Source organism: Pseudomonas sp. TE3910 (genome assembly GCF_056279025.1).
In genome coordinates this window covers 2,282,510-2,731,804 of sequence record NZ_JBWBQN010000001.1, presented here as the reverse complement: position 1 = coordinate 2,731,804, position 449,295 = coordinate 2,282,510, and the positions used below count along the sequence as shown (strand labels likewise).

Here is a 449,295-nt window from a genome sequence, read left to right as displayed (position 1 = left end):
AGCGAACGTGGAGTAGATTCTTTAGTCCATATCGCATCCCCGAGGGCCATTGACCTGAAAAAAGTTTCATCCTACAGGTGCATTGAATCACTGGCCGCGGCCCCTATTTTCAGTGAGTCTGTTTCTCCAGTTATCCAACGAGGTTGTTCATGAACAGCGAAGAGCAAGCCCTGATCGATGGCCTGTTTGCCAAGCTCAAGCAGGCTGAGGCCACGTCTGCGCCACGAGACGCCCAGGCTCAAGCGCGGATCGCCGAGCACCTGCAACAGCAGAGTGCGGCCCCGTACTACATGACTCAGGCAATTCTGGTTCAGGAGGCTGCCATCAAGCGCCTCGACGAACAGAACAAGCAGCTGCAAGCTGAACTCACCCAGGCGAAGGCCCAAGTCGCGGCGACGACCCAAAGCAGCGGTGGGTTTCTGTCCGGCATCTTCGGCAGCGGCACTCGACAGCCTCAACCTCAACCGGTTGCCAGTCAGCCAGTCTCGCCTCCGCCCACCAGCACTGGCGGTTGGCGCGAGCCGGCTCCGGCCAGTTCGTTCAACGCGCCAGGTGTCGCGCCGCAGCCGCAAGCGTATGCACAGCCTGCTGCTGCGCCAGCCCGTGGCGGTGCCAGCAGTTTCCTGGGTGGTGCCTTGCAAACCGCCGCTGGCGTTGCCGGTGGGGTGATGCTCGCACAAGGCATCAGCAGCCTGTTCAATCATCACTCGCAGCCTGAAACCGTTACCGAGGTGATCAAGGAAGAACCGGCACCGGCCAGCGACAGCGGCTGGGGAAGCAATGATGAGCAGCGCTTGACTGCCGACAATAGCGGTTATGGCAATGATCAGGGCGGCTTCATGGGCACCGACTACAGCGACGATGGCGGCTTCTTCAGCGACGACGACTCCTACGTCTGAGCCGCGAGTACCCGCATTCGCCCTGGGGCTGGCATACTGTGCGCCGAAACGGCTGATACAGGTGGCCGGTCCCTGGGCGTAATGAGGAAGTACGGTGAAGAAAATCGCAGTGTTCGCCGATGTGCAGAACCTCTACTACACCGTGCGCCAGGCCTATGGCTGTCACTTCAACTATGCCGCGTTCTGGGCTGATGTCTGCCAACACGGGCAGATCGTCGAGGCCGTTGCCTATGCCATCGACCGTGGTGACAGCAAGCAACAGCAGTTTCAGCAGATCCTGCGCAACCTCGGTTTTACGGTCAAACTCAAGCCTTACATCCAGCGCAGCGATGGCTCGGCCAAGGGCGATTGGGATGTGGGCATCACCCTGGATGTGATGGATGCTGCCGCACGGGTTGATGAAGTGGTACTCGCCTCGGGCGATGGTGACTTCGACCTGCTGCTTGAACGCATTATCAGCCGTCATGGGGTCGAAGCGGTCGCTTATGGCGTGCCGGGGCTCACCGCCAATTCACTGATCCGCGCCGCCAGTCGCTACGTGCCCATCGAAGGCGAGTTGCTGCTCAAGCATTGAGTTCAAACCAGAGGTTCTTGTGGAACGTATCGCTGTCATCGACTTTGAAACCACCGGTATTTCTCCGGGCCCCGGTTGCCGCGCCACCGAGGTGGCCGTGGTCATGCTTGAAGACGGGCGTATTGTCGAGCGTTACCAGAGCCTGATGAATGCCGGGCTTGCGGTGCCTGCCTTTGTCGCCGGGCTGACCGGTATCACCACTGCCATGCTGCGCAGTGCGCCGCCGGTCGCCAAGGTCATGAACGAGGTCGCTGAGTTTGTGGGCGACACGCCATTGCTGGCGCACAACGCGGCCTTCGACCAGAAGTTCTGGGATTACGAGCTGGCACAGATCAACCGTCAGCGTACCCAGCACTTTGCCTGCTCGATGTTGCTGTCCCGACGCCTGCTGCCAGCCGCGCCGAACCACAAACTGGGCACCCTGACCCGCTGGGCTGGCTTGCCGGACACCGGTACCGCTCACCGGGCCATGGCCGACGCCGAGATGGCTGCCAACCTGGCTCAGCACCTGGCCGATGAGTTGCGTTTGCGCCACGGCGTGAGTGCAGTCTCGCACCCGTTGTTCTGCAGTTTGCAGAAAGTACCCGCGGCGAAAATCGCCGAAACGCTCAAGCGCTATCGCTAGGCTTTTTTCGCCGGGTTATCCAGCTGCCCCAAGGGCACGCGCCGTTCGACCGCACTCGAGAGAATGATCGAGGTCTTGCTGAAGCCGAACTGGGCAACCCGGTTGATCAGGTCTTCCAGTTCCGGCATCGAGCCGACAGCCGCCTGCATGATCACGCAGGGGTCGCCCGTGACCCGGTGGCACTCGGTGAGCTGAGGGATCTGCGTCAGCGCCTCGTAGGCCTGTTGATTGCCGTGGCTGGCCAGGCGCAGTTCGATCACGCACTGGATAGGCAGGCCTATCTTGCTCATGTCGACCTTGGCTTGATAGCCGGTTATTACTCCGCTGGCTTCCAGTTTGGCCACCCGCTCGGCGACCGCCGGTGCCGACAGGTTAACCTTGCGGGCCAACTGAGCGAAGGACGCGCGGCCATTTTCCAGCAGCGCGGCGAGGAGCATCCGATCGTATTTATCCATGGTGCGAGAGATCTTTTGAAAAGAAGGTTATGGGCCTGAACAACCTTTGTTTAGAAACTGTTACGGCACTATAAACAGGTTTTGTAGCTTAAGTTTAGTTGGGCTGCTTTCTAAACTAATCCCCTTACTTACTCGATTTCGAGCCTGCCATGCCTGCCTCTCGTCGCTTTCCACTGTTATTGATCGGTGCCTTCCTCGCGTTGTATCTGGTCTGGGGCTCGACGTACCTGGTGATTCGCATCGGTGTGGAGTCCTGGCCGCCGTTGTTGATGGCGGGGGTGCGTTTCATGATTGCCGGTACCTTGCTTTATGCGTTCCTGCGCTGGCGTGGGGTGCCCGCACCGACCTGGCCGCAATGGCGCGCGGCCGGAGCGATCGGCGTATTGCTGCTCAGTTGCGGTAACGGAGGCGTAACGGTCGCCGAGCATGCCGGGGTCGCCTCCGGGGTTGCGGCCTTGGCGGTTGCGACCGTGCCATTGTTCACACTGTTGTTTGGCCTGTTGTGGGGGCAGCGCAACACGCGTCTGGAGTGGGCAGGGATTCTTCTCGGGTTGCTGGGTATTGGTTTGCTTAACCTGGGCTCGAACCTTCAGGCGAGCCCGCTGGGTGCGGCCCTGATTCTGTTTGCGGCAGCCTCCTGGGCGTTTGGTTCAGTGTGGAGCAAAAGCCTGCCACTGCCTCAGGGGCCGATGGCCAGTGCGGCAGAAATGCTGGTGGGCGGCCTGGTGTTGCTGCTGGGTAGCGCACTCAGCGGTGAGCGCATGACGCAGATGCCGACCGCTGCGGGTTGGGGAGCATTGGCCTACCTGGTGTTTTTCGGCTCGATCCTGGCCTTTAGCGCGTATATGTACTTGCTCAAGCATGTGCGCCCGGCAGCGGCCACCAGCTACGCCTACGTCAACCCGGCCGTGGCGGTGCTGCTGGGCATTGTCTTCGCGGGCGAGCAGATTGGCTTCGAGGAGTGTCTGGCCATGGCGGTGATCATTGGTGCCGTCGTGCTGATTGGTGTTCCACAGTGGCGTAAGCCAAGTGCCGCAAGCGTTCCAGCTGTCGAGGTGGGCAAGGAAGCATTTTCCAAGTAAAGGGGGGCGTTGTGGCAGTTTTGACAACGGCGCGCTGCATGCCGGGGCGTCGAACAAGGTAAACTGCCGCCATTGCTGAATTCCCCTGACGGTATTGCCATGACATTCGCCAAACTTGGCCTGATTGAACCTTTGCTGCGCGCGCTTGAGCGCCTCGACTACCACTCGCCGACGCCGATTCAGGCGCAAGCCATTCCGGCAGTGCTGGCCGGGCGCGACCTGATGGCGGCCGCCCAGACCGGTACCGGCAAAACGGCCGGGTTTGCCTTGCCGCTGCTGCAGCGCCTGACGATGGAAGGTGCCAAGGTTGCCAGCAACTCGGTGCGTGCGCTGGTGCTGGTGCCGACGCGTGAACTGGCCGAGCAGGTTCACCGCAATATCCAGGACTATGCCGAACACCTGCCGCTCAGCACCTATGCGGTGTACGGCGGGGTGAGCATCAACCCGCAGATGATGAAGCTGCGCAAGGGCGTCGACCTGCTGGTTGCAACGCCTGGGCGCCTGTTGGACCTGTTTCGGCAGAATGCACTGAAGTTCAATCAGCTTCAGGCGCTGGTGCTGGATGAGGCCGATCGCATGCTTGATCTGGGCTTTTCCGAGGAGCTGCGGGCGATTTATGCCGTGTTGCCTAACCGTCGCCAGACCCTGCTGTTCTCGGCCACTTTCTCCGACGAGATTCGCCTGCTGGGCGGGCAGATGCTCAATGAACCGCTGAGCATCGAAGTCAGTCCGCGTAACGTTGCCGCAAGCACGGTCAAACAGTGGATTGTCCCTGTGGACAAGAAGCGCAAGCCAGAGTTGTTCATCCACCTGATGCGCAAGCAGCGCTGGAAGCAGGTGCTGGTGTTTGCCAAGACCCGCAATGGTGTCGATCAACTGGTGGAGCGCCTGCGCGGTCAAGGTGTGAATGCCGACGGTATTCACGGCGACCGTCCACAGGCGACACGCCAGCGGGCACTGGACAGCTTCAAGGCCAACGAAATCCAGATCCTGGTGGCGACCGATGTGGCCGCCCGTGGCCTGGATATCGACGACCTGCCGCTGGTGGTGAACTTTGACCTGCCGATCGTGGCAGAAGACTACATTCACCGTATTGGCCGCACCGGTCGTGCTGGCAACACCGGTGAAGCGATCTCGCTGGTGTGTGCTGATGAAGTGCAACTGCTCTCGGCCATTGAAACCCTGACCCGCAAAACCCTGCCGCGTCACGAAGAGCCGGATTTCGCGCCAGAGCACCGGGTACCGGTGACCGACGCCAGTGGGCAGATCCTGAAAAAGCCGAAGAAACCGAAAAAGCCGAAAGAGGGTGGTGCCAAGCGCAGCCTTGGTCGTTGGCTGGACAGCGGTGAAACGCCGGCAGCCGCACCACAGGCCAAGCCTGTACGTAAGGTGCCGACCTTCAACACCGGCCCGCGCAAGCGCAAGCCGTAATCGCTCGGTCATCGTGTGCGTCGGCGTTGCCGACGCTACACGTGTGGCTTATGAGTGCTTCAACCACTCCAGCATACCCAGCCCGGCCCGACGCCCACTGGCAAAGCAGGCGGTGAGCAGATAGCCACCGGTGGGCGCTTCCCAGTCCAGCATTTCCCCCGCGCAGAACACCCCAGGTAACTGGCGCAGCATCAAGTGTTCGTCCAGCGCTTCGAAGGTCACCCCACCGGCACTGCTGATGGCTTCGTCCAGTGGGCGAGGGCGCACCAGCGTGACCGGCAGCGCTTTGATCGCGCGAGCCAGTAGCAGCGGGTCGGCAAAGGTCGCCTGGTCGGTCAGCTCGCGCAACAGGGCGGCCTTGACCCCGTCCAGGCCCAATTGGCTGTGAAGGTGTTTGGCCATTGAGCGCGATCCACGTGGCTTGGCCAGTGCGGCGGCAATGTTATCCACAGGCTTGTTGGGCAGCAGATCCAGTAGCAGCGTGGCATGGCCGTCGCGGTTGATGGTCTCGCGGATCTGCGCCGACAAGGCATAGACCAGGCTGCCCTCGAGGCCGAGTTCAGTGACCACGCACTCACCCAGGCGCGGCGCTTGGCCTGGCAGGCTCATGGCGATGTTTTTCAGTGGCGCACCGGCAAACTTCTCTTTCAACAGCGCGCTCCAGGCCTCGACCTCGAAGCCGCTGTTGGCCGCCTGTAGCGGTGCTGTTTCGATGCCTTGCGCTTTCAGCCAGGGCAACCAGGCGCCGTCTGATCCGAGCCGTGCCCAACTGCCGCCACCGAGTGCCAGCAACACCGCATCCGGTTTGAGCGATAGCTCACCCTGTGGGTAACTCATGCGTAAGCTGCCTTCGCTCGTCCAGCCGAGCCAGCGGTGACGGGTGTGGATAACCACACCGCTGTCGCGTAAGCGCTTGAGCCAGGCGCGTAGCAGGGGCGCGGCTTTCATGTCGCGGGGGAACACCCGGCCGGAGCTGCCGATGAAGGTCTCGATGCCCAGGCCGTGAATCCACTGGCGCAGGGCGTCTGCGTCAAAGTCGTCGAGCAGCGCCTTGATCGCGTCGGCACGCTCGGCGTAGCGCGAGACAAAAGCCGGGTAGGGTTCTGAATGGGTAATGTTCATGCCGCCGACGCCGGCCAGCAGGAACTTGCGGCCCACCGAGGGCATGGCGTCGTAAAGGTCGACTGCAATCCCGGCCTGGCCGAGCACTTCGGCGGCCATCAGCCCAGCCGGGCCGCCCCCGATGATAGCGACGTGTGGGCGGTGCGGGTGAGAGGTCTCAGTCATGGTGGGCTGCAGGCGATTGAAAAGAGCCGGCATTCTACCTGAGGCGGGGGCCGGGAAACACTGTACAAAAAATGATCGGCATTCTGCAGGCCACGCCGATCAAGGGCTGGGCTGGCTTTCACTCAGGTTATCCACAGGCGGTTCCACAGTCATTGTGGGTAAAGTACCCGGTGTGCGCTGTGGTGCAGAATGCCGTGGCGCCGTGCCAGGGCCTGGCGATCCTTGCTGTAGCCGCCGCCAATCAGGCCAACCACTGGGATATCACGTCCCAGGCAATGGCGCAGTACGCATTCATCGCGGGCGGCAACCCCTGCGTCGGTCAGTTGCAGGTAGCCCAGGGCATCGTCCTTGTGCACATCGACCCCCGCGTCGTAAAGCACCAGGTCGGGCTGGTAGAGGGGCAGCAGGTAGTTCAGTGCGTCCTCGACCACCCTCAGGTAGTCGGCATCGCCCATGCCCCGAGGTAGCGGAATGTCCCAGTCACTCTGGGCCTTGCGCGCCGGGAAATTCTGCTCGCAGTGCAGTGAAACGGTGATGGCGTCCGGTGTGTCGTGAAGAATGCGTGCGGTGCCGTCGCCCTGGTGAACATCGCAATCGAAGATCAGGACGCGATGCACACGGCCGGCTTCCAGCAGGTAACGGCTGATCACGGCCAGGTCGTTGAAAATGCAGAATCCGGCAGGATGGTCATAATGAGCATGATGGGTCCCTCCCGCCAGGTGGCAGGCGATACCGTGCTTAAGTGCCTGTTCGGCGGCCAGCAATGAGCCGCCGACCGCCCGTACGGTTCGACGTGCGAGTGCTTCGCTCCACGGCAAGCCAAGGCGGCGCTGGTCCTCTCGGGAAAGTGCGCCGTCCATGTAGCGCGCGATGTAGTCGCGATCATGGGCCAGCGCGAGAATCTCGTTTGGGCACAGTTCGGGGCGCAGCAGTGCCTGATCGGTAGTCAGCCCACTGTCGATCAGGTGGTCGCGCAACAGACGGAACTTGTCCATCGGAAAACGGTGCTCGGCGGGAAAGTCCGGGCTGTAGTCGTCATGGTAAATCAGGGGAAGGGGCATGGCAGCTTCGCGGCGAGATCAAGCCTTGATCTTGCCAGTTGTGGGGGCTGCGGTGCCAGCGTTGTACAGGCATAGCGGTAGAGAGAGGAACAGGCCATGACCCCCATACTGGAGCTGGAAAGCGCGCGGCTGGTGTTGCGCCAATGGCAGGATGACGACTTGCGCGAGTTTGCTGCGATGTGTGCCGACCCCCAGGTAATGCGCTACTTCCCGGCGCCACTGACGCGTCTGGAAAGCGCTGCGTTGATTGGGCGCCTGCGTGGTCATTTTGCGGAATACGGTTTTGGTTTGTGGGCGCTGGAGCGCAAGGACAGTGGTGCGTTTATCGGCATGACCGGCCTGCTCAACGTCAACTTCAATGCGGGCTTCGCTCCTGCGGTGGAAATCGGTTGGCGCTTGGCGCGGCGTCACTGGGGGCTAGGCTTTGCCAGTGAGGCGGCCTGGACCTGCCTACGCTGCGCGTTCGCACAGTTGGGGCTGGAGCAGGTGGTGTCATTTACCAGCGAAAGCAACCTGCCGTCGCAGAAAGTCATGCAGGCCATTGGCATGCAGGCTGACCCTGACAGCAACTTCGAGCACCCGAGAATTCCACCGGGGCATCCACTGCGCCCGCATGTTCTGTACCGGATCAATCGGACGCAATGGCAAACAACCCTGCGCGGGTGAATCACCGAACATAACGGCCAGCAATGACAAACCCTGTATCATTTGACCACTGGGCATTGCTTTGGAGAATCTCGAATGAGCCACGTGTTGGACGATCTGGTCGACCTGCTGAGTCTGGAAGCGATCGAGGAAAACCTGTTTCGTGGGCGTAGCCAAGACCTCGGCTTTCGTCAGTTGTATGGTGGCCAGGTACTCGGCCAGTCGCTTTCCGCCGCCACCCAGACCGTAGAAGAAGCACGCCATGTGCATTCGCTGCACGGTTACTTTCTGCGCCCAGGCGATGCGTCGATGCCGGTGGTGTACTCGGTAGACCGTGTGCGTGATGGCGGCAGTTTCAGCACCCGGCGGGTAACGGCGATCCAGAAAGGGCAGCCCATCTTTACCTGCAGCGCTTCATTCCAGTACGACGAAGAAGGGTTCGAGCATCAGGCGCAGATGCCGGACGTGGTCGGCCCGGAAAACCTCCCGTCGGAAGTGGAAATTGCCGAACGTATGGCCGAGCACATACCAGAGCAACTGCGCGAAAAGCTGCTCTGTGCCAAGCCGATCGAAGTGCGCCCGGTGACCGAGAAAGACCCGTTCAACCCGCAGCCAGGTGACCCGATCAAATACGCCTGGTTCCGTGCCGACGGCAACCTGGCTGACTCGCCGGCATTGCACAAATACATCCTCGCCTATGCGTCGGATTTTGGCCTGCTGACCACCTCGTTGATGCCGCATGGCAAATCGGTCTGGCACAAGGACATGCAACTGGCCAGCCTTGATCATGCCTTGTGGTTTCACGGCAACCTGCGCGCCGATGACTGGTTGCTGTACGCGATGGACAGCCCTTGGGCGGGCAATGCCCGTGGTTTCTCGCGCGGCAATATCTTCAACCGGGCTGGGCAACTGGTGGCATCGTCGTGCCAGGAAGGGCTGATTCGCCATCGCAAGGACTGGGCATGAACCTGCACCACATTCGTCATTGGGTGTTTGACATGGACGGCACCCTGACGGTCGCCGTGCACGATTTTGCCGCCATCCGCGAAGCGCTGGACATTCCCGCCGAAGACGACATCTTGACCCATCTGGCGGCCCTTCCAGCAGAGGAAGCCGCCGCCAAGCATGCCTGGTTGCTGGAACATGAGCGTGACCTGGCTATCGCGTCGCGCCCGGCGACGGGGGCGGTTGAGCTGGTACGTGAATTGGTCGCGCGCGACTGCCAGCTAGGCATCCTCACCCGTAATGCCCGTGAGCTGGCGCATGTCACGCTGGAGGCCATTGGCCTGGCGGACTGTTTCCCCGTGCAGAGCATTTTGGGCCGTGACGAAGCACCCCCCAAGCCGCATCCGGGAGGGTTGCTCAAGCTGGCCGAGGCCTGGGATGTCTCGCCGAACGAGATGGTCATGGTGGGTGATTACCGCTTTGACCTCGACTGCGGTCGCGCGGCAGGTACACGCACCATTCTGGTCAACCTGCCGGACAATCCCTGGCCAGCGCTCACGGACTGGCATGCGGCGGATTGCCGGGCATTGCATGCCCTGCTGCGCACTGGCTTGTAGGTTCAGCGCATCCGTCGTATCGGCAAAAAGCGATCTGATCTCCTGAGTTTTCCCCTCGCTCCTGCAGCGCTCGTTTCGCCCGGCATATGTCGGGCGAAACGAGCTGCCCCTCAATGAAACCGCTCTATATCAAGTGTTACAGGCCGTGTCTGTGCATGGCGTTTCGCCTTATGTGGGGGTTATTTCAAACACCTTGTGTGATATTTTGCGCGCCGCTCTAGAAATCAAGACACGGAAGTCGTCTCACAAAGGCGGGTTCTGTGACGCACCAATTCAGGTGCATCCGGTATCAAATACGTAGTGAGTGTGATTGATCATGAGTACATCCCCTAACGCAGCCGCACGAGGCGCGGACCACGCCGAGGCGACTGAGTCCTCAGGCCTGGAGGTCAAACGGCTGACCTTCGTCGAGGCTGTGGCAATGATCGTGGGTACCAACATTGGTGCCGGTGTGTTGTCCATGGCCTATGCCAGTCGCAAGGCCGGCTACATGCCGCTGCTGCTGTGGTTGGCCGTGGCGGGCATATTCACCACCATCTCCATGTTGTATGTCTCGGAAACGGCGCTGCGTACCCGTAGCCATCACCAGCTCAGCGGCCTGGCTCAACGCTATGTCGGCTCGTTCGGTGCCTGGGCAATCTTTCTGTCGGTAGCGGTCAACAGTATTGGCGCATTGATCGCCTACATGAGCGGCAGCGGCAAGATTCTCAGCCAGTTCTTCGGTATCAGCCCTGCGCTGGGCAGCCTGTTGTTCTTCGCCCCTGCGGCGCTGGTGCTGTACTTGGGCTTGAAAGCCATTGGCAAGGGTGAAAAGTTCATCAGTATCGGTATGGTCTCGATGACCCTGGTGCTGGTCGTCGCAACGCTTGTTCATGAGAACACGAACTTCGCCAACCTGCTCGAAGGCGACTGGGTCTACATGATTCCGGTGTTCAACATTGCCGTGTTCTGCTTCTCGGCCCAGTACGTAGTGCCGGAAATGGCCCGTGGTTTCAGCCATGCGCCCAAGCGCCTGCCGGTGGCTGTCATTACCGGCATGGTGATCACCTTCGTGCTGCTGGCCATTGTGCCAATGTCGGTCATCTCGCTGAACGGTCTGGAAAACCAGACGGAAGTTGCGACCCTGGCCTGGGGGCAGGCGTTAGGCCAGTGGGCGTTCTACACCGCCAACACCTTTGCCCTGTGCGCGATGATGACCTCCTACTGGGGCCTGGGCGGTAGCTTCCTGACCAACATCTTCGACAAGTTCCCGAAGCTGGGCCCCGAGAGCCATCCAAAGAGCCGCCTGATGGTATTGGCCATCGTTTGCGTACCGCCATTCCTGCTGGCCTATAGCGGTATGGTGGGTTTCGTCAGTGCGTTGTACTTTGCCGGCGTATTCAGTGGTGTGATTCTGTCGATCATGCCGATCCTGATGCTGCGTTCGGCACGCAAATACGGTGACATCGAGCCCGCCTGGAAGTGCGGCTGGATCGCCCATCCTGTGCTGCAGTGCATGGTGGTAGTGCTGTACCTGTGCAGCATGCTGTATGCGATTTCCAGCGCGCTGGGTTGGTTGCCATCCGGCTGGTAAGCACCTATGCAAACAACAAAGCCCGCACTAAGCGGGCTTTGTTGTTTCTGGCCTCAAGGGCTGCAGGGTGTTGGTGAAAGGTTTCATCACCTGGCATTGAGCGTGACATGATTTTTGCCTCGACGGAAATTCGACCAAAGCATCGAAGCGGCTGTCTGGCCTCCCGGTTCCTGGGTAAGCGCCGCTTGAGTCGTTGCGGGTGGCACGTAAAAAGCCCCGGGCAGCGTGGCCTGCAAGGCATCAGGCGTGGATTGATATGCCTTGTGGCGCTTAAAAAATTTCAGACGAGCGGTCTATCCTGCGGGTTATAGCCGCCCTGGAAGGTTTTCTCGGGGTTAAGCAGCAAAGCCTTTGGCCGATAGTCAGGTCACTACTTTTTCAATGTGCACCTGCATTTCTGCCTGGAGTCTTTATGTTCGGCTGGATCAGCAACATCCGTGTCAGCGCCAAATTGGGTTGGGGTTTTGGCCTGGTGTTGGGGCTTACGTTGTTACTGGCTATCACAGGGTGGTATGCGCTCAACACCCTTACCGAGCGTGGCGAGAAGATCGAGAAGATTGCGCTGGTCAGCGACTACACCAAAGACCTGCGTATTCAGCGCCTGCGCATGGGGAGCAACCTTCAAGCTGAAGGCTTGAGCCCCTTACAGCAGATTCTGGATAAATTGGCGGCCCACCTGGAAAGTATCGAACATCATTTCGAAGCGCCCGCCGACCTGGGCTTGATCCGCCAGCAGCGTCAGTCGATAGATGAGTACCGGCAGATCCTGCAGGCGTTGAGCCAGCCCAACGCGGATACCGCGTCCTTGTTCAAACACATGGCGCAGTTGGGCGATGTGCTCATCAACACCACGCAGCAACTGATCCAGTCGCAAAATGCCAAGCGTGACAGCGATGCAGCGTCTGCCAAGGCCACGCTGAGTATTGTCACTGTATTGGCTATGCTGTTTGGCGTCCTGGCGGCCTGGGTCATTACCCGGCAGATCGTCAACCCGTTGCAGCATACCCTCCAGGTGGTGGAGCGCATTGCTCATGGCGATCTGAGCCAGGACGTGCACGTCAATCGGCGCGACGAGTTGGGCCAACTGCAGTCCCGGCTCGACCAGATGACCGTCAGCCTGCGTGAGTTGATCGATGGCATTCGCACCAGTGTGATCCGGGCGACCAGCGCAGCTGAAGAACTGTCAGCAGTGACCGAGCAAACCAGTGCCGGTGTGAACAGCCAGAAAGCTGAAACCGATCATGTCGCCACCGCCATGAACGAAATGACCGCGACCGTGCAGGATGTTGCACGCAACGCCGAAGAAGCCTCTGAAGCGGCCTCCATGGCCGACCAGCAAGCCAGCGAAGGTGAGCGCGTCGTGGCCGAGGCCATTGAGCAGATCGAGCGCCTTGCCCAGGAAGTGGGGCACTCGGCAGATGCCGTGGGCCATCTGAAGGAACAAAGCGACAAGATTGGCGGTGTGCTGGATGTGATCAAAGCAGTGGCCCAGCAGACCAACCTGCTGGCGCTGAACGCAGCGATCGAAGCCGCCCGTGCTGGCGAGGCCGGGCGTGGCTTTGCCGTCGTGGCCGATGAAGTCCGCCACCTGGCCTTGCGCACCCAGCAATCCACTGAGGAAATCGAGTCCCTGGTCGCCGGCGTACAAAGCAGTACCCAAGCGGTTGCCGTGAGCATGGACAGCAGCCGGCAGATGAGCGAAAGCAGTGTGGAATCCACCCGGCGTGCAGTCACCGCGCTGGAGAACATCACCCGCACGGTCTCCACCATCCAACTGATGAACCAGCAGATTGCCACCGCGTCGGAACAACAAAGCGCTGTGGCGGAGGAGATCAACCGCAGTGTGATCAACGTGCGCGACATCTCTGATCAGACGGCGAGCGCCTGTGAAGAGACCGCCTCGTCAAGCATCGAACTGGCACGGCTCGGTCATGAGCTGGAAGTGTTGGTGGGGCGTTTCAAGGTCTGAGCTGAGACAAACTTGTCTTAACGGGTACAAGAAAGGCACTTGCTAGGTTTGTTAAGTGCCTTTTCTGTTTTGTGTAAAGAATGAAATACGGCATCCCCCCAAACCTGCAATTTAACGCTCGGTAGAGCTCCCCTTTGTGCCTTGCGCTCTGTTACGTGTTGAAACCCTTTTGTAGTACGGCGACTATAGGAATTTTCCTACAACGCTTGACGAAAAAGGGCATGGCTCGTGGCGATAAAATCGGTTTCGAAGGAACGAATTGGCAAAGCTCTACTGGAGTTTGACAGTAAATACCGAAGTAAGCGCGAGTGGCTGGGGTGGGAAAATAACCAGGCTCACCGTTACGCTGTTCGTGCCGGAGGTGAGCTGTATCCCGCTAAGAAAATCGTCTCCTTAGCTACCGGTATTGCCGTAGGTGAATTCTCCGGTGGGCATCCGACCAACAGCTACCTAGAGAAGCGAGGCTTCACCGTTGTTGAGTTGCCACGCGGGGAGGGTGAGCCAGTGTTGCAGTTCACGCCGGGAGCGATATACGACCGCAAAACTGAGATCAACGGGCCGTTCGGCGGAAGCCTACAGAGTGGCATTGCCGCATCTGCTACCTACCCAGCGATTTTTTTGTTTACAGGTGATAGCGGTGAGCAATACGGGTATGCCGACCATTGGGAGGAGGGCGCTTACTTTTACACCGGTGAGGGGCAACGCGGGGCAATGACCTTGACCCGCGGCAACCGAGCCATTGCTGAGCATGCTAAGGATGGTCGTGCGCTTCACTTGTTTAAGTCCCTCGGTAAAGGAAATGGCAACGCCTACGTGGGCGAGTTTTCATGCGCCGACATGTTTACGCGAATCCAGCCGGATGTAGATGGACAGGATCGTGCGGCGCTTGTTTTTCGGTTAGTGCCTGTAGGTATTCCTAGCGGGATCATGGAGGCTGAAGTAGAGGACGATACTGACCTTTCCGACTCTCTGGCCGCCGCGCGGTTGGCTGCGTTGGCGGCATGCCAGCCAAGTAGTGATGAGTTGGGCCAATCTGCGCCGCGTAAGGTCTACCAGCGAAGCCGAAAGGTCGCGCACTATGTATTGATGCGCGCCCAGGGGGCGTGCGAAAGCTGTGAAAAACCGGCGCCATTTATGAAAAAGGACGGCACGCCCTACTTAGAGCCGCATCATGTAAACCGGCTCTCGGATGGAGGGTTAGATCACCCACGTTATGTGGGGGCTGTATGCCCGAGTTGCCATCGGGAGATTCATTCTGGGGTGCACGGAGCGTTGGTGAATGAGCGGCTGAAGCAACGGTTGGAAGCAGTTGAAGGCTGATGGAGTCGTTGTGCCAAGCTGCGCGCCTGGACTTATGCGGTTTGTCGCAGGTGTCGCCATGCGAGCCATAAGCTGCTTATGACGGCTGTTCCGCCCTAGCGTATTTGAGAGCTACTTCAGGCGCTGTTTGGGTTTTCCAAAAATTAGCGCCAGGGAGCCAGGAGTACCAAAACGACCAGAGCTCAAAATTCTTCTGCGGAAGCCAATGGCGCTGAAACCTTTGATTTAACTGGATTCCAGGCACAAAAAAAGACGCCCTTTGGCGTCTTTTTTGTTGAATTGGTGGGCCGGGGTAATCTGAAGCTAGTCGGTATCTATCTGTTTTGGCGCGTAAATAATTTTTGGTGAGCTTGCTTGGAATACCAGTTGGAACACTGCGTGGTCTGGATTCCGATGGACGGTGCTTTTTGAGCTCCGCCCCCAAAAACGAATCGGGGCCGAATCTATCAAGCAAATGGTCGCGTTGTTGATTGTTGCCCCTGCGCTCGCAGGTACAGGGGCTCCTAGCAAACGATACCGTCAATGATTGCTGTGTTGGCTAAGCCGACTCTCGAAGTATTGCGCAGTCTCTTTGTCGGTGCAGTACAGGTAGCAACCCTTCATCCCGCGTGTCATCAGGGTTCGGTATGTATTCTTGATGATCAGGTCTGTTTCTTTTTTCGCCAGAGCAGGTTGCTCTTTCATCATTTTTTTCCAGCCGCGAATCGATTTATCGTGCTTGTCGCGCTCATCCGGGGATGTCACTACTTTGCCGTCACGTACGACTAGGTCTGGCCCGATGATCACCCCGATGTAGTCGACTTCTAGACCTTGGCAGGTATGAATGCAGCCAACCTGCTCGATGGAGTTCTCAGCGATGATCCATAGGCTGCCATCCTGATCCAAGTTCCATTGGCGTTTGTAGTCACCGATGACGATATCACTAGCGTTGGAGTCTTTCTTGCTCAACCAAGGCCAACAATAGCCCGCGACCACGCGAGCTTTGTTTCCGTGGTTTTTCTCGTTGATTGCCTCATGCATCGCCTGAGGTGAGTCGAACACCTTAAACTCGTACTCTTGAGTCTCAAGCGTCGGATTTGCCGTCGAGCGAATGCTTAGCGTGTCATCCAGCCATGCTAGGTAACCGTCAGAACCGCTGCAGCGAAACTGCGAAGAAAGCACATGTTCTTCAACCACAGCACCCTTGGCTTTTGCAAAGGCGTGTATCGCCTGCTTGCTGCCGATATCGCTCAAGGTTACACGCTGGTCTTCATCAATGAAGAAAATTGAGCATTTCGCTGAATCAATCAGCTCCTTGATCTGGTTTTCCCCAAGGTTTCCATAAAGCCCGCTTTTCTCATTCAGCCGGTGAGCTTCGTCCACGATAAGCGCATCGAATGTGTTGGGCTCAGTGTCGATGAATGCCCCAGAGCCTGAAAAGAAATTCGAGAAATGGCTGCGCTTGATGGTGCCAACCAGTTTGCTCTCGTAGACCTTGCGCGGGGCTGCGTTCTTGGAGACGTATTTGCTCATCAGCTTCAATTCGGTGAGCCTCACCAGCAGATTGATAGCCAGAACGGTCTTCCCGGTGCCCGGTCCGCCTTCAATGATCATCACCTTGGGGGCTTGGTTCGAGGCCTCGCTTGCCGCCGCCAGCGCCGACTCAAAAATTGCTTTCTGATCGTCAATCAATACGAACTCGGGTTTGCCTTTCATCAACCCACCGAGGGCTTCGGCTAGAGCCTTGGACGGGCGAATTTTTCCTTCGGCCAGCTCGTAAAGAACCTCTTTGTTGTCGCCATGACTTATATGCTTTTTCAGAAAGCTTCTGAGTTTACTGAGCTCTTCCGGGCCTTTCAGAAACAGCGGAGCCTTGCTGATGTGGGGCTCGTAGTGAGCTGAGTCGATGATGCCGTCGCTGACGTAGTTATGAAGGTAGGCACACGGACGGATCTCGATGCTTTTGTCATACACCGCCTCGTTGAAGCCCTCCAGCAGCGCGGCGTATGACCATACCTGATAGGACGGGTGAATGGTCTCAACGAGGCCACCACCCAATGCCGTTTTGACGATGGCATCCTTGGTTGTGGCGTTGGCCTTACTCCATTGCTTCAGCTCGATCAGTACGGCCTTTTTTGCCTGTTTTTCGTCGCGACCGGTGAGTAGAAAGTCGATTCGCTTCGACGACTGCGGAATGTGCAATTCAATGGCCAGGCCTGCATCGCTCGGCAGGCCCTCGTCTCTAAGGACCTTGGCCATGTACGTCAGGGATCCTTGCCACGACCTGATTTCCGAGGTGCCAACGTTCTTGCCGGTAGCTTCTTTGTAATGCCTGAGGATCACCTCCTCAATGTCATCGTTATCGTTGTCTTTGAGAAATTGCTGTTTGGTCGCAGCGTAAACGATCACGGGTTGTCCTTAGATGCGCGTTGGTCAGAGTCGGTCGTACTTTTTGCTGTTGCTTTTGGCTTTATCTACGGGGTATTTCTGGCCGTTCGAGGCGAGTTTCCGTGACACCGCTTCGTTGAGATCAACGCCGAGTACGCTGCTCAGGCGAACCAGGTACATCAGTACATCCGCCAGCTCATCCTTGATGGCTTGGCCGATTTCGGGATCTGTTGCGGAGGAGATCGAATCCGCATCGCTCATCCATTGGAAAATCTCGCAAAGCTCGCCTACCTCGCCAGTGAGAGCCAGTATGAGATTTTTGGGGGAGTGGAACTGCTGCCAGTCGCGATCATCCGCGAACCGCTGGAGCGATGCGGCAAGCTTCACTACGTCAACCAGTGGCGCTGATGAACTGTCTGAGTGACTCACGGGTTTATCTCTTGGGTATCGGTGAGGGGCTAAAGCAGGTGTAGGAAATCCGGTCTTGGATTGTAAGGGTTTTCTCTGTCTGAGCAGGTTTTTTGTGTTTTCTCTTCCACGCGCGTTCTGCCGGCGGAATTCCTTGTCGGCGTTCTTGCTCTGGGCGTAGCTCAGTTAACCGCATTAACGATTATGCCCAGCGACCAGAGGCCTTTCCTTCGTCCTCGTAGAGTGTGCAGATAGGGCAGCAGTGCGTTCCTGTGGGCTCGCACTTTTCAATTTCCGCCTGTTTGCTGAGCAGTCGCTCAACTAGCTTTGCGAGGTCGGCAGGCTCCAATAGTGGGGCGGCAGGTGACAATCTGCGCCGTTTCTGGCCTTACACGTGGGGACACAGCAGTGACTGTCGTTGCTACACAGGGTAATGATGCGGCGCATGGTGGCCGAGCTAGATTTCCTGCGGGCTTACCTAGCCATCCACCGGCATTTCCCCACAGATTCAGCTGCTTGTTGAGGATGATGATAAAACGCTACCATGGAGATTCTTGCGGTGTTCCCGTTTTGGGAATTTATGCGATTGACGCGCGTTCGAAAGGGATTTATATTGATCCCAAATTGGGAACATTATTATGCATCTGGTTGGTAAGGACATACTCGACAGGCTGAGAGGGCGTGGACCAGAAATTGACACGTGGGTCAGCGCATGGGTTGCTGAAATTATCCATGCGGTGTGGACGCAGGAATCTGATCTATTTGACCAATTTCCCTCGGCAAAAGAGCGGAAGGCCGGTGTTTTTATTTTTGAAGTGAATTTAGCAAAGTGCTGGTTAGAGGTGAAAATTGTGTTTCCTCAAAAAATAGCCCTCATAACCGCGCTATTAGGTGCAGAAGAAATTGATGGACACTAAGGTCATAAAAACAGAAGAACAGCATCGAGCTTATCTGAGTGAGGTGGATAGGTTGATGTCAATGATGCCTAAGCCTGGTTCTTCAGAAAGTAATCGCCTTGAGGTTCTGATTCTTCTTATTGAAGATTATGAGAGTAAAAAACATCCGATCGATGCCCCTGACCCAATCGATGCAATTCTATTTAGGATGCATGAGAGAAATTTAAAGCAAGCAGATCTAATTCCTTACTTTGGAACTAGAAGTAGAGTTTCAGAAGTTCTGGGTCGCAAACGTCCGCTAACAGTTCCTATGATAAAGGCTCTTTCGGTCGGGTTGGGGATTTCGGCAGAAACTTTACTTGGATTATCCCATGCACAAGAAAAAAAATCGACCGACGAAGTTGACTGGTCTCGATTCCCAGTGAAAGAGATGGTTGCTAGAGGATGGATTGATAGAGCTATAGGGAAGGCTTCCAAAACTACTGAGGAAACGCTTCGGGAGTTCGTGTCCCTTATAGGATGGCAGTTCGGCGAGGCTGCATTCAGGCGTACACCATTGGGTGATGCGTACTCACCGACGACGAAATATTCTCTGTATGTATGGCTTCTCAGGGTTATTCAACGCGCTAGAGAAAGTAGTCATCTTTTAGGTACATTTGACCAGAGTAAGCTGTCGAATTCATTTTTGAAGGATTTGGCCCAGTTGAGTTGGTTTGAGAATGGGCCTCTCCTTGCTATCGAGTTTCTTAAGAAACATGGTATAGCAGTGATAATTGAACCTCATCTGAAGGGTACCATGTTAGATGGTGCCGCGTTGAAAGATGTAGACGGAACTCCCGTTATAGGGTTGACGCTTAGGCACGACCGACTAGATAACTTCTGGTTCACGTTGCTTCACGAAGTTGCGCATATATGGAAGCATATTGGTAATGAAGAGGCTTTCCTAGATGATTTAGATGCCTCTTCAGAAGATAGAAGAGAGTCGGAAGCAAATCGAATAGCGAGAGAAGCTTGTATACCTAGGGTAACTTGGAAGCGCTCTGGTGCCTACTTGGATCCCAGTAGGGAAAATATAGATAAGTTATCCAGAGAGCTAAAGATACATCCTGCTATTATCGCAGGCAGAATCCAGCGAGAGAAAGAAAACTACCAATTGTTTTCTGATTTGTTGGGGCGTGGTGAAGTTAGAAAACTACTTTCTAATAATTTTAATGGTGAGTTATGAGCCTTATTTACGTCCCAATTTTGAAAGCTAAACCTGGTGAGCTCACTGCTCTTGCCGAGCTAAAAAAGTTTGCGGCAGAAAAAATTTTACCTTGGTTCGATATTTCACCAGTAAACGACGAAAAGTTAGAAAAGCTTAGCGGTCAGCTGTTTCCTCCAATCGAATCCTACTTGAGCGGTATTGCTGCAGAGATCTCCACTGTTTGGAAAGATCGTCAGATTTTCTTAGATATGCCAAAGTGGTCTACCAATGCTCAAACAGAGGGTGGAGAGCATGTAATTCCATTTCTACGGAACCAGTTGGAGTCATTTCGCGTTAAAACAAATCTAGTTGTCGATTATGTTCGATGGGATGACCCTGTATACGTTAATGCGCTTCGTGGAGCTCGTCTAGCCTCAGCGTGTGATTTTGTTCTACGCCTTGTTATGGATTCAGATACCGTGGAGGAACTCTCTGAGGAAGAGTTTGTATTAGAGCGTCTGAACGAGATAACTGATACTTTGGACCTTGATCCGGTCCTTGTCATGGTTATGATCGACTTTGGAGACGTATCCTCTCAAAAGCACACTGTTCCTGACATTGTATCTAAGTCGGAAAAAGCGATAGCTTTGTTGAAAAGAGCTGGATTTAATAATTTTAGAGTGGCGGGCTGCTCGCTTCCTGCTTTTATATCTTCGGCGATTAAGGACCAAAATAGCACCGGCTTGGTTCTTCGGAAAGAGATGTCTGCATGGAGAACTCTGATTGTACAACCTGGATTTGAGTCGCTAGGTTTTAGCGACTATGGCATCCGCGGTCCTAATTCTAAAGAGACAGGTGGGCCGTCGAATGCGAACGGAAAAATTCGTTATACAATTCAGGAAGAGATGTTCATCGCTAGAGGTTACCCTTTGACAGAGGGGCTCAAAGGTGCTCAGCATCAGGAGCTTGCAAGGTTAGTTATTGCATCAGGTCACTGGGCTACAGAAAAGTTCAGTTGGGGGGACAATGAGATTTATCGTTGTAGCCAGGGTGAATTTTCGGGAACGTCTTCAGATTGGATCTCTATTGACACCAACCACCATATACACTCGGTTGTGCATGAGGTAATCGAGTATAAAGAACTTGTTGCTGCAAAGCGTGCAAGGCAGTTTGTATGAGGCTGTTATTTTAATTCGCTTATAATTGACCATTCAGGCGGTTAGCTGAGTCAGCATGTTAAAGTCGTGCATGAAGTATCTTCAGTGATTTAGGTTTCGTATTTTAGCCAATCGCGGATATGGTTTGTGCGGGTAGGTATGCGTACGATATGTAGTGATTTCAATTAATCTGTAACTAATAAAACAAATTAGAATGATTGTAAATTTCTGAGTTATGAAAATGGGATTACTTGCAAGTAAGTATCGTGCACTACAACCTACCTTTGAGTATCTGACAGATAAAGTTGTGCTTGCTCAAGCCTGGAAAAAGGCACATCAGTATATTCGGTCGACGAATTGGTACGCTGACAACTTTGAACTCGATAGGTCAGCACTAGATCTAGATGAACGTCTCAGTCATTGGCTCGCAGACTTAAAGAGTCCTGAATTTTCTTTCGACGCATTACGGCTAGTGCCTGCGCCTAAAGCTGAGCGTTGGGCTTTTGTTAAGGCTCAAGATCTGAATATATTAGATATGGGTTTGCTCGGTTGGGCTTTTGATGCATCAGAAGCTTATACTCATAGATGGTCTCCCGAGGCAAAAAAACCGAAACCACTTAGACCTTTAGCCCATGTTTCCATTCGAGATCAAAGCTTACTGATGGCGCTCATGATGTGCTTGGTAAATAAGGTCGAATCTAGTCAAGGAAATGCGGCTACACCTCTAAATGAAGTCCATCAGAAAAAGATAGTGAATTATGGTAATCGCCTCTATTGTCAGTTCAAGGACTCTGATGCGACCTTCGCATGGGGTAACAGTACGAGCTATAGTAAGTACTTTTCGGATTACCAAAAATTCCTTGCCAGACCTTTATATTTCGGAGCGGAGGCGCTGCAGCAGAAGCACAAGGGTCAACAAGTTTTTGAGGTTCATTTAGATATAGCTAAATTTTACGATAATATAGATCGTAACAAGTTAGTGTCTGGCATTAGAGACCTGTGTGATAATAATCTAGATCCGATCGTGGAGAGGTTGCTAGAAAGCTTTGTTAGTTGGAAGTGGGATGCAGCTAGCCCGGCTATTTATGAGGCAGTATGTAAAACTGATCAAGAAAATATTCCAAGTGGGATCCCGCAGGGCTTGGTTGTGGGCGGTTTTCTAGCGAATATTTATCTTTTGAAATTTGATGAGATAGCTCAGGCGCTAATAGGTCAGGATCTTTCGGATAATATCCGTCTTGTAGATTATTGTCGCTATGTCGATGATATGAGATTGATTGTGTTAGTGGGCGACGGTATTCGTTCGGAAGAAATTAGGTCTGTGATTGATGAAAAGATAGGTTGCCATCTTCTAGCGCTTGGCCTGAAATTCAATCATGATAAGACTAAAGTAGAGAAATTTATATATAAGCGTTCTGGAATTTCTACGAAACTTAAGGATATTCAAAGCAAGGTCAGCGGCCCGTTATCTGCCACGGAAGTAGATGAGCAGCTTGGTCATCTGGAGGGACTGATTGGTCTGGCGGATAGTCTGCGAGACTCCCAAAATGATCAGGATAACACCAATCCGCTTGCAATTATCGAAGCGCCTAGTAATGACGTTCGTGATGACACGCTGCTACGATTTTCGGCTAATAAGATTCATGCTTTGTTGAAGCAGAAGCGAAGTTTTTTTTCTCAAGAACTGGATGAAAATGGTAACCCTAAACCAGGAACCTGGGATTACCTACAAGAAAGGATGGCTCGAAAATTTATTTCATGTTGGAGTAAAGATCCATCTTTAACTCTTTTGTTGAAAAAAGGATTAGAACTATTTCCAGATAAGCGAATCCTGAAACCTGTGTTGGGCCAGCTAACGGCGGTCGCTCAGCGTGGGGCTGAACTCCACCAGCAGCAAGTTGCTCAGTATTGTTTGGGGGAAATTTTTCGTCACGCGGCAACAGTAATACATACAAAAGACAAATGGACATTTCCAGCACATGCTGACACAAATGGTTTTTTTGAGCAGCTGCAAAATCTAGCGGTAAATATCATTTGTTCTTTGTCTGTGCATAAAAATCTTATTGATCAGGCAATGTTTTATTGCTTGGTTAGGAATGACTCTCCCTTAGATCAAGATACAAGTAGTGATGATTTTAATGTCATTACAAAGATGATGAAAGGATATCGTAACATTTCAGCAAAAATGAGTGCTGCTGATTTTACAGCTAATGCACTTCTATCCTATCAGTTGTCGTGTGATAAGGGATTGGTCGTTCGTGCTGTCAGTTGTTTGCTAGAAAAGTCTTTTGCAAAGGTTTTTCCTTTGCCTGCCGGTAGTCTATGTAGATTAGATGTAAAAAGATTTTGCAAGAAAATAGCTGTTGAGTCACCAGCGTTCTTGTCTGCCTTAGCTGATTATGCGAAAAATAACGATTGCGGTTGGATATCTGAATGCAAAGACGTTATGGAAAAGGCTGGCCTATTTCAGTTGGCGATTACCGGCGACCTTAACCGTTTTAATGGAAAGCCTATTTCTCTACTTGGGGTTGTCAAAAGGACAGATAATCCGTTTGCACATGAGAACTCCGCTCTTGCTTTGTTGCTGGCGTTGCTGAATGGTGGTGACTTCGATTGTGAATTGGATTCTCTAACTGAAAATTCGTTAGATCTTCTTTCTAATATTGATCTAGGGAAATGCACGATAACATGCTCGAACTGGGGCAAAATTCAGTCGTTGGATGTTCGATTCAGTGTCGTGATCGACTTTGATGAAGATCCGATATTTCCTTTGCCGGAATGGATTGAGGAAAATCACAAGCCTCTATACAGGTTAGGAATCTTCCTCCGTAGTTGCTTAATGGGCAATGTTGACTGGTCTTCAATGACCCCAGCTGACTCAAGTCAGGCTCGATATATAGGTTTGAGATCGAGCTTTGTTAAGCGTCAGTTAGGCATGATGCATTCTCCTGAAGCTTTGAATGGTGAGACGGCACCTATGTCTAACTGGGTTTCCAGTCTTCTGTTTGCTTTACTGCAATGGCCGGGAACCAATTTGCATGAGGGGAATTATGAATGGCCAAAAATTTGGGATATTAAAACCCTTCAGAAATTAACAGTTGAACGCTTGAAGTATCAGAAAAAGCTATTCTGTAAGATGGCAGGTATTCCTGCATATGTAGAAAAATTTAGCTTTGATTGGCAGAAAGATAAGAAGTCACTAAAGGTTGTTATGGTCCAATCTTTGTTGCCGTTGAAGGGCGACTTCCAAGAGCATGGGCTTATGTTGGATACACCTAAATATAGGTCTAGACATCGCAGGCACATAGCCTCTGTTGCTGAGTTGATCTTACACAAGGCTCATAGTCAGCGTAGTATTGATGATCTGAATTACAAGGATAGTAGTATAGATCTTATAGTTTGGCCGGAATTATCAGTTAGTGAACAGGATACTGATATTCTGCATCAGCTCGCGAATAAAACTGGGGCAATGATTTTTACAGGTTTAACTTTTGTGAAGCTTCATGGGGTGGAAGGCCCCAATAATGTAGCGAAATGGCTCATACCTCAAAAGCTTTCAGCGGGTAAGAAATTTATAAGTAGGCTTCAGGGTAAATTTAATATGATGAAGGACGAAGTTGGCAAGGTGAAACCTTGGCGTCCTTATCAGCTGTTAATTGAGTTAGTTCACCCAGCATTTCCGAAGGATAAAGGATTCACGCTCTCAGGGTCAGTATGTTACGATGCTACTGATATAAAGATTAGTGCTGACTTGAAAGATAAGTCAGATGCATACTTGGTCGTTGCGTTGAATCAAGATGTGACCACATTTGATTCAATGGTGGATGCTTTGTATTATCACATGTATCAACATGTTGCACTGGTTAACACTGGTGAGTTTGGCGGTTCGGTTGCTAAGGCGCCATATAAAGAGCGCTATGATAAACTTATAACTCATGTTCATGGGTCCAATCAAGTGTCGATATCATCTTTTGAAATGAATATGTTTGATTTTCGGAGCGTTGGGTCTAGTTATAGGTCTGGTAAAAAGTTAAAAACTAAACCTGCAGGGTGACCTGGCTTGTTATGGGGTGTTTTTAAAAGCGTTTTGTTTTTCAAAACGCTTTATTATTAATTTGATGGTGGTTTTATAGTAATTCCAAGTGGCTTCGCTTCGGCCATTTCTTTTGTTTATAAGAAACCAAGCAAAATGTTTGCGTTTCCAGGTCCATGGATTCTCTCTACTCCACCGCTCAGCGATTGCTGTTTGAATTGTCTTCGCCTGGCAAATGTGGTGTTGGCGGGTGGAGTAAGACCCGGTCAAAACGCTTGCCAGGAATAGGTCCATGTCGAATGGCTTACTCATGCGCGCCCTCCAATGTAGGCAGCTACCACATCGACTCGACCGTGCCCGAGCTCATAGCTGATTTGCCTTCGTGCCTCACGATCAAGGTTCTTATCTACGAGGTAATATTGGCCTCCGTTGATAGGCGCACGGTGTTGGGTGATTTGCTCATAGCGTTCACATGCGAACGCCGCCCGTAGTTCATGAAAGCCTTTGACGTTGTCGGCATGGAGGATGTCCCGGGCAGGGCGAACGACTTCCTGCAGAACGTTCAGATAACTCTCGTTTGGCGCAATCAGATTGCGGCTACCAGCAGGCGACACCTGCTTCGCCAATGCAAGCGCATCACGCACATAGCGATCCACCGCAATCCAACGTGGCGCCGAGACGCCGGCGCGGCCACCTTTGGTACCGTCCTGGATGTTGATCTTGCCGCAGACTTCAGCCTCACGGCCTAGCCGTGGCAGGTCGGCCAAGATGGCCTCACGCAAGCTCATGCCGGTGGCTCGCGCCAACAGGACGATCGCGGCGGCCCGTCTCTGCTCACGACTGCAAAGCGCATCGACGATCTGCTGAATCTGTTCGCGGTCTTGGCCCTGCGGCACCGAATGTCGAACCCGAGTGCGCTGCATACCCAATGCCTTGCTCGGACTCGGCAACTTCACGCACTGATCACCGCGAAGCGCCGCCATGGTCCTGTTAACGCTGGATAACCGATTTTGTGCGGTGCTGACGGCGAGGTCACCGCGTCCAACAACGTCGCGCAGATACGCCGCATAGTCGGCTAATGCCTTCCGATCAATTTGCCGCGCATCGTTGATACCGGGCCCCTGTTCGGAGCGGCACAACTTGACGAATGCCTGCCAGCGATCACAGTCCGCCTTGGCCGTGCCGTAGTGGCCTCCGCCGAACATATCTTTCAGCGCTTGTGGTCCTGCGTAACTCAATTGCCTGCCGTAGCCGAAATTACGGCCACCGCGTCTACCCACCAATGCCATATCGGTCACCGCATCTTCTGCTCTCCAGTCCTCGCCCCATGTCATCCCGCCAAGAATGCTGAGTGTTATCAGGGATCAAGGCCCCTGCGACCTGTGGGGATGTCCTCTAGCGCGGGACTGGTGGCTCTCTACGACCGGGAGCAAGGGCATCTCATGATCTGGCTTCCTGAGCACCGTTACCGGTGGGCGGGTGGAGGCTGCATTGGCTGACGAGACCAGCGCCGCGAGATCCTGAGTCGGTAGCGGCAGGCAGTTATGCGATGAACCGGGCGTGCCTGACTGTTAGTCAGGTGCAGTCCATTCCCTAGTCTGCGGCACCATCATCTGCATCGCTGCTGCGGGTGACGCGGGCGTGATCTGTCGCAGCTCTACGGTGGATAACTTTGCGTCGATCACGTTGGGCGTGACTGCGCGCCTAATTGGAAGCGAGCGCGCATGGGCAGGGACCACCTAGGTATGGCGTAGCCCTAAAGGTCCTGGCTACCTGGGCTTGCTGTCGAGGACAGCGTCTTTACACACCTGATGTAACGCTTGTTTGGCGGTTGGTCAACGGCGTTTCGGATGGTTTTTTTTACACGGGGTGATGGCGCTGGATATTGGCGGATGCAGGTGGACTTACCTGGCCTGATGACCGCTTGTCGTATTTTTTTGAGCCCCTGAGGGTGCGAAGGCAAAGCCTTCCTGTCCTCAGGGGCTTGGCTTTAAAAGCCCAGCGACAGCAGAAAAATAGTGGCGACTGTCGCCACGGGGGAAATACGGGAGGCTTTTTGCTCTGGCCTGACGGATATAGAAGGGGGGCAAACTTTCGAGATGTTCCGCGCCACCGCGGCCTATGACAGCGGCACGGCGTCGCGAGATGGACCGTGAGAGGTCAATTTACCGACTGAGTCCGTTGGCATGCTCGACTGATGGCATCAGCACTGGCATATCCCGCCATTGAATCCAGGCGGTGTTTTGCCAATGCAAAAGACTCACGGAACGACCCGCCCAATGCAGCGTGGTGAGCGTTGGCCCATTCTCTGCTGTGGAGGCTGTGGTTGTTCGTAGTGCGGGGATGACGTCATGCGTCAACCACTGCCGAAGGTTTCGATTTTCAGGGATCTGGTGATAGATCATGAGCGCATACATGCCGGACTCGCTCACCATCAACGTCTCCTGAATTTCCCCGTGGTAGTTCAGCGAGAGAACACGATACTGGTCGGTGTCGAGTTTGCGAATGAGGCGCTCGTTCAGGGAGTAGCCCATAAGCCTGCCGAGATCGACAACGCTAAACCAGGCTTGAGCGTCGAGTATCAATGCATGGATGAAACGATTGTTGCGCGTGAACCGCGAGGGTTCGAAATGCTCGTTCATTTTGAATTTTCCACTAGAGGTGATAACACCGCCTCCTGACGCCAATCAGGGTGGGCGGAACCGTATGGGTTGGCGTACCGGCTAGTTGGACCCCGGCGCATCCGAAGATGCCCACATACGGCCCGCCCATAACAGGCAGCCACATGCAGGACACGAAAAAGCCGCGACAGCGGCTTTTGTGTCTTCCGAACCAGACAGGACGCCAATCCTGTATCGCTAATGGGTAGCGATGCATAGACCTTACTGCTTGATGCCTGCAAGAGCAAGGTCCTGGAGGCGCTGGTGCTCGGCATTGCAAGCATCCGACCAGCGAACCGTGCACCGCTTTGCCGTATGTTTTTGCCATGTACACGATCATCGAAACCGAGATATTCAAGCGTTACGCCGAATCAATCTGGCGTGATGACGAGCGCTAGGAGTTCATCACTTGGTTGGCGGCAAACCCGCTGGCTGCTGATCGCTTACACCAAGGCGAAGTTCGACAACTTGCCGACAGCCTTCCTGAATCAATTGAAAGAGGAAATCAGTAATGGACCATGAAATGGAAAGCTTTCAGAAGGACTTGCTGGCTTCGGTACGTCAAATGAAGGCTGGCAAGGCCGCACGCACAACCGAGGTGAAGCTTTCGGCTGCGGCTAAGGCCCGGGCCAAAGTCGGCGTGTCTCAAAGTGCACTTGCGGAGCTACTGGGCGTCAGCCTGCGCACGCTGCAGGATTGGGAGCAAGGTCGTCGGCGACCTGCCGGTGCGGCACAGACCCTGTTGCGGGTTGCCAGCCAGCACCCGGAAGCGTTGCGAGACCTCCAGGCCATCTGACAGCCAGTTCCATCACCGCCAGCGACGGTTGTCCGATCAACGAATCGGTACGACGTTACCGCTTCGGTCGCTATGGATAGCCGTAACCGATAGATCCCCTGTTGCCGCTTTTGGGATGTACTCGCTCCACCAAACCATCATCGGGCGCCGGCGCTCGATGTAGTCCGCTCGGTTGTACGCGCTTCGGACTTCGACTTTATCGACGTGGGCGAGGGCGACTTCGATCAACTCCGGGGCCCATCCATGTTCGCAATAAAAAAGCCGTAAAGCTTTGATTTCTCTAGGCTTTACGGCTTTTCTGGGTCTTCCTGGGAAGACAAATTGGTGGAGCCGGGGGGATTTGAACCCCCGTCCGCCAGTACTCCGCTGTCGGTACTACATGCTTAGCCGTGTCTATTAAGTTAACCCTCAGCGGCCCGACGGGCAGGGTGCATTGGGCGAGTTGTGTAAGTTTTAGCCACTTCGTCCACAACGTACTACGCGGCGATCCTGTTCTGTATGACAATCACTTCGGGTTTACAGGCATCCCCTGGTGATTGCTGGAGCCGAAGCTACCAGAAGAGCGGGCTCAGCTGCTTACGCAGCGAGAGCGTAGCCCTCGTAGGTTTCGTCATTGGCAACTATAGAAAGTTGCAACAGTGGATTTACGAGTTCTGTTACCAACTCGGCATGCACCTAGAGTTTCGCTACCGGCGTCGAATCCTAATCGGCCCCAATTGCTGCTCTAGCTGGAACGCTTTCTAGGCGTTCACAGGGGAGTATACGCTTTCGCTGGGGTAACGTCGACTGTCTGCTGGAACCATGGATCGCCGGCCAGGCTGGCGATCCATGGTTGCACTCAGATAGCCCGGGCCCGTGTCACCCGGTCCACCAGGTAAACCAAACCGTGGTAGTCGATGCCGCCATGGTTGGACAGCCCGATTTCACAGGTGCGGCTGGTGGAGATCCCTTCGCTGCAATGCTGCACCGCATCCTTCAGGCTGCGCAGTGAGTGGGCATTGAGCTCCGGTGTGGTAAAGCCTTTGTCGCCAGCGAAACCACAGCAGTGAATGCCTTCCGGAATCACCACCTGCTTGCTGCAGCGCCGCGCCAGGTCGATCAGTGCCTGGCTTTCGCCCAGGTGCTGGGTGCTGCAGGTCACGTGGACGGCAATCGGTTCGTCCTGCGGTGTGAACTCCAGTTTGTCGACCAGGTGGGTGCGTATGAAGCGCACTGGGTCGTACAGGTCCAGCCGTGTGTCGGCCAGGTCCTGAACCAGGCGCAGGGTGCAGGGGCTGGTGTCGCAGTAGATAGGGTCGAGCCCGCCGCGGCTGGCATGCAGTAGCGCGCTGATGAGTTCCTGGCGTTTGTGCTCGGCCTGCTCGGCGTAGCCCTTGGAGGCAAACGGCTGGCCGCAGCAGAGGCCGTCCTGGTTCTCGGGGAAGACCACCTGGTAACCGGCCTTTTCCAGCAGCGCGCGGGTTTTGTCCAGCAGTGAGGTCTGCTCACGGTCGCCCGCGGCTGGGCCCATGACCCGCGAAACGCAGGCGGCCAGGTACACCACGCGGGGGCGGGCATCGTGGCTGCTCGGGCTGAAGCGCATGGCTTTGAGCGGCTGCGGCATGGCCGCCGTCCACTGCGGTATACGGCCCTTGCTGAGCTCGCTCAGTGTGTTGCTGATACGGCCCAGGCGCGGTGCGCCGAGCAGCTTGCGTGCCGTATCTGCAGCCATCAGGGTCAGGCGGGCTCCGCTGAGCGCCGAGTGGAAGTGCTCGGCCAGCCAGTCCGCGGTTTTTACATGCTGTGCGGCCTGGCCGCGAAGTTTTTTCACCAGTTCGCCCGTGTTGATGCCTACCGGGCAACGCTGTGCGCACAGGCCGGTAGCGGCACAGGTATCGATGCCTTGGTACTGGTAGTCGCGCTCCAGTTCTCGGGTATCAATGCCGGCGCGCTTCTTGGCCTGGATGTCACGCCACATGACGATGCGTTGACGTGGGCTGAGGGTCAGCCCCTTGGACGGGCAGACCGGTTCGCAGAACCCGCACTCGATGCACTTGTCGACGATTTCGTCGGCCGCCGGCAACGGCTTGAGGTTCTTCAGGTGGATCTGTGGGTCTTGGCTGAGCACCACATCCGGGTTGAGGATGCCGTTGGGGTCAAGCAGGCGCTTGAGCGACCACATCAGTTGGTAGGCGTCCTCGCCCCATTCCAGTTCGACGAACGGTGCCATGTTGCGCCCGGTGCCGTGCTCGGCCTTCAGCGAGCCGCCGAACTCGACGGCCACCAGGTGCGCCACGTCGTCCATGAACGCCTGGTAGCGTGCGACTTCCTCGGCGCTGTTGAAGCCTTGTGTGAAGACGAAGTGCAGGTTGCCTTCCAGTGCATGGCCAAACAGGATCGCTTCGTCGTAGTGGTGTTTGTCGAACAGGGCGATCAGGCGGTTCACGCCGATGGCCAGTTGTTCCACCGGGAAGGTCACGTCTTCGATGATTACCGTCGTGCCGGTTTTGCGCACGGCGCCGACGGCCGGGAAGGTGTCTTTACGAATGGCCCAGAGCTTGGCGTTTTCCTTGGCGTCTTCGGTGAAGTCCACCTGCTTTTCCACCGGAAACGGTGCCAACGAGGCCATGATCTGTGCCAGTTGCTCATGCAGCAGTGCCTGGCTGGCGGCGCGCGACTCGATCAGCAGTGCGCAGGCGCTTTCCGACAGTTGCTGGACGAAGGCCGGCATTCCCGGTTTGTCTTGAACTGAACGCAGGCTGCGACGGTCAAGCAGCTCGACGGCTGAGACTGGCTGGCTCTTCAGGACGCTGACGGCGGTGCAGCAGGTCTCCACATCCGGGAAGACGATCAGAGCCGAAGCCTTGTGCGGGTGGTCGATCACGGTGTCGTAGGTGACCGCACTGATGAAGCCCAAGGTACCCTCGGAGCCGACCATCAGGTGGGAGAGGATATCCAGCGGCTGGTCGTAGTCGATCAGGGCATTGAGCGAGAGACCGGTGGTGTTCTTCAGGCGGTATTTGTGGCGGATTTTCGCAGCCAGTTCGGTGTTGGCGCGTGTCTCGCGGCCAAGCCGGGCGAGTTCGTCCAGCAGTGCGGCGTGGCTCTGCTCGAAGGCGCGGACGCTGGCTGGGTCCTCACTGTCCAGGCGCGTGCCATCGGCCAACACCAGGCGCATGCCGGCCAGCGTGTGGTAGGTGTTCTGGGCGGTGCCACAGCACATGCCGCTGGCGTTGTTGGCAACGATGCCGCCGATCTTGCAGGCGTTGATCGAGGCCGGGTCAGGGCCGATCTTGCGCCCGAAGGGGGCCAGCCAGGCGTTTGCCTGCGCGCCAATCACCCCGGGTTGCAGGCGGATCTGCTGGCCCTGGGTGCGGATTTCGCGCCCGTTCCAGTTGTCGCCCAGGACGATCAGCACCGAGTCGCTGATGGCTTGCCCGGACAGGCTGGTGCCCGCCGCTCGGAAGGTCACCGGCACTTGGTCGCGTTGAGCCAGTTTGAGCAGGGCGACCACTTCATCCTCAGACTCGACACGAATCACCAGCTTGGGGATCAGCCGATAGAAACTGGCGTCGGTACCGAAGGCTAACGTTGAGGTTGGATCATCGAAGCGGCGGTCCTTAGGGATCAGCCGCTGAACGTCGTGCAGAAACGAGGCAGGCAGGCTCATTGGTCCTCCAGGATCAACACCACCAGGTCTTTCGGGCCGTGGGCGCCGTAGGCCAGTACCTGCTCGATGTCGGCTGTTTTCGAGGGGCCGGAGATCAGCAGGGCGTTGGTCGGCATGCCGGCGGCCCAGGAAAACTTCTGCTGGACCTCGTAGAAGTTGTCATGGATTTCGCTGGCCTTGAGCAGGGCGAAATGCACCGGCGGCACCAGGCTCATCAAGCGTGGTTCCTGTGGGGTTGGCCAGACGATCAGGCTGCCAGTCGCGGCGATTGCGCCCAAGGTACCGGTGAGGCTGGCCGGGGTGTCATTGAACAGCTCGGCCTTCCACTCTTCCACGGGCCGGTCGTAGGCCTTGAGTGGCGGCAAGTCGCTGCATTGCTGCCAGTAGGCCGACAACTGCTGGCCGTGAGCCGTGGCCGGGGCGATCAGCAGGCTTGGCAGCTGGCGTTCACGCATCAGTTGCGCCACACGCTGCGGCCAATCGGCAGCGCTCGTCAGGTGGATTTCGGTATGCACCGCTTCCATCAACTTGCGCAGTTGGGCAATGCGTTGCTCGGGAGCATAGCGCCAAGGTTCGGTGACCAGCGCTTCATCGAAATTGTCGGCCAGCGGTGTGGTGCCGCTGAGGCTCTTGCGCAGTTTGGCGAGGATGTTCTGTTTTGCGCTCATCAGTGCTTGTCCTGCTTGGCCAGGTGTTCACGCGCCAGCTCATGCAGCGAGCGGGCAGCCGGTTTCGGGGCGCTGTGGTTCTGTGTCCAGGGGCCGACGTTGTTCGGCACCCACTGGCGCAAGCGGGTGGCGAAGAAACCGAACAGGCGGTAAAGCCCAGGCGATGTATTCAGGCGAGCCCAGAAGTTCCAGATCATCCGCTCCTTGCGTGAATACTTGCTGCCTTGGCCACGCATGACTTGATGCGGGCTGTCCGGGGCTTTCACGTTTTCTTCGCGCAAGCGGCGCAACAGGGCCGGAATTGGGATCTTCACCGGGCAGACTTCACCACAGGCACCGCACAGCGATGACGCGCTCGGGTGGTCTGGAACCTTGGCCAGGCCGACCATGTGGGGGGTGATGATCTTGCCGATAGGGCCGGGGTAGACCTCACCGTAGGCGTGGCCACCAATGCGGGTGTAGACCGGGCAATGGTTCATGCAGGCGCCACAGCGGATGCAGTTCAGGGTCTGGCGCAGTTCGCTGTCGGCGAAGGCCTGGCTGCGGCCGTTGTCGAGCAGCACCAGGTGGACTTCCTGTGGGCCGTCGAGCTCTTCTGCCTTGCGTGGGCCGGAGATCATGTTGACGTAGGTGGTGATCGGCTGGCCAAGCGCGGAGCGGGTCAGCAACGACAGCAGCGGCACCACATCGCGCAGGTTCTCGACCACTTTCTCGATGCCGGTCACGGCAATATGCACCGGCGGCACAGTGGTGGACATACGCCCGTTGCCTTCGTTCTCTACCAGCAGCAAGGTGCCGGTTTCGGCAACGGCGAAGTTGACCCCGGAGACGCCGACATCAGCCTCGAAGAACTTTTCACGCAGTACCCGGCGGCCGATCTGAATAAGTTGGTCAACGTCCTTGGTGTACTCCACGCCAAGTTTGTCGTGGAACAAGGACGCGACCTGGCCGGCATTCTTATGGATTGCCGGCATAATGATATGAGAAGGCTTCTCGTGGTCGAGCTGGACGATGAACTCGCCCATGTCCGATTCCAGGCATTCAATACCCTGTTCAGCGAGGACATGGTTCATCTCCATTTCTTCGCTGACCATCGATTTGCCCTTGATCACTTGCCGGGCCTCGTGAGCCCGGATGATCGAGAGGACGATGCCATTGGCTTCGTCCACCGTTTCCGCCCAGTGTACCTTCACACCGTTGCGAGTCAGGTTCTGCTCAAGCTGCTCGAGCAAGTCGGGCAGCTTGGATAGTGCACGAGCGCGAATGGCGTTACCCAGTGCGCGCAGATGCTCACGTTCATGAGCATCACTGAAGGCCACGGCGCGCTTGGTCATCAGCGAGTCCATGGCACTGCGGAAGTTGTTCCGCAGTTGTTGATCGCCCAAGGCCTTGTGAGCCCGAGCGCGAAAATCGTCCTGCACCTCGACGGTCGGAATCAGCGATGGCGTGCTCATTGACCACCCCCGGTACGTTGCCAGAGGAAGCTGGCCAAGTGTTGGCCGCGCAGCGCTTCACGCTGTTTTTCCAGGGCGCCGTTGATGTTCATCAGGCAACCGCAGTCGGCGCTCACCACCTGGTGGGCACCGGAGTCTTTCAAGGCGCGGGTCTTGTCTGCGACCATTGCACCGCTAATGTCTGGCATACGGACGCTGAAGGTGCCGCCAAAGCCACAACATTCGCTTTCATGGTCGTGTTCGACCCGTTCCACATTACCCAGTTGTGCCAGCAGCGCACGCCCGTGTACATGGGTGTTCATTTCCCGGCGTGCCGAGCATGACGTGTGCAGCGCCACTTTGACCGGATTACCGCTGTCCTGCAGTTGCACCTTGCACACATGCAGCAGGAATTCGGCCAGCTCATAGGTACGCGCCGCAAGCGCCTTGACCTGTTGCAGCGTGGCAGGTTCGTCGTGGAACAGGTCCGCATAGTGTTCGCGAATCATGCCCGCACACGAGCCCGACGGGACGACCACCGGATAATCGCCGGCAAACAGCGCCAGTTGTGCCCTGGCCACTTCCCGGGCCTGCTCGGTGTAACCGCTGGTGTAAGCCGGTTGACCACAGCAGCTCTGGCCTTGGGGGTACTCGACACGAATGCCCTCACGCTCCAGCAGGCGGATCGCGTCCATGCCCGCTTCCGGGTAGAACAGATCGACCACACAGGTACCGAACAGGTAGACCTTCGCGGGTTTGTGTTGTGGGTATTCCCGTGGTTGGGGCAGTGGCGGTGCGACGCGGGTGGCGTTAGGCACGGCGTTGTAAAACAGGTCGCTCATCAGGCGTGTCTCCGGGTGGGCCCGGTTATCCATCCTGCGTGCTGCCGGCACTTTATCCAGCGAAGCTTTCGGCAACCTTGCAGGCGGGGTTGTTGAACAACTGGCGCGAGCGTGCCCGCGCCAGGTTTATTGCATCAAGCGTAACGTGAATCAGTGCACCAGCATGCCGGTCAGCCAGTACGCCTGGATCAGGGTGATCAGGCCGACGATGGTGGCAAAGAACAGGCTGTGCTTAAGCGTGAAGCGGAACAGGTCCGACTCTTTGCCGACCAGGCCGGTGGCGGCGCAGGCGACAGCGATGGACTGTGGCGAAATCATCTTGCCGGTAACGCCGCCGCTGGTGTTGGCCGCAACCAGCAGGGTGTCGTTGACCCCGATCTGGTGTGCGGTGGTGGCTTGCAGCGAGCTGAACAGCGCGTTGGACGAGGTGTCCGAACCGGTCAGGAACACGCCCAGCCAACCCAGGAACGGCGAGAAGAACGGGAACGCAGCGCCTGTACCGGCCAGCACCAGAGCCATCGTCGAGGACATGCCCGAGTAGTTGGTGACGAAGGCAAAGGCCAGCACCATGCCAATCGAAAGAATAGGCCAGCGCAGCTCGTAGAAGGTCTCTTTCAAAGTGGTCAGACCAGTTTTGACGTTGATCTTCAGTACCAGCATCGAGATCAGGGCAGAGAAGAAAATCGCCGTACCGGTGGCCGAGATCGGGTCAAGTTTGAACACCGCCGGGATCGCCGTTGGGTTGGCAACGATCGGTGCGCTCTTGATGACCAGTTGATCCAGGTGCGGGATGGCAAAGTTGAACACCCAGCTGTACATCGAGCCGCCAGCGGCGAACATCGCCTTGAACGGTTTCAGGGTCCAGATGGTGACCAGCACGGTGAGGATCAGGAACGGCGACCAGGCTTTGAAAATTTCACCCAGGCTGTAAGGCGACGGCTGGGTCGTGCGTGGCTGACCAAAGCCACCAGCGCTCTGAACGGCAGCCGCGCCCACGCTGGCGTTGGCGGTTGCGAACGAGCGCTTGGGCTGCCAGACCTTCAGGAACAGGGTCAGGGAGATCAGGCTGGCCAAGGCCGAGGTGATGTCCGGCAGTTCCGGGCCGATGAAGTTGGAGGTGAAGTACTGAGTGACGGCGAAGCTCAGGCCGGCGACCAGCGCTGCTGGCCAGGTCTCTTTGACGCCGCGCAGGCCGTCCATCATGAACACCAGCCAGAACGGTACGAACATCGACAGCAGTGGCAGTTGGCGACCGGTCATGGCGCCAATCTTGAACGCGTCGATGCCGGTAACTTGTCCGGCCACGATGATCGGGATGCCCAAGGCACCGAATGCTACTGGCGCGGTGTTGGCGATCAGGCACAGGCCGGCAGCGTAGAGCGGGTTGAAGCCCAGGCCTACCAGCAACGCTGCGGTGATGGCCACAGGCGCGCCGAAGCCGGCCGCACCCTCAAGGAACGCACCGAAGCAGAAGCCAATCAGCAGCACCTGCAGGCGTTGGTCGTCGGTAATCGACAACACCGAGCTGCGGATGACTTCGAACTGACCGCTCTTGACCGTCAATTTGTACAGGAAGACGGCGGCGACGATGATCCAGGCGATGGGCCACAGGCCATAGGCAAAGCCATAGCCGGCAGCGGCGAACGCCATGTCGGCAGGCATCTGGAACGCAAAGATCGCTACCAGGATCGACAACGCCAGGGTAATGCTGCCAGCGATGTGGCCTTTGAGGCGGAATACGGCCAGAGCCAGGAAGAAGAACACGATGGGGATGACTGCCGCCATAGCGGACAAGCCAAGACTGCCAAGCGGACTGTAGATCTGTTGCCAGGTTTGCATATGGGGTGGCCCCTAATTGTTGTTGGTCGTGCGCTGACAGTTGGTTAATTGGTAATACCAATTTACAATGTCGTGGCGCTAGGTTAAAAGCCGTGCCGGGGGTGTGTCAATTTGCCTCGGCGAAACTTTCGTATCAGGGCGTAGGAAAAGACGCCTGAGTGGCCTGGAAAGATGCAAACTGATGGGTGTCGATCGGGTGTGGATACGCCAGAATAGGCGGCTCCGGAGGTGCCCGGGATAGTGGAGAGTACGTGATGGTTTTCGATCAGGTCCGCCAGCGCCGTTTGTCCGATGACATCGTCGAACGGCTTGAGGGGATGATTCTTGAAGGCACTTTGACTGCTGGCGAGCGATTGCCGGCCGAGCGGTTGCTGGCTGAGCAGTTTGGTGTTTCACGGCCGTCGTTGCGTGAAGCCATCCAGAAACTGGTGGCCCGAGGCATGCTGGTGAGTCGCCAGGGTGGCGGTAACTACGTGGCTGAGTCGCTGGGCTCGACGTTCAGTGATCCATTGTTACTGCTGCTTGAGAATAATCCTGAAGCGCAGCGTGATCTGCTTGAGTTCCGGCACACCCTGGAGGCCTCGTGCGCCTACTATGCGGCGATTCGTGCAACTGAGGTTGATCGCGAACGACTGAAAGCCGCCTTCGATGCGCTTCAGGATTGCTACGCCCGTGCCGATGAAGTCAGCCGGGCCGAGGAGGGGGCTGCCGATGCGAGTTTTCACCTGGCGATTGCCGAGGCCAGCCACAATGCTGTTCTGCTGCATACCATTCGTGGGTTGTTCGACTTGCTCAAGCGCAACGTTGTGACCAACATTGGCGGTATGTACAAGCAGCGCAGCGAGACACGCGACATGCTGATTGCTCAGCACCGTGATTTGTATCTGGCGATTGTCGAGGGGCGTGCGCAAGATGCCCGTGAGGTGTCTAGCCGGCACATTCTGTATGTGCAGGAAGTCCTCGAAGAGGTGCGTCAGGAAGTGCAACGGGTTGCCCGGGCCGAGCGCCGCAAAGGCCGCTAGCCAGCCGCTTTTCAGGGGCCGGCCATGCCGGTGCCAGGGTGTGGCGGGCGTTAGAGCATGCCCGCCCTAGGCCTTAGTCTTCCCGGCCCTTGCTGCGCACTGCGCGCTGCAGTTCGCGGTCGGAATCACGCTCGCGCTGGGTATCGCGCTTGTCGTATTCCTTCTTGCCTTTACCTAGCGCAATTTCGCACTTGATCAAGTGCTTGCTCCAGTAGATCGACAAGGCGACGCAGGTGTAGCCCTTCTGCTGCACAGCCGCATGCAGGCGCTCGAGCTCGCGGCGGTTGAGCAGCAGTTTGCGGGTACGTGTCGGGTCGGCAATGACGTGGGTACTGGCCGTGGTCAGTGGCGTGATATGGCTACCCATCAGCCATGCCTCGCCATCCTTGAGCACCACGTAGCTGTCCGTCAGGTGCGCCTTGCCGGCACGCAGACTCTTTACTTCCCAACCGGCCAGGACCAGACCGGCCTCGAACTTGTGCTCGATGAAGTAATCGTGTCGCGCCTTTTTATTCTGCGCGATGGTCCCTGTTGGGTGTTTCGTTTTTTTAGCCATAGGGGCGGCATTATAGGCAGTCGCTGCGCTGTCGGCTACGGGGTTGCGGTGCGCTTGAGCCGCCGGAGTGAATCCCGGACAATGCGCGCTCTTTTTTCTGAGTTGAGTGTGTCGATGTCGACGGACAAGGTTTCTGTCCATGGTGGCTGGGCCAGTCGCTGGGTATTCGTGCTGGCGGCGACAGGCGCAGCGGTAGGCCTGGGGAGCATCTGGAAATTCCCCTACATGGTCGGGGTTTACGGTGGTGGTGCCTTTGTCCTGGTTTTCCTTGCCTGCATCGCCTTGATCGGTATTCCGGTGATGCTGGCCGAAACCTTGATCGGGCGGCGTACCCGGCAAAGCCCGGCCAATGCCTTGCGTGATCTGGCAGTTGAAACCGGTCACTCGCCGCGCTGGTCCTGGTGGGCCTTCGCCGGCATGCTTACCGCATTGTTGATTCTCTCGTTTTACAGCGTTGTGGGCGGGTGGTCGTTTGACTACATCCTCGACATGGGGCGGGGTGATTTTCAAGGTGTGACGGCCGACCAGGTGGGCGCCTACTTCAATGGTGTGATCAGTGATCCTTGGCGCCTGGTGCTCTGGCACAGCCTGTTCATGGCGCTGTCTGCGGTCGTGATCGCCAGGGGTGTTGTCGCCGGGCTGGAGCGCAGCCTACGCATCATGATGCCGCTGCTGTTTCTGCTGCTGGTAATCCTGCTGGGCTACAGCCTGACCACCGGGCACTTCATGCAGGGCGTGCACTTCATGTTCGACTTCGATCCGTCGCGCCTGATGGATGGCCTGCTTCCAGCCATGGGGCATGCGTTCTTCTCGCTGAGTGTCGGTGTCGGTTCTCTGCTGATTTATGGCGCATACATGCCGAAGCAATCATCGATTGCCGGTACGATTGTGTCGGTGGCCCTGCTTGATACCTTTGTATCGTTGCTTGCCGGCCTGGCGTTGTTTCCAATTGTGTTTGCCGCCGGTTTGAACCCCAGCGAAGGGCCAGGGTTGATGTTTGTCGCGTTGCCATTCGCCTTCGGCAATGTGGCCTTCGGCCAGTTGATGGGCGTCGTATTCTTTGTTCTAGTGGCGGTGGCTGCCTGGAGCTCGGCAATTTCACTGCTTGAGCCAATGGTTGCCTACCTGGTTGAGCGTACGGGTGTGCGGCGTGGCTGGATCACCACGTGGCTGGCATTCAGTTGCTGGTTGGTGGGCCTGGGCACGGTGTTCTCGTTCAACGTCTGGCAGCAGGCAAAGTTCTTTGTGAGCGATGAAAGTGGCTTTCGGCTCTATGAATGGGGCGCCAAGGCCGGCCTGGACTTTTTCGGGGTGATCGACTTCTTTACCTCGCGCATCATGTTGCCGCTGGGTGGTTTGTGCTTTGTGATATTCGCGGGTTGGATCATGGGGCGTGAAGCGGTGCGCGAGGAATTGGCCATGCGCAGCCCGCTGCTGTTTGCTCTGACCTTCTTCTTGATGCGCTATGTGGCGCCCCTCGGCATTCTGATTGTGTTTGCCGCTCAGCTTTGGAAGTGACGCCTGGATGACTACCCATATTCAACGTTCGGCCCTGCTGCCTTACCCTGCCCAGGCGCTTTACGATCTGGTCAATGACGTGGCGCGTTACCCGGAGTTTCTGCCTTGGTGTTCTTCGAGCACGGTACTTGAGGCCAGTGATACGCAGATGCGCGCCAGCCTGGAGGTTGCCAAGGGTGGCATGAGCCAGCGCTTTGTGACGCGTAATGTGCTGGTGCCTGGGCAGTCGATCGAAATGAACCTGGAGGAGGGGCCGTTCAACCAGTTGCACGGTGTCTGGGTGTTCAAGGCATTGAACGAAAAGGCCTGCAAGATCAGCCTTGACCTGTCGTTCGACTATGCTGGTCCGCTGGTGCGGGCCACCTTGGGCCCACTCTTCAATCAGGCGGCCAATACCCTGGTTGATGCGTTCTGTCAGCGGGCAAAGCAACTCAATGGCTGAGACGATGCTTGAAATTGAAGTGGTCTATGCAACTGCCGAGCGTCAGTGGTTGCTGGCGTGCAGTGTTCCAGAAGGGACTTCGGTGAGCGAGGCGGTGCGCCTGTCCGGCATTGCCGAGCAGCTTGCAGGGGTCGACGTGAGCGAGTGCCCGTTGGGTATCTTTGGGCGTGTCGTGCCCAATCCGGCTGAGCGCCTGGTCGAGGCAGGGGAGCGTATCGAGTTGTACCGGCCGCTGCTTGTTGACCCTAAAGAGGTGCGCAAGCAGCGTGCAGCCAAGGTGGCTCGGGTGTTCAAAAAAGCCAAGCGCTAAAAACAACGGATATAAAAAAGCCCGGAATGATCCGGGCTTTTTTATGTGTGCCTTACTGCGGCGAGGTGTCCAGCGGCTGTTGCACGGGCACCGGGATAACTTCGATGGTATCCACGTCGCGTTGCAGCTTCTCTTCCAGCGAGCCGGCTTTGGCGGGCTTTTCTTTAGCCGCTTCATTGCCGCGCGCCGGGCTGATGGTGGTATTGCCGTCGCTCCCCAGGATCTCCTGGTCACGGCTCACGCCTGGCATAAAGTCGCCGGACAGGTTGGCCAGTTGGTCGTTCTCGTTGAAGAAAACGCTCATGCGTTCCTGCTGGCGTTGGCCGCCACCAGGTTGCAGGCTGTACAGGTAGTCCCAGCGATTAGGGTGGAACGTGTCCTGAATCAGTGGGTTGCCCATGATAAACCGCACTTGCCGGCGGGTCATTCCCGGGCGCAATTGGTCTATCATGTCTTGCGTTACGACATTGCCCTGCTGGATGTCGATTTTGTAAACCCCGGGGAATGAACAACCGGCGAGTGCGAGCAGTCCCACAAACGTGAGGCTGGTTAGCAAGAGCTTGGTGTTTTGCATCGGTGGGCGACTTCCACTATCTTGGCTGGACAACGTAAACCCCGATCATACCCGTATTAAGAGAAGCTGCGAAGCAGCATCGGCGAGAAAGCTGACCATGGTTGAAAATAGCGAACTACGCAAAGTCGGTCTCAAGGTGACCCTGCCTCGAGTCAAAATTCTACAGATGCTTGACTCGACCGAGCAGCGTCATATGAGCGCCGAGGACGTCTACAAAGCGTTGATGGAGGCAGGCGAGGACGTCGGCTTGGCCACTGTTTACCGGGTGCTGACCCAGTTCGAAGCGGCAGGCCTAGTGGTCCGTCATAACTTTGATGGTGGTCACGCGGTATTCGAGCTCGCTGATGGCGGCCACCACGACCACATGGTCAATGTGGAGTCCGGTGAAGTGATCGAGTTCTTCGACAGCGAGATCGAAAAGCGCCAGAGAGAAATTGTTGCCGAGCATGGCTTTGAGCTCGTGGATCACAATCTGGTGCTGTATGTGCGCAAGAAGCGTTAATCGTTTCCAGCATTAAGGCACGGCATAGAAGGCGACCCTGGGGTCGCCTTCGTGATTTTTGGTGAGTGGATATTTCAGGCCTTGCTGGTGACGACCATTTTGCGCGCGTGGGCCAGGGACTCTTTGGTCAGGTCAATGCCGCCGAGCATTCGTGCCACTTCCTCCACGCGCTCACGTTTGCTCAGGTTGGCGACCGCGGTGTGGGTTGCATCACTGTTGCGTACTTTGTGTACGAACAAATGATGATGGCCTTGGGCGGCGACTTGCGGCAGGTGGGTAACCGTAAGTACCTGGCCGCGCTCGCCCAGTCGGCGTAGCAGTTGGCCGACGATCTCGGCTGTCGGGCCGCCAATACCTACGTCGACTTCATCGAACACCAGTGTCGGGATGCGTGATGTTTGTGCGGTGATGACCTGAATCGCCAGGCTGATGCGCGACAACTCGCCCCCGGAGGCTACCTTGGCCAGCGCCTTGAGCGGTTGGCCGGGGTTGGCACTGACCAGCAGTTCGACCTGTTCCAACCCATGGGGCAGTAGTTCGTCACTGTTGCTGGCCTGCAGTGCAATGTTGAAACGCCCCCCGGGCATGCCCAGGCGCTGGATTTCTTGCTCCACGGCGCAGGCCAGGCTGTCCGCGGCTGCTCTGCGCAGCGTGCTGAGCTCACTGGCTTTTTCCTGGTAATGGCGGGCATAGGCGGCGAGTTCTTCGCTCAAGCGCTCGATGGCTTCATCACTGGCGTCGAGCGTTCCAAGCTCGCTGCTCAGCTTGCACTGCAACTGAGTCAGTTCAGTGGGATGAACCCGATGCTTGCGTGCCAGCGTATAGATGGTGTCGAGGCGTTCTTCCAGTTGTTGCAGGCGCGCTGGATCGGCATCGAAGTTGTCGAGGAAGCGATTGAGCTCGCCTACGGCCTCTTCGACCTGAATCTGCGCGCTGGCAATCAGGTTGGCAGCTTCGCCCAGTGCTTTGGGGGCGTTGTGTACGGCAGTCAGGCGGTTGAGGCTGGCGGTCAGCGCGCTGAGTACATTGCCCGAATCGCTTTCGCTGCAATGGTCGATGACCTGGCGGCAAATGCCGAACAGGGCCTCTGCGTTGGTCAGGTTCTTGTGTTCTTGCTCCAGTTGCTCCAGCTCATCTTCCCCAAGGCCCAGGTTGTCCAGCTCTTCGAGTTGATAGCTCAACAACTGGTGACGAGCCTGCTGCTCTTCGCTGGAATTGGACAGGCGCTCCAGTTCCTGGCGCGTTTGTCGCCAGCGCTGGGCCGCCAGTTGCACCTGGCGGGCGAGGTCGGTGGCGCCTGCGTATTCGTCAAGCAGGCGGCGATGGGTGTCGGATTTCAGCAGCGACTGATGTTCGTGTTGGCTGTGAATGTCGATCAGCAGTTCGCCCAGTGCCTTGAGGTCGCTCAGCGGGCAGGGTGTGCCGTTGATGTAGCCGCGGGTGCGCCCCTCGGCAGTGATGACGCGCCGCAGGATGCAGGGGCCGTCAGTGTCCAGGTCGCGTTCGGCCAGCCAGGCCCGAGCCTCGGGGATGTCGACCAGGTCGAAGGTGGCCAGGATGTCGGCTTTGTCTGCACCTGGGCGTACCACGCCACTGTCGGCCCGGTCGCCGAGTGTCAGGCCCAAGGCGTCAAGCATGATCGACTTGCCGGCCCCGGTTTCGCCAGTGATGACGCTCATGCCACGGGACAGTTCGAGGTCCAGGTGTTCGACGATGGCGTAATTATGTACAGACAGATGCACCAGCATTGGGGCGGCTCCCAAGTGTTAAGTCTGGTTATTTATACAGTGTTTTCAAATCGGCTGACAATGCCTGGTTTTAGCTCTGTTTGCTTGAGTGAGGTGGCTTTTGATCGCGAGTGATCATAGCGCGGGTGTGCTTCTGCTGATTTCAGCCCTTGAACCTGCATTTTGCGACCCCATATAGGCGGCAGATGCGCGAGTTCAGCTCGCTGACAAAATTGAAAGGAGAGATTTTATGGCTGACGAACAGATGCTGGACGAACAGAATCTGAACGCCGACAAATCCGCAGGCGCGACCGGCGACGACCTCAATGCTCGCGTTCAGGTGCTCGAAGAGCAGCTGGCGGCGGCCCAGGATCAATCTCTGCGTGCTGCAGCCGATCTGCAGAACATTCGCCGTCGTGCTGAGCAGGATATCGAGAAGGCCCACAAGTTCGCCCTGGAAAAGTTCGCTGGCGACCTGCTGCCGGTCATCGATAGCCTGGAGCGCGGTCTGGAGCTTTCCAGTGCCGATGATGAAAGCATTCGCCCAATGCGTGAAGGCATTGAGCTGACGCTGAAAATGTTCCACGACACCCTCAAGCGCTTCAACCTTGAAGCCATTGACCCGCATGGCGAGCCGTTCAATGCCGAGCATCACCAGGCCATGGCCATGCAGGAAAGCGCTGAGGTAGAGCCTAACAGCGTGTTGAAAGTGTTCCAGAAGGGCTATCAGCTCAATGGTCGTCTGCTGCGCCCAGCCATGGTTGTGGTCAGCAAGGCGCCGGCACCGGTTTCGCCGTCGATTGACGAGCAGGCTTGAAATCGTCCGGGGCGTCCCCATTTAGGTGTCAAGCATTCAAGTATTACCGCAGTTAGCCAGCACTGCTGCGGCAACCTTATTCAAGTTTCGGGAGAGTTAACATGGGTAAAATCATCGGTATCGACCTGGGGACCACCAACTCCTGCGTCTCCATTCTGGAAAACGGTAACGTCAAGGTTATCGAGAACGCCGAAGGCGCGCGTACCACCCCATCGATCATCGCTTACGCCAACGATGGCGAGATTCTGGTCGGTCAGTCGGCAAAGCGTCAGGCTGTCACCAACCCGCACAACACCCTGTACGCAGTAAAGCGTCTGATCGGTCGTCGTTTCGATGAAGAAGTCGTTCAGAAAGACATCCAGATGGTCCCTTACAAGATCGTCAAGGCTGACAACAACGACGCCTGGGTTGAAGTGAACGGCCAGAAAATGGCGCCGCCTCAAATCTCGGCTGAAATCCTGAAAAAGATGAAGAAGACCGCCGAAGACTACCTCGGCGAGGCAGTGACTGAAGCGGTTATTACCGTGCCTGCCTACTTCAACGACAGCCAGCGTCAAGCTACCAAGGACGCCGGTCGTATTGCTGGTCTGGACGTCAAGCGCATCATCAACGAACCTACCGCTGCTGCGCTGGCGTACGGTATGGACAAGGCCAAGGGCGATCACACCGTGATCGTTTATGACCTGGGTGGCGGTACCTTCGACGTGTCGGTGATCGAGATCGCCGAGGTTGATGGTGAGCACCAGTTCGAAGTACTGGCAACCAACGGTGACACGTTCCTCGGTGGTGAAGACTTCGATATCCGTCTGATCGACTACCTTGTTGACGAGTTCAAGAAAGAAAGCGGCATGAACCTCAAGGGTGACCCGCTGGCCATGCAGCGTCTGAAAGAGGCCGCTGAGAAAGCCAAGATCGAGCTGTCTTCGAGCCAGCAGACTGATGTCAACCTGCCGTACATCACTGCAGATGCCACCGGTCCTAAGCACCTGAACGTGAAGATCTCCCGCGCCAAGCTGGAATCGCTGGTTGAAGACCTGGTTCAGCGCACCATCGAGCCTTGCCGTATCGCGCTGAAAGATGCCGGTATCGACGTAGGTTCGATCAACGACGTGATCCTGGTTGGCGGCCAGACCCGTATGCCGCTGGTACAGAAAGCCGTTACCGATTTCTTCGGTAAAGAAGCGCGTAAAGACGTCAACCCTGACGAAGCCGTTGCCATGGGTGCTGCTATCCAGGGTGCCGTTCTGGCAGGTGACGTGAAAGACGTTCTGCTGCTGGACGTTAGCCCGCTGACCCTGGGTATTGAAACCATGGGTGGCGTGATGACCGCGCTGATCGAGAAAAACACCACCATTCCGACCAAGAAGTCGCAGGTGTTCTCGACCGCTGATGACAATCAGAGCGCTGTGACCATTCACGTGCTGCAAGGTGAGCGTAAACAAGCCGCACAGAACAAGTCCCTGGGCAAGTTCGACCTGGCTGACATTCCACCAGCACCACGTGGCGTGCCTCAGATCGAAGTGACCTTCGACATCGACGCCAACGGTATCCTGCACGTTGGTGCGAAAGACAAGGCCACTGGCAAGACTCAGTCGATCGTGATCAAGGCCAACTCCGGTCTGTCGGACGAAGAAATCGAGCGCATGGTGCGTGATGCCGAGGCTAACGCCGAGGAAGACCGCAAGTTTGAAGAGCTGGCCGCTGCCCGTAACCAGGGTGATGCACTGGTGCACTCGACTCGCAAGATGGTCGCTGATGCCGGTGACAAGGTCACTGCCGAAGAGAAGGCTGCTATCGAAGCTGCGGTCGTAGCGCTGGAAGCTGCCGTTAAAGGCGATGACAAGGCTGCCATCGATGCCAAGGTCGAAGAGCTGTCGAAGGTCTCCGCGCCAGTGGCTCAGAAAATGTACGCTGAGCAGGGCGAGAAGCCTGAAGCTGCTGCCAAGCCTGCGGAAGAAGCTGGCAAGCATGACGATGTAGTCGACGCCGAGTTCGAAGAAGTCAAAGACAACAAGTAATTACTACAGGTTGTCGGCCGGTTGACTGCATTTTAGCGGTGGCTGGTAGGATGTCGCCGCGCGGGGGCTTGCTCCCGCGTTGGCGTGTCTGGAATACCCGAATTTTTACGGCATTCGACCGGGTTTGAATGCTGGCGGCATAGCGCGAATAGCGCAGAGGTTTGCCGAACGTCCTCAAGAGTACAAAGACTTATGGCAAAGCGTGATTATTACGAGGTTCTGGGTGTAGAGCGCGGCTCCAGCGAGGCGGAGCTGAAGAAGGCTTATCGTCGTCTGGCGATGAAGCATCACCCGGATCGTAATCCCGATGACAAAGAGTCGGAAGAAAAATTCAAGGAGGCCAACGAGGCCTACGAAGTGCTGTCCGATAGCAGCAAGCGTGCGGCGTATGACCAGTATGGCCATGCCGGCGTCGACCCTAGCATGGGTGGTGGCGGTGCTGGCTTTGGTGGTGCGAACTTCTCCGATATCTTCGGTGATGTGTTCAGCGACTTCTTTGGTGGTGGTCGGGGTGGTTCCCGTGGCGGTGCCCAGCGTGGCAGCGACCTGCGCTACACCCTGGAGCTGAACCTCGAAGAAGCGGTGCGCGGCACCACGGTCAATATCCGTGTGCCGACACTGGTGAACTGCTCGCCGTGCGAGGGTTCCGGTGCCAAGAAGGGCTCTTCGCCCTCGACCTGTCCGACCTGTGGTGGTATTGGCCAGGTGCGCATGCAGCAGGGCTTTTTCTCGGTCCAGCAGACCTGTCCGCGTTGTCATGGCCAAGGCAAGATCATTACCGATCCTTGCGATGCATGCCATGGCGAAGGGCGTGTCGAAGAGTACAAGACGCTGTCGGTCAAAGTGCCGGCCGGTGTCGATACCGGAGACCGCATCCGTCTGTCTGGCGAGGGCGAGGCGGGTAGCCATGGTGGGCCTACCGGCGACCTTTATGTTGTGATCAATGTGCGCGAGCATGCGATCTTCCAGCGTGATGGCAAGCATTTGTATTGCGAAGTGCCGATCAGTTACACCGATGCTGCGCTGGGTGGCGAGCTTGAAGTGCCGACCCTTGATGGTCGGGTCAAGCTGAAGATCCCTGAGGGTACTCAGACCGGCAAGCAGTTCCGTCTGCGCGGCAAGGGTGTTGCCCCGGTGCGTGGCGGTGCGGCGGGCGATCTGATGTGCCGCGTCGCAGTCGAGACGCCGGTCAATCTGAGCCGCCGTCAGCGTGAGCTGCTCGAAGAGCTGCGCGATTCGCTGGACTGTGACAGCTCCCATTCTCCCAAGGCCAGTGGCTGGTTCGAAGGCGTAAAGCGCTTCTTCGGCGATCTGTAAGAAGGAACAGGGCATGCGACGTATAGCGGTAATGGGTGCTGCAGGGCGGATGGGTAAAACCCTGATCGAAGCTGTGCAGCATGCGCAGGGTGCGGGCCTGACCGCGGCTGTGGATCGTCCGGGCAGTACGCTGATCGGTGCGGACGCTGGTGAATTGGCAGCGCTGGGTCGTATTGGTGTGGCGCTGTCGGGTGGTCTGGAGCAGGTGGTCGATGACTTCGATGTCCTGATCGACTTCACCCACCCGTCGGTCACGCTGAAAAACCTGGCGTTTTGCCGTGAGTCAGGCAAGGCCATGGTGATCGGTACTACCGGCTTCAGTGCTGAAGAAAAGCAAATGCTGGTAGAGGCGAGCAAGGAGATTCCGATTGTCTTCGCCGCCAACTTCAGCGTGGGTGTGAACCTGTGCTTGAAGCTGCTCGACACTGCTGCCCGCGTGCTGGGTGATGACGTCGATATCGAGATCATCGAGGCGCATCATCGGCACAAGGTCGATGCACCTTCGGGTACGGCGCTGCGCATGGGTGAGGTGGTTGCCCAGGCCTTGGGTCGCAACCTGCAGGAAGTGGCGGTCTATGGTCGCGAAGGTCAGACCGGCGCCCGTGATCGGCAGACCATTGGCTTCGCTACCGTGCGTGCCGGCGATGTGGTTGGCGATCACACCGTGTTGTTCGCGGCTGAGGGTGAGCGCGTCGAGATCACCCACAAGGCCTCCAGTCGCATGACCTTCGCCAAGGGTGCGGTGCGTGCCGCATTGTGGCTGGAAGGGCGCGAACCTGGCCTGTATGACATGCAGGACGTGCTGGAACTGCGTTAAGCGTTGTTGAAAGTGTGCCTGCAAGTCGGCTCTTTGGGCTTCACTGGAGCCGGTCTTGCGGGTTGCTTCTGAATCCTGGCGACGTCCTGTCGCATTTCTGCGCCTTTCAGGCACATCAGCGGTAGACCAAAAATACGTTTTTCTGTAAGCTACAGCTTTAGTGTGTCCACTAAAAGCGCGCAGATAATTCGACGAAGAAAGCGGGGTGACGTGTCTATACGTCATTCCGCTTTTTTGCAACCTGCGATCGCCCCTTCAGGCTTGATTTACGGGAGGTCTTCTTGACTAAGCCAGCCATACTCGCCCTTGCTGATGGCAGCATTTTTCGCGGTGAAGCCATTGGAGCCGACGGTCAGACCGTTGGTGAGGTGGTGTTTAACACCGCAATGACCGGCTATCAGGAAATCCTGACTGACCCTTCCTATGCGCAGCAAATCGTTACCCTGACTTACCCACACATTGGCAACACTGGCACCACGCCGGAAGATGCCGAATCCGACCGCGTCTGGTCGGCTGGCCTGGTGATTCGCGACCTGCCGTTGCTTGCCAGCAACTGGCGGAACAAGCAGTCGCTGCCGGACTACCTGAAAGCCAACAACGTGGTTGCGATCGCTGGCATCGATACCCGTCGCCTGACACGCATCCTGCGTGAGAAGGGTGCGCAGAATGGTTGCATCCTGGCCGGTGACAACATCACTGAAGAAGCCGCCATCGCCGCTGCGCGTGGCTTCCCGGGCCTGAAAGGCATGGACCTGGCCAAGGTTGTCAGCACCCAGAACAGCTACGAGTGGCGTTCCAGTGTCTGGAACCTGAAGACCGACAGTCACCCGACTATCGAGGCTTCCGAGCTGCCATACCACGTGGTTGCCTATGACTACGGCGTCAAGCTGAACATCCTGCGCATGCTGGTTGAGCGCGGCTGCCGCGTGACCGTGGTTCCTGCGCAAACACCGGCCAACGACGTTCTGGCGCTCAACCCTGATGGCGTGTTCCTGTCTAACGGCCCTGGCGATCCAGAGCCTTGCGATTATGCAATCAAGGCGATTCAGGACATTCTCGAAACCGAAATTCCGGTGTTCGGCATCTGCCTGGGTCACCAGCTGCTGGCACTCGCTTCTGGCGCCAAGACCGTGAAAATGGGTCATGGCCACCACGGTGCCAACCACCCGGTCCAGGATCTGGACACCGGCGTTGTGATGATCACCAGTCAGAACCACGGTTTTGCCGTTGATGAGGCGACGCTGCCAGCCAATGTGCGCGCCACGCACAAGTCGCTGTTTGACGGTAGCCTCCAGGGTATTGAACGCACCGACAAGAGCGCGTTCAGCTTCCAGGGCCACCCTGAAGCCAGCCCTGGCCCGACCGATGTCGCGCCGCTGTTCGACCGTTTCATCGATGCCATGGCCAAGCGCCGCTGAGCACCTAGTGAGAAGGCCCTGAACCGGCGCAAGCCGTGTTCAGGGACCGCCAAGATTGTTCAAGACGGCTTGCCGACTGACCTGCGGATTTGAGTGACAACCCATGCCAAAACGTACAGACATTAAAAGTATCCTGATTCTCGGCGCTGGACCGATCGTGATCGGCCAGGCCTGCGAATTCGACTATTCCGGCGCCCAGGCCTGCAAGGCCCTGCGCGAGGAAGGTTTCCGCGTCATCCTGGTGAACTCCAACCCGGCCACCATCATGACCGACCCGGCAATGGCCGACGCCACCTACATCGAGCCGATCAAATGGCAAACGGTGGCCAAGATCATTGAGAAAGAGCGTCCAGATGCGCTGCTGCCGACCATGGGTGGCCAGACTGCACTGAACTGCGCCCTGGACCTGGAGCGCGAAGGCATTCTGGAGAAGTTCGGTGTGGAAATGATCGGCGCCAATGCCGACACCATCGACAAGGCAGAAGACCGTTCGCGTTTTGACCAGGCCATGAAAGCCATTGGTCTGGAGTGCCCGCGCTCCGGCATCGCCCACAGCATGGAGGAGGCTAACGCCGTTCTCGAGAAGCTGGGCTTCCCGTGCATCATTCGTCCGTCCTTCACCATGGGCGGCACCGGTGGCGGCATCGCCTACAACCGTGAAGAGTTCGAAGAAATCTGTGCCCGTGGTCTGGACCTGTCGCCGACCAAGGAACTGCTGATCGATGAATCGTTGATCGGTTGGAAAGAGTACGAGATGGAAGTGGTCCGCGACAAAAAGGACAACTGCATCATCGTCTGCTCCATCGAAAACTTCGACCCGATGGGCGTGCACACCGGTGACTCGATCACCGTTGCTCCGGCACAGACCCTGACCGACAAGGAATACCAGATCATGCGTAACGCCTCGCTGGCGGTACTGCGTGAGATCGGTGTTGAAACAGGCGGTTCCAACGTCCAGTTCGGTATCTGCCCGGACACTGGCCGTATGGTCGTGATCGAGATGAACCCGCGTGTATCGCGTTCCTCGGCCCTGGCTTCGAAAGCGACCGGCTTCCCGATCGCCAAGATTGCCGCCAAGCTGGCTGTCGGCTACACCCTGGATGAACTGCAGAACGACATCACCGGTGGTCGTACCCCGGCTTCGTTCGAGCCGTCCATCGACTACGTTGTGACCAAGCTGCCGCGCTTTGCCTTCGAGAAGTTCCCGAAAGCCGACGCCCGTCTGACCACCCAGATGAAATCCGTTGGTGAAGTCATGGCCATCGGCCGTACTTTCCAGGAATCCCTGCAGAAAGCCCTGCGTGGTCTGGAAGTGGGTGTATGCGGTCTTGATCCTAAGCTTGACCTGGCTAACCCGGAAACCCCAAGCATCCTCAAGCGCGAGCTGACCGTTCCTGGCGCTGAGCGCATTTGGTACGTTGCTGACGCCTTCCGTGCCGGCATGTCCCGCGACGAAATCTTCGCGCTGACCAGCATCGACCACTGGTTCCTGGTGCAGATCGAAGACCTGATCAAGGAAGAAGAGCGCGTCAAGACCCTGGGCCTGGCCAACATCGACAAGGGCCTGATGCTCAGCCTCAAGCGCAAGGGCTTCTCTGACCAGCGTCTGGCCAAGCTGCTGGGTATTACCGACAAGAACCTGCGTCGTCACCGTCACAAGCTGGAAGTGTTCCCGGTCTACAAGCGCGTCGACACCTGCGCTGCCGAGTTCGCGACCGACACGGCCTACCTGTATTCGACCTATGAGGAAGAGTGCGAGGCCAACCCGTCGAATCGTGACAAGATCATGATCCTGGGTGGTGGTCCAAACCGTATCGGCCAAGGTATCGAGTTCGACTACTGCTGCGTACACGCCGCACTGGCCCTGCGTGAAGATGGTTACGAGACCATCATGGTCAACTGCAACCCGGAAACCGTTTCCACCGACTATGACACGTCCGATCGCCTGTACTTCGAGCCGCTGACGCTGGAAGACGTGCTGGAAGTGGTGCGTGTCGAGAAGCCGAAGGGCGTGATCGTTCACTACGGTGGCCAGACCCCGCTGAAACTGGCTCGTGCGCTGGAAGAGGCCGGTGTACCGATTATTGGTACCAGCCCTGATGCAATCGACCGTGCTGAAGACCGTGAGCGCTTCCAGCAGATGGTTCAGCGTCTGAACCTGCTGCAGCCGCCAAATGCCACCGTTCGCAGCGAAGATGAAGCCATCCGTGCTGCCGGTGTGATCGGTTATCCGCTGGTGGTTCGTCCGTCCTACGTGCTGGGTGGCCGTGCCATGGAGATCGTCTACGAACTGGACGAACTCAAGCGTTACCTGCGTGAAGCGGTCCAGGTTTCCAACGACAGCCCGGTGCTGCTCGACCACTTCCTCAACTGCGCCATCGAGATGGACGTTGATGCGGTCTGCGACGGTACCGACGTGGTCATCGGCGCAATCATGCAGCACATCGAGCAGGCCGGTGTTCACTCCGGTGACTCGGCCTGTTCGCTGCCACCATACTCCCTGCCAGCCCATGTTCAGGACGAAGTCCGCGAGCAGGTCAAGAAAATGGCTCTGGAGCTGGGTGTGGTCGGCCTGATGAACGTTCAGCTGGCGCTGCAAGGCGACAAGATCTACGTCATTGAAGTCAACCCGCGCGCTTCGCGTACCGTACCGTTCGTCTCCAAGTGCATCGGCACTTCGCTGGCGATGATTGCGGCGCGCGTCATGGCCGGCAAGACCCTGAAGGAAATTGGTTTCACCAAGGAAATCATTCCGAACTTCTACAGCGTCAAGGAAGCGGTCTTCCCGTTCGCCAAGTTCCCAGGTGTTGACCCGATCCTCGGCCCTGAAATGAAGTCGACAGGTGAAGTCATGGGTGTTGGCGACAGCTTCGGTGAAGCGTTTGCCAAGGCTCAGATGGGCGCCAGCGAAGTGCTGCCGACTGGCGGTACCGCGTTTATCAGCGTGCGTGATGACGACAAGCCGCAAGTGGCTGGCGTTGCCCGTGACCTGATCGCCCTGGGCTTTGAAGTCGTCGCGACTGCAGGCACTGCCAAGATCATCGAGGCTGCCGGGCTGAAAGTGCGTCGTGTGAACAAGGTGACTGAAGGCCGCCCGCATGTTGTTGATATGATCAAGAACGATGAAGTGTCGCTGATCATCAACACCACTGAAGGTCGTCAGTCGATTGCTGATTCCTACTCGATTCGTCGCAATGCGTTGCAGCACAAAATCTACTGCACCACCACCATTGCGGCAGGTGAAGCTATCTGTGAAGCGCTGAAGTTCGGTCCGGAAAAGACCGTGCGCCGCTTGCAGGATCTCCATGCAGGACTCAACGGATGAATAAATACCCTATGACTGTCCAGGGCGCTCGCGCCCTGGAAGAAGAACTGACCCATCTGACCAAGGTCGTTCGTCCCAAGCTCAGCCAGGATATTGGTGAAGCGCGGGAGCTGGGCGACCTCAAGGAAAACGCCGAGTACCATGCTGCGCGCGAGCAGCAAGGTATGGTTGAAGCGCGTATCCGTGATATCGAAGGGCGCTTGCAGAACGCGGTGGTGATTGATGTCACTTCGATTGCGCACACTGGCAAGGTGATCTTCGGCACGACTGTTGAGATTGCCAACGTCGAAACCGACGAAAGCCTGAAGTACCAGATCGTTGGTGAAGATGAAGCTGACATCAAGGCTGGCAAGCTTTCGGTTGGTTCGCCTATTGCTCGCGCCCTGATCGGCAAGCAAGAGGGCGATGTCGTGTCGGTGAAGACCCCAAGTGGTTTGATCGAGTACGAGATTGTCGAAGTCGCCCATATTTAATCGGCGTCGCGGCGTTGCCGCGACCGCTGTGATCTGGCAGCTAACCCAGGTGCTCTGGGTTGGCGGCCTGTGGATGCTGTACTTCGGGCTTTTACCGACGCTTGCAAAGGTTGGGCTGGCGCCGCTACTTGTCGAGGATATCGGCAAGCTGGTGGCGTCATTGCTGGTAGCATTCGCAGCGTTTTGTGCGGGGCTGCAGGTGTTGGTTCTGGTGCAGGCTGAAGGCCTGCGCAGCCTGTGGCAAGACAGGCGAGGGCAACTGCTGCTGATGGCGTTGCTGGCGTGTGTTGTGTATTTTGCGTTGCGAACGTTGCTGCCAGGGTTGATGCGTTGGCAGTTGCTCTGCTATTTGGTGCTGGGCCTTACCGGTGTATTGCTGGTGCTACAACCTCAGCCGGGCAGGGCGCGCAGAGCGCGCCGCTGACACGGCGCGAGCATCACTTGTAGCGATGGATGTTCGACAGCTGTTTGTTAGGCTGTGGGTTTTTGCGGTAAATCAGTGCCATTTTCCCGATGGTTTGTACCAGTTCTGCACGGCCAGCCTTGCACAGCTCGGCGATCACTTCGGCACGCTCTTCGCGTTCGTTGAGGTTGAGCTTGATCTTGATCAGCTCGTGATCGCTCAGGGCACGCTCGAGTTCGGCGAGAACACCCTCAGTCAGCCCATTGCCTGCCACAATCAAAACTGGTTTGAGGTCGTGGCCAATGGATTTGTACTGTTTCTTCTGCTCTTGAGTGAGCGGCATAATCTGACCCTTTGTCTGATTCTGTAAAAATGGCGGCCATTTTACCCGAGGGCCCGTGGATCCGCCCAGTTAATCACGACCGTTATCATCGAGGTGCCCAGTGGCGCGTTCCAAGACAAGCCATAACTGGCTGAAAGAACATTTCAACGATCCTTACGTCAAGATGGCGCAAAAGGACGGTTATCGCTCGCGTGCCAGCTACAAGCTGCTGGAGCTGCAGGAAAAAGACCGACTGATCCGCCCGGGCATGAGTGTCATCGATCTCGGCGCTGCGCCAGGTGGCTGGTCTCAGGTGACCAGTCGTCTGATTGGTGGGCAGGGGCGTTTGATTGCCTCGGACATCCTGGAAATGGACAGCATTCCTGATGTGACCTTCATTCAGGGCGACTTCACCCAGGATGAGGTGCTTGCGCAAATCCTCGAAGCGGTAGGTAATACGGAAGTAGACCTTGTGATTTCCGATATGGCCCCCAATATGAGTGGTACGCCTGCGGTGGATATGCCCAAGGCGATGTTCCTCTGTGAGTTGGCCCTTGACTTGGCTACCCGCGTATTGCGTCCGGGTGGTGATTTCCTGATCAAGATCTTTCAGGGTGAGGGGTTTGATACCTATCTGAAAACCGTTCGGCAGAAGTTCGACAAGGTGCAGATGCGTAAGCCGCTCTCTTCGCGGGACCGTTCCCGCGAGCAGTACTTGCTGGCAAGGGGTTTTCGCGGCGAGTAAAGCGTCATGCCGGCAGCTTCCAGGGTTTGCGATAGTTTTTTCCAATCGACTGCCCTGCCTGACTTGGGCGAACATCGTGTAGTCTAAGTTTCACAAAGGGTTACAGACGGCGCCTGCAGATGTGTAGGTAATGTAGTAAGTTAGGCCGGTGATTATCATGCGAGGCACGGCTGCGCCTCAGCCTGCTTCAGAGGGTAGCTAATTGAACGATATGGCAAAGAATTTGATCCTGTGGTTGATCATCGCGGCTGTCCTGGTGACGGTGATGAACAACTTCTCCAGCCCGAACGAGCCGCAGACCCTCAACTATTCCGACTTTATTCAACAGGTCAAGGATGGCAAGGTCGAACGTGTCGCAGTCGACGGCTATGTCATCACCGGCAAGCGTACGGACGGCGAAAGCTTCAAGACCATCCGTCCGGCCATTCAGGATAACGGCCTGATTGGCGATCTGGTCGACAATCACGTAGTCGTTGAAGGCAAGCAGCCCGAGCAGCAGAGCATCTGGACTCAGCTGCTGGTTGCCAGCTTCCCGATCCTGGTGATTATCGCCGTGTTCATGTTCTTCATGCGCCAGATGCAGGGTGGCGCAGGTGGCAAGGGCGGGCCGATGAGCTTCGGCAAGAGCAAGGCGCGCCTGCTATCGGAAGACCAGGTAAAGACCACACTGGCCGACGTGGCCGGTTGTGATGAAGCCAAGGAGGAAGTCGGCGAGCTCGTCGAGTTCCTGCGCGATCCGGGCAAGTTCCAGCGCCTGGGTGGTCGTATTCCTCGCGGCGTGCTGATGGTTGGCCCGCCGGGTACCGGTAAAACCCTGTTGGCCAAGGCCATTGCAGGCGAAGCAAAAGTACCGTTCTTCACCATTTCCGGTTCTGACTTCGTCGAGATGTTCGTGGGTGTCGGTGCGAGCCGTGTCCGTGACATGTTCGAACAAGCGAAGAAGCATGCCCCTTGCATTATCTTCATCGACGAAATCGATGCGGTGGGTCGTCATCGTGGCGCCGGTATGGGTGGCGGTCATGACGAGCGTGAGCAGACCCTCAACCAGTTGCTGGTCGAGATGGACGGTTTCGAGATGAACGACGGCATCATTGTGATTGCCGCTACCAACCGCCCAGACGTGCTGGACCCGGCGCTGTTGCGTCCAGGTCGCTTTGACCGTCAGGTCGTGGTGGGTCTCCCGGATATTCGTGGTCGTGAGCAGATTCTCAAGGTTCACATGCGTAAAGTGCCTGTGGGCGAGAACGTCAATCCGGCGGTTATTGCACGTGGTACGCCAGGCTTCTCCGGTGCCGACCTGGCCAACCTGGTCAACGAAGCATCGCTGTTCGCTGCGCGTGGCAGCAAGCGTATCGTCGAAATGAAAGAATTCGAGTTGGCCAAAGACAAGATCATGATGGGCGCTGAGCGCAAAAGCATGGTCATGTCGGAGAAGGAAAAGCAGAACACCGCTTACCACGAAGCGGGTCACGCCATTGTCGGTCGCATCGTGCCTGAGCATGATCCAGTCTACAAAGTTTCGATCATCCCTCGTGGCCGTGCGTTGGGTGTAACCATGTTCCTGCCTGAAGAGGACCGTTACAGCCTCTCCAAGCGTGCCTTGATCAGCCAGATCTGCTCGCTCTACGGTGGTCGTATCGCCGAAGAGATGACGCTCGGCTTTGATGGTGTCACCACCGGTGCATCAAACGACATCATGCGTGCCAGCCAGATCGCCCGTAACATGGTGACCAAGTGGGGCCTTTCCGAAAAGCTCGGCCCGCTGATGTATGCCGAAGAAGAGGGTGAGGTTTTCCTGGGTCGTAGCGCGGGTTCCCAGCACGCTAGCGTGTCTGGCGAGACGGCCAAGATGATCGACTCCGAAGTGCGCAGCATCATCGATCAGTGCTATGCCACCGCCAAGCAGATTCTCACCGAGAATAGAGACAAGCTGGACGCCATGGCGGATGCATTGATGAAGTACGAAACCATTGATGCTGATCAGATCGACGACATCATGGCTGGCCGTACCCCGCGCGAACCGCGTGACTGGGAAGGTGGATCGGGTACTTCGGGCACACCTGTCTCGCAGAGTGACCGCCCCGAGTCGCCGATTGGTGGCCCGGCGGCGCAACACTAAGGATTCATATGACTCCAAAGCAGTACCCGACCCGGTTGCCTTGCGGCAACCGGGTTCTTGATTTGTCCCTTACCCATGTCATGGGTATCCTCAATATCACGCCAGACTCCTTCTCCGATGGCGGCCGCTTCACTCAGCGTGACGCGGCATTGCGCCACGCTGAGGCGATGGTTGCCGCAGGCGCTACGCTGATCGATGTGGGTGGTGAGTCCACTCGGCCGGGCGCGCGAGCGGTGTCTCCTGTCGAAGAGCTGGAGCGCGTTGCGCCCATCGTCGAGGCCATCAGCCAGGCGCTGGATGTCATCATCTCCGTCGACACGTCGACCCCGGCCGTGATGCGCGAGTCGGCCCGTCTCGGGGCGGGGCTGATTAACGATGTGCGATCGCTCAGTCGCGATGGCGCCCTGGATGCAGCGGCTGCCACAGGTTTGCCTGTGTGCTTGATGCACATGCGGGGTGAACCAGGCGACATGCAGAACAACCCGCATTACCAGAATGTCACGGTCGAAGTGTCGAGCTATCTTGAAGAACGGATGGCTGCGTGTGCTGCGGTGGGCATTGGTGCGGAGCGCATCATCCTGGATCCGGGCTTTGGGTTCGCAAAAAACCTGGCCCACAACCTTAGCCTGTTCAAGCACATGGAAGCGTTGTTTCGCCTTGGCAGGCCTCTGCTGGTCGGCGTTTCACGCAAGAGCATGATTGGTCAGGCACTTGAGCGCCCGGTTGGGGAGCGGCTCTACGGCAGCCTCGCATTGGCTGCGCTGGCGATGACCAAAGGTGCCAGTATTTTACGCGTTCATGATGTCGCCGAAACCGTCGACGTAGTGCGGATGATCGCAGCGGTACAGGCCGCCGAATAAGAGTGACGGAGCATTTATGAGTAGAAAATATTTTGGTACCGACGGTATTCGTGGCCGCGTCGGTGTATACCCCATCACCCCTGATTTCATGCTCAAGCTGGGTTGGGCGGCGGGTATGGCCTTTCGCAAGATGGGCGCTTGCAGGGTGTTGGTGGGCAAGGACACGCGAATTTCGGGTTACATGTTCGAGTCGGCGCTGGAAGCAGGTCTCTCTGCTGCCGGTGCGGATGTCATGCTGCTTGGGCCGATGCCGACCCCGGCGATTGCCTACCTGACGCGTACCTTTCACGCCGAAGCGGGCATTGTCATCAGTGCCTCGCACAATCCGCACGATGATAACGGCATCAAGTTCTTCTCCGGCCAGGGCACCAAGCTGCCTGATGATATCGAGTTGATGATTGAAGAGCTGCTCGATCAGCCGATGACCGTGGTGGAGTCGAGCAAGCTGGGCAAGGTCTCGCGCATCAACGATGCTGCCGGGCGCTATATCGAGTTCTGCAAGAGCAGTGTACCGACCAGTACCGATTTTGCCGGGCTCAAGCTTGTGGTTGATTGTGCCCATGGTGCTACCTACAAGGTTGCGCCTAGCGTGTTCCGCGAGTTGGGTGCCAGCGTCACGGTGCTGCATGCGCAGCCAGACGGCCTGAACATCAATGAAGGTTGTGGCTCTACGCACATCGAGTCGCTGCAGGCGGCGGTACTGGTGGGGCATGCCGATCTTGGTATTGCGTTCGATGGTGATGGCGATCGTGTATTGATGGTCGACCATACCGGTGCGATCGTCGATGGTGACGAGCTGTTGTTCATCATTGCGCGTGACCTGCAGGAGCGCGGCAAGTTGCAGGGTGGTGTGGTAGGTACCCTGATGAGCAACCTGGGCCTTGAGTTGGCCTTGCAGGAGCTTTCCATACCGTTTGTGCGGGCGAAGGTTGGCGACCGCTACGTCATGGCTGAGCTGTTGGAGCGTGACTGGGTGGTTGGCGGCGAAAACTCCGGGCATGTCGTGTGCTGCAACCACACCACGACGGGCGATGCGATTATTGCTGCGTTGCAGGTGTTGTTGGCGCTCAAGCGTCGCGGCGAAACCTTGGCTCAGGCGCGTCAGGCTTTGCGCAAGTGCCCACAGGTTCTGATCAACGTGCGTTTTGGTGACAGCAAGGTCGATCCGGTTGAGCACCCTGTCGTCAAGGAAGCCTGTGCGCGTGTTACAGAGGCAATGGCGGGGCGTGGGCGGGTATTGCTGCGCAAATCCGGTACTGAGCCGCTGGTGCGTGTCATGGTCGAAGGTGACGATGAGGCACAGGTGCGTGGTTATGCCGAAGAGCTGGCAGCGCTGGTTGGTGAAGTTTGCGTCTGATTAGCGCTTGCCAGCGTTGAAAGGGTTGGGTAAGATCTGCGCCCACTTTGACCGACGAGGTACAGCATGCGTCGCCCTATGGTAGCTGGTAACTGGAAGATGCACGGTACCCGCGCCAGCGTCGCTGAGCTGATCAAGGGCTTGAGTGATTTAGCCCTGCCGAGCGGTGTTGAAGTAGCGGTTTTCCCGCCCTGTCTCTACATCAATCAAGTGATTGAAGGGTTGAAGGGTAAGTCGGTAGCCGTCGGTGCACAGAACTCCGCAGTGGAGTCTATGCAGGGCGCGCTGACCGGTGAGACTGCACCGAGCCAGTTGGTCGATGCAGGATGTAGTTTTGTGTTGGTTGGGCATTCGGAGCGTCGCCAGTTCATGGGCGAAACTGACGCAACGCTCAACCGCAAGTTTGCAGCCGCTCAGGCCTGTGGCCTGACGCCAGTGTTGTGTATAGGGGAAACCCTGGAAGAGCGCGAGGCGGGCAAGACGCTTGAGGTTGTAGGGCGTCAGCTGGGTAGCATCATCGAGGAACTCGGTGTTGGTGCCTTTGCCAAAGCGGTGATTGCTTATGAGCCTGTATGGGCCATTGGCACAGGCCTTACGGCCACGCCACAGCAGGCGCAGGATGTGCATAAAGCCATTCGTGAGCAGCTGGCGGCAGAAAATACTGAAGTCGCAGCAAATGTGCGGCTTCTATACGGCGGCAGCGTGAAGGCGGCCAATGCGGCTGAGCTGTTCGGCATGCCGGATATCGATGGGGGGCTCATAGGTGGAGCTTCCCTGAACGCAGACGAATTCGGTGCAATTTGTCGCGCCGCAGGAAACTGAGAAATGCTCGAAACCGTCGTAGTTGTTTTGCATCTGTTGGGCGCACTGGGTTTAGTGGTACTGGTGTTGTTGCAACAGGGTAAAGGTGCAGAGGCTGGTGCATCTTTCGGCGCAGGTGCTTCAAATACTGTGTTCGGAAGCCAAGGTTCTGCTACCTTTCTGAGTAAGTTTACTGCTATACTAGCTGCCTCTTTCTTCTTAACTGCTCTTGGGTTAGGATACTTTGCTAAAGAGAAAGCTCATGAGCTGACTCAGGTAGGATTGCCAGATCCAGCGGTTCTGGAAGTTCAGAAAAAACCAGCGGCAGATGATGTGCCGGTGCTTCAAGAGCAAAAAGGTAATGTCGGTAATACTGATGTTCCTCCAGCTCAAGAGAAGAAGTAAAAAGCGTCAAATGTAGTATTGCCGAGGTGGTGGAATTGGTAGACACGCAACCTTGAGGTGGTTGTGCCCATAGGGTGTAGGGGTTCGAGTCCCCTTCTCGGTACCAATTAGAACAAGACAGCCCGCTACATGCGGGCTTTCTTGTCGGTGGAGGTTAGATTGACCCCTTGGTGGGTTCGGTCGTATACTTTCGCCCCAGCTTTGTCGCGGGGTGGAGCAGTCTGGTAGCTCGTCGGGCTCATAACCCGAAGGTCGTTGGTTCAAATCCAGCCCCCGCAACCAGTCCCAAGCGGAGCCCCTTTTCAGGGGCTTTTTGCTAGCTGGACAGTTCTTAGCGCCGGTATTCAGCGGCGTATCCGGGATGGGCGCTTTGCCCATTTTTTATTTGCATAGCATGCACGAGGGGGTTCAGGTGTCGAGCAAGCTAGAACAGTTGCAGGCCTTGTTGGCCCCGGTGGTCGAGGCTCTTGGCTATCAATGCTGGGGGATCGAATTCATCTCTCAAGGCAAGCATTCGGTACTGCGTATCTATATCGACAAGGCAGATGGCATTCTGGTCGACGACTGTGAAGTGGTCAGTCGCCAGGTGAGTGGCATTCTGGATGTCGAAGATCCGATCAGTTCCGAATACACCCTTGAAGTGTCCTCTCCTGGCATGGATCGCCCGCTGTTCACTTTGGAACAGTTCGCTTCGCATGCCGGCGAACAAGTGAAGATCAAGCTGCGTACGCCCTTTGAAGGTCGTCGTAACTTTCAGGGCCTTCTCCGTGGAGTGGAGGAGCAGGATGTGGTGGTCCAGGTGGATAGCCATGAGTTCCTGTTGCCGATCGACTCGATCGACAAGGCCAACATTATTCCCAGTTTTGACTGAGACGTGCCGGATACCGCGTAGTCCGCGGATCCAATGGCGTGCGAAAGGCGAGGCGTACGATGAGCAAAGAAGTACTGCTGGTTGTTGAGTCGGTATCCAACGAAAAGGGCGTACCGGCCGGCGTAATTTTTGAAGCGCTGGAAGTGGCTCTGGCCACTGCAACCAAGAAACGTTTTGAAGATGAAGTCGACCTGCGTGTGGAAATCAACCGCCACACGGGTAACTACGAGACTTTCCGTCGTTGGACTGTGGTCGAAGACGAAGATCTGGACGATCCAGCGATTGAACTTGCCGTTGATCAGGCCCAGGCGAAAAAGCCGGGTGCCGTTGCTGGCGAGATCATCGAGGAAAAGATCGAATCCATTGAGTTCGGCCGCATTGCTGCTCAAACTGCCAAGCAGGTTATCGTGCAGAAAGTGCGTGAAGCCGAGCGTGCGCAGGTCGTCGACGCTTATCGTGAGCGTCTGGGCGAGATCATTTCCGGCACCGTCAAGAAAGTCACCCGCGACAACGTTATCGTCGACCTGGGCAACAACGCTGAAGCGTTGCTGGCCCGTGAAGACATCATTTCGCGCGAAACCTTCCGTGTGGGTGTGCGTCTGCGTGCACTGCTCAAGGAAATTCGTACCGAGAACCGTGGCCCGCAACTGATTCTGTCGCGTACTGCGCCACAGATGCTGATCGAGCTTTTCCGCATTGAGGTGCCGGAAATTGCCGAAGGCCTGATCGAAGTCATGGGCGCCTCTCGCGACCCAGGCTCGCGGGCCAAGATCGCCGTTCGCTCCAAAGACAAGCGCATTGACCCACAAGGTGCGTGTATTGGCATGCGTGGTTCGCGTGTTCAGGCAGTTTCTGGCGAATTGGGCGGCGAGCGCGTGGATATCGTCCTGTGGGACGACAACCCGGCGCAGTTTGTCATCAACGCCATGTCACCGGCTGAAGTCGCGGCGATCATTGTTGATGAAGATGCCCACGCCATGGATATCGCCGTGGCGGCGGACAACCTGGCCCAGGCCATCGGCCGTGGCGGTCAGAACGTGCGTCTGGCCAGCCAGCTGACCGGCTGGACGCTGAACGTGATGACCGAGTCGGACATTCAGGCCAAGCAACAAGCTGAAACCGGCGACATCCTGCGTAACTTCATCGACGAGCTGGAAGTTGATGAAGAGCTGGCGCAGGTGCTGGTTGACGAAGGCTTCACCAGCCTGGAAGAAATTGCCTACGTACCGCTGGAAGAAATGCTCAACATCGATGGCTTTGACGAGGAGATCGTCAACGAGCTCCGCGCTCGGGCCAAGGACCGTCTGTTGACCAAGGCCATCGCTACAGAGGAAAAACTGGCAGACGCCCACCCGGCCGAAGACCTGCTCTCTCTTGAGGGTATGGACAACGACCTGGCAGCGGAACTGGCGGTGCGCGGCGTGGTTACCCGCGAAGACCTGGCCGAGCAGTCGATCGACGACCTGCTCGACATCGACGGCATCGACGAAGAGCGTGCCGGCAAGTTGATCATGGCCGCCCGAGCCCACTGGTTCGAGTAATTAGGCTGGCCTGAGGAGAGAAGTGCATGACGCAAGTCACGGTGAAAGAATTGGCCCAAGAGGTCGCTGCACCGGTAGAGCGCCTGCTGCAGCAGATGCGTGAGGCAGGTCTGCCGCACACCGACGCCGGTCAGGTAGTGACCGACAGTGAGAAGCAGGCTCTGCTGACTCATTTGAAAAGCAGCCACAAGGCGAAAGTGGAAGAACCGCGCAAGATCACCTTGCAGCGCAAGACCACCAGCACCCTGCGTGTTGCCGGTAGCAAAAGCATCAGCGTAGAAGTACGCAAGAAGAAAGTATTTGTGCAACGCAGCCCGGAAGAGATCCAGGCCGAGCAGAAGCGCGAGCTGGACGAACGCCGTGCCGTGGAAAACGCCGCACGTGAGAAGGCTGAAGCCGAAGCACGTCAACGTGCCCAGGAAGAAGCCCGTCGTCAGCCTGCAGCGACTGAGGCCGTAGCGGCCGCGCCGGTCGCAGCAGCGCCTGCCGCTGTTTCTCCGGCCGACGCTGCTCCAGCACCGGTTGCCGATCGCAAGAAAGACGAAAGCCGTCGTAGCGACAAGGCGCGTGACGACGATCGTCGTGGCGAGCGCCGCAACGAAGCGCCACGTGTTTCGGTCAAGGTCAAGGAAAAGGAAAAGGCGCCTACGCCGCGTGCTGCTCCGCGTACTACCGAAGAAGAAAGCGATGGCTTCCGTCGCGGTGGTCGTGGCAAGGGCAAGCCGAAGAAGCGTAACGCGCACGGCTTCCAGAGCCCGACTGGTCCGGTAATCCGTGACGTGGTGATCGGCGAGACCATCACGGTTTCTGAACTGGCCCAACAGATGTCGGTCAAGGCCGCTGAAGTGGTCAAGTTCATGTTCAAGCTGGGCACTCCGGTGACCATCAACCAGGTGCTCGATCAGGAAACCGCACAGCTGGTTGCTGAAGAGCTGGGCCACAACGTCAAACTGGTCAGCGACAACGCCCTGGAAGATTCCCTGGCCGAGTCCCTGAAGTTTGAAGGTGAGTCGTTCGCTCGTGCGCCGGTTGTTACCGTAATGGGTCACGTTGACCACGGTAAGACCTCGCTGCTCGACTACATCCGTCGTGCCAAGGTAGCTGCTGGCGAAGCCGGTGGTATTACCCAGCACATCGGTGCTTACCACGTTGAAACCGACCGCGGCATGGTCACGTTCCTCGATACCCCAGGCCACGCTGCGTTCACCGCAATGCGTGCCCGTGGTGCCAAGGCAACCGACATCGTGATCCTCGTGGTCGCGGCTGACGACGGTGTAATGCCGCAGACCATTGAAGCAGTCCAGCATGCCAAGGCTGCCGGTGTTCCTCTGGTTGTTGCCGTGAACAAGATCGACAAGCCGGGTGCAGATCTTGATCGCATCCGTAACGAGTTGTCTGTTCAGGGCGTTACCTCCGAAGAGTGGGGCGGTGATACACCATTCGTTCCTGTCTCGGCGAAGATGGGTACTGGCGTCGACGAGTTGCTTGAAGCCGTTCTGCTGCAGGCCGAGATTCTCGAGCTCAAGGCAACGCCTTCGGCACCGGGTCGTGGCGTGGTAGTTGAATCGCGTCTGGACAAAGGCCGTGGCCCAGTGGCTACCGTGCTGGTTCAGGACGGTACTCTGCGTCAGGGCGACATGGTTCTGTGCGGTTCGAACTTCGGCCGTGTACGTGCCATGCTTGACGAGAACGGCAAGCCTGTGAAAGAAGCGGGCCCGTCGATTCCGGTCGAGATCCTTGGTCTTGATGGCACTCCAGAGGCCGGCGATGAGCTGAGCGTGGTTGCTGACGAGAAGAAGGCCCGTGAAGTTGCACTGTTCCGTCAAGGCAAGTACCGCGAAGTCAAACTGGCTCGCGCGCATGCCGGCAAACTCGAGAACATCTTCGAGAACATGGGGCAGGAAGAGAAGAAGACCCTCAACATCGTCCTCAAGGCCGATGTGCGTGGTTCTCTCGAGGCGCTGCAAGGTTCCTTGAGCGGTCTGGGCAACGACGAAGTACAAGTGCGCGTAGTGGGCGGCGGCGTCGGTGGTATCACCGAAAGCGATGCCAACCTGGCACTGGCTTCCAATGCAGTACTGTTCGGCTTCAACGTGCGTGCTGATGCTGGCGCGCGCAAGATCGTCGAGCAGGAAGGTCTGGATATGCGTTACTACAACGTGATCTACGACATCATTGAAGACGTCAAGAAAGCCCTGACCGGTATGCTCGGCAGCGATGTTCGCGAGAACATCCTCGGTATCGCTGAAGTTCGTGACGTGTTCCGCTCGCCGAAGTTCGGTGCTATCGCCGGTTGCATGGTGGTCGAAGGTACGGTTCACCGTAACCGTCCGATCCGTGTACTGCGTGAAGACATCGTTATCTTCGAAGGCGAACTGGAATCGCTGCGTCGCTTCAAGGACGATATGTCCGAAGTCCGCGCCGGCATGGAATGCGGTATTGGCGTCAAGAGCTACAACGACGTCAAGGTTGGCGACAAGATCGAAGTCTTCGAGAAAGTCCAAGTCGCTCGCACGCTCTAAGCCGCGAGCTTGGGAGCCGTATGTTGATCGCCGCAAGGCGCCCGCAGCGGCTCTGAACGCAACGCCCGGTCCGGCTTCAGCCTGGCCGGGCGTTTGCCGCTTCAGTTACAGGTAGCAAACATGGCAAAAGAATATAGCCGTACCCAACGTATTGGCGATCAGATGCAGCGTGAGCTTGCTCAACTGATCCGTCGTGAAGTCAAGGATCCGCGTGTTGGTCTGGTGACCATTACTGCCGTCGATGTCAGTCGTGATGTTGGCCATGCCAAGGTGTTCATCACCGTGATGGGGCAGGATGGTGCAGAAAACATCGCGCAGAGCTTGAAAGTTCTGAACTCCGCCGCAGGTTTCCTGCGCATGCAACTCGGTCGTGAAATGAAGTTGCGCAGTGTGCCGCAACTGCACTTCCACTATGACGAAAGCGTCTCCCGTGGTGCCCACCTGTCGGCGTTGATCGAGCGTGCCGTAGCAGAAGACAGCCAGCATCAGGATGGCGGTACTTCCCTGGACACCAAGGAGTAAGCGGTGGCTCAGGTCAAGCGTATCCGTCGTAACGTCAGTGGCATCATCCTGCTCGACAAGCCGCTGGGGTTTACCTCCAACGCCGCTTTGCAGAAGGTGCGCTGGCTGCTCAATGCTGAAAAGGCAGGCCATACGGGGAGCCTCGACCCACTGGCCAGTGGTGTATTGCCGCTGTGCTTCGGTGAGGCGACGAAGTTTTCCCAGTACTTGCTCGATTCTGACAAGGGTTACGAAACGGTCATGCAATTGGGCATGACCACCAGCACTGCCGATGCTGAAGGTGAAGTGCTGCAGACTCGCGAAGTGACCGTTGGTCGCGCCGATATCGAAGCTGTTTTGCCACAATTTCGTGGTCAAATCAGTCAGATACCGCCGATGTACTCTGCGCTCAAGCGTGACGGGCAGCCGCTGTACAAGCTGGCACGCGCAGGTGAAGTAGTGGAGCGTGAAGCACGTTCTGTTACTATTGATCGCCTGGAACTGCTTGAGTGTGAAGGTAGCCGCGCTCGTCTTTCGGTAGGCTGCAGTAAAGGTACGTACATCCGTACCCTGGTCGAGGACATCGGCGAGAGCAGTTGGGCTGTGGCGCCTATGTTGCAGAACTGCGCCGCACGCATGCCGGGCCATTCAGCCTGGCACAGACTGTGACCCTCGAAGAACTCGAGCAGGTTCACGCCGAAGGCGGTAATGAAGCGGTAGATCGCTTTCTGTTACCGTCCGATAGCGGTCTGCAAGATTGGCCTCTGCTCAAGTTTTCCGAGCACAGTGCCTTCTACTGGTTGCATGGTCAGCCGGTAAGGGCTCCGGACGCGCCGAAATTCGGCATGGTCCGCGTACAGGATCACAACGGTCGCTTCATCGGTATTGGTGAAGTGAGCGAAGACGGGCGAATTGCGCCGCGTCGACTGATTCGGTCTGAATGATCGAAACCAACGGTATCAGGCTTCGGCGTGATACCTGCGGGACAGAGGATGGCTGTTAATAGGCACGGTTACTCCTCACTTTTATGAATACAGGGATTCGTCCCTGGCCTATTGGAAACCGGTTTCGGTTTCCCTTGATTTGGAGAAGCCAGATGGCACTCAGCGTTGAAGAAAAAGCTCAAATCGTCGGCGAATACCAGCAAGCAGCCGGTGACACCGGTTCGCCAGAAGTGCAAGTTGCGCTGCTGACCGCCAACATCAACAAGCTGCAAGGCCACTTCAAGGCCAACGGCAAAGACCACCACTCCCGTCGTGGTCTGATCCGTATGGTAAACCAGCGTCGTAAGCTGCTGGACTACCTGAAGGGTAAAGACGCCACTCGTTACAGCGCCCTGATCGGTCGTCTGGGTCTGCGTCGCTAATAGCGTCCTGGCCAGTGGTGTGCTCGGCGTGTTGCATTCTTCAGCCACGGTACGTTGTACCTGGGTTGATGAACACGCCGCGCGTATCTATGAGGTTGGCTGTCTGTTCTGCCTGAGCGGTTTCCGCGCAGTCAGGGCAGGCTCCCAACCTCTAGTTTTATCTGGACGGTCAATGGGGCCGATTCCCCGTTCTGCCCAAGAATTCGCAAGAACAAGTTCCCCTAGAGCCACTGAAAAAAGGTAGGAAACCGTGAACCCGGTAATCAAGAAATTCCAATTCGGTCAATCGACCGTTACCCTCGAGACGGGCCGTATTGCTCGTCAAGCCTCCGGCGCCGTATTGGTCACCGTCGACAACGATGTCACCGTACTGGTGACCGTGGTCGGTGCCAAACAGGCTGATCCAGGCAAGGGCTTTTTCCCTCTGTCCGTTCACTATCAGGAAAAGACCTACGCCGCCGGCAAGATCCCTGGTGGTTTCTTCAAGCGTGAAGGCCGTCCTTCCGAGAAAGAAACCCTGACTTCGCGTTTGATCGACCGTCCGATCCGCCCGCTGTTCCCAGAAGGTTTCATGAACGAAGTGCAGGTTGTCTGCACCGTCGTTTCCACCAGCAAGAAGACCGATCCGGACATCGCTGCGATGATCGGTACTTCGGCTGCCCTGGCGATCTCCGGTATTCCGTTTGATGGCCCGATCGGCGCTGCCCGTGTTGCTTACCACGAAAGCACCGGCTACCTGCTGAACCCAACTTACGAGCAACTGGCTGCCTCGAGCCTGGACATGGTCGTTGCCGGTACTTCCGACGCGGTACTGATGGTTGAATCGGAAGCCAAAGAGCTGACCGAAGACCAGATGCTGGGCGCTGTGCTGTTCGCTCATGACGAGTTCCAGGCTGTTATCCAGGCCGTCAAAGAGCTCGCTGCCGAAGCTGCCAAGCCTACCTGGGACTGGAAAGCACCGGTTGCCAACACCGAACTGCTGAACGCAATCCGCGCCGAGTTCGGCGAAGCCGTTTCCCAGGCTTACACCATCACCGTCAAGGCCGATCGCTACGCTCGCCTGGGCGAACTGCGTGACCAGGTTGTCGCCAAGTTCTCCGGTGAAGAAGGTCAGCCTAGCGCTGGTGAAGTCAAAGAAATCTTTGGCGAAATCGAATACCGCACCGTTCGCGAAAACATCGTCAATGGCAAGCCACGTATCGACGGTCGCGACACCAAGACCGTCCGTCCGCTGAACATCGAAGTCGGTGTACTTTCGAAGACTCACGGTTCGGCATTGTTCACCCGTGGCGAGACCCAGGCTCTGGTTGTTGCAACACTGGGTACTGCCCGTGACGCACAGTTGCTGGACACCCTTGAAGGCGAGAAAAAAGACCCCTTCATGCTGCACTACAACTTCCCTCCGTTCTCGGTAGGTGAGTGTGGTCGTATGGGTGGTGCAGGTCGTCGTGAAATCGGTCACGGCCGTCTGGCTCGCCGTTCGGTTCAGGCCATGCTGCCAGCTGCCGACGTATTCCCGTACACCATTCGTGTCGTCTCGGAAATCACCGAGTCCAATGGTTCCAGCTCCATGGCTTCGGTCTGTGGTGCATCGCTGGCACTGATGGACGCTGGTGTACCGATGAAGGCACCGGTTGCCGGTATCGCCATGGGTCTGGTTAAAGAAGGCGAGAAGTTCGCCATCCTGACCGACATCCTGGGTGACGAAGACCACCTGGGCGACATGGACTTCAAGGTAGCCGGTACCGCCAAAGGTGTTACCGCGCTGCAGATGGACATCAAGATCAACGGCATCACCGAAGAGATCATGGAAATCGCTCTGGGCCAAGCCCTGGAAGCGCGCCTGAACATCCTCGGTCAGATGAACCAGGTCATTGGTCAGTCCCGTAGCGAACTGTCGGAAAATGCTCCGACCATGATCGCGATGAAGATTGATACCGACAAGATCCGTGATGTTATCGGTAAAGGCGGCGCGACCATCCGTGCTATCTGTGAAGAGACCAAGGCTTCGATCGATATCGAAGACGACGGCTCGATCAAGATCTTTGGTGAAACCAAGGATGCGGCAGAAGCGGCTCGCCAGCGCGTACTGAGCATTACTGCCGAAGCCGAGATCGGCAAGATCTACGTCGGCAAGGTTGAGCGCATCGTTGACTTCGGTGCCTTCGTCAACATCCTGCCGGGCAAGGACGGTCTGGTTCACATCTCGATGCTGAGCGATGCTCGTGTCGAGAAAGTGACCGACATCCTGAAAGAAGGTCAGGAAGTTGAAGTACTGGTACTGGACGTGGACAACCGCGGCCGTATCAAGCTGTCGATCAAAGATGTTGCAGCAGCCAAGGCTTCGGGCGTCTAAGCTCAAAGCGTTGAAGAAAGGACCCTAAGGGGTCCTTTTTTTATGGGCGGAGTTCGCCGTGTACGTGCTTGCATCCTGCATGCTTCAAAAAGGAGTGTCTTGTATGAAGAAGTTCGTTATTGCTGCCGCTACTGTTACCGCGCTGATGTTGGCCAACGTGACTTTTGCTCAAGCGCCGCTGACGGTTGCGGCGGGTGAGATGACCAAGGCAACAGAGGCTACTTCCGATACCTGGATCACCACGAAGGTCAAAGCAGACCTGATGACGGAGAAGGGGGTGCCGGGTTCGGACATCTCTGTAGAAACCAACAGCGGCGTAGTTTCCCTGTCGTCAAAGGTGCCTTTGACCCAATCCCAGAAAGACGCAGCAGTCTCGATTGCCAAAAAAATAAAGGGGGTTAAGGCGGTATCGGCTGAAGGCCTGAGAACTTATTAAGCTGAACCCCGGCCATTGAGCCGGGGTTTTAAGCAGGCGTTTGAGGAGCGCTTACTCGGAGTCCAGATGCAACTGCGAGATTACCCGGCCATCGGCTTCGGCTTGCCCCAGCGTGGCATCGACGAAGTACACGCGCTGGTCTTCAAGCTTGCCCTGGTCGACCAGGTAATCCTTGATGCTGCTGGCGCGCGCCTGGCCCAGTTGACGCAGCAACAGGGGGCTTTCAGCCCACGACGTGATCACCGCGTTGCGCAGGTTGTCTGTGCGCTCTTTACGGCTCAACTGTTCCCACTGCGCGGGCGGTTGTTGTTTGAGGCGCGAGCGGTAGATCGCCTCAAGCATCGCGGGTTTCTCGTCATCTGGCACCTGCAGTTGAGTGGCTTGTGCCGGGACCTTGTCGCCTCGCCGTTGCAGCATCTTGTAGTAGGTAGCCTGATACTCGCGCTCCAGACGCTGCTCGGCAATCAGCGGGCCGTCACTGCTCTGGGCGCTGGTACCTTCGATTTCCAGGCGCAATTCCGGGCGCGCCTTGAGTGCGCTGGCGAGTTTGTCCAGGGCCCCTTTGGCGTCGCTGCTCAAGTCACTTGAGCCTGGAGTAAAGGCGACGCTTCCAAGGTCTTGGGCGTCGCCGCCACTGACGAGCCCGCCAATGAACTTGAACGGTGCCTGGGCGGCTCGCATGACGAGGTTTCGTAATGTCTGCCAGACAATCGGCATCACGCTGAACTGAGGGTTGTTCAAGTCGCCGGAGATTGGCAACTCAATGGAGATTTTGCCTTCGGTGTCCTTGAGCAGTGCGACGGCAAGGCGAATCGGCAAGTCTACGGCATCAGGGCTGTCTACCTTTTCACCCAGTTGCAGTTGTTCAAGCACCAGTTTGTTCTCGGCCTTGAGCTGGCCCTTGGTGATCAGGTAATGCAGGTCCAGATTCAGGCGACCCTTGCGGATGCGGTAGCCGGCAAATTTGCCCGAGTAAGGGGTCAGGGTGGTCAGCTCGACGCGTTTGAAGCTGGTGGCGATGTCCAGGCTGGCCATGGGGTCGAAGGGGTTCAGCGCGCCCTTGATAGTGACGGGCGCATAGCGGTCGACCTTACCTTTGATATCGACATTGGCAGGTTTCGGTTGCCGGTTGTCGATAGTGCCGATCCGGCCGTTGAGTTGCTGGATCGCCGTGGCGAAGTTGGGTGTCAGGCTGAAGTCGGCGAAGTTGGCCGAGCCGTCGTTGATCGCGATTTCACCAATGTGGATGCCCAGCGGCTTGGCGCTGCTGGTGGACGTATTGCTTGCTTTCTGCGGGCTTCCAGCCGGTTGTGGTATCAACAGGTCATCGACGCTGGTGGTACGGTCTTCATTGATCATAAAACGCGCATAGGGCTGTTGCAGGTTGACCTTTGCAATCGATAGCGCATCCCCATGACGATATTCCAGGCCATCCAGATTCAACTGCTGCCATTTGACGAAATCGCGGTTCTTGATGGTGTCTAGCGTGTGCAGCTGATTGACCTGAGCCTTGCCCGTGATACTGAAGGCCAGCGGTGCCGTGTTCTTGAGGTCGACGTCGAGATCGCTGTTGAGCATGCCGCTGCGTAGCTCAAGGCGAATGAATGGGCTGATATAGGCTTGTGCGACACGAAGGTCGATATCCCGCGTAACGACATTCAGTTTACTGCTGACAGGTGCCAGATTGACGTCACCCGAGGCCTGCAGCTTGCCTTGCTTGCCTACTCCGGTATCGAGCTTCAGGGTGAAGGGCGACTGATTGAGGCTGTCGAAGTTCTGCAGGTCCAGGTTAAGTGGGCCCACCTCCAGCGCCACCGGTTCCTTGTGGGTACGGTCAGCCAGATGAACCTGATAGTTGCGCAACTGAACGTCACGCAGTAACACCTGCCATGGTTTGCTTGGGGTATTGGTGCCTGTCGTCTCTTTGGTGGCCGGCGTTGCGGTGGCCGGTTCAGTTTTCTCTGCAGGTTTTGCCTTGGCTGGCTGGCTGGCGAACAGCTTCTGCCAGTCGAGCTGACCATCGGCTTCAAGGGCTGCCCAGGTTTCCAGTTTCTCGCTGCGAATCTTGCCAACGGTGACCAACTGCTTGGCCAGGTCAATCGACGTTTCGCTGACCGACAGGCTGGCCAGGCGTACCAATGGCCTGCCATCGGGCGCATTGACTGCAAACGGCGCGATCTGAAGCGAGGTGTTGTCGAGCAGCAGCTCGGTTTCCTTGGACAGGTTCAGTTTGTAGTGGGTCTCAAAGCTGACACGCCCGTCTTCAAGTACCAACGGCACTATATCTCGGACATAAGGCCAGACGAGCTTCATCTTGCCGTCAGTAAACTTCAGCGTGCCTTCAGAGGCGATGGGCACCAGGCTGAACGTACCCTGCCAGTCGATCCGGCCGCCCTTGGGGCCTGCGGCGACCAGGGTCATGTCCGTGCTGTCGTCGGGCAGGGTGCTGAGGTTCTTCAGTTCCAGGTCCATCGAGTCGTAGAGAAATTCGATGGGTTCGCTGGGTCGCAGGTCTTCGAAATGCAGGTAACCGGCGTTGAGTTTGATGCTGCCAATACGCAGCGGGAAGGGCTCGCTCGCAGGCGTTTCGGCTTTTGGCTGGCTGGGCGGCAGCTTGAAGAGTTGGGTCAGATTGAGGCTGCCGTCCTTGGCAAACAGCAGTTCGGTACGTGGCTTGTCCAGTTCGACGTTCGCCAGGTGAAGCGCGCCGCTCCACAGGCTGTCGAGCTGCAGGTTGGCATACAAACGTTCAAAGCCGACCTGCTCCTTGCCCGGCTCACCGATCTGCAAGCCCCAGAGTGTCAGCTCCAGGCTGAACGGGTTGAGTTCCACGCGCTGCAGCTTGGCAGGTAGCGTGGCGTAGTTGGCTAATTGCTGGTTAGCAATTCGCAAGGCGACGCCGGGGAGAATCAGGAAACCAAGCAGGCTGTAAAGGGCCAGAGCGGCCAACAAGGCGCCGAGGGCGCGTTTCATTCCTTTGGGCATGTGCGGCGTCGTCTGTATCTAACGGAAGTGGTTGGAGTATGGCACGATAATTCGGTTCCGAAGATAGCGCCAAATCACCTCTTTCGTGCGTAAACGTCTATTTCAAAGGTGCAGAATCAAGGTCTTTAGCGGTGGTTGGTTATCCATGGACGGGAAGTCGGCAGCCGGTGTCAGAACCTGCCACTCGCGCACTGGCCGGTTGTTTTTCTCGGCGCAGCGCAGCACCTGTGCGCGCCAGTCGTCGAGGCTGACCTTGGCCAGGTTGTTACAGCAGACCAGCACACCTCCTTCGGCAGTGCTCAACAGCGCCGGCTTGAGCAGGCTTTGATAGTCTCGCAACAGGTCGACGGTGCCGAAGGCACTCTTTGCCCAGGCAGGCGGGTCGAGAAATACCAGATCGAATTGCCGTGGTTCCAGTCGCGGGTAGGGCGGCAGTTTGTGACCGCGTCGTTGGCTGACGGGTAGCCCGGCCAACTGGCGGATCGCCGGGAAGTAGTCGGACTGTATGAACTCCATGGGCGCAAGCGTTGGGTTCAGGGCTGCGTTTTCGCGACCTACAGCCAGGTTGCCTTCGGCGAAATCCAGGTTGCAGACCTCACGGGCACCCCCTGCGGCGGCACTCAAGCCAACCCCACAGGTATAGGCAAACAGGTTCAGTACGCGCTTGCCGGCGCTGTTCTGCTTGATCCAGCCACGGGCATTGCGCAAATCGAGAAACAACAGCGGATCCTGCCCCGAGTGACGGCCACGTACCCGATAGTTCAGCCCCCACTCATGGCCGACATGATCGGCCAGGGCCGCCTCGCTGGCCTGGTAGGCCGGGTCTCGACGGTCGATACGACTGTTGCCTTGGGAGCGGTCGTTGTAGACCAGCAGCAGCTCCAGGCCAAGTGATTGCTCGACGGTAGCATGCAGGTCGAGCAGGGCATCGTGATCGAGGGTCTGGTGAAAGCTCTGTACCAGCAACTGCGGGCCATAGCGGTCTACGGTCAGGCCGGCAGCGCCTTCCTGGCTTCCATGGAACAGCCGGTAGCAGTCGGTCCCTTGGGCATGGAGTTCGGCGAGAAGGCCGTTGCGGGGGTCGAGGGCGGCGCGCAGCGCCTGATTCAAGAGGGACATGCACGTAGCCTTGGTATTCGGGGCTGCAGTTTAACAGGAGAGGCCCAGGGTGAGCCTCTCCGGCGTACATCAGCGTTCGATCGTCAGGGCCACACCCTGGCCACCACCGATGCACAGCGTTGCCAGCCCTTTCCTGGCATCACGCTTGATCATTTCGTGCAACAGGGTGACCAGTACCCGGCAACCGGAAGCACCAATAGGGTGCCCCAATGCAATGGCACCACCGTTGACATTGACCTTGGCGGCATCCCAGCCCAGCTCTTTACCGACGGACAACGCTTGGGCGGCGAAGGCTTCGTTGGCTTCTATCAGGTCCAGGTCTGACAACGACCAGCCGGCTTTTTCAAGGCAGCGTCGAGTGGCATTTACAGGGCCAATGCCCATGATTGCAGGGTCAACGCCGGCGTTTGCATAGGCGGTGATACGGGCCAGTACCGGCAGCTCCAGTTCCTGGGCTTTAGCGGCACTCATCAGCAGCACGGCGGCAGCACCATCATTGAGTGACGACGCATTGCCCGCCGTGACACTGCCATCTTTCTTGAAGGCGGGCCTGAGCTTGCTCAACGACTCAGCGGTAGTGCCCGGGCGGGGCTGCTCGTCAGTGGCGAACGCGATCGGATCGCCTTTGCGTTGCGGGATCAGGATCGGGGTGATTTCTTCAATGAAACGACCGCTTTCAATGGCTACGCTGGCTTTCTGCTGGGAGGCCGCTGCGAAGGCGTCCTGCTCCTCGCGGCTCAGGCCGTACTTTTCGACCAGGTTTTCGGCGGTGATGCCCATGTGGTAGTCGTTGAAAGCGTCCCACAAGCCATCACTGATCATGCTGTCGATCAATGAGCTGTGGCCCATGCGCAGGCCGGTGCGCGCACCAGGTATGACATAGTTGGCAAGGCTCATGTTTTCCTGTCCGCCCGCGATGACCACGTCGGCATCGCCACACCGAATCGCTTGCGCAGCCAAGTGCACGGCTTTGAGCCCAGAGCCACATACCTTGTTGAGTGTCAGGGCGGGCACGGCGTGGGGCAGCCCAGCCTTGATCGCGGCTTGGCGGGCAGGGTTCTGACCGGCACCGGCGGTCAGAACCTGGCCGAAGATGACTTCGTCTACGAGTTCGGCGTCCAGGCCGGTCTGTGTCAGCAGCTGGCTGATAACCGCAGCCCCCAGATCAACGGCTGGAATAGCGGCCAGTGCTCCTTGGTAGCTACCAATGGCGGTACGGGTGGCGGCAACGATCACAACATCTTGCATGGCACAGGTCCTTAGTCTTGTTGGATGTGGTATCGGAACGGCAAAAGCCTGCTTTGGGCTTTGTTGGTAGGCATGGTGGCACAGATGGCCAGGCGCCTGCCAATCACCAAAGTATGAGGCGTGCACGCCCGCTGGCTGACGCTCAGCTGAGTCCCATGCGTCGGTGTGCACGGTGCTTGGAGCTGTCGCGCATGGCCCAGCGTAGCACCGGGGCAACACCGGCAACCCCCAGGCGGACCAGTCGGCGCTCTAGCAGGCTCGGTGAGAATCCATGCATGGCACTGGCCCATGGCGCTAACAGGTCGATGCCTGCCCGCATCATCACGGCGCCAACGGGCTTGGCCTGCCGGCTCGGCGCAGGGGCATCAAGCAGCAGGCGAACCACTTCGCGGCTGCGTGCATCGCACGCCAGTTGTGGGCGCATGGCGTGCAGGTATTCGGCAATAGCCTGGCGCGAGCGGGGCACATTGCGTGCGCCCAGGCGTTCGGCGACCAAGGCAATTTCGTCGTAGTAGGCATCCTGGTCAGCGAGGCTCATCCGAGGATTGCGGTAACGCAGGTGTGCGGCGAGAAAACTGCTGACTTCGGCGACGTGTACCCAGGTCAGCAGGTCGGGGTCGCTGGCGGCATAGGGGCGCCCATCGGCGGCGGTGCCGACGACCTGCAGATGAATGGTCCGTACTTTATCGATCAGCCACTCGGCGTCGCGGGTTGAGCCGAATGTCGTCCCGGAGATGAACTGGCTGGTACGGCGCAGACGGCCGATCATGTCTTGGCGAAAGCTCGAATGGTCCCAGACCCCGGCCAGTGCCAGTGGGTGCAAGACTTGCAACAGGAGGGCGCTGATGCCACCGATCAGCATGCTCGGAAAGTCGCCATGCACGCGCCAGCAGATACTGTTTGGGCCAAACAGCCCGGGATCACCTTTGGGGTGTTCCAGGTCCAGTTGCCCCAGCGCCAGGCCGGTCATGCTAAGCAGTTGGGTCTCGATACGGCGACGAAGGGCTTCCATAACGTCCTTGCGGCACCGTCGTTGCGGTGCGCTTCACTGCCCCCGGTCGCACTGGCGACCAAGGGCAGGAAGGGTGATCAGCCGCGGTGGCGGCCGCGGAAGTAGTTGATCAGACCTTGGGTCGAGGCATCTTCAGCAGGCTCTTCGATGCCACCGGTGAGGCGCTGGTAGACGCCTTTGCCGAGCTCCTTGCCCAATTCAACACCCCACTGGTCGAAGGCGTTGATACCCCAGATGACGCTCTGCACGAACACTTTGTGTTCATACATGGCCACCAGCGCGCCCAAACGGCGTGGGCTGATACGCTCTACAACCAAGGTGTTGCTCGGACGGTTGCCCGGGATCACCTTGTGCGGTGCCAGCTTCTGGATTTCGGTTTCGGCCAGGCCTTTCTCGCGCAGTTCTGCTTCGGCTTCAGCGCGGGTCTTACCGAGCATCAGGGCCTGGCTCTGCGACAGGCAGTTGGCGTACAGCCACTGGTGGTGGTCGGCAACCGGGTTGAAACTGACCACCGGGACGATGAAGTCCGCTGGAATCAGTTGGGTGCCCTGGTGCAGCAACTGATGGTAGGCGTGCTGACCGTTGCAACCGACACCACCCCAGATGACGGGGCCGGTATCGTGGTTAACCGGGGTTCCGTCCTGGCGCACGCTCTTGCCGTTGGACTCCATATCCAACTGCTGCAGGTGCTTGGTGATGTTGCGCAGGTAGTGGTCGTACGGCAGGATCGCGTGGCTTTGCGCTCCCCAGAAGTTGCCGTACCAGACGCCCAGAAGTGCCAACAGCACAGGCATGTTCTGTTCGAATGGGGCGCTCTGGAAGTGCTGGTCCATGGTGTAGGCACCGGACAGCAGCTCCTTGAAGTTGGCCATGCCAATGGCCAGGGCAATAGGCAGGCCGATGGCCGACCACAGCGAATAACGGCCACCTACCCAGTCCCACATCGGGAAGATGTTCTCTTCGCGAATGCCGAAAGCGATGGCTGCTGTCTTGTTACTGGAAACGGCGATGAAGTGTCGGTGAAGTTCTACTTCCGAGCCACCCTGGGCCAAGTACCAAGCGCGTGCGGCCTGGGCGTTTTTCAGGGTTTCGAGGGTGTTGAAAGACTTTGACGAGACGATGAACAGTGTGGTCTCGGCGCGCAGGTTGGCCGACAGCTCATGAAACTCGCTGCCGTCGATATTGGCCAGGTAGTGGCAGCGCACGCCCCGCTGGGCATAAGGCAAGAGGGCTTCAGAGACCAGTTCGGGGCCAAGGAAGGACCCGCCAATGCCGATGTTCACAACGTCGGTAATCGGCTTTTCGGTATAACCACGCCACAAGCCGTCGTGAATCCGCCCAACCAGTTCGGTTACCTGGTTAAGGACCTTATGCACCTCGGGCATGATGTTGACGCCGTTGACGCTCAATTTGTCGCCTACCGGACGGCGTAGCGCGGTGTGCAGCGCTGGGCGACCTTCCGAAGCGTTGAGGATCTCGCCGGCGAACAGCGACTTTATCGCATCCTGCAGGCCCACTTCATCGGCCAGCCCTACCAGCAGGTTGCGGGTCTGGGCGTTGATCAGGTTTTTCGAGTAGTCGAGGAACAGGCCGCAACAGCTCAGAGAAAATTGGTTGAAGCGCTGTGGATCGGCGTTGAAGGCCTCGCGCATGCTGAAATTCTGCATGGCTTCGCGGTGCTGCTGGAGCGCCTGCCAAGCCGGCAGGGCGGTAACGTCATGAGGGGTGCGGTAGTACGCCATCGCTGCAGATTTTCCTTATTGCTGGAACTGCCTTGGACACTGAAAAGGTCGGTCCGTTTGCAGGCTCGTCTGAAAAGATTGCACACGAACCTGCCGTTGGCCTGGCTGAGCCGGTGGCTCAGTCCAACTGAACCGGAATGGCATGGCTGGTGTGGCTCAGCTCATTCCCTGGCGCCATGTATAGCATGCGCGGTTTGAAGTTGTGCAGTTCTGCTTCACTGTAATGGGCATAGGCGCAGATGATTACGCGGTCGCCGACTTTGGCCTTGTGTGCAGCTGCACCATTGACCGAGATCATCCGGGAGCCTTCTTCGCCGCGAATGGCGTAGGTGGTGAAGCGCTCGCCGTTGTCGACGTTGTAGATCTGGATTTGTTCGTACTCACGAATACCGGCCAGGTCCAGCCAGAGCCCGTCGATGGCGCAGGAGCCCTCGTAGTCGAGTACGGCATGGGTGACTTCTGCGCGATGCAGTTTGGCCTTGAGCATGATGGCGTGCATGGGGGGATTCCTTGGTCAGGTTCTCGCGCGGGTACACGGAGCCTTCCGGCCCCGCGAGCGGCGGCAGTGTGCCCGAACCCAGGGGGCCGGGCAACATGGCGCTAAGGCTTGTCGTCGAGATTCAGGTGCAGGTTGTCGATCAAGCGGGTTGCGCCTAGAAACGCAGCGACCAGGATCACCAGGTCACGGTCTTCAGCGGTGGCAGGGCGCAGGCTGATCGCATGGCGAACTTCAAGGTAATCGGGACGGAAGCCGGCCTTTTGCAGTTGCTCCTGGCCCTGGGCAATCAGGGCCTGGAAATCGCACGAGCCCTGTTTGATGGCTTCGGCCATCTGCGTCAGGGTGCGGTACAGCGCGGGTGCACAGGCGCGTTGTTCATCGTTCAGGTAACCGTTGCGTGACGACAGCGCCAGGCCATCAGGGGCACGCACAGTGGGTTCGCCGATGATCTGGATCGGCATGTTCAAATCACGGACCAGTGCGCGGATCACGGCCAGTTGCTGGAAGTCCTTCTGGCCGAACACCGCCAGGTCTGGCTGAACCATGTTGAACAACTTGCTGACCACGGTGGCTACACCTTCAAAGTGCCCTGGTCGGCTTGCGCCGCAAAGGCCTTCTGACAGCTGTGGAACAGAAACACGGGTTTGTCCTGCCATGCCCTCGGGATACATTTCCTCGACGGAAGGGGCAAACAATAGATGACAGCCTGCTTCCAGCAGCTTTTCCTGGTCGGCGGCAAGCGTGCGAGGGTATTTGTCGAGGTCTTCGCCCGCGCCGAACTGCAGCGGGTTGACGAAGATGCTGGCAACCACGAAATCAACCCGCTGCGCAGCCTTGGCCACGAGTGCAGCATGCCCGCTGTGCAGGTTGCCCATGGTCGGTACGAAGCCAATGCGTTTGCCTTCGCTGCGTGCCCGCGCTACGGCGGCGCGCAGCTCGCGGACGGTTTTGACTGTATTCATGCACTGAACCCGTGTTCGCTGCCTGGGAAAGTGACGTCCTTGACCTCTTTGACATACGCCTGCAAGGCGCTCTGAATATCGCTCTGGCCAGCCATGAAGTTCTTCACGAACTTGGGTACACGACCACTGAGGGATAGGCCGAGCATGTCATGCATGACCAGTACCTGGCCGTCGGTGGCACTGCCTGCGCCAATACCGATGACGGGTATTTTTACTGCCTGGGTGATTTCGGCGGCCAGTTCGCTTGGGACACACTCCAGCAGCAGCATCGCGGCGCCGGCTTGTTCCAGGGCAATGGCATCGGCACGCATTTGTCGGGCCTGGTTTTCCTGGCGACCCTGGACCTTGTAACCGCCGAGTATGTTCACCGCTTGTGGTGTCAGGCCCATATGTGCGCACACAGGTACACCGCGTTCGGCCAGCAGACGAATGGTGTCAGCCAGCCAGGCTGCGCCTTCGATTTTGACCATATGGGCGCCGGCCTGCATTAGTGCGCCGCTGTTGGCGAACGCCTGTTCAGTGGTGGCATACGCCATGAACGGCAGGTCGGCCAGAATCAGTGCGCCTTCGTTACCACGTTTGACGCTGCTTACGTGGTAGGCCATTTCGGCGTTGGTGACGGGCAAGGTGCTGTCGTGGCCCTGCAGGACCATGCCCAGCGAGTCGCCTACCAGCAGTATTTCTACGCCGGCGCGGCAGCATGCCTGGGCGAACGTTGCGTCATAGCACGTCAGCATGGCAATTTTCTCACCCTTGAGCTTTAGGCTCTGCAGGGTGGTCAGGGTTACATCTGGCATGAAAAGGAATCCTCGTTCAGGCGCTGTGAAAAACGACTGCGTACAACGCGTGTATTCATCTTCTGGAACAGCACATCATCGATTGTGGTGTTTGAAATACGACCTGTTCCAGGCCTATATACGCCTTTTTGCGGCGCTTGGGCGCCACGGGACGCCTATAGTCGTGAGCGAGGGGGCTTAAGTCAATTACCCTGTTACCGCATTGTTACGAATGCACTGTTACGGGCGTTACCGTGTGGGGGAACGCCCGGTTACAGGCGCTCCAGACCGACGAACGGGCAATCGGCCAGCAGTTGGGCGAGCGGGCGCTGGTCGGCCAGCAGGAAGTCGGCAGGTACCAGTTCTGCCAGCGGGTAGAGTACGAACGGACGCGCCTGCATGTGGTAATGCGGCACCTTGAGCCGTGGTTCATCGATAACCTGGTCACCGTAGAGCAGGATATCCAGGTCAAGGGTTCGTGCCCCCCAGCGCTCTTTACGAACGCGGCCCTGGGCGTTTTCTATGGATTGCAGGGCATCGAGCAGGGCAATAGGCTCCAGCGCGCTGTCCAGTGCCGCCACGGCATTTGTGTAGCGTGGCTGGCCTGGTGAGAGCGAGTCGCTGGTGTAGAAGCTGGACACGGCAACCAGATCAGTCGCTGGCAGCTGCTCGAGCGATTGCAGGGCGCTCTCAAGCTGCTGGCGGGGATCGTCCAGGTTGCTGCCCAGACCAATATAGACGCGAGGCATGTTTACTCGCCCGCAGCGCCGTCGGCGCGCTTGCGTTTGCTGCCACTGCGCTTGCGTTTGCGTGGGCCTGCGCCAGCACCCTCATCGCGGCTGCCGAGTTCGCGGATCATGTCGCGACGCTCACTTTCGTTGCACTCCTGATAGTCAGTCCACCATTGGCCAAGACCATCGGTGTCCTCGCCCGCACTTTCGCGCAGCAGCAGGAAGTCATAGCCGGCACGGAAGCGCGGGTTGTCCAGTAACAGGTCGGCACGTTTGCCGCTGCGCCGTGGCAGGCGCTCCTGCATGTCCCAGATTTCACGGATGGGCATGGTGAAACGCTTGGGGATTGCGATGCGTTGGCACTGTTCGCTGATCAGTTCGTGCGCCGCTTCGTTCATGGCCGGGATAGGCGGCATGCCTCGGCTCTGCAAATGCAGCGCACGTGTTGGCAGGGCAGGCCAGAGCATGGCAGCGAAAAGGAAGGCCGGGGTTACCGGCTTGCCTTGTTTGACCCGTAGATCCGTGTTGATCAACGCTTGGCTGATCAAGGTATGGGTGTAGGTCGGATGGTCTTCCAGTGCCTGGGCGCTGGCCGGGAACAGTGGATCGAACAGTTGCAGGTCGACCAGCATCTCGAACGTATCGGCGGCCTGGCCGGAGAGGAACAGCTTGAGGCTTTCCTCGAACAGGCGTGCAGACGGAATCTCACGCAGCATCGGCGCCAGTTGGCGAATCGGTGCGACGGTGTGCTTCTCGATGCCGAAGTTCAGCTTGGCGGCGAAGCGCACCGCGCGCAGCATGCGTACCGGGTCTTCCTGGTAGCGCTGGGTCGGGTCGCCAATCAGGCGGATCAAGCGGTTACGAATATCGTGTACGCCGTTGGCATAATCGAGAATGCGCTCGCTGATCGGATCGTAATACAGCGCATTGATGGTGAAGTCGCGGCGCTGCGCGTCTTCTTCCAATGTGCCGTAGACGTTATCGCGCAGGATGCGCCCACTCTCGTTGCGTGAGGACTGGTGGTTGTTTTCCTCTTCGCTTTCAGGGTGGTTGGCGCGGAAGGTCGCGACTTCAATGATTTCACGGCCAAAGTGGACGTGAACCAGTTTGAAGCGACGGCCAATGACTCGGGCGTTGCGGAACTCCGCACGCACTTGCTCGGGGGTGGCGCTGGTGGCGACGTCGAAGTCTTTCGGCGTAATGCCCAGAAGCTGGTCGCGCACGCAGCCGCCGACCAGATAGGCCTGGTAGCCGGCGTTTTGCAGACGCTCGACGATGCTCACCGCATGACGACTGAATTGGCCACGTTGCAGCGAATGTTGACTGCTATTAATCACTTCAGGCGTGGTGCGCTGGTGGTGCGGGCCACGAACGGGGGGACGGAACGACTGGAACAGCTTCTTCAGCATGGGATGCACTGTTTGAAGGAATTTTCAGCCATAAACGAAGAATGGCCGCATGATAGGCGGGGATTCTAGCATTTACTCTGGGAATGGTGTAGGCAACAGCATGAGGGGGTACAGGTAGGAAAACTACAAGGGGAGCCGAAGCTCCCCTGGAATGTAGTTGCGTGCTCTTTTTATTTTTCTTCTGGGCTTCTTGTTTTTGTTGAGTGCCCTGTCTACAAAGCCGAGGCTTGTAGAGCGTCCCCCTATTCGGGGGCCAAGAGCAAACGGATTGCTTTGGTCGCTGAGGTTGCGGTGATCTGTCGATCCAACCAGTGTAGGCGCTGCTTTAGTGCAGTTTTTGTTGTTCTCTGCCTGGTTGTGGGGCAAGCCCCAAAACACAACTCCTCTCCAAAAGAATCAGTTAGCTGCGCCTCCGCCGTCTTGTTCTTATTGTGCGTGAGCCGATTCGTCTTATTTTTATTGTCTTTTGCAGTGCTTGTTATTGTTCTTGTACCAAACATATAGCAGGTGCCGTGCCAACTTTTGTGAAACCCAGTAAAACAAGGGCTTACGCCGGTTTTGGTCCGTTTTGCCGCCGAAAAAAAACCGGGGTTTCGTTACCGTAAGCCCCGGTTTTTGTTACGTCTTCATGTTGCGGTAACAGTCTGTCACGTGAATCTTATGTTACCTGCCCAATGGCACGGTGACAGCTGAAGCGTATCAGCCCTCGTTGGTTGCGCTGCTCTTGCGTCGAGGTATTCCCAAGCGCTGGCGTCGTTCCCACAGGCACTTGCGGCTGACCCCCAGCTTGCGTGCCAGTTCGGTTTCAGTCATATGGTCCTGGTGCTCGAGCACGAAGTGCTGGAAGTAGTCTTCCAGCGACAGGTCTTCCATGGGCTCATGGCTGTTGTTGGCCTGCGTGCCGGCTGCTGGCAGGCCACCGAAGTTCTCATCGTCGTCTTCCAGATCGCTCAGCTCGATATCGATACCCAGCAGGTCGGCAGAAATCTCTGGGCTCTCGCAAAGGATGACGGCACGCTCCACGGCGTTTTCCAGTTCACGCACGTTACCTGGCCAGGAGTAGTGACGTATCGCCATTTCTGCGTCGTGAGCAAACCTCAGGTCATTGCGGCCGATACGTGCGCTCTGCCGAGCGAGGAAGGCATTGGCAATTTCATTGACGTCGGCACCCCGTTCCCGCAGCGCAGGCAGCTTCAGGGCGATGACGTGCAGTCGGTAGTAAAGGTCTTCACGGAACTGGCCGACTTTGGCCAGGTTCTTCAGGTCGCGGTGGGTAGCGGCGATCAGGCGCACATCAACCTTCTGCGACTGTACCGAACCGACCCGGCGGATTTCGCCTTCCTGCAGGACACGCAGCAGGCGAGCCTGGGCTTCCAGCGGCAGCTCGCCAATTTCATCCAGGAAAAGCGTGCCGCCATCGGCGGCTTCAACCAGGCCTGCGCGCCCGGCACTGGCGCCGGTGAACGCGCCTTTCTCGTGGCCGAAGAGTTCGGACTCGATGAGGGTTTCCGGAATCGCTGCGCAGTTTACCGAGATCATCGGCGCCTTGGCGCGTCGCGACAGGTTGTGCAGGGCGCGAGCGACCAGCTCTTTACCGGTACCCGACTCGCCTTGAATCAGGACGTTGGAGTCGGTGGGCGCGACTTTACGGATCTTGCTGTAGAGATCTTGCATCGGTGGGCACGAGCCGATAATGCCGATCTCGCCATTGGCACTTTCACTGCCGGCCTTGTCACTGGCGGCTGGCTTGCCATTTACACGTTCGGAAGGTGCCGCCGGAGCGCTCTGCCGATCACGCAGGATGCGCGCCACTGCCTGCAGCATCTCGTCATGGTCGAAGGGTTTGGCGATGTAGTCGACCGCCCCCATCTTCATGGAGTCGACCGCAGAACGCAGGCTGGCGTAGCTGGTCATGATCAGCACAGGCGTTCCCTGGCCAAGCTTGATCAGTTCGGTACCCGGGGCGCCTGGCAAGCGCAGATCGCTGACGATCAGGTCGAAGGTCGGAATGCTGAAGCGTTCCTGAGCCTCCTGTACCGAGCCGGCTTCACTGACCTGGTACTGGTTCCGTTCGAGCAGGCGACGCAAGGCTGAGCGGATGATGGTTTCGTCTTCGACGATCAGAATATGCGGCATTGATTCAATTCTCTCGACGGTCTCAGTTCACAGCGGACGTCGCTACGACATGGCGCGGTAGGGTCACTCGGATCCGGGTGCCACGCTGGCTTTCGATATCGGCCGGGCTGTCGATGGTGATTTGTCCATAATGCTCTTCCACGATGGAATAGACCAGAGCGAGCCCTAGTCCTGTCCCTTCACCCGGGTCCTTGGTGGTGAAGAACGGTTCGAACAATCGGTCCATGATGTTCTTTGGGATTCCGCTCCCTTCATCCTCGACAATCAGGTCGACGGTGTGTTCATTCGCTTCGCTTCTGACCCGCACGGCTGCGCCGGGTGGCGAGGCGTCGCGTGCATTGGACAGTAAATTGATCAATACCTGGGCGAGCCGCTGGGGGTCGCCGTCTACCCAGTGCTCCGGGTCGCACAGATTGAAAAACTGTACTTCAAAATTGCGCCGGTTCAAGGCCAGCAAGCCGATTGCATCCTGTGCCACTTCTGCCAGGCATACGGGTTCTTCATTGTTCTGTTGGCTACCGCCGGCGTGGGCGAAGCTCATCAGTGACTGAACGATGCGTGAAATACGCTTGGTCTGTTCAATGATCTGGCTGCTCAGCTCGGTGATTTCGCTGTCTTCCTCGCGCTCTTCCCGCAGGTTTTGCGCCAGGCAGGCGATGCCGGTAATCGGGTTGCCGATCTCATGGGCCACCCCGGCGGCCAGGCGGCCGATGCTCGCCAAACGTTCGGAGTGCACCAGCTTGTCTTCAAGCGCTTGAGTTTCGGTCAAGTCTTCAACAAGCAGTACCAAGCCACTGTTACCCGGTGCCAGTGGTTCGTCGATGGCTGCCTTGTGCAGGTTCAACCAGCGCGGCTGGCCATCCAGCGCCAACCGTTGTTTGTGCAGGTGTTCATCAGGAACATTGATGAAACCGAGTAGAAGGCCGCGCCAAGGTTCGCTGATGGTTGTCAGGCGGGAGCCCACCACGTGCTTGGCGGCAATGCCAGTCAACTCTTCCATGGCCCGGTTCCACATCAGAATTTCCTGATCCTTGGCCAGCGAGCAGACGCCCATCGGCAGTTCCTGCAGGGTTTGGCGATGGTAGCGGCGCAGGGCGTCGAGTTCAGCGGCAAGGCCGGTCAGCCGCGAGTGGTAGTCTTCCAGGCGACTCTCGATGAAGTGGATGTCTTCGGTAACGTAGTTCTCGCTGCCGGACTTGTAGGGCAGGAAGGTCTCGACCATGTCCTGAGCTACGCTAGGCCCCATCAAGCCAGACAGGTTTGCCTCTATTCGGTCACGCAGCCTGCGTAGCGCATAAGGCCGGCGCTCATCAAAAGGCAGGTAGAGATCGCGCAGTGCCTGTTCAACTTCTTTCTGTGCGGCCTTGGCGCCCAGGGGCTTGGCCAGTTGGGTGGCAAACTCCTGCGGCGAGGCCGCATGCAATTCGCGACGCTGCGGCCGGCGAACGTTGTCCACCGCACAGGCCTCTGCGGCGCCAACCTCTTCCGGGCTGGCATTGGTGAACAGCGAAATCAGCGTGAACAACAGGACGTTGGCTGCCAGTGAAGCGATGGCTGCCATGTGCCAACTGGTGTCGTCGAGCACATAGATCATGTTCAGCAGCGGGATGTAAAAGCCCTGCAGATTGCCAACCAGTGGCAGCAGCATGGTTACCAGCCAGACGCTGATCCCCGCCAGCAACCCGGCGATGAAGCCTCGTCGGTTTGCGGTTGGCCAGTAGAGTACCGAGAGCACGCCGGGCAGGAACTGCAGTGTTGCGACAAAGGCGACGATACCCAGATTGGCCAGGTCCTGCTGAGCGCCCAACAACAGATAGAAGCCGAAACCTGCGCTGATGATGGCGACGATCAGTGCCCGTCGGGTCCATTTCAGCCAGCGGTAGATATTACCTTCGGCCGGTGGCTGGTACAGCGGCAGTACCAGATGGTTCAGGGCCATGCCGGACAGCGCCAGGGTGGTCACGATGATCAGGCCACTGGCGGCTGAGAGCCCGCCGATGTACGCCAGCAGTGCCAATAGCTTGTTGTTCGCGGCAATGCCCAGGCCCAGGGTGAAGTATTCCGGGCTGGTGCTGGCGCCCAGTTTCAGGCCCGCCCAGAGGATCAGGGGAACCGCCAGGCTCATCAGCAGCAGAAACAGCGGTAAGCCCCAACTGGCGCTGACCAGTGAGCGCGGATTGAGGTTTTCGGTAAAGGCCATGTGGTACATGTGCGGCATGACGATTGCCGAGGCGAAAAACACCAGCAGCAGGGTTCTCCAAGGGCCTTCCTGTAGTGGCGTGTGCAATGCAGCGAGGGCTGTCTGGTTTTGCAGCAACCAGACTTCCAGTTGGTGGGGGCCGCCGAACACGCCGTAAAGCGCGTAGAGGCCAATCCCCCCTATCGCCAGTAGTTTGATCACCGATTCGAAGGCAATGGCGAACACCAGTCCCTCATGCTTCTCACGGGTCGCGATATGCCGCGAGCCAAAGAAAATGGTGAACAGTGTGATCATTGCGCAGAAGGCCAGTGCCACCCGGTTTTTAACCGGTTCGCCGCTGAGAATGCCGATTGAGTCGGCCACCGCCTGAATTTGCAGCGCCAATAGAGGCAGTACGCCAATCAGCATGAAAACGGTGGTCAGCGCGCCGGCCCAGGTGCTGCGAAAGCGAAAGGCAATCAGGTCGGCCAGGGATGACAGCTGGTAGGTGCGGGTGATCTTGAGGATCGGGTAAAGCAGCACGGGCGCCAATAGAAAGGCCCCGGAAACCCCCAGGTAGCAGGCGAGGAAACCGTACCCATACTGATAGGCAAGCCCGACCGTGCCATAGAACGCCCAGGCACTGGCATAAACACCCAGTGACAAGGTGTAGGTCAGCGGGTGACGGATGATCGCGCGTGGGATCATGCCGCGTTCGCTGATCCAGGCCACGCCGAACAGCACCAGCAGGTAGGTGGCGCTGATCAGGATCATCTGGGTCAGGCTAAAGCTCATCGGCATCACGTTGGCTCTGCAGGATAAAGGTCACGACGATCAGGATCAGCCAGAGCAGGTACGGGCGATACCAGGCCCCGGTCGGTTCGATCCACCAGTCCATGATGGCAGGGGAGAACAAATAGATCCCCACGACCAGAAGCAGGACCAAACGATAGATGTACATGTGGGCCTCACTGGTTAAACCGCTGCGTGCCTGAAGTTATTATTGGCGCAAATCGGCGGTGGCGATGGTAGCGGATGGCGACAAGGCTGCAAATGGACTTCGCATTCTGCCCCAAGGAATTGAATCTATTGGGCTTTCTTGCGTTCGGCAAGGCTTCAGCGCAGCGTTGCCTCGGCCAGGGTCATGCTTTTGGGGATTGCGTCGACGTTCCAGTGCCGGCAAGCATGTGTCAGCACCTCTTGCGGGGTGGCGTACGCCTGAGCCGGATCGGTCGGTTGCCCCAGGGCACGCAGGGCACGTAGCAGCAGCGGGGTGGCCTGGTCTGTGGGCAGCGGGGCGGAGCGATAGGATTTGCCCAGCTTATGACCATCGGGTTGCACAATCAGCGGTACATGCAGGTAGCGCGGCTGGCGTAACCCCAGTAACTCCTGAAGATACAGTTGGCGTGGTGTTGAGTCGAGCAGGTCGGCGCCTCGCACAATGTCGGTAACGCCCTGCCAGGCGTCGTCTAGCACCACGGCCAGTTGATAGGCATACAGCCCATCTCGACGGCGGATAATGAAGTCGCCTGACTCGCGGCCCAGGTGTTGCTCAAAACGGCCTTGCACGCGATCAATGAAGTGATAGGCAAGCTCTGGCACGCGTACACGGATGGCCGCATCGTGCTGATCATGGCCAAGGTTCCGGCACAGGCCTGGGTAGATTCCATGATAAGGCTCCAGCTGTTTGCGCGAGCAGGTACAGGCATAGGCCAGGCCTTGCTGAAACAGGCGTTGGATCGTTTCGGCGTAGGCATCATGGCGCTGGCTTTGATAAACCACCTCGCCATCCCACTCCAGACCATATGATTCCAGGGTGCGCAGGATAGCTGCCTGTGCGCCAGGCGCTTCACGGGGAGGGTCGATGTCTTCCATGCGCAGCAGCCAACGACCGCCAACCGCACGGGCATCCAGGTAGGAGGCCAGGGCGGCTACCAGTGAGCCGAAATGAAGAAAACCGCTGGGGGTGGGGGCGAAGCGCCCGACATAGCTGGGGTTGTTCATGGTAACGCGCGGGTAATCAGGAAAAGTCGTACAACCATAATTGAAATGGGGCGCTATAAGCGCCCCATTTTTTCAGGTCAGGCTTTGCCGACCTGCTTTTCCTTGATTTCCGCCAGTGTCTTGCAGTCGATGCACAGGTCGGCGGTAGGGCGGGCTTCCAGGCGGCGTACGCCGATCTCGATGCCGCAGTTCTCGCACCAGCCGTATTCTTCGTCCTGGATCAGCTGCAGCGTCTTGTCGATCTTTTTGATCAACTTGCGCTCGCGGTCGCGATTGCGCAGCTCCAGGGCGAACTCCTCTTCCTGACTGGCGCGATCGGCCGGGTCAGGGAAGTTGGCCGCTTCGTCTTTCATGTGGTCCACGGTCTGATCGACGCTGACCATGAGCTCCTGCTTCCATTTATTCAGCAGCTCGGTGAAGTGAGCACGCATGGGCTTGCCCATGTACTCCTCGCCCTGGGTTTCTCTATAGGGTTCGAAGCCGCGAACAAGTTGACTACTTTGTTGCTTTTCGTTGGTGGGCATGAATTGACCGCCTCTCACTCTTCTAATCCATTGCGCAGGCTGCTCCATCTCCGGCGCCCGCCGGCCCTGCGACTGCGAGCCGCCGAACTTACCAGATAGAATCAGGGGATGCTACTCCCCGTGATTGCAGGTTTTACCACCCGCTAGTTCCGGCTCTTGGGTAGAATCTTTAGTTTACACCCCATTTGAGAGAAGGCTAATGGCTCAGCCCTACAGTGCGCGTAGTCGCGCCATCGAACCCTTTCATGTGATGGCTTTGCTGGCGCGAGCCAACGAACTGCAAGCTGCAGGCCATGACGTCATTCATCTGGAAATCGGCGAGCCGGACTTCACCACGGCGGCGCCGATCATCAAGGCGGGGCAAGCGGCGCTCGCCAATGGGGAAACCCGTTACACCGCCGCGCGTGGCCTCCCGGCATTGCGCGAGGCGATCGCGGGTTTCTATGCCACGCGCTACGGGTTGAGCATTGATCCTCAGCGTATCCTGATTACCCCGGGAGGCTCTGGCGCGCTGCTTCTGGCCAGCAGCTTGCTGGTCGACCCTGGTAAGCACTGGTTGCTGGCCGATCCGGGTTATCCATGCAATCGGCATTTCCTGCGCCTGGTAGAAGGGGCTGCACAGTTGGTGCCGGTCGGCCCTGAGGTCAACTACCAGTTGAACGCTGATCTGGTAGAGCGTTACTGGGACCAGGACAGCGTTGGTGCATTGGTTGCTTCACCGGCAAACCCAACAGGTACGGTGCTCGACCGTGAGCAACTGGCCAGCCTCGCGCAGGCAGTTCGGGAGCGTCACGGGCATCTGGTGGTAGACGAAATTTACCATGGCCTGACCTACGGCATGGACGCGCCGAGCGTGCTTGAAGTTGAAGACCAGGCCTTCGTCCTGAATAGTTTCTCAAAATATTTCGGCATGACCGGATGGCGTCTGGGGTGGCTGGTCGCACCTCCCGCAGCCGTGGCTGATCTGGAAAAGCTCGCCCAGAACCTGTACATCAGTGCGCCGAGTATGGCTCAGCATGCTGCATTGGCGTGTTTTGAGCCGGCAACGCTAGCTATTTTGGAAGAGCGTCGCGAGGAATTTGGTCGGCGACGTGATTTTCTTCTTCCAGCCCTGCGTGAGCTGGGGTTTGGTATCGCAGTCGAGCCTCAGGGTGCTTTCTATCTCTATGCCGATATCAGCACGTTTGGCGGCGATGCGTTCGCTTTCTGCCGTCATTTCCTGGAAACCGAGCATGTCGCGTTTACCCCGGGGCTGGATTTCGGGCGCTATCAGGCCGGGCACCATGTGCGTTTTGCCTACACCCAGAGCATGCCGCGCTTGCAGGAGGCTGTAGAGCGAATTGAGCGTGGCCTGCGGAGTTGGCAAGGCTGATGCGCTTTTCACCGGCACTTGAGGAAGCGCGCTTGCTGCGTCGCTACAAACGCTTCTTGGCAGATATAGAACTGGCCAGTGGTGAGCAACTGACGATCCACTGCCCCAACACCGGCTCAATGCTCAATTGCATGATCGAGGGTGGCAAGGTCTGGTTCAGCCGCTCCAACGACCCCAAGCGCAAGCTCCCTGGCACGTGGGAAATCAGCGAAACGCCTCAGGGGCGGCTGGCGTGCGTGAATACGGGGCGCGCCAATGCACTGGTCGAAGAAGCGCTGCATGCCGGGCGGATCAAGGAGCTTGCCGGGTTTAGCGCGCTCAGGCGCGAAGTGCCTTACGGTGAAGAAAACAGTCGAGTGGATTTTCGCCTGGAGTTTCCTGACGGCCCGGCTTATGTCGAAGTCAAAAGCGTGACATTGGGTTTTTCTGATTCGACTACTGCGGCGTTTCCCGACTCGGTGACTCAACGGGGCACCAAGCACTTGCGTGAGCTCGCCGCATTGGCTCGTCAAGGTGTGCGCGCCGTACAGCTATATTGCGTGAACCTCAGTGGTGTTGATGCGGTTCGTCCGGCCGAGGAAATCGACCCTGCTTATGCGGCAGCACTGCGTGAGGCCGTTGCGGATGGTGTGGAAGTGCTGGCGTACGGAGTGCGTCTGGAGGGTGAGCAGATTGAAGTCGATCGTCGCTTGCCGGTACTGATCAATCCGTGAGCCAGATGCCCCCGGTGTCTTCGTGGCAGTTGAGGGCTTCCAGGGCGTCGCCTTCGCAAGGGCCTGCCACGCACTCGCCTGACTCGATCAGAAACTGTGCGCCGTGATGCACGCAGGCGATCAATTGGGCACTGCTGTCGAGAAACGTGTCAGCCTGCCAGTTCAATGGAATGCCTCGATGGGGGCAGCGGTTGCGATAGAGGTAGACCTTACCCTGCCGGCGAACGGCGAGCAGGTGGGTGTTGTCGAGGCTAAAGCCGCGACTGTGGCCTTCACGAAGGTCGGAGGACGGGCAAAGGAAGTGCATGCGCATGGCTTACTCAAAATGATGGGCTTGGCTCGACTGACACGAGCGTTCAACCCCGAGGCACGTCTTATACCGTGCAGATTGACCGTAGGAAAGCCGACGCCGCTGGCCAGCAGTCGCCTGCTGATGCTGGCTCGAGAGGAGAACTGCTGATGCCCCGACTGCTGTGTTATGCCGTACTCGCACTGCTTCTGTGCCTGTCAGGCTGCCAGACCCGCGTAGCGCTGCCGCCATTGCCGGCTTGGCAGAGCCCTGAGGGGCTGGGGCATGCTGAGCTGGGGCAGATACGTGAGCTGGCCAGTGGTCGAGTACTCAGCCCTGAGCAACTGGTCGCTCGCTTGGCGGGTGCGTCCCGTGTGCTGGTGGGAGAGCAACACGATAATCCTGACCATCATGCGCTGCAGTTGTGGTTGTTAAAGGCTCTCGGCCAATACCGCCCCCAAGGTAGCCTGCTACTGGAGATGCTTCAGCCTGTGCAGCAGGCGCGGGTCGAGGTAGTGCGCCAGCAAGCATCATTACCTGCTGATGTACCCGGGGCTTTGCGCTGGCAAAAGGGTTGGGATTGGACCCTGTATGGGCCGATCGTAGAGGAGGCCCTGAGACAACCGTATGCACTGCTGGCCGCCAATCTTGACGATGATGAAGTGGGACGGATCTATCGACAGCCGCCGGTGTTGTCTGGAAACCGTTCGACATCAACGGCTGTTCGTCAGGCGCTACTTGAGCAGGTACGCGACTCCCATTGTGGCTTGCTGCCAGACTCGCAATTGCCAGCGATGCTTGCGGTGCAGCAGCAGCGTGACCGACGAATAGCCGAGCGCTTGCTTGCGGCGCCGACACCAAGCCTGTTGTTCGCGGGCGGCTATCACGTGCGCAAAGATATCGGTGTGCCGCAGCACGTGGCTGACCTTGGCGTGCAAGACGCACCGCAGGTGCTGATGCTGGCCCAGGTAGGCGAGGTGGTTGAGCCGGGCATGGCGGATTATGTCTGGTTTACCGCAGCGTTGCCGGCTCAGGACTACTGCGCGAGTTTGCGCAAGAAACACTGAGTGAGCAGGCAAAAAAAGACCCGGCAAAATGTGCCGGGTCAATAACCGTGATTAGCCTGATGAGGAGATAATTTGAGAGCCCGAACCGAGGCTTTTCAGCTTATCCAACCAGCCTTGCGGCCAGTGGCTCCAATAATAACAATTATCATTTGCATGTCAACTACTGTATCGGCTCTCAGTTGTTTTTCCGCGGCGCTCTTGCGTCGAGTTGCTGGTTCAGGGCTTCCTTACGCTCGACTGGAATGTCATTCCAGTGCATGTCGAGCAAGGCGCCTTCGATGGCATAGAGCAGTACCTTCGATGCCCTGAAGCCACGAGTACGCACGGCTTGATACGCATTGACCGCGCCCATGCGACGCAAGTCAGAGGCGCTGTGAATGCCGACTGCATGCAACCACTGCGCAGAAGTCTTGCCAAGATTCTTCAGATGCTGGAGTTCGTCGTTCATCAAGCCTCCTTGCGACGGCTGAACGGGTCGAGGGGAATCGCAGGCATACCAAGGGGAGTGTAGCGGCAGTTGGAAAATAAGCGGCATTTTGGCGCTTATGGGGGGCGGGGGCGCCCTATGGCCCGTCAAGTGTGAGTCGGCGGGCCCTAGGGTTGCAGTCTGTTAACGTGTGCGGTAGCGCAGACGCGTTCCGAAATTAACTGACATGAGAATTTCGTCAGCACTCAGGTCTGGTGAGAAGTACACGCCGGAAATCTGGGCATGGGCCAGGCTGGCGCCTTCCATGGAGCAGTTTCGCAGATCCAGGCCACGCAGGTCGGCCGCCCGGAAGTAGGCACCAGTGAAATCTATGCCAGTGGTGTCCAATTCGCGCAGGTCCAGACCGCGAAAGTCGCCATGACTAAAATCGATGCTGGCGTCTTTCGGCCTTTCCTGATTGAAAGCCGCTACCTCTTCGTTACGCACCAAGGCATACAGCGCAGAGTCGATTTGCCGGGGCTGGTTCATGGTAGGCCTCCTTATGTGATTGTGATGACACTATAGTGCCATCACTTGAGAGGCGCGAACCCACTGCCGAGAAGTGTCGACTGCTTCACGTCCGGGTGTTGCTTACAAGCCAGGCAGTTTTTGCCGAATCTGCTTGACCAGCTCGTCGAGACTGCCGCTTTCGTTGGTTTCTACGCGCTTGCTGTGCAGCAGTTCTTCGGCGCTCAATGGGTCGCGATTGGCCTTCTGTGCGGCTATCACCTCAAGCGTGGCGTCGGACGGGTCATTCTGGTCGGCCTGACGCTGCTTGAGCCAGCTTGCGATGACCGCATCAGGTGCATTGCAGTCGAGTATCAGGAACGGTACGCCCGTTTCACCCGCAATGCCCGCGGCGGTTTGACGTTGTGCGTGCTTGAGGTAGGTGGCATCGATGACAGCCGGAAAGCCTGCACGCAGGACAATGCCTGCCAGTGTATGCAGGCGTGCGTAGGTCGCCTGGCTGGAGTCCTGGTTGTAGATGCCAGCTTGCAAGTTGCCTGCATTTTCGGGCGTTTGCTCGCCGAACAGGCGCTTGCGCTCTACATCCGAGCGCAGGCGGATAGCGCCAAGTGCCTCGACCAAACGCATGGCGACATGGCTTTTGCCAACGGCCGACACACCGTGGGTAATCGCCAGGAAGCGCGAAGGAATAGCGCTGTAGCTCTCTGCCAGGGTTGCGTAGTTGCGGTACTGGCGCAGGGTTGTGGCACGCTGCACGCCGTCGGCATTGGCCGGCATGCTGAACAGGGCAACCTTGGCACGCACCAGTGCACGGTAGGCCTTGTAGAAGTTCAACAGCTCAAGGCCTTCATAGTCGCCGGTCAGTTCCAGGTACTGGCTGATGAAACGGCGGGACAGCGACTTGAGGCCACGGTCTTCCAGGTCCATCGCCAGGAACGCGGCGTCGGCATAGACATCGGTCAGGCGGAACGGCTCGTTGAATTCGATGCAGTCGAAGATCACCACCTTGCCGTCGATCAGGGTGGCGTTACCCAGGTGGATGTCACCGTGGCACTCACGGATGAAGCCTTGGGCTTTTCGGGCTTCAAGCAAGCCTTCAAGGCGCTTGAAGCTGCTGTGTGCCCAGGCTTGCAAGGCATCGAGTTGTTGCAGGTCAGCCTTTTCGCTCAGGAAGGGGCGTATCTGCTCAAAGTTCTGCTCAACCGGGGCCATCACGCTTTCCGGGCTGCCCAGCGGGTGATCCACGGCCACGCGCGGTGCGCTCAGGTGGAACTGCGCAATCTGGTGGGCCATCTGGTCGATATGCTCTGCCGTCAGTTCGCCATTGGCCTGCAGCGTGTTAAGCATCTGGCTCTGCGGGAACTGACGCATCTTCAGGGCGTACTCGATCGGCTCGCCTGTGCCGCCCAATTGTGGGGCTTCGGCGCTGCCGGTAATTGGCAGTACGTCAAGGTACAGCCCCTGGGTCAGACGCTGGTTCAAACGCAGCTCTTCATTGCAAAAGTGCTTGCGCTGGGTCAGTTCGGTGAAGTCGAGGAAGCCGAAGTTCATCGGCTTCTTGATTTTGTAGGCGAATTCGCCAGTGAGCAGAACCCAGGAAATGTGTGTCTCAATAACCTGGAAACCGCTCACCGGATGAGGGTACAGGGCTGGGTTTTGCAGGGCTGCAATCAAGGCTTGGCTCACGGGCGATCCTTTGGAGTCGTGAAGAGTCTAAGCGCCCATTATGGCGACAAGCGGCCCCCGTGCAAACCGCCGGAGGGCGCCTGTCGACGAACAATAAAGTGCGTATAATCCGCGGCCATGACTCGTACCCAATCTTCCCGTACCCCCAAAAAACGTCCCTCTGGCCGTGCGCGCGCCCTGCTGGGCTGGGCTTTGAAGCTCAGCCTTGTCGGTCTCGTCGTGCTCGCGGGCTTTGCGATTTATTTCGATGCGGTAGTCCAGGAGAAATTCTCTGGCAAGCGCTGGACGATCCCGGCCAAGGTATATGCCCGGCCGCTGGAGCTGTTCGTCGGCCAGAAACTCAGCAAGGACGACTTCCTTATCGAGCTTGATGCCTTGGGCTATCGGCGCGAGAGCGTTGCCAATGGGCCTGGTGCCGCTGCTGTCAGTGGTAATACCGTCGATATCAATACCCGTGGCTTCCAGTTCTATGAAGGTCTGGAGCAGGCCCAGGCGGTTCAAGTACGTTTCTCGGGCGATTACGTTGCCGGGTTGAGTGGAGCCAATGGCTCGAAACTGGCCGTGGTTCGCCTGGAGCCGCTGCTGATCGGCGGGTTGTATCCGAAGAACCTTGAAGACCGCATCCTGATAAAGCTCGATCAGGTGCCCCCGTACCTGCTTGAAACCCTGGTTGCCGTGGAAGACCGCGACTTCTATTCGCACTTTGGTGTTTCGCCCAAGTCGATTGCACGGGCCATCTGGGTCAACACCTCATCCGGTGCCATGCGTCAGGGTGGCAGTACCCTGACCCAGCAGTTGGTCAAGAACTTCTACCTGACCAATGAGCGCAGCCTCAGTCGCAAGCTGACGGAAGCCCTGATGGCGATGTTGCTTGAGCTGCATTACGACAAGCGCGAGATCCTCGAGGCCTACCTCAACGAGGTGTTCATTGGCCAGGATGGTCAGCGCGCGGTGCATGGCTTTGGTCTTGCCAGCCAGTTTTTCTTCAGTCAGCCGTTGTCAGAGCTCAAGCTGCATCAGGTCGCGTTGTTGGTGGGCATGGTCAAGGGGCCTTCCTACTACAACCCGCGGCGCTACCCCGAGCGGGCAACGGTGCGGCGTAACCTGGTGCTCGACTTGCTGGCCGAGCAGGGCGTTGCAACCCCGGAGGCCGTCGAGGCTGCGAAGAAAATGCCGTTGGGCGTTACCAAGCGTGGCAGCCTGGCCGACAGTTCCTTCCCGGGCTTCCTTGACCTGGTCAAGCGCCAACTGCGTCAGGACTATCGTGACGAAGACTTGACCGAAGAAGGCCTGCGGATCTTTACCAGCTTCGATCCGATTCTGCAGATGAAGGCGGAGGCATCGGTCACTGACACCTTCAAGCGCCTTGCCGGGCGCAAGGGGGCGGATGAAGTCGAGGCAGCCATGGTGGTGACCAATCCGGAAACCGGTGAGGTCCAGGCGCTGATAGGCAGTCGCCAGCCCGGTTTTGCCGGTTTCAACCGTGCTGTGGATGCTGTTCGACCGATTGGCTCTCTGGTCAAGCCGGCCGTCTACCTGACCGCGTTGGAAAAACCCAGCCAGTACACGCTCACGAGCTGGGTCCAGGATGAGCCCTTTTCGGTCAAAGGGGCCGACGGCCAGGTATGGAAGCCGCAGAACTACGATCGGCGATCCCATGGCACCATCTACCTCTACCAAGGGCTGGCGAACTCTTACAACCTTTCCACGGCCAAACTTGGTCTGGAAGTGGGTGTGCCCAATGTGTTGAAAACCATTGGCCGTTTGGGTGTCGAAGTCGATTGGCCGGCGTTTCCGTCGATGTTGCTGGGGGCGGGCGGCATGTCGCCGATGCAGGTGGCTACCATGTACCAGACCCTGGCCAATGGTGGTTTCAATACGCCGATGCGCGGCATTCGCAGCGTACTGACGGCTGAGGGTGAGCCGCTCAAGCGCTACCCGTTCCAGATCCAGCAGCGTTTTGATCCAGGCTCCATCTATCTGGTGCAGAACGCCATGCAGCGGGTCATGCGTGAAGGCACCGGACGTTCGGTTTACAGTGTCTTGCCAAGCTCTCTGACCTTGGCCGGCAAGACCGGTACCAGTAACGACTCGCGAGACAGTTGGTTCGCAGGTTTCAGTCAGGACCTGCTGGCAGTCGTCTGGTTGGGTCGTGACGACAATGGCAAGACGCCGTTCACGGGGGCCACCGGCGCATTGCAGGTTTGGACCAGTTTCATGCGCAAAGCCGACCCGCTCCCTCTGGATATGCCGCAGCCAGACAATGTGGTGCTGGCCTGGGTTGATGCCCATTCCGGGCAAGGGTCGGACGCAAGCTGCCCGGGCGCGGTCCAGATGCCGTATATTCGCGGCAGCGAACCGCCCCCCGGTCCTGCCTGTGGTGGTGAATCCGCGCCAGCCGAATCAGTAATGGACTGGGTCAAGGGTTGGATGAATTGAGCACTAGCGAAGAGGGTGTGAAGTGAATAAGTGGTGGTTTCCTGCCTTGACGGCACTGGCGCTACTCAATGGCTGTGCCAGCGTGCAACGTGGTTCGATCCCTGTTGTCGAGTCAGGCACGCGTGTTTCTAACAGTGAGCGAGTAACGGCCAGCCGCGGTGGCTATAACGCTGCCGCCAGCGGTGCGCGTCAGGCTCAAGCAATACCTCAGAACGATGCAGTAACCGTCATGGTGCCGCAGGGGGCTGGTGCGGCGCCGATCCAGACGTTCCCGGCGTCGACCAGCGCAGCACCAATTACACCGGGGCCGATTACGCCAGGCCCGGTGACATCGGAGCCGATGACGACCGCATCAATCAGCTCTGGCGGCTACAGCATGCCAAGTGCGCCAACAGGCATCCCTCGCGGCAATGCGGGTGGCTTGTCCGCGGATGAACAACTGGATGGTCCGGTGCTGGCGTTGCTGACCACTGCGCAGCAACAACAAGGCAGTGGTGATTACAACGGTGCCTCGTCCAGCTTGGAGCGTGCCCAGCGCATTGCACCGCGTGAGCCGCAAGTGCTCTACCGTTTGGCCCAGGTGCGCCTGGCCCAAGGGGATGCTGCCCAATCCGAGCAACTGGCTCGACGGGCGCTGACCTATGCCAATGGTCGACCCGATTTGCAGGCCGGGCTGTGGGACATCATCGCCCAGTCACGGGAGAAGCAAGGTGACGCCGCTGGCGCTGCGCTGGCCCGTCAGAAAGCGCGGGTGAGCTCGTAATGGACAAGCGGGTTCCGTCAATCGCCGACCATCTGTTGCTGATCGAGCAGGAGCTGCGCTTGCTTGGATGGTGGGAGGAGAGGGCGCCGAGTGCCGAGGCGCTGGCCAGTGTTGAACCCTTTGCGGTCGATACGCTGTCTTTTGAGCAGTGGCTGCAGTGGATCTTCCTCCAGCGTATGAAGATTATTCTTGAGAACGACCTACCGCTGCCTAACGCCTCCGGTATTCTCGAGATGGCCGAGATGGTTTATGTGGATCGGGTGCAGGAAAGTACGCAGCTGCGTCGACTGTTGTCCGAGTTTGACGAACTGATTCGCTCATCTCGCTGAGTTCCTGAGTTTCTCCTTCCGGGGCAGCTTCGTCTGCCCCGCACGCTCGTTGCCTGATGCTTCAGATGCTCAGGCAAACGTTTTTCTGCTTGCTCAAGAGTGGCTTATGGTGAATTAACCGCGAAGATCACTTGACTTGAGCAGTTCGAATCAGAACAATCCAAAGTCCGCTGTAGAGGGACTGCCAGAAGCAGACCCGCTAAGCAGATCATGAGGCGCACACCCGCGCCGACCTGTTACACCCCGCAACGCGTTACCTCGCGCTGGGTGGGAAAACCCCGCAACACTCTGGGGCGCTCCCAATACTTGCTCAGTCAGTGCTGACGTAGTCGGCGATTTCGTCGCTCATGCTCTGCTTGGCAGTAAACCTATTAAGACCCGTTCCCATCGGACGGTATTCTGGCGTTTTAGAGGTGAACAACGTGGAGCTTTTATCTGGCGCTGAAATGGTCGTCCGCTTTTTGCGTGACGAAGGCGTTAAGCACATCTATGGGTACCCGGGCGGTGCTCTTCTTCATGTTTACGATGCTCTGTTCAAAGAACCGGAAGTGAGTCACATTCTGGTCCGTCATGAGCAGGCTGCAACCCATATGGCGGATGGTTACGCCCGTGCTACCGGCAAGGCTGGTGTAGTTCTGGTGACCTCCGGTCCTGGGGCGACCAATGCCATTACCGGTATTGCCACCGCTTACATGGACTCCATTCCGATGGTCATCCTTTCCGGTCAGGTGCCTAGCACCATGGTCGGTACGGATGCTTTCCAGGAAACCGACATGATCGGTATTTCCCGGCCGATCGTGAAGCACAGCTTCATGATCAAGCACGCATCGGAAATCCCTGAAGTTCTGAAAAAGGCCTTCTACCTCGCGCAGTCCGGCCGTCCAGGCCCGGTTGTCGTTGACATTCCGAAGGACATGACCAACCCGGCTGAAAAGTTCGAGTACGTCTATCCGAAGAAGGTCAAGCTGCGCTCGTACAGCCCCGCTGTTCGTGGGCACTCGGGCCAGATCCGCAAAGCCGCAGAAATGCTGCTCTCGGCTAAGCGTCCGGTTGTGTACGCTGGGGGTGGTGTCATCCTCGGCGGTGGCTCCGCAGCCCTGACTGAAATGGCGCAGATGCTGAACCTGCCGGTCACCAATACCCTGATGGGCCTGGGTTGCTATCCGGGTACTGACCGTCAATTCCTCGGCATGCTGGGCATGCACGGCAGTTACACCGCCAACCTGACGATGCACCATGCCGACGTGATCCTTGCTGTTGGCGCGCGTTTCGATGATCGGGTAGTCAACGGCCCGGCGAAGTTCTGCCCGAACGCCAAGATCATCCATATCGACATCGACCCTGCGTCGATCTCCAAAATGATCAAGGCCGATGTGCCTATTGTCGGGCCTGTCGAAAGCGTTCTGACCGAGATGGTCGCGATCCTCAAGGAAATCGGTGAGAAGCCTGAAAAGGCGGCAATGGATGCCTGGTGGAAGCAGATCGAAGAGTGGCGTGGCGACCGTGGCATGTTCCCTTACGACAAGGGTGATGGCAGTGTCATCAAGCCACAGACCGTTATCGAGACACTCTGCGAAGTGACCAAAGGCGATGCCTTCGTTACCTCCGATGTCGGCCAGCACCAGATGTTCGCGGCGCAGTACTACCGCTTCAACAAGCCAAACCGCTGGATCAACTCCGGTGGCCTGGGCACCATGGGCTTTGGCTTCCCTGCCGCCATGGGTGTCAAGCTGAACTTCCCTGACCAGGATGTTGCCTGTGTCACCGGTGAGGGCAGTATCCAGATGAACATTCAGGAGTTGTCGACCTGCCTGCAGTACGACCTGCCGGTGAAGATCGTCAACCTGAACAACGGTGTATTGGGCATGGTCCGCCAGTGGCAGGACATGGCCTACAACAGCCGTCACTCGCACTCCTACATGGAATCGCTGCCTGATTTCGTCAAGTTGGCCGAAGCCTATGGCCATGTGGGTATCCGCATCACCAGCCTGAAGGACCTCAAGCCCAAGCTCGAGGAAGCCTTTGCCATGAAAGACCGGTTGGTGTTCATCGATATCCAGGTCGACAACAGCGAGCACGTCTATCCGATGCAAATCAAGGATGGCTCGATGCGCGATATGTGGCTGAGCAAGACGGAGCGTACCTAATCATGCGGCACATTATTTCCCTGCTGTTGGAAAACGAACCTGGTGCCTTGTCGCGCGTGGTTGGCCTGTTCTCCCAGCGTAACTACAACATCGAAAGCCTGACGGTTGCTCCGACTGAAGACCCGACCTTGTCGCGTCTGACGCTGACAACAGTCGGCCATGATGAAGTGATCGAGCAGATCACCAAGAACCTGAACAAGCTGGTTGAAGTGGTCAAGTTGGTCGACCTTTCAGAAAGCGCGCATATCGAGCGTGAACTGATGCTGGTCAAGGTCAAGGCCACGGGCGCACAGCGTGCCGAGATCAAGCGCACCACCGATATCTATCGTGGGCAGATCGTCGATGTCAGTGCCAGTGTCTATACCGTGCAACTGACCGGTACCAGCGACAAACTGGACAGTTTCATTCAGGCTATCGGTACCGCGTCCATTCTCGAAACCGTACGCAGTGGCGTCACCGGCATTGCCCGTGGCGACAAAGTTCTTAGCATCTAACTCAAAAAATTAGCGAATGGCCTCGAAAGGCCGAGATAAGGGGTGTTTCATGAAAGTTTATTACGACAAAGACTGCGACCTTTCGATCATCCAGGGCAAAAAAGTTGCCATCATCGGTTACGGCTCTCAGGGTCACGCCCAAGCGTGCAACCTGAAAGATTCGGGTGTGGATGTTACCGTTGGTCTGCGTAAAGGCTCGGCTACTGTTGCCAAGGCTGAAGCGCACGGTCTGAAAGTCACTGACGTGGCCAGCGCTGTTGCCGCTGCTGACCTGGTCATGATCCTGACCCCAGACGAGTTCCAGTCTCAGCTGTACAAGAGCGAAGTCGAGCCTAACCTGAAGAAGGGCGCTACCCTGGCGTTCTCCCACGGTTTCGCGATTCACTACAACCAGGTTGTGCCACGTGCTGACCTGGACGTGATCATGATCGCCCCTAAAGCACCAGGCCACACTGTACGTTCCGAGTTCGTCAAAGGCGGTGGTATCCCTGACCTGATCGCGATCTACCAGGACGCTTCCGGTAACGCCAAGAACGTTGCCCTGTCCTACGCCGCAGGCGTTGGCGGTGGCCGTACCGGCATCATCGAAACGACCTTCAAGGACGAGACTGAAACCGACCTGTTCGGTGAGCAGGCTGTTCTGTGTGGCGGTACTGTTGAGCTGGTCAAAGCCGGTTTCGAAACACTGGTTGAAGCTGGCTACGCGCCAGAAATGGCCTACTTCGAGTGCCTGCACGAGCTGAAGCTGATCGTTGACCTCATGTACGAAGGCGGTATCGCCAACATGAACTACTCGATCTCCAACAACGCTGAGTACGGCGAGTACGTAACTGGCCCAGAGGTTATCAACGCTGAGTCCCGTCAGGCCATGCGCAACGCTCTGAAGCGCATCCAGGACGGCGAGTACGCGAAGATGTTCATCAGCGAGGGTGCCACTGGCTACCCATCGATGACTGCTCGTCGTCGTAACAACGCTGCCCACGGTATCGAAGTCATCGGTGAGCAACTGCGCTCGATGATGCCTTGGATCGCGGCGAACAAAATCGTAGACAAAGCCAAGAACTAATCTTGCCTTGATGCGATAAGAACGCGGCTTCGGCCGCGTTTTTTCGTTTAGAGGGTCAGCTTCTGGTATAAAGCTCACTGTGTGCATGCACTCTCGCTGCAAACAACAGCCGAAACTTTCCAAACCGTTGCAAGGTAATGTCCATGAGCGAACGTCCAGAAGAGCCCAGTAAGGCCTCCGACGCCGAAAGCCTGCTACCGATCGATGAGCATGTTGAAGAAGGGCATGATGCCGAAGGACGCAAGGTGCGGCATCGTGGTATCTATCTGCTGCCCAATCTCTTTACTACCGCCAACCTGTTTGCCGGTTTCTATTCCATCATCAGCTCGATGAGCGCACAAAGCGCGCTGAGTGCTGGTGATCCTCGCGAAGCGAGCAAGTATTTTGCCTTCGCCGCCATCGCTATTTTTGTTGCCATGGTGCTCGATGGCCTTGATGGTCGTGTTGCGCGCATGACCAACACTCAAAGCGCCTTTGGTGCCGAGTACGATTCCCTGTCCGACATGGTCGCTTTCGGTGTGGCCCCGGCATTGCTGGCGTTCGGCTGGGCGCTGGGCGACATGGGTAAAGTCGGCTGGATGGTGGCCTTTATTTATGTGGCTGGTGCCGCGTTGCGTCTGGCGCGTTTCAATACCCAGGTTGGCAAGGCGGACAAGCGCTACTTTATCGGTTTGGCCAGCCCGGCTGCGGCGGGCGTGGTAGCCGGTACTGTCTGGGCATTCAGTGACTACGGTATCCAGGGGTCCAAGCTGTCGTTCCTGGTGGCGCTGTTGGTTGCTGCCGCCGGCATGCTGATGGTCAGTAACATCAAGTACAACAGCTTCAAGGAACTCGACCTGAAGGGGCGTGTACCTTTCGTGGCGATTCTCGCCGTGGTGCTCGTGTTTGCTGTGGTCTTCAGTGATCCGCCACGTATTCTGCTGCTGATTTTCCTTGCTTATGCCGCTTCGGGCCCTATCCAGTACCTGTTGCGCATGCGTCGGCGTAAAGGCGCCGAGTGATGTAATTTCTGCAGGACTCCGTAGTCTACTGGTGCATCAGTCCACCCGTTCTACGGAGTCATCATGCTGATCAAGATGTCCAAGGCCTCTGACTGCAAAGCGTCAGAGGTCACCCCCGAATCTATCTATGTCTCTCGTCGCCACCTGCTGGGCGGGTCCTTGGCCGCGTTGGCTGTTTCAGCCCTGCCGCGTTTGGCCAGTGCCGCCGATGTTTCGCGTTACCCGGATGTCGATGCCGGTTCCGCGCCTGGTTGGTTCAACGAGAAGCTTGGTGGAACTCAATGGCAGGCGGTGACGGCGCCAGGCGAGGCCATTACGCCATTCAAAGATGCAACCCACTACAACAACTTCTATGAGTTCGGCCCTGATAAGGGAGACCCGGCGCAAAACGCGGCTGTGCTGAAAACGGCGCCTTGGACGGTAGTAGTCGATGGCGAGGTCGGAAAGCCCGGTCGCTATGCGTTGGAAGACTTCATCAAGCCCTATCAGTTGGAGGAGCGCATCTATCGGCTGCGCTGTGTAGAGGCTTGGTCGATGGTGATCCCTTGGTTGGGGTTCCCGTTGTCCGCTCTGCTCAAACAGGTGGAGCCAACCTCCAAAGCGCGTTACATCCGCTTCGAAACGCTGCAGGATCCGAAAAGCATGCCTGGCCAACGCTCAGGCTTTGCCTTGATTGACTGGCCTTATGTAGAAGGGTTGCGTCTGGATGAGGCCATGAGTCCGTTGGCCATAATGGCTGTTGGTATGTATGGGCGGGAGCTGCCTAATCAGAATGGTGCGCCTCTCAGGTTGGTGGTGCCGTGGAAGTATGGCTTCAAGAGCATTAAGTCGATCGTGCGCATCAGTCTCGTTGAGCAGCAGCCGAAAACCACGTGGCAAAGTATTGCGCCGGATGAGTACGGCTTTTATGCCAATGTGAACCCTCAGGTTGATCATCCACGCTGGACGCAGGCGCGTGAGCGTCGGTTGCCGAGTGGGCTGTTCAGTCCGAATGTGCGCGACACGCAGATGTTCAATGGGTACGCAGAGGAAGTCGCTTCTCTTTATAGTGGTCTTGATCTGAGGAAGAACTACTGATGCGCTACCCATGGTTTCGCCTTGGTATTTTTGTTCTCGCCAGTTTTTGGCCTTTGTTTTGGCTCTACCAGGCGTGGGCGTTTGCATTGGGGCCAGACCCGGGCAAGGTTTTGGTCGATCGGCTGGGGTTGGGGGCGTTGATCTTTTTGCTCATCACCTTATGCATGACGCCATTGCAGCGCCTGAGCGGCTGGTCTGGCTGGATTGTGGTGAGGCGCCAGTTGGGCTTGTGGTGCTTTGCCTATGTCGTGTTGCACTTGAGCGGTTACCTGTTCTTTATTCTCGGCCTCGACTGGGGGCAATTAGGCGTAGAGTTGCGCAAGCGCCCCTATATCATTGTGGGTGTTCTGGGGTTTGTCGGGCTGCTTGCCTTGGCTGTGACTTCGAATCGCTACAGCCAGCGGCGGCTTGGGGCTCGCTGGAAGAGGTTGCACAAGTTGGTTTATGCGATCCTGGGTTTGGGATTGCTGCATTTTCTGTGGGTCGTGCGTGCAGATCTGAAGGAGTGGGCGGTCTACGCTGGCATTGGCGTATTGTTGTTGGCGCTACGTATTCCTGCCTTGGGGCGGCGTATTCCGAGGCTGGCGATAGGAAAAGCCGCAACGACAACGAAAAGTTGAATTTAAGCCTTGACGCCCCGTTTCATCTCTCTATAATGCGCACCTCTTCCGGCGCAGTCGAAACGGAAAACTCCTTGATAATCAATGAGTTAGACGTTTAGCGATAGTGTCGGAAGTGCTTCGGTCGAATAGATCGGCAGCGGTGAAAAAGGTGGTTGACAGCGAGTTGAAACGCTGTAGAATTCGCCTCCCGCTAACGAGAGATCGAAGCGAGTCAAGTGGTTGAAGTTGAACGGAAAATTCTGAAAAACTTCAAAATAAACGCTTGACAGAGACAGAGGAAAGCGTAGAATGCGCGCCTCGGTTGAGACGAAAAGCTCTTAGCCAACCGCTCTTTAACAATCGAATCAAGCAATTCGTGTGGGTGCTTGTGAAATCAGACTGGTAGTCAAAAAGATTATCAGCATCACAAGTGACTACACGAGAAATCGAAATAGTCATTTGAGATTGCTGAGCCAAGTTTAGGGTTTTCTCAAAACCCAAGCAGTATTGAACTGAAGAGTTTGATCATGGCTCAGATTGAACGCTGGCGGCAGGCCTAACACATGCAAGTCGAGCGGATGACGGGAGCTTGCTCCTTGATTCAGCGGCGGACGGGTGAGTAATACCTAGGAATCTGCCTGATAGTGGGGGACAACGTTTCGAAAGGAACGCTAATACCGCATACGTCCTACGGGAGAAAGCAGGGGACCTTCGGGCCTTGCGCTATCAGATGAGCCTAGGTCGGATTAGCTAGTTGGTGAGGTAATGGCTCACCAAGGCGACGATCCGTAACTGGTCTGAGAGGATGATCAGTCACACTGGAACTGAGACACGGTCCAGACTCCTACGGGAGGCAGCAGTGGGGAATATTGGACAATGGGCGAAAGCCTGATCCAGCCATGCCGCGTGTGTGAAGAAGGTCTTCGGATTGTAAAGCACTTTAAGTTGGGAGGAAGGGCAGTAAGCTAATACCTTGCTGTTTTGACGTTACCGACAGAATAAGCACCGGCTAACTCTGTGCCAGCAGCCGCGGTAATACAGAGGGTGCAAGCGTTAATCGGAATTACTGGGCGTAAAGCGCGCGTAGGTGGTTCGTTAAGTTGGATGTGAAATCCCCGGGCTCAACCTGGGAACTGCATCCAAAACTGGCGAGCTAGAGTAGGGCAGAGGGTGGTGGAATTTCCTGTGTAGCGGTGAAATGCGTAGATATAGGAAGGAACACCAGTGGCGAAGGCGACCACCTGGGCTCATACTGACACTGAGGTGCGAAAGCGTGGGGAGCAAACAGGATTAGATACCCTGGTAGTCCACGCCGTAAACGATGTCAACTAGCCGTTGGAATCCTTGAGATTTTAGTGGCGCAGCTAACGCATTAAGTTGACCGCCTGGGGAGTACGGCCGCAAGGTTAAAACTCAAATGAATTGACGGGGGCCCGCACAAGCGGTGGAGCATGTGGTTTAATTCGAAGCAACGCGAAGAACCTTACCAGGCCTTGACATCCAATGAACTTTCCAGAGATGGATTGGTGCCTTCGGGAACATTGAGACAGGTGCTGCATGGCTGTCGTCAGCTCGTGTCGTGAGATGTTGGGTTAAGTCCCGTAACGAGCGCAACCCTTGTCCTTAGTTACCAGCACGTTATGGTGGGCACTCTAAGGAGACTGCCGGTGACAAACCGGAGGAAGGTGGGGATGACGTCAAGTCATCATGGCCCTTACGGCCTGGGCTACACACGTGCTACAATGGTCGGTACAGAGGGTTGCCAAGCCGCGAGGTGGAGCTAATCTCACAAAACCGATCGTAGTCCGGATCGCAGTCTGCAACTCGACTGCGTGAAGTCGGAATCGCTAGTAATCGCGAATCAGAATGTCGCGGTGAATACGTTCCCGGGCCTTGTACACACCGCCCGTCACACCATGGGAGTGGGTTGCACCAGAAGTAGCTAGTCTAACCTTCGGGGGGACGGTTACCACGGTGTGATTCATGACTGGGGTGAAGTCGTAACAAGGTAGCCGTAGGGGAACCTGCGGCTGGATCACCTCCTTAATCGACGACATCAGCTGCTTCATAAGCTCCCACACGAATTGCTTGATTCATTGAAGAAGACGATTAGGTTAGCAACCTTCGATTGGGTCTGTAGCTCAGTTGGTTAGAGCGCACCCCTGATAAGGGTGAGGTCGGCAGTTCGAATCTGCCCAGACCCACCAATTGCTGGGGCCATAGCTCAGCTGGGAGAGCGCCTGCCTTGCACGCAGGAGGTCAGCGGTTCGATCCCGCTTGGCTCCACCACCCCTCTTGCTTAACCGTGTCAAAGCTTAGAAATGAGCATTCCATTGTGATGATGGTGAATGTTGATTTCTGAACTTTTTCAGAATCGTTCTTTAAAAATTTGGGTATGTGATAGAAATAGACTGAATAGCACTTTCACTGGTGTTTATTCAGGCTAAGGTAAAATTTGTGAGTGTCTCTTAAGTCTTAAGAGTATTGCGAATTTTCGGCGAATGTCGTCTTCACAGTATAACCAGATTGCTTGGGGTTATATGGTCAAGTGAAGAAGCGCATACGGTGGATGCCTTGGCAGTCAGAGGCGATGAAAGACGTGGTAGCCTGCGATAAGCTTCGGGGAGTCGGCAAACAGACTTTGATCCGGAGATCTCTGAATGGGGGAACCCACCTAGGATAACCTAGGTATCTTGTACTGAATACATAGGTGCAAGAGGCGAACCAGGGGAACTGAAACATCTAAGTACCCTGAGGAAAAGAAATCAACCGAGATTCCCTTAGTAGTGGCGAGCGAACGGGGACTAGCCCTTAAGTTGATTTGAGATTAGCGGAACGCTCTGGAAAGTGCGGCCATAGTGGGTGATAGCCCTGTACGCGAAAATCTCTTATCAATGAAATCGAGTAGGACGGAGCACGAGAAACTTTGTCTGAATATGGGGGGACCATCCTCCAAGGCTAAATACTACTGACTGACCGATAGTGAACTAGTACCGTGAGGGAAAGGCGAAAAGAACCCCGGAGAGGGGAGTGAAATAGATCCTGAAACCGTATGCGTACAAGCAGTGGGAGCCTACTTTGTTAGGTGACTGCGTACCTTTTGTATAATGGGTCAGCGACTTATATTCAGTGGCGAGCTTAACCGAATAGGGGAGGCGTAGCGAAAGCGAGTCTTAATAGGGCGTTTAGTCGCTGGGTATAGACCCGAAACCGGGCGATCTATCCATGGGCAGGTTGAAGGTTAGGTAACACTGACTGGAGGACCGAACCGACTACCGTTGAAAAGTTAGCGGATGACCTGTGGATCGGAGTGAAAGGCTAATCAAGCTCGGAGATAGCTGGTTCTCCTCGAAAGCTATTTAGGTAGCGCCTCATGTATCACTGTAGGGGGTAGAGCACTGTTTCGGCTAGGGGGTCATCCCGACTTACCAAACCGATGCAAACTCCGAATACCTACAAGTGCCGAGCATGGGAGACACACGGCGGGTGCTAACGTCCGTCGTGAAAAGGGAAACAACCCAGACCGTCAGCTAAGGTCCCAAAGTCATGGTTAAGTGGGAAACGATGTGGGAAGGCTTAGACAGCTAGGAGGTTGGCTTAGAAGCAGCCACCCTTTAAAGAAAGCGTAATAGCTCACTAGTCGAGTCGGCCTGCGCGGAAGATGTAACGGGGCTCAAACCATGCACCGAAGCTACGGGTGTCACTTAGGTGACGCGGTAGAGGAGCGTTCTGTAAGCCTGTGAAGGTGAGTTGAGAAGCTTGCTGGAGGTATCAGAAGTGCGAATGCTGACATGAGTAACGACAATGGGAGTGAAAAACTCCCACGCCGAAAGACCAAGGTTTCCTGCGCAACGTTAATCGACGCAGGGTTAGTCGGTCCCTAAGGCGAGGCTGAAAAGCGTAGTCGATGGAAAACAGGTTAATATTCCTGTACTTCTGGTTATTGCGATGGAGGGACGGAGAAGGCTAGGCCAGCTTGGCGTTGGTTGTCCAAGTTTAAGGTGGTAGGCTGAGATCTTAGGTAAATCCGGGATCTTAAGGCCGAGAGCTGATGACGAGTGCTCTTTAGAGCGCGAAGTGGTTGATGCCATGCTTCCAAGAAAAGCTTCTAAGCTTCAGATAACCAGGAACCGTACCCCAAACCGACACAGGTGGTTGGGTAGAGAATACCAAGGCGCTTGAGAGAACTCGGGTGAAGGAACTAGGCAAAATGGCACCGTAACTTCGGGAGAAGGTGCGCCGGTGAGGGTGAAGGACTTGCTCCGTAAGCCCATGCCGGTCGAAGATACCAGGCCGCTGCGACTGTTTATTAAAAACACAGCACTCTGCAAACACGAAAGTGGACGTATAGGGTGTGACGCCTGCCCGGTGCCGGAAGGTTAATTGATGGGGTTAGCTAACGCGAAGCTCTTGATCGAAGCCCCGGTAAACGGCGGCCGTAACTATAACGGTCCTAAGGTAGCGAAATTCCTTGTCGGGTAAGTTCCGACCTGCACGAATGGCGTAACGATGGCGGCGCTGTCTCCACCCGAGACTCAGTGAAATTGAAATCGCTGTGAAGATGCAGTGTATCCGCGGCTAGACGGAAAGACCCCGTGAACCTTTACTATAGCTTTGCACTGGACTTTGAATTTGCTTGTGTAGGATAGGTGGGAGGCTTTGAAGCGTGGACGCCAGTTCGCGTGGAGCCATCCTTGAAATACCACCCTGGCAACTTTGAGGTTCTAACTCAGGTCCGTCATCCGGATCGAGGACAGTGTATGGTGGGTAGTTTGACTGGGGCGGTCTCCTCCTAAAGAGTAACGGAGGAGTACGAAGGTGCGCTCAGACCGGTCGGAAATCGGTCGTAGAGTATAAAGGCAAAAGCGCGCTTGACTGCGAGACAGACACGTCGAGCAGGTACGAAAGTAGGTCTTAGTGATCCGGTGGTTCTGTATGGAAGGGCCATCGCTCAACGGATAAAAGGTACTCCGGGGATAACAGGCTGATACCGCCCAAGAGTTCATATCGACGGCGGTGTTTGGCACCTCGATGTCGGCTCATCACATCCTGGGGCTGAAGCCGGTCCCAAGGGTATGGCTGTTCGCCATTTAAAGTGGTACGCGAGCTGGGTTTAGAACGTCGTGAGACAGTTCGGTCCCTATCTGCCGTGGACGTTTGAGATTTGAGAGGGGCTGCTCCTAGTACGAGAGGACCGGAGTGGACGAACCTCTGGTGTTCCGGTTGTCACGCCAGTGGCATTGCCGGGTAGCTATGTTCGGAAGAGATAACCGCTGAAAGCATCTAAGCGGGAAACTTGCCTCAAGATGAGATCTCACTGGAGCCTTGAGCTCCCTGAAGGGCCGTCGAAGACTACGACGTTGATAGGTTGGGTGTGTAAGTGCTGTGAGGCATTGAGCTAACCAATACTAATTGCCCGTGAGGCTTGACCATATAACACCCAAGCAATTTGCGTCGAAAGGCCAGATTGCGGTGTTGTGAAGACGAAACGAACCGAAAGTTTGCGACTCACAACTATCACATACCCGATTTGCTGGAGCGTCGAAAGACGGTCTGGTACACAGAATTTCTTGACGACCATAGAGCATTGGAACCACCTGATCCCATCCCGAACTCAGCAGTGAAACGATGCATCGCCGATGGTAGTGTGGGGTTTCCCCATGTGAGAGTAGGTCATCGTCAAGATTAAATTCCGAAACCCCTATCTGCACATGCAGGTAGGGGTTTTGTCTTTTCGCCTCCAAAGCTTGTCGGTAACGCCGGTTTTGACGGTGGCCCTTTCCCGGTCGATCTTTCGTTGTGTTCCCACAATTTGAGTTGGAACACTAGAATAGAGGTCGACGTTTTTACTCAGAATTCATTCATGCCTGATCCTGCCAATTCCGATCCACTCGCAGACCTGCCACTGGACCAACTGGTAGCTTGTCATGAGTGCGACCTGCTGATGCACAAGCCGGTGCTCAAGCACAATGAGAAGGCGCAGTGTCCTCGCTGCGGCTACGAGCTCTATGCGCATCGACATAATGTAGTTGAGCGCAGTATGGCCTTGGTGCTTGCTGCGCTTCTCCTCTATGTGCCCGCAAATTTCCTTCCGATCATGCAGCTCCACCTGTTGGGGCAAACTTCTGACGACACAGTCTGGAGTGGTGTCCTCGGGTTGTATGACAGTGGCATGCGTGAAATCGCTATCGTGGTGTTTCTGTGCAGCATGGCAATCCCTTTGCTCAAGCTGTTATGTCAGCTCGCTGTACTGCTAAGCATCAGGTTGGATGTTGGGCGCAGCTATGGGCTGCTGCTGTACCGTATGTACCACCATATGCGCGACTGGGGCATGCTTGAGGTTTACTTCATGGGCGTACTGGTCGCCATCGTCAAGCTGGTCGATCTTGCCGAGTTGAGTCTGGGGCTTGGTCTTGTCTGTTTTGTGAGTTTATTGCTGGTTCAGGTATGGCTGGAAGTGGTGATGTCACCTCACCAGATTTGGGTGGCTTTGTCCGGGGAGGACCTTCATGCGGGCAATTGATGCAGGCATCCTGATTTGTATCGAATGCCACGAGTTGAATCGGCAGGAGCCTGATACCGATGAACAGGTCTGCACGCGTTGCGGTGCACTGGTGCATGCGCGGCGCCCGAACAGCCTGATACGAACCTGGGCGCTACTCATCACTGCTGCCATTCTTTACATCCCTGCCAACATCTTGCCGATCATGACAGTCAGTACATTGGGGCAGGGCAGTCCCGATACCATCATGTCTGGCGTCATCACGCTAATGAAGCACGGAATGTTTCCGATTGCCGCAGTGGTATTTGTCGCCAGTATTCTGGTGCCGACCTTCAAGCTGGTCGGCATTGCGCTGTTGTTGTACTCGGTGCAACGCCATCAGCCGCTTTCTGCTCGTCAGCGAATAGTGATGTACCGTTTCATCGAATTCATCGGACGCTGGTCGATGCTGGATATCTTCGTCATTGCCATTCTGGTGGCGGTGGTGAATTTCGGCCGCATCGCCAGTGTTGAAGCCAATCTGGGTGCTGTCGCTTTCGCTAGCGTGGTGATTCTGACAATGCTCGCTGCAGTAACTTTCGATCCCCGACTGATCTGGGACAACACGGAGTCGGATGACGACAATGAGTGATTTGCCTACGGCTAAAACCCGCCCTGCCTCGAACTGGTCTGCTATCTGGATATTGCCTCTGATCGCTTTGGTCATTGGTGGTTGGCTTGGTTGGCAGGCTTACCGTGAGTCGGGAGTCGACATCGAGGTTCGCTTCCAGAGTGGCGAGGGCATCGTCGTCAACAAGACTGAAGTGGTTTACAAGGGCATGCCAGTCGGCAAGGTGAAGAACCTGGTGCTTGATGCCAAGGGCAGTAACACCGGGGTGATTGCCACGATTGAGATGAACAAGGCTGCTGAGTCTCAGCTACGCACCAATACGCGTTTCTGGCTGGTGAAGCCGAGTGTAAGCCTGGCGGGTATTACCGGGCTGGAAACCTTGGTCTCAGGTAATTACATCGCTGTGAGCCCTGGTGACGGTGAGCAAACCCGGCGCTTCAAAGCGCTGGCCGAGGCACCACCGCTCTCTGACAACGAGCCGGGTTTGCACCTGACGCTCAAGGCCGATCGACTGGGTTCGCTCAATCGGGACAGTCCAGTGTTCTACAAGCAGATTCAGGTGGGCCGAGTGAAGAGCTACCGTCTTGCCGAAGACCAGGGGATCGTTGAGCTCAAGGTATTTATTGCACCGGCCTATGCAAACCTTGTTCGCAAGCACACGCGTTTCTGGAATGCCAGCGGCATCAGTATTGATGCCAATCTTTCCGGCGTGAAAGTTCGCAGTGAGTCGTTGGCCAGTATCGTGGCGGGTGGTATCGCCTTTGCCACGCCTGAGCACCGCAAAGACAGCCCGCCTACTGATACCAACCTGCCATTCCGTTTGTACGAGGACTTTGATGCTGCGCAGGCAGGCATCAAGGTCAAGGTCACGCTGAGTGACTTTGAAGGGCTGCAGGCCGGCAGAACGCCGGTGATGTACAAGGGTATCCAGGTCGGTTCGCTCAAAACGCTCAAGGTAGACCCTGATCTTTCCAGTGCTACGGCCGAGCTGACCCTGGACCCGTTGGCGGAAGACTACCTGGTTGCGGGAACCCAGTTCTGGGTGGTCAAGCCGTCGATCTCGCTGGCCGGTATCACCGGGCTGGAGGCTTTGGTCAAGGGGAACTACATTGCAATTCGCCCGGGCGATAAAGGCGCTTTGCCACAGCGGGAGTTTGAGGCGCGCGCCAAGGCACCACCGTTGGATCTGAAAGCGCCTGGTTTGCACCTGGTACTGTTTAGTGACAGCCTGGGTTCGCTGGAGGTCGGTAGCCCAATCCTCTACCGTCAGGTCAAGGTCGGTACCGTGCAGAGCTATCAGTTCTCAAAAACCCATAAGCGTCTGCTGATTGGTGTCCATATCGAAAAAGAGTACGCCAATCTGGTTAATGGCTCGACACGCTTCTGGAATGCCAGTGGTATTACCCTGAGTGGAGGTCTCTCTGGTATTCAGATCAAGAGTGAGTCCTTGCAGAGTCTGATGGCTGGCGGTATCGCTTTTGATACCCCGACACCGGATGTACCGCTAAAACGTCGTGTGTTCCACGGTTCAAACTGCACCTTGATCAAGAGGCGGCGAACCGTAGTGGTGTCACCGTGATGATCAAGGTGGAGCGCGCCGACGGGCTCAAGGCGGGTACGCCTATTCGCTTCAGGGGCCTGGACATTGGCAAGGTGGAAGATGTCAGGCTGAGTGATGATCTGGAGTCGGTCATGCTCAAGGCGCGTATTACCGAAGTGCCTGATCGTATTGCGCGGGTCGGAACGCAGTTCTGGGTAGTGAAGCCGGCACTGGGTATCGTCAAGACTGCCAATCTGGAGACGCTGGTTACTGGTCAGTATCTTGAGGTTTTGCCCGCGGTGAAGAATCAGGGGCCGCAACGCAACTTTGTCGCGCTGGCCGAGGCGCCTGACCGCACCGAGCGTGAAGCAGGGCTCGCGTTGGTATTGAGTGCTGCGCGCCGAGGTTCGATTAAGCCAGGCGTTCCTGTGACCTATCGTGAAATCACGGTAGGCAAGGTCACAGGGTACGAACTGGGTCAAACAGCAGATCGCGTGTTGATCCATATTCTGATCGAGCCGCGTTATGCCTCACTGGTGCGTGGTGGTAGCCGGTTCTGGAACAGCAGCGGCTTTGGCATGGACTTCGGGCTGTTCAAGGGCGCAACCGTGCGTACTGAGTCGCTGGAAACGCTGATTGAGGGTGGGATTGCGTTTGCGACCCCGGACGGGGAAAAGATGGGTAATCCGGCGCTGCCTAAGCAGACCTTCGCCTTGTTCGATAAGGCTGAGGATGAGTGGCTGCAGTGGGCGCCAAAGATTCAGATCGGTAAATAGGCCGTGTAAGTGCTGGAGCGGTGGGGGCTGGGTTCCGGCTCCTATGCCTTCAGTGTGAGGTAGGGCAGGGCAATGACAAAACGCAGGCAACAAAAAACCGACCCTAAGGTCGGTTTTTTTACAAGCAGGTCACTTAGGCAGCAGTTTTCAGCGCCTTGATGTGGCCATTCAGACGGCTCTTATGACGAGCTGCCTTGTTCTTGTGGATGATGCCCTTGTCGGCCATACGGTCGATTACAGGGACAGCCAGAACGTAAGCGGCTTGTGCTTTGTCAGCGTCTTTTGTGTCGATGGCCTTAACTACGTTTTTGATGTAGGTACGGACCATGGAACGCAGGCTGGCGTTGTGGCTGCGACGCTTCTCAGCCTGTTTTGCACGTTTTTTGGCGGAAGGTGAGTTGGCCACCGTCGAGCTCCTCGAAAGACTTTAAATAGCAAACAAAATAGGCCGCGAATCATGCCGATGAGTTAAGCAGTTGTCAAGGGTACATATGCCCTTCTGCTAAGCGGTCGATGTAACCACGGAGATGATTCCCTTCTGGCACATGACCTGTAAACTCGGTCGTTTTCACTCGGCATCGCGGATGCGGCGCGGATTATCGCATATCCGCGCGCTCAGATGCCCAACCCTTCGTCTACAGGCGTGAAAATCTCTCGATGAATTTGCTCAAATCCTTGGCCGCCGTCAGTTCCATCACCATGGTTTCACGGGTGCTGGGCTTCGTCCGCGACACCATACTGGCGCGCATCTTTGGTGCCGGCGTGGCCACCGATGCCTTCTTCATTGCCTTCAAACTGCCTAACCTGCTGCGGCGGATCTTCGCCGAAGGCGCGTTCTCTCAGGCTTTTGTACCTATTCTGGCCGAATACAAAAGCCAGCAGGGCGAAGAGGCGACACGCACGTTTGTCGCGTATATCGCAGGGCTTTTGACGTTGGTGCTGGCTGTGGTCACGGCGCTGGGGATCATCGCAGCGCCCTGGGTGATCTGGATAACGGCGCCGGGTTTTGTCGACAGCCCTGAAAAGTTCGAGCTCACCACCGACCTGTTGCGTGTCACGTTCCCTTATATACTGCTGATCTCGCTGTCTTCTCTGGCGGGCGCGATCCTTAACACCTGGAACCGTTTCTCGGTGCCGGCCTTCGTGCCGACGCTGCTTAACGTGGCAATGATCTTTTTTGCGTTGTTCCTCACACCTTACTTCAATCCGCCGGTCATGGCCCTGGGCTGGGCGGTGCTGGCAGGCGGGCTGTTGCAGTTGCTTTATCAACTGCCTCACCTGAAAAAGATCGGCATGCTCGTTCTGCCGCGCCTGAATCTGCGGGACAGCGGCGTGTGGCGTGTGTTGAAACAGATGCTGCCGGCGATCCTCGGGGTATCGGTCAGCCAGATTTCGCTGATCATCAATACGATCTTTGCCTCTTTTCTGGTGGCGGGCTCCGTGTCCTGGATGTACTACGCCGACCGCCTGATGGAACTGCCCTCTGGGGTGCTGGGTGTTGCCTTGGGCACGATCCTCTTGCCGACCCTGGCCAAGACCTACGCCAACAAGGACCGTCACGAATATTCGCGGATTCTCGACTGGGGCCTGCGGCTTTGCTTCCTGCTGGTGCTGCCGTGTACCTTCGCCCTGGCGATTCTGGCTGAGCCCTTGACCGTGTCGTTGTTCCAGTACGGCAAATTCAGTGCCTTCGATGCTGCAATGACCCAGCGCGCGTTGATCGCCTACTCGGTTGGCCTGCTCGGGATCATTCTGGTCAAAGTGCTGGCGCCTGGTTTTTATGCCCAACAGAACATTCGGACGCCGGTGAAAATCGCGATTTTCACCTTGGTGACGACCCAGTTGCTCAATCTGGCGTTTATTTCGCATCTGCAGCACGCCGGTCTGGCGTTGGCGATCAGTGTCGGCGCCTGTCTCAATGCCGGCCTGCTCTATTGGAAACTGCGCCAGCAAGACCTCTTCCAGCCACAGCCTGGCTGGACCGTGTTCCTGCTCAAATTGCTGGTGGCGGTCCTGTTGATGGCCGGTGTGCTGGTCGTGGGGATGAAGCTGATGCCTGCCTGGGAGCAAGGGCAGATGCTTGCCCGCTTCCTGCGCCTCGGGGTGTTGATTGGCGCTGGCATTGCCACCTATTTTGGTTGTTTGTTCCTGTTTGGTTTCCGCCCGCGGGACTTTGCGCGCAAGGCATTGCATTAATGGGCGACGTCGGTCAGACGTCGGTTTTTGGCGTTGACGATAAACGCAGCACGCTGCTGCCTGTCGTCAGCGCGCGGGTGTGGTTATAATCGGCCACTTTATGATCAAGAAGTGCGTTATGCAGCTGGTTCGAGGCCTTCACAACCTGCGCCCCCAGCACCGGGGCTGTGTCGCCACTATTGGCAACTTTGACGGTGTCCACCGTGGCCACCAGGCAATCCTGGCACGTCTGCGCGAGCGGGCGGCGGCGCTGGGTGTTCCTAGCTGTGTGGTGATATTCGAGCCACAGCCGCGCGAATACTTTGCGCCGGACACAGCGCCAGCCCGTCTAGCGCGGCTGCGTGACAAGGTTGCCTTGTTGGCGGCTGAAGGTATCGACCGGGTGCTTTGCCTGGCCTTCAACCAGCGCTTGAGCAAGCTCAGCGCCGCCGAGTTCGTCGAGACCATTCTGGTCGATGGCCTGGGTGTGCAGCATCTGGAGGTCGGTGACGATTTTCGCTTTGGCTGTGACCGGGCAGGCGATTTCTCGTTCCTGGAGCAAGCCGGGGCCACTTACGGATTTACCGTCGAAGCAGCCCAAACGGTTGAGCTCGACGGTTTCCGGGTTAGCAGTACCGAGGTACGCAACGCCTTGGCCGACGCCGACTTTGCCTTGGCCGAGCGGTTGCTGGGACGGCCTTACCGTATTACCGGGCGGGTGCTGCACGGCCAGAAGCTGGCGCGTCAGTTGGGCACCCCTACCGCAAATGTCCAGCTCAAGCGGCGTCGTGTGCCGTTGACGGGCGTTTATCTGGCCAGCGCCGAAATTGATGGCCAGCGTTGGCCGGGCGTCGCCAATATTGGCGTACGGCCCACTGTTTCAGGTGATGGCAGTGCCCACCTGGAAATACACCTTCTGGATTTTGCCGGCGACCTGTATGGCCGGCGTTTGACGGTGGTATTCCACCACAAGCTGCGCGACGAGCAGCGTTTCGCCTCCCTGGAGGCGCTTAAGTCGGCGATCGATGCGGATATCGCCGCCGCACGTGCCCATTGGCACGCTCAACCGCTAACGAAGAGCCTGAAATGACCGACTATAAAGCCACGCTTAACCTTCCGGACACCGCCTTCCCAATGAAGGCCGGCCTGCCACAGCGCGAACCGCAGATCCTGCAGCGCTGGGACAGCATTGGCCTGTACCAGAAGCTGCGTGAGATTGGCAAGGATCGTCCGAAGTTCGTACTGCACGACGGTCCACCCTATGCCAACGGCAAGATTCATATCGGTCATGCGCTGAACAAGATTCTCAAGGACATGATCGTCCGCTCCAAGACCCTGGCCGGCTATGACGCGCCGTATGTACCGGGTTGGGACTGCCACGGCCTGCCGATTGAGCACAAGGTCGAAGTGACCCATGGCAAGCACCTGACCGCAGACAAGACCCGCGAGCTGTGCCGCGCCTATGCTGCCGAGCAGATCGAAGGCCAGAAGACCGAGTTCATCCGCCTGGGTGTCCTGGGTGACTGGGACAATCCCTACAAGACCATGAACTTCGCCAACGAAGCCGGTGAAATCCGCGCGCTGGCGGAAATGGTCAAACACGGCTTCGTGTTCAAGGGCTTGAAGCCCGTGAACTGGTGTTTCGACTGTGGTTCGGCACTGGCCGAGGCGGAAGTCGAGTACGCCGACAAGAAATCGCAAACCATCGACGTGGCATTCCCGATCGTCGATGAGGCCAAGCTGGCTGCGGCCTTCGGCCTCGGTGCACTGGCCAAGCCTGCCTCGATCGTGATCTGGACCACCACGCCGTGGACCATCCCGGCCAACCAGGCGCTGAACGTTCATCCTGAATTCAACTACGCGCTGGTTGATGTCGGTGACAAACTGCTGGTACTGGCTGAGGAACTGGTTGAGTCCTGCCTGAGCCGCTACAAGCTGGAAGGCAGCGTCATCGCTACCGCGCCAGGCGCTGCGCTGGACCTGATCAACTTCCGTCACCCGTTCTACGACCGTTTGTCGCCGGTTTACCTGGCCGACTACGTTGAGCTGGGCGCCGGTACGGGTGTGGTTCACTCCGCGCCTGCCTACGGCGAGGACGACTTCGTCACCTGCAAGCGCTACGGCATGTCCAACGACGACATCCTCACGCCGGTGCAGAGCAACGGTGTGTATGTCGAGTCGCTGCCGTTCTTTGGCGGCCAGTTCATCTGGAAGGCCAACCCGGCGATCGTTGAAAAGCTGTCTGAAGTCGGTGCGCTGATGCATACCGAAACCATCAGCCACAGCTACATGCACTGCTGGCGTCACAAGACCCCGCTGATCTACCGCGCCACCGCGCAGTGGTTCGTGGGCATGGACAAGCAGCCAGATCAGGGCGACACCCTGCGTCAGCGCGCGATCAAGGCCATTGAAGACACCAAGTTCGTGCCGGCCTGGGGCCAGGCGCGCCTGCATTCGATGATCGCCAACCGCCCGGACTGGTGCATCTCGCGTCAGCGTAACTGGGGCGTCCCGATTCCGTTCTTCCTGCATAAACAGACCGGTGAGCTGCACCCGCGCACCGTTGAGCTGATGGAAGAAGTGGCCAAGCGCGTCGAGCAGGAAGGTATTGAAGCCTGGTTCAAGATGGATGCCGCCGAACTGATTGGTGAAGAGGCCGCCCAGTACGACAAGATCGCCGATACGCTCGACGTCTGGTTCGACTCAGGCACCACTCACTGGCACGTACTGCGTGGCTCGCATAACGTCGGTCACGAAAGCGGCCCGCGTGCAGACCTGTACCTGGAAGGTTCCGACCAGCACCGTGGCTGGTTCCACTCCTCGTTGCTGACCGGTTGCGCCATCGACAACCACGCACCATACCGCGAGCTGCTGACGCACGGTTTCACCGTCGACGAAAACGGTCGCAAGATGTCCAAGTCGCTGGGTAACACCATCGAGCCGCAGAAGGTCAATGACACCCTGGGTGCCGACATCATGCGTCTGTGGGTATCGGCCACGGACTACTCCGGCGAGATGGCGGTTTCTGATCAGATCCTGCAGCGCAGTGCTGACGCCTACCGTCGTATCCGTAACACCGCGCGCTTCCTGCTGTCGAACCTGTCCGGTTTCGACCCGGCGACCGATCTGCTGCCTGCTGAAGACATGCTGGCGCTGGACCGTTGGGCCGTGGACCGCACCCTGATACTGCAACGCGAGCTTGAAGAGCACTACGGCGAGTACCGTTTCTGGAACGTCTACTCCAAGGTTCACAACTTCTGCGTGCAGGAGCTGGGTGGTTTCTATCTGGACATCATCAAGGACCGTCAGTACACCACCGGCGCCAACAGTGTCGCACGGCGCTCCTGCCAGACCGCGCTGTACCACATCAGTGAGGCGCTGGTGCGCTGGATCGCGCCGATCCTGGCCTTCACCGCTGACGAGCTGTGGCAGTACCTGCCGGGCGAGCGTAACGAGTCGGTAATGCTCAACACCTGGTACCAGGGCCTGAGCGAGCTGCCAGAAGGCTTCGAGCTGGGCCGTGCCTATTGGGACCGGATCATGGCGGTCAAAGCGGCGGTCAACAAGGAGCTGGAGAACCAGCGTGCAGCCAAGGCCATTGGTGGCAACCTGCAAGCTGAAGTGACGCTGTTTGCCGATGAAGCCTTGTCCGCTGATCTGGGCAAGCTCAGCAACGAGCTGCGTTTTGTACTGATCACCTCGGCTGCCAGCGTTGCACCATTCGTGCAGGCACCGGCCGATGCCGTGGTCACCGAAGTGGCAGGCCTGAAACTCAAGGTGGTCAAGTCGGGTTACACCAAGTGTGGCCGTTGCTGGCACTTCCGTGAGGACGTGGGTGTGAACCCTGAGCATCCGGAAATCTGCGGCCGTTGTGTCGACAACATCAGCGGCACTGGTGAGGTGCGTCACTATGCCTAACCCTGCCGTGGGGCGCTTCGGGCGCCTCAGCTGGCTCTGGTTGAGCGTGCTGGTCCTGGTCCTTGACCAGGCCAGCAAGTTCTACTTTGAGGGCTTACTGAGCCTGTACCAGCAAATTGTGGTCATTCCGGACTACTTCAGCTGGACCCTGGCCTACAACACCGGCGCCGCATTCAGCTTCCTGGCAGACAGCTCGGGCTGGCAGCGCTGGCTGTTTGCCCTGATTGCCCTGGTCGTCAGTGCGGTACTGGTCGTCTGGCTCAAGCGTCTTGGGCGCAACGACACCTGGCTGGCCGTTGCCCTGGCGCTGGTGCTGGGTGGCGCGCTGGGCAACCTGTACGACCGTATCGTTCTGGGCCATGTGATCGATTTCATTCTGGTGCACTGGCAGAACCGTTGGTATTTCCCGGCCTTCAACCTGGCCGACAGCGCGATTACCGTTGGCGCGGTAATGTTGGCGCTGGACATGTTCAAAAGTAAAAAGTCCGGAGAACCCGTCCATGACTGACATCCGTATCGGCCAGAACACCGAAGTTACCCTGCACTTCGCGCTGCATCTGGAAAACGGCGACACTGTCGACAGCACATTCGACAAGGCGCCAGCGGTCTTCAAGGTCGGCGACGGCAACCTGTTGCCAGGTTTTGAGGCCGCTCTGTTCGGGTTCAAAGCCGGTGACAAGCGCACCGTGACCGTTGCGCCGGAAAGCGCGTTTGGCCAACCCAACCCGCAGAACGTTCAGGTCATGCCGCGCTCCTCGTTCAACGACATGGAGTTGTCCGAAGGCCTGCTGGTGATCTTCAACGACGCGGCCAATGCCGAGTTGCCTGGCGTTGTAAAAGCCTTTGACGATGCTCAGGTCACCATCGACTTCAACCATCCGCTGGCCGGCAAGACCTTGAGCTTCGAGGTGGAAATCCTCGGGGTCAAGGCGCTTTGAGCCAGGAGCACTCCATGCAAATCAAACTCGCCAACCCTCGTGGTTTCTGTGCCGGCGTGGATCGGGCGATTGAAATCGTCAACCGTGCCCTGGAAGTCTTCGGGCCGCCGATCTATGTGCGCCATGAAGTGGTGCACAACAAGTTTGTCGTTGAAGACCTGCGCGCACGCGGCGCGATTTTCGTCGAAGAGCTGGAGCAAGTGCCCGATGACGTCATCGTCATCTTCAGTGCCCACGGTGTTTCCCAGGCGGTACGCCAGGAAGCAGCGGGGCGCGGCCTGAAGGTTTTCGATGCCACCTGTCCATTGGTGACCAAGGTGCATATCGAAGTGGCGCGTTATAGCCGCGACGGCAGGGAGTGCATCTTGATTGGCCACGCCGGGCATCCGGAAGTCGAAGGCACCATGGGCCAGTATGACTCGGCCAATGGCGGTGCCATCTACCTGGTCGAGGATGAGGAAGATGTCGCGAACCTCCAGGTTATTAACCCGGAGCGCCTGGCATTCGTCACTCAGACCACCTTGTCGATGGATGACACCAGCCGCGTTATCGATGCACTGCGTACGCGTTTCCCAAGCATCGGTGGCCCGCGCAAGGATGACATCTGCTACGCCACCCAGAACCGCCAGGATGCCGTCAAGCAGCTTGCCGACGAGTGTGACGTCGTTTTGGTAGTCGGTAGCCCTAACAGCTCCAACTCCAATCGTCTGCGTGAGTTGGCTGAGCGCATGTCGACCCCGGCCTACCTGATCGATGGCGCCGAAGACCTGCAACGTAGCTGGTTCGACGGTGTTGAGCGAGTCGGTATCACGGCGGGTGCTTCTGCTCCTGAAGTGCTGGTGCGTGGTGTGATTCAGCAACTGCAGGCGTGGGGGGCGACGGGGGCTGAAGAGCTGGATGGGCGTGAAGAGAACATCACCTTCTCGATGCCCAAAGAGCTACGGGTGCGTTCGCTGACCTGACCCGGCAGCCGCACACAGCGGCTGCTCATGCAAAGCCTGCCTCAGGCTGACCCGACCCGAGCGGGACAGTACGACCTGATAATGGCTTCTGGCAGTGGCATCTTCACAGACGTGCAGTGTGCCCGCCAGAAAGGCTCCACTGCCCTGTAGCGGTGTGCCCAGGCCACTGAAACGCACCTGGTGTGCCAGTGGTTGGTTGCCAACAATCAAGACCCGGCCGCTGGCGCGATACTCGTGCAACAGCGTCCGGGTTTCTTGTTCCAGCACGGTGCGCCAGCCGTTGCGCCAATCCCCCTCAATAGCCTGTAGCACCACGATCTGGTTGCGCTGCAGCGCTTCGCTGCGGGCATGGTTCAGTGCCTGAGTCAGTTGCTGCGCGCTCGCCTGGCGCTGTAGGCGGGTGCTCATATCGCTGTAGGCCGGTATCCCCAAATGCAGCAGCAGGGTTATCAGCATCAGCGCGTACAGCAGTTGAATCAGTGTTACTCCCTGTTGCTGCATGCGGCATTCCTCCCTGGACGTGCTTCGCTTCAGGGTCAGATTCGGCGGGAAGTTTGTCCAGTCGGCCGAGTTGTCTGGAGCAGGTGGAAAAATCGCAGGAGGCGATATATGGCCAGGAGGTCGCAGGGCGGTATGACCCTGATTGAGGTAATGGTGGCGTTGGTGGTCGTCGGGCTGGGTTTGTTCGGTGCAGCCATGCTGCAGTTGCGGGCATTGCAGGCCACCGACAGCGCGCGGATGAGCACTCAGGGCGCCTTCGTTGCGCAAGGTGTACTTGAGCAGGTTCGTGCTCGCGGTGAGGTGAGTGACCTCGCACGCGCAGCGTTGCGCCATGAGGCTGAAGCGTTTGCCGGCGCATCGGCTCATGGGCAAGTGGCGCAGGCTGGCGCTGAGACGCTCGTGACGCTGACCTGGGATGATCGCCGCGCTGGCGGTGCTCCCCGTGTGCTGCAAATCGCCGGATGGGTTCTGCCATGAACGACCAGAAGGGCTTCAGCCTGGTCGAGTCGCTGATCGCATTGAGCCTGGGTTTGCTGCTGATGCTGGTCTGCAGCCGCTTGTTCTTGGGCGCGATTCAGGTTTGGCAGTCGCAGGCGCTGGCGGCGCATCTGCAGGACGATGCCCGTTTTGCACTGCTGCGTATGGCGCGGGATATCCGCATGGCCGGCATGACGGGGTGTTTGCGGCATGAGGCAATCACCTTTGCCGACGCCACGGTGGCCGATAGTTTTCGGCAACCACTGAGTGTTGACCGCGCCAATGACGGCAGCCTGCGCGCCCTGAGCCTGATTGCTGGCGAGTCTGGTGAGGCGGGTGGCCCACCCGACTGGACGCTGGTCACCGATTGCCTGATGAGCGCACACGTCTACCCAGGGGCTCGCAGCGCCGGGGCAGGGCAGATAGCACTGCCCATACGGCGACAGACCTACCGCCTGGAGGGGCGGCAACTGTTGCTGAGCAGTGGCGGTAGCAGTGCGGTGCTGATCAACAATGTGAGCGCGTTACGGTTGATGTTTGATCCCGCTGCGCCCCGCGAGCTGCACTTGAGCCTGACCTTGAGTGATCCGCATGGGCTGGGCGCCGCGCAGACCTACCAACTGACCGCTGCTCCGCGCAACAGGTTGTTTTAGCGATGTGCAGGCAACGAGGAATGGTGCTGTTGCTAAGCCTGCTACTAACGATGTTGCTGGGGTTGCTGGGGCTTTCATCGCTGCACAGCGCACTGTTGCAGGAGCGCATGTCGGGGAATCTGCTGATGTCTCTCCAGCTGCTTGAGCGGGCTGAGGCTACCTTGCGTCACGGCGAGGCGCAGGTGCGGGCCGGGCTTGAGCTGGTGCCGTGTCGTTACTGCCAGCCACCACCGGAAGCGGGGCGGGTGCAGGTGCCGGGTATCTATCACGGTGTGGGCAGGCGCTCCGGGATGGTTTGGTCTGCTTCGGGCTCGGGGCTGTTCATGATTCAACGGCTTGGGGTCAGTACCCGTGCAGCCCACATGCCTGACGAAAAGCCGGTCACGCTCTATCGCATCACGGCCGTCGCCCGCCAAGGTTCCGCCCGCACGGTACTGGAAAGCACCTTGGCCTTGCCGCTGGCGGCGGATGGGGCGTCGGCGCAACGCATTCTCTGGCGACAAATTCTTTAGAGAGGGTATCCGATGAATAGCTCATGCAAGGGGCTGACCCTGATCGAACTGTTGATTGTCATCGCCGTCGTCGGCATTCTGGCGAGCATTGCCTACCCCAGCTACAGCGAAAAGGTCAAAAAGGCCGCACGCACGGAAATCGCCGGGTTGTTGTTCGAGAGCGCATTGAGCCTTGAGCGGCACCGCTCACGTGCGGGTCAGTATGCCGATACCGACGCGGTGGTAACCCCTCTGCCCACTGGCACCGACTACTACAGCCTGCATGCCAGCCGTACTGCCGAAGACTTCGTGCTTTCTGCCCGGCGTCGGCCAGGTACGTTGATGGCGAGTGATCGCTGTGCGGACTTCGCGCTTGGCCATGACGGCATTCGCCGCAACCCAGGCGCAGCACCGGATCACAGCCTGGAGCACTGCTGGGGCAACTGAGGATTTTGCAGGTTCATGGCGCCGAGGCGGCGTCACGGTTCATTTCGGGTATTGGATCAACAGATGACTAAGCACGTAGTGATTGTCGGTGGCGGGGTGATTGGCCTGCTGACTGCGTTCAACCTGGCTGCAGAGGTCGAACAGGTGGTGCTCTGTGACAAGGGCGAGGTGGGCAAGGAGTCCTCCTGGGCGGGAGGCGGCATCGTATCGCCGCTCTATCCCTGGCGTTACAGCCCGGCCGTGACGGCCCTCGCGCACTGGTCGCAGGACTTTTATCCACAGTTGGGCGAGCGTCTGTTCGCCAGCACCGGGGTTGACCCTGAAGTGCACACCACGGGCCTTTACTGGCTAGACCTGGACGATGAAAGCGAAGCGTTGGCTTGGGCCGCGCGTGAAGGGCGCCCCTTGAGTGCCGTGGATATCGCCCAGGCGTATGCGGCAGTGCCGGTATTGGGCAGCGGTTTCAGCCGGGCTATCTACATGTCGGGCGTTGCCAATGTGCGTAACCCACGGCTGGTCAAGTCACTCAAGGCGGCGTTGCAGGCGATGCCTAATGTGGTCTTGAAAGAGCATTGCGAGATTACCGGGTTCTCCCGTGACGGCGAGACAATCACAGGGGTGGAAACCGCGACCGGGCCCATTGCGGCTGATCGCGTGGTGCTCACCGCCGGGGCCTGGAGTGGCGAGTTGTTGGCTTCCCTGGGGTTGAACCTGCCGGTAGAGCCGGTCAAGGGCCAGATGATCCTCTACAAGTGTGCCGCCGACTTCCTGCCAAGCATGGTGCTGGCCAAAGGGCGTTATGCGATTCCGCGTCGTGATGGGCATGTGCTGGTGGGCAGTACCCTGGAACATGCCGGTTTCGATAAAACCCCGACCGAAGATGCGCTGGAAAGCCTCAAGGCGTCGGCGGTGGAGCTGCTACCTGCGTTGGCGGATGCAACGCCAGTGGCCCATTGGGCAGGTTTGCGCCCGGGCTCCCCTGAGGGGGTTCCCTACATTGGTGAGGTGCCCGGTTGGCAAGGGCTGTGGCTGAACTGCGGGCACTACCGCAATGGCCTCGTACTGGCGCCAGCGTCCTGCCAATTGTTTGCCGACCTGTTGTTGGGGCGGGCCCCAATCATTGATCCGAGCCCGTATGCCCCGGCGGGTCGCATATAAAACAACAGCTGTTCGAGTAGCCCGCGACGCTGGAAAGGCCAGCGTCAGCGGCGCTTAGCGATCCGCTACCGGCCCTTTTTCCAGGTGCGCGGAGCTGCAGTACCACTCGTTGCCCCGGCGCAAGGCGCGATCGTTCGGCACGTGGACGCCACAGTGCGCACAGCGAACCATTTTCAGGGTGTTCTCAGGTGAGGCATCGCGAGGGGCGGCGTTGCCGGCCTTGAATTTGCGCCATAGCCAAAAAGCTGCAGCAATCAGGGCAATCCAGAAAAGTAAGCGAACCATGATGTCCAGCGTGTCAGTGATTAAGTCACCAGTTTAACGGCGGGCATAAAAAAAGGGAGGCCTTGGCCTCCCTTTATCTTTTCCGTGACGATCAGTCGAAAACACCGAAGGTCATGCGGCTGAACCACGAGCGATCGGTGCTGCTGTCTTCTGTCTCGTGGTTCTCTTCCTCGGCAGCCGCGCCTTCTTTGGGCAGCAATTCTTCCGGGATGGCTTCCTTGGCGTCTTCGTACTGGCGGATCACGTCCTGGTTGGCACGGGTTTCACCCGGCGGCAGCGGCGTATCGGTTTCGATCAGGCCCAGGGTTGCCTTGGACAGCCAGGAGCGGTTATCGGCTTCTTCCTGCTGTGGCACGAACTGGCCATCAACCAGGCTTGGGTGATCGGGGTAGTTGAGCTTGAGGGTGTCCAGGCTGCTGGCTGCCAGTTCGTCCAGGTGCAGGCGCTGGTAGGCCTCAACCATGACGGCCAGGCCATCGCCGACCGATGGGGTTTCCTGGAAGTTTTCCACGACGTAACGGCCGCGGTTGGCCGCTGCGACGTAGGCCTGACGGGTCAGGTAGTAGTCGGCCACGTGGATTTCGTAGGCCGCCAGCAGGTTGCGCAGGTAGATCATGCGCTGCTTGGCGTCTGGCGAATAACGGCTGTTCGGGAAGCGGTTGGTCAGCTGGGCGAACTCGTTGTACGAGTCGCGGGCAGCGCCCGGGTCACGCTTGGTCATGTCCAGCGGCAGGAACCGCGCCAGCAGGCCGCGGTCCTGGTCGAACGAGGTCAGGCCCTTGAGGTAGTAGGCGTAATCGACGTTCGGGTGCTGTGGATGCAAACGAATGAAACGCTCGGCAGCGGACTTGGCAGCCTCTGGCTCGGCGTTCTTGTAGTTCGCGTAGATCAGTTCGAGCTGCGCCTGGTCGGCGTAGCGGCCGAACGGGTAGCGCGACTCCAGCGCCTTGAGCTTGGCGGTGGCGCTGGTGTAGCTATGGTTGTCCAGGTCGCTCTGCGCCTGCTGATAAAGCTCGGCTTCGCTGAGGTTTTCGTCTACGACTTCCTTCGAAGAACAAGCAGCAGTGAGTCCTAGGATGGCGATCAGCAGCAGGTGTTTCACTTGCATGGCGGCTTGCGTCCCTTTGACGGCTGCTGTCTTGGGCGAGGCCGTCCTGTTATGATGAACACCCCGTTGCAATACCCGGGGCAAAAAGAAGCCGTATTTAACCACAAGCCTGCAGCCGAAACCAAAGGCTGTACCGCCGCCGATCCGAGCATGTCTGAGATTATTTCACTTCGCGCAGAGGTGCCGTCCGAATTGGGCGGTCAACGCCTCGACCAAGTCGCCGCCCAATTGTTTGCCGAGCATTCGCGCTCGCGCCTGTCCGCCTGGATCAAAGAGGGCCGCCTGACTGTCGATGGCAATGTCCTGCGCCCGCGCGATATCGTTCATGGCGGTTCGTTGCTGGCGCTGGACGCCGAGCAGGAAGCCCAAGGTGAGTGGGTGGCCCAGGATATCGAGCTGGACATCGTCTATGAAGACGACCAGCTTATGGTCATCAACAAGCCTGCCGGGCTGGTTGTGCACCCGGCTGCAGGGCATGCCGATGGCACCCTGCTCAATGCCTTGCTGCACCACGTACCTGACATCGTCAACGTACCGCGTGCCGGTATCGTCCACCGTCTGGACAAGGACACCACCGGTTTGATGGTGGTGGCCAAGACCATTCAGGCGCAGACCCAACTGGTTAGCCAGCTGCAAAGCCGTACCGTCAGCCGTATCTACGAATGCATCGTGGTGGGCGTGGTGACTGCCGGTGGCAAGATCAACGCACCGATTGGCCGTCATGGCACCCAGCGTCAGCGTATGGGCGTGATGGAAGGTGGCAAGCCTGCTATCAGCCACTACCGCGTGCTCGAGCGTTTCCGCTCGCATACCCATGTGCGGGTCAAGCTGGAAACCGGCCGTACCCACCAGATTCGGGTTCACATGGCGCACGTTAACTTCCCGCTGGTCGGTGATCCGGTCTATGGCGGACGTTTCCGTATTCCGCCGGCGGCCAGCCCGACGATGGTCGAGGCGATCAAGAACTTCCCTCGTCAAGCCCTGCATGCACGCTTCCTGGAGCTGGACCACCCGGTGACTGGTGAGCGCATGAGCTGGGAGTCGCCGTTGCCGGATGATTTCGTCTGGCTGCTGTCGCTGCTCAAGCAAGACCGCGAGGCGTTCGTCGGATGAGTCGGCTGGCGTGCGACCTGCTGACCCCGGACTGGCCTGCGCCAGCCTCGGTCAAGGCGTGCGTCACCACACGTGCTGGGGGCGTCAGCCAGGCGCCTTACGACAGCCTCAATCTGGGCGATCATGTGGGTGATGAGCCCGCAGCGGTCGCCGAAAACCGTCGGCGCCTTACCGCTGAGTACGCTATCCAGCCGGCCTGGCTCAAGCAGGTACATGGCGTTGTAGTGGCGCACGCCGACCCGCATGTCATCGCTGAAGCCGATGCCAGCTGGACCGAAACCACGGGCGTGGCCTGCACCGTGATGACGGCCGACTGTTTGCCAGCATTGTTCTGCGACCGTGCCGGTACCCGGGTCGCGGCCGCACATGCGGGCTGGCGCGGTTTGGCCAACGGCGTGCTCGAAGCCACGCTGGACAGCCTGCAGGTTGATCCGCACGATGTGCTGGTCTGGCTGGGGCCGGCCATTGGCCCAGCTGCCTTCGAGGTCGGGGCCGAGGTGCGTGAGGCGTTCATGGCCACGCATCCAGAAACGGCTCAGGCCTTTGTGCCTGGCGACAAGCCTGGCAAATACATGGCCGACATCTATGCGCTGGCGCGGCTGCGTCTGGCCGCTCGAGGTGTCACCGCGGTATACGGTGGCGGTTTTTGTACCGTCAGCGACCCTCGCTTCTTCTCCTACCGGCGTAATCCCGGTACTGGCCGCTTCGCTTCATTGGTCTGGCTCACGCCACGCTGATCTGCATCAAGCCCGCTACGCTTGAATCTTCCAGAATGATCCCAAACTACAGTGGTATCTCTGGCAGGTTTTTCTTCATCAGGTGTGTCCATCGCTCCGACCTGCCCTAACTAGGAAGGTAACTTATGCGTATTGACCGTTTGACCAGCAAGCTACAGCTGGCGTTATCCGATTCCCAATCTCTGGCGGTGGGCATGGACCACCCGGCCATTGAGCCTGCGCACCTGCTTCAGGCGCTGATCGACCAGCAGGGTGGCTCTATCAAGCCTTTGCTGATGCAGGTCGGCTTTGACGTCAACAGCCTGCGCAAGGCCATTGCCAAAGAGCTCGACCAACTGCCGAAGATCCAGAACCCTACGGGCGACGTGAACATGTCCCAGGACTTGGCGCGTCTGCTCAACCAGGCCGACCGCCTGGCTCAGCAGAAGGGTGATCAGTTCATCTCCAGTGAGCTGGTGTTGCTCGCGGCCATGGACGAGAACAGCAAGCTGGGCAAGCTCCTGCTCGGCCAGGGCGTCACCAAGAAGGCTCTGGAAAACGCCATCAGCAACCTGCGTGGCGGCGAAGCCGTGAATGACCCGAATGCCGAAGAGTCCCGTCAGGCCTTGGACAAGTACACCATTGACCTGACCAAGCGTGCCGAAGAGGGCAAGCTTGACCCGGTGATCGGTCGGGATGACGAGATCCGTCGTACCATCCAGGTACTCCAACGGCGTACCAAGAACAACCCGGTGCTCATTGGTGAGCCAGGTGTGGGTAAAACGGCCATTGCCGAAGGCCTGGCGCAGCGCATCATCAATGGCGAAGTGCCGGATGGCCTCAAGGGCAAGCGCCTGCTGTCGTTGGATATGGGCGCCTTGATTGCGGGCGCCAAGTTCCGCGGCGAGTTCGAAGAGCGCCTCAAGTCGCTGCTCAACGAGCTGTCCAAGCAGGAAGGCCAGATCATCCTGTTCATCGACGAACTGCACACCATGGTTGGCGCCGGCAAGGGCGAGGGCTCCATGGACGCCGGCAACATGCTCAAGCCCGCGCTGGCGCGTGGTGAGCTGCACTGCGTAGGTGCAACCACCCTCAACGAGTACCGTCAGTACATTGAGAAGGACGCGGCCCTGGAGCGGCGTTTCCAGAAAGTACTGGTGGATGAGCCGAGCGAAGAAGACACCATTGCCATTCTGCGGGGCCTCAAAGAGCGTTATGAGGTTCACCACAAGGTGGCGATCACTGACGGCGCCATCATCGCTGCGGCCAAGCTCAGCCACCGCTATATCACTGACCGGCAGTTGCCGGACAAGGCCATCGACCTGATCGATGAAGCCGCCAGCCGCATCCGTATGGAGATCGACTCCAAGCCCGAGGTGCTTGACCGCCTTGAGCGTCGCTTGATCCAGCTGAAGGTCGAGTCCCAGGCGTTGAGCAAGGAAAAGGACGAAGCCGCCCTCAAGCGCTTGGAGAAACTGCAAGAGGAAATTGAGCGCCTTGAGCGTGAGTATTCCGACCTGGAAGAAGTCTGGACCTCGGAAAAGGCCGAGGTACAAGGTTCAGCCCAGATCCAGCAGAAGATCGAGCAGTCCCGTCAGGAACTGGAAGCTGCGCGGCGTAAAGGTGACCTGAGCCGCATGGCTGAGTTGCAGTACGGCGTGATCCCGGATCTGGAGCGCAGCCTGCAGATGGTCGACCAGCACGGCAAGGCTGAGAACCAGTTGCTGCGCAACAAGGTCACCGAGGAGGAAATTGCCGAAGTCGTCTCGAAATGGACCGGCATCCCGGTTTCGAAAATGCTCGAAGGCGAGCGTGAGAAACTGCTGAAAATGGAAAGCCTGCTGCACGAACGCGTGATCGGCCAGGAAGAGGCCGTGGTGGCAGTGTCCAACGCCGTACGTCGTTCCCGTGCCGGCCTGTCCGACCCGAACCGGCCAAGTGGTTCGTTCCTGTTCCTGGGCCCAACCGGTGTCGGTAAGACCGAGTTGTGCAAGGCATTGGCCGAGTTCCTCTTCGATACTGAAGAGGCGATGGTGCGCATTGATATGTCCGAGTTCATGGAGAAGCACTCCGTCGCTCGTCTGATTGGTGCGCCACCGGGCTATGTTGGTTATGAAGAGGGCGGTTACCTCACCGAAGCGGTACGTCGCAAGCCTTACTCGGTCGTGTTGCTCGACGAGGTCGAGAAGGCGCATCCGGACGTGTTCAACGTGTTGCTGCAGGTGCTGGAAGATGGTCGCCTGACTGACAGCCATGGGCGTACCGTGGACTTTCGCAATACCGTGATCGTGATGACCTCCAACCTGGGCTCGGCACAGATCCAGGAGCTGGTGGGTGATCGTGAGGCCCAACGTGCGGCGGTGATGGATGCGGTCGGTTCACACTTCCGGCCAGAGTTCGTCAACCGTATCGACGAAGTGGTGGTGTTTGAGCCATTGGGGCGCGAGCAGATCGCCGGCATCACGCAGATCCAGCTTGGACGCCTGCGCAGCCGCCTGGCCGAACGCGAACTGAGCCTGGAGCTCAGCCCGGAAGCGCTGGACAAGCTGATTGCCGTTGGTTACGACCCGGTGTATGGCGCACGGCCACTGAAACGCGCCATTCAGCGCTGGATCGAAAACCCGCTGGCGCAGCTGATTCTGTCGGGGCACTTCCTGCCTGGCAGCGCGATCACCGCGAAAGTGGAGGGCGAGGAAATTACCTTCGCCTGAGTTTTCTGAGGGTTACGCTAAGGCCTCGATTTTCGAGGCCTTTTTTTTTCTTTGCAATTTTTCTCCAGTGCTTGTAAAGTGCGCCCCGCTGTAAGTCACCCCGCAGATTCTTGGTTGGTTTGAAGAATCTGAGAAAACTGAAAAAAAGTTGCAAATCAGTAATTTGGGGGTTGACAGAGGTTTTGGAAATTGTAAAATAGCGCGCCTCAGAGACATGAACGTAGCGATACGGAGACGTCAAAGAGTTCGAAGCGGTAGAGATACAGTTTTCGAAATTGCAGTAGCTGAAATGTAGTTCCGCGATAGCTCAGTCGGTAGAGCAAATGACTGTTAATCATTGGGTCCCTGGTTCGAGTCCAGGTCGCGGAGCCAATTTCGGGGTGTAGCGCAGTCCGGTAGCGCGCCTGCTTTGGGAGCAGGATGTCAGGAGTTCGAATCCCCTCACCCCGACCATTTTCAGGGTCGTTAGCTCAGTTGGTAGAGCAGTTGGCTTTTAACCAATTGGTCGTAGGTTCGAATCCTACACGACCCACCATTTTCGAGTCTGACCCGTCAGGCTCGAATCTTAAAAGGCATGACACCGTATGTGTCATGTAACGAAAAGAAGGTGCTGAAAGGCATCATCTTTTTACCGGGGTGTAGCGCAGTCCGGTAGCGCGCCTGCTTTGGGAGCAGGATGTCAGGAGTTCGAATCCCCTCACCCCGACCATACATGTAAAGAAGGCGCCCCTAAAAAGGCGCCTTTTTTCGTTTCTGTGTCCTTTCCCCGTGTGAGCTTTCTACAGCTCCTGCCGTTTGTTCCGCTATCAAAAGCGTTGAGCCTGAAAAACTGCCTCAATCTACGGGCGCTATGTGCCATGCAGCGCAGAGCACCTGTCGGGTGGCCACCTAAGCGACTACCCGACAGATGAAGCATCAGTGCAGCTTCAAGCGTGGTTCAGTGCCGCGACCGATGCGGCTGCCGAGCATCAGCATCAAGGTACGGAAGGTGCCGTAGAGCGCCATCTGGTGCATGCGGTACAACGAGACGTAGAACATCCGCGCCAACCAGCCTTCAAGCATGACGCTGCCCGTCAGGTTACCCATCAGGTTACCCACTGCCGAGAAGCTGGACAGCGACACCAGCGAGCCGTAATCACGGTAGGCATAGGTCGGCAAGGGCTTGCCTTCCAGGCGAGCCTTGAGCCCCTTGGCCAGCAGCGAGGCCTGCTGGTGAGCCGCCTGTGCCCGTGGCGGTACATTGCGGTCGCTGCCAGGTTGTGGGCAGGCGGCGCAATCGCCAAAGGCAAAGATGTCGTCATCCAGAGTGGTCTGCAGGGTAGGGCGTACCAGCAACTGGTTGATGCGGTTGGTTTCCAAGCCGTCGATATCCTTGAGGAACGCCGGTGCCCGAATACCCGCTGCCCAGACCTTGAGGCTGGCTTCGATGACCTCGCCAGTGCTGGTCTTGAGCGATTCGGCGGTCACTTCACTGACTGCCGCGTTGGTCATGACCGTCACCCCGAGTTTCTCCAGCGTCTTGTGCACTGGCACGCTGATACGCTCCGGCAGGGCCGGCAGTACACGTGGGCCCGCCTCGATCAGGGTGATGTGCATGTCCTGCGGCTTGATCCGGTCCAGACCATAGGCCGCCAGCTCGTGCGCCGCGTGGTGCAGCTCGGCTGCCAATTCCACCCCGGTAGCCCCCGCGCCAACAATCGCCACGCTGATCTTCTGGTTGGCGCTGTCGCCTGCGTGGGCGCGCAGATAATGGTTGAGCAACTGCTGATGGAAGCGCTCGGCTTGTTTGCGGGTGTCGAGGAACAGGCAGTTTTGCGCCGCGCCCAAGGTGCCGAAGTCGTTGGTATTGCTGCCGACGGCAATTACCAGGGTGTCGTAACCCAGGGTGCGCGCCGGCAGCAGCTCACGACCGTCCTCGTCCAGGGTGGCGGCCAGTTGAATCTGCTTGTCGGTACGGTCCAGCCCACTCATGCGCCCGAGCTGAAACTGGAAATGATTCCACTTGGCTTGCGCCACGTAGTTCAGTTCGTCCTCGGACGTGTTGAGCGACCCGGCCGCCACCTCGTGCAACAGCGGTTTCCAGATGTGCGTCAGGTTAGCGTCGACCAGGGTAATTTGGGCTATGCCACGCTTGCCCAGGGTTTTACCCAGGCGGGTCGCCAGTTCCAGGCCGCCAGCGCCGCCGCCGACAATCACGATACGGTGAGTCATGGAGATATCTCATAAGGTTTACGGAATTCGGGGCCTGAGTGATCAGCCGCAGGCGGCGTGCGGCGTGGGCGAGCGCAAGGCAGCTCATAGCACCAGTTGACTCAGGAGGCGGCTGACCAGGCCCAAACCGATCGTCACGGCCAGCACCAGCACAAGGAGCAGCCAAGGCCGGAAAGGCTTGCGCTCGACTTGATGCTGCGGGGCTCGCAGGTAGTGATCGACACGTTGTTGATCTTCGGGGGTCAGACGGCTTGTCATGGGGGCCTCGCCAGATAGACGTTTGTGACTGTGGGAACGCTATAGCGTTCACTCTAGTCGTTTGCCAAAGGTCCGTCCGGCGGTAATGAAAGGGTGTTCACAGCGAATGGTTAGGCTTTTTATCACCGGCGTTGATTTTTTGCCATAACGCTTTTGCACGAGGGCGGGTCAGAGGCTGATACCGACATCGAAGAGAATGCTGCGGCCCAGATTACTGCGCAAAAAGTCTGGGGCATCAGGGTGAGCGAACAGCACACGGGCAAAGGTCGGGCCGACCAGCGACAGCGACCGCCAGCCCTGACGCAGGTACTCGGTGGGGGGCGGGAAATGGCTGTTCAAATCAAGCACCTCCCGTTTCAGGCTGGCAAAGGCAATGATGTCCAGCTCACCTAAATCGAGGCCGCGCTCCTTGTAGTTGTGCGCTTTTTTCCTCAGCGTTGGCGCCAGGCGCGCCAACAACTCGTGGGCGCTGATGCGCCTTGGGCGGGCCTCGCGGCGTACCAACTGGCTCAGTGAGAAGGCACTGCGGCGACGTTGCAGTTCTTCGCGCCACTCATCGTTCAAGCGGCGGCCTTCGTCGAGCACGAAGAACACTTCGAAGGCCGCATCGCGAAACAGTACATCCGGCGGCTCCTGGCCAGCAGGTGTAAAGTCGTCGTTGCGGTAGGGTATGTTCAGGCCTTGCAGCAGGCGCTGGCAGACCCAACGCTCGCGTTCCCATTTACGAGCATTGGAGAGGAACGCATTGGCCTGCTCGGCCTGGATCGTGAGCAGGCGTAGGTAGTCTGAGTCGTCCATGGGACAAGCTTAGCGCTCAATTGTGATGCTTAAAGAAAAAATCTGTCGAAACAGAGGGTTCGGGGCGTTGGCGCTACTAAAGTGTCATCGCACGACCCTCAATCGCAGCCTCTGAGCATCGGTTGTAGACTTTGCAGCAGCGTGACACTACCCCACAGGTGCTCTCAACATCACAAGGGCAATGAACGAGTGATAGGTGCTGAAGTTCTTTCCGATACAAGCCTGAGCGTTGGCTGGCTAGCCTACGTCCCGCTGCTGATATGGGCGGTGGCGCGTACGCGCTGGGTTGAACTGTTTGCCGACAGTCGTCGCCAACATCTGTTGTTCGGTACCGTCTTTGCGCTGTTCGCGCTGTGGCTGGTACGACGGGACTTCGAAACCGGCGTGTCCTATCACTTTATCGGTATGACCGCGGTAACCCTGTTGCTGGACTGGCCGCTGGCGCTTGTGGGCGGCTTTATCGCGCAGGTGGGCTTGGTGATGCTGGGACGTCAGGACCTGGCGGCCATGGGCGTCAACGGTCTGTTGTTCATTGGCCTGCCAGTGCTGGTCACTGAGGTGTGCGCGATAGCCGTCGAGCGCGCCCAGCCAAAAAACCTGTTCGTGTACATCTTCTGTTCCGGCTTTTTCGCAGCGGCACTGGCGGCATTGCTCTGCCTGTTGGCAGGCTTGGGCCTGCTATGGCTGGATGGTCGTTTTGTAATGCCGGAATGGCTTGAGGATTTTATCGGTTACCTGTGGCTGATCATTTTTCCCGAGGCCTTCATCAACGGCATGGTGGTCAGCGCATTGGTCGTGTTTTGCCCAGAGTGGCTGGAAACCTTCAACAGGACCCGCTACCTGCAGGCCCCGTGGAAGGATGAAGAGCCCAAGCCTTAGTGTTCGCGGTGGTTGAGTTCACCTGAAAACAGCTCATCTTCAGCGTCCGGTGCTACCGGAATCTTGTGCTCTTCTGCGGCCCACGCGCCCAGGTCGATCAACTTGCAGCGGTCGCTGCAGAAGGGGCGGAAAGGGCTGGCAGCGCTCCATTCGACGGGTGCGCCACAGGTTGGGCATTCTACGGTCAGGGGTTGGCTCATGGTTGGCCTCCACGCAAAGTCAGGTAAAAGTGATGCAGGCGGTCGACCTCCGAATGCAGCCAGCTCAGATCGCGGTCGTTGACCACTACGTCGTGGGCGTGGCGCAGGCGTTCTTCACGGCTGGTCTGGGCCTTGAGAATGGCCTGGACCTGCTCGGGGTTGGTCTGGTCGCGCAATAGCGTGCGCTCGACCTGCAGGGCTTGCGGCGCGTCAATCACCAGCAAGCGCTGGGTGCGCTTGAACTGGCCGGACTCGATCATCAAGGGCGAGACGAACACGGCATAAGGTGATTCGGCCTTGGCCAGGTAGCTAAAGATTTCCTGGCCGATCAGCGGGTGCAGCAAGGCCTCCAGCCAGCGGCGTTGCTCCGGGTCGGCGAAGATCAACTGGCGCAGTGCTGCACGGTCCAGTTGGCCATCGGCTTGCAGCACGCCAGGGCCGAAGCGCTCGACAATGCTGGCCAGGGCAGGGCGCCCGGGCTCGACCACCCAGCGTGCTGCTTGATCGGCGTCTACCAGGTGCACACCCAGTTCGACGAAGCGCTGTGCAGCGGCGCTTTTGCCACTGCCAATACCGCCGGTCAGGCCGAGAATCCAGGGGGTGAAGGCAGGTGTTCTCATCGGAATCCAGCAAGCTGCAAATAGGAAGTGGTTATTTGACCACCCCAGAGCAGTGCGATCCAGCCTGCAATTGCCAGATAGGGCCCGAAGGGGATCGGCGTGCTGCTGAGCTTGCCGCTCAGGCGCAACATGATCAGGCCCAGCACGGCACCGATCAACGATGACAGCACCAGCGTCAGAGGCAGGATCTGCCAGCCGCCCCAGGCACCCAGCATGGCCAGTAGCTTGAAGTCGCCGTAACCCATGCCCTCCTTGCCGGTCACCACGCGGAACAACCAATACACCGTCCACAGGCTAAGGTAGCCAGCGATGGCGCCCCAGAACGCGTTTTCCAGCGGTACGAACAACCCAAAGGCGTTGCACACCAACCCCAGCCAGAGCAATGGCAGTACCAGCGCGTCGGGCAACAGCTGATGCTCGATATCGATCAGGCTCAAGGCCAGCAATCCCCAGCTCAGCACCATGAAGGCTGCCGCCTGCAGGGTGAAACCAAAGTGCCAGGCGGCAAACCCGGTCAGGGTCGCGCACCCCAGTTCAACCAACGGGTAACGGCAACTGATAGGGGTTCGACAGCTTGAGCAGCGCCCCCGTAAAAACAGGTAACTCAGCAGTGGCACGTTTTCCCAGGCGCGGATGCGGTGCTGGCAATGGGGGCAATGTGAAGCGGGCAGGAACAGGTCGTAGCGCTCAGCTGGCTGTGTTGGCAGCTCAAGGACTTCACGTGCCTCCTCGTGCCATTGCCGTTCCAGCATGATCGGCAAGCGGTGGACCACTACGTTGAGGAAACTACCTACGACCAGCCCCAGCAACAGGGTGGTGCTGAGGTAGACCAGGGGCTGGCTGGCCAGCGTATCCATGAGGTTCATGTTCAGATCACGTCGCCCAACTGAAAGATTGGCAGATACATTGCGATTACCAAGCCCCCCACCAGTACCCCCAGGATCAATACAATCAAGGGCTCCAGCAGGCTGGCCAGGGTATCGAGCATCTGGTCGATGGTCGTTTCATAATGGCTGGCAGTTTTATCGAGCATATCGTCCAACCTGCCGGATGTCTCGCCTACCACGCACAACTGCACCGCAAGGCTGGGAAACAGATGGCTGGCGTTCATGGCTGTACTCAGTGGCAGGCCATTCGCGACCTCTTGGCGAAGCCGATGCACCGCCTGCTCGAACAGCGGATTGCCGCAGGCTGCTGCCACCGAGTTCAGCGCTTCGACGAGTGGCACGCCAGCAGAAAAGGAAGTCGCCAGCGTGCGCGCGAAGCGAGCCAAGGCGACCTGTTGCAGCAGAGGGCCAGCCAGTGGCAGCTTCAACGCATGGCGCAATGCCCACAGCTTGAACGCCGGCTTGCGGCGCCAGGCCCAGTGCCCGGCCAACAGCCCAGCCCCAGCCATCAGCAGCAACCCGCCTATGTGATCGCTCAACCATTGGGACACACCAATGACCTGGCGCGTAAACAGCGGGAGCTCTGCGCCAAAGCCTGCGAACAGTGACTGGAACTGCGGCACCACCTCAAGCAGCAACACCGCCGACACCCCAAAGCCGACCAGCAGCACCAGTACGGGATAGGTCATGGCCTTTTTCACCCGCGCTTGCAGCGCCTGGCGCTTTTCCTGAAGGTTCGCCACCTGGTCCAGCAGCGTATCCAGGCTGCCCGAGTGCTCACCGACCGCAATCAGGTTGCAGTACAACGCATCGAAACAACGCGGATGCTTGCGCAGCGCGTCGGCCAGGCTGCTGCCGGCAGCAATCGCCTGTTTAAGCGCCAGCAGCAGGCGGCGCAGGTGCACGTTACTGCAGCTTTCGGCCAGCATGTCGAAGGCTTGCAGCAACGCGACACCGGCCTTGAGTAAGGTTGCCAGTTGCCGGGTAAAACGGGCCAGCTCCGCTGAACTGATGGGGTTGCCGAGGTGCAAGGTGAGCAACTCGGCTACCCGCCCCGATGTGTATCGGGCCTGCGTATCGACTGAACGCCTGTGCGCGTTTCGTCGCAGGCGCTGTGCCCTGGGGCGTGTGATTCTGTTGGTCATCGCGACATCCTTGTTGCGCTGAACAGGTTCAAGATTGGTTACAGCTTGAGCTGCTGTAGGGGGTGTGCGTTCACATCCCAGCCTCTAGAGTAGTCGAGGCCGGATCAGGGATAGCGTCTGGCAGGGTGACAAAAGGTGTCTATTCGGGCCTACTGCGCGGCTGCCGGCAGAGCACCCCGGCAACCGATTCGGTCCAAACAGGGAGAACGTCCATGAACGGGCAGCGTGGCATCACATTAATTGAGCTGATGATCGTCGTGGCGATCATTGGCATCCTGGCGACCATCGCCTTACCCATGTACACCAACCACCAGGCGCGAACCAAGGCCACCGCCGGGCTGGCGGAAATCTCCGCCCTCAAGACCGCCCTCGAAGTGCGCTTGAACCAAGGCGCAGACGTTGCCAACGTCGCCGCCATTGGTGGCCAGGAGCGTACCGCCAACTGCGCGATTACCGCCGTGGGCAGCGCAGTGGCGGGCACCGGCAGCATCGTCTGCAGCCTGCTCGATGCACCAGCGCCAGTGCTGGACAAAACCATCAGCCTGACCCGCTCGGCCACCGGCTGGAACTGCACCACCACCATTGCCAAAGACTACGCCCCCGCCGGTTGCAGCACGCCTTGAGCGGCTGGCAGAACAGGTGGCAATAGCTGTTATTAAACAGTGATTTGCGTAACCGTCGCGGCAGTGGTAGCGTTGCTGTCACGCCGGTGTAGCTCAGTCGGTAGAGCAGCGCACTCGTAACGCGAAGGTCGCAGGTTCGATTCCTGTCTCCGGCACCAGTTCAGGTTCCAGCGAAGGCTACCAAAATCTCTGGAACCCCCGAAAAACCCGCCTTTTGGCGGGTTTTTTCGTTATGGCAGGGACGAAGATGGCAGGCGACCCACACCTTGTGGCCCTCTCACCCCAAGATGTGGCATTGCGCGAACAGACTCATGCGATCACGGGGTACTTTGACCTCGTGTTTACCGGTGACGCCCGCTCTTGGAAGCTGATGTCTGAGAACACGGTCAACAGCGCCCTGCGGAATCTCTTACTACTGCTGCAGCCCTGATCGCATATGGTTTTGCGGCAACTCCCCTCGTGACAAACACCGAAGTCACCTGCAACAGCGCTGCAGAAGATGGTGCCACAGACCAGGGAACGGCCTGCACCCGACTGACAGTCAGGCATGCCCCGGTCATCACATCGCTGTGTTCACCCGGCTCAGGATCTGCAGGCGCTGGTTTCGTCAGCCAGTGCTGCCTCCACCCGCCCACCGGTAACGGTGTTAAGGAGGCCGGATCATGAGATGCCCTTGCTCCCGGTCGTAAGGAGCCGCCAGTCCCGCGTAGGGGACATCCCCACAGGTCGCAGGGGCCTTGATCCCTGATAACACTCAACATTCTTGGCGGGATGACGTGGGGCGAGGATCGGAGAACGGAAGGTGAGGTGACCGACATGGCATTGGTGGGTAGACGCGATGGCCGCAATTTCGGTTACGGCAGGCAATTGAGCTACGCAGGGCCGCAGGGGCTGAAGGACATTTTCGGCAGTGGCCATTACGGCACGGTCAAGGCGCACTGTGACCGGTGGCAGGCATTCGTCAAATGGTGCCGATCCGAACAGGGGGCCGGCATCAATGATGCGCGGCAGATTGATCGGAAAGTGTTGGCCGACTAGGCGGCGTATCTGCGTGACGTGGTTACCTGCATGGGTGTTGTTGGACGCAAAATCCTACAACCAAAGGGCGCCCTCCGGATCGCTGCAGTGTAGTTTTATGGCAGCTTGCCATCTATGCAATATGTCACTATTTTGTGGTTTTTGGCAGGCTCATCACTACATATGGTGGTTTTAAAGGGCTGGCGTCATCTGCGATGTAATCGCTTGGTTAGGGGTAATCGGGCCCCAGCGACATTCTCTGCACACGGGAATGACATAACGCGCAGGGATGGCATAAAAGGACTTCTATGCGGTTGATCAATTTCCATACTGAACACCCTGCAACTCAGGACGTGTTCCCGGGTGGTAGCCATGACAAGGTGGCGAGCGCAATCCACGGTCATTTGCTGAGTGACGGGCCCTCAAAGGTTGTGGGCCTGGATGGTGAGTTTGGCTCCGGTAAGAGCTCCATTCTGAGCATGCTGAAGACAAAGTTGACGGCTGCTGACTCTGATTTCAGGGTCTGGTTTTTCGACTGCGAGCAGAATTACCAGGGATCGACGAAGAGCAATTTCATCGAGCTTTTCACCGATGAGGTGCTCAAAGAAGTACCTCATGTCAGCAGGGCTGCGGAGACCCTGAGAGCCTCTCGCGATCGAGCCCTCGGACGCTTGTTCGAGTACAACAAACGAACAACGAGCCGGGTCAGTGCCTGGGCCTTGGCACTGGTCGCCAGCCTGTTTTTCGCCGCCACCTCATTCCGGGAGCTTTTTGCACTTTCGCGTAGCTCTCATGCGGCAATCACAGGGACGTCGCCCGAAGCCGCCGCGCTTACCAACACGTTGCAAGACCCGTTTTGGTGGCTGATTGCGGTGCACCTTTTTTCCCTTTTGAGCCCTGTCCTGATCCTTGGCGCTGCCAAGTTTTGCCATAGGAGGGTGCGGGTCGGCGCCCAGAAATGGAGCCTTCTAAGCCTATTTAAAGGCTCTAGTGACGATCATATTGAGGAGAAGATTGAGGTTGGCAAGGAGGTGACGCCCCTTGATCTCAAGAAGACGCTTCTCGAACAGCTGAAGGTGGTTGAAGACAAGCGTTTTGTCATCATCTTGGACAACCTTGATCGCCTGCCAAAGGACAGCCTGCGGTCGGTGTGGAGCGACCTGGAGATCTTTATTGAGGTTGCTACCAAGGCTGCGAATCTGACGGTGATCGTTCCGTTTTGCTCAAACAAGGTGGCGGAATACCTGAAGGCAGACGGTGATCGACGGTACGATGCCAGGGACTTCATAGCGAAAAAATTTCCGGTGGTTTTCCGTTCGCCACCCGTCATCACCTCGGGATGGAAAGATGGCTTCCGTCAGTTGTGGAACCATAGCTTCCCGGATGTTGACGGGAACGTCATCGAGCAGTGCGCACAACTGCTGCAGCGCCACAGCCCCATGGCCAACAACCTGGTCACGCCCCGGCTGCAGAAGAAATTCATCAACGATATCGCCACGACAGCATTGGTGGTGGGGGAGGAGATCAGCCTCCTGGCTATCGCCAGCCATCTTCTGCTCTGCAAATATGCCGACCTTTCGCTGGTGGAGATACTGCGCACGGATGGTTTCTCGGAAACCTATCAGAAAGAAATTGGGGAGGAGCAAACTGAGCTGGTCAAGGACACTAAAACCCTGCTGGGTGCCACCCTCGGCGATTCCATGGAGACCGGGTGGCAGATCCAGTTCCTGCAGATTCATTATCTGACTACGGGTGATATTGCGATCGCAGAACTTTTGGACACGCCATTGGCAGAAGCCTTTGCCAACGAGGATCACGACGCGTTGGGCAGGCTTACTTCACTATTTGGCTTCTCTGACGCCATGAAGCGGCTCCTATCCCAGCGTCCACTGCTGGCTTCTCTGCTGCCAACCATTTCCGAGGCACACCAGACACGAGAAGGCGACTGGATTGAGCCTCTCTTGAAACTGCTCAATAGCGCGCAACTGGAACTGTTCGGCGAATCGAAAGCAGGGTCTGAGGAGTTCTACGAAGCCGTACGTTATTGCAGAGGCCATGGGTTGAAGGGGCAGCTACTGAGTGGTCATGGCGGCCAGCTGAAAACCAGCCTGCTGAAAATTCTGAACTCTGCGTTCGATCCTGAGCAGCTGAAGCCGGCGTGGAATCTCATGCAGGAATACGACCATTATCTCCAAGCGCTAGGACTGGAGTTTGAAGAGGTCGTTGTTAAACGTTCCGAGTACGTGATGCACCTGCTGCCTGATATTGCCCATCTCAAAGTGATCAAGGCCAGTGGGTTTACCTTTGCGAACGCGGGGCTGCCAGATGCACACGCGCAGTTGGTCAGCTGTGCCGATCACCAGATGGGCATAGCGGTAATGCCGAACAATTGCGTCGTGCCTGCGCTCGAATGGTTGTACCGCAAGCGTAGGTTTGGCGGCGGTATTACCGGTGGCATCTCGGCTGGTGACGTGGCCATTCTGGCGAAAGCCACAGGTGCTGCAGGGGAAGTAGATAGCGCGGTGCTGGGACTCGGGTTGGCCGCGACTGTCGACCAGGTCATCGTCACCGCGATTACAACGTTGCTGGCGAACAATACCAGTCCGCTGATAAAGGCGGTGGCGGCAGTGACGTACATTCGGCAAGCCGACGCCGATTCGCTCGCCAAGCTCGATGATCTGGATGGTGTCTTCGAGTCGTCAGTCTTCCGGGCCTTGGCAAACGCATCGCTTACCACAGCGGCTTTGTTCCAACTGGTTGACGACGCCCAAGTGGGTGAGTCGGTTGCGACCTACCTGGCTTACCTCATTCAAGAGCGGCGTATTGGGCACCTGAGCTCCCACATGGTTGCTACCAAATTTAGCGTGATTACTCAGGCGGTTTCCAAGGTTGGCCTTGCTGAGGCCGATTTCGCGGCTTGGCTCACAGCTTGGGACACTTATATTGCAGAAGCCTCCAAGGACGCTCTGAAGGCGGACGTCCGATTGATCAGTGTCGTCATGGACGCGGATGAAAGTGTGCTGCCGAAAACTCGGGAGGTTCTACTCAAGCAGCTCACGAGTGAGGAGCGGACTTGTGATGAGTGGGTACAGATCATCTCGGCGGGGGCCAAGCAGCACCAGGCAATCCTGAATGGGATAGTGAGCAATCAAGAGCCCATACAGTCGATCGCGGCTGTTGGGGATGCCTTGGTCGACGTGCTCAACTCCCTCGCGAGCGGCACCGTGACTTCGCCGTGGGGAGCGCCCCAGTACGCTATGATGGATTCGCTGCTCAGTTTGCTTGATGCCCAGCAGCGCGACGTCATCGGTATTCGATTGAGGAAGATGCTCTTCGCGGAGTCCGTGGAGCCTGATGATTTCGCAATCCCGTTATCGAAATATGGCCATCTCATCCCGGATGTTCAGCCGTCTAACCCGCAAGAGGTTCAACGGATCGTCCTGTTCCTGGCGTACCTGAGCCGCAACCCCGACAGCCTTCCCGCCTTGGCCAAATTCTTCGATGCGAAGGCCGAGCAGATCGCGGCGTTCAAGTACTCGACAGAACTCAGGAACACGATGGGGGAAGCTGTTGCCAAGCTGTCTGAAATCACCCCGGCCCTCTACAAAAAGTTTGCTCAAACCAAAGGCTTCAAACGCCTGATCCAGTCGCTCAAAAGGGCCGCGCGTGATCCAGAACCTGAGCAGGACGCGTGACGGGCTGTTCCCGTTCAGAGCCTAGGTACTGAAGTCGATTAACAATTGGAGATGGCGGTGCCGACGGAGATCTGAAAACGTACAGCGACGGTCGTGGTATGACCGTCGCTACACGTCTAGAAGCGGCCTATCTTGAGTGACTCGCCCCTCTCACTGCTTTCAAGGTCAGTCACCTTTTTTGTGTTTGTGTACTTCCAGATCAGGATGTTTGGATTTGTTTTCTTCGGTAACACGACGGCGCTGGTCCTTTTTTCCGGTGGATTCAGCGATCGGTTTTGGGCCGGGTTTAATACTCATGTGTTCAGCTCCTTCGATTGATAACGAGTATCTAAGTAAAGCGGTACGCCTGTACCGTGAAGCTACGGGGCCACCAACTCGGCAAGCTTGGCAGCGATATCTCCAAAGGTATCTTCAGCGGTGCTCAAGCCGCTTCTCGAGCCGAGTAAAGGACTGACTTCGCGAAGCGATTCGTATGTTGTGTCGTGAATGACTGGAACCAGCAGATCCCTTGCGAGGAGCGCGGAAAGCTCTTTGTCGGCGATGCCTTCGGTCGTTAGGCGGCGCAGCAAAGCAGGGGTCACCAGCACAATTCCTACTCGAGACTTCGCCAATCCCTTATCAATTTCCCGCATTAACGAAGAGCCTAGAAGGACATCTTTCTCGCTGAACCAAACGGAAACACCGAGCGACTCGAGTACATCATGCAGCTCCTTCGCGGATCCTTTCCGGTCGTCCCAGGCATGACAAAGAAATACGTCACGTAGATCAGGTATTGCCGCACGCTTCTCGACATTTTCGCGTACCGGTGTGAGTGTTCGTACCTCGGCGGAGGTATAGGCCACAGAGGACCCGGATTTCGACCAGCGCGGCTTTGCGCTGCTGGATGAACCGCCACTACTGCGACCACCCCCACCATGAGACGGGGACGAATAGGATGGTGCGTAGGACGAGGATGAATACGATCGCGATCCGTAGCCGCTATATCCGCCGCCACATGCGGGACACGCTGCTCTTGCGCTTGCTGAGCGATGACCCTGTACTGGTGCTGTACATCTAGACATGTCGTAAACCTTCCGTTTGTAGCTGCTTGCCCGAGAGATGATTACGCAGCTGCTGTACCGAGCCATCAGTTTTTGAAAACACCGCAGCCCATCCTTATTGGGTCGAAATCACCCTGAGCCTCAGATCGTGATTTCAAAATGCTGGCACAAATGATAGCCCATAGCGCGAACTCCGCTAGCAAGCGTACGAAGAATGTTCGCTAGCGGCATTCGTTACAAATGCCGACAGGACTCCGGCAGCTCTCGACCTAGGTTTAAGGCCGCTGACGTCAACGGCCCGCCATCGATGCCGTTATTCAATCGACGAGCGCCGTATATGGTTCGCTAGCTGCCATTTTCGGACGGATCCTGTCGTTCCTCACATAGCATTTGAAGCGGGTGGTCGTCGTTCTCACTGGAGTCCAAAAAATCCCGATTCGATTCCACGGAAAGCCATAACTAGCTGATTTTTTTATAGATACCCTATGAGGTACAGCTAGAAATCCACAAAATTCCAGCCCCGCGAAAACCGGGCCCTCACGGCCAACAACCGTCCGTCTGTCTCCACCATTCAGCCGTTTCGATCAGCCCCACAGGGCACGAAACACCCCACAAAGCCCGCCCAGTTCGGGCTTTGTTGTTTCTGCTGGTCTCCGGATCGGTGTCCATACGGCTAAGTCATTTACCCAGCCTTGCACGCCCGCGACTGCGAAACACTGCATGAAGGGATGCCGGCACAAGCCACTCGGATGCCTGTAGGCTTGCAGGAGCAGGATGAATTTTGCGGAGTAGTCAGAACGATGATCGTAGTTGTCGACGGTATCAGCGCCAGCGGGAAAACCAGCTGGTGCGCAAAGCATGGAGGGCAATATGTCGTTCCTGAAAATGGACGTTTCAAGGACGAGCCGAATCGACTGCAAGACCCCGTCGGAGCCGCAGCGTTCTGGGCTGAGCGAAACGTAGAACGCTGGCAGGCAGCGCTCGCCACGGAAGCAATGTCTTCGTGGGCTTTGTGTGATAGCGACCCCCTCAAGCTCCACTACATTTGGAGCCTCTGGCAGATCGGCGAGGCCAGCGAACACGACTGGCGATTGGAGTTGGCGGCTACACGAGAAACGGTAGCCCAAAGGCGGATTGGCTTCGCCGACTGTTACATTGTTGGCCGCATCGATCCGCAGCTCGCGCGTGAACGAGCCAACGCAGACACCACCCGCCGACGGCGTAATTTCGAGCTACACGTGCGCCTCCAAACCGCTCTTTTGAACTGGTACTCAGCCATCGAAAAGGTACTTCCAGGCCGGGTGCAATTCGGTTTTCCTTCAGAAATGCCGACCTTGAAAAGCCTTGATGGAAGGTATGCGCTAGAGGCTTTTGATCAAATGATCGCATCGCTCCCACGACCTCATACCGCTTAGTGTTTCAGTGCCTGGCCCAGGCTGCGCTTGTTTAAAGCGCTGCCATAAGCGCGGCGACGATTTTTTCGTGGCGGGCCTGGATCGAATCTCGCCCCAAGCTGGCGCGTTATTCCTTCACGTTCATGTATTCCCGCGCCCAGGCGATGTAGTCGTTCGGGGCGGTGTACTTGGTTACCAGTTCCGAGGCGTTTAGCGCGTTTTCGACAGGGATGCCGCGCTGCTCACGAAGGCTGTCGTAGGTGGCTTTGATTGCCGCGAAGTAGGCGGCATGGCCGTCGACCACGATGCGCACGCCCAGTTTGGCCAGGCGGCTGTCGTCGCGCAGTTCCGGGTTGCCGTAGGTGACCAGCATCAGTGGCACGCTCAGGCCTTCTGCGATGGCCTCCAGGTGTTCAAAGTCCTTCACCCCGACCAGGCAGATGCCGTCGGCGCCTGCGTCCTGATAGGCGCGGGTGCGGTGGATGACGTCGGTCAGCGGCTGCACGCCGGCATGGGTGCGGGCGATGATTGCCAGGGCGCTGTCGTCGCGTACTTCCAGGGCAGCGCGCAGTTTGCCGACGCCTTCCTCGACGCTGATCAGGTCGTAGGACTTGCGGCCGAATTGGGCTGGCAGCAGGGTGTCTTCAAGGGTCAGTGCGGCGACGCCGGAGCGCTCCAGTTCGATGACGGTACGCATGGCATTGAGGGCATTGCCGTAGCCGTGGTCGGCGTCGGCGATCACGGGCAGGCGGGCCACACGGCCGATGCGTGTGGCTTGTTCGGCAAACTCGCTGAGGGTGATCAGGGCGATGTCCGGGGCGGCGAGCACTTGCAGGGACGCGACCGAGCCGCCGAGGATGCCGACTTCAAAACCGAGGTCGGCGGCGATACGCGCCGACAACGGGTCAAACACTGAGGCAGTGTGGTAACAGGCATGGCTGGCAAGCAGGGCACGAAAGGCATTGCGCAGCTCATGGTGACAGGTTTTTTGCATGGTCTGATCCCTTGAGTCTTGGTCTGGTCTTTTACGGTTCAGCTTTTGCAAGACCTGTACCCGAAGGTTGTAATGCACATGTTACGGTTGTTGGATTGGCGTTTCTGGCGATTGTGCGGGGAAAAGACGCCACTTTTCAGGACACGGATGGCGGAATTCCGCCGGAAACCGCGTAATGGTGCGCCTTAGGCGCCGATGTGTGAAGGGGCGATCACGGTTTTCCTGCCGTGGCCGCCCGGCCGGGTCACTTGATAAAGCGTACCTGGCTGTTGATCTTCTCGATGACCGATCCTTTGCGCTCGTTGAAGCGCACCTTGTTCTGCTCGAACAGGTTGTTGCCCTTGGTATCTATCGAGATGATCAGTGGGCCGAACTCGCGCACCCGGTTTACCCACAGGGTTTCCGGCATGCCAAGGTCTTGCCACTCGGCGCGCTCGATTTCCTCTACCTTTGTGGCGGCAAGTACTGCGCAGCCACCGGGGAACACGGCATGCACGGCCTTGTTTTCCAGGCAGCCGGCGGTGGTTTCCGGGCCCATGCCGCCTTTGCCAATGATCAGCTTCACACCGGTTTCCTCGATGAACTGCTTCTCGAACTTTTCCATCCGCATGCTGGTGGTCGGCCCGATCGATACCATCTCGAAGCTGCCATCATCTTTTTTCCGCACAATGGGCCCGGCGTGAAAGATCGCTCCGCCGCGTAAGTCCACTGGCAATTCGCGCTTGAGCTCAATCAGCCGGCGGTGGGCTACATCGCGGCATGTCACCAACTGACCGGTAAGATAAACAACGTCGCCGACGTTAAGGGTTGCGAGGTCTTCATCCTTGATCGGGGTGGTCAGAACTTTAATCACAGTACTACTCCTTCGTGGGAGAGAATGTCGTAGGACAGGTCGGCGTTGATGCGGATCTTGCCGCGGCGGTGCGCCCAGCAGCCTGTGGATACAGCGACACCAATGGTCGACGGGTGTCGTGCCGAAGACTCAATGTTTACGCCCATCACGCTGCTGTTCCCGGTCAAGCCTTGCGGGCCAATGCCGATCTCGTTCAAGCCCTCCTCGAGTAGCTTTTCCATCAGTGCGGCGTTTTCGTTGGGGTGGCTAGAGTCCACCGGGCGCAGAATTGCCCGTTTGGACAGGCGCGCTGCCGTTTCCACCGAGGTAGAGACGCCCACGCCAACCAGCAGTGGCGGGCAAGCGTTCACGCCGCGAGAGGTGATGACGTCGAAGACAAACTCGGTCACGCCCTCATAGCCCTGGCCTGGCATCAATACCTTTGCCGATCCCGGCAGGGTGCACCCACCCCCGGCCATGTAGACGTCGATCAGTGCATAGTCGGCGTCGGGAATGATTTCCCAGTCCAGCCAAGGGATCTTGGAACCGGTGTTGGTCCCGGTGTTTTTCTCGACAAAGGTTTCCACGGCGTTGTGGCGCAGTGGGCCTTTGATGGTTGCTTCCAGCGTCGCGTTTTCCAGGATGCTTTCCAGTTCTCCCAGCAGCGGGAACCTGGCACCCGCCGAGATGAAGTACTGAATCACCCCGGTATCCTGGCAGCTCGGGCGATCCAGCTTGTCGGCGAACTCCTGGTTCTCTGCCATGGAGTCGTAGACCGCGATAGCCAGAGGATTGGTTTCTGCCGCGCGCAACTGGGCGGTTTTTTTCTTTACGTCGGTAGGAAGGCGTTTACCGATATAAGCGGTGAACTTGGCCATCACGTCGGTGAGTGATTGAACGGCTGATTCTTTATCCACTTTCATTCTCCTTACTGCATCACAAGGCGGGTTTGCTGGGGCGTTGCTGGCGTGTGCTCTGGGTCAGGCGCCGCTGGCTGTCGTTGTCGGTTTTTCGGTTTGGTTTAGCGGCGATGACTTCAGCGCCTGGCTCTGTTCCGGCAGTGCGTTGCCGTTCAGCACCTGCTCCATTCGGGATTTGTCGAGCGAGCCAACCCACTTGGCGATCGCCATGGTGCCGACCGCGTTGCCGATGGTGTTGGTGATGGCGCGGGCCTCGGACATGAAACGGTCTACGCCGAGTAGCAGCACCATGCCGGCAACCGGAATGTTGTCCATGGTGGCCAGGGTGGCGGCCAGCGTGATGAAGCCGGAGCCGGTAACGCCGGCAGAACCTTTCGAGGTGAGCAGCAACACGCCGAGTACGATCAATTGGTCGGTCAGGGTCAGCGGCGTGTTGGTGGCCTGAGCGATGAAGATGGCCGCCATGGTGTAGTAAATGCACTGGCCGTCGGGGTTGAAGGTCAGCCCAGAGGGGATCACCAGGCCCACCACCGGCTTGGAGACGCCGACATTTTCCAGCTTGTTCATCAGTTGTGGCACCACGGACTCTGATGAACTGGTGCCCAGTACCGTGAACAGCTCATCCTTGATGTACTTGAGGAACTTCCACAGGCTGAAACCGGACAGGCGGGCGATGAAACCGAGGACGATGCCCACGAACAGAAAGCAGGTCACGTACATGGTCGCCATCAGCTTGCCCAAGGAAACGATCGAGCCCAGCCCGTACTTGCCGACGGTGAACGCCATTGCACCGCAGGCGGCCAGCGGGGCCACACGCATGACCATGCCGACGATGTGGAACATGCCGTGCGAGAAGGCTTCCAGCACATCGACCAGTGGTTTACCGCGTGGCCCCAGATGGGAAAGCGCAATACCGAACAGGGTCGAGAACAGCAGGATCTGCAGAATCTCGTTTTTTGCGAAGGCGTCGGTGACGCTCGCAGGAATCACGTGCAGCAGGAAGTCAGTGAAACTGCCGGAACCGCTGGCTGCGGCGGCCGTGTAACTGGAAATGCTCTGAGTGTCGAGGGTGGCGGGGTCGACGTTCATGCCTTGGCCGGGTTGTACAACGTTGACCACAATCAGGCCCAGCACCAGGGCGAAGGTGGAGAGAACCTCAAAATAAATCAGCGCTCTTATGCCGACCCGGCCGAGCTCCTTCATGTTCTCCATCTTGGCGATGCCGAGCACCACGGTAGCGAAAATGATGGGCGCGAAGACCATCTTGATCAGTTTGATGAAGGCATCGCCCACTGGTTTCAGATCGACGCCGACGTGCGGCCAGAACACACCGAGCGCGATGCCGATGGTCACGCCAATCAGGACCTGGACATACAGCTTTCCTATGAATCGCTTGGCCATAGCCTTCTCCGCATTATTGTTATGAGTCGGATTACTTACTGGCGGTTGGGCTATCTGACGAATGCAGGCAAAGCCGTGCTGTGGCAGATGAACAGCCCAATAGGTTTGTGGTTAATCACGGGAGTAAAAGGTAATGGTTTTTCTAAAATGGCGTAATACAATGAAATTCACTTCATTGTTTCCTTGGAGTTAATTATGAATCAGGTGTCGGAGCTGGCCTTTTTCGCCCAACTGATCAAGATGGGTAGCCTTGCGGCCACCGCCCGCGAGCTCAATCTGACACCGCCCGCAGTCTCAAAGCGGTTGGCGCACCTGGAGCAGCGGCTCGGTGTGCGCCTGCTCAATCGCACCACGCGTAGCATCAGCCTCACCGCCGAGGGCGAGCTTTACCTGATCAATGCCCAGCGGATCCTCGGTGAAATCGAGGAAATGGAGCGTCAAGTGTCGAGTAGCCGGGCCGAGCCCAAGGGACTGCTGCGCGTTAATGCCCCGCTGGGGTTTGGCCGCACCCATGTTGGCCCGGCGATCTCGTCGTTCCTCAGGCGCTACCCGGAAGTCGAGGTGCAATTGCACTTGAGCGACCGACCGATCAACCTGCCGGATGACGCCATTGACGTTGCCATCCGCTTCGGCGAGCTGCCCGACTCCCGGTTGATTGCCCGCAAGATCGCCTCGAACCGCCGCCGCTTATGCGCTGCTCCGGCTTATCTGGAGGCGTTCGGATGCCCTGAAATGCCAAAGGACCTGATGCAGCACAACTGCATCGTGCTACGCCAGAATGATGCGGCTTTCGGCATCTGGCGGCTGAGCCGGGGCAAGCAAACCGAGTCGGTCAAGGTGCGTGGCAGCCTCAGTACCAATGACGGTGAGGTGGCGCTGAATTGGGCTCTGGATGGCCATGGCATCCTGATGCGCGCCGAATGGAACCTTGCCAATCACCTGCGTGCTGGCCGGTTGGTGGAGGTGCTGGGAGACTACGAAACACCGCCTGCGGACATTTATGCGGTCTATCTTGAGCGCCTCAATCTGTCCGCGAAGGTGTCCTTCTTCATCGAACACCTGCGCGACTTTTTTCGGCGTAACGCTGACGGGCCGGGCGATAGCCTGTCGGCGTGGCAGTGAGTGCACCCAGGGCGAACCCATCAACAACCAGGCACACCCTCAATGTTTGTGCCGGTGATGGATATCGGGAAAGTGCGGGTGGCTGTGTCGGATCGGTGCGTGGTGGTGCAGGTGGTTGTGGGGTTCAGTGCCATCCCATTCGAAGTCGTGTTCATGTTGGTGATGCTCGTCATGGGTATGTCGATGGCTGTGCACCAGCGGTTCATGTTGATGCTCGTGTGCGTGGTTCTCGGTCAGGTGTATCCAGACACCCAGCGCCATCAGCGCGGCAGCGATCCAGAACAGCCATGACACCGACTCCCCAAGCATCAGGATCGAGAGGGCCGCGCCCAGAAAGGGCGCGGTTGAGAAATAGGCGCCGGTACGCGCGCTGCCGAGCCCACGCAGGGCCAGTACGAACAACACCAGGCTGACGCCATAACCAAGGAAGCCCACCAGCAAGGTAGGCAGCAGTGTGCTGATTGCCGGCAGTTGGGCGCCGATAGCCAATGCCAGCGCGCAGTTCACCACACCCGCGCTCAAGCCTTTGAGGCCTGCGATGAACACGGCATCGGACGCTGAGACTTTGCGCGTCAGGTTGTTGTCAATGGCCCAGCACAGGCAGGCGAACGCCACGGCCAGTGGGCCGGTCCAGTCATGGGCCGATGTGCTTTCCTGAGGCCAGGAGAGTACACAGCCCCCCAGAACGATGACGATCATGCCGAGCACGATTCGACGATCAGCGTTCTCCTTGAACACGACCCAGGCCAGCAGGGCGGTCAGCACAGACTCCAGATTGAGCATCAGGGAGGCGGTCGCCCCTGAGGTACGTGTCAGGCCGAACATCAGCGCAATCGGCCCAAGCACGCCGCCGAATGCGATGGCGGCGAGCAGCCACGGCCATTCAGGGGCTGTCAGGCCGCTGCTGCGCCAGCCTCGGTCTCGAATGCACCGCACAAGGGTCAGGCCCAGGCCGCTACCCAGGTACAACAGCCCGGCCAACAGCACAGGAGAAAGGCCCACGCCCAGAAACTTGGCCAGTGGTGTGCTGGCGCCAAACAGGGCCGCTGCGGCCAGCGCGTACAAAACACTCACGTTCATTCGGGGGGAGCCTTCCACTTGAGCGGTTCAAGCGTTCATCATACGGCCTCACCCGAATGAATACCTTTACCGGGCCTTAATACGGGCAATCAGGGATCCTCAGTATGACGCACATCGCCCCGAAGGCAGCCGACACCCTAGCCGTACCACCGCCGCCGGTGAGTTTTTGGCACGCCTTTATGTTTTGGCTCAAGATGGGTTTTATCAGCTTCGGCGGCCCGGCCGGGCAGATCGCGATCATGCACCAGGAGTTGGTCGAGCAGCGGCGCTGGATTTCCGAGCGTCGGTTCCTGCATGCCCTGAACTACTGCATGTTGCTGCCCGGCCCCGAAGCTCAGCAACTGGCCACCTACATCGGCTGGCTGATGCACAGAACCTGGGGCGGGGTGATTGCCGGCGTACTGTTCGTGCTGCCATCGCTGTTTATCCTGATTGGCCTGTCCTGGGTCTACATCGCCTTTGGTGACGTGCCGGTGGTGGCCGGGTTGTTCTATGGCATCAAGCCTGCCGTGACCGCCATCGTGATCCAGGCGGCACACCGTATTGGCTCACGGGCACTGAAAAACAGCTGGCTGTGGGCGATTGCTGCGGCGTCGTTTGTCGCGATATTCGCCCTCAATGTGCCGTTCCCGTTGATTGTGCTGGGCGCCGCTGTGTTGGGTTACCTGGGCGGTCGTTTTGCGCCGGCCAGGTTCAGTAACGGCGGTGGGCATGCTGCAAGCCGGGCCGCCTATGGCCCCGCGCTGATCGACGATGAAACCCCTACACCCGCACATGCACGTTTCCGCTGGTCGCGTCTGGCGCAACTGTTGGTTGTTGGCGCGGTGCTGTGGGTAGTACCAATGGGGGTGTTGACGGCGCTGTTTGGCTGGGGCGGTACCTTGACCCAGATGGGCTGGTTTTTCACCAAGGCTGCACTGCTGACCTTTGGTGGTGCCTACGCGGTGCTGCCCTACGTTTATCAAGGCGCGGTCGGCCACTATGGCTGGTTGAGCCCAACGCAGATGATCGATGGCCTGGCGCTGGGTGAGACCACCCCCGGGCCGTTGATCATGGTGGTGGCTTTTGTTGCCTTTGTGGGTGCTTACCTGCAGCAGGCGCTGGGGGACGAACACCTGTTCCTGGCCGGTGCGGTTGCCGCGTGCCTGGTCACCTGGTTCACCTTCCTGCCGTCGTTTCTGTTCATTCTGGCGGGTGGCCCGCTGGTGGAGTCGACGCACAACGTGCTGAAGTTCACCGCGCCGTTAACCGCCATCACCGCGGCTGTCGTCGGGGTGATCCTCAACCTGGCGCTGTTCTTCGGTTATCACGTGCTCTGGCCCAAAGGCTTCAGCGGTGCGTTCGATGGGGTATCGGCGTTGATCGCCGTGTCGGCCGCAATTGCACTGTTCCGCTTCAAGCGCGGCGTGATACCGGTACTGATGGCGTGTGGGCTGGCCGGGGTGGTCGTGCAGTTACTGCGGCACGCATGACTGAACGGTGCCCTCAACGGCACTCGCGACCACGCGGTTGCGGCCCAACTGCTTGGCCTGGTACATCCGGTCGTCCGCCAGCTTCAGGGTTTCGGAGAGCTCTTTGGCGTCGTCCGGCCAGTGGGCGACCCCCAGGGAAATCGTGATGTGCCCAACAAGCGCCATGGGTGCTTGTTCAACGGCCACGCGCAGGCGCTCGGCAAAGTTGCCGGCGGCTTCAAGTGAGGTGCCAGGCAGCAGGATCAAAAACTCTTCGCCACCCACGCGGCATACGCTGTCCGCTTCGCGCGAATACTTCTGCATGATTTTCGAGAGCTGCACCAAGACCTTGTCGCCGGTGTCATGGCCATAGGTGTCGTTGACCCGCTTGAAGTGATCGATGTCGAGCACCACGACGGAGAAGGCGGTCTGCTCGCTGCGGTAGGTTTCCAGTACTTGGGCCATGGCCCGCCGGTTGAGCAGGCCCGTCAGCGGGTCGGTTTGCGCGTCCTTGTTCAACTTGCCGATCTTGCTTTGCAGCAAGGAGATGCCTAACAGCAAGGCGCGCTTGATCTGGGTTGACTCGAAGTACCAGGATTTTACCGCGCGGATCTTGCCCTGCGCTTCCGGGCTGTCCATGTTCTTGGCGCAGTCGGCCAGTTGCCCCAGCGGCGTCGAGATCAGCCGTGCCAGCCACCAGATAGCAAGCATTCCCAGCAGGCCAACCGGCAGAATGCCCTTGAGCATGTTGATCATCAGCGTGTTCAACGCCAGCAGCGATGTCTCGATCGGCTGCTGAGAAACGATGCCCCAATGCGCCGAGGTAATGGGCGCGTAGCCGGCCAGCATCTCGACATCGGCGGTGTTGATGACCTGGCTTTTTCCGCTTTCACCACGAATCACGGCATCAATCACCGTGTTGGGGCCGACGGCCTCGCCGATCCGATTGGGGTCGGGGTGGTAGAGCAGCTTGCGGTTTTCATCGACGACGTAAATGTAGGAGCTGTCGGTGTAGAAGTGGCTGCCCAGCAGGCTGTGCAGCATGCTCTTTTGCTTGAGGTAAATAGTGCCGCCGATAAACCCGAGGTAGACGCCTTGGTCGGAAAAAATCGGATGGGAAATGAACACCACCAAGTTGCCGGCGAACGAGACGAAGGGTTGGCTGATAAAGGGCTTCTGTTCAGTCAGTGCGCGCTGAGCATTCACCGAAGTAAGTGTACTTCCCACGATCTGAATCGTTTCAGGTGATATGGCTACAACTTTTCCCGTGGCATCGGCAACGGTTACCGAGTTGAAACTGTCGGTCTGGGATTTCAGGCGTTCAACTTCGTCTAGTGCTTGGCCAAGCCCGTCCGGCTTGCTCATCATGCGCGCGCTGTAGGCGAGTTGTTGTTGGGCCGAATGCAGAAACTGATCGGTACTGGCAGCCAGTTTCGCCGCATAAATACGGTTTGATTCGAGTGTGTTGTCGATCAACTGCTGGCGCTGAACGCGATAACTTGAATAGAGCGCGTTGCCTAGCGTAATAAGTGCAGTCGCAATCGCGAGAAGCAGTATTAAACCACGAAGGTCAATCTTGAAAAGCGACTTGCCACTCATCTAAAACGAACCGATATTTGCATTTGGGCGGCATTATCATACGGCATTTCACCCTCGCTTGGCCGTGGCTTTTTGTCTAAGTTGGCTGAGCATTTTTGCAATCTGTGCTTGTACCCATGCACTGTGCGCGCTCATTCTGGGCAGCGCCCGCGCCTGTTAACAGGTGCGGTGCGGGTCAATATTCCCTGCATTACCCAGGTGGCATATCGCATGAAAGAGGCAACGCAGCACTTGGCACTGTATGTTCGCGCGCTGCACGGCGCAGAAAGTACGGTGTGTGTTCGCGACTATACCGTCAGCTCAAACAGCACCGTGGACGAAGGGCTTGAGGTCAGGGAAGACACCCTGACTGCGACGTTTACCAACGGTGTGGTCATTCGGCGCACCCTTGAACAAGACCGCTTGCCGGTCAGTGCGGACACCTGCCCCGAGTGCTGGATCATCTATGAAGTGCTGGAGTGCCCGGTCGACCAGTTTACGGTTGCGCCCGCACACATGACCTTCAATTCGACGTGCCGCGAAACCTGGTGGATGACCTACCACAACTAGTGCCCGCGCGCAGGTGAAGCGCTTTCGCGCAGAGAGCCACGCTTTGCTGTTGCGTGCACCGGGGGCCGCCGGTATGGTTGCGCGGTCACGGTCAATCCCGTGACCGACCTTGGCCGGTCGACAACGTTAGGCGCATAAGCGCCACCATCCGAATGCAAGTGCACTTTTTGCGCTTGCACGTCGTGCTATGGCGGCTGTGCGCGGGACACCTTCGGGTGTGCCGGGCTCCTAACGTCCCGGTCGGCCAACCCTCGTACAGCTGCCACCCTCTCTCGTTTGGCCGCGAACAGTGGCAGCTCCTAAACGTTAGGAGTGATTATGAGTACGTCCGATTCCCCTCCGATTACGACCGCACAAGGTGTGGTGTTCCATTGCACGGGCGATGCACACCAGCAGCGCGCGCTGTTCTGCGTGGTTGACGGTGTACCGATAGCCGATGCGCTGAGCAGCATTTCCGATTTGTTGGCCCCCGCGCGAGCGGCGGTGTATGCCGCTGCCATGGGTGAGCAGGTGCTGGCCGGAGACAGCGCCTGGCTGGTGCATCATAGCCTCGACAGCGCTAAAGCCGTGGTGGATGCCCTGATCGGGACACTCAACCCGCCGTAAAGGTGCTAGCGTTGACCCCACTATAAAAAGGGGGGCGCATGTCGATCATCCTTCAGCAGCACCCGGCGCCGGTTGCCGGTGCCTCAGGCGAGGCCTTTCGTGAGCAGGCCGCCGATGGTTTCAGCCTCGGCGGTTTTACCTGGCGTCATGGCAAGGCTGATAGCGCGCGGGCGGTGGTCATCATCAACGCGGCTACCTCGGTACGCTGCCGGTTCTACTTCCGTTTTGCCGAGTACCTGTTTGCCAATGGCTTCGATGTGATCGTCTACGACTACCGGGGCATCGGTGAGTCGCGGCCGGCGTCGATGCGCGGGTTTCAGGCGTCCTGGTCCGACTGGGGCGTACTGGATTTCGAGGCGATGCTGCAGCGGGCGATGCGTGTGTTTCCCGGTCAGCCCATTGATGTCATCGGCCACAGTTTTGGAGGGTGTGCCGCGGGGCTGGCGCCTTCGTCGGCGGTGATTCGGCATTTGGTCACGGTGGGGGCGCAATTTGCCTACTGGCGTGATTACGCGGCGGCCAGCCGTTGGCAACTGGTGTGCAAATGGCATGTGTTGATGCCGTTGCTGACACGGTTGTGTGGCTATTTTCCGGGCAAGCGGCTGGGCTGGCTGGAAGACACGCCGGCTGGTGTGGTGCGTGACTGGAGCCGATCCAGTGCGCGCTATGAAACGCGGCCCAGTGGTCAGGCGTTGGCCGAGTTGCACTTTGCCCGGGTAACGGCGAAAACCCTGGCCATCAGCCTGAGCGATGATCCGTTTGGTACCGTACCGGCGATTGAGCGTTTGCTGGCGTATTTCAAGGCCAGCCCACGCGTGCACCTGCGTATTGCCCCTGAAGATATCGACGAGGCGCAGGTGGGGCATTTTGCGTTTTTTCGTAGCCGCTACGAAGGGCGTTTATGGCCGATTGCGTTGGGGTGGTTGAAGCGTGGCGAACTGACCGCGTGCGCACCGGGGCGGGTGGTCCCGCCCTACGCCTGACGTGCAGCCTGTAGGAGCCGGGCTTGCCCGCGATGCAGACGCCGCTCAGCCACTGGCACAACGCCGACGCCACAGCAGGCAAGCCTGCTCCAACAGGGATTGTAGGAGCCGGGCTTGCCCGCGATGCAGGCGCCTCGTATCCACTGGCACCCCGCTGACGCCATCGCAGGCAAGCCAGCTCCAACAGGGATTGTAGGAGCCGGGCTTGCCCGCGATGCAGACGCCTCGTATCCACTGGCACCGCGCCGGGGCCATCGCAGGCAAGCCAGCTCCAACAGGGATTGTAGGAGCCGGGCTTGCCCGCGATACAGACGCCGCGCAGCCACTGGCACCCCGCTGACGCCATCGCAGGCAAGCCAGCTCCAACAGGGATTGTAGGAGCCGGGCTTGCCCGCGATACAGACGCCGCGCAGCCACTGGCACCCCGCTGACGCCATCGCAGGCAAGCCAGCTCCAACAGGGATTGTAGGAGCCGGGCTTGCCCGCGATGCAGACGCCGCTCAGCCACTGGCACCCCGCTGACGTCATCGCAGGCAAGCCAGCTCCAACAGGGATTGTAGGAGCCGGGCTTGCCCGCGATGCAGGCGCCGCTAACTTACTGACACCCCACTGATGCCATCGCAGGCAAGCCTGCTCCAACAGGAAATGCAGTGTTCTGCAAAGATCCCTATTGGCGATGCCGTTTGGGTCAGGCTTTGCGCTTCAGCGGCTGTGCGCTGAATTTCACGCCCGCCAGGCCATGCTCGATCAGGGCACGAATGTTGGCGTGGTCGGTGCCTTGCGGCGTAGCCACTACGCTGCGGTAGTGTTCGCCGAACGCCAGCAGCGCTTCCTGGTCGCTCAGGCCTTCCAGCAGGGCCAGGCCCAGGGTTTTGCACGAGCCTTCGTTCTGCCCGGCTGCGTTTTCGACGCCGCCATTGTTGAACGCCTGTGGCTGGTAGTCGTAGCCCGCCGCGATGAACGCCAGGGTGTCGGCAAAGACGTGTTCGCCGCTGTTGAGGCTGGCGCGCAGGGTGGTCAGGTCAGTCATGGGGTTTTCCTTTGGCAAACGCCGCCTGTTGTTCTGGGCTGGCTTCTTTCTGGTATTGGCTTTTCCACTCGGCATAAGGCATGCCGTACACCACTTCGCGGGCGTCATCCAGGCTGAGGTCGATCTGGCGCTCGTCGGCAGCGGCCTTGTACCACTTGGACAGGCAGTTACGGCAGAAGCCGGAGAGGTTCATCAGGTCGATGTTCTGCACGTCGGTACGCTTGCGCAGGTGTTCGACCAGGCGGCGAAAGGCCGCCGCTTCGAGTTCGAGTTGCTCTTGAGGCGTCATGGCTAGTCTCGTGAAGGTGTGGCGCAGTGGGTCAGTTTACCGCGATACGGCTTTTTTCAGGTGGCGACCACCGTTGATCACCACGCTGCTGCCCGTGCTGTACTGGCTCTCCAGCAGGAAGAGCACCGCGTCGATCAACGGTTGAGCCCCGGGCTCGAACTCCAGCAGGGCCTTTTTCAGGGTTTGCTGGCGATACTCTTCGTCGCTGTTTTCCTTGAGGATCAGCAAGCCCGGAAGGATCGCGTTGACGCGTACGCGCGGTGCGTACTTTTCTGCAAAGGACAGCACCATATTCTGCAGCGCCGCCTTGGTTGCGGCATAGCCAATATGGCTTTTGCTGCCGCGCGAGGAGGTTTCATCGCAGATATGGATGATGTCTGACTTGTCCAGCTTCAGCAGGTGTTCGCCCAAGGCCAGGTTGAGGTGGTAGGGCGCCTCGACATGCAACTTGAACATGGTATTGAGGTTGGCCAGGCTGTCGTCCAGCCACAGCGAGGCGTTGTGGATGATGGCGCGCAAGCCGTCGAAGTTGTCTTGCAGGAACTGGATCAGCGCCAGGCGATCTTGCTCGTCGCACAGGTCGGCCTGGAACTGGATGATGTTCGGGTGCGCGGCCTCTGGGCTCTTGCTACGGCTGGCGCTGACGACGGTATGGCCGGCTTGCGCAAGCCTCAGAGCCAGTGCCAGGCCAACACGTTGGCTGGCTCCGGTGACTAGAATTGGGCTGTTCATGTAAGGGCGGTCAACTTTTCTTACGTGTTCGCAGGGTTAGTGCCCAGCATACCCGAACTGCGCAGTGTTGCACGCGCCCTGAGCCGGCTAGCGGCTTTCCAGTGTGGGGGCCGTGGGCGTGGCGGGGTGTGTGCTGCTGGCGTTGAGCCAACCGGCCAGGCAACGGGTCGACAGTGGGATGAAGACGTAGACCATCAACGGTGTCAGGGCTAGGGTACTGAGCAGCACGCGTGGCAGCAGGCTCAGCTCGGCGAGCCAGTGGCCGAACAGCAGGTTGAAGGCCAGCGATACCGGGAAGAACGCCAGCCAGATCGCCACGGCTTGTTTCCAGCGAGGTGGGCGCTGTGCGGCATTGCTGCCAAACCAGCCGTCGATACCACTGACACGGTGTTCCGACGGTTGTTGAAACAGGCCGTTGCCGCGGGCGAGCCATGCCGTGCGTGAGGCCGAGTGCTCCCAGGCATGCAGGGTTTTTTCGTCGGCAAAGCGAAAGATGATCTGGAATTCATCGTCTTGCGGCGGCGGGGCCAGCACGCCCGAACCCAGATAACCGGGAAAGTCGGTGGCCAGTTGTTCGCCTTCACGTAACCAGGCGATCAGGTCCTGGTAGCGGCCATTGGCAACGCGGCGCGCCACCATCAAGGTAACGGGTGGGGTAGACATCGTGTATCTCCTGGCTTTATGGAGGCGGCGGGTAGCCGCGCCCATGGAACGCTGCCCGGGGTGGTGGGCAGCGTTTGAACACAAGCAAGGATTATTCCGTAAATGGGCTGGCGCGTCAGTGCTGATCTACGCCGGGTGGGTTCAGATCGGTCTTGTGCCTTGGCGGCAATAGCGGAGTAGAATGGCCTCCACCTTCTGAAAATGCGGCTGTCCCGGCGATGACTGAATCCGCTCATCCCTCCCTGAGCTCCACTGCCCTCGATCACGAGGAGCTGTTTCCTATCCGTGAGGTGTCCCGATTAACCGGTATCAACCCGGTGACGTTGCGTGCCTGGGAGCGCCGTTATGGGTTGATCCAGCCAACACGCACCGAAAGTGGGCACCGGCTGTATTCCCAGGCCGATATTGACGAGGTCCGTAATATCCTCGGCTGGATCGAACGCGGTGTGGCGGTGAGCAAGGTCGGTAGCCTGCTTGCCAAGAGCCAGGTCATCAAGGCGCAGACGCTGCAGGCACCACCACAAGGCGTGCAGAGCGATTGGGCGCAGTGGCAGGTTCAGTTGCGCCAAGCGGTCCGCTCGTTCGATGAGCGCCAGCTTGAGCAAGTGTATGGGCAGGTGTTTGCCAGTTATCCGCTGGTGGTGGTGTTCCAGGACATTCTGATGCCCGTGTGGCAGGAACTGCGCACGGCCCAGGAGGTGTTTGGCCAGCTTAGCGAGTGGTTGTTCCTCGACGGTTTCCTGCGGGCCCGCGCCTTGCAACGTTTGCAGTTGGCGCGTGAGCAGCAAGAGCTCCATGTCGTGCTGGCGGCAATCCCCGGGCAATGCCGTGAGCTGGAGCTGTTGGTGGCCGCGTTGTTGCTGGGCAGCAGCGAGGTCGCCGTGAGCGTGCTGTCGCTGGGGCAACCGCTGGAGGAGTTGAGCCTGGTGTGCGAGCGCATCAAGCCTCATGCCCTGGTGTTGTTTTCCAATCATCCACCGGCGGCTGATCTGCCCAAGCGTCTGGCGCGCCTGGCATTGGGCCTGGAGTGCCCGCTGTTGTTCGCCGGCGAAGCCGCAGACCTCGCCCAAGACCTGTTGATCGGCTCGCAGGTGGCGTGTCTGGGCAGTGAAGGGCGGTTGATGCGCAGGCGGCTGCAGCAGTACCTGGCGGGGCACCTCGATACCTGAAGGTGCGGCCTTCAGGCCGCGTGCACATCCGGATGCGCGCGGCGGTGTTGTTGCAGAATGTACTCGCGCAGGCGCTCGGTCTCGGCAGAATGGCGCTGGCTCAGGCGATAGGCTGCAAGGCCGTCAGCCGCACGCCGTTGCAGGGTGCCCTCAAGTGCAATGGGTGCCTCTGCGCTCCCGGGGTTGAACCACAGCGAGAATCGCGCAGGTGGCTCTGGCTGGCGCACTTCAAGCAGTACCCCTTTGAACGATATCTCCCGTACCCATAGATCCGTGCTCAGGCCCATGTCGTCTTCCAGCGCAACCGGCGTGTCCAGGGTCAGGCGCCAGGGGCGTACCATCGGCCCGTCTTCGTAGATGCTCGGCGCGCCCACTTGCAGGTGCGTGGCGTGGAACTCGTCTTCGACCAGTTGCAGGGGAAAACTCATCTGGTGGTTTTCGAACTGCGCTTGCAGGGTGACCTGTTCGTGGGCGATCAGGCGGGTCAGCAGGTTCTTGAGTTGGCTGTCGCTGTTGAGCAGCAGGCTGGCGGTCGCATCCGCCACATCGAACTGCGGCGAATGTTGCATGTTCTGAATGAAGTCCAGCTCATCCTGGGTGAGTAGGGCGTCTGTTTGCATGGTCAAACCCGGAAATCTTGATCGGTCTACGAGGCGGTAAATTGATGGACAACAATCTGCCCGCTTTGTTTACGACCGTTGGTCGCTTTCCAGTACCTTGATGCGGGCCAAGGCCTCGGCCAGTTGCTGCTCCAGCTGTGCCGCACGCTGTTCGGCTTCCACCTGGCGGCTGACATCGTTCTGAATGCCAATGAAGTACTTCAGCTGATCGGCTTCATTGTAGACGGGCGTGATCGACAGTTCGTTCCAGAAGGCGGTGCCATCCTTGCGGAAGTTGTGCAGGATTTCTCGGCAGGGGCGGCCTTCCTTGATGGCTTGGCGGATACGTGCGCGTGCCGGTTGGTCGCGCTCGTTCTGTTGCAGGAAACGGCAGTCGCGGTAGAGCACGTCGTTGGCGCTATAGCCGGTGATACGCTCGAAGGCGGCGTTTACGTAGATCAGGATGGTGTCGTCGCCTTCCTGTTCCGCGACCACAATGCCGTCTGTGGAGGCGTCAATCATGCGTTGCAGCAGTTTGGCGTTGATCATGGACAAGGGCCTGCAAAATGGGAAGAACGACCTGACAGGATGGCTGATTCTAGAAGATTGCGCGTAGCCCTACACCTTTGGCGTGGGGCCATTTGCCAGCCTGCGGTGTTAGTATCCTACGTTTTTACTCAGTTTCGGAATCTACTATGAAAGTCGCCATCCTTTCCGGTTCGGTCTATGGTACTGCCGACGAAGTTGCTCGCCACGCCGAGTCGTTGCTCAAAGCCGCTGGTTTTGAGGCTTGGCATGCTGGCCGGGCGACCCTTCAAGACCTGCAAGGTTTTGCCCCAGAGGCTTTTCTGGCCGTGACGTCGACCACCGGCATGGGCGAATTGCCAGACAACCTGATGCCGCTGTTCTGTGAAATCCGCGATGCCTTGCCGGCAATGTGGCGTGGATTGCCAGGTGCAGTGATCGGTCTGGGCGATTCGAGCTACGGCGATACTTTCTGTGCTGGCGGTGAACAATTGCGCGAATTGTTTGCCGAGATGGGCCTGAAGGAAGTGCAGCCGATGCTGCGCCTGGATGCCAGTGAGACCGTTACCCCGGAGACCGATGCCGAACCCTGGTTGGCCGGGTTTGCTGCTGCCCTGCGTGGCTGAATGGTGCTGTTGGTCGCCTTGTCCTGACATTTTTGCGCAATGACTCACACGGTCAATAGGCTGGCTGGCAATGCACTCTCGGGTTGATCAAAGCTGGCTAGACTGTTTGCCAGCAGCGCACATGAACGTGCCGAGGTGATTGCAATGAATACCGCCAATACCTTGCTCAACAGGACTTCGACCACGCCACGGGGACTGCGCAGATGCCTCTTGCCGAGATACCGTTAAGTGTCTGGCGCACCCGGGGGCATCATTTTTCGTTCCGGGGCCAAACCCTCCGTTACTGGACCGCCGGCCATGGCGAACCACTGCTGTTGCTCCATGGCTTTCCAACCGCCAGTTGGGATTGGCACTATCTCTGGCAGCCTCTGGCACAGCGCTATCAGGTGATTGCCTGTGACATGCTCGGTTTTGGCGATTCCTCAAAGCCCCTGCACTACAGCTACAGCCTGCTGGAGCAGGCGGATATCCAGCAGGCGTTGCTTGAGCACCTGCAGGTCACTGAGCCTGTGCATCTGTTGGGGCATGATTATGGGGCTACGGTCGCTCAGGAGCTGCTGGCGCGTCACCATGAAGGGCGGGCGCAGATCGCCAGTTGCGTGTTCCTCAATGCAGCGCTGTTCCCCGAGTGCCATCGGCCTCTGCTGATTCATAAGCTGCTGCTCAGTCGGCTTGGCTGGTTGGTGGCACGCTCTTTCCGGCGTGATGATTTGGTCAATTGCGTCAGCAAGATCTACGGGCCTCGTACCCGTCCCAGTGAAAGTGCGCTGGATGACTGCTGGAGCCTGATGGTTTCCAACCGTGGCATGCGGGTATTGCACAAGCTCAGTACTTACCCGTTGGAGTGCATGACCTACCGCGAGCGCTGGGTCGGGGCGTTGCTGGTGGGCGATGTGCCGCTACGGTTTATCAATGGCCTGGTAGACCCGGTTTGCGGAGGCCATGTGGTTGAGCGTTACCGGCAGTTGGTGCCGGAGCCCGATACGGTGCTGCTGCCGGGAATTGGCCATTACCCACACACTGAATCACCGGTCCAGGTGCTGTATCACTACCTGGCGTTCCGCGCTTACTCCCGGCTGGGGCGGCCACTGAAACAGGCCTGATCCTGAATGTTGAGGATGTTCCTGTTGGTGTGGGCCCGGTGACGCTGCCACAAATGATTTGATTCTGGCACCGATCGCTCATCGCTTCACTGCGATGACGCGGCCGACTGAAGCCCGCAGCGGTACAGAATAAAAAAGGCCGCTGCAAAGCAGCGGCCAAGTAAGACGTAGATCAAGGAGCTTCAAAATCAACGTCGGTGAACTGGGTAGGTACTCCGCTATTGAGTAAGCCTACAAGCCTGCCAGGAGTTGCTTGTTGAGCGGCTCTACTGGGCAGGTGGGCTTAGAATAAGGCGCTGATCTTTCAGGAAAAATAGTGGTTTCTGACATTCTCTTTTACGCAGGCTGTAATAGTTTTAGGTTATGCAGCACTTTCACCGCAGGTAAGACGGCGTGTTGGTGTTTTGTTTTGGGGTGTTTTTTTATGTCGGAAAACAGGCAGTAAGTGGGTTGTAAATAAGCGCGCTGAAGGAAAAACTTTTAAGTACTGGGCGCATTAATTGGATCCATTAGTTCTGATTAATTTTGATACTTTTCAGGCACTTTCTCCTCTTGGGTTTGCACGTTCTTGTGGGTAGTTTCTTGGCCGCTAATAACCACATTCACAAGGATGGCGAATGAATACCTCTACACCGTTTACATTGTCCACTGAACGACTGGAGAACTTCAGTGTGCAAGAACTTCTACTTGAAATGACCAATACCGTATTGAAGATACAGTCGGTTTTAAGCACGGCCCCTTCTTTAGCGCAGGTCATACGTCAACAGTTTCAGGTGCGAATGGCTGCGTTGGGTTGCGATGTTGATCTTCAGGCCTTGCGGGTTCAACAGGGCGTACCGCTGATCGACCTTGCGCTGCAGGCCATGATTGATCAGCAGGCACTGTCGCTTGAGCAAATGGGCCCGCAGCTTTTCGCGGCGGGTGTAACTCAGCCCATCGATGCCGATGTAAACCTTATTCATCAGGTGCTTGGCGAACTGCTTCCCCAGTGGGCTGATACATGGTTGGAGCAACTTCAAGATTTTTGGGCGGGTGCGTTAAGCCCCGATGAAGCGTTTGGCCCAAACAGGCTTCACCAACTGCTGGCCTATCTGTTCTTTCTCGATATTCATTTATGGGCCAAGGGGCGACCTGAAAGGGCCGCCCGTTGCAAGCAGTTGGAGGAGAGCATCTTTAATGCTGATGCGACGCTCAGGACACTTTCGCTGCTTGACGATAGCGGGCAGGCCATTCCACTTTCGCAGGCCTTCGTATCAGGTGATTTTGCCGAGCATCCCGCCGACACGGTGGTGTGTTTGTACAGCACCTGGGATGGGCTGGGGCTGTATGGTGATCTTCAGTCGCTGCTGGGTGACGTGACGTGGCGCCTGCAAAAAACTGAAACGCGTCAACCACTGTTACAGCACTTGGCGCCTGCGCAACAGGCCCTGCTTCAGGGGCAGACGCTCACGGTTGTCGAGCAGCCTTTTGCTGAAGACGTGTTCAAACAACACGTTGCAGATCTGCAGCGTACTCAGCGACAGTGGTTTCTCGACATCCTGCAGAACGCACGTGCTCACTCGCAGCCTGCACCTCAGGTGTGGGAAGCGCTGGCTGCGATGGAGCAGCAGCGCGTACTGGTTTCAACGCTTCAGGCGCGTCATGCCGATCGCCTCAGGCAGTACCGTGTTTCCCGTCAACCAGACTGGTTGCGGTTTCTGGTCGGTGACGAAAAAGTCGCTTATGAGCAGCGTGAAAAAACGCTCGAAGATGCCCAACTGCGTGTAGATACGCTGCTTGAGGGGCATGCCAGCCATGAGGATTATGCCCGCCTGCAAATCCAGGCATATGTGCAAAAGCATCTGGGGCTGACCATCGACGCTGAGCAGGTTTTGCTCAATGTCGCGTACTCAATAGACCTCGATGGCCATGTACAAACCGGCAGCCGGCAATTGAGCCTTGGCCAATGGGTGCTCTCGGGAGGCTATCAAGGGCAAGAGGCTCAGGTCGTTGTGCAGGTTGTCCAGGGGCCAGACCTTTCGGCGCAGTTCATTGCTGCGATGATTGCCGAGCTGAATCTGCGCATGGGTTACATCGATGCCGTGCAAGCCCTTTACCTGACAGAGGAGGGAACAGCGGCGATGGCCGACGCCCTGCAGGCGCGCTTGTCGTTGTCGTTTCTGAGTGCGCGTTATCAGGGCATGGACCCAACGGCATTTGAGGTGTTTGAACGCCTTGGTCAGCACAACGGCTCGTTGGCGTCGCTGGGTGTCGAGGTGGGATGTGTGTTGCTCAATGAGCAAGGGGTGGTACTGAAGGATCTGTTCTATGTGCGTTATCCCCAGGGTGATGACTGGCGCTATATCGTTTACGCGCCGGGTGCGCCAGGTGGGGATGTCAGGGTGTTTGACGCTGTGCATCATCTGAGCGACGCCATGGCTGGGTGGTCAGCTACAGCGCCAGGCTGTGATTATCTGGTCGGCCAGGTTGCCTTTGCAGAGCGGTCCGGCTTCAGGCGCCATCTTGAGCAACAGCATCGCTCCACCACGCATTGGATACGTAACAGCATGGTGCTGAAGCCTTGGGAGGCAAGCACATGGAGCGACGCGCTGTCCAAGATTGCCTCAATGAAAGTGGAGGGTCTGCTGGATGAGCTGCAGGCCGTCACGCCGCAATGGTACCGCGATGCTACCCCCAACGACCGTCAGGCACTGAGCAACCTGGACTTCATGTTGCAGGCACTTGGGCAGGAATATGAAAAACACTACAGCCTTCCCCATTTCCGAAGCTTTGCCCACCATGAAGTCGGGCAATGGCTCAACACGTTGCTCGGTTCGAACTCAACGGGTGGCTGGGTAGACCCTGACACGGTGTTGGTAACACTTGAGGCGGGCGCCGAGATGACGCTGACTCAAGTGGTGATAAGCGGATACGGCAGCAGTTTCAATTTCGAGGAGTTCGCCAGGTTCGCCTCAACCCGCGGGCAGGATCTGTCGAGGCTTGATCGTCGACGTGTGGCGAGCTACATACGTTCGGCAAAGTTGGGGGAGCGCTATATCGCGCAGGCCAAGCAGACACTGGTGAAGACCGATGCGAAATACGGCCTGTATCGCGCATTGCATGGCCACTTGTTGCGCCTGCAGATCACGCGGACCGCGCTCTGCGAAGTGTTGCAGGGGAACCTTTCGTCAGCGCAGCGCCGCTGGATGAAGGCGACGGTCGAATCGCTGCTGGAACTCGAACCGCCCGTGGTGGGTGGCGACAGAACCTACCAAAAGGACGGTGTGTACCAGCTTGCCTTGCGCGGCCAGCGTATCGAAGGTGTCTATATTCTCCGGCACATGCAGGGCAATGCCGCGGACGACCTGCTGTACACCCCGGATGCCCCTGATGGCCGCTGGTTGCGCAGTCGGGAAGACCTGATCAGTCAATGGAAGGCGTATGGCCTCGGTGATTACTTCTATCGCCGAGTGGCGATCAAGGATCAGCGGATCATCGGTACCTTGATTAACGATATCGCGCGCGCGGGTGGACCCCACCGATCTGATCGTCAGTGCCTACGGTGAGTACACCCGGATCAGTGATCTTGGTGATGAGTTCGATGCCATGACGCTGCGCATCATCGACGATGTCGATCATGACACGACCAGCGTTGCCGAGCGGATATCGCGGTTGTTGTTTGAGGTGGTGCTCAGTACCGCGTCCATTCTTTCGATGCCGTTTCCACCGGCGTCAATGGCGATATCGGCCTTTACTACGTTGCGAGCATTCACGAAGGGGGCGCTGGCCTACCGTGATGGTGACCGGGCTTCAGCGCTGGTTTCCTTTGCGTTGTCAGGGTTGGGGGTGTTCTCGATGGTAGGGGGATGGGGGCGCTTGCTTGCTGCCCTTTCCAAGTTGTCGAGTGGGCCGAGCTCTGCCCAGGTGGAGTTGCTCAAAAACTTGTGCAAGGAGCTCGTAGCACCCGTCGCCCCCAAGGCCGCGACCCCGACCTACAAGGTGTTCAAGGAAGAGCTGACGCTGTTCCTTGGTGACCTGGAAGCCAGCGCGCAGGCGCTCCCTAAAGGTCATGCCCCATTCGCCAGCTAATGGTTTTTGCAGTGGCCAGCAGCCGTTGAGCGGCTGGCCCCTGTTCATCGGCATGAAAGATCGAGGTCGGGCCGACCACGGTGATAACCGCCGCGATCTTGCCGACCGCATTGAACACGGGGGCTGACAGCGCATCGACGCCCGGCATCAGCAGGCCGTGGATATGGTGCAGGCCACGTTCACGGATTTGTGCAAACAAGGCGTCGTACTCACTGGCGGTCTGCTTCAGGGCCGCCAGTTCCTGATCACGTAGCTCGAGGGTTTCGCGCTCCGGCAGGTAGGCCCCGAACACCAGCCCGGTGGATGAGCTGAGCAGCGGCAGTACCGAGCCGATCTGCGTGACCACGGTTACAGCACGCACGGCCGGCTCAATGCTGACCACGGTTGGGCCCTTATTGCCCCATACGGCCAAAAAGCAGCTTTCATTAAGCTCATCACGTAATTGCGACAGCGGCATTGCGCCGACCTTCAATACATCGATGCCACCCAGTGCGGCCAGGCCGATGCGCAGCGCTTCACGGCCCAGCCCATAGTGGTTGGTCGCCGGGTTCTGTTCGGCAAAACCGCTGGCGATCAACGCCTGCAGGTAGCGGTGAACCTTGCTTGCGGGCATTTGAACGTGTTCGGCCAGGCGTGACAGTGACGTGGCGGGCGACAGTTCAGCCAGGGCCTTGAGGATGTCGGTGCCGACCTCTGCCGAGCGAACCTTCTGTTTGCCGGTGCTATCGGCGGTGGAGCTGGCTTTGGCCATGGGGCATTCGATCCGGGAGAGACAGGAGGGCGTATTTATAGCTTGACGGACTTTGGCAATCAAATTACGTTATGCGTAATGTGATTACGATAAAAATAATGCAGACGTGCTGTCACCGCCTGGTCGGTTCGCAGCCAACTGCCCGTAACCGGCCTCATGGCCAGGAGTCTCGATGAACCTCGATTCCACGTCCTCACTCAGCTACCAGAGCGGTTTCGGTAACGAATTCGCCAGCGAAGCATTGCCGGGCGCCCTGCCTGTCGGGCAAAACTCTCCGCAAAAGGCCCCGTACGGGCTGTACGCCGAACTGTTCTCCGGCACCGCGTTCACCATGACCCGCAGTGAACTGCGCCGCACCTGGATGTACCGTATCCGGCCGTCGGCCCTGCATCCGGCGTTCGAGCGCCTGGAGCGTCAGTTGGCCGGTGGCCCATTGGGCGCGGTGACGCCAAACCGGCTGCGCTGGAACCCGCTGGATATCCCCGCCGAGCCGACCGATTTCATCGACGGCTGGGTCGCCATGGCGGCCAACTCGGCTGCTGACAAGCCAGCGGGTGTGAGCGTCTACAGCTATTGCGCCAATCGCTCGATGGAGCGCGTGTTCTTCAACGCCGACGGCGAACTGTTGCTGGTGCCGGAGCAGGGCCGCCTGCGTATCGCCACCGAGCTGGGTGTGCTGGAGGTCGAACCACTGGAAATCGCCGTGCTGCCGCGTGGCTTGAAGTTCCGTGTCGAACTGCTCGACGGTACCGCGCGCGGCTACATCGCCGAGAACCACGGTGCGCCGCTGCGTATCCCGGACCTTGGCCCGATTGGCAGTAACGGCCTGGCCAACCCGCGTGATTTCCTGGCGCCGGTGGCCCATTACGAAGAGCACCAGGGCCCTGTGCCGTTGGTGCAGAAGTTCCTGGGTGAGCTGTGGGGCTGTGTGTTGCAGCATTCGCCGCTGGATGTGGTGGCGTGGCATGGCAACAACGTGCCGTACAAGTACGACCTGCGCCGTTTCAACACCATTGGCACCGTCAGCTTCGACCACCCGGACCCATCGATTTTCACCGTACTGACCTCGCCGACCAGCGTGCCGGGCATGGCCAACATCGATTTCGTGATTTTCCCGCCACGCTGGATGGTGGCCGAGAACACCTTCCGTCCGCCATGGTTCCACCGCAACCTGATGAACGAGTTCATGGGCCTGATCCAGGGGGCTTATGACGCCAAGGCCGAAGGTTTCCTGCCTGGCGGTGCGTCGCTGCACAGCTGCATGAGCGCCCATGGCCCGGATGCTGAAACCTGTGCCAAGGCGATTGCCGCTGACCTGGCACCGAACAAGATCGATAACACCATGGCCTTCATGTTCGAGACCAGCCAGATGCTGAGACCGACGCGCCATGCACTGGAATGCCCGCAATTGCAGGCCGACTACGATAGTTGCTGGGCATCGTTGCCGAGCACCTTCACCCCGAATCGGAGATAACCCATGAATCAGTCCGCCATTGCCCGTAGTTGGGTCGATCACGCCAACGGGCATAGCGATTTCCCGCTGCAGAACCTGCCCCTGGGTATCTTCAGCCGTAACGACCAGGCGCCACGCTGTGGTGTTGCCATTGGCGATGCCATCCTCGACCTGGAAGGCGCTCTGGCCGCTGGCCTGTTCGAGGGCCAAGCCCGTGTTGCTGTCGAGGCTACCCGTGGCGGTGCGCTGAATGCGTTCTTCGCATTGGGCCGTGGTGCCCGGGTTGCCCTGCGCGAGCGTCTGCTGGCGCTGTTGGGTGAACACAGCGAGCACCAGGCCGCACTGCGACCACTGCTGTATCCGGCTGCTGAGTGCCAGTTGCACCTGCCTGCCCGGATTGGCGATTACACCGACTTCTACGTAGGCATCGAACACGCCAAGAACGTTGGCAAACTGTTCCGTCCGGACAACCCTTTGCTGCCGAACTACAAGTATGTGCCGATTGGTTATCACGGCCGTGCTTCGACCATTCGTCCGTCGGGTACGGATGTCCGTCGGCCGAAGGGTCAAACCCTGCCTGCCGGGCAGAGCGAGCCGACCTTCGGCCCTTGCGCACGGCTTGATTACGAGCTGGAGCTGGGCATCTGGATCGGCCAGGGCAACGCGTTGGGCGAGGCCATTCCGGTGGCCGAAGCGGCTGAGCATATCGCCGGCTTCTGTCTGCTCAATGACTGGTCGGCACGTGACATCCAGGCCTGGGAGTACCAGCCACTGGGCCCGTTCCTGTCCAAGAGCTTCATCTCTACGGTTTCGCCGTGGGTGGTGACGGCCGAAGCGCTGGAGCCGTTCCGTTGCGCCCAACCGGCACGCCCGGAAGGCGACCCGCAGCCACTGCCTTACCTGCTCGACAAGCGCGATCAGGCGCTGGGCGCCTTCGACATCGAGCTGGAAGTGCTGCTGGTGACCGAGCGCATGCGTGAGCAGAACCTGCCGGCCCATCGCCTGACCCTGAGCAACACCTTGAGCATGTACTGGACCGTGGCGCAGATGGTCGCGCACCATAGTGTCAACGGTTGCCAGCTACAATCGGGAGACCTGTTCGGTTCTGGCACCCTGTCGGGCGCTAAACCCGGTCAGTTTGGCAGCCTGCTGGAGATCACCCAGGGCGGCAAGGAGCCGATCGAGCTGGCATCCGGCGAAGTGCGCCGCTTCCTTGAAGACGGTGACGAGATCATCCTGCGCGCCCGTTGCATCCGCGACGGTGTTGCCAGCATCGGTTTTGGTGAGTGCCGCGGCAAGATCCTGCCAGCACACTAAAAAAGAGGACAGGGCATGGAACTCTATACCTACTTTCGTTCGACGTCGTCGTACCGGGTACGGATTGCCCTGGCGCTCAAGGGGCTGGATTTCCAGTCCCTGCCGGTCAACCTGCTCAAAGGCGAGCAGCGTGAGTCTGCGTTTTTGGCGCTCAATCCTCAGGGCCGTGTACCGGCCCTGAGGGTCGACTCGGGGGCCTTGTTGTTACAGTCGCCGGCGATCATCGAGTATCTGGAAGAACGTTATCCACAGCCGGCACTGCTGCCTGCTGCACTTGAGCAACGCGCTCAAGTGCGTGGGGTGGCGGCGCTGATTGGTTGTGACATCCACCCGTTGCACAATGTCAGTGTGCTCAACCAACTGCGTCAGCTAGGGCATGACGAAACGCAGGTCAACCAGTGGATCGCCCACTGGATCAGCCAAGGGCTGGCGGCGGTTGAGCAGTTGATCGGTGACAGTGGCTACTGCTTCGGCGCACAACCGGGCTTGGCGGATGTCTACTTGATTCCCCAGTTGTATGCCGCGCAGCGGTTCAGCATCGATCTCGGCGCTTATCCTCGCATCAATCGGGTAGCGGCGCTGGCCGCGCAACACCCGGCGTTCATTCAGGCACACCCGTCTAACCAACCGGATACCCCATGACGCGGCAGGTGATTAGGTTCAATGAATCGATGTCGCTTTGGGGGGCAGGTGGCTCAGGCGCTCGGTCAGGCGTAAACGCTGGATCGGGTCTTCGCTGAGCAACAAGGCATGCTCCAGGTCGAAACGTTCGGCCTGTGGGCAATCCAGCCGCTGGTAGAGCGTGGCCCTGGCCAGGTAGTCACTGGCATTGGCTGACCCTAGTTCGACGACCCGTTCAGCATCTTTCAGTGCTGCCAGGTCGTCGTCATGGGTGGTGTGCAATTGCCGCAGGTTGCGTGAAAGGCGTTGTAGCATCTGGCGTGGGCTGGCGGTCAGCAGGTGTTCTGCGCTCAAGGTCATTTGCGGGCCGAACTGCCGACCGAGCAGTTCGCGACAGTCGGCAGGGTACAGGCGACGTCCACCACACGGGTCGAGCAGGTGGTCGGCGCCCGGTACTCGCAGCAGGAAGTATCCCGGAAAGTTCACCCCCTCCAGTGGAATGGACAAGCTGCGGGCCAGTTCGAGGCTCAACAGTGCCAAGGCCAGCGGCTGGCCGCGACGGCGCAGCAGCACCTTGTCCAGCAAGGCTGCCTGAGGGCGCAAGGGGTAATACTCATCCTGCTGAAACCCCAGCGCGCAGAGCTGCCGCAGCAGAGGCTGGGCCAGTTCGTTCACAGACAACATGGGCAGGCCAACACTGACCTCGCGTTGCAGCGTTTGCACCTGAGCCAGGCAGTCGGCAGGTTGCACGCCGGGGTCATGCTCGGCGGCGATCCACAACCCCGCTTCAAACAGCGCGACAGGGTCACGTTCGAGGCAGGCCAGACAGGCTTTGCGTGGGTTCATGAAAGTCTCCGCTTACGCTTATTTTTTAGCCCCCTGCGTGGCTTTCGTCCAGTAGCGCTATCAGTTGCCCGGAGCGTGCCTATACTTGCATCAGCACCCAGCAATTCGGGAGCTTGTCGATGTTTTCGCTGATGCAAAGCACGCGCACCCACTCGCTGCACCTGTGTATCGATCCTCCGACCGGGCTCAAGGCCGTGATTGCTATTCACAGTGAGCAGCGTGGCCCCGCCATGGGCGGGTGTCGCTACCTGGCCTACCCCGACGATGACAGTGCGATGATCGACGCCATTCGTCTGGCTCAGGGCATGAGTTACAAGGCTGCGTTGGCCGGCTTGCCGCTGGGTGGGGGCAAGGCGGTGATCATTCGAAACCCGCATGTAGAAAACCGGGCCGCGCTGTTTGAGGCTTTCGGGCGTTTTGTCGATTCACTCGAGGGGCGGTACATCACGGCCATCGACAGCGGTACGTCGACGCTGGACATGGACTGCATTGCGCAAACAACACAGCATGTCACGAGCACCACGGCGTCAGGTGATCCCTCGCCGTATTCGGCCATGGGCGTGTTTGCCGGTATCCGTGCGACTTCAATGGCGCGCTTGGGCAGCGACAACCTGGAAGGTTTGCGTGTGGCGGTGCAAGGGTTGGGTAATGTGGGCTTCACCTTGGCGGAGCAGTTGCATGCGGCGGGCGCCGAACTGCTGGTCAGCGATCATGATCCTGGGCGGGTGCAATTGGCGATGGAGCAGTTCAATGCCCATCCGATTGCGTCTGAGGCGCTGATCAGTACCCCATGCGATATCTTTGCGCCTTGCGGTTTGGGTTCGATTCTTACAGGACAGAGTGTAATGCAGCTTCGTTGTGCTGCCGTTGCAGGGTCGGCGAACAATCAACTGACCACCCTGCAGGTGGCCGATCAGCTGGAAAACCGCGGCATCCTGTACGCACCGGATTACATCATCAACTCAGGCGGCCTGATTTATGTGGCGCTCAAGCACCAAGGTGAAGAGTTGCCGACCATTACCGAGCACCTGGCGCGCATTCCGTCGCGGCTGACAGAGGTCTTTGCCCATGCCCAGGCAGAGAAGCGCTCGCCAGCGCGCGTTGCGCAAACCCTGGCCGAGCGGCTGCTATACCCTTGAGTTGGGTTACTCGGCAGGGCTTTCGTCACCCAGCAGTTCGCTGAGCGCGTCGGGTTGGCTCTTGAAGGCCTTGGCGAAGACGTCGCGGTTTTTCGCCATGTAGATACCGGCGTCCTCAACCTGCTGTTCACTCAGTGACGGCACGGCTTTCTTCAGCACTTCGGCCAGCAGTTCAGCCAGCTCGAGCATCTTGTCGTGACGGTCTGCTTCGGCTTTATCCATGAACAAGCGCTCCAGGTCTCGGCTGCTGCGGTACACCACTTCGACGGCCATTCATCACCTCACATGCCTTTCGATAATTGAACAATACGAATACTGTATTTTTGTACAGTAAAGAGGATAAGGCAATCCCTCGGCTTTGAATAGTGGCATTTTTGCAGCCCCTGCCTCGGTCTTTAGCCCCCGGTCGCATTGAACGGGTGCACGCGCACGTGCCTTGCGGCAATCTGCCGCCTTCTCAAACCCAGTGCCTGGCCTTTTTACTGCATGCAGATAAAGCGTCATGTACTTGCCGCATTCTCCTTCAAGCCGTATCAAGGAATCTGTACCGTGAATAACAATTGGGCTGACAAACTGCGAAAAAGCCTGCATGGCTCTGCCGACTCACTGGGTAACTTGTGCGTTGAGGCCTTCCATTACCTGGCGTTGTTCGGTATCGGTGCGATCACGGCTTACGCCGCTGTAGTGACCTTCCTGGAGATGCTGGGCAAGGGCGGTGTCAGTGTCGATGACATCCTGCTGTTGTTCATCTACCTGGAATTGGGGGCGATGGTCGGTATCTATTTCAAGACCAACCACATGCCAATCCGCTTCCTGTTGTATGTGGCGATCACCGCCTTGACCCGTCTGCTGATCGGCGATGTATCGCATCACAAGGCCCCCGACGCAGGCCTGTTGTATGTGTGCGGCGGTATCCTGCTGCTGTCGTTCTCGATCCTGGTGGTGCGCTTCGCCTCGTCCCGCTACCCCTCGACCAAGGCGATTGACGCCAGTGGCAAGGAAATCGAAGAGGCCAAATAGGGCTGCTCGGTTTGTGTTGGAGCAGGCTGCCTGCTATGGCGTCGACGGGGTGTCCGTGAGTGCGCGGCGCCTGCATCGCGGGCAAGCCCGGCTCCTACAGGTTGCATTCGCTGTTGGAGCTGGCTTGCCTGCGATGGCGTCGGCGTTGTGCCAGTGAGTGCGCGGCGACTGCATCGCGGGCAAGCCCGGCTCCTACAGGTTGCATTCTCTGTTGGAGCAGGCTTGCCTGCGATGGCCTCGGCGCGGTGTCCGTGAGTGCGCGGCGTCTGCATCGCGGGCAAGACCCGCTCCTACAGGTTGCATTTTCTGTTGGAGCAGGCTTGCCTGCGATGGCCTCGGCGCGGTGTCCGTGAGTGCGCGGCGTTTGTATCGCGGGCAAGCCCGGCTCCTACAGGTTGCATTCTCTGTTGGAGCTGGCTTGCCTGCGATGGCCTCGGCGCGGTGACCGTGAGTGCGCGGCGTCTGCATCGCGGGCAAGCCCGGCTCCTACAGGTTGCATTTTCTGTTGGAGTTGGCTTGCCTGCGATGGGGTCGGCGGGGTGTTCGTGAGTGCGCGGCGTTTGTATCGCGGGCAAGACCCGCTCCAACAGGGATCAGCGCCAGAATTTCGTTGGCTAAAAAAAGAACCCCCGCTAAAGAGCGGGGGTTCGTCAGCAACCTGGGGTTAGCCGTCTTCAGCTATTGAGGGCTTGCTGATTTTCCTCGAAGTCTTCCTGTAGCAACTGATCGGTGTGCTCGCTTTCGGCGCTTTGCTGAGACACTGCACGTTTACTGCGCAGTTTGCCGTAGAAATGTTCCAGCGCGTGGTTGAGCTTCTCGGCTGCACCGTCCACCGCCTGCTCAAGCGAAGCGGCCTTGTGGGTTACGGAGATCGGTTGGTGGCCTTTGGGGCGAGCCTCCATCTGGCAACGTTTGTCGTGTGGGCCGGGCTTGGTACCGTTTTCGTCCCCCAGATGAACTTCGATGCGTGTGAGGTCCTCTTCAAAGCGGTCGAGCTGTTGTTCGACGGTGCTGCGGACCCACTGTTCCAGCCGGATGCTGCTTTGAATATGGTTGTCGCTATTGACATGGACTTGCATAGATCAATCCTTATTCAGCTAGCTCGCAAGAGAATCGATGGTGCCGGTATGGACCGTGGCAGTCATCGCCTCTTGACTACAAGGTCAGGCAGTTGGCGAAACAATTCAAGCCCTTTTGAAAGAAAAATATCTTGTCGCAAAAAGCAGCCGTTGGAAGGGCTGCGGGCTTGCTCTGGATCAAGAAGCCTCATCGCTGGCGTGCTGGGTGGATTGTTACTGAAAGTGTAAAAAAGCGTAAAGGCGCTTTACTAGGTGGTGAGAATAAATATCATTCGCCCCTAGTTTCTATTTACGTAGAATTTACATTTCCAGGGAGAGGTTCACCATGTCCCCCAGCTTCACCAAGTCCTGCCTTGCACTCGCCTTGTGTTCGCTTTATACCGCCCAGGCTTCGGCCCAGAGCCAGCCTCTGGAGTTGGACAACATGGTGGTGACCGCCTCCGGTTTTTCCCAGCAGATCAAGGATGCCCCGGCGTCGATTTCGGTCATTTCCCGTGAGCAGATCGAGAACAAGTCCTACCGTGATGTCACCGATGCGCTGCGTGATGTGCCGGGTGTGGTGGTAACTGGTGGTGGCAGTTCCAGTGACATCAGTATTCGTGGCATGGCCTCGAAGTACACCTTGATGCTGGTAGATGGCAAACGCCAGGACTCGCGCGCTACGCGTCCCAACAGTGATGGTGCCGGGATCGAGCAGGGCTGGATGCCACCGCTGGAAGCTATCGAGCGAATCGAGGTGGTGCGTGGGCCGATGTCGTCGTTGTATGGTTCCGACGCCATGGGCGGTGTGATCAACATCATCACGCGCAAGGTCACGCCACAGTGGTACGGTGGCGTTCGCACCGAGACGACGTTCCAGGACCGCTCCGATTCCGGGGACTACTCCAGCACCAGCGCGTTCATTTCCGGGCCTTTGGTGGAGAACCTGGTGGGCCTGCAGTTGTACGGGCAGCGCTCACGCCGTGACGAGGACCACATCGTCAACGGCTTCAATGAGCAGAGTACCGACAGTGCCACGGCCAAACTGTCGTTCACCCCGGACACGAACAACGACATCACCGTTGAAGCCGGAAAATCCGAACAGGAACGCAATGCCACCCTGGGCCGCTCGGCGCGTTCTTCTTCCTCACAGAACGATTACGACCGTACGCATTTCTCTGTGAGCCACTCGGGCCGCTGGGAGAGCGTCACCACCGACAGCTACCTGCAGCGGGAGAAAATCGAGAACCCCGGCCGCAAGATGGAGCTGGAGAACACGGTGCTCAACTCCCAGGCGTCGTTCTACAGCGACTCGCACACCACGACCTTCGGCGGTCAGTACAAGTACGAAGACCTGAGTGATCAAGGCAACCAGCTTGCCTCGGCGGCTACCCTCAACCAGCTTACCCGCTGGTCCTGGGCGTTGTTCGCCGAAGACGAGTGGCGTCTGACCGATCAGTTCGCCCTGACCGGCGGCTTGCGCATGGACCGTGACGAGAACTACGGCACGCATTGGTCGCCACGCCTGTATGGGGTGTATCACCCGACCGAGCAGTGGACGATCAAGGGTGGTGTGTCCACTGGCTACCGTTCGCCGGACATCCGTGCAGCTGTTGACGATTGGGGCCAGATCACCGGCGGTGGTGGCGATCCGGCGATTATCGTCGGTAATTCGGCACTGAAGCCGGAGGAAAGCGTCAGCCAGGAGATCGGTTTCATTTGGGACAACCTGGAGGGCTTCACGACCGGCTTGACGGTGTTCAACACCGACTTCAAGGACAAGATCACCGAGCAGCGTCGTTGCACCGACAGCACGGGCAATGCGTCTGGGCAGTGCCAGATCGCTGGTACTTCGTACAAGTTCATCAGTGATCGGGTGAACGTCGATGAGGCGCAGATGCGTGGCGTCGAGGCCACCCTGGACTGGGCCATTACCCAGCGCCTGACATTGGCGACCAACTACACCTTCACCGATTCCGAGCAGAAGAGCGGGGCGCTCAAGGGCAAGGCGTTGAACCAGATGCCCCGGCACATGTTCAACGCCACTCTGGACTGGCAGAACACCGATCAGTTGGGCACTTGGACGCGCCTGAACTACCGAGGCAAGACCTCCGACTATCTGGGGCGTACCACGATGTCTGACGGCACGCCGTCCTACACCTTTGTCGATGTTGGCGGCACCTACAAGGTGACCAAGAACCTCAAGCTGCTGGCGGGTGTGTACAACGTTTTCAACAAGGAAGTGGATTACGCCGAGTATCAAACGGTTCTGGACGGGCGTCGCTACACCGTCGGTATGGACCTGTCGTTCTGACCGAAGGGCGACGATACGGGGTTAGCTGCGCAGTGCCTGACGGTACTCGCCCGGTGTTGCGCCGAGGGCCTGACGGAAGCGGTTACTGAAGTGGCTGGCGCTGGCAAAGCCGCAGAGCAGGGCGACCTGGAGCATGGGCAGGTCACTGAAACGCAGCAGTTGGCGTGCCTTGGCCAGGCGCCGGGCCAGCAGGTACTGGTGCGGTGGCAGCCCAAAGCTGGTGCGGAACATCCGTGCGAAGTGGTACTCGGACAGGTTGCACAGGGTGGCCAGCTCACCCAGGCTGATCGGCTGGTCGAGGTGCTGCTCGATAAAGTCGGCCAACTGCCGGCGTTGGTGCGGCGCCAGGCCACCTTTGAGCCTCACCCCCTGGCGCAAGCCGACCTGGTTGAGCAGGGCATGGCTGACCAGCTCATGGGCCAGGCTGCTGGTCAGCAGGCGCTCGGCGGGTTCGTCCCAGTCCAGGGCGATCAGTTGGCGAAAGCGTCGGGCCTGCTCGGGATCATCCAGAAAGGTGTTCTCTTGCAGTTGCAGCTCTCGCGGCTCACGGTCCAACAGGCGCACGCACTCCAGGGCGAATTGTTCCTGGGTGATGTACAGGTGTACCAGGCGGATCTTGCCGTTGATCACCCAGTTCGAGTCATGCCCGGCTGGAAGAATGCACAGCTTGTCCGGGCCTCCCTTGGCAGAGGGCCGTTCGCGGCGAAACGTGCCCGTGCCGCCGTCTATGTAGCACGACAGGGTGTGATGGCTGGGCGCCTGATAATCGCGTGCGTCGTCTTGATTGTTCCACAAGGCCGCTACCATGCCGTCACCCAGTTGCGCGCTGTGTTCCAGGCGGGTGTTGGGTGAATCATGCAGGGCGTTGAAGACTTGCAGGGTGTCCAGCGGTGTCATGGTGGTTACCTCTGTGGCCATCCTACCGCTGTCCACCGCAGCACACAGCAGTTGGCGATGGAAAAGCGCAAGTTTGTGCAAGCCCGGCCCAGTGCTCTGGGCAGACACTGCACCTCAGTTCAGAGGAGCTTTGTCATGAACCTGTTCTTGTACCTGTTGACCGTTGTGATCTGGGGCACCACCTGGATTGCCCTGAAACTGCAACTGGGCGTGGTTGCGATCCCGGTATCGATTGTCTACCGCTTTGCCTTGGCCGCCTTGCTGCTGTTCGCCATTCTGCTGCTCAGCCGCCGTTTGCAACCGATGAACCGGCGGGCGCATGGCCTTTGTCTGGCGCAGGGGCTGTGCCTGTTCTGCGTGAACTTCATGTGCTTCCTGACGGCCAGCCAGTGGATTCCCAGCGGGCTGATTGCCGTGGTGTTCTCCACGGCGACCCTGTGGAACGCGCTCAACGCCCGGGTGTTCTTCGGGCAGCGGATCGCGGCCAACGTCATGGGCGGTGGTGCGCTGGGGTTGTTAGGGTTGGCGCTGTTGTTCTGGCCAGAACTGTCGGGGCATGCCGCCAGCCGTGAAACCCTGATCGGCCTGGCGCTCGCCTTGCTCGGCACCTTGTGCTTCTCGGCGGGCAACATGCTCTCCAGCCTGCAGCAGAAAGCCGGCCTGAAACCGATGACCACCAACGCGTGGGGCATGTTCTACGGGGCCACGATGCTGGCAGTGTATTGCCTGATCAGCGGCATTCCCTTCGCGATGGAATGGAACACGCGTTACATCGGCTCGCTGCTGTACCTGGTGATTCCGGGCTCGGTGATCGGCTTTACCGCTTACCTGACCCTGGTCGGGCGCATGGGACCGGAGCGTGCTGCGTACTGCACGGTACTGTTCCCGCTGGTGGCGCTGAATGTTTCGGCGTTCGTCGAAGGCTATCAATGGACGCCGCCGGCGTTGTTCGGCCTGTTGCTGGTGATGCTCGGCAACGTGCTGGTATTCCGCAAGCCCAAGCCTCGGGTGCCCTTGGGCACCCTGGCTCAGCGCCTGTAGTTGCTTACTTCCAGACCTGCGGATTGACCAGGTCACGTGGGCGTTCGCCGTTCAAGGCGCTGCACAGGTTGTCGATGGCGCGGTTGGCCATGGCTTCGCGGGTTTCGGCAGTAGCCGAGCCAACGTGGGGCAGGGTAACGGCATTCTTGAGCTGGAACAGCGGCGACTCGCTCAGCGGTTCCTTCTCATAAACGTCCAGGCCGGCGCCGCGAATGGTGCCGTTCTGCAGGGCTTGAACCAGTGCCGCTTCGTCTACCACGGGGCCACGGGAGACGTTGATCAGGAAGGCACTGGGCTTCATCAGTTGCAGCTCACGCTGGCCGATCAGGTGCTGTGTCTGGGTTGTGAGCGGTACGACCAGGCAGACGAAGTCGGCTTCGGCCAGCAGGTGTTCCAGGCTGCAGTATTGTGCGCCGAGTTCCTGCTCCAGTGCCGGTTTGCGGCTGTTGCCGCTGTACAGCACGGGCATGTTGAAGCCCAGGCGGCCACGGCGGGCGATGGCGGCACCAATGTTGCCCATGCCGACGATACCGAGGGTTTTGCCGAAGACATCGCTGCCAAAGTGCGCCGGGCCCACGGTGGCCTGCCATTGCCCGGCCTTGGTCCAGGCGTCCAGTTCGGCCACCCGGCGGGCAGCCCCCATGATCAGGGCAAAGCCCAGGTCAGCGGTGCTCTCGGTCAGCACATCGGGGGTGTTGGTCAGGGCGATGCCGCGTTGGTTGAAGTAGGCCAGGTCATAGTTGTCATAACCTACCGAAACACTGGAGACCACCTCAAGCTTGGCTGCGGTTGCCAGTTGTGCCTCGCCCAGCTTGCGCCCGGCGCCGATCAGACCGTGGGCCTCGGGCAGTGCTTCGTTGAACTGTGCGCTGATATCGCCGAGCTTGGGGTTCGGCACAATCACGTTGAACGTCTGCTGCAGGCGCTCGACCATCGGCGGGGTGATGCGGCTGAAGGCAAGGACAGTCTTTTTCATCGGTGAAATCTCTGCTGGCGGTCAAGAATGAAGCGGCTATTGGGTAGCACGCTATCATTCTCGACCCCGATCGTGCAGCAGGTTTTACGTCGCGATGCGCAGCTGGTGGGTCTTCAGGTCGGCTTCGTGGGCCGCGAGGATTTCCGGCAGCGAGCTGCGCAGGTACTCGACCCAGGTCTTGATCTTGGCATCCAGGTACTGGCGCGACGGGTAGATCGCGTACAGGTTCAGCTCCTGCAGACGGTAGTCAGGCATCACCCGTACCAGCGAGCCATCACGCAGGCCGTCGATTGCCGAGTAAATCGGCAGCACACCAATGCCCATGCCGCTGCGGATGGCGGTCTTCATGGCGTCGGCCGAGTTTACCTGGAATGGCGCCTGGGTGATGTTGACCACTTCCTGGCCTTCAGGGCCGTCGAACAGCCACTTTTCCAGTGGAATCACCGGGCTGACCATGCGCAGGCAAGAGTGACCGAGCAGGTCGGAGGGCTTTTGCGCGCCACCTTTGCGTTTCACGTAGTCCGGCGAGGCACAGCAAATGCTGTAGGTAATCCCCAGACGCTGCGAGACAAAGCCTGAGTCCGGCAGCTCGCTGGCCAGTACGATGGACACGTCATAGCCTTCATCCAGCAGGTCCGGCACGCGGTTGGCCATCGTCAGGTCAAAGGTGACGTCCGGGTGGGTCTCGCGGTAGCGGGAGATGGCATCAATGACGAAGTGCTGCCCTACGCCTGTCATCGAGTGCACTTTCAACTGGCCAGCCGGTCGAGAGTGGGCATCGCTGGCCTCGGCTTCGGCTTCCTCGACATAAGTGAGGATCTGCTCGCAGCGCATCAGGTAGCGCTTGCCGGCTTCGGTCAGGGCGATTCGCCGGGTGGTGCGGTTGAGAAGACGTGTTTGCAGGTGCGCTTCTAGGTTGGAAACCGCCCGCGAGACGTTCGCGGTGGTCGTATCCAGTTGAACGGCAGCGGCAGTAAAACTGCCAACCTGGGCCACACAACTGAATGCACGCATATTTTGCAGGGTGTCCATGGGTCGCTCTCAAAGTAGACGACAAATTGTGACACGAAGTTACAGTGTTGGTCTTCAGACTAAAGCCGGATTATCACCGTTTTCGTAACAAAGATTCGCAGTAATACACGCTTATCGCCAGTGCTGTCGCCCCCTAGAATTGCGTTCTCCAAGCGTCATCCACCTTCTATGTCGGGAATTCGCAGCTGTGCCGCGTCGCATCATCAGAGCGTTGAATGCGCTCAGTGTCTGTGCCTTTAGCTTGACCTTGAGCGGCTGTATCGGAACCTGGGGCATTGCCCCGGAAAGCAAGACGCTGCAAGCCAATACCCTGACCACCGACGAGGCGATCCGCGAGGCCGCTCGCGATGCCCATTGGCCCGACCAGCAATGGTGGCATGCCTATGGTGACCCGCAGCTCGACCGCTGGATCGCCCTGGCCGTCAAGGACAGCCCTACCATGGCCATGGCGGCTGCACGTGTCCGTGAAGCCAAGTCCATGGCGGGTATCATCGAGTCGGCCGAGAAACTGCAGGTCAACGGGGTCTCGACGATCAAGCGTCATAACTGGCCGGAAGACCAGTTCTATGGACCTGGCGCCTTGTCGGGCAGCAACACCTGGGACAACAACGCGGCGTTGGGCTTCAGCTACGCGCTGGACCTCTGGGGCCGCGAGCGCAATGCCAGCGAGCAGGCCGTGGACATGGCCCACATGAGTGCTGCGCAGGCCCGCCAGGCCCAGCTTGAGCTGCAGAACAACATTGTGCGGGTGTACATCCAGTTGTCGCTGTACTTCGCCCAGTACGACATCGTCAAGGCCACCCTGGAACAGCAGGAGCAGATCCTGGCCCTGGCCGAACGACGGTTGGCCGGTGGCATCGGCACTCACTTCGAAGTCAGCCAGGCGCAGACGCCACTGCCGGAAACCCACCGTCAGTTGGACGCGCTGCATGAAGAAATTGCCCTGGCGCGTAACCAGTTGGCCGCGCTGGCAGGCAAAGGGCCGGGCGAGGGCGCACAACTGCAGCGTCCTACCTTGTCGCTCAATGCTGCACTCAAGCTGCCATCGGCCTTGCCGGCGGAGCTGGTTGGCCAGCGTCCGGACGTGGTTGCCAGCCGCTGGCAGGTCGCCGCACAGGCCCGTGGCATTGATGTCGCCCATGCCGGTTTCTTCCCTAACGTCGACCTGGTCGGCAGCCTGGGTTACATGGCTACCGGTGGCGGGGCCATGGAGTTCCTTACCGGGAAGAAATTCAACTACAACATCGGGCCGGCCATCAGCCTGCCGGTGTTTGATGGTGGCCGTCTGCGTTCGCAACTGGGTGTGGCTTCGGCGGGTTACGACATCGCGGTGGCCCGTTACAACCAGACCGTGGTCGAAGCGCTCAAGGGGATCTCTGATCAGTTGATTCGCCGCGAGTCGATGAACGAGCAGCAGCATTTTGCCGCAGAGTCGGTGGCCTCGGCGCAGAAGACCTATGACATCGCCATGGTGGCGTTCCAGCGTGGCCTGACCGACTACCTCAATGTGCTGAACGCGCAAACCCTGCTGTTCCGCCAGCAGCAGATCCAGCAGCAGGTCCAGGCGGCGCGCCTGATGGCCCATGCCGAGCTTGTGACGGCACTGGGTGGTGGTCTGGGAGCGGGTAACGACGTACCGGACGAAGACCGCCAGGCCGCACCGAAGACCCCTAAAACCTTGGCGATCTTCGACAAACCGAGCCACGCCGAATGAATGCCGTGACCTTTCCGTTTCGCTGGCTGGCGTCGCTGGAGTGGCGCCGTGGGTTCTTTGAATGGGCGCGTAGCGACGGGGTAACCTGGGTCTACATCTTCAAGGTCCTGTGCGCTGCGTTCCTCACCCTGTGGCTGGCCATGCGCCTGGAGCTGCCGCAGCCGCGTACGGCGATGATCACGGTGTTCATCGTCATGCAGCCGCAGAGCGGCCATGTGTTTGCCAAGAGTTTTTATCGCTTCCTGGGCACGTTGGCCGGATCGTCGATGATGGTGGCGTTGATTGCCATCTTCCCGCAGAACACCGAGCTGTTTCTGCCGAGCCTGGCCGTGTGGGTGGGTATCTGCTCGGCGGGTGCCATGCGTTATCGGACCTTCCGTTCTTATGGTTTTGTGCTGGCCGGTTACACCGCTGCGATGGTTGGCCTGCCGGCACTGGCCAACCCCGACGGCGCTTTCATGGCGGCGGTGTGGCGGGTGCTGGAAATTTCCTTGGGTATTCTGGTGTCGACCCTGGTCAGTGCGGCGATCCTGCCGCAATCGGCCAGTGCCTCGATGCGCAACGCCCTGTACCAGCGTTTTGGGGTGTTTGCCGGGTTCGTTGCCGAAGGTTTGCGTGGCGAAAGCCAGCGCGAGCGTTTTGAGAGCAGCAACGTGCGTTTCATCGCCGAAGCGGTGGGCCTGGAAAGCCTGCGTAGCGTCACCGCCTTTGAAGACCCGCACATGCGCCGGCGCAGTGGTCGCCTGGGCCGCTTGAACAGTGAGTTCATGGCCATCACCACGCGTTTCAACGCTCTGCACCAGTTGCTTGAGCGCTTGCGTCTGCGCGGGCCATTGCAGATCGTCACGGCCATCGAACCCGGCCTGAACGCGCTCGCCGAACTGCTCGACGGTTACGCCGGGCGTGGCCTGACCGACGCCGACGCGGCGCGCCTGGCCCAGCAACTGGCGATCTACAAGGAGGGGTTGCCGGAGCGGGTGCGCAGCTTGCGCGCGGCCTTTGTCGAGAGCTCGCCAAGCGACGCCGACCTGCTCGACTTCCACACCGCCTACGAACTGCTCTACCGTTTTGTCGACGATATGCACAGCTATGCCCTGACCCACGCGTCCTTGGCTGAGCACAGCCATGCACGCGAGCAGTGGGATGAGCCGTATGTGGCCCAGACCAACTGGCTGGTCTCGCTTGCTGCAGGCGTACGTGCTTCGTTCATCCTGCTGGTGCTGGGCAGCTACTGGATCATCACGGCCTGGCCCAGCGGGGCAATGATGACCCTGATCGCGGCGGCTACCGTGGGCCTGTCGGCAGCCACGCCGAACCCCAAGCGGATGTCGTTCCAGATGGCATGCGGCACCTTGCTGGGAGCCTTGATCGGCTTCTTCGAAATGTTCTTCGTGTACCCCTGGATTGATGGTTTCCCGTTGCTCTGCATGGTACTGGCACCGGTTTACATCCTCGGCGCGTTCCTCTCGTCACGCCCGGCCTATTTCGGGGTCGGGGTGGGCCTGTTGATCTTCTTTTCCACCGGTTCAGTACCGGACAACATGACGGTCTACAACCCCTACAACTTCATCAACGACTACATCGCCATGGTGATCGGCATGTTGGTCTGCGCCGCGGCCGGGGCGATCATCCTGCCGCCGAACAGCCGTTGGTTGTGGAGCCGACTGGAGCAGGACTTGCGTGGCCAGGTGCTGTTTGCGATCACCGGGCGCTTGCGCGGCCTGGGCTCGGCGTTCGAGAGCCGTACCCGTGACCTGCTGCACCAGGCCTATGGTCTGGCGGCCGGCAAGCCACTGGTGCAGAGCTCGCTGCTGCGCTGGATGTTCGTGGTGCTGGAGGTGGGTCATTCGATCATCGAGTTGCGCAAGGAGCAGGCCGTTCTGCCGGTGCATCCGTGTTATGCCGAGTCGCAACCCTGGCGTCAGGCGATCAGGGTGATGGGCCGGGCGCTGGCGCGATTGTTCCTGCAGCCTTCGGCGAGCAACCATGAGCGCGCACTGGTGGCGGTGGACCATGCCATCAGCCGCGTCCAGGCAACCGATGAGCCGTTTGCCCGGCACTTCGACACGTCGGCCTTGCGCCGGGTGCAGAGTTACCTGCATTTCATCCGTACTTCCCTGCTTGACCCGCAATCGCCGCTGGCCGAACTGGCTCCGGTGAAAGGACTGCCCGATGCCCCGTGAAATTGCCTTCCATGGCATTTACATGCCCACCATGACCTTGATGTTCCTGATCGCTGCCCTGCTGGCGTGGGGCCTGGATCGCTTTATCGCCGGTTATGACGGCTACCGCTTTTTCTGGCACCCGGCGTTGCTGCGCTTGTGCCTGTTCATCTGCCTTTTTGGCGCCATGGCGCTGACTGTCTACCGTTGAGACCTTGTTGATGAAAAAGTTTTTCAGCCTGATCGCCACCCTGCTTGTACTGGCCGCCGCCGTGGTGATCGGCCGGCAGCTCTGGGTCCAGTACATGAACACGCCCTGGACCCGCGATGGCCGGGTGCGTGCCGACATCATCAACGTTGCCGCCGACGTACCCGGTTATGTGGTCGATGTGCCGGTGCGTGACAACCAACTGGTAAAGAAGGGCGATCTGTTGATGCAGATCGACCCTGAGCACTACGAGTTGGCAGTCAAGCAGGCCCAAGCGCTCGTCGCTTCGCGCAAGGCCACCTGGGAGATGCGCAAGGTCAATGCCAGCCGCCGGGCTGACATGGACAACCTGGTGATCTCCAAGGAAAACCGTGACGACGCCAGTAACATCGCCAACTCGGCCATGGCTGATTACCAGCATGCCCAGGCGCAACTGGCGGCCGCCGAGCTGAACCTCAAGCGCACGCGGATCCTGGCCACTGTCGACGGTTACGTCACCAACCTCAACGTTCATCGCGGCGACTATGCGCGTACCGGTGAGGCGAAAATGGCCGTGGTCGACAAGAACTCCTTCTGGGTCTACGGCTTCTTCGAGGAAACCAAGTTGCCGCATGTGCGTGTCGGTGACCAGGCTGACTTGCAGATGATGAGTGGTGAAGTGCTCAAGGGGCATGTGGAGAGTATTTCGCGGGGTATCTACGACCGTGACAACCCGGAAAGCCGCGAGTTGATCGCCGACGTCAACCCGACGTTCAACTGGGTTCGCCTGGCTCAACGGGTACCGGTACGTATCCATATCGACGAAGTACCGGAAGGCTTCCTGCTGGCGGCGGGTACCACCTGCACGGTGGTGGTCAAACAGGGTAAATCCGAGGCGCAATGACCTGCGCTGGCCGCGCGCCGAATGCCCTGACGGGTTCAGAGGCTGCGGTTGAGACCAAAGCGTTTTTTCAGCACCCACTGCTGCAGCCCATGGGGTAGCAATGCCTGTAGCAGGGGGAGTGCGCGGCTGCCATTGCCCAGGCGCACCAGAGGTGCGGGCTTTGCTTGCTGCACTGCCTTCAGCAGGCCTTGGGCAAACTCACTGGTGGGGGTCGGTTTGTCCTGCGAGGCACGGGCGCGGGCGCGAATGCCTTCGCGCAGTGGCCACCACGGCGATTCTTCGTGCAACAACTGTTCGGCTTCGCGCCCGGCATTGCTGGCAAAGCTGGAGGCAATTGCACCAGGCTGCACTTCCATCACCCGTATACCGAAGGGCGCCAGCTCCAGGCGCAGGGCGTCGCTCAAGGCATGCACGGCCGCTTTGGAGGCGCAGTAGGCGCCGGCGAACGGCGTAACCAGCACGCCCGAGACGCTGCCAATGTTCACCACCAGGCCACGTGCTCGTTGCAGTGCCGGAAACAAGGCGCGGGTTACGCCGACCAAGGCGAATACGTTGGTTTCAAACTGGCGACGTATCGCCTCGACGCCCCCGTCGAGCAGCGGCCCCATGGCACCGTATCCGGCGTTGTTGATCAACACGTCGAGGCCGTTGCCGCGCTGCTCCAGCTCTGCCGCCAGTGTTGCAAGGCTGGCTTCATCATTGACATCCAGTTGCCGTGCCGTAAGCCCGATGGCCTGCAAGCGGGCGACATCCTCGGGTTTGCGCGCACTGGCCCAGACCTCGAAGCCTGCTGACTGGAACGCTTCGGCCAGGGCGAGACCAATGCCGCTGGAGCATCCGGTGATCAGAACGGTGGGCATAGGACGATCCTTGGCGGTAGATGAGCCTCGGATCATACGTCATCAAGCCGGGGGCAGGCGTACCCCAGGGCTCAATCCGCGAAGCGGCCTTGCAGGTGTTCGGCGCGAAACTCCAGCGTTTGCGGGCGATAGCCAGAGCGCAGCGGCGGTAATGGCAAGCAGGCCTCCCAACTGGCGCCGGCCTGCAGGTCACCCGGGCCGCGATAACGCGGCGCCGAGTAGGTGTTTTCCGCCAGATTGACCTGATCGCCCGGGGCATACGCGGCAATCCGCCAGCGCAGCTCCACCAGGGGTTGCGGGTTGGTGTTGGTCAGTTTGACCTGCAACGGCCGGTCGGCCGGGCAATGCTCGGGCGCGTAGTTCAGGCGCATGTCCAGGTGTGCCAGTTGAGCCGCCTCACGGTTGTCCTGCCAGAGCACCCACAGGCCGACCAGGCCGAGGCCGAACACCGCGGCCATGGAGATGGGCAGGGCCTTGGCTGGGTAGCGTAGCAGCAGGATCAGCCAGGACAGGATCAGGACGACGCCGATAAGCATAGGGGGCTGCCTTGAGTGCGTGATATCACCATCGTAGCGATAAAACGGCACTCGACCAAGCGGCGGGCGGCTTACCGGCGATTGCCTTCAGTCGACCGGATGATCGCGCAGGAACACCAGGTTGTCCGGCTTGGACTGCTCGGCACTATAGTAGTAGCCCTGCACATCGAACTGCTTCAGCCGGTCAGGATTGTCGATGCGTTCCTGGATGACGAAGCGGCTCATCAGGCCTCGGGCTTTCTTGGCATAGAAACTGATGATCTTGTACTGGCCGTTTTTCTGGTCGCGAAATTCGGTGTTGATCACACGGGCATTCAGCGCGCTGCGCTTGACCGCGCTGAAGTACTCGTTGCTGGCCAGGTTGAGCAACAGGTCATCGCCTTGATCGGCCAGCGCCTGGTTCAGCCATTCGCTGATGCGCGTGCCCCAGAAGGCATACAAGTCCTTGCCGCGGGCGTTGGCCAGCTTGGTGCCCATCTCCAGCCGGTACGGCTGCATCAGGTCGAGCGGGCGCAGCAGGCCATACAGGCCCGAGAGCATGCGCAGGTGGTCCTGGGCGTAGCTGAAGTCGTCTTCGCCAAGGCTTTCGGCGTCGAGGCCGGTGTAGACATCGCCCTTGAAGGCCAGCAGTGCCTGCTTGGCATTGGCCGGCGTGAAATCGGGCGTCCAGCTGCCGAAGCGTGCGGCGTTGAGCCCCGCCAGTTTGTCGGACAGGTGCATCAACGCTGCGATCTGAGCCGGGGTGAAGTCCCGCAACTGAGCAATCAGCACCTGTGAGTCGTCCAGGTACTGCGGCAGGGTGAAACGCTGGGTCACCGGCGGGGTTTCGTAGTCGAGGGTCTTGGCGGGGGAAATCACCGTCAGCATGTCATAGGCTCCTTCAATCGTGCTGCGGATTCTACGGGGCAGGGCGGTCGATCTCCAGCTATGGGCACGATAGTCCCTGCGTTATAGTGCCGGCGATCAAAACGGAGAGTGTTGTCTTGCGCATTGCCCTTTTATTGCTGGCGGGATGGTTGAGCCTGTCGACGGCCATGGCCGGTGCTGTCGAGGTTGCTACCTACGATCGCAGCAGTTGGCCTGAACAGCTCAATTCTCCGGCACTGTTCGATGTCGCCTCGCGTGCCGAGATTCTGGGGTTCGCCAAAGCCCTGCATGACAGTGAGGCGCTGGATCAGGCCGAGCTGACGGCGCGTCTTGGCCTGCGGCAGATCAACCTGTTGTCAGTCAATGCCCTGCGTGAGCGGCTGTGGCAGCGGTTGTGGCGCAACTATGACCTGGCCCAACAGAGCTGCGAGCAGGACGCCTCGTTCTGTTATGCCCTTGAGAGCCTGGCGGATTTGCGTGCTCAGGCCGGGCAGATCAAGGTCGCCGCCGACTCGTTCTATGCCCCGTGGGTTGAGCCAAGCCGGATGTTCCATGAGCGCTACCTGGATGAACTGCTGCGCAAGGCTGCGTTGTTTCCGCAGACCAGCAGCGAGATCGAGCGTTTCTCCAGCCTGGAGCGTAACGGTGACGAGCTGAACGACCGGATGTTCCTGCTGACCTTCGAGGGTGGCCCTACGCTGGCCGGTGGTGCCAGTGATGCGCTGACAGATTATTTGCGTCGGCAGAAGCTGTCAGCGACGTTCTTTGTGCTCGGCGACAGTGTGCAGAAACGCCGTGACAAGACCTCCGTCGCCGCGTTGCAGGCGCTTTACCGCGGGCAGTGCGTGGGCATTCAAGGCTGGCAGTACCGTTCTCACAGCCATTGGCTGGACTGGCAGGATTCTATTCTGCGCAGTCAGGCACGGGTCAGTAGCGATCTGCCCGAGCAGTATGTTGCGCTGTTTCGCCCCCCCTATGGCCAGCGTCGTGCCGACGCGCAGGCGTTTTTCAGCAGCCAGCACATGCAGGTGGTGTTGTGGGATATCGATGCTCAGGACCAGAGCGCACTGGATGCCGAACAGTCGGCACAGCGGGTGCTGAGCCTGATGTTGCTGTGGCGCAAGGGCTTGATCCGGTTCCATGACACCCAGCCCAAGGCGCAGGCGTCACTGACCTGGCTGCTGCAACATACGGCGCAGAGCGGAATCGGTTGGGAGGGGTGCAAGGACTTCGCGGCAGGCCGTTGAGGGGCGTGCGTGGGCGCACATTGCAGGCAGCCGTTGAGCCGACTGGATTTTTGACTTTAACGGTGCATGGGGGCTACGCCAAGCGGTTTTTGCCCTCTTGAAAAATAAACTTCAAGAATGCGTAAAAACGCTTTTTACCGTCATGGGTTTTGCGGTATTACAAAGACAGACCGCCGAACCCTGCAACACAGGTGGCGTCTTACTCGCCATCCTTTGTTTGTAGCTGCCCACCCGTAACGACGCGGGCCCCGGGGAGCATCAGCGGTCACATCGCGGCGCAGCACCGTCTGGGTATTGCGTCGTCAGGCTCCCACAAAGGTGACCGAGTATGGATGATCAAGGACGTACCACTTCTTCCAACCTGCCAATCCTTTACGTGCTCGATACCAATGTTCTGATTCACGATCCGAATGCGTTACTGAACTTCGAGGAGCACCACGTCACCATCCCGATGACCGTGCTTGAGGAGCTCGACAAGCTCAAGGACGGCAAGCACTCCGTAGCCGCAGAATGTCGTCAGGCCATCCGCTTGATCGATCAGACCCTGGGCGACGCCTCGCCTGCCGATGTTGAGCAGGGCGTACCCATCCAGCGGGGCAAGAGTGGCCCGAAAGGCTTCCTGTCCATCTTGATGACGCCGCGCACTGAGCCGCACCGTCTACTGCCTGAGCATTTGAACGACAACATCATCATCAACCAATTGCTTGAGCTGCGGAGCCGGCGCAAGGAACTGAGTGTGGTGCTGGTGACCAAAGACATCAACATGCGCCTCAAGGCCCGTGCCTGTGGAATCGCGGCCGAGGACTACAGTACCGATCAGTTGGTCGACGACGTTTCCCTGTTGTCCAAGGGCTATCACTCGGTGACGGGGTCGTTCTGGGACCGGGTCAGCAAGGTCGAGACCCGTCAGGAGCGCGGGCGCACCTGGCACCGTGTGCAATTGATCGACAACCTGCCGGCTGTTCACATCAACGAGTTCATCATTGACGAACAGGGCTTTGTCGGTTGGATCAAAGGCATCAAGGACAGCGAACTGCTGCTGCTCGACCTGCACCAGGAGCCGCTGCTGCATCAGGAAGCCTGGGGTTTGAAGCCGCGTGACATTCATCAGGGCCTGGCGCTGTTCGCCTTGCTTGACCCGGATATCCACCTGGTCAACCTGACGGGCGCTGCCGGCTCCGGCAAGACCATTCTGGCCTTGGCGGCAGCCATTGAGCAGACCATGGTCAGCAAGCGTTACCGGCGTATCATCGCTACCCGCAGTGTGCAGGGGCTCGACCAGGAGATCGGCTTCCTGCCAGGCACCGAAGCGGAAAAAATGGAGCCTTGGCTGGGCGCCATCACTGACAACCTCGAAGCGCTGCACATGGACGATGAGAGCACCCATGGCAGTGTCGAATACATCCTTGAGCGGGTTCCGCTGCAGTTCAAATCGCTTAACTACATTCGCGGTCGCAGCTTCCAGCAAAGCCTGATCCTGATCGACGAATGCCAGAACCTGACCCCGCACCAGATGAAAACCATCATCACCCGTGCCGGTTCCGGTTCCAAGGTGATCTGCCTGGGCAACCTGGCGCAGATCGATACCCCTTACCTGTCCGCGACCAGCTCGGGCCTGACTTACCTGACCGAGCGCTTCAAGGACTTCCCCAACGGTGTGCATATCACCCTGCAAGGGGTGCCTCGTTCGATTCTGGCCGAATACGCCGAATCGCATCTGTGACGTCTCGTTCGGGCGGCCATGTGCCGCCCGAACTTTGTCGCATGGCCCGTGCGAAAAGTTGACCTGCAGGTTTACAATCAAGGTCCGCTGATCAGGAGTATGGCTGTGCTGACACATCTCGATTCTCAAGGTCGGGCCAATATGGTCGACGTTACCGAAAAGGCCGTGACCTCGCGTGAAGCTGTTGCTGAGGCGCGCGTACGCATGCTCCCGCAAACCCTGCAGATGATTGTCGACGGTGATCATCCCAAAGGGGATGTGTTTGCCGTGGCCCGCATTGCCGGGATCCAGGCTGCGAAAAAAACCAGTGACCTGATCCCGCTGTGCCACCCGTTGATGCTCACCAGCGTCAAGGTCGAACTCAGTGCCGAAGGCCTCGACACGGTGCATATCCTGGCCCGCTGCAAGTTGGCCGGGCAAACCGGCGTCGAGATGGAAGCCCTGACGGCGGCCAGTGTGGCCGCGTTGACGATCTATGACATGTGCAAGGCCGTCGACCGTGGCATGACCATCGACAGTGTGCGCCTGTTAGAGAAGCGCGGCGGCAAGAGTGGTGATTACCAGGCAGGTGACGCATGAGCTTGAACGTGCAGTATTTCGCCCGTTACCGGGAAGCCTTGGGGCTGGAGAGCGAAACGCTCGAGGGCGTGTTTGCCACGGTCGATGCCCTGCGCCAGCACCTGCTGCAGCGCGGCGGAGCCTGGGAGGTACTGGCCGAGCAGAACATCATGTGCGCACGTAATCAGGACCTCTGTTCACTCAGCGAGCCCTTGGCTGATGGCGATGAGGTAGCGTTTTTTCCAACCGTGACCGGAGGTTGAGCATGGCGATTCGGGTGCAGGCGGGCGCTTTTGACCCGGGGGCCGAGCTCAATGCCCTGCATGCGGCCAATGTGGGGATCGGCGCCGTGGTCGGTTTCGTCGGGTACGTGCGCGACTTCAATGAGGGGCGTGAAGTCGCGGGCATGTTCCTGGAGCACTATCCAGGCATGACCGAAAAGGCGCTCGGCAAGATCATCGCCGAGGCGGAGTCACGCTGGCCCTTGTTGCGCCTTGAAGTACTGCATCGCATCGGGGCGTTGGAGCCCGGTGAGCCGATTGTCTTCGTCGGGGTGGCCAGCGCTCATCGTCAGGCGGCATTCGATGCCTGCAACTTCGTGATGGACTACCTCAAGACCCGGGCACCGTTCTGGAAAAAGGAAAACACTGCCGAAGGGCCGCGTTGGGTCGAAGGACGGGTCAGTGACCAGTCGGCGGCGCAGCGCTGGGAGGACGGTCGCTAAACGACACAAACGCTGTGGTCGCCAGTGTGGCTGGCGAGGTTGCGCCTCGGTCTCTCGCGCGCATCCAGGTGTTGAAATTGTGTACGTAAAAGTCCAGTATGGATTTATAAGTACAAAATAATTTCAGGCTTGTCACTTTCCTCTGTCTTGCAACACACCTCCAATAATGAGCGAGAGAGCCCTCATGAAGACCACTACCCTGATTGCCGGTCTGGCCCTGAGCCTGTTGGCCAGCAGCAACCTGTTCGCCGCCGAGAAAACCTTGCGTATCGGTATCGAAGCCGCCTACCCGCCGTTTGCCTTCAAGACCCCTGACGGCAAGATCAGCGGTTTCGACTACGACATCGGTAATGCCCTGTGCGCGCAGATGCAGGTCAAATGCCAATGGACCGAGCAAGAGTACGACGGGCTGATTCCCTCGCTGAAGGTCAACAAGATCGACGCCGCGCTGTCGTCTATCACCATCACCGAAGAGCGCAAGCGCTCCGTTGACTTCACCCACAAGTACTACTTCACCTCGGCGCGCCTGGCGATGAAGGCCGGTACTCAGGTCGATGACCAGTACCAGAGCCTCAAGGGCAAACGTATCGGCGTACAGCGTGCTACCACTACCGACCGTTATGTCTCTGAAGTGCTGGCGCCAAAAGGTGTAGAAATTGTTCGCTACACCAGTAACGAAGAGATTTTCATGGACCTGGTTTCCGGGCGTCTGGACGGTGTGTTCGCGGACACCATCCCGCTGGAGCAAGGCTTTCTGTTGACGCCCAAGGGCGAGGGCTATGCCTTTGTCGGGCCTGAGCTGAAAGATCCGAAGTACGTTGGCGAAGGTGCCGGTATTGCCGTGCGCAAGGGCAATACGCAGCTGGTCAGCGAGCTCAACAAAGCCATCGATGAAATCCGCAGCAATGGCGAGTACCAGAAGATCCAGGCCAAGTACTTCAAGTCGGATATCTACGGCGACTGATCTGCGCCTGACTCAGGGCCTGATGCTGTTCAGGCCTTGAGTTCCTTCAGGTGTTTGTACACCGTCGCCCGCCCCATGTTCAGTACATTGGCCACATAGTTGGCCGCACTCTTGCCACGAAACGCGCCTTCGGCGTGCAGGGCAAACACCAGTTCGCGCTTATGCTCACGGGTCAGCAGGTTCAGGCTGAGCTGGCGCTGGCGCAGCCAGCCGTTCAGGAAGGTATTGATGCGCTCCTGCCAGTCATCGCGGAACAATGCGTCGGGTTGCGGGATCAACTTGCTGGGCGAGAGAAACAGGTCCAGGGCGGCCTTGACGCTCTCGAACAGGGAAATGTTCAAGTTGATGCACAGCACGGCCAAGGGGCTGCCGTTGGCGTCGCGCAGCACCGTGCTCAGCGAGCGAATCTTCTGCCCGTCCCAGTTGAGTTTCTCGTAAGGGCCGATATTGGTTTCGTCGGTGCCTTCTTCGAACATGTCTTCCAGCGCCGCATCGTCACCGATCTCGCGCTTGGAGAGGTTGTTGGCGATGTAGTCGATCTTCTGGCTGCGCAGGTCGTGCAGGACCACTTCGGCATGCGGGAAGAACAGCGTGGCGATGGCATCGGCGATCGCCCGGAAGTTGTCCAGGGCCGGGTCGGGGCGAGGTGTCGACATTGAGGCGGGCTCCAGCGGTTGTCAGCGCCCTTGGCTAAAGGGCGCTGGGAGTGTGCCGCAAACGCAGTGGCGCGTCACCCTTGGGCTGCAACCAAGCGCGCAGGCGAGAGCATGGCGGCTGTCAGGCCAAAGCCCTTGAGTGGCTCGGGCAATGCTTCGCCGCGCACCAGTGCGGCACTGGCCTGGCCCATCGCGGGCGAGGTCTGTATGCCATAGCCGCCTTGTGCTGCGACCCAGAACAGGCCGGGTACTTGAGGGTCGAAGCCGGCGATCAGGTCGCCGTCGGCCACGAAGCTGCGCAGCCCGGCCCAGGTGCGGGTAGGGCGGCGAATGCTCAGGGTGGTGGCTTCTTCGATCTGGTAAATGCCCATGGCGATGTCCAGCTCTTCCGGCTGCACATCGTGTGGTGCCACCGGGTCGGCATTGGCGGGCGAGCCCAGCAGCATGCCGGCGTCGGGTTTCATGTAGAAGGATTCGTCGAGGCTGACCAGCATCGGCCAGTCATGGCTGTCCACGCCTTCCGGGGCGGCGAAGATGAAGGCGGCGCGGCGTTTGGGTTGCAAGCCCAGCGGCCGTGCGCCCGCCAGTTCGCCGATCTGGTCCGCCCAGGCGCCTGCCGCGTTGATCAACACCGGGGCGCTGAAACTGCCACGACTGGTGTGGACCTGCCACAGGCCATCGGCGCTGCGTTCTATGCGCTGAACTTCACAGTCGCTATGCACTTCGCCCTGTTGGCGGCGAATGCCACGCAGGTAGCCCTGATGCAGGGCGTCGGTGTCGATATCGCTGGCGCTTGGGTCGTAGAGCGCGCCGTGCACCTTGTCGCGGCGCAGTACCGGGAGTCGCTCGCAGGCCTGCTCGGCACTGAGCAACTGCACCTCGGGCACGCAGGCTTTGGCGCTGTCGTACTGGCGTTGCAGTTCTTCGGCATCACCGGTGAAGTCGACGGTCATTTCCCCGCGCGGGGTCAATAGCGGATGTTCGGCAAAACCCGCTGGCGGGGCATCGAAAAATGCCCGGCTGGCGAGTGTCAAGGCGCGTACTTGTGGCGTGCCATAGGCGGCCGTGTAGAGCGCCGCCGAGCGGCCGGTGGAGTGATAGCCCGGCTGCGACTCGCGTTCGAGCAGCACGACCTTGCCATGGCCGGCGAGCCAGTAGCCGGTGGAGGCGCCGGCAATGCCGGCGCCAATAATGATGAAATCTGCTGGTTGCATGGACGTCTCCGGTCGCCGTCAGTCGGCGCGCTGCAGTCGATAGAGCGCATTGGCCAAGGCAATGTCTTCAAGGCCCAGGCCGATGGAGCGGAAGAACGCATGGCGCTGGTAGTCAGGGCGCGGCGCCTGATCGCTCAGCAGTTGTGCCAGGTCGCCGATGATCGCGTCGGCGTGCCAGCCATGCTGTTCGCTGGCGATGCGCATTTCCCCGGCCGACCCTGGCGTGGTCAGGCGGTAGTCGCAGTAGACGTCCATGTTCGCGAGGGTTTCTGGCGGCACTTCATGAGCGCGCACGGCGTTGGTGCTGATCGAGGTGATCAGGGCAGGCTTGCTCAATTGACGCGGGTCGATGACCGGGCTGGCCGAAGACGTACAGAGCATGATGACATCGGCGTCTTGTACCGCTTGTTCAAGGGTATCGGCAAAGGTCAGGCGTGGATCGAGGTCACTCAGTGCACGACGTTGTTCGGCGCTCTGCTGATGCAGGCGCGGCGAGTAGAGGCGGATGTCCTGCCAGTCGCGCAGGTCGCGGGTGTAGCGCAGGTGCGCCCGGGCGATGGGGCCGCTGCCGATCAGGGTCAGGCGGCGGGCACCGCTTGCGGCTAGTGCATCGACGGCCACGGCGGTGGTCGCGGCGGTGCGCGCGGTGGTCAGTTCGCCAGCGTCGCAAAGCAGCAGTGGCTGGCCGCTTTCCATGGACATCAGCAGTGTCCAGGCGGTAACCAGCGGGCCCGTGTCACGGACAATGTAGGGCGATGTCTTGACCCCATAGACACCGTCTTCAGCCAGTACGCCGCCGTAGTTGATGAAATCGCCGGCACCACCTGGGAACTCGACGAGCTGCTGCGGCGGCTGCACAGCTTGCCCGGCGGCCAGATCGCGAAACAGTTTGCGCAGGATCTGCGGGACATCCAGCTGGCTGAGCAGTTGGCGTGCGTGCTGTTGATCAATGACGAGGGGCGCGGACATGCAGTGCTCCAAATAAACTATTTTGTCTATTATGGACTTTTTGTTCTTGCGGGCAATATCGCCGGCATAAAAAAACGCCGCCTGGCAGCAGGCAGCGTTTTCGGTGTTGCAGTACAGCCGATCAGTGAGGCTTGCGGGGCACGGCGTCGAGCAACTCGGCCGGCGGCATCTCGCAGCTGATCTTGCGACCCAGCAGTGTTTCGATGGCGGGTAGCTGGTAAGAGTCATCTTCGCCGGCGAAGCTGATCGATACGCCGCTGGTGCCGGCACGACCGGTACGACCGATACGGTGAACGTAATCGTCCGGGTCTTCTGGCAGGGTGAAGTTGATCACATGGCTGATGCCGTCGATGTGAATACCGCGACCGGCCACGTCGGTGGCCACCAGTACGGTGATACGGCCTTCACGGAAGTTTTCCAGCGTGCGGATACGCTTGTGCTGCGGCACATCGCCGGACAGCTGGGCGGCGTTGACACCGTCGCGTACCAGGCGCTCTTCGATACGGCGCACTTCGTCCTTGCGGTTGGCGAAGACGATGACCCGTTCCCATTTGTTGCGGGTGATCAGGTTGTACAGCAACTTGTATTTGTCGCTGCCTGCCACGGCATAAACGTGCTGCTCGACGGTCTCGCTGGCGACGTTTTCCGGCTCGATCTCGACGATGGCCGGGGTCGTGGTCCACTGCTTGGCCAGGTTCATCACGTCTTCGGTGAAGGTGGCCGAAAACAGCAGGGTCTGGCGTTCGCTTTTCGGTGGTGTCTGGCGAATGATCTGCCGTACCTGGGGGATAAAGCCCATGTCGAGCATGCGGTCGGCTTCGTCCAGCACCATCACCTCGACCATGTCCAGGTGCACTTCGCCGCGCTGGTTGAAGTCCAGCAAGCGGCCCGGTGTGGCAACCAGGATGTCGCAGTGGCGGGCTTCAAGCTGTTTGAGCTGTTTGTCGAAGTCCATGCCGCCAACGAAGGTCATTACGTTCAGGCCGGTGTACTTGGTGAGTGCGGCGGCGTCCTTGGCGATCTGGACGACCAGTTCACGGGTCGGGGCGATGATCAGTGCCCGAGGCTCACCCATGTAGCGCTCTTTGGGTGCCGGGGTCTGCTGCAGTTGAGTAATGATCGAAATCAGGAACGCGGCGGTCTTGCCTGTGCCGGTCTGAGCGCGGCCGATAGCGTCCTGGCCACGCAGGGTATAACCCAGTACCTGAGCCTGAATCGGCGTGCAGTAGGGGAAGCCCAGGTCATGGATGGCGTGCATCAGCTCTGGCGACAGCTTGAAGTCGTGGAAACGGGTCTTGCCTTCCTGTGGCTCAACCATGAAGTCTTCCAGTTTCCAACTGGATGCCGCGGGTTTTGGCTTGCGCTCACGGCGCGGCTTGGGTTCTGCCGGTTTCTCAGCCTTTGCCGCGGCGGGCGCTTGAGCCTGTGGCTGGGCTGCTGGTGCAGAGGGCTTGGGTTGTGCAGGTGGCTGCACCACGGGGGCAGCGGTTTCGGCAGCGAGTTGCTCAGCCTCGCCTTTGCCGAACATCTTCTTGAGTGCTTTGAGCACGGTCATCTCGTCAATTGGTTAAGGAATGTACGCCGGCCAGTGTAATGCAAGATTCGGGCGCGGCGTAGTGGATTGCGCTGACGGCTACACGGAAGTCGTGCTTCCGCTCAAACGCTGGGTCAGCCAGGTACCGATATCGCGGATTTCCTCGGGCAGCACTTCGTGCTCCATCGGGTATTCCTGCCAGCCGGCATTAACCCCCCAATGTTTGAGGTGTTCGTAGGCGGTACGGCCCATGGCGTTCTGTACCACCGTGTCGTACTGGCCATGCAGGCACAAGGCCGGGGTGCGTTGCTGGCTGGCGCTTAGCTCGCGTTCGGCGCTGAAGGTCGGTGCGTAGGTTGACAGGGCCAGGACACCGCCCAGGGTGCCTTGCCACTTTACATACGCCGTGTGCAGCACGACCGCACCACCTTGTGAAAAGCCGGCAAGAAAAATCCGCGTTGGATCGATCCCTTTGGCGCGCTCGGCCTCGATCAATGCAATGACCTGGTCGGCTGAGTCTTCCAACTGCTTGCGATCAATCGAACGGGCCGGGCTCATGGCCGTGATGTCGTACCAACTGGGCATTTCATAGCCGCCGTTGATGGTCACCGTGCGGGTGGGTGCCTGGGGCATTACGAAGCGGGTACTCAACAACTGTTCCTGCAAGGCTTCGGCGACCGGCAGGAAGTCGTAACGATCTGCCCCCAAACCGTGCAACCAGATCACACAGGCATCGGGGGTCTTTTGCGGCTCAAGTATCAACGGGGTGGTCATGACTGCTCCGAAAATGTGCGCACGCTCTTATTAAGTGCATGAAAAGAAGGCGTGTCGGTTCGGTCCGGGAAAAACTTGTCGAAAGGCGACAAGTTTACCTGTTGGCGCACACTGAATCGCTTAAGCGGCTCAGTGTGGTACGCGCTTTGCTACGAACCTTGCGACGTGACGCGTGGCGTTTCGACGGTAACACCATTTCGCTATTAAAGGCTGTCACAGAACAGCGTTATTGCGCCATTGACCCAAAAGCAAGCCAGCGCGGGTCGGATGCGCCTCATAAGGGTGCGGTGCAATCGGCTCGAACACAACAAGAGCAATCTGGAGGTTTTAATGAAGATGTTGAAATCCACTCTGGCAGTCGTTACCGCTGCCGCCGCACTGGGTATCAGTGCTTTCGCGCAGGCCGGTGCAACCCTCGAAGCGGTTCAGAAAAAGGGTTTCGTCCAGTGTGGCGTGAGTGACGGCTTGCCGGGCTTCTCGGTGCCGGATGCCAAGGGCAAGATCGTGGGTATCGATGCTGACGTCTGCCGCGCCGTGGCTGCCGCCGTCTTCGGTGATGCAAACAAGGTCAAGTTCAGCCAACTGAACGCCAAGGAGCGTTTCACGGCGTTGCAGTCCGGTGAAGTGGATGTGCTATCGCGTAACACTACCTGGACCAGTTCGCGCGATGCCGGCATGGGCCTGGTGTTCGCGGGCGTCACGTACTACGACGGCGTAGGTTTCCTGGTGAACAAGAAGCTTGGCGTTTCCAGTGCCAAGGAACTGGATGGCGCAACCATCTGCATCCAGGCCGGTACCACCACTGAACTCAACGTCTCCGACTACTTCCGCGCCAATGGCCTGAAGTACACCCCGATCACCTTCGACACCTCCGATGAAAGCGCCAAATCGCTGGAGTCCGGTCGTTGCGATGTACTGACCTCCGACAAGTCGCAGCTCTACGCACAACGCTCCAAACTGGGGTCGCCAAACGATTATGTCGTGTTGCCGGAAACCATCTCCAAGGAGCCACTGGGCCCTGTCGTGCGTAAAGGCGATGAAGAGTGGTTCAGCATCGTCAAGTGGACCCTGTTCGCGATGATCAATGCCGAAGAGGCAGGTATCACCTCGAAGAATGTCGAGGCTGAAGCGAAATCGACCAAGAACCCGGACGTCGCCCGCCTGCTCGGTGCTGATGGCGAATATGGCAAAGACCTCAAGCTGCCCAAGGACTGGGTCGTACAGATCGTCAAGCAAGTCGGTAACTACGGCGAAGTGTTCGAGAAGAACCTTGGCGCAAGCACCGATCTGAAGATCGACCGTGGTCTGAATGCCCTCTGGAACAACGGCGGCATCCAGTACGCGCCACCAGTGCGCTGATGGGTACGGCCTGCGGCGGCGAGCTGCTGCAGGCCGTTTCGTTCCTTCTCTTCGGGGCATTTCATGCAAAATAAAATCGGCGCACCCAAAGGGGTTTCCCTTAGCGATCCACGTGTGCGTGCGTGGCTGTTCCAGATCATCACCGTGGTCGCGGTGGTAGGGCTGGGCTGGTACCTGTTTCACAATACTCAAACCAACCTGCAGCACCGAGGCATTACCTCGGGTTTTGATTTCCTTGAGCGCAGTGCCGGTTTCGGGATCGCTCAGCACTTGATTCCTTACACCGAGTCCGACAGTTATGCCCGGGTATTTGTCATCGGCTTGCTCAACACGCTGCTGGTGACCTTCATCGGCATCATCCTGGCGACCGTGCTGGGTTTCATCGTCGGTGTGGCCCGGTTATCGCCGAACTGGATGATCAGCAAGCTGGCCACGGTGTATGTCGAGACTTTTCGTAACATTCCGCCGCTGCTGCAGATCCTGTTCTGGTACTTCGCAGTATTTTTGACCCTGCCGGGGCCGCGCGGCAGCATCAATTTTGGCGATACGTTCTTTATCAGCAACCGTGGCTTGAACATGCCGGGTGCTTCGCTGGCGGAGGGCTTCTGGCCGTTCGTCGGCAGTCTCGTGGTGGCCGTGATTGCCATCGTGCTCATGGTCCGTGTGGCCAACAAGCGCTTTGAGGAAACCGGTGAGCCGTTCCATAAGTTCTGGGTCGGCCTGGCGCTGCTTTTGGCCATTCCCGGGCTGTGTGCGTTGCTCATAGGCACCCCACTGCACTGGGAAGTGCCGCAGCTCAAGGGCTTCAACTTTGTGGGCGGCTGGGTACTGATTCCCGAACTGCTGGCGCTGACCCTGGCATTGACGATCTATACGGCAGCGTTCATTGCCGAGATCGTTCGTTCCGGGATTCGTTCGGTCAGCCATGGCCAGACCGAGGCGGCGCGTTCGTTGGGCCTGCGTGAAGGGCCAACCCTGCGCAAGGTCATCATTCCCCAGGCGCTGCGAGTGATCATTCCACCGTTGACCAGCCAATACCTGAACCTGGCGAAGAACTCCTCGCTGGCGGCGGGTATCGGCTATCCGGAAATGGTTTCGCTGTTCGCCGGAACCGTGCTCAACCAGACCGGCCAGGCTATCGAAGTGATCGCCATCACCATGAGTGTCTACCTGGCCATCAGCATCAGCATTTCCCTGCTGATGAACTGGTACAACAAGCGCATTGCGCTGATCGAGCGGTGAGGATAAGCGCATGAGTACCCATGTTTTCAAACCTGATATGCCGCCGCCGGTGAAAGCCGTCGGTGCCCTCGCATGGATGCGCAACAACCTGTTCTCCAGCTGGCTCAACACCCTGTTGACGTTGTTTGCGGTGTATTTGGTCTGGCTGATCGTACCGCCCCTGTTGCAGTGGGCATTCATCGATGCCAACTGGGTGGGAACCACTCAGGCCGACTGCACCAAGGAGGGCGCTTGTTGGGTGTTTATCCAGCAGCGCTTCGGGCAGTTCATGTACGGCTACTACCCCAGTGAACTGCGCTGGCGGGTCGACCTGACGGTGTGGCTGGCCGTGATCGGCGCAGCACCCCTGTTCATCGCCCGCGTCCCGCACAAGGTTGTCTACGGCCTGGCGTTTCTGGTGCTGTACCCCGTCCTGGCCTACACCCTGCTGCACGGTGGGTACCTGGGGCTGGTTGCGGTGGCCACCAGCCAATGGGGTGGCTTGATGCTGACCCTGGTGATTGCCACGGTCGGTATCGTCGGTGCGTTGCCGCTGGGCATTCTGCTGGCACTGGGACGGCGCTCGAGAATGCCTGCAGTGCGTGTGGTGTGCGTCACGTTCATCGAGTTCTGGCGTGGTGTGCCGTTGATCACGGTGCTGTTCATGTCGTCGGTAATGCTGCCGCTGTTCCTGCCTGAAGGCATGAGCTTCGACAAGCTGCTGCGAGCGATGATCGGGGTGATCCTGTTCCAGTCGGCCTACATCGCCGAGGTGGTGCGCGGTGGCTTGCAGGCCATTCCCAAAGGCCAATACGAGGCGGCTGCCGCGATGGGCCTGGGTTACTGGCGGGCGATGGGCCTGGTGATTCTGCCGCAAGCCCTGAAGCTGGTTATTCCCGGCATCGTCAACACCTTCATTGCCCTGTTCAAGGACACCAGCCTGGTCATCATCATTGGCCTGTTCGACCTGCTCAACAGTGTCAAGCAGGCAGCAGCCGACCCCAAATGGCTGGGTATGGCGACTGAAGGCTACGTCTTCGCCGCCCTGGTGTTCTGGATTTTCTGTTTCGGTATGTCCCGCTACTCCATGCATCTGGAGCGTAAGCTGGACACAGGCCACAAGCGTTAGGAGTGTTCCCATGAGTGAAGCGATCAAACAGCCTGTGAGCCCTGAAGGCATTATTCAGATGCAGGGCGTGAACAAGTGGTACGGTCAGTTCCACGTGCTCAAGGACATCAACCTCAATGTGCGTCAGGGGGAGCGTATCGTCCTGTGCGGGCCTTCGGGCTCGGGCAAGTCGACGACCATCCGCTGCCTCAACCGTCTTGAAGAGCACCAGCAAGGCCGCATCGTGGTCGATGGCGTCGAGTTGACCAACGACCTCAAGCAGATCGAGGCGATTCGCCGTGAAGTGGGCATGGTGTTCCAGCACTTCAACCTGTTTCCGCACCTGACCATTTTGCAGAACTGCACCCTGGCACCGATGTGGGTACGCAAGATGCCCAAGCGCAAGGCCGAGGAAATCGCCATGCACTATCTGGAGCGGGTGCGGATTCCCGAGCAAGCCAACAAGTATCCGGGGCAGTTGTCCGGTGGTCAGCAGCAGCGGGTAGCGATTGCTCGGGCGTTGTGCATGAAGCCAAAGATCATGTTGTTCGATGAGCCAACCTCGGCGCTCGACCCGGAGATGGTCAAGGAAGTGCTCGACACCATGATCGGCCTGGCCGAAGACGGCATGACCATGCTCTGTGTGACCCATGAAATGGGCTTTGCCCGGACCGTGGCGAACCGGGTGATCTTCATGGACAAAGGTGAGATCGTTGAGCAGGCGCCGCCGAACGACTTCTTCGACCGGCCTCAGAACGAGCGAACCAAGCTGTTCTTGAGTCAGATCCTGCACTAAGGGCTGAAATGCAATCGCCGGCTTTGCCGGCGATTGCATTTACGGGGTCAGTTGTTTTCTGTCTGCACCGGCGCGGGTGGCGGGCGCAGGCCGACTTCAGCGACCAGCTTGAGCGCCTTGCCGTTGCGGATCACCTCGATCGTCACTTTATCGTTGGGCTTGGTCCGCGCCACCTGATTCATCGAACGACGGCCATCACCCGCTTCCTCACCATTGATGCTCAAGATCACATCGCCCAATTGCAGGCCGGCCTTTTGCGCCGGGCCATCGCGGAAGATCCCGGCGACGACGATGCCTGGTCGGCCCTGCAGGCCGAACGAATCCGCGAGTTCCTGAGTCAGGGGTTGTACTTCGATGCCCAGCCAACCCCGGATTACCTGGCCATGCTCGATGATCGACTTCATGACTTCCAGGGCCAGCTTGGTCGGGATGGCGAAGCCAATGCCTTGCGAGCCGCCGGACTTGGAGAAAATCGCTGTGTTGATACCGGTCAGGTTGCCGTTGGCATCGACCAGCGCGCCGCCCGAGTTGCCCGGGTTGATCGCGGCGTCCGTCTGGATGAAATCTTCATAGGTGTTCAAGCCGAGCTGGTTGCGCCCGGTGGCACTGATGATACCCATGGTGACGGTTTGGCCGACGCCGAATGGGTTGCCAATCGCCAGGGCGACATCGCCGATATGAATACCGTCGGAGCGACCAATGGTGATTGAGGGCAGGTTTTTCAGGTCGATCTTCAAGACCGCGAGGTCGGTCTCAGGGTCGCTGCCAATGACGCGGGCGAGGGTTTCGCGGCCGTCCTTGAGCGCCACCACAATCTGGTCCGCCCCGGCGGTCACGTGGTTATTGGTCAGCAGGTAGCCTTCCGGGCTCATGATCACGGCTGAACCCAGGCTGGACTCCCAGCGTTTTTGCTTGGGCAGGTTATCGCCGAAGAAGCGGCGGAACTGCGGGTCCTCGAACAGCGGGTGAGCGCTCTTGTTCACCATTTTGGTGGTGTACAGGTTGACCACGGCAGGAGCGGCAATGTTCACCGCATCGGCGTAGGACACCGGCCCCTGCATGATGCGTGTGGTTTGCGGCGCCTGCTGCAAATTGACATCCTGGCTGGGCAAGCCAACCCACTGTGGGAAGCGCAGGATGACCAGCAGGGCGACCAGTACACCGGTCAGCAGTGGCCAGCCAAAGTAACGCAAAGCCTTGAGCATTGAACGAATCTCGGGAGTTGGCAGAGGGCCGCGAAGTAGTAAGGCGCGCGATCATACTGTGTCAGGCGTTGCGCCGGAACAGCACAACGTGATGACGGATAGCGGTAATTGATCTGGCGCCCCAGGCGTATGCCGTCGGTTTCCCCAAACCGGTCGACGGCCCATAATGACGTTCATTATACGAGGCCTTGTGCCGCGCTGAACTGCTGAATTAAGGAGTCTTTTCATGGCTGTCGCCCTGAGCACCCTGGTCGAGGAAGCCGACCGTTACCTTGGCAGTGCAAAAATTCAGGATTACTGCCCCAATGGCCTGCAAGTCGAGGGCAACCCACAGGTAACGCGCATTGTCAGTGGTGTCACTGCCAGCCAGGCGTTGCTCGATGCTGCTGTCGAGGCCGGCGCTGACCTGGTGCTGGTTCATCATGGTTATTTCTGGAAGGGTGAGAACCCTTGTATCACCGGCATGAAACAGCGCCGCCTGAAGACCTTGCTCAAGCACGACCTGAGCCTGCTGGCCTATCACCTGCCGCTGGACCTGCACCCGGAAGTCGGCAACAACGTGCAACTGGCGCGGCAACTGGAGATCACCGTTGAAGGCCCTCTGGATCCTGAAAACCCACGGGTAGTGGGATTGGTCGGCTCGCTGGCCGAACCGCTTTCTGCGCGTGATTTTGCCCGCAAGGTGCAGGATGTGATGGGGCGTGAACCCCTGCTGATCGAAGGTGACGGGGTTATACGCAGGGTCGGCTGGTGTACGGGCGGTGGCCAGGGCTATATCGATCAGGCGATTGCAGCCGGTGTTGACCTGTACCTCAGTGGCGAAGCGTCCGAGCAGACCTTCCACAGCGCACGGGAAAACGGCATCAGCTTTATCGCCGCAGGCCATCACGCGACCGAGCGTTATGGTGTGCAGGCACTGGGCGATTACCTGGCGCGGCGATTCGCACTGGAGCATCTGTTCATCGATTGCCCGAACCCCATCTGAAACTCAAAACCCCTAGGCATATTCTTATACCGTTTCGTTCTAGTTTGCTTCCTCAATAGAATTGGACGCTGTGCTAGAGTGCCGAACGCGAACACGGCCCGCTGGCCGTCCATAAGATCGATTTTCCGTGAGTAGCCATGGTCGACAAACTGACGCATTTGAAACAGTTGGAGGCGGAGAGCATCCACATCATTCGTGAGGTGGCCGCCGAGTTCGATAACCCGGTGATGCTGTACTCGATTGGCAAGGATTCGGCAGTGATGCTGCATCTGGCGCGCAAGGCTTTCTTCCCGGGCAAGCTGCCGTTTCCAGTGATGCATGTCGACACACAGTGGAAATTCCAGGAGATGTACAGCTTCCGCGACAAGATGGTCGAGGAAATGGGTCTGGAGCTCATCACCCACGTCAACCCTGAAGGCGTCGCCCAGGGTATCAACCCGTTCACCCACGGCAGTGCCAAGCACACCGACATCATGAAGACCGAGGGCCTGAAGCAGGCGCTGGACAAGTATGGTTTCGATGCCGCGTTCGGTGGTGCTCGTCGCGATGAAGAGAAATCCCGCGCCAAGGAGCGTGTGTACTCGTTCCGCGACAGTAAGCACCGCTGGGACCCGAAGAACCAGCGTCCTGAGCTGTGGAATGTCTACAACGGCAAGGTGAACAAGGGCGAGTCGATTCGTGTGTTCCCGCTGTCGAACTGGACCGAGCTGGACATCTGGCAGTACATCTACCTGGAAGGTATCCCTATCGTGCCGCTGTACTTCGCCGCCGAGCGCGAAGTGATCGAGAAGAACGGCACGCTGATCATGATCGACGACGAACGCATTCTCGAGCACCTCTCCGACGAGGAGAAGGCTCGCATCGTCAAGAAGAAAGTGCGTTTCCGTACCCTTGGCTGCTACCCGTTGACGGGCGCTGTGGAGTCCGAAGCCGAAACCCTTACGGACATCATTCAGGAAATGCTCCTGACGCGAACGTCCGAACGCCAGGGCCGTGTCATCGACCACGATGGCGCAGGTTCGATGGAAGACAAGAAACGTCAAGGCTACTTCTAAGTTAGGGTCAGAGCATGTCGCACCAATCCGAATTGATCAGCGAGGACATCCTCGCTTACCTGGCCCAGCACGAGCGTAAAGAACTGCTGCGCTTTTTGACCTGCGGTAACGTCGATGACGGCAAGAGCACCCTGATCGGGCGCCTGCTGCACGACTCCAAGATGATCTACGAAGACCATCTGGAAGCGATCACCCGCGACTCGAAGAAAGTCGGCACCACTGGCGAAGACATCGATCTGGCGCTGCTGGTCGACGGCCTGCAGGCCGAGCGTGAGCAAGGCATCACCATTGATGTGGCCTACCGCTATTTCTCCACCGCCAAGCGCAAGTTCATCATTGCCGACACCCCGGGCCACGAGCAGTACACCCGCAACATGGCGACCGGTGCTTCTACCTGCGACCTGGCGATCATTCTGGTCGATGCCCGCTATGGCGTGCAGACCCAGACCCGCCGTCACAGCTACATTGCGTCGCTGCTGGGTATCAAGCACATCGTTGTCGCCATCAACAAGATGGACCTCAAGGGCTTCGACGAGCAGGTCTTCGAGTCGATCAAGGCCGACTACCTGAAGTTTGCCGATGCCATCAAGCTGAACCCGAGCAGCCTGCACTTTGTACCGATGTCGGCCCTCAAGGGCGACAACGTGGTCAACCGCAGCGAGCGTTCGCCGTGGTACACCGGCCCTGCGCTGATGGAAATTCTGGAAACCGTGGAAGTTTCCGCCGACCGCAACTTCACCGACCTGCGCTTCCCGGTGCAGTACGTGAACCGGCCGAACCTGAACTTCCGCGGCTTTGCCGGTACGTTGGCCAGCGGTGTCGTACACAAGGGCGACGAGATCGTCGTTCTGCCGTCGGGCAAGAGCAGCCGGGTCAAATCCATCGTCACCTTTGAAGGTGAGCTGGAACAGGCAGGCCCAGGCCAGGCCGTAACCCTGACCATGGAAGACGAGATCGACATCTCCCGTGGTGACTTGCTGGTGCATGCCGACAACGTTCCACCGGTGACCGACCAGTTTGATGCCATGCTCGTGTGGATGGCTGAAGAGCCCATGCTGCCGGGCAAGAAGTACGACATCAAGCGTGCTACCAGCTACGTTCCGGGCTCGATTGCCAGCATCACCCACAAGGTTGATGTGAACACCTTGGAGCAGGGCGCTGCCAGTGCGTTGCAGCTCAACGAAATCGGTCGGGTCAAGGTCAGCCTGGATGCGCCGATTGCCCTCGACGGCTATGACAGCAACCGCACCACTGGTGCTTTCATTGTCATCGACCGTCTGACCAACGGCACCGTGGGTGCCGGCATGATCATCGCGCCACCGGTTGTACCGCATGGCTCGGTGGGGCATCACGGCAAGATGGCTCACGTGGCCACGGAAGAGCGTGCACTGCGTTTCGGTCAGCAACCGGCCACCGTGCTGTTCAGCGGCCTGTCGGGCGCGGGCAAGAGCACCTTGGCGTATGCCGTTGAGCGCAAGCTGTTCGACATGGGCCGTGCGGTCTACGTGCTCGATGGCCAGAACCTGCGTCATGACCTGAACAAGGGCCTGCCACAGGACCGCGCCGGGCGGACCGAGAACTGGCGCCGTGCCGCGCACGTTGCGCGTCAGTTCAACGAAGCCGGCCTGTTGACCCTGGCGGCCTTCGTCGCACCGGATGCCGAAGGCCGTGAACAGGCCAAGGCGCTGATCGGCAAGGAGCGTCTGGTCACGGTCTACGTCCAGGCGTCGCCAATGGTTTGCCGCGAGCGTGACCCGCAAGGGCTCTACGCTGCCGGTGGCGACAACATCCCGGGTGAGTCCTTCCCGTACGATGTGCCGCTGGATGCCGATCTTGTGATCGACACCCAGAGCGTCAGCCTGGAAGACGGCGTGAAGCAAGTGCTGGACGTGCTGCGTAAGCGCGGCGCGATCTAAGCGTCTGGCTTGACCGAAAACCCCGCGCTTGTCGCGGGGTTTTTTATTTTAGCCATGCCCCTTTTTCACGGTTCAAGATCTGCATTTGAGCCGTATAGGGAATTGTTCAATTTTCCTATTGAGTGGCGTTTTTAAACATCAGTTGATGGAGCATTCCGGCCTGTTAGCGTCCATTTTGCAGCGATGGGCTCGCTCTGGGTCATGCTTTTGTAGAATGAAATGTCCATTGGTGCATGCGGCGGTGAGTGCGGCTATCAAAAGCGCCAATACGTGCTTCATGGTGTCCTCTCGGCTGGTGTGGGTCGATGAAGACTAGCAATGTCGTCATGCCTCGATACCTCGTTGAGGTGGGCTTTTTGTGGCTTGCATCGCAGGCTAATGAGTGAGTATTCATTAGCCTGCTGCCAAGGTTTCTGATTGTCTTGTGGGAAATTTCGGTTAAATGATTGAGTCCGGCGATGGACTAAATATGTTTTTCCGACACCGGTATCACCCGTCGCTCCTTCACCGCCTTGAAGGAAAAGCTCGAGTAGATCTCCTTTACACCCGGTAGTGACTGCAACACCTCGCGGGTGAATTCGCCGAACGATTCCAGATCGCGTGCGAGGATTTCCAGCAGAAAGTCATAGCGCCCGGAGATGTTGTGGCAGGCGACGATCTCTGGAATTTCCATGAGCCGTTGCTCAAAGGCGCGCGCCATTTCCTTGGTGTGCGAGTCCATCATGATGCTCACGAACGCGGTCACGCCAAACCCCAGGGCCTTGGGCGAGAGGATGGCCTGGTAGCCGGTGATGTAGCCGGTCTCTTCCAGCAGTTTGACTCGCCGCCAACAGGGGGAGGTGGTCAGTGAGACGCTGTCGGCCAGCTCGGCGACGGTGAGCCGGGCATTGTCTTGCAAGGCCCCCAGCAGGGCACGGTCGGTACGGTCGATGGCGTTAGGCATGATTTGCCCTCCACGGTCTTTTATTGTTGTTTTTATGCCAATAATTGCCGAGAAAGCTGGGTTTATTTGGAAAAATATCAGCACTTGAGTGGCATAAGCTTATAGCAAACCATAAGAGGCTGTTGCCATGCGCGACTCCAACAATAAATCCGGTTTTTCTACGCGTGCCATTCACCATGGTTACGATCCGTTGGCGCACAACGGCGCACTGGTGCCGCCGATCTACCAGACTGCCACGTTCGCATTTCCGACGGTTGAGTACGGTGCAGCGTGCTTTGCGGGGGAGGAGGCAGGGTACTTCTACAGCCGTATTTCCAACCCTACCCTGGCCTTGCTGGAGGCGCGCATGGCCTCGCTGGAAGGTGGCGAGGCCGGGCTGGCGCTGGCGTCGGGTATGGGTGCGATTACCTCCACGTTATGGACCTTGCTGCGTCCTGGCGACGAAATTCTGTTAGGGCGTACCTTGTACGGCTGCACTTTCGCGTTCTTGCACCACGGCATTGGCGAGTTCGGTGTCACCTCGCGGCATGTCGATATGAGTGACTTGCAAGCGCTCGAAAACGCGATCACTCCGGCCACGCGGGTGATTTACTTCGAATCGCCAGCCAACCCGAACATGCATCTGACAGACATTGCCGCCGTGGCGAAAATTGCCCATCAGCACGGCATCATCGTCGTGGTCGACAACACCTACTGCACGCCGTACCTGCAGCGTCCACTGGAGCTGGGCGCGGATCTGGTGGTGCATTCGGCAACCAAATACCTCAGTGGTCACGGTGATATCACCGCTGGCCTGGTCATCGGCAGCAAGGCGCTGGTTGACCGTATTCGCCTGGAAGGCCTCAAGGACATGACCGGCGCTGTCCTCTCGCCGCATGATGCCTCGCTGCTGATGCGCGGCCTGAAGACGCTCACGCTGCGTATGGAGCGCCACTGCAGTAATGCGCAGGCCATTGCTGAACTCCTCGCCGAACAAGCGCAGGTGGAGTTGATCAACTACCCCGGCTTGCCAGGTTTTTCCCAATACGAACTGGCACAGCGGCAAATGCGCTTGCCGGGCGGGATGATTGCCTTTGAACTCAAGGGTGGCATTGCCGCCGGTCGGCGTTTCATGAATGCCCTGCAGTTGTTCAGCCGTGCCGTCAGTCTGGGCGATGCCGAATCGCTGGCCCAACACCCGGCGAGCATGACCCATTCCAGCTATACCCCGCAGGAGAGGGCCCAGTACGGCATCTCCGAGGGGTTGGTGCGGTTGTCGGTGGGGCTGGAAGACATCGATGACCTGCTGGCAGACATCGCGCAGGCATTGAAGGCCTGCGCCTGAACTGACATGGATGAGGCCAATGCGATGGTGGCAATGATGAACCTTGTGCCTGGCGACGGTATGGCAGGGCAGCCTGGACATGACCCGCAGGTCGATCCCGATCCGAGCGAAACGGCCGAGTGGCTTGATGCGCTGGACTCGACCTTGCGGCATTGTGGCCCGGCGCGTGCGCGATTTTTGCTGGAGCAACTGGAGGCGCACGCCCGTGAGTTGGGCCTTGAGCGCGGTGCTCAGGCGTATTCGGCGTACCGCAATACGTTGTCGGTAGAGCAGCAGGGCGCCTATCCCGGTGACCTGGAAATTGAAGAGCGGATTACCCGTTTGCTGCGCTGGAACGCGTTGGCAATGGTGGTTCGAGCCAACCATGCCTACGGTGATCTGGGTGGGCATATCGCCAGCTACGCTTCGGCCGCCGAAATTTTCGAGGTGGGTTTTCAGCATTTCTTCAAGGGCGGTGAGCCTCAGCACGCCGATCTGGTGTTTTTTCAGCCGCATTCAGCCCCTGGTGTTTACGCCAGGGCGTTCCTTGAAGGGCGACTGAGTGAGGCGCAACTGTCGCGCTATCGGCAGGAGGTTGAGGGTGGCGGCCTGTGTTCTTATCCGCATCCCTGGTTGATGCCTGACTTCTGGCAGTTCCCCACCGGTTCGATGGGAATCGGCCCAATCAGTGCGATTTACCAGGCGCGCTTCATGCGTTATCTGCAGCATCGAGGCTTGGCGGATACGCGTGCTCGGCATGTCTGGGGCGTGTTCGGTGATGGTGAGATGGACGAGCCGGAGTCCATTGCCGGGCTGACCCTGGCGGCCCGTGAGCAACTGGATAACCTGACGTTCGTGGTCAACTGCAACTTGCAGCGCCTGGACGGGCCGGTACGGGGCAATGGACAGATTGTGCAGGAGCTGGAAGCCCTGTTCAGCGGTGCTGGCTGGCAGGTGATCAAGGTGCTGTGGGGGGCGGAGTGGGACGCCCTGTTTGCCCGCGACAGCGAGCATGTGTTGTTGCGTCAGCTTGCGGCGACCCCCGACGGGCAGTTCCAGACCTTGGGGGCCAATGACGGCGCCTATAATCTCGAGCATTTCTTCAATCAGAGCCCGGCGTTGCAGCAGTTGGTGGCGCACATGAGCTCGGCCGAGATCAACGCCCTGAAGCGCGGTGGCCACGATTTTCGCAAGCTGTATGCCGCCTTCGCTGCCGCCAAGGCCTGTAAGGGGCGGCCAACAGTGATCCTGGCCAAGACCAAGAAGGGCTATGGCATGAGTGCTGCTGGTGAGTCGCGGATGACCGCGCACCAGGCGAAAAAACTCGATGTGCAGGCCCTCTTGGCCTATCGCGACCGCTTCCATCTGCCGCTCTCGGATGCCGATGTCGAACAGCTGCGCTTCTACCGTCCACCGGAGGACAGCCCGGAAATGCGCTATCTGCAAGCGCGTCGTGCGGCACTGGGGGGCTTTTTGCCAGCGCGTCGCAGTGAGGTTCGGTCGATACCGGTGCCATCGCTGGATGCCAGTGCAGGGTTTGCGCTGCAGGCGGATGGCAAGGAAATGTCTACCACCATGGCGGCGGTTCGCGTACTCAGCGCCTGGTTGAAAGCGCCGGAGCTGGGGCCGCGCATTGTGCCGATCGTGGCGGATGAGGCGCGCACATTCGGCATGGCCAGCCTGTTCCGGCAGATCGGTATCTACTCGCCGCAGGGGCAGCGCTACGAGCCGGAAGATGCCGGTTCACTGTTGTTCTACAAGGAAGCGCAAGACGGTCAGTTGTTGGAAGAGGGCATTACCGAAGCTGGGGCGCTGTCCTCCTGGGTTGCGGCTGCCACGTCGTATGCGGTGCACGGCGAACCGATGCTGCCTGTGTATATCTACTACTCGATGTTCGGCTTCCAGCGGGTGGGCGACCTGATCTGGGCCGCCGCCGACCAGCGTGCCCGGGGCATCCTGCTGGGGGCTACCGCCGGGCGTACCACGCTCGGCGGTGAAGGCCTGCAGCATCAGGATGGTTCCAGCTTGGTGATGGCGTCCATGGTGCCCAATTGCCGGGCCTGGGAGCCATGCTTCGCGGGTGAGTTGGCGGTCATTCTGGAGCATGCTGCGCGGCGGATGCTCGGCGAACAGTGCGACGAGTTCCACTACATCGCCGTGATGAACGAAAACTATCCACAGCCCTCGCTGCCCGAGGCCGCTCATGCAGGGGTGCTGCGAGGTATGTACCGGTTCACTGAGCACTCGCTGGAGCGCGCCGTGGGGCGCGTACGTCTGCTGGGCTCCGGGGCGATTCTGCGAGAGGTGATTGCCGCCAGTGAACTGCTGGCGAACGAGTGGCAGGTTGAAAGTGAAGTGTTCAGTGTCACCAGCTTCAGTGAGCTGGCTCGCGATGCGCGCGATGCACAACGTGCTGGCCGTTGCGCGAAGGCACGGGTAGCAGCCAGTTACGTCCAGCAGTGCCTGGGTGGGAGCGCGCCGATCGTCGCTGCCAGTGATTATGTGCGGGCCTGGCCGCAGTTGATTGCCGAGTACCTGTCGGCGCCTTATGCCACCTTGGGCACTGACGGTTTCGGTCGCAGCGATACGCGGCAGCAGTTACGTCGGTTCTTTGAGGTCGACCGCTTCAGCATTGTCCTGGCCAGCCTGCATAGCCTGGTGCAGAACGGGTCGTTGGCACCGAGTGTGCTGGAGCAGGCTGTAGCGCGGTATCCCACTTGTAGCGAGACGGCGCCGTGGTATAGCTGATGTGGGATGCAGGCTTGCCTGCGATGGCGCCGGTGGCGTGCCCCTGAGTTCGCGGCGTTTGTATCGCGGGCAAGCCCGGCTCCCACAGGCTGGCACGGGCTCTGTTGGAGCAGGCTTGCCTGCGATAGCTTTGGCGGGGTGCCAGTGGGGGCGCGGTGCTTGCATCGTTGGCAAGCCAACTCCCACAGGTTGCTTAGTCTGTGTTGGAGCAGGCTTGCCTGCGATGGCCTCGGTCAGTTGCGCTTGAGCCCGTAATGCTCGTCGAGCATGCCTGGGGCGTTTGGCGTCTTCGGTGCGTAGTCTTTCGGTGCTTCCTGATCGCGAGGAGGCGTCAGACGCTCGCGAGGTGACTGTGGTGTCTCGGCGTGCAGCGAGGCCAGCAGGCGTTGACGGGTGAGTTCGTCCAGGGCCAGGCGGTTGGCGCCTTCGGCCAGGTGGTCCTGAACATCCTGATAGCTTTGCGTGAGCTTTTTAACCAGCGCCGCAGTGCTGTTGAAGTGGGTGACCACTTCGTTCTGATAACTGTCGAAGCGTTCCTGGATGTCGTCCAGTTGCCGCTGGGTGCTGCTCGGCGCGGCATTGGGCAACAGGCGGGCGACCAGGAAACCAACAACGACACCTACTGCCAGGGCCAGGGTCGGCAACAACCAAACTAAGAGCGAGAGTTCCACGAGTCCTTCCTCTATAAACGGCTTTGCTTTACGTTAACGGCTCGGACCTGCGCTGTATACCGCGAACTATCGCAAATATCTCAGACAGAATCATTCAGCTAGACGAGTCGACCCTTTCCGAGGTCACGGAGTTCTTCCTTGCTTATCCGCGAAACCCCCGTATTCATCGATGGCCCGGTTGGCCAGCTCGAAGCCTTGTACCTCGATGTGGCCGACGCCCGTGGCGTGGCCTTGCTCTGCCACCCTAACCCCGTTCAGGGCGGTACCATGCTCAACAAGGTGGTTTCCACCTTGCAGCGTACGGCACGTGATGCGGGCTACATCACTTTACGCTTCAATTATCGCGGCGTCGGTGCCAGCGCTGGCAGCCATGACATGGGCAGCGGTGAAGTCGATGACGCTCAGGCGGTGGCCGCCTGGGTGCGCGAGAAACATCCCGAACTGCCATTGACGCTGTTTGGCTTCTCGTTCGGTGGCTTTGTCGCCGCCAGCCTTGGCGGTCGTCTGGAGGCTGCTGGCGTGCCGCTGGCCCGGCTGTTCATGGTGGCCCCGGCGGTCATGCGCCTGAGCGCCAATGACGTGTTGCCGCAGGGCTGCCCGCTGATCGTGATTCAGCCAGATACCGATGAAGTGGTTGCACCGCAGTTGGTCTATGACTGGTCTGCTGCACTGTCGCGCCCCCATGAGCTGCTGAAAGTGGCAGAATGCGGACACTTTTTTCATGGCAAGCTGACCGACCTCAAGGATCTGGTGCTGCCGCGCCTTTCGAACTGATACAAGCCTGATAAGCGATTACCCATGACCACTCGTATCCTTACCGGTATCACCACCACGGGCACGCCCCACCTGGGCAACTACGCCGGTGCCATCCGCCCGGCGATCCTGGCCAGCCGCCAGGACAATGTCGACTCGTTCTACTTTCTGGCCGACTACCACGCCCTGATCAAGTGCGATGACCCGCAGCGTATCCAGCGCTCGCGCCTCGAAATCGCGGCGACCTGGCTGGCCGGTGGTCTGGATCCTGAGCGGGTCACGTTCTACCGTCAGTCCGATATCCCTGAAATTCCAGAGCTGACCTGGCTGCTGACCTGTGTCGCTGCCAAGGGCCTGCTCAACCGCGCCCATGCCTACAAAGCGTCCGTGGACAAGAACCTGGAAAACGGTGAAGACCCGGATGCGGGCATCAGCATGGGCCTTTACAGCTACCCGGTGCTGATGGCTGCCGACATCCTGATGTTCAACGCGCACAAGGTGCCGGTGGGCCGTGACCAGATTCAACACGTGGAAATGGCGCGTGATATCGGTCAGCGTTTCAACCACCTGTTCGGTCAGGGCAAGGAGTTCTTTGTCATGCCCGAAGCCCTGATCGAGGAGAGCGTGGCGACCCTGCCAGGCCTCGACGGGCGCAAGATGTCCAAGAGCTACGACAACACCATTCCGCTTTTCAGCAGTGCCAAGGAGATGAAAGACGCGATCTCGCGCATCGTCACCGACTCGCGTGCACCAGGGGAAGCGAAGGATCCGGACAACGCCCACCTGTTCACCCTGTTCCAGGCATTCGCTACGCCGGACCAGGCGGCAGAGTTCCGCACTGAACTGCTGCAGGGCTTGGGCTGGGGCGAGGCCAAGCAGCGCCTGTTTCAGTTGCTCGATGGCCAGTTGAGTGAGGCGCGTGAGCGCTACCATCAGTTGATCGCGCGGCCTGCTGACCTGGAGGATATCCTCCTGGCCGGCGCACAGAAGGCGCGCAAGGTTGCTACGCCGTTTCTTGAACAACTGCGTGAAGCGGTTGGCTTGCGCTCGTTCCGCAACATTGTGCAGGGGCCTGTCGAGGTCAAGAAAAAGGCTGCCAAGGCCGCGCGCTTCGTCAGTTTCCGTGAAGATGACGGCAGCTTCCGTTTCCGTCTGCTGGCCGCTGATGGTGAGCAACTGCTGCTGTCGCGTCACTTTGCCGACGGCAAGACTGCCGGTGCCGTGACCAAGCAACTGCAGCAGGGGCAAGCACTGGATGTACGCAGTGAAGGCCTGGGCTTCAGCCTCTGGCTGGAAGGCGAATGTGTCGCCGATGGCCCGCAGTTCAGCGACGCGGTGGCTCGCGATGCGGCCATTGAGAGCTTGCGCGTGGCCTTGCAGCCACAACAGGACTAAACAGGCTATCGGAAGTCTGATTGCCAATAACCGGGGCCGTCGCTACAGTGACGGCCCGCTTTTGTTGCCTTGCTAACGAATTATGACGCCCCTAGAACGATATCAAGCAGATCTGAAACGTCCCGAATTCTTCCATGACGCGGCGCAGGAAACAGCGGTGCGTCACCTCCAGCGCCTCTACGACGATTTGATCGCGGCGCAGAACAGCAAGCCAGGCGTGTTTGGCAAACTGTTTGGCAAGAAAGAGCAGGTACCTGTCAAAGGCCTGTATTTCTGGGGTGGGGTAGGGCGGGGCAAGACCTACCTGGTCGATACCTTCTTCGAGGCGCTACCGTTCAAGCAGAAGGTGCGTACGCACTTCCACCGCTTCATGAAGCGGGTCCACGAGGAAATGAAAACCCTCAAGGGCGAGAAAAACCCGCTGACGATCATTGCCAAGCGTTTCTCTGAAGAGGCGCGGGTGATCTGCTTCGACGAGTTCTTCGTTTCCGACATTACCGACGCGATGATCCTCGGTACCCTGATGGAAGAACTGTTCAAGAACGGCGTTACGCTGGTGGCAACGTCCAACATCGTCCCCGATGGCCTGTACAAGGACGGTCTGCAGCGTGCGCGTTTCCTCCCGGCCATTGCCCTGATCAAGCAGAACACCGAGATCGTCAACGTCGACAGTGGCGTCGACTACCGTCTGCGTCACCTGGAGCAGGCCGAGCTGTTCCATTACCCACTCGATGAGGCCGCTCACGAGAGCCTGCGCAAGAGTTTCCGCGCCCTGACGCCGGAATGCACCCAGGCTGTTGAGAATGACGTGCTGGTCATCGAGAACCGGGAAATTCGTGCGTTGCGTACCTGTGACGACGTGGCCTGGTTCGACTTCCGCGAGCTGTGTGATGGGCCGCGTAGCCAGAACGATTACATCGAGTTGGGCAAGATCTTCCATGCCGTGCTGCTCAGTGGTGTCGAGCAGATGGGCGTGGCGACCGACGACATCGCTCGCCGCTTCATCAACATGGTCGATGAGTTCTACGATCGGAACGTGAAGCTGATCATCTCTGCCGAGGTCGAACTGAAGGACCTGTATACCGGCGGGCGCTTGAGTTTCGAGTTCCAGCGTACCCTGAGCCGCTTGCTTGAGATGCAGTCCCACGAGTTCCTGGCGCGGGCGCATCGTCCTTAAGCCGCGTTATGCCTGTCTGGCAAAGCCTGCCCTCGCGCTGAGCACCCTGTGCTGCGCGAGGCAGGCCTGCCTGCGATGTGGTCGCTCAAGCTTCTTGCATGAACTGCTGGCGGTACTGGTTTGGTGACAGTGCCGTGTGCTGGCGGAACAGCCGTGCGAAGAAGCTCGCATCGTCATACCCCACCTCATAGCTGATCGTCTTGATGCTCTTGCGCGTACCGGACAGCAAGCCCTTGGCTGTTTCGATCCGCAAACGCTGCAGATAGTGCAGGGGCTTGTCACCCGTGGCGCCCTGGAAGCGACGCATGAAATTGCGAATGCTCATGCCGTGGTTGCGGGCCACGTCCTCAAAGCGAAACTTGTCAGCGAAGTGTTCTTCGAGCCATTGCTGAATTTGCAGGATGATCAGGTCCTGATGCAGTTTCTGCCCACCAAAACCCATGCGTCCCGGCGTGTAGCTGCGCTGTACTTCGTAAAGGATGTCGCGGGACACTGCCTGGGCCACGTTGGCGCCGCAGAAGCGTTCGATCAGGTAGATGTAGAGATCGCAGGCTGAGGTAGGGCCGCCTGCGCAGTACAGGTTGTCGGCATCGGTCAGGTGCTTGTCCTGGTTAAGGCTGACCTTGGGGAAGCGTTCGGCGAAGGTGTTGAAAAAACGCCAGTAGGTGGTGGCCTCCTTGCCGTCGAGCAGCCCGGCCTCGGCCAGCCAGAACACCCCGCTGGCTTCACCGCAGAGGACGGCGCCAGCAGCATGTTGCTCGCGTAGCCAGGGCAGGATCTGCGGGTAGCGCTGACACAGGGCATCGAAGTCATCCCAGAACGCCGGCAGGATGATGATATCGGCCTGTTCCAGGCCGCCGTCTACCGGTATCAGCACATCGCTAAAGCTGTTCACGGGGTTGCCGTCGGGGCTGACCAGGCGTGTTTCAAACATGGGTTTGAGGCCCAGTCCCAGTTGCTTGCTATACCGCAGGCTGGCCAGATGGAAGAAGTCCTTGGCCTGCATCAGGGTTGAAGCGAACACCTTATCGATGGCCAGAATGCTGACGCGCCGCAGCGACGCGGAGGGTTGGGTAAAGATCATTTCGTTATTCTTATAGGGGAAAGTGGTCAATCACCGGCTGGATCGTCTTATTTTTTGCCGGTGATGTCTACCCTGCGTACCCGCGTTTGCCGCGGGTACGCTACTGCCCTTCAAGGTGCAGGGTTGGGTTGGTCCTGATGGATGGCTTCGATGCTGGCCAGCAGCTCATCACTCAGCTTGAGTTCAAGGCTGCCCAGGTTGCTCTCCAGTTGTTGCAGTGACGTGGCGCCAATGATGTTGCTGGTGACAAAGGGCTGCTGGGTGACGAACGCCAAGGCCATCTGTGCCGGGTCCAGGCCATGCTCGCGGGCCAGCGTCACATAACGGCTGCAGGCCGCTACGGTCTGTGGGTTGGAGTAGCGAGAGAAGCGGCTGAACAGCGTCAGGCGGCCCTTGGCAGGGCGCGCACCGTTCTCGTATTTGCCCGAGAGCATGCCAAAGGCCAGTGGCGAATAGGCCAGCAAGCCGCACTGTTCGCGGATGGCAATTTCCGCCAGGCCGACTTCAAAGCTGCGGTTGAGCAGGTTGTAGGGGTTCTGTATCGATACAGCCCTCGACCAGCCGCGGCTTTCTGCCAGTTGCAGGAACTTCATGGTGCCCCACGGGGTTTCGTTGGACAGGCCGATGTGGCGGATCTTGCCGGCCTTGACCTGCTCGTCGAGGACTTCCAGGGTTTCTTCCAGCGGCGTGAAGTGGTCATGAGGCAGGTGCTGATAGCCCAGCTTGCCGAAAAAGTTGGTGCTGCGCTCTGGCCAGTGCAGTTGGTAAAGGTCGATCCAGTCGGTCTGCAGGCGCTTGAGGCTGTCGTCGAGTGCAGCAACGATGTGTTGGCGGTTGTGCTTCAGCTGGCCGTCGCGAATGTGGCTGATGCCATTGCCTGGGCCGGCCACCTTGCTGGCGAGAACCCAGTCGGCGCGGTCACCGTGCTGCTTGAACCAATTGCCGATGATTTGCTCGGTGGCGGCATAGGTTTCCGGGCGTGGGGGCACGGGGTACATTTCTGCCGTGTCGATGAAGTTGATGCCGGCTGCCTTGGCTCGCTCGATCTGGGCGAAGGCTTCGGCCTGGCTGTTCTGCTCGCCCCAGGTCATGGTGCCCAGGCACAGAGCGCTTACGTTCAGGTCACTGCGGCCCAGTTGACGGTAGTCCATTTGCATCTCCCAAGGCAAAAGAAGCATAAAAGCAGGTTGAATTTTTTTTCGCAATCTGGATAATTCAGCCCCTCTCTGTGCTGCGGAAGTGATGCCCCGCGTACCGAAGAACCCTGCCGAATATTGGACGCGCTGACCCGAGCCCCCGATAGCGTCCGTGTGCGGCTGTGTCCTTGACTTGTCAAGGTGCGCACTATCCAGTAAGATCTGCCGTCTTATTTTCGCTGGGCGGCCTCTGAGGCTATAAAGAATGAAAACTTTTACTGCTAAACCGGAAACAGTAAAGCGCGACTGGTTCGTAGTTGACGCCGCTGGTCAGACCCTGGGTCGTCTGGCTACCGAAATCGCTAGCCGTCTGCGTGGCAAGCACAAACCAGAATACACCCCTCACGTTGACACCGGCGACTACATCGTCGTTATCAATGCCGAGCAGGTGCGTGTGACTGGCGCCAAAACTTCGGACAAAATGTACTACTCCCACTCCGGCTTCCCGGGCGGTATCAAGGAAATCAACTTCGAGAAGTTGATCGCCAAGGCCCCAGAGCGCGTGATCGAGACCGCGGTTAAAGGCATGCTGCCTAAGAACCCACTGGGTCGCGACATGTACCGTAAGCTGAAAGTCTATGCGGGCGCTACTCACCCTCATACTGCTCAGCAGCCCCAAGAACTGAAGATTTAACGGAATAGTTCATTATGTCGGCGACTCAAAATTACGGCACTGGCCGTCGCAAGACCGCAACCGCTCGCGTTTTCCTGCGTCCGGGCACTGGCAACATCTCCATCAACAACCGTTCTCTCGAGACGTTCTTCGGTCGTGAAACCGCGCGCATGGTCGTTCGCCAGCCGCTGGAACTGACTGAAACCACCGAGAAGTTCGACATCTACGTCACCGTTATCGGTGGTGGTGTCAGCGGTCAAGCCGGTGCTATCCGTCACGGTATCACTCGCGCTCTGATGGACTACGACGAAACCCTGCGTAGCGCTCTGCGTCGCGCTGGCTACGTCACCCGCGATGCTCGTGAAGTCGAGCGTAAGAAAGTGGGTCTGCGTAAAGCACGTAAGCGTCCGCAATACTCGAAGCGTTAATTCGCTACAGTATTCAAAAAAAGCCCAGTTCCAGGTGGAACTGGGCTTTTTTTATGTCTTGAATACATGAGTCGGACTTTGGTGTGACAACTTGCCGCATAGATGCAAGTCAAGCACTGCAAGGGGTCCAAGGTTTTGGCCGGGCTAATCACCTTGTCAGAGCAGGGTCTTTTAATTACCATTCGGCAAATTTTTACGCAGTTCAGAAATTATTTAGTAGATGCCTGTTGCAACAGGCCACAAAGCTGATGGGAGAGGACTGAATGAGCAATGACGGCGTCAATGCAGGCCGGCGTCGCTTCCTAGTAGCAGCCACGTCTGTGGTAGGTGCTGCTGGAGCGGTGGGGGCTGCGGTCCCGTTCGTGGGGTCATGGTTCCCCAGTGCCAAGGCGAAAGCCGCAGGTGCACCGGTGAAAGTCAATATCGCCAAGATCGAGCCAGGTCAGCAGCTAATCGCTGAGTGGCGCGGCCAGCCCGTGTTCGTCGTTCGCCGTACAGAAGAAATTCTGGGCAACCTGAAAAAGATTGCCGGCGACCTCTCTGACCCTGAATCCAAGGCATCGGTTCAGCCGGCTTACGTCGATCCGTCGAATCGTTCGATCAAGCCTGAAATTCTTGTGCTGGTTGGCCTTTGCACGCATTTGGGTTGCTCCCCGACGTTCCGCCCAGAAGTGGCGCCGGTCGATCTGGGGCCGAAGTGGGTGGGTGGCTATTTCTGCCCTTGCCACGGCTCCCACTACGATTTGGCGGGTCGGGTCTACAAGTCTCAGCCAGCGCCGCTCAATCTGCCGGTGCCGCCGTACTCTTATGAGTCGGACGACATCATTGTCGTCGGTGTCGATCAGGAGAAAGCGTGATGAGTAAGTTCATGGATTGGGTTGATGCGCGCTTCCCCGCGACCAAGATGTGGGAAGACCATCTCAGCAAGTACTACGCACCGAAGAATTTCAACTTCTTCTATTTCTTTGGCTCCCTGGCGCTGCTGGTGCTGGTTAACCAGATCGTCACGGGCGTCTGGCTGACCATGAGCTTCACGCCGTCGGCGGAAGAGGCCTTCGCCTCCGTCGAATACATCATGCGTGACGTTGAATACGGCTGGGTGCTGCGTTACCTGCACTCTACCGGTGCATCGGCGTTTTTCGTCGTTGTCTATCTGCACATGTTCCGCGGTTTGCTCTACGGCTCTTACCAGAAGCCGCGTGAGCTGGTGTGGATCTTCGGTATGCTGATCTACCTGGCGCTGATGGCCGAGGCCTTCATGGGTTACCTGCTGCCGTGGGGCCAGATGTCCTACTGGGGTGCCCAGGTGATCATCTCGCTGTTCGGTGCGATCCCGGTCATCGGTGATGACCTCACCCAATGGATTCGTGGTGACTACCTGATCTCCGGTATTACCCTGAACCGCTTCTTCGCCTTGCACGTGATTGCCCTGCCAATCGTGATTCTGGGTCTGGTAGTGCTGCACATTCTGGCGCTGCACGAAGTAGGTTCGAACAACCCGGATGGTGTCGACATCAAGAAGCTGAAAGATGAGAACGGTGTTCCGCTCGACGGCATTCCTTTCCATCCGTACTACACCGTCAAGGATATCGTCGGTGTCGTGGTCTTCCTGTTCGTCTTCTGTCTGATCGTGTTCTTCTTCCCGGAAATGGGCGGTTACTTCCTCGAGAAGCCGAACTTCGAGCAGGCGAACGCCTTCAAGACACCTGCGCACATTGCGCCTGTATGGTACTTCACGCCGTTCTACGCGATTCTGCGTGCCGTCCCTGACAAGCTGCTTGGTGTCGTAGCCATGGGTGCCGCCATTGCCGTGCTGTTCGTGCTGCCTTGGCTTGACCGTAGCCCGGTCAAATCGATGCGCTACAAAGGCTGGCTGAGCAAGATCTGGCTGGTGGTGTTCTGCATTTCGTTCGTGATCCTGGGCGTGCTGGGTGTTCTGGCGCCGACTCCGGGTCGTACCTTACTGTCGCAGGTATGTACCTTCCTGTACTTCGCCTACTTCATTCTGATGCCGTTCTATACCAGGCTCGAGAAGACCAAACCGGTTCCGGAAAGGGTGACTGGCTGATGAAAAAGCTATTTGCAGTATTGATTCTGGCAGTGATGCCTTCGTTGACCTTTGCTGCCGGTGGTGAAACCGTCGAGCTGCAGAAGGTTGATATCGATCTGACTGACAAGGCCGCTCTGCAGGACGGTGCGCGCACCTTTGCAAACTATTGCATGGGTTGCCACGGCGCCAAGTTCCAGCGTTACGAGCGCGTTGCCGATGACCTCGGTATCCCGCATGAGCTGATGCTCGAGAAGCTGGTGTTCACCGGTGCCAAGATCGGCGATCACATGAAAGTCGGCATGCAGCCCAACGATGCCAAGGCCTGGTTTGGCGCCGCGCCGCCTGACCTGACCCTGGTTGCCCGGGTGCGTGGTACTGACTGGCTCTACAGCTACCTGCATGGCTTCTATGAGGACAAGGCGCGTCCTTGGGGTGTGAACAACACCGTGTTCCCTAACGTGGGCATGCCTAACGTGCTGGTAGGGTTGCAGGGTCGGCAGGTCATCGGTTGCAAGCAGGTCCAGATCGTCACTGACGGCAAGAAGCAATTCGACCCGCTGACCGGTACGCCGTTGACCCATGAGGCGTGTGACCAGCTGACCATCGTGCCGAAATCCGGTACCCTGAACGAAGAGCAGTTCGACGAGAAGGTCAAGAACCTGGTGACCTTCCTGGCGTACTCGGCCAACCCGGTCAAACTGGAAAGCCAGCGCATCGGTACTTACGTGCTGCTGTACCTGGCCTTCTTCTTCGTATTCGCTTACCTGCTCAAGCGCGAATACTGGAAGGACGTGCACTGATCACGCAGTAGTTTCTGGTAGTTGAACGCGCCCTGGGGCGCCTCTGCAACGCAGGGGTGTCCGCAGGGCGCGTTTGCATTTGTACCATTCATAATTACATTCGCGAGGAGGATCACCATGGGCGTGACCAACCGGTTAGCCTGCTACTCCGACCCCGCTGACCACTATTCTCATCGGGTACGCCTTGTTCTCGCCGAGAAGGGGGTCAGTGTCCAGATCATTGATGTGCCTGCTGGTCAGCAGCCGGCAAAGCTGATTGAAGTGAACCCTTACGGCAGTCTGCCGACACTGGTTGATCGCGATCTGGCGTTGTTTGAGTCGACCGTGGTGATGGAGTACCTCGACGAGCGTTATCCGCACCCGCCCTTGCTGCCGGTGTATCCGGTAGCCCGAGCCAACAGCCGGTTGCTGATACACCGCATCCAGCGCGACTGGTGTGGGTTGGTTGATCTGATTCTTGATCCGCGCAGCAAGGACAGCGCGCGCGCTCAGGCGCGCAAAGAGCTGCGAGAGAGCCTTACCGGCGTTTCTCCGCTGTTTGCTGAAAAACCTTGTTTCTTGAGCGAGGAGCAAAGTCTGGTCGACTGTTGTCTACTGCCCATACTCTGGCGTTTGCCGGTGTTGGGTATTGAATTGCCGCGGCCGGCAAAACCGTTGCTGGACTACATGGAGCGCCAGTTCGCTCGTGAAGCTTTCCAGGCGAGCCTGTCCGCTGCTGAACGTGAAATGCGTTAGGTTTTAAGGAGCCGTTTATGAACTCCAGTCGCCCTTATTTGGTGCGTGCGTTGTATGAGTGGATCGTGGACAACGATTGCACGCCGCATATGCTGGTCAATGCCGAGTACCCGGCGGTACAGGTGCCGCAAGGCTTTGCCAGTGATGGTCAGATCGTCTTGAACATTTCGCCCAGTGCCGTGCGTCATTTGCACATGGATAACGAGGCCGTGAGCTTCGAGGGTCGCTTTGGTGGCGTTGCGCATACCCTCTACGTGCCCACAGGTGCGATTCTGGGCATTTACGCTCGAGAGAATGGTCAGGGTATGGTGTTCGAGCTTGAGCCGCCTCTGGTGGACGACGACGAGCTTGAGGGGGAGGATGAATCGGGCGATGACACCGACAATCCACCGCCGCGCCCAAGTGGCCGGCCTAGCTTGAAAGTGGTCAAGTAACAAAAAAGGCGATCCAGGTGGATCGCCTTTTTTGTGCGCGATGCCCGGAGTCCGGGCAGTCGATGGTGCGTCAGGCTGTGGATCAGTCGATGTACTCGAACAGCTTGACGATCTTCTGTACCCCGGACACACCCTGAACCAGACTGGTTGCGCGTGCGGCCTCTTGCTGGGTCATGAGGCCGAGTAGGTAGACGATACCGTTCTCGGTGATCACCTTGATGCGCGAACCGGGTATGTTGGCATCGGCCAGCATCTGGGTTTTGATCTTGGTGGTCAGCCAGGTGTCATTGTTGCGGGCGAGCAGCGAAGAGGGCTGGATGACCTGCAGTTCGTTATGCACCTTCTTGACGCGTTGAACCTGGCTTGCGGCCTGTTCGGCGAGGCTCTTGAGGTCGGCGCGGGGGGTCTGGCCCGCCAGCAGCACGATACCGTTGTAGCTGCTTACGACAATGTGCGAATTCTTGTCCAGGTCGGGACTGGCCTTGGCGACGTTCACCGCCACCTTGGTTTCGATCAGTGAGTCGTCAATCTTGCTACCGAGTGTGCGCGTGCCGCGATCATCCTCGATCGGGGCTTCGCGGCTTGCGCTAATTACCGAGCTGCAACCGGCATTCAGGCCGAGGCACAAGGTCAGGGCCATCAGGCCCAGGCGTTTTGCGGTCATTCTTCACTCCCAAACAATTGGCTGTCGATCAGATCGCAGAGACAGTGGATCGCCAGCAGGTGGACTTCCTGGATGCGTGCGGTGACGTCTGCCGGGACACGAATCTCGACGTCCTCTGGCAGCAACAACGAAGCCATGCCGCCCCCGTCGCGCCCAGTCAGAGCTACGACAATCATTTCGCGATCATGTGCGGCCTGGATCGCTTGAATAATGTTTGCCGAGTTGCCGCTGGTCGAAATTGCCAGCAGCACATCGCCGGGTTGGCCAAGGGCACGGATCTGCTTGGAGAACACCTCGTTGTAGCTGTAATCGTTTGCGATCGAGGTGATGGTCGAGCTGTCGGTCGTCAGGGCGATCGCTGGCAGGCTTGGGCGTTCACGTTCGAAGCGGTTCAGCAGTTCCGAGGAAAAGTGCTGGGCGTCGCCGGCCGACCCACCGTTGCCGCATGCGAGCATCTTGCCCTCATTGAGCAGGGCATTGACCATCACCTGGCTGGCTTGCTCGATGTGAGGTGCAAGGACGTCCATCGCCTGTTGCTTGGTGTTGATGCTGGCCTGGAAAAGCTGGCGAATTCGGGATTGCATGTCCATCAGTGTGACCTTAAGTGGGGCGGCTGGCCGGGCGCGTCGGGAAGCCGGATACCCCGGCACATGACTGTGCAGCCCGTGAAGCAAAGAGCAAATTGAGTTCGGTGGGTAAACGATGCATTGCCAGGCGCTGGCTTAGCATTCGAAGGCATTTTTCAGCCATTCGAGTGCTTGCCCTGCATGGCCGCGACCTTGCAGGGCAATGACATCGAATCGGCAAGGGTGCCTGGCCCATCGTGCTTCCTGTTGCAGAAAATGTTCGGCGGCCAGCGCCAGTTTTTCCTGCTTGCGGGCATCGATACTGCCGAGTGCGCCGCCGAAGCTTGCGTGCAGCCGGTAACGAACTTCGACGAATACTACTGTATCGCTGTCGAGCATGACCAGATCAAGCTCGCCGCGTTTGCATCGCCAGTTCTGCGCCAGCAGGTGCAGACCTTGTCCCTGAAGGTACTGCAAGGCCTGCTGTTCGGCGGCTTGGCCGGCCTTCTGGCGCGAACTGTCGGGCATTAGCGTGGTGTATCGGGCAAGCGTTTGACCTGGCCGGCGGAGAACTCCGCCCAGGGCAGTTGGCGTTCGATGCGCTGGCTCTGGCCCATGCTCAGGCTGCCGGAGAAGCCTTCGATACGGGTGTCTGGCAGTGCCTTGAGCTGGCTCAGGCGCGGCGCGAGGCTGTACGCATCAATACCCATGGCATAAAGGCGACCCAGGCTGCCGCCGGCTTGTGGCCATTGGCGAACGACCTGTTGACGCAGCGAATTGCCGGTATCGAGCAGCCATGGGGTTTCGCAGAAGCGAATGCCGTTCATGTCGTTGTACTGGTTGACGTCGCCTGAGGCGCTGTACAGGTGCGAGGTTGCGTACACGGGTACGTCGCCGGCGTACTGGAAGTTCAGGGTCGGCTTGATTTGCTGGGCCTGCTGCGGGGTGGCAGCGAGGAAGATGAAGTCGATGTCCTGGCGGCGTGACGGCTGTGCCGAAACGTTACCGCCTACCGTGCTCTGCAGGCTCTTCGCGCGGCCTTCGCTTTGGCGCAGTTGGAACAGTTCGGCGATTTGCTGGGCGAGTGCCACAGGCTGGTCGATATGCTCGGCTGCGATCAGGGTGCCGCCTTTGGCTTCCCAGTCCTGACGGAAGGCCTTGAGCACGCGGTCGCCCCATTCGCCGCGTGGCACCAGGGCTGCAGCGCGGCGCATGCCATCGGCATGAGCGCGGCGGGACACTTCACGTGCCTCGTCTTCGGCGGCCAGGCCGAACTGGAACAGTTGTGGTGGGTTGCCTTGGCCGACGTCGCTGTAGTTCAGGGCGAGGGTGGTGATAGGCAGTTGGCTGCGGGTGCTCAGTTGTTTGACCAGTGGTTTTTCCAGCGGGCCGATCACCAGTTGTACGCCGGCAGCCTGTGCCTGACGATAGAAGTCATCCAGGGATGTCAGGCGCGAGCTGTCGAACACCTGGATTGCAGGTGGTTGCTGGCCGGCTTGCTGGGCTTGCAGGTGTGCAGCCATGAAACCGTCACGCAGGGCGCGGGCTACCGATGCCAACTGACCTTCCTGCGGCAGCAGCAGGGCAATTTTGGTCAATGGCTGACTGGCCAGTTGCTTGAGTTTTACCAATGGCAGCGGCAGTTGCAGGGCAGCAGGGTGTTCGCTGTGTTGGCCGCGCCAGGTTTCGATGGCGACCTGTTGCTGTTCCAGCGTGCCTGCGTTTTTCACGGCCAGCGCCAGGCTGGCCCAACCGGCCAAGGGGTCGCTACCCATGCTGACGCTCTGCAGTTGCTCGCTCGGCAGGGCGGAAACCAGGCTCCAGATGGCTTCGTGGTTGGCGTTGGCTGCGTTGCCCGCGAGCAATGGTGCCAACTGAACACGCTCCTGGGCAGCCGCCAGGGTTTGGCCGTCGGCCTCAAGGGCGGCGGCGCGCACGCTGTAGGTACGAGCCTGTTGCTCCTTCGGCAGTTCGCTCAGGCGGGCCAGGCTGGGGTGGCTCAGGGCGCTGAGTGCAGCTTTGGGCTGATTACGGCTCATCGCCAGTTCGGCGCTCAAGGTGCTGGCAAAGACCTGTTGTGCAGGCTTGAGTGATTCCAGCGGCACCTGCTCAAGAATCTGCGAGGCACGTGCGTTGTCTTTTTGCGTGTGAGCCAAGTCTGCCGCGCTCAGGCGCAACAGTGCGGCTTTTTCCGGTGTCTTGCTGGTGGCGGCCTGGTCGAGCAGTTGCTCGATGCTGGCATCTGGAGTGCGTGGCAACTCGCCCAGGCTTGATGAGGGCGAACTGGCGCAGGCTGCCAGCAGGGCAGCGAGACAGAGGGCTGAGAGCAGCCGCAGGCTAGCGATCATGTAAATGTCCTGTTACTCGATCAAATTAACCTGCAATTGTACCCAAGCGCTTGCTTGGGTGCGATCTCGCTGGCGCTAAACCTTCACTATAGGTCGCTCAGCTTCGTTCCAGGCAGGTCTTGGTTACGCATTGTTGCTGGCGATCGGGCTACAATGGCGCCTTTGATCTCGATGATGGGTGTGTGCTGTGACCGATGTTTCAGGTGCTTCCAATTCCACTGCCGGTACGTTGTACGTAGTGGCCACGCCGATTGGCAATCTGGATGACATCAGTGCGCGCGCCCTGAAGATTCTGAGCAGTGTGGCGCTGATCGCGGCCGAGGACACGCGGCACTCGGTGCGGTTGCTGCAGCACTTCGGGATCAACACACCCTTGGCGGCGTGTCATGAGCACAATGAGCGTGACGAGGGTAATCGCTTCATTACCCGTTTGCAGGCCGGCGACAGTGTTGCGCTGATTTCCGATGCGGGTACGCCGTTGATTTCCGACCCGGGCTATCACCTGGTCCGGCAGGCGCGCGCAGCGGGTATTGCGGTGGTGCCTGTCCCTGGCGCGTGTGCCTTGATTGCGGCGCTGTCCGCCGCGGGCTTGCCGTCCGATCGTTTCATTTTCGAAGGGTTTCTGCCGGCCAAGGCTGTCGGGCGCAAGGCGCGCCTGGGCCAGCTCAAGGAGGAGCCGCGTACATTGATCTTCTACGAAGCGCCGCATCGAATCCTCGAGTGTCTGCAGGATATGGAGTCGGTGTTTGGTGCTGAGCGCCCGGCACTTCTGGCGCGTGAGTTGACCAAAACGTTCGAGACGCTCAAGGGGTTGCCGCTGGCCGAGTTGCGTGCCTTCGTTGAGTCCGACAGTAATCAGCAGCGCGGAGAGTGCGTGGTGCTGGTTGCCGGTTGGGTGGCACCGGAGGATGAGCAAGCCGTCAGTGCCGAGGCGATGCGTGTGCTCGATCTGCTGCTTGCAGAAATGCCGCTCAAGCGTGCAGCTGCATTGGCTGCGGAAATTACCGGTGTACGCAAGAATGTTTTGTATCAAGTTGCCTTGGAAAAACAGAAAGGCGAGTGATATCACCTGGCCATTCTTTCTATTTAAGCTTGTTCTTGAGCCTTTCAACCGTTAACCTTCGCGGCGGAGAGTCGATTGGACAGTCGCTGCCTTCTTTTGTTCTGCAAAAGAGGGGGGAGGAAAGTCCGGGCTCCATAGGGCAGAGTGCCAGGTAATGCCTGGGGGGCGCGAGCCTACGGAAAGTGCCACAGAAAATAACCGCCTAAGTACTTCGGTACCGGTAAGGGTGAAAAGGTGCGGTAAGAGCGCACCGCACGTCTGGTAACAGTTCGTGGCTAGGTAAACCCCACTCGGAGCAAGACCAAATAGGGTTCCATATGGCGCGGCCCGCGTTGGAACCGGGTAGGTTGCTAAAGGCGTCCAGTGATGGCCGTCGTAGAGGAATGACTGTCCTCGACAGAACCCGGCTTACAGATCGACTCTCCACCTTTTTCCCTCCCCTGCTTGAATCGATAGCAGATTCGCTTTGGTAATACCGAAAAAATCTTACTCTTGAGAAACTACTTTAAGTTCGCACTCCATCCGTCTGAGTGAGCTCGCAATTTATCGTCAAAAATCCCTCCGATAAGTCTCTTCATTATCCAATGTTGCGCTAAATCTCCGATCTGTAAGGGTTTTCCCTATAAGGGTGCCTTGACGGTGTGGTGGGCGGATTCCTATAGTGTGCGCAAGTGGCAGAAAGTGGCATGAAGTGGGTTTTCAGGCACAAAAAACAAACAATTAGGGAAGCGCAGCCGTGTTCCGCGGAGCAAACGCTATCAACCTCGACGCCAAGGGCCGTCTCGCAATGCCGAGCCGGTACCGTGACGAGCTTGATTCGCGCAGTTCCGGGCAATTGATCGTGACAATTGATGCCGTTGACCCCTGTTTGTGTGTCTACCCGCTTGATGAATGGGAAATTATTGAAGCCAAGTTGCGTGCCTTGCCGTCATTGCGTGAAGAGAACCGTCGCCTGCAGCGTTTGCTGATCGGCAATGCGGTTGATCTGGAGCTTGATGGCAGTGGGCGCTTCCTGGTGCCTCCGCGTTTGCGTGAGTACGCCAAGCTCGACAAGCGCGCAATGCTTGTGGGGCAACTGAACAAATTCCAATTGTGGGACGAGGATGCCTGGAATGCTGTTGCTGCAGCAGACCTGGCGGCCATTCAACAACCGGGCGCCATGCCTGATGAACTACGTGATTTGATCCTGTGACTATAGATAGCGGCTTTAACCACATCACCGTGCTGCTTGACGAAGCCGTCGAGGCTCTCGCCATACGCGCCGATGGCTGCTACCTGGACGGCACGTTCGGTCGTGGCGGTCACAGCCGTTTGATCCTTCGGCATTTGGGGCCGCAAGGGCGACTGCTCGGCTTCGATAAAGATCCTCAAGCGATTGCAACCGGGCAAGCGCTGGCGGCCGAAGACGGCCGCTTTGTTATTGTGCAGCGCAGTTTTGCCGAACTGGGTGCAGAGGTTTCCGCGCGCGGCCTGGCCGGCAAGGTCAGTGGCGTGCTGCTTGATCTGGGCGTTTCCTCGCCTCAGCTGGATGACCCCGAGCGCGGTTTCAGCTTTTTGAACGATGGCCCTCTGGATATGCGCATGGACCCTTCGCGGGGTATCAGTGCTGCAGAATTCATTGCTACGGCGCCCGAAGAGGAAATTGCCCGGGTATTCAAAGAGTACGGCGAGGAGCGTTTCGCCAAGCGGATGGCCCGTGCCGTGGTCGAGCGTCGTCAGGTGCAGCCGTTTACCCGTACCGCAGACCTCGCCGAAGTGCTCAAGGTAGCCAATCCGGCATGGGAGAAGGGCAAGAACCCGGCAACCCGCGCATTCCAGGGGCTGCGCATTCACGTCAATAACGAGCTGGGCGATCTTGAGGCTGGCCTGGAGGCTGCGCTCGAGATGCTGGAGATTGGCGGTCGTCTGGTAGTGATCAGCTTTCACTCCCTGGAAGACCGGATCGTCAAACTGTTCATGCGCAAACTGGTCAAGGGTGAGGCCGATAACCTGCCGCGCAACCTGCCTGTACAGCACAAGCCTTTCGAGCCGAAGATCAAGGTGCACGGCAAGGCGCAGTTCGCCTCCGACGCTGAGCTCAAGGCTAACCCGCGTTCGCGTAGCGCGGTCATGCGGGTTGCGGAGAAGCTGCGGTGAGCAAGCTTTTTGCCAAGCCTCTACCAGGCGGAAGCTTCCTGATGCTGCTGCTGTTCATTGGTGTGCTCATTTCGGCGATCGCCGTGTCCTACAGCGCGCACTGGAATCGTCAACTGCTTAACACCCTCTATGGCGAATTGAACGAGCGCGACAAGGCGCAGGCCGAGTGGGGGCGTTTGATCCTTGAACAAAGTACCTGGACCGCCCACAGCCGGATCGAGAGCCTGGCTAGCGAGCAGTTGAAAATGCGTATTCCTGGCGCCGATGAAGTAAGGATGGTGGTGCCATGATGAAGCTTGAGGGCGCGCTTTATCCGTGGCGGTTTCGCGTGGTGCTTGCGCTGCTGGCCGTGATGGTCGGTGCCATTGCCTGGCGAATTGTCGATTTGCAGGTGGTCGACCGTGACTTCCTCAAGGGGCAGGGCGATGCGCGCAGCCTGCGCCATATTCCCATTCCTGCACACCGTGGGTTGATTACCGACCGCAACGGCGAACCGCTGGCGGTCAGTACGCCGGTTACCACGCTGTGGGCCAACCCGAAGGAGATGCAAGCGGGCAAGGACCGTTGGCCGGTGTTGGCGGCTGCCCTCAAGCAGGACCCCAATCAGTTGAGCCAGCGTCTTGAGGCGCAGGCCAACAAAGAGTTCATTTATCTGGTGCGCGGCCTGACCCCAGAGCAAGGACAGGTTGTGCTCGACCTGAAAATACCGGGCGTCTACGGCATCGAGGAGTTCAGGCGGTTCTATCCGGCCGGTGACGTAACTGCGCACATGGTTGGTTTCACCGACCTTGATGATCACGGTCGGGAAGGTGTGGAACTGGCCTACGATGACTGGCTGGCCGGGGTCCCGGGAAAACGTCAGGTGATCAAGGATCGGCGTGGCCGACTTATCAAGGACATCCAGGTAACCAAGAACGCCAAGGCAGGGAAGACCTTGGCGTTGTCCATTGACCTGCGTCTGCAGTACCTGGCTACCCGCGAGCTGCGCAATGCGATTGCCGAGCAGGAAGCCAAGGCCGGTAGCCTGGTGATCATGGACGTGAAGACTGGCGAAGTCCTGGCAATGGTCAACCAGCCAACCTACAACCCGAACAACCGTCGCAGCATGTTCCCCGCTGCGATGCGTAACCGGGCCATCATCGATGTGTTCGAGCCAGGCTCCACCGTCAAGCCATTGTCGATGAGTGCGGCGCTGCAAAGCGGACGCTGGAAGCCGACCGACAAGGTCGAGGTGTATCCCGGTACCTTGCAGCTGGGCCGTTACACCATTCGTGACGTTTCCAAGACCGAAGGCCCGATCCTCGATCTGACGGGCATCCTGATCAACTCCAGTAACGTCGGCATGAGCAAGATCGCCTTCGATATTGGCGGCGAGGCGATCTATCGCGTCATGGCTCAATTGGGCCTGGGCCAGTACACCGGCCTGGGGTTCCCGGGCGAGCGCGTCGGTAACTTGCCGAACCACCGTGAGTGGCGCAAGGCCGAGACCGCCACGCTGTCTTATGGCTATGGTTTGTCGGTTACCGCGTTGCAGTTGGTGCACGCGTATGCGGCATTGGCCAACGACGGCAAGATGGTGCCGTTGAGCATTCTCAAGACCGACAAGGCACCTGAAGAAACCCAGGTAGTGCCGAAGGAAACCGCAGAAACCATTCAAGGCATGCTGCAGCAAGTGATCGAAGCGCCGCGTGGGGTGTTCCGTGCGCAGGTGCCGTTCTATCACGTCGGCGGCAAGAGCGGTACGGCCCGTAAGGCCACCATTGGTTCCAAAGGTTATACCGAGAACGCCTACCGATCCCTGTTCGCCGGCTTCGGGCCCATGAGTGATCCGCGTTACGCCATCGTGGTGGTCATCGACGAGCCGAGCAAAGGTGGTTACTTCGGTGGCCTGGTTTCTGCGCCGGTGTTCAGCAAGGTCATGTCGGGCACCCTGCGTTTGATGAACGTTCCGCCGGACAACCTGCCGGCACCTATTCCACCGCAGCAGGTCAATGCTGCGCCCGCCAAAGGAGGGCGCGGATAATGACAATGCCATTGAGTAAGCTGTTCGCCCAAGCCTCGCGCGATCCATTGATTCGCGAGCTGACGCTCGACAGTCGTAACGTGCGTCCTGGCGATCTGTTCCTGGCGGTGCCGGGGACGCGTGTGGACGGGCGCGAGCACATTGCCGATGCGCTGGCGCGCGGTGCCGCGGCTGTTGCCTATGAGGCTGACGGCGCCAGCGTGTTGCCGCTCACGGATGTGCCGTTGATTCCGGTCAAGGGCCTGGCTGCCCAGTTGTCGGACATCGCCGGGCGTTTCTATGGCGAGCCCAGCCGTCTGCTGGACCTGGTGGGTGTCACTGGAACCAACGGCAAGACCAGTGTGACTCAGTTGGTGGCTCAGGCGTTGGACCGTCTTGGCCAGCACTGCGGTCTGATCGGTACCTTGGGCACCGGGTTTTATGGTGCTTTGCAAAGTGGCCGCCTGACGACGCCTGACCCTATTGCGGTACAGGCCACGCTCAACGATCTGAAAAACCAGGGCGCCCGTGCGGTGGCCATGGAAGTGTCCTCTCACGCGTTGGATCAAGGCCGGGTCGCAGCCCTTGCGTTCGATATTGCTGTGATGACCAATTTGTCGCGTGATCATCTGGATTACCACGGCAGCATGCAGGACTACGAGGCTGCCAAGGCACGCCTGTTTGCCTGGCCGAACCTGCGGTGCCGGGTGGTCAACCTGGACGACGACTTTGGTCGCCGCCTCGCTGCCGAATCCAGTGATGCGCGTCTTATCAGCTACAGCTTGATCGATGCCGAGGCCTCGCTTTATTGCCGCGAAGCTCATTTCGATGATGATGGCGTGCGCGCCGTGATCGTGACGGCTCAGGGCGAACGTACCCTGCGTAGCCGCCTGCTTGGGCGCTTCAATCTGAGCAATATGCTGGCTGCGGTCGGCACATTGCTGGCGCTGGATTACCCGCTGGATGAAATTCTCAAGGTCACCCCCGAGCTGGATGGGCCGGTTGGGCGCATGCAGCGCCTGGGTGGCGGCAAGCGGCCTTTGGTGGTGGTCGATTACGCTCATACCCCGGACGCCTTGGAAAAGGTACTTGAAGCTCTGCGCCCGCACGCCAAGGGGCAGTTGTTGTGCCTGTTCGGGTGCGGTGGTGACCGTGATCGCGGCAAACGACCGCTGATGGCGCAGGTTGCCGAGCGTCTGGCTGATCGTGTGCTGGTCACTGACGACAACCCGCGCAGTGAAGATCCGCAGCAGATTTTTGCGGACATTCGTGCAGGCTTCGATGACGTGACAGCCGTCGAATTCGTTGCCGGGCGCGGTGAAGCCATCGCCCAACTGATCGCCAGTGTGGCGGCCGATGATGTCGTCGTCCTGGCCGGCAAAGGGCACGAAGATTATCAAGAGATCAATGGCCGGCGGCATGCGTTCTCCGATCTGGTTGAAGCCGAGCGCGCGTTGAGCGCCTGGGAGGTTACTCATGCTTAAGCCACTGTCGCTCAGCGAGTTGACCGTAGCATTGCAGGCACGTGTGCATGGCAGTGATGCCACGTTCAATGGCGTCAGTATCGACAGCCGTGCAATTACCCCGGGGCAGTTGTTCGTGGCGCTGACCGGGCCGCGTTTCGATGGGCACGACTACCTGAACGATGTTGCAGCCAAGGGGGCTGTGGCGGCGTTGGTCGAGCGTGAAGTGCCAGGTACTGATTTGCCACAGCTGATCGTGGCCGACAGTCGTCTGGCACTGGGCCAACTGGGTGCGCTGAACCGTGCCCGGTTCGACAAGCCTGTCGCGGCGATTACCGGCTCTAGCGGTAAAACCACGGTTAAAGAGATGCTCGCCAGTATCCTGCGCACCCGTGGGCCGGTGTTGGCCACCCGTGGCAATCTGAACAACGACCTTGGCGCGCCATTGACGCTGCTGGAGTTGGCATCGGAGCACACTGCGGCGGTTATTGAGCTGGGTGCTTCGCGCATCGGCGAAATCGCCTACACCGTTGGCCTGACCCGACCGCATGTCGCCTTGATCAACAATGCCGGTACGGCTCATGTCGGCGAATTTGGCGGTCCGGAAAAGATTGTTGAAGCCAAAGGTGAAATCCTTGAGGGCCTGGATCAGGATGGCGTGGCGATCCTCAACCTTGATGACAAGGCGTTCGCTACCTGGAAGCAGCGCGCAGGCGATCGCCGTGTGATCAGTTTTGCGCTGAACAATGCTGCCGCTGATTTCCATGCCACTGCGCTTGATCGCGATGTGCGCGGTTGCCCCGCATTCGACTTGCGTAGCCCTCTGGGTTCGGCGCGGGTGCAGTTGAACCTGCTCGGCACGCACAACGTCAGCAATGCCTTGGCTGCCGCCGCTGCCGCCTATGCCTTTGGTCTGACACTTGAAGGTATTGTTGCCGGCCTGAATGCCGTGCAGCCCGTCAAGGGCCGCACCGTGGTACAGATGGCTGCAAATGGCGTTCGGGTGATCGATGACACTTACAACGCAAACCCCACCTCCATGTGTGCTGCCGTTGATATACTCGCCGGCTTTTCCGGGCGCACTGTTCTGGTGCTCGGGGATATTGGCGAACTGGGCCAGTGGGCCGAGGAAGGGCATCGGCAGGTGGGCGACTACGCCAAAGACAAGGTTTCGGCACTCTATGCCGTAGGGCCAATGATGGCTCACGCTGTTAAGGCGTTTGGCATCAATGCCCGCCACTTCGCTACTCAAGCCGACCTGATCGAAGCCGTTCGTGGCGAGCAGGCTGGCAATACCACCATTTTGATCAAGGGTTCGCGCAGCGCTGCGATGGAAAACGTCGTGGCGGCCTTGTGCGGTTCCAGCGGGGAGAAACATTAATGCTGCTGCTGTTGGCCGAGTATCTGCAACAGTTCTACAAAGGCTTCGCGGTCTTTCAGTACCTGACCCTGCGCGGGATTCTGGGTGTGCTGACGGCGTTGTCGCTGGCCCTGTGCCTGGGGCCCTGGATGATCCGCACGCTGCAGATTCGCCAGATCGGTCAGGCGGTGCGTAATGACGGCCCGCAATCGCACTTGTCCAAGTCCGGTACCCCGACCATGGGTGGTGCCTTGATCCTGTCGGCCATTGCCATCAGTACGCTGCTTTGGGCCGACCTGAGCAACCGTTATGTGTGGGTCGTGCTCATCGTCACGCTGCTGTTTGGCGCCATTGGTTGGGTTGACGACTACCGCAAGGTGATTGAAAAGAATTCGCGTGGCCTGCCGAGCCGCTGGAAGTATTTCTGGCAATCGGTGTTCGGCCTGGGCGCTGCGATCTTCCTGTACATGACGGCACCGACCAGCGTCGAGACCACGCTGATCGTACCAATGCTCAAGGATGTCACCATTCCGTTGGGCATTGGCTTCGTGGTGCTGACCTATTTCGTGATCGTCGGTTCGAGTAACGCGGTCAACCTGACCGATGGCCTCGATGGCCTGGCCATTCTGCCCACGGTGATGGTTGGCGGCGCCTTGGGTATCTTCTGCTACCTGTCGGGTAACGTGAAGTTTGCTGAATACCTGCTGATTCCTTATGTACCGGGCTCTGGCGAGCTGATCGTGTTCTGTGGCGCCTTGATCGGTGCGGGCCTGGGTTTCCTCTGGTTCAACACCTATCCGGCTCAGGTCTTCATGGGTGATGTCGGCGCGCTGGCACTGGGTGCTGCACTGGGCACCATTGCCGTGATCGTCCGCCAGGAGATCGTGTTGTTCATCATGGGCGGCATTTTCGTCATGGAGACCCTGTCGGTGGTCATCCAGGTGGCGTCCTTTAAATTGACCGGTCGTCGTGTGTTCCGCATGGCGCCTATCCACCACCACTTTGAACTCAAGGGTTGGCCCGAGCCGCGTGTGATCGTCCGTTTCTGGATTATCACCGTGATTCTGGTGCTGATTGGCCTTGCCACCCTGAAACTGAGGTAGACACGCGTGTCCCTGATCGCTTCTGACCACTTCCGCATTGTTGTCGGCCTCGGCAAGAGCGGCATGTCCCTGGTTCGCTTCCTGGCGAGCCGGGGCGTTGCGTTTGCGGTCGCCGATACGCGCGAGAACCCGCCGGAGCTGGCAACGCTGCGGCGCGACTACCCACAGGTGGAAGTACGTTGCGGCGAACTGGATGTGGACTTTCTGTGCCGCGCTGACGAACTGTATGTCAGCCCGGGCCTGGCGCTGGCGACACCTGCATTGCAACAGGCGGCTGCCCGTGGCGTGAAACTGTCGGGTGATATCGAACTGTTTGCCCGCAATGCCAAGGCACCCATTGTCGCGATCAGCGGCTCCAATGCCAAAAGCACGGTGACCACCCTGGTCGGGGAGATGGCTGCGTCAGCCGGCAAGCGTGTTGCGGTGGGTGGCAACTTGGGTACCCCCGCCCTGGACCTGTTGAGCGATGACGTTGAACTGTATGTCCTGGAGCTTTCCAGCTTTCAGCTGGAAACCACGGATCAGCTCAACGCCGAAGTGGCGACCGTGCTGAACATCAGTGAAGACCACATGGACCGTTACAGCGGCCTGCCGGCGTATCACCTGGCCAAGCACCGGATCTTTCGCGGCGCGCGTCAGGTTGTGGTCAACCGCCAGGATGCCCTGAGCCGTCCCCTGCTGACCGATGGCCAGACCTGCTGGACCTTCGGTTTGAATGCCCCGGATTTCAAGGCGTTCGGTTTGCGTGAGGAGAATGGCGAGAAGTACCTGGCCTTCGAATTCCAGAACCTGATGCCGGTGCGTGAGCTGAAGGTTCGCGGTGCTCACAATCAGTCCAATGCCCTGGCCGCGCTGGCGCTGGGCCATGCTGTTGGCCTGCCGTTCGATGCCATGCTGAGCAGCCTGCGCAGTTTTACCGGCCTTGCACACCGTTGCCAGTGGCTGCGTGAGCGTGACGGGGTGAACTGGTACGACGACTCCAAGGCGACCAACGTCGGTGCAGCCTTGGCCGCTATCGAAGGCCTGGGCGCCGATATCGACGGCAAGCTGGTGCTGGTGGCTGGCGGTGATGGCAAGGGTGCAGATTTCAGCGCTCTGCGTGCTCCGGTGGCAGCCCATTGTCGCGCTGTGGTGCTGCTGGGTCGCGATGCCGAATTGCTGGCCCAGGCCTTGGGCGACAGCGTGCCGCTGATTCGTGTGAAGACCCTGGACGAAGCCGTCCAGCAATGCGCAGCGCTGGCCCGTCCGGGTGATGCCGTGTTGCTGTCACCCGCCTGCGCCAGCCTCGACATGTTCAAGAACTTTGAAGAGCGTGGGCGTCTGTTCGCCCACGCGGTGGAGGGGCTTTCATGATCTTTGGCATCATCAAGCCCTACCCATCACCGTTGATCACCGGGCGAGGTATCGACCTCGACTTCCCGTTGCTTGCCGGTTGCCTGGCCTTGTTGGGCCTGGGTCTGGTGATGATCACCTCGGCTTCCTCGGAAGTGGCGGCGGCGCAATCGGGCACACCGCTGTACCACATGTTCCGTCACCTGGTTTACGTGCTGCTGGGCTTGGGCGCTGGCGTAGTGACCATAATGGTGCCGATTGCCACCTGGCAACGCATGGGCTTCCTGATGCTGGTGGGTGCCTTTGGCCTGTTGGTGTTGGTGCTGGTGCCAGGCATTGGCCGGGAAGTGAACGGTTCGATGCGCTGGATCGGCTTCAGCTTCTTCAACGTGCAGCCGTCGGAAATTGCCAAGGTTTTCGTGGTGATCTACCTCGCCGGCTATCTGGTACGACGTCAGACAGAGGTACGCGAGAGCTGGATGGGCTTTTTCAAGCCATTCATCGTTTTGCTGCCGATGGCCGGCCTGTTGCTGATGGAGCCTGACTTCGGTGCCACCGTCGTGATGATGGGGGCGGCTGCAGCGATGCTGTTCCTCGGCGGTGTTGGGTTGTTCCGCTTCAGTCTGATGGTGGTGCTGGCGGTCGGAGCCGTGTTTGTTCTGGTACAGGCCCAGCCCTACCGGATGGCGCGTTTGATTACTTTTACCGACCCGTGGTCCGATCAGTTCGGTTCGGGATACCAGCTGACGCAGGCACTGATTGCGTTCGGTCGTGGCGAGTGGTTTGGTGTCGGCTTGGGCAACAGCGTACAGAAGCAGTTCTACCTGCCTGAAGCGCACACCGACTTCGTGTTTTCGGTGCTGGCTGAAGAACTGGGCGTCGTTGGCTCGCTGGCGACCGTTGCCTTGTTCCTGTTCGTTACGGTGCGGTCGCTGTACATCGGTCTGTGGGCCGAGAAGGCCAAGCAGTTCTTTGCCGCGTACATGGCGTTCGGCCTGGCCTTCCTGTGGATCGGTCAATTCTTGATCAATATCGGGGTGAACGTCGGCCTGCTGCCGACCAAGGGCCTGACGTTGCCGTTCCTCAGTTACGGCGGCAGTTCCCTGGTGATCTGCTGTGCCTGTGTGGGGTTGCTGCTGCGAATCGAGTGGGAGAGTCGAACCCACCTGGGCAGTGAAGAGCACGAATTCGATGAAAGCGATTTTGCCGAGGAGCCGAATCATGGCCGCTAATGGCAAGAACGTCTTGATCATGGCAGGCGGCACTGGGGGCCACGTGTTCCCGGCGCTGGCCTGTGCCCGGGAGTTCCAGGCACGCGGTTACACCGTGCATTGGCTGGGAACGCCGCGAGGCATTGAAAACGAACTGGTTCCTCAGGCGGGGCTGCAGCTGCACCTGATCAATGTCAGTGGCCTGCGTGGCAAGAGCAAGCTGTCGCTGCTCAAGGCGCCGTTCACGGTGCTCAAGGCTGTGTTGCAGGCGCGCCAGGTGATTCGTCGGCTCAAGCCCGTATGCGTACTGGGTTTCGGCGGCTATGTCACCGGCCCGGGCGGCGTTGCGGCGAAGCTCTGTGGCGTGCCACTGGTGATTCACGAACAGAACGCCCGTGCGGGGACGGCCAATCGTTTGCTGGTGCCGCTGTCTGCGCGTGTCTGCGAAGCGTTCCCGGACACCTTCGCCGCTTCGGAAAAACGTCGTACCACCGGCAATCCGGTGCGCAGCGAGTTGTTCCTGGAACCTGTGCGCGAACCGCTGGCCGGTCGCCGTCCGCACCTCTTGATCCTCGGCGGCAGCCTGGGTGCCGAGCCGCTGAACAAATTGTTGCCCCAGGCATTGGCGCTGGTTGCGGAACCAATCCGCCCGAAAGTGTTCCATCAGGCCGGGAAACAGCATGATCAGATCACTGCAGAGCGTTATCGCGAAGCGGGGGTCGAGGCTCAGGTAGAGCCCTTTATCAAGGACATGGCACAGGCCTATGGCTGGGCTGATCTGGTGGTGTGCCGTGCAGGTGCGTTGACGGTCAGTGAGCTGGCGGCAGCAGGACTGCCGTCGTTGCTGGTGCCATTGCCCCACGCAATCGACGACCACCAGACCCATAACGCCCATTATCTGGCTCGTGAAGGCGCCGCCTTCCTGATGCCACAAGCGACAACTGGCGCAGCGCAGCTCGCTGAACGCCTGAACGAGGTGCTGATGCAACCGGAAAAACTCAACACGATGGCCTGCACCGCACGGCGCTTGGCCAAGCCCGCTGCCACCCGCACCGTGGTCGATATCTGCCTGGAGGTGGCCCATGGTTGAGAATCGCAAAGCCATGCCTCAACCTGAAATGCGCCGTATCCGTCGTATCCATTTCGTCGGTATTGGCGGTGTGGGGATGTGCGGCATTGCCGAAGTGCTGTTGAACCTGGGTTATCAGGTCTCGGGTTCTGATCTCAAGGCTTCGCCGGTCACCGAGCGCCTGCTGTCGTTCGGCGCCGAGATCTTCATCGGCCACCGCGCCGAGAACGCTGCCAGCGCCGATGTGCTGGTGGTCTCCAGCGCGGTCAATACAGCCAACCCTGAAGTCGCTACGGCCCTGGAACGTCGTATTCCCGTGGTGCCGCGTGCCGAGATGCTCGCCGAGTTGATGCGCTACCGTCACGGTATTGCCGTTGCCGGCACCCACGGCAAGACCACCACGACCAGCCTGTTGGCCTCGGTGTTCGCCGCAGGTGGCCTGGACCCGACGTTTGTCATCGGTGGTCGTCTGAATGCAGCCGGTACCAATGCCCAGTTGGGCACCAGCCGCTACCTGATCGCCGAAGCCGATGAGAGCGACGCCAGCTTCCTGCACTTGCAGCCGCTGGTGGCTGTGGTCACCAACATTGATGCCGACCATATGGCGACCTATGAGGGTGACTTCAACAAACTGAAGAAAACCTTTGTCGAGTTCCTGCACAACCTGCCGTTTTATGGCTTGGCAGTGGTGTGCCTGGACGACCCGGTGGTACGTGAGATTCTGCCGCTGATCAAACGCCCGACCCTCACTTACGGCGTCAGCGAAGAAGCTGACGTACGGGCAATCAATATTCGCCAGTCGGGCATGCAGACGCACTTCACCGTGCTGCGTCGTGACCGCGAGCCGCTGGATGTCTCGGTGAACATGCCGGGCAACCATAACGTGCTCAACGCCTTGGCAACCATCGCCATCGCGACCGATGAAGGCATCACCGACGAGGCCATCGTCCAGGGGCTTTCGGGCTTCCAGGGTGTTGGTCGACGCTTCCAGGTCTATGGCGAGCTGCCAGTGGACGGCGGCAGCGTGATGCTGGTGGACGACTACGGCCATCACCCGACCGAAGTTGCTGCCGTGATCAAGGCCGTGCGCGGTGGTTGGCCGGAGCGCCGTCTGGTGATGGTGTACCAGCCGCACCGTTATAGCCGCACCCGCGACCTCTACGACGATTTCGTACAGGTACTGGCCGATGCCAACGTGCTGCTGTTGATGGAGGTTTATCCCGCTGGAGAGGAGCCGATCCCCGGCGCCGACAGCCGTCAGCTTTGCCACAGCATTCGCCAGCGCGGCCAACTCGACCCGATCTACATCGAGCGCGGCATCGAACTGGCGCCGCTGGTCAAACCTCTGCTGCGTGCCGGCGACATCCTGCTGTGCCAAGGGGCAGGTGATATCGGTGGCCTGGCCCCACAATTGCTGAAGAGCCCGTTGTTCGCGAGTGCTGCAGCCAGCGAAGGGAAATCGAAATGACTGTTAACGACTATTCGAAACTGCATTCACACATCGCACCGAAGGATTTCGGTCGGGTTGCCGTGCTCTATGGCGGCAAGAGCGCTGAGCGTGAGGTCTCGCTCAAGTCGGGTGCCGCGGTCATTGACGCGCTGCAGTCTGCCGGCGTCGACGTGGTTGCCATTGATGTTGGTGACGATCTGCTCAGCCGTCTGCAGAACGAAAAGATCGACCGCGCGTTCATCATTCTCCATGGCCGCGGCGGTGAAGATGGCAGCATGCAAGGCCTGTTGGAGTGCCTGGGCATTCCTTACACCGGCAGCGGCATTCTCGCGTCGGCCCTGGCCATGGACAAATTGCGGACCAAGCAGGTCTGGCAGAGCCTGGGTATTCCAACCCCGCGCCATGCCGTGCTGGCCAGCGAAGCCGACTGTGTTGCCGCGGCGTCGGCCCTGGGCTTCCCGCTGATCGTCAAGCCTGCCCATGAGGGTTCGAGCATCGGCATGGCCAAGGTGCACAGCCGTGACGAGCTCATCGTGGCGTGGAAGGACGCTGCCCGTTATGACGCTCAAGTGCTGGTCGAGCAGTGGATTCAGGGGCCGGAATTCACCGTGGCCGTGTTGCGCGACAAGGTGCTGCCACCGATTGCCCTGGGTACGCCGCACTCGTTCTACGACTACGACGCCAAGTACCTGGCCAACGATACCCAGTACCGCATTCCCTGCGGCCTGGACAGCGCCAAGGAACAGGAACTGATCGACCTTACCGCACGTGCTTGCGAAGCCATCGGCATCGCAGGGTGGGGGCGGGTTGATGTGATGCAGGACGAGCAGGGCCGGTTCTGGCTGCTCGAAGTCAATACCGCACCAGGCATGACTGATCACAGCCTGGTCCCGATGGCGGCTCGCGCAGCCGGCCTGGACTTCCAGCAGTTGGTGCTGGCAATCCTGGCCGCTAGCGTTGAGGCGCGAGGTTAAGCCCATGCAAGGCGCGATGTTACGTCATCAGCAACCCGCCACCGGCCGCAAGCCGGTGCCGCGTGGTGCCAGCCGGATGGTGGCCAAGGAGCCACTGTCGGCGCGCCTGCCCAAGGCAAGGTTCAGTGTTTTCAAGCGTCTGCTGTGGCCGGTATTGCTGGTGGTCGCCGGTTTCGGTGCCTACGAGGGCGCGCAACGCCTGATGCCGTACGCCGATCGGCCGATTACCAAGATCGCCGTACAGGGTGACCTGAGTTACATCAGCCAGCAGGCGGTGCAGCAGCGAATCGCGCCTTATGTCGCGGCGAGCTTCTTTACCGTAGACCTGGCGAGCATGCGCGCCGAGCTGGAGCAAATGCCCTGGATCGCTCGCGCCGAAGTCCGTCGCGTCTGGCCGGATGAGGTCGTGATCCACCTGGAAGAGCAGTTGCCGATTGCGCGTTGGGGGGATGATGCCCTGCTCAACAACAAGGGCCAGGCCTTTGCCCCGCGCGAGCTGGCCAACTATGAGCACCTGCCGCAGCTGATCGGGCCGCAGCGGGCGCAGTTACAAGTGATGCAGCAGTATCAGATTTTGAACCAGATGTTGCGGCCCATGGGTTTCTCGATCGCTCGCCTGGAATTGCGTGAACGTGGCAGCTGGTTCCTGACCACGGGCGCTGGCAGTGCCGGTCCGGGTATCGAGCTGCTGCTGGGGCGCGACCACTTGGTGGAAAAAATGCGCCGTTTCATTGCCATTTACGACAAGACACTCAAAGAGCAGATCACCAACATCGCCCGCATTGATCTGCGATATGCCAACGGCCTGGCCGTCGGCTGGCGGGAACCGAATGCACCGACGACGGCCCAACCCGCCGTTGCGAAGAATTAGAGAGAGGCAGGACCATGGCAAATGCGCATAGCGGCAAAATGATCGTCGGGCTGGACATTGGCACCTCCAAGGTGGTGGCGCTGGTGGGCGAGGTCGCGGCTGACGGTACCCTGGAGATCGTCGGGATCGGTACGCATCCATCGCGCGGCCTCAAGAAGGGCGTAGTCGTGAACATCGAGTCGACCGTACAGTCGATTCAGCGCGCGGTTGAAGAGGCCCAACTGATGGCCGGTTGCCGCATTCACTCGGCATTCGTTGGCGTTGCCGGCAATCACATCCGCAGCCTGAACTCCCACGGAATCGTTGCCATTCGCGACCGTGAAGTCAGCGCCGCCGACCTTGAGCGCGTCCTGGACGCTGCCCAGGCCGTGGCCATCCCTGCCGATCAGCGCGTCCTGCACACCCTGCCGCAAGACTACGTGATCGATAACCAGGAAGGTGTGCGCGAGCCACTGGGTATGTCCGGGGTGCGTCTGGAAGCCAAGGTTCACGTGGTGACCTGCGCGGTCAATGCCGCCCAGAACATCGAGAAGTGTGTACGTCGCTGCGGCCTGGAAATCGACGACATCATTCTCGAACAACTGGCCTCGGCCTATTCGGTACTGACCGATGACGAGAAAGAGCTGGGCGTGTGCCTGGTGGACATCGGTGGTGGCACTACCGATATCGCCATCTTCACTGAAGGCGCTATCCGTCATACCGCAGTGATCCCGATTGCGGGCGACCAGGTGACCAACGACATCGCGATGGCCCTGCGTACGCCGACCCAGTACGCCGAAGAAATCAAGATTCGCTATGCCTGCGCCCTGGCCAAGCTCGCCGGTGCTGGGGAAACCATCAAGGTGCCGAGCGTGGGTGATCGTCCTCCGCGTGAACTGTCCCGTCAGGCGCTGGCTGAAGTGGTCGAGCCACGTTACGACGAACTGTTCACCCTGATCCAGGCCGAGCTGCGTCGTAGCGGTTACGAAGACCTGGTGCCCGCGGGCATCGTCCTGACCGGCGGTACCTCGAAGATGGAAGGCGCTGTAGAGCTGGCGGAAGAGATTTTCCACATGCCGGTACGCCTGGGTGTACCGCACAGCGTTCGCGGCCTCAGTGATGTGGTCCGCAACCCGATTTATTCCACCGGTGTGGGCCTGCTGACCTACGGGCTGCAAAAGCAGTCCGACGGCGTGACCCTGACCGGTATTAACAGCAACAGCTATGGCGATGAACCGAAGGCACCCGTGCTGGAACGCTTGAAGCGTTGGGTGCAGGGCAACTTTTAAAGTTTCAAAGCAGTAGTAGTAGGCGCAAAAAACTAGAGAACTGTAAGGAGAGGGAAAATGTTCGAGCTCGTAGACAACGTCCCGCAAAGTCCGGTCATTAAAGTGATCGGCGTCGGTGGCGGCGGTGGCAACGCCGTCAATCATATGGTCAAGAGCAACATCGAAGGCGTCGAGTTCATCTGCGCCAACACCGATGCTCAGGCGCTGAAAAACATCGGCGCGCGCACCATCCTGCAACTGGGTACTGGCGTGACCAAGGGCCTGGGTGCTGGTGCCAATCCTGAAGTCGGTCGTCAGGCGGCACTGGAAGACCGTGAGCGCATCGCTGAAGTACTGCAGGGCACCAACATGGTGTTCATTACCACGGGCATGGGTGGTGGTACCGGTACCGGTGCGGCGCCGATCATCGCCGAAGTGGCCAAGGAACTGGGCATCCTCACCGTTGCCGTGGTCACCCGGCCGTTCCCGTTCGAAGGCCGCAAGCGCATGCAGATTGCCGACGAAGGCATTCGCGCGCTGGCTGACAGCGTCGACTCGTTGATCACCATCCCCAACGAGAAACTGCTGACCATCCTGGGTAAAGACGCCAGCCTGCTGTCGGCGTTCGCCAAGGCCGATGACGTACTGGCGGGGGCTGTTCGCGGTATCTCCGACATTATCAAGCGCCCAGGCATGATCAACGTCGACTTCGCCGACGTGCGCACCGTGATGAGCGAAATGGGTATGGCGATGATGGGTACTGGCTGCGCCAGCGGCCCGAACCGTGCTCGCGAAGCCACGGAAGCGGCCATCCGCAACCCGCTGCTCGAAGACGTCAACCTGCAGGGCGCCCGTGGCATCCTGGTGAACATCACCGCAGGTCCTGACCTGTCGCTGGGTGAATACTCCGATGTGGGTAGCATCATCGAGGCGTTCGCGTCCGATCACGCCATGGTCAAGGTCGGTACCGTTATCGATCCGGACATGCGTGACGAGCTGCACGTTACCGTAGTGGCTACCGGCCTGGGTGCGAAAATCGAGAAGCCGGTCAAGGTTATCGACAACACCATGCAGACCGCGTCCGTGCAGACCCCTGCACCTGCGCCAGTGCGTGCCGAGCAACCATCGGTTAACTACCGTGATCTGGAGCGCCCGACTGTAATGCGCAACCAGGCTCATGCCGGTGCTGCAGCGGCTGCTAAACTCAACCCACAAGACGATCTGGATTACCTGGACATCCCGGCATTCCTGCGTCGTCAGGCTGATTAATGAAATTTATCAGGGGTATAAGGGTGATTGGTGTTCAGCAAAGGCCGGGTCTGCTATTATCCCCAGCCTTTGTTGATACCAGTTCGCAATTTGCGCTGAAGCGGCCAATGCCATGATTAGACAACGCACCCTGAAGAATATTATCCGTGCCACAGGTGTCGGCCTGCACTCCGGGGAAAAGGTTTACCTGACCCTCAAACCCGCCCCTGTGGATACCGGCATCGTATTTTGCCGCGCCGACCTCGACCCCGTGGTGCAGATTCCTGCCCGCGCGGAAAATGTTGGCGAGACCACTATGTCGACGACGCTGGTCAACGGCGATACCAAGGTAGATACGGTAGAGCATCTGCTCTCGGCCATGGCTGGCCTGGGCATCGATAACGCCTACGTCGAGCTCTCCGCGTCCGAAGTGCCGATCATGGACGGTAGCGCTGGGCCCTTTGTATTCCTGATTCAATCTGCCGGCCTGGAAGAACAGGACGCAGCCAAGAAGTTCATCCGCATCCTGCGCGAAGTGACAGTGGAAGACGGCGACAAGCGCGCTACTTTCCTGCCATTCGACGGGTTCAAGGTGAGTTTCGAGATCGATTTCGATCACCCGGTGTTCCGCAACCGTACCCAAAGCGCCAGCGTGGACTTTTCCAGCACGTCGTTCGTGAAGGAAGTCAGCCGCGCCCGTACCTTCGGGTTCATGAGCGACATCGAGTACCTGCGCAAGCATAACCTCGCACTCGGCGGCAGCGTGGAAAACGCCATCGTCGTCGACAAGGAAGGCGTGTTGAACGAAGACGGTCTTCGCTACGAAGACGAGTTCGTCAAACACAAGATCCTCGACGCCATCGGTGATCTCTACCTGCTGGGCAACAGCCTGATTGGCGAGTTCCGTGGCTTTAAGTCCGGGCACGCGCTGAACAACCAGCTGCTGCGCAAGCTGATTGAGGAAAAAGATGCTTGGGAAGTGGTGACTTTCGAAGATGCCAGTACGGCGCCGATCTCTTACATGCGTCCGGTTGCGGCAGTGTAAGTACGAACACTCTCTTCTTTAGTTTTTGGGGCCACCTTCGGGTGGCCTTTTTTATGCGTGCCGTTCAGTCGTGCGCGGGATTTTTGTCCTTGGCGTGGCTGGCCAGGCGCTCCAGCGCAGCGCGCAGTTTTGGATCACTGATGCCCTCGGCTGTCGCCTGAATGTTTTCGGCGGCCCGGTTGGAGATATCGAGCGGGTGCCCGTGGGCTTTGGGTGCGGTGGTGGGGGGCTGCACCTTGAACAGGATTCGGTTCAGGTTGTAGAACGCTTCCAGGCTCTGTAGCTGGCGTTGCAAGCGTTTTTGTTGATACCGCAGGCGGGTCGCCCAATGACCGTCAGTGACGATCAGCAGCAGTGTCCCTTCGCGCCAGGAGGCGACGTGGCAATGCTCGCGTGCTGCGGGTTGCAACTGGCTTTCCACCAGGCGCTGCAAGTGTGCCAGGCGTTGTGCCTGGTTGAGCAGAGCCTTCAGAGGCCGCGCCTCGCGCAGCAAAATGGCTGGCGCGCGTGCAGTCAGGGGGCGAAAAGCCATGGTTGGTTACCTGAGGTTACAGAGCCCATAGCTTACCAGATCGCCCTGCGCTGACCGCGTCAGAGGTGCTGTAAATGCAGTCTTGTCGCAGTTATGGGTTGAAACTGACGAAAAAGCCCTTATTTTAGGAAAGCCCCGTCAAAGCGCTGTGCCAGCACTGTGGAAAACAACGCCACTTTCCTCTCCATCGTTTCCGGGTAGAATGCTCGTTCGCATGCGGCCATAAGGGCTGCACGGGCGACTCACGGGGCCGCCCTCCATCCCTACGTGTGGAAGATCCTGCCGATATGTTTGCGCCTTTGTTAAAGAAACTTTTTGGAAGCAAGAATGAGCGTGAAGTCAAACGCATGCTCAAGACGGTACAGATCGTCAATGCCTTCGAAGAGCAGATGGTGGCCCTTTCGGATGAGCAACTACGCGGCAAGACCGCCGAGTTCAAAGAGCGCCTGGCCAAAGGCGAGACCCTGGACAATCTGCTGCCTGAAGCCTTCGCGGTTGCTCGCGAGGCCGGTAAGCGGGTCATGGGGATGCGTCACTTCGACGTGCAGTTGATCGGTGGCATGACCTTGCACGAAGGCATGATCGCAGAAATGCGTACCGGTGAAGGCAAGACCTTGGTCGCAACCCTGGGCGTCTACCTCAACGCATTGTCTGGCAAGGGCGTGCACGTGGTCACGGTCAACGACTACCTGGCCCGTCGCGATGCCAACTGGATGCGCCCGCTGTATGAGTTCCTCGGCCTGACCGTCGGTGTGGTTACACCGTTTCAGCCGCCGGAAGAGAAGCGTGCGGCCTATGCTGCCGATATCACCTACGGCACCAACAACGAATTCGGTTTCGACTACCTGCGCGACAACATGGCGTTCAGCATGGAAGAGAAATTCCAGCGTGAGCTGAATTTCGCCGTGATCGACGAAGTCGACTCCATCCTGATCGACGAAGCGCGTACCCCACTGATCATCTCCGGTCAGGCGGAAGACAGCTCCAAGCTGTACATCGAGATCAACAAGCTGATCCCGCGCCTCAAGCAGCACATCGAGGAAGTCGAAGGCCAGGTCACCCAGGCCGGTCACTTCAGCATCGACGAGAAGAGCCGTCAGGTCGAGCTCAACGAAGCCGGTCACCAGTACATCGAAGAGATGCTCTCCCAGGTCGGCTTGCTGGCCGAGGGCGAAAGCCTTTACTCGGCCCACAACCTGGGCCTGCTGACCCACGTTTATGCTGGCCTGCGCGCGCACAAGCTGTTCCATCGCAACGTCGAGTACATCGTCCAGGACGGCCAGGTCCTGCTGATCGACGAGCACACCGGTCGTACCATGCCGGGCCGACGCCTGTCCGAAGGCCTGCACCAGGCGATCGAAGCGAAGGAAAACCTGAATATTCAGGCCGAGAGCCAGACCCTGGCGTCGACCACCTTCCAGAACTACTTCCGTCTGTACACCAAGCTGTCCGGCATGACCGGTACTGCTGATACCGAGGCGTTCGAGTTCGCGCAGATCTATAACCTGAACGTTATGGTCATTCCGCCGAACAAGCCGCTGGCCCGTAAGGACTTCAACGACCTGGTCTACCTGACGGCAGAAGAGAAGTACGCTGCCATCATCGCGGACATCAAGGAAAGCCTGGCCCAGGGCCGTCCTGTACTGGTAGGTACCGCGACGATTGAAACCTCTGAGCACATGTCCAACCTGCTCAAGAAGGAAGGCATCGACCACAAGGTCCTCAACGCCAAGTACCACGAGAAGGAAGCCGAGATCATTGCGCAGGCCGGTCGTCCGGGCGCGCTGACCATCGCTACCAACATGGCGGGTCGTGGTACCGACATTCTCCTGGGCGGTAACTGGGAAGTTGAAGTGGCGGCCATGGAGAACCCGAGCCCTGAGCAGGTCGCCCAGATCAAGGCCGACTGGCAGAAGCGTCACCAGCAGGTGATCGAGTCTGGTGGTCTGCACGTGATTGCGTCCGAGCGCCACGAGTCGCGTCGTATCGACAACCAGTTGCGCGGCCGTTCCGGTCGTCAGGGTGACCCGGGTTCCAGCCGTTTCTACCTGTCGCTGGAAGACAGCCTGATGCGCATCTTCGCCTCTGACCGGGTGAAGAACTTCATGAAAGCGCTGGGTATGCAGTCCGGTGAGGCGATCGAGCACCGTATGGTGACCAACGCCATCGAAAAAGCACAACGCAAGGTTGAAGGGCGCAACTTCGATATTCGTAAGCAATTGCTCGAATTCGACGACGTGGCCAACGAGCAGCGTAAGGTGATCTACCACATGCGCAACAGCCTGCTGGCTGCTGACAACATTGGTGACACCATCGCTGACTTCCGTCAGGAAGTACTGGATGCCACCGTCAGCCAGCACATTCCGCCGCAGTCGCTGCCCGAACAGTGGGACGTGGCCGGTCTGGAAGCAGCTCTGGCCAGCGATTTCGGGGTCAAGCTGCCGATTCAGAAGTGGCTCGACGAAGACGATCACCTGTACGAGGAAACCCTGCGCGAGCGCCTGCTGAACGAGCTGCTGGCGGCGTATAACGAGAAGGAAGAGCAGGCCAGCGCCGATGCCCTGCGCACCTTCGAGAAGCAGATTTTGCTGCGCGTTCTGGATGACCTGTGGAAAGACCACCTGTCGACCATGGACCACTTGCGTCATGGCATCCACCTGCGTGGTTATGCACAGAAGAACCCGAAGCAGGAGTACAAGCGCGAGTCGTTCAACCTGTTCCAGGAGCTGCTGGACTCGATCAAGCGCGATACCATCCGCGTGCTCTCGCACGTTCAGGTTCGCCGCGAAGACCCGATAGAAGAAGAGGCGCGTCTGCGCCGCGAAGCCGAGGAATTGGCCCAGCGCATGCAATTCCAGCATGATGCTGCACCCGGTCTGGAGCAGAATGACGAGCAGGAAGAAGGCGCTGAAGTTGCTGTTGCCGCTGCGCCGGTGCGCAACGAACAGAAGCTGGGGCGTAACGAACTGTGCTGGTGTGGTTCGGGCAAGAAGTTCAAGCATTGCCACGGCCAGATCAACTGACGATCCCGCCCAGGTAACACGCTGACATTTGAACACCGCGCCGCGACAGGCTTACTGCCTTCGCGGCGTTGTTCCATCTCAAGCGCCGCGGCAGCGAGCTCGGCGTATTTTTTTTAGGAGCGCTTTCATGGCTGTTGGTCTTGGTCCTTTGCCAACGTTGCACCCGGTCCCAGGTTTTGAACTCGGCATCGCCTCGGCGGGCATCAAGCGCCCAGGGCGCAAGGATGTCGTGGTCATGCGCTGTGCCGAAGGCTCCAGCGTGGCAGGTGTGTTCACCCTGAACGCCTTCTGTGCGGCACCTGTAATCCTCGCCAAGCAGCGTGTACAGGGCACCGTACGTTACCTGCTGACGAACACTGGCAATGCCAACGCCGGTACCGGCGCGCAGGGCCTGGCGGCAGCTGAGCGCACTTGCGCCAAGCTGGCCGAGCTGGCTGGCGTTGATGCCAGTGCGGTGTTGCCGTTCTCCACCGGCGTCATCGGCGAGCCGCTGCCGGTCGAAAAGATTGAAGGCGCTCTGCAAGCCGCGCTGGACGATCTGTCGGAAAACAACTGGGCAAACGCCGCGACCGGCATCATGACCACCGACACCCTGCCCAAGGGCGCGAGCCGTCAGTTCCAGCACGATGGCGTCACGGTCACCGTGACCGGCATCAGCAAGGGCGCGGGCATGATTCGCCCGAACATGGCGACCATGCTGGGCTACATCGCCACCGATGCCAAGGTTGCACCGCACGTGCTCAAGGACCTGCTGCTGGACGGCGCGAACAAGTCGTTCAACCGCATTACTATCGATGGCGATACCTCGACCAACGATTGCTGCATGCTGATCGCGACTGGCAAGGCCGCAGTACCTGAAGTCACCGAAGCCAGCGGCCCGCTGTTCGCGGCGTTGAAGCAGGCAGTGTTCGAGGTATGCATGGAGGTGGCACAGGCTATCGTTCGCGATGGTGAAGGTGCGACCAAGTTCGTGACCGTTGAAGTCAACGGCGGTGGCAATCATCAGGAATGCCTGGACGTTGCTTACGCAGTGGCCCACTCGCCGCTGATCAAGACCGCGCTGTTCGCCTCCGACCCGAACTGGGGCCGTATTCTGGCGGCAGTAGGCCGTGCGGGTGTGCCGAACCTGGATGTGAGCCTGATCGACGTCTACCTGGGTAGCGTCTGCATCGCCAGCAAAGGCGGTCGCAGTGCCAGCTATACCGAAGAGCAGGGCGCCGCTGTCATGGCGCAGGAAGAAATCACCATTCGCATCGAGTTGGGCCGCGGCCAGTGCAGCGAGGTCATCTGGACCACTGACCTGTCCCATGAGTATGTGAAGATCAACGCCGAATACCGGAGCTGATCGACTCGTTGACCAGGCCGGCTCCAGCGCGAGCCGGCCTGGTCGGCGACAGCGGCGGTACATTCTCCAAACCTTCTGGAGCCGAACCATGAGCTACCACCTGATCATCGGCGACAAGCTTTACTCCTCCTGGTCACTGCGCGCTGCCCTGGCGCTGGAACTGACCGGAGCGTCCTACACCGAGCAACTCGTCAAACTCAATCAACCTGATACCCGCGCCCGCTTGCTCGAGCATTCGCCGACCGGCAAGGTGCCGTTGCTCAAGTCCGAGCATGGCACCATCGCCGACTCCCTGGCGATTGCCGAGTACCTGGCCGAGCGTCATCCGGACGCCCATCTGTGGCCGACCGACGTCGCTGCCCGTGCTCAGGCCCGCTCTGCCTGTGCGCAGATGCACAGTGGTTTCTTTGCCTTGCGTGGCACCATGCCATTCGACCTGAGCCGTGACCAGGCGTTGGACGTAACCCCGGCGGACGTCCAGGCGGATATCGACCGTATCGTTGCCTTGTGGGCCGAGTGCCGTGCTGCCGCAACCGCCAGTGGCCCGTTCCTGTTTGGCACGCCTAGCCTGGCCGACGCGTTTTTTGCGCCAGTGGCGGTTCGCCTGCGCACTTACCGGGTTGAACTGCCGGTTGAAGCGCTCAACTACATCGAAGCGATTTACCAGTGGCCCGCTTTCCAGGCCTGGCAGAAAGCGGGATTGGCGGAGTGTGGACGGTGAAACGTATTCATGTAGCTGCCGCCGTGATTCGCGGTACCGATGGCCGGGTGCTGATTGCTCGGCGTGCCGATAGTCAGCATCAGGGCGGCCTTTGGGAGTTTCCGGGCGGCAAGGTCGAGGAGGGCGAAGCCGTACAGGCTGCGTTGGCCCGTGAGCTTCAGGAAGAGCTGGGTATTGCCGTCAGTGCGGCGCGGCCATTGATCAAGGTCAAGCATGACTACCCGGACAAACAGGTGCTGCTGGATGTGTGGGAGGTGTCCGCGTTTACCGGTGAGCCCCACGGTGCCGAGGGCCAGCCGTTGGCCTGGGTGGCGCCACGCGAGTTGGCGCAGTACGACTTCCCTGAAGCCAACCGGCCGATTGTGGCGGCTGCGCGTTTGCCCGGTGAGTACCTGATTACCCCGGACGGCCTGGAAACGTCCCAGTTGCTGCGCGGTATGCAGAAGGCCATTGCTGGCGGCGTGAAGCTGCTGCAATTGCGTGCGCCGAACATGTATGACCCGCAGTACCGCGACCTCGCCGTGGATGCTGTCGGCCTCTGTGCTGGCAAGGCACAGTTGATGCTCAAGGGGCCGTTGGAGTGGTTGGGCGACTTCCCGGCGGCCGGTTGGCACCTGACTGCGACACAATTGCGCAAGTACGCCAGCAAGGGGCGTCCGTTCCCGCAGAACCGTTGGCTGGCAGCGTCCTGCCATAACGCCGAAGAGTTGGCGTTGGCTGAGCAGATGGGGGTTGATTTTGTCACCCTCTCGCCGGTGCAGGCGACGCAGAGCCATCCGGATACCGCGCCATTAGGCTGGGAGCAGGCCTCGCAGTTGATCGAGGGCTTCAATCGTCCGGTGTTCCTGCTCGGTGGCGTTGGCGATGCAGAGCGTGAGCGGGCCTGGCAGAGCGGTGCGCAGGGTGTTGCCGGGATTCGGGCCTTCTGGCCCGAGATGTAACCACTGCGAATCGTGCTTGATGGGCGCTGACTGGCGCCTCAGGGTTTGGCTGCAGGCTGCCACAGCACCTCGGCCACGCCCTGGCGCCGCCCAATCAGTCGTGCCGCCACGAACAGTAGGTCGGACAACCGGTTGATGTAGGCCAAACCAACCCCAGTCAATGGCTCAATGGCGTTCAGCGCTTGGCAGCGTCGTTCGGCACTGCGGGCCAGGCTGCGGCAGACATGGGCCTGGGCGACCAGGGCTGAGCCTCCGGGCAGAATGAAATTCTCCAGCGGTCCCAGTTCATCGTTCCAGCGATCGATCACCTGCTCCAGTGATTCCACTTGCGCGTCATTCAAGGCTTGATAACTGGGCATCGCCAGCTCGCCTCCCAGATCGAACAGTCGATGCTGACAAGGTGAAAGCACTTCGATCAGTTCTGTCAGGGCAGGGTCCGTCGCAAGGCCTGCCAGCAGCACGCCAAGCTGGCTGTTGAGCGTATCTACTTCGCCAATGGCTTCAATGCGTGGGTGATTCTTCGGTACTCGGCGGCCATCGCCCAAGCCCGTTTCACCCTTGTCGCCCGTGCGGGTGTAGATCTTCGACAAACGAAAACCCATGTTCAAGACTCCGTCTTTTGGTTCGGTGTGGGGGTTGCCAGGGGCAGGCGCAAGGTGAAGCAGGTGCCTTGACCGGGTGCTGACTGCACCTCCATCTGGCCTTTGTGGTTATTGGTGATGATGAAGTAGGAGACGGACAGCCCCAGCCCGGTGCCCTGGCCAATTTCCTTGGTGGTGAAGAACGGCTCGAAGGTCCGCTTGCGTACGGCTTCCGTCATGCCGACACCGTTATCTTCGACCTGGATCTCGGCCCATGGTGGATTCAGTCGCGTGCGCAGGATGATGCGACCGGGCTCGCTATCATCCTGGCGCTGGTGAATGGCCTGAGCCGCGTTTTTAAGCAGGTTCAGCAGCACCTGTTCAAGCTCGTTCGCCGTGCAGGGTACCGGCCCCAGCTCAGGGTCGAACTGGCGGACAATGGCTTGGCCTTTGAAGTCGAAACCGATGGTCAGGTCGAAGTCGTTGCTGGCGATTTCTACCGCCTGGTCGATCAAGGCTGGCAGGTCGCAAGGCACCAGTTGGCGATTGCTGCGGCGGCTGAAGCTGAGCATATGGGTGACGATCTTGGCCGCTCGGGTGCCGGCCTGTTGGATGCCATCGAGCAGTTGCGGCACTTCGCGCAGTTGCAGGTAATGGTTGACGACGCTCAGGTCGATGCCTGCTTCACTGGCTTGCTCGATGTTCTTCGGCAAGTCAGGCGACAGCCGCCGCCGGATGTTCTGGACGTTGTGCAGAATCGCCCCGAGTGGGTTGTTGATTTCATGCGCCATGCCCGCTGCCAGGCCGCCGACCGAGAGCATTTTTTCCGATTGCACCATCATTTCCTCCAGCGACAGGCGCTGGGTGATGTCGTCTATACGGATCACCACGCCACGTCCGCCACCACCCATGAGTGGGTAAAAGGTCAGGGCATAGTGGCGAGGCTCGTCGTCCTTGGTCCAGGTGACGCGTTCAATTTTCGCTACCCGGTGCTTCTCGACGCTTTCCTTGAGTTGCGGCAGGAAGGGGCGTAATGGCTCGAAGGCGAGGAAAATCGGCTGGTTCAGCGCCTCGTCCAGCGGTGTGCCGGAGAGAGCGGTGGCTTCCTGGTTCCACTGGGTGACGTAGAGCTGCTCGTCGAGTGCGATCAGGGCCGAGGGCATCGAGTCGATAATGCTGTTGAGGTAGTTCTGAAACCCGGTGAGCTTTTTCTCGATCTTGCTGCGTACCTGGACTTCCAGTTCAAGCTTGCGGTTGGTATGGCGTGTTTCCTCGGCCAGGCCCTGAGCCTGGTCGAAGGCATCCTGGAATTCGTCGCGAGCGCGCTTGAGCTGTTGTTCGCGTGCTTCGATGCGCGAAAGCATCGTGTTGAAGGCTTCTGCGAGGCTGCCGATTTCGTCGCGGTTACCCGGCTGGGCGCGCAGGGCATAGTTCTCTTCACGGGTCACCTGGCGCGTGAGCTGTTCAAGCCGGTCGATGGGCTCGGTAATCAGGCGCTTGATCTGCCGGGCGATGATCATCCATAACAGCACACTGAACACCAGAATCCCCAGGCTGGCGGTCAGCGTGCCGGTGTAGAAGGCCATCGGCAGTTCGCTACTGGCCACCAGCAGCAAGTGGCTGGGCGGTGAACCAGGGCGTGGCAGCGGGATCAGTTGGGTGTTGCGAAATTCGGTGAGCCGCCAGGTTTCGATGTTGCGATAGCGTTTGGGCAGGTCGAGTAATTCGCCGTGCTGCAATTGCGCGAGACGCTTGCCATCGCTGCCATACAGGGCGGCAGCGCGCAGTGGCGAATAGCTGTCCAGCTCCCTGAGTAGCCGGTCGGCGGCTTCCGGTGAGTCGCTAGCCTGTTGCGCCAGTTGAGGGTTGGATACCAGTCGACCGATGGTCTGCAACGCCTGGGGCGCCATGCTCTCTTGAGAGATCCAATAGGCAGCACTGATGAAGGTCAGGTTGGCGACCAACATCACGGTAATCAGCAGCACCAGCAGGGCAGCTAGTAGCTTTTGCCCAACGGGCAGGTTTTCCAGGCGTTCGCGCAATGGCATGGTTGAGGCGTGATCCTGGTGGGGGGTTTAGGCGGCCAGAGTACCGCCCGAGTCAGTCGCTGGGCAATCCATGCGCATTCAGGTACTCGACCAGGCGCCGGTGGAGCCGTTCCAGGTGCGGCAATTCGCAGCCATGACGGGCGGCAATGCGGCAGGCATGGCCGAGCAGGTAGTGGATCTCTGTGCGGCGGCCCTGACGGACGTCCTGGTACATCGATGAGTAGTTGGCGGCGGTAGCCTGAATCACCCGCTCTACCTCCTCGGCGAGGCCATCGGCGGCCTGTGGTTGACCACAGCGGCGCAACAGCTCGGCGAGCTCCAAGCACAGGGTCGCCACTTCGCAGTGGTGTTCGCTCAGGCCGCCATTGCGGCACTCATGCAACACCGTCAGTGGGTTGATGGCGCAGTTCAAGGCCAGTTTGCGCCAGAGGCGGGTAAGGATGTCGGGTGTCCACTGGTGTGGTATCCCGGCGTCTTCCAGTTCATCGAGCCAGTCGGGCGTGCTGGGCCTGGCGGGATCGCCCAGCCAGTTGAAGCCGTGGCCGGCAAACACCACCTGCCAGTCCGCCTGACGAAAGGCGCCTTCCGTGCTGGAGGCGAAGATACAACGTGCGTGGGGCACCAGGGCGGCAACCTCGTCCTGGCTGCCCAGGCCGTTCTGCAGCAGGATCAGCTCGGCATTGGGGGCCAAGCGGGGCAGCAGGGGGGCAACCGCCTTGTGTGCGTCGTAGGCTTTGCAGGCCACCAGCAGACGGTGGATAGGCCCTGCGCCCGTCGCTGTCTGTGCGGGAATGGCATGAGTGTGCGCCTGATCCTGTTCGATCAGCGTCAGGCCGCCCGCGGCCTCATAGGCAGCCACACGCTCATCGTCCCGCAAGATCAGGCGTACTGCTTTGCCTGCACGAGCCAGACGACAGGCCCAAAGGCTGCCCAGACTGCCGGCGCCGAGAATATGCCAGGTGCTGCTCATCCGCGTTTCGCAACCGTTATAATGAGCGAGCATTTTAACCGTCAAACCCGGCGCGCTCCATCGTGCTCTTTCATCAGGGCAGGTAGCGTGTCTTTTATTTTTGGAGAAAGGATATGCCGTCGTTCGACGTGGTATCGGAACTGGACAAACACGAAGTCACCAACGCGGTAGACAACGCGATCAAGGAACTGGACCGGCGCTACGACCTGAAAGGCAAAGGCAGCTTCGAGTTCAAGGAAAAGGAGCTCACTGTCAATCTGACAGCCGAAGCCGAATTCCAGCTTGAGCAGATGATTGAAATCCTCAGGTTGTCGCTGATCAAACGCAAGATCGACGCCCAATGCCTGGAGATCAAGGATGCTTACCCGTCCGGTAAGGTCATGAAACAGGAAGCCGTCCTCAAGGAAGGTATCGACAAAGAGCTGGCGAAGAAGATCGTTGCCCACATCAAGGAGGCCAAACTCAAGGTTCAGGCCGCCATTCAGGGCGAGCAGGTACGGGTAACCGGCAAGAAGCGCGACGATTTGCAAGAGGCCATCGCCGCTTTGCGTGCCAAGGAATTCGGCATGCCATTGCAGTTCAACAATTTCCGCGACTGAGCACCCTGCGTCAGGAACCTCGGCGCCGTTCTGGCGTCCGAGCTTCTCTAGGCCGTTGATACGATTGCGGTGGGATATTTACGCTTTTTGCCATTTGGCATCAGGAGAGCACTATGGATTTGAACGCTGAAGTCGATCAACTGGTCAAGACCTCACAAAGCTGGATTCCATTGATCATGGAGTACGGCAGCCGTTTTCTGTTGGCGCTGCTGACGTTGTCCATTGGTTGGTGGCTGATCAACAAGGTGACATTCCGTCTGGGCAAGTTGCTGGCTTTGCGTAATGCCGACCTTGCACTGCAGGGGTTCATCAGTAGCCTGGCCAACATCGCCCTCAAAGTGCTGTTGATGGTCAGCGTCGCTTCGATGATCGGCGTAGAAACCACGTCCTTCGTTGCCGCCATTGGTGCCGCAGGCCTTGCCATTGGCTTGGCATTACAGGGCAGCCTGGCGAACTTTGCCGGTGGCGTGCTGATTTTGCTGTTCCGTCCGTTTCGCATTGGTGATGTGATCGAAGCGCAAGGGGTCAGCGGAACGGTGGATAGCATCCAGATCTTCCACACGGTGCTGCGTACGGGTGACAACAAGACCGTGATCATGCCCAACGGCAGCCTGTCCAACGGCATTATCACCAACCACAACCGTCAGCCGACCCGTAAGGTCGTGTTTGATGTTGGTGTCGACTACGATGCCGACTTGCAGGCTGCGCGTCGCGTGTTGCTTGAGCTGGCCAATGATCCACGGGTTCACAAGGATCCGGCGCCACAAGCCGTCGTGTCGACCCTGGGCGACAGTTCGATCACCATTTCCCTGCGTGCCTGGGTCAATACCGGTGACTACTGGGATGTGTTGTTCATGCTCAACGAGCATGCCCGTGATCGCCTGCGTGCCGAGGGGATCGACATTCCCTTTCCGCAGCGCGTGATTCGCGTGGTCCAGGAAGCGACTGCCTAAAACGCTGCCTCCCTAGGCACCCGCCTTGCCGATAGCATCGTCGGCAGGGCGGGTGCCTGGAATCTCCTATCGCGAGCGTGACTTTTCTGGCATACAGGCTGGCCAAATGTCGTTTGGCCTGGCGTTCCCATGTTGACCCCGCTGCTGCAAATCACCCCGCTGCGTGCATTCTGCTTCGCACTGACCTTGGCGCTCTTCGAGCTGCTGACCTATATCGCCAGTGATGTGGTCATGCCTGCCATGCCGACGGTGGTGAATGACCTGCAGGCGAGTGCAGATTTCATCCCCCATGCCCTGAATCTCTATCTGCTTGGCGGCGTACTGCTGCAATGGTTGATCGGGCCGTTGGCGGACCGTTATGGTCGGCGCCCGCTGCTGCTCGGTGGCTGCGTGTTTTTCAGCCTGATGTGCCTGCTCACCCATTGGGTGGAGGGGATTGAGCTGTTCAACCTGCTGCGATTGTTGCAGGGCATTGGTCTGGGCTTTGTGGTGACGGTGAGTTATCCCGCCCTGAACGAAGCCTTCAGTGAAGCGGATGCGGTGCGGATGATGGCCCTGCTCGCGAATATCGCCTTGCTATCCCCCTTGCTGGGGCCTTTGCTCGGCACGCTGTTGCTGGAGTGGATGTCCTGGCGTTGGATTTTTGTACTGATCGGCGCCGGTGGCATGCTTGCCTGGTTGGCGCTGTATCGCTTCATGCCTGAAACACTCGGTGTTGAGCGGCGTGACGGCAGCAGGCTGGCGTTTCAGCCGATTCATCTGCTGCCTTTGTTGGCCGGCTATCGACAGTTGTTGCTCAACCGTTACTTCGTCGCGGGCAGCATGGCGCTTGGTTTGATCGGGTTGCCGTTGATCGCCTGGATCGGGCTTTCGCCGGTACTGCTCATTCACGGCCAGGGCTTGAGTACGCTGGACTACGCGCTGTGGCAACTGCCGGTGTTTGGCGGCCTGATTGCCGGAAACCTGATCATTAACCGGATTGCCGAGCGCTATACACTGCTGGCCCTCGTGCGCCGTGGGCTGTGGCCGCTGGTGAGTGGTTTGCTGGCAATGATGGTTGTCGCCTGGTTGTACCCGTCGGTGATCGGTGTGGTTGCAGGGCTATCGGTATACGCGCTTGGCCTTGGAGTCTGTAATGCCGTGTTGTACCGCATCACGCTGTTTGCCAGCGAGCAAAGCAAAGGCCTGGTGTCGGCGATGCTGGGCATGATCACCATTGCTTTGCTCGGCCTGGGAGGCTCCTTGCTGGCAATACTGGGTGCGGGTGAGGGCTTGCTGACGTTCGCTTGGGTCGCGGGTGTCGCCGGCCTGCTGGCGCTCTGGCCGTTGCGTACGGTGCTGAGCGCTGGCGAGCCGGTTGTCTCGGATTAAGGGCGTTCGCCCACCGAGTTCTGTGGCTGATCCTGAGGTTCAGGCTTTCCACGGCGGGCTTCTTGATGCCAGTGCAGGGCAATCAGGATAAGCGTGGGTACACCCAGCAGTGCCGTAATCAGGAAGAAGTCGTGGTAGCCGAACTTTTCCACCATGACGCCTGAGTATCCACCGATCAGCCTTGGCAGCAACAGCATGATGGAACTGAGCAGGGCATACTGGGTGGCCGAGAACTTGAGGTTGGTCAGGCTCGACAGGTAGGCGACAAACGCCGAAGTCGCCATGCCAGAGCTGAAGTTATCCAGCGAGATGGTGACGATCAGCATGTTCAGGTTGGGGCCCATGTCTGCCAGCATCAGGAACAGGATGTTGGTGCTGGCCGAGGCTGCGCCACCGATGAACAGGATCGGCAGGATGCCGAAACGGACGATCAGCAGCCCGCCTAGGCCGGCGCCCACCAAGGTCATGATCAACCCGAAGATCTTGCTGATGCTGGCGATCTGATCCTTGGTGAAGCCTTGATCGATGTAGAACACGTTGGCCATCACGCCCATCACTGTATCGGACATCCGGTAGGTTGCGATCAGCCCAAGCAATAGCAAGGCCTGCCAGCGGTAGCGCGTAATGAAGTCGTTGACCGGGGTCAGCACCGGGGCCAGGCCACGCCGGCCCATTGAGGACAGGCACAACGCTGTGAGCGTGATGTACAGAATCGCGCGAAGGAACGCGCGGTCTTCCAGCAGCAAGTCAAGCAGGCTCACGCCCTCGAACAGCACACTGGCAAAGTCGGTGTAGTACAACTGGGTAAACGTTGCCGGTACCGACACGAGCAGTACGATCAGCACGAACACGGATACCAGTTGGTGGGCAAAGCCATAGCGCGCCGCCGACAACTGAGTGCGCAGTGGTACAGGCGGTTCGCGCATCAACAGGCTGGTAATCAGTGCCGGCACCATCATCACACCGAACAGCACATAGGTACCGGTCCAGGCTTTGTGGAGGTAGTTGAAACCGGTGGAGCCGAAACCTTCAGCGAAAAACAGGGCGCCCGCGGTAGCCAGCAGGGCCGCGACGCGGTAGCCAGCCATATAGCTGGCTGCCAGGGCTGCCTGGCGCTGATCGTCGGCGATCTCCAGGCGATAGGCATCAACGGCAATATCCTGTGTTGCCGAGGAAAACGCGACAAGTACGGCCAGTGCAATCAGCCAGGACAAGTGTTTTTGGGGGTCGCAGAACCCCATCCCGACCAGGCCCACGACGACCAGCACCTGCGATAACACGAGCCAGGAGCGGCGTCGACCGAGCTTGCCCAGCAGTGGCAGGCGCCACTGGTCGAGCAGTGGCGACCACACCCATTTAAAGGCGTACGCCAAGCCTATCAGGCTGGCATAGCCAATCGTCTCGCGGGCCACACCGGCCTCGCGCAGCCACACGGACAGGGTTGAGAACACCAACATGTACGGCAGGCCGGCGGCAAAGCCGAGCAGCAACAGCACCAGCGTTGACGGGCTGGCATAGGCAGCGAGCGCATCGCGCCAGGTTTTACGGGGCATGGGCCAACATCTGCCTCAAGTTTACGAAAACAAAGCGCGCACTCTAACCGCTGTGCTCCATTGGACGCCAGCCATGGTACGACATATCCACACGATTATTCTGGACGGTGACCCCTTCTGCACGCAGCCTGGCACGTTGTTCATCACCTGAAGGTGTGCCTTGCGCAAGGCTCAGGCGGCCACCGGCAGCAATCACGCGGTGCCAGGGAAGCTGTGTCGAATCGGGCAGTTGCCCGAGGGTACGCCCGACCCAGCGCGCAGCACGCCCCAGCCCGGCCATTTCGGCCAATTGACCATAGCTGACGACTTTGCCTGCAGGTACCTGGTTCAGTGCTACATAGAGTGCCGTTCGTCTGGCTTCAGGCGTTTGCCTTGGATCACCGGGCACGGCGTTCACTGTTGTGCACTCTGCGCGACAGCCTGTCGGGTCGCAGTGAGCCGGGAAACAGCAATTGAACACATCGGCATGGTTTGGCTCCGTCCTCGCCCGGGGCGTATCTGGATAACGCTTTTACAGGCGCAAACCACCGTCCAGTTCCAGAATGCGCCCGCTGAAGTAATCGTTTTCAAGAATGTAGGCGGCCGAATGGGCAATTTCCGCTGGCGTGCCCATGCGCTTGAGTGGAATGCCAGCCGTCATTTTCTCCAGCGCCTCGGGCTTCATGCTCGCGGTCATCTCGGTTTCGATGAACCCGGGGGCAATGCCGGCCACGCGGATACCATAGCGGGCCAGCTCTTTTGCCCAGGTAACCGTGGCGGCCGCGACGCCTGCCTTGGCGGCCGAGTAGTTGGTCTGGCCCAGGTTCCCCGCGCGGGAAATCGAGGAAATGTTGATGATTGCGCCCTGGTTCTTCAGTTCGATCATTTTTGCTGCCACTTCACGGGTGCAGAGGAACACCCCCGTGAGGTTGACGTCGATCACGGACTGCCATTGGGCCAGGCTCATTTTGCTCAGTTGGCCATCCTTGACCTTCACCAGCAGACCGTCACGCAGGATGCCCGCGTTGTTGATCAGGCCGTGAATGGCTCCGAAATCCGCCGCCACCTGCTCAACCATCTGGACGACCTGGTCTTCGTCAGCGACATTGCACAGGTAGTGGCGTGCTTCGACACCCAGCGCCTTGCACGCCGCGACGGTGTGCTGGAGTTTTTCTTCGTTGAGGTCGACGAGCGCCAGGCGTGCCCCTTTACCCGCCAGGTACTCGGCCATTGAACGGCCCAAACCCTGGCAGCCGCCGGTGATAATGATTACTTTGTCAGTCAACTGCATAAGGATGCTCCACGGGCAGGTTTGGGGCGGGCGAACACATTTTATTTATGACGAATTCTAGTCTGGGGGTCACAACGTGAGCGCTAAAGCGACGAAGCATGCACGAGAACTGCTGCTCAAGGAATACCGGGGCGTCCTGTCGACCCACTCCAAGTCGATGCCGGGCTTTCCGTTTGGTTCGGTGGTGCCCTATTGCCTGGATGCCGAAGGTCATCCGCTGATCCTCATCAGCCGTATCGCTCAGCACACTCATAACCTGCAGCGTGATCCGAAATGTTCGTTGCTGGTCGGCGAGCGGGGCGCTGAAGACGTCCAGGCGGTGGGCCGTCTGACGCTGCTAGCCGAGGCCCTGCAGCTTGAGGACGCCGACGCCATTGAAGCGGCAGCCGAACGTTATTACCGTTATTTTCCGGAGTCGCGTAATTACCACCGCGCGCATGATTTCGATTTCTGGGTGCTCAAACCCGTGCGTTATCGCTATATCGGCGGCTTTGGCGCAATTCACTGGCTGGACCACGTGGCCCTTGCCAACCCGTTTGCCGGGAAGGTTGAGGCCAGTATGGTCGAGCACATGAATAGCGATCATGCCAACGCGATTGCTCACTATGTGGCCTTGAGCGGCTTGCCGCAGACCGTGCCTGCGCAGATGGCCGGTATCGACAGCGAAGGCATGCACTTGCGAATTGGCCATGGCCTCTACTGGCTGGCGTTTGGTGAGCCTTGCAACACGCCGACACAAGTACGCGAAGCCTTGGTTTTTCTGGCCCACGCCGACGATTGGCCGAGTAACGAGCCGGTTGAGGCTTGAAATTGCAATGGACTGCAACCATTAACCGGGTATTGGAAGGTCGTCTTCCGTCGAGGAACCCTTGATGCGTGCTTTTCTACTGCTGTTTCTGCTTTTTCCGGTGCTCGAGCTCTATGTGTTTTTCAAGGTCAGCACAGCCATTGGTTTTTTCCCGGCGTTGCTGCTGATCATTGCCTCTTCTGCACTGGGTGTGCTGGTCATGCGGGTGGCTGGTCTGGCTACCGCGCTGCGCGCCCGTGAAAGCCTGCAGCGTGGCGAACTGCCTGCTGAGGAGATGTTCCAGGGGTTGTTGCTGGCCGTCGGTGGCGGTCTGCTCCTGGTGCCTGGTTTCATTACTGACGTGCTGGGCCTGATCTGCCTGCTGCCGTTCACCCGACGCCTGATCGGTCGACGTTTGCGTGAGCGTGCCGAGGCGCAGGCCATGCGTCAGCGGGCGTTTTCAGATGACCCGTTTGCAGGCCGTCCTGGTGCTCAGGGCGGTACGCCGCGGCAGCCGAATGTGATCGAAGGCGAGTACGAGCATCGCGACTCTTGAACCCTGGCGATAACCTGACGGCCCCATACGGGGCCGTTTTTCATTCGCCCGCTCGACAAAAAAAATTTCATGTACAGCCTTGTAATCGCCTTGAGCGACCTCATGTATGGGTCACCGAAAGGTTTCTGGTTACAAACACCAGACAAGACATGCGTGGTTCGCTTGGCGAGCCACCAACGGTCGGGCCAACTTGGGCCACGCCGATAGCCTCAACCAGCCGGTTTAAACCGGCCGATGAAAACCACAATTAGGAGAGATCGACAATGAAGCTTCGTCCTCTGCATGACCGCGTCGTCATCCGTCGCAGCGAAGAAGAATCGAAAACCGCTGGCGGTATCGTTCTGCCAGGTTCGGCTGCTGAAAAACCTAACCGTGGCGAAATTGTCGCTGTAGGTACCGGCCGCATCCTGGATAACGGTGAAGTACGTGCGCTGGCCGTGAAAGTGGGTGACAAGGTTGTTTTCGGCCCTTACTCCGGTAGCAACACTGTGAAAGTCGACGGCGAAGACCTGCTGGTGATGAGCGAGAACGAAATTCTCGCGGTCATCGAAGGTTAATCAACCGCTGGTTTCCCGTTACTTCAAAGTATTCAAGGATTAAACGATCATGGCTGCTAAAGACGTAAAATTCGGCGATTCCGCCCGTAAGAAAATGCTGGTTGGTGTCAACGTTCTGGCTGACGCGGTAAAAGCGACCCTGGGCCCGAAAGGCCGTAACGTAGTTCTGGCCAAGAGCTTCGGCGCACCGACCATCACCAAGGACGGCGTTTCTGTCGCCAAAGAAATCGAGCTGAAAGACGCGTTCGAGAACATGGGCGCTCAGCTGCTCAAGGACGTCGCTTCCAAGGCTAACGATGATGCCGGTGATGGCACCACCACCGCTACCGTTCTGGCTCAAGCCATCGTCAACGAAGGCCTGAAAGCCGTCGCTGCCGGCATGAACCCGATGGACCTGAAGCGCGGTATCGACAAGGCGACCATCGCCATCGTCAAAGAGCTGAAAGGTCTGTCCAAGCCATGCGCCGACTCCAAGGCCATTGCTCAGGTTGGTACTATCTCGGCCAACTCCGACAACTCCATCGGTGACATCATTGCCGAAGCCATGGAAAAAGTCGGTAAAGAAGGCGTCATCACTGTCGAAGAAGGCTCGGGCCTGGAAAACGAACTGTCGGTTGTTGAAGGCATGCAGTTCGACCGTGGCTACCTGTCCCCTTACTTCGTCAACAAGCCAGACACCATGGTTGCCGAGCTGGAAGGCCCGCTGCTGCTGCTGGTTGACAAAAAGATCTCCAACATCCGCGAACTGCTGCCAGTTCTGGAAGCCGTTGCCAAGTCCGGCCGTCCGCTGCTGATCGTAGCTGAAGACGTTGAAGGCGAAGCGCTGGCGACCCTGGTCGTCAACAACATGCGCGGTATCGTCAAGGTTGCTGCAGTCAAGGCACCTGGTTTCGGCGACCGTCGCAAGGCCATGCTGCAGGACATCGCTGTCCTGACCGGCGGTACCGTGATCTCCGAAGAAATCGGCCTGAGCCTGGAGTCCGCTACCCTGGAGCATCTGGGTAACGCCAAGCGTGTCACCCTGTCGAAAGAAAACACCACCATCATCGACGGTGCAGGTTCCGAAGCCGACATCGAAGCACGCGTCAAGCAGATCCGTGCCCAGATCGAAGAGACTTCTTCGGACTACGATCGTGAAAAACTGCAAGAGCGTCTGGCCAAACTGGCTGGCGGTGTTGCCGTGATCAAGGTCGGTGCTGGCACCGAAGTTGAAATGAAAGAGAAGAAAGCCCGCGTTGAAGACGCCCTGCACGCTACCCGTGCAGCCGTTGAAGAAGGCGTGGTGCCTGGCGGTGGTGTAGCACTGGTCCGCGCTCTGCAAGCCATTTCCGAACTGAAAGGCGACAACGCCGATCAGGACGTGGGTATTGCTCTGCTGCGTCGCGCTGTTGAAGCGCCGCTGCGCCAGATCACTGCTAACGCCGGCGACGAGCCAAGCGTTGTGGTTGACAAGGTCAAGCAAGGTTCGGGCAACTTCGGTTACAACGCTGCTACCGGTGAGTACGGCGACATGATCGAGATGGGCATCCTGGACCCAGCCAAGGTTACCCGTTCGGCTCTGCAAGCTGCAGCGTCCATCGGTGGTCTGATGATCACCACCGAAGCGATGGTTGCTGACGCTCCAGAAGACAAGCCTGCCGGTGGCATGCCTGATATGGGCGGCATGGGTGGCATGGGCGGTATGGGCGGCATGATGTAAGCCAGCCTTACCCGCTTCAAAATAAAACCCCTGGCCGAAAGGCCAGGGGTTTTTTGTTTTACGGGGACATCGCTGCCACAGGGCCTACCTGCGAAGGTAGCGGTAGGTCAGTGTGTTGGCTGCATCTGGATCACGCTGCTTGAACACATCCCCTGTAGGGCAATTCGGTTATCGGGTTTGGACTGTTGCTGGTGCAGGCACTTCAGCGGTGGCCGGTCTGCGGTACAGCACGGCGTAGTAGCAGCCCAGGCTGATCAACCAGCAGAATACGGCAGTCCAGACGTTGTGCGAGAAGAAGTGCGCGCCTTGCAGCATCCGTCCGACCGAAAACACGGTACCCAGCCCAAAGGCAAACCACAGTGCTGCCCGTGCCATGCGTGGGCGTCGATCACGGAGCACGAAAAACAGTGCGAACAGGGTAAAACCAGTGGCCGCATGGCCGCCTGGCCAGCAGCGTCCGGGTTTGTCCGTTGCTGGGCGTGGGCTGAGCAGTTCGCTGTAGGTCTCTTTGCCGCCGAATTCCTGCAGGCTCCAAGGACACTGCACAGCGGTTACTGCCTTGAGCGGGGTTACAAAGCTGGTAGACAAGGCCATTGCCATTACCAGGCAACCCAGTTCGCGGCGCCAGGGGTTGAGTTTTTTCAGCAGCAGGCTGGCGATAAACCCGACAATCGCTGCCAATCCCAAGACGATTACAACTTGTTTGGCCCGATCATGCAGGATGTCTTCAAGAAAGAAGCTGTGTCGTCCGATGAACTGGCCTGCCACAGGGTCATAGGCCCACTTGGCAATGTTCATGTCCAGGCTGGTCAGTTCCAGAAGGAGCAGGGCGGTGGCGACTAAAAGGGGAAGGCCGAGGTACAGCCAGGTGTTAATGGGGCGCGATGGTGGGCGGATGCGGGCTTCAGGCATGACAGGTCCTGGCAAACAAAATGGACAGTCCCGGTCGGCAAGCCCGAGCCGGGTATAGGCTTGACGTAACGACCGGCGATTTTCTGTGGAGGGGGGTGCGTAGTCTGTGAATACTCGGTGAAAAAAACGTTAACCAGTGATAAATCTGTTCTGATCTGGCAGTACGTGAGCGATGGCCTTAAGCTGCGCCTGCCAAGCAGGCAAATGCAGTGAACGGGGGATACCCATGCGAATTCTATTGGTTGAAGACAACCGCGATATTCTGGCCAATCTGGCAGATTACCTTGGCCTCAAGGGCTACACGGTCGATTGTGCCCAAGACGGCCTTTCGGGTTTGCACCTGGCGGCGACCGAACACTATGACCTGATTGTGCTCGACATCATGTTACCCGGTATTGACGGCTACACGCTATGCAAGCGCTTGCGCGAGGATGCCCGGCGCGACACGCCGGTGATCATGCTCACCGCCCGTGACCAACTTGACGACCGTCTTCAGGGTTTTCGCTCGGGCGCCGACGATTACCTGCTCAAGCCATTTGCCCTGTCGGAGTTGGCCGCACGTATTGAGGCGGTGCTGCGTCGTGCTCAGGGTGGCGGACGCCGCAGCCTGCAAGTCGGTGATTTGAGTTATGACCTGGACACGCTTGAGGTCACGCGCCAAGGGCGCTTGCTCAAGTTGAACCCGGTCGGCCTGAAATTGCTTGCCGTACTCATGCAAAAAAGCCCCCATGTGCTGCGTCGCGAAGTGCTTGAAGAGGCGCTCTGGGGGGATGACTGTCCTGACAGTGATAGCCTGCGTAGCCACGTTCATCAACTACGCCAGGTGATCGACAAGCCGTTCGACAAGCCATTGCTGCACACAGTACATGGTGTGGGGTACCGCATGGCCGAGGGCCGCGATGGAGTTTAAGCAAAGCCTGGCGCAGCGGATCATCATCGCCTTTGCCTTGATGAGCGCCTTGGTCGCGGGAGCGTTCGCTTTCGGTATTGTGGCGACGGTACATCTGGTCGAAGAGCGTTTGATCTCTGCCGTATTGGGTGGCGATCTGCAGCGGTTGCTGTTGATGGACAGCGTGAGTGACTGGAGCCACAGGCCACGGCCAGATCAACTGTTCTACTTCAGCGGCGGGCGCGATGACTTTGCCTTGCCCAAGGATCTCAGGCACCTGGACCCGGGGTTTCATGAGGTCTTTCGCGATCAACTGTCGTATCACGCGATGGTCGAGATTGTAGATGGCCGTCGCTATGTCCTGTTGCAGGATCAAAGTGATTTCGAAGAGCGCGAGCGTGTGCTTTTTGCCGTCGTGGTGGTCGGCTTTGTGTTGAGCCTGGCGCTGGCGGTGTTCCTGGGCTGGGTGTTGGCGCGCAAGGTAATGGCGCCGGTGATCCGTTTGGCTCGTCAGGTTCGTCACCGCGATCAATTGTTGGGCCTCGCACCGCCTCTGGCTCCGGATTATGCCGCCGATGAGGTCGGGCAACTGGCGGTGGCATTCGATGCCACCTTGGGCCGATTACGCGATGCATTGACCCGTGAGCGGCTGTTCACCAGTGATGTGAGTCATGAGTTGCGTACACCCTTGATGGTGCTGGCCACGTCCTGCGAATTGCTGCTGGAGAACACGAAGCTCGATGACCGCGCAAGGGCACAGGTCGAGCGTATCGCCAGGGCCAGCGAGGAAATGCGTGAGTTGGTCAAAACCTTCCTGATGTTGGCCCGGGCTCAGCGTGATGAGGGGGCCGTTGCCTCGCAGGCGACCCTGAAAGAAGTCGCTGATGACCTGCTGGGGGTGTGGCGCGACACCATTGAACAGAAAGGCCTGCAGTTGTACTACAGCGCAGGCGCTGCGGGATCGGTTCTCTACAATGCAACCTTTCTGCAGGCGGTGATGGGCAATCTGCTGCGTAATGCGGCGCATTACACTGAACGCGGTTTCATTCGCTTAACCTTGGAACCCTCCGGGTTCATGGTTGAAGACAGTGGCGTGGGCATTCCTGAAGAGCAGCGTGAAGCCATGTTCCAGCCGTTTGTACGCGGTGGAGAAAAGCGTGGTGAGGGGCTGGGGTTGGGGTTGTCATTGGTACAGCGGATCTGTGATGACCAGTGCTGGATTGTCAGCCTCACGGCCATGACACCCAATGGCTGTCGCTTCCATGTCGATCTGAGCCACGGCCGAAGTCAATTGACTGATCGGGATGAGATCATCGGCTAACCCCGTCCTGAAACAGGATGAAGTTGGTGGGAACGTGTTTAACGTTTTTTTCACATCCGCATGACCTGACGCCAACGCCCACCTGAATAAGGTGGGCGCCAATGGAGTCAGGAGAGGCAGAATGCGTAGTCCCATCAAGCTCGAGTTTTCCGAGAAGCACGATCAGCAACAGGCTCAGGATTGCTTTCTCAAGCATCAAGATGGGTTGGCGCGCCGTCTGTCCCACCAGCGTGATGAACAGTTGGCGCGTCGTGCGCTGGCGCTGTCGGGGGAGCCGGGTCTTGTGCTTGATCTGCCGTGTGGTGCCGGGCATTTTTGGCCGTTGCTGGCGGAAAAAAACAATCGTGTGATCATCGGCGCCGACAACTCGGAGGCGATGCTTGAAACCGCTCGTACATCGCAACCGGCCGGTGTCGTCGAGCGTGTGCGCACCCTGCAGACCTCGGCATTCAACATCGACTTGCCCGACAATGCCGTCGACAGCATTTTCTGTATGCGACTCTTTCAGCAGGTTGGTGAAGCGGCGCACCGCAAGGTCATTCTCTCCGAGTTTCAACGTGTCTCCCGTGACAGCGTGATCCTCTCGCTCTGGGTCGATGGCAACTTCAAAGCCTGGCGACGTAAAAAGCTGGAAGCACGTCGCTTGGCGAAAACAGGTTCAGAAGAGGCTCGCCAGAATCGCTTTGTGCTGCCTGCTGCCACGGTGGAGCAGGAGTTCGTCGAAGCAGGATTCCGCATTCAGGAACGGTTGGATTTTTTGCCGTTCTACGCCATGTGGCGCGTTTACGTGCTGCGTAAAGGCTAGGAGGCGCCTGTCTGTCACCGCCACGGCAGCCGTTTGGCCGCCTACAACGATCACATAGTTGCGTCACCATTCGTCGTGGCGCAACGCAGACTGGCAAAAGCTGCTCTATTTTTACCTCAGGGTGTTTGGCAGCGCTGTCAAAGGTTTAGAGTAATGAAACTAGAAATTGCTCGAGGTCTGTTCTTCCTGGGTGGTCTGGCAATCGCCACCGCTGCGGCAGCCGCGTGGGATGAACCAGGCCCTGGTATCCTCAGCGACACGGCCCACTGCCCTACGCCACATGTTGTCAAGGATCGAGTCGTGGCCACGCCCGATCACGACTTGCTACTGTTGTTGTTCGGCTTGAGGCAAGGGCTTCGCCCCCAAAGCTGATGGTGTTTTGGGTGACCTGAAAAGCCTCGTCAACGACGGGGCTTTTGATTATGGGCTATTCAGGTTGGTTGTGAGTTCCCGACCCCTGGCGGAGCGTCCGCCTTGGCCAGCAGGGTGTAGACGCAGGGCAGGACAAAGAGCGTGAACAGGGTTCCCACCGACATGCCGGTGGCAATCACGGTGCCGATGTCGAAGCGACTGACCGCCCCGGCGCCGCTGGCCAGAATCAAGGGCACCATGCCAAAGACCATCGCGGCAGTGGTCATCAGTACCGGGCGCAGGCGAATCGCGGCGGCCTCTTCTATGGCTTCTCGTACCGACAAGCCATTTTGCCGACGTAACTGATTGGCGAATTCGACGATCAGGATGCCGTGTTTGCTGATCAGTCCGATCAAGGTGACCAGCCCGACCTGGGTATAGATGTTCATGCTCGACAGGCCAAGGAACAGCGGAATCAGTGCGCCGCAGATTGATAGCGGGACTGTCACCAGTATGACCAAGGGGTCGCGGAAACTCTCGAACTGCGCCGCCAGTACCAAGAAGATGATGGCCAACGCCAGGCCAAAGGTGACCCACAGTGCCGAGCCCTCCTGGATGAATTGCCGTGCAACGCCACTGTAGTCAAAGGCGTACCCGGCGGGTGCTTCTTCGCGGGCGATGTTGCGCACGGTTTCGATGGCTTCCCCCATACTGACCAGCGGTACGCCCTGGATAATGGCCGAGTTCAGCTGTTGGAACTGATTCAGTTGGCGCGGTCGTGCGCGGTCGCTGACGGTGATCAGCGTCGACAGCGGCAGCATTTGCCCTTGTTCATTCTTGACGTAGTAGTTGTTCAGCCAGCCAGGGTTGTCACGGTAGGCGCGCTCGACCTGGGCAATGACCTTGTAGCTGCGTCCTTCAAGGGTGAACCGGTTGATCTCAGCCTCACCCAGCAAGGTCGCGAGTGTGCTGCCTAGCGTGCCCATGGTCACCCCCATTTGTGCAGCCTTTGCCCGGTCAATATCGACGACGACTTCGGGCTTGTCGAAGGCCAGATCGATGTCGAGAAAGGCAAATTTGCCGGTGGCCTGGGCGCGTGTTTTTACCTGCTCGGCCACTTGCAGCAGCGATGCGTAATCGTTCGGGGTGTTGATGACAAACTCGAAGGGCAAACCTTGGGTCGTACCGGGCAGTGAAGGCAGGTTGAAGCCGAAGACCTGCAGGCCACTGATCTGGTTGAGCTTTGCCTGAACCTCTGGCAACAGTGCCATTTGGGTTCGCTCCCGCTCATTCCAGGGCTTTAGCAGGAAACCTCCGATGCCTGACTGCACCCCGTTGAAGCCATTGATCTGGAAGGATGAGTAGTACTCCGGGAATGCCTTGAAAATGTTTATGAATTCGTCGGTGTAGGCATTCAGGTAGTTCAGGTTGGCTGGCTGTGGTGCGGTGGCCAGCATGAACACGATGCCTTGGTCTTCGTCCGGTGCCAGCTCTTTCTTGGTGAACATCAGCAGCACCGGAATCAGGCACAGGACGATCACGGCAAACACCAACACTACGGGGCGCGTGTTGAGTGTGCCGTGGAGGATTTTCTGGTAACGCTGCTTGAGGCGTTCAAATAGCTGGTCGAGGCGATAGGCCAGGCCGTGGGTGTTGGCTTCATGGCGCAGGAGCATTGAGCACATCATGGGCGACAGGGTCAGGGCGACGATCCCGGAGATGATCACGGCGCCAGCGAGGGTCAAGGCGAACTCCTTGAACAGTGCGCCGGTAAGGCCTTGTAAAAAGCCAATCGGTGCGTACACCGCTGCCAGCGTGATGGTCATCGAGACCACGGGTATCGCAATTTCTCGCGCCCCTGCCAATGAGGCCTCCAAGGGCGTCTCGCCAGCTTCGATGTGCCGGTGGATGTTTTCCACGACGACAATGGCATCATCCACCACCAGACCAATCGCCAGCACCATGGCCAGCAGGGTCAGCAGGTTGATTGAGTAGCCCATCAGTTGCATGAAAAACAGTACGCCGATCATCGACAATGGAATGGTGATGACCGGAATCAGCACCGAGCGCAGCGCCCCGAGGAACAGAAAGACCACAACGATCACGATCAGCACGGCTTCCGCCAGGGTTTTGATCACTTCGTTGATCGAGGCCTGGATGAACAGTGTGGCGTCGTAAGCGATGGAGGCTTTCAGGTTGGGCGGTAACTGGCTGTTCAGTTCCGGCATCAGTTTGCGCACTTCCTTGATGACATCCAGCGGGTTGGCTGCTGGCGTCGCCTTGATGCCGATGTAGACCGACGGGGTGCCATCGAAAGAACTGACCGTATCGTAGTTCTCCGCGCCCATTTGCACCCGGGCCACATCGCGCAGCAGCACCCGGCTATCGCCCATGGTTTTCAGCGGGATGGCGGCGAAGGCTTCGGCCGACTTGAGCTCAGTGCTGGCGTTGATACTGGTGACCACGTATTCGCCTTTGACTTCGCCCGCTGCAGAAAGGAAGTTGTAGCGCCGTACTGCGTCAGTCACATCGCTGGCGCTCAGGCCATAGCCTGCGAGTTTGACCGGGTCGATCCAGATGCGCATCGCGAATAATTGGTTGCCGAGGATCTCTGCTTCAGCCATGCCCGGCAATGTTGCCAGCTTGGGCTGGATCACCCGTGACAGGTAATCGGTGATCTGCGGGTTGCTCAGTTCGCTGCTGTAGAAGCTGATGTACATCAGCGCCGAGGCGCCAGCGGCCTCCTTGCTCAGGACCGGGTCTTCGGCATCTTGAGGCAGTTTGTTCTTTACCTCATTGGCCTTGGCCAGCAGTTCGGTAAACATCCGGTCACTGTCCGAGCCGATTCGGGCGTAGATCGAGATCACCGAGAAATTCTGCCGGCTCACTGAGGTCATGTAGTCAATGCCCTCTGCGCTTGCCAGGCTCTGCTGCATGGGCTGGGTGATGTAGCCTTGAATGGTTTCCGCGTTGGCGCCGGGGTAGGCGGTGGTCACCGTGATCAGGGCGTTTTCCATCTGCGGATACTGACGGATCGGCAACGAGCTCCAGGCCTGGAAGCCGAGCAGGACGATCAGCAGGCTGACCACACTGGCCAGAACAGGGCGGCGAATGAACGGATCGGTTAAGGCCATGAAGGTTCCTTGATCAATCGACGCGTGGCGAGGTGTCCGGCTCGCCCGTCAGGGTCTTGTCCGGGCTGACGGTGATCAGGGCGCCTTGGCTGAGTTTCAGCTGACCGGCCGTCACCACCTGTTCACCTGCCTTAACGCCTTTGGCGATGACCACCAGGCCTTCACGGCGCTCGCCGGCTTCAATGAAACGGCGCTCTGCCACCCACACCGGTTGGCCGTCAGGAGTTTTTTGTGGCTGGCCGTCCTCGGCGGTCTTGGGCACTGCGACGTACACCGAGGTGCCATACAGGGTGTAGGTGACCGCAGTCTCAGGGACGACCACTTCCGTGCGCGGGTTGGGCAGCAGTATTTGCAGGCTGGTGAACATGCCGGGTAACAGCTTGCCATCGGGGTTCGCCAGGGTGGCGCGGACCTGTACATTACGGGTGCTGTCTTCAACCTTGGGGTTGATAGCGCTGATGGCGCCAGGGAACGTCTGGTTGGGGTAGGCTGCAACGCTGACCAGTACTTGCTGGCCGATGCCCAGTTTGGGAAACGCCTGTTCGGCCACGTAAAAGTCAGCGTACAGGCTGCTCAGGTCCTGAAGGGTGGCGATCACTGTGCCACTGGGCAGGTAGTCGCCGATATCGACCTGGCGGATACCAATGGTACCGCTGAACGGCGCAAGGATCGTCTTTTTCGCCAAGGAACCTTTGAGTTGGGCGACCACGGCTTTGCTGCGCAGCAGTTGTGCTGCGAGGCGATCAAACTCGCCTTTGGAGATTGCCTGACTGTCGATCAGCTGGCTGCCGCGTCCATACTCGACCTGCGCCAGCCCGAGGTCCGCCATCGCGGTGCCCAGCAAGGCGCTTTCCACGTCGCTGTCGAGCTGCAAGAGGGGCTGGCCTACTCTGATCCGCTGGCCTGACTCGAACAGCAGGGTCTTGACCGTACCGGCGGTCTCCAGGCTCAGATTGACCCCCTGAAACGCCTTGAGGCTGCCAACTGCGGGCAGTCGACTCTGCCAGAGCTGTTCGCGCGCGGCAGTCGCCGCTACGCTCACGGGAGGTCTTGGCGCGCTGAATTGCTGAATTTGCTGATAGATACTGAAGGCTTTGTAGCCTCCCAGAATCAGCACAATCAGCAACACGACACCCAACATGATCAGCATGCGGCGGCGCAGCATATTCCATTTCCTTGGAGGCTAGACAGGCAGGCACAGCACTGACGAACACCTGCTCACTGTTGTGCAGTGTTGTCGAATATTACGCCTTTGCCTAATGCAGGGAAGTCCATTTCCCCTTGATGCTACTCAAGTCAGGTGCAGATGGTTGTCCCAAAGCCCGGGCGGCAACTGCAACGGTTGGCCGACCGGTTCTGCCTTGCGGCAATCATAGAGCCGGCAGCGGCCCTGGCCCGAGGTGACGACGAAACCGTCTGCGACTGCGCCAACACCGGCGCAGTCGGGCATCGGGGCATCCAGGCGCGTTGCACCCGTGTCCAGATCCCAGATGAACAGGCGGTTGGCCCGAGGTGCGGTCAGTGCAACCAGTCGCAACTCACTGTGTACCGCGACACTGGCGGTGTAGTTCGCCATAGACTGCAACTGTACCTGCGCCACGGGGAATGGCTGGAAGGGCTGCCCTGGGCGTTTGATCGCCAGCAGTTCAGCGGTTTCGTGAGCGTCGCCCATGAACTGCTGACAAGCGACCAGCGTGCCGTCGCTGGCAACGGCCAGGTGACGAACGCTGTTCATTTGCTGGCTCAGGGTTTCCTTGCTCAGCAAGGTGCCGTCGCGGTGCATCAACACCAGGCTGGGTTCCATGGCATCAAGGTTCATCTCGACGCGGCTTTCGGCTTCGGTGCGAATACCGCCGTTGGCGACCACCAGGGTTTCACCATCGGGTAGCCAGGACACCTGATGCGGGCCAAGGCCGTGGGTGGGCAGCTCGCCACTGTGCTGCAGCCGTTCGCCCTCGAATCGGTAGACCCCAAGTACACCCCGCCCCGGATCAGTGGTGTCGTTCTCGGTGGCATACAGCCATTCACCGCCCTTGTGAATCACCGCGTGGCCATAGAAATGACGGTTCGGCTGTGAGGTGACGGTTTGCAGCAGGCGGCCGTCGCGCAAGTCGACCAGATAGCTCTCGGTACCGGGTCGACGCGCCACGAACAGGGCGATAGGCAGTTCAGGGTGATTGATGATGTCGTGGCAACGCTGTCCGACCTGGGTCGCGAATACCTGGCTACCGTCCAGGCGGTAGCCGACGGCGTAGTGGTTGCCGTCGCTATCGTCGCGGGCCGAGAGCAGCAGGGGCTGCTGACGCTTGTTCTGGAACAGGGTCCATCCGCCTAGCGTGAGGGCAGCAAGCACCGCGCTACCGACTTTCAGAGCCTGACGTCGCAACATGATCAGTCACCGTCGTTGGCGTTGAAGCCCAATTGAATGCCCAGCGCCTTGGCCAGATCAGTCTCGTGCAGGCGGTGGACGGCGTTCAGGCTGTCATAGATCGCGTTCAACTGCTCACGACCGGCTTCATCTTCCAGCAGCTCGCCAAGGGGCTTCGGCGTGTCGGCCAACAGCTTCAGCGATGCCGCATAGGCAGCGTCGATCTTGTCGGCAAGGGCCTTCTGGTCGCTGCCGAGCAGGCTGCGCAGCCCTTGATTGTCGACCCCGGCCCATACTGTCTGTGCAGCACTGAGGCTGGCATGCAGGCTCTTCAGAGACGACTGGCTACGCCAGGCTTCTGCCTGCAGTGGCTGCGGGATGCCCTTGCTCATGCGACCCATCGGCGTGCCGAGTTTTTTCTTCAGGGTGTCCAGCGCAGTGACCTGGGCGCGGAGCACGTCGGCAATCGCTTCGTGAGAGTCGGCATAGCGCTGGTTCGGGAACTTGGTCATCTGTGCGAGCACGCCGTCGTTCTTGTTCCAGCCCTTCAGGATTTCTTCGGCCAGGGCTTTCTGACGCTCGCCGATGGCAACCAGCAGCGGGCAGTAGCGGGCTTTCTGCTCGGCATTGGCGGTGTCTGGCTTGCTGTCAAACAGGATGTACTCGTAAGCCGAGAGCCCCTGGACCACGACGCTGGAGTTGGCGAGGGTGCTGGCATCGATCGGCTTGTCACTGTTGATCAGTTGTTCTACCTGGCGTCCTACCAGGTTTTTCTTGTCTGGCCAGAACTGCACCTGCCAGGCGCGGTTGCCCTCGGCCAGCGGCCCGATCAGCAGTGGTTGCAACTCTGCCCAGGCCTTTTGGGCGTGAAGGAAGTCAGCTCGTGCGGTTTCCAGGCTGTTCTTGCCTTCGCAGAAGGCCAGCGCGCTGACGGCCAACTGACGGTCGGCTTCGACCCAGCGGCTGTAGGTGGGCAGGATCACTTGCTTGGCAATCGCTGCGGAAGTGACCGCTTGCGGATCCTGCGGCGAGCAGGCGCCCAGCGCTAGGGCGGCGAGGCTGGTAAATAACAGTTTGGGACGGAACATGCCCGGCTCCTATGGCTAGAGTGAGTTCAGGAATGCCAGCAGCGCGGCGCGTTGCTCTGCATTGAAGGTCAAGACGTGTTGTTGGGCGGCCTTTGCTTCGCCGCCGTGCCAAAGCACCGCTTCGAGCAGGTTGCGCGCCCGGCCGTCGTGCAGGAATTGGGTGTGGCCACTGACTGTTTCGGTCATGCCGATGCCCCACAGCGGTGCGGTACGCCAGTCGCGGCCACCGGCGGCAAACTCGCTGCGATCGTCCGCCAGATCCGGCCCCATGTCGTGCAGCAGCAGGTCGGTATACGGGCGGATCACCTGGTTGGCCTGTTCCGGCTCCGCGGCGTTTGCCGAGGTGGTGAACGTCGGGATATGGCAGCGTTGGCAACCGGCTTCGAAGAACAGGTTCTTGCCGGCCAACACCTGTGGTGAGTCGACATCCTTGCGTGCGGGCACTGCCAGATTGCGGGTATAGAACAACATCAAACGCAGAATGTTATCGCTGACCTCCGGTTCACCACGGTCTTGGCGGGCATTCAGGCAGTCGGTTTGTGTCGGTGTGCAGTCGTCTATCGGGCGCAGGCGGGTGGTCAGGCCCATGTCGCCGGAGAAGGCGTGCACGTTTTGCTGGTTGAGATTCGGTTGCCCGGCTTTCCAGCCAAAGCGGCCCATGACGGTTTTACCCTGGGCATCGTCCCACACCTGATTGGCATAGCCTCGGATGCCGTCACCGTTGCTGTCGTAGGGATCGGCGTTGGCCAGGATGGCCTCTTCCGGAATGGCTTCCAGCAGACCGAGGCCAATCATCGGCGGTGCGACACGTGCGGAGAAACGTGTGTCGGGATGCATTGGCCCGTAGCCAAGTTGGCTGATAAGCAGCGTTGGCTTGCGCAGCTCGACCGTGGTGCCGTCTGTGAAAGTGACGCTGTGTGGTGTGTACTCCACCCGTACTTTGCCTTCGGGTGCAACCCCAGGCACAGCCATATCCTGCAACTGTCCGCCATAGACCGGTTCGGGTACGACACCCAGGCGTTCGATGACCTGCAGATATTCTGTTGCATTCGGGATCGACAGGCGCACCAGCATCGAGGCTGCGCTTTTGGCATCTGGCCCAGGAGGGTGACCGCGACCGTCCCTGATGTGACAGTTCTGGCAGGCATTGGTGTTGAACAGGGGGCCCAGGCCGTCACGAGCGGTGGTTGTGGACGGTGCAATTACCCAAGGGTTGCGGAAGAAGCTGTTGCCGACACTGAAGTCCAGTTGTCGGCTCGCTGTCAGGTTGGCGGAGGCCATCGAAAAGGCATTTTTGTCGTGCTTGTTGACCGTCGATGTGCCGCCACCCATGGCTTCCCCTGGCTCAGCCTGAGTGAAGCGCGGGGCGTCGTCACAGGCTGCCAGCGGCAGTACCAAGAGCAGGAGAGAAAGGCAGCGAAGCAACGAGGACATCTGAAATCCTGAGGCGCGAGCAAAAACCGGCTCGCAAGCTTAGCAGGCTATCCGCTTGTTGAATAAGAGGGATTTGCGTTTGCTTGATGAAATTTTGCGCGTGGCGGCTCATGTGGGAGAGGGCGCTGCCGACCCGAAGGCCGGTAGCGGTGCTTGGCGGGCTGTAATGCCGAAGCGCGGGATACGCTGCGGTTTTACATCATCTTCAAGGTAAAACGATTGCCCTCCAGACTGATGATCAGGTTATGGTTGCCGCCACCCCGGTTGTTTCCCGGCACTTCCAGGGTGCCGCCCGTATAGTCCATTTCAGGGCCGAATAAATATTTAACCGCATTTTCATGGGCCGGTTCCCAGTAATCTTGAAACAGCCACAGCGTTGTCTCGGCTTTAGCACCCATGACCAGTTCAATGGCTTTATAGTTTTCTGAGACCTTTCCGATCCACGGTACGTTCATGCAGCCGTTCCATGCAGATTGTGCGCCGATGGAAAACAGATCGCTTTTGCTTTCGCCATTGCGAATGGACAAGGTGTACGGGGTATTATTTGCGATGGATCGCAGAATGCTGACGCTCGCCATAAATTGCTCCAGTTTCCGGGTAGGTTCAAAGTTCAATGTTGGGGTTCGGGCGGGGCTCTGTTGCTTGGCCATACACATAGACGGCGTGCATGGTTATTTCGTTTAGCGGGGAAGGAAGTTCTTCAGGTGAATAGCGTCCTTCAAGGGAGAGTCCGTGACCGCGTGCCGTTGTTTCAAAGGCCTTTCTGAAGGGCTCGGCAGGGTCATAGAGGTACACTTTGCCACCCGGCGCGCTCAGTACCCTGCACATTTCCTGGGCGGCGCCCACGGTTATAGGAGCCCCCATCAGTGTTTCGCAGGGGTACTGGTCTTCTGCGAGTGGAAAAATGGGGTAGTCATAATCATTCACGGGAATAAGGCGGGGTATTTCCTTTCCTGTATCCGGGCCGTTGGATATCTTTTGGCCATCTTTATTGATGTTGTCTGCATCCGTAAAACCGGTGATAAAGACGGTATCAGATATTTTGTCAATGATTCGGCCTTCTCCCCAGATGTCGAGTATTTTCATCAGGGCACGCTCCTTGAATGTCTCTATATTGATATATGGAGATGGAAGAACTTCCGGTGTTCATGTTTTATAAACTGTCATTTCTGTGCACAGCTGATCCGTAGAGTTGAACACTCTGAATAGGTGATAACAATGCGAACGTTGGACAGTAACGTGTAGGAGGAGGGATGTTTGATAGGGGGTTATTGGCGAGGCAAACGTGCGGGGTTTACTGGCGGTGTGTGAAGTTCAAGTTATATAACGCCACATGCCCGACGCAAGGCATCGGGCATGTGGTTTACAACGGAGCGCTGGACGACTGATCAGAATTCGTGATCGGCGGTGTCTGGTTTCAGGTCATTGATCCCCAGCTTGGCGGCTGCCTGCTCAATGGCGCCGGTCTGTTTGACCAGGGCGGCAATGGCATCACGGATGATCTGGTTACCGGCAGCGTTGTCAGCGGCGATGAGCTGGTCGTAGTGTTCGCCTTTGGCGGCATGGTCAACGATGACCTGCAGTTTTGCCTCGGTGGCTTCCAGGTCGGCCTTGAGCGTAGCGTCGGCTGCTGGATCGGCCTTGGCTACCAGCGATGACAGGCTAGGGCCAGTCAGCTTGGTACCGTCGGCTCGGGTGTACTCGCCCAGGTAGACGTTACGGATACCTTTGGCATCGTAGAAGTGCGAGAAGTGGGTGTTGTCGCTGAAGCAGTCCTGCTCGTCTTCAGGGGAGTTGGCCTCCAGGGATACCTTCATGCGCTCGCCGGCCAGTTCGCCCAGCGACAGGCTACCCATGCCGAACAGCATCTTGCGCAAACCATCGGTAACCGGCTCGGCTTCGAGGGTGGCACGGTAGTTGTCAGCAACACCTGGCTTCCAGTTGCCGACCATGGTTTCCAGGTCATCGACCAGCAGTTGGGTGACGGCCTTGAGGTAAGCGCGGCGACGCTCGTTGTGGCCACCGGTGGCGCCTTTACCTTCCAGGTAGTCCGATGCCGGACGTGCACCCGCACCTGGGCCGGTGCCGTTCAGGTCCTGGCCCCAGAGCAAGAACTCGATGGCATGGTAGCCGGTGGCGACGTTGGCTTCGGAGCCGCCCAGCTCGTTCAGGCTGGCCAGTTTCTCGGCAGTGATGTCCTTGACGTCGACCTTGTCTTCACCCACCTGGATTTCAGTGTTGGCAATGATGTTGGCGGTGCCGCCCGGGTTGCCCAGGGCGTGCTCATAGCTGGCATCGACATAATCGATCAGGCCTTCGTCCAGCGGCCAGGCGTTCACTTGCCCTTCCCAGTCGTCGATGATGGTGTTGCCGAAGCGGAAGGTTTCGCTCTGCAGGTACGGAACACGTGCAGCGACCCAGGCGGCCTTGGCGGCTTTCAGGGTTTCGTCGTTGGGGGTGGCGAGGAAGGCGTCGATGGCGCCTTGCAGGGTTTTGGCGGTGCTCAGGGAATCGCTGAAGACGGCGTAGACCATCTCGGTGTAGTGCTTGATCACGGCCTTGCTGGCGGCTTCGTCAAGTGCACCTGCGGCAGGGGCGGCAGCACTGGCGGCGGGTGTCTGTGCTTGCGGCGCGCTGGCTTTGTCCTTGCTATCGCCGCAACCGGCGAGAGAGATGGCAATGGCCAACAGACTGGCGGTGGCCAGAGGCATACGAATCATGGCGATTTCCTGCGTCGAGAAGTTGAACAGGTGTGCGGGTGCACGCAAAACTGCAACATAATGCGAAAGATTTGCATTTGATGTAAAGGGGCAATACATAAATATTCAAATGCTTGTCGCTGGCGTTTTGCGTGCGCGTCAGAGGATTGAAACCTGACTTCGGCTTGCCTGTTTGAGGAACGTGGTCAGCTCTCGAGCGGGTAGCGGCTTGCTGTAGTGGTAGCCTTGGCCTTCGTGGCAGCCTTGGGCAACGATGTAGGCCTCCTGCTCGGCCGTCTCAACGCCTTCGGCGATGACCTGCATGCCCAGGCTCTTGCCAAGCTGGATGATGGCCCGAACGATGGTGGCGTCATCATCATCCTCGAACAGGTCTTGCACGAAGCTCTTGTCGATCTTGATCTTGTCCAGTGGCAGCGACTTCAAGTAACTGAGCGACGAGTAGCCAGTGCCGAAGTCGTCAATGGCGATCATCGCGCCCGAACGGCGCAAGCTCAGCAGGTGCTGCGCTGCGGTGCTGATGTCTTCCATCAGGCCGGTTTCGGTAACTTCCAGCTCCAGGCTGCGTGGCGGCAGGCGGTAGATCTGCAGCAGGTTGTTGACCACCCGTGGCAGTTCATTGTGGTGCAGTTGCACGGTGGACAGGTTGACCGCCATGCGCAGTTCGCTGAAGCCCTGGTCATGCCACTCGCGCAACTGACGGCAGGCCTGGTCGAGCACCCATTCACCGATGCTGATGATATTGCCGTTCTGTTCGGCCAGCGGGATGAACTGGTCGGGCGGTACCATGCCCAGTTCGGGATGCTGCCAGCGGAGTAGCGCTTCAACCCCGACGACCCGGTGGTCGCGATAGCTGATCTGCGGTTGGTAGACCAGGAACAACTGGTTGCGTGGCAGGGCCTCGCGCAGGTCTTTCTCCAGTTCGCGGCGGCGACGCATCTCGCTGTCGACACTGGCAATGTAGAACTGGTAGCGGTTGCGTGAGCGGGTTTTGGCCAGGGTCATGGTCTGCTCGGCCTTTTGCAGCAGTTTCTCGGTGCTGTCGCCATCTTCCGGGAACAAGGTGATGCCGATGGTCGCACGCAGGCGAATTTCCTGGTGGTCCAGTGCAAAAGGGGCTTCCAGATCATCGAGGATGCTTTGCGCCAGCTCGGCGGCTTCGTACGGCTGCTCGATATCGGCCTGAACCAGTGCGAATTGGTCACCACCGAGCCGGGCAAGGGCTCCCAGACGGCCACTGTGCGCACGCAGGCGGTCGGCCAGGGCCAGTAGCAGTTGGTCTCCGGCCTGGTAGCTGAACTGTTCGTTGATGCTCTTGAAGTCATCCAGGCCAACGCACAGTACGGCTACGCGACGCTGCAGGCGTCCAGCGTCGACCAGGATCTTGTCCAGTTGCTGCTGCAACTGCTGGCGGTTTGGCAGCCCGGTCAGAAAATCATACTGAGCCATGCGCTGCAGACTGTTTTCGGCTTCGTGACGCAGGTGGGTATTGCGTTCGATGGAGGCCAGCAACTGGTTGGCAGTATTGACCCATACACCCAGTTCGTTCTTTTCGTGCCCCTTGAGCAGCGGCAATTTGTGTTGGCTTGGGCGGTCCGGATTGATCTGGGTGAGATGGTTGATGATCTTTGAGAGCGGTTTGGTCAGTAACCAGTGGTAGACCAAATACAGCACCAGGCCCATTGCCAGAGCGCGTAGCACGCCAGAAATGAAGATGATCACCGAGCTGACGATGAAGTCCTGGCCGTAGGTAGCGGTATCGAGGGTAATGCTCAGGTCGCCGTAATACTCACTGTACGGGCCTCGACCGATCAGCTGTGTCTTGAAGGTCTTTTGCTGGCCCAGAATCAGGTCGGTCAACCAGCGCGTTTGCAGTTCCTGCAATGGCCGATTCTTTTCTGCAAGCATGGTTTCGTTGGGATGGCCAATGGACGCCATCCGCACCGATTGGTCCTGGAACAGGCCTTCGATGACCTGCATGCCCATTTCCCGATCGAGGCTATAGACCGCCTGCGTAGAGGGGTCTCGGAACATGTCTAGGATACGCTGGGCATCGGTTGCGACAGCCTGGCGCGTCTTGTAGGCGTCGAACACGATCTGCGCGCAGCTAAGTACTACACCGACGACCAGCGCCGAGATCAATACCACCCTGAGCAACTTGACCGATAAGCTGTTTTTGAGTTCCAGCTTCAATGGGGTTTCCTTAATCCATGCGCATGGCATCATTTTGCCATCAATCTTGGCAATCCACTATCGGCCTTCAACACGTATTACTCGATCTTCTGAGTTACTTCGTCAGAGGTTTGCGATCCTTGTGTCACTGTATCGGTTGTAAGGCCTTGCGACTTTAGTGTGGGGTGACAACTTTCCCACGCCTTGATGTTAGCGCGGTATCGGTCTACGGCAAGCGCGCAGAGCGGTAGAGTGTGCGAAAAAAAACCCGGCCAGGCCGGGTTTTTTTCAAAGCAGTTGCATTCAGGCAGTGAAGGTTTTGCCTTCGAACTGCTCGGCAACGAACTTCCAGTTAACCAGGTTCCAGAACGCCTCGACGTACTTTGGACGCAGGTTACGGTAGTCGATGTAGTAGGCGTGCTCCCAGACGTCGCAGGTCAGCAGCGGGGTGTCGCCGTTGGTCAGCGGGTTGCCGGCGCCGATGGTGCTGGCCAGAGCCAGGGAACCGTCAGCTTTCTTCACCAGCCAGCCCCAGCCCGAACCGAAGGTGCCGACGGAGGTCTTGGTGAACTCTTCCTTGAACTTGTCGAAAGAGCCAAACGCAGCGTTGATGGCGTCAGCCAGGGCGCCCGTTGGCTGGCCGCCGGCGTTTGGTGCCAGGCAGTTCCAGTAGAAGGTGTGGTTCCAGACCTGAGCGGCGTTGTTGAAGATACCGCCCGAAGAGGTCTTGACGATCTCTTCCAGGGTCTTGCCTTCGAACTCGGTGCCAGGCACCAGGTTGTTCAGGTTCACGACGTAGGTGTTGTGGTGCTTGTCGTGGTGGAACTCCAGGGTTTCCTTGGAGATGTGCGGCTGCAGGGCGTCGTGGGCGTAAGGCAGCGGCGGCAGTTCAAAAGCCATGGTGATTCTCCTAATCAGGTCTGTTGCGGTGAGCGCAAGGCCGATCACGGGCGGCCGGAAGTGCATCGGCGAGTCTGTACTCTTTGCGACGCAGGGTCCGGATCATAGCACCGGACCCCAGGCTTAACCACGCAACAAGTGTGTGGGAAAGAGGTTCCAGAGCCTTCTTCCGGTTTTAAGCGATGTTGTCTCAGCCCAGGATCAGTTGAGCGGCCACCGCAAACATCATGACCGCCACCATGAGGTCGAGCATCCGCCAGGTATTCGGCCGGGCCAACCAGGGCGCGAGCCAGGCGGCGCCCAGTGCGAGGGTAAAAAACCACAGTGCCGAGGCACTGGCCGCACCGGCCACGTAGGCGCCGGGCATGGTTTGCTGAGCGCCGAGCGAGCCAATCAACAGCACGGTGTCCAGGTACACATGCGGGTTGAGCAGGGTGACAGCCAGGGCGCTGAGCAGTACTGCCTGGCGCGAGCGTTGTCCTTGGCCTTCGGCGTGTTGCAGGCTTTGCTGCGAACAGGCACGTATCAGCGCTTTGCTGGCGTACCAGATCAGGAAGACCGCGCCGCCCCAGCGGGCGATTGCCAGCAGCGTGGGGTTCTGGGCCAGCACCGTCGCCAGGCCGAAGACGCCAGCGGCCACCAGGATTGCGTCACACAAAACGCACAGCATGGCCACCGGCAGGTGATGTTCACGGCGCAGGCTTTGGGCGAGAACGAAGGCGTTCTGGGCGCCGATCGCCATGATCAGGCCAAAGGCGACCAACAAGCCGTTTAGATAACTTTGCCACATAGGAAGAACTCCACAGACGACTGCCGTTGCCCCTCTTCAGGCCACGCAGCAGATATAAAGAAGATGCTGGTGATTCTGGGCAAAACAGCTGTATAAGAAAAACAAATAAAGCTGATCTGGCATTAGGAAAAATAATGTTCGATTACAAATTGCTCTCGGCCCTTGCTGCGGTGGTCGAACAGGCGGGCTTTGAGCGTGCCGCGCAGGTGCTGGGTTTATCGCAGTCGGCCATCTCGCAGCGGATCAAGTTGCTTGAGGCCCGGGTGGGCCAGCCGGTGCTGATCAGGGCCACACCGCCGGGCCCGACCGAGATCGGTCGGCGTCTACTCAACCACGTACAGCAGGTGCGGCTGTTGGAGCGCGATCTGCAACGGCAGGTACCAGCATTGGACGAGGAGGGCATGCCCGAGCGTCTGCGTATTGCTTTGAACGCCGACAGCCTGGCGACCTGGTGGGCGGCAGCAGTGGGTGAGTTCTGTGCTGAGCAACGCCTGTTGCTGGACATGGTGGTGGAAGATCAGGACGTCGGGCTCAAGCGCATGCGGGCCGGTGAGGTAGCCGCCTGCCTATGTGGCAGCGAGCGGCCGGTGGCCGGTGCACGCAGCTTGTTGTTGGGTGCCATGCGTTACCGGGCGTTGGCGAGCCCGGCGTTCATGGCGCGTCATTTTGCCAATGGCTTTGAGGTCACGCGGTTATCACGCACGCCTGCATTGGTGTTCGGCCCGGACGATTTCCTGCAGCACCGCTACCTGGCGTCGCTGGGGGTCCAGGAGGGGTTTATGCACCACTTGTGCCCGTCCTCGGAGGGGTTTCTACGGATGACCGAGGCCGGTCTTGGCTGGGGGCTGGTGCCCGAGTTGCAGGTGCGCGAACAGCTTGCATCGGGTCGTCTGGTAGAAATACTTCCTGATACCCCTATCGATGTGCCGTTGTACTGGCATCATTGGCGCAACGGCGGGCAATTGCTTGGGCAACTGACTGAGCATCTTGCGACGACAAGCCGGCAGTGGCTGGTGCCGTTGTAGGCGCGACTCGCGTCTGCAGCATCTGAGATATTTCTAAGCGGAGTGGTTCATGCGAATTCTGGTCACCGGCGCAAGCGGCTTTATTGGCGGGCGCTTTGCGCGCCATGCGCTTGAGCAAGGCCTGGATGTCAGGGTCAACGGCCGACGCGCTGAGGGTGTTGAGCACTTGGTACGTCGTGGTGCGCAGTTCATTGCTGGCGATCTGGGTGATCCTGAACTGGCCCGGCGCTTGTGCCAAGGTGTCGATGCCGTTGTGCATTGTGCGGGTGCAGTGGGGCACTGGGGGCGCTATCAAGACTTCCATCAGGGCAATGTGGTGGTCACCGAGAACGTCGTTGAAGCCTGTCTGAAGGAGCATGTCCGACGCCTGGTGCACCTGTCATCCCCGTCGATTTACTTCGATGGTCGGTCGCACATGGGGATCACCGAAGATCAGGTGCCTCGACGCTTCCATGATCATTATGCGAGTACCAAGTTTCTTGCTGAGCAAAAGGTCTTCGGGGCGCAAGAGTTTGGCCTCGAGGTACTGGCCCTGCGTCCGCGCTTTGTCACCGGTGCCGGGGACGTCAGCATTTTCCCGCGGCTGCTGCAGATGCAGCGCAAGGGGCGCCTGGCCATTGTGGGCAATGGCCTGAACAAGGTCGATTTCACCAGTGTGCAGAACCTCAACGAGGCGTTGTTCAGCGCCTTGCATGTTGGTGATGAGGCGCTGGGCAAGGCGTACAACATCAGCAACGGGCAGCCGCTGCCCATCTGGGACGTGATCAATTATGTCATGCGGCAGATGCAGGTGCCGCAGGTGACACGCTACCGCTCGTTCGGCCTGGCATACAGCCTGGCGGCGTTGAATGAAGGGGCTTGCCTGCTATGGCCTGGTCGCCCCCAGCCGACCCTGTCGCGCCTGGGCATGCAGGTCATGAACAAGGACTTCACGCTGGACATCAGCCGAGCCAGGCATTTGCTTGACTACCGTCCGACGGTCAGCCTTTGGACGGCGCTGGATGAATTTTGTGGTTGGTGGAAAGCACAGCACATCGGCCACTGAACCGATCGGTTCGCAGGTGGTCGATCAGTGCGGCCCTCGGGCGGTTTATACTAATGCTCATTTGCTATCACGGCGGTTGAAGGTACCCATGCGTAACGATGCCCATGACGATTTCGATGATGTCCCAAGCCTGAGGGCCGAGGCGCGTGATCACGACGACTTCACGCCGGCTGCTCAGCCGCACGCCGGTGTGCGTCAGCCTGCCCGCAAGGGCGGTGCAACAGGCCCGCTCTGGGCGTTGCTGGGGGCGTCCTTCATTACGCTTGCCGGGCTCGGCTGGTGGAGTTTCCAGCAAATCTCATTGATGGAGCAGCAGCTGGTTGCCACCCAGGAGAGTTTTGCGCGTATCAGCGAAGATGCAGCGGGGCGCCTGCAGGCGATCAGTGGCAAGGTCGCTGCCAGTGAGTCCAGCGTGACCACTGGCAGCGAAGCGCTGAAGTTGCAGATCAAGCAACTGCAGGCCAGTCTGGCTGAGCAACACAAGCAGCAGCAGGGTGTCGCCGGTCAGCAGGGTGATTTGGGCAAGCGTCTGGAGCAGGCACTGGCACAGGCCAGTGAGCAGCAGGCAGCCAATGCTCAGGTGCAAGCCCAGCTCAAGGCAGTTACGGCCGAATTGGCTGCCTTGAAGGCTGCTCAGGCCGAGTCTGACAAGCTCGATGCTCAGCTCAAGGGCTTGTCGGCTGAAGTCGCGGCGCTGAAGAAGCAAGGTAATCCAAACGCGGCGATTGAGCGTCTGGAGCAAGACTTGATTGTGCTCAAAAGCGAGCAGGAACACCGCCCGGCAGCGAGTGCAGGCGCGGGGGCGTCTACGGCTGAATTCGATGCTTTCCGTGGCCAGGTGACACGGAACATCAATACGCTGCAAAGCCAGATACAGAACCTGCAGCAGCAGATCAACGCGCGGCCTTGAGGCCGCGGTTGAACGGATCATCTGCCTGCGCCCCTTGCCCTTGTGTGGGCGGTTGCCGCTGCTGGGGCGCGGGGTGCCTTGATCGCAGGCAGCTTCCGTATTGTTAACTACATCCGTGGGTAGTCGATGTACCCGACCGGGCCCTTGCCATAGAAGGTTTCCGGGTGGGGTTCATTCCACGGTGCATCGGCTTTCAGGCGCGCGGGCAGGTCCGGGTTGGCAATGAATGGAATGCCAAAGGCCACTGCATCTGCCTTGCCGCTGGCCAAGGCTGCGCTGGCAGAGGCTTTGTCAAAGCGCTCATTGACGATGTAAGGACCACCGAACGCGGCTTTGATCAACGGGCCGATGCTGTCATCAGCCTCTTTTTCCCGTGAGCAAATGAAGGCGATACCCCGTTTGCCCAGCTCGCGGGCGACATAGGTGAAGGTTTCGGCACGGTTCGCGTCGCCCATGTCATGGGCATCGGCGCGTGGCGCCAGGTGCATGCCGACACGTTCTGCCCCCCAGACCTCGATCACTGCATCGGTGACTTCCAGCATCAACCGTGCGCGGTTTTCCAGTGAGCCGCCGTACTGGTCGGTACGCTGGTTGGTGCTGCTCTGCAGGAACTGGTCGAGCAGGTAGCCATTCGCACCATGGATCTCGACGCCGTCGAAGCCTGCCGCCTTGGCATTCTCGGCACCGGTACGATAGGCCTCGATGATGTCGGCAATCTCTGCGGTCTCCAGCGCTCGAGGGGTCGGAAACTCGCTGATTGGCCGTACCAGGCTGACATGGCCTTTGGGTTGAATGGCGCTCGGTGCCACCGGTGCTTCACCATTCAGGTAGCTGGGGTGGGAAATGCGTCCGACATGCCACAGCTGCAGGAAGATCCGACCGCCGGCCGCATGTACGGCCTTGGTGATTTGGGTCCAGCCACGGACCTGATCATTGGACCAGATACCGGGTGTGTCCGGGTAGCCGACGCCCATGGGCGTCACTGAGGTGGCTTCACTGAGGATCAGCCCGGCGCTGGCCCGCTGCACGTAGTACTCCGCCATCAGCGCATTGGGTACGCGGCCTTCGTCCGCCCGGCAGCGGGTCAGCGGAGCCATGATGATACGGTTCGGCAATTGCAGATCGCCGAGGGTAATGGGGTCGAAAAGCGTCGTCATTTACGTAGACCTCGTTGCAATCAGTGGGTGGCAGGTGCCAGTTCGGCGTTGTCGCCGTTCTGGCGGAAAGTAATCAGGGTGACGATCAGGGCCATAACCGCCAGTGCGGCAGCAGCCAGCGGCACACGGGTCAGCCCCAGGCCTTGGTCGATGACCGTGCCACCGACCCAGGCGCCGAGCGCATTGCCCAGGTTGAAGGCGCCGATGTTCAGGGTCGATACCAGGTTTGGCGCGGCCTTGCCGAAGCTCACTACGTTGACCTGCAAGGCCGGTACGGCGGCGAAAGCGGCGGTGGCCCAGAGAAACAGGGTGATTTCGGCAGGGATCAAGGCGGTGCTGGTCCAGGACAGCGCCGTGCTGATCAGCGCCATGGCTGCAAACACGCCCACGAGGGTGGCCGCCAAACGGCGATCAGCCAGTTTGCCGCCCAGAACATTGCCTACGGTCAGGCCCAGGCCGATCAGCAGCAGGGTCCAGGTCACGCCTCGCGGGCTGACGCCGGTGACATCACCGAGCAGCGGTGCGACGTAGGTGAAGAGGGCAAACATCGACGCGGAGAACAGTACGGTCATCGACAGCGAAAGCCAGATACCCGCACCTTTGAGCGCTGCCATTTCCGAGCGCATGTCGAGTTTTTCTTCATCATGCTTGTTGGGCAAGAAGCGGATCAGACCAAACAAGGCGACGACACCGATCAGGGTCACGGCCCAGAAGGTCGAGCGCCAGCCCGCTACCTGGCCCAACGCTGTGCCCAGGGGCACGCCGAGGACGTTGGCCAGTGTCAGGCCGGTAAACATCAAGGCCACAGCCGACGCGCGACGATTGGCCGGTACAAGGTTCGCCGCCACTACCGAGCCGATACCAAAGAACGCGCCATGGCAAAGGGCGGTGACCACACGGGCGAACATCAGCACGTTGTAATCACTGGCCAGTGCGCACAGCAGGTTACCGATGATGAAAATACCCATAAGGGCAACCAGGGCTGCCTTGCGTGGCAACCTGGCGGTGGCCAGAGCCATGAACGGTGCGCCGATTGCCACGCCCAGGGCGTAGCCGGTGACCAGCCAGCCAGCGCCGGGAATCGAGACGCCCAGGTCGGCAGCGACATCGGGCAGCAGGCCCATGATGACGAATTCGGTGGTGCCGATAGCAAACGCGCTCAGCGCCAGTATCAGTAAGGGAAGGGGCATGCGAAGGTCCTTGTCAGAGCTCTTGGCTCATTTGCTTGAGGAACGCCTGAATGGTGTCCTCGTTGCGTTTGAAGAAATGCCACTGCCCGATCTTCTGGCTGCTGATCAGCCCGGCGCGTTGCAGGGTTGCCAGGTGCGCCGACACGGTTGACTGCGACAACCCGCAGCGTTGATCGATCTGCCCTGCGCAGACACCGTATTCGGTGCTGTGCTGCTGATCGGGAAACTGTACGTGTGGGTCTTTCAGCCAGTTGAGGATTTCTCGCCGTACTGGATGGGCCAGGGCTTTTATTATTTCGTCGAGATCAAGGGTCATGGTGGTGGCTCATGAGGGGTAACGGTATATCGCGATGCAGCGAAATATAAATCGGTATTTCGCGATATACAAATATGAAGAGGTTCTTAGCACTGCGTAAATCGATATATCGGGTTATAACGATACGTGCAGGCCAGGTGCTAAACTGCGCGCATGAACTACCTTGCACATCTCCATCTTGGCGGCCAGCAGCCCGAGCAATTGCTCGGCAGCCTGTATGGCGACTTCGTCAAAGGGCCGCTGGACGGTCGCTTTTCGCTGTCGCTGGAAGCGGCTATCCGTCTGCACCGACAGATCGATGTATTCACTGACAGTCACCCCGTGGTGCATGAGTCGCTGGGACGGTTTCCACGTGAGCGTCGGCGCTATGCGGGGATCATTCTTGATGTGTTCTTCGACCATTGCCTGGCCCGGGACTGGCTTGATTATGCCGATCAGCCGTTGACGCAGTTTACTCACCGGGTCTATCGGGTGCTGGCCGAGCAGCCGGTGTTGCCGGGTCGCCTGGCGCAGATAGCCCCTTACATGGCGGCTGACGACTGGCTGGGTTCATACCGTGAGTTCGCGGTGCTGGAGCGCGTGCTCAAGGGCATTTCCCGACGGCTGTCGCGCCCCGAGGGGCTCGACGGTGCCTGGGAGGAAGTGCAAGCGTTGTACGAGCCTTTGCAGGAAGACTTTCGGCTGTTCTACCCGCAGTTACAGGCCTTCGCACAGAAAGCCCTGCGTTAAGCCGCTTTGGCCCGCCGTTGCGGCATGGCCTCTGGGGGCTGACCGTACAGCGCGCGATGCACGGCCTGCTGAGCGTTCAGGGCCAGTACGGCGCGCTCCTGATCATGGCTGGCGATGGGCTCAAGCAGGTGAATTTCGACCTCGGCGCGTTCATGGCTGAACAGGCGCAGCAGGTGCGAGAGCAGGTCATCATCGCCGATAAAGGGGGCGATGGCGTCTGCTTCGCCATTGCGCAGGTAGCGCAACGCGACCGGTTGCACTGGCACGCCGGTATCGATGGCGCTGGCCAACAAACGGCCGTGAAACGTGCGCAGGCTGCGCCCATCGGTGGTGGTGCCTTCCGGGAATATCAGCAGGTCGCACTGTTGTTGCAGGTGCTGGCTGATCTGCTTGCGCAGCAGTTGGCTGTCGCCGCCTCCGCGACGGATGAACAGTGTGCCCGCCTTGTGCGCCAGCCAACCGGCTACAGGCCAGGTGCGTACTTCGGCCTTGGACAGGAACGCCAGTGGCGTGATCATGCCGAGCAACGGAATGTCCGTCCAAGACACATGATTACTCACCCACAGCATGGGTTGTTGCGGCAGGTTGCCCACCACCGTGACCTTGAAGGGCAGGGCATTGCTCAACTGGCGCATGAACAGCTGAGACCAGCGTTGCCGGCGCTGTAGCGAGGGATTCAGGCGAAGGCGTTCGTAAAGGCTGAACAGGCTTGCCATGCTCAGCCCGAGCAGAACCACCAGCAACAGGCGCAGAACGCGTCCCTGGACGCGCAGGCGCCGCATCAGACGGCCGCCTTGAAGTGGCGAGCGTAGCGCGGGCAGAGGTTGTCGCGCTTGAGCAGGATGAACACGTCGGCGACCTGAAACGCCTCGTCCCAGCAGGGTTCGCCACAGATCTTAGCCCCCAGGCGCATATAGGCCTTGAGTAGCGGCGGCATTTCGGCGATGACATTGCCTGGCAGGGCCAGGTTCGGCAGTGGCGTTTTCGGCTCTGCGCGCAGGTGCTCGTTACACAGGTAGCGCTCGCGCAGGCGCTGCATGATGGCATGGGCCTGAACGCCACCATCCTGCATGGGAATACTGGCGCAACCCATCAGGTAGCTATAGTTGCCTTCGTTGAGCACTTCAGCCAACTCGCTCCACAGTACGGCGATGGTGCCGCCATTGCGGTAGGCCGGGTCGACGCAGGTTCGACCCAGTTCCAGGATCGGGCCATGCAGATGGCCGAGGCCGTGCAGGCTGAATTCTTCTTCACTGTAAAAGCGGCCCAGCGTACTGGCTGCCTGATGGTCAAGCAGTCGGGTGGTGGCCACCAGGCGCCCGCTGGTCAGGTCGCGTACACCGATATGCTGACAGTGAGGGTCGTAGTCATCCATGTCCAGGCCGTGTTCTGCACCGTTTAGCTTGGCCTTGAATTCACTGCTGAACACGTTGAAGCGCAGGGCCTGTGCTTCTTGCAGGGCCTCTGGGCCGACCAGACGTTCGGCTTGCAGACGGCGTTCAGTGCTGTTGTCGCCAGAGCGAGCGATCTGAGTCATTGCGAGTCTCCATAAGCCAGCCATGGGGTTGCGGCCGGTCGACTTTGTTGTGCAAAGTCAGCCTAGGTAGACGTGGTGTCACCTCGGTGAATGATTGGTGATGCTTCTATGACAGCCTTCTAAGGAGTCCCTCAATGGTCTGGCTGGAACGACTCAACCACATGCCGTCTCAACCGCTGTTGGCGACGTTGGGTGAGACTTACAGTGTGTTGCTCGAGCGGCTTGGCACCTGCAGCCCGTTCGAGTTGGCAATCCTGGGTGGACGGTCGATGCCGACCCCGGGCTTGGCCTTTTTGCTCGGTTATCAGGCCGCGTTGCGGGTTCTCTGGCCCAGTGCACCGCAGAGCCTTGGTGCCTTGTGTGCCAGCGAGCGACGCAGTGTGCGCCCGGCCGACATGCAAACCCGGCTTGATGAGCTGCGCCTGAGTGGCAGCAAGGATTTTGTCACCGCCGGGCTGGATGCCGACTGGCTGTTGGTGGCCGCCCGCAGCGAGGCAGAGGGGCAATCACCGCGCTTGAGCCTGGCCGTGGTTTACCCCGGCGAGCCAGGCGTCCGTTTGGAGCCTTTGCCAGCGTTACCGTTGATGCCGGAAGTCGGGCATGCCCGGCTGCACCTTGAGCAGGCGCTGTGCGAACGTCTGGCCGGGGATGGCTGGGATGCCTATGTCAAACCCTTTCGTACCCTCGAAGACCTCTATGTGCTCAGCGCTCTGTGTGCCTGGCTGTATGGCGTTGGCCTGGTTAGCGGATGGCCGCAGAGCCTGCAGCTACGCCTGATCAGTCTGCTTGCCGGCTGTGCCGAGGGCAGTCGGCTGTGTGCGGATACGGTGGCTTGTCACCTGCTACTGGGCGGGCTGTTTGCCCAGTTCGCGGGCTTGCGAGAGGAGATCAACCGTGCGTTGCTGGCCAGCAATGGGCAGTGGGCCACCCTCTGGCAGCGCGATCAGGGCGTTCTTGATATCGCCAGTGCTGCACGGGCCAAGCGCCTGGCCAAGGCCTGCGCCGCTGCGGGATTGTCATAGAACCGGAGTAGTCTGGGGCGGATCGACTGTCTTGAGGTCCGGCCATGGGCAAGGCTGTGCTGCTGATCATTGCATTGAGCGTGTTTGCGCTGGAGGGCCGTGCAGCAGAGATCTGGCCCGATTCGGACTGGGCTTCGACAAGCCCGCCGGCAGGCCCCGCGTTGCAGGCACTGGAGGCGTACGCGTTTGCGCCGCGCAGCAGTCAAGGCCGTGAGGGCGTACGCACGGATGCTTTGCTGGTCGTCCAGGACGGGCGCATCGTGTATGAGCGCTACGTGGCGCCGACGTCGGCGCAGACACGCCATTTGACCTGGTCGATCAGCAAGAGCGTGCTGGCGACGGCGCTCGGCGTTGCCTACGGCCAGGGGCGTTTCAGTCTGCAAGATCCGGTGGCGCGCTATTACGCACCGATGCAGGCTCACCCGGAGGTGCGCATTGAAGACCTGCTGCACTGGGCCAGCGGTCTTGAGTGGCAAGAGGACTATGAGTACGCGCCGCTCAACTCTTCGGTCGTGGCCATGCTCTATACCCGAGGGCGCGCGGATATGGCCGCCTACGCCGCCAGCCGTGCCCGTGCTGCCGGCCCCGGTGAGCGTTTTCTCTACTCCAGTGGCGACAGTAACCTGTTGGCGGCGGCGCTGCGTGGCATGGTCGATAGTGAGGATTATGCCTGGCAAGCCCTGTTCCAGCCGTTGGGGATCACTCAGGCAACCTGGGAACGGGATGCCAGCGGTACGTTGGTCGGCTCCTCTTACCTGTACCTGAATGCCCGTGACTTGGCCCGCATTGGTTTGCTGATGTTGCGTGATGGGCGCTGGCAGGGGCAGCCGTTGCTGCCGCCTGAATGGGTGGCGTTCAACCGCCAGCCGTTTACAGCGGCGAGCGCAGCGCCGGGCGAAGCAACACCCGGTGGCCACTGGTGGTTGAATACGCCTGTTGCAGGCAGCACCAGGCCCTGGCCGGATGCGCCCGCCGAGACGTTTGCCGCCTTGGGGCATTGGGGTCAGGCACTCTACGTGTTGCCCGCTCAGAAACTGGTGATCGTGCGCTACGCGGATGATCGCGATGGGCGCTATCAACATAACGAACTCCTCAAGCGGGCCCTCGCGGCTTTCGCGGGAGAACAACCGTGAAACGTGTGTTGCTGGTGCTGCTGATTAGCGCGTGCGCCTGGGCCGGGTGGGAGCGGGAGGCCTTGCTGGCGTTTCCTGGTGTGCTGAGTGCCTACTCTGCCAAGGAATACTGCTCCTGCCGTTACGTAATGGCATTTTCTGCCGAGTATTGCCGTGGATATGTTCAGCAGTACCTGCCATTGAGTACGCTGCGCGATGAGCCGTCTTTGCACTTGGTCAGCGCTACAGGGTTGGGGCGTAGCAATCGTGCCGTGTGGGAAGGGCCGAGGCAGGGCTGTCGCTTGCTGCCATGAGGGTGTGCAGGTAAGGTTGGCGGCTACTGTGCCTATGGATTTCACATGTTCAAATCGTCCCGCCTTTTCTTCGCTCTGCTCGCAGCGTTGGCCTTGCCGGCCCAGGCTAATTGGTACCTGGACAACGAGTCGTCGCGGCTGTCGTTTATTACCAACAAGAATGGTGATGTCACCGAAGTCCATCGTTTTCTGGTGTTGCATGGCAAGGTCGATAGCAAAGGCGCGGCTGAGTTGCAGATCGAAATGGACTCGGTCAATAGCGGTATACCACTGCGTGATGAGCGCATGCGCAAAGACCTGTTCGAGGTCGCCCGTTTCCCCGATGCACTGATTCGTGCCCAGCTTGACCTGCGTCCGATCAATGACCTGGCCAATGGTGCTCAGTTGGAGTTGCGTTTGCCGGTGACGGTCAGCCTGCATGGCAAGGAGCATAGTTACAGTGCTCAACTGCTGGCGACTCGGCTTGATGAGCGGCGCTTTCAGGTGGTAACGCTTGAGCCGCTGATGCTGCGGGCTGAAGAGTTCGACCTGGCACCGGGCCTGGATGCCTTGCGCAAGGTCGCCGGGCTGCAGTCCATCAGCCTGTCAGTTCCGGTGGGTGCGGTGCTGATTTTCACGGCGCGCTGAGATGGCCGGGGCGGTCTTTCCCTGGCGCGGGGGTAACCAGTTCGAGTTACTGATCGACGGCCCCGAATTTTTCCCCCGGATGCTCACCGCCATCGTTCGTGCCCAGTATCAGGTAGACCTGGAGCTCTACCTGGTGGAGGCCGGTGCCTGCGCCGAGGCGATGGTGTCGGCGCTGGTTCAGGCAGCAGAGCGCGGTGTGCACGTACGCTGCCTGTTCGATGCTTACGGATCGTTGGCGTTTACGCTGAGCTTGCGCCAGCGACTGCTGGCGGCCGGTGTCGAGTTACGCTTTTACAACCGGCTGAGCTGGCGCCGTGGTGTGCGCAACCTGTACCGCGATCACCGCAAGTTGCTGCTGGTGGATCAGTCTTGGGCGGTCGTCGGCGGTACGGGTGTCACGGATCAATTCTGGACCCCAGGTGAAGAGGTCAGCGAGTGGCATGAGGTCATGGTCGAGATGCGCGGGCCGCTGCTGGCGGACTGGCAGATGCTGTTCGACCGGCAGTGGCGAGCCAACTTGCGCCGCACAGCCTGGCGCCCGCCGACTCATTTTGGTTTGCCACGGGTGCCTCGGGTACCGCCAGAGGGCAAAGGGCAGGGGCGTGTGGCCTATGCCGATGCCCGGCAGCACCGCGATATTCTGCAATCGCTGGTGCGCGCACTGAACAGTGGGCAGCGTCGGGTCTGGTTGGCGACACCTTACTTTCTGCCGACCTGGAAAGTGCGTCGTTCATTGCGTCGGGCGGCTTCACGGGGCGTCGATGTGCGCCTGCTATTGACGGGGCCGCGTACCGATCATCCGTCGGTGCGCTATGCCGGCCATCGCTATTACCCCCGGCTGTTGCGTGCCGGGGTGAAGATCTTTGAGTACCAGCCCTGCTTCCTCGCATTTGAAAATGGTGCTGATTGACGATTGGGTGAGCATCGGCTCGTGCAACTTTGACCATTGGAACCTGCATTTCAACCTCGAAGCCAACCTTGAGGCGCTTGACCCGCCGTTGACCGCAGCAGTGGCCGCCAGCTTCGAGCGAGACTTCGCCCAGAGCACGGTCATTGACCTTGAGCGTTGGCACGCCCGGCCCTGGTGGAAGCGGGTTCAGCAGCGGATGTGGAGCTGGCTGGATCGTCTGGTGGTCAACCTGTTGAATCTGCGCGACTGAACGACTCTCGCTGTAGTACCAGACTATTACCCGCCGTTGGCTGGGGAGGGCTATTGTGATGGAGAACTTTTCCCCTGTGCCCAAGGAGTCAGCGAAATGGCCGCGAAGAAAATCCTGATGCTGGTCGGCGATTACGTCGAAGATTATGAAGTGATGGTGCCGTTCCAGGCATTATCGATGGTCGGCCATACCGTGCACGCCGTGTGCCCGGGCAAGGCCGCGGGGCAGACGGTACGCACGGCAATCCATGATTTCGAGGGTGACCAGACCTACAGCGAGAAGCCGGGGCACAATTTTGCCCTGAATTTCGACTTCGCCAAGGTACGTGCCGAAGACTACGACGCACTGGTGATTCCGGGTGGGCGGGCACCGGAGTACCTGCGCCTGAATGAGCAGGTGTTGCAACTGGTCAAGGCCATCGATCAGGCGGGCAAGCCGATTGCGGCTGTCTGCCACGGCGCCCAACTGCTCGCCGCTGCGGGCGTACTGGCAGGCCGCGAGTGCAGCGCCTACCCGGCGTGTGCACCGGAAGTGCGCTTGGCGGGTGGTCAGTATGTCGACATCGAAGTGACTCAGGCCCATGTTCAGGGCAACCTGGCCACGGCGCCTGCGTGGCCGGCACACCCGGCGTGGCTGGCCGGTTTCCTGGGCTTGCTCGGCACCCGGATCACACTCTGAAGGAGGCGGTATGTGCGAGCTCTACGTGAAGGCCGATCCCATCCTGTATGAGTCGCGCAGCCGCTCTTTGCGCATTCGCGGGGTCGTGACCACGGTGCGGCTTGAGAACCAGTGTTGGGATGTGTTGCAGGAGATCGCCGAGGTCGATGGGATGACCGTCAACCAGTTGATCACGAAGTTGTATGAAGAAGTGATGGCATACCGCGGCGAGGTCGTGAATTTCGCCTCGTTCCTGCGGGTGAGCTGCATTCGTTACCTGAGCCAGCGTCAGGTAGCGCAGCCGGTGTCGTTGCGCGTCGTGGGATAAAACGCTGCGGCGATGAGACCCGGCTGGGCCTCATCGCCGTGCAGGTTACTTCACTTCTACTGCCAGGCTCTCGGCGATCTTGTGTTGCCAGATCGCTGGACCGGTGATGTGAACCGACTCACCTTTGCTGTCGACCGCAACGGTAACAGGCATGTCCTTGACCTCGAACTCGTAGATCGCTTCCATGCCCAGTTCGGCGAAGGCCAGCACCTTGGACTTCTTGATCGCCTGGGCGACCAGGTAAGCCGCGCCGCCGACCGCCATCAGGTAGACAGCCTTGTTGTCCTTGATCGCCTCGATTGCAGTCGGGCCGCGCTCGGACTTGCCGATCATGCCCAACAGGCCGGTTTGCTCAAGGATCTGACGGGTGAACTTGTCCATCCGCGTCGCGGTGGTCGGGCCGGCTGGGCCAACGACTTCGTCACCAACCGGGTCGACTGGGCCTACGTAGTAGATGAAACGGCCCTTGAGGTCTACTGGCAGCGCCTCACCCTTGTTCAGCATCTCGACCATGCGCTTGTGCGCAGCGTCGCGACCGGTGAGCATCTTGCCGTTGAGCAGGATGGTTTCGCCCGGCTTCCAGCTTTGAACGTCTTCCGGGGTCAGGGTGTCGAGGTCGACACGGCGAGCCGATGGGCCGGCTTCCCAGACGATTTCCGGGTAGGCGTCCAGCGACGGCGCTTCCAGCTCTGCCGGGCCCGAGCCGTCGAGCACGAAGTGCGCGTGACGGGTTGCGGCGCAGTTCGGGATCATGCACACCGGCAGCGACGCGGCGTGGGTCGGGTAATCCATGATCTTGACGTCGAGTACAGTGGTCAGGCCGCCAAGGCCCTGGGCACCGATGCCCAGTTGGTTGACCTTCTCGAACAGTTCCAGGCGCAGTTCCTCGATACGGTTCTGCGGGCCGCGGGCTTTGAGCTCATGGATGTCGATGGACTCCATCAGTACTTCCTTGGCCATGACCGCAGCTTTCTCGGCGGTACCGCCGATGCCAATGCCGAGCATGCCAGGTGGGCACCAGCCAGCACCCATGGTCGGAACGGTCTTCAGCACCCAGTCAACGATCGAGTCGGACGGGTTGAGCATCGCCATCTTCGATTTGTTCTCGGAGCCGCCGCCCTTGGCTGCCACATCCACTTCCACGGTGTTGCCGGGAACGATGGAGTAGTGAATCACCGCCGGGGTGTTGTCCTTGGTGTTCTTGCGAGCACCAGCCGGGTCGGCCAGGATCGAAGCACGCAGGACGTTCTCCGGCAGGTTGTAGGCGCGACGGACGCCTTCGTTGATCATGTCGTCCAGGCTCATGGTGGCGCCATCCCAGCGCACGTCCATACCGACGCGCACAAATACGGTGACGATGCCGGTGTCCTGGCAAATTGGCCGGTGGCCTGTGGCGCACATGCGCGAGTTGATCAGGATCTGGGCGATGGAGTCACGGGCTGCCGGCGACTCTTCGCGCAGGTAGGCCTCGTGCATCGCCTGGATGAAGTCCACGGGGTGGTAATAGGAAATGAACTGCAGGGCGTCGGCAACGCTCTGAATCAGGTCGTCTTGCTTGATCACGGTCATGCAGCGCGCTCCTCTTAAAGACGGGAACATTCAATAAGGAGTTTCGACGCAAACGGGCTGTCGAAACGACTTTCAAGGCGCGCCGACTGGAGCTGGCGACGCAAAAAAGGCGCCGCAGTATAGCGTGCATCGGCAGTCGATACACGTTTGTGTCGTGCAACAAAGGTCGGCAGCAGACAGGCATCGATTTTGCGTGGTACGTCAGTGCAAACATGGCAATTGTTGTGTTCAGCGCCTAAAGTGGCACCTAGCCATCTTTCAACTTGTCGCCATCAATGGCAGCACGGTGAGTCATTTGTGACCGAAACAGCGCTGCAGAAGCTTCTCATCAAGCGTTTCCTCCTGGCTGTCAGCACCTACTCGCTGGTTGTGGTGCTGGCCTGGGTGGCATTTCTGTGCGGTCATTTCCTTGCGCCACCGGGGTTGTTGGTGGCAGGCAGTGGCTTGATGTTGTTGACCCAAGTGCTACTGGGCCTGGTTTTTCTCAGCGGGATCAACTTGCGCTTCAAGGACCCTAGCCTTACCGAGCTGCAAATCGTCCTGGCGTTGATCGGGTTGACCTGGTTGTTGGCCCACCTGGGGCAGGCGCGCGGAACCTTTATGGTGGTCTATCCATTGATCTTGATGTTTGGCCTGTTCCATTTGCGTGGTTGTGCATTTGTCCGCTGCGCCGCGCTGGTGTTTGGCTGCTTCCTTGTCCTCAATGGCTGGGAGGGCTTCACCGGCCGGATGGCCAACCCATCGCTTGCGTTGCTGCAAGGCAGTGCGTTGCTCGTGGTGCTGGTCTGGTTGTGCCTGTATGCCCGCTATGTACAAGCCTCGCGGCAACGCATACGCAAGCATCGCTTCGCCCTTCAAGCCCATCAGGACACCTTGCGCGGCATGATGCGTCAACTGGAGGAGTTGGTGGCCACTGACGAGCTGACCGGTCTGTTCAATCGCCGACATTTTCTGCGTCTGGCCGAGCAGGAGCTGGGTCGCATGGAGACGGGTGGCCAACATGGTCTGGCGCTGATCGACCTTGATCATTTCAAGCGTATCAACGATGTGTACGGGCATGCGGTCGGCGACCAGGTCCTTCAGGCATTTGCCCATATTGCCCGGGCGTGTTTGCGTGAAACCGACATTGTGGCGCGTTACGGCGGCGAAGAGTTTGTGTTGCTCCTGCCCCACTGCAGTGCCCAGCAACTGTCGGTGTGTTGCGAGCGCCTGCGCCGAGCCTTTGCCGAGGCTGAGCTGGCAGCAGTCGTGTTGCCAGGCTCGCATTTGAGCTTGTCGGCGGGCATGACCTTGCTCACCAAAGATGATGATCTGGACGCGGCCTTGCACCGCGCCGACCAAGCCCTCTATCGTGCCAAGCATGGCGGTCGCAATCGTTGCCTGCCGGCTTGGGAGTATGCCGATGCCTGAACTGCACGTGGGGGAGCACTGCTGGACTGTGGCGGCCGGTAGCAACTTGCTTGATGCCTTGAATGACGCCGGTATGGCCATCCCCTACAGCTGCCGAGCCGGCAGTTGCCATGCCTGCCTGGTGCACTGCCTGGAAGGTGTGCCGACCGATACCAATCCTACTGCGCTGGCCGAGGAAAAGCGTCAGGACGGCTGGCGGTTGGCCTGCCAGTGTCGGGTGGACCAGGACCTGCGCATTGCGCGTTTTGATCCTCTTGAGGATGGTGTGCCCGCTGAAATCGTGGCTCTCGACTGGCTCGCCCCTGAGGTGTTGCGCCTGCGTGTTGTGCCGCTTAAACCGTTGCGTTACCAAGCCGGCCAGCACCTGGTGTTGTGGACGGCCGCAGGTGTTGCTCGGCCCTACTCGTTGGCGAGCCTGCCGGGCGAAGAGGGCTTTCTGGAGTTTCATATCGACTGTCGTCGGCCTGGGCTGTTTTGCGATGCGGCTCGACAACTGCACGTGGGTGAAATGCTGCGCCTGGGGGAATTGCGTGGCGGGGCGCTGCACTATGACGCCGACTGGCAAGAGCGCCCGCTATGGCTGTTGGCCGCCGGCACGGGCCTGGCGCCGCTCTGGGGCATCTTGCGCGAAGCCTTGCGTCAGGGCCACCGAGGGACGATTCGGCTCTTGCACCTGGCGCCCGACCCGCACGCGCACTACTTGGCGGCGCCGTTGCAGGCGCTGGCGCGGGAACACCCATTACTGCAGGTGGAATTGATCACCCCAGAGCAGCTACCCGCTGCGCTGGCGGCATTGCGCCCACCGTCACGGCAAACCCTGGCGTTGGTTTGCGGCGCGCCGACTAGCGTGGAGCAGTTCGCCCGTCGACTGTTCCTGGCCGGCGTGCCGCGCAATCAGGTATTGGCGGATACCTTTACCGACCACGCCTGAAGCCTCTGGGGGCTACTAAACCTGGCAGCTAGCTCGCCTGACCCGTGTGTGCCAATGCCACCAGCTCCGCCTCACGCTCAGCGATGGCTGCTTCCAGTTCAGGTGAGCGCTTGGCCCACTGCTCGGGCGGCAAGGGTTTTGACCATTCGCAGATTTCGGGGTAAGGCAGGTCCGGCGGGGGTGAGAGCTTCCAGCGTTCCAACACATCAATCAGCAGTGTGTTGAAAATAAACAGGCCGAAAAAACCTTCCCACAGCAGCGTCAAGAACCAGCCCTTGCGCTGTGCGGCCTCAAAACAGTCGTCGATGTATGTTGCCAGGATACCCTTGGGGCGATGAAACCGAGCGGTACGGTCAACAACGGCCTGCGGCCCGACCTCCATGTAACTGCGCATGCACTCCCACAAGGCCATCGCCGTGGTACCACCGCCGCAGTTGAAACCCAGGCTGAAATGCTGGTTGCCTTGCTGTGCATTGGGATCGGGGTTGTCAAAGCCGATGAATAACAACCCCATTTCCATTCGGCCCCCTTGGCTGACGGTCGAATGCTGGACGGCTGCTGCGGTCACCGATTCCCACGGCACAATCCAGTACTCACCGTCTTCGCGAGGGACGCAGACCTCGCGGCGTTGGCGATTGAAGCGTAACGGCAAGGGGGCTGGGCGGAATAGGCTTTGAATCAAGATGAGCAGCGGAATACCTGTGATACAGACGCCAAGCCAAAAAATATCTGCATCATTCAAAAAGTAAGCGAGGGCTAGAAACATCATCACGAGAGGCCACAACACCATTACCCCTGAGCCAATGCTGTAGCTCCCAATATCGAGATACACCTCATTCTTGCGCCAGATGGTGTTGAGCACATCCGCCGGCTGTTCACCGGTCGGGATCGGCAGGGGGGCCAGGTAGTCACGTTGTGAGAACAGGCGTTTTTGGGTTGTACCGGCTGCAGGTCTACTCATTTTCGCCACGTCGGCTGCAGGTAGCGCGAGCATTGCTGCTGGTCACTCAACAGGTAATGCCGAGCACTGTCCAAACCGGGAGTAGGATCGTCACGCAGGGCGATGACGCCATCTTTGTGGGTGATGGTAAAGGCCATGCCCCGTTCGCCGCCGACAAAGGCACCCTCGCCGAGCAGCGAGATCAGTGGTGTCCGGTAGTACACACGCAGTGAAACGTTGGCGGGGTGCGAACTGAGGTTGTTCGACAGGCGAAACTCACCACACAAACGCAGGCCTTGCCCCTCCTTGTGGGGTATCCAACTGCACCGGCTTTCCGTCAGCCAGTACTTACCGACATCGCACCATAAGCGCGGCGGTGCCGCTGTGCTGAGCGGGTTCATCTCCAGTTGCATATCCCAGGTATCGCGATCGACCGGGTCACCGATCATGGCCAGCGCCAGGTAGGTACTGTGGGGTTCCGCACCCGGCAGGTCGAGTGTCAGGCTTCTGATGACCGAGAGGCTGCGTTTAATGTGGGGATGGGCTGAATAGGTCAGCGTGTTGAGCACTTCAACACTGACCTTCGGCGCATACAGGATGCCGTACAGCTGGGCGAACTCCTGCTGCTGCGCCTCGGGCGAAACGGGCCCCAGGTCGCGCGCCCGCCGTTTGGACCAGCAGCAGTTGGCGAGAAAGGCCTGCAAGGGCTTTTGCTGGAAAAACCAGGCGATCAGGTACAGCACGCCCAGCCCGGCGATCAGGATCGTGACCGGCCCCATCCAGAGTGAAAAACCTGCAATTGCGGCATCGACGGTCATGATGCCAAAAATGGCCCGCGCGGTGTAAGTAATACCCAGTAGAGCCTGCGCGCCAAAAGCCGCCACTTGAGCGCCGACAACGGAGTGGCGCATATCCAGCCATGGATCTACAGAACCTTGGGAATTTTCCAACTGGATTTGCAGCGACTTGAACTCTTTGAGTGCAGCAGTTGCAGACAACCCACCAATAACACCACCAAATAGCGTCAGCGTCGGCGCAGATGATAAGCGCAGGTTGAACTCCTTAACCCCCAACCCCTTCCGAATCTGCATATCCACCACCGCCGTCAACGCCGCCCCGGCGTACAGCGTCGCGGAAATCGTGTCGTTGATCCGCTGATTGTCCATCCCCTCCAGCGCACTGGCTTGGCTCAGGTAGCTATTGGCATTCCAGCTGTTGAGCAGGAGCACCATCAGGGCGATCAAGCCGCCGCTGTTTTGCACCACCTTGCTGTTGAAGATGCCCGCCGGTTGCCCCAGGCCAATGGCCCGCCCGGTCGACTGGGCCCAGCGCCACAGTTCCTCGGCCGAGTCGCCAAACAGGCGCAGTACCGGTTTGCCAGCTTCGATGCCCCAGCGCGCCCCGGCCCCCGTGCCCAGCTTGATCGCCACCAGCAGGCTGTTCCAAGTCGGGCTCAGGGCCATGGCTTCCTCGCCCCTGAGCCGCAGCAAGGCCGCGCCGAGGCGTTTGACCAGGGTGTTCCACTCGCCATGCGGGTTACTGGCCCGCGCACCGATATCATCCAGGACTGCCCGGCTCAGCGGCGCCAGGGCCTTGGCCAGTGCTTCATAGGCGTTGCTGCGGTTTTCCTGGGCCAGGGCGCCGAGGATCTCGCTGTGGCGTGTGGCACTGTTCAGCGCCGCTTCCAGGCTTGGGCTCCAGGCGAAGAACAGCTGGCGCAGCACACCGGGGTCGGGGCTGCGGACATAGTCGGCGTATTGCTCGGCGCCTTTGTCGTGCAGGCACTGGGCGCTGAGGCAGGCAGTGGCCAGGCGGTCGAGCCAGGTGCGGGTGCCGTTATCGTCGTAATCGACCCACCAGGTCGCACGGTGGTGACGCTTTAAATACAGCTCGCGGTCGGCATACAGCAGCGTATGGCGCTCGTTGACCTGCGCGTAGTGAGCCGGTGCGGTGTGGTCGAGCCAGGTGTTCAGGGCCGGCAGGTCGATGTATTCCTCGACTCGGGCGCCCGCTCTTTGGGCCAGATTGGTGACTTTGTCGGCGCGGTACTGGCGAACCAGGGCTTCGACTTCGTTGTACAGGTCAATCGGGATGAAGGCGCGCACCGGGGCGGTGGCCTCGGCGATCTGCTCGCGCACCACCCAGAGCATTTCATCGGCTTGCCGATGGCTGTAGGTCATCCCGCGCTGCTGGTTGATCCGCGCCTCTTCCTTGAACAACTCGTCGAGGCGCCGGTGAGCCTTGAGCAGGATGTCGCCCTGCTCGGTGCTGAACTCGATTTCACGGCCCGGGCCGCTGTAGTTGCTCTTGTGGTAAACGTAACTCAGCCGGCCCGCCACTTCCGCGGCATCCTCGGTGATCAGGCTGCGAACAAAGCCCCCCACGCTCAGGCGCAGGGTGTTGTCCTGGGTCCACTGTTCATGGCGGGTTTGCACCTGCTCCTGCTCATGGTTGATGTCGCGCAGCACGCCCAACTCATCGTCCAGGCAGGCGAACACGCGGTACAGGGCCCGGGCCTGAGCGTGGATGGTCGCCAGCCAGTCCTTGACCTGCAGGGCGTCCCAGCGCTCGGCGCTCCATTCACCGGTGGGCGGGGTGTCGGCGCTCACTTCGGCGTACTGCTCCGCCGCCTTGGCCCGCTCCTGGTTGTGGTACATGGCATCGGTGTAGGCCTTGATGCTGGCTGGTGTGGGTGCCGCGATCATCTGATCGCCGAGGATTTCGGCGTGCTGCGCGTACTCCGTGCGCTGATGCTCAATGGCCAATGCCCGCAGGTAACTCTCGGGCAGTAGCTCGGCGAGCACCTGGTCGGCGTGTTCCCAGGGCGGGCAATGTGGCGCCTGAAGGGTGTCGGCCACCTGGCGCAAGTCCACGTGACGCATGTGCCGGTCGCGCACCTTGCGTTCACTCAGCCGGGCACACTGTTCAGGCCCGATGGGGTGTTCGGTGAAGCTCATCCAGGCATCGTGGTGTTTATCCAGCGCCAGGCCGACGCGGGTGCCATTGGCCACACGGCCAGGCGCGTCGTGGAGCGCCTGTTCCAGCAGCAGGCCGTTGTCGGCCACCGCATAGCGCTTGAGCGGGCCTTCGTGGTGCCACAGGTAGAGGTAACCGCAACGCAGACGGCGCGCCGCCATGGCATGGCTTTGCGGCACAACCCCAGGATCACAGCACGGGTGGCGGGCCCACTCTTCGGCCAAGGCGTAGCGCACCGGGACGACGAATATCTCGGGCTGCGAGGCTTGGCAAAGCTCGACCGGGCTATTGATGTCGACATGAGGGTGAGCCCTGGCGTCCCGCTCAGCATTGGCCAGCTGGCAGACATAGGCTTTCTTTTCGGCGCTCATTCCATGCGCTCCTTGTTGTTGGGGGCAGTGCTTGTCAGTGAGGCACTGACCGCAAAGCGTCGAACGCTAGCAAAGATGCTTTGGGATTGATGTAGGGCGATTCCGAAAGTGTTGGTGCAGGCAGCGTGGCGCAGGTGCAGAAGGGCGTGTGGAGCGCAAAAACAAAAAAGCCCCGCAGTGTCTACTGCAGGGCTTTTGATGGGCTGGCTTGACCTTAGACGATCGGGTCGCCGACGTGCAGGATCTTCATGCCATTGGTGCCACCGATGGTGTGGTAGCTGTCACCCTTGGTCAGGATGACCCAGTCGCCTTGCTCAACCACGCCACGCTGGATCAACTCGTCAACCGCGGCCTGGCTGACTTTGTCCGCTGGCAGGGCTGCTGGGTCGAACGCTACCGGGTACACGCCACGGAACATCGAGGCACGAGCCTGGGTGGCACGGTGTGGCGAGAAGGCAAAGATCGGCACCGAGGAGCGCAGGCGCGACATGATCAGTGGGGTGTAGCCACTTTCGGTGAGGGCGATGATCGCCTTGACACCCGGGAAGTGGTTTGCCGTGTACATGGCCGCCAGGGCGATGCTTTCGTCGCAGCGCTCAAAGCGGGTGTGCAGGCGGTGGCTGGACTTCTGGCTGGTCGGGTGTTTTTCCGCGCCTAGGCAGATGCGTGCCATGGCCTGGACGGCTTCGACCGGATAGGCACCGGCAGCACTTTCTGCCGAAAGCATCACTGCGTCAGTGTTGTCCAGTACGGCGTTGGCGACGTCGGACACTTCGGCACGGGTCGGCATCGGGTTCTGGATCATCGACTCCATCATCTGGGTGGCGACGATCACGGCCTTGTTGTTGCGGCGGGCGTGCTGAATGATCTTCTTCTGGATCGCGATCAGTTCGGCGTCGCCGATTTCCACGCCCAGGTCACCCCGTGCCACCATGACCGCGTCACTGGCGGCGATCAGGCCGTCGAGGGTTTCATCGTCGGCAACGGCTTCGGCACGTTCGATTTTTGCCACCAGCCAGGCCTTGCCGCCGGCTTCGTCACGCAGGCGACGGGCATACTGCATATCGCTGGCGTCACGCGGGAAGGACACGGCCAGGTAGTCCAGGTCCATCTCGGCAGCCAACTTGATGTCGGCTTTGTCTTTCTCGGTCAGGGCCGGGGCGGTCAGGCCACCGCCTCTGCGGTTGATGCCCTTGTGGTCAGACAGTGGGCCGCCGATCAGCACGGAACAGTGCAGCGCATCCTCGGTAGCGGTTTCGACACGCATGACCACGCGGCCGTCGTCGAGCAGCAGTTCATCGCCGACGCCACAGTCCTTGACCAGGTCCGGGTAGTCGATACCGACGATGTCCTGGTTGCCCTCGGTCAGTGGGTGAGCCGTGGAGAAGGTGAAGCGATCGCCGACCTTGAGTTCGATCCGCTTGTTGGCGAACTTGGCGATACGAATTTTAGGGCCTTGCAGGTCGCCGAGCAGGGCCACATGGCGGCCGAGGCGGGCGGCGATTTCACGGATCAGCTGGGCGCGAGCCTTGTGCTCTGCGGGGCTGCCATGAGAGAAGTTCAGGCGCGCGACATCCAGACCGGCGAGGATCAGTTGCTCGATAACTTCCGGTGAATTACTGGCGGGGCCGAGGGTGGCGACAATTTTGGTACGGCGGATGGTCATGCACAGACTCCTTTAGTGAAGCGCTGCGAAAGGCTACTCCTGAAAAAGCCTGTAGTCATTGTTCCTGTGTACTACCTTGCAGGCGGAGTGCAGGTCGTTTGAACCGTAGGACGTGTGTCGGGTGGCTCGTCTTCAGATTTGCGGCCAAAAGCCGATACACTGCACATCACAGGAGAATCCCCCATGCGAGCCTTGATAGTCTTAGCCTTGGCGACCAGTGTCGTCGGCTGTACCCGCTGGTCGATGGACCACCATTTGAATAATGCCTACCGTGCCTATGATCGGGGTAACTGCGAGCGGGTGATGCTCGAGCTGTCCCAGGTCGACCGTACCAGCCGAGCCCGGCCGTTCGTACAGCCGGAAGTCGCGATGCTGCGGGGGGCAATGCCTGGAGCGCCAGAAGCTCTACCCGGACGCGGTACAGACTTACCAGTACATCATTCAGCGTTACCCACAGAACGAATATGCGTTCCGTGCCCGGGCACGTTTGCAGACGCTGGAACGCCTTGGCCACTACCGCGCAGGTGAGGAGGCGATTACCCGCCCGGCAGCGGTTACCTCCTGGCGCTAGTGCGAAAGTACTAGGGTTCGATTGTGACGTATGGGGTATGTTGCGCTAGTCTTGTCATAGGCAAGCGCCTCCCCATCGGCAGTACTAGCGCGACCCTGCTCAAGGGTTTCCGACAGTGGTTCGAACCATGTTTACCGAGCGCCATATCGAGCGACACCAGCTCCCTTATTTCCTCAAAGTCTTCAACCGCCTTACCGATCAGCCTATTGGTTACTTGGGTAATGTGTCGGAAGACGGCCTGATGCTGATCAGCCAGCTGCCTCTGCTGGTGGGACCGGATTTCGAGTTGCAGATCCGTTTGCCCGGCATTGACGGTGCCCAGCACCTGATCAATCTGACGGCCAGTTGCCTCTGGTGCCATGAGGACCAGACGCCAGGCCACTACGACTCTGGCTTCATGCTGCTGCACCCTCCTCGTGAGTATGATCACCTGGTGCTTGCCCTGCGCAACTACTTCAGCTTCTACCCATTGAGCGCCTCGGCTTGAGGTAGACTCGGGGGATTTTCTGATCAGGGAATTCCCGTGAGCTCCAGCATCTTCTGGCACGACTACGAAACCACCGGCATCAACCCCCGTAGCGATCGCCCGTTGCAGGTTGCCGGTGTGCGCACTGACCTTGAGCTCAACGAGATCGAGGCGCCGGTCAACCTCTACTGTCGACCCAGTGACGATATTTTGCCGCACCCAGCGGCGTGCCTGATCACTGGCATTACGCCGCAGCACTTGGCCGATCATGGCCTTGGCGAAGCTGAATTCATGACGCGCATTCATGCCGAGCTGGCGCGCCCAGGTACCTGTGGTGCGGGTTACAACACCTTGCGTTTTGACGACGAGGTCACGCGTTACAGCCTTTACCGTAACTTTTTCGACCCCTATGCCCGAGAGTGGCAAGGTGGCAATAGCCGTTGGGACCTGATCGACACGGTACGGGCCGCCTGCGCTTTACGCCCGGATGGCATCAATTGGCCTGAGCAGGACGGACGCATCAGCCTGAAGCTCGAACTGCTGACTGCCGCCAATGGTATCGATCACGGCCAGGCGCATGAGGCGTTGTCCGACGTGCGTGCCACTATTGCGATGGCAAGGTTGATCAGACAAAAACAACCGAAGCTATACGACTGGCTGTTTCAACTGCGTAGCAAGCAGAAAGTACTCGACCATATTCGATTGATGCAGCCCGTTGTACATATCTCCGGTCGCTTTTCCGCCGCGCGTAATTATCTGGGTGTGGTGTTGCCTTTAGCGTGGCACCCACGTAATCGCAATGCACTGATTGTCTGTGACCTGCACCTGGATCCCCAGCCTTTGCTGGAGGAAGAGGCCGAGGTAATACGCCAGCATTTATACACGCGCCGTGAGTCGTTAGCCGAGGGGCAGCTACCGGTACCCTTGAAGTTGATTCACATAAATCGTTGCCCGGTGATTGCACCGTTGTCGGTATTGCGCAATGAAGATCAGCAGCGCTTGGCGCTGGATATGCAGCTGTATCACGACAGGGCTGCTGAGCTGCAAGGTCATCAGGCGATTGTTCAAGATAAGTTGAAAACGGTTTATGCCTCCGAGGAATTTTCGTCCTGTGAAGACCCCGAACAGCAACTGTACGAGGGTTTTTTAGGCGAGCGTGATCGTCGCTTGTGCGAGCAGGTGCGCAGTGTTGATCCACAACAATTGGTGAGCGGGCAATGGATGTTTGATGACGAACGCTTACCGGAGCTGTTGTTCCGTTATCGTGCCCGAAACTTTCCTGAGACCTTGAGTGCTGAAGAGCATCAACGTTGGGTCGAGTTCTGTCGACAGCGTTTGACGGACGAGGCCATGGGCGCGCCCAACACGCTGCCCGCCTTCGAACAGGCGCTGGAGGGCTGTTGGGCTCAGGCAACGGAGCAGCAGCGTGGATTGCTCGGTACGTGGCGTGAATATGTTCAGGCGCTGAAGGTGCGTTTACAGATGTAAAATATTGCGAACATAAAAAACGCCAGCATGCTGGCGTTTTTATTACAGGCATCAGTATATGCCGGTCGTGATTAACCGAGCAGCGTTGCCCAGCCTTCAACCACGTCGCCGCCCCACTTGGCTTTCCACTCTTTCAGTGTCTTGTGGTTGCCACCTTTGGTTTCGATGACTTCGCCGTTATGTGGGTTCTTGTATTGTTTGACCTTGCGCGCGCGCTTGGTACCGGTGGTTTTCACCGCGCCACGTGGTGCTTTGTTCAGTTTGGCTTCTGGGTCCAGCAGGGCAATGATGTCGCGCAGCGACTTTTGATACTCGCCCATCAGCTCGCGCAATTTGCCTTCGAACTCCAGCTCTTTCTGTAGTTTGTCGTCTTCCGACAGGTTTTTCAGACGGGCCTGCAGTTCTTTGATGGCTTCTTCTGTAGCGCGGTATTCGTTGATCAGGGACATGGGGCAATCCTTGGTGGAAAGGGAAACAGTGCCGCAATAATAGTCAGAGGTTTTCGTCAAGTAAACATTAAACTCGAAAATCACATGAACGCATTTTAATGTCTGGAATCTGTCAGGTAGAAATTTACAAACTTAAAGTGTCTTGGAACAAGTAACTTTTTGTCGCAGCTGGCGTAGCGCCAGTGGTCGAAGACCTTGCGGCCACCGTCCATCAGCCGACCCGGCAGTTGCAATCATTACTGCAGTTTTGCTGGGCAATCGTTAGAATGAGCACCTTTGCGAAGTTCTGGAGTCCATTTTCATGCGCACCTATCGGCTGGTGATTGCGTGCCCCGACCGCGTCGGCATCGTCGCCAAAGTCAGTAATTTCCTGGCGTCCTACAACGGCTGGATCAACGAAGCGAGCCACCATTCCGATGAATTGAGCGGCTGGTTCTTCATGCGTCACGAAATTCGCGCTGAAACCCTGCCGTTTGGTATCGAGGCTTTCCGCGAGGCCTTCGCGCCTATCGCAGAAGAGTTCTCCATGGTTTGGCGGATCACCGATACCGACCAGAAGAAGCGTGTGGTGTTGATGGCCAGTCGCGAGTCCCATTGCCTGGCCGACCTGCTTCACCGTTTTCACAGCAATGAGCTGGATTGCGAGATTCCGTGCGTGATTTCCAACCACAACGACCTGCGCAGCATGGTTGAGTGGCACGGCATCCCGTTCTTCCATGTCCCTGTCGACCCTCAAGACAAGCAGCCTGCATTTGCCGAGGTTTCGCGCCTGGTCAAAGAGCATGCCGCCGATGTGGTCGTGCTGGCGCGCTACATGCAAATCCTGCCACCACAGCTGTGTCAGGAATATGCGCAGAAGGTGATCAATATTCACCACAGTTTCCTGCCGTCGTTCGTTGGCGCCAAACCCTACCACCAGGCGGCAGTGCGCGGCGTGAAGCTGATCGGTGCAACCTGCCACTATGTCACTGAAGAGCTGGATGCCGGCCCGATCATTGAACAGGATGTGGTGCGCGTCAGCCATAGCGACACCATTGAAGACATGGTTCGTTTCGGCCGGGATGTCGAGAAGATGGTGCTGGCCCGTGGCCTGCGTTATCACCTGGAAGATCGCGTACTGGTGCACGGCAACAAAACCGTGGTGTTCAACTGATTCGGTGGTTTAGCGCGATTTCGGTATGAGCCATCCGTCCGCGCTTCGCGCCAGAGACTGCAGGTGTGGTCGGTTGGGTGTGCGGGGGGAGGGCAGGCAGCGACGGGCGTCGCTGCCTGCAGGTGGCGTTAGATGCGGAAGCTGCCGACCAGGTGTTTCAAGCGGGTAGCCTGTTGTTCCAGGTCTGAGCAGGCGCGCAGGGTCGATTGCAGGTTCTCGACACCTTCCTGGTTGAGCATGTTGATTTCATTGATGTCCATGTTGATCGAGTCGACAACCGCCGTCTGCTCTTCAGTGGCGGTAGCGACCGATTGGTTCATGCCGTCAATCTCGCCGATGCGCTGTGTCACGCTGCTCAGGCGCTCGCCTGCCTGGTTGGCGATCGACACGCTGTCCTGGCTGTGGCGCTGGCTCTGACTCATGGTGTCAACCGACTCACGGGCGCCAACCTGCAACTCCTCAATCATGTTCTGCACCTGTTGTGCCGACTCTTGCGTGCGGTGTGCCAGGTTGCGAACTTCATCGGCAACCACCGCAAAACCTCGACCGGCCTCGCCCGCTCGCGCAGCTTCGATCGCTGCGTTGAGTGCCAGCAGGTTGGTTTGCTGGGAGATGCTGGTGATGACTTCAAGGATTTGGCCAATGTTGACCGTCTTGTTGTTGAGCGTCTCGATGTGGGCGCTGGACGTGCAGATCAGGTCAGACAGGCGATTCATGGCCTGGATATTGCGGTCGACCACCTGCTGACCTTCTTCGGCCAGGTGCCGTGCAGAGCTGGCCTGTTGTGAGGCCTGCGCAGCGTTATGGGCGATTTCCTGGGCGGCGGCACCCAACTGATTGATTGCTGCGGCAACGCTGTTGGTGCGGTTGGACTGTTCGTCAGAGTTGACCATCGACGAGTTTGAGGCGCTGATTACACGCAACGCCACTTCGTTGACCTGTTGGGTCGCCGAAGACACTTCGCGAATAGAGCCGTGGATGCGCTCGACGAAACGGTTGAATGCCTTGCCCAGGGTGCCGAACTCATCGTGGTTGTGAATGTTCAGGCGTTTTGTCAGGTCACCTTCACCTTCAGCAATGTCTTCCATTGCCTTGGTCATGATGTTCAAGGGTTGCAACAGCATGCGAATCAGCAGGCCTAGCAGGGCGATGATGATAACGATGGCGACCAGGGTGGCGATGATCGCCGAGGTGCGGAATTTGCTGAGCATGGCATAGGCTTTCTCCTTGTCGATGGACAGGCCGATGTACCAGTTGGCTGACGGCAGGCCTTTGACTGGCGCAAAGCTCAGTACGCGGGTGCGGCCGTTAAGCTCGACTTCGCTCATTTCCTTGGTGAGGCTTGGGGTGTTCTGCGGGAACAGGTCCGACAGTGACTTCATCACCAGGTTTTTGTCGGGGTGCACCAGGATTTTGCCCTGATCGTTCACCAGGAAGGCATAGCCCATGCCGCCAAAGTTCAGCGAATTGATGATCTCTGTCAGGCCGTCGAGGGCCAGGTCACCGCCGACCACGCCGATATTACGGGCTGCCGTAACCACCACGGAAATCACCATCTTGCCGGTGCTGGCGTCGATGTAAGGTTCGGTCAGGATCGGGCCATTGGCTGCCAGGCCATCCTTGTACCAAGGGCGAACACGTGGGTCGTAACCGTCGGGCATCTTGGTCAGCGGACGAATGGTGAAGCCACCATTGATGTCGCCCAGGTAAACCGTCAGGAAGCTTGAAACAAGCGATTGTTGGCCGAGTATCGTGCCGATGGCTTCTTGATTGGGGAAGGCGGCGATGTTCTGGGCCGCGTTTTGTACCAGCAGAATACGACCGTCAAACAGGTTCTTGATGTTGGTCGATGTGGATTCGCCCATTTCCTCAAGATAGTTTTTCAGATCATCGCGAATCGCATTACGCTGCAGGTAATCGTTGTACAAGGTAAAGAGGGCGAAGGCGATCATGACGATCAATGAAGCGGCCATTAGGATCTTATGGCTGAAACGGAGGCTTTTGTTCATAACGTATATGTCCGCTAAGGTCTTCTAATCCGGGTCTGTCGCACAAAGAACAGCTTCAAAGCAGTGCAGGGGCCGATGTCCTTGTCGGGTCTTTTTCTGGCTTTTGGTGCGGTGCATCACACCTAGCTATCGACCGCTTTCATGCAAAGCTTGAATAGAGGAAGAAAAAATAATGACTGACTCCGCACACGTCGTACTGGGCGCAGATGTTGATGGTCAGCCCGTCGTTCAGGCGCTGCGTCTGACCAACCGTCACGGGCTGGTGGCGGGTGCCACGGGTACCGGAAAGACCGTGACGTTACAGCACTTGGCCGAGGCTTTTAGCGACGCGGGTGTGGCGGTGTTTGCCGCCGATGTCAAAGGTGACTTGTGCGGCCTCGGCGCAGAGGGTGATCCGCAGGGGAAAGTCGCCGAGCGCATCGCCTCGATGCCGTGGCTTGAGCATCGCCCGCAGGCCTACCCGGTTACCTTGTGGGATGTTCACGGCCAGTCGGGCCACCCCTTGCGCACGACGCTCAGCGAGATGGGGCCGCTACTGTTGGGTAACTTGCTGGAGCTGACAGACAGCCAGCAAGCCGCGCTGTATGCCGCGTTCAAGGTGGCGGATCGAGAAGGGTTACTGCTTCTTGACCTCAAGGACCTCAAGGCACTGCTTGCGCACTTGAAGGACAATCCGCAGGTATTGGGCGACGATGCAGCATTGATGACCAGCGGCTCCAGCCAGGCGCTCTTGCGTCGTCTGGCCAGTCTTGAGCAGCAGGGCGCCGAGGCGCTGTTTGGTGAGCCTGCGCTGCAACTGGAAGACCTTTTGCAGCCGGCTGCCGATGGGCGCGGGCGTATCCACCTGCTGGATGCCAGTCGTCTGGTGCATGAGGCGCCAAAGGTGTACGCAACCTTCCTGCTCTGGCTCCTGGCCGAACTGTTTGAGCAGTTGCCTGAACGTGGCGACGCAGACAAACCCCTGTTGGCATTGTTCTTTGATGAGGCGCACCTGTTGTTCAGCGGAACGCCAAAGGCATTGCAAGAGCGCTTGGAGCAGGTGGTTCGGTTGATCCGCTCCAAAGGCGTTGGGGTCTACTTTGTTACCCAGTCGCCGGGAGATCTGCCTGACGATGTTCTGGCTCAGTTGGGGTTGCGTATCCAGCATGGCTTGCGTGCATTTACCACCAAAGAGCAGAAATCGCTCAAGGCCGTAGCGGATGGCTTTCGGCCTAATCCGGCGTTTGACACGCTTTCAGTGCTCACGGAGCTTGAGATCGGGGAAGCATTGGTGGGAACCCTGCAGGAGAAGGGAACGCCCGGGATGGTTCAGCGCGTGCGGATTGCGCCACCGCAGTCACGTATCGGGCCATTGAGTGACGCGCAGCGAGCACATCTGATTGCAACTTCGCCGCTGGCCGGTCGTTACGATAAGCCGATAGACCGCGAATCGGCTTATGAAATGTTGTCGGCACGTAAAGGTACTGCGCCAGTGCCGGAGCAGGTGTCTGCAGCCAGTGCGGACAGTTTTGCCGATAAAGCCGGTGAGTTTTTACAGAGTGCTGCAGGGCAGGCGATCAAGTCGGCAGTGCGCCAGGCGGCCGGTCAGTTGGGGCGGCAGTTGGTAAGGGGGCTGATGGGGTCGTTGCTGGGGAGTAAGCGCCGCTAGTGCTGGGGAGCTTTCAAGCATAAGAAAGGCGCCGTGAGGCGCCTTTCTTTACTGTGCGGCTACGGGTCAGGCGATGGCTTTGGATGCCAGCCAGAACAGCCCGGCTGCCAGCGACATCGATGCTGGCAAGGTCAATACCCAGGCCAGAAGGATGGTGCGGACAGTGCCGCCTTGCAGGCCGCTCTTGTTCGCGACCATGGTGCCGGCAACGCCAGAGGACAGTACATGGGTGGTCGACACGGGCAGGCTGAACACGTTGGCCATGCCGATGGCGCAGGCTGCGGTGATCTGTGCCGACATGCCCTGGGCGTAGGTCATGCCTTGCTTGCCGATTTTTTCGCCAATGGTCAGTACAACCCGTTTCCAGCCAACCATGGTCCCGACACCCAGTGCCAGGGCGACAGCCAGGATTACCCAGAACGGCGCGTACTCGGTGGTGGCGGTGAGGTCTTTACGCAGCTTCTCCAGGTCGGCTTTTTCACGCGCTTGCAGGTTCGGCAGCTTGCCGACCTTCTTCGCGGTGTCGTCCAGGCAAAGCAGGTAGCGTCGCACTTCGACGCGCTTTTCAGGCGACAGCGAGTGGTAGTCGGAGACGCCCGCGAGCGATTGTGTCAGGGCATTGATGGTCGGTTCGGTCTGCTGCGGGTTGCAACTGAACTGCTCCGGCAGGTCGCCATTCTTTGCCTTGCCCAGTGCGAGGAACTCGCCAAGGGTAGCGTTGTTGCGCTGATAGAACTGGCTCAGGTGCAGGGTTGCGTCGCGGGTGCGCTCGATCTGGTAGGTGGTGCTGTTCAGGTCGAGGACGAACTGCGCCGGGACGATGCCGATCAGTACCAGCATGATCAGGCCAATACCTTTCTGGCCGTCGTTGGAACCGTGTACAAAGCTGACGCCCATGGCTGAAATGACCAATACCAGGCGGTTCCAGAACGGTGGGTGTTTCTTGTCGTCGACCTGGCGGCGTGTCTCCGGGGTCTTGTGCATCTTCGACAGCGGGCGCCACCATTTCAGGGCAAGCAGCACCAGTGCGGCGACCAGGAAGCCGGCCATTGGCGACAATACCAGCGACATGGCGATATCGATTGCTTTCTGCCAGTTGACGCCATCACCCAGCGGAATGTCGTTGAGCATCGCGTTGGCCAGGCCTACGCCCAGGATCGAGCCGATCAGGGTATGGGAGCTGGATGCCGGAATCCCGAAGTACCAGGTGCCCAGGTTCCAGGTGATCGCCGCGGCCAGCAGCGAAAAGACCATGGCCAGGCCGTGACCGGTGTTCACATTGATCAGCAGTTCTACCGGCAGCAGGTGGACGATGGCGTAAGCCACCCCGACGCCGCCGAGCAGAACACCGAGAAAGTTGAACACGCCGGAAAAGAACACGGCCAGGTGCGGTGGCATGGCTTTGGTATAGATGACTGTGGCAACCGCGTTGGCGGTGTCATGAAAGCCATTGATGAACTCGAATGCGAGCACGAAGGTCAAGGCAAGCAGCAGGCTTACCAGGACCCAGGCATCAAGTCCGCTGAATAATTCGATCATGAAGGTTTTCTGACCCGGTCATAAGGGGGCGCGATTATGCCAGAAATCATCGGTAATCGATGCACTAGCTGCTGGTCGGTAAGTACCTGTCCAGCGATGGATCGCGACGGTGAAAAAAGAGGGTTTGCGGGTTCAGGCGGATAAATTTCGGTGAAATTGCGGTTAAATTCCGCGAAATCAAGGATTTTAAACGAGCTCAAAAAAATCATACGTTTGTATGAAATTTGTGAGATTACGTAACCGTTAACTGATCCAGCGCAAGACTCCTCCAGCTATGGCGCTGCACGCATACCCGATAAGAGCCCTCAGGGCAAGGCGGGTAGGCGGTTTGAAAACGATGCTAAGGCTCCTCGGCCTTGAGCTCCTTTTCCATTTTCTGCAGTTCCTGGGCAAATGCCTGGTCAAGAACGCTGGCGCGTTTGCGCCACGGTTTGCGTTCCGGGTCGGGCTGGGCCGCGTAGGTGGTTACTTCACCACCGTAAACTTCCTTGTAACGTTGTTCCTGGCGCTCAAGTTCCGCGCGCAGTTCATCTTTCGTCACAGTTGTTACCTGATAGTTGAAATGACACTCTGGTGTTAAGGCGGATGCTGTCCCGCAGGCAGGCTTCATACGCGACAATTGTGTATGAAACACCGTGGGCAGTCCGGGGTATTTCCGGGTAAACGGATGACCACGCGTATTTTGAAGCTTTCAAGGCGCTGTCGTCGAGCCGTTGAGCACATTTGCATGAGGCTCGAGTGACGGCGTGCACTACCGTGTCATCCAAACGTAAGTTGGATTATAGCAAGTGAGTTGAATAACTCTATCGTTCGGTACTGCCTCGGCTGCAACAACAAAGTTCTGTTGCGCATTCATGAACGTAAATGATGATCGTCCATACATGCGCTGAACGGGTTGTTGAGTCGCTGCAAAAAATAAAAAACGGCCTCGCTTCGAGAGCAAGGCCGTGCCTGGGACTTCTACGGTGGGTACCTGACCAGTCTCTCCAAGAAGCCACATGGTGGCTGGAGAAAGGTATAAGCAATTGTGGGGTGCGGTCAATTGCGATTATCGGTCGATGGTTCGATAATCGCACTCGTGAGCGTTTTGCCGAGGTAAGCCATGAACGACGAACTACAGCCTAAAGGGCCAGGACTCAACGACCAGCTGCGAAGCTCCTTTGCTTCGTTGGCACCCCCGATCGTGGCTTCGCCGGCCAAGCGCATCCAGGCATTTACTGGCGACCCGGACTTTATGACTTCGTTGGCCAGGGGGCTGGCGGTCGTGCAGGCTTTTCAGGAGCGCAAGCGCCATCTGACCATTGCCCAGATCAGTCACCGTACCGAGATCCCCCGTGCTGCGGTGCGCCGCTGCCTGCATACCTTGATCAAACTAGGGTATGCGACCACGGACGGCCGTACCTATTCGCTGCTTCCCAAAGTGCTGACCCTGGGGCATGCCTACCTGTCGTCCACGCCGTTGGCAGTGTCGGCCCAGCCATATCTGGACCGTATGAGTGACCAGTTGCATGAAGCCTGCAACATGGCCACGCTGGAAGGCGACGATATCCTGTACATCGCGCGTTCGGCCACGGTACAGCGGCTGATTTCAGTGGACCTGTCGGTGGGCGGGCGGCTACCGGCTTATTGCACCTCGATGGGCAGGATCCTGCTGGCGGCACTTGACGATGCCACCTTGCATGAGTACCTGGAACACGCGGATTTACAGGCCAAGACCAGTCGAACCATTCGTGATCCAGAGGCGCTGCTTGAATGCTTGCAGCAGGTTCGCCAGCAAGGCTGGTGTATTGTCGATCAGGAGTTGGAGCAGGGCCTGCGCTCGATCGCTGTACCGGTCTACGATTCGTCGGGCCAGGTGCTGGCAGCCTTGAATGTCAGTACACATGCCGGGCGTGTCAGTCGCAGCGAACTGGAACAGCGGTTCCTGCCCATCATGTTGGCGGCCAGTCGTGATCTGAGTGCGCAACTGTTCGCTTGAGTGGGCTGTTCAATGTTGTTCGATAAACGCACAGAGTTGCGTTTGTCGAATTGCGCGCTATTGGGTGCCTGATTAATGTCCCTCGCATCGAGTAGCCCGACTGCTCGAACATAATAATGAGCGAGAGGCCAAGCCCCATGAATACTATCCTTCCTGTTCCCGCACACCTGTCCGACCGCGTCCTGCGCGGAAGCTGAGCCCCCGAAAAGACTGCGTCCTCCATCCGTCTGTGCCGTTTACGCGCGCATGCGTACTTTCACGCATTTTTTCTGGATAACAATAATGAACAGTCCTCAAGCTTCAGTTGGAAACTGCCTTGATGTGCAGTCCTTCATCAATGCACAACCCCTCTCACGCTACCAATGGCGTGTGGTTGTTCTGTGTTTCTTGATCGTTTTCCTGGATGGTTTGGATACCGCCGCCATGGGCTTTATCGCGCCCGCGTTATCCCAGGATTGGGGTATCGACCGTGCCAGCCTGGGGCCGGTCATGAGTGCCGCGTTGATCGGCATGGTTTTCGGCGCCTTGGGTTCTGGCCCGCTTGCTGATCGTTTTGGGCGCAAGGTAGTGCTGGTGGGGGGCAGTGATTCTGTTTGGTGCCTTCAGCCTTGCTTCGGCGTATAGCAGCAATGTCGATCAGTTGCTGGTGCTGCGCTTCCTGACAGGCCTGGGGCTTGGTGCCGGTATGCCCAATGCCACAACGCTGCTGTCTGAGTACACCCCTGAGCGGCACAAGTCGCTGCTGGTCACCAGCATGTTCTGTGGTTTCAACCTGGGCATGGCCGGTGGTGGTTTTATTTCTGCCAAGCTGATTCCCGTGTTTGGCTGGCATAGCCTGCTGCTGATTGGGGGTGTTCTGCCCTTGCTGTTGGCGTTGGTGCTGCTGGCCTGGTTACCGGAGTCAGCGCGTTACCTGGTAGTTCGCAACCGTGGTAACGACAAAGTACGCAAGACCCTTTCCCCCATTGACCCGGTTACGGTCGCCCAGGCCGCAAGCTTCAGTGTTCCTGAGCAGAAAACGGTCAAGGCGCGCAATGTGTTCGCGGTGATTTTCTCCGGAACCTACAGCATTGGCACCCTGCTGTTGTGGCTCACTTACTTCATGGGCCTGGTGATCGTGTACCTGCTGACCAGTTGGTTGCCGACCCTGATGCGCGAAAGTGGCGCCAGCATGGAGCAGGCAGCGTTCATTGGTGCGCTGTTCCAGTTTGGTGGTGTGCTGAGCGCCGTCGCGGTGGGTTGGGCGATGGACCGTTTCAACCCGCACAAGGTCATCGGCGTGTTCTACCTGCTGGCAGGCGTCTTTGCCTACGCAGTAGGGCAGAGCCTTGGCGATATCACCCTGTTGGCGACGCTGGTATTGATTGCGGGCATGTGCGTTAACGGTGCGCAATCGGCCATGCCGTCGTTGGCAGCGCGTTTCTACCCAACCCAGGGGCGTGCCACAGGCGTGTCGTGGATGCTGGGTATCGGTCGGTTCGGCGCGATCCTCGGTGCCTGGATGGGGGCAACGCTGCTAGGGCTTGGCTGGAACTTCGAGCAGGTACTGACCGCATTGGTGATCCCTGCTGGCCTGGCCTACGGTGGCGGTGATCATGAAGGGCCTGGTTAGCCACGCTGACGCGACCTGATAGCGCATTGCGGCCGATCCTCGACAGGGTCGGCCGCTGATTGACCCCCTCCATTTCCGGCCCTGCAGGCGTTGCCTGCAGGAGAGCGCGCAGGCAGTGATTGGAGTAGGAACAATCGGTTCGATTATCGAACGCTTAGTCGATTATCGGATTGAACCGCGTTCTGGACGGCCTTAATCTGAGGTCAATCCTCCTTCGACTTCAGCGAATACCAGGAGTCTGTAATGGCTGAAATCCTCTCGCTCCACGACGCCGTGAAGCAGTTCGTCAACGATGGCGATAGCGTCGCTCTCGAAGGCTTCACACATTTGATCCCGACCGCGGCCGGTCATGAAATCATTCGTCAGGGCAAGAAGAATCTGACCCTGGTTCGTATGACGCCTGACTTGATCTACGATCAACTGATCGGTGCCGGTTGTGCCAAGAAACTGATCTTCTCCTGGGGCGGTAACCCAGGTGTAGGTTCCTTGCACCGCCTGCGCGATGCGGTGGAAAAACAATGGCCGCAGGCCATGGAAATCGAAGAGCACAGCCACGCTGACCTGGCCAACGCCTATGTTGCAGGTGCTTCCGGTCTGCCATTTGCAGTGTTGCGTGCTTACGCCGGTTCTGACCTGCCGAAGGTCAACCCGCTGATCAAGAGCGTCACCTGTCCGTTCACCGGTGAAGTGCTGGCTGCGGTGCCGTCGGTACGCCCCGATGTCACGGTGATCCACGCGCAGAAAGCCGACCGCAAGGGCAACGTGCTGCTGTGGGGCATCCTCGGTGTGCAGAAAGAGGCCGCCCTGGCTGCCAAGCGCTGCATCGTCACCGTCGAAGAGATCGTCGACGACCTGAATGCGCCGATGAACGCTTGCGTTCTGCCGACCTGGGCTCTGTCTGCTGTCTGCCTGGTTCCTGGGGGCGCGCACCCGTCCTATGCCCATGGCTACTACGAGCGTGACAACCGTTTCTACCAGGCCTGGGACCCTATCGCCCGCAACCGTGAGACCTTCACCGCCTGGATCAATGAATACATCCGCGGCACTGCTGATTTCAACGCGTTCAAGGCAAAACTGGCCAGCGCTTCGGAGGCTGAATAATGAGCTACTCCACCAATGAAATGATGACCGTCGCCGCAGCCCGTCGTCTGCGCAATGGTGCCGTATGCTTCGTTGGCATTGGCCTGCCATCCAAGGCCGCCAACCTGGCGCGGCTGACCTCGTCCCCGGACGTGGTACTGATTTATGAGTCGGGCCCGATTGGTGCCAAGCCGACTGTCCTGCCGCTGTCCATCGGTGACGGTGAACTGGCCGAGACCGCTGATACCGTTGTGCCGACCGGCGAAATTTTCCGCTACTGGCTGCAGGGCGGGCGTATTGACGTGGGCTTCCTTGGTGCTGCCCAGGTCGACCGCTTCGGCAACATCAACACCACGGTGGTGGGTGATTACCATCAACCCAAGGTTCGCCTGCCAGGTGCAGGTGGCGCACCAGAAATTGCCGGCTCCGCCAAACAAGTGCTGATCATCCTCAAGCAGTCGTCGCGTGCGTTCGTCGACAAGCTGGACTTCATCACCTCAGTCGGTCATGGCGAAGGCGGTGACTCGCGCAAACGCCTGGGGCTGCCAGGTGAAGGGCCGGTAGGCATCATCACCGACCTGTGCATCATGGAACCGGAAGCGGGTACCAACGAGTTTGTGGTGACCTCGATCCACCCGGGTGTTACCCGTGAACAGATTATCGCCGCGACTGGCTGGCCGATCCGTTTTGCCGAAAACGTAGCGCAGACTGCCGAGCCTAGCGAAGTTGAACTGACTGCCCTGCGTGATCTGGAAGCGCGTACGGCGGCCGCTCATGGCCAAGCCCCAGGAGAAGCCTAATGCGTGACGTCTTTATTTGCGATGCAATTCGTACCCCCATCGGTCGTTTCGGTGGCGGTTTGGCCAGTGTGCGTGCCGATGACCTGGCAGCCGTGCCGCTCAAGGCGCTGATCGAACGCAACCCGTCGGTACAGTGGGACCAGATCGATGAAGTGTTCCTGGGCTGCGCCAACCAGGCCGGCGAAGACAACCGCAACGTTGCCCGTATGGCACTGTTGCTGGCTGGCCTGCCGGACAGTGTGCCGGGTGTAACCCTTAACCGCCTCTGTGCCTCGGGCATGGATGCGGTCGGTACAGCCTTCCGCGCCATTGCCAGCGGCGAGATGGAACTGGCAATTGCCGGTGGCGTCGAGTCGATGTCGCGTGCCCCGTTCGTCATGGGCAAGGCCGATAGCGCCTACTCGCGCAACATGAAGCTGGAAGACACCACCATTGGCTGGCGCTTCATCAACCCGTTGATGAAAGCCCAGTACGGTGTCGATGCCATGCCGCAGACTGCCGACAACGTAGCAGATGACTATCAGGTGTCGCGTGCCGATCAGGACGCCTTTGCCCTGCGCAGTCAGCAGCGTACCGCCCAGGCCCAGGCCGCCGGCTTCTTCGCCGAGGAAATCGTGCCGGTGCGTATTGCGCACAAGAAGGGCGAGACGGTTGTCGAGCAGGACGAACACCCACGTGCCGATACCACGCTGGAAGCACTGACCAGGCTCAAGCCGGTCAATGGTCCGGACAAGACTGTTACCGCAGGCAACGCTTCGGGCGTCAACGATGGTGCTGCGGCGATGATCCTGGCATCAGCCGAAGCAGTGAAAAAACACGGCCTGACGCCGCGTGCGCGCGTGCTGGGCATGGCCAGTGCCGGTGTTGCACCACGTGTCATGGGTATTGGTCCGGTGCCTGCTGTGCGCAAGCTGGTCGAGCGTCTTGGCCTGGCCGTGACCGACTTCGACGTCATCGAGCTCAATGAGGCATTCGCCAGCCAAGGCTTGGCTGTTCTGCGTGAGTTGGGGCTGGCGGATGATGCACCGCAGGTCAACCCCAACGGCGGCGCCATCGCCTTGGGGCATCCATTGGGCATGAGTGGCGCGCGCTTGATTCTGACCGCGCTGCACCAACTGGAAAAAACCGGTGGCCGTAAAGGCTTGGCAACCATGTGTGTCGGGGTTGGCCAAGGCTTGGCGCTGGCGATCGAGCGCGTGTAAACCAATGACCTCATCGCCCGGCCTCCACGCAAGGTCTGGGTGATGGGGTGATTGTTATGTGGAGCTAGGGTGTTGCCAAGCCTGTCTAGACTTTCATAACCCTCCAAGAGTAAGTAGCCATGACTTCTGTTCGCTACATTGTGCAGTTGCTCACTACTCAGCCCGCGTCTGCCGAATCAGGCGGCCTGTTTGCATAACGATCATTGATCTACTGGCGTACCCTTGGCGGTGCGTTTTGTTGAAGGACCTGCCATGACTCAACGACCGGGCAACCAATTGTTCGATGCCTATTTCACAGCACCTGCCATGCGTGAGGTATTTTCCGACCGTGGTCGAGTGCAGGGCATGCTTGATTTTGAAGCCGCGCTGGCCCGTGCCGAAGCCGCTGTCGGTGTTATCCCGCAGGAGGCGGTAGCGCCCATAGAAGCGGCCTGCCAGGCCGATCATTACGATTTCGGCGCCTTGGCTGAAGCCATCGCCGTGGCCGGTAACTCGGCAATTCCATTGGTAAAGGCATTGGGCAAGGTGATAGCCAGTGACGTGCCACAAGCCGAGCGTTTCGTTCACCTCGGCGCTACCAGCCAGGACGCGATGGACACCGGCCTGGTGCTGCAACTGCGTGATGCGCTGGGCCTGATCGAAGCAGACCTCGCACAGCTGTGCGAGGCGCTAGCACGCCAAGCCCTGGCCCATGCCGATACGCCACTGGCCGGACGCACCTGGCTGCAACATGCCACCCCGGTGACGCTGGGAATGAAAATCGCCGGCACCTTGGGTGCCCTGACGCGGCACCGTCAACGATTGCAGGAACTCAAGCCTCGAGTCTTCTGCCTGCAGTTCGGTGGGGCTTCTGGCACCTTGGCTGCCTTGGGGGAACAGGGTTTACGGGTTGCCGACGCTCTGGCTGAGCAGTTGCACCTGAGCCTGCCCGAGCAGCCCTGGCACACTCAACGGGATCGCCTGGTGGAGTTTGCTTCCGTGCTTGCGTTGATCGCCGGCACCCTGGGCAAGTTGGGCCGGGATGTCAGCCTGTTGATGCAAACCGAAGCGGCCGAAGTGTTTGAGCCTTCTGCTCCGGGCAAGGGCGGCTCCTCGACCATGCCGCACAAGCGCAATCCGGTGGGAGCCGCAGTTTTGATCGGTGCCGCGACGCGCGTGCCAGGCTTGTTATCGACCTTGTTCAGCGCGATGCCTCAGGAGCATGAGCGCAGCCTGGGCCTGTGGCATGCCGAATGGGAAACACTGCCGGAGATCTGCTGCCTGGTGTCCGGTGCCTTGCGTCAGGCGCAGATTCTGGCCGATGGCCTGGAGGTCGATGCCGAACGGATGCGTCGCAATCTGGAGCTTACCCAAGGCCTGGTCTTGGCTGAGGCGGTGAGTATCGTGCTGGCGCAACGCTTGGGGCGTGACCATGCCCACCACCTGCTGGAGAGCTGCTGCAAGCGTGCAGTGGCTGAACAACGCCACCTGCGCGCGGTGCTCGGCGACGATCCGCAGGTGAGCGCCGAACTGTCGGCAGACGAGCTCGATCGTCTGCTGGACCCTGCACACTACCTCGGCCAGGCGCGTGCCTGGGTTGAGCGTGCAGTGGCTGAACATACCCGACTGAGTGCCTGAAGGAGACTTTTGTGGCTAGCGTACAACTTGCCGATGGCGTACTGAACTATCAACTCGATGGCCCGGAAGGGGCGCCGGTACTGGTGTTGTCCAACTCGCTGGGCACCAACCTGCACATGTGGGACACCCAACTGCCAGCGCTTACCGCGCACTTTCGCGTATTGCGTTACGACACCCGTGGTCATGGCCAGTCGTTGGTGACCGAGGGCCCCTACAGCATTGAACAACTGGGGCGGGACGTGTTGGCCTTGCTCGATGCCCTGCAGATCGAGCGTGCACATTTCTGTGGCCTGTCCATGGGCGGCCTGATCGGCCAATGGCTGGGTATAAATGCCGGCCATCGTCTGAACCGATTGATCGTGTGCAACACGGCGGCCAAGATTGCTACGCCAGAGGTTTGGAACCCACGGATCGAAACCGTGCTGCGTGATGGTCAGGCCGCCATGGTTGGCCTGCGTGACGCGTCCATTGAGCGTTGGTTCACCCCGGCCTACGCGGCGTCCCACCCTGATCAGGCCAAACGCATCACCGACATGCTCGCGGCCACCTCGCCGCAGGGCTACGCGGCCAACTGCGCTGCGGTGCGCGATGCCGATTTCCGCGACCAATTGGGCGAGATCAAGGTCCCTATGCTGGTGATTTCCGGCAGCGCCGACGCGGTGACTCCACCGTCTGGTGGCCTGTTTATCCGGGACAAGGTGAAGGGTGCCGAATACGCTGAGTTCCATGCTGCGCACCTGTCCAACGTTGAAGTGGGCGAACCGTTCAGTCGTTGCGTCATTGACTTTCTGTTGGCCCGTTGAGGAGTTAGGTGTGGACGAGAAACAGCGTTACGAAGAAGGTATGAAGGTCCGTCGTGCCGTGCTGGGCGACGCACACGTCGATCGCAGCCTGAACAACCTGACGGCCTTCAATAGCGAGTTCCAGGAAATGATCACCCGTCATGCCTGGGGCGATATCTGGACCCGTCCGGGTTTGCCGCGGCATACCCGTAGCCTGATCACCATTGCGATGTTGATCGGCATGAACCGTAATGACGAGCTGAAGCTGCATTTGCGGGCGGCGGCCAATAATGGCGTCACCCGCGACGAAATCAAGGAAGTGCTGATGCAGAGCGCTATCTATTGCGGGATTCCAGCGGCCAATGCCACCTTCCACCTGGCAGAGTCAGTGTGGGATGAGCTGGGGGTTGAGTCGCGCGAGTGACCTCGACGACCTGAAAAAACGGCGCCTGCACATAGACGTTCCCGCGTCTGTTGCAGGCGCTGGCCTTTACAGCACCATGTCCTTCTAACGCCTGGTCACCGGCCCGGCGCTGCCTTCCACAGCCGCTTTCAGGTCGGGCCGCAGCCCAAGCATGAAAGCCGCTTCTGCGACGATGAACAGCGGTCCGATGATCAGCCCGCTGATGTCATCGACAAACGCCGGTTTGCGCCTTTCGTAATAATGTCCGACGAACTGGATGGCCCAGCCCGCCACGAACAGCCCCAATCCTGCGCTAAACCAGACGGCAGTGCTTTGTGCTGCCAGCCGCTCGCCAGCCCATAGGCACAGACCGAGCAGTGCGCCCATCACCAGGCCAAAGTGTGTGTCCAGTCGCAGGTAAAACCAGGCCGAAGCAGAGGCCACGAGCAGTGCAGGTGACAGCCACATCCCCATCAGCGACAGGCCCGGGCGCGACAGCAGTACCGTCACTGCAACAACAATCAGCGGGATACCAATGAAATGCGTGGCGATGTTGCGTGGATCACGGTGATACGCAGCGTATTGACTGAGGTATGTGGCGAGGTTTTTCATTGTTGTTCCTCCCGTCGAGCGTCAAATGAATAACCGTCATACCTGGCGTATGCAGCCGATTCAAGGCCACAGGTGTGAGCGGTTGCGCATTTCTGTGCAGGATAGCGTGCTACAGGGGGAAGGGGAGCGGCGTGCGGGGATTTAACGGGATCAAGGTTCTCGCCCCGGTTCGCCTCAAACAGCTGGCGAACCGGGGCGGAATCTCGACAGGCTAGACGTTGCGGTGCTTACAGAATACCGATCGGGTAGCTGACGATCAGGCGGTTCTCGTCGAAGGAGTTGGTGTTGAAGTCCCGGCGCATGGTCGAGTTACGCCATTTGAACGAGAGGTCTTTGAAGGCGCCGGATTGGATGACATAGGCCAGCTCCGATTCTCGTGCCCATTCCTTGCCATTGTCGACACTGCTGGTTTGCACGTTGTCGCCGCTGATGTAGCGGTTCATCAAGGTCAACCCGGGTACACCGAGGCTGGCGAAGTTGAAATCATGGCGCAATTGCCAGGAGCGTTCCTTGGCGTTGTCGAAGCTGGAGTTGTAGCTGTCGTTGGCCAGGGTGCCGCCGCTGGTGCCGTTGACCCGCATCCAGGCGCTATCGCCACTGACGTCCTGCAGACCGACATAGAAGGTGTTGCTGCCGTAGCGTGCCGACAACAGGGCTGACGCGGTCTTGTTATCCAGCTTGCCGGCCCGTTCAGCGCCGTCTTCCTTGCCGATGAAGTAACCAAGGTTGGCACCCAGGGTCCAGTTGCCCAGTGGCTGGCTGTGAACAAGGTTGATGTACTGCTGGTTGTAGATGTCCTTGAGTTCGGCATTCCACAGGCCGATCAATGTTCGCTTTTCGTTGAAGCTGTATTCGCCGCCGGCAAAGTTGAAGCGGTCGGAAGTGAAGGCTGGCTTGCCGTTCATGTACATGTCTTCCATGCTGGCGTCATTGCGTGGGCTGTTGCCACGGAACTGGCCACCATAGAGCGTAAGGCCGGTAATCTCCTGAGAGGTGATCTGGCCACCGCGGAAGGTTTGCGGCAACGAGCGGCCATCGTCCGAACGTAGAATCGGCAGCACCGGCATCCATTCGCCGACTTTCAGCTCGGTCTTGGACACCTTCGCTTTCAATGCCACGCCCAGGCGACCGAAGTTGTCGGCTGGGCGGCCGTCATCATGAACCGGTAGCAATTGAGTGCCTGCGGTGCCTTTACCGCCGTCCAGTTTGACCGAGTACAAGCCCAGTACATCGACGCCGAAGCCGACGGTCCCCTGGGTGAAGCCGGACTTGGCATCAAGGATGAAACTTTGGGTCCATTCCTCAGCCTTGCCTTGTTTGTTTGCCGGGTCGACGAAGTTGCGATTGATGTAGAAGTTGCGCAGGTTGAGCGTGGCTTTGGCATCTTCGACAAAACCGCCTTCGCTGGCCAGTGCAGGCAGCGCGCAGGTGGTCATCAACAAGCCGGAAAACACGTGTCGTGCGGGTTGGAAGGTATTCATTGTGGTGTCTCTTGTTTTTATTGGGCCGAGGCCTTCAACCGTAACGTTCAGCCGTCACGGATCGAGGTGCTGAGCTGAATGATCAGTGTTTCAAAGCGGCGAGAGGATGGTGCTGCGAGCGGTGGGGGTGAATCAATTCGTTGCAAACGGTACTGTGCGATAAACGAACACTAACTAGGTGGTACATAATTTTTTGCGGCATTCACGTGGCTGCGATGGCCGTGCAGGCATCGGTGCTGCCAGGGTAAGCAGGCCAGGTAGCGTTTTTTCGTGGGGGCAAAAAAAACCACCGCGAGGGTGGTTTTCAACGAGTGGCTTGCCTGGGTCATGAGCCCAGGCAAGGCAGCAGATTGCTGCCGACGCAATCAGTTCTTCGAAGCCTGCGCTGACGCCTGCTGATCCTGAACGGTTTGTTCATGCCAGCCGCCACCGAGTGCCTTGTACAGGTTGACCTCGCTGACCAGTTGCAACAGGCGGTCGGCGATCAGCGCCTGCTGGCTGCTGAACAGCGAGCGCTGGGCATCGAGGAAGGTCAGGTTGCTGTCGATCCCGATACGGTAGCGACGCTCGGCCAGACGGTAGTAGTCCTGGTTGGCAGCGACCAGGTCACGCTGGGCTTGCAGCTGCTCTTTGAAGGTCTGGCGTGCTGCCAGGCCATCGGAGACTTCCTGGAACGCGGTCTGGATTGTTTTCTCGTACTTGGCGACGTTGATGTCTTTCTGGATTTTCGAGTAATCCAGGCTGGCACGCAGACTACCCGCGTTGAAGATCGGCAGGTTGATCTGGGGCTGGAACAGCCAGGTGCCAGAGCCCCCCTTGAACAGGCCGCCCATGTCTGGGCTGAGGGTACCGGCGTTGGCCGTCAGGCTGATGCTTGGGAAGAACGCAGCCCGTGCCGCGCCGATGTTGGCGTTGGCGGCCTTGAGCAGGTGCTCGGCTTCCTGGATGTCCGGACGGCGTTGCAGCAGCTCGGAAGGCAGGCCTGCCGGTACTTCGCTAAGCAGGTCGGCATTGAGTTCCTGGCTGGCCGGGAGGTTGGCCGGCACGCTGGTGCCGAGCAGCACGGTCAGGCTGTTCAGGTCTTGTGCAACCAGGCGTTGGTACTGGGCCAACTTCACCCTGGCACCCTCCACCGACGTGCGCGCCTGGCTCAGGTCCAGTGCCGACGACACGCCGACTTCATTGCTACGTTTGGTCAGCTGGTAGCTTTCCTCGTAGGTCTTGAGGGTTTCCTCGGTCAGCTTGAGCAGGGCCTGGTCTGCTTGCCAGGTCAGGTAGGCGTTGGCCACGCTGGCCACCAGGCTGATCTGTGTCGAACGGCGTGCTTGCTCGCTGGACAGGTAGGTTTCCAGTGCCTGTTCGCTGAGGCTGCGGACACGGCCAAACAGGTCCAGCTCATAGGCACTGACGCCGAGTGTGGCAGAGTACTGGCTGTTGATCGTTGCTTCGCCGGTACTGGAGACATCGCCGGGTACACGCTGACGGCTACCACTGCCATTGGCCGAAACGGCCGGGAACAGGTCGGCGCGCTGAATGCGGTACTGCGCCCGGTAGGCGTCGATGTTCAATGCCGCAACCCGCAGGTCGCGGTTGTTGACCAGCGCCGTCTGAATCAGCTGCTGCAGTGCCGGGTCATGGAAGAACTGACGCCAGCCTTGCTCGGCTGCCGCGACCTCGGCCGACTCGGTTGGCGAGTAGGCCGGGCCTTGCGGCCACTGAGCCGCCGCTGGCGACTCGGGCGTCTGGTAATCGGGAATCAGCGAGCAGCCGCCAAGAATGAAAGCGGTGACCGCCAGGGACAACAGGGACTTACTCATTGCCCAGCCTCATAGCGTGGAGTTTCGGGGGTGGCGTCGGCTTTAGGCTTCTTGCTGGCGAACAGCGACGACACACTGACGAAGAACAGTGGTACCCAGAAAATGGCCAGTACCGTGGCGGTCAGCATCCCGCCGATAACGCCGGTACCGATAGCATGCTGGCTGCCCGAGCCCGCACCGCTTGAGATAGCCAGAGGTACCACGCCGAGAATGAACGCCAGCGACGTCATGATGATCGGGCGCAGACGCATCCGGCAGGCTTCCACTGCGGCGTCGATCAGGCTGCGACCCTGCTCATGCAGCTCTTTGGCGAACTCGACAATCAGGATCGCGTTCTTTGCAGCAAGCCCGATGGTGGTCAGCAGACCGACCTGGAAGTACACGTCGTTGGACAGACCGCGCAGGCTGGTGGCAGCCAGCGCACCGATGATCCCCAGCGGCACGACCAGCATGACGGCAATCGGGATCGACCAGCTTTCATACAGTGCTGCCAGGCAGAGGAACACCATCAGCAGCGACAGCGCGTACAGGGCTGGGGCTTGCGAGCCGGACAACCGCTCCTCGTAGGATAGACCGGTCCATGAATAGCCGATACCGGCGGGCAGTTGCGCTGCCAGGCGCTCGACTTCAGCCATTGCTTCACCGGTACTGTAGCCCGGGGCCGGCGCACCCAGGATCTCCATGGCTTCAACACCGTTGTAGCGCGACAGCTTCGGTGCGCCATAGATCCACTGGCCTTTGGCGAAGGAGGAGAACGGCACCATTTCACCGATCGAGTTGCGCACATACCACTTCTGCAGGTCTTCCGGGTTCATCCGTGAGCCGGGCTCACCCTGGATATAGACCTTCTTGACCCGACCGCGGTCGATGAAGTCGTTGACGTAGCTGGCACCCAAGGCAATCGACAGTGTGCTGTTGATCTCGGCGATGGTCACACCCAGGGCACTGGCGCGTTCGTCGTCGATGGTCAGTTGGTACTGCGGTTCATCGTTCAGGCCGTTCGGTCGTACTGCAGTCAGTACCTTGCTTTGCGCGGCCATACCGAGGAACTGGTTACGGGCTTCCATCAGCTTGGCGTGGCCGACACCGGCGCGGTCCTGGAGGAACACATCGAAGCCGGTGGCGTTGCCCAGTTCCAGTACAGCGGGAGGGGCGAACGCGAACACCATGGCATCACGGAAGGTGAAGAAATGCTGTTGAGCACGTTTGGCCAGGTTGAATACGCTGTTTTCAGCAGAGCGCTGGTCCCATGGCTTGAGCATGATGAAGGCCAGGCCCGAGCTCTGACCACGACCGGCAAAGTTGAAGCCGTTGACGGTAAACACCGAACTGACGGTATCCGACTCCTGCTCCAGCAAATAGCTGCGCATCTGGTCGATGACCACCTGTGTACGCTCGGCGCTGGAGCCTGCAGGTGTCTGCACCTGGGCGAAGAGTACACCCTGGTCTTCCTCTGGCAGGAACGCCGTTGGAATGCGGGTGAACAGCCAGACCATACCGACGACGATGATCAGGTAGGCCAACAGGTAGGGGGCCTTGTGCCGCAGCATGCTGCCCACGCCGCGCTCGTAGCTGCGTACGCTGCGGTCGAAGTTGCGGTTGAACCAGCCAAAGAAGCCACGTTTGGCAACGTGATGCTCACCTTTTGGCACCGCCTTGAGCATGGTCGCACACAGTGCCGGGGTGAAGATCAGCGCTACCAGTACCGACAAGGCCATGGCCGAGACGATGGTGATGGAGAACTGTTTGTAGATCACCCCGGTGGAGCCGCCAAAGAACGCCATGGGCAACAGTACTGCCGACAGCACCAGGGCGATACCGACCAGGGCGCCCTGGATCTGGCCCATGGATTTCTTGGTTGCTTCTTTGGGTGACAGGCCCTCTTCGGACATCACCCGCTCGACGTTTTCCACCACAACGATGGCATCGTCCACCAGCAAGCCGATGGCCAGCACCATGCCGAACATGGTCAGGGTGTTGATGCTGAAACCGGCGGCCGCGAGAATGCCGAAGGTACCCAGCAACACCACCGGTACGGTCATGGTGGTGATGACCGTGGCGCGGAAGTTTTGCAGGAACAGGTACATCACCAGGAACACCAGCACGATGGCTTCGATCAGGGTGTGGATAACCCCGCTGATCGATTCGGTGACCACTGGCGTGGTGTCATACGGGAATACCGCCTTCATGCCTTGCGGGAAGAACGGCTCCAGTTCGCTGATGGTCTTGCGCAGCGCCCTGGCGGTATCCAGCGCGTTGGCGCCGGTTGCCAGCTTGATCGCCAGGCCCGAAGCCGGTTTGCCGTTGAATTGGGCACTGACCGCGTAGTTTTCGCCGCCCAGACCGATCTTGGCGACATCACCCAGGCGTACCTGCGAGCCGTCGCGGTTGACCTTCAACAGAATCTTCTCGAACTGCTCGGCGGTTTGCAGGCGGGTCTTGCCGATGATGGTTGCGTTCAGTTGCTGGCCGGGCAGGGCGGGCAGACCGCCGAGCTGGCCGGAGGATATCTGGACGTTCTGCGCGGCAACCGCCGTCTTCACATCCACCGGGGTCAGCTGGAAATTGTTCAGCTTGGCCGGGTCGAGCCAGATACGCATCGCGTACTGGGCACCGAACACCTGGAAGTCACCGACACCGGCGGTACGCGAGATCGGGTCCTGCATGTTCGAGACGATGTAGTTGGCCAGGTCGTCCTTGCTCATGCTGCCGTCTTCAGACACCAGGCCGATTACCATGAGGAAGTTTTTCACTGCCTTGGTAACGCGGATACCCTGTTGCTGCACTTCTTGCGGCAGCAGCGGGGTGGCCAGGTTCAGTTTGTTCTGCACCTGGACCTGCGCGGTATCGGGGTTGGTACCCTGCTCGAAGGTCGCCGTGATGGTCATGCTGCCATCGGAGTTACTTTCCGAGGACACATAACGCAGGTTGTCGATCCCGTTGAGCTGCTGCTCGATCACCTGGACCACGGTGTCCTGCACCGTCTGCGCCGAAGCACCTGGGTAGGTCACGGCGATGGCAATGGCCGGTGGAGCGATGCTTGGATACTGGTTGATTGGCAACTTGAGGATCGACAGTGCGCCGACCAGCATGATCACCAAGGCGATCACCCAAGCGAAGATCGGGCGATCGATAAAGAATCTCGACATGGTTTACTCCCCTTTGGCCTCTGCAGTCGCTGCATTGGCCTGGGCTGGCTTGGCTGGCTGGGCCGACTGGACGTTGGTGGCTTCGCGTGCCTTGACCTCGATGCCCGGTTTGACGAACTGCAGGCCTTCGGTGATCAGGCGGTCGCCCGGGTTCAGGCCTTCCTCGATCAGCCACTGGTTGCCGACGGTACGGTTCGCCTTGAGCTGGCGAAGTTCGACCTTGTTGTCCTGATTGACGACCAATGCGGTTGGAGCACCTTTCAGGTCGCGGGTCACGCCCTGTTGCGGAGCCAGGATCGCTGCGTTCTTGACGCCCGCCTTGAGCTGGGCATGCACGAACATGCCTGGCAGCAGGTTGTGGTCAGGGTTAGGGAACACCGCGCGCAGTGTCACCGAGCCGGTGGTGGGGTCGACCGAGACTTCGGAGAACTCCAGGCGCCCGGCATGGGCATAGCTGCTGCCATCTTCAAGGGTCAGTTGAACCTTGGCGGCATTGCTGCCGACCTTTTCCAACTGACCGCTTTCCAGTTCGCGGCGCAGCGTGAGCAGCTCGACCGAGGACTGGGTGACGTCAACATAGATCGGATCGAGCTGCTGGATGACGGCCATGGCATCGGCCTGGCCATTGTTCACCAGCGCACCTTCGGTGACTGACGAGCGGCCAATGCGGCCGGAGATCGGTGCCAGTACCTTGGTGTAGCGCAGGTCGATCTGGGCGCTTTTTAGGGTGGCCTCAGCCTGCAAACGTTTGGCTTGCGCGTCGTCGTATTCCTGACGGCTCACAGCCTGTTCGGCAACCAACTGCTTGTAGCGCTCAGCCAGCGCACGGGTTGATTGCAGGTTGGCCTGGGCACTGGCCAGGGTCGACTCATACACCGATGGGTCAATCTGGTACAGCTGCTGGCCGAGCTTGACCTCGCTGCCTTCAGTGAAAAGACGCTTGAGAATGATGCCGTTAACCTGGGGGCGAACTTCTGCGACCCGGTACGCGGTGGTACGTCCCGGCAGTTCCGTGGTCAGGGTATAGGCTTGAGGTTGAAGGGTGACTACACCCACCTGGGGGGCCTGTGCGACAGGCGCCGCCGCTTCCTTCTTACAGCCGCTGAGCAGTGTTGCCAGGGCGACGGCGGAAACCAGAGCAGTAACAGCTGGTTTGAAGTGCATGGAGATCCTCGGGTCGCTGAGAGCTGAAGACGCTCAAGAGTAGTGGAAATTGAATGAGAGAAAAAATGGCGTCGAGTGGATAAGTAGCTTACTAACGAATATACTTACATTCACGGCTGTTTGTAAACACCTCTCGTTCGGTCTACCCGACTGCAGCGAGGCCTGAATTAACCCCCGGGAACTGGCTCAGTAGACACTTGCCCGGCACCGAACCCGAGCGCCCACGGCGCGCCCGGCCCCTTGATGAGGTTGTACTGCCATGGTCCGTCGAACCAAAGAGGAAGCCCAGGAAACCCGTAGCCAGATTCTCGAGGCTGCGGAGAAAGCCTTCTACAAACGCGGGGTGGCGCGCACCACCCTGGCCGATATTGCAGAGCTGGCAGGGGTGACCCGGGGGGCCATTTACTGGCATTTCAACAACAAGGCCGAGCTGGTTCAGGCCATGCTCGATACTTTGCGCGAACCGCTTGATGAGCTGGCAAGGGCGAGTGAGAGCGAGGAGGAAGCCGACCCGTTGGGGTGCATGCGCAAACTGCTCATTCAACTCATGCAGCACTTGGTACTCGACCCTAAGACGCGGCGCATCAATGAAATCCTGCATCACAAGTGTGAGTTCACCGATGACATGTGTGACATTCGCCAGCAGCGCCAGAACTCGACCATTGACTGCCATGCACACATCACGTTGTCGTTGGCCAATGCCATAAGGCGAGGTCAACTCCCCGCCAATGTAGACCCAGAGCGAGCCGCCATTGCAATACATGCTTACATAGACGGCATCATCAAACGCTGGCTGCTGTTACCCGAGAGCTTCGACTTGTTCAAGGATGCCGAACTGTGGGTGGACACCGGCCTTGATATGCTGCGCTTGAGCCCAGCCTTGCGCAAATAAGAGTTTGTGAAGGATTGTGAGTAACTGCGTCTATTTGTTTCCAAGGTCCAGTTGTGCCCAAGGCCTCGTTCAGGTGACGTCGACAGGTTCCGTTCTCACGGAGTGTCTGCGCTCTGGTAGTTAGCAGGCTAATTAATTATTTTTCATCGAGTCCTACCATGAGAGCCCTGAACCCGAAGCTTGGTGGTGCCGAACGGCCGCTCAAAGGTATTGCCTTGATCTGCCTGGCGGTGCTGTTGTTTGCCAGCCATGACGCCTTGTCCAAATACCTGTCTGGTTTCTATGCCATTGTGATGGTGGTTTGGGCGCGTTATGTGGTGCATACACTGCTGATGCTTGCGGTTTTTGTGCCGCGTGCGGGGTTTTCGGCGGTGGTGCGTACTCGGCGCCCGGGGTTGCAACTGGCACGGGCCTTGTGTCTGATTGGTACCAGCCTGTTCTTCACCACTGGCCTGCGTTACATCCCACTGGCCGAAGCCACGGCGGTCAACTTCCTGGCCCCCTTGCTGGTGACGGCACTGTCGGTGCCGCTGCTGGGCGAGAAGGTCAGTCGCAGCCAGTGGCTGGCGGTGCTTGGTGGTTTTGTCGGGGTGTTGATTGTGGTGCGCCCGGGGGGCGCGCTGTTCACCCCGGCGATTATCCTGCCGTTGTGTTCGGCGCTCTGTTTCGGTGGCTACCAGTTGCTGACGCGCAAGCTCAGCGGCTTTGATAGCCCAACCACCAGTAACTTTCTCACCGGTATTCTCAACAGCCTGATCATGACCGCACTGGTGCCGTTTTTCTGGACGGTGCCTACCCTGACCCACGGCCTTTTCATGATTGGCCTTGGGACCTGCGGCATGCTGGGCCACATGTTGCTGACCCAGGCATTTCGGCATGCCGCTCCAGCGATGCTGGCGCCGTTCAGTTATGGGCAGATCCTGTTTGCCGGGATGTTTGGCTACCTGGTCTTCAACCACACGCCGGACCTGTTCGGTGTGGTTGGCATTACCATCATCTGCGTCAGCGGGCTGGCGGTAGCCTGGGTTCAACGCCGGGGCGCCTAAGTGCGCCCACGCAGTTGTTGATTGGGCAGCCTGAGAGCGGCACCCAGGCCAAGCAGCGAGATCAAGGCGCTGCCCAGCAGGACGTCGCGGAAGGTCAGGCTCAATGCACTGCGCAAGGCATGCAATGCTTGGCCATCCACGGTGTTCAGGCTGTCGAGCAGGATGTTGCTGGTAAGGCCGTGTTCACTCATGCCAGGCTGAATCGGGCCTGTATGCCCCAGCATTGCCAGCAGTAGCGCTGACATGCTGGCCACACCAATTGCGCCGCCGAGTGCGCGGAACAGGTTGGTGGTGCTGGTGGCGACGCCAATATCACGTGGTTCAACAGAACTCTGCGCGGCGACCAGCGAGGTTGGAAACTGAAGGCCTGAGGCAATGCCAGTCAGCAGCATGAAGGTCGCACTGGTCAGCCATGCGTCTGGCGGGGTCAACGCCATACCGATGATTGCCAGCGGCATGCACAGCGCACCGGTCAGGATCTGCGGCTTGAAGCGACCGCTGCGGGCAGTCAGCCGCCCGCCCGTGTAGGCCCCGATGGGCAGACCGATGGCCAGCGGCATCAGGTAAAGCGCTGCGCTATCGGCACCCGCACCCGTGATGCTTTGAAAGCGCAGGGGCATCAGCATAGACAGCGAAATGGCCTGGAAACTGGTCATGAAAATAGTGCACCAGCACAGTACTGCTGTGCGATTGCTGAACAGCTTCAATGGCAACAAGGGCTCGGGTGTTCGCCGCTGGTGGGCCACGAACAGCACCAGCCCGACCACGGCAGTACTCAGTAAACCGAGCATTTCCTGGCTGTTCCAGGCGTAGCCTTGGCCGATCAGGGTAATGGCCATCAGCAGGGTGCCGAGCCCGGCCACCAGCAGCACGCTACCCAGGTAATCGATCACCGCCGCCCGCTGAGGGATGACCAGCACGCGCAAGGTGCGTCGAGCGATCCACCAGGCTAGCAGCCCCAGAGGCAGGTTCAACCAGAACACCCAATGCCAGGACAGGTATTCGGTGAGGTAACCACCAAACACGGGCCCAGTGACGCTGGCCAAGGCATACATACTGCTGAAATAGCCCTGATAGCGACCACGGTCGCGCGGTGCAATGATGTCGCCAATGATTGCCTGGCTGACCGAGATCATCCCGCCAGCACCGATGCCCTGCAGTACCCTGGCGACTACCAGTTGCTCCATACTCTGCGACAGGGCACAGAATACCGAGGCCAGGGTAAACAGGCCGATTCCGAACAGAATCATCCGCCGACGCCCATACAGATCGCCCAGTTTGCCGTAGATCGGCACGGCCACAGTCATCGCCACCATGTAACCGGATATCACCCAGGCCAACAGGCTGACATTGTTGAACTGGGTCGAAATGGCTGGCATCGACACGGCGACGATGGTCTGGTCCAGTGCGCCAAGGAAAATTGCCAGCATCAGGGCGACCAATACGCTACGCAGGACGGTTGGGGGCAAAGGAGCGTTCACGGACAAACCTTGGAGAAAAGTGAGTGGCCAGTTTACCTGCGTGCGTCGACTTTTCTAATCCGCCAGAGGCGTAACGAGCTAAAGGCCGATGTCCCATGCCGGTTCGGCGTTGAAGCGCTCCGCGAGAAAGTCGAGCATGCTGCGCAAGGTCGCGGGCATATGCTTGCGTGAGGTGTACACCGCATTCAGATTCAGCTCGCGTGGCTTGGCATCCGGCAGCAACCGGATCAGCGCTTTGCTGCGCAGCGACTCGGCCGCCAGGTAGGTTGGCAGCATTGCGATACCGGCCCCGGCCAAGGTAGCCCGTTGCAGCGTCAGTGCCTCATTGGCGCTGATAGAGCCTTGCACCGGAACCGAGACGGCCTCGCCGTGAACCTCGAAATGCCAGAGGCTGTGGCCGAAGTAGGAGTGGGTCAGGCAGTTGTGCCGGGCCAGGTCCTCGACCCGTTGTGGTGCCGGGTGCTCGCGCAGGTACGCGGGTGACGCGCAGATCACTGAGCGACAGACCGTCAGGCGCCGTGCAATCAGGTTGGGATCAAGGTCATTGCTGGTCCGGATCGCCAGATCAATGCGTTCATCCACCAGGTTGACGGTGCGGTCGAGCATCTGCAGGTCGACCTTCACGTCTGGATAGCGCTTCACATAGTCGGCGACAGCTTCGACCAACTGCGCATGAGCGAACGAGGTGCTGACACTGATGCGCAGTTCACCGTGTGGCGCATCATCCGGCCGCCTGACCGCCGCTTGCAGGTCGCCGGCCATTTCCAGCATTTGTCGGCAGCGCGGCAGCGTTTCGTTGCCGGCTGCGGTCAGGCTCAGTTTGCGCGTAGTGCGTTGCATCAGCCGTGCACCGACCCAGTCCTCGAGCTCTGCCAAGTAGCGCGAAACGACCGGGCGTGAAAGCTCCAGGTGGTCGGCGGCAGCCGATTGGCTGCCGAGGTCAACCACGGTCACAAACACCCGCATTGCAGTCAGACGGTCCATGATTTGCCCGATTTCAGAAACAAACTATGTCCAAGGATCGCATTTTTTGCGACGGATCATGCAACTAAGCTGTTCCTCATTGATGACTTCAGTACAACTCAGATCGGAGGTTTCCATGAGCAAGATCGCAATTATCGGTGCTACTGGCCGTGCTGGTAGCCAGTTGTTGGAAGAAGCCTTGCGCCGTGGTCACAGCGTCACGGCCATTGCCCGCAATACGGCCTCCCTGGCCGGACGCTCGGGCGTGACCACACGTCAGCTGGATGTCACTGATGCTGCCGCGCTAGAGCAGGCCCTGGTCGGCCATGACGTGGTGCTCAGTGCGGCACATTTCTCCGGGATCAAGCCGCAGGCGATCATCGAGCCGGTGAAGCGGGCCGGGGTCAAGCGTCTGCTGGTCGTCGGAGGCGCCGGTAGCCTGCTGCTGCCATCCGGGCACAAAGTGATCGACAGCCCGGACTTCCCGGAAGCCTATAAGGCTGAGGCTACAGCAGGCGGCCATTACCTGGACACCTTGCGCCAGGAGCACGAACTGGACTGGACCTTCCTTTCACCCTCGGCCGAGTTTGTTGAAGGCGCGCGTACCGGGGTGTATACGCTGGGCAAGGATCACTTGCTGATTGGTGCTGACGGCAGGAGCTGGATCACCTTTGCCGACTACGCCATTGCCATGCTCGACGAGGTAGAGAAACCAGCCCATTCTCGCCAGCGTTTCACCGTGGGCGCCGGCAAGGGCGACCTATAAGGCGCTGCGTAGCCGGGCCAGGTCTCGTAGCGGCGGTGCCCCGTACAGGCGGCTGTACTCGCGGCTGAACTGTGACGGGCTCTCATAGCCGACGCGATAGGCCGCCACCGAAGCCTCCAGCCCATCGTTGAGCATCAACCGCCTGGCCTCCTGCAGGCGCAGTTGTTTTTGGTACTGCAGGGGGCTCATCGAGGTCACGGCCTTGAAGCGGTGGTGCAGCGTCGACGTGCTGAGGTTCACCTCCCGGGCCAGTTCGTCAATGCGCAACGGGTGGTGGAAATGCTCGTTCAGCCATTGAACGGCCTGACAGACACGGTGTGTCTGGCTGTTGGCCATGGCGATCTCGTAAAGCCGGTAACCCTGCTGCCCGCGCAGTAGCCGGTACAGAATCTCGCGGCGTACCAGCGGTGCCAGTACGGCAATGTCTCTGGGGGTGTCGAGCAGGCGGACCAGGCGCAGCAAGGCATCGAGCAGCTCGCTGTCGATGCGTTCGATAAACAGACCGCGCCCTGAGCGTGGGGATGGCACGCTCATTGGGCCGGCTTCGGCAATCAGGCTATGGATTTCAGCCGGGTCGATATCCAGGCGCACGCCAAGTGTCGGGTTTTCAGGGCTCGCATCCAGCAGTACACCACTGATCGGCAGGGCCACCGACACGACCATGTAGTGCAGTGGATCGTAGGTGTAGCACTCATCGCCCAATCGGACTTCCTTGCTGCCATGGGCCATGATGCACAGCGCTGGTTGCGCCAGTGTAGGCATCGAGCGCACCCGCTCTTCATAGCGCACCAGGTACAGGTCGTCGATGGCCGATGCAACGCCAATCTGGCTGGCCGTGTGTCGCTTGATCAGGTCGGCCAGTTCCAGTCGTTGCTGCTCGAAAGCAGGTTCCAGTTGAAGGGCGGCGGGGGCTTCGGATGACATGCGACAGCTTCCAGAGGTGACCGGATAAAGCATAGGTTTGTGCAAGTGGTGACGCTAGTCCGATGCTGCCGGGTTCTTGCCTGATCCTGCGTGAGCAGTCTCTCTTGAGGGCACGATGGTGCTGAGTGCTTGCCTGAAATCCATCGGCATGGGCGAGGCCTCGCGTCAGGCTGGGCTTTCGCTGGCAATGACCCGGTGCAGAATCAGGCAAGTCATCGGCAGGAATTGCCTATCGCCACGCGTGTCTGCGGTTCTACGCTGTGCAACCTGGCAATTTCCCCCTCTGGCCGCTTTCAGGAGAACCGCCCATGACTTCACCGCAACCGGTCAGCCATCTTGCGTTCGTTCGTGCCAGTTCCGGGCGTTCGGCAGAGCTGGGCGAACGCCTGCAGCAGTTGCTTGAGCCTTCTCGACAGGCACCCGGTTGCCTGAGCTTCAGCCTGCAACGCTCTACCAGCGATACGCAGCTTTGGCTGCTCAGTGGCTCCTGGTGCAATTCGGCTGCGATGGCGGACTATTTCGCCTCACCAACCTTGATGCTGTTCGGTGACTTGCTTCAGGCGCAGCTACTCGACAGCCTCGACGTACAGACATTCGGCGAGGCGCACACAGGTTAGAATGCTGGCTTTCCAGTCACCGAGGCAGGTTTCAACTCCATGGCACGCAGAGAGTTTGCACAGTACGAGGCCGTTTCGGCCGTGGTTCCGGGAGAGGGCGGTTACAGTGCCGCCATCGCGGTAAAAGGTCTGGGCGCCGGTGGTGCACCACGCTTCCACAAAGTGCTGCCAGGCCAGACCTTCAAGACCGCTCACGAAGCTGACGTCGCCGCGTGTGGCGAACTAGAGCGCTTGGTCGGGGTCAGCGAGGACGCCGAACTGCGCTGGTAACTCACACCTGCGGACGGGTCATCTTGAACAGGTTGCCCAGTTCAAAGTAGTCCGCCGGGCCGCCACCACGAAGGATCGGCTCGGCGGCCGCCGTGTCGTAGATACCCTCTTTGAGCAGATGCTCGGCGATATGCACGGCCACCACTTCACCCAGAATCAGCCAGCTCGGTACCAGTGCCTGGTCGGCACGTTGCAGCTGGACGATCTGCGTCACCTTGCATTCGAACGACACCGGGCTTTCCTGCACGCGCGGTACGGCGATCACCTTCGAAGCGGCGGGTGTCAGCCCGCTCAAGGCGAACTCATCGACGTGCGACGCCACTGCTGCGCAGCTCTGGTTCATGGCTTCGGCCAAGGGACGGGTAGCCAGGTTCCAGGCGAACTCGCCGGTCTGCTCGATGTTGTTCAGGCTGTCTTTGCGCCCGACGCTGCAGAAGCCGATGATCGGTGGGATGTAATTGAACGCGTTGAAAAAGCTGTACGGCGCGAGGTTCAGGCGACCTTCTGCGTCCTGGCTAGAGATCCAGCCAATCGGTCGTGGGCCGACGATGGCGTTGAAAGGATCGTGGGGCAGGCCATGGCCTTTTGCGGGTTCGTAGTAGTACATCGAGGGTCTGCTAGCAATTTTACGGCCTGCTAGTGTGCCAAGGTCCATCGTCGTTGAAAACGACCAAGCCCGGCCGAAGCCGGGCGTTGAGCATGTCGTTGCCGTTGTATTAGCTGAAGCGGTGGGCCTGGGTGCGGTCGAAACCATCTGCGGCAAACTTGGCAGCGCCAGTGCGGTCGAAACCATCTTCGGCAAACTTGGCAGCGCCGGTGCGGTCGAAACCGTCTTCGGCAAATTTGCCAGCGCCGGTGCGGTCAAAGCCGTCTTCAGCAAATTTGCCAGCCCCCGTCCGATCAAAACCGTCTTCGACATAGCCGGCTGATTGGCTGTGCTCGTTGGTAAAGCTGTGAGCATGGGTACGTTCAAAGCCATCTTCAGCGAATGCGTTTGCAGCCAGAACCGAGAAGGCGAGGGTCAGGATCAGTTTGCTTTTCATGGTGGTTGCTCCGGGGTAGTGAGGGGTTGTGTGTTGCTATGGGTTCAATGTTACGCTCGTTAAATTGATAAAAAAGCGCAAAAAATAACGCGTATAAATCAGTTAATTCGATACATATGGCGAAACAAAAAAACCAACGAATTTTTCATCTCTGCTCGACTGGTTTTTCATCCGTCTTTACGCAGCCTTGCCGCACTTTTTCCTGGAGCGGTGAACGCGTGAATAAACTTCCTCAGATAACCCTGGCGTTCTGGGTCATGAAGATCTGTGCAACCACCTTGGGCGAAACCGCCGGTGACTTGCTTTCGATGACCCTGAACGTTGGCTATGCCCTCAGTTCGGTCATTCTGATCAGTATTTTCCTGGCGACCCTGGTTACCCAGCTGTTTTCCCGTACCTACAGCCCGGTGCTGTACTGGTTGGTGATTCTGTCGACCAGTACCGCCGGTACGACGATGTCCGACTTCATGGACCGCACACTGGGCTTGGGCTATGCGAGTGGTTCGATGATCCTGATCGGCGTTCTGGCGGCGATTTTTGTTGCCTGGCGCTTCAGCGGTGACTCGCTCGATGTGAGCCATGTTCAAACGCGGCGCGGCGAGCTGTTCTACTGGGCCGCGATTCTGTTCTCCAACACCTTGGGTACCGCGTTGGGCGACTACCTGGCCGACGACTCCGGCCTGGGCTTTGCCGGTGGTGCGTTGCTGATCGGTTCGGCCATTGGCGTGGTGGTGTTGGCGAGGTACTGGACGCGGTTGTCGGGTGTGTTGCTGTTCTGGGTGGCGTTTGTGCTGACTCGGCCATTCGGCGCCACCTTGGGCGACTTCCTGACCAAGCCGCACGAAAAGGGCGGGCTGGATTTTGGCACCGTTGGTTCATCGCTGGTGCTGGGCGGTGTGCTGTTGGTGCTGATTATCGCAGCCTCGTACTACCAGGGACGTGAGCAACGCCAAGTCTCCGCCGAACTTTCGTGAGGCACTGAACACAAAAAAGGGGGCCATTGCTGGCCCCCCTTTTTTGTGTTCTGGCGCTGATCCCTGCGCCGACGCCATCGCAGGCAAGCCTGCATCCCACAAAGACCGCTGTATCAGTCGGTGACGATTCGTGAGTGCTGGCGGGTGTCCTTCATGAATACATACACCAGCAGCGAACAGGCGATGCAGGCGGTGACGTACCAGTAAAAGCCGGCTTCCATGCCATTGCTCTTGAACCACAGTGCCACGTATTCGGCGGTACCGCCGAAAATCGACACGGTCAGTGCATAGGGCAGGCCAACGCCCAGGGCGCGGATCTCGGTAGGGAACAGCTCGGCTTTGACCACGGCGTTGATCGAGGTGTAGCCACTGACGATGATCAGTGCAGCCATGATCAGGAAGAACGCACCCCACCAGGTCTGGATGGTGTGCAGGGTGCTGAGGATCGGTACGGTGAACAGTGTTCCCAAAACACCAAAGGCAATCAGGATCGGACGACGGCCAATCTTGTCGGACAGGCCGCCGATCACTGGCTGCAGGCACATGAACAGGAACATTGTGGCCGCTGAAATGGTGGTCGAGTCGCTGATGGTCATGCCCACCGTGTTTACCAGGTACTTCTGCATGTAGGTGGTGTAGGTGTAGAAGGCCAGGGTACCGCCCATGGTCAGGCCAACTACCGTCATCAGCTCCTTTGGATGACGTATCAGTGTGCGCATCAGGCTTTCCTTGGACTTCTCCTTCTTGGTGAACGAGCTGGTCTCTTCCATGCCACGGCGCAGGTACAGCGCAACCACTGCACACAGCGCGCCGATCACGAACGGTACGCGCCAGCCCCAGGCGTAGAGCTCTTCGGTGGTCAGTGTCTGTTGCAGGACGATCAACACAGCCAGGGCGATGAGCTGGCCGGAGATCAGCGTCACGTACTGGAAGCTGGAGAAGAAACCACGGCGTTCCTTGCTGGCCATCTCGCTGAGGTAGGTAGCCGAAGTACCGTATTCGCCGCCCACGGACAGGCCCTGCATCAAGCGGGCGATCACCAGCAATACAGGGGCTGCAACCCCGATGGTTTCATAGCCGGGAGTCAGGGCGATGAGCAGCGAGCCGGCACACATCAACAGCACCGAGGCCATCAGTGCAGCCTTGCGTCCCTTGCGGTCGGCGTACAGGCCCATCAGCCAGCCGCCGATAGGGCGCATCAGGAAGCCCACGGCGAAGATCGCGGCGGTGTTGAGCAGTTGTGCGGTGGAGTCGCCTGCAGGGAAGAAGGCCTTGGCGAAATACAGCGAGAATGCGGCGTAGACGTACCAGTCGTACCATTCGACCATGTTGCCGATGGAGCCACTGAAGATCGACTTGAGCCGGCTGGCAGTGTTTTTTTCTGCGGCAGGCGCGATGGCCGCCCCGACAGACAGGGTGCTTGAATTATCCATGATGGATCCTTCTCGTTGTTTTTGTGGAGCGCGTCGAAACGCAGCTTGCCTGTGCCATAGCAGGAGCTGTGCCAGATGCCGGAGGCCCGTTCTAGAAGGGTTTAGCCTCTCTGGTGAGCGGAAATTCGCTTATCGGTCAGGGGGTGATCGGCAAGAATCCGCTTATTGGCTCAGGGCCGGTCGAGAAAGTCTTCACGCTGCAGGCCGTGGCGCTGCATCTTTTCGTTGAGGGTGCGCCGGGGCAGTTGCAGCTCTTCGAGCACCGCCTTGATATCGCCCTTGTTGCGGGTGAGTGCCGCACGCAGGCATTGGGCCTCAAAGGCTTCTGTCTGCGCAGTCAGCGACTGCCCGCTTTCTACCGCCAGCGTTTGAGGGGGTGTCAGGCCCAGAACGTGGCGCTCAGCAGCGTTAGCCAGTTCGCGTACGTTGCCTGGCCAATCGTGGCTGAGCAGGTTGCCCAGTTGTGCGCCGCTTAAAACGGGTGGGGTGCGGGCCAGTCGTTCGGCAGCGGTACGGGCGAAATGCTGGAACAGCAACGGGATGTCTTCGCGGCGCTCGCGCAACGGCGCCAAGTGCAGTTCGGCGACGTTCAAACGGTAGGCAAGGTCTTCACGAAAGCGCCCGGCGCGGGCCTCTTCAAGCAGATCGGGTTTGGTCGCGGCAATGATCCGCAGGTCGATGGCGATGCTCTGGTTGGCCCCTAGGCGTTCGAGCTTCTGTTCCTGCAAGACGCGCAGCAGCTTGGCCTGTTGAGCCAAGGGCATGCTCTCGATTTCGTCGAGGAACACCGTGCCGCCGTTGGCGTATTCCAGCTTGCCAATACGTTTGCCCTGAGCGCCGGTGAAGGCACCGCTTTCGTGGCCGAACAGCTCAGCTTCAAACAACTGCTCGGGGATCGCCGCGCAGTTAAGCGCGACAAAAGGTTTGTTCGCACGCGGGCCGAAATCATGCAGGCAACGGGCAACCTGCTCCTTGCCGCTACCGGTTTCGCCACGTATCAGGACATTGACCGGTAGCGCGGCGAGCTCCAGTACCTGACGGCGTAACTGCTGCATGCCTTGGGACATGCCAAGCAACGTGGACTCCAGCCGCGCCTTGAGGTCGGCCTGCTCATGTAGCGAGCGGTTTTCCAGCACCAATTGGCGTTTTTCCAGGGCGCGGCGCAGGCTGCTGAGCAGGTCTTCGGGGCTGAACGGTTTTTCCAGAAAGTCGTAGGCCCCCTTGCGCATGGCCTGTACGGCCATCGGCACATCGCCATGGCCGGTCAGCAGGATCACCGGCAGGTCGGCATCGCGTGCTTGCAGCTGTTCCAGCAGTTGCAGGCCATCCATGCCGGGCATGCGCACATCGCTCACCACCACACCGGGGAAGTGCTCGGGTAATTGCGCCAGGCACGCCTCGGCACGGTTGTGTAACTGAACGCTGAAGCCCGACAGCGTCAGCCACTGCTCCACCGCAGTAAGGATGCTGGCTTCGTCATCAACGACGATCACCGAATTCAACATGCTGGCTCCGTATCGCTGGGCAAGGTCAGGGTGAAGCGGGCGCCACCCGGCAGGTTTTCGACCTGCAGGCGACCACCGATTTCATGGACGATACCGTAGGAGATAGCAAGACCCAGGCCAAGCCCTTCACCTACAGGTTTGGTGGTGAAGAACGGGTCGAAAACGTTGGCCAAGTGTTCATCGGCAATACCGCCACCGCTGTCCAGTACGCTCAGTTTCCAATCGTGCTGGTCGACCTCAATGCGCACTTCCAGGCGTTTGTAGGGCTTGTCGAGCATGGCGTCGAGGGCATTGCGCAGCAGGTTGATCAGCACCTGTTCAAGGCGGATCGCATCGCCACGCACCCAGGCTGGTCGGGCCAGGTACAGCGCCGTACTGACGCCCTCGGCGCGGATACGCGGATCGAGCAACTGCATGGCCTGATCCACCACCGTGGCCAGGTCCAGGCGTTCGCGCAGGCCGCTGGGGCTGTTGCGGGCGAACGTTTTCAAGTGCCCAGTCAGGGCTGCCATGCGGGTCAGCATCTGTTCCAGCGGTTCCAGTGCCTTACGGGCTTCGTCGAGGCGTTCATTGTCGAGGAGCAGGCGCAGGGTGGCCAGTTGCATGCGCTGGGTGGTCAGCGGCTGGTTGATCTCATGGGCCAGGGCGGCTGACATCTGCCCCAGGGCGGCCAGTTTGGCGGACTGCACCAAGCCTTCCTGAGCGGTACGCAGGTCGCGGGTGCGGGCTTCGACCAAACGCTCCAGCTCCTGGCGGCTACGTTGGCGCAGGCGTGCCATGCGCAGGCGCTGGCTGATGAACAGCAGCGCAAAGAACAGGCTTAGCCATAACGCGGCAGCCGCCAGGGCTGCGTTGCGCCCGTCTTCAGTCACCTGGGGCGAGCGCAACAGGTGCAGTGTCCAGCCTTCAGTGCCCAGCGGCAGGCTTTCCCACAGGTAGTCCCTGGTGCCTGCTGGCCCCTGGACACTGACCAGTTGGCTGTTGTCATCAAAGCGGTTCAGTGGATGATGTTTCAGGGGTACCAGCGGCTGTTTGTCGTATTGCCGGGTTTGCTCCAGCTCCTTGCGGTCTTCGGCGCCAAGCGGTTGCAGTTCGCGGTAGCGCCAGCCGTCCTGGTTAGCGATGAAGATAATGCCGCGGGCATCACTGACCAGCAGGATATCGTTGCCCTGGCGCCATTCCCGCTCCAGCTCCGGAAACTCCAGTTTGACCACCATTGCCCCGAGAAAGCGCCCGTTACTGTCCTTGACCGCACTGGAGAGGAAGTAGCCAGGGATGCCGCTGGTGACCCCTACGGCATAGAAACGCCCACTGCCCTGGTTCATGGTCTGTTTGAAGTAGGGCCGGAACGCATAGTTCTGCCCAACGTAAGTGCTGGGCAAACGCCAGTTGCTGGCGGCGACGGCCAGGCCCGTGTGGTCCAGCAGTTCCAGGGTCGAGGAATTGGCCGCGCCGTTGATACGCTCCAGCTTGTGGTTGAGCGCCTCCTGAACCTGGGCTGTGACCGGGCCACTGAGGGCTGCGATCAGTTCCGGGTCGAGGGCCAGCACCGCGGGCAAGGCACGGTAGCGTTCGATCAGGGTGTGTAGCGAGTTGGCGTACAGGCCCAGTTGCTGGCTCGCCCTGGAGGCATCCTCCAGCAAGGCCTGGCGCTGGGCATGCTGCCAGGCCCACGCCGTGCTCAAGAGCATGCCTGTGAGCATCAGGAACAGCATCAGGCCCAAGCGCATGGCGCGAAAGGAAATAGGCATGGCAAACAGAATCCCGGCAACGGGGAAGGCATTCCGGCACTTCCCCTTGGACATCGCGGCGACCGCTTACAGCAGCTCGAAACTCTGCTGTTTCACGGCCTCTGAGTCCAGCCCGACCTGCACGTTGAACTCGCCAGGCTCTGCAGCGTACTTCAATTGAGCGTTGTAGAACTTCAGGTCGTCTTCGCTGAGGGTGAAATGAACGATGCGTTCTTCGCCCGCCTTGAGGCTGATTTTCTGGAAGTTCTTCAGCTCCTTGATGGGCCGGCTAATCGACGCCGCGACGTCGCGAACGTACAACTGAACCACGGTTTCACCGTCACGCTTGCTGGTGTTTTTCACCCGGATGCTGGCATCGAGGGTTTGCCCAGGCTTCAGGGTCTTGCTGGACAGCGTCAGCTCCGACAGGCTGAACTCGCTGTAGCTCAGGCCATAGCCGAACGGGTAGAGCGGGCCGTTGGGTTCCTCGAAGTACTGCGAGGTGTAGTTGCCCGGTTTGCCCGGTGTGTATGGGCGACCAATGCTCAGGTGGTTGTAGTACATCGGCACCTGCCCCACCGAACGCGGGAAGGTCATAGGCAGTTTGCCGGACGGGTTGTAGTCGCCGAACAGTACGTCCGCGATGGCGTTGCCGCCTTCAGTGCCGCTGAACCAGGTTTCGAGCATGGCATCGGCTTGTTCGCGTTCCCAGGTCAGCGACAATGGTCGGCCGTTCATCAGCACCAGCACCAGCGGTTTGCCGGTGGCTTTCAAGGCCGTGATCAGGGCGCGTTGGCTGGCGGGGACTTCCAGCGTGGTGCGGCTGGACGACTCATGGGACATGCCCCGCGACTCGCCTACCACGGCAACCACGACATCTGCTTGCTGCGCGGCCTTGACCGCTTCATCGATCATCACTGCCGCAGGGCGTGGGTCGTCGACGATTTCCGGCGCATCGAAGTTGAGGAAGTTCAGGTAATCGAGGATCGCCTTGTCGTGGGTAATGTTTGCACCCTTGGCGTAGATCACGCGGGCGCGTTCGCCCAGCACACGGCGTATACCGTCATGCACGGTCACGGAGTGACGCGGGCGGCCTGCCGCGGCCCAACTGCCCATCATGTCGATAGGGGCATCGGCCAGCGGCCCGACCAGAGCGATGGTGCCCTGCTTCTTCAAGGGCAGGGTCTGGTTGCGGTTTTCCAGCAAGACCATGCTGCGGCGCGCCACATCACGGGCGGCATCGCGGTGCAGGCGCCCTTCGGCGTAGGTGTCGGCTGGGTCTTCGCTGGCGATACCGATGCGTCGGTACGGGTTGTCGAACAGGCCCATGTCGTACTTGGCGCCCAGCACTTCACGCACGGCATTGTCGATATCTGCCTGATTGATCTCGCCGGACTTGAGCAGGCCCGGCAGTTCCTGGCCGTACAGCGAGTCGTTCATGCTCAGGTCGATGCCGGCCTTGATCGACAGCTTCGCCGCTTCGCGACCATCACGGGCGATGCCGTGCTTGATCAGTTCAAAGATCGCACCGTGGTCGCTGACCGTGACGCCTTTGAACCCCCACTCCTTGCGCAGCAGGTCATTCATCAACCAGGTGTTGGCCGTGGCCGGTACACCGTTGATCGAGTTGAGCGCCACCATCACCCCGCCTGCACCCGCATCGACAGCGGCGCGGTAAGGCGGGAGGTAGTCGTTGTACATCTTGATCGGGCTCATATCGACGGTGTTGTAGTCGCGCCCGCCTTCCACTGCACCATACAAGGCGAAGTGTTTCACGCTCGCCATCAGGCTGGTCGCCGATGCCGGGTTGTTGTCCTGAAAGCCCTCGACCATCACTTTGGAGATCCGCGAAACCAGGTAGGTGTCTTCACCGAAGCCTTCACTGCTGCGGCCCCAGCGCGGGTCACGGGCGATATCGACCATGGGCGCGAAGGTCATGTCGATACCGTCGGCACTGGCCTCTATTGCCGAGGTACGGGCGACCGTGTGGATGGCGTTCATGTCCCAACTGGAGGCCAGCGCCAGGCTGATCGGGAAAATGGTGCGGTGGCCGTGGATCACGTCATAGGCGAAGAACATCGGGATCTTCAGCCGGCTGTTCTTCACCGCCGCATCCTGCAGAGGGCGGTTCTCGCTACGGGTGATGGAGTTGAACGTACCGCCGATGTTGCCCGCGGCGATTTCCTTGAGGATCTGCGGCTGGGGCATTTCCGGGCCGATGCTGATCAGGCGCAACTGGCCGATTTTTTCCTCGAGCGTCATTTGCTGCATCAGGTCGGCAATAAACGCCTGCTTGTTCTTCTGCGGCTCGGTAGTGGTATCGGCAAAGGCGGTATGGCTGGCCAGGCTGACAAGCAGGCCCAGCAAACAGAGTTTGTTCATGACTATTCGTTCTCAAGGCTCAGAGCAGTATTCACCAGGGAGACTGCACAGCCGAAATTGGGGGAGCAGCTATTGTTGTAATGGGCTGGGATCTTTTAGCCGATTGTGCCATCGCATTCCAGCGATGGCCGGCGATTATGCCTGAAGTCCGGACTTTTACGGTTAATCAAGGAGCACGATGACGATGCAGGTACTTCATGCCAAAGCGATACGGCTCTGGGTCGTGTTGATGCTGTCCAGCCTGCTGGCCGGCTGTGGGATCAACAACATTCCTCAGTATGACGAACAGGTCAAGGCGGCCTGGGCGCAAGTGCAGAACCAGTACCAGCGGCGCGCCGACCTGATTCCCAACCTGGTGGAGACGGTAAAAGGCTATGCCAAGCAAGAGCAGACCACCCTGACCGCCGTTGTCGAGGCCAGGGCCAAGGCTACCTCGATTCAGGTCGACGCCAGTACCTTGGACGACCCGGAAAAATTGCGCCAGTTCCAGGCGGCACAAGCTCAACTCAGCGGGGCCTTGAGCCGGCTGATGGCGGTTTCCGAGCGTTACCCGGAGCTGAAGTCGAACCAGAACTTTCTGGCCCTGCAGTCGCAACTCGAAGGCACGGAAAACCGGATTGCCGTGGCGCGCAAGGATTTCATCGCCGCCGTACAACGCTACAACACCGAGATCCGCACCTTTCCCGGGCGTATCTGGCACAGCTTGATGTACAGCGACATGCCGCTGCGTGAGACCTTCGAGGCGACCAGTGCCGATGCCGACAAAGCCCCTGAAGTGAAATTCTGATGCGCCTGCTCAAGGCTGCTGTGCTGCTGGCACTGCTCTGTGCAGCCTTGGCGCTGCGCGCTGAACCCAGCTTCCCGGCCCTGACCGGGCGTGTGGTGGACGAGGCTCATTTGCTCGATGCGGCCAGTATTGCCCAGCTCAGCCAGATGTTGGCGGCCCATGAGCAGGCCAGCGGCGGTGAGCAGGTGGTGGTGGTCACCTTGCCTGACCTGCAAGGCATGAGCATTGAAGACTACGGCTACCAGCTAGGACGGCACTGGGGGATCGGCCAGCGCGGCAAGGACAATGGCGCATTGCTGATCGTCGCGCCACAGGCGCGCAAGCTGCGTATCGAGGTCGGCTACGGGCTGGAAGAGCGCCTGACCGATGCCCAGTCCTCCGTCATCATCAACAGCATCATTACCCCGGCGTTTCGGCGCGGCGAGTTCAGCCAAGGTATCGTTCAGGGCACGGCGGCGATTATTCAGGTATTGGGGGGCAACCCCTTGGCCGAACCGGCCCAGGCGACGGGCGCAGAGGCCGAAGGCGGCTCGCGTGGCTGGACTATCGGCTTGTTCATCTTGCTGGTGGTACTCGCCTTCACCTTGCAAGGCTTGGGCTTGAGCGGTGGGCGAGGCGGGCGCGGCGGCGGTTTTGGTGGCGGCCTTGGTGGCTTCGGCGGCGGTTCGGGTGGGGGCGGTTTCAGTGGCGGTGGCGGCAGTTTTGGCGGTGGCGGCTCATCGGGCGGCTGGTAGATAACTCATCAACAAGAGCCACAGTGCATGGCATTGCTCAGTGAATTTGAACAACGGCAGGTCGCCGAGGCGATTGCCCAGGTCGAGCGCAACACCGACGCGGAACTGGTCACGGTGTTGGCCGCTCGGGCTGACGACTACACCTATATCCCGCTGCTCTGGGCCAGCCTGCTGGCACTGGTGCTGCCGGGCATCATCTATTACCTCAGCGGCTGGCCGGGTGGGCATGGGCTGCTGATCGCGCAATGGCTGACCTTCATTGTGTTCAGTCTGGTGTTTCGTGTGCCGCGCCTGACCACCCGCTTGATTCCGCGCGCTGTGCGCCATTGGCGGGCCTCGAACCTGGCCCGGCGGCAGTTTCTTGAACAGAACCTGCACCGTACGGCGGGCAGCACCGGTATGCTGATCTTTGTCAGCGAAGCCGAGCGCTATGTGGAGATTCTGGTCGACGAAGGCATTTCCCGGCATTTGGACAATCAGGTCTGGGACCGCATTGTGCAGCGCTTCACCGGGCAGGTCGGGCAAGGCCAGACCTTGCAGGGTTTTCTCGACTGTATTCAGGCGTGTGGCGAACTGTTGAGTGCCCATGTGCCACTGACGCAGGCCCGAAATGAATTGCCCAATCGGCTGGTGATATTGCCGTAAGGGCAGGGCAATCATCGACAAAAGCTGTGCCTGCGCCGGTCATCCACGTAAAATGCCCGGCACTGGCGCCGACTGGCGCGTCCCCGCACTCCGAGGCACCCACTCCTGATGTCCGATACCCCTACCGCCCAGGCCGCGCCGGATGCGCGTGCGCAGTTTCTGGCCCTGCTCGCCACCTGCCTGCAGCAGAATGCCCTGATCAAACTGGTGCTGGCGCGCCATGTCGGCACCGAAGAAGCCCTGCAACGGGTGATCGCCAAGCCGCTGACCGTCAAGGGCCAGGCTTGCCTGTCGTTTGTCTACCGCTACCAAACCCGCGACATCACCCGCAATCTGCCGGTCGACGAAGCCCTGGCACTGGTGGCTGAACTGCTGCCAGGCAGTTTTCGCAACGCCCACCTGCAGAGCCTCAGCAATGAAGCCCAGTTGGAGTTCAGCAAGAAAGGCAAGCCGATGCTGCACCACAGCGCAGCACAGCAGGCACGTCAGGCGCCGGCGGGCGAGCATGACCGGGAGAAGAAACGCTACCTGGAACTGAGCCGACCGTTCCTGGTCGACCTGGGTGTCACCGACAAGCAGCATGCGCTGATTCCGGCCATGTCGCGCAAGTGGAAACAGATCAACAAGTTCATCGAGGTGTTTTCCCATGCCCTCGGCAGCTCGACCCTGGGCGCAGAGCAGCCACTGCGTGTCGCGGATTTCGGCTCGGGCAAGGGTTACCTGACCTTCGCCATCCATGATTACCTGCGCAACACCCTGCAGCGTGAGGCCCAGGTCACCGGCGTCGAGCTGCGCCAGGACATGGTCGAGCTGTGCAACAAGGCTGCGGCTCATTTGGAGCACCCGGGCCTGCATTTCGAACATGGCGACGTGCGCACCGTTGTGCCCAGCGCCATCGACGTGATGATTGCCCTGCATGCCTGCGACATCGCCACCGACTACGCCATCCACACCGGTATCCGCTGTGGTGCAGCCATCATCATGTGCTCGCCGTGCTGCCACAAACAGATTCGCCCGCAAATGCACACCCCGGGCCTGCTCAAGCCGATGCTGCAATACGGCCTGCATTTGGGCCAGCAGGCTGAAATGCTGACCGACAGCTTGCGCGCGCTGTACCTGGAAGCCTGCGGCTATGAGACCAAGGTGTTCGAGTTCATTTCCCTTGAACACACCAACAAGAACAAGATGATCCTGGCGATCAAGCGTCGCGATCCGGTCGATGCGAGCGTGTTGATGGCCAGAATCCAGGAACTCAAAGCGTTCTATGGGGTTCAGGAGCACTGCCTGGAAACCCTGCTGCGGGCTGACGGTTTGCTCGCGGCCTAAACCTTGGCTGGGCGCTGGGCCGGATGCACCCGTGTGCGCCGGCCCAGTACCACAGTCAGAATCACCCCGGTGGCAAACACCCAGGTAATCGGCTCGACCTGTTCGCCAAAGAACAGGGCGGAAAAGGCGATAGTGAAGAAGATCTGCAGCAACTGCACCTGACTCACCCGGGCGATGCCACCCAGCGCCAGGCCGGCGTACCAGGCAAAGAAACCGATGAACTGCGAGAACAGCGAAACATAACCGAAGGCCCACCAGGTTTTGCTGCTGACCTCGCCCTGGTGCTGCAGCGCCAGGTACACCACCGGCCCGAGCAGCAACGGGCTGGCCAGTACCAGCGCCCAGCAGATCACCTGCCAGCCGCCCATTTCACGCGCCAGTCGCCCGCCTTCGGCATACCCCAGGCCACCCACCGCAATGGCGGCGAGCATCAGCAGGTCACCGGCCTGGATCTGCCCGGCACCCATGATCATGGCGTAGGCCAGCACCAAAACGCTGCCCAGCGCGGCGCAGGCCCAGAAGGCTTTTGACGGGCGCTCGTGGGACAACCAGGCCGCGTACACCGCTACGCACAGCGGTTGCAGGCCGTTGACCAGTGCCCCGTGGGATGCCGGTACGGTTTGCATGGCCCACGCGGAAAACACCGGGAACCCCAGAATGACCCCCAGCGCTACCAGGCTCAGCCCTTTCATTTGCTGCCAGGTCGGCCATTTTTCGCGACGCCAGAGCAACAGCGCTGCGGCGGGAATGGCTGCGACCAGCGCCCGGCCCAGCCCATTGAGCAGTGGGTGCAGTTCCTGCACGACGATACGGGTCATGGGCAGGGTCAGGCTGAAAATGACCACGCCGAGCAGGCCGAGGGCCATGCCGGTGTTTTCGCGGGTAGACATGCGGGAACGCCTTGGGCAGATAAGTCCGTCCATTGAGCCACAGGCGTTGGGTGCGGTCTTGTAACAGTTGCATACAAAACGACGGATACAGTCCCTGCACAGCGTTTAGCGGCGACGTTTGCTCGCAGGGGGAACGGCCACCGCCAATTCAGCCTGCCCCAACGGGTGGCTGCTGGCATCGAAGAAACACAGTTCGATGTCCGGGCGCTCGGCAAACAACGCCGCATAGTGCTGCTTCTGGCCGATGATCGCTGCTTCGCTCAGTGGGTGTACCGCAATCGCGAGGTGGCCGGGGTTGGCCTGTTTGATGGCCTCCACCAGATGCCGGTCGGAGCTGTCCAGGCGGTGCCCGAAAATACACAGGCCACCCTCATGGCTGGCCAGTTCGCCGTGGCACCAGCTCAGGTAGTCCGAGGTACGGATAGCGCGCAGTTTGTCGTCGCTGCTGCTTTCATTGATGAACAGCGGCACATCGCCGGGGGTGTTCACAGCAAAGCCGTCGAGCAGTGCGCTTTCGCGGGCACTGCGTTGGCGGGTGCTGCCGTCCTGTTGCTTGAGCAGGTGCAAGCCACCGTGCAGGTAAAGCAGGCGATGGCCTTCACCGCGGCTGCGGCGTACGTCAAACACGCCCTCCTCATCGAACAGCACCTGAAACCCTTCAGGCGCGTAGCTCACCGCCCAATGGGTGAGCAGGTCGTAGTTGCTCGAATAGATGCTGCGGTAGTTGCGCAGTTCCTGGTTGAGGGTGTGCAGGGTCGAGGCAGGCAGCAGCTTCCACGGGATATGCACGCTGCGCACGGCATGAATCAGCGCTTCCTTGATTGCGTAATAGCGGTTCAGCGGTGCCGACGAACTGATGGCCAGGGCGGCATTGACCCGTACCGTGGTGTTCAGTGCCGTGAGCACCGGCTCGAACACCTCCGTGCCCATGGACTTGAACAAGGCCTGATCGGTAAGCCCCAAGGGTTTGTGGCGTACCCGCTGGGCCAGCTCGAACAATGAGAAATAGGCGAACGGGCGCCACACCATACGGCTGGCGCCGTTGCCCAGCAGCAAGCCGCTGCAAGGGCGGCGGGAGACCAGTTCAGGCCAAGCGGCGAGGGTGGCGTCGAAGTTGGCAGAGGGCATGCAGGGCTCACAGACAGGTAATGCAAAGGAATGGGCGCGACTGTATCACGCACGTCCCGCTTGTCATCAGCGCAGGCCATCGGCTGTGTGGCTGGCTTTTGGAAGCCCGCGTAGACTTCCGAGCCTTACTCTCTTCAGGCCCCGTGTTCCGATGACGTTTTCGCTTGTGTTTGCTGTACTCGCCTCCGGCTTTATCTATGGCATTACCCCAGGCCCCGGTGTCCTGGCGGTGCTCGGTATTGGCGCGGCACGTGGGCGTAAGGCGGGGGCGGGGTTTCTTTGTGGGCACCTGCTGGGTGATGTGCTCTGGTGTGGCACTGCGCTGGTGGCTATCGTCGGCGCGCGCCAGGTTGGCAGCCTGTTGTTTGATGGCCTGGGCGTAATCAGCGGCGTGTACCTGTTCTGGCTGGGCCTGCGCGCCTTGCGCAGTCGCCCGTCTGCTGAAGACGGGCAGCAGGGGCCGGTGCGTCAGCCGTTCTGGCATGGCGTGGTGTTCGGCCTGACCAATCCCAAGGCCTACCCGGTGGCCGTTGCCACCTTTACGGCATTGTTATCCAGCCGCGCCGAGGCACTGACCTGGTCGATGCTGCCCTTGTTGATCGTGCTCAGCTTTGTGGGTGGCTTGCTGGCCTACGCGATTCTGGTGGCGCTGGTGGGCGCGCGCCAGGTCCGTACGTTATATGTGCGCTATGAACTGTGGATCACCCGGGCCTGCGGGTTGATGTTCATTGGTTTCGCAATCAATGCGCTGGTGCATGCCTTGCCGGGGTTGCTGGCGGGTTGATCGCGTGGCCCCAATCGCAGGCAAGACTGCGTCCACACGTGCTGCAGCAGCGCGGTTCTTGTAGGAGCAGGCTTGCCTGCGATGGCGTCAGTGAAGGTATTAGCGCTTCATGGCCTGTGCCTCGAACCCGTCGAGCAGGGCGTCAATCAACGCTTTGGCCGCCTCCATCGCGTGCAGCGAGGCCCAGCGCAAGCCTTCCGGGGTGCGCTCGTGGCAGAAGCAGGTCTGGTTGACGGCATCAATGCCTGCCTTCAGTTGCAAGGAGGCATGCACCAGCGCGTCTTCGGCACTAATGCCTTCGTTAACGGAAAACAATGGCGGGTGCCCTGCGTCGCAGGAGCCAAAAGGCAGTGAGGCCGTTTTATACGGCGCACAACGTGGTGGGTCGGGAACAATCTTCATCATGGTAAAGCTCCTATAGACATAGAGGAGCTGCCCTGACTCACTTCCACATGAGGGTGGCAGCCACACGCAGGGTGGAAGACCGGTCTATAGGAATCCGGCGCACCCCAAAGGGTGCCCTGCGCGTAGCCGCCATAACAAATCATACAGGCATAAAAGTACGCCAGCATTCACCTGTCAGGGAATACACGCCTATAGAGGGTCCAGACTTCCACATCTGGTCGCTGAATATGCAGCGACCCCCGAAGGCTAGTGGGCATGCCGTTGTGCAACAAGGTCAGCACTTCCCAAGGTTATGTAGGAAGTTTCGCTTACTCCGATGCAAACAGCTCTTTGTTCCGATTGCGCCATACGCGGTAGGCGCGAATGCCGGCCCGTACCGAGCCGAACAGCAAGCGATCCTCCAGTTCCCGCGCGATCCCCGAGCGCACCAGCATGCGCAAGAACTTGCCGCGGGCACGGGCAATGCCGAACAGGATGCCTTGTGCTTTGAGGGTGTCCCGCACTTCACGCAAGGCCGCGATACCGCTGACGTCGATGGTGCTCACCGCTTCAGCGTCGAACAGCACCGCACGGGGCTGGTGTTCACGTTGTACGGCATCGAGCAGGCGCATTTTGAAGTAGTCGGCGTTGAAGAACAGAATCGCATCATCGAAGCGGTACACCACTAAACCCGGTACGGTGCGGGCATCTTCGTGGTGACGAATGTCCACCTGGCCTTCGACGCCGGGTAGCCAGCCGAGTACGGCATCGGTTGGCTGGTAGATGCTGTACAGCAGGCGCAGGATGGCCAGGGTTACGGCAATGATAATGCCCGGCAGCACGCCCGCCCCGAGCACGCCGACGGTGGTGAACACGCAAAGCCAGAACTCGAAGCGACTGAGTGCACGGATCTTGCGCAGTGACTGCACATCAATCAGCCCCCAGCCGGCCATCAGCAACACCGCGCCCAAGGCGGCTTGGGGAATCCAGGCCAGTGGTGCGGTGAAGAACATCAGGATCGCCGCGATCACCAGCGCGGCAATAATGCCCACCAGTTGGCTCTTGCCGCCGACCATATCGTTGACCGCAGTGCGCGAGTCGGCACCGCTGATGGCAAAGCCCTGGGAAACCCCGGCAGCGAGGTTCGACACACCCCAGTGCAAGAAACTCGTGGTTGGCGTTGATCGCGTAACCGTGGCGCGCGGCGAAACTGCGGGCGGTGAGCATCGCACTACAGAAGCTCACGGTCGCGATACCCAAGGCGTCACGCATCAGGCTTTTCATTTCTGCCAGGTTGGTTTGCGGCCAGGCCAGTTCCGGCATCCCGGCGGGCACCGCGCCCAGAATGGCAACGCCGAAGCGGTCTAGCCGCAGCACGCCAACCGCCAGCGTGGCGATGGCCACGGTCACCAGTGCCGCCGGCAAGCGTTGGAAGTGCCGGGGCAACCAGATCAGTGCAATCAGCCCGGCAACCCCAATGGCCAACGTCGGCCAATGGATTTCGTTCAGGCGCTGCAGCATGTTGATCAGGCTGAGAATGAAACCATCGCCCTCGATCTGAAAGCCGAGCACTTTGCCTAACTGCCCGGCCAGCAGGCTCAGGCCGATCCCGTTCAGGTAGCCGATCAGAATAGGCCGCGAGAAAAAGCTGGCGATAAACCCGGCCCGTGCCGCCCCGGCGGCGATCAGCATCAGCCCCACCAGTACCGTGACAATCACCGACAATTGCGCCAGCCGCTGCGGATCGCCCATCGCCAGCGGCGCAATTGCCCCGGCAACCATCGCACAGGTGGCGGCATCCGGCCCGACCATCAACTGCCGCGAACTGCCGACCAAGGCATAGACAATCATTGGCAAGATGCAGGCATACAAGCCCACATGGGGCGGCAGGCCGACAATTTGCGCATAGGCAATGGCGATAGGGATCTGAATCGCGGCCACAGACAGCCCGGCCTGAAGATCGTGGCGAAACCACTCGGCGCGGTAATGCAGCAAATTGGCCAGGCCCGGAAGCCAGCGGGAGAGAAACATGAACGGGTCCTTTCGACTGTTTCAGAACAACGCCGCGTTCATTCCCGAGCGCCGAAACACTGCGGCGGGCAGGGCGCCTGGTCAGGGTGCAGCGAGATGAACTGTTTGTACCCGATTGCAGAAACGTTGCAAGAAATTTCGACAGTAAAGCGACTGGCGTTGTTTTGAGTCAGGCGAGAGGCAATGGCTTGAGGGTAGATGCAGTTTGGAGAGGGGGAGATGTGAAAGGAGGGGTAGCAAGAAGTGGAGCGGGTGAAGGGAATCGAACCCTCGTTATCAGCTTGGGAAGCTGGAGTAATGCCATTATACGACACCCGCTCTGCAGGACGACTTTGTACCAGAAGTGAGGCGGGAATTGAAGCGTTTCTTCACGCGTGTTGTGCGGTCGGCCGGTAACGCAAGGTCTGCATCTTGCGGGTGCCCGAAGGCGTGTGATGCAGGTTGCTGCGTTACCGGCGACCCCGATGCTCAGAGGGCAAAGGCATGTTCTCCCAAGGTAAACGGCGTGCGTACGCGGTGTTCCCGAGGCGAGGGGGTGAGGAAACTCAGCAGTGCATCGCGCGAGTCGCGGCAAGCGGCCTTGTGTTCCATGTCGAGGAAGTGGCCAGCGCTCTGGATACGGCTGAAGTGGCTGTTGCGCACGTGTTTGCTGAACTTCTGGGCGTCTTCGGTGGTGGTGTATTCGTCCCATTCCCCGTTCATGAACAGTACCGGGATGTCGATGACACGGGCCGAGCGCAGGGCGTTGTCCAGGTCGTGCTTGAGCACCTGGTTGATGTGGAAGTGCATCTGCTTGTATTCGTGGTTGTCCAGGCTGCTGACATGCCGGTAGTTGAAGCGCTTGAACAGCGACGGCAGGTGCTTGCCGATGGTGTCGTTGACCAAGGCGCCGACTTCGTAGCGGTCGCACTTGCTCAGGTAGTGTGAGCCGCGCTCGAGGTAGTCGCGCATCGGTTCGTTGATCACCGGCGAGAACGAGCTGATCACCGCCTTTTCGATGCGCCGTGGCTTGTGGGCCAAGGCGAGCAGGGTGCAGGCGCCGCCCCAGGAGAAGGACATGATGTGATCGGCAGCAAAATGGTCGATCAGTTCCAGAAGGATCTGGCCTTCGATCTCTTTGGTCAGCAGATGGTCGTTGCGGTTGTGCGGTTTGGACTTGCCCGAATAGGGTTGATCGTACAGCACAACGTTGAATTGTGGGTGCAGGTTACGCACCGTCTGGGCGAACGAGGCAGTGGTTGCCAGCGATCCATTGATCAGGATGATCGTCTTTTCGGCGGCGTCTGCGCGATAGAACTCCGTGTAAACCCGGTACTGACCTTGTATATCCAGCACAGCAATTTCTGGCCTCATGTCGTCGACTCCTGGCGCAAGAAAGGGTAATCGCGCAAGCAAGATTGCACGTTCTTTATGACAGGTAGGCATACGCCTTGAAGTGAAACTGAGGGCCCTTGTCGATCCGCTACAGGCTGGTCGACGGGTATTGTTCTAGGCGGGCAATCTGCCGGACCCCATCACTTCGAGGTGCTGGTAGCCGGCAAAAAGGTGTCTTTGACTACGGTTGTGACTGGCGAGTCACATGCAGACCGACGTTTGGATTCAAGCAGCCATGTGCTGAACCCGCAAGTGCCGTTGGTGTAATTGGCGATATTTTTCTGCCAGGCGGTCGTGACGTCAGAACGCGCTGATTTCGTCTGGGCGCAAGGCGCGGTACTCGCCGGGCAGCAGCGACGGGTCCAGTTGCAGGGGGCCCATGTGTTCGCGGTGCAGGCGTATTACCTTGTTGTCAAAGAAGCCGAACATCCGTTTGACCTGGTGATAGCGGCCTTCGACGATGCTCAGGCGAGCGCTGTGTGGGCTGAGTATCGTCAGGTCTGCCGGTTGCGTGGTGAGGTCTTCAAAGGCGAAGTAGAAGCCTTCCCGAAACTTTTCGATGTAGTGCTCATCGATGACGTGCTCGGTTTCGACGTAGTAGACCTTGGGGAGTTTGGTCTGTGGCTGGGTCAGGCGCCTGGACCATTGGCCGTCGTTGGTGATCAGCAGCAGGCCAGTGGTGTTGTAGTCCAGGCGACCGGCGATGTGCAGGTCGTGTTTGTCCGGCTCGTCGAGCAGGTCAAGGACGGTGCGGTGCTGTGGGTCGACCGTGGCGCTGACGCACCCCGCTGGTTTGTGCAGCATGAAATAGCGCAGTGCTCTGCCGGCTTGCACAAGCTGATCATCGACTTCGATTCGGCTGAACTCGCGCACCTCATGCCGTGGGTCGCCGACCTGCGTGCCATCGACGCGTACGCGGCGTTCTGCCAGCAGCAGGCGAACTTGCTGGCGGTTGTAGCAGGGCAGGTTGCTGAGAAAACGGTCGAGGCGCATGGGGCGAGAGGGGCCAGTATCGGGTGCGCAGTTTAGCGCTTTGCGGCGTCCTTGGCTGCCTGCAGTTGGGCTTCTACCTGGGCGCAGCGCGGGCACAGGCAGGCTTTGTCACGCAGCTCGGCCGGCAGTGCTTCAAGCACCTGCGGGTCGATGCTGACGCCGTAGCACCAGCAATCGTGCGTAGCGCTGCGAGGGTTGGCGAGGCTGCAGTGGTTGCTGGCACCGCAGGCCGGGCAGAGGTTGGGCTCGTTCATGCGTGATCCGTGCAGACGCGGTTGCGCCCGCTTTGCTTGGCGCGGTAAAGCGCGTGGTCGGCGCGACCGATCAGGGTGTGTAGCGTATCGTCCGGGCGCAGGCTGCTCAAGCCGATGCTGACGGTCAGCTTGATATCGGCGTCAGCATAACTGAATGCCAGTTGCTCGGTTTTCTGGCGGATCTTTTCTGCAACGCCGAGCGCCTGCTGATGCTCGCTGCCCTGGAGTAGCACGACGAACTCTTCGCCGCCCCAGCGGCAGATGATGTCGGAGACGCGCAGGCAGCTCTCCAGTACGCGGGCAAACTGGCGTAACACTTCGTCGCCACCCAGGTGGCCGTAGGTGTCGTTGAGGGCTTTGAAGTGGTCCAGGTCGAGTAGCAGCGCCACCAGTGGCTTGGGCTCGCGCTGGGCTTCGAGCAAGGCTTGTGCGGCAAGCAGGTCGAAGGCCCGGCGGTTCGGTAAGCCGGTCAGGCTGTCGAGGGTGGCCAGGGCCTGGATGCGCTCTTGGTGGCGTTTGATCATGGCATTGAGCAGCGAGAGTACGACCAGGGTGATCATCGCGCAGATCGCCAGGTTGATGTACAGCGATTGGAGGATGCTGTCCAACCGGCCGTCTTCATGTTTTTCGACGAACAGGTACCAGTTCAGTTCCGGGATGAAGCGCACGTTGAGGAACTGGTTGTGGCCGTCGGCACTGCGGTATTCGCGGCTACCGCTGACGGGGATGGGCATCTGCTGAGCCAGGTCACCCAGCCCTTTTATGTCGCTCAAGAGTTGCCCGGCTCGCATGCCCTGTGGGCCGCCATCAGACCCGGTCAGTACGATGCGGCCCTGGCGATCAGCGAAGTAGACACTGCGCATGTAGCGTTTTTGGTAGTCGTCGATGCACTTGATGACCGATTCGAGGCTTAGCCCGACACCGGCGGCACCGATGAAGTTGTTCTGGTAATCAAGGACCTTGTAGTTGATGAAGATGGCCATGTTGTCCTGGTTGGCCATGTCCAGGTCGACGTTGATTTCGTAAGGCGCATCGAGGTTGCGAAGGCGGAAGTACCAGGCATCACGGGCTTCCTGCAGGTCGATCTGCTTGAGTACACCCTGGGCCTGGAAGTAGGTGTGGGTGAGGTCGGAGACGAAGAAGGCGGTATACGCGCGATTGCGAGCCATCACCTCGTTCAGGTAGCGGGTCATGCGCTCAGGCTCGTGTTCCCCGGCCAGCACCCAGTCGCGCAGGAACGTGTCGTTGGCCATCATCGATGAAATCAGGATGGGGCGTACCAGGTCTTTCTGAATTTCCGAGTAGAGGGTGTCGGCAGTCAGTGGCAGCTCGGTGTTGATGATGTTGTCACGGATTGAGCTGCGTGAGGCGAAGTAGCTGAGCAGAGACGTCGCGAGAAAGCCGCAGCCCAGCAGGAGCAGTAACGCCAGGATCAGCGAGCGTTGTGAAAACAAGGCAGAACGAGACGGCATGGCATTTCCGTTGCTGGTACCAGTGGCCTGTATTCTAGTGGGCTTGGAGAAAAATAACTGGATGATTTTTAAGGTTATAAGCCTTGTATCAAATTATTTCGTCTGCGGCACCGGGCGCGCTTTTGCGTGTCTGATGTTGTGCCGGTCGATGACCATCGATTGGCGCCGACCAGCGCCGCTGGATGGCAGCTTAGCGGTCCAGGAGGCCGCCATGTATCGCCGACTTTTGCTGATTGTAGTGTTGGGTTCATTAATGGCTGCGTGCGTACCTTATGGAGACCATGGCTACTACCGCAATGACGTTTACACCGTAGATCGTTACTCCTATCGGGACTACGACCGGCCTTCCTACTCGTATGGGCGAGGCTACTATGTGGTGCCTCAGCAGCGTTATTACGCGCCTGCGCCACGTTACTACCGAGCCGCCCCCGAGTCTTACTACAACAACCGTTATCAGGGGCGTGGTTATGACGCCCGTTACCGTCATGACAACCATGGCTACCGGGATGCGCCTCGCCGGGACCGTGATGGCGGCCGTGGTTATGACCGCAATTATGGCCGTGGTCATGAGCATGACCGTGGTCGGGCTTATGGTCGCGGTCAGGAGCACGGTCGTGGCCAGGATTACGGTCGTGGACACGACCGCGATGGCAGATCGGATCGCAACTGGAACCGCTGACACCTGCTAGCACCCCGGAAGGCATCGCCTTGCGCGGGCTGGCCTGCTACAGCACCTACGTGAGTGGCTGTGTTAGGTCTGCCAGCGGATGGCGACCTTCCCATGCCTTGTTGAAATGCGCCTCTACCACTGCTGCGGGTACATGGCTGATGTCTGGCCAATGCCAGTGGGGCTTCTGGTCTTTGTCGATCAGGCGCGCGCGCACCCCTTCGGCGAATTCCGGGTGGCGACAGCAGTTCAGGCTGATGGTGTATTCCATCTGGAACACCTGAGCCAATGACAGGTGCCGCGCACGAGCAATCTGTTGCCAGACTAGCAGTGCGGTGAGTGGGCAGCCCTCAAGCATCGTCTGTGCGGCACGGTCGAGCAGGGTGTCGGGTTGATGCCGTAGCTGGGCGATGGCGCGCCAGGCGCAGACCGGATCACCGACATCAAGCAGGTTGTCCAGATGCTGGCGGCGGGGCAACCACTGCGCGGCTGGCAGAGCAGGCAGGGCTTCCTGTTGCAGGGCTTTTAACAGGCTGTTCAGTTGCAGGGCCGTCTGTTCCTGCCAGTTCAGTTGCAGCAGGCCTTCTATCAGGCTTTCCTGCTGATCTTGGGTCATGAAGCGGTCGGCCAAGCCCAGGTCCAGTGCATCGTGGGCGTTGATCGGTGCGCCGGTCAGGCCCAGAAAAAGGCCCAACTTGCCGGGCAGGCGCGAGAGAAACCAACTGCCGCCGACGTCCGGGTACAAGCCAATGCTGATTTCCGGCATGGCCAGGCGGCTGTTTGGGGTGACGATGCGCACGCCGGCCGCTTGCAGCAGGCCCATGCCTCCACCCAGTACATGGCCGTGGCCCCAGCACAATAGCGGGTTTGGGGTAGGTGTGCAGGCAGTAGTCCAGGCGATATTCGGCGGCAAAGAAATGAGCGGCCATCGGCGGTACTTCACCGGGCCGATCAAGGCAGGCCTGGGCCAGGCTGCGTACCTCGCCGCCAGCACAGAACGCCTTGTCGCCGTTACCACGCAGCAGTACGCAGGCAATGCGCGGGTCTTCAGCCCAGGCCTGCAGGTGCGTGTACAGCGCCTGGACCATCGGAAGTGACAACGCATTGAGTGACTGTGGTGCGTTCAGGCTGGCGATACCAATGCCAGCACCGTCAACACCGGTCAATACTTCAAACGCCACGCTCATGGGGAGGCCTCGACAGGTTTATCCCGAAAGTATGGTCGCTGATGGTGATCGTGCCGGTCGTCGGTCGGATCGATTGACAAGCACGAGCGGGTTTCCTAGTGTCCGCCCCATTGTTTTCTGGATGACACCATGACCGACGACGACCGTATCAAACTCGAACCCAGCTGGAAGCAGGCCTTGCGCAGCGAGTTCGACCAGCCCTACATGCAGGAGCTGAAAGACTTTCTGCGCCAGGAACATGCTGCAGGCAAAGAGATCTACCCGCCAGGGCCGATGATTTTCAATGCGCTGAATTCCACGCCGCTGGATAAAGTCAAAGTGGTGATTCTCGGCCAAGACCCGTACCACGGCCCCGGTCAGGCCCATGGTCTGTGTTTTTCGGTGCAACCAGGTACGCCTACACCGCCGTCGTTGCTGAACATTTACAAAGAACTGCAGCGCGACCTGAACATCGACATTGCCAACCATGGCTGCTTGCAGCACTGGGCTGAGCAAGGTGTGTTGCTGCTCAATACCACCATGACTGTCGAGCGGGGCAATGCGGCGTCCCATGCCAACAAGGGCTGGCAGCACTTCACCGACCGGATTATTGAAGTGGTGAGTGAGCAGCAGCCAAACCTGGTTTTCCTGCTGTGGGGCGCGCATGCGCAAAGCAAGCGCAAATTGATTGATGCCACCAAGCACCTGGTCCTGACGTCGGTGCATCCATCGCCGTTGTCGGCTTACCGTGGTTTTCTCGGGTGTGGCCATTTCAGCCAGACCAATCGCTTCCTTGAGCAGCGTGGCCTGACGCCTATCGATTGGCGCCTGCCGCCTGCGTAAATGAAGCACCTCCTGTGGGCTGCGCAAACCGCTTGGTTCGTCGGTTTGCGCAAGTGGCAGGTTATTCGCTGTGCCGGGTCCAGTGGTGAAACAAGGGCTCGGCCAGAAACAATACAAACAGCAGGCGCATGACCTGCAACGCCGTTACCAGCGGCACTGACAGTTGCAGGGTTTCGGCGGTCAGGCTCATTTCCGCGATGCCGCCCGGCATCATGCCCAGGGTTAGTGAGCGCAGATCGAGGTGGGTGGCGAGGCTCAAGGCCCAGGCGGCGAGCCCCGCGATCAGCATGCTCAACGAGGTGGCAATCAGTGTTCGCCCAAGAAAGGACGGCGCGCGGCGGAAGAACGCTCGGTTGAAGTGACAGCCCAGGCCGCTGCCAATCAGCCATTGGCCGATCTGGCTGGCGCCGGCTGGCAAGCCGATCTGCAGGTTCCAGCCAATGCTGACACTGGCGGCGACCAGTAATGGGCCGAACAACCAGGGGTTGGGCTGGCGCAGCCGTTGCCATGCCCAGGCCGTCAGCCCGCCCAACGGGAGCACCACGACCAGCCAGCGCCAATCGACGTTGCCGGCATGCAGCAGCGATACACCGTCGCCGAGCAGGAACTTGAAGGCGGCAGGTACGCACAGCACGACCACCAGCACCCGCAGGCTTTGCGCCGCTGCGACGTGGCCGAGGAACGCGCCATTACGCGCCCCCAGGTTGACCATCTCCCCTGAGCCACCCGGCATGCTTGAGAAGAATGCCGTGGCTCGATCCTCACCGGTTCGACGCAACAGCCAGACCCCGACCACGCTGGACAAGCTGGTAAGCAATGCACCGAAGAAGATCAGGCCAAAGTGGCTCGCCACCTGCTCGACCACCGCTGGGGTGAAGTGCAGGCCGATGCCGACACCGATGATCCATTGTCCGCCTTTACGGCCGCCGGGGATTTCCTTCAGTTGCCAGGGTGTCAGGCAGCGCACCAGGATGACGGCGAGCAGCGAGCCGACCATCCAGGGCAATGGCCAGCCGACCTGGCTGGCGAGAAAGCCGCCTGCCAGGCCGACCAGTGCGGTTGCCCACCAGCCTTGTGGTGCTGAATCAGGCATCGGCCAGGGCACGTCGCTGCACGCTGCGTTTACGCCAGATACGCAGCAGTGGCAGTACCAGCATGAACGCAGTCAATACCCATACCGACAGGCTGATCGGGCTGGCCCAGAGGATGTCCAGCGCACCGTTGGAAATCGACAGGGCCCGGCGCAGGTTCTGTTCCATCAAACCACCAAGGATGAAACCGAGCAGGATTGGCGACAGCGGGAAGTCGAGCTTGCGCAGGATGTAGCCGAAGATGCCGATGCCGATCATCAGGAACAGGTCGAAGGTGGTGGCGTGGACGGCATAGACACCAATGGCGGTAATGATCGCGATCACCGGCACCAGCGCCCAGTTCGGCACGGCGAGAATACGGGTGAACAGGCGAATCATCGGGATGTTCAGAATCACCAGCATGATGTTGGCGACGAACAGCGATGCGATCAGGCCCCAGACGATATCGGGCTGTTGTTCGAACAGCAGTGGCCCCGGGGTGATGTTGTACAGGGTCAGGGCGCCGATCATCACGGCGGTAGTGCCCGAGCCCGGCACGCCGAGGGTCAGCATCGGTACCAGAGCGCCGCAGCAGGATGCACCAATCGCCGTTTCTGGCGCAGCCAGGCCGCGTTTGTCACCTTTGCCGAACGTGCCGCTGGCGCCCGCGATACGTTTTTCGGTCATGTAGGCCACGGCGCTGGCCAGCGTTGCGCCTGCACCCGGCAGCACGCCCATGATGAAACCGAGCAAGCCGCAGCGAATGTTCACCACGAACACTGATGCCGCTTCCTTGAGGTTGAACAGCATGCGTCCGGTGGCTTTTACGGCTTCGTGGCCGTGGTGGGTTTTTTCCAGCAGCAGGAGAATCTCGCTGATGGAGAACAGGCCCAATACCAGGACGACGAACTGGATACCGTCGGCCATGTGCACGCTGTCGCCGGTGAAGCGGTACACACCACTGTTGGCATCAATCCCGACACTGGACAGGAACAGGCCGATCAAGGCGGCGATAAAGGTTTTCAACGGCCTGTCCCCGGCCATACCACCGAGGCAGACGATGGCAAAGACCATGAGCACGAAGTACTCGGCAGGGCCGAAGGCTATCGCCCATTTGGCCAGTAACGGCGCGAACAGCACCATGCCGCAGGTGGCGATCAGGGCGCCGATGAACGAGCTCCAGGCCGACAGCGACAAGGCCACGCCGGCCAAGCCCTGACGCGCCATCGGGTAACCGTCGAGGGTGGTCATGACCGTGGAGGCTTCGCCCGGGATGTTGAGCAGGATCGAACTGATCCGCCCACCGTACTCGCAGCCCAGGTACACCGCTGCCAGCAGGATCAGCGCCGACTCTGGCGGCAGGCCCAGGGCAAAGGCAATGGGGATCAACAGGGCGACGCCGTTGATCGGGCCCAGGCCCGGTAGCAAGCCGACCACGGTGCCGATCAGGGTACCGGCCAGGGCGGTGACCAGGTTGTAGGGGCTCAGGGCGACGCCGAAGCCTTGGCCCAGATAGCTGAGGGTATCCATGTCAATTCTCCAGAATGTCGAGCAGGCCAAGGGGCAGCGGCACATCCATCACCCGGTCGAACAACAGGTACAGGGCAATGCTCATCACGCCGATGATGGCGGCGCTGGGCAGCCAGCGACCGCCGTACAGACGTGCCATCGGTACACCGATCAGGATGCTGCTGAGGATGAAGCCCAGCGGCTCGAAGGTGGCTGCGAAGACCAGTAACAGCAGTACACAGACGCCGATCTTGTTCAGCGTGGCGCGGTCCAGCGCCGGTTCATCGTCGCTGTGCACGATGGGGGTGGGGCGAAACAGCAGGTACAGCAATGCTGCGCTCATCAGGCCAAGCATCAGCAGGGGATAGGCGCGGGGGCCGACCGGTTCGTAGGAAAAGGCGGCCTGGTAGGGCCAGGCCATGACGGCCAGGACGGCGCATGCCGCCAACAAAACGAAGGCGAAGAGTCGTTGCAGGATCATGGTGAATCCTCTTTGGGGCAGGGGATCGCCGGCAAGGCTGACGCCTACGGGGCGGTGTAGGTGCCTTGCCAGCGATAGGCTTTCTGGATAAGCGGGTTACTGAACCAGGCCGAATTCCTTGGCCAGGGCCTTGTAGTCCGCCACCTGTTTCTTCACGTAGGTGTCCAGCTCATTGCCCGTCAGGGCGAAGGGGAAGAGTTCGCGCTGATCACGCAATGTGGCGAAGTCTTCAGAGGCCAGCAGTTTGTCGAAGGCGTCTTTCCACCAGGCATATTCTTCGTCTGTGACCTTCGGCCCCAAGTAGAAGCCGCGCACTACTGGCCAGACAATGTCGTACCCCTGTTCCCTGGCGGTGGGGATGTCTTTCATTTCCGGCTCGTCCAGGCGCTTTTCGGCAAACACCGCCAGCAGGCGCATGTTGCCGCTCTGGATGTGTGGCATGGAGTCGGAAATGTCGGTACTGCCCACTTGAATGTGCCCACCCAGCAGTGCCGTGGCGATTTCACCGCCGCCTTCCAGCGCCACATAACGCAGGTCCCGCGGGTTGATCCCCGCAGCCTTGGCGATCAGTGCGGTCTGCATCCAGTCCTGGCTACCGACGGTACCGCCCGAGCCAATCACCACTTTGCTCGGGTCTTTCTTCAGTGCCGCGACCAGATCGTCGAGGGTCTTGTAGGGGGAGTCGCTCTTCACTGCAATGGCGCCATAGCTGGTGCCGACTGCCGCCAGCCAGCGTACGGCGTTTTCATCGAAGCGACCGAACTTGCCTTGGGCCAGGTTCAGCAGCGAGCCGCTGGACCAGGCAACCAGGGTGCCCGCGTCGGCGGGGCGCTGGGCAACCACGGCGTTGTACGCCACGGCGCCGACACCGCCGGGCATGTAGGTCACGCGCATCGGTTTGGTGAGGATTTTTTCGTTGACCAGTGCGCTCTGTACCAGCTTGCAGGTCAGGTCGAAACCGCCACCGGGCGAAGCCGGGGCGATGCATTCGGGGCGTTTCGGTTCGCCAGCCAGGACATGGCCGGCCAGTAACAGGCAGCTAGTGGCAAGGGCAATACGGCGCAGGGAAAAGGTCATGGTCATTCTCCTCGGATATTATTGTTATTGGGCTTACCACAGCGCCACGTTGTAGCTCACCAGCAGCCGCACTTCGTCGGCGTCACGGGCGAACGACGAGCGGTAGGTCGCGTTGCGCAGGCGTACGGCGACGTTCTTGAACGTGCCGCTCTGGACGACGTACTTGAACTCGCTGTTGCGTTCCCACTCCTTGCCCTCGCCGCCGTTGGCCAGGCTGACATTGTCGCCGTTTATGTAGCGGCTCATGAAGGTCAGGCCAGGTATCCCCAGCTTGGCGAAGTCGTAGTCGTAGCGCACCTGCCATGAGCGCTCATCGGCACCGGCGAAGTCGTTGATCTGGACGAAGTTCACCAGGTACGGGTCGGAGCCGTCGACATACGGGAAGGCGCTGTCACCGGACATATGCTGGTAGGCGGCGCTGAGTTTGTGCCCGTTCAGGGCGTAGCTGAGCAGGCCATTGAGCGCGGTGTTGTCGATCTTGCCGCCACGGGCCTGGCCCTGGTCATCGCTGAAGGCCATACGCAGGTCGGCGCCGAAGGTGCCTGGGCCCATCGGCTGGCTGGCGAGCATGCCGACGAAGTGCTGGCGGTACACATCGTCGAGTTGGGCGTAGTGGTAGCTGCCGGTGATCCGATCGGTGAACCGGTAGTCCAGGCCCGCCATGTCGAAGTGGTTGCCGGCGACGGTGCCGAGAAAGCGACCGTTCTTGTTGTTGAGGGCGATGTCTTCCTTGTTGGTGTCGTCGCGGTCCTTGGCCTTTTCCAGGCGACCGCCCGTAAAGGTCAGGTTCTTGATTTCCTTGGAGGTCAGCAGGCCGCCCTCGAAGGTTTGCGGCAGGATGCGCCCGTCATTGGGCTGCAGGGTCGGCAGTTCGGGGATCAGCGTACCGAGCTTCAGTTCGGTGGCGGAGATCTTCACCTTGCCGGTCAGGCCCAGCTTGGAGTACTCATCGGCGGCATAGCCATTGTCGTGGGTCGGCAGCAGGCCGGTGCCGGTACGGTCGGGGCTTGAGTCGAGCTTGATGCCCAGCATGCCCAGGGCGTCGATGCCGAAGCCAACGGTCCCTTCGGTGTAACCTGACTCCAGGTTGAGCATGAAGCCCTGGGCCCATTCGTCGCGTTTGGATTGCTGGGCGCTGGTGCCGTCGCGAAAGTCACGGTTGAAGTACATGTTGCGGGTTTCAAAGCTGGCACTGCTGTCTTCGATGAAAGCGGCCTGGCTCAGCGGTGCAACGCCAGCAAGGGCGAGTGCGCTGGCAATAGCGGTAGGGCGGGTACGCAAATGACGGGTAGGCGCGAACGCCTGCAGCTGCATCGACAGCATGGTGGATCACTCCGTTATTGTTCTTATTAGCGCGAGCCTTGAGGTTCGCTTATCGGCTTCCAGAGAGGGCCGTGAAGGGATGCTATGAGGTGAAGCTTTCACTAACCTTTCAATGCACTTTCATTGCGACGATGGCTTCACAGTGGTTGTCTCGGCTGTACACTCCGCGCCATTGACCGCGACGTAACCGGGGAAAAAACGATGCGTGTTCTGCTCGTCGAAGACCATCTGCAACTGGCCGAAAGCGTGGCTCAGGCACTCAAGGGCATCGGCTTGACCGTCGATATGCTGCACGATGGCGTGGCCGCCGACCTGGCCCTGGCCAGTGAGGAGTATGCGGTGGCCGTGCTTGATGTCGGCTTGCCGCGCATGGATGGCTTTGAAGTACTGGCGCGCCTGCGCGCACGCGGCAAGAACGTGCCGGTGCTGATGCTGACTGCGCGAAGTGACGTCAAGGATCGGGTGCACGGCCTGAACCTGGGCGCCGACGATTACCTGGCCAAGCCGTTTGAGCTGAGTGAGCTCGAAGCGCGGGTGAAGGCGTTGTTGCGCCGTACGGTGTTGGGAGGGGAGCGCCAGCAGCGCTGCGGGCCACTGGTCTATGACCTTGATACCCGGCGCTTCACTTTGGGTGATGAGTTGCTGACACTGACCTCCCGCGAGCAGGCAGTGCTTGAAGCGTTGATCGCTCGCCCTGGGCGGGTGATGAGCAAGGAGCAGCTGGCGGCGCAGGTGTTCGGTCTGGATGAGGAAGCCAGCGCTGATGCCATCGAAATCTACGTGCATCGCCTGCGCAAGAAACTCGATGGTCAGCCAGTGGCGATCGTTACCTTCCGGGGGCTCGGCTACCTGCTTGAGCACCGCGATGCGTGACTCAGGAAGCCTTCGCGGGCGGCTGCTGTGGAACCTGGCGCTGCTGCTGGTGGTGTTGATGGTGGCCAGCGGCCTGAGCGCCTATTGGAACGGTCGAGAGGCTGCCGACACCGCTTACGACCGTACACTGCTGGCCTCGGCGCGAACCATTGCGGCCGGGCTGTCCCAGCGCGACGGTACCTTGAGCGCTGATGTGCCTTATGTAGCGTTGGACACCTTTGCTTATGACAGCGCCGGACGTATTTACTACCAGGTCAACGATATTAATCAGCGTTTGATCTCCGGCTACGAAAACCTGCCGCCACCACCACCGGGTACGCCGCGCACTGACGACTACCCGGCGCTGGCGCGTTTCTACGATGCCCAGTACCTGGGGCAGGACGTACGCGTGGTCAGCCTGCTCAAGGCGGTGAGCGAGCCGAACATGAACGGCATGGCCGAAATTCGTGTTGCCGAAACCGAAGAGGCGCGGGTACGCATGGCCCGCAGCCTGATGGCCGACACCTTGCTGCGGCTAGGGATGCTGGCGATTGGTGCGTTGTTTCTGGTGTGGTTTGCGGTGAGTGCCGCGCTGCGTCCGCTGGGGCGTTTGCGCCGAGCGGTAGAGGAGCGTCAGCCGGACGACCTGCGACCGCTGCCGCAGGTGCAGGTGCAACGAGAGCTTGGGCCTCTGGTGCGCGCCTTGAACCACTTCACTGAGCGCCTGCGCGGGCAGTTTGAGCGTCAGGCACAGTTCATTGCCGAGGCGGCCCATGAACTGCGTACACCGCTGGCAGCGTTGAAAGCGAGGGTCGAGTTGGGGTTGCGCACACAGGAGCCGCAGGTGTGGCGTGACACTCTCGAGGCAACCGCGCAAAGCACTGACAAACTGACCCATCTGGCCAATCAGTTGCTGTCGCTGGCGCGGGTGGAGAACGGTGCCCGGGCAATTGCCGAAGGCGGGGCGCAGCTACTCGACCTCAGTCAGTTGGCGCGTGAGTTGGGGATGGCCATGGCGCCATTGGCTCATGCCCGTGGTGTGGCGCTGGCGCTTGAGGCCCCGGAACCGGTGCAGTTGCGTGGCGAACCAACCTTGCTCAGTGAGTTGCTGAGCAACCTGTTGGACAACGCCTTGGCCCATACCCCACCCGGTGGCAACGTGATCCTGCGGGTCATGGCCCCGGGTGTTCTTGAGGTGGAGGATGATGGGCCGGGAATCCCGGCGGCCGAGCGCGAGCGGGTCTTCGAGCGGTTCTACCGGCGTGGCGCGCAGGGCACCGGCCTGGGGCTGGCCATCGTGGGTGAAATTTGCCGTGCGCACCTTGCCCAGATCAGCCTGCACGATGGTGAAGGTGGCGGCCTGAGGGTGCGCGTCAGCTTCACCCCGGGCTAGCGGAACATGTGCCGAGCGCTGAGCAGGTCGCTGCTCAGCAGGGGGGTGTTGGCCGGCAACTTCAGGTGCGCGTAGGCCGGCAACGAGGTGAGGGAACGCTCGCGTCCGCTGGTATCGCTGATGGCGCGAGCAATCTGGACGATATCTACGTAATCGATCTGCTGGGTCCGGCGGTCGAGGTCCTGGGTCAGGCTTGGCAGTTTTGCCAGTTGCTCAGGGAACTCCCAGACACTGAGGATCTTGTCGCCCAGCGCGGGATGAATCTGCTCGATGATGTGGTTCAGGCATACCGGATCGGACAGCAGTTCGTTGTGTTCTTCGGCGTAGGTGAGAATGGGCAGCACGCCGATTTGGTGAACCAGGCCGGCGAGGGCGCCCTGATCAGGCTTGAGGTTGGTGAAACGTAGGCAGATTTCATAGCTGATGCCTGCAACCTCCAGGCTTTTTGCCCAGATTTCGCGCATTTTCTGCTCGACGACTTCTGAGCGCGCATGGAAGATCTGTTCGATCACCAGGCCGATAGCAAGGTTACAGCTGTAGTTGATGCCCAGGCGCGTGATGGCTGCTTGCAAGTCGGTGACTTCGCAGGCTGCGCGTAGCAGTGGGCTGTTGACCACCTTGATCAGGCGCGCCGAAAGGGCGGCGTCGCGGCGGATCACTTTGCTCAGGGTGCTGACGCTGATCTCGCTGTCTTCGGCCGCTTCGCGAATACTCAGGGCCACCTCCGGCAGGGTCGGCAGCACCAGGTCGTCGTTGTCGATGGCGGTCAGCAATTGTGCTTCGACCATCTTTGCCAGCGTGTTCATTGTGATTCTCTACCGCATTCAATGAGGGCCCTGACGTACTGTGCGGCAGGGCGGGGCTGGCTCAACGCTGGATTTCGCGGTCGCGATCCAGCTCATAAGGTAACGACAGCAATTGCAGGCTCGGGCCTTCCAGGCTACCCAGGTGCAGGTTGCCGTCTTCTGCTGCGTCGGCCTGGAGCACAGCCAGCAGTTCGCAGCCGTGTTCGCTGCGGGCCGCCAGCACCACCTCGCCAACGGACGAGGCGTGTACCGGAGAAAACAGTGCGCTGCCTGGCTCTGGAAGTGGGCCGTCGATCAGGGCCAGACGGTACAGTCGGCGCTTGAGCTTGCCCAGGTACTGCATGCGCGCGACGATTTCCTGGCCGGTGTAGCAGCCTTTCTTGAAGCTGACACCGCCTACCGCTTGCAGGTTGATCATCTGCGGGATGAACAGCTCGCGGGTCTGCGCCATGACCTGGCCAATACCGGCGCGCACCTGGCCAAGCAGCCAGTCGTTCAGCTCGCCTGCTGCCAGGTGGGCGGCCAGGTGGCTGCGTACCTGGTCGGCATTCGCCGCCGGGCACCAGAGTTCAATGCGGCCTTCCGAGACGGCAATTGCCATCAGCCCATCATGAGCTACAAATTCGTCGGGCTTGGCTGGCGCCGTGATGCCAAGCCCTTGCAGCGCCTGTTCAGCATGGCTCAGGCCGAAGCGAACCCAGGCGGCGCTTTCGTCGGTGAGCTTGGCCTTGGAGAACACGGCGTACTTCTTGAGGTCCGCCAATTGTGGCTCGATCAGCTCGCTGGCCATGGCCAACACATAGCCGTCAGCCTGCGGCAGGATGCGGAAGCTCGACTGCATGCGGCCCTTCTGCATGCAGCGGGCACCCAGGCTGGAGGTGTGTTCATTGAGGTAATTGATGTTGCAGGTCAGTTGACCTTGCAGGAACTTGCCGGCGTCCGAGCCGCGGACGGCGAGGACGCCCTCATGAGACAAGGTGCAGAAAAAAGCGGAATCGGCCATGGGTCATCGCAGGGTGATAAGACTGGGGCTCATCATAGAGCGCCGTCGGAAAAATAGGTAGGTGAACTAGACCAATGCCTTGTGCCTGGCCTTGCCTACCCTTGTATACTGGCGGCCTATTTGAGGAGGGCTCCATGGTCGAACAATCTGAACTCAACCGGCTCTTTTGGCACAGCCGCCGTGGCATGCTCGAGCTGGATGTGCTGCTGGTACCTTTTACCCAGGAAGTCTATGCGACCCTGAGCGAAGCGGACCGTGAGTGCTACCGCAACCTGCTGGATTGCGAAGATCAGGACATGTTCGGCTGGTTCATGGAACGTACCGAGTCCGAAGACCCTGAGCTGCAGCGCATGGTTCGCATGATCCTGGACCGTGTCCAGCCCAAGTGACCGCTTCGAATGTCGCTGGCAAGCCTCTCGGGGGTTGCTGGCGGCCTACCTGTTCGGCCAGCTGTCGGCGCTGCTTGCCCTGACCCTGCTGGAGCTTCCCGTTGTCGTGCGCTTACTCGGGGCTGCCCTGTGCCTGTTGCATGGCGCCTGGGTGTTGCCGCGGTATATCGTATTGACTCATCCCCGTGCGTTCAGCCGTTTGCGTAGAGACGCCCAGGGCTGGCATCTGTGGAACCCTTCACAGGGCTGGCAGTCGGTGCAGTTGTGCCGTGACAGCCTGGCGTTGCCTGGCCTGGTATTGCTGCGCTTCAGGCGCGCTGGGCGACGCTGGACGGAAAGCCTGTGCATTCCCTTCGGCGCGCTGGAGCCGGTGCAGCACCGGCGCCTGCGCGTGCGGTTGAAGTTCAGTCGGCGTAGGTGGGCGGCAGCAGAATAGTGTCGCGTGCTTCTTTCAGCATCTGCGGGTAGTCCAGCGTGTAATGCAGCCCGCGGCTTTCCTTGCGCTGCATGGCTGAACGTATCATCAGCTCCGCGACCTGGGCCAGGTTGCGCAGCTCGATCAGGTCGCGGCTGACCTTGTAGTTGCTGTAGAACTCGACGTGATGAGGCTAAACCCAATGGATACAGGGGTTTCAGCCGATGACCATCAATCCACGCTCCCAAACTGGGACAAACCTGTTACAAACTGCCCTCGCCAAGCCGTACCACTATCGCCGCTCTGGTCGCTATTACCTTCGCATTCGCCCTCAAGGCACCGCTAAGGGCTTCTACACGCTATCGCTCAGGACCACCGACAAGGCCACCGCTATGACCATCTCGCAAGACATCCTCTCGACCCTCAAGGCTTACCACTTCGACAACCCAGAGGCGTCATGGGATGAGCTGAAGGAGCGTCTCGTGGACATCGCTGAGTCCTGCCTGATGATGACCCATGGTGATAGCTCGCTGGTCGCCTACGAGATGATTAACGATGAGCACCATCAGGCACTCAGTGATGCCAGCGCCAAGATGTCCCTGAGCGTCAATCAGCAACGGGCTATCAGCAAGGCACTGGAGATCATCGAGGCATCACAAGAGCGCCTGAAGGGCAGGTCGGGGAAGCTGGTGGAGATCGTTAGGGACCTGAAGGGTGAAATATGTAGCACGCCAGTGGCCCTGTCTCCGTCCCTATCTGTATTACCGTCTGAGCCGCTGACCTTCAAGGCCCTCTCTGCGCTGTACATGGAGGAACGCAAGGACAGTATTCAGGCCAGCACCATGCGGGATGTGAGATCGTCCTGTGAGGCAATCTCTACGATCCTCGGTGACTTGGACTTGAAGACCCACACGCGGGAGGACATGAAGAACCTTCGAGACAAACTCCTTGAGGACCGAAAGCCATCGACGGTGAAGAAGCTACTGACCCGGCTATCAACTGTTATGGACTGGGCTGTACACAACGGTTACCTCGATAAGAGCTTCGATAAGGGCCTGAAGCCAACCAAAGGCGCTGAAAGCTCCCGTGAAGCGTTCTCTCAGGATCAGGTTAAGGCCCTTATGGCTCGCGCTAAGACCCTGCCAGTAGACGCATGGCAGCGCTGGGCGTTGTCCCTTGGAGTCATCACTGGGACCCGAATCGAGGAACTCAGGCAGCTAACGAAGGCAGATGTTAAGCAGGTCGGGGATGTTTGGGTCATCGACATCAATAGGAACGATGGCAAAACAGCCAAGACCAAGAATGCGCTTCGTGTCATCCCGTTGTCCGATGGCGCCTATGGGTTCGACCTGAAGGCTTTCCTTGAGTTTGCTGCCAAGGCCGACTCACGGTTGTTCACGCTGGGTGCTGGGCGATTCTCCGAGTTGCTCAATGGTCTGATCCGTGATGTCTTGAGCGTGAAGGCTGATCGGACGCAAACCTTCCATTCGTTACGGCACTCGCTGGCTGGTGCCTTGAAGGCCGCTGAGATTCCCGTGAGCACCGCTGAGTCCATCTTGGGGCACGCCTCCGGGTCGATCAGCTATGACCTTTACGGGGCAGGGAGTGCGGTTGAGGTTGGGCGGATGGCTGACGCGCTGAAAACAGCCTTGCGTTAATCGCGCAGGAAACATTCCTCATAGCATCTGTGCAGGGTCTCAGAGGGTTTCTGTGGGACACCTCATGAGCATCTGGGAAGGCGTTAATATAGCTACAAGATGATTGCAGTAGTTTGGAGAAGGAAGGCATATGGAAACAACAAACGAAGCGAACTATATCAAATGGCTACTTACCGACCAGATGATTGACATAGTGGCGGCCGTGAGTATGGGGCGAGAGATTATCAACCAATTTAAAGAAAACAGGCTTACGACCCAGCAAGCAATGGGAAGGCTCCGAGTCTGCAATCACTCGATTACTCTTACGCTCTTCAAGCTACACGAATTACGCAAGAAATATGGCAAATTCCTAAACACGCTACCACGCGAAGAAACAGCAGGTCTTTTCAAGGATGCTGCTGACATTGAAAACAAAAAGATTTGCAAATTTCGGAATAGCTATGCTGCTCACATTTTTGACAAAGACACACTAAAGCCTATCTCAATGCAAAAGGGTGAAGAGCTTTTAAACTCAATCACCGGGAAGGACAACGACCAGTGCGAGGCCTTTTACGATTGGCTCTACCCTCATGGATGGAGCATCGAGAAGCCTTGTGTTGTTTCCAGCATCGAGCGTTTAAGGGCGTATTGCCGCCAACTGCCAGGTGGTGAGTTAGAACGTCCTTAGGCGGTAACGCAGGCAGGGTCAGATAAGGTGTCGTTAAAAACCCTCACTATGGCTGCACGTTCGCAGCGGCCATCTGAGGACCACTTCCATGACCCTGCTCACCCAACCCGGACCACTACACCGTTACGTTGATCACGAAACTGGCACCATCCTTCACGTTGACCCAATCACCGGCGAAGTCATCATCCGCAAGGATATGGTCCGACCGGCAACCCTTGAAGCCCAGTATCAAGCATGGGTCGCAGAGCGCCGAGCCGATGAGTCCCTCTCTGAGGACCACCAGAAAGCTGCCAAGGTCCTTGCCAGCGAGACTCAAACGCAACCCCAAGAGACCCCAAGCGATGAGCCTAAGCGAGGCCGTGGACGCCCAAAGGCGACCTTCGCTAATCCTGTCGCAGCCTATATGTACCTCCTTGCGATTCCCGATCCGCTGCCATGGGTAGACGACATCGTTACTGGGTCGATCATCACCAGTGCCGGAGTAACCAATGGGAAGATCAACGTCAAAGCCCGAGCGGTCATCGGTGCGCTGTTCCTTTCGGAGATCACAGCGGACGCCTGCAAGACCAATGAGTATTCCTTGAGAACCGCCCAGCGGATCGCCAAGGCTGCCCGACACGCTGCCCATGGGATCGCTTCGTATGTAGAGAGACACCCAGACATCAAGGCTGAAATTGTGGCCGAGGTGGGCGCAGAGGCTCTATTCCGGGGCTTGGCGACTTAACGCCGGATAATATAAAGAAAATCTCAACGACCATCTTCAGGTCAAAGCATCGACCAGCTCATCGACCAGACCCAGAGGGAGAGGGAGAGGGAGAGGGAGTGTTAATTACAACTCCCCTCATCTCAAAGGGCATCTTTAAGACCATCTCAAAGGAGACCTTCCAACATGACCAGCATTGTCTGCCCAGCTAACTCACGCCTCACCGAACAAGATATGTCAGTCTTGTCTAATGTATTCCCTCGACCAGCTCGAACCCAGCTCATCGAGTTGCGTCGTGCCCTTAGTGACCATCGCTCCAACTTCAGGACCTATAAGGATGGACAGGTCGCTTTTGACATGGATGGTCTGGCCCAACGGGTCCTCGCTAAGTGTCCTCAAAAGACTCTCGACCGTTTGAACCAACTACTTGAACAAGGGTTGTGTCTTCAAGCCATCGCCTCGACTCACTTGAGGATTCCATTGAGTGGCTCTGAAGGAATCTCACTCACAACTTAAGGGCGTTCGTCAAGACTGTCGTTAAAAACCCTCACTATGGGTAAGACAGGAAGACCAACAACAAAATAATTTCCTCGACCCTGCACAACAGCCGTCGCCACGGTTGATCCCTTCGATGCCCTTCAGGCTTGCCATGTTCTGAATCAGCGTCATCAACACCACTTGAAACCCAGAACCTTTTGATCGTCCTTGAAGATGCCCATGCAGGCTTTCTCCTTGGCCGTCTGGTCGTGCGCGTCTATGGCGCAAGGACGAATCAAAGGGTCACCTCAAAGGAGATCCAACCCATGAAAATCACCATCACCAAAGTCCTGAAGAACGAAGTCACTGTGTCGGGCCAGACCCTGAGCCGTGAGTACGTCGAGAACATCATGTTGCCCATGCTGGTCGCCCAGTGCGGGACCGTGAAGGGCCGTCAATTCGAGATCGTTAAGGTGTTCGATGAGGCTGGTCTGTCGCTCCAAGCGATTCCCGATGTCGCCCGAGAGTACCGCCAAGACCAATACGAGAAGGCCCAAGAGAAGGCTCGTTTGCAGGCTGAGGCTAACGCCCACGCTGAGCGATGCCGTGAGCATACGCCTCGTGAGATCGCCCAGGCGAAGGCCGACAGGGAAGCCCGAGCGGCTGCCATTCGTGAGCATGGTGCTCGCATCCGTGCTGCCACCCGTAGCAACAGCAGTGGCTGGTAATCAAGCCGGTACCGACACCACTTCATTCATTAATTCAGGAGACAACAATCATGACTAAGCCATTCCAGTACACCAAACCTTCGACCTACACCACTGCCATTGCCGATGAGCACACCGGGTCGATCCGATTCAACACAGCCGATGTCCGTCCCGAGACCCAAGCGGCCACCGATGTGTCCGTCTATGTGGAGGCCCTCGTGGAGGCCGCTGAGGACTGCCTGAACGGCGATGAGTGGCGAGAGGAAGCCATGGAGAGAACCCCTTGCGAGTTCCGTCCGGCAGGCTCTGAGGCCACTGGTCAACAGATCATCACAATGGCCGACCGTAGCGTCAGCTTCGACCCTCGCAAGAACTGGGATAACCAGACTGTCGAGAAGGGCGAAGTGCTGGCAGGGTCGATCATCTTCACCGAGGCGACCGACACGGCATTGGTCATCAGCCACCGTGCCACCATCCTCGACCACAATATTCAGGCTGGCTTTACCGTCCAGTCTATGGAACAGACCGCTGAAAAGATCCTTCGTGACATTGAGCTTAATGCCGCTGGCAAGATCGCAAAGATTCTGTCCACTGCTCCAAGCACCGAGAGCTTCTCTCAGGCCATGCCAGCGGGTAAGCCTGTAGAGATCGCTGAGGACCTTATCGACATCTTGACGACCCGTATCAACCAGACCGTAGGCACTTCCCTGTCTGACTTCGTCATCCTGCTGCCTGTGTCTCTGGTAGCTGTTCTTGAGCGTGCTGCTCAGCGTGCAGGCGTAGAGGACATTGAGGACCACATTGGCACAAGCGTGCAGCCTTACTCTGGCACTGACTATGGCCTGTTCCTGCTGCCCAAGATGTTCACCTCACTGAGCTACCGTGAGCGTCAAGACGGCAATGTCTGGCGTATCGAAGCGACCCGCAACCCGAATGCCCAATGCTGGGACATCGAAATCATGGCTGTCGTAGACATTGTGGCTAACGGCAAAGTGAAGGTGAAGCTGACTGCTGATGGCCTCCAGACTGAGGCTGTGGCATTCCCGCTGGTCACCAACATCAAGCTGACCTGATCGCTGATTTATGAGAGCCCCGTAAGGCCGACCCGTTGAGGGACCGGCAGGGGCACGTTAATGCCCTCAAATCTGAGGCCATTGAATCCGCTTCACCCTCTGGAATTTCCAAAGACCTATCTGCCCGTCGCTGGGCATCCATCAAACACAGTTCTTCTGTTTGCTCTCTGTGCCACCTACCAGAGCCCGTCATGGGGCCTGTGTGCTGGTCCGTGGGAGCGAACTCAGAGAGCAAACAAAAGGAAAACATGACCATGAAATCAATTAAACGCATTGCCCATCTGACAACCGTTAGGACCATTGACGCCGAGCTGGCTAAGGCCCCTGAGGGTTCCGCAAAGGCCCGCCTACTGGCCCAAGCAAAGGCCATGGGGATCACCCTTGAGCAGTTCGAGGAATGTGTCTATGACGCCGTAGCGGCCCTTACAGACGCTGACCCAGTGGTGGGAGTGTGAACATGACCACCAAAGCACTGAAGGCTGTAGACGACCAGATCGAGACCCTGAAGGCCATGGGCCAAGGTGCCTTGTCCGTTGTTGGTGAAGGCCGTCCGGGCATGACCACGGTGACCATCGCAGAGATCACCGGGCGTCAACATAACGATGTCTTGAAGAAGGCCCGTAAGTTCCTTGAGGACATTGAGGCTACTGTGGAAGGACAGGGAAAATTTTCCCAGTCGTCCGAACCCGTAGACGCTCAGGAATCCACCTACCTCAACGCTCAGCGTAAAGAGCAGCCCATGTTGGTCCTGAGTCGAGACGTGGCCCAAGCCTTCCTTGGCACCTATAACGCTAAGCTGGCCTTTGCGACCACCGTACACCTCAACTATCTACTGGATCAGATCGACCCTTCCCGATCTCAGGCACCCGTAGTGGCGACCATAGCGGCCACCCTTGGGGCTGCCTCTGAGATCCGTGAGCGTGAGCGCTGCCCCCATGGGGACATGAAGAAGTTTGCCCGAAGGCACCAGCGTTTAGCCGCTGAGTATAGCCGCTAAGGCATGTTAACCATCACCTCAAGGCCAGTGAGGCTGGCAACAGGAGAACCCAATGGACACGCTACACGCTGCCTATCTGGTCTGTGTGGCTGTCCATCTGGCCTGCTGGCTGTGGTCGCATAGATCCCGATGAAGAAATACAGAAAATTTGGGAATGACCACCTCATCGCTTCTACTCACTCAGGTTCCCCCGTGTGGCCCCTCGCAGGCGCCATAGGGACCCCTCACGGGCAGGCGATAAGGACCCCTCAACGATGGGACAAAGGTGAGCCAAAGCTGTTACAAAACGCCCCAGACGATGCTACGCTGAGTGCTCCTAACGTGCCTCATCAGGTCGGGCTGAGGATCGTATCCTTGGCTTCTGGCAGCATCGCTGGATAGTCCAGTGTGTAGTGGAGCCCCCGAGATTCCTTGCGTTGCATGGCTGACCTAATCATCAGCTCTGCTACCTGAGCAAGGTTCCTCAGTTCAATCAGGTCTCTGCTTACTCGGTAGTTGCTGTAGAACTCGTCGATTTCGTCGAGCAGCAGGCGTACCCGGTGTTCGGCACGCTGCAAGCGCTTGTTGGTGCGCACGATGCCGACATAGTCCCACATGAATCGCCGCAGTTCGTCCCAGTTGTGCGCAATGATCACGTCTTCGTCCGAGTCGGTGACCTGGCTGGCATCCCAGCATGGCAATGTTGCGGGCATGCTTACCTGGTCCAGCTTGCTGATGATGTCGGCAGCAGCGGAGCGCCCATACACGAAGCACTCAAGCAGCGAGTTACTGGCCATGCGGTTGGCACCGTGCAGGCCGGTGAAGCTGGTCTCGCCAATGGCATAGAGGCCGGGCACATCAGTATGGCCCTGTTCGTCGACCACTACGCCGCCGCAGGTGTAATGAGCGGCCGGCACTACCGGGATTGCCTGGGTGGTGATGTCGATGCCAAAGGTCAGGCAGCGTTCGTAAACGGTCGGGAAGTGGCTTTTGACGAACTCGGCGGGCTTGTGGCTGATGTCCAGGTAGACACAGTCTGCCCCGAGGCGCTTCATCTCGTGGTCGATGGCGCGGGCGACGATGTCCCGTGGCGCCAGTTCGGCGCGCGGATCGAAGCGTGGCATGAAACGCTCGCCGTTCGGCAGTTTGAGCAGTGCGCCTTCGCCGCGCAGTGCTTCGGTAATCAGGAAGCTCTTGGCCTGCGGGTGATACAGGCAGGTCGGGTGAAACTGGTTGAACTCCAGGTTGGCGACCCGGCAGCCTGCCCGCCAGGCCATGGCGATACCGTCGCCGCAGGCCCCGTCGGGGTTGCTGGTGTAGAGGTAGACCTTGGCGGCCCCTCCGGTAGCCAGTACGGTGAAGCGTGCGCCGTAGGTGTCGACTTCGCCTGTCGAGCGGTTCAGAACGTAGGCACCCAGGCAGCGCTCACCCTCCTGGCCCAGGCGCCGCTCGGTGATCAGGTCGACCGCAACCCGCTGCTCAAGCAGTTCGATGTTGGGGCGCTGTCGAGCCTGGGCGAGCAGGGTGGTAAAGATCGCCGCGCCAGTGGCGTCGGCAGCATGAATGATGCGTCGATGACTGTGGCCACCCTCACGGGTCAAATGGAACTCAAAGCTGCCGTCGTCGACGCTTGCATGTTCATCGCGCGTAAACGGTACGCCCTGGTCGATCAACCACTGGATGGCTTCGCGGCTGTGTTCGACCGTGAAGCGCACGGCATCTTCATGACACAGCCCGCCGCCTGCGTTGAGCGTGTCCTCGACATGAGACTGCACGGTATCGGTGTCGTCGAGTACGGCTGCTACGCCGCCTTGAGCCCAGAACGTTGAACCGTTGGCGAGCTCGCCTTTACTGAGAACGGCTATGCGCAAGTGCTCTGGCAAGGTGAGGGCCAGGCTCAGGCCGGCAGCGCCGCTGCCAATCACTAGGACGTCATGTTGAAACTGTTGGCTCATGTCTGGAACTTCCGCGCGGGGCGACCAAGAGGGCGTAGGTGCCCCCTAGTATATAAAGGGGGGGATCGGCACAATAGTCAGGCTTTTATGGCATTGTGAAACTATCGTGAATCGAAATGGGTAGTCTTTATAACAGCCCAATACCCGGTATTTCCATGCTATCTGCCGATTTTGCGTATGAGGTATCCCTGTCGGCAGCGGGAACTTTCCTTGAATTTCGGATATCCATAGAAGGCTGCCTGCATCACAGGACGCCGCGTCGATGGCAGGCAGGGCTTGTGTTAGCCGCTCTGCCCATGCCTTCGATGACCAGACTATCGACGCAGCCGGCGACGACCGTGCTGCGTTTTTTCGTGCGGGCTGACGACAGGCTGCAGGAAACTTGCTTGGAGGGGGAGAACTTTTGCGGAAAGCCCGAGTCTATGTTTGCAAGCCTGAGCGATGGCTGTTGCAGCACTCCTCCAGGTTCACCGAGGAGTATTCATGCTAACCCAGGAAGAGGATCAGCAACTTGTCGAGCGCGTGCAGCGCGGCGACAGGCGAGCCTTCGATCTGTTGGTGCTGAAGTATCAGCACAAGATTCTCGGGTTGATCGTGCGTTTTGTGCACGACACCCATGAAGCCCAGGATGTGGCCCAGGAAGCGTTCATCAAGGCCTACCGGGCTCTGGGCAATTTTCGTGGTGACAGTGCGTTTTACACCTGGCTTTACCGCATTGCCATCAATACGGCAAAGAATTACCTGGTGTCGCGCGGTCGGCGGCCACCAGACAGCGATGTAAGTTCCGAGGATGCGGAATTTTACGACGGCGATCATGGCCTCAAGGATCTCGAGTCCCCAGAACGCTCGTTGTTGCGTGATGAGATCGAAGACACTGTTCATCGAACCATTCAGCAACTGCCAGAAGATTTGCGTACAGCGTTAACTTTGCGCGAATTCGAAGGTCTGAGTTACGAGGACATTGCAAGCGTCATGCAGTGTCCGGTGGGTACCGTGCGCTCCCGAATCTTCCGCGCTCGGGAGGCCATAGATAAAGCCCTGCAGCCCTTGTTGCAGGAAACCTGAGACAGCGGCGACAGCCAAGAGAGGAACCGCCATGAGTCGTGAAGCTTTGCAGGAATCGCTGTCCGCGGTAATGGATAACGAAGCGGACGAATTGGAATTGCGTCGGGTATTGAATGCCGTCGACGATTCTGAAGCCCGTGCAACCTGGTCGCGTTATCAGATTGCGCGTGCAGCCATGCACAAAGAGCTGTTGGTGCCGCAGCTGGACATCGCTGCTGCCGTGTCGGCAGCGCTGGCCGATGAAGCGACTCCGGTGAAGGCTGCCCCTCGGTCATGGCGTAGCCTGGGGCGTCTGGCGGTTGCTGCCTCGGTAACGGTTGCGGTATTGGCAGGCGTTCGGCTGTACAACCAAAATGAGATCACTGGCGCTCAGCTGGCAGCCCAGCAGCCTCAGCAAGGTCTTTCTGTGCCACAAGTGCAGGGCCCTGCTGTTTTGGCAGGCTATAGTGAAAGTGCCGACCAGCCAGGGCCGATGGCCAATGGTGTGCTGCAGGGGCAAGCAGGCTGGCAGGATCAACGTTTGCCAGGATACTTGCGTCAGCATGCTCAGGAAGCAGCCCTGAAAGGCACTGAAAGCGCTTTGCCTTATGCCCGTGCGGCCAGCCTGGAAAATCGCTAAGTAAGGAGGATCATGCGCACGCTACCTCTCATACCGCTTTTGCTCGGTGTATGGTTGACGGGCCCGGTCTTCGCCGCCAATTCCTCCACTGAAGCTACTGACTGGCTCAGTCGTCTGGCGAAAGCCGAGCAGCAGCAAAGCTATCAAGGTACTTTCGTTTACGAGCGTAACGGCAGTTTCTCCACTCACGAAGTCTGGCATCGCGTTCAGGATGGCAAGATCAGCGAGCGTTTGGTGCAGCTCGATGGGGCGGCTCAGGAGGTCGTGCGTGTTGACGGTATTACCCGCTGCGTGAGCGGAGCCTTGTTGGCGGAGGTGAGCAGTGTACCGGCCGTTCCCGGTCGTGTACTTGATCCGCTGAAACTGATGAACTGGTATGACCTGGGCATTGCCGGCCGTTCGCGTGTCGCCGGTCGCGACGTCACTATCGTTACCCTCAGCCCGCGTGACCAACATCGTTATGCGTTTGAACTTCATCTGGATCGCGAAACCGGCTTGCCGCTCAAGTCATTGATGATCAATGACAAGGGGCAGTTACTGGAGCGTTTCCAGTTCACGCGCCTGGACACGACCAATGTTCCGAGCGACGCTCAGTTGCAGCCTGGCGATAACTGCAAGGCGGTTGCCCAGGCTTCTGAAGAGGCTGCACAGCGCGTGACGGGCTGGCGTTCAGACTGGTTGCCGCCAGGGTTTGAGCTGGTCAACAGCTCGATACGCCAAAGCCAGGACGGAAAAAGAACTGTCAGTAGCCTCATGTATGACGACGGGTTGGCGCGCTTCTCTGTGTTTGTCGAGCCTTCTGGCGAGGGTGGCGCTGTCGATACGCGTACCCAGCTTGGGCCGACCGTTGCGGTTTCGCGACGCTTGACGACGCCCAAAGGGGATATGGCGGTGACCGTTGTGGGTGAAATTCCTATCGGCACGGCTGAGCGTGTTGCACTGTCGATGCGTGCGCAAGATGCTCAGGCCAAGCAGTGATTGTCGTTTTAGAGGTGCACGGATGACTGGTACACCGACCAGGGACTGACATGATTGGTAAGCTTTGCGGTTTGCAAAATCTGATGGAATTTTCTATAGGTCAGGCCTTTCGGGGTCTGGCCTTTTCTGCTGTTGCAGCATCAAGAATGCCTATGCATCCAGCCTGTTTGTCGCCTTCACGGGTGCCGCCGGGCTTCTTGCGTTCGCAGGTCCCTACTGCTTAACCACGCTTGTTGTGACGGGAGCCGTATGTCAATACCACGCTTGAAATCGTATCTAACGTTGTTCGCCGCCGTGCTGATGCTCGGTCAGGTGGTCACCGCACAGGCCGAAGCCTTGCCGGACTTCACTACGCTGGTCGAGCAAGCTTCGCCGGCAGTGGTGAACATCAGTACCCGGCAAAAAATGCCGGATCGTCAGCTTGCCGGTGGGCAGATGCCAGACCTGGAAGGCTTGCCGCCGATGTTCCGTGAATTTTTTGAGCGCAACATGCCTCCAGCGCCCCGCTCGCCGCGTGGCGATCGCCAGCGCGAGGCGCAGTCGCTGGGCTCGGGGTTTATCATCTCCAGTGATGGCTACGTGCTGACCAACAATCACGTAGTGGCCGATGCCGATGAGATCATGGTCCGTCTGTCGGATCGCAGTGAGTTCCAGGCCAAAGTGGTGGGCACTGACCCGCGCACCGATGTTGCGCTCTTGAAAATCGATGGCAAGAACCTGCCAACCGTCAAACTGGGCGATTCGGAGAAACTCAAGGTCGGTGAATGGGTGCTGGCTATCGGCTCGCCGTTCGGCTTCGATCATTCGGTGACCAAAGGTATTGTCAGTGCCAAGGGCCGTACACTGCCTAACGACACCTATGTGCCATTCATTCAGACGGACGTGGCCATCAACCCGGGTAACTCTGGTGGCCCGCTGTTCAACATGAATGGTGAGGTGGTCGGGATCAACTCGCAGATCTTCACCCGTTCCGGTGGCTTCATGGGCCTGTCCTTCGCTATCCCGATCGATGTGGCGCTGGATGTCTCCAACCAACTGAAGAAAGACGGCAAAGTCAGCCGTGGCTGGCTGGGTGTGGTCATTCAGGAGGTCAACAAGGACCTCGCAGAGTCGTTTGGCCTGGATAAACCAGCCGGTGCGCTGGTGGCCCAGGTGCTTGAGGATGGCCCGGCGGCCAAGGGTGGCCTGCAGGTGGGAGACGTTATCCTGAGTATGAATGGTCAGCCGATCATCATGTCCGCTGATCTGCCTCATTTGGTGGGTGGCCTGAAAGAAGGTGCCAAAGCCAGTCTGGAAGTGGTCCGGGAAGGTAAGCGCCGTACGCTGGATGTCACCATCGGCGCACTGCCGGATGACGATCAGGAAATCGTAGCCAGTGCCAACGGTGGCATCGAGCGAAGCAGCAACCGCCTGGGCGTTTCCGTGGCGGACTTGAATGCCGAGCAGAAGAAGGCGCTTGAGCTGAAGGGCGGTGTGGTCATCAAGGAAGTTCAGGACGGCCCTGCTGCAATGATTGGCCTGCGTCCAGGTGATGTGATTACTCATCTGAACAACCAGGCGATCATTTCGGCCAAGAGCTTCACTGAAATTGCCAAGGACCTGCCGAAGAACCGTTCGGTGTCGATGCGTGTGCTGCGTCAGGGCCGCGCCAGTTTCATCACCTTCAAGCTGGCTGAATAAGCCGGGTTGATTGAAGAGGGCGGCCACGGCCGCCCTTTTTTGTGTCTTCTGATGAGCGCAGAGCGCTCTGTAAGCGCCTGCTGTGGGGGAATCGTACAGTTGGCAGGGGATGTTCCTACGGCGCGAAATCGTTGTTCACGTGACGCCCACGCTGAGCATCAGGTACAATTCCCGGCTATTTTTCGGCGGGCCTCGTTCCGCAGCCTTTTTGAGTGTTGACCCGTGAGTGATTTGAGTCATATCCGCAATTTCTCCATCATCGCCCACATTGACCATGGCAAGTCGACGCTGGCCGACCGCTTCATTCAAATGTGCGGCGGCCTGTCCGCGCGTGAGATGGAAGCCCAGGTACTCGATTCCATGGACCTGGAGCGCGAGCGCGGGATCACCATCAAGGCTCACAGCGTCACCTTGCACTACAAGGCAAAGGACGGTGTCACCTACCAGTTGAACTTCATTGATACCCCGGGTCACGTTGACTTCACCTATGAAGTCAGCCGCTCGCTGGCCGCCTGTGAAGGTGCCTTGCTGGTGGTCGATGCTGGCCAGGGCGTCGAGGCTCAGTCGGTTGCCAACTGCTACACCGCCATCGAGCAAGGCCTTGAGGTCATGCCGGTCCTGAACAAGATGGACCTGCCCCAGGCCGACCCGGAGCGGGTCAAGGAAGAAATCGAGAAGATCATCGGTATCGACGCTACCGATGCCGTTGCCTGCAGTGCCAAGAGCGGCTTGGGTGTGGAAGAGGTGCTTGAGCGCCTGGTACACACCATTCCTGCACCGACCGGTGATATCGAAGCGCCGCTGCAAGCCCTGATCATCGACTCCTGGTTCGACAACTACCTGGGCGTTGTGTCCCTGGTGCGTGTACGCCACGGTCGCGTGAAGAAAGGCGACAAGATTCTGGTCAAGTCCACCGGCAAGGTCCACCTGGTGGACAGCGTCGGTGTATTTACCCCGAAACATACCCAGACCGTCGACCTCAAGGCCGGTGAAGTGGGCTTCATCATTGCCAGCATCAAGGACATTCATGGTGCGCCAGTGGGCGACACCCTGACTCTGAGCTCAACCCCTGAGGTTGAGGTGCTGCCAGGTTTCAAACGGGTTCAGCCACAGGTTTATGCCGGTCTTTTCCCGGTCAGCTCCGATGATTTCGAAGATTTTCGTGATGCATTGCAGAAGCTGACCCTGAACGACTCGTCGTTGCAGTACTCGCCGGAAAGCTCCGACGCACTGGGCTTTGGCTTCCGTTGCGGCTTCCTCGGCATGCTGCACATGGAGATCATCCAGGAGCGCCTGGAGCGCGAATACGACCTGGACCTGATCACCACCGCGCCAAGCGTAATCTTCGAGGTCAAACTCAAGACGGGCGAAACGATCTACGTCGATAACCCATCGAAGCTGCCGGATATCTCTGCAGTCGAGGATTTCCGTGAGCCGATCGTGCAGGCGACTATCCTCGTGCCTCAAGAGCACCTGGGTAACGTCATCACCCTGTGCATCGAGAAGCGCGGCGTACAGCGCGACATGCAGTTCCTCGGTTCGCAAGTACAAGTGCGCTACGATCTGCCGATGAACGAAGTGGTTCTGGACTTCTTCGACCGCTTGAAGTCCACCAGCCGTGGTTACGCGTCGCTGGACTACCATTTCGACCGTTATCAGTCGGCGAATCTGGTAAAACTCGACGTGCTGATCAACGGCGACAAGGTCGATGCCCTGGCCCTGATCGTGCATCGTGACAATGCGCACTATAAAGGTCGCGCATTGACCGAGAAGATGAAGGAACTGATTCCTCGGCAGATGTTCGATGTGGCCATCCAGGCCGCCATTGGCGGGCAGATCGTCGCGCGAACCACTGTCAAGGCGCTCAGAAAGAACGTACTGGCTAAATGTTACGGTGGCGACGTGAGCCGTAAGCGCAAGCTGTTGGAAAAACAGAAGGCCGGTAAGAAACGCATGAAGCAGGTCGGCAACGTGGAAATTCCACAAGAAGCCTTCCTGGCCGTGCTCAGGTTGGATAGCTAGGTCCTATGTCGCTAAATTTCCCGCTGTTGTTAGTCATCGCCGTTGCCGTTTGCGGTCTGCTGGCCTTGCTTGATCTGCTGTTTCTGGCGCCACGCCGGCGGGCAGCGATCAGCAACTATCAGGGCAGCGTCAGCCAGCCCGATATGTCGGTACTTGAGCAGCTCAACAAGGAACCGCTGCTGGTTGAATACGGCAAGTCGTTCTTTCCGGTGCTGTTCATCGTGCTGGTGCTGCGCTCGTTCCTGGTAGAGCCGTTCCAGATCCCTTCGGGGTCGATGAAGCCGACCCTTGAAGTGGGCGATTTCATCCTGGTGAACAAGTTCTCCTATGGCATTCGTTTGCCGGTGATCGACAAGAAGGTCATTGAGGTTGGTGACCCTCAGCGGGGTGATGTAATGGTGTTCCGCTACCCCAGCGATCCGAACGTGAACTACATCAAGCGGGTGGTTGGCCTGCCAGGTGACCAGATCCGTTACACCAGCGACAAGAAGTTGTTCGTCAACGGTCAGCCGATTGCCGAGCAACTGGTGGGTACCGAGCCAGGCACCCTGGGCAGCGCCGAGCTGTACAAGGAAAAACTGGGCGAGGTGGAGCACCTGATCCGCAAGGAAATGGGCCGCTACCGGATGCCGCCGGACCAACAGTGGGTAGTCCCGGCCGGGCACTATTTCATGATGGGCGACAACCGCGACAACTCCAACGACAGCCGATACTGGGATGACCCCAACATTCCAAAAGAGCTGCACGGCATGGTTCCGGACAAGAACATCGTCGGTAAGGCCTTCGCTGTCTGGATGAGTTGGCCAGAGCCGAAATTGAGTCACCTGCCGAGCCTTTCGCGGGTTGGGCTGATCAAGTAACACCTAAACGGCGCTGTCTTGGGACAGCGCCGAATGCTTTTCTGGCATAGGCTGTGTTCAGGGTGTCTGTGGATGTCCCCGAATCACTGGGTCGGAAGGGCATGAAGCCAAATAGTCTTTCAGGATCCGGATTTGAACAACGCGTTAAACCTGACGGCCACGAGCCAATCCGATAAGTGTGGGCGCCGGGCTGAGTCCCAGGCGCAAAAAATCGGCCATAAACCGAGCGTGGGTACACTGTGAGCGTTTCCTTGAGCCGCCTCGAGCGCAAGCTCGGCTACACCTTCAAGAACCAGGAGCTGATGCTGCTGGCCCTCACGCATCGCAGTTACGCCGGGCGTAACAACGAGCGCCTGGAGTTTCTGGGCGATGCGATTCTCAACTTTGTTGCCGGTGAGGCGCTGTTCGAGCGTTTTCCGCAAGCCCGTGAGGGTCAGTTGTCACGCCTGCGTGCGCGGCTGGTCAAGGGCGAGACCCTGGCCGTACTGGCGCGTGGGTTCGACCTCGGCGAGTACCTGCGTCTGGGCTCTGGCGAATTGAAAAGCGGTGGTTTCCGTCGCGAGTCGATTCTGGCCGACGCCCTTGAAGCGCTTATCGGTGCGATCTACCTCGACTCGGACATGCACACCGCGCGTGATCGCGTGCTGGACTGGCTGACCGGTGAGTTCGAGAGCCTGACGCTGGTCGATACCAACAAGGACCCGAAAACCCGTTTGCAGGAATTCCTGCAGTCACGGGCCTGCGAACTGCCCCGCTATGAAGTGGTGGATATCCAGGGTGAACCGCATTGCCGGACGTTTTTCGTCGAATGCGAAGTGGCCCTGTTGACTGAAAAAAGCCGAGGGCAGGGTGTTAGCCGGCGTATTGCCGAGCAGGTCGCCGCGGCGGCAGCCCTGATCGCCCTGGGCGTGGAGAATGGCAATGACTGATACGAATACTACCCGTTGCGGCTATGTCGCCATCGTCGGCCGCCCCAACGTGGGCAAATCGACGTTGCTTAACCACATCCTCGGGCAGAAGCTGGCGATTACCTCGCGCAAGCCGCAGACCACACGTCACAACATGCTCGGGATCAAGACCGAGGGCGATATCCAGGCGATCTACGTCGATACCCCCGGTATGCACAAGAGCAACGAGAAGGCGCTCAACCGCTACATGAACAAGACCGCTTCGGCGGCCTTGAAAGACGTCGACGTGGTCATCTTCGTGGTCGATCGCACCCGCTGGACCGATGAAGACCAACTGGTGCTGGAGCGCGTGCAGTACGTGCAAGGCCCGGTGATCCTGGCCATCAACAAGACCGACCGTATCGAAGAGAAGGCCGAGTTGATCCCGCACCTGCAATGGTTGCAGGAGCAACTGCCGAATGCCGAGATCGTGCCGATTTCCGCGCAGCAGGGGCATAACCTCGATGCACTGGAAGCACTGATCGCCAAGCACCTGCCGGAAAACGAACACTTTTTCCCGGAAGACCAGATCACCGACCGCAGCAGCCGTTTCCTGGCCGCTGAACTGGTGCGCGAGAAGATCATGCGTCAACTCGGTGCCGAGCTGCCGTACCAGATCACCGTGGAGATCGAAGAGTTCAAGCAGCAGGGCAAGATCCTGCATATCCATGCCTTGATCCTGGTCGAGCGTGATGGTCAGAAGAAGATCATCATTGGCGACAAGGGCGAGCGGATCAAACGCATTGGTTCCGAGGCACGCAAGGACATGGAGTTGCTGTTCGACGCCAAGATCATGCTCAACCTCTGGGTCAAGGTCAAAGGTGGCTGGTCTGATGATGAGCGTGCCCTGCGCTCCTTGGGTTACGGCGACCTGTAAGCCTCCAGGCCCGATACCGTCCGGTGTCGGGCCGACTCCTTTCTGAAGTTCAACTCATGGAACTACCCGTCGGCCAACCGGCTTACGTCTTGCACAGTCGGGCCTACCGCGAAACCAGTGCACTGGTGGACTTCCTCACGCCTCAGGGCCGGCTGCGCGCGGTGTTACGTCGTGCACGCGGTAAGGCCGGAACGCTGGCGCGTCCCTTCGTTGCGCTGGAAGTCGAGTTCCGTGGCCGCGGTGAACTGAAAAACGTCGGGCGCATGGAAAGCAATGGCGTCGGTATCTGGCTGAACGGTGATGCACTGTTCAGTGGCCTCTACCTCAACGAGTTGATGACCCGACTGTTGCCCCTCGAGGACCCGCACCCCCGGTTGTTTGAACATTACACCGCAACCTTGCAGGCATTGGCCGCCGGGCGCGCGCTGGAGCCGTTGCTGCGCTCGTTCGAGTGGCGCCTGCTGGATGAGCTGGGGTATGCCTTCGAGTTGGATCGGGATCTTGCGGGGGAACCGCTGGCCGCCGATGGCCTGTATCGGTTGCAGGTGGATGCAGGCCTGGAGCGGGTTTACCTGCTTCAGCCGGGTGTGTTCAATGGCGTTGAGCTGACAGCCATGGCCGAAGCCGACTGGAGTGTGCCCGGTGCCTTGAGCGCGGCCAAGCGTTTGATGCGTCAGGCGCTGGCTGTTCATTTGGGCGGAAGGCCATTGGTCAGTCGCGAACTGTTTCGCAAGCCGTAAGCTCGTCGTATGCTGTGAGGCTCAATTTTCAGGAGAGTTTCTTCGTGACCCACAGCAACCGCATTCTTCTCGGCGTGAACATCGACCACGTGGCGACCCTGCGCCAGGCCCGTGGCACGCGTTACCCGGACCCGGTCAAGGCCGCGCTGGATGCCGAGGAAGCCGGTGCCGATGGCATCACCGTCCACCTGCGTGAAGACCGCCGGCATATTCAGGAGCGCGACGTGCTGCTGCTCAAGGATGTGCTGCAAACGCGGATGAACTTCGAGATGGGCGTCACCGAGGAAATGATGGCGTTTGCCGAGCGTATTCGCCCGGCACATATCTGCCTGGTACCGGAAACCCGTCAGGAACTGACTACCGAGGGCGGCCTGGATGTGGCCGGCCAGGAAGCGCGGATCAAGGCGGCAGTCGAGCGCCTGTCGCGCCTCGGCTCGGAAGTGTCCTTGTTCATCGATGCTGACGAGCGCCAGATCGAAGCCTCTCGCCGTGTTGGGGCTCCGGCTATCGAGCTGCATACCGGTCGTTACGCCGATGCCGAAACGCCTGCTGACGTGGCTGAAGAGCTCAAGCGCCTCGCCGACGGCGTAGCCTTTGGCGTCGCTCAGGGCCTGATCGTAAACGCCGGGCACGGCTTGCACTATCACAACGTGGAAGCGGTCGCGGCAATCAAGGGCATTAACGAGCTGAACATCGGGCATGCGCTGGTTGCTCATGCCCTGTTCGTCGGCTTCAAGTCGGCAGTGGCCGAGATGAAGTCTCTGATTCTGGCGGCCAGCCGCGGCTGAGCACTAGGTCACTCATGTACGCCGCCTGACGAGGTGATACCTGGTCGGCGGCGCAGCATTGAGCGTTACTTGCGCGCGACCAGCACCGCACGGCGTGGTGCTGGCAAACCTTCGATGGTGCGGCTGTGATCGTTGGGGTCGAGGAAGTCGCTGAGCGACTGATAACGCATCCACTCGGTGCTGCGTTGTTCCTCGATGCTGGTGACGCTGACATCGACGCAGCGCACCTCGCTGAAACCGGCGCGACGCAGCCAGCGCTCCAGCGCTGGTACCGAGGGCAGGAACCAGACGTTGCGCATTTGTGCGTAGCGGTCTTCAGGTACCAATACCTGCTGTTCATCGCCTTCGATGACCAAGGTTTCCAGCACCAACTCGCCACCCTTGACCAGGCAGTCCTTGAGCGCCAGCAGGTGCTCGATTGGCGAGCGCCGATGGTAGAAGACGCCCATGGAGAATACGGTGTCGAAGCCTTCGAGGTTCGCTGGCAGGTCTTCCAGGGCGAACGGCAAGTGCCAGGCCGGCAGTTCTGGCAGGTAACGTTGCACGGCCTGGAACTGGCAGAAGAACAGCCAGTTGGGGTCTACGCCAATGACGCTGTCGGCACCGGCACCGAGCATGCGCCACTGGTAGTAGCCATTGCCGCAGCCGACGTCCAGTACACGCTTGCCGCGCAAGTCCAGGTGCGGCGCGACCCGCTCCCATTTCCAGTCCGAACGCCATTCAGTGTCGACGTGAACACCGAACAGGTCGAAAGGCCCCTTGCGCCAGGGCGACAAGCCCATCAGTGCCGTGCGCATCTGTTCACGCGTGGCAGGCTCGCAGTCGCAGTCCAGGCGCAGGCCGTTGAGCAGGTCGACGTGCTCGGGTGTGAGCGCGGGCAGGGCATCGAGCGCCGCTTGCCAACGCTCCAGGTCGCCATGGCCTTTTTCCAGCTTGGCATCGAGTTGTGCCTGCAGGCCCTGGGACCATTCAGCCAGAGGGGTGCCCGCCAGGCGGCGAACAAGAGGGGAAAGATCAATCATGGCAGGGCAATCAGTGAGGCGAAATTAAGGCACTGGAACCACGGCACGACCTTGGAAAAACCCGCTGCGAGTAGACGCTCACGGTGTTCTTCCAGGCTGTCGGGTTTCATCACGTTCTCGATGGCACTGCGTTTCTGGGCAATTTCCAGTTCGCTGTAGCCATTGGCGCGCTTGAACGCGACATGCAGGTCGGTGAGCAGGGCGTGTTCTTGTGGGTCGTTGAAGCGCAGTTTTTCCGAGAGGATCAGGGCGCCGCCGGGCAGCAGGGCCTGGCGAATACGCGACAGCAGTGCCAGGCGCTGCTCTGGGGCAATGAACTGCAGGGTGAAGTTCATCGCCACCACCGAGGCGGGCTGGAACTCAAGGGCGAGGATGTCGCCTTCGATCACTTCGACCGGCAGCAGCTCCTGGAACATTGAGTCTTGGGCCGTGAGGTACTGGCGGCAACGCTCGACCATGGCTGCGGAGTTGTCCACAGCGATAACGCGGCAGCCGTCCTGGCGTACATGCCGGCGCAGTGCCTGGGTGACAGCACCTAACGAGCTGCCCAGGTCGTACAGGGCGGTGTGCGGCTGAGCAAACTGCGCAGCCAGTACGCCGAGGTTCTCGACAATGGTCGGGTAGCCGGGTACTGAACGCTTGATCATGTCCGGGAACACTCGGACCACGTCTTCGTTGAAGGCGAAGTCGGGCACCTGGCCAAGCGGCTGGGCGAATAGGCGGTCGGGTTCTTTGCTCACGGGCAGTCCAGGCGTTCAGCGGTAAAGGGTCGGCATTTTAGCCAAACTGGCAGCGGGATGCATGGCCGGCTGACAAGTGCGGCTTACTTCACCGTAATTGCACAATCAAAGGTCTGTGCCGGGGGGATTTCCGGTGCCCAGGGTTGTTGATAGACCAGTATCAAGTGACCCTCGCCAGCGGCCTTCGCCTGGAAGCGCCATACCGATTGCCCGGCGCTACCGACCAGCCCTGTACCTTCGGGGTTGCTGTAGACCTCCGGGCCAAGGCTGCGCAGGATACTGGCGGCAGGGTTTTGCAATAACCAGCGGTAGCCCGTGGTGGGGTTGCTGGGCAGCGTCAGGGTGAGGGTTTGATCATTTCGCAACTGGACGGGGCAGTCCGCCGTTTTTTCCAGATTGATATTCTGCCGTGGTTGTTGGGCGCAGGCGCTGAGCAGGGCGAGGCTCACGGGAACGAGCAGGCGGGCAAGGGTCATGATGGCTCCGAATGAACAACGAAGACGCAGCATAACCGAAGCGCCCGCACATGTAGGCGTCGGCCTCACCCGCGATGCAGGCAGTGCGTGCGATGCGCCATGGCATCACGCGCATCGCCCGCAAGGCTGGCTCTCACAGACGCCGCAGTAGTCAGAACAACACGTTGGCAACGTCGCTGAAACGCTTGGCAAAGTGCACGTTCAAGCCTTGTTTGAGGTAGTCCGGCAGCTCTTCAAAATCGCCGCGGTTGGCCTCAGGCAGGATCAGCTCGAAGATTTTCTGTCGGCGTGCCGCAATAACCTTCTCGCGTACGCCGCCAATCGGCAGTACATGCCCGGTCAGTGTCAGCTCGCCAGTCATGGCCACACCTTTCTTCGGCGCCTGGTCGCGGGCCAGCGATAGCAAGGCACTGGCCATGGTCACGCCGGCACTCGGGCCGTCCTTGGGCGTTGCGCCTTCCGGCACATGCAGGTGGATAAAGGCCTCGTTGAAGAAGCTCGGGTCGCCACCGAACTGCTTCAGGTGCGAGCTGACATAGCTGTAGGCGATCTCGGCAGATTCCTTCATGACATCGCCCAACTGACCGGTCAGTTTGAAGCCGCGGTTCAGGGTGTGGATCAGGGTCGCCTCGATTGGCAAGGTCGCGCCGCCCATGCTGGTCCAGGCCAGGCCGGTGATGACGCCTTTTCCTGCCAGCACCTGTTCACTGCGAAACACCGGCATGCCCAGGGAGGCTTCAAGGTCCTTCGTGCCAATCTTGATGGTTGTGTCGGGGTGCTCCAGTAACTGCACCACGGCTTTGCGCACCAGCTTGCCCAACTGCTTCTCAAGCTGACGTACGCCAGCTTCGCGCGCATAGCCTTCGATGACCGCGCGCAGGGCGCTGTCGGTGATACTCAGGCTGGTTTTGGCCACCCCGGCTTTCTGCAGTTGCTTGGGCCACAAATGGCGTTTGGCGATAGCCAGTTTCTCTTCGGTGATGTAGCCGGAAAGGCGGATCACTTCCATGCGGTCGAGCAATGGCCCGGGAATCGAGTCGAGGGTGTTGGCGGTGCAGACGAACAACACTTTGGACAAGTCCAGGCGCAGGTCCAGGTAATGGTCGAGGAAGTCGACGTTCTGTTCCGGGTCGAGGGTCTCCAGCAGCGCCGAGGCGGGGTCGCCCTGGTAGCTCTGGCCCATCTTGTCGATCTCGTCGAGCATGATGACCGGGTTCATTACGCCGACGTCCTTCAAGGCCTGCACCAGTTTGCCCGGTTGGGCGCCGATGTAGGTGCGCCGGTGCCCCTTGATCTCGGCTTCGTCGCGCATGCCGCCAACACTGAAGCGGTAGAACGGCCGTCCCAGGGATTCGGCAATGGATTTGCCGATGCTGGTCTTGCCGACGCCTGGCGGGCCTACGAGCAGGACAATCGAGCCGCTTATTTCGCCCTTGTAGGCACCCACCGCAAGAAACTCAAGGATTCGCTCCTTGATGTCGTCGAGGCCGGCATGGTGAAGGTCCAGCACCTTGCGCGCATGCTTGAGGTCAAGCTTGTCTTTGCCGTAAACGCCCCAGGGCAGGGCGGTTGCCCAGTCCAGGTAGTTGCGGGTGACGGCATACTCCGGTGAGCCGGTCTCAAGAATCGACAGCTTGCCCAGCTCTTCATCGATACGTTTCTGCGTGGCGCTTGGCAGAGTTTTGCCTTCCAGGCGCTGCTTGAACTGTTCCAGATCGGCACTGCGGTCGTCCTTGGTCAGCCCCAGTTCCTGTTGGATGACCTTGAGTTGTTCCTTGAGGAAAAACTCACGCTGATGCTCACCGATCTGCCGGTTCACTTCGGCAGAAATCTCGTTCTGCAGGCGTGCGACCTCGACCTCCTTGCGCAACATCGGCAGGACCTTCTCCATGCGCTTGAGCATGGGCACACAGTCGAGCACTTCCTGCAGTTGGCTACCGGTGGCCGAGGTCAGTGCGGCGGCGAAGTCGGTGAGGGGGGACGGGTCGTTGGGGCTGAACCGGTTTAAGTAGTTTTTCAGTTCTTCGCTGTACAGCGGGTTGAGCGGCAGCAGCTCCTTGATCGCGTTGATCAGCGCCATGCCGTAGGCCTTCACCTCGTCGGTGGGCTCGCTGGGCTGATGCGGATAATCAACCTCGACCAGATAGGGCGGTCGATGGTGCTTGAGCCAGCCGCGGATACGCACACGGCTCAGGCCTTGGGCAACGAATTGCAGTTTGCCGTTTTCGCGGCTGGCGTGGTGGACCTTGACCAGGGTGCCGTAGGTTGGCAGCGTCGATGTATCAAAGTGCCGAGGGTCGTCAGGCGGAGTGTCCATGAAGAACAGCGCCAAGGCATGGTGTGGTGTCTTGGCCACCAGATCGAGGGTTTCTGCCCAGGGTTCTTCATTGACGATGACCGGCAACACTTGCGCCGGGAAGAACGGCCGGTTGTGAATCGGAATGATATAGACCTTGTCCGGCAGTTGCTGGCCGGGCAATGCCAGGTGGGTACGGCCACTGTGGCTGGCTTCGATATGTTCGACTTCGGCCTGTTCCTTTGGCGTTTCCGGGAGATCCTGCTGGTCGCTCATGGGGCACCTGCGTAAATGACTATGGTGCTTAGATGGGGCGGGTGAAAGGCTGTTTCAATGGCAAAGGTTGTGCCCACGCCATGCAAAAAAAACGGCCACCTAAAGGGTAGCCGTTCAATCACATGAAAGCGCCCGGTTTGCACGGGGCACTCTCAGTTGGCATCAGTCAGCCAATTTGTAAGCAATTACGTAGTCACCCATTTTGGTGCCCAGCGAGCCATGTCCGCCAGCCGTCACCAGCACGTACTGTTTGCCATCCTTGCCGGTGTAGGTCATCGGGGTTGCCTGGCCACCTGCCGGCAGGCGCGACTTCCACAACTCTTTGCCGGTGTTTACGTCGTAGGCGCGCAGGTACTGGTCGAGTGTGCCGCTGAGGAAGCCCAGGCCGGAGGCCGTCACAATTGAACCGCCCATGCTCGGTACACCGATCGGCAGGCCAATCGGCAGCGGTGAGCTGTCGCGGCTGGTACCGTTCTTGTGTTTCCACACCACTTTGCCTTTGTTCAGGTCAATACCGGCGACGTAACCCCAGGCGGGGGCCTGGCACGGTATGCCGAGCGGCGACATGAACGGATGCATGGTCACGGCATAGGGCGCACCGCTGTTGGGTTGTACACCGCTGGTTTCGCTTTCACGCTTGCTGCCTGCGGCAACATCGGCGCGCGGCACCAGCTTGGAGACGAAGGCCATGTAGTTCGGGCTGGTGAACAGCAGTTGGCGAACCGGATCAACCGAGACGCTGCCCCAGTTGAATACGCCGACGTTGCCTGGGTAAACCAGGCTGCCTTGCAGCGATGGCGGGGTGTACTGGCCTTCGTAGCGCAGTTCGCGGAACTGGATACGGCAGAGCATCTGGTCAAACGGGCTGGCGCCCCACATGGCTTGTTCGGTCAGGTCCGGGCCTAGCAGGTTGAGGTCCGAGCGTGCCTGGGTCGGCGAAGTGTGATCGCCTTCGACTGCACCCTGAGGTACCGGGACTTCCTGGATCGGAATGATCGGCGTGCCGTCACGACGATCGAGGACATACAGGCTGCCCTGTTTGGTCGGTGCGATCAGGGCCGGTTTCACGCCATCGGCGGTGGCCATGTCGAGTAGGGTCGGCTGGCTGCCGACGTCCATGTCCCACAGGTCATGGTGGGTGAACTGATAATTCCAGCGCACCTTGCCGGTGGTCAGGTCCAGCGCCACGATGCCGGCGCTGAATTTCTCTGCGCCTGGGGTACGGTCGGCGCCCCATTGGTCTGGGGTCTGGTTGCCCAGTGGCAGGTAGACCATGTTGAGCTTTTCATCGACGCTGGCCAACGACCACATGTTGGGTGAGTTGCGGGTGTAGAACTTGCCCGCTGCCAGCGGTGCTGTGGCCTCAGGGTTGCCGGCGTCCCAGTTCCAGACCAGGTGCCCATCGTGTACGTCGTAAGCGCGGATGACACCGGACGGTTCGTTGGTCGACTCGTTGTCGGTGACGTGGCCGCCAATGATCACCAGTTGGCGGGTAATGGCCGCAGGCGAGGTCGAGTAGTAGCCGCCAGCGGTGAATGGGCCGATACCGGTGGTCAGGTCGATGACACCCTGCTTGCCGAAGCCTTCACAGATTTTGCCGTTATCAGCGTTCAGTGCGATCAGGCGTGCATCAGCGGTGGGCAGGTAGAGGCGACGAGGGCAAGCGCGGACCACCGCCATGCCGGCTTCGGAGATTTTTGGGGCCGGGCTGCCGTCCATGTTGACGTAGTTGTTCTCGTCGTAATACGACACCCCCCGGCAGGTCATGTGGGCGAAGCCCTTGAAGCCGACCGGGCTTTTGATCTGCGGATCGAAACGCCAGATTTCCGCGCCGGTGTCCGGGTCCAATGCCAGTACTTTGCTGTGCGCGGTGCAGGCATAGAGCATGCCGTTGGCCTTCAGCGGGGTGTTCTGGTTGGTCAGTTCCACCGGATCGTTGTCAGTTGGCAGATCGCCTGTACGGATGCGCCAGGCTTCTTGCAACTTGTGAATGTTGTAGGGCGTGATCTGGCGTAGGGGCGAGTAACGGTCACCATACTCAGTGCGGCCATAGGCCTGCCATTCACCGTCCGGCATTTGCGGCGCGGTGCTGGCCATGTCACTGCTGTCGCGGCCCAGCTTGCCATTGATTTCACCGGGGTGAGTGAACTGGCTGGCGATGGCTGTAGCACCCGACAACACGACGGCCAGGCTCAGCAGGCCGGTGTTCACTTTGCTCGGTTGGCCGCGCAGTGGGCGGCGTGCCCATGGCAGCAGCAGGACAACGCCAAGGGCGAACCACAGGGCCAGACGGGGCACCAGTTGCCACCAGTCCAGGCCCACTTCCCACAGTGCCCAGAGGGTGCTGCCCAGAAGAACCAGACCGTACAGGCCGAGGGCATTGCGGCGTAACGCCAGCAACAGGATGCCAGACAGGGCAAAACCGATACCGGCAATCAGGTAATACAGCGAGCCGCCAAGCTGGCTTAGCTTTATGCCACCGGCCAGCAGTGCCAGGCCCATCAGCAACAGCAGAATGCCGAGCAGTCTCGGCAGCCAGCGGGTTCTACTCAAGGCACCGTCAGTGCTCATCGTGTGTTCTCCGTACAGTTGAAACAGTTCGAGCCGCAGCTCGGATAAAATTCGGGGTGATTCATGTTTAGAAGCTGCTCTGGATTTTCAGGCCGCCGATCAGTGCATCGTCGACCTGCCCGACACCGCCTGGGTGGCGGATGTACTGCAGGTTCGGGCGCACGGTGAGCCAGTTGGCCAAGTGAATGCCGTAGTACAGTTCGGCGCTGTACTCGGTGTCCTGGACCGGCAGGAAGGCGGGGTTGTCGTAGTCATCCAGGCCCTGGGCCGCGTTGCTGGCCTGGGCGTTCTTGCGGTAGGCGGGGTTGGCATGCACGCGTGCCAGGGCGAAACCGATATCGTCCTTGGCACGGGCATCAAACGGGCCCTTGTACACCACACCTGCCTGAACATAGTTGTCGATGGCATTGGTCTTCTTGTCATGCAGCGTGGCGTTGGCGAAAACGCTCAGGCCGCGGGAGTGGTCGCTGGCCAGCGACGTCACCTGTTGCTGCGCACCCAGCCAGAAGCCATGCTTGCTCGAACTGCTGCGATAGGCCTGGCCGCTGAGTGCTGCCGGTTGATCGTTGCTGTCTTTATAAACATCGGTTGCCTTGGCACTACTGTAGTAGTAACCGGCGCGATATTCCCCTTTCAGGCCGCTGAAAGTGGGGGTCCAGACCAGTTCTATCGGCACTACTGCACCTTGGGTGCCGCTGCCGCTGAGCTTGAAACCATTGCCACTTTCAAGGTTGGAGGGGTTCTGCTCGTAAGCGCCGACCTGAGCATAGAGCTCAGGGCTGAGACGGTACTTGACCCGCATCGCCCACTGGCTGACGGGCCAGTTGTACCAGATGCCGCCCACCCAGTTGCCGACCTGTGAGCCACAGAAGGCCAGGTTCTGGAAGTCGCAGGGGAAGCTGTTGAAGTCTTCGCCTTCACCGAAACGGCCGATCTTCACATCCAGTGCGCCATCGAAATACTGCTGCTTGATCCATAGCTGGGTCAGTCGCCAGGTTTCGCCGCGACCCCAGACCTCCTGCGCAGAGGTGAAACCACCTACGCGAGGATCATTGATGCGGTCGTTGCTGATGTTGTCACCGTGGCGTTCGGTGACGGTCAGTTGAAACTCGGTGGCATGCCAGCCGAGGATCTTCTGCAGATCCAGGTGCGTACCCAGCGTGAACTGGTCGCTGTAGCGTGCGGTCTTGTCGTGATCGTAGCCGCCGTGCAGGTTACTGCCCATCTCGCCGACGTAACCCAGGGTGAAGTCGTAGCCGCGCTCGGCCAGTTCTGCGCGGGTGCCGCCCCAGTCGCCAAGCATCCAGGGGGAGTCACTGTCCAGCATCGCGGCGCAGGTGTGCGGGGCAATTGCGGCAAGTGTCAAACCTGTCAGCAGTAAGGAGGAAGAACGACGGGAGGGTGAAAACTGAGGCATGAGATAGCGCTATCTTTTGATTGTTGGAAAAACGGCAACGCCTCCGAATGTGCTCTATCACCGGAGACAAAACTGCTAATTAGGGAGAGTGAAGCGTTTCAGCGTGCGGCGGGCAGGATATAGATGAATGTGTAAGAAAAAAAGTCCAATCAACGTGAGGCACTGTTGCCGCTTCTGTAACAGTCCTTCAGCAGGGGGCAAAGGTGGTGTTCAGGCCGACGTCGATGCTGCACCTTGCTGGCTGAGCCTGTTGCGACGCGCGTCGGAACGCTCGGGCACACTAGACTGTTGGAAACAGGTCGAGATCCGAGTGCATCGCGTTGCTGAAAAAGCAGACGTGGAGCCAAGGCTCGGCTAAGGTGCGCACCTTTCGTTGGCTGGAGCACAGGCATGACTGCCGGTAATCAAAATCCTCTGCATGGCGTGACCCTGGAACAGATCCTCAATGCCCTTGTTGCGCGTTACCAATGGGAAGGGCTGGCGCAGCGTATTGATTTGCGCTGTTTCAAGAGCGATCCGAGTATCAAATCGAGCCTGACATTCCTGCGACGTACGCCGTGGGCGCGGGAAAGGGTCGAGCAGTTGTACGTCAAGATGCAACGGGGTCGCTAACTGATGCGTCTGGAGCAGCGGGTGCCTTGGGTAGGGCTGCTGGCCTGCCTGGGGTGGGCTGCACTGGCCATTCAGATGTACCTGGTGTTGTGGGCGCGTTGGCAGGCGCAGGCCAGCCTGATAGGCGGGCTGGTGAATGTCTTCAGCTACTTCACCGTACTCAGTAACACCCTGGTTGCTGTAGTACTCAGTCAGGCGGCGTTTGGCCGAGAAGGCCCGGCGCGGCAGTTTTTTCTGCGGCCCTCGGTGAGTTCTGCGGTTGCAGTCAGCATTTCGCTGGTGGGGGTGGCATACAGCCTGTTGTTACGCCACTTGTGGCAGCCGCAAGGCTGGCAATGGCTGGTCGATGAGCTGCTGCATGATGTCATGCCGCTGTTGTACCTGGGGTATTGGTGGTGCTGTGTACCCAAGGGCAGTTTGCGGGCCATACAGATTTTGCCGTGGTTGCTTTACCCGCTGGGTTACTTTGGTTATGTGCTGCTGCGTGGGCACGAAATTGGCGTCTATCCCTACCCGTTCATTGATGTTGCCACACTGGGGTATGCGCAGGTGATGCTCAATGCGCTGGCTATCCTGGTGGGCTTTGTTGCGCTAGGGCTGCTATTGATCAGCCTCGATCAATGGCAGGGCAGGCGTCTGGCAGCCGCCAGAGCGCAGCCCTGATGCCACGGTGTTACGCGTTGTGGTTGTCGTCTTCGCCCAGGCGCCAATAGGCGACCGCTTTGAGCCGGTCCTCCTGCACGCCCTTGTCTTCCAGCAGCAGGCGTTTGGCCTGGCGGGTCAGTGTCTTTTCCAGGGCAACCCAGGTATACAGCTCACCAGCGGGCAGGGGCAGCTGTTTCAGTACCTCAAGCAGGTCTTGCTGGTGACGCTGAACCCAGATGACCTGTACGTTTGCCAGGCTTGCCAGTGGTTGTTGTTCCAGCGCATTTTCCACTTCAATGACCACTAGCGCGTTACGCGTGGCCGGCAGTTCTTCAAGGCGTCGGGCAATCGCCGGAATGGCGGTTTCGTCACCGATCAACAGGTAGCTGTCGAACATGTCCGGCACCACCATTGAGCTGCGCGGCCCCGCGATGTTCAGCGTCTGGCCCACTGTTGCCTGAGCCGCCCAGGTAGAGGCCGGGCCGTCGCCATGCAGCACGAAGTCGATATCCAGCTCGCCTGCCACTTCGTCGATACGGCGCGGCGTGTATTCGCGCAGGGTCGGTTTGACGCCGTCCTGATCCTGTCCTGGGTTGTCCAGTGCGGCCTGTTCTTGCGGCGAGCAGGCAAACAGCAGTTTGATGTGGTCATCACTGCCCAGGCTCAGAAAGCCCTGCAGTTCAGGGCCGCCCAAGGTGATCCGGCGCATACGCGGGGTCAGATCGGTGACGCGCAGTACCTGCAGGCAACGGCGTTTGATCTCATGGTTGACGCGGTGAATCGTGGTGGTGTCGTTAACCGTCATTCGGTTTTCTCCTGAAGGGTCGTTGCCGGGCCGGCAACAATGGCTCTGGCGGTGTCATTGAGCAGGTTGCGCACCCGTACGATTTCTTCGGGGTTCCAGCGCCCGCTGTGCATTTGCAGCGCATGGCGCAGGTTGTGTACGGCTTCGTGGATTTCCTGCGGGCGGTCATGCACGCCGATAGAGCGCTTGCTGACCTCAAGGCGCATGCGCACGCCGTCCAGGGCGATGGCCTGTTCGGCCAAGGCCTGGAGGCCCGCTGCTGTGGCGCTGTAACGCTTCTTGCTGCCGTCGGCCTGGCCGATGATCCATTCGCTTTCTTCAAGAAAGGTCAGGGTGGGGTAGATGACGCCTGGGCTTGGGCTGTAGCGCCCGTCGAACAGGGCTTCGATGCGTCGAATCAGGTCATAGCCGTGACAAGGCTGTTCGGCGAGCATCGACAGCAGCAGCAGCTTCAGGTCGCCCGGGGCAAAGATTCGCGGGCCTCGTTCGCCTCGTTCGCGGCCACTGCGACGTTCAAAGCCGTCATGACGGTCGCTGTGTTCGTGGTGTGAAGGATGATCGCGCATTAGGGATGCCTTTGGGTCTGAGATATATCTTGAGATACTTATTTAGATATTACTCAAGATATATCTTAAAGCAAGCGCTCGGTGTGCGGGTGTGGTTTACGGCAAGAGGCGTCGTGGGCGTTGCCCTAGGTTTTTTCTTACATAACCCTCGGATTCCCTTTATTCCTGCTTGCCCCTGTCAACTCTAAGATCTGCCGCGTTTCCTTCACCCTTCAGGGGGTATATGACGTGGTTGGTTTTTTCTTGCGTGTAGGCTTGCTCTGGGGCCTTTCATTTTTTGCCCAGGCGAATGTTCATTTGGTTACCCCTAAGGGTGGGCACGACTACGTGGCCCGCCAGGAACTCGAGGCAAACCTCGACCGGTTGGTCGAACGTGCCCATGAGCTCATCGGCGTGCCTTACCGTTGGGGCGGAATGTCGGAAAAGAGCGGTTTTGATTGCAGTGGCTTGTTGGTCTATCTGTACCGTAGTGAGGTGGGTATCAGCTTGCCGCGCACCACATCATCCATGCTCAAGGGGCAGGGCAAGACCATAAGCCCGCCGCAACTCAAGCGCGGTGATGCGGTGTTCTTTAACCGCAACGGCCAAGGTCGTATTGGCCATGTCGGGTTGTACATCGGCGAGGGGCAATTCATTCATGCACCCCGTAGCGGCAAGGCGATTCGTATCGATTCGTTAAGCAATCGTTACTGGCGCAATAGCTTCACCACGGCCAAGCGCTTTCACGGTCATTGAACCGTTGCGCCTCGCTGAGCGGTGAGCGTGGGTATGTTGCACAACGTATGGGTGCCTGGCACAAGGTAGGGCATCAGAAGTGGCGCCATGCCCTTGAGCACTTGTACCGGCAACGCTGAGGTGAACTTGAACGATTCGGCGGCTCGCCCTGGAACGAAGGCGGTCAGGGTGCCGAAATGGCTGTCGCCGATGTAGAACACGAATGTCGCAGTACGGTTCAGTGAACGTGATCCGAGGATGCGTCCGCCTGCCCCGAAGCTTTCGATGCGGTTGTCGCCGGTGCCGGTCTTGCCGCCCATGACCAGTGCTGTACCGTCAGGCAGTTTGAAGCTACCCGACACCCGACGTGCCGTACCGGCATCAACCACTTGTGACAGCGCACCGCGCAGGGCCTTGGCGACCTCCGCCGGCAATACCCGTTCGCCGCGGTCTGGGTCACTGATCAGGCGCGTTTCATAAGGGGTGTCGGCCGCGAAGTGCAGGGTGTCGATGCGCAGGGTGGGCATGCGTACGCCGTCGTTCAAGATGATACCCATGAGTTCGGCCAGGGCGGCGGGGCGGTCACCAGAACTGCCGATAGCAGTGGCCAGCGATGGCACCAGGTGGTCGAAGGGATAACCGACACGCTTCCAGCGTTGATGGATGTCGAGAAACGCCTCAATTTCCACCAGTGTCCGAATACGGCTGTCGCGGGCGCCTTTGTGCCGGCTCTTGAACAGCCAGCTATAGACTTCCTGGCGTTCGAAATGGCTGGCTGTAACCGCGTCCTTGAATTGTGCTCCGGGGTTTTTCAGCAAGTAGCCCAGCAGCCACAAGTCCAGTGGGTGAACCCGGGCGATATAGCCTTGGTCGGGCAGGTCGTAGCGGCCCGGGCCGTAGTTTATGTACATCTCCTCGAGCCGTTTTTCGGTCAACGCGTCCTTCTTGCGCTTGTCGGCTGAAGTGTCCTTTTTCAAGTGGGCTTGCACAAAGGCGTTGAAGGTTGCCTGGTCGGCTTCGGGAAACAGGTACCGGTGTACGGCAGCCAAGCGGATCGGTGTGGCATTCAGGCTGTCGAGAAAGGTGTCGAGGCGCTCCTGGGATGTCTTGCGTTGGTACTTTTTCCAGAATCGCTTGAGATAGTCGGTGCCTTCGCGGTCGGCGAAACGTGCCAGATACTCCTGGCGACGTGGGTCTGCATCGTCTTTGAGCAGTTGGCCGCTGTTGTTCGGTGATTGGTACGTGCTGTAGCGCACCAGATCACGCATCAGGCGAATGAAGGGGAGGTTGATCGATTCGCGCAGGGCATCCTTCAGGGTCGGCAAGCGCCCATTGTCTTCGCGGCGGAAGTTGTTGAAGACGTGCAAGCCTCCACCCGTAAAGAAGGCCTCGCCGGGGTTGGCCGAGTACTTGCGCTCCAGTGCCGCATCAAGCATCGCGCTGAGGTTGCGGTCCTTGTTCTGAATCAGGTAATCCACCGCCCAGCCGGTAATGCGGTCCAGCTCGGGCACCTCGACTTTTTTCAGCTCGGCCGGGCTTTTGTCGGCATAGCGATCATGCAGTTCGGCGATGATCTCCAGGTAGGTGGTCAGTACCCGCAGTTTGGCGGTTGAACCCAGTTCCAGCTTGCTGCCTTCGTTGATGTCGAAGGGTTGATCGGTGCTGTCGGTTTGCACCCGTACCCGTGCACCGTCCGGGGTGCGTTCAAAGAGGGTGAAGCTGTAACGTACCTGGGTTGTGGTGGTCGGGGTCAGCAGGCGCTCGCCGAACAGCCCGGTTTTTTCTGCAAAGGCCGGGTCCGCGAGATTTTTGAGGTATTCGCTGATCTGGTCTTGCAGGCTGGACTGCAGCGTACTGGTGACTGAAAGATCAAGGCGATCCAGGTCATACAGGGGGCGGCTGAGCATCGCCGAGAGCCGCGCACGTGCCAGGCTGATGCCCTTGTTCGTGACGATGGGGACAATGGTCGGCTGGGCAACCCAGTCACGGTAGGTCGCTTTGCTGGCCAGCGCGGCGTCAGCCAGTGATCGATCGATGATGTTGTTGGCCGCGAGCAGGCGCACGTGACTGTCGGCCAGTTCGGCCAGATCATTGCGGCCTTTGGACAGGAAATACGATGGCCGACGCTGCGCGATCATCAGCGAGAGCACCTGACGCAGTGCCAACCCTCGTGCGGCAAGGCTGCCCGGGTCGTTGTCGGTGGACAACAACGACTGATTGACCTGGGCGAAGTCCGCGCCGTACCAGACCCTCAAGCCTTCGGCCATACCATGCACCTCGCCATGCCCGGGGACGGCCGACAGCGGCACACTGTTGAGGTAGTCACGCACGATACGTTGCCGGGCTTCCAGGGTTTGTGGGCCGTTCTGATAGGCGCGGACACTGGCCGAAATCATCTGCCGGATTTTTTCGCTGCCAGACACGGTCAGCCCGTCAGGGGAGTGCCGGTATTTTTCCAGTTGAGTGGCCAGGGTACTGCCACCTGCCGATTGGCCCGGAAGGGCCAGGTACTTGGCGACCTGGGTATAGGCTGCCTTGGCGAAGCGTGGCCAGTCGACTGCCGGGTTTGCATTGGGATCATTGGGGTCAAGCAGGTCGCGGTTTTCGATGAACAGCAAACTGTGAACGATCACCGGCGGGATCGAAGCAAAGTCGGAGTAGAGGTGCTGCGGATAGTGATACTGATACAGGGCCTCGCCTTTACAGTCAGTAATCGACAAACCCGCCTGGATTTTTTCGGTGTAAGGCACGAAGAAACCATGCTTGGCATAGTTCATCAGCTCGGGGGAAAAGCGTGTCTGCTCGCTGACCAGATAGTCGCGCTTGAGCAGGCGAGGCAGGAAGTCACCGAGTGCGCTGTAGCCCAGGCGCTTATCGAACGGGCCATCGCCCGGATACATGATCGCGTCGCTCGGGCCTTTGTGCATCGAGTAACTGAGGGTTGCTGCAAAGTGGCTGAATTCACGTGACTGCAAACGTGACGTCTGCATTTCTTCGGCGATGGCGAAGCCCACAGCGATGAGGGCGATCAGTAGCAATAACCACAAGGGCCACAGCAGCCGCCACCAGACGCGACGCTTGCGAGGGCTTTTGGGTGGAGGCACGTCTTCCAGACGTTCAGAAGGGGCTTCAGCCGTTGTTGGTTCCGATTGCCACAGTGCGCCCATAGTCTTTAGCCCGGCTACGTGTATTCGTCTTGCTTGCCTGAAGCTTAGACGCTGAGCAGCTTAGGTGAAAAATTTGTAGAAGCTTGTAAGGCATTTCTCGGAGCGTAATCGGAGCATGCGCCTTTGGTTGTGGTTGTAATGCCCTGGTTTGGTGCTATTTTACCCGCCCTGTTTTTGAGGGCGGGGTAAGCGCGGGGAATGCCACTCCGTATAAGCGGATTTTGCCGAGACTTCTCGCCAAAGATCCTGGTTTTTATAGTGAAAAGACCTGCGATGGCCTTTTTATACTGCTCGCCCCTTTTGCTCAGCCTGCGTGGTGTTTTGCGGGCTGACGGGCTCACCCAAAAGGTTGGTCCGGCAAGGCTTCGTACCTGCCTATCGGCGGTGCCAGGTCTGCACGATCGGTTTATATCCAATAACAAAATGAGGTTGTATTTCTATGTCAGTCGGCAACCACCCTTCTCACGGTGATACCGCCCAAGGCGGTCCGCTCAAGCGAGAACTCGGAGAGCGTCACATCCGCCTGATGGCACTGGGTGCCTGTATCGGTGTCGGCCTGTTCCTGGGGTCGGCCAAGGCCATTGAAATGGCCGGGCCTGCGATCATGCTGTCGTACATCATTGGCGGTCTGGCGATCCTGGTGATCATGCGTGCCCTTGGTGAAATGGCCGTTCACAACCCGGTCGCCGGCTCCTTCAGCCGTTACGCGCAAGACTACCTCGGCCCATTGGCAGGCTTCCTGACCGGCTGGAACTACTGGTTCCTGTGGTTGGTGACCTGTGTTGCTGAAATCACGGCGGTGGCCATCTACATGGGCATCTGGTTCCCTGATGTACCTCGCTGGATCTGGGCCCTGGCGGCCCTGGCAAGCATGGGTGGGGTCAACCTGATCGCAGTCAAGGCGTTTGGTGAGTTCGAGTTCTGGTTCGCCCTGATCAAGATCGTCACCATCATCGCGATGGTACTGGGCGGTATCGGCGTGATCGCGTTTGGCTTCGGTAACGATGGCGTCGCGCTGGGCATCTCCAACCTCTGGAGCAATGGCGGCTTCATGCCTAACGGCGTGACCGGCGTGCTGATGTCGCTGCAAATGGTGATGTTCGCCTACCTTGGCGTAGAAATGATCGGCCTGACTGCCGGCGAAGCGCGTAACCCGCAAAAGACCATTCCGCATGCCATTGGCTCGGTATTCTGGCGCATCCTGCTGTTCTATGTCGGCGCACTGTTTGTGATCCTGTCCATCTACCCATGGAACGAAATTGGCAGCCAGGGCAGCCCGTTCGTGATGACCTTTGAACGTCTGGGCATCAAGACCGCTGCCGGCATCATCAACTTCGTGGTGATCACTGCGGCACTGTCGTCCTGCAACGGCGGTATCTTCAGTACCGGTCGTATGCTCTACAGCCTTGCGCAGAATGGCCAGGCGCCTGCCTCCTTTGCCCGCACCTCAAGCAACGGCGTGCCGCGCAACGCGCTGCTGCTGTCGATCGCGGCATTGCTGCTGGGTGTACTGCTCAACTACCTGGTACCGGAAAAAGTGTTCGTCTGGGTCACCGCTATCGCTACCTTCGGTGCGATCTGGACCTGGGTCATGATCCTGCTGGCGCAACTGAAGTTCCGTGCTGGCCTGTCCAAGGCCGAACGTGACCGTCTGCAGTTCCGCATGTGGCTGTGGCCGTTGAGCTCCTACCTGGCGCTGGCGTTCCTGATCCTGGTGGTAGGCCTGATGGCGTACTTTGAGGAAACCCGTATCGCGCTGTACGTCGGCCCAGCCTTCCTGGTGCTGCTGACGGTGCTGTACTACGTGTTCAAGCTGTCCCCGAAAGAGGACAGTGTGGCCGTGGCGCGCTCTGTGTCCTGATAGAAAACCCGGTCCAGTGACCGGATCAGGCTGCTGACGAACCCCCGCTTTTTAGCGGGGGTTTGTATTTCCAAGCCAACGATGCCATCGCAGGCAAGCCAGCTCCAACAGAGCCCGCGCCAGCTGTAGGAGCGGGTCTTGCCCGCGATGCAGCCACCGCGAATTCACGGACACCCCACCGACGCCATCGCAGGCAAGCCAGCTCCAACAGAGCTCGCGCCAGCTGTGGGAGCGGGTCTTGCCCGCTATGCAGGCGCCGCGGACTCGCAGGCACCCCACCGACGCCATCGCAGGCGAGCCTGCTCCAACAGACCCCCGCGTAACCTGTAGGAGCCGGGCTTGCCCGCGATGCAGCCACCGCGAACTCACTGACACCCCACCGACGCCATCGCAGGCAAGCCAGCTCCAACAGAGCCCGCGCAGCCTGTAGGAGCCGGGCTTGCCCGCGATGCAAACACCGCGAACCCACTGACACCCTACCGACGCCATCGCAGGCAAGCCAGCTCCAACAGAGCCCACGCAGCCTTTAGGCGCCGGGCTTGCCCGCGATACAAACGGCGCGAACTCACTGACACCCCACCCGACACCATCGCAGGCAAGCCAGCTCCAACAGAGCCCGCGCCAGTTGTAGGAGCGGGTCTTGCCCGCGATGCAGGCGCCGCGAAGGCGCTGACACCCCGCCGAAGCGCCGGCATCCCACAGCAAGCTCGGCCGGTTTTCCATTGAATCAGGCTACGTCTGTGTGCGCCTCAAAACTGTCAGCCCGGGCCATGCGCCACATACGCTGGTAGAACTCGCCGCTGACTTCGCCTGTCAGCAGTTCACCGGGCTTGAGGAACACGTGCAGTTGCGAGAACAGTTTGATCTCGGTCGCGGACATGCGCCGTACCAGGTGTTTGGCTTGCAGCTGTGAAGGGTGATCCAGGCCTGCCGCCGCGAGCATTTCGGCCAGGGCCTTGAGGGTGTTGCGGTGGAAGTGAAACACCCGCTGGGCTTTGTCGGGTACCACCAAGGCGCGCTGGCGCAGTGGGTCCTGGGTTGCGACACCGGTTGGACACTTGTTGGTGTGGCAGCTTTGCGACTGGATGCAGCCGATGGCGAACATGAAGCCGCGCGCCGAGTTGGCCCAGTCGGCACCAATGGCCAGGACACTGGCAATGTCGAAGGCACTGACGATTTTGCCGCTGGCCCCCAGCTTGATTTTGTCGCGCAGGTTCAGCCCGACCAGTGTGTTGTGTACGAACAGCAGGCCTTCACGCATCGGCACGCCGATATGGTCGGTGAACTCCACGGGCGCCGCGCCCGTGCCGCCTTCTTTGCCGTCGATGACGATAAAGTCCGGGAGAATGCCGGTTTCCAGCATGGCCTTGGCAATACTCATGAATTCCCACGGGTGGCCCAGGCAGAATTTGAAGCCTACTGGCTTGCCGCCGGAGAGTTCGCGCAATTGAGCGATGAACTGCATCAGCTCGATTGGGGTCGAGAAAGCACTGTGTCGTGAGGGAGAGATGCAGTCTTCGCCCATGGCTACGCCACGGGTTTCGGCGATTTCACGGGTGACCTTGTGCTTGGGCAGGATGCCGCCATGGCCGGGCTTGGCCCCTTGGCTCATCTTGATTTCGATCATCCGTATTTGCGGGTTGCGCGCCTGTTCGGCGAAGCGCTCAGGGTCGAAGCGACCCTCCGCCGTGCGGCAACCGAAGTAGCCGCTGCCCAGTTCCCAGGTCAGGTCGCCGCCATGCTCGCGGTGGTAAGGGCTGATGCTGCCCTCGCCAGTATCGTGGGCGAAGTTGCCGAGTTTGGCGCCCTGGTTCAGCGCACGAATGGCATTGGCGCTGAGTGCGCCAAAGCTCATGGCCGAGATGTTGAACACCGAGGCTGAATACGGCTGTGTGCATTGCGGGCCGCCAACCATGACCCGAAAGCTGTTCGGGTCGCTCAGTGGCGCCGGGCGCATGGAGTGGCCAATGAACTCAAAGCCCGATTGGTAGACATCGATCAGCGTGCCAAAGGGCTTGTCCGAGGCCTCGTTCTTGGCTCGGGCATAAACCAGTGAGCGCTGCGCGCGCGAGAAGGGCAGGGCATCACTGTCAGCTTCCAGCAGGTACTGGCGGATTTCCGGTCGAATACCTTCGACCAGGTAGCGGATGTTGCCCAAAATCGGGTAATTGCGCCTGACGGCGTGGCGACTCTGAAGCAAATCAACCAGGCCAATCAGGCTAAGTACGCCTGTGGTCAGGGTGAAGGGCCAAAGCCAGTCGTTTTCAAGAAACGGCAGGCTGGCGAGGGTGAACAGTACACAACAGACAAAAAAGGCGTAGCGACTGAGAAGTGACAGGCTCATACAGGGTCCTTGCGATGGCTCGGTCAGGCTCAGGGCCTGGGCAATCCTGGACCATAGCCCGGTTCAGGATTCAAACGCCAGCCCAGGGTCTCCCGGTGAGGTCTGTGTTCAGAGATCTTGCGTGTATCATTGCGCGTTCTCCGTGAAGAGCCGACCATGACCAAGATCATTCGCATTGCCGCTGCCCTGTTGATCGACCCGCAGGGTCAAACCCTTCTTGTGCGCAAGCGTGGTACGCAGGCGTTCATGCAGCCAGGCGGCAAGATTGAAGCCCATGAGCAACCTGTCGCTGCCCTGGCCCGTGAGCTGCACGAGGAACTGGGCTTGCAGATCGACCCCTTGAAAGCAGGCTACCTTGGCGTATTCAGCGCGCCAGCGGCCAACGAGCCTGGGTTTGAGGTGCAGGCGGAGCTGTTCCAGGTTCATACCGACGCCAGTGTCGAGCCCGCAGCAGAAATCGAGGAGGCCGTCTGGGTCGATGCAAACGCGACCCTGAACCTTGAACTGGCCCCCTTGACCCGAGACTGGATTCTGCCGCTCTACAGAACGTTGACGCACGCTCCAGCCTGATCCTTCAACGCACCGCGCTGACGCCGTCGAGCGTGGAGAAGGAGGTGTCCTTGGCGGTCAGCAGGAAGTCGCGCATGTACGGGGCGTCGAGCATATCGGTACGTACCGCCGCGTACAGCGTGGCGAACAGGCCTTTCTCGCCCAGACGCTTGCCCTTCACATAACCACGTGAGCTGTACTCGTGCAGCGCCCAATGTGGCATGCCGCAGACGCCGCGGCCGCTCGCGACCAACTGCATCATCATCACCGTCAGCTCCGCGGTACGCACCTGTGCGGGCTCGATGTCGGCCGGCTCCAGGAAACGGGTGAAGATATCCAGGCGGTCGCGCTCCACCGGGTAGGTAATCAGGGTTTCGCTGGACAGGTCTTCGGGTACGACATAGCTCTTGCCCGCCAGAGGGTGCTGATTGGCGACGGCCAGCATGGCCTCGTAAGTGAACAGCGGAACATAGGTGATCCCGGCCAACTCCAGTGGGTCGGAGGTCACCACCAGGTCCAGGTCACCACGTGCCAGTGCGGGCAGCGGTGCAAAGGCGAAACCCGAGGCCAGGTCAAGTTCGACCTCCGGCCAGGCATCGCGGAACTGGTCGATGGTCGGCATCAGCCACTGAAAGCAGCTATGGCATTCGATGGCCATATGCAGGCGCCCTGCAGTACCGCCGGCCAAACGCGCAATATCGCGTTCGGCGCTGCGCAGCAAGGGCAGGGTGGCGTCGGCCAACTGCAGCAGGCGCAGGCCGGCACTGGTGAAGCGCAGGGGTTTGGTCTTGCGCATGAACAGCTGCATACCCAGGCGCTCTTCCAGCTCCTTGAATTGATGCGACAGCGCCGATTGGGTCAGGTGCAGGCGTTCTGCTGCCTCTACCAGGCTGTCGGCCTCGCGCAAGGCGTGCAGGGTTTTCAGGTGACGAATTTCAAGCACCGGAAGGCTCCATGAGTAAACTTTGAGATGAACACGAATTTATTGAGTTTGTCTCAAGTTGCCTCGGCTGTCGACAATAGCGTCATCTTTTACAGGGAGCACATTTTGTCATGGCACTGGCCCACAACCTTGGTTTTCCGCGCATCGGCGCTGACCGTGAATTGAAAAAAGCCCTGGAGGCCTATTGGAAGGGCGACCTGGATCAGGCAGGGCTGTTGGCGGTTGGCCGTGAGTTGCGCGCACGCCATTGGCAGGTTCAGAAAGAGGCGGGTATCGAACTGCTGCCGGTCGGTGATTTCGCCTGGTACGACCAGGTACTGGCGCACTCGGTAGCCTTCGGCGCCATTCCTGAGCGCTTTGCCGCGACCAGGGGCGATGACGGTCTGCCAACCCTCGATACCGTGTTTGCCATGGCGCGTGGTGCAACGACCTGCTGCACTAGTTCGCAGGGGCAAGCCCAGTACGCTCAGGAACTGACCAAGTGGTTCGATACCAATTATCACTACCTGGTGCCAGAGTTCAGTGCCGATCAGCGTTTCCTGCTCAGTTGGGAACAATTGTTCGATGAGGTCGCTGAAGCGCAAGCGCTGGGCCATGCGGTCAAGCCGGTGCTGATCGGCCCACTGACCTACTTGTGGCTTGGCAAGGCCAAGGGCGAGGGCTTCGACAAGCTCGACCTGCTTGAGCGACTGCTGCCCGTGTACGGTGAGATTCTCAGCCGCCTGGCTCGGCAAGGCGTGGAGTGGGTGCAGATCGATGAGCCAATCCTGTGCCTGGATCTGCCGCAGGCGTGGAAGAGTGCCTTTGAGCGGGCCTATCACATTCTTCAGTATTCCCCTCTGAAAAAGCTGGTTGCGACGTACTTTGGGGCCCTGGAGGACAACCTGGGGCTGGCCGTCAGCCTGCCGGTGGATGGCCTGCATGTCGACCTGGTACGTGCGCCGGAGCAACTCCCGGCAGTGCTTGATCGTCTGCCGAGCTACAAGGTGCTGTCGTTGGGCGTGGTCAATGGCCGTAACGTCTGGCGTTGCGACCTGGACCAGGCGCTGGAGCAACTGCAGCAGGCGCGTCAGCGCTTTGGCAGCAACCTCTGGGTCGCCGGCTCCTGCTCACTGTTGCACAGCCCGGTGGACCTGGCGCGTGAGGACAAGCTCGATGCCGAACTGAAAGGCTGGCTGGCTTTTGCCGTGCAGAAATGCAGTGAGATTTCTGTATTGGCCAAGGCGCTGAACAACCTGCAGGACGCTGACGTGCAGGCCGCCTTGAGCAACAGTCGCGCGGTAAAACACAGCCGGGCGCAATCGTCACGTATTCACAAACCGCAGGTTCAGGCGCGGGTTGCTGCGGTGAGTGCTCGCGACAGTCAGCGTCAGTCACCTTTCGCCCAGCGTATCGAAGCGCAGCGGCAGCGATTGAAGCTGCCTGCCTTCCCGACCACCACCATTGGCTCGTTTCCGCAGACGTCGGCGATTCGTCTGGCACGTCAGGCCTATAAGCAAGGCAAGCTGTCGGCCAGCGACTACACCGATGCCATGCACAGCGAAATTCGTCATGCGGTAAAGGTGCAAGAGCGCCTGGGGCTGGACGTGCTGGTGCATGGTGAAGCCGAACGTAACGACATGGTCGAGTATTTTGCCGAGCAACTGGATGGCTATGTATTCACCCGTTTCGGCTGGGTGCAGAGCTATGGTTCGCGTTGCGTCAAACCGGCGATCATTTACGGCGACCTGAGCCGGCCGCAAGCCATGACGGTGGCTTGGATCGCGTACGCTCAGCGTCAGACCGACAAGGTCATGAAAGGCATGCTGACAGGCCCGGTCACCATGTTGATGTGGTCCTTCCCGCGTGAAGATGTCTCGCGCAAGGTTCAGGCGCAGCAACTGGCGTTGGCGATTCGCGATGAAGTGCAGGATCTGGAAAAGGCTGGCATCAAGATCGTTCAGATCGATGAGGCGGCTTTCCGTGAGGGTTTGCCATTGCGCCAGGCTCAATGGCAGGGCTATCTGGACTGGGCGGTGGAGGCCTTCCGGCTGTGTTCCAGCGGGGTGCGTGACGATACCCAGATTCATACCCACATGTGCTACAGCGAGTTCAATGATGTGATTGAGGCCATTGCGGCAATGGACGCCGATGTCATCACCATTGAGACATCGCGCTCGGACATGGAGCTGTTGGAGGCCTTTGAAGCGTTCGACTACCCCAATGACATTGGCCCCGGTGTCTATGACATTCACTCACCACGGGTGCCGGACACCGCCGAGATGGTCAAGCTCATCAGCAAGGCCGCCACGCGTATTCCGGCCGAGCGCCTCTGGGTGAACCCGGATTGCGGCCTGAAGACGCGTGCCTGGCCGGAGACCGAAGCAGCCTTGGTGAACATGGTGGCGGCGGCACGGCAGTTGCGCAGCCAGCTTGCATAAGGCAATGGGCCTGCGGCGTTCGCCGCAGGTCTGACCATTTGGCGATTGTCATGAAACGGTCACTGTTTTGTGGCAGCGCGCCCGAATGAAAGTCATCAGACTCGCGCTCTACTGGGGATTTGCATTCTGGTGTTTCTGTCATGCGGGCATTTTTCTTTTTTGTAGCACTGCTGTGCGGTGCACCTGCGTTCGCCGCGTCACGCTGTGACGTCAACGTGCCAACTGAGCGGGTCGAACTGGCGCAGGTCAGCCTGGCTTATCAAAGTATTGGGCGTCGCTCCGACCCTGCGCTGTTGTTGGTCATGGGCCTGGGCGGGCAACTTATCCATTGGCCGGATGAGGTGGTGGCTGCGCTGTGCGAGCAAGGCTTTCGGGTCATTCGCTACGACAACCGCGACGTTGGGTTGTCGGCCTGGAATCAACCACCGGTCGGCGCCAACCTGACCTACGAAGTACTGCGCTACAAACTCGGGCTGCCGGTGTCGGCGCCTTATACCCTGACGGACATGGCCGAAGATGGCCTGGGGTTGATGGACGCGTTGCAGGTCAGGCGCTTTCATGTTCTGGGTGTGAGCATGGGCGGGATGATCGCTCAACACCTGGCTGACCTCGCGCCGCAGCGGGTAGAAAGCCTGACGCTGATCATGTCCAGTTCCGGCGCTTCCGGGTTGCCTGCGCCGAACCCGGCACTGGTGGAGCAACTGGCCCGGCGTGGAGCACCGAACCGGGATGCAGCCATTGAGCAGCAAGCCGACCTGCTTGCCGCCTTGGGCAGCCCGCAGGTGATGGACGACCGGCAGGTGTTGTTGCAACAGGCCGCGGCATCCTACGACCGTGCGTTCAACCCTGATGGGGTCAAGCGGCAGATCATGGCAATCCTAGCCGAACCCAGCCGTGTCGAACTGCTCAACCGTTTGCGGCTGCCGGCACTGGTGGTGCATGGCACGGCTGATCCGCTGTTGCCGGTGATGCATGGTGTGCACCTGGCCGCGCATATTCAGGGCAGCCAGTTACGCTTGATTCCCGGCTTGGCGCACCGCTTTCAGGAGCCGTTCAAGGCGCCTTTGCTTGAGGCCGTATTGCCTTACCTGCGTCAGCATCGCGAAGACCTCAGCCACTGGGCTCAGCTTTAGTGAAAGCGTACCCAGACGCTTACCAGTACCGTTGCCGCGATCAGCCAGGCGACAGCGGCCAGGGCCAGTGAGGCTTCAAGGCGCAGGCGGTCTACCAGCAGGTAGAGTGCGGCGAGGTAGAGGAAGTAGGGGATGATCGACCACATGCCAAACAGGATGGTGGTCTTCAGATCGTCCACGGAGCGGCCCTTGCCGACAATGTAGTGGGCGATCAGGGCGAAGGTGGGGAACAGCGGGACGAGCCCGGCGATGTAGTAGTTGCGGGTTTTGGCCAGGGCCGCGAGTATCACCACGACAGCAGCGCCGAGGCAGGCTTTGAGTAGCAGGTCCACGTTGATTCTCTATCCAGTGGCATCACGCCCGGGCATCAGGCCAGGCCGTATTTCTTGACCTTGTCGAACAGCGTGGTTTTGGCCATGCCCAATTCCTGGCTGGCCTGGCTGAGGTTGCCACCGGTGCGTTGCAGGGCGTCGCTGAGCAGGTTGCGTTCAAAGGCTTCGACAGCTTCGGAAAAACCCAGGCCCTGTGCAGGGCTGGAACCGGCTTTCTTGAAGGCCGGCAGGCCCAAGGCATAGCGCTCTGCAACGTTGCGCAGTTCGCGGACATTGCCCGGCCAATCGTGCGCCATCAGGCGTGACAGGGTCTGGCTGTCGAGCGCTGGTACTTCGCGATCAAAGCGCAATGATGCCAGCAGCAGGAAGTGCTCGAACAACTGCAGGATGTCTTCACGGCGCTCGCGCAGCGGTGGGAGTTCCAGCGTCACCACGTTCAAGCGGTAGTACAGGTCGCTGCGGAACTGGCCGGATTGGCCGAGGGCGTCGAGGTCGGCTTTGGTGGCGGCAATTACCCGGCAGTCGACCGCGATGCTCTGGTTCGAGCCCAAGCGCTCCAGGGTGCGTTCCTGAAGGACTCGCAGCAGTTTGATCTGCAGGTTGATCGGCATGCTTTCGACTTCATCGAGGAACAGCGTTCCACCATTGGCGTGTTCGATCTTGCCGATCCGGCGTTTGCCGGCCCCGGTGAAGGCATTGGCCTCATGGCCGAAGATTTCGCTTTCAAACAGGTTCTCTGGCAGGCCACCGCAATTGAGTGCAACGAACGGTTGACCCTGGCGTCGGCTGAAGTCGTGCAGGCAGCGCGCCACCAATTCCTTGCCGGTACCTGTTTCACCTTCGATCAGCACGTTGGCCGAGGTGTCGGCGACGTTGGCAATCAGCTCACGCAGCTCCTGCATGGCCGGCGAGCGGCCGATGATCCGGCCTTCCAGGGTGCTTTGCTCGGCCAGCTGACGACGCAGGGCAAACACTTCGCGGGCCAGGCCACGCTGTTCGAGGGCGCGACGCACCACGTCGACCAAACGTTCTGGCGAGAAGGGCTTTTCCATGAAGTCATAGGCGCCATTGCGCATGGCGCCCACCGCCATATTGATGTCGCCGTGACCTGTGATCAGTACCACCGGCAGGCTAGGGTCGCGGGCTTTGAGTCGACTGAGCAACTCCAGGCCGTCGATGCCAGGCAGGCGAATGTCACTGACGACGATTCCCGCGAAGTCATCGCCGATCCGCTGCAGTGCTTCTTCAGCGCTGCCGACACCCTCACTGGCGATGTCCTCCAGTGCCAATGCCTGCTGGCAGCCGAGCAACACATGCGGGTCATCTTCGACGATCAGGACGGTAAGTGGCGCTTGGTTCATAAGGACTCGGCAGGTTCTGAGGCGGCGGACACCAGGGGCAGGCTGAGGATGAACGCGGTACCGCCACTGGCGGGATGTTCGACACTCAGGCTGCCGCCGGCAGCGGCGGCAAGGCTGGCGGACAAGGTCAGGCCCAGGCCCAGGCCGTGCTCTCCGGGTTTGGTGGTGAAAAAAGGTTCAAACAGGTGCTTACGTGTTTCATCGTCAATGCCATGACCATTATCGCGTACACGCAGACGGTACTTGTCATTCAGCAGTTCGCCTTCCAGCCATAGCTGTGGTTGGGGCTGCGCGGCCATGGCATCGAGGGCGTTGCCGATCAGGTTGACCAGAATTTGCTCCAGCCGCGTCTGGTCGATGGCCAGTTGCTGATCGTCGAACGCGTTGTGCACCTGCAACTGGCTGCTCGCGATACGGTTGCCGAGTACCTGCAGGCTGGCCTCCACCGCTTTGCTCAAGGAGGCTTGGCCGCCGTCATCACCACGTCGTGCAAATGAGCGCAGGCTGGCGGTGATGCGGCCCATGCGATCGATCAGGTCGTTCATGGTCAGCAGGTTGGTACTGGCTGTTTCCAGCGCGCCGCGTTCGAGGAAGCGAACGGTGTTGCCGGACAGTGTGCGTAATGCCGCCAGCGGCTGGTTGAGTTCATGAGCGATGCTGGTAGACATCTGGCCGATGGCCGCCAGCTTGCCAGCCTGAACCAGTTCGTCCTGAGCATGGCGCAGTGTCTGCTCGGCATGGCGCCGTTCACGGATCTGGCCCTTGAGGCGTTCATTACTGGCGCGCAGATCGGCTGTTCGTTCGGCGATCTTGCGCTCCAGTTGGCTATTGGCTTCTTCCAGGGCTTCTCTGGCGGCCAAGCGCGTGGCGATAACTTTACGCCGCTCGTTCCAGGCAATCAGGAGGATGGCCAGCAGTGCGAAAGCCACGGCCGCCAGTACCCCCTGAACGATGGACTCGCGGCGCAGGTCCTGCAGTGGTGTCAGCAGGGTAAAGTGCCAGGGGGTATCACTCAGGCGGCGAGTCTGGGCCAGGTAGGCGACTTCATGGTGGCTGTCACCGAGCTCGGCATTGGCCGGGAAACTCAGCTTCTCCACGCCGTCGCCCAGTTTCTCGCGCGACAGCGGCTGCAGTTCGTTGAGTGGCCACCAGTAGTATTGCAGGCTGCGCGCCAGGCGCTCCTTGGTTTCCGGTGTCAGTGGTCGTACTGACTTCAGACGCCGTGCAGGGTCGCTGGAGAGGATGATGATGCCATTCTCATCGCTGACGAAGGCTTCCAGACGTGCCCGTTGCCAGCGTTCTTCGAGGGCTTCAAGGCGCACCTTGATGACTGCAACGCCAATGATCTTGCCATGCTCTTCCAGGCCGTGTGCCAGGTAATAGCCGGGTTCGCCCGTGGTGCTGCCAATGCCATAGAAACGTCCAGGCTGGCCGCGCACGGCATCCTGGAAGTAGGCACGGAAGGACAGGTCTTCGCCCAGGTAGCTGTCGACATCGCGCCAGTTGCTCGTGGCCTGTACCCGGCCGCTGGTGTCCAGGACATAGATCGCCCGGCTGCGGCTGCGTCGGTTCAGGCCCTCGAGGTATTCATTGACGGCCTGGCGATGTTCGCCATCCGTTTCGTTCAGCAGGCTTGAGACACTCTGCTCCAACTCCAGCAAGCTTGGCAGGTAGGTGTACTTGCTGATTTCGCTCTCGACCGCTCGCGCATGCAGCTCAAGCTGGCGTTCGCCTGTTTCGCTCAAGGTGCGTATGCCGTTGTGTTCGCTGATCAGAAAGCCGGCCACGCCCAGGCCGATCATCAGCAGGAGGATCAGTGGCGGCAGAAACAGGTGACGGATCAGACGGGGTTTCACGGCAAGTGCAGGCTTGGCTGGGCGAAAGAGCGTAGGGTCGCATTTCATCACAGTGGCCTTGGTACGACCAGCGCCGCCTGCCCGGCGAACACCGGACAGGCGGCAGTGGTGCATTAGTGTTGCAGGATCTTGCTGAGGAAGTGCTGTGTACGCTCATGGCGCGCATCGGTATTACCGAAGAACTCCTCTTTCTGGCAGTCTTCGATGATCCGGCCCTGGTCCATGAAAATCACCCGGTTGGCGACCTTGCGAGCGAACCCCATTTCGTGGGTAACGCACATCATGGTCATGCCTTCGTGTGCCAGCTCAACCATGACGTCCAGTACTTCGTTGACCATCTCAGGGTCCAGTGCCGAAGTCGGTTCGTCGAACAGCATGACGATCGGGTCCATCGACAGCGCGCGGGCAATTGCCACACGCTGCTGTTGACCACCTGAGAGTTGCCCCGGGTGCTTTTTCGCATGGGCACTGAGGCCAACGCGGTCCAGCAAGGCCAGGCCTTTCTTGGTCGCTTCGGCTTCACTGCGGCCTAGCACCTTGCGCTGGGCAATGGTCAGGTTCTCGGTGATGGTCAAGTGGGGAAACAGCTCGAAATGCTGGAACACCATGCCCACTCGCGAACGCAGTTTCGGCAGGTTGGTCTTCGGATCGGCAATCGAGGTGCCGTCGACAATGATGTCGCCTTTCTGGAACGGCTCCAGTGCGTTGACGCATTTGATCAGGGTCGATTTACCCGAGCCCGACGGGCCGCAGACCACGACCACTTCGCCTTTTTTGACTTCGGTGCTGCAGTCGGTCAGTACCTGGAAGTCGCCGTACCACTTGTTGACGTTCTTGATAGAGATCATACGGTTAACCTTTTCTGCAGACGCTTGACCAGGAAGGAGGCGGAGAAGCTGATAACGAAGTACACGGCACCGGCGAACAACAGAAACTCGTTGGATTGCCCGATGATGTCGCCGCTGGCACGTGCGGAGTTGAGGAAATCTACCAGGCCGACGGTGTAGACCAGCGAGGTGTCTTGAAACAGGATAATGCTCTGTTGCAGCAGCAGTGGGGTCATCTTGCGAAAGGCCTGAGGCAGGATGATCAGGCGCATGGTTTGACCGTAGGTCATGCCCAGTGCCTGAGCCGCGCCCATCTGGCCTTTGGCGATCGACTGCACGCCGGCACGAACGATCTCACAGAAGTACGCCGCCTCGAACATCATGAACGCGATCAGGCACGAGGTGAACGCCCCGACGGGTGTGTCTTCGCCGGTAATCCAGCGCAGCACGAACGGTACCGCCAGGTAGAACCAGGTGATGACCAGCAGCAGCGGAATGGAGCGGAAGTAGTTGACGTAGGCACCCGCGAGATTGGCCAGCAGCTTGTTGGAGGACAAGCGCATCAGCGCCAGCACGGTACCCAGGGCAATACCGCCAATGACCCCCAGGACCATGAGTTGCAGGGTCATCAGCATGCCGTTCCAGAGGGCCGGCAGGGCGGGAATGATTCCACTGAAGTCCATCATTTACCTCCCACGGAGATCAGGCCAGGCACGGCGACTTTCTTCTCGATCAGACGCATGAGCAGCATCAGGCTCATGTTCAGGGTGAAGTAGATCAGGGTGGCCAGGGTGAAGGCTTCAAACAGGTTTGCGGAGAACTCGGCGGTCTGCTTGGTCTGTGCCAGCAATTCCATCAGGCCGATCAGCGAGGCCACCGAGGAGTTCTTGAACACGTTCAGGAATTCCGAGGTGAGCGGCGGAATGATGATCCGATACGCTTGCGGCAGCAGTACGTTCCAGTAGATCTGCGGCAGGCTGAAGCCCATGGCGCGCGCGGCGGACTCCTGGCCTCGTGGCAGCGCCTGGATGCCGGTACGGACTTGCTCGCAGACCCGTGCAGCCGTAAACAGACCCAGGCAGATCACCACGCTGATGAAGGCCGAGGTGGTCGGATTGAGGTCTTGCTTGTACCACTCTTGCAGGCCTTCGGGCAGCATGTCCGGTATCAGGAAGTACCATATGAACAGTTGCACCAGCAGCGGTACGTTACGAAAAAGTTCCACGTAGGCCGTGGCAATACCCGATACCAGACGGTTCGGGACGGTGCGCATGACGCCGAGTACCGAACCCAGCAACAGCGCAATGACCCAGGCGGCGGCGGCAATGCCGACGGTCCAGCCTAGCCCGGAGATGAACCAGTCGAGATAGATCTCGCTGCCTACGCCGGTGGACTTGAAAAAAACGCCCCAGTCCCAGTTGTAATTCATCGGGGTCTCCCCTCAGATCAGTTGTTTCACGGGCACCTTCGAGCATCCGAGTGCGCACAGGGCGCCCTCGGATGAAAGGTTAGTCACTGCCTGGGATCAGGACTTCTTTTCGTCTGCAGCTTTGTCAGTGGGGTTGGCGATCAGCGCCTTGAGCTCGTCGCTCATCGGGAACATCAGGTTCAGGCCTTTTGGCGGAATTGGCTGCTGGAACCATTTATCGTAGATCTTGTTGATCTCGCCTGATTTGTAGAGTGCAACGATCGCGTCATCGACGGCTTTCTTGAAGGGCGCATCGCCTTTGCGCACCATGCAACCGTAGATCTCATAGGACTGCGGGGTGCCGGTCACTTCCCAGTCGGTTGGCTTCTTGGCCTTGGCCATTTCGCCAGCGAGCAGGGCGTCATCCATCATGAAGGCAACGGCACGACCGGACTCGAGCATCTGGAAGGACTCACCGTGGTCCTTGGCCGAGATGACGTTCATCTTCATCTGCTTATCGGCGTTCATCGCCTTGAGAATGCGCTCGGAGGTGGTGCCGGCGGTGGTGACCACGTTCTTGCCGGCCAGGTCCGGGAAGTCCTTGTACTTGGAATCCTTTTTCGTCAGCAGGCGGGTGCCGATCTCGAAGATGCCGACCGAGAAGTCGACCTGTTGCTGGCGTTCGACGTTGTTGGTGGTCGAACCGCACTCGACGTCCACTGTGCCGTTCTGCACCAGCGGAATACGGGTTTGCGAGGTCACCAGGTTGTATTTGACCTGAAGGTTTGGTGCGTCCAGGTCCTTCTTGAGGGCCTCGACGATTGCCAGCTGGATGTCGTGTGCATAACCGACTGGTTTGCCCGATGCGTCAGCGATGTAGGAGAACGGAATGGAAGCGTCGCGGTGCCCCAGGGTAATGGTGCCCGATTCCTTGATTTTCTTCAGCGTGCCGGTCAGATCGGCGGCAAATACTGGCGTGCTGATCAAAGCGGCCGCGATAGCGGCGCCCAACAGGTGGGGAACGATACGCATCAAAATTTCCTCGACGTTGTTTTTTTTATGGAGCCTTTGCTGGGCTCATTCGTTCAGCGAACACTGCAATCAAGCGGTTTGCGCATTCGGGTACTGAGTGTAGAGCATGAGTCGTGCCAAGCCCCGGAATCTATTGTAACGCTATGATTTTATTGAATATTAATTTGATTTTTCGGTTTTTGATGGCGCTTATTCGTACGGCTTGCCGAACATCGTCATGTGGCGCGTTCGGAAGGCCGAACGCTTTTAGGGTGGCAAACGTACGTGTGCAGGTGTTGATTTCCAGAGGGCGGGGTTGTTGAGATCGGTTGATCCCGCAAACGGCGGGCGCCCGGAAACATTGCCTGCTGCTCCCGGTAATGCCGAGAAAGCAGTATGACCTTGCTGGCAACGGAGCCAGAGAACTTACAAGGAGTGCATCATGAGCACAGCAATGAAGCAGTATTTCGTTGAATCCAGCAACGGCGGTGATGATGACGACGAAGATGCCGAGAATGGACACGGCTGGCGCAAGGCTTGACCTGAGTCGGGCGAACGTAACCGTTTAGGTTCGTCTCATCCGGGCGAAAAGTTCCGCTCAGGCTTAGTGCCGTTTGGTTCGGCACATGAGCGTGAGCGGGCCTCTCGGAAATCCGATACCAGATTCTGGTGTCGGATTTTTTATGCGCTGTCACCTGTGAGTCAAACGGCTCAGGCCGCTTCGGACTTGCTGCGGTTCAGTGCGACGCGGAGCAGGTACTGCTTTAGTTTCTCTTGCTCGGCTGGGCTGGTGAACAGCCCAAGCTTGGTTCGCCGCCAGAGAATATCCTCGGCGCTGGTAGCCCACTCTTCGCTGCACAGGTAATCCACCTCGCGGGCGAACAATCCCCCACCCATGGCTTCGCCCAAGTCTTCGGGACCCTGGACGCCTTCGAGCAGGCGCCAGACGCGGCTGCCGTAGGTCAATGCCCAGCGTTGAGCGATGGCACTTGGCAGCCAGTCGTATCGGGCCTGGATGCTCTCGCTCAGCGCCTTGGGTGTGCTCATGTCTTCGCCGCCTGGCAGTGGGGCGGTGGCAGTCCAACTGCCTTTCATTTGCGTGAAGAATGGCGCCAGCTCACGCATGGCCGACTCGGCGAGCTTGCGGTAAGTGGTCAGTTTGCCGCCAAACACCGACAACAAAGGCGCTTGTTCAGCCTCGGCTGAAAGGGACAGGGTGTAATCGCGTGTGATGGCCGATGGATTGTCCGACTCGTCATTGCACAGCGGACGAACACCAGAGTAACTGTTGACGATATCGGCACGGCTTAACGGGTGTTTGAAGTGGTCATTGACCACCTTGAGCATGTAGTCGGTTTCCGCCTCGGTGATGACCACCTTGTCGGGATCGCCATTGTACTCGCGGTCTGTCGTGCCAATCAGGGTGAAGCGCTCCAGATACGGAATGGCAAACACAATGCGCTGGTCTTCATTCTGCAGGATGTAGGCGTGCTCGCCTTCGTACAGCTTCGGCACAATCAGGTGGCTGCCTTGGATCAGGCGAATCCCGTAGGAGGTATCGAGCTTCAGGTCATCCTTGATGAACGTTGCAACCCAAGGGCCTGCGGCATTGACCAGTGCCCTGGCCTGGATCGTCTGTTGGGTGCCGTCGGCACGCTCGATTTGTACACGCCACAGGCCGTTGACGCGATCAGCGCCGAGGCAGCGGGTATGGGTCAGGATGTGTGCGCCGTTTTCCCGGGCCGCCATGGCGTTGAGTACCACCAGGCGGGCGTCATCTACTGCACAGTCGGCATACTCGAAACCACGGGTGATCACCGGCTTAAGCGGGCTGCTCGGGCCGAAGCGCAGGCTACGCGATGCACCGAGGCGTTTGCGTTTACCCAGGTGGTCGTAGAGGAACAGGCCCGCGCGAATCATCCAGGCCGGGCGCAGGTGAGGGCGGTGAGGCAGTACGAAACGCATCGGCTTGACGATGTGCGGGGCCTTGGCCAGCAGTACTTCGCGTTCTGCCAATGCTTCGCGTACCAAGCGAAACTCATAATGCTCCAGATAGCGCAGGCCACCATGGATCAACTTGCTGCTGGCAGACGAGGTATGGCTGGCCAGGTCGTCTTTTTCGCAAAGCAACACGGACAGCCCGCGCCCTGCTGCATCTGCGGCAATCCCTGCGCCATTGATACCGCCGCCGATCACGGCGATGTCATAGGTTTCATCGAGGGTAGTGGGCGCTTGGCGGGAGAGGGACACGGGCGGCTCCTGAATTTGAATGTGAACATTGATGTTCATTTTCGAAAATATTAGCGCAATGGCATAGCCGCCGCTAGCCGGACTTGATAGAAAATGCTGATCTATAGGTCTAAATGAAAAATAACGAACATGATGAGCGGCTGTCGCTGGCGGCAGCCGTGAGGGGAGGGGCTAGACGACTTCCAGGCGGATCTTCTGCTGGTTGAGCAACTGAGTCAGTGCGGCGACGGGCTGCTGATCGGTGACCAGGCAGTCCACCAGGCTGATTGATCCCAGGCGTACCATCGCGTTGCGCCCGAACTTGCTGGAGTCGGCGGCCAGGATGACCTGCCGTGCATTGGCAATGATGGCCTGGGATACACGCACTTCCTGGTAGTCGAAGTCCAACAGGCTGCCATCTTCATCGATGCCGCTGATGCCGACCAGGGCGAAGTCGACCTTGAACTGGTTGATGAAGTCGACACTGGCTTGGCCGACCACACCGCCGTCGCGGCGTACGTTGCCACCGGCCAGCAGCACTTCGAAATCGTCTTTTGCACTCAGGATCGAGGCCACGTGAAGGTTATTGGTGATTATTTTCAGGTGGTTGTGATTGAGCAGCGCGCGCGCAATGGACTCGGTGGTGGTACCAATGTTGATGAATAGCGGACGCATGGTCGGGAATTTGCGCTGCGACAGCTTCGGCGATGCGTTGTTTTTCGTCGCGCATCTGATCGGCGCGCATCGCGTAGGCGGTGTTTTCGATGCTGGAGTCGTAGGCGGCGCCGCCATGGTAACGGCGCAGCAGGTTGACTTCGGCCAGTTGATTGATGTCCCGCCGAATGGTTTGCGGCGTCACGACGAACAGTTGGGCCATTTCCTCGATGCTGACATAGCCGCGTTCGCGGACCAGTTCGAGGATTTGCTGCTGACGAGGAGGCAGGTTCATGGGCTGTCCTTTGGGCGGCCGGGCAAATTTCTCCATGATGCCGGAGGAAATCTCCTACGACCAGCCCGGAGGATGGCACAACGCCTTGCATTGACCTGCGGCCTTGGCGCCGGCAAAGCCGACGCCCAGCGTTTTCGCGCTGCCTTCAAGGGGCACTGCGGTGGTTTCAGTTCTCGTCGTGCGGTTCCCAGTCACGGGTGCGGTCTACGGCTTTCAGCCAGCCGGCATACAGTTTTTCTTTCTGCACTTCATCCAGTTGCGGGGTGAACGTGCGTTCGATGATCGCTTTGCCGCGCAGTTCGTCCAGGCTACTCCAGAAGCCGCATGCCAGGCCGGCGAGGTAAGCAGCACCGAGGGCGGTGGTTTCGCGCATCTGTGGGCGCTCAACGCAGGTGCCGAGAATATCGGCCTGGAATTGCATCAGGAAGTTGTTGGCGACTGCACCGCCATCGACGCGAAGGGCGCTCAGGCGTTCGCCGCAATCCTGTTGCATGGCGTCGAGTACGTCCCGGGTCTGGTAGGCAATCGACTCCAGGGCCGCTCGGATAATGTGGTCAACCTTGACGCCTCGGGTCAGGCCGAACAGCGCGCCGCGGGCATAGGGGTCCCAGTAAGGGGCGCCAAGGCCGGTGAACGCTGGCACCAGGTAGACCCCGTTGCTGTCCTTGACCTTGCTGGCGAAGTACTCGGTGTCGTGGGCGTCATTGATGATTTTCAGTTCGTCACGCAGCCACTGTACGGTGGAGCCACCGTTGAATACGGCGCCTTCCAGGGCGTAAGCCACTTCGCCGCGAGGGCCGCAGGCGATGGTGGTGAGCAGGCCGTGAGACGACGTGACGGCCTTTGTTCCGGTGTTCATCAGCAGAAAGCAGCCGGTGCCATAGGTGTTTTTTGCCTGCCCGGCGTCCACGCACATCTGGCCGAACAGTGCGGCCTGCTGGTCGCCGGCGATGCCCGCAATGGCGATACCGCTTTTGGTGTGCCCGTATACCTCGGAGGAGGCGCGAACCTCAGGCAGCATTTGGCGAGGAATGCCCAGGACTTGCAGCATCTTCTCGTCCCACGCCAGGGTGTGGATGTTGAAGAGCAGGGTGCGCGAGGCGTTGGTGTAGTCGGTGACGTGAACCTTGCCGCCGGAGAATTTCCAGATCAGCCAGGTATCGATTGTGCCGAACAACAGGTCGCCTTTTTCAGCGCGCTCGCGGGCACCCTCGACGTTGTCGAGGATCCATTTGAGCTTGGTGCCGGAAAAGTAGGGGTCGGTCACCAGGCCTGTGGTTTCGCGAATGTAGTCCTGCAGGCCATCGCGCTTGAGCTGTTCGCAAATTTCGGTGCTGCGTCGGCACTGCCAGACGATGGCGTTGTAGATCGGCCGACCGGTTTCCTTGTCCCAGACCACGGTGGTTTCGCGCTGGTTGGTGATGCCGATGGCCGCCACTTGATCATGGCTCAGGCCTGCCTGGGCCAGCGCCTCGACCATGGTTGCGCTCTGGGTGGCGAAGATCTCCATGGGGTCGTGCTCGACCCAGCCAGCCTGAGGGTAGTGCTGTGCGAACTCGCGCTGCGAGGTGCCGACCACGTTGGCGTCCCGGTCGAAAATGATGGCCCGCGAACTGGTCGTGCCCTGGTCCAGGGCAATGATGTAGTTCTTGTTATGGGTGTCTGTCATGTCGTTGGCCTTGCACTAAATAAGGTGGAGTCAGGGTAGGGCGGGCGTTGGCCCGCTGGCCCGGCATCAGGATGCCTGGGTCTTGCCCTGAGGGTTGTCGTCGGTCTGGACGGTCATGTTCGCTGCAGAGGGCAGGTTGCGGGCGAACACGCCGCGGTACAGGGCGGCACCAAGGCTTGCCCCTATGATCGGCGCAATTACCGGGATCAGAAAATAGGGCACCTCACGGCCACCGGTGAAGGCGATGGGTCCCCAGCCCGTAAGGTAGGTCATCAGTTTAGGCCCGAAATCGCGTGCGGGGTTCATCGCAAAACCGGTCAGCGGGCCCATCGCGCTGCCGATCACTGCGATCAGCAGGCCGATCAGTACGGGTGCCAGCGCGCCGCGTGGCAAGCCGTTGTTGTCGTCAGTAAGGGCCATGATCACCGCCATCAGGATGGCGGTAATGATCACCTCAACCAGGAAAGCCTGGCCGGTAGAGAGCGCCGGGTGCGGATAGGTCGAGAACACGGCGGCCAGCTCAAGGCTGCCTTGGGTGCCGCGCAGCATCTGATGGGTTTGTTCGTAATCGAAGAACAGCGTGCTGTAGAGCGTGTACACCAGCGCAGCGCCGCAGAAAGCACCGGCGATCTGGGCGACGATGTAGAACGCCAGTTTGTGTTTTTCAAAACCTGCGAACAGGCACAGGGCAATGCTGACCGCAGGGTTGAGGTGAGCGCCGGAGATGCCGGCGGTCAGGTAGATTGCCATGCTCACGCCAATGCCCCAGATGATGCTGATCTCCCACAATCCGAAGCTGGCGCCGGCGACCTTGAGCGCTGCAACGCATCCCGTGCCAAAAAATATGAACAAGGCTGTTCCCAGGAACTCGGCCATGCACTGGCTGGAAAGTGTCGGTTGTTGCTGGGCAATGGTCATTCGTTACCTCGGTTCTTGTTGTTGTGAGGCGCTTTGGCGCTCGACATGCTCCGGCAGAAATTCCCCAATTTCTGCTGGAAGGGGCTTTGGGGGTGTTGGCTTATATTCAAAATCGAAAAAATATAGACAAGAGAACGCTTATGTCAAAGGTCGAAAGTGAACGGCCATTCACAATCTGACTATTGGTTTGCAGGATGGTGCTGGACGCTGCAAGGGCTGTGCTTGGACGTGATGTAGCCCCCTGTGTAGCTGCTCTGTGGGTTTTGTCCTAAAGTAGCCGACGAAATTTGTCTTTACGGCCTGCCAGGAGTCCGCATGACCCCCGCTCTCGATCTATTGAAAAAGGTTCGTGCCGAACATCGCGTACACAGTTACGAACATGACCCCAAAGCGGCTTCTTATGGGCTGGAGGCTGCGGAGAAGTTGGGGTTGGAGCCCGCGCGGGTGTTCAAGACGCTATTGGCCTGCAGTGAAAAGGGCGAGTTGCTGGTGGCGGTGGTGCCGGTGGCAGGTTCCCTGGACCTCAAGGCCCTGGCCCATGCTGCCGGGGTGAAGAAGTGCGAGATGGCCGACCCCGCTGCTGCTCAGCGTGCCACGGGTTATCTGTTGGGGGGCATCAGCCCGCTGGGTCAGAAGAAGCGCTTGCGCACGTTCATTGATCAGTCTGCACAGCCGCTGCCGACGATTTTTGTCAGTGCCGGGCGGCGTGGCCTGGAGGTTGAGTTGGCGGCTGACGTATTGGCGACCCACACGCAGGCAAGCTTTGCCGAGATCGCCCGCGACTGATAGCAGCTGTGTGGATCGATAAGGCGTGTGGGGCGAGCAAGCCCGCCCCTGGCTATCAAGCGGCCGGGCTGTAACGACGCACGCCGTTGTCGCCTGGCTGGAGTTGTGCGGCAACGCTGCCGGGTGCCGGAAACAGTACCAGGTGGTCTGCCGCAACCACGATACCGACTTCGCTGCCAGGCAAATGGTCGATGTGGCTGGGGAATATCGCTTCGAGCTGGCTGCCGGTTGCCAGTTGCAGGCGATACAGCGTGGACGCGCCGAGGAAGCTCTTGCCGACAATGCGTGCCTTGAGCTCGCTGTCAGGTGCATAGACGATATCGTCTGGCCGCAGCAGTACATCCACTGCGCTGCCAATGGCCATGGTGTAGGCGCGATTTCCGCAGAGCTCGCCGAGTTCAGTCTGTACCGACTCCGGGCTGGTCAGTTGACCGCGAATGAAGTAGCCCTGGCCAATGAAGCTGGCCACGAAGGGGGTCAGGGGCTCATGGTACAGGTTGTAGGGCGTATCCCACTGTTCCAGTCGACCTTCCTTGAACACACCGACATGGTCGCTGACCGCAAAGGCTTCTTCCTGATCGTGGGTAACCAGGATCGCGCTGGTACCACGGCTCTTTAGAATGTCACGCACTTCATGGCTGAGGCGTCGACGCAGTTCGACATCAAGGTTCGAGAACGGCTCGTCAAGCAGCAGCAGTTGTGGCTCGGGCGCCAAGGCGCGGGCCAGGGCAACCCGTTGCTGTTGGCCACCAGAAAGCTCATGAGGGTAACGTTGGCCCAGACCACCGAGCTTGACCAGCTCGAGCATTTCCTCGACCACGTGTTGCTGTTGTGGGTGTTTGCCAATGCCGAATGCAATGTTCTGCGCCACGGTGAGGTGAGGGAACAGTGCATAGTCCTGGAACACCATGCCGATTCGGCGTTTTTCTGGCGCGAGGGTGAACCCTGCTTTGGAGATGACTTCGCCGGCCAGCTGTATCTCGCCCTCATGCACGGGCTCAAAGCCGGCGATGGCGCGTAGCGTGGTGGTTTTCCCGCACCCGGAAGAGCCGAGCAAACAACCGATATCGCCGGCGTTCAGGTGCAGGTTGAGGTTCTGGACAACGCGCTGGCCTTGGTACCCACAGGCCAGGTTGCGAAGGTTGAGCAGTAAAGGTTGACTCATGCGTGGTGGTAAGCCGGTTCAACAAGGAATTCAAGAAGCGCCTTCTGTGCGTGCAGACGGTTTTCCGCCTGGTCCCAAGCGACCGAGCGCGGGTCGTCGAGAAGGTCCATGCTGATTTCCTCGCCGCGGTGAGCGGGCAGGCAATGCATGAACAACACATCGGGGGCAGCGAGGTCGAGCAGCTCGCGCGTTACCTGGTAAGGCGCGAACGTCTTCAGACGCCGTGCAGTTTCCTCCTCCTGCCCCATGGAAGTCCAGACATCGGTGCTCACCAGATGGGCGCCCCGCACAGCCTCCTTCGGATCACGGACGATCGTGACGCGGTCTCCGGCCTGGGCGACGAATTGAGGGTTCGGCTCGTAGTCTTCCGGGCAGGCGATGCGCAGTTGGAAGTCGAACTGGATGGCGGCTTCTATATAGCTGTTGCACATGTTGTTGCCGTCGCCGATCCAGGCCACGGTTTTGCCCTGGATCGAGCCGCGGTGTTCGAGGAATGTCTGCATGTCGGCCAGCAGTTGGCAAGGGTGCAGGTCATCGGACAGGCCGTTGATCACCGGTACCCGCGAATTGGCGGCGAACTCGGTCAGCGTGCTGTGGGCGAAGGTACGGATCATCACCGCATCCAGCATGCGCGACATGACGATGGCGCAGTCGCTGATCGGCTCACCGCGACCCAGCTGGGTGTCGCGCGGCGAGAGGAAGATGGCCTGGCCGCCGAGCTGGATCATGCCAGCCTCGAATGACAGGCGGGTGCGGGTCGAAGACTTCTCGAAGATCATCCCCAGTACGCGGTTCTTCAGGGGTTCGAACAACACGCCTCGGTTACGCAGGTCCTTCAGCTCGATGCCACGACGGAGCACACCGAGCAGTTCGTCGGGGGTGCAGTCCATCAGGGAGAGAAAGTGCCTTGCGTTCATCATTGACTACCTTTTTGCAACAGACCGCAGATCATCTAAAGCCGGTTTTTGGAAAAACGGGTGAGACCTGCGGCGAAAGCCGCACGTGGCGACGAAATTAGGGGGAGACGCAATACTATAATTAAATGTCGCGTCTTACCAAGAGGGGCTGCAACATCGGCACTGCCGAATCTGCGATAACCCAATGGGGAACAGCTTTTTTGTGTACGCCACAAGGTTTTACACTGCCTGCCAGCGGCTTGGCAAACGCTGCTCACGCTGTTGAGTGCATAACCGCACCGGCTAGCTGCTCATTCGCATATCCGGCGCAAGGTATCTGCTCACTCAAGCGTGGCCCTCCGGACGGCTCCAGTTGCGCTAAATTTGCCCCTGGACGGTGAGCGAAGGGGGATGTTGGCAAGGCCGAGCGCCACGCTCGGCTTTCCGATACAATGCGTCACCGTGCCGACAACCGCGTCGGAAAGTTCAGCCGAGGTGCTCCATGGATATCATCGAAACAATCAAAGAGCAGATTGCCAACAACACCATTCTGCTTTACATGAAAGGCTCGCCCAATGCCCCGCAGTGCGGCTTCTCCGCCAAAGCGGCGCAAGCTGTAATGGGTTGCGGCGAGAAGTTCGCTTACGTGGACATCCTGCAAAACCCGGAAATTCGCGCCAACCTGCCGAAGTACGCCAACTGGCCAACCTTCCCACAATTGTGGGTGGCCGGTGAGCTGGTCGGCGGCAGTGACATCATGACCGAGATGTTTGCCAACGGCGAACTGCAGACGCTGATCAAGGAAGCGGCTGCCAAGGCCAAGGCTGCCGAAGCCTGATTCTTGTCAGCCAACAAAAAGCCCCGCATTGCGGGGCTTTTTGTTGGCTGCGAGAAAGACGGGCTTACTCGCCCATCTGCGACTGCAGGTAGTTTTCCAGGCCGACCTTGTCGATCAGGCTCAGTTGGGTTTCCAGCCAGTCGATGTGCTCTTCCTCGGCTTCGAGGATGTCTTCCAGCAGCTCGCGGCTACCGAAGTCGCCAACCGTTTCACAGTGGGCAATCGCGGCCTTGAGATCGGCTAGACCTGTCTGCTCGATTTTCAGGTCGCACTGGAGCATTTCCTTGGTGTGCTCACCAATGAACAGTTTGCCAAGGTCCTGCACGTTCGGGATGCCTTCGAGGAACAGAATCCGCTTGATCAGTTTGTCAGCGTGCTTCATTTCATCGATGGATTCTTTGTACTCGTGCTTGCCGAGCTTATCCAGGCCCCAGTCTTCATACATACGGGCATGCAGGAAGTATTGGTTGATTGCGACCAGCTCGTTTCCGAGGATCTTGTTGAGATGCTGGATGACGCTAACGTCGCCTTTCATGATGGGGTCCTGCCCTATAGGTGAGCTCAATAGCCCTGAGTGTGAGCCGGGCAACTTTTGCTGTCAAACCTAAGTTCTTGAATAATAAATAGAAACTAATAGGAATAAGAATGTTTTTGTTCCGCGTCTTAGTCCTAAGCACTTGAATTGCAGGCATAAAAAAACCGGACGCTGGGTCCGGTTCTTGGAAAGTCTGAATTATGCTGCAGTAAATTCTACTGGATAAGGCAGTGCAGCCTGGCTCACTTGCAGCTCGGTCAGGGTTTCGCGTACGACTTGTTTAGCCAGGCAGGCGCATTTGCCGCACTGAGTGCCCACATTGGTGGCTTCGCGTACGTCACGGTAGCTACAGCAGCCGTCGTAGATTGCATCGCGGATCTGTCCGTCGGTAACACCAACACAAAGACACACATACATAGAGGAGACCATCGTGGCTAAAGGCTCAATGCGGAGGATCTTAATGTTAATGAGAATGCTTGTCAAAGCACTTTGTTGAGCGGTCCCGTTCGCCGCGACGGACGGCAGCCTGGTCAGTGACCGCCCTTAAATTCGGCGGTACACGTTGGGCGGTGTATGATGGTCAGTCCATGCGATGCCAGGTGGGCCATGTGCCCTGCTGTGTATACCATTCCACTACATCAGGAGATATCGAATGAGCGTGCTCGTAGGCAAAAAAGCCCCGGATTTCACGGTTCCAGCCGTACTCGGCAATGGCGAGATCGTCGACAGCTTCAACCTGGCTTCGGCCATCAAGGGCAAGTACGGCCTGGTGTTCTTCTACCCACTGGACTTCACTTTCGTCTGCCCGTCCGAGCTGATCGCCCTGGACCACCGTATTCCTGACTTCCAGGCGCGTAACGTCGAAGTCATCGGTGTTTCGATCGACTCGCATTTCACCCACAATGCTTGGCGTAATACCCCCGTCAACAACGGCGGTATCGGCCCGGTCAAATACACCCTGGCCGCTGACATCTCCCACGAGATCTGCAAGGCCTATGACGTTGAGTCCGAAGGCGGCGTAGCCTTCCGTGGCGCGTTCCTGATCGACACCAACGGTGTGGTCCGTTCGCAAATCGTCAACGACCTGCCGCTGGGCCGTAACATGGACGAGCTGCTGCGTCTGGTCGACGCCCTGCAATTCCACGAAGAGCACGGCGAAGTCTGCCCTGCCAACTGGAAAAAAGGCGACAAGGGCATGACCGCTTCGCCAGAAGGCGTTGCTGCTTACCTGAGCGAAAATGCTGGCAAGCTGTAAGCACCACGCATAAAAAAACCGGCCCCAGTGGCCGGTTTTTTTATGCGTGGCTGTCGACTTCAGTCGTCGAAGTCTTGCCAGCCGCCCATTTGTTTCCAGCGGTTGACGATACCGCAGAACAGCTCGGCGGTTTTTTCGGTGTCATAGCGAGCCGAATGTGCTTCACGTCCGTCAAAGTCGATGTCGGCACTTTGACAGGCCCTGGCCAGTACGGTCTGGCCATAGGCCAGGCCCGCCAGGGTAGCCGTGTCGAAACTGGAGAACGGATGAAACGGGTTGCGCTTCATATCGTTCCGGGCTACCGCGGCATTGAGGAAGCCCAGGTCGAAACTGCTGTTGTGGCCGACCAGAATTGCCCGCTTGCAGCCATTGGCCTTCAAGGCCTTGCGCACACCACGGAAAATGTCGGTTAGCGCGGCCTCCTCGCTAACGGCCATGCGTAGCGGATGGTCCAGCTTGATGCCGGTGAACTCCAGTGCGGCCTGTTCAATATTGGCACCTTCAAACGGTTCGACACGGAAGAAATAGGTGTGCTCGGGGAACAGGAAACCTTTCTCATCCATGCCGATGGTCACGGCGGCAATTTCCAGCAAGGCGTCGGTTGCGCAGTTGAAACCGCCCGTCTCGACATCCACAACTACTGGCAGGTAACCACGAAAGCGTTCGGCCATGGGGTGACGCGGGCCGCCGCTATGACCTTCCTGGTCGAGGTCGAAGTGATCATCACTCACGCATTTGTCTCCAGCAGGCGCCAGCGCAGTTGTTCACCGGCGCGCAGCGGTACCACGGTGTGCTCGCCGAATGGCAGGCTATCCGGGGCGGTCCAGCTTTCGCGGACCAGGGTAATAGTGTCGGTATTGGTCGGCAGGCCGTAGAACGCAGGGCCATGCAGGCTGGCGAAACCTTCGAGTTTGTCCAGCGCATTGCGCTGCTCGAATGCTTCGGCATACAGCTCGATAGCGGCGTAGGCGGTGTAGCAGCCGGCACAACCGCAGGCGGCTTCCTTGGCGTGACGGGCATGCGGCGCCGAGTCGGTGCCCAGGAAGAACTTGCTGTTGCCGCTGGTAGCGGCATCGAGCAGGGCGACCTGGTGCGTATTGCGCTTGAGGATCGGCAGGCAGTAGTAGTGCGGGCGAATGCCACCGACCAGCATGTGGTTGCGGTTGTACAGCAGGTGCTGAGCAGTAATGGTTGCCCCGACGTTGGCCGGTGCTTCTGTCACGAACTGCACGGCATCGGCCGTTGTAATGTGTTCGAAGACCACTTTAAGCGTCGGGAAACGCTCGACTACGCGGCGCATGTGTTCGTCGATGAACTGCTTCTCGCGGTCGAAGACGTCGACCTCGCTACGCGTTACTTCACCGTGGACCAGTAGCGGCATGCCGACTTCAGCCATGGCCTCGAGCACCGGGAAGATGTTGTCGATGCTGGTGACACCCGAGTCCGAGTTGGTGGTCGCACCCGCTGGATAAAGCTTGGCGGCGTGGACGAAACCGCTGGCTTTGGCCGCGCGGATTTCCTCGGGTTGGGTACGGTCGGTGAGGTACAGGACCATCAACGGCTCGAAGCGGCTACCAGCCGGACGGGCCGCGAGGATACGCTCGCGATAGGCGCCGGCTTCGGCGGCGTTGCGCACTGGTGGTACCAGGTTTGGCATGATGATCGCGCGGGCAAAGGTGCGCGCCACATCGCCAACGGTGTGGGGCAGGACGGCACCATCACGAAGATGGATATGCCAGTCGTCAGGACGCAGGAGGGTCAGGCGGTCGGACATTGGGGATTCCAGGCGGGTCGAACTCAAGGTGAATGCTACCGGAAAAGCCGGGTCCGAGCACTCGCTATCAAGTTTTGCCAGGGCCTACCGATACCTTGCAGGTATGCCGTGAAAAATTTGTGGAGCCGCCCGTGCGCCAGCATTATCTAGCCCTGCTCAGCATGTTTGCCAGCCTGCCTGCCATGGCACTTACTTTCCAGACGCGCCTGGAAAGCGTCGAGTGGAAGGTCGAGGGTGATCAGTTCGAGTGCCGATTGATCCAGCCGATTGCCAATTTCGGCTCCGGTGAGTTCGTGCGTCGCGCGGGCGAACAGCCGACCTTCCAGTTGCGTTCGAACAGCAATGTACTGGGTACAGGTTCGGCAACCTTGCTGGCCGCCGCCGCGCCGTGGCAGCCCGGGCGTGGCGATATCAACCTGGGCACTGTGCGCATGGCCCGTAACGGTGTGCTGTTCAACAGCACGCAAGGCCAGGCCAGCCGTTTGATCAATGGCCTGCTGGACGGCCGCAGTACCGTGGTCCGCAATTATGCGGGTGAAGCGGGGCGGGCGATGGAAGTGCGCGTGTTGCCGGTCAAGTTTGGCCAGGCCTACGGTGACTACCAGGTCTGTGCGGCCAAGTTGTTGCCGATGAACTACGACCAGGTGCGTCAGACCCGGGTCGACTTCCCGGGTGGCGGTATCGACCTGGATGCCAATGCCCAAGCGCGACTGGACATCATCCTCGACTTCCTCAAGGCTGATCCGACGGTCAATCATATTGAGCTTGATGGCCATTCGGACAACAGTGGCAATCGCCTGACCAACCGTGATCTGTCGCGCCGGCGTGCGCTGGCCGTTATGGACTACCTTAAAAGCCACGGTATTGCAGAAGAGCAGATCACGCTGCGTTTCCACGGTGAGCGCTATCCACTTGCACCGAACAACAGCCCGGCCAACCGCTCGCGCAATCGCCGCGTGAACATTCAGTTGGACCGAGTGGCGCCCGTTGAAAAGCCGGTAGAAGCCGCTAGCGAAAAACCGCTTGGCAAGGCACCTGATGCAGCGTCGACAGCACCGGGCCAAGTGCCTGCAGTCAACACCTCTGTTGCCAAGCCGGCCGTTAAATCCTGAGGTTGAGGGGCGACCGTCCGTCGCGCCCTCGACCGTTCCTGTCGCTTTGTCGTCACAAGCTGTCGCCCCACTGTAAATGTTGCGGTAAGACCGGTAGAATCATTGGTTTTCCGTACAACCCCGTGGAGTGATGGCATGGCGGACGTAAAAAAGGTCGTACTGGCGTATTCCGGCGGCCTTGATACTTCGGTAATTCTCAAGTGGCTGCAAGATACCTATAACTGCGAAGTGGTGACCTTCACCGCTGACCTGGGGCAGGGCGAGGAGGTCGAACCGGCCCGTGCCAAGGCTCAGGCCATGGGTGTCAAAGAGATCTACATCGACGACCTGCGCGAAGAGTTTGTGCGTGACTTCGTGTTCCCGATGTTCCGCGCCAACACCGTTTACGAAGGTGAGTACCTGCTGGGTACTTCCATCGCTCGTCCGCTGATTGCCAAGCGTCTGATCGAAATCGCCAACGAAACCGGCGCCGATGCCATTTCTCATGGCGCGACCGGTAAGGGCAACGACCAGGTACGTTTCGAGCTGGGTGCCTACGCGCTCAAGCCAGGCGTGAAGGTTATTGCGCCGTGGCGCGAGTGGGACCTGCTCTCGCGTGAAAAACTGATGGACTATGCCGAGAAGCACGCGATTCCAATCGAGCGTCACGGCAAGAAGAAGTCGCCGTACTCGATGGACGCCAACCTGCTGCATATCTCCTATGAGGGCGGTGTGCTTGAGGATACCTGGACCGAGCACGAAGAAGACATGTGGCGTTGGACCAAGTCGCCGGAAAACGCGCCGGACGTACCGACCTACATCGAACTGACCTACCGCAACGGTGACATCGTTGCTATCGACGGCGTGGAAATGACCCCCGCTACCGTGCTGGCAACCCTCAACCGCATCGGCGGCGAGAACGGCATCGGGCGTCTGGATATCGTCGAAAACCGCTATGTCGGCATGAAGTCTCGTGGGTGCTACGAAACCCCGGGCGGCACCATCATGCTGCGTGCACACCGCGCCATCGAGTCGATCACCCTCGACCGTGAAGTCGCTCACTTGAAAGATGAGCTGATGCCGAAGTACGCCAGCCTGATCTACACCGGTTACTGGTGGAGCCCAGAGCGTCTGATGCTGCAGCAAATGATCGATGCTTCGCAGGTGAACGTGAACGGTGTTGTACGTCTGAAGCTGTACAAGGGCAACGTGATCGTGACAGGTCGCAAGTCTGATGACTCGCTGTTCGACGCCAACATTGCTACCTTCGAGGAAGATGGCGGTGCTTACAACCAGGCCGATGCAGCGGGCTTCATCAAGCTGAACGCCTTGCGCATGCGCATTGCCGCAAACAAGGGTCGTTCGCTGATTTAAGCGTTCTCCTCGTTTGAAAAAAACCCGGCCTTGGCCGGGTTTTTTTATTCATCGTTTTTATTACTGTGGGTCTGTACATGGCCATGCCTTATGGGGTGTGGAGGACATGGGTTTATTGGTAATCGTCGTTTGAATACCAGCATCCATATTGTAAAAAACCAACGACTCTCCACTTCCGTTACTGGGTGAAAGTCGTGATTGCTTCAGCGCGCTTAATACATGATGTTCAATAAACTGATTCGCGCCGCTGCCGGATAGAAAGATGCTGGATGGGGGTGTGTTGTCGGGTAAAACCGGGCTGTTCGGCGTGTTTATCATGAGTTCTAATTGTGCGAGTTTTTCGCACAGCTCATTGAGTTTCTCATGAAGTGTGTCATTGGGATCATCTCGACACTGTTCGCGTTTTACCGTGCTCGTCGTTGAATATTCAACTGCACTTGAAGAGTGCTCGGCTATGGGCTCTTCATTGCTGTTTTTTTCTTGGGTCAAGCAGTTCGATGCCGCTGTTTCCTGTGCGTGCTCTGTGGGTGATTCAGTATTGTCAGGGACATACAGTGATCGTGTGTTGAAATTTAATGTAAGAAAGAAAAGCAGTGTCAGGAAGGGCGGAAACCCTACAAGAAACCACGTGTAAATTTCTTGGCTGTCTTCACCGAGAAATGGCAGGGAGGCCAGCGCAGAGGCCTCAATGATTCCGGCGAAGATGGCGATGATGGTCAACGGACTTTTGGGTTCGGCGTTGCTCATAATTCAGTACCTTCTGCTCATTTTGGCGGAGATGCATGACGGGCCGCCATGCTCAGAAGGATCGCTCGAATAGTCCGTACAGGTGGGTAATTATGTGTTGTTTCAAGCAATCCGTAAGGCTGCTGTATGGGGTGATTTTTAAAGAGGACTACGAACTTCTATTAATCTAATGGCACTATGGGAAATTTCCTTCAACGATTGTGGCATCGCTTCATAGGTTGTGACTTTGAATGATGATAGTGTTGTTTTACAGCGGATTTTACTTGCGTTTTCTTTGGCGGGCGCTGCTGTTTTCTGAGTTTGGCATTAATAAAATTTGTAGGAATTGTCCTATGATTTTGTAGGCCGTGTCTTTGAGTGTAAGTGCTTGGCGGGAGCAGAATGCAATATTTCGAATGAATGGGATATTGTGCGAGCTTAAAAACCGAACAGCAAAAATTTGGATTTGCCCATGAATAAAGTGCTGATCGTGGATGATCATCCAGTCATTCGTTTGGCTGTACGCATGCTGATGGAACGGCATGGTTACGAAGTCATTGCGGAGACGGATAATGGTGTAGATGCACTGCAACTTGCCCGGGAATATCTTCCCGACATTGTTATTCTGGATATTGGAATCCCTAAACTCGACGGGCTTGAGGTCATTACCCGCTTGGCCTCTACAGGGGAGGCGTTGAAGGTGCTGGTGCTGACATCCCAGGCGCCGGGGCATTTTTCAATGCGTTGCATGCAGGCGGGGGCTGCCGGTTATGTTTGCAAGCAACAGGATTTGACCGAGCTCCTCAGCGCAATCAAGGCTGTGCTGTCGGGCTACAGCTACTTTCCCAATCAGGCGTTGCATTCGGTTCGTTCCAATCTGGGAGGGGCCAGTGAAGCGGAGATGGTCGAACGCCTCTCGGGTCGGGAAATGATGGTGCTGCAACAATTGGCGCGCGGCAAAAGCAACAAGGAAATCGCCGATAGCATGTTCCTCAGCAACAAGACGGTCAGTACCTACAAGACGCGTTTGCTGCTGAAACTCAACGCCCGCTCCCTGGTCGATCTGATTGAGCTCGCTCAACGTAACGATCTGGTATGAAATGACCTTCAAAATAGCTTCCCTACAAGGAGGCTTTTTGATGACCCACTACTCGCCGCCCTCTTGATTGGGCGGCTGTTCGTTAAAGGTCGAAGTCGTAGTCCGCCAACTGTTTCTGCAAACGGCGCTCTTCCAGCAGGTTGTCAATGGTGCGGCGTTTACTCAGATTGGTTTTTGCCGTCTCTACCGGAACATCCGCGACAGGCGAATCTTCGCTGGCAGTAAAGTCGTCATCCAGATCCAGGTCTTCTTTATCGGTGCTCATAAGTCACTCCACGGCAAGAGGGCCATTGGCGCACCTTATAACGAGATTCTCAGGTCCGGTAAAAAAGATTTTTTCAATCGGCTAATCAGCTTTTTCGCTATTTGCTCAATCGTCTGAAGTCTTGTGCTTGTAATCACACAGGTCTTCGATCCGGCAACTGCCGCAACGTGGCTTGCGCGCCTGGCACACATAGCGACCATGCAGGATCAGCCAGTGGTGGGCGTCCAGCAGGTAAGCCTTGGGTACAAACTTCAGCAGCCCCTTTTCAACCTCTAGAACGTTCTTGCCGGGGGCTATACCCGTGCGGTTGCTGACACGGAAAATATGGGTGTCGACAGCCATTGCGGGTTGTCGGAAGGCGGTGTTGAGCACCACGTTAGCGGTTTTTCGACCCACCCCAGGCAGTGCCTCAAGGGCTTCACGGTTATCCGGCACCTGACTGCCATGCTTTTCCACCAGTAATCGGCAGGTTTCGATAACGTTTTTCGCTTTGCTGTTGTACAGGCCAATGGTCTTGATGTACTCCGACAGCCCCTCGACGCCTAGTGCGTATATTGCCTCTGGAGTATTGGCCACCGGGAACAGGCGTGCAGTAGCCTTATTGACCCCAACGTCGGTAGCCTGTGCGGACAGGATGACTGCAATCAGCAGCTCGAAGGGCGATGTGTAGGCAAGCTCGGTCTTCGGTTCTGGATTGTCTTCATGCAGCCTGCGAAATATTTCCAGGCGTTTTGTAGCATTCATGGGTCAGCGAATTCCTTGGCAGCGAGAGGACGCACGTTGGCGCCAGGCCCTATTGTACAGGGCGAGCAACAGGCCAAGAA

General features: G+C 59.1%; 399 protein-coding genes, 10 tRNA genes, 3 rRNA genes, 2 other RNA genes and 15 pseudogenes (1 of these 429 running past the window's edge). 243 read left to right on the top strand and 186 right to left on the bottom strand.

What is annotated here, in order from left to right:
- The first annotated feature begins 149 nt into the window (after positions 1 to 149).
- The 3 genes from ACZ9H3_RS12440 (at position 150) to ACZ9H3_RS12430 (ending at position 2,098) form a co-directional block, all read left to right on the top strand.
- Entirely contained in the window at positions 150 to 899 is a 750-nt protein-coding gene (locus tag ACZ9H3_RS12440; protein ID WP_102051681.1) for a DUF2076 domain-containing protein, read from the top strand.
- A 94-nt stretch (positions 900 to 993) separates the two neighbouring features.
- The gene (locus tag ACZ9H3_RS12435; protein WP_065760936.1) at positions 994 to 1,473 is read left to right on the top strand and encodes a LabA-like NYN domain-containing protein; all 480 of its coding nucleotides are present in this window, start codon (positions 994 to 996) and stop codon (positions 1,471 to 1,473) included.
- A 19-nt stretch (positions 1,474 to 1,492) separates the two neighbouring features.
- Positions 1,493 to 2,098 carry a 3'-5' exonuclease gene (locus ACZ9H3_RS12430; protein WP_065760937.1) on the top strand — a complete coding sequence of 202 codons (606 nt, stop codon included), beginning with the start codon at positions 1,493 to 1,495 and terminating at the stop codon, positions 2,096 to 2,098.
- On the opposite strand, the gene ACZ9H3_RS12425 is transcribed toward ACZ9H3_RS12430, so the two are convergent.
- Positions 2,095 to 2,553 carry an Lrp/AsnC family transcriptional regulator gene (locus tag ACZ9H3_RS12425; protein ID WP_102051680.1) on the bottom strand — a complete coding sequence of 153 codons (459 nt, stop codon included), beginning with the start codon at positions 2,551 to 2,553 and terminating at the stop codon, positions 2,095 to 2,097. The genes ACZ9H3_RS12430 and ACZ9H3_RS12425 overlap by 4 nt on opposite strands.
- Positions 2,554 to 2,702: 149 nt before the next feature.
- Here ACZ9H3_RS12425 and yedA point away from each other — a divergent pair, with 149 nt between their 5' ends.
- Both yedA and ACZ9H3_RS12415 read left to right on the top strand, forming a co-directional pair.
- Entirely contained in the window at positions 2,703 to 3,635 is a 933-nt protein-coding gene (gene yedA, locus ACZ9H3_RS12420) for a drug/metabolite exporter YedA (RefSeq protein WP_099775879.1), read from the top strand.
- 99 nt (positions 3,636 to 3,734) lie between these two features.
- On the top strand, positions 3,735 to 5,066 hold the full coding sequence (locus tag ACZ9H3_RS12415) for an RNA helicase RhlE1 (RefSeq protein ID WP_454240189.1): 1,332 nt from the start codon (positions 3,735 to 3,737) through the stop codon (positions 5,064 to 5,066).
- Between the two features lie 48 nt (positions 5,067 to 5,114).
- Here ACZ9H3_RS12415 and ACZ9H3_RS12410 read toward each other — a convergent pair whose 3' ends face one another.
- Both ACZ9H3_RS12410 and ACZ9H3_RS12405 read right to left on the bottom strand, forming a co-directional pair.
- Positions 5,115 to 6,353, bottom strand: a complete 1,239-nt coding sequence (locus tag ACZ9H3_RS12410) for a TIGR03862 family flavoprotein (RefSeq protein WP_476220965.1) — start codon at positions 6,351 to 6,353, stop codon at positions 5,115 to 5,117.
- A gap of 149 nt (positions 6,354 to 6,502) precedes the next feature.
- Positions 6,503 to 7,414 (bottom strand): histone deacetylase family protein, encoded by a 912-nt coding sequence (locus ACZ9H3_RS12405; RefSeq protein WP_065760940.1) that lies wholly within the window; start codon positions 7,412 to 7,414, stop codon positions 6,503 to 6,505.
- 96 nt (positions 7,415 to 7,510) lie between these two features.
- Here ACZ9H3_RS12405 and ACZ9H3_RS12400 point away from each other — a divergent pair, with 96 nt between their 5' ends.
- The 6 genes from ACZ9H3_RS12400 to ACZ9H3_RS12375 all read left to right on the top strand — a co-directional run bounded on the left by ACZ9H3_RS12400 (position 7,511) and on the right by ACZ9H3_RS12375 (position 14,483).
- Positions 7,511 to 8,080: a GNAT family N-acetyltransferase gene (locus ACZ9H3_RS12400; RefSeq protein ID WP_065760941.1), complete on the top strand. Its 570-nt coding sequence runs from the start codon at positions 7,511 to 7,513 to the stop codon at positions 8,078 to 8,080.
- A gap of 75 nt (positions 8,081 to 8,155) precedes the next feature.
- Positions 8,156 to 9,025, top strand: a complete 870-nt coding sequence (gene tesB / locus ACZ9H3_RS12395) for an acyl-CoA thioesterase II (RefSeq protein WP_065760942.1) — start codon at positions 8,156 to 8,158, stop codon at positions 9,023 to 9,025.
- Positions 9,022 to 9,621: an HAD family hydrolase gene (locus ACZ9H3_RS12390; RefSeq protein ID WP_065760943.1), complete on the top strand. Its 600-nt coding sequence runs from the start codon at positions 9,022 to 9,024 to the stop codon at positions 9,619 to 9,621. Before tesB ends, ACZ9H3_RS12390 begins: the two co-directional genes overlap by 4 nt.
- Before the next feature lie 316 nt (positions 9,622 to 9,937).
- Positions 9,938 to 11,194 (top strand): aromatic amino acid transport family protein, encoded by a 1,257-nt coding sequence (locus ACZ9H3_RS12385; protein ID WP_476220961.1) that lies wholly within the window; start codon positions 9,938 to 9,940, stop codon positions 11,192 to 11,194.
- 412 nt (positions 11,195 to 11,606) lie between these two features.
- Positions 11,607 to 13,163 carry a methyl-accepting chemotaxis protein gene (locus ACZ9H3_RS12380; protein ID WP_476220959.1) on the top strand — a complete coding sequence of 519 codons (1,557 nt, stop codon included), beginning with the start codon at positions 11,607 to 11,609 and terminating at the stop codon, positions 13,161 to 13,163.
- A 228-nt stretch (positions 13,164 to 13,391) separates the two neighbouring features.
- A complete protein-coding gene (locus ACZ9H3_RS12375) occupies positions 13,392 to 14,483 on the top strand; it encodes an HNH endonuclease (RefSeq protein ID WP_476220957.1) in 1,092 nt (363 codons plus the stop codon).
- A gap of 519 nt (positions 14,484 to 15,002) precedes the next feature.
- On the opposite strand, the gene ACZ9H3_RS12370 is transcribed toward ACZ9H3_RS12375, so the two are convergent.
- Positions 15,003 to 16,871 (bottom strand): DNA/RNA helicase domain-containing protein, encoded by a 1,869-nt coding sequence (locus ACZ9H3_RS12370; protein ID WP_476220955.1) that lies wholly within the window; start codon positions 16,869 to 16,871, stop codon positions 15,003 to 15,005.
- Positions 16,872 to 16,895: 24 nt separating this feature from the next.
- The gene (locus ACZ9H3_RS12365) at positions 16,896 to 17,279 is read right to left on the bottom strand and encodes a nucleotide pyrophosphohydrolase (protein ID WP_476220953.1); all 384 of its coding nucleotides are present in this window, start codon (positions 17,277 to 17,279) and stop codon (positions 16,896 to 16,898) included.
- Positions 17,280 to 17,896: 617 nt separating this feature from the next.
- On the opposite strand from ACZ9H3_RS12365, the gene ACZ9H3_RS12360 reads away from it, so the two are divergent.
- The 4 genes from ACZ9H3_RS12360 to ACZ9H3_RS12345 all read left to right on the top strand — a co-directional run bounded on the left by ACZ9H3_RS12360 (position 17,897) and on the right by ACZ9H3_RS12345 (position 24,551).
- Positions 17,897 to 18,175: a hypothetical protein gene (locus ACZ9H3_RS12360; protein ID WP_372822037.1), complete on the top strand. Its 279-nt coding sequence runs from the start codon at positions 17,897 to 17,899 to the stop codon at positions 18,173 to 18,175.
- Positions 18,165 to 19,379 carry an ImmA/IrrE family metallo-endopeptidase gene (locus tag ACZ9H3_RS12355; protein ID WP_476220950.1) on the top strand — a complete coding sequence of 405 codons (1,215 nt, stop codon included), beginning with the start codon at positions 18,165 to 18,167 and terminating at the stop codon, positions 19,377 to 19,379. The genes ACZ9H3_RS12360 and ACZ9H3_RS12355 overlap by 11 nt, the downstream gene beginning before the upstream one ends.
- On the top strand, positions 19,376 to 20,518 hold the full coding sequence (locus ACZ9H3_RS12350) for a beta family protein (protein WP_476220948.1): 1,143 nt from the start codon (positions 19,376 to 19,378) through the stop codon (positions 20,516 to 20,518). The genes ACZ9H3_RS12355 and ACZ9H3_RS12350 overlap by 4 nt, the downstream gene beginning before the upstream one ends.
- Before the next feature lie 220 nt (positions 20,519 to 20,738).
- Positions 20,739 to 24,551 (top strand): RNA-directed DNA polymerase, encoded by a 3,813-nt coding sequence (locus ACZ9H3_RS12345; RefSeq protein ID WP_476220947.1) that lies wholly within the window; start codon positions 20,739 to 20,741, stop codon positions 24,549 to 24,551.
- A 9-nt stretch (positions 24,552 to 24,560) separates the two neighbouring features.
- Here the strand turns inward: ACZ9H3_RS12345 and ACZ9H3_RS12340 are convergent, their stop codons facing one another.
- From ACZ9H3_RS12340 to ACZ9H3_RS12330, 3 genes are all read right to left on the bottom strand, one after another.
- Positions 24,561 to 24,842 carry a hypothetical protein gene (locus ACZ9H3_RS12340; RefSeq protein ID WP_476220945.1) on the bottom strand — a complete coding sequence of 94 codons (282 nt, stop codon included), beginning with the start codon at positions 24,840 to 24,842 and terminating at the stop codon, positions 24,561 to 24,563.
- Entirely contained in the window at positions 24,839 to 25,819 is a 981-nt protein-coding gene (locus ACZ9H3_RS12335) for an integrase domain-containing protein (protein ID WP_476222758.1), read from the bottom strand. Before ACZ9H3_RS12335 ends, ACZ9H3_RS12340 begins: the two co-directional genes overlap by 4 nt.
- A gap of 876 nt (positions 25,820 to 26,695) precedes the next feature.
- Positions 26,696 to 27,172: a BRO-N domain-containing protein gene (locus tag ACZ9H3_RS12330; protein WP_476220943.1), complete on the bottom strand. Its 477-nt coding sequence runs from the start codon at positions 27,170 to 27,172 to the stop codon at positions 26,696 to 26,698.
- A gap of 344 nt (positions 27,173 to 27,516) precedes the next feature.
- On the opposite strand from ACZ9H3_RS12330, the pseudogene ACZ9H3_RS12325 reads away from it, so the two are divergent.
- Positions 27,517 to 27,712: pseudogene (locus ACZ9H3_RS12325) on the top strand (hypothetical protein).
- Positions 27,702 to 27,986, top strand: a complete 285-nt coding sequence (locus ACZ9H3_RS12320) for a helix-turn-helix domain-containing protein (protein WP_476220941.1) — start codon at positions 27,702 to 27,704, stop codon at positions 27,984 to 27,986. Before ACZ9H3_RS12325 ends, ACZ9H3_RS12320 begins: the two are co-directional and overlap by 11 nt.
- Before the next feature lie 36 nt (positions 27,987 to 28,022).
- On the opposite strand, the pseudogene ACZ9H3_RS12315 reads toward ACZ9H3_RS12320, so the two are convergent.
- From ACZ9H3_RS12315 to ACZ9H3_RS12285, 7 genes and pseudogenes are all read right to left on the bottom strand, one after another.
- Positions 28,023 to 28,235: pseudogene (locus tag ACZ9H3_RS12315) on the bottom strand (integrase); the annotation flags it as partial.
- Positions 28,236 to 28,308: 73 nt separating this feature from the next.
- Positions 28,309 to 28,700: a transfer-messenger RNA gene (gene ssrA / locus ACZ9H3_RS12310) on the bottom strand.
- 124 nt (positions 28,701 to 28,824) lie between these two features.
- A complete protein-coding gene (locus ACZ9H3_RS12305; RefSeq protein WP_476220939.1) occupies positions 28,825 to 31,635 on the bottom strand; it encodes an FAD-binding and (Fe-S)-binding domain-containing protein in 2,811 nt (936 codons plus the stop codon).
- Positions 31,632 to 32,303, bottom strand: a complete 672-nt coding sequence (locus ACZ9H3_RS12300) for a LutC/YkgG family protein (protein WP_476220937.1) — start codon at positions 32,301 to 32,303, stop codon at positions 31,632 to 31,634. The genes ACZ9H3_RS12305 and ACZ9H3_RS12300 overlap by 4 nt, the downstream gene beginning before the upstream one ends.
- Positions 32,303 to 33,757: a LutB/LldF family L-lactate oxidation iron-sulfur protein gene (locus tag ACZ9H3_RS12295; protein WP_476220935.1), complete on the bottom strand. Its 1,455-nt coding sequence runs from the start codon at positions 33,755 to 33,757 to the stop codon at positions 32,303 to 32,305. Before ACZ9H3_RS12295 ends, ACZ9H3_RS12300 begins: the two co-directional genes overlap by 1 nt.
- The gene (locus tag ACZ9H3_RS12290; RefSeq protein WP_065758241.1) at positions 33,754 to 34,578 is read right to left on the bottom strand and encodes a (Fe-S)-binding protein; all 825 of its coding nucleotides are present in this window, start codon (positions 34,576 to 34,578) and stop codon (positions 33,754 to 33,756) included. The genes ACZ9H3_RS12295 and ACZ9H3_RS12290 overlap by 4 nt, the downstream gene beginning before the upstream one ends.
- Positions 34,579 to 34,728: 150 nt before the next feature.
- Entirely contained in the window at positions 34,729 to 36,417 is a 1,689-nt protein-coding gene (locus ACZ9H3_RS12285) for a lactate permease LctP family transporter (protein WP_065758242.1), read from the bottom strand.
- 254 nt (positions 36,418 to 36,671) lie between these two features.
- On the opposite strand from ACZ9H3_RS12285, the gene ACZ9H3_RS12280 reads away from it, so the two are divergent.
- Positions 36,672 to 37,439 (top strand): GntR family transcriptional regulator, encoded by a 768-nt coding sequence (locus ACZ9H3_RS12280; RefSeq protein WP_065758243.1) that lies wholly within the window; start codon positions 36,672 to 36,674, stop codon positions 37,437 to 37,439.
- Between the two features lie 73 nt (positions 37,440 to 37,512).
- On the opposite strand, the gene smpB is transcribed toward ACZ9H3_RS12280, so the two are convergent.
- Positions 37,513 to 37,995, bottom strand: a complete 483-nt coding sequence (gene smpB / locus ACZ9H3_RS12275; protein WP_065758244.1) for an SsrA-binding protein SmpB — start codon at positions 37,993 to 37,995, stop codon at positions 37,513 to 37,515.
- A gap of 114 nt (positions 37,996 to 38,109) precedes the next feature.
- Here smpB and ACZ9H3_RS12270 point away from each other — a divergent pair, with 114 nt between their 5' ends.
- Genes ACZ9H3_RS12270 through ACZ9H3_RS12260 form a run of 3 tightly spaced genes read left to right on the top strand, consistent with a single transcriptional unit; the run spans position 38,110 to position 40,265 of the window.
- Positions 38,110 to 39,513, top strand: a complete 1,404-nt coding sequence (locus ACZ9H3_RS12270) for a sodium-dependent transporter (protein ID WP_065758245.1) — start codon at positions 38,110 to 38,112, stop codon at positions 39,511 to 39,513.
- Between the two features lie 7 nt (positions 39,514 to 39,520).
- Positions 39,521 to 39,955, top strand: a complete 435-nt coding sequence (locus tag ACZ9H3_RS12265) for a type II toxin-antitoxin system RatA family toxin (protein ID WP_065758246.1) — start codon at positions 39,521 to 39,523, stop codon at positions 39,953 to 39,955.
- Complete coding sequence (locus tag ACZ9H3_RS12260) at positions 39,948 to 40,265, top strand: RnfH family protein (RefSeq protein WP_065758247.1); 318 nt, start codon at positions 39,948 to 39,950, stop codon at positions 40,263 to 40,265. Before ACZ9H3_RS12265 ends, ACZ9H3_RS12260 begins: the two co-directional genes overlap by 8 nt.
- 52 nt (positions 40,266 to 40,317) lie before the next feature.
- Here ACZ9H3_RS12260 and ACZ9H3_RS12255 read toward each other — a convergent pair whose 3' ends face one another.
- Positions 40,318 to 40,839, bottom strand: a complete 522-nt coding sequence (locus ACZ9H3_RS12255; RefSeq protein ID WP_065758248.1) for an outer membrane protein assembly factor BamE — start codon at positions 40,837 to 40,839, stop codon at positions 40,318 to 40,320.
- 97 nt (positions 40,840 to 40,936) lie between these two features.
- Here ACZ9H3_RS12255 and fur point away from each other — a divergent pair, with 97 nt between their 5' ends.
- Positions 40,937 to 41,341 carry a ferric iron uptake transcriptional regulator gene (fur, locus tag ACZ9H3_RS12250; protein ID WP_065758249.1) on the top strand — a complete coding sequence of 135 codons (405 nt, stop codon included), beginning with the start codon at positions 40,937 to 40,939 and terminating at the stop codon, positions 41,339 to 41,341.
- 74 nt (positions 41,342 to 41,415) lie between these two features.
- On the opposite strand, the gene recN is transcribed toward fur, so the two are convergent.
- Complete coding sequence (recN, locus tag ACZ9H3_RS12245; RefSeq protein ID WP_099775844.1) at positions 41,416 to 43,089, bottom strand: DNA repair protein RecN; 1,674 nt, start codon at positions 43,087 to 43,089, stop codon at positions 41,416 to 41,418.
- Between the two features lie 229 nt (positions 43,090 to 43,318).
- Between recN and grpE the strand changes: the two genes are divergently transcribed.
- From grpE to ACZ9H3_RS12205, 8 genes are all read left to right on the top strand, one after another.
- Complete coding sequence (gene grpE, locus ACZ9H3_RS12240; RefSeq protein ID WP_065758251.1) at positions 43,319 to 43,885, top strand: nucleotide exchange factor GrpE; 567 nt, start codon at positions 43,319 to 43,321, stop codon at positions 43,883 to 43,885.
- Positions 43,886 to 43,986: 101 nt separating this feature from the next.
- A complete protein-coding gene (gene dnaK, locus ACZ9H3_RS12235; RefSeq protein ID WP_065758252.1) occupies positions 43,987 to 45,903 on the top strand; it encodes a molecular chaperone DnaK in 1,917 nt (638 codons plus the stop codon).
- Between the two features lie 192 nt (positions 45,904 to 46,095).
- On the top strand, positions 46,096 to 47,220 hold the full coding sequence (dnaJ, locus tag ACZ9H3_RS12230) for a molecular chaperone DnaJ (RefSeq protein WP_065758253.1): 1,125 nt from the start codon (positions 46,096 to 46,098) through the stop codon (positions 47,218 to 47,220).
- A 13-nt stretch (positions 47,221 to 47,233) separates the two neighbouring features.
- Entirely contained in the window at positions 47,234 to 48,037 is an 804-nt protein-coding gene (gene dapB, locus ACZ9H3_RS12225; protein WP_476220928.1) for a 4-hydroxy-tetrahydrodipicolinate reductase, read from the top strand.
- A gap of 281 nt (positions 48,038 to 48,318) precedes the next feature.
- A complete protein-coding gene (carA, locus tag ACZ9H3_RS12220; RefSeq protein ID WP_099775841.1) occupies positions 48,319 to 49,455 on the top strand; it encodes a glutamine-hydrolyzing carbamoyl-phosphate synthase small subunit in 1,137 nt (378 codons plus the stop codon).
- A 103-nt stretch (positions 49,456 to 49,558) separates the two neighbouring features.
- On the top strand, positions 49,559 to 52,780 hold the full coding sequence (gene carB, locus ACZ9H3_RS12215; protein ID WP_476220925.1) for a carbamoyl-phosphate synthase large subunit: 3,222 nt from the start codon (positions 49,559 to 49,561) through the stop codon (positions 52,778 to 52,780).
- Positions 52,777 to 53,253: a transcription elongation factor GreA gene (gene greA, locus ACZ9H3_RS12210; RefSeq protein ID WP_065758257.1), complete on the top strand. Its 477-nt coding sequence runs from the start codon at positions 52,777 to 52,779 to the stop codon at positions 53,251 to 53,253. The genes carB and greA overlap by 4 nt, the downstream gene beginning before the upstream one ends.
- Before the next feature lie 28 nt (positions 53,254 to 53,281).
- The gene (locus ACZ9H3_RS12205) at positions 53,282 to 53,677 is read left to right on the top strand and encodes an MFS transporter (RefSeq protein WP_065758258.1); all 396 of its coding nucleotides are present in this window, start codon (positions 53,282 to 53,284) and stop codon (positions 53,675 to 53,677) included.
- A 13-nt stretch (positions 53,678 to 53,690) separates the two neighbouring features.
- Here ACZ9H3_RS12205 and yhbY read toward each other — a convergent pair whose 3' ends face one another.
- Complete coding sequence (gene yhbY / locus ACZ9H3_RS12200; protein ID WP_099775837.1) at positions 53,691 to 53,999, bottom strand: ribosome assembly RNA-binding protein YhbY; 309 nt, start codon at positions 53,997 to 53,999, stop codon at positions 53,691 to 53,693.
- Positions 54,000 to 54,099: 100 nt separating this feature from the next.
- Here yhbY and rlmE point away from each other — a divergent pair, with 100 nt between their 5' ends.
- The 16 genes and pseudogenes from rlmE (at position 54,100) to ACZ9H3_RS12120 (ending at position 69,858) form a co-directional block, all read left to right on the top strand.
- On the top strand, positions 54,100 to 54,723 hold the full coding sequence (gene rlmE, locus ACZ9H3_RS12195) for a 23S rRNA (uridine(2552)-2'-O)-methyltransferase RlmE (protein WP_065758260.1): 624 nt from the start codon (positions 54,100 to 54,102) through the stop codon (positions 54,721 to 54,723).
- Between the two features lie 211 nt (positions 54,724 to 54,934).
- The gene (gene ftsH / locus ACZ9H3_RS12190; protein ID WP_099775835.1) at positions 54,935 to 56,842 is read left to right on the top strand and encodes an ATP-dependent zinc metalloprotease FtsH; all 1,908 of its coding nucleotides are present in this window, start codon (positions 54,935 to 54,937) and stop codon (positions 56,840 to 56,842) included.
- 8 nt (positions 56,843 to 56,850) lie between these two features.
- A complete protein-coding gene (gene folP, locus ACZ9H3_RS12185; RefSeq protein ID WP_099775834.1) occupies positions 56,851 to 57,702 on the top strand; it encodes a dihydropteroate synthase in 852 nt (283 codons plus the stop codon).
- A 16-nt stretch (positions 57,703 to 57,718) separates the two neighbouring features.
- Positions 57,719 to 59,059, top strand: coding sequence for a phosphoglucosamine mutase (gene glmM, locus ACZ9H3_RS12180; RefSeq protein ID WP_065758263.1), 1,341 nt, complete (start codon positions 57,719 to 57,721; stop codon positions 59,057 to 59,059).
- 66 nt (positions 59,060 to 59,125) lie between these two features.
- Positions 59,126 to 59,881, top strand: a complete 756-nt coding sequence (tpiA, locus tag ACZ9H3_RS12175) for a triose-phosphate isomerase (RefSeq protein WP_330522751.1) — start codon at positions 59,126 to 59,128, stop codon at positions 59,879 to 59,881.
- Between the two features lie 3 nt (positions 59,882 to 59,884).
- Positions 59,885 to 60,265, top strand: a complete 381-nt coding sequence (secG, locus tag ACZ9H3_RS12170) for a preprotein translocase subunit SecG (RefSeq protein WP_065758265.1) — start codon at positions 59,885 to 59,887, stop codon at positions 60,263 to 60,265.
- 20 nt (positions 60,266 to 60,285) lie between these two features.
- A tRNA-Leu gene (locus ACZ9H3_RS12165) sits at positions 60,286 to 60,371 on the top strand.
- A 99-nt stretch (positions 60,372 to 60,470) separates the two neighbouring features.
- Positions 60,471 to 60,547 (top strand) — tRNA-Met (locus ACZ9H3_RS12160).
- Between the two features lie 130 nt (positions 60,548 to 60,677).
- Positions 60,678 to 61,136 carry a ribosome maturation factor RimP gene (rimP, locus tag ACZ9H3_RS12155; protein WP_065758300.1) on the top strand — a complete coding sequence of 153 codons (459 nt, stop codon included), beginning with the start codon at positions 60,678 to 60,680 and terminating at the stop codon, positions 61,134 to 61,136.
- A 59-nt stretch (positions 61,137 to 61,195) separates the two neighbouring features.
- Positions 61,196 to 62,677 (top strand): transcription termination factor NusA, encoded by a 1,482-nt coding sequence (gene nusA, locus ACZ9H3_RS12150; protein ID WP_065758266.1) that lies wholly within the window; start codon positions 61,196 to 61,198, stop codon positions 62,675 to 62,677.
- A 26-nt stretch (positions 62,678 to 62,703) separates the two neighbouring features.
- On the top strand, positions 62,704 to 65,199 hold the full coding sequence (gene infB, locus ACZ9H3_RS12145) for a translation initiation factor IF-2 (protein WP_065758267.1): 2,496 nt from the start codon (positions 62,704 to 62,706) through the stop codon (positions 65,197 to 65,199).
- A 120-nt stretch (positions 65,200 to 65,319) separates the two neighbouring features.
- Positions 65,320 to 65,721 (top strand): 30S ribosome-binding factor RbfA, encoded by a 402-nt coding sequence (rbfA, locus tag ACZ9H3_RS12140; RefSeq protein ID WP_065758268.1) that lies wholly within the window; start codon positions 65,320 to 65,322, stop codon positions 65,719 to 65,721.
- 3 nt (positions 65,722 to 65,724) lie between these two features.
- A pseudogene (truB, locus tag ACZ9H3_RS12135) lies at positions 65,725 to 66,644 on the top strand (tRNA pseudouridine(55) synthase TruB).
- A 152-nt stretch (positions 66,645 to 66,796) separates the two neighbouring features.
- On the top strand, positions 66,797 to 67,066 hold the full coding sequence (gene rpsO, locus ACZ9H3_RS12130; protein WP_065758270.1) for a 30S ribosomal protein S15: 270 nt from the start codon (positions 66,797 to 66,799) through the stop codon (positions 67,064 to 67,066).
- Positions 67,067 to 67,316: 250 nt separating this feature from the next.
- Positions 67,317 to 69,422 carry a polyribonucleotide nucleotidyltransferase gene (gene pnp / locus ACZ9H3_RS12125; RefSeq protein WP_065758271.1) on the top strand — a complete coding sequence of 702 codons (2,106 nt, stop codon included), beginning with the start codon at positions 67,317 to 67,319 and terminating at the stop codon, positions 69,420 to 69,422.
- 103 nt (positions 69,423 to 69,525) lie between these two features.
- Positions 69,526 to 69,858, top strand: coding sequence for a BON domain-containing protein (locus ACZ9H3_RS12120; protein ID WP_065758272.1), 333 nt, complete (start codon positions 69,526 to 69,528; stop codon positions 69,856 to 69,858).
- Between the two features lie 51 nt (positions 69,859 to 69,909).
- Here ACZ9H3_RS12120 and ACZ9H3_RS12115 read toward each other — a convergent pair whose 3' ends face one another.
- From ACZ9H3_RS12115 to dksA, 15 genes are all read right to left on the bottom strand, one after another.
- Positions 69,910 to 72,843, bottom strand: a complete 2,934-nt coding sequence (locus tag ACZ9H3_RS12115; RefSeq protein WP_476220916.1) for a DUF748 domain-containing protein — start codon at positions 72,841 to 72,843, stop codon at positions 69,910 to 69,912.
- Positions 72,844 to 72,945: 102 nt separating this feature from the next.
- Positions 72,946 to 73,962, bottom strand: coding sequence for a class I SAM-dependent rRNA methyltransferase (locus ACZ9H3_RS12110; protein WP_476220914.1), 1,017 nt, complete (start codon positions 73,960 to 73,962; stop codon positions 72,946 to 72,948).
- Positions 73,963 to 74,031: 69 nt separating this feature from the next.
- On the bottom strand, positions 74,032 to 75,210 hold the full coding sequence (locus tag ACZ9H3_RS12105) for an acetyl-CoA C-acetyltransferase (RefSeq protein ID WP_476220912.1): 1,179 nt from the start codon (positions 75,208 to 75,210) through the stop codon (positions 74,032 to 74,034).
- Positions 75,211 to 75,352: 142 nt separating this feature from the next.
- Complete coding sequence (locus ACZ9H3_RS12100; protein WP_476220910.1) at positions 75,353 to 76,222, bottom strand: oxygenase MpaB family protein; 870 nt, start codon at positions 76,220 to 76,222, stop codon at positions 75,353 to 75,355.
- Between the two features lie 77 nt (positions 76,223 to 76,299).
- Positions 76,300 to 77,964 carry a glucose-6-phosphate isomerase gene (pgi, locus tag ACZ9H3_RS12095; protein ID WP_065758277.1) on the bottom strand — a complete coding sequence of 555 codons (1,665 nt, stop codon included), beginning with the start codon at positions 77,962 to 77,964 and terminating at the stop codon, positions 76,300 to 76,302.
- A gap of 118 nt (positions 77,965 to 78,082) precedes the next feature.
- On the bottom strand, positions 78,083 to 78,463 hold the full coding sequence (panD, locus tag ACZ9H3_RS12090; protein ID WP_099775821.1) for an aspartate 1-decarboxylase: 381 nt from the start codon (positions 78,461 to 78,463) through the stop codon (positions 78,083 to 78,085).
- A gap of 101 nt (positions 78,464 to 78,564) precedes the next feature.
- Positions 78,565 to 79,425, bottom strand: coding sequence for a pantoate--beta-alanine ligase (gene panC, locus ACZ9H3_RS12085; protein ID WP_099775819.1), 861 nt, complete (start codon positions 79,423 to 79,425; stop codon positions 78,565 to 78,567).
- Positions 79,422 to 80,222 (bottom strand): 3-methyl-2-oxobutanoate hydroxymethyltransferase, encoded by an 801-nt coding sequence (gene panB, locus ACZ9H3_RS12080; RefSeq protein ID WP_099775817.1) that lies wholly within the window; start codon positions 80,220 to 80,222, stop codon positions 79,422 to 79,424. The genes panC and panB overlap by 4 nt, the downstream gene beginning before the upstream one ends.
- A gap of 251 nt (positions 80,223 to 80,473) precedes the next feature.
- Positions 80,474 to 80,950, bottom strand: coding sequence for a 2-amino-4-hydroxy-6-hydroxymethyldihydropteridine diphosphokinase (gene folK, locus ACZ9H3_RS12075; protein WP_099775815.1), 477 nt, complete (start codon positions 80,948 to 80,950; stop codon positions 80,474 to 80,476).
- A 2-nt stretch (positions 80,951 to 80,952) separates the two neighbouring features.
- Positions 80,953 to 82,341, bottom strand: coding sequence for a polynucleotide adenylyltransferase PcnB (locus ACZ9H3_RS12070; protein WP_476220906.1), 1,389 nt, complete (start codon positions 82,339 to 82,341; stop codon positions 80,953 to 80,955).
- A gap of 699 nt (positions 82,342 to 83,040) precedes the next feature.
- Complete coding sequence (locus ACZ9H3_RS12065; protein ID WP_099775813.1) at positions 83,041 to 84,477, bottom strand: sigma-54-dependent transcriptional regulator; 1,437 nt, start codon at positions 84,475 to 84,477, stop codon at positions 83,041 to 83,043.
- A gap of 22 nt (positions 84,478 to 84,499) precedes the next feature.
- Positions 84,500 to 87,457: a sensor histidine kinase gene (locus ACZ9H3_RS12060; protein ID WP_476220904.1), complete on the bottom strand. Its 2,958-nt coding sequence runs from the start codon at positions 87,455 to 87,457 to the stop codon at positions 84,500 to 84,502.
- Positions 87,441 to 87,617 (bottom strand): hypothetical protein, encoded by a 177-nt coding sequence (locus ACZ9H3_RS12055; RefSeq protein WP_003250005.1) that lies wholly within the window; start codon positions 87,615 to 87,617, stop codon positions 87,441 to 87,443. The genes ACZ9H3_RS12060 and ACZ9H3_RS12055 overlap by 17 nt, the downstream gene beginning before the upstream one ends.
- Before the next feature lie 155 nt (positions 87,618 to 87,772).
- Complete coding sequence (gene gluQRS / locus ACZ9H3_RS12050) at positions 87,773 to 88,660, bottom strand: tRNA glutamyl-Q(34) synthetase GluQRS (RefSeq protein WP_330522746.1); 888 nt, start codon at positions 88,658 to 88,660, stop codon at positions 87,773 to 87,775.
- Between the two features lie 77 nt (positions 88,661 to 88,737).
- Positions 88,738 to 89,184 (bottom strand): RNA polymerase-binding protein DksA, encoded by a 447-nt coding sequence (gene dksA, locus ACZ9H3_RS12045; protein WP_065758286.1) that lies wholly within the window; start codon positions 89,182 to 89,184, stop codon positions 88,738 to 88,740.
- Between the two features lie 199 nt (positions 89,185 to 89,383).
- Here dksA and ACZ9H3_RS12040 point away from each other — a divergent pair, with 199 nt between their 5' ends.
- Positions 89,384 to 90,556 carry a pyridoxal phosphate-dependent aminotransferase gene (locus ACZ9H3_RS12040; RefSeq protein WP_065758287.1) on the top strand — a complete coding sequence of 391 codons (1,173 nt, stop codon included), beginning with the start codon at positions 89,384 to 89,386 and terminating at the stop codon, positions 90,554 to 90,556.
- Positions 90,556 to 91,269, top strand: a complete 714-nt coding sequence (gene sfsA, locus ACZ9H3_RS12035; protein WP_099775805.1) for a DNA/RNA nuclease SfsA — start codon at positions 90,556 to 90,558, stop codon at positions 91,267 to 91,269. Before ACZ9H3_RS12040 ends, sfsA begins: the two co-directional genes overlap by 1 nt.
- On the opposite strand, the gene ACZ9H3_RS12030 is transcribed toward sfsA, so the two are convergent.
- Positions 91,259 to 91,576: a Rieske (2Fe-2S) protein gene (locus ACZ9H3_RS12030; protein WP_065758301.1), complete on the bottom strand. Its 318-nt coding sequence runs from the start codon at positions 91,574 to 91,576 to the stop codon at positions 91,259 to 91,261. The genes sfsA and ACZ9H3_RS12030 overlap by 11 nt on opposite strands.
- Positions 91,577 to 91,728: 152 nt before the next feature.
- Here ACZ9H3_RS12030 and ACZ9H3_RS12025 point away from each other — a divergent pair, with 152 nt between their 5' ends.
- Positions 91,729 to 92,625, top strand: a complete 897-nt coding sequence (locus ACZ9H3_RS12025) for a ChaN family lipoprotein (RefSeq protein WP_065758289.1) — start codon at positions 91,729 to 91,731, stop codon at positions 92,623 to 92,625.
- Between the two features lie 175 nt (positions 92,626 to 92,800).
- Here the strand turns inward: ACZ9H3_RS12025 and ACZ9H3_RS12020 are convergent, their stop codons facing one another.
- The 3 genes from ACZ9H3_RS12020 to ACZ9H3_RS12010 form a co-directional block, all read right to left on the bottom strand.
- The gene (locus ACZ9H3_RS12020; protein ID WP_065758290.1) at positions 92,801 to 93,073 is read right to left on the bottom strand and encodes a TfoX/Sxy family protein; all 273 of its coding nucleotides are present in this window, start codon (positions 93,071 to 93,073) and stop codon (positions 92,801 to 92,803) included.
- A gap of 162 nt (positions 93,074 to 93,235) precedes the next feature.
- Entirely contained in the window at positions 93,236 to 93,580 is a 345-nt protein-coding gene (locus ACZ9H3_RS12015; RefSeq protein ID WP_065758291.1) for a pentapeptide repeat-containing protein, read from the bottom strand.
- Positions 93,581 to 93,682: 102 nt separating this feature from the next.
- A complete protein-coding gene (locus ACZ9H3_RS12010) occupies positions 93,683 to 95,245 on the bottom strand; it encodes a bifunctional aminoglycoside phosphotransferase/ATP-binding protein (protein WP_476220899.1) in 1,563 nt (520 codons plus the stop codon).
- Positions 95,246 to 95,362: 117 nt separating this feature from the next.
- Between ACZ9H3_RS12010 and mrcB the strand changes: the two genes are divergently transcribed.
- The 17 genes and pseudogenes from mrcB (at position 95,363) to ACZ9H3_RS11925 (ending at position 114,591) form a co-directional block, all read left to right on the top strand.
- Entirely contained in the window at positions 95,363 to 97,684 is a 2,322-nt protein-coding gene (gene mrcB, locus ACZ9H3_RS12005) for a penicillin-binding protein 1B (RefSeq protein WP_065758293.1), read from the top strand.
- Between the two features lie 22 nt (positions 97,685 to 97,706).
- Entirely contained in the window at positions 97,707 to 98,447 is a 741-nt protein-coding gene (locus tag ACZ9H3_RS12000) for a tetratricopeptide repeat protein (protein ID WP_065758294.1), read from the top strand.
- Positions 98,447 to 98,776: a YqcC family protein gene (locus ACZ9H3_RS11995; RefSeq protein WP_102053646.1), complete on the top strand. Its 330-nt coding sequence runs from the start codon at positions 98,447 to 98,449 to the stop codon at positions 98,774 to 98,776. Before ACZ9H3_RS12000 ends, ACZ9H3_RS11995 begins: the two co-directional genes overlap by 1 nt.
- A gap of 422 nt (positions 98,777 to 99,198) precedes the next feature.
- A complete protein-coding gene (locus ACZ9H3_RS11990) occupies positions 99,199 to 100,923 on the top strand; it encodes an acetolactate synthase 3 large subunit (protein ID WP_065758302.1) in 1,725 nt (574 codons plus the stop codon).
- 2 nt (positions 100,924 to 100,925) lie between these two features.
- Positions 100,926 to 101,417, top strand: a complete 492-nt coding sequence (gene ilvN, locus ACZ9H3_RS11985; protein ID WP_042125802.1) for an acetolactate synthase small subunit — start codon at positions 100,926 to 100,928, stop codon at positions 101,415 to 101,417.
- Between the two features lie 49 nt (positions 101,418 to 101,466).
- Positions 101,467 to 102,483, top strand: a complete 1,017-nt coding sequence (gene ilvC, locus ACZ9H3_RS11980; protein WP_065758296.1) for a ketol-acid reductoisomerase — start codon at positions 101,467 to 101,469, stop codon at positions 102,481 to 102,483.
- 143 nt (positions 102,484 to 102,626) lie between these two features.
- A complete protein-coding gene (gene pssA / locus ACZ9H3_RS11975) occupies positions 102,627 to 103,484 on the top strand; it encodes a CDP-diacylglycerol--serine O-phosphatidyltransferase (RefSeq protein WP_099775796.1) in 858 nt (285 codons plus the stop codon).
- 63 nt (positions 103,485 to 103,547) lie between these two features.
- Positions 103,548 to 104,561: a protein-methionine-sulfoxide reductase catalytic subunit MsrP gene (gene msrP, locus ACZ9H3_RS11970; RefSeq protein WP_476220893.1), complete on the top strand. Its 1,014-nt coding sequence runs from the start codon at positions 103,548 to 103,550 to the stop codon at positions 104,559 to 104,561.
- Positions 104,561 to 105,181 carry a protein-methionine-sulfoxide reductase heme-binding subunit MsrQ gene (msrQ, locus tag ACZ9H3_RS11965; protein WP_476220891.1) on the top strand — a complete coding sequence of 207 codons (621 nt, stop codon included), beginning with the start codon at positions 104,561 to 104,563 and terminating at the stop codon, positions 105,179 to 105,181. The genes msrP and msrQ overlap by 1 nt, the downstream gene beginning before the upstream one ends.
- A gap of 491 nt (positions 105,182 to 105,672) precedes the next feature.
- A 16S ribosomal RNA gene (locus tag ACZ9H3_RS11960) occupies positions 105,673 to 107,209 on the top strand.
- An 84-nt stretch (positions 107,210 to 107,293) separates the two neighbouring features.
- Positions 107,294 to 107,370 (top strand) — tRNA-Ile (locus ACZ9H3_RS11955).
- Positions 107,371 to 107,376: 6 nt separating this feature from the next.
- Positions 107,377 to 107,452 (top strand) — tRNA-Ala (locus ACZ9H3_RS11950).
- 253 nt (positions 107,453 to 107,705) lie between these two features.
- A 23S ribosomal RNA gene (locus tag ACZ9H3_RS11945) occupies positions 107,706 to 110,596 on the top strand.
- Positions 110,597 to 110,732: 136 nt separating this feature from the next.
- A 5S ribosomal RNA gene (gene rrf, locus ACZ9H3_RS11940) occupies positions 110,733 to 110,848 on the top strand.
- Together the 16S, 23S and 5S rRNA genes with 2 tRNA genes alongside form the textbook arrangement of a ribosomal RNA operon.
- Positions 110,849 to 111,026: 178 nt before the next feature.
- A complete protein-coding gene (locus ACZ9H3_RS11935; protein ID WP_476220889.1) occupies positions 111,027 to 111,686 on the top strand; it encodes a paraquat-inducible protein A in 660 nt (219 codons plus the stop codon).
- Positions 111,673 to 112,296 (top strand): paraquat-inducible protein A, encoded by a 624-nt coding sequence (locus tag ACZ9H3_RS11930; protein WP_330522975.1) that lies wholly within the window; start codon positions 111,673 to 111,675, stop codon positions 112,294 to 112,296. The genes ACZ9H3_RS11935 and ACZ9H3_RS11930 overlap by 14 nt, the downstream gene beginning before the upstream one ends.
- Positions 112,289 to 114,591: pseudogene (locus ACZ9H3_RS11925) on the top strand (PqiB family protein). The gene ACZ9H3_RS11930 and the pseudogene ACZ9H3_RS11925 overlap by 8 nt, the downstream one beginning before the upstream one ends.
- Positions 114,592 to 114,724: 133 nt before the next feature.
- Here the strand turns inward: ACZ9H3_RS11925 and rpsT are convergent.
- Positions 114,725 to 114,997 (bottom strand): 30S ribosomal protein S20, encoded by a 273-nt coding sequence (rpsT, locus tag ACZ9H3_RS11920; RefSeq protein ID WP_065761566.1) that lies wholly within the window; start codon positions 114,995 to 114,997, stop codon positions 114,725 to 114,727.
- A gap of 251 nt (positions 114,998 to 115,248) precedes the next feature.
- On the opposite strand from rpsT, the gene murJ reads away from it, so the two are divergent.
- From murJ to ispH, 6 genes are all read left to right on the top strand, one after another.
- Positions 115,249 to 116,787, top strand: a complete 1,539-nt coding sequence (gene murJ / locus ACZ9H3_RS11915; RefSeq protein WP_065761567.1) for a murein biosynthesis integral membrane protein MurJ — start codon at positions 115,249 to 115,251, stop codon at positions 116,785 to 116,787.
- Between the two features lie 118 nt (positions 116,788 to 116,905).
- On the top strand, positions 116,906 to 117,856 hold the full coding sequence (gene ribF / locus ACZ9H3_RS11910; protein ID WP_099775789.1) for a bifunctional riboflavin kinase/FAD synthetase: 951 nt from the start codon (positions 116,906 to 116,908) through the stop codon (positions 117,854 to 117,856).
- On the top strand, positions 117,853 to 120,684 hold the full coding sequence (ileS, locus tag ACZ9H3_RS11905; RefSeq protein WP_476220886.1) for an isoleucine--tRNA ligase: 2,832 nt from the start codon (positions 117,853 to 117,855) through the stop codon (positions 120,682 to 120,684). Before ribF ends, ileS begins: the two co-directional genes overlap by 4 nt.
- On the top strand, positions 120,677 to 121,192 hold the full coding sequence (lspA, locus tag ACZ9H3_RS11900) for a signal peptidase II (RefSeq protein WP_099775787.1): 516 nt from the start codon (positions 120,677 to 120,679) through the stop codon (positions 121,190 to 121,192). The genes ileS and lspA overlap by 8 nt, the downstream gene beginning before the upstream one ends.
- Complete coding sequence (gene fkpB / locus ACZ9H3_RS11895; protein WP_065761571.1) at positions 121,185 to 121,622, top strand: FKBP-type peptidyl-prolyl cis-trans isomerase; 438 nt, start codon at positions 121,185 to 121,187, stop codon at positions 121,620 to 121,622. Before lspA ends, fkpB begins: the two co-directional genes overlap by 8 nt.
- Positions 121,623 to 121,636: 14 nt before the next feature.
- The gene (ispH, locus tag ACZ9H3_RS11890; RefSeq protein WP_454240164.1) at positions 121,637 to 122,584 is read left to right on the top strand and encodes a 4-hydroxy-3-methylbut-2-enyl diphosphate reductase; all 948 of its coding nucleotides are present in this window, start codon (positions 121,637 to 121,639) and stop codon (positions 122,582 to 122,584) included.
- Here the strand turns inward: ispH and ACZ9H3_RS11885 are convergent.
- Positions 122,561 to 123,085, bottom strand: a complete 525-nt coding sequence (locus ACZ9H3_RS11885; protein ID WP_454240163.1) for a GspH/FimT family pseudopilin — start codon at positions 123,083 to 123,085, stop codon at positions 122,561 to 122,563. The genes ispH and ACZ9H3_RS11885 overlap by 24 nt on opposite strands.
- On the opposite strand from ACZ9H3_RS11885, the gene pilV reads away from it, so the two are divergent.
- The 5 genes from pilV to thiO all read left to right on the top strand — a co-directional run bounded on the left by pilV (position 123,017) and on the right by thiO (position 126,311).
- The gene (pilV, locus tag ACZ9H3_RS11880) at positions 123,017 to 123,562 is read left to right on the top strand and encodes a type IV pilus modification protein PilV (protein ID WP_476220882.1); all 546 of its coding nucleotides are present in this window, start codon (positions 123,017 to 123,019) and stop codon (positions 123,560 to 123,562) included. The two genes, ACZ9H3_RS11885 and pilV, sit on opposite strands and share 69 nt — an antisense overlap.
- Positions 123,559 to 124,215: a PilW family protein gene (locus ACZ9H3_RS11875; protein WP_476220880.1), complete on the top strand. Its 657-nt coding sequence runs from the start codon at positions 123,559 to 123,561 to the stop codon at positions 124,213 to 124,215. Before pilV ends, ACZ9H3_RS11875 begins: the two co-directional genes overlap by 4 nt.
- A 20-nt stretch (positions 124,216 to 124,235) precedes the next feature.
- Positions 124,236 to 124,727 carry a pilus assembly PilX family protein gene (locus ACZ9H3_RS11870; protein WP_476220878.1) on the top strand — a complete coding sequence of 164 codons (492 nt, stop codon included), beginning with the start codon at positions 124,236 to 124,238 and terminating at the stop codon, positions 124,725 to 124,727.
- A gap of 12 nt (positions 124,728 to 124,739) precedes the next feature.
- Positions 124,740 to 125,153: a type IV pilin protein gene (locus ACZ9H3_RS11865; RefSeq protein ID WP_454240160.1), complete on the top strand. Its 414-nt coding sequence runs from the start codon at positions 124,740 to 124,742 to the stop codon at positions 125,151 to 125,153.
- Between the two features lie 63 nt (positions 125,154 to 125,216).
- Entirely contained in the window at positions 125,217 to 126,311 is a 1,095-nt protein-coding gene (gene thiO / locus ACZ9H3_RS11860; RefSeq protein WP_099775782.1) for a glycine oxidase ThiO, read from the top strand.
- Between the two features lie 54 nt (positions 126,312 to 126,365).
- Here the strand turns inward: thiO and ACZ9H3_RS11855 are convergent, their stop codons facing one another.
- Both ACZ9H3_RS11855 and ACZ9H3_RS11850 read right to left on the bottom strand, forming a co-directional pair.
- Positions 126,366 to 126,596: a PP0621 family protein gene (locus tag ACZ9H3_RS11855; RefSeq protein WP_065758832.1), complete on the bottom strand. Its 231-nt coding sequence runs from the start codon at positions 126,594 to 126,596 to the stop codon at positions 126,366 to 126,368.
- Positions 126,597 to 126,687: 91 nt separating this feature from the next.
- Complete coding sequence (locus tag ACZ9H3_RS11850) at positions 126,688 to 127,704, bottom strand: outer membrane protein assembly factor BamD (RefSeq protein ID WP_476220874.1); 1,017 nt, start codon at positions 127,702 to 127,704, stop codon at positions 126,688 to 126,690.
- A 150-nt stretch (positions 127,705 to 127,854) separates the two neighbouring features.
- Between ACZ9H3_RS11850 and rluD the strand changes: the two genes are divergently transcribed.
- The 7 genes from rluD to ACZ9H3_RS11815 all read left to right on the top strand — a co-directional run bounded on the left by rluD (position 127,855) and on the right by ACZ9H3_RS11815 (position 132,953).
- A complete protein-coding gene (rluD, locus tag ACZ9H3_RS11845; RefSeq protein WP_099776783.1) occupies positions 127,855 to 128,817 on the top strand; it encodes a 23S rRNA pseudouridine(1911/1915/1917) synthase RluD in 963 nt (320 codons plus the stop codon).
- On the top strand, positions 128,814 to 129,554 hold the full coding sequence (pgeF, locus tag ACZ9H3_RS11840) for a peptidoglycan editing factor PgeF (RefSeq protein ID WP_476220871.1): 741 nt from the start codon (positions 128,814 to 128,816) through the stop codon (positions 129,552 to 129,554). Before rluD ends, pgeF begins: the two co-directional genes overlap by 4 nt.
- 125 nt (positions 129,555 to 129,679) lie before the next feature.
- Positions 129,680 to 132,244 (top strand): ATP-dependent chaperone ClpB, encoded by a 2,565-nt coding sequence (clpB, locus tag ACZ9H3_RS11835; RefSeq protein ID WP_065758829.1) that lies wholly within the window; start codon positions 129,680 to 129,682, stop codon positions 132,242 to 132,244.
- A gap of 296 nt (positions 132,245 to 132,540) precedes the next feature.
- Positions 132,541 to 132,616: transfer RNA gene (locus ACZ9H3_RS11830), tRNA-Asn, on the top strand.
- A gap of 4 nt (positions 132,617 to 132,620) precedes the next feature.
- Positions 132,621 to 132,697, top strand: a tRNA-Pro gene (locus tag ACZ9H3_RS11825).
- Positions 132,698 to 132,703: 6 nt separating this feature from the next.
- Positions 132,704 to 132,779: transfer RNA gene (locus ACZ9H3_RS11820), tRNA-Lys, on the top strand.
- 97 nt (positions 132,780 to 132,876) lie between these two features.
- A tRNA-Pro gene (locus ACZ9H3_RS11815) sits at positions 132,877 to 132,953 on the top strand.
- A 206-nt stretch (positions 132,954 to 133,159) separates the two neighbouring features.
- On the opposite strand, the gene ACZ9H3_RS11810 is transcribed toward ACZ9H3_RS11815, so the two are convergent.
- The 3 genes from ACZ9H3_RS11810 to ACZ9H3_RS11800 all read right to left on the bottom strand — a co-directional run bounded on the left by ACZ9H3_RS11810 (position 133,160) and on the right by ACZ9H3_RS11800 (position 135,511).
- Positions 133,160 to 134,455, bottom strand: a complete 1,296-nt coding sequence (locus tag ACZ9H3_RS11810) for an NAD(P)/FAD-dependent oxidoreductase (RefSeq protein ID WP_065758828.1) — start codon at positions 134,453 to 134,455, stop codon at positions 133,160 to 133,162.
- Positions 134,456 to 134,539: 84 nt separating this feature from the next.
- Positions 134,540 to 134,713, bottom strand: coding sequence for a DUF3094 family protein (locus ACZ9H3_RS11805; protein ID WP_065758827.1), 174 nt, complete (start codon positions 134,711 to 134,713; stop codon positions 134,540 to 134,542).
- A 168-nt stretch (positions 134,714 to 134,881) separates the two neighbouring features.
- Complete coding sequence (locus ACZ9H3_RS11800; protein ID WP_065758826.1) at positions 134,882 to 135,511, bottom strand: DUF1780 domain-containing protein; 630 nt, start codon at positions 135,509 to 135,511, stop codon at positions 134,882 to 134,884.
- A 189-nt stretch (positions 135,512 to 135,700) separates the two neighbouring features.
- Between ACZ9H3_RS11800 and ACZ9H3_RS11795 the strand changes: the two genes are divergently transcribed.
- Positions 135,701 to 136,390 carry an energy-coupling factor ABC transporter permease gene (locus tag ACZ9H3_RS11795; protein ID WP_476220867.1) on the top strand — a complete coding sequence of 230 codons (690 nt, stop codon included), beginning with the start codon at positions 135,701 to 135,703 and terminating at the stop codon, positions 136,388 to 136,390.
- Here the strand turns inward: ACZ9H3_RS11795 and yacG are convergent.
- Genes yacG through ACZ9H3_RS11775 form a run of 4 tightly spaced genes read right to left on the bottom strand, consistent with a single transcriptional unit; the run spans position 136,387 to position 139,242 of the window.
- Entirely contained in the window at positions 136,387 to 136,590 is a 204-nt protein-coding gene (gene yacG / locus ACZ9H3_RS11790) for a DNA gyrase inhibitor YacG (RefSeq protein ID WP_065758824.1), read from the bottom strand. The genes ACZ9H3_RS11795 and yacG overlap by 4 nt on opposite strands.
- A complete protein-coding gene (gene coaE, locus ACZ9H3_RS11785; protein ID WP_476220865.1) occupies positions 136,587 to 137,210 on the bottom strand; it encodes a dephospho-CoA kinase in 624 nt (207 codons plus the stop codon). The genes yacG and coaE overlap by 4 nt, the downstream gene beginning before the upstream one ends.
- Positions 137,207 to 138,076 carry a prepilin peptidase gene (locus ACZ9H3_RS11780; RefSeq protein ID WP_102052763.1) on the bottom strand — a complete coding sequence of 290 codons (870 nt, stop codon included), beginning with the start codon at positions 138,074 to 138,076 and terminating at the stop codon, positions 137,207 to 137,209. Before ACZ9H3_RS11780 ends, coaE begins: the two co-directional genes overlap by 4 nt.
- 2 nt (positions 138,077 to 138,078) lie before the next feature.
- Positions 138,079 to 139,242: a type II secretion system F family protein gene (locus ACZ9H3_RS11775; RefSeq protein ID WP_330522982.1), complete on the bottom strand. Its 1,164-nt coding sequence runs from the start codon at positions 139,240 to 139,242 to the stop codon at positions 138,079 to 138,081.
- 212 nt (positions 139,243 to 139,454) lie between these two features.
- Here ACZ9H3_RS11775 and ACZ9H3_RS11770 point away from each other — a divergent pair, with 212 nt between their 5' ends.
- The 4 genes and pseudogenes from ACZ9H3_RS11770 to ACZ9H3_RS11755 all read left to right on the top strand — a co-directional run bounded on the left by ACZ9H3_RS11770 (position 139,455) and on the right by ACZ9H3_RS11755 (position 144,577).
- Positions 139,455 to 139,865 (top strand): pilin, encoded by a 411-nt coding sequence (locus ACZ9H3_RS11770; RefSeq protein ID WP_330522983.1) that lies wholly within the window; start codon positions 139,455 to 139,457, stop codon positions 139,863 to 139,865.
- A gap of 82 nt (positions 139,866 to 139,947) precedes the next feature.
- Positions 139,948 to 140,023: transfer RNA gene (locus ACZ9H3_RS11765), tRNA-Thr, on the top strand.
- A gap of 658 nt (positions 140,024 to 140,681) precedes the next feature.
- Positions 140,682 to 140,900 (top strand): annotated as a pseudogene (locus tag ACZ9H3_RS11760) (integrase domain-containing protein); the annotation flags it as partial.
- Between the two features lie 290 nt (positions 140,901 to 141,190).
- Positions 141,191 to 144,577 carry a P-loop NTPase fold protein gene (locus ACZ9H3_RS11755; RefSeq protein WP_476220863.1) on the top strand — a complete coding sequence of 1,129 codons (3,387 nt, stop codon included), beginning with the start codon at positions 141,191 to 141,193 and terminating at the stop codon, positions 144,575 to 144,577.
- A 165-nt stretch (positions 144,578 to 144,742) separates the two neighbouring features.
- Here the strand turns inward: ACZ9H3_RS11755 and ACZ9H3_RS11750 are convergent, their stop codons facing one another.
- Together ACZ9H3_RS11750 and ACZ9H3_RS11745 are read right to left on the bottom strand one after the other, a co-directional pair.
- Positions 144,743 to 144,874: a hypothetical protein gene (locus tag ACZ9H3_RS11750; protein WP_256122401.1), complete on the bottom strand. Its 132-nt coding sequence runs from the start codon at positions 144,872 to 144,874 to the stop codon at positions 144,743 to 144,745.
- Positions 144,875 to 144,936: 62 nt separating this feature from the next.
- Positions 144,937 to 145,419 carry a toll/interleukin-1 receptor domain-containing protein gene (locus ACZ9H3_RS11745; RefSeq protein WP_476220860.1) on the bottom strand — a complete coding sequence of 161 codons (483 nt, stop codon included), beginning with the start codon at positions 145,417 to 145,419 and terminating at the stop codon, positions 144,937 to 144,939.
- Between the two features lie 998 nt (positions 145,420 to 146,417).
- On the opposite strand from ACZ9H3_RS11745, the gene ACZ9H3_RS11740 reads away from it, so the two are divergent.
- Positions 146,418 to 147,032, top strand: a complete 615-nt coding sequence (locus ACZ9H3_RS11740; protein WP_476220858.1) for a hypothetical protein — start codon at positions 146,418 to 146,420, stop codon at positions 147,030 to 147,032.
- Positions 147,033 to 147,138: 106 nt separating this feature from the next.
- On the opposite strand, the gene ACZ9H3_RS11735 is transcribed toward ACZ9H3_RS11740, so the two are convergent.
- The 4 genes from ACZ9H3_RS11735 to ACZ9H3_RS11720 all read right to left on the bottom strand — a co-directional run bounded on the left by ACZ9H3_RS11735 (position 147,139) and on the right by ACZ9H3_RS11720 (position 151,158).
- Complete coding sequence (locus ACZ9H3_RS11735) at positions 147,139 to 148,005, bottom strand: isocitrate lyase/PEP mutase family protein (protein ID WP_065758814.1); 867 nt, start codon at positions 148,003 to 148,005, stop codon at positions 147,139 to 147,141.
- Positions 148,006 to 148,249: 244 nt separating this feature from the next.
- Positions 148,250 to 148,858, bottom strand: a complete 609-nt coding sequence (gene ttdB, locus ACZ9H3_RS11730; protein ID WP_330522987.1) for a L(+)-tartrate dehydratase subunit beta — start codon at positions 148,856 to 148,858, stop codon at positions 148,250 to 148,252.
- Positions 148,855 to 149,754, bottom strand: coding sequence for a L(+)-tartrate dehydratase subunit alpha (ttdA, locus tag ACZ9H3_RS11725; protein WP_330522988.1), 900 nt, complete (start codon positions 149,752 to 149,754; stop codon positions 148,855 to 148,857). Before ttdA ends, ttdB begins: the two co-directional genes overlap by 4 nt.
- 63 nt (positions 149,755 to 149,817) lie before the next feature.
- The gene (locus tag ACZ9H3_RS11720; protein WP_476220855.1) at positions 149,818 to 151,158 is read right to left on the bottom strand and encodes a dicarboxylate/amino acid:cation symporter; all 1,341 of its coding nucleotides are present in this window, start codon (positions 151,156 to 151,158) and stop codon (positions 149,818 to 149,820) included.
- A gap of 195 nt (positions 151,159 to 151,353) precedes the next feature.
- Between ACZ9H3_RS11720 and ACZ9H3_RS11715 the strand changes: the two genes are divergently transcribed.
- Complete coding sequence (locus ACZ9H3_RS11715) at positions 151,354 to 152,280, top strand: LysR substrate-binding domain-containing protein (RefSeq protein ID WP_330522990.1); 927 nt, start codon at positions 151,354 to 151,356, stop codon at positions 152,278 to 152,280.
- Positions 152,281 to 152,319: 39 nt separating this feature from the next.
- On the opposite strand, the gene ACZ9H3_RS11710 is transcribed toward ACZ9H3_RS11715, so the two are convergent.
- Positions 152,320 to 153,360, bottom strand: coding sequence for a DMT family transporter (locus ACZ9H3_RS11710; protein WP_454240151.1), 1,041 nt, complete (start codon positions 153,358 to 153,360; stop codon positions 152,320 to 152,322).
- A 179-nt stretch (positions 153,361 to 153,539) separates the two neighbouring features.
- Here ACZ9H3_RS11710 and chrA point away from each other — a divergent pair, with 179 nt between their 5' ends.
- A complete protein-coding gene (gene chrA, locus ACZ9H3_RS11705) occupies positions 153,540 to 154,832 on the top strand; it encodes a chromate efflux transporter (RefSeq protein ID WP_476222755.1) in 1,293 nt (430 codons plus the stop codon).
- Here the strand turns inward: chrA and ACZ9H3_RS11700 are convergent.
- Positions 154,815 to 156,410, bottom strand: coding sequence for a sensor domain-containing diguanylate cyclase (locus ACZ9H3_RS11700; RefSeq protein WP_476220852.1), 1,596 nt, complete (start codon positions 156,408 to 156,410; stop codon positions 154,815 to 154,817). The genes chrA and ACZ9H3_RS11700 overlap by 18 nt on opposite strands.
- Positions 156,411 to 156,620: 210 nt before the next feature.
- Here ACZ9H3_RS11700 and ACZ9H3_RS11695 point away from each other — a divergent pair, with 210 nt between their 5' ends.
- The 3 genes from ACZ9H3_RS11695 to ACZ9H3_RS11685 all read left to right on the top strand — a co-directional run bounded on the left by ACZ9H3_RS11695 (position 156,621) and on the right by ACZ9H3_RS11685 (position 158,548).
- Positions 156,621 to 156,959 carry a hypothetical protein gene (locus tag ACZ9H3_RS11695; RefSeq protein ID WP_065758808.1) on the top strand — a complete coding sequence of 113 codons (339 nt, stop codon included), beginning with the start codon at positions 156,621 to 156,623 and terminating at the stop codon, positions 156,957 to 156,959.
- Between the two features lie 318 nt (positions 156,960 to 157,277).
- The gene (locus tag ACZ9H3_RS11690) at positions 157,278 to 157,565 is read left to right on the top strand and encodes a DUF3077 domain-containing protein (RefSeq protein ID WP_409278726.1); all 288 of its coding nucleotides are present in this window, start codon (positions 157,278 to 157,280) and stop codon (positions 157,563 to 157,565) included.
- Between the two features lie 38 nt (positions 157,566 to 157,603).
- On the top strand, positions 157,604 to 158,548 hold the full coding sequence (locus tag ACZ9H3_RS11685) for an alpha/beta hydrolase family protein (RefSeq protein ID WP_476220849.1): 945 nt from the start codon (positions 157,604 to 157,606) through the stop codon (positions 158,546 to 158,548).
- A gap of 688 nt (positions 158,549 to 159,236) precedes the next feature.
- On the opposite strand, the gene ACZ9H3_RS11680 is transcribed toward ACZ9H3_RS11685, so the two are convergent.
- The 4 genes from ACZ9H3_RS11680 to ACZ9H3_RS11665 form a co-directional block, all read right to left on the bottom strand.
- A complete protein-coding gene (locus ACZ9H3_RS11680) occupies positions 159,237 to 159,578 on the bottom strand; it encodes a HopJ type III effector protein (RefSeq protein WP_102052769.1) in 342 nt (113 codons plus the stop codon).
- A complete protein-coding gene (locus tag ACZ9H3_RS11675; protein ID WP_099775766.1) occupies positions 159,571 to 159,867 on the bottom strand; it encodes a DUF1244 domain-containing protein in 297 nt (98 codons plus the stop codon). Before ACZ9H3_RS11675 ends, ACZ9H3_RS11680 begins: the two co-directional genes overlap by 8 nt.
- Before the next feature lie 36 nt (positions 159,868 to 159,903).
- Positions 159,904 to 160,599, bottom strand: coding sequence for a dihydromonapterin reductase (gene folM, locus ACZ9H3_RS11670; RefSeq protein ID WP_099775765.1), 696 nt, complete (start codon positions 160,597 to 160,599; stop codon positions 159,904 to 159,906).
- An 87-nt stretch (positions 160,600 to 160,686) separates the two neighbouring features.
- Complete coding sequence (locus ACZ9H3_RS11665; protein ID WP_476220846.1) at positions 160,687 to 161,262, bottom strand: antibiotic biosynthesis monooxygenase; 576 nt, start codon at positions 161,260 to 161,262, stop codon at positions 160,687 to 160,689.
- A gap of 218 nt (positions 161,263 to 161,480) precedes the next feature.
- Between ACZ9H3_RS11665 and ACZ9H3_RS11660 the strand changes: the two genes are divergently transcribed.
- Positions 161,481 to 162,431, top strand: coding sequence for a MerR family transcriptional regulator (locus tag ACZ9H3_RS11660; protein ID WP_476220844.1), 951 nt, complete (start codon positions 161,481 to 161,483; stop codon positions 162,429 to 162,431).
- A gap of 11 nt (positions 162,432 to 162,442) precedes the next feature.
- Here ACZ9H3_RS11660 and ACZ9H3_RS11655 read toward each other — a convergent pair whose 3' ends face one another.
- Together ACZ9H3_RS11655 and ACZ9H3_RS11650 are read right to left on the bottom strand one after the other, a co-directional pair.
- A complete protein-coding gene (locus ACZ9H3_RS11655) occupies positions 162,443 to 163,051 on the bottom strand; it encodes a hypothetical protein (protein ID WP_330522996.1) in 609 nt (202 codons plus the stop codon).
- Between the two features lie 69 nt (positions 163,052 to 163,120).
- On the bottom strand, positions 163,121 to 163,579 hold the full coding sequence (locus ACZ9H3_RS11650) for a PAS domain S-box protein (protein ID WP_099775762.1): 459 nt from the start codon (positions 163,577 to 163,579) through the stop codon (positions 163,121 to 163,123).
- A gap of 146 nt (positions 163,580 to 163,725) precedes the next feature.
- On the opposite strand from ACZ9H3_RS11650, the gene ACZ9H3_RS11645 reads away from it, so the two are divergent.
- Both ACZ9H3_RS11645 and ACZ9H3_RS11640 read left to right on the top strand, forming a co-directional pair.
- The gene (locus tag ACZ9H3_RS11645) at positions 163,726 to 164,181 is read left to right on the top strand and encodes a flavodoxin (RefSeq protein ID WP_476220841.1); all 456 of its coding nucleotides are present in this window, start codon (positions 163,726 to 163,728) and stop codon (positions 164,179 to 164,181) included.
- Between the two features lie 203 nt (positions 164,182 to 164,384).
- The gene (locus ACZ9H3_RS11640) at positions 164,385 to 165,284 is read left to right on the top strand and encodes an alpha/beta fold hydrolase (RefSeq protein ID WP_476220839.1); all 900 of its coding nucleotides are present in this window, start codon (positions 164,385 to 164,387) and stop codon (positions 165,282 to 165,284) included.
- A gap of 743 nt (positions 165,285 to 166,027) precedes the next feature.
- Here ACZ9H3_RS11640 and ACZ9H3_RS11635 read toward each other — a convergent pair.
- On the bottom strand, positions 166,028 to 166,246 hold the full coding sequence (locus ACZ9H3_RS11635) for a hypothetical protein (protein WP_099775759.1): 219 nt from the start codon (positions 166,244 to 166,246) through the stop codon (positions 166,028 to 166,030).
- A 333-nt stretch (positions 166,247 to 166,579) separates the two neighbouring features.
- Between ACZ9H3_RS11635 and ACZ9H3_RS11630 the strand changes: the two genes are divergently transcribed.
- Together ACZ9H3_RS11630 and ACZ9H3_RS11625 are read left to right on the top strand one after the other, a co-directional pair.
- Complete coding sequence (locus ACZ9H3_RS11630; RefSeq protein WP_476220836.1) at positions 166,580 to 168,829, top strand: hypothetical protein; 2,250 nt, start codon at positions 166,580 to 166,582, stop codon at positions 168,827 to 168,829.
- Positions 168,792 to 169,352 (top strand): hypothetical protein, encoded by a 561-nt coding sequence (locus tag ACZ9H3_RS11625; protein WP_476220834.1) that lies wholly within the window; start codon positions 168,792 to 168,794, stop codon positions 169,350 to 169,352. Before ACZ9H3_RS11630 ends, ACZ9H3_RS11625 begins: the two co-directional genes overlap by 38 nt.
- Here ACZ9H3_RS11625 and ACZ9H3_RS11620 read toward each other — a convergent pair.
- Positions 169,324 to 170,103: an IclR family transcriptional regulator gene (locus tag ACZ9H3_RS11620; protein ID WP_065758794.1), complete on the bottom strand. Its 780-nt coding sequence runs from the start codon at positions 170,101 to 170,103 to the stop codon at positions 169,324 to 169,326. The two genes, ACZ9H3_RS11625 and ACZ9H3_RS11620, sit on opposite strands and share 29 nt — an antisense overlap.
- Positions 170,104 to 170,275: 172 nt before the next feature.
- On the opposite strand from ACZ9H3_RS11620, the gene hmgA reads away from it, so the two are divergent.
- From hmgA to maiA, 3 genes are read left to right on the top strand one after another with little or no spacing between them, the layout of a single operon-like run.
- The gene (gene hmgA / locus ACZ9H3_RS11615) at positions 170,276 to 171,577 is read left to right on the top strand and encodes a homogentisate 1,2-dioxygenase (protein WP_065758793.1); all 1,302 of its coding nucleotides are present in this window, start codon (positions 170,276 to 170,278) and stop codon (positions 171,575 to 171,577) included.
- A gap of 3 nt (positions 171,578 to 171,580) precedes the next feature.
- A complete protein-coding gene (fahA, locus tag ACZ9H3_RS11610; RefSeq protein ID WP_330523000.1) occupies positions 171,581 to 172,873 on the top strand; it encodes a fumarylacetoacetase in 1,293 nt (430 codons plus the stop codon).
- 15 nt (positions 172,874 to 172,888) lie between these two features.
- Positions 172,889 to 173,515: a maleylacetoacetate isomerase gene (gene maiA / locus ACZ9H3_RS11605; protein WP_476220832.1), complete on the top strand. Its 627-nt coding sequence runs from the start codon at positions 172,889 to 172,891 to the stop codon at positions 173,513 to 173,515.
- An 18-nt stretch (positions 173,516 to 173,533) separates the two neighbouring features.
- Here maiA and ACZ9H3_RS11600 read toward each other — a convergent pair whose 3' ends face one another.
- On the bottom strand, positions 173,534 to 174,340 hold the full coding sequence (locus tag ACZ9H3_RS11600) for a SirB1 family protein (RefSeq protein WP_099775755.1): 807 nt from the start codon (positions 174,338 to 174,340) through the stop codon (positions 173,534 to 173,536).
- 119 nt (positions 174,341 to 174,459) lie between these two features.
- Here ACZ9H3_RS11600 and ACZ9H3_RS11595 point away from each other — a divergent pair, with 119 nt between their 5' ends.
- On the top strand, positions 174,460 to 175,479 hold the full coding sequence (locus ACZ9H3_RS11595; protein WP_476220830.1) for a Leu/Phe/Val dehydrogenase: 1,020 nt from the start codon (positions 174,460 to 174,462) through the stop codon (positions 175,477 to 175,479).
- A gap of 6 nt (positions 175,480 to 175,485) precedes the next feature.
- Here the strand turns inward: ACZ9H3_RS11595 and ACZ9H3_RS11590 are convergent, their stop codons facing one another.
- Positions 175,486 to 175,752 (bottom strand): YebG family protein, encoded by a 267-nt coding sequence (locus ACZ9H3_RS11590; protein ID WP_065758788.1) that lies wholly within the window; start codon positions 175,750 to 175,752, stop codon positions 175,486 to 175,488.
- Positions 175,753 to 176,028: 276 nt separating this feature from the next.
- On the opposite strand from ACZ9H3_RS11590, the gene ACZ9H3_RS11585 reads away from it, so the two are divergent.
- Positions 176,029 to 176,499, top strand: a complete 471-nt coding sequence (locus ACZ9H3_RS11585; protein WP_065758787.1) for a phosphate-starvation-inducible protein PsiE — start codon at positions 176,029 to 176,031, stop codon at positions 176,497 to 176,499.
- 674 nt (positions 176,500 to 177,173) lie between these two features.
- Here the strand turns inward: ACZ9H3_RS11585 and ACZ9H3_RS11580 are convergent.
- Positions 177,174 to 177,578, bottom strand: coding sequence for an HPF/RaiA family ribosome-associated protein (locus tag ACZ9H3_RS11580; RefSeq protein ID WP_099775753.1), 405 nt, complete (start codon positions 177,576 to 177,578; stop codon positions 177,174 to 177,176).
- Positions 177,579 to 177,903: 325 nt separating this feature from the next.
- Here ACZ9H3_RS11580 and ACZ9H3_RS11575 point away from each other — a divergent pair, with 325 nt between their 5' ends.
- Positions 177,904 to 179,871, top strand: a complete 1,968-nt coding sequence (locus tag ACZ9H3_RS11575) for a ligand-gated channel protein (RefSeq protein WP_476220826.1) — start codon at positions 177,904 to 177,906, stop codon at positions 179,869 to 179,871.
- A gap of 21 nt (positions 179,872 to 179,892) precedes the next feature.
- Here ACZ9H3_RS11575 and ACZ9H3_RS11570 read toward each other — a convergent pair whose 3' ends face one another.
- Positions 179,893 to 180,768, bottom strand: coding sequence for a helix-turn-helix domain-containing protein (locus ACZ9H3_RS11570; RefSeq protein ID WP_065758834.1), 876 nt, complete (start codon positions 180,766 to 180,768; stop codon positions 179,893 to 179,895).
- Positions 180,769 to 180,903: 135 nt separating this feature from the next.
- On the opposite strand from ACZ9H3_RS11570, the gene ACZ9H3_RS11565 reads away from it, so the two are divergent.
- Positions 180,904 to 181,809: a DMT family transporter gene (locus tag ACZ9H3_RS11565; RefSeq protein WP_330523003.1), complete on the top strand. Its 906-nt coding sequence runs from the start codon at positions 180,904 to 180,906 to the stop codon at positions 181,807 to 181,809.
- Between the two features lie 4 nt (positions 181,810 to 181,813).
- Here ACZ9H3_RS11565 and ACZ9H3_RS11560 read toward each other — a convergent pair whose 3' ends face one another.
- Both ACZ9H3_RS11560 and ACZ9H3_RS11555 read right to left on the bottom strand, forming a co-directional pair.
- A complete protein-coding gene (locus tag ACZ9H3_RS11560) occupies positions 181,814 to 182,785 on the bottom strand; it encodes a 2-hydroxyacid dehydrogenase (RefSeq protein WP_330523004.1) in 972 nt (323 codons plus the stop codon).
- A gap of 84 nt (positions 182,786 to 182,869) precedes the next feature.
- The gene (locus ACZ9H3_RS11555; protein ID WP_099775749.1) at positions 182,870 to 183,817 is read right to left on the bottom strand and encodes a LysR family transcriptional regulator; all 948 of its coding nucleotides are present in this window, start codon (positions 183,815 to 183,817) and stop codon (positions 182,870 to 182,872) included.
- A gap of 187 nt (positions 183,818 to 184,004) precedes the next feature.
- On the opposite strand from ACZ9H3_RS11555, the gene ACZ9H3_RS11550 reads away from it, so the two are divergent.
- Genes ACZ9H3_RS11550 through ACZ9H3_RS11535 form a run of 4 tightly spaced genes read left to right on the top strand, consistent with a single transcriptional unit; the run spans position 184,005 to position 188,784 of the window.
- The gene (locus tag ACZ9H3_RS11550) at positions 184,005 to 185,531 is read left to right on the top strand and encodes an efflux transporter outer membrane subunit (protein ID WP_099775748.1); all 1,527 of its coding nucleotides are present in this window, start codon (positions 184,005 to 184,007) and stop codon (positions 185,529 to 185,531) included.
- Complete coding sequence (locus ACZ9H3_RS11545) at positions 185,528 to 187,714, top strand: FUSC family protein (protein WP_409278705.1); 2,187 nt, start codon at positions 185,528 to 185,530, stop codon at positions 187,712 to 187,714. The genes ACZ9H3_RS11550 and ACZ9H3_RS11545 overlap by 4 nt, the downstream gene beginning before the upstream one ends.
- On the top strand, positions 187,704 to 187,904 hold the full coding sequence (locus tag ACZ9H3_RS11540) for a DUF1656 domain-containing protein (RefSeq protein WP_065758779.1): 201 nt from the start codon (positions 187,704 to 187,706) through the stop codon (positions 187,902 to 187,904). Before ACZ9H3_RS11545 ends, ACZ9H3_RS11540 begins: the two co-directional genes overlap by 11 nt.
- Before the next feature lie 10 nt (positions 187,905 to 187,914).
- Positions 187,915 to 188,784 (top strand): efflux RND transporter periplasmic adaptor subunit, encoded by an 870-nt coding sequence (locus ACZ9H3_RS11535; RefSeq protein ID WP_102052787.1) that lies wholly within the window; start codon positions 187,915 to 187,917, stop codon positions 188,782 to 188,784.
- A 35-nt stretch (positions 188,785 to 188,819) separates the two neighbouring features.
- Here the strand turns inward: ACZ9H3_RS11535 and ACZ9H3_RS11530 are convergent, their stop codons facing one another.
- The 3 genes from ACZ9H3_RS11530 to yaaA form a co-directional block, all read right to left on the bottom strand.
- Positions 188,820 to 189,644: an SDR family oxidoreductase gene (locus tag ACZ9H3_RS11530; RefSeq protein WP_476220821.1), complete on the bottom strand. Its 825-nt coding sequence runs from the start codon at positions 189,642 to 189,644 to the stop codon at positions 188,820 to 188,822.
- Between the two features lie 71 nt (positions 189,645 to 189,715).
- Positions 189,716 to 190,180 (bottom strand): multidrug transporter, encoded by a 465-nt coding sequence (locus ACZ9H3_RS11525; protein WP_330523006.1) that lies wholly within the window; start codon positions 190,178 to 190,180, stop codon positions 189,716 to 189,718.
- Between the two features lie 87 nt (positions 190,181 to 190,267).
- The gene (yaaA, locus tag ACZ9H3_RS11520; RefSeq protein ID WP_065758775.1) at positions 190,268 to 191,047 is read right to left on the bottom strand and encodes a peroxide stress protein YaaA; all 780 of its coding nucleotides are present in this window, start codon (positions 191,045 to 191,047) and stop codon (positions 190,268 to 190,270) included.
- Between the two features lie 116 nt (positions 191,048 to 191,163).
- Between yaaA and ACZ9H3_RS11515 the strand changes: the two genes are divergently transcribed.
- The 6 genes from ACZ9H3_RS11515 (at position 191,164) to ACZ9H3_RS11490 (ending at position 196,263) form a co-directional block, all read left to right on the top strand.
- Positions 191,164 to 192,294 (top strand): polysaccharide deacetylase family protein, encoded by a 1,131-nt coding sequence (locus ACZ9H3_RS11515; protein WP_476220818.1) that lies wholly within the window; start codon positions 191,164 to 191,166, stop codon positions 192,292 to 192,294.
- Between the two features lie 328 nt (positions 192,295 to 192,622).
- Positions 192,623 to 194,017, top strand: coding sequence for a PhoH family protein (locus tag ACZ9H3_RS11510; protein WP_065758773.1), 1,395 nt, complete (start codon positions 192,623 to 192,625; stop codon positions 194,015 to 194,017).
- A gap of 105 nt (positions 194,018 to 194,122) precedes the next feature.
- On the top strand, positions 194,123 to 194,596 hold the full coding sequence (gene moaC / locus ACZ9H3_RS11505; protein WP_099776780.1) for a cyclic pyranopterin monophosphate synthase MoaC: 474 nt from the start codon (positions 194,123 to 194,125) through the stop codon (positions 194,594 to 194,596).
- Entirely contained in the window at positions 194,593 to 194,838 is a 246-nt protein-coding gene (locus tag ACZ9H3_RS11500; protein WP_065758772.1) for a MoaD/ThiS family protein, read from the top strand. Before moaC ends, ACZ9H3_RS11500 begins: the two co-directional genes overlap by 4 nt.
- Positions 194,839 to 194,840: 2 nt before the next feature.
- On the top strand, positions 194,841 to 195,299 hold the full coding sequence (gene moaE, locus ACZ9H3_RS11495; protein ID WP_065758771.1) for a molybdopterin synthase catalytic subunit MoaE: 459 nt from the start codon (positions 194,841 to 194,843) through the stop codon (positions 195,297 to 195,299).
- Positions 195,300 to 195,483: 184 nt separating this feature from the next.
- Positions 195,484 to 196,263, top strand: coding sequence for an ABC transporter substrate-binding protein (locus ACZ9H3_RS11490; RefSeq protein WP_099775743.1), 780 nt, complete (start codon positions 195,484 to 195,486; stop codon positions 196,261 to 196,263).
- A gap of 29 nt (positions 196,264 to 196,292) precedes the next feature.
- On the opposite strand, the gene ACZ9H3_RS11485 is transcribed toward ACZ9H3_RS11490, so the two are convergent.
- The 5 genes from ACZ9H3_RS11485 to ACZ9H3_RS11465 form a co-directional block, all read right to left on the bottom strand.
- Positions 196,293 to 196,919, bottom strand: coding sequence for a helix-turn-helix transcriptional regulator (locus ACZ9H3_RS11485; protein WP_065758769.1), 627 nt, complete (start codon positions 196,917 to 196,919; stop codon positions 196,293 to 196,295).
- 74 nt (positions 196,920 to 196,993) lie between these two features.
- Positions 196,994 to 198,133, bottom strand: coding sequence for an NAD(P)/FAD-dependent oxidoreductase (locus tag ACZ9H3_RS11480; protein ID WP_330523008.1), 1,140 nt, complete (start codon positions 198,131 to 198,133; stop codon positions 196,994 to 196,996).
- A gap of 18 nt (positions 198,134 to 198,151) precedes the next feature.
- Complete coding sequence (locus ACZ9H3_RS11475; protein WP_099775741.1) at positions 198,152 to 199,102, bottom strand: ornithine cyclodeaminase family protein; 951 nt, start codon at positions 199,100 to 199,102, stop codon at positions 198,152 to 198,154.
- 121 nt (positions 199,103 to 199,223) lie between these two features.
- Complete coding sequence (gene rhlB, locus ACZ9H3_RS11470; protein WP_476220812.1) at positions 199,224 to 200,651, bottom strand: ATP-dependent RNA helicase RhlB; 1,428 nt, start codon at positions 200,649 to 200,651, stop codon at positions 199,224 to 199,226.
- A gap of 84 nt (positions 200,652 to 200,735) precedes the next feature.
- On the bottom strand, positions 200,736 to 201,410 hold the full coding sequence (locus tag ACZ9H3_RS11465) for an alpha/beta hydrolase (protein WP_476220810.1): 675 nt from the start codon (positions 201,408 to 201,410) through the stop codon (positions 200,736 to 200,738).
- Between the two features lie 330 nt (positions 201,411 to 201,740).
- Between ACZ9H3_RS11465 and ACZ9H3_RS11460 the strand changes: the two genes are divergently transcribed.
- From ACZ9H3_RS11460 to ACZ9H3_RS11445, 4 genes are all read left to right on the top strand, one after another.
- Entirely contained in the window at positions 201,741 to 202,769 is a 1,029-nt protein-coding gene (locus ACZ9H3_RS11460; RefSeq protein WP_099775740.1) for an amino acid ABC transporter substrate-binding protein, read from the top strand.
- 63 nt (positions 202,770 to 202,832) lie between these two features.
- Positions 202,833 to 204,011 carry an amino acid ABC transporter permease gene (locus tag ACZ9H3_RS11455; protein WP_099775739.1) on the top strand — a complete coding sequence of 393 codons (1,179 nt, stop codon included), beginning with the start codon at positions 202,833 to 202,835 and terminating at the stop codon, positions 204,009 to 204,011.
- Between the two features lie 10 nt (positions 204,012 to 204,021).
- Positions 204,022 to 205,119, top strand: a complete 1,098-nt coding sequence (locus ACZ9H3_RS11450; protein ID WP_102052792.1) for an amino acid ABC transporter permease — start codon at positions 204,022 to 204,024, stop codon at positions 205,117 to 205,119.
- Positions 205,120 to 205,129: 10 nt separating this feature from the next.
- Positions 205,130 to 205,894: an amino acid ABC transporter ATP-binding protein gene (locus ACZ9H3_RS11445; protein ID WP_065761990.1), complete on the top strand. Its 765-nt coding sequence runs from the start codon at positions 205,130 to 205,132 to the stop codon at positions 205,892 to 205,894.
- 47 nt (positions 205,895 to 205,941) lie between these two features.
- Here ACZ9H3_RS11445 and algW read toward each other — a convergent pair whose 3' ends face one another.
- Entirely contained in the window at positions 205,942 to 207,099 is a 1,158-nt protein-coding gene (algW, locus tag ACZ9H3_RS11440; protein WP_099775737.1) for a Do family serine endopeptidase AlgW, read from the bottom strand.
- 226 nt (positions 207,100 to 207,325) lie between these two features.
- Between algW and ACZ9H3_RS11435 the strand changes: the two genes are divergently transcribed.
- From ACZ9H3_RS11435 to cysN, 3 genes are all read left to right on the top strand, one after another.
- A complete protein-coding gene (locus ACZ9H3_RS11435) occupies positions 207,326 to 208,084 on the top strand; it encodes a Nif3-like dinuclear metal center hexameric protein (RefSeq protein ID WP_065761276.1) in 759 nt (252 codons plus the stop codon).
- 137 nt (positions 208,085 to 208,221) lie between these two features.
- Positions 208,222 to 209,139 carry a sulfate adenylyltransferase subunit CysD gene (cysD, locus tag ACZ9H3_RS11430; protein ID WP_099775736.1) on the top strand — a complete coding sequence of 306 codons (918 nt, stop codon included), beginning with the start codon at positions 208,222 to 208,224 and terminating at the stop codon, positions 209,137 to 209,139.
- A gap of 14 nt (positions 209,140 to 209,153) precedes the next feature.
- Positions 209,154 to 211,055 (top strand): sulfate adenylyltransferase subunit CysN, encoded by a 1,902-nt coding sequence (gene cysN / locus ACZ9H3_RS11425; RefSeq protein ID WP_099775735.1) that lies wholly within the window; start codon positions 209,154 to 209,156, stop codon positions 211,053 to 211,055.
- A 463-nt stretch (positions 211,056 to 211,518) separates the two neighbouring features.
- On the opposite strand, the gene ACZ9H3_RS11420 is transcribed toward cysN, so the two are convergent.
- Entirely contained in the window at positions 211,519 to 211,998 is a 480-nt protein-coding gene (locus tag ACZ9H3_RS11420; protein ID WP_065761279.1) for an Lrp/AsnC family transcriptional regulator, read from the bottom strand.
- A 127-nt stretch (positions 211,999 to 212,125) separates the two neighbouring features.
- Between ACZ9H3_RS11420 and ACZ9H3_RS11415 the strand changes: the two genes are divergently transcribed.
- Positions 212,126 to 213,322, top strand: a complete 1,197-nt coding sequence (locus ACZ9H3_RS11415; protein ID WP_065761280.1) for a methionine gamma-lyase — start codon at positions 212,126 to 212,128, stop codon at positions 213,320 to 213,322.
- Between the two features lie 60 nt (positions 213,323 to 213,382).
- Positions 213,383 to 216,049, top strand: coding sequence for an alpha-ketoglutarate dehydrogenase (mdeB, locus tag ACZ9H3_RS11410; RefSeq protein WP_476222753.1), 2,667 nt, complete (start codon positions 213,383 to 213,385; stop codon positions 216,047 to 216,049).
- A gap of 233 nt (positions 216,050 to 216,282) precedes the next feature.
- Here mdeB and ACZ9H3_RS11405 read toward each other — a convergent pair whose 3' ends face one another.
- Complete coding sequence (locus ACZ9H3_RS11405; RefSeq protein ID WP_099775731.1) at positions 216,283 to 216,720, bottom strand: Z-ring associated ZapG family protein; 438 nt, start codon at positions 216,718 to 216,720, stop codon at positions 216,283 to 216,285.
- 138 nt (positions 216,721 to 216,858) lie between these two features.
- Between ACZ9H3_RS11405 and ACZ9H3_RS11400 the strand changes: the two genes are divergently transcribed.
- From ACZ9H3_RS11400 to zapE, 3 genes are all read left to right on the top strand, one after another.
- Complete coding sequence (locus ACZ9H3_RS11400; protein WP_330523016.1) at positions 216,859 to 217,494, top strand: alpha/beta hydrolase; 636 nt, start codon at positions 216,859 to 216,861, stop codon at positions 217,492 to 217,494.
- A gap of 24 nt (positions 217,495 to 217,518) precedes the next feature.
- The gene (locus ACZ9H3_RS11395) at positions 217,519 to 218,868 is read left to right on the top strand and encodes a tryptophan--tRNA ligase (RefSeq protein WP_476220802.1); all 1,350 of its coding nucleotides are present in this window, start codon (positions 217,519 to 217,521) and stop codon (positions 218,866 to 218,868) included.
- Between the two features lie 82 nt (positions 218,869 to 218,950).
- On the top strand, positions 218,951 to 220,045 hold the full coding sequence (zapE, locus tag ACZ9H3_RS11390) for a cell division protein ZapE (protein WP_099775729.1): 1,095 nt from the start codon (positions 218,951 to 218,953) through the stop codon (positions 220,043 to 220,045).
- 85 nt (positions 220,046 to 220,130) lie between these two features.
- Here zapE and ACZ9H3_RS11385 read toward each other — a convergent pair whose 3' ends face one another.
- Entirely contained in the window at positions 220,131 to 221,027 is an 897-nt protein-coding gene (locus ACZ9H3_RS11385) for a GlxA family transcriptional regulator (protein WP_176717467.1), read from the bottom strand.
- A 212-nt stretch (positions 221,028 to 221,239) separates the two neighbouring features.
- Positions 221,240 to 222,280, bottom strand: a complete 1,041-nt coding sequence (locus ACZ9H3_RS11380; protein WP_476220800.1) for an NADP(H)-dependent aldo-keto reductase — start codon at positions 222,278 to 222,280, stop codon at positions 221,240 to 221,242.
- 250 nt (positions 222,281 to 222,530) lie between these two features.
- On the opposite strand from ACZ9H3_RS11380, the gene rplM reads away from it, so the two are divergent.
- The 7 genes from rplM (at position 222,531) to ACZ9H3_RS11345 (ending at position 227,385) form a co-directional block, all read left to right on the top strand.
- Complete coding sequence (rplM, locus tag ACZ9H3_RS11375; RefSeq protein WP_009404632.1) at positions 222,531 to 222,959, top strand: 50S ribosomal protein L13; 429 nt, start codon at positions 222,531 to 222,533, stop codon at positions 222,957 to 222,959.
- 14 nt (positions 222,960 to 222,973) lie between these two features.
- On the top strand, positions 222,974 to 223,366 hold the full coding sequence (gene rpsI / locus ACZ9H3_RS11370; RefSeq protein ID WP_065761287.1) for a 30S ribosomal protein S9: 393 nt from the start codon (positions 222,974 to 222,976) through the stop codon (positions 223,364 to 223,366).
- Positions 223,367 to 223,629: 263 nt separating this feature from the next.
- Entirely contained in the window at positions 223,630 to 224,223 is a 594-nt protein-coding gene (gene petA / locus ACZ9H3_RS11365) for a ubiquinol-cytochrome c reductase iron-sulfur subunit (protein WP_065761951.1), read from the top strand.
- Complete coding sequence (locus ACZ9H3_RS11360) at positions 224,223 to 225,434, top strand: cytochrome b (protein WP_065761950.1); 1,212 nt, start codon at positions 224,223 to 224,225, stop codon at positions 225,432 to 225,434. The genes petA and ACZ9H3_RS11360 overlap by 1 nt, the downstream gene beginning before the upstream one ends.
- Positions 225,434 to 226,216 (top strand): cytochrome c1, encoded by a 783-nt coding sequence (locus ACZ9H3_RS11355; RefSeq protein ID WP_065761949.1) that lies wholly within the window; start codon positions 225,434 to 225,436, stop codon positions 226,214 to 226,216. The genes ACZ9H3_RS11360 and ACZ9H3_RS11355 overlap by 1 nt, the downstream gene beginning before the upstream one ends.
- Positions 226,217 to 226,333: 117 nt before the next feature.
- Complete coding sequence (locus ACZ9H3_RS11350; protein ID WP_065761948.1) at positions 226,334 to 226,951, top strand: glutathione S-transferase N-terminal domain-containing protein; 618 nt, start codon at positions 226,334 to 226,336, stop codon at positions 226,949 to 226,951.
- A 17-nt stretch (positions 226,952 to 226,968) separates the two neighbouring features.
- A complete protein-coding gene (locus ACZ9H3_RS11345) occupies positions 226,969 to 227,385 on the top strand; it encodes a ClpXP protease specificity-enhancing factor (protein WP_065761947.1) in 417 nt (138 codons plus the stop codon).
- A gap of 82 nt (positions 227,386 to 227,467) precedes the next feature.
- Here ACZ9H3_RS11345 and ACZ9H3_RS11340 read toward each other — a convergent pair whose 3' ends face one another.
- The 4 genes from ACZ9H3_RS11340 to ACZ9H3_RS11325 form a co-directional block, all read right to left on the bottom strand.
- Positions 227,468 to 228,049 (bottom strand): BON domain-containing protein, encoded by a 582-nt coding sequence (locus ACZ9H3_RS11340; RefSeq protein WP_065758901.1) that lies wholly within the window; start codon positions 228,047 to 228,049, stop codon positions 227,468 to 227,470.
- Positions 228,046 to 228,639, bottom strand: coding sequence for a phosphoheptose isomerase (locus ACZ9H3_RS11335; protein ID WP_065758902.1), 594 nt, complete (start codon positions 228,637 to 228,639; stop codon positions 228,046 to 228,048). The genes ACZ9H3_RS11340 and ACZ9H3_RS11335 overlap by 4 nt, the downstream gene beginning before the upstream one ends.
- A gap of 132 nt (positions 228,640 to 228,771) precedes the next feature.
- Positions 228,772 to 229,143 carry a YraN family protein gene (locus tag ACZ9H3_RS11330; protein WP_065758903.1) on the bottom strand — a complete coding sequence of 124 codons (372 nt, stop codon included), beginning with the start codon at positions 229,141 to 229,143 and terminating at the stop codon, positions 228,772 to 228,774.
- Entirely contained in the window at positions 229,143 to 230,963 is a 1,821-nt protein-coding gene (locus tag ACZ9H3_RS11325; RefSeq protein WP_476220793.1) for a penicillin-binding protein activator, read from the bottom strand. Before ACZ9H3_RS11325 ends, ACZ9H3_RS11330 begins: the two co-directional genes overlap by 1 nt.
- 187 nt (positions 230,964 to 231,150) lie before the next feature.
- On the opposite strand from ACZ9H3_RS11325, the gene rsmI reads away from it, so the two are divergent.
- The 18 genes from rsmI (at position 231,151) to lpxC (ending at position 250,537) form a co-directional block, all read left to right on the top strand.
- Positions 231,151 to 232,026, top strand: coding sequence for a 16S rRNA (cytidine(1402)-2'-O)-methyltransferase (gene rsmI, locus ACZ9H3_RS11320; protein WP_177442421.1), 876 nt, complete (start codon positions 231,151 to 231,153; stop codon positions 232,024 to 232,026).
- Between the two features lie 67 nt (positions 232,027 to 232,093).
- Positions 232,094 to 232,453: RNase P RNA component class A (rnpB, locus tag ACZ9H3_RS11315), an RNA gene on the top strand.
- A gap of 309 nt (positions 232,454 to 232,762) precedes the next feature.
- Positions 232,763 to 233,218 carry a division/cell wall cluster transcriptional repressor MraZ gene (gene mraZ, locus ACZ9H3_RS11310; RefSeq protein WP_065758906.1) on the top strand — a complete coding sequence of 152 codons (456 nt, stop codon included), beginning with the start codon at positions 232,763 to 232,765 and terminating at the stop codon, positions 233,216 to 233,218.
- Positions 233,215 to 234,162 (top strand): 16S rRNA (cytosine(1402)-N(4))-methyltransferase RsmH, encoded by a 948-nt coding sequence (gene rsmH / locus ACZ9H3_RS11305; RefSeq protein ID WP_065758907.1) that lies wholly within the window; start codon positions 233,215 to 233,217, stop codon positions 234,160 to 234,162. The genes mraZ and rsmH overlap by 4 nt, the downstream gene beginning before the upstream one ends.
- On the top strand, positions 234,159 to 234,452 hold the full coding sequence (ftsL, locus tag ACZ9H3_RS11300; RefSeq protein ID WP_099775725.1) for a cell division protein FtsL: 294 nt from the start codon (positions 234,159 to 234,161) through the stop codon (positions 234,450 to 234,452). The genes rsmH and ftsL overlap by 4 nt, the downstream gene beginning before the upstream one ends.
- Positions 234,452 to 236,185 (top strand): peptidoglycan D,D-transpeptidase FtsI family protein, encoded by a 1,734-nt coding sequence (locus ACZ9H3_RS11295; RefSeq protein ID WP_177442449.1) that lies wholly within the window; start codon positions 234,452 to 234,454, stop codon positions 236,183 to 236,185. Before ftsL ends, ACZ9H3_RS11295 begins: the two co-directional genes overlap by 1 nt.
- The gene (locus ACZ9H3_RS11290) at positions 236,185 to 237,648 is read left to right on the top strand and encodes a UDP-N-acetylmuramoyl-L-alanyl-D-glutamate--2,6-diaminopimelate ligase (protein ID WP_476220789.1); all 1,464 of its coding nucleotides are present in this window, start codon (positions 236,185 to 236,187) and stop codon (positions 237,646 to 237,648) included. Before ACZ9H3_RS11295 ends, ACZ9H3_RS11290 begins: the two co-directional genes overlap by 1 nt.
- A complete protein-coding gene (locus ACZ9H3_RS11285; RefSeq protein WP_102052800.1) occupies positions 237,641 to 239,008 on the top strand; it encodes a UDP-N-acetylmuramoyl-tripeptide--D-alanyl-D-alanine ligase in 1,368 nt (455 codons plus the stop codon). The genes ACZ9H3_RS11290 and ACZ9H3_RS11285 overlap by 8 nt, the downstream gene beginning before the upstream one ends.
- Positions 239,008 to 240,090 carry a phospho-N-acetylmuramoyl-pentapeptide-transferase gene (mraY, locus tag ACZ9H3_RS11280; RefSeq protein ID WP_065758912.1) on the top strand — a complete coding sequence of 361 codons (1,083 nt, stop codon included), beginning with the start codon at positions 239,008 to 239,010 and terminating at the stop codon, positions 240,088 to 240,090. The genes ACZ9H3_RS11285 and mraY overlap by 1 nt, the downstream gene beginning before the upstream one ends.
- 6 nt (positions 240,091 to 240,096) lie before the next feature.
- Positions 240,097 to 241,443: a UDP-N-acetylmuramoyl-L-alanine--D-glutamate ligase gene (gene murD / locus ACZ9H3_RS11275; protein WP_099775722.1), complete on the top strand. Its 1,347-nt coding sequence runs from the start codon at positions 240,097 to 240,099 to the stop codon at positions 241,441 to 241,443.
- The gene (gene ftsW / locus ACZ9H3_RS11270) at positions 241,440 to 242,654 is read left to right on the top strand and encodes a putative lipid II flippase FtsW (RefSeq protein ID WP_065758914.1); all 1,215 of its coding nucleotides are present in this window, start codon (positions 241,440 to 241,442) and stop codon (positions 242,652 to 242,654) included. The genes murD and ftsW overlap by 4 nt, the downstream gene beginning before the upstream one ends.
- On the top strand, positions 242,644 to 243,723 hold the full coding sequence (gene murG, locus ACZ9H3_RS11265; RefSeq protein ID WP_476220785.1) for an undecaprenyldiphospho-muramoylpentapeptide beta-N-acetylglucosaminyltransferase: 1,080 nt from the start codon (positions 242,644 to 242,646) through the stop codon (positions 243,721 to 243,723). The genes ftsW and murG overlap by 11 nt, the downstream gene beginning before the upstream one ends.
- The gene (murC, locus tag ACZ9H3_RS11260; RefSeq protein WP_099775719.1) at positions 243,716 to 245,170 is read left to right on the top strand and encodes a UDP-N-acetylmuramate--L-alanine ligase; all 1,455 of its coding nucleotides are present in this window, start codon (positions 243,716 to 243,718) and stop codon (positions 245,168 to 245,170) included. The genes murG and murC overlap by 8 nt, the downstream gene beginning before the upstream one ends.
- Positions 245,167 to 246,126, top strand: a complete 960-nt coding sequence (locus tag ACZ9H3_RS11255; protein ID WP_099775718.1) for a D-alanine--D-alanine ligase — start codon at positions 245,167 to 245,169, stop codon at positions 246,124 to 246,126. Before murC ends, ACZ9H3_RS11255 begins: the two co-directional genes overlap by 4 nt.
- A gap of 4 nt (positions 246,127 to 246,130) precedes the next feature.
- A complete protein-coding gene (locus tag ACZ9H3_RS11250) occupies positions 246,131 to 246,997 on the top strand; it encodes a cell division protein FtsQ/DivIB (RefSeq protein WP_065758918.1) in 867 nt (288 codons plus the stop codon).
- A 14-nt stretch (positions 246,998 to 247,011) separates the two neighbouring features.
- Complete coding sequence (gene ftsA / locus ACZ9H3_RS11245; protein WP_065758919.1) at positions 247,012 to 248,265, top strand: cell division protein FtsA; 1,254 nt, start codon at positions 247,012 to 247,014, stop codon at positions 248,263 to 248,265.
- A 57-nt stretch (positions 248,266 to 248,322) separates the two neighbouring features.
- Positions 248,323 to 249,513 carry a cell division protein FtsZ gene (gene ftsZ, locus ACZ9H3_RS11240; protein ID WP_065758920.1) on the top strand — a complete coding sequence of 397 codons (1,191 nt, stop codon included), beginning with the start codon at positions 248,323 to 248,325 and terminating at the stop codon, positions 249,511 to 249,513.
- Between the two features lie 112 nt (positions 249,514 to 249,625).
- Positions 249,626 to 250,537 carry a UDP-3-O-acyl-N-acetylglucosamine deacetylase gene (gene lpxC / locus ACZ9H3_RS11235; RefSeq protein WP_065758921.1) on the top strand — a complete coding sequence of 304 codons (912 nt, stop codon included), beginning with the start codon at positions 249,626 to 249,628 and terminating at the stop codon, positions 250,535 to 250,537.
- A gap of 64 nt (positions 250,538 to 250,601) precedes the next feature.
- Here the strand turns inward: lpxC and ACZ9H3_RS11230 are convergent, their stop codons facing one another.
- Positions 250,602 to 251,069 carry a DUF721 domain-containing protein gene (locus tag ACZ9H3_RS11230; RefSeq protein WP_099775717.1) on the bottom strand — a complete coding sequence of 156 codons (468 nt, stop codon included), beginning with the start codon at positions 251,067 to 251,069 and terminating at the stop codon, positions 250,602 to 250,604.
- Between the two features lie 287 nt (positions 251,070 to 251,356).
- Here ACZ9H3_RS11230 and secA point away from each other — a divergent pair, with 287 nt between their 5' ends.
- The 4 genes from secA to ACZ9H3_RS11210 all read left to right on the top strand — a co-directional run bounded on the left by secA (position 251,357) and on the right by ACZ9H3_RS11210 (position 257,099).
- Complete coding sequence (gene secA, locus ACZ9H3_RS11225) at positions 251,357 to 254,092, top strand: preprotein translocase subunit SecA (protein WP_099775716.1); 2,736 nt, start codon at positions 251,357 to 251,359, stop codon at positions 254,090 to 254,092.
- 127 nt (positions 254,093 to 254,219) lie between these two features.
- On the top strand, positions 254,220 to 255,437 hold the full coding sequence (argJ, locus tag ACZ9H3_RS11220; protein ID WP_476220779.1) for a bifunctional glutamate N-acetyltransferase/amino-acid acetyltransferase ArgJ: 1,218 nt from the start codon (positions 254,220 to 254,222) through the stop codon (positions 255,435 to 255,437).
- 88 nt (positions 255,438 to 255,525) lie between these two features.
- Positions 255,526 to 256,158 (top strand): glutathione S-transferase family protein, encoded by a 633-nt coding sequence (locus ACZ9H3_RS11215; protein ID WP_065758925.1) that lies wholly within the window; start codon positions 255,526 to 255,528, stop codon positions 256,156 to 256,158.
- Positions 256,155 to 257,099, top strand: a complete 945-nt coding sequence (locus ACZ9H3_RS11210; RefSeq protein ID WP_099775713.1) for a Nudix family hydrolase — start codon at positions 256,155 to 256,157, stop codon at positions 257,097 to 257,099. The genes ACZ9H3_RS11215 and ACZ9H3_RS11210 overlap by 4 nt, the downstream gene beginning before the upstream one ends.
- Before the next feature lie 38 nt (positions 257,100 to 257,137).
- Here the strand turns inward: ACZ9H3_RS11210 and ACZ9H3_RS11205 are convergent, their stop codons facing one another.
- The 3 genes from ACZ9H3_RS11205 to ACZ9H3_RS11195 are packed head-to-tail and all read right to left on the bottom strand — an operon-like array spanning position 257,138 to position 260,698.
- Positions 257,138 to 257,701, bottom strand: coding sequence for a cob(I)yrinic acid a,c-diamide adenosyltransferase (locus ACZ9H3_RS11205; RefSeq protein ID WP_476220776.1), 564 nt, complete (start codon positions 257,699 to 257,701; stop codon positions 257,138 to 257,140).
- A gap of 2 nt (positions 257,702 to 257,703) precedes the next feature.
- Positions 257,704 to 259,728: an ATP-binding protein gene (locus tag ACZ9H3_RS11200; protein ID WP_099775711.1), complete on the bottom strand. Its 2,025-nt coding sequence runs from the start codon at positions 259,726 to 259,728 to the stop codon at positions 257,704 to 257,706.
- Between the two features lie 52 nt (positions 259,729 to 259,780).
- Complete coding sequence (locus ACZ9H3_RS11195; RefSeq protein ID WP_099776773.1) at positions 259,781 to 260,698, bottom strand: putative 2-dehydropantoate 2-reductase; 918 nt, start codon at positions 260,696 to 260,698, stop codon at positions 259,781 to 259,783.
- 113 nt (positions 260,699 to 260,811) lie between these two features.
- Here ACZ9H3_RS11195 and ACZ9H3_RS11190 point away from each other — a divergent pair, with 113 nt between their 5' ends.
- The 3 genes from ACZ9H3_RS11190 (at position 260,812) to ACZ9H3_RS11180 (ending at position 263,621) form a co-directional block, all read left to right on the top strand.
- A complete protein-coding gene (locus ACZ9H3_RS11190) occupies positions 260,812 to 261,297 on the top strand; it encodes a YajQ family cyclic di-GMP-binding protein (RefSeq protein WP_065758929.1) in 486 nt (161 codons plus the stop codon).
- Between the two features lie 113 nt (positions 261,298 to 261,410).
- Positions 261,411 to 262,250, top strand: a complete 840-nt coding sequence (locus ACZ9H3_RS11185; RefSeq protein WP_099775710.1) for a mechanosensitive ion channel family protein — start codon at positions 261,411 to 261,413, stop codon at positions 262,248 to 262,250.
- 132 nt (positions 262,251 to 262,382) lie between these two features.
- The gene (locus ACZ9H3_RS11180; protein WP_476222750.1) at positions 262,383 to 263,621 is read left to right on the top strand and encodes an MFS transporter; all 1,239 of its coding nucleotides are present in this window, start codon (positions 262,383 to 262,385) and stop codon (positions 263,619 to 263,621) included.
- Here the strand turns inward: ACZ9H3_RS11180 and ACZ9H3_RS11175 are convergent.
- The 3 genes from ACZ9H3_RS11175 to ACZ9H3_RS11165 form a co-directional block, all read right to left on the bottom strand.
- Positions 263,618 to 265,174, bottom strand: a complete 1,557-nt coding sequence (locus ACZ9H3_RS11175; protein WP_454240118.1) for an AmpG family muropeptide MFS transporter — start codon at positions 265,172 to 265,174, stop codon at positions 263,618 to 263,620. The two genes, ACZ9H3_RS11180 and ACZ9H3_RS11175, sit on opposite strands and share 4 nt — an antisense overlap.
- A 43-nt stretch (positions 265,175 to 265,217) precedes the next feature.
- A complete protein-coding gene (locus tag ACZ9H3_RS11170) occupies positions 265,218 to 265,571 on the bottom strand; it encodes an MGMT family protein (protein ID WP_065758932.1) in 354 nt (117 codons plus the stop codon).
- A gap of 114 nt (positions 265,572 to 265,685) precedes the next feature.
- Positions 265,686 to 266,444, bottom strand: a complete 759-nt coding sequence (locus ACZ9H3_RS11165) for an SDR family oxidoreductase (protein ID WP_099775708.1) — start codon at positions 266,442 to 266,444, stop codon at positions 265,686 to 265,688.
- A 76-nt stretch (positions 266,445 to 266,520) separates the two neighbouring features.
- On the opposite strand from ACZ9H3_RS11165, the gene ACZ9H3_RS11160 reads away from it, so the two are divergent.
- From ACZ9H3_RS11160 to groL, 4 genes are all read left to right on the top strand, one after another.
- Positions 266,521 to 267,252 (top strand): HugZ family pyridoxamine 5'-phosphate oxidase, encoded by a 732-nt coding sequence (locus tag ACZ9H3_RS11160; RefSeq protein ID WP_476220769.1) that lies wholly within the window; start codon positions 266,521 to 266,523, stop codon positions 267,250 to 267,252.
- A gap of 64 nt (positions 267,253 to 267,316) precedes the next feature.
- Complete coding sequence (locus tag ACZ9H3_RS11155; RefSeq protein WP_065758935.1) at positions 267,317 to 267,787, top strand: FxsA family protein; 471 nt, start codon at positions 267,317 to 267,319, stop codon at positions 267,785 to 267,787.
- Positions 267,788 to 268,050: 263 nt separating this feature from the next.
- A complete protein-coding gene (locus tag ACZ9H3_RS11150; RefSeq protein WP_065758936.1) occupies positions 268,051 to 268,344 on the top strand; it encodes a co-chaperone GroES in 294 nt (97 codons plus the stop codon).
- A 49-nt stretch (positions 268,345 to 268,393) separates the two neighbouring features.
- Positions 268,394 to 270,043 (top strand): chaperonin GroEL, encoded by a 1,650-nt coding sequence (gene groL, locus ACZ9H3_RS11145; protein WP_065758937.1) that lies wholly within the window; start codon positions 268,394 to 268,396, stop codon positions 270,041 to 270,043.
- A gap of 168 nt (positions 270,044 to 270,211) precedes the next feature.
- Here groL and ACZ9H3_RS11140 read toward each other — a convergent pair whose 3' ends face one another.
- Positions 270,212 to 270,955, bottom strand: coding sequence for a phosphatase PAP2 family protein (locus ACZ9H3_RS11140; protein WP_454240115.1), 744 nt, complete (start codon positions 270,953 to 270,955; stop codon positions 270,212 to 270,214).
- 226 nt (positions 270,956 to 271,181) lie between these two features.
- On the opposite strand from ACZ9H3_RS11140, the gene colR reads away from it, so the two are divergent.
- From colR to ACZ9H3_RS11115, 5 genes and pseudogenes are all read left to right on the top strand, one after another.
- Positions 271,182 to 271,865 carry a two-component system response regulator ColR gene (colR, locus tag ACZ9H3_RS11135; RefSeq protein WP_065758939.1) on the top strand — a complete coding sequence of 228 codons (684 nt, stop codon included), beginning with the start codon at positions 271,182 to 271,184 and terminating at the stop codon, positions 271,863 to 271,865.
- A complete protein-coding gene (locus ACZ9H3_RS11130) occupies positions 271,855 to 273,165 on the top strand; it encodes a sensor histidine kinase (RefSeq protein ID WP_065758940.1) in 1,311 nt (436 codons plus the stop codon). Before colR ends, ACZ9H3_RS11130 begins: the two co-directional genes overlap by 11 nt.
- A 121-nt stretch (positions 273,166 to 273,286) precedes the next feature.
- Positions 273,287 to 273,970: a class I SAM-dependent methyltransferase gene (locus ACZ9H3_RS11125; RefSeq protein ID WP_454240114.1), complete on the top strand. Its 684-nt coding sequence runs from the start codon at positions 273,287 to 273,289 to the stop codon at positions 273,968 to 273,970.
- Between the two features lie 58 nt (positions 273,971 to 274,028).
- Positions 274,029 to 274,124: pseudogene (locus ACZ9H3_RS11120) on the top strand (lipopolysaccharide kinase InaA family protein); the annotation flags it as partial.
- The gene (locus ACZ9H3_RS11115; RefSeq protein WP_065758942.1) at positions 274,124 to 274,342 is read left to right on the top strand and encodes a hypothetical protein; all 219 of its coding nucleotides are present in this window, start codon (positions 274,124 to 274,126) and stop codon (positions 274,340 to 274,342) included. The pseudogene ACZ9H3_RS11120 and the gene ACZ9H3_RS11115, both read left to right, overlap by 1 nt.
- Before the next feature lie 59 nt (positions 274,343 to 274,401).
- Here ACZ9H3_RS11115 and ACZ9H3_RS11110 read toward each other — a convergent pair whose 3' ends face one another.
- From ACZ9H3_RS11110 to ACZ9H3_RS11060, 11 genes are all read right to left on the bottom strand, one after another.
- On the bottom strand, positions 274,402 to 277,455 hold the full coding sequence (locus tag ACZ9H3_RS11110) for a multidrug efflux RND transporter permease subunit (RefSeq protein ID WP_476220762.1): 3,054 nt from the start codon (positions 277,453 to 277,455) through the stop codon (positions 274,402 to 274,404).
- A 13-nt stretch (positions 277,456 to 277,468) separates the two neighbouring features.
- The gene (locus ACZ9H3_RS11105) at positions 277,469 to 278,620 is read right to left on the bottom strand and encodes an efflux RND transporter periplasmic adaptor subunit (protein WP_454240112.1); all 1,152 of its coding nucleotides are present in this window, start codon (positions 278,618 to 278,620) and stop codon (positions 277,469 to 277,471) included.
- A gap of 126 nt (positions 278,621 to 278,746) precedes the next feature.
- Entirely contained in the window at positions 278,747 to 279,844 is a 1,098-nt protein-coding gene (locus tag ACZ9H3_RS11100) for a DUF1513 domain-containing protein (protein ID WP_476220759.1), read from the bottom strand.
- A 2-nt stretch (positions 279,845 to 279,846) separates the two neighbouring features.
- Positions 279,847 to 280,911: an imelysin family protein gene (locus ACZ9H3_RS11095; protein ID WP_065758946.1), complete on the bottom strand. Its 1,065-nt coding sequence runs from the start codon at positions 280,909 to 280,911 to the stop codon at positions 279,847 to 279,849.
- A 15-nt stretch (positions 280,912 to 280,926) separates the two neighbouring features.
- Positions 280,927 to 282,345, bottom strand: coding sequence for a di-heme oxidoreductase family protein (locus tag ACZ9H3_RS11090; RefSeq protein ID WP_330523036.1), 1,419 nt, complete (start codon positions 282,343 to 282,345; stop codon positions 280,927 to 280,929).
- A gap of 194 nt (positions 282,346 to 282,539) precedes the next feature.
- On the bottom strand, positions 282,540 to 282,923 hold the full coding sequence (locus ACZ9H3_RS11085; protein ID WP_330523037.1) for a hypothetical protein: 384 nt from the start codon (positions 282,921 to 282,923) through the stop codon (positions 282,540 to 282,542).
- A gap of 25 nt (positions 282,924 to 282,948) precedes the next feature.
- Positions 282,949 to 283,431 (bottom strand): hypothetical protein, encoded by a 483-nt coding sequence (locus tag ACZ9H3_RS11080; RefSeq protein ID WP_476220756.1) that lies wholly within the window; start codon positions 283,429 to 283,431, stop codon positions 282,949 to 282,951.
- 302 nt (positions 283,432 to 283,733) lie between these two features.
- Complete coding sequence (locus tag ACZ9H3_RS11075; RefSeq protein ID WP_476220754.1) at positions 283,734 to 285,065, bottom strand: imelysin family protein; 1,332 nt, start codon at positions 285,063 to 285,065, stop codon at positions 283,734 to 283,736.
- A 138-nt stretch (positions 285,066 to 285,203) separates the two neighbouring features.
- Positions 285,204 to 287,285 (bottom strand): putative bifunctional diguanylate cyclase/phosphodiesterase, encoded by a 2,082-nt coding sequence (locus ACZ9H3_RS11070; protein WP_476222748.1) that lies wholly within the window; start codon positions 287,283 to 287,285, stop codon positions 285,204 to 285,206.
- A gap of 252 nt (positions 287,286 to 287,537) precedes the next feature.
- On the bottom strand, positions 287,538 to 288,134 hold the full coding sequence (locus tag ACZ9H3_RS11065) for a superoxide dismutase (RefSeq protein ID WP_065761069.1): 597 nt from the start codon (positions 288,132 to 288,134) through the stop codon (positions 287,538 to 287,540).
- Positions 288,135 to 288,324: 190 nt separating this feature from the next.
- Complete coding sequence (locus ACZ9H3_RS11060) at positions 288,325 to 288,924, bottom strand: LysE/ArgO family amino acid transporter (RefSeq protein ID WP_065761068.1); 600 nt, start codon at positions 288,922 to 288,924, stop codon at positions 288,325 to 288,327.
- A 134-nt stretch (positions 288,925 to 289,058) separates the two neighbouring features.
- On the opposite strand from ACZ9H3_RS11060, the gene ACZ9H3_RS11055 reads away from it, so the two are divergent.
- From ACZ9H3_RS11055 to ACZ9H3_RS11045, 3 genes are all read left to right on the top strand, one after another.
- Positions 289,059 to 289,949 (top strand): LysR family transcriptional regulator ArgP, encoded by an 891-nt coding sequence (locus ACZ9H3_RS11055; RefSeq protein WP_099775696.1) that lies wholly within the window; start codon positions 289,059 to 289,061, stop codon positions 289,947 to 289,949.
- 49 nt (positions 289,950 to 289,998) lie between these two features.
- A complete protein-coding gene (locus ACZ9H3_RS11050) occupies positions 289,999 to 290,994 on the top strand; it encodes an NAD-dependent epimerase/dehydratase family protein (RefSeq protein ID WP_065761066.1) in 996 nt (331 codons plus the stop codon).
- Between the two features lie 88 nt (positions 290,995 to 291,082).
- On the top strand, positions 291,083 to 291,904 hold the full coding sequence (locus ACZ9H3_RS11045; protein WP_102052615.1) for an ATPase: 822 nt from the start codon (positions 291,083 to 291,085) through the stop codon (positions 291,902 to 291,904).
- Between the two features lie 107 nt (positions 291,905 to 292,011).
- On the opposite strand, the gene ACZ9H3_RS11040 is transcribed toward ACZ9H3_RS11045, so the two are convergent.
- Genes ACZ9H3_RS11040 through ACZ9H3_RS11030 form a run of 3 tightly spaced genes read right to left on the bottom strand, consistent with a single transcriptional unit; the run spans position 292,012 to position 294,567 of the window.
- Positions 292,012 to 293,061, bottom strand: a complete 1,050-nt coding sequence (locus tag ACZ9H3_RS11040) for an alkene reductase (RefSeq protein ID WP_099775694.1) — start codon at positions 293,059 to 293,061, stop codon at positions 292,012 to 292,014.
- A 20-nt stretch (positions 293,062 to 293,081) separates the two neighbouring features.
- Positions 293,082 to 294,251 (bottom strand): MFS transporter, encoded by a 1,170-nt coding sequence (locus ACZ9H3_RS11035; RefSeq protein ID WP_099775693.1) that lies wholly within the window; start codon positions 294,249 to 294,251, stop codon positions 293,082 to 293,084.
- Between the two features lie 13 nt (positions 294,252 to 294,264).
- A complete protein-coding gene (locus ACZ9H3_RS11030) occupies positions 294,265 to 294,567 on the bottom strand; it encodes an ArsR/SmtB family transcription factor (protein ID WP_065761062.1) in 303 nt (100 codons plus the stop codon).
- 153 nt (positions 294,568 to 294,720) lie between these two features.
- Here ACZ9H3_RS11030 and ACZ9H3_RS11025 point away from each other — a divergent pair, with 153 nt between their 5' ends.
- A complete protein-coding gene (locus tag ACZ9H3_RS11025) occupies positions 294,721 to 295,296 on the top strand; it encodes an acyl carrier protein phosphodiesterase (RefSeq protein ID WP_476220750.1) in 576 nt (191 codons plus the stop codon).
- On the opposite strand, the gene ACZ9H3_RS11020 is transcribed toward ACZ9H3_RS11025, so the two are convergent.
- Together ACZ9H3_RS11020 and olsB are read right to left on the bottom strand one after the other, a co-directional pair.
- A complete protein-coding gene (locus tag ACZ9H3_RS11020; protein ID WP_099775691.1) occupies positions 295,293 to 296,078 on the bottom strand; it encodes a lysophospholipid acyltransferase family protein in 786 nt (261 codons plus the stop codon). The genes ACZ9H3_RS11025 and ACZ9H3_RS11020 overlap by 4 nt on opposite strands.
- Positions 296,078 to 296,833 (bottom strand): L-ornithine N(alpha)-acyltransferase, encoded by a 756-nt coding sequence (gene olsB / locus ACZ9H3_RS11015; RefSeq protein ID WP_065761059.1) that lies wholly within the window; start codon positions 296,831 to 296,833, stop codon positions 296,078 to 296,080. The genes ACZ9H3_RS11020 and olsB overlap by 1 nt, the downstream gene beginning before the upstream one ends.
- Positions 296,834 to 296,967: 134 nt before the next feature.
- Here olsB and ACZ9H3_RS11010 point away from each other — a divergent pair, with 134 nt between their 5' ends.
- From ACZ9H3_RS11010 to ACZ9H3_RS10980, 7 genes and pseudogenes are all read left to right on the top strand, one after another.
- A complete protein-coding gene (locus ACZ9H3_RS11010) occupies positions 296,968 to 297,855 on the top strand; it encodes an acyl-CoA dehydrogenase middle domain-containing protein (RefSeq protein ID WP_476220748.1) in 888 nt (295 codons plus the stop codon).
- A 44-nt stretch (positions 297,856 to 297,899) separates the two neighbouring features.
- Entirely contained in the window at positions 297,900 to 298,988 is a 1,089-nt protein-coding gene (locus ACZ9H3_RS11005) for a serine hydrolase domain-containing protein (RefSeq protein WP_476220747.1), read from the top strand.
- Complete coding sequence (locus ACZ9H3_RS11000; RefSeq protein ID WP_330523041.1) at positions 298,985 to 299,281, top strand: amidase; 297 nt, start codon at positions 298,985 to 298,987, stop codon at positions 299,279 to 299,281. Before ACZ9H3_RS11005 ends, ACZ9H3_RS11000 begins: the two co-directional genes overlap by 4 nt.
- Before the next feature lie 45 nt (positions 299,282 to 299,326).
- On the top strand, positions 299,327 to 299,908 hold the full coding sequence (locus tag ACZ9H3_RS10995) for a YceI family protein (protein ID WP_099775687.1): 582 nt from the start codon (positions 299,327 to 299,329) through the stop codon (positions 299,906 to 299,908).
- Between the two features lies 1 nt (position 299,909).
- Positions 299,910 to 301,068: pseudogene (locus ACZ9H3_RS10990) on the top strand (phospholipase D-like domain-containing protein).
- 96 nt (positions 301,069 to 301,164) lie between these two features.
- Positions 301,165 to 301,746 (top strand): DJ-1/PfpI family protein, encoded by a 582-nt coding sequence (locus ACZ9H3_RS10985; RefSeq protein WP_099775685.1) that lies wholly within the window; start codon positions 301,165 to 301,167, stop codon positions 301,744 to 301,746.
- A gap of 10 nt (positions 301,747 to 301,756) precedes the next feature.
- Positions 301,757 to 302,053: a ribbon-helix-helix domain-containing protein gene (locus ACZ9H3_RS10980; RefSeq protein WP_099775684.1), complete on the top strand. Its 297-nt coding sequence runs from the start codon at positions 301,757 to 301,759 to the stop codon at positions 302,051 to 302,053.
- A 45-nt stretch (positions 302,054 to 302,098) separates the two neighbouring features.
- Here the strand turns inward: ACZ9H3_RS10980 and ACZ9H3_RS10975 are convergent, their stop codons facing one another.
- Positions 302,099 to 303,622: a fumarate hydratase gene (locus tag ACZ9H3_RS10975; protein WP_099775683.1), complete on the bottom strand. Its 1,524-nt coding sequence runs from the start codon at positions 303,620 to 303,622 to the stop codon at positions 302,099 to 302,101.
- A 297-nt stretch (positions 303,623 to 303,919) separates the two neighbouring features.
- Here ACZ9H3_RS10975 and ACZ9H3_RS10970 point away from each other — a divergent pair, with 297 nt between their 5' ends.
- Positions 303,920 to 305,032 carry a GGDEF domain-containing protein gene (locus ACZ9H3_RS10970; RefSeq protein WP_099775682.1) on the top strand — a complete coding sequence of 371 codons (1,113 nt, stop codon included), beginning with the start codon at positions 303,920 to 303,922 and terminating at the stop codon, positions 305,030 to 305,032.
- A complete protein-coding gene (locus ACZ9H3_RS10965) occupies positions 305,025 to 305,963 on the top strand; it encodes an iron-sulfur-binding ferredoxin reductase (RefSeq protein ID WP_476220743.1) in 939 nt (312 codons plus the stop codon). The genes ACZ9H3_RS10970 and ACZ9H3_RS10965 overlap by 8 nt, the downstream gene beginning before the upstream one ends.
- A 28-nt stretch (positions 305,964 to 305,991) precedes the next feature.
- On the opposite strand, the gene ACZ9H3_RS10960 is transcribed toward ACZ9H3_RS10965, so the two are convergent.
- The 3 genes from ACZ9H3_RS10960 to pyk form a co-directional block, all read right to left on the bottom strand.
- Positions 305,992 to 306,924 (bottom strand): hypothetical protein, encoded by a 933-nt coding sequence (locus tag ACZ9H3_RS10960; protein ID WP_476220741.1) that lies wholly within the window; start codon positions 306,922 to 306,924, stop codon positions 305,992 to 305,994.
- Positions 306,921 to 310,250, bottom strand: a complete 3,330-nt coding sequence (locus ACZ9H3_RS10955; protein WP_476220739.1) for a toxin VasX — start codon at positions 310,248 to 310,250, stop codon at positions 306,921 to 306,923. Before ACZ9H3_RS10955 ends, ACZ9H3_RS10960 begins: the two co-directional genes overlap by 4 nt.
- A gap of 214 nt (positions 310,251 to 310,464) precedes the next feature.
- The gene (pyk, locus tag ACZ9H3_RS10950) at positions 310,465 to 311,916 is read right to left on the bottom strand and encodes a pyruvate kinase (RefSeq protein WP_065761857.1); all 1,452 of its coding nucleotides are present in this window, start codon (positions 311,914 to 311,916) and stop codon (positions 310,465 to 310,467) included.
- Positions 311,917 to 312,099: 183 nt separating this feature from the next.
- Between pyk and ACZ9H3_RS10945 the strand changes: the two are divergent.
- From ACZ9H3_RS10945 to sbcB, 3 genes and pseudogenes are all read left to right on the top strand, one after another.
- Positions 312,100 to 312,487 (top strand): annotated as a pseudogene (locus tag ACZ9H3_RS10945) (tetratricopeptide repeat protein).
- A 127-nt stretch (positions 312,488 to 312,614) separates the two neighbouring features.
- The gene (locus tag ACZ9H3_RS10940; protein ID WP_065761855.1) at positions 312,615 to 312,974 is read left to right on the top strand and encodes a PilZ domain-containing protein; all 360 of its coding nucleotides are present in this window, start codon (positions 312,615 to 312,617) and stop codon (positions 312,972 to 312,974) included.
- A 36-nt stretch (positions 312,975 to 313,010) separates the two neighbouring features.
- A complete protein-coding gene (gene sbcB, locus ACZ9H3_RS10935) occupies positions 313,011 to 314,441 on the top strand; it encodes an exodeoxyribonuclease I (protein WP_099775680.1) in 1,431 nt (476 codons plus the stop codon).
- 71 nt (positions 314,442 to 314,512) lie between these two features.
- On the opposite strand, the gene mvaT is transcribed toward sbcB, so the two are convergent.
- A complete protein-coding gene (gene mvaT / locus ACZ9H3_RS10930) occupies positions 314,513 to 314,890 on the bottom strand; it encodes a histone-like nucleoid-structuring protein MvaT (RefSeq protein WP_065761853.1) in 378 nt (125 codons plus the stop codon).
- 301 nt (positions 314,891 to 315,191) lie between these two features.
- Here mvaT and purU point away from each other — a divergent pair, with 301 nt between their 5' ends.
- On the top strand, positions 315,192 to 316,043 hold the full coding sequence (purU, locus tag ACZ9H3_RS10925) for a formyltetrahydrofolate deformylase (RefSeq protein ID WP_065761852.1): 852 nt from the start codon (positions 315,192 to 315,194) through the stop codon (positions 316,041 to 316,043).
- A 128-nt stretch (positions 316,044 to 316,171) separates the two neighbouring features.
- Here purU and ACZ9H3_RS10920 read toward each other — a convergent pair whose 3' ends face one another.
- A complete protein-coding gene (locus ACZ9H3_RS10920) occupies positions 316,172 to 316,936 on the bottom strand; it encodes a methyl-accepting chemotaxis protein (protein WP_371917216.1) in 765 nt (254 codons plus the stop codon).
- Positions 316,937 to 317,029: 93 nt separating this feature from the next.
- Positions 317,030 to 317,995 (bottom strand): annotated as a pseudogene (locus ACZ9H3_RS10915) (HAMP domain-containing protein); the annotation flags it as partial.
- Between the two features lie 229 nt (positions 317,996 to 318,224).
- On the opposite strand from ACZ9H3_RS10915, the gene ACZ9H3_RS10910 reads away from it, so the two are divergent.
- Positions 318,225 to 319,700 carry a helicase HerA-like domain-containing protein gene (locus ACZ9H3_RS10910; RefSeq protein WP_476220735.1) on the top strand — a complete coding sequence of 492 codons (1,476 nt, stop codon included), beginning with the start codon at positions 318,225 to 318,227 and terminating at the stop codon, positions 319,698 to 319,700.
- Positions 319,701 to 319,766: 66 nt separating this feature from the next.
- On the opposite strand, the gene ACZ9H3_RS10905 is transcribed toward ACZ9H3_RS10910, so the two are convergent.
- Entirely contained in the window at positions 319,767 to 321,239 is a 1,473-nt protein-coding gene (locus ACZ9H3_RS10905; RefSeq protein ID WP_099775678.1) for an inorganic phosphate transporter, read from the bottom strand.
- Between the two features lie 340 nt (positions 321,240 to 321,579).
- The gene (locus ACZ9H3_RS10900) at positions 321,580 to 321,780 is read right to left on the bottom strand and encodes a hypothetical protein (protein ID WP_065758709.1); all 201 of its coding nucleotides are present in this window, start codon (positions 321,778 to 321,780) and stop codon (positions 321,580 to 321,582) included.
- 561 nt (positions 321,781 to 322,341) lie between these two features.
- On the opposite strand from ACZ9H3_RS10900, the gene pcaR reads away from it, so the two are divergent.
- The 8 genes and pseudogenes from pcaR (at position 322,342) to pcaC (ending at position 330,734) form a co-directional block, all read left to right on the top strand.
- A complete protein-coding gene (gene pcaR, locus ACZ9H3_RS10895; protein ID WP_065758708.1) occupies positions 322,342 to 323,217 on the top strand; it encodes a pca regulon transcriptional regulator PcaR in 876 nt (291 codons plus the stop codon).
- Positions 323,218 to 323,499: 282 nt separating this feature from the next.
- A pseudogene (gene pcaK, locus ACZ9H3_RS10890) lies at positions 323,500 to 324,848 on the top strand (4-hydroxybenzoate transporter PcaK).
- Between the two features lie 224 nt (positions 324,849 to 325,072).
- Positions 325,073 to 325,930, top strand: coding sequence for a CoA transferase subunit A (locus tag ACZ9H3_RS10885; RefSeq protein ID WP_476220733.1), 858 nt, complete (start codon positions 325,073 to 325,075; stop codon positions 325,928 to 325,930).
- Positions 325,927 to 326,709, top strand: a complete 783-nt coding sequence (locus tag ACZ9H3_RS10880) for a CoA-transferase subunit beta (protein ID WP_176717404.1) — start codon at positions 325,927 to 325,929, stop codon at positions 326,707 to 326,709. Before ACZ9H3_RS10885 ends, ACZ9H3_RS10880 begins: the two co-directional genes overlap by 4 nt.
- Entirely contained in the window at positions 326,709 to 327,911 is a 1,203-nt protein-coding gene (gene pcaF, locus ACZ9H3_RS10875; RefSeq protein WP_065758704.1) for a 3-oxoadipyl-CoA thiolase, read from the top strand. The genes ACZ9H3_RS10880 and pcaF overlap by 1 nt, the downstream gene beginning before the upstream one ends.
- A 252-nt stretch (positions 327,912 to 328,163) precedes the next feature.
- A complete protein-coding gene (locus ACZ9H3_RS10870; protein ID WP_330523196.1) occupies positions 328,164 to 329,528 on the top strand; it encodes a 3-carboxy-cis,cis-muconate cycloisomerase in 1,365 nt (454 codons plus the stop codon).
- An 11-nt stretch (positions 329,529 to 329,539) separates the two neighbouring features.
- Positions 329,540 to 330,331 carry a 3-oxoadipate enol-lactonase gene (pcaD, locus tag ACZ9H3_RS10865; protein ID WP_454240088.1) on the top strand — a complete coding sequence of 264 codons (792 nt, stop codon included), beginning with the start codon at positions 329,540 to 329,542 and terminating at the stop codon, positions 330,329 to 330,331.
- A 10-nt stretch (positions 330,332 to 330,341) separates the two neighbouring features.
- Positions 330,342 to 330,734: a 4-carboxymuconolactone decarboxylase gene (gene pcaC / locus ACZ9H3_RS10860; RefSeq protein WP_065758701.1), complete on the top strand. Its 393-nt coding sequence runs from the start codon at positions 330,342 to 330,344 to the stop codon at positions 330,732 to 330,734.
- Between the two features lie 84 nt (positions 330,735 to 330,818).
- On the opposite strand, the gene ACZ9H3_RS10855 is transcribed toward pcaC, so the two are convergent.
- The 5 genes from ACZ9H3_RS10855 to ACZ9H3_RS10835 form a co-directional block, all read right to left on the bottom strand.
- Positions 330,819 to 331,325 carry an Mpo1 family 2-hydroxy fatty acid dioxygenase gene (locus ACZ9H3_RS10855; protein ID WP_099775674.1) on the bottom strand — a complete coding sequence of 169 codons (507 nt, stop codon included), beginning with the start codon at positions 331,323 to 331,325 and terminating at the stop codon, positions 330,819 to 330,821.
- A gap of 227 nt (positions 331,326 to 331,552) precedes the next feature.
- Complete coding sequence (locus tag ACZ9H3_RS10850) at positions 331,553 to 332,806, bottom strand: OprD family porin (protein ID WP_065758699.1); 1,254 nt, start codon at positions 332,804 to 332,806, stop codon at positions 331,553 to 331,555.
- A gap of 365 nt (positions 332,807 to 333,171) precedes the next feature.
- A complete protein-coding gene (locus ACZ9H3_RS10845; protein WP_099775673.1) occupies positions 333,172 to 334,623 on the bottom strand; it encodes an AdeC/AdeK/OprM family multidrug efflux complex outer membrane factor in 1,452 nt (483 codons plus the stop codon).
- Positions 334,620 to 337,772 (bottom strand): efflux RND transporter permease subunit, encoded by a 3,153-nt coding sequence (locus ACZ9H3_RS10840; protein ID WP_099775672.1) that lies wholly within the window; start codon positions 337,770 to 337,772, stop codon positions 334,620 to 334,622. Before ACZ9H3_RS10840 ends, ACZ9H3_RS10845 begins: the two co-directional genes overlap by 4 nt.
- A gap of 3 nt (positions 337,773 to 337,775) precedes the next feature.
- Complete coding sequence (locus ACZ9H3_RS10835; protein WP_065758696.1) at positions 337,776 to 338,936, bottom strand: efflux RND transporter periplasmic adaptor subunit; 1,161 nt, start codon at positions 338,934 to 338,936, stop codon at positions 337,776 to 337,778.
- A 259-nt stretch (positions 338,937 to 339,195) separates the two neighbouring features.
- Between ACZ9H3_RS10835 and ACZ9H3_RS10830 the strand changes: the two genes are divergently transcribed.
- A complete protein-coding gene (locus ACZ9H3_RS10830) occupies positions 339,196 to 339,828 on the top strand; it encodes a TetR family transcriptional regulator (RefSeq protein ID WP_065758695.1) in 633 nt (210 codons plus the stop codon).
- A gap of 158 nt (positions 339,829 to 339,986) precedes the next feature.
- Complete coding sequence (locus ACZ9H3_RS10825) at positions 339,987 to 340,874, top strand: DMT family transporter (protein ID WP_065758694.1); 888 nt, start codon at positions 339,987 to 339,989, stop codon at positions 340,872 to 340,874.
- On the opposite strand, the gene ACZ9H3_RS10820 is transcribed toward ACZ9H3_RS10825, so the two are convergent.
- Together ACZ9H3_RS10820 and ACZ9H3_RS10815 are read right to left on the bottom strand one after the other, a co-directional pair.
- On the bottom strand, positions 340,871 to 342,361 hold the full coding sequence (locus ACZ9H3_RS10820; RefSeq protein ID WP_476220727.1) for an MDR family MFS transporter: 1,491 nt from the start codon (positions 342,359 to 342,361) through the stop codon (positions 340,871 to 340,873). The genes ACZ9H3_RS10825 and ACZ9H3_RS10820 overlap by 4 nt on opposite strands.
- A 72-nt stretch (positions 342,362 to 342,433) precedes the next feature.
- Positions 342,434 to 343,339, bottom strand: coding sequence for a LysR family transcriptional regulator (locus ACZ9H3_RS10815; RefSeq protein WP_476220725.1), 906 nt, complete (start codon positions 343,337 to 343,339; stop codon positions 342,434 to 342,436).
- Positions 343,340 to 343,454: 115 nt separating this feature from the next.
- Here ACZ9H3_RS10815 and ACZ9H3_RS10810 point away from each other — a divergent pair, with 115 nt between their 5' ends.
- Positions 343,455 to 344,084: an NAD(P)-dependent oxidoreductase gene (locus tag ACZ9H3_RS10810; RefSeq protein WP_065758691.1), complete on the top strand. Its 630-nt coding sequence runs from the start codon at positions 343,455 to 343,457 to the stop codon at positions 344,082 to 344,084.
- Here the strand turns inward: ACZ9H3_RS10810 and ACZ9H3_RS10805 are convergent.
- Entirely contained in the window at positions 344,079 to 345,008 is a 930-nt protein-coding gene (locus ACZ9H3_RS10805) for an AraC family transcriptional regulator (RefSeq protein ID WP_476220723.1), read from the bottom strand. The two genes, ACZ9H3_RS10810 and ACZ9H3_RS10805, sit on opposite strands and share 6 nt — an antisense overlap.
- Positions 345,009 to 345,316: 308 nt before the next feature.
- Here ACZ9H3_RS10805 and ACZ9H3_RS10800 point away from each other — a divergent pair, with 308 nt between their 5' ends.
- A complete protein-coding gene (locus ACZ9H3_RS10800; RefSeq protein WP_454240080.1) occupies positions 345,317 to 345,625 on the top strand; it encodes an antibiotic biosynthesis monooxygenase family protein in 309 nt (102 codons plus the stop codon).
- A gap of 39 nt (positions 345,626 to 345,664) precedes the next feature.
- A complete protein-coding gene (locus tag ACZ9H3_RS10795; protein ID WP_099775667.1) occupies positions 345,665 to 345,895 on the top strand; it encodes a hypothetical protein in 231 nt (76 codons plus the stop codon).
- Between the two features lies 1 nt (position 345,896).
- On the opposite strand, the gene ACZ9H3_RS10790 is transcribed toward ACZ9H3_RS10795, so the two are convergent.
- Positions 345,897 to 346,502 (bottom strand): flavin reductase family protein, encoded by a 606-nt coding sequence (locus ACZ9H3_RS10790; protein WP_099775666.1) that lies wholly within the window; start codon positions 346,500 to 346,502, stop codon positions 345,897 to 345,899.
- A gap of 109 nt (positions 346,503 to 346,611) precedes the next feature.
- On the bottom strand, positions 346,612 to 346,938 hold the full coding sequence (locus ACZ9H3_RS10785) for a hypothetical protein (RefSeq protein ID WP_476220720.1): 327 nt from the start codon (positions 346,936 to 346,938) through the stop codon (positions 346,612 to 346,614).
- A gap of 218 nt (positions 346,939 to 347,156) precedes the next feature.
- Here ACZ9H3_RS10785 and ACZ9H3_RS10780 point away from each other — a divergent pair, with 218 nt between their 5' ends.
- Positions 347,157 to 347,912 carry a COG4705 family protein gene (locus ACZ9H3_RS10780; protein WP_476220718.1) on the top strand — a complete coding sequence of 252 codons (756 nt, stop codon included), beginning with the start codon at positions 347,157 to 347,159 and terminating at the stop codon, positions 347,910 to 347,912.
- Between the two features lie 113 nt (positions 347,913 to 348,025).
- Here the strand turns inward: ACZ9H3_RS10780 and ACZ9H3_RS10775 are convergent, their stop codons facing one another.
- The 4 genes from ACZ9H3_RS10775 to bglX form a co-directional block, all read right to left on the bottom strand.
- The gene (locus ACZ9H3_RS10775) at positions 348,026 to 349,345 is read right to left on the bottom strand and encodes an MFS transporter (protein WP_065758685.1); all 1,320 of its coding nucleotides are present in this window, start codon (positions 349,343 to 349,345) and stop codon (positions 348,026 to 348,028) included.
- A 170-nt stretch (positions 349,346 to 349,515) separates the two neighbouring features.
- On the bottom strand, positions 349,516 to 350,850 hold the full coding sequence (locus ACZ9H3_RS10770; RefSeq protein WP_099775663.1) for a sigma-54-dependent transcriptional regulator: 1,335 nt from the start codon (positions 350,848 to 350,850) through the stop codon (positions 349,516 to 349,518).
- Positions 350,844 to 352,601 carry a sensor histidine kinase gene (locus tag ACZ9H3_RS10765; protein ID WP_099775662.1) on the bottom strand — a complete coding sequence of 586 codons (1,758 nt, stop codon included), beginning with the start codon at positions 352,599 to 352,601 and terminating at the stop codon, positions 350,844 to 350,846. Before ACZ9H3_RS10765 ends, ACZ9H3_RS10770 begins: the two co-directional genes overlap by 7 nt.
- Positions 352,602 to 352,667: 66 nt before the next feature.
- On the bottom strand, positions 352,668 to 354,962 hold the full coding sequence (bglX, locus tag ACZ9H3_RS10760) for a beta-glucosidase BglX (RefSeq protein ID WP_476220714.1): 2,295 nt from the start codon (positions 354,960 to 354,962) through the stop codon (positions 352,668 to 352,670).
- A 184-nt stretch (positions 354,963 to 355,146) separates the two neighbouring features.
- On the opposite strand from bglX, the gene ACZ9H3_RS10755 reads away from it, so the two are divergent.
- The 4 genes from ACZ9H3_RS10755 (at position 355,147) to ACZ9H3_RS10740 (ending at position 358,454) form a co-directional block, all read left to right on the top strand.
- A complete protein-coding gene (locus ACZ9H3_RS10755) occupies positions 355,147 to 355,749 on the top strand; it encodes a LemA family protein (protein WP_099775660.1) in 603 nt (200 codons plus the stop codon).
- Complete coding sequence (locus ACZ9H3_RS10750; RefSeq protein ID WP_476220712.1) at positions 355,749 to 356,483, top strand: TPM domain-containing protein; 735 nt, start codon at positions 355,749 to 355,751, stop codon at positions 356,481 to 356,483. The genes ACZ9H3_RS10755 and ACZ9H3_RS10750 overlap by 1 nt, the downstream gene beginning before the upstream one ends.
- Before the next feature lie 27 nt (positions 356,484 to 356,510).
- The gene (locus ACZ9H3_RS10745; protein WP_476220710.1) at positions 356,511 to 357,128 is read left to right on the top strand and encodes a TPM domain-containing protein; all 618 of its coding nucleotides are present in this window, start codon (positions 356,511 to 356,513) and stop codon (positions 357,126 to 357,128) included.
- Positions 357,129 to 357,236: 108 nt separating this feature from the next.
- Complete coding sequence (locus ACZ9H3_RS10740) at positions 357,237 to 358,454, top strand: class I SAM-dependent methyltransferase (protein WP_476220708.1); 1,218 nt, start codon at positions 357,237 to 357,239, stop codon at positions 358,452 to 358,454.
- On the opposite strand, the gene ACZ9H3_RS10735 is transcribed toward ACZ9H3_RS10740, so the two are convergent.
- Both ACZ9H3_RS10735 and ACZ9H3_RS10730 read right to left on the bottom strand, forming a co-directional pair.
- On the bottom strand, positions 358,451 to 359,344 hold the full coding sequence (locus ACZ9H3_RS10735) for a DMT family transporter (protein WP_476220706.1): 894 nt from the start codon (positions 359,342 to 359,344) through the stop codon (positions 358,451 to 358,453). The two genes, ACZ9H3_RS10740 and ACZ9H3_RS10735, sit on opposite strands and share 4 nt — an antisense overlap.
- Positions 359,345 to 359,449: 105 nt before the next feature.
- Positions 359,450 to 360,472: a DUF4917 family protein gene (locus ACZ9H3_RS10730; protein WP_454240076.1), complete on the bottom strand. Its 1,023-nt coding sequence runs from the start codon at positions 360,470 to 360,472 to the stop codon at positions 359,450 to 359,452.
- A gap of 151 nt (positions 360,473 to 360,623) precedes the next feature.
- Here ACZ9H3_RS10730 and ACZ9H3_RS10725 point away from each other — a divergent pair, with 151 nt between their 5' ends.
- Positions 360,624 to 361,256, top strand: coding sequence for a LysE family translocator (locus ACZ9H3_RS10725; protein WP_099775654.1), 633 nt, complete (start codon positions 360,624 to 360,626; stop codon positions 361,254 to 361,256).
- Positions 361,257 to 361,355: 99 nt separating this feature from the next.
- On the opposite strand, the gene ACZ9H3_RS10720 is transcribed toward ACZ9H3_RS10725, so the two are convergent.
- The 7 genes and pseudogenes from ACZ9H3_RS10720 to ACZ9H3_RS10690 form a co-directional block, all read right to left on the bottom strand.
- The gene (locus ACZ9H3_RS10720) at positions 361,356 to 361,661 is read right to left on the bottom strand and encodes a DUF3077 domain-containing protein (protein ID WP_065758674.1); all 306 of its coding nucleotides are present in this window, start codon (positions 361,659 to 361,661) and stop codon (positions 361,356 to 361,358) included.
- A gap of 308 nt (positions 361,662 to 361,969) precedes the next feature.
- Positions 361,970 to 363,671 (bottom strand): annotated as a pseudogene (locus tag ACZ9H3_RS10715) (SulP family inorganic anion transporter).
- A gap of 244 nt (positions 363,672 to 363,915) precedes the next feature.
- Positions 363,916 to 363,989: transfer RNA gene (locus ACZ9H3_RS10710), tRNA-Gly, on the bottom strand.
- Between the two features lie 150 nt (positions 363,990 to 364,139).
- A complete protein-coding gene (locus ACZ9H3_RS10705; protein WP_330523181.1) occupies positions 364,140 to 365,024 on the bottom strand; it encodes an alpha/beta fold hydrolase in 885 nt (294 codons plus the stop codon).
- A 321-nt stretch (positions 365,025 to 365,345) separates the two neighbouring features.
- Positions 365,346 to 366,038 (bottom strand): pseudouridine synthase, encoded by a 693-nt coding sequence (locus ACZ9H3_RS10700; protein ID WP_330523180.1) that lies wholly within the window; start codon positions 366,036 to 366,038, stop codon positions 365,346 to 365,348.
- A gap of 32 nt (positions 366,039 to 366,070) precedes the next feature.
- Complete coding sequence (locus ACZ9H3_RS10695) at positions 366,071 to 366,292, bottom strand: cysteine-rich CWC family protein (RefSeq protein WP_065761120.1); 222 nt, start codon at positions 366,290 to 366,292, stop codon at positions 366,071 to 366,073.
- Entirely contained in the window at positions 366,289 to 367,764 is a 1,476-nt protein-coding gene (locus ACZ9H3_RS10690; protein WP_330523179.1) for a sensor domain-containing diguanylate cyclase, read from the bottom strand. The genes ACZ9H3_RS10695 and ACZ9H3_RS10690 overlap by 4 nt, the downstream gene beginning before the upstream one ends.
- 211 nt (positions 367,765 to 367,975) lie before the next feature.
- Here ACZ9H3_RS10690 and ACZ9H3_RS10685 point away from each other — a divergent pair, with 211 nt between their 5' ends.
- Positions 367,976 to 368,443, top strand: a complete 468-nt coding sequence (locus tag ACZ9H3_RS10685) for a hypothetical protein (RefSeq protein ID WP_476220704.1) — start codon at positions 367,976 to 367,978, stop codon at positions 368,441 to 368,443.
- A 55-nt stretch (positions 368,444 to 368,498) separates the two neighbouring features.
- Here ACZ9H3_RS10685 and ACZ9H3_RS10680 read toward each other — a convergent pair.
- A pseudogene (locus ACZ9H3_RS10680) lies at positions 368,499 to 369,618 on the bottom strand (enoyl-CoA hydratase/isomerase family protein).
- 129 nt (positions 369,619 to 369,747) lie between these two features.
- Between ACZ9H3_RS10680 and ung the strand changes: the two are divergent.
- A complete protein-coding gene (gene ung, locus ACZ9H3_RS10675) occupies positions 369,748 to 370,440 on the top strand; it encodes a uracil-DNA glycosylase (RefSeq protein WP_476220702.1) in 693 nt (230 codons plus the stop codon).
- Between the two features lie 61 nt (positions 370,441 to 370,501).
- Here ung and ACZ9H3_RS10670 read toward each other — a convergent pair whose 3' ends face one another.
- The 5 genes from ACZ9H3_RS10670 to ACZ9H3_RS10650 form a co-directional block, all read right to left on the bottom strand.
- Positions 370,502 to 371,533: an AbrB family transcriptional regulator gene (locus ACZ9H3_RS10670; protein ID WP_476220700.1), complete on the bottom strand. Its 1,032-nt coding sequence runs from the start codon at positions 371,531 to 371,533 to the stop codon at positions 370,502 to 370,504.
- Complete coding sequence (locus ACZ9H3_RS10665) at positions 371,526 to 373,040, bottom strand: tripartite tricarboxylate transporter permease (RefSeq protein ID WP_065761114.1); 1,515 nt, start codon at positions 373,038 to 373,040, stop codon at positions 371,526 to 371,528. Before ACZ9H3_RS10665 ends, ACZ9H3_RS10670 begins: the two co-directional genes overlap by 8 nt.
- A gap of 1 nt (position 373,041) precedes the next feature.
- Positions 373,042 to 373,500: a tripartite tricarboxylate transporter TctB family protein gene (locus ACZ9H3_RS10660; RefSeq protein WP_065761113.1), complete on the bottom strand. Its 459-nt coding sequence runs from the start codon at positions 373,498 to 373,500 to the stop codon at positions 373,042 to 373,044.
- 96 nt (positions 373,501 to 373,596) lie between these two features.
- Positions 373,597 to 374,577 carry a Bug family tripartite tricarboxylate transporter substrate binding protein gene (locus ACZ9H3_RS10655; protein ID WP_065761112.1) on the bottom strand — a complete coding sequence of 327 codons (981 nt, stop codon included), beginning with the start codon at positions 374,575 to 374,577 and terminating at the stop codon, positions 373,597 to 373,599.
- Positions 374,578 to 374,610: 33 nt separating this feature from the next.
- Positions 374,611 to 375,900, bottom strand: coding sequence for an OprD family porin (locus ACZ9H3_RS10650; RefSeq protein ID WP_065761111.1), 1,290 nt, complete (start codon positions 375,898 to 375,900; stop codon positions 374,611 to 374,613).
- 201 nt (positions 375,901 to 376,101) lie between these two features.
- On the opposite strand from ACZ9H3_RS10650, the gene ACZ9H3_RS10645 reads away from it, so the two are divergent.
- Positions 376,102 to 376,773 carry a response regulator gene (locus ACZ9H3_RS10645; protein WP_102052650.1) on the top strand — a complete coding sequence of 224 codons (672 nt, stop codon included), beginning with the start codon at positions 376,102 to 376,104 and terminating at the stop codon, positions 376,771 to 376,773.
- A complete protein-coding gene (locus ACZ9H3_RS10640; RefSeq protein ID WP_099775639.1) occupies positions 376,766 to 378,145 on the top strand; it encodes a sensor histidine kinase in 1,380 nt (459 codons plus the stop codon). Before ACZ9H3_RS10645 ends, ACZ9H3_RS10640 begins: the two co-directional genes overlap by 8 nt.
- Here the strand turns inward: ACZ9H3_RS10640 and ACZ9H3_RS10635 are convergent.
- Positions 378,142 to 378,951, bottom strand: a complete 810-nt coding sequence (locus ACZ9H3_RS10635; protein WP_330523176.1) for an HDOD domain-containing protein — start codon at positions 378,949 to 378,951, stop codon at positions 378,142 to 378,144. The genes ACZ9H3_RS10640 and ACZ9H3_RS10635 overlap by 4 nt on opposite strands.
- Positions 378,952 to 379,012: 61 nt before the next feature.
- Complete coding sequence (gene ygfZ / locus ACZ9H3_RS10630) at positions 379,013 to 379,954, bottom strand: CAF17-like 4Fe-4S cluster assembly/insertion protein YgfZ (protein ID WP_065761107.1); 942 nt, start codon at positions 379,952 to 379,954, stop codon at positions 379,013 to 379,015.
- Positions 379,955 to 380,088: 134 nt separating this feature from the next.
- Between ygfZ and ACZ9H3_RS10625 the strand changes: the two genes are divergently transcribed.
- On the top strand, positions 380,089 to 380,343 hold the full coding sequence (locus ACZ9H3_RS10625; RefSeq protein ID WP_476220695.1) for an FAD assembly factor SdhE: 255 nt from the start codon (positions 380,089 to 380,091) through the stop codon (positions 380,341 to 380,343).
- Positions 380,327 to 380,779 (top strand): protein YgfX, encoded by a 453-nt coding sequence (locus ACZ9H3_RS10620; protein WP_476220693.1) that lies wholly within the window; start codon positions 380,327 to 380,329, stop codon positions 380,777 to 380,779. The genes ACZ9H3_RS10625 and ACZ9H3_RS10620 overlap by 17 nt, the downstream gene beginning before the upstream one ends.
- Here the strand turns inward: ACZ9H3_RS10620 and ACZ9H3_RS10615 are convergent.
- Positions 380,748 to 380,939 (bottom strand): annotated as a pseudogene (locus ACZ9H3_RS10615) (L-aspartate oxidase); the annotation flags it as partial. The gene ACZ9H3_RS10620 and the pseudogene ACZ9H3_RS10615 overlap by 32 nt on opposite strands.
- Before the next feature lie 43 nt (positions 380,940 to 380,982).
- On the opposite strand from ACZ9H3_RS10615, the gene ACZ9H3_RS10610 reads away from it, so the two are divergent.
- The 7 genes from ACZ9H3_RS10610 to ACZ9H3_RS10580 all read left to right on the top strand — a co-directional run bounded on the left by ACZ9H3_RS10610 (position 380,983) and on the right by ACZ9H3_RS10580 (position 387,040).
- Positions 380,983 to 382,416 carry a tyrosine-type recombinase/integrase gene (locus tag ACZ9H3_RS10610; protein WP_476220691.1) on the top strand — a complete coding sequence of 478 codons (1,434 nt, stop codon included), beginning with the start codon at positions 380,983 to 380,985 and terminating at the stop codon, positions 382,414 to 382,416.
- Between the two features lie 130 nt (positions 382,417 to 382,546).
- Positions 382,547 to 383,083 (top strand): hypothetical protein, encoded by a 537-nt coding sequence (locus tag ACZ9H3_RS10605; RefSeq protein WP_476220689.1) that lies wholly within the window; start codon positions 382,547 to 382,549, stop codon positions 383,081 to 383,083.
- 88 nt (positions 383,084 to 383,171) lie between these two features.
- Positions 383,172 to 383,807: a hypothetical protein gene (locus ACZ9H3_RS10600; RefSeq protein ID WP_476220687.1), complete on the top strand. Its 636-nt coding sequence runs from the start codon at positions 383,172 to 383,174 to the stop codon at positions 383,805 to 383,807.
- Between the two features lie 782 nt (positions 383,808 to 384,589).
- Entirely contained in the window at positions 384,590 to 384,991 is a 402-nt protein-coding gene (locus ACZ9H3_RS10595) for a hypothetical protein (RefSeq protein WP_476220686.1), read from the top strand.
- 50 nt (positions 384,992 to 385,041) lie between these two features.
- Entirely contained in the window at positions 385,042 to 386,043 is a 1,002-nt protein-coding gene (locus tag ACZ9H3_RS10590; RefSeq protein ID WP_476220684.1) for a hypothetical protein, read from the top strand.
- Positions 386,044 to 386,297: 254 nt separating this feature from the next.
- On the top strand, positions 386,298 to 386,498 hold the full coding sequence (locus tag ACZ9H3_RS10585; protein ID WP_476220682.1) for a hypothetical protein: 201 nt from the start codon (positions 386,298 to 386,300) through the stop codon (positions 386,496 to 386,498).
- A 2-nt stretch (positions 386,499 to 386,500) separates the two neighbouring features.
- Positions 386,501 to 387,040: a Rha family transcriptional regulator gene (locus tag ACZ9H3_RS10580; RefSeq protein ID WP_476220680.1), complete on the top strand. Its 540-nt coding sequence runs from the start codon at positions 386,501 to 386,503 to the stop codon at positions 387,038 to 387,040.
- 329 nt (positions 387,041 to 387,369) lie between these two features.
- Here the strand turns inward: ACZ9H3_RS10580 and nadB are convergent, their stop codons facing one another.
- Positions 387,370 to 388,974 carry an L-aspartate oxidase gene (gene nadB, locus ACZ9H3_RS10575; protein ID WP_476220678.1) on the bottom strand — a complete coding sequence of 535 codons (1,605 nt, stop codon included), beginning with the start codon at positions 388,972 to 388,974 and terminating at the stop codon, positions 387,370 to 387,372.
- A 483-nt stretch (positions 388,975 to 389,457) separates the two neighbouring features.
- Between nadB and rpoE the strand changes: the two genes are divergently transcribed.
- From rpoE to pdxJ, 10 genes are all read left to right on the top strand, one after another.
- Positions 389,458 to 390,039 (top strand): RNA polymerase sigma factor RpoE/AlgU, encoded by a 582-nt coding sequence (rpoE, locus tag ACZ9H3_RS10570; protein WP_099775635.1) that lies wholly within the window; start codon positions 389,458 to 389,460, stop codon positions 390,037 to 390,039.
- Between the two features lie 31 nt (positions 390,040 to 390,070).
- A complete protein-coding gene (locus ACZ9H3_RS10565; protein WP_065759359.1) occupies positions 390,071 to 390,658 on the top strand; it encodes an RseA family anti-sigma factor in 588 nt (195 codons plus the stop codon).
- Positions 390,659 to 390,670: 12 nt separating this feature from the next.
- The gene (locus ACZ9H3_RS10560) at positions 390,671 to 391,636 is read left to right on the top strand and encodes a MucB/RseB C-terminal domain-containing protein (RefSeq protein WP_330523174.1); all 966 of its coding nucleotides are present in this window, start codon (positions 390,671 to 390,673) and stop codon (positions 391,634 to 391,636) included.
- 300 nt (positions 391,637 to 391,936) lie between these two features.
- Entirely contained in the window at positions 391,937 to 393,316 is a 1,380-nt protein-coding gene (locus ACZ9H3_RS10555; protein ID WP_371917217.1) for a DegQ family serine endoprotease, read from the top strand.
- A 222-nt stretch (positions 393,317 to 393,538) separates the two neighbouring features.
- A complete protein-coding gene (gene lepA / locus ACZ9H3_RS10550; RefSeq protein WP_065759356.1) occupies positions 393,539 to 395,338 on the top strand; it encodes a translation elongation factor 4 in 1,800 nt (599 codons plus the stop codon).
- Between the two features lie 5 nt (positions 395,339 to 395,343).
- Positions 395,344 to 396,198, top strand: a complete 855-nt coding sequence (gene lepB, locus ACZ9H3_RS10545) for a signal peptidase I (protein WP_330523173.1) — start codon at positions 395,344 to 395,346, stop codon at positions 396,196 to 396,198.
- 239 nt (positions 396,199 to 396,437) lie between these two features.
- Positions 396,438 to 397,127 carry a ribonuclease III gene (rnc, locus tag ACZ9H3_RS10540; RefSeq protein WP_065759354.1) on the top strand — a complete coding sequence of 230 codons (690 nt, stop codon included), beginning with the start codon at positions 396,438 to 396,440 and terminating at the stop codon, positions 397,125 to 397,127.
- Positions 397,120 to 398,022, top strand: a complete 903-nt coding sequence (gene era, locus ACZ9H3_RS10535; RefSeq protein WP_065759353.1) for a GTPase Era — start codon at positions 397,120 to 397,122, stop codon at positions 398,020 to 398,022. Before rnc ends, era begins: the two co-directional genes overlap by 8 nt.
- Positions 398,023 to 398,078: 56 nt before the next feature.
- The gene (gene recO / locus ACZ9H3_RS10530) at positions 398,079 to 398,762 is read left to right on the top strand and encodes a DNA repair protein RecO (protein ID WP_065759352.1); all 684 of its coding nucleotides are present in this window, start codon (positions 398,079 to 398,081) and stop codon (positions 398,760 to 398,762) included.
- Between the two features lie 44 nt (positions 398,763 to 398,806).
- Positions 398,807 to 399,550, top strand: coding sequence for a pyridoxine 5'-phosphate synthase (pdxJ, locus tag ACZ9H3_RS10525; RefSeq protein WP_476220673.1), 744 nt, complete (start codon positions 398,807 to 398,809; stop codon positions 399,548 to 399,550).
- Between the two features lie 65 nt (positions 399,551 to 399,615).
- On the opposite strand, the gene cmoB is transcribed toward pdxJ, so the two are convergent.
- The 6 genes from cmoB to ACZ9H3_RS10495 all read right to left on the bottom strand — a co-directional run bounded on the left by cmoB (position 399,616) and on the right by ACZ9H3_RS10495 (position 408,348).
- Complete coding sequence (gene cmoB, locus ACZ9H3_RS10520; RefSeq protein ID WP_102052658.1) at positions 399,616 to 400,572, bottom strand: tRNA 5-methoxyuridine(34)/uridine 5-oxyacetic acid(34) synthase CmoB; 957 nt, start codon at positions 400,570 to 400,572, stop codon at positions 399,616 to 399,618.
- Positions 400,569 to 401,312, bottom strand: coding sequence for a carboxy-S-adenosyl-L-methionine synthase CmoA (gene cmoA / locus ACZ9H3_RS10515; RefSeq protein WP_065759349.1), 744 nt, complete (start codon positions 401,310 to 401,312; stop codon positions 400,569 to 400,571). The genes cmoB and cmoA overlap by 4 nt, the downstream gene beginning before the upstream one ends.
- 83 nt (positions 401,313 to 401,395) lie before the next feature.
- A complete protein-coding gene (locus ACZ9H3_RS10510; RefSeq protein ID WP_102052659.1) occupies positions 401,396 to 401,788 on the bottom strand; it encodes a protease inhibitor I42 family protein in 393 nt (130 codons plus the stop codon).
- A 151-nt stretch (positions 401,789 to 401,939) separates the two neighbouring features.
- Entirely contained in the window at positions 401,940 to 404,360 is a 2,421-nt protein-coding gene (gene lon, locus ACZ9H3_RS10505) for an endopeptidase La (protein ID WP_065759347.1), read from the bottom strand.
- 162 nt (positions 404,361 to 404,522) lie between these two features.
- Complete coding sequence (locus ACZ9H3_RS10500; protein ID WP_454240066.1) at positions 404,523 to 406,931, bottom strand: glucose/quinate/shikimate family membrane-bound PQQ-dependent dehydrogenase; 2,409 nt, start codon at positions 406,929 to 406,931, stop codon at positions 404,523 to 404,525.
- Positions 406,932 to 406,998: 67 nt separating this feature from the next.
- Complete coding sequence (locus ACZ9H3_RS10495; protein WP_476220668.1) at positions 406,999 to 408,348, bottom strand: carbohydrate porin; 1,350 nt, start codon at positions 408,346 to 408,348, stop codon at positions 406,999 to 407,001.
- 390 nt (positions 408,349 to 408,738) lie between these two features.
- Between ACZ9H3_RS10495 and ACZ9H3_RS10490 the strand changes: the two genes are divergently transcribed.
- Positions 408,739 to 408,960, top strand: a complete 222-nt coding sequence (locus ACZ9H3_RS10490; protein ID WP_065759344.1) for a VF530 family protein — start codon at positions 408,739 to 408,741, stop codon at positions 408,958 to 408,960.
- A gap of 3 nt (positions 408,961 to 408,963) precedes the next feature.
- Positions 408,964 to 409,623, top strand: a complete 660-nt coding sequence (locus ACZ9H3_RS10485) for a Pr6Pr family membrane protein (protein ID WP_099775628.1) — start codon at positions 408,964 to 408,966, stop codon at positions 409,621 to 409,623.
- Positions 409,624 to 409,633: 10 nt separating this feature from the next.
- Here the strand turns inward: ACZ9H3_RS10485 and ACZ9H3_RS10480 are convergent, their stop codons facing one another.
- Complete coding sequence (locus tag ACZ9H3_RS10480; RefSeq protein WP_476220667.1) at positions 409,634 to 410,410, bottom strand: siderophore-interacting protein; 777 nt, start codon at positions 410,408 to 410,410, stop codon at positions 409,634 to 409,636.
- Positions 410,407 to 410,976 carry a PadR family transcriptional regulator gene (locus ACZ9H3_RS10475; RefSeq protein WP_476220665.1) on the bottom strand — a complete coding sequence of 190 codons (570 nt, stop codon included), beginning with the start codon at positions 410,974 to 410,976 and terminating at the stop codon, positions 410,407 to 410,409. Before ACZ9H3_RS10475 ends, ACZ9H3_RS10480 begins: the two co-directional genes overlap by 4 nt.
- Before the next feature lie 297 nt (positions 410,977 to 411,273).
- Here ACZ9H3_RS10475 and ACZ9H3_RS10470 point away from each other — a divergent pair, with 297 nt between their 5' ends.
- The gene (locus ACZ9H3_RS10470) at positions 411,274 to 411,711 is read left to right on the top strand and encodes a C40 family peptidase (protein ID WP_245704320.1); all 438 of its coding nucleotides are present in this window, start codon (positions 411,274 to 411,276) and stop codon (positions 411,709 to 411,711) included.
- Here ACZ9H3_RS10470 and ACZ9H3_RS10465 read toward each other — a convergent pair.
- Positions 411,705 to 414,857: a transglycosylase domain-containing protein gene (locus ACZ9H3_RS10465; protein WP_476220662.1), complete on the bottom strand. Its 3,153-nt coding sequence runs from the start codon at positions 414,855 to 414,857 to the stop codon at positions 411,705 to 411,707. The genes ACZ9H3_RS10470 and ACZ9H3_RS10465 overlap by 7 nt on opposite strands.
- 439 nt (positions 414,858 to 415,296) lie before the next feature.
- On the opposite strand from ACZ9H3_RS10465, the gene ACZ9H3_RS10460 reads away from it, so the two are divergent.
- A complete protein-coding gene (locus tag ACZ9H3_RS10460; protein ID WP_102052665.1) occupies positions 415,297 to 416,718 on the top strand; it encodes an amino acid permease in 1,422 nt (473 codons plus the stop codon).
- 727 nt (positions 416,719 to 417,445) lie between these two features.
- On the opposite strand, the gene ACZ9H3_RS10455 is transcribed toward ACZ9H3_RS10460, so the two are convergent.
- The gene (locus ACZ9H3_RS10455) at positions 417,446 to 419,062 is read right to left on the bottom strand and encodes an FMN-binding glutamate synthase family protein (protein WP_476220659.1); all 1,617 of its coding nucleotides are present in this window, start codon (positions 419,060 to 419,062) and stop codon (positions 417,446 to 417,448) included.
- A gap of 156 nt (positions 419,063 to 419,218) precedes the next feature.
- Between ACZ9H3_RS10455 and ACZ9H3_RS10450 the strand changes: the two genes are divergently transcribed.
- Entirely contained in the window at positions 419,219 to 419,632 is a 414-nt protein-coding gene (locus ACZ9H3_RS10450; protein WP_476220657.1) for an NUDIX hydrolase, read from the top strand.
- Positions 419,633 to 419,636: 4 nt separating this feature from the next.
- Here the strand turns inward: ACZ9H3_RS10450 and metR are convergent, their stop codons facing one another.
- Entirely contained in the window at positions 419,637 to 420,554 is a 918-nt protein-coding gene (gene metR, locus ACZ9H3_RS10445) for a transcriptional regulator MetR (protein WP_065759335.1), read from the bottom strand.
- 110 nt (positions 420,555 to 420,664) lie between these two features.
- Between metR and metE the strand changes: the two genes are divergently transcribed.
- Both metE and ACZ9H3_RS10435 read left to right on the top strand, forming a co-directional pair.
- Complete coding sequence (metE, locus tag ACZ9H3_RS10440; RefSeq protein ID WP_476220655.1) at positions 420,665 to 422,974, top strand: 5-methyltetrahydropteroyltriglutamate--homocysteine S-methyltransferase; 2,310 nt, start codon at positions 420,665 to 420,667, stop codon at positions 422,972 to 422,974.
- Positions 422,975 to 423,114: 140 nt separating this feature from the next.
- Complete coding sequence (locus ACZ9H3_RS10435; protein WP_476220653.1) at positions 423,115 to 424,107, top strand: alpha/beta fold hydrolase; 993 nt, start codon at positions 423,115 to 423,117, stop codon at positions 424,105 to 424,107.
- Here the strand turns inward: ACZ9H3_RS10435 and ACZ9H3_RS10430 are convergent.
- The 11 genes and pseudogenes from ACZ9H3_RS10430 to ACZ9H3_RS10380 all read right to left on the bottom strand — a co-directional run bounded on the left by ACZ9H3_RS10430 (position 424,104) and on the right by ACZ9H3_RS10380 (position 436,667).
- Positions 424,104 to 424,439: a GlpM family protein gene (locus tag ACZ9H3_RS10430; RefSeq protein WP_476220651.1), complete on the bottom strand. Its 336-nt coding sequence runs from the start codon at positions 424,437 to 424,439 to the stop codon at positions 424,104 to 424,106. The genes ACZ9H3_RS10435 and ACZ9H3_RS10430 overlap by 4 nt on opposite strands.
- 35 nt (positions 424,440 to 424,474) lie before the next feature.
- Positions 424,475 to 425,800 carry a two-component response regulator AauR gene (gene aauR, locus ACZ9H3_RS10425; RefSeq protein WP_330523164.1) on the bottom strand — a complete coding sequence of 442 codons (1,326 nt, stop codon included), beginning with the start codon at positions 425,798 to 425,800 and terminating at the stop codon, positions 424,475 to 424,477.
- Positions 425,797 to 427,704, bottom strand: a complete 1,908-nt coding sequence (aauS, locus tag ACZ9H3_RS10420; RefSeq protein ID WP_454240058.1) for a two-component sensor histidine kinase AauS — start codon at positions 427,702 to 427,704, stop codon at positions 425,797 to 425,799. Before aauS ends, aauR begins: the two co-directional genes overlap by 4 nt.
- 65 nt (positions 427,705 to 427,769) lie before the next feature.
- Positions 427,770 to 428,504 (bottom strand): amino acid ABC transporter ATP-binding protein, encoded by a 735-nt coding sequence (locus tag ACZ9H3_RS10415; protein ID WP_102053771.1) that lies wholly within the window; start codon positions 428,502 to 428,504, stop codon positions 427,770 to 427,772.
- On the bottom strand, positions 428,501 to 429,169 hold the full coding sequence (locus ACZ9H3_RS10410) for an amino acid ABC transporter permease (protein ID WP_102053772.1): 669 nt from the start codon (positions 429,167 to 429,169) through the stop codon (positions 428,501 to 428,503). The genes ACZ9H3_RS10415 and ACZ9H3_RS10410 overlap by 4 nt, the downstream gene beginning before the upstream one ends.
- Entirely contained in the window at positions 429,166 to 429,912 is a 747-nt protein-coding gene (locus ACZ9H3_RS10405) for an amino acid ABC transporter permease (RefSeq protein WP_102053773.1), read from the bottom strand. Before ACZ9H3_RS10405 ends, ACZ9H3_RS10410 begins: the two co-directional genes overlap by 4 nt.
- Positions 429,913 to 430,008: 96 nt before the next feature.
- Complete coding sequence (locus ACZ9H3_RS10400; RefSeq protein WP_065759327.1) at positions 430,009 to 430,923, bottom strand: glutamate/aspartate ABC transporter substrate-binding protein; 915 nt, start codon at positions 430,921 to 430,923, stop codon at positions 430,009 to 430,011.
- A 690-nt stretch (positions 430,924 to 431,613) separates the two neighbouring features.
- Positions 431,614 to 433,191, bottom strand: a complete 1,578-nt coding sequence (gene glpD / locus ACZ9H3_RS10395) for a glycerol-3-phosphate dehydrogenase (protein WP_476220646.1) — start codon at positions 433,189 to 433,191, stop codon at positions 431,614 to 431,616.
- Between the two features lie 132 nt (positions 433,192 to 433,323).
- Positions 433,324 to 434,080, bottom strand: a pseudogene (gene glpR / locus ACZ9H3_RS10390) (DNA-binding transcriptional repressor GlpR).
- Positions 434,081 to 434,246: 166 nt separating this feature from the next.
- Positions 434,247 to 435,749 carry a glycerol kinase GlpK gene (gene glpK / locus ACZ9H3_RS10385; RefSeq protein WP_065759324.1) on the bottom strand — a complete coding sequence of 501 codons (1,503 nt, stop codon included), beginning with the start codon at positions 435,747 to 435,749 and terminating at the stop codon, positions 434,247 to 434,249.
- 66 nt (positions 435,750 to 435,815) lie between these two features.
- Entirely contained in the window at positions 435,816 to 436,667 is an 852-nt protein-coding gene (locus tag ACZ9H3_RS10380; protein WP_102053775.1) for an MIP/aquaporin family protein, read from the bottom strand.
- 315 nt (positions 436,668 to 436,982) lie between these two features.
- Here ACZ9H3_RS10380 and ybaK point away from each other — a divergent pair, with 315 nt between their 5' ends.
- Positions 436,983 to 437,453, top strand: a complete 471-nt coding sequence (gene ybaK / locus ACZ9H3_RS10375) for a Cys-tRNA(Pro) deacylase (protein ID WP_065759322.1) — start codon at positions 436,983 to 436,985, stop codon at positions 437,451 to 437,453.
- 55 nt (positions 437,454 to 437,508) lie between these two features.
- On the opposite strand, the gene ACZ9H3_RS10370 is transcribed toward ybaK, so the two are convergent.
- Both ACZ9H3_RS10370 and argF read right to left on the bottom strand, forming a co-directional pair.
- A complete protein-coding gene (locus ACZ9H3_RS10370; RefSeq protein ID WP_099775618.1) occupies positions 437,509 to 438,618 on the bottom strand; it encodes an ABC transporter ATP-binding protein in 1,110 nt (369 codons plus the stop codon).
- On the bottom strand, positions 438,615 to 439,535 hold the full coding sequence (argF, locus tag ACZ9H3_RS10365) for an ornithine carbamoyltransferase (RefSeq protein WP_065759320.1): 921 nt from the start codon (positions 439,533 to 439,535) through the stop codon (positions 438,615 to 438,617). Before argF ends, ACZ9H3_RS10370 begins: the two co-directional genes overlap by 4 nt.
- Positions 439,536 to 440,016: 481 nt before the next feature.
- Here argF and grxD point away from each other — a divergent pair, with 481 nt between their 5' ends.
- Positions 440,017 to 440,352 carry a Grx4 family monothiol glutaredoxin gene (gene grxD, locus ACZ9H3_RS10360; protein ID WP_065759319.1) on the top strand — a complete coding sequence of 112 codons (336 nt, stop codon included), beginning with the start codon at positions 440,017 to 440,019 and terminating at the stop codon, positions 440,350 to 440,352.
- A gap of 64 nt (positions 440,353 to 440,416) precedes the next feature.
- Here the strand turns inward: grxD and bfr are convergent, their stop codons facing one another.
- Together bfr and ACZ9H3_RS10350 are read right to left on the bottom strand one after the other, a co-directional pair.
- A complete protein-coding gene (gene bfr / locus ACZ9H3_RS10355) occupies positions 440,417 to 440,887 on the bottom strand; it encodes a bacterioferritin (protein WP_065759318.1) in 471 nt (156 codons plus the stop codon).
- 198 nt (positions 440,888 to 441,085) lie between these two features.
- Entirely contained in the window at positions 441,086 to 441,304 is a 219-nt protein-coding gene (locus tag ACZ9H3_RS10350) for a bacterioferritin-associated ferredoxin (protein WP_065759317.1), read from the bottom strand.
- Between the two features lie 235 nt (positions 441,305 to 441,539).
- Between ACZ9H3_RS10350 and ACZ9H3_RS10345 the strand changes: the two genes are divergently transcribed.
- Positions 441,540 to 442,142 (top strand): peroxiredoxin, encoded by a 603-nt coding sequence (locus tag ACZ9H3_RS10345; protein WP_065759316.1) that lies wholly within the window; start codon positions 441,540 to 441,542, stop codon positions 442,140 to 442,142.
- 59 nt (positions 442,143 to 442,201) lie between these two features.
- Here the strand turns inward: ACZ9H3_RS10345 and rnt are convergent, their stop codons facing one another.
- Both rnt and pyrC read right to left on the bottom strand, forming a co-directional pair.
- Positions 442,202 to 442,873 (bottom strand): ribonuclease T, encoded by a 672-nt coding sequence (gene rnt, locus ACZ9H3_RS10340; RefSeq protein WP_099775617.1) that lies wholly within the window; start codon positions 442,871 to 442,873, stop codon positions 442,202 to 442,204.
- Positions 442,870 to 443,916 carry a dihydroorotase gene (gene pyrC / locus ACZ9H3_RS10335; RefSeq protein WP_099775616.1) on the bottom strand — a complete coding sequence of 349 codons (1,047 nt, stop codon included), beginning with the start codon at positions 443,914 to 443,916 and terminating at the stop codon, positions 442,870 to 442,872. Before pyrC ends, rnt begins: the two co-directional genes overlap by 4 nt.
- Before the next feature lie 131 nt (positions 443,917 to 444,047).
- On the opposite strand from pyrC, the gene ACZ9H3_RS10330 reads away from it, so the two are divergent.
- Together ACZ9H3_RS10330 and ACZ9H3_RS10325 are read left to right on the top strand one after the other, a co-directional pair.
- Positions 444,048 to 445,028, top strand: a complete 981-nt coding sequence (locus ACZ9H3_RS10330) for a flagellar protein MotY (protein WP_476220639.1) — start codon at positions 444,048 to 444,050, stop codon at positions 445,026 to 445,028.
- Positions 445,029 to 445,163: 135 nt separating this feature from the next.
- On the top strand, positions 445,164 to 446,381 hold the full coding sequence (locus ACZ9H3_RS10325) for an argininosuccinate synthase (RefSeq protein WP_065761933.1): 1,218 nt from the start codon (positions 445,164 to 445,166) through the stop codon (positions 446,379 to 446,381).
- A gap of 492 nt (positions 446,382 to 446,873) precedes the next feature.
- On the opposite strand, the pseudogene ACZ9H3_RS10320 reads toward ACZ9H3_RS10325, so the two are convergent.
- A pseudogene (locus ACZ9H3_RS10320) lies at positions 446,874 to 447,128 on the bottom strand (hypothetical protein); the annotation flags it as partial.
- A 451-nt stretch (positions 447,129 to 447,579) separates the two neighbouring features.
- Between ACZ9H3_RS10320 and ACZ9H3_RS10315 the strand changes: the two are divergent.
- Positions 447,580 to 448,206, top strand: coding sequence for a response regulator transcription factor (locus ACZ9H3_RS10315; RefSeq protein ID WP_065760458.1), 627 nt, complete (start codon positions 447,580 to 447,582; stop codon positions 448,204 to 448,206).
- Between the two features lie 82 nt (positions 448,207 to 448,288).
- On the opposite strand, the gene ACZ9H3_RS10310 is transcribed toward ACZ9H3_RS10315, so the two are convergent.
- The 3 genes from ACZ9H3_RS10310 to ACZ9H3_RS10300 all read right to left on the bottom strand — a co-directional run.
- Positions 448,289 to 448,471: a PA3496 family putative envelope integrity protein gene (locus tag ACZ9H3_RS10310; protein ID WP_065760457.1), complete on the bottom strand. Its 183-nt coding sequence runs from the start codon at positions 448,469 to 448,471 to the stop codon at positions 448,289 to 448,291.
- A 105-nt stretch (positions 448,472 to 448,576) separates the two neighbouring features.
- Entirely contained in the window at positions 448,577 to 449,215 is a 639-nt protein-coding gene (nth, locus tag ACZ9H3_RS10305) for an endonuclease III (protein WP_102053396.1), read from the bottom strand.
- Between the two features lie 3 nt (positions 449,216 to 449,218).
- Positions 449,219 to 449,295, bottom strand: partial view of an Rnf-Nqr domain containing protein gene (locus ACZ9H3_RS10300; RefSeq protein WP_330523160.1) — the end only. It continues 442 nt past the right edge of the window; only the last 77 of its 519 coding nucleotides appear in the window; its start codon lies off the right edge, out of view — the gene reads right to left on this strand; the stop codon is at positions 449,219 to 449,221.

What these genes read in the sequence shown, in the direction of transcription:
- ACZ9H3_RS12440 (WP_102051681.1), top strand. Translation starts at nt 150, where the DNA reads ATGAACAGCGAAGAGCAAGCCCTGATCGATGGCCTGTTTGCCAAGCTC.
- ACZ9H3_RS12425 (WP_102051680.1), bottom strand. Translation starts at nt 2,553, where the DNA reads ATGGATAAATACGATCGGATGCTCCTCGCCGCGCTGCTGGAAAATGGC.
- yedA (WP_099775879.1), top strand. Translation starts at nt 2,703, where the DNA reads ATGCCTGCCTCTCGTCGCTTTCCACTGTTATTGATCGGTGCCTTCCTC.
- ACZ9H3_RS12415 (WP_454240189.1), top strand. Translation starts at nt 3,735, where the DNA reads ATGACATTCGCCAAACTTGGCCTGATTGAACCTTTGCTGCGCGCGCTT.
- ACZ9H3_RS12410 (WP_476220965.1), bottom strand. Translation starts at nt 6,353, where the DNA reads ATGACTGAGACCTCTCACCCGCACCGCCCACACGTCGCTATCATCGGG.
- ACZ9H3_RS12405 (WP_065760940.1), bottom strand. Translation starts at nt 7,414, where the DNA reads ATGCCCCTTCCCCTGATTTACCATGACGACTACAGCCCGGACTTTCCC.
- ACZ9H3_RS12400 (WP_065760941.1), top strand. Translation starts at nt 7,511, where the DNA reads ATGACCCCCATACTGGAGCTGGAAAGCGCGCGGCTGGTGTTGCGCCAA.
- tesB (WP_065760942.1), top strand. Translation starts at nt 8,156, where the DNA reads ATGAGCCACGTGTTGGACGATCTGGTCGACCTGCTGAGTCTGGAAGCG.
- ACZ9H3_RS12390 (WP_065760943.1), top strand. Translation starts at nt 9,022, where the DNA reads ATGAACCTGCACCACATTCGTCATTGGGTGTTTGACATGGACGGCACC.
- ACZ9H3_RS12385 (WP_476220961.1), top strand. Translation starts at nt 9,938, where the DNA reads ATGAGTACATCCCCTAACGCAGCCGCACGAGGCGCGGACCACGCCGAG.
- ACZ9H3_RS12380 (WP_476220959.1), top strand. Translation starts at nt 11,607, where the DNA reads ATGTTCGGCTGGATCAGCAACATCCGTGTCAGCGCCAAATTGGGTTGG.
- ACZ9H3_RS12360 (WP_372822037.1), top strand. Translation starts at nt 17,897, where the DNA reads ATGCATCTGGTTGGTAAGGACATACTCGACAGGCTGAGAGGGCGTGGA.
- ACZ9H3_RS12355 (WP_476220950.1), top strand. Translation starts at nt 18,165, where the DNA reads ATGGACACTAAGGTCATAAAAACAGAAGAACAGCATCGAGCTTATCTG.
- ACZ9H3_RS12350 (WP_476220948.1), top strand. Translation starts at nt 19,376, where the DNA reads ATGAGCCTTATTTACGTCCCAATTTTGAAAGCTAAACCTGGTGAGCTC.
- ACZ9H3_RS12345 (WP_476220947.1), top strand. Translation starts at nt 20,739, where the DNA reads ATGGGATTACTTGCAAGTAAGTATCGTGCACTACAACCTACCTTTGAG.
- ACZ9H3_RS12340 (WP_476220945.1), bottom strand. Translation starts at nt 24,842, where the DNA reads ATGAGTAAGCCATTCGACATGGACCTATTCCTGGCAAGCGTTTTGACC.
- ACZ9H3_RS12335 (WP_476222758.1), bottom strand. Translation starts at nt 25,819, where the DNA reads ATGGCATTGGTGGGTAGACGCGGTGGCCGTAATTTCGGCTACGGCAGG.
- ACZ9H3_RS12330 (WP_476220943.1), bottom strand. Translation starts at nt 27,172, where the DNA reads ATGAACGAGCATTTCGAACCCTCGCGGTTCACGCGCAACAATCGTTTC.
- ACZ9H3_RS12320 (WP_476220941.1), top strand. Translation starts at nt 27,702, where the DNA reads ATGGACCATGAAATGGAAAGCTTTCAGAAGGACTTGCTGGCTTCGGTA.
- ACZ9H3_RS12305 (WP_476220939.1), bottom strand. Translation starts at nt 31,635, where the DNA reads ATGAGCCTGCCTGCCTCGTTTCTGCACGACGTTCAGCGGCTGATCCCT.
- ACZ9H3_RS12300 (WP_476220937.1), bottom strand. Translation starts at nt 32,303, where the DNA reads ATGAGCGCAAAACAGAACATCCTCGCCAAACTGCGCAAGAGCCTCAGC.
- ACZ9H3_RS12295 (WP_476220935.1), bottom strand. Translation starts at nt 33,757, where the DNA reads ATGAGCACGCCATCGCTGATTCCGACCGTCGAGGTGCAGGACGATTTT.
- ACZ9H3_RS12290 (WP_065758241.1), bottom strand. Translation starts at nt 34,578, where the DNA reads ATGAGCGACCTGTTTTACAACGCCGTGCCTAACGCCACCCGCGTCGCA.
- ACZ9H3_RS12285 (WP_065758242.1), bottom strand. Translation starts at nt 36,417, where the DNA reads ATGCAAACCTGGCAACAGATCTACAGTCCGCTTGGCAGTCTTGGCTTG.
- ACZ9H3_RS12280 (WP_065758243.1), top strand. Translation starts at nt 36,672, where the DNA reads ATGGTTTTCGATCAGGTCCGCCAGCGCCGTTTGTCCGATGACATCGTC.
- smpB (WP_065758244.1), bottom strand. Translation starts at nt 37,995, where the DNA reads ATGGCTAAAAAAACGAAACACCCAACAGGGACCATCGCGCAGAATAAA.
- ACZ9H3_RS12270 (WP_065758245.1), top strand. Translation starts at nt 38,110, where the DNA reads ATGTCGACGGACAAGGTTTCTGTCCATGGTGGCTGGGCCAGTCGCTGG.
- ACZ9H3_RS12265 (WP_065758246.1), top strand. Translation starts at nt 39,521, where the DNA reads ATGACTACCCATATTCAACGTTCGGCCCTGCTGCCTTACCCTGCCCAG.
- ACZ9H3_RS12260 (WP_065758247.1), top strand. Translation starts at nt 39,948, where the DNA reads ATGGCTGAGACGATGCTTGAAATTGAAGTGGTCTATGCAACTGCCGAG.
- ACZ9H3_RS12255 (WP_065758248.1), bottom strand. Translation starts at nt 40,839, where the DNA reads ATGCAAAACACCAAGCTCTTGCTAACCAGCCTCACGTTTGTGGGACTG.
- fur (WP_065758249.1), top strand. Translation starts at nt 40,937, where the DNA reads ATGGTTGAAAATAGCGAACTACGCAAAGTCGGTCTCAAGGTGACCCTG.
- recN (WP_099775844.1), bottom strand. Translation starts at nt 43,089, where the DNA reads ATGCTGGTGCATCTGTCTGTACATAATTACGCCATCGTCGAACACCTG.
- grpE (WP_065758251.1), top strand. Translation starts at nt 43,319, where the DNA reads ATGGCTGACGAACAGATGCTGGACGAACAGAATCTGAACGCCGACAAA.
- dnaK (WP_065758252.1), top strand. Translation starts at nt 43,987, where the DNA reads ATGGGTAAAATCATCGGTATCGACCTGGGGACCACCAACTCCTGCGTC.
- dnaJ (WP_065758253.1), top strand. Translation starts at nt 46,096, where the DNA reads ATGGCAAAGCGTGATTATTACGAGGTTCTGGGTGTAGAGCGCGGCTCC.
- dapB (WP_476220928.1), top strand. Translation starts at nt 47,234, where the DNA reads ATGCGACGTATAGCGGTAATGGGTGCTGCAGGGCGGATGGGTAAAACC.
- carB (WP_476220925.1), top strand. Translation starts at nt 49,559, where the DNA reads ATGCCAAAACGTACAGACATTAAAAGTATCCTGATTCTCGGCGCTGGA.
- greA (WP_065758257.1), top strand. Translation starts at nt 52,777, where the DNA reads ATGAATAAATACCCTATGACTGTCCAGGGCGCTCGCGCCCTGGAAGAA.
- yhbY (WP_099775837.1), bottom strand. Translation starts at nt 53,999, where the DNA reads ATGCCGCTCACTCAAGAGCAGAAGAAACAGTACAAATCCATTGGCCAC.
- ftsH (WP_099775835.1), top strand. Translation starts at nt 54,935, where the DNA reads ATGGCAAAGAATTTGATCCTGTGGTTGATCATCGCGGCTGTCCTGGTG.
- folP (WP_099775834.1), top strand. Translation starts at nt 56,851, where the DNA reads ATGACTCCAAAGCAGTACCCGACCCGGTTGCCTTGCGGCAACCGGGTT.
- glmM (WP_065758263.1), top strand. Translation starts at nt 57,719, where the DNA reads ATGAGTAGAAAATATTTTGGTACCGACGGTATTCGTGGCCGCGTCGGT.
- tpiA (WP_330522751.1), top strand. Translation starts at nt 59,126, where the DNA reads ATGCGTCGCCCTATGGTAGCTGGTAACTGGAAGATGCACGGTACCCGC.
- secG (WP_065758265.1), top strand. Translation starts at nt 59,885, where the DNA reads ATGCTCGAAACCGTCGTAGTTGTTTTGCATCTGTTGGGCGCACTGGGT.
- nusA (WP_065758266.1), top strand. Translation starts at nt 61,196, where the DNA reads ATGAGCAAAGAAGTACTGCTGGTTGTTGAGTCGGTATCCAACGAAAAG.
- infB (WP_065758267.1), top strand. Translation starts at nt 62,704, where the DNA reads ATGACGCAAGTCACGGTGAAAGAATTGGCCCAAGAGGTCGCTGCACCG.
- rbfA (WP_065758268.1), top strand. Translation starts at nt 65,320, where the DNA reads ATGGCAAAAGAATATAGCCGTACCCAACGTATTGGCGATCAGATGCAG.
- rpsO (WP_065758270.1), top strand. Translation starts at nt 66,797, where the DNA reads ATGGCACTCAGCGTTGAAGAAAAAGCTCAAATCGTCGGCGAATACCAG.
- ACZ9H3_RS12120 (WP_065758272.1), top strand. Translation starts at nt 69,526, where the DNA reads ATGAAGAAGTTCGTTATTGCTGCCGCTACTGTTACCGCGCTGATGTTG.
- ACZ9H3_RS12115 (WP_476220916.1), bottom strand. Translation starts at nt 72,843, where the DNA reads ATGCCCAAAGGAATGAAACGCGCCCTCGGCGCCTTGTTGGCCGCTCTG.
- ACZ9H3_RS12110 (WP_476220914.1), bottom strand. Translation starts at nt 73,962, where the DNA reads ATGTCCCTCTTGAATCAGGCGCTGCGCGCCGCCCTCGACCCCCGCAAC.
- ACZ9H3_RS12105 (WP_476220912.1), bottom strand. Translation starts at nt 75,210, where the DNA reads ATGCAAGATGTTGTGATCGTTGCCGCCACCCGTACCGCCATTGGTAGC.
- ACZ9H3_RS12100 (WP_476220910.1), bottom strand. Translation starts at nt 76,222, where the DNA reads ATGGAAGCCCTTCGTCGCCGTATCGAGACCCAACTGCTTAGCATGACC.
- pgi (WP_065758277.1), bottom strand. Translation starts at nt 77,964, where the DNA reads ATGGCGTACTACCGCACCCCTCATGACGTTACCGCCCTGCCGGCTTGG.
- panD (WP_099775821.1), bottom strand. Translation starts at nt 78,463, where the DNA reads ATGCACGCCATCATGCTCAAGGCCAAACTGCATCGCGCAGAAGTCACC.
- panC (WP_099775819.1), bottom strand. Translation starts at nt 79,425, where the DNA reads ATGAATACAGTCAAAACCGTCCGCGAGCTGCGCGCCGCCGTAGCGCGG.
- panB (WP_099775817.1), bottom strand. Translation starts at nt 80,222, where the DNA reads ATGCCAGATGTAACCCTGACCACCCTGCAGAGCCTAAAGCTCAAGGGT.
- folK (WP_099775815.1), bottom strand. Translation starts at nt 80,950, where the DNA reads ATGCCTCGCGTCTATATTGGTCTGGGCAGCAACCTGGACGATCCCCGC.
- ACZ9H3_RS12070 (WP_476220906.1), bottom strand. Translation starts at nt 82,341, where the DNA reads ATGCTGAAGAAGCTGTTCCAGTCGTTCCGTCCCCCCGTTCGTGGCCCG.
- ACZ9H3_RS12065 (WP_099775813.1), bottom strand. Translation starts at nt 84,477, where the DNA reads ATGCCGCATATTCTGATCGTCGAAGACGAAACCATCATCCGCTCAGCC.
- ACZ9H3_RS12060 (WP_476220904.1), bottom strand. Translation starts at nt 87,457, where the DNA reads ATGCCGATGAGCTTTAGCCTGACCCAGATGATCCTGATCAGCGCCACC.
- ACZ9H3_RS12055 (WP_003250005.1), bottom strand. Translation starts at nt 87,617, where the DNA reads ATGTACATCTATCGTTTGGTCCTGCTTCTGGTCGTGGGGATCTATTTG.
- gluQRS (WP_330522746.1), bottom strand. Translation starts at nt 88,660, where the DNA reads ATGAACAACCCCAGCTATGTCGGGCGCTTCGCCCCCACCCCCAGCGGT.
- dksA (WP_065758286.1), bottom strand. Translation starts at nt 89,184, where the DNA reads ATGCCCACCAACGAAAAGCAACAAAGTAGTCAACTTGTTCGCGGCTTC.
- ACZ9H3_RS12040 (WP_065758287.1), top strand. Translation starts at nt 89,384, where the DNA reads ATGGCTCAGCCCTACAGTGCGCGTAGTCGCGCCATCGAACCCTTTCAT.
- sfsA (WP_099775805.1), top strand. Translation starts at nt 90,556, where the DNA reads ATGCGCTTTTCACCGGCACTTGAGGAAGCGCGCTTGCTGCGTCGCTAC.
- ACZ9H3_RS12030 (WP_065758301.1), bottom strand. Translation starts at nt 91,576, where the DNA reads ATGCACTTCCTTTGCCCGTCCTCCGACCTTCGTGAAGGCCACAGTCGC.
- ACZ9H3_RS12025 (WP_065758289.1), top strand. Translation starts at nt 91,729, where the DNA reads ATGCCCCGACTGCTGTGTTATGCCGTACTCGCACTGCTTCTGTGCCTG.
- ACZ9H3_RS12020 (WP_065758290.1), bottom strand. Translation starts at nt 93,073, where the DNA reads ATGAACGACGAACTCCAGCATCTGAAGAATCTTGGCAAGACTTCTGCG.
- ACZ9H3_RS12015 (WP_065758291.1), bottom strand. Translation starts at nt 93,580, where the DNA reads ATGAACCAGCCCCGGCAAATCGACTCTGCGCTGTATGCCTTGGTGCGT.
- mrcB (WP_065758293.1), top strand. Translation starts at nt 95,363, where the DNA reads ATGACTCGTACCCAATCTTCCCGTACCCCCAAAAAACGTCCCTCTGGC.
- ACZ9H3_RS11995 (WP_102053646.1), top strand. Translation starts at nt 98,447, where the DNA reads ATGGACAAGCGGGTTCCGTCAATCGCCGACCATCTGTTGCTGATCGAG.
- ilvN (WP_042125802.1), top strand. Translation starts at nt 100,926, where the DNA reads ATGCGGCACATTATTTCCCTGCTGTTGGAAAACGAACCTGGTGCCTTG.
- ilvC (WP_065758296.1), top strand. Translation starts at nt 101,467, where the DNA reads ATGAAAGTTTATTACGACAAAGACTGCGACCTTTCGATCATCCAGGGC.
- pssA (WP_099775796.1), top strand. Translation starts at nt 102,627, where the DNA reads ATGAGCGAACGTCCAGAAGAGCCCAGTAAGGCCTCCGACGCCGAAAGC.
- msrP (WP_476220893.1), top strand. Translation starts at nt 103,548, where the DNA reads ATGCTGATCAAGATGTCCAAGGCCTCTGACTGCAAAGCGTCAGAGGTC.
- msrQ (WP_476220891.1), top strand. Translation starts at nt 104,561, where the DNA reads ATGCGCTACCCATGGTTTCGCCTTGGTATTTTTGTTCTCGCCAGTTTT.
- ACZ9H3_RS11935 (WP_476220889.1), top strand. Translation starts at nt 111,027, where the DNA reads ATGCCTGATCCTGCCAATTCCGATCCACTCGCAGACCTGCCACTGGAC.
- ACZ9H3_RS11930 (WP_330522975.1), top strand. Translation starts at nt 111,673, where the DNA reads ATGCGGGCAATTGATGCAGGCATCCTGATTTGTATCGAATGCCACGAG.
- murJ (WP_065761567.1), top strand. Translation starts at nt 115,249, where the DNA reads ATGAATTTGCTCAAATCCTTGGCCGCCGTCAGTTCCATCACCATGGTT.
- ribF (WP_099775789.1), top strand. Translation starts at nt 116,906, where the DNA reads ATGCAGCTGGTTCGAGGCCTTCACAACCTGCGCCCCCAGCACCGGGGC.
- ileS (WP_476220886.1), top strand. Translation starts at nt 117,853, where the DNA reads ATGACCGACTATAAAGCCACGCTTAACCTTCCGGACACCGCCTTCCCA.
- lspA (WP_099775787.1), top strand. Translation starts at nt 120,677, where the DNA reads ATGCCTAACCCTGCCGTGGGGCGCTTCGGGCGCCTCAGCTGGCTCTGG.
- fkpB (WP_065761571.1), top strand. Translation starts at nt 121,185, where the DNA reads ATGACTGACATCCGTATCGGCCAGAACACCGAAGTTACCCTGCACTTC.
- ispH (WP_454240164.1), top strand. Translation starts at nt 121,637, where the DNA reads ATGCAAATCAAACTCGCCAACCCTCGTGGTTTCTGTGCCGGCGTGGAT.
- pilV (WP_476220882.1), top strand. Translation starts at nt 123,017, where the DNA reads ATGCAGCAGCAGGGTTATCAGCATCAGCGCGTACAGCAGTTGAATCAG.
- ACZ9H3_RS11885 (WP_454240163.1), bottom strand. Translation starts at nt 123,085, where the DNA reads ATGCAGCAACAGGGAGTAACACTGATTCAACTGCTGTACGCGCTGATG.
- ACZ9H3_RS11875 (WP_476220880.1), top strand. Translation starts at nt 123,559, where the DNA reads ATGAACGACCAGAAGGGCTTCAGCCTGGTCGAGTCGCTGATCGCATTG.
- ACZ9H3_RS11870 (WP_476220878.1), top strand. Translation starts at nt 124,236, where the DNA reads ATGGTGCTGTTGCTAAGCCTGCTACTAACGATGTTGCTGGGGTTGCTG.
- ACZ9H3_RS11865 (WP_454240160.1), top strand. Translation starts at nt 124,740, where the DNA reads ATGAATAGCTCATGCAAGGGGCTGACCCTGATCGAACTGTTGATTGTC.
- thiO (WP_099775782.1), top strand. Translation starts at nt 125,217, where the DNA reads ATGACTAAGCACGTAGTGATTGTCGGTGGCGGGGTGATTGGCCTGCTG.
- ACZ9H3_RS11855 (WP_065758832.1), bottom strand. Translation starts at nt 126,596, where the DNA reads ATGGTTCGCTTACTTTTCTGGATTGCCCTGATTGCTGCAGCTTTTTGG.
- ACZ9H3_RS11850 (WP_476220874.1), bottom strand. Translation starts at nt 127,704, where the DNA reads ATGCAAGTGAAACACCTGCTGCTGATCGCCATCCTAGGACTCACTGCT.
- rluD (WP_099776783.1), top strand. Translation starts at nt 127,855, where the DNA reads ATGTCTGAGATTATTTCACTTCGCGCAGAGGTGCCGTCCGAATTGGGC.
- pgeF (WP_476220871.1), top strand. Translation starts at nt 128,814, where the DNA reads ATGAGTCGGCTGGCGTGCGACCTGCTGACCCCGGACTGGCCTGCGCCA.
- clpB (WP_065758829.1), top strand. Translation starts at nt 129,680, where the DNA reads ATGCGTATTGACCGTTTGACCAGCAAGCTACAGCTGGCGTTATCCGAT.
- ACZ9H3_RS11810 (WP_065758828.1), bottom strand. Translation starts at nt 134,455, where the DNA reads ATGACTCACCGTATCGTGATTGTCGGCGGCGGCGCTGGCGGCCTGGAA.
- ACZ9H3_RS11805 (WP_065758827.1), bottom strand. Translation starts at nt 134,713, where the DNA reads ATGACAAGCCGTCTGACCCCCGAAGATCAACAACGTGTCGATCACTAC.
- ACZ9H3_RS11800 (WP_065758826.1), bottom strand. Translation starts at nt 135,511, where the DNA reads ATGGACGACTCAGACTACCTACGCCTGCTCACGATCCAGGCCGAGCAG.
- yacG (WP_065758824.1), bottom strand. Translation starts at nt 136,590, where the DNA reads ATGAGCCAACCCCTGACCGTAGAATGCCCAACCTGTGGCGCACCCGTC.
- coaE (WP_476220865.1), bottom strand. Translation starts at nt 137,210, where the DNA reads ATGAGAACACCTGCCTTCACCCCCTGGATTCTCGGCCTGACCGGCGGT.
- ACZ9H3_RS11780 (WP_102052763.1), bottom strand. Translation starts at nt 138,076, where the DNA reads ATGAACCTCATGGATACGCTGGCCAGCCAGCCCCTGGTCTACCTCAGC.
- ACZ9H3_RS11775 (WP_330522982.1), bottom strand. Translation starts at nt 139,242, where the DNA reads ATGACCAACAGAATCACACGCCCCAGGGCACAGCGCCTGCGACGAAAC.
- ACZ9H3_RS11770 (WP_330522983.1), top strand. Translation starts at nt 139,455, where the DNA reads ATGAACGGGCAGCGTGGCATCACATTAATTGAGCTGATGATCGTCGTG.
- ACZ9H3_RS11755 (WP_476220863.1), top strand. Translation starts at nt 141,191, where the DNA reads ATGCGGTTGATCAATTTCCATACTGAACACCCTGCAACTCAGGACGTG.
- ACZ9H3_RS11750 (WP_256122401.1), bottom strand. Translation starts at nt 144,874, where the DNA reads ATGAGTATTAAACCCGGCCCAAAACCGATCGCTGAATCCACCGGAAAA.
- ACZ9H3_RS11740 (WP_476220858.1), top strand. Translation starts at nt 146,418, where the DNA reads ATGATCGTAGTTGTCGACGGTATCAGCGCCAGCGGGAAAACCAGCTGG.
- ACZ9H3_RS11735 (WP_065758814.1), bottom strand. Translation starts at nt 148,005, where the DNA reads ATGCAAAAAACCTGTCACCATGAGCTGCGCAATGCCTTTCGTGCCCTG.
- ACZ9H3_RS11720 (WP_476220855.1), bottom strand. Translation starts at nt 151,158, where the DNA reads ATGGCCAAGCGATTCATAGGAAAGCTGTATGTCCAGGTCCTGATTGGC.
- ACZ9H3_RS11715 (WP_330522990.1), top strand. Translation starts at nt 151,354, where the DNA reads ATGAATCAGGTGTCGGAGCTGGCCTTTTTCGCCCAACTGATCAAGATG.
- ACZ9H3_RS11710 (WP_454240151.1), bottom strand. Translation starts at nt 153,360, where the DNA reads ATGAACGTGAGTGTTTTGTACGCGCTGGCCGCAGCGGCCCTGTTTGGC.
- chrA (WP_476222755.1), top strand. Translation starts at nt 153,540, where the DNA reads ATGTTTTGGCTCAAGATGGGTTTTATCAGCTTCGGCGGCCCGGCCGGG.
- ACZ9H3_RS11700 (WP_476220852.1), bottom strand. Translation starts at nt 156,410, where the DNA reads ATGAGTGGCAAGTCGCTTTTCAAGATTGACCTTCGTGGTTTAATACTG.
- ACZ9H3_RS11695 (WP_065758808.1), top strand. Translation starts at nt 156,621, where the DNA reads ATGAAAGAGGCAACGCAGCACTTGGCACTGTATGTTCGCGCGCTGCAC.
- ACZ9H3_RS11690 (WP_409278726.1), top strand. Translation starts at nt 157,278, where the DNA reads ATGAGTACGTCCGATTCCCCTCCGATTACGACCGCACAAGGTGTGGTG.
- ACZ9H3_RS11685 (WP_476220849.1), top strand. Translation starts at nt 157,604, where the DNA reads ATGTCGATCATCCTTCAGCAGCACCCGGCGCCGGTTGCCGGTGCCTCA.
- ACZ9H3_RS11680 (WP_102052769.1), bottom strand. Translation starts at nt 159,578, where the DNA reads ATGACTGACCTGACCACCCTGCGCGCCAGCCTCAACAGCGGCGAACAC.
- ACZ9H3_RS11675 (WP_099775766.1), bottom strand. Translation starts at nt 159,867, where the DNA reads ATGACGCCTCAAGAGCAACTCGAACTCGAAGCGGCGGCCTTTCGCCGC.
- folM (WP_099775765.1), bottom strand. Translation starts at nt 160,599, where the DNA reads ATGAACAGCCCAATTCTAGTCACCGGAGCCAGCCAACGTGTTGGCCTG.
- ACZ9H3_RS11665 (WP_476220846.1), bottom strand. Translation starts at nt 161,262, where the DNA reads ATGTCTACCCCACCCGTTACCTTGATGGTGGCGCGCCGCGTTGCCAAT.
- ACZ9H3_RS11660 (WP_476220844.1), top strand. Translation starts at nt 161,481, where the DNA reads ATGACTGAATCCGCTCATCCCTCCCTGAGCTCCACTGCCCTCGATCAC.
- ACZ9H3_RS11655 (WP_330522996.1), bottom strand. Translation starts at nt 163,051, where the DNA reads ATGCAAACAGACGCCCTACTCACCCAGGATGAGCTGGACTTCATTCAG.
- ACZ9H3_RS11650 (WP_099775762.1), bottom strand. Translation starts at nt 163,579, where the DNA reads ATGATCAACGCCAAACTGCTGCAACGCATGATTGACGCCTCCACAGAC.
- ACZ9H3_RS11645 (WP_476220841.1), top strand. Translation starts at nt 163,726, where the DNA reads ATGAAAGTCGCCATCCTTTCCGGTTCGGTCTATGGTACTGCCGACGAA.
- ACZ9H3_RS11640 (WP_476220839.1), top strand. Translation starts at nt 164,385, where the DNA reads ATGCCTCTTGCCGAGATACCGTTAAGTGTCTGGCGCACCCGGGGGCAT.
- ACZ9H3_RS11635 (WP_099775759.1), bottom strand. Translation starts at nt 166,246, where the DNA reads ATGAATAAGGTTTACATCGGCATCGATGGGCTGAGTTACACCCGCCGC.
- ACZ9H3_RS11620 (WP_065758794.1), bottom strand. Translation starts at nt 170,103, where the DNA reads ATGGCCAAAGCCAGCTCCACCGCCGATAGCACCGGCAAACAGAAGGTT.
- hmgA (WP_065758793.1), top strand. Translation starts at nt 170,276, where the DNA reads ATGAACCTCGATTCCACGTCCTCACTCAGCTACCAGAGCGGTTTCGGT.
- fahA (WP_330523000.1), top strand. Translation starts at nt 171,581, where the DNA reads ATGAATCAGTCCGCCATTGCCCGTAGTTGGGTCGATCACGCCAACGGG.
- maiA (WP_476220832.1), top strand. Translation starts at nt 172,889, where the DNA reads ATGGAACTCTATACCTACTTTCGTTCGACGTCGTCGTACCGGGTACGG.
- ACZ9H3_RS11600 (WP_099775755.1), bottom strand. Translation starts at nt 174,340, where the DNA reads ATGAACCCACGCAAAGCCTGTCTGGCCTGCCTCGAACGTGACCCTGTC.
- ACZ9H3_RS11595 (WP_476220830.1), top strand. Translation starts at nt 174,460, where the DNA reads ATGTTTTCGCTGATGCAAAGCACGCGCACCCACTCGCTGCACCTGTGT.
- ACZ9H3_RS11590 (WP_065758788.1), bottom strand. Translation starts at nt 175,752, where the DNA reads ATGGCCGTCGAAGTGGTGTACCGCAGCAGCCGAGACCTGGAGCGCTTG.
- ACZ9H3_RS11580 (WP_099775753.1), bottom strand. Translation starts at nt 177,578, where the DNA reads ATGCAAGTCCATGTCAATAGCGACAACCATATTCAAAGCAGCATCCGG.
- ACZ9H3_RS11575 (WP_476220826.1), top strand. Translation starts at nt 177,904, where the DNA reads ATGTCCCCCAGCTTCACCAAGTCCTGCCTTGCACTCGCCTTGTGTTCG.
- ACZ9H3_RS11570 (WP_065758834.1), bottom strand. Translation starts at nt 180,768, where the DNA reads ATGACACCGCTGGACACCCTGCAAGTCTTCAACGCCCTGCATGATTCA.
- ACZ9H3_RS11565 (WP_330523003.1), top strand. Translation starts at nt 180,904, where the DNA reads ATGAACCTGTTCTTGTACCTGTTGACCGTTGTGATCTGGGGCACCACC.
- ACZ9H3_RS11560 (WP_330523004.1), bottom strand. Translation starts at nt 182,785, where the DNA reads ATGAAAAAGACTGTCCTTGCCTTCAGCCGCATCACCCCGCCGATGGTC.
- ACZ9H3_RS11555 (WP_099775749.1), bottom strand. Translation starts at nt 183,817, where the DNA reads ATGGACACCCTGCAAAATATGCGTGCATTCAGTTGTGTGGCCCAGGTT.
- ACZ9H3_RS11545 (WP_409278705.1), top strand. Translation starts at nt 185,528, where the DNA reads ATGAATGCCGTGACCTTTCCGTTTCGCTGGCTGGCGTCGCTGGAGTGG.
- ACZ9H3_RS11540 (WP_065758779.1), top strand. Translation starts at nt 187,704, where the DNA reads ATGCCCCGTGAAATTGCCTTCCATGGCATTTACATGCCCACCATGACC.
- ACZ9H3_RS11535 (WP_102052787.1), top strand. Translation starts at nt 187,915, where the DNA reads ATGAAAAAGTTTTTCAGCCTGATCGCCACCCTGCTTGTACTGGCCGCC.
- ACZ9H3_RS11530 (WP_476220821.1), bottom strand. Translation starts at nt 189,644, where the DNA reads ATGCCCACCGTTCTGATCACCGGATGCTCCAGCGGCATTGGTCTCGCC.
- ACZ9H3_RS11525 (WP_330523006.1), bottom strand. Translation starts at nt 190,180, where the DNA reads ATGCTTATCGGCGTCGTCCTGATCCTGTCCTGGCTGATCCTGCTGCTA.
- yaaA (WP_065758775.1), bottom strand. Translation starts at nt 191,047, where the DNA reads ATGCTGACGGTGATTTCCCCCGCCAAGACCCTCGACTACGAAACCCCG.
- ACZ9H3_RS11510 (WP_065758773.1), top strand. Translation starts at nt 192,623, where the DNA reads ATGGATGATCAAGGACGTACCACTTCTTCCAACCTGCCAATCCTTTAC.
- ACZ9H3_RS11500 (WP_065758772.1), top strand. Translation starts at nt 194,593, where the DNA reads ATGAGCTTGAACGTGCAGTATTTCGCCCGTTACCGGGAAGCCTTGGGG.
- moaE (WP_065758771.1), top strand. Translation starts at nt 194,841, where the DNA reads ATGGCGATTCGGGTGCAGGCGGGCGCTTTTGACCCGGGGGCCGAGCTC.
- ACZ9H3_RS11490 (WP_099775743.1), top strand. Translation starts at nt 195,484, where the DNA reads ATGAAGACCACTACCCTGATTGCCGGTCTGGCCCTGAGCCTGTTGGCC.
- ACZ9H3_RS11485 (WP_065758769.1), bottom strand. Translation starts at nt 196,919, where the DNA reads ATGTCGACACCTCGCCCCGACCCGGCCCTGGACAACTTCCGGGCGATC.
- ACZ9H3_RS11480 (WP_330523008.1), bottom strand. Translation starts at nt 198,133, where the DNA reads ATGCAACCAGCAGATTTCATCATTATTGGCGCCGGCATTGCCGGCGCC.
- ACZ9H3_RS11475 (WP_099775741.1), bottom strand. Translation starts at nt 199,102, where the DNA reads ATGTCCGCGCCCCTCGTCATTGATCAACAGCACGCACGCCAACTGCTC.
- ACZ9H3_RS11465 (WP_476220810.1), bottom strand. Translation starts at nt 201,410, where the DNA reads ATGACCACCCCGTTGATACTTGAGCCGCAAAAGACCCCCGATGCCTGT.
- ACZ9H3_RS11460 (WP_099775740.1), top strand. Translation starts at nt 201,741, where the DNA reads ATGAAGATGTTGAAATCCACTCTGGCAGTCGTTACCGCTGCCGCCGCA.
- ACZ9H3_RS11455 (WP_099775739.1), top strand. Translation starts at nt 202,833, where the DNA reads ATGCAAAATAAAATCGGCGCACCCAAAGGGGTTTCCCTTAGCGATCCA.
- ACZ9H3_RS11450 (WP_102052792.1), top strand. Translation starts at nt 204,022, where the DNA reads ATGAGTACCCATGTTTTCAAACCTGATATGCCGCCGCCGGTGAAAGCC.
- ACZ9H3_RS11445 (WP_065761990.1), top strand. Translation starts at nt 205,130, where the DNA reads ATGAGTGAAGCGATCAAACAGCCTGTGAGCCCTGAAGGCATTATTCAG.
- algW (WP_099775737.1), bottom strand. Translation starts at nt 207,099, where the DNA reads ATGCTCAAGGCTTTGCGTTACTTTGGCTGGCCACTGCTGACCGGTGTA.
- ACZ9H3_RS11435 (WP_065761276.1), top strand. Translation starts at nt 207,326, where the DNA reads ATGGCTGTCGCCCTGAGCACCCTGGTCGAGGAAGCCGACCGTTACCTT.
- cysD (WP_099775736.1), top strand. Translation starts at nt 208,222, where the DNA reads ATGGTCGACAAACTGACGCATTTGAAACAGTTGGAGGCGGAGAGCATC.
- cysN (WP_099775735.1), top strand. Translation starts at nt 209,154, where the DNA reads ATGTCGCACCAATCCGAATTGATCAGCGAGGACATCCTCGCTTACCTG.
- ACZ9H3_RS11420 (WP_065761279.1), bottom strand. Translation starts at nt 211,998, where the DNA reads ATGCCTAACGCCATCGACCGTACCGACCGTGCCCTGCTGGGGGCCTTG.
- ACZ9H3_RS11415 (WP_065761280.1), top strand. Translation starts at nt 212,126, where the DNA reads ATGCGCGACTCCAACAATAAATCCGGTTTTTCTACGCGTGCCATTCAC.
- mdeB (WP_476222753.1), top strand. Translation starts at nt 213,383, where the DNA reads ATGGCAGGGCAGCCTGGACATGACCCGCAGGTCGATCCCGATCCGAGC.
- ACZ9H3_RS11395 (WP_476220802.1), top strand. Translation starts at nt 217,519, where the DNA reads ATGACCACTCGTATCCTTACCGGTATCACCACCACGGGCACGCCCCAC.
- zapE (WP_099775729.1), top strand. Translation starts at nt 218,951, where the DNA reads ATGACGCCCCTAGAACGATATCAAGCAGATCTGAAACGTCCCGAATTC.
- ACZ9H3_RS11380 (WP_476220800.1), bottom strand. Translation starts at nt 222,280, where the DNA reads ATGGACTACCGTCAACTGGGCCGCAGTGACCTGAACGTAAGCGCTCTG.
- rplM (WP_009404632.1), top strand. Translation starts at nt 222,531, where the DNA reads ATGAAAACTTTTACTGCTAAACCGGAAACAGTAAAGCGCGACTGGTTC.
- rpsI (WP_065761287.1), top strand. Translation starts at nt 222,974, where the DNA reads ATGTCGGCGACTCAAAATTACGGCACTGGCCGTCGCAAGACCGCAACC.
- petA (WP_065761951.1), top strand. Translation starts at nt 223,630, where the DNA reads ATGAGCAATGACGGCGTCAATGCAGGCCGGCGTCGCTTCCTAGTAGCA.
- ACZ9H3_RS11360 (WP_065761950.1), top strand. Translation starts at nt 224,223, where the DNA reads ATGAGTAAGTTCATGGATTGGGTTGATGCGCGCTTCCCCGCGACCAAG.
- ACZ9H3_RS11355 (WP_065761949.1), top strand. Translation starts at nt 225,434, where the DNA reads ATGAAAAAGCTATTTGCAGTATTGATTCTGGCAGTGATGCCTTCGTTG.
- ACZ9H3_RS11350 (WP_065761948.1), top strand. Translation starts at nt 226,334, where the DNA reads ATGGGCGTGACCAACCGGTTAGCCTGCTACTCCGACCCCGCTGACCAC.
- ACZ9H3_RS11345 (WP_065761947.1), top strand. Translation starts at nt 226,969, where the DNA reads ATGAACTCCAGTCGCCCTTATTTGGTGCGTGCGTTGTATGAGTGGATC.
- ACZ9H3_RS11340 (WP_065758901.1), bottom strand. Translation starts at nt 228,049, where the DNA reads ATGACCGCAAAACGCCTGGGCCTGATGGCCCTGACCTTGTGCCTCGGC.
- ACZ9H3_RS11335 (WP_065758902.1), bottom strand. Translation starts at nt 228,639, where the DNA reads ATGGACATGCAATCCCGAATTCGCCAGCTTTTCCAGGCCAGCATCAAC.
- ACZ9H3_RS11330 (WP_065758903.1), bottom strand. Translation starts at nt 229,143, where the DNA reads ATGCCCGACAGTTCGCGCCAGAAGGCCGGCCAAGCCGCCGAACAGCAG.
- ACZ9H3_RS11325 (WP_476220793.1), bottom strand. Translation starts at nt 230,963, where the DNA reads ATGATCGCTAGCCTGCGGCTGCTCTCAGCCCTCTGTCTCGCTGCCCTG.
- ACZ9H3_RS11295 (WP_177442449.1), top strand. Translation starts at nt 234,452, where the DNA reads ATGAAGCTTGAGGGCGCGCTTTATCCGTGGCGGTTTCGCGTGGTGCTT.
- ACZ9H3_RS11290 (WP_476220789.1), top strand. Translation starts at nt 236,185, where the DNA reads ATGACAATGCCATTGAGTAAGCTGTTCGCCCAAGCCTCGCGCGATCCA.
- ACZ9H3_RS11285 (WP_102052800.1), top strand. Translation starts at nt 237,641, where the DNA reads ATGCTTAAGCCACTGTCGCTCAGCGAGTTGACCGTAGCATTGCAGGCA.
- mraY (WP_065758912.1), top strand. Translation starts at nt 239,008, where the DNA reads ATGCTGCTGCTGTTGGCCGAGTATCTGCAACAGTTCTACAAAGGCTTC.
- ftsW (WP_065758914.1), top strand. Translation starts at nt 241,440, where the DNA reads ATGATCTTTGGCATCATCAAGCCCTACCCATCACCGTTGATCACCGGG.
- murG (WP_476220785.1), top strand. Translation starts at nt 242,644, where the DNA reads ATGGCCGCTAATGGCAAGAACGTCTTGATCATGGCAGGCGGCACTGGG.
- murC (WP_099775719.1), top strand. Translation starts at nt 243,716, where the DNA reads ATGGTTGAGAATCGCAAAGCCATGCCTCAACCTGAAATGCGCCGTATC.
- ACZ9H3_RS11255 (WP_099775718.1), top strand. Translation starts at nt 245,167, where the DNA reads ATGACTGTTAACGACTATTCGAAACTGCATTCACACATCGCACCGAAG.
- ACZ9H3_RS11250 (WP_065758918.1), top strand. Translation starts at nt 246,131, where the DNA reads ATGCAAGGCGCGATGTTACGTCATCAGCAACCCGCCACCGGCCGCAAG.
- ftsA (WP_065758919.1), top strand. Translation starts at nt 247,012, where the DNA reads ATGGCAAATGCGCATAGCGGCAAAATGATCGTCGGGCTGGACATTGGC.
- ftsZ (WP_065758920.1), top strand. Translation starts at nt 248,323, where the DNA reads ATGTTCGAGCTCGTAGACAACGTCCCGCAAAGTCCGGTCATTAAAGTG.
- lpxC (WP_065758921.1), top strand. Translation starts at nt 249,626, where the DNA reads ATGATTAGACAACGCACCCTGAAGAATATTATCCGTGCCACAGGTGTC.
- ACZ9H3_RS11230 (WP_099775717.1), bottom strand. Translation starts at nt 251,069, where the DNA reads ATGGCTTTTCGCCCCCTGACTGCACGCGCGCCAGCCATTTTGCTGCGC.
- secA (WP_099775716.1), top strand. Translation starts at nt 251,357, where the DNA reads ATGTTTGCGCCTTTGTTAAAGAAACTTTTTGGAAGCAAGAATGAGCGT.
- argJ (WP_476220779.1), top strand. Translation starts at nt 254,220, where the DNA reads ATGGCTGTTGGTCTTGGTCCTTTGCCAACGTTGCACCCGGTCCCAGGT.
- ACZ9H3_RS11215 (WP_065758925.1), top strand. Translation starts at nt 255,526, where the DNA reads ATGAGCTACCACCTGATCATCGGCGACAAGCTTTACTCCTCCTGGTCA.
- ACZ9H3_RS11205 (WP_476220776.1), bottom strand. Translation starts at nt 257,701, where the DNA reads ATGGGTTTTCGTTTGTCGAAGATCTACACCCGCACGGGCGACAAGGGT.
- ACZ9H3_RS11200 (WP_099775711.1), bottom strand. Translation starts at nt 259,728, where the DNA reads ATGCCATTGCGCGAACGCCTGGAAAACCTGCCCGTTGGGCAAAAGCTA.
- ACZ9H3_RS11195 (WP_099776773.1), bottom strand. Translation starts at nt 260,698, where the DNA reads ATGAGCAGCACCTGGCATATTCTCGGCGCCGGCAGTCTGGGCAGCCTT.
- ACZ9H3_RS11190 (WP_065758929.1), top strand. Translation starts at nt 260,812, where the DNA reads ATGCCGTCGTTCGACGTGGTATCGGAACTGGACAAACACGAAGTCACC.
- ACZ9H3_RS11185 (WP_099775710.1), top strand. Translation starts at nt 261,411, where the DNA reads ATGGATTTGAACGCTGAAGTCGATCAACTGGTCAAGACCTCACAAAGC.
- ACZ9H3_RS11175 (WP_454240118.1), bottom strand. Translation starts at nt 265,174, where the DNA reads ATGCCCCGTAAAACCTGGCGCGATGCGCTCGCTGCCTATGCCAGCCCG.
- ACZ9H3_RS11165 (WP_099775708.1), bottom strand. Translation starts at nt 266,444, where the DNA reads ATGCAGTTGACTGACAAAGTAATCATTATCACCGGCGGCTGCCAGGGT.
- ACZ9H3_RS11155 (WP_065758935.1), top strand. Translation starts at nt 267,317, where the DNA reads ATGCGTGCTTTTCTACTGCTGTTTCTGCTTTTTCCGGTGCTCGAGCTC.
- ACZ9H3_RS11150 (WP_065758936.1), top strand. Translation starts at nt 268,051, where the DNA reads ATGAAGCTTCGTCCTCTGCATGACCGCGTCGTCATCCGTCGCAGCGAA.
- groL (WP_065758937.1), top strand. Translation starts at nt 268,394, where the DNA reads ATGGCTGCTAAAGACGTAAAATTCGGCGATTCCGCCCGTAAGAAAATG.
- ACZ9H3_RS11140 (WP_454240115.1), bottom strand. Translation starts at nt 270,955, where the DNA reads ATGCCTGAAGCCCGCATCCGCCCACCATCGCGCCCCATTAACACCTGG.
- colR (WP_065758939.1), top strand. Translation starts at nt 271,182, where the DNA reads ATGCGAATTCTATTGGTTGAAGACAACCGCGATATTCTGGCCAATCTG.
- ACZ9H3_RS11130 (WP_065758940.1), top strand. Translation starts at nt 271,855, where the DNA reads ATGGAGTTTAAGCAAAGCCTGGCGCAGCGGATCATCATCGCCTTTGCC.
- ACZ9H3_RS11125 (WP_454240114.1), top strand. Translation starts at nt 273,287, where the DNA reads ATGCGTAGTCCCATCAAGCTCGAGTTTTCCGAGAAGCACGATCAGCAA.
- ACZ9H3_RS11115 (WP_065758942.1), top strand. Translation starts at nt 274,124, where the DNA reads ATGAAACTAGAAATTGCTCGAGGTCTGTTCTTCCTGGGTGGTCTGGCA.
- ACZ9H3_RS11110 (WP_476220762.1), bottom strand. Translation starts at nt 277,455, where the DNA reads ATGGCCTTAACCGATCCGTTCATTCGCCGCCCTGTTCTGGCCAGTGTG.
- ACZ9H3_RS11105 (WP_454240112.1), bottom strand. Translation starts at nt 278,620, where the DNA reads ATGCTGCGCCGCCGCATGCTGATCATGTTGGGTGTCGTGTTGCTGATT.
- ACZ9H3_RS11100 (WP_476220759.1), bottom strand. Translation starts at nt 279,844, where the DNA reads ATGTTGCGACGTCAGGCTCTGAAAGTCGGTAGCGCGGTGCTTGCTGCC.
- ACZ9H3_RS11095 (WP_065758946.1), bottom strand. Translation starts at nt 280,911, where the DNA reads ATGTTCCGTCCCAAACTGTTATTTACCAGCCTCGCCGCCCTAGCGCTG.
- ACZ9H3_RS11090 (WP_330523036.1), bottom strand. Translation starts at nt 282,345, where the DNA reads ATGTCCTCGTTGCTTCGCTGCCTTTCTCTCCTGCTCTTGGTACTGCCG.
- ACZ9H3_RS11085 (WP_330523037.1), bottom strand. Translation starts at nt 282,923, where the DNA reads ATGGCGAGCGTCAGCATTCTGCGATCCATCGCAAATAATACCCCGTAC.
- ACZ9H3_RS11080 (WP_476220756.1), bottom strand. Translation starts at nt 283,431, where the DNA reads ATGAAAATACTCGACATCTGGGGAGAAGGCCGAATCATTGACAAAATA.
- ACZ9H3_RS11075 (WP_476220754.1), bottom strand. Translation starts at nt 285,065, where the DNA reads ATGATTCGTATGCCTCTGGCCACCGCCAGTCTGTTGGCCATTGCCATC.
- ACZ9H3_RS11070 (WP_476222748.1), bottom strand. Translation starts at nt 287,285, where the DNA reads ATGCCATGCGCATGGATTAAGGAAACCCCATTGAAGCTGGAACTCAAA.
- ACZ9H3_RS11065 (WP_065761069.1), bottom strand. Translation starts at nt 288,134, where the DNA reads ATGGCTTTTGAACTGCCGCCGCTGCCTTACGCCCACGACGCCCTGCAG.
- ACZ9H3_RS11060 (WP_065761068.1), bottom strand. Translation starts at nt 288,924, where the DNA reads ATGTGGCAAAGTTATCTAAACGGCTTGTTGGTCGCCTTTGGCCTGATC.
- ACZ9H3_RS11055 (WP_099775696.1), top strand. Translation starts at nt 289,059, where the DNA reads ATGTTCGATTACAAATTGCTCTCGGCCCTTGCTGCGGTGGTCGAACAG.
- ACZ9H3_RS11050 (WP_065761066.1), top strand. Translation starts at nt 289,999, where the DNA reads ATGCGAATTCTGGTCACCGGCGCAAGCGGCTTTATTGGCGGGCGCTTT.
- ACZ9H3_RS11045 (WP_102052615.1), top strand. Translation starts at nt 291,083, where the DNA reads ATGCGTAACGATGCCCATGACGATTTCGATGATGTCCCAAGCCTGAGG.
- ACZ9H3_RS11040 (WP_099775694.1), bottom strand. Translation starts at nt 293,061, where the DNA reads ATGACGACGCTTTTCGACCCCATTACCCTCGGCGATCTGCAATTGCCG.
- ACZ9H3_RS11035 (WP_099775693.1), bottom strand. Translation starts at nt 294,251, where the DNA reads ATGCCCCTTCCCTTACTGATACTGGCGCTGAGCGCGTTTGCTATCGGC.
- ACZ9H3_RS11030 (WP_065761062.1), bottom strand. Translation starts at nt 294,567, where the DNA reads ATGACCCTTGATCTCGACGAAATAATAAAAGCCCTGGCCCATCCAGTA.
- ACZ9H3_RS11025 (WP_476220750.1), top strand. Translation starts at nt 294,721, where the DNA reads ATGAACTACCTTGCACATCTCCATCTTGGCGGCCAGCAGCCCGAGCAA.
- ACZ9H3_RS11020 (WP_099775691.1), bottom strand. Translation starts at nt 296,078, where the DNA reads ATGCGGCGCCTGCGCGTCCAGGGACGCGTTCTGCGCCTGTTGCTGGTG.
- olsB (WP_065761059.1), bottom strand. Translation starts at nt 296,833, where the DNA reads ATGACTCAGATCGCTCGCTCTGGCGACAACAGCACTGAACGCCGTCTG.
- ACZ9H3_RS11010 (WP_476220748.1), top strand. Translation starts at nt 296,968, where the DNA reads ATGGTCTGGCTGGAACGACTCAACCACATGCCGTCTCAACCGCTGTTG.
- ACZ9H3_RS11005 (WP_476220747.1), top strand. Translation starts at nt 297,900, where the DNA reads ATGGGCAAGGCTGTGCTGCTGATCATTGCATTGAGCGTGTTTGCGCTG.
- ACZ9H3_RS10995 (WP_099775687.1), top strand. Translation starts at nt 299,327, where the DNA reads ATGTTCAAATCGTCCCGCCTTTTCTTCGCTCTGCTCGCAGCGTTGGCC.
- ACZ9H3_RS10985 (WP_099775685.1), top strand. Translation starts at nt 301,165, where the DNA reads ATGGCCGCGAAGAAAATCCTGATGCTGGTCGGCGATTACGTCGAAGAT.
- ACZ9H3_RS10980 (WP_099775684.1), top strand. Translation starts at nt 301,757, where the DNA reads ATGTGCGAGCTCTACGTGAAGGCCGATCCCATCCTGTATGAGTCGCGC.
- ACZ9H3_RS10975 (WP_099775683.1), bottom strand. Translation starts at nt 303,622, where the DNA reads ATGACCGTGATCAAGCAAGACGACCTGATTCAGAGCGTTGCCGACGCC.
- ACZ9H3_RS10965 (WP_476220743.1), top strand. Translation starts at nt 305,025, where the DNA reads ATGCCTGAACTGCACGTGGGGGAGCACTGCTGGACTGTGGCGGCCGGT.
- ACZ9H3_RS10960 (WP_476220741.1), bottom strand. Translation starts at nt 306,924, where the DNA reads ATGAGTAGACCTGCAGCCGGTACAACCCAAAAACGCCTGTTCTCACAA.
- ACZ9H3_RS10955 (WP_476220739.1), bottom strand. Translation starts at nt 310,250, where the DNA reads ATGAGCGCCGAAAAGAAAGCCTATGTCTGCCAGCTGGCCAATGCTGAG.
- pyk (WP_065761857.1), bottom strand. Translation starts at nt 311,916, where the DNA reads ATGACCATCCGCCGTACCAAAATTGTCGCCACCCTCGGCCCCGCCAGT.
- ACZ9H3_RS10940 (WP_065761855.1), top strand. Translation starts at nt 312,615, where the DNA reads ATGTTTACCGAGCGCCATATCGAGCGACACCAGCTCCCTTATTTCCTC.
- mvaT (WP_065761853.1), bottom strand. Translation starts at nt 314,890, where the DNA reads ATGTCCCTGATCAACGAATACCGCGCTACAGAAGAAGCCATCAAAGAA.
- purU (WP_065761852.1), top strand. Translation starts at nt 315,192, where the DNA reads ATGCGCACCTATCGGCTGGTGATTGCGTGCCCCGACCGCGTCGGCATC.
- ACZ9H3_RS10920 (WP_371917216.1), bottom strand. Translation starts at nt 316,936, where the DNA reads ATGGTCAACTCTGACGAACAGTCCAACCGCACCAACAGCGTTGCCGCA.
- ACZ9H3_RS10910 (WP_476220735.1), top strand. Translation starts at nt 318,225, where the DNA reads ATGACTGACTCCGCACACGTCGTACTGGGCGCAGATGTTGATGGTCAG.
- ACZ9H3_RS10905 (WP_099775678.1), bottom strand. Translation starts at nt 321,239, where the DNA reads ATGATCGAATTATTCAGCGGACTTGATGCCTGGGTCCTGGTAAGCCTG.
- pcaR (WP_065758708.1), top strand. Translation starts at nt 322,342, where the DNA reads ATGAACGACGAACTACAGCCTAAAGGGCCAGGACTCAACGACCAGCTG.
- ACZ9H3_RS10885 (WP_476220733.1), top strand. Translation starts at nt 325,073, where the DNA reads ATGGCTGAAATCCTCTCGCTCCACGACGCCGTGAAGCAGTTCGTCAAC.
- pcaF (WP_065758704.1), top strand. Translation starts at nt 326,709, where the DNA reads ATGCGTGACGTCTTTATTTGCGATGCAATTCGTACCCCCATCGGTCGT.
- ACZ9H3_RS10870 (WP_330523196.1), top strand. Translation starts at nt 328,164, where the DNA reads ATGACTCAACGACCGGGCAACCAATTGTTCGATGCCTATTTCACAGCA.
- ACZ9H3_RS10855 (WP_099775674.1), bottom strand. Translation starts at nt 331,325, where the DNA reads ATGAAAAACCTCGCCACATACCTCAGTCAATACGCTGCGTATCACCGT.
- ACZ9H3_RS10850 (WP_065758699.1), bottom strand. Translation starts at nt 332,806, where the DNA reads ATGAATACCTTCCAACCCGCACGACACGTGTTTTCCGGCTTGTTGATG.
- ACZ9H3_RS10845 (WP_099775673.1), bottom strand. Translation starts at nt 334,623, where the DNA reads ATGAGTAAGTCCCTGTTGTCCCTGGCGGTCACCGCTTTCATTCTTGGC.
- ACZ9H3_RS10840 (WP_099775672.1), bottom strand. Translation starts at nt 337,772, where the DNA reads ATGTCGAGATTCTTTATCGATCGCCCGATCTTCGCTTGGGTGATCGCC.
- ACZ9H3_RS10835 (WP_065758696.1), bottom strand. Translation starts at nt 338,936, where the DNA reads ATGCACTTCAAACCAGCTGTTACTGCTCTGGTTTCCGCCGTCGCCCTG.
- ACZ9H3_RS10830 (WP_065758695.1), top strand. Translation starts at nt 339,196, where the DNA reads ATGGTCCGTCGAACCAAAGAGGAAGCCCAGGAAACCCGTAGCCAGATT.
- ACZ9H3_RS10825 (WP_065758694.1), top strand. Translation starts at nt 339,987, where the DNA reads ATGAGAGCCCTGAACCCGAAGCTTGGTGGTGCCGAACGGCCGCTCAAA.
- ACZ9H3_RS10815 (WP_476220725.1), bottom strand. Translation starts at nt 343,339, where the DNA reads ATGGACCGTCTGACTGCAATGCGGGTGTTTGTGACCGTGGTTGACCTC.
- ACZ9H3_RS10810 (WP_065758691.1), top strand. Translation starts at nt 343,455, where the DNA reads ATGAGCAAGATCGCAATTATCGGTGCTACTGGCCGTGCTGGTAGCCAG.
- ACZ9H3_RS10805 (WP_476220723.1), bottom strand. Translation starts at nt 345,008, where the DNA reads ATGTCATCCGAAGCCCCCGCCGCCCTTCAACTGGAACCTGCTTTCGAG.
- ACZ9H3_RS10800 (WP_454240080.1), top strand. Translation starts at nt 345,317, where the DNA reads ATGACTTCACCGCAACCGGTCAGCCATCTTGCGTTCGTTCGTGCCAGT.
- ACZ9H3_RS10795 (WP_099775667.1), top strand. Translation starts at nt 345,665, where the DNA reads ATGGCACGCAGAGAGTTTGCACAGTACGAGGCCGTTTCGGCCGTGGTT.
- ACZ9H3_RS10790 (WP_099775666.1), bottom strand. Translation starts at nt 346,502, where the DNA reads ATGTACTACTACGAACCCGCAAAAGGCCATGGCCTGCCCCACGATCCT.
- ACZ9H3_RS10785 (WP_476220720.1), bottom strand. Translation starts at nt 346,938, where the DNA reads ATGAAAAGCAAACTGATCCTGACCCTCGCCTTCTCGGTTCTGGCTGCA.
- ACZ9H3_RS10775 (WP_065758685.1), bottom strand. Translation starts at nt 349,345, where the DNA reads ATGGATAATTCAAGCACCCTGTCTGTCGGGGCGGCCATCGCGCCTGCC.
- ACZ9H3_RS10770 (WP_099775663.1), bottom strand. Translation starts at nt 350,850, where the DNA reads ATGTTGAATTCGGTGATCGTCGTTGATGACGAAGCCAGCATCCTTACT.
- ACZ9H3_RS10765 (WP_099775662.1), bottom strand. Translation starts at nt 352,601, where the DNA reads ATGCCTATTTCCTTTCGCGCCATGCGCTTGGGCCTGATGCTGTTCCTG.
- bglX (WP_476220714.1), bottom strand. Translation starts at nt 354,962, where the DNA reads ATGAACAAACTCTGTTTGCTGGGCCTGCTTGTCAGCCTGGCCAGCCAT.
- ACZ9H3_RS10755 (WP_099775660.1), top strand. Translation starts at nt 355,147, where the DNA reads ATGCAGGTACTTCATGCCAAAGCGATACGGCTCTGGGTCGTGTTGATG.
- ACZ9H3_RS10750 (WP_476220712.1), top strand. Translation starts at nt 355,749, where the DNA reads ATGCGCCTGCTCAAGGCTGCTGTGCTGCTGGCACTGCTCTGTGCAGCC.
- ACZ9H3_RS10745 (WP_476220710.1), top strand. Translation starts at nt 356,511, where the DNA reads ATGGCATTGCTCAGTGAATTTGAACAACGGCAGGTCGCCGAGGCGATT.
- ACZ9H3_RS10740 (WP_476220708.1), top strand. Translation starts at nt 357,237, where the DNA reads ATGTCCGATACCCCTACCGCCCAGGCCGCGCCGGATGCGCGTGCGCAG.
- ACZ9H3_RS10735 (WP_476220706.1), bottom strand. Translation starts at nt 359,344, where the DNA reads ATGTCTACCCGCGAAAACACCGGCATGGCCCTCGGCCTGCTCGGCGTG.
- ACZ9H3_RS10730 (WP_454240076.1), bottom strand. Translation starts at nt 360,472, where the DNA reads ATGCCCTCTGCCAACTTCGACGCCACCCTCGCCGCTTGGCCTGAACTG.
- ACZ9H3_RS10725 (WP_099775654.1), top strand. Translation starts at nt 360,624, where the DNA reads ATGACGTTTTCGCTTGTGTTTGCTGTACTCGCCTCCGGCTTTATCTAT.
- ACZ9H3_RS10720 (WP_065758674.1), bottom strand. Translation starts at nt 361,661, where the DNA reads ATGATGAAGATTGTTCCCGACCCACCACGTTGTGCGCCGTATAAAACG.
- ACZ9H3_RS10705 (WP_330523181.1), bottom strand. Translation starts at nt 365,024, where the DNA reads ATGAGGCCAGAAATTGCTGTGCTGGATATACAAGGTCAGTACCGGGTT.
- ACZ9H3_RS10700 (WP_330523180.1), bottom strand. Translation starts at nt 366,038, where the DNA reads ATGCGCCTCGACCGTTTTCTCAGCAACCTGCCCTGCTACAACCGCCAG.
- ACZ9H3_RS10695 (WP_065761120.1), bottom strand. Translation starts at nt 366,292, where the DNA reads ATGAACGAGCCCAACCTCTGCCCGGCCTGCGGTGCCAGCAACCACTGC.
- ACZ9H3_RS10690 (WP_330523179.1), bottom strand. Translation starts at nt 367,764, where the DNA reads ATGCCGTCTCGTTCTGCCTTGTTTTCACAACGCTCGCTGATCCTGGCG.
- ACZ9H3_RS10685 (WP_476220704.1), top strand. Translation starts at nt 367,976, where the DNA reads ATGTATCGCCGACTTTTGCTGATTGTAGTGTTGGGTTCATTAATGGCT.
- ung (WP_476220702.1), top strand. Translation starts at nt 369,748, where the DNA reads ATGACCGACGACGACCGTATCAAACTCGAACCCAGCTGGAAGCAGGCC.
- ACZ9H3_RS10670 (WP_476220700.1), bottom strand. Translation starts at nt 371,533, where the DNA reads ATGCCTGATTCAGCACCACAAGGCTGGTGGGCAACCGCACTGGTCGGC.
- ACZ9H3_RS10665 (WP_065761114.1), bottom strand. Translation starts at nt 373,040, where the DNA reads ATGGATACCCTCAGCTATCTGGGCCAAGGCTTCGGCGTCGCCCTGAGC.
- ACZ9H3_RS10660 (WP_065761113.1), bottom strand. Translation starts at nt 373,500, where the DNA reads ATGATCCTGCAACGACTCTTCGCCTTCGTTTTGTTGGCGGCATGCGCC.
- ACZ9H3_RS10655 (WP_065761112.1), bottom strand. Translation starts at nt 374,577, where the DNA reads ATGACCTTTTCCCTGCGCCGTATTGCCCTTGCCACTAGCTGCCTGTTA.
- ACZ9H3_RS10650 (WP_065761111.1), bottom strand. Translation starts at nt 375,900, where the DNA reads ATGCTGTCGATGCAGCTGCAGGCGTTCGCGCCTACCCGTCATTTGCGT.
- ACZ9H3_RS10645 (WP_102052650.1), top strand. Translation starts at nt 376,102, where the DNA reads ATGCGTGTTCTGCTCGTCGAAGACCATCTGCAACTGGCCGAAAGCGTG.
- ACZ9H3_RS10640 (WP_099775639.1), top strand. Translation starts at nt 376,766, where the DNA reads ATGCGTGACTCAGGAAGCCTTCGCGGGCGGCTGCTGTGGAACCTGGCG.
- ACZ9H3_RS10635 (WP_330523176.1), bottom strand. Translation starts at nt 378,951, where the DNA reads ATGAACACGCTGGCAAAGATGGTCGAAGCACAATTGCTGACCGCCATC.
- ygfZ (WP_065761107.1), bottom strand. Translation starts at nt 379,954, where the DNA reads ATGGCCGATTCCGCTTTTTTCTGCACCTTGTCTCATGAGGGCGTCCTC.
- ACZ9H3_RS10625 (WP_476220695.1), top strand. Translation starts at nt 380,089, where the DNA reads ATGGTCGAACAATCTGAACTCAACCGGCTCTTTTGGCACAGCCGCCGT.
- ACZ9H3_RS10610 (WP_476220691.1), top strand. Translation starts at nt 380,983, where the DNA reads ATGACCATCAATCCACGCTCCCAAACTGGGACAAACCTGTTACAAACT.
- ACZ9H3_RS10605 (WP_476220689.1), top strand. Translation starts at nt 382,547, where the DNA reads ATGGAAACAACAAACGAAGCGAACTATATCAAATGGCTACTTACCGAC.
- ACZ9H3_RS10600 (WP_476220687.1), top strand. Translation starts at nt 383,172, where the DNA reads ATGACCCTGCTCACCCAACCCGGACCACTACACCGTTACGTTGATCAC.
- ACZ9H3_RS10595 (WP_476220686.1), top strand. Translation starts at nt 384,590, where the DNA reads ATGAAAATCACCATCACCAAAGTCCTGAAGAACGAAGTCACTGTGTCG.
- ACZ9H3_RS10590 (WP_476220684.1), top strand. Translation starts at nt 385,042, where the DNA reads ATGACTAAGCCATTCCAGTACACCAAACCTTCGACCTACACCACTGCC.
- ACZ9H3_RS10585 (WP_476220682.1), top strand. Translation starts at nt 386,298, where the DNA reads ATGAAATCAATTAAACGCATTGCCCATCTGACAACCGTTAGGACCATT.
- ACZ9H3_RS10580 (WP_476220680.1), top strand. Translation starts at nt 386,501, where the DNA reads ATGACCACCAAAGCACTGAAGGCTGTAGACGACCAGATCGAGACCCTG.
- nadB (WP_476220678.1), bottom strand. Translation starts at nt 388,974, where the DNA reads ATGAGCCAACAGTTTCAACATGACGTCCTAGTGATTGGCAGCGGCGCT.
- rpoE (WP_099775635.1), top strand. Translation starts at nt 389,458, where the DNA reads ATGCTAACCCAGGAAGAGGATCAGCAACTTGTCGAGCGCGTGCAGCGC.
- ACZ9H3_RS10565 (WP_065759359.1), top strand. Translation starts at nt 390,071, where the DNA reads ATGAGTCGTGAAGCTTTGCAGGAATCGCTGTCCGCGGTAATGGATAAC.
- ACZ9H3_RS10560 (WP_330523174.1), top strand. Translation starts at nt 390,671, where the DNA reads ATGCGCACGCTACCTCTCATACCGCTTTTGCTCGGTGTATGGTTGACG.
- ACZ9H3_RS10555 (WP_371917217.1), top strand. Translation starts at nt 391,937, where the DNA reads ATGCTCGGTCAGGTGGTCACCGCACAGGCCGAAGCCTTGCCGGACTTC.
- lepB (WP_330523173.1), top strand. Translation starts at nt 395,344, where the DNA reads ATGTCGCTAAATTTCCCGCTGTTGTTAGTCATCGCCGTTGCCGTTTGC.
- era (WP_065759353.1), top strand. Translation starts at nt 397,120, where the DNA reads ATGACTGATACGAATACTACCCGTTGCGGCTATGTCGCCATCGTCGGC.
- recO (WP_065759352.1), top strand. Translation starts at nt 398,079, where the DNA reads ATGGAACTACCCGTCGGCCAACCGGCTTACGTCTTGCACAGTCGGGCC.
- cmoB (WP_102052658.1), bottom strand. Translation starts at nt 400,572, where the DNA reads ATGATTGATCTTTCCCCTCTTGTTCGCCGCCTGGCGGGCACCCCTCTG.
- ACZ9H3_RS10510 (WP_102052659.1), bottom strand. Translation starts at nt 401,788, where the DNA reads ATGACCCTTGCCCGCCTGCTCGTTCCCGTGAGCCTCGCCCTGCTCAGC.
- lon (WP_065759347.1), bottom strand. Translation starts at nt 404,360, where the DNA reads ATGAGCGACCAGCAGGATCTCCCGGAAACGCCAAAGGAACAGGCCGAA.
- ACZ9H3_RS10500 (WP_454240066.1), bottom strand. Translation starts at nt 406,931, where the DNA reads ATGAGCACTGACGGTGCCTTGAGTAGAACCCGCTGGCTGCCGAGACTG.
- ACZ9H3_RS10495 (WP_476220668.1), bottom strand. Translation starts at nt 408,348, where the DNA reads ATGCCTCAGTTTTCACCCTCCCGTCGTTCTTCCTCCTTACTGCTGACA.
- ACZ9H3_RS10490 (WP_065759344.1), top strand. Translation starts at nt 408,739, where the DNA reads ATGACTGCCGGTAATCAAAATCCTCTGCATGGCGTGACCCTGGAACAG.
- ACZ9H3_RS10485 (WP_099775628.1), top strand. Translation starts at nt 408,964, where the DNA reads ATGCGTCTGGAGCAGCGGGTGCCTTGGGTAGGGCTGCTGGCCTGCCTG.
- ACZ9H3_RS10480 (WP_476220667.1), bottom strand. Translation starts at nt 410,410, where the DNA reads ATGACGGTTAACGACACCACCACGATTCACCGCGTCAACCATGAGATC.
- ACZ9H3_RS10475 (WP_476220665.1), bottom strand. Translation starts at nt 410,976, where the DNA reads ATGCGCGATCATCCTTCACACCACGAACACAGCGACCGTCATGACGGC.
- ACZ9H3_RS10465 (WP_476220662.1), bottom strand. Translation starts at nt 414,857, where the DNA reads ATGGGCGCACTGTGGCAATCGGAACCAACAACGGCTGAAGCCCCTTCT.
- ACZ9H3_RS10460 (WP_102052665.1), top strand. Translation starts at nt 415,297, where the DNA reads ATGTCAGTCGGCAACCACCCTTCTCACGGTGATACCGCCCAAGGCGGT.
- ACZ9H3_RS10455 (WP_476220659.1), bottom strand. Translation starts at nt 419,062, where the DNA reads ATGAGCCTGTCACTTCTCAGTCGCTACGCCTTTTTTGTCTGTTGTGTA.
- ACZ9H3_RS10450 (WP_476220657.1), top strand. Translation starts at nt 419,219, where the DNA reads ATGACCAAGATCATTCGCATTGCCGCTGCCCTGTTGATCGACCCGCAG.
- metE (WP_476220655.1), top strand. Translation starts at nt 420,665, where the DNA reads ATGGCACTGGCCCACAACCTTGGTTTTCCGCGCATCGGCGCTGACCGT.
- ACZ9H3_RS10435 (WP_476220653.1), top strand. Translation starts at nt 423,115, where the DNA reads ATGCGGGCATTTTTCTTTTTTGTAGCACTGCTGTGCGGTGCACCTGCG.
- aauR (WP_330523164.1), bottom strand. Translation starts at nt 425,800, where the DNA reads ATGAACCAAGCGCCACTTACCGTCCTGATCGTCGAAGATGACCCGCAT.
- aauS (WP_454240058.1), bottom strand. Translation starts at nt 427,704, where the DNA reads ATGAAATGCGACCCTACGCTCTTTCGCCCAGCCAAGCCTGCACTTGCC.
- ACZ9H3_RS10415 (WP_102053771.1), bottom strand. Translation starts at nt 428,504, where the DNA reads ATGATCTCTATCAAGAACGTCAACAAGTGGTACGGCGACTTCCAGGTA.
- ACZ9H3_RS10410 (WP_102053772.1), bottom strand. Translation starts at nt 429,169, where the DNA reads ATGATGGACTTCAGTGGAATCATTCCCGCCCTGCCGGCCCTCTGGAAC.
- ACZ9H3_RS10405 (WP_102053773.1), bottom strand. Translation starts at nt 429,912, where the DNA reads ATGAATTACAACTGGGACTGGGGCGTTTTTTTCAAGTCCACCGGCGTA.
- ACZ9H3_RS10400 (WP_065759327.1), bottom strand. Translation starts at nt 430,923, where the DNA reads ATGCGTATCGTTCCCCACCTGTTGGGCGCCGCTATCGCGGCCGCTTTG.
- glpD (WP_476220646.1), bottom strand. Translation starts at nt 433,191, where the DNA reads ATGAACATCAATGTTCACATTCAAATTCAGGAGCCGCCCGTGTCCCTC.
- glpK (WP_065759324.1), bottom strand. Translation starts at nt 435,749, where the DNA reads ATGACAGACACCCATAACAAGAACTACATCATTGCCCTGGACCAGGGC.
- ACZ9H3_RS10380 (WP_102053775.1), bottom strand. Translation starts at nt 436,667, where the DNA reads ATGACCATTGCCCAGCAACAACCGACACTTTCCAGCCAGTGCATGGCC.
- ybaK (WP_065759322.1), top strand. Translation starts at nt 436,983, where the DNA reads ATGACCCCCGCTCTCGATCTATTGAAAAAGGTTCGTGCCGAACATCGC.
- ACZ9H3_RS10370 (WP_099775618.1), bottom strand. Translation starts at nt 438,618, where the DNA reads ATGAGTCAACCTTTACTGCTCAACCTTCGCAACCTGGCCTGTGGGTAC.
- argF (WP_065759320.1), bottom strand. Translation starts at nt 439,535, where the DNA reads ATGAACGCAAGGCACTTTCTCTCCCTGATGGACTGCACCCCCGACGAA.
- grxD (WP_065759319.1), top strand. Translation starts at nt 440,017, where the DNA reads ATGGATATCATCGAAACAATCAAAGAGCAGATTGCCAACAACACCATT.
- bfr (WP_065759318.1), bottom strand. Translation starts at nt 440,887, where the DNA reads ATGAAAGGCGACGTTAGCGTCATCCAGCATCTCAACAAGATCCTCGGA.
- ACZ9H3_RS10350 (WP_065759317.1), bottom strand. Translation starts at nt 441,304, where the DNA reads ATGTATGTGTGTCTTTGTGTTGGTGTTACCGACGGACAGATCCGCGAT.
- ACZ9H3_RS10345 (WP_065759316.1), top strand. Translation starts at nt 441,540, where the DNA reads ATGAGCGTGCTCGTAGGCAAAAAAGCCCCGGATTTCACGGTTCCAGCC.
- pyrC (WP_099775616.1), bottom strand. Translation starts at nt 443,916, where the DNA reads ATGTCCGACCGCCTGACCCTCCTGCGTCCTGACGACTGGCATATCCAT.
- ACZ9H3_RS10325 (WP_065761933.1), top strand. Translation starts at nt 445,164, where the DNA reads ATGGCGGACGTAAAAAAGGTCGTACTGGCGTATTCCGGCGGCCTTGAT.
- ACZ9H3_RS10315 (WP_065760458.1), top strand. Translation starts at nt 447,580, where the DNA reads ATGAATAAAGTGCTGATCGTGGATGATCATCCAGTCATTCGTTTGGCT.
- ACZ9H3_RS10310 (WP_065760457.1), bottom strand. Translation starts at nt 448,471, where the DNA reads ATGAGCACCGATAAAGAAGACCTGGATCTGGATGACGACTTTACTGCC.
- nth (WP_102053396.1), bottom strand. Translation starts at nt 449,215, where the DNA reads ATGAATGCTACAAAACGCCTGGAAATATTTCGCAGGCTGCATGAAGAC.